Here is a 452,082-nt window from a genome sequence, read left to right on the forward strand (position 1 = left end):
AGTTACGGCGGCCATGGCGAGAGGGAAACGCCCGGCAACATTCCGAACCCGGAAGCTAAGCCTCTCAGCGCCGATGGTACTGCCCTGGAGACGGGGTGGGAGAGTAGGACGCCGCCGGACAACCATTCCCGAAGGGCCCCAGCACACGCTGGGGCCCTTCGGCGTTCCGGCACCCATTGCGCTTCATCGCCACGGAGCACGGACTCAGGGGCGGGGGTGGGCGGCGAAGAACCGCCAGATGTTCTCGGTGGCGTCCAGTCCCGGATAGGGGGCATCGGCCGCCGGCCGTCTCACCTCGGAACCCGGCCACTGGTGGCCGGCTCCGTCCACGGTGACCAGCTCCACGGAGCGCCCGTCTGCGCACCCGCTCACCGAGCGTCGGACCGGTGCGTCCACCACGACCGACGGCTCGAGGCACCGGTCGACCGACCGCCACAGGCCCACGACGTCGGCCACCGGCGGGCCGACGATGCCGGCGCGCTCCCCCGGCGAGCCGTCCATGCGCACCGCCGTGTCTTCGGTCCCGTGCAGGTGGAACACGGAGATGGGGGCCGGGTCCGGGCAGTCGACGAGCATCGTGCCGGCGACCGGCGCGACGGCGGCGAAGACGTCGGTCCGGCAGGCCAGCGTGTAGGCCATGATCGCGCCGTTCGACATCCCCGTGACGAAAACCCGGTCGGGGTCCACGTCCACCCGCTGCGCGACGTCGTCCACCACCTGGGTCAGGAAGGCGACGTCGTCCACGTCCTGGGCGGCGGCCCGCCCGCAACAGCCGCCGTCGGTGTTCCACGCGCGGTGCACGCCCTCGGGGTGGACCACCACGAAGCCCTCGCGCTCGGCGACCTCCGTCCAGCCGTAGGCCTCCTCCGCCTGCCTCGCGCTCCCTCCCCCGCCGTGCAGCACGAGCACGAGCGGTGCCGCGGCCGCCAGCCCGGTCGGCCGGTACGCGCGGTAGGACCGCTCCCGACCGTCGACGTCGAGCCGCTGGCTGGATGCGCCGGCTGCCAGCGGCGCCACAGCCCCGGTGGGTTCGTCCGACGTCGACCTGCGCAGCACCAGGGCGACCACGACGACGGCGACCAGCACGGCCGCCAGCGCGACGGCGACCAGGGCGCCCCTGTGTCGCGCCGTCCCCATGCGGCGACAACCTAGGGCATCGCGACCGGTCCGGGGCCCGACGCAGCGAGGCCCCGCCCGTTGGGGCGGGGCCTCGTCGGCGGAGCTCCGGGGTCAGGGCACGACGCGACGGATCCCCGCGAAGGACAGCGCCGCGACGACGGCCCCGACGACCAGCGGCAGCCCGATCGACAACGTCGCCAGCGACCGGTCCCCCAGCCAGTCGCCGACCGTCGTCCACGCCCCCAGGCCGGTGATCAGCACCGCCAGCCCACCGAACAGCAGCAGGGCAGCCAGGGCGAGCGCCCAGAGGCCGTTCGGGCCCCAGCGCTTGACCACGACGCCCATCCCGATGCCGGAGAAGATGAAAGCCAGCATGGGTGCGCCGGACACCAGCACCTGCAGGAAGAAGTTGTCCGCCTGCATCGGCTCCGGGGCCCAGAAGCTCAGGCCCACGCCCCACCCGTCCGTGGCGTCCCCGATGGCGTCGAGCACCGCGAGGGCGATCCCGTACCCCAGCGCGGACAGGACGCCGACCAGCGAGACGCCGAGCCAGTACGTGCGCCGGCTCAGGCTGACCCCCATCGCGAACGGCAGCAGCTGGGTGACCGCCTGGACGAACACCACGCAGACGGTGATGTAGAGCGCGAGCACCCCGCCGGTGAAGCCGGCCTCGGGCACGTCGCGCAGCCCGGCCAGCCCCCAGATCGCCACGTTGATGGCGAAGCTGATGCCGACGACGAGCCACGGGATCCCGAGGATGACGAGCGGGTGCACCACCTGGAGGCGGGCCGCGGCGAGGACGCGGTTCATCGGTTGATCTCCTCGAGGTCGTCGGAGGGCGCGGCCTGGCCGGGCCGGGTGGTCTGCAGGCTCATGGCGACGACGAGCTGCTGGAGGTTGGTCGGCTCCCAGGAGAGGCCCGCGGCAGCGGCGTCCTGGCCGTCGGCTCCGCCGCGCAGGCGGACGACGGAGCGGCTGTGCCCGCCGAGGCTCTCCGTGTGCAGCACCTCGTGCCCGGCACCGAAGGCGGCGACCCGCTCCCGCGGTCCGGTCACCGTGAGCGCGGTGCCGCGCAGCGACTCGGCGTCGGCGTCGAGCAGGACCCGGCCGTGGTCGATGAGCAGCACCCGCTCGAGCAGGCTGGCGATCTCCTCGATCAGGTGCGTCGAGAGGACGACGGTCCGCGGGTTCTCGGCGTAGTCGGCGAGCAGCCGGTCGTAGAAGAGCTGCCGCGCGACGGCATCCAGGCCGAGGTACGGCTCGTCGAACAGCGTGACCGGCGCCCGCGAGGCCAGGCCGATGATGATGCCCACCGCGGAGTTCATGCCGCGGGAGAGCTTCTTGATCGGCCGCTTGGCGGGCAGGTCGAAGTCGACGAGCAGCGACTGCGCCAGGTCGGCGTCCCAGTCGGGGAAGACGAGGGCTCCGGCGTCCAGGGCGTCGCGCACCCGGAAGTGGTCGGGGTAGCGCTGCCCCTCCTTGATGAAGCAGATGCGGCTGAGCACCGCCTCGTTCTCGTAGGGCCGCTCGCCGAACACCTCGACGCTGCCGCTGGTCGGCACGCGGTGGCCGGTGAGCAGCTGCATCAGCGTGGTCTTGCCGGCCCCGTTGCGGCCGAGCAGGCCGGTGATGGCGTCCTGCTCGATCACGGTGCTGACGTCGGAGAGGGCGGTGTGCTCGCGGAAGCGCATGGTGACGTCGCGGAGGACGGCCGCCGGGGTGCTCGTGGGCTGGCTCATCGCCGCCCCTCCCATTCATCGATCATGGCCGCGAGCTCGCGGCCGGAGATGCCGAGCTTCTGCGCCTCGGTCATCAGCGGGCGGACGTACTGGTCGGCGAACTCGCTCCGGCGGCGCTTGAGCAGCTGGTCGCGGGCGCCGGTGGCGACGAACATCCCGACTCCTCGTCTCTTGTAGAGGACCCCGTCGCTCACCAGCTGGTTGAGCCCCTTGGCGGCGGTGGCGGGGTTGATCCGGTGGAAGGCGGCCAGCTCGTTGGAGGAGGGCGCCTGTGCTTCCTCGGCGAGGGAGCCGTCGACGATCGCGTTCTCGATCTCGTCGGCCACCTGCCGGAAGATGGGGCCGGCGTCCTCGTTCACGACGCCGTCCGGTCCGCACCCGGGCCGCGCGGGTCCCTGGGTTCATTACTCATGTAATGAACCATAGGACCAGCGGTTCCTCCGGCGCAAGTGCCCGGCTCGCGCAACAGGGCCGTCACACAGCAGGGCTAACGTCCGGTCCCCGACGACGTCCGGAGGTCGAGCTCGTTGCACCTGTCGCCGCACGAACAGGAGCGCCTGCTCCTGTCCTATGCCGCGGAGCTCGCCCGGCGCAGGCGCGCTCGGGGCCTGAGGCTCAACCTGCCGGAGGCGACGGCCATCGTCACCGACCACGTGCTGGAGGGGGCGCGGGACGGCGTCCTGGTCGCCGACCTCATGCAGTCCGGCCGCACCGTCCTCACCAGGGACGACGTCATGGACGGCGTCCCCGAGCTGCTGGAGGAGGTGCAGGTGGAGGCGACCTTCCCGGACGGGACCAAGCTCGTGACGGTCCACCACCCCATCCCGTGATCCCGGGAGAGGTGTTCCCCGTCGACGGCGTCATCGAGACCCTTCCGGGGGCCCCGCGCATCGAGATCGAGGTGACCAACACCGGCGACCGGCCGGTGCAGGTGGGCTCGCACTTCCACTTCGCGCAGACCAACCGCGCCCTGCGGTTCGACCGCGCGGCGGCACGAGGGCATCGTCTCGACATCGCTGCCGGCACGGCGGTCCGCTTCGAACCGGGCATCACCAGGGCGGTCATCCTCGTCCCGCTGGCCGGCGCGCGGGTCGTCCCGGGCCTGACGGCGGACGGCGGTCTCGGCTGATGGTGCAGCTGTCGCGGGAGCGCTACGCCCAGCTCTACGGACCGACGACGGGTGACCGCGTGCGCCTGGCCGACACCGATCTGGTCATCGAGGTGACCGACGACCTCTCCGGCGGTCCCGGCCTCGCGGGGGAGGAGGCGGTCTTCGGCGGCGGCAAGGTGATCCGCGAGTCGATGGGCCAGGGGCGGGCCACGCGGGCCGAGGGTGCTCCCGACCTGGTCATCACCGGCGCCGTCGTCCTCGACCACTGGGGGATCGTCAAGGCCGACGTCGGCATCCGGGACGGCCGGGTCGTGGCCCTGGGCAAGGCGGGCAACCCCGACACGATGGACGGCGTCGACCCCGCCCTCGTCATCGGCCCGGGCACGGAGGTGCTGGCCGGGAACGGCAAGATCCTGACCGCGGGCGGCATCGACTGCCACGTGCACTTCATCTGCCCGCAGATCGTGCCGACGGCGCTCGGGTCGGGCGTCACGACGCTGATCGGCGGTGGCACCGGACCCGCCGAGGGGTCGAAGGCCACCACGATCACCCCCGGCGACTGGTACCTCGCGCGCATGCTCGAGGCGATGGACCCGCTGCCGGTCAACGTCGCGCTGCTGGGCAAGGGCAACACCGTGCGCCGCGAGTCGCTGGGCGAGCAGCTCCGGGCCGGCGCCAGCGGCTTCAAGCTGCACGAGGACTGGGGGTCGACACCGGCGGCCATCGACGCAGCGCTCACGGTGGCCGGGGAGCACGGGGTCCCCGTGGCGCTGCACAGCGACACGCTGAACGAGGCCGGGTTCGTCGAGGACACCCTCGCGGCGATCGCGGGCAGGAGCATCCACGCCTATCACACGGAGGGTGCCGGCGGCGGTCATGCGCCGGACATCATCACCGTCGCCGGGCACCCGAACGTGCTGCCGTCGAGCACCAACCCGACGCGGCCGCACACGGTGAACACCCTCGACGAGCACCTCGACATGCTCATGGTCTGCCACCACCTGGACAGCTCGGTCCCGGAGGACCTCGCATTCGCCGAGAGCCGTATCCGGCCGACGACGATCGCCGCGGAGGACCTCCTCCACGACCTCGGTGCGATCTCGATGATCGGTTCGGACGCGCAGGCGATGGGCCGCGTCGGCGAGGTCGTGCTGCGGACCTGGCAGACGGCGCACGTGATGAAGCGGAAGCGCGGCTCGCTCGCGGGCGACGGCGCCGCGGACAACCTGCGCGCCCGCCGGTACGTCGCCAAGTACACGATCTGCCCCGCTGTCGCGCACGGCATCGACGGCGAGGTGGGCTCCGTCGAGCCGGGCAAGCTCGCCGACCTGGTGCTCTGGGACCCGAAGACGTTCGGCGTCCGGCCGCACGTCGTGCTCAAGGGCGGGATGATCGCCTGGGCGCAGATGGGCGACGCCAACGCCTCGATCCCGACGCCCCAGCCGCAGCTCCCCCGGCCCATGTTCGGCGCCTACGGCAAGGTGCCGGCGCTGACGTCGGTGCACTTCGTCGCGCCGGCGGCGATCGACGCCGGCCTGGCCGACCGGCTGGCGGTGGACCGCCGGCTGGTCGCCGTCGCCGACACCACGCGGCTGGGCAAGGCGGACATGCCGCAGAACACCGCGCTCCCCGACATCCGCGTCGACCCCGGCACCTTCACCGTCTCCGTGGACGGCGAGGTGTGGGAGCCCGAGCCGGTCAGCGAGCTGCCGATGGCGCAGCGGTACTTCCTGTTCTGATGACGGCCGCACTGCTCACCCTCGCCGACTCCCGGCTGCCGGCCGGCGGGCACACCCACTCCGGCGGGGTCGAGCAGGCGGTCGCCGCCGGGCTGGTGCACGACCCCGGCAGCCTGGCCGCGTTCCTGCTCCGCCGGCTGACGACGTCGGGCGCGGTCGCCGCCGGCCTGGCGGCCGGCGCGTGCGCCGGCGGGGACCTCGCCGCCCTGGACGACGAGGCCGATGCCCGCACGCCGTCGCCGGCGCTGCGCCTCGCCTCGCGGCAGCAGGGACGCGGGCTGGTGCGGGTTGCCCGCCGGGCCTGGCCGTCCGGCGCCTGGGACGGGCTGCCCGACCGGCCGCACCACCCGGTAGCGCTCGGCGTGGCCGCCGCCGCGGCCGGGCTGACACCGCGCGACGCCGCGCACGCCGCCGCCTACCTCTCGATCAGCGGTCCGGCGACCGCCGCCCAGCGGCTGCTCGCGATGGACCCGCTCGCCGTCGCCGCGCTCACCGCCCGGCTCTCCCCGGACGTCGACGCCGTCGCCGAGGCGGCCGTGGACGCCGGGCTCCCCGCCGCCACCGATCCCCTCCTCGACCTCCTGGCCGAGGTGCACGCCGTACGAAGGGACACGTTCTTCGCCTCATGACGCTCACCTGGAGGACGCATGCCGCCTGACCACAACCTCGACGACTACGTGGACGCGCCGGTCACCCATCGCCACGGGGGCCCGCTGCGGGTGGGCCTCGGCGGGCCGGTCGGTTCCGGCAAGACCGCGCTGGCGGCCGCGCTGTGCCGCACGCTCGGCACCGAGCACGACCTCGCCGTCGTCACCAACGACATCTACACGACCGAGGACGCCGACTTCCTGCGCCGCAACGCCGTCCTCGCTGACGACCGGATCGAGGCGGTGCAGACCGGCTGCTGCCCGCACACCGCGATCCGCGACGACATCACCGCCAACCTCGACGCGGTCGAGTTGCTGGAGAGCCGGCACCCCGGCCTCGAGCTCGTGCTCGTCGAGAGCGGCGGCGACAACCTGACGGCGAGCTTCAGCTACGGCCTGGTCGACGTGCAGATCTTCGTCATCGACGTCGCGGGCGGGGACAAGGTGCCACGGAAGGGCGGGCCGGGGGTGACCGCGGCCGACCTGCTCGTGGTGAACAAGACCGACCTCGCGCCCCTGGTGGGCGCCGACCTCGACGTCATGCGCCGTGACTCGGCCGCCGTGCGCGACGGGAAGCCGACGCACCTGATCTCGCTGCGCGAGGACCCGTCCGCGGTCACGGTGGCCGAGTGGGTGCGCGAGCAGATCCGGGTGCGGGCGCTCCAGGGCGCGTGAGGACCGTCGTCGAGGTCGTCGCCCGGGCCGGTCCGGGCGGCCGCACCGTGCTGCCCGTCGTCCGGGCGACGGGGCAGCTGGCCGTCCGGCGCACCGGACCCTCGTCGGTCCACCTGGTCGCCACCGCGTTCGGTCCTCTCGGCGGGGACGACGTGCGGGTGTCCCTCGTCGTCGAGGAGGGCGCCACGCTGGCCGTGCGCTCGGTGGCGGCGGCGGTCGCCCTGCCGTCGCGCGGGGATCCCCGGCCCTCGGCGCAGCGCGTCATCGCGGAGGTCTCCGGGACGCTCGACCTGCGGCTCGAGCCGACCGTCGTGGCCGTCCGCGCCCACCACGTCGCGGACCTCGCCGTGACCCTGGACGAGGGGGCGGTGCTCACCGCGACCGAGCAGGTCCTGCTCGGCCGGACGGGTGAGGAACCGGGGCGCTGGACCGGGACGACGCGGGTCGAACGGGCCGGCCGGCCGCTGCTGCACACCACGGTCGGGCTCGGGCCCGGTGAGCCCGCGTGGTTGCCTCCGGTGGCCCCCCGGGCCTATGCATCGACGGTGCACATCGGAGCGGGAGCGGACGTCCTGACCGGGGAGGACGCCGTCCGGCTGCCGCTGCCCGGCGGCTGGGTGACCACGGCGTGGGGCAGCGAGCTGCACCGGGTGGTGCGGGCGACCGAGCGGCTCCACCCCTCGGTCGGGGCCGCCGCGTGAGCCTCGTCGTCCGCGCCCGACGCGTGCTCCTGCCCGACGGGGAGCGGCCGGCGGCGGTGCACACCGACGCCGGCCGGATCACCGCGGTGACCGCCTTCGTCGACGCCCCGGCGTCCGCGGTCACCCTGGCCGAGGACGAGGTGCTCCTCCCGGGGCTGGTCGACAGCCACGTGCACGTCAACGAGCCCGGGCGCACCGAGTGGGAGGGCTTCGCCTCCGCCACGCGCGCCGCGGTCGCCGGCGGCGTCACCACGATCGTCGACATGCCCCTCAACTCGATCCCGGCGACGACCACCGTCGAGGCGTTGCACGTGAAACGCGAGGTGGCGAAGGGGCAGGTGGCAGCCGACGTCGCCTTCTGGGGCGGTGCCGTCCCCGGCAACCTCGACCAGCTGCGCCCGTTGCACGAGGCGGGCGTGGTCGGCTTCAAGTGCTTCCTGCTCGATTCCGGCGTCCCCGAGTTCCCGCCGCTGGACGACGGAGGCCTGCGCGCCGCGCTCGCCGAGCTGGCCCGCTTCGACGGGCTCCTGATCGCGCACGCCGAGGACGCCGACGTGATCGCCGCGGCGCCGGAACCCAGCGGGCCGAGCTACGCCGGGTTCCTGGCGTCACGGCCCGGCGCCGCCGAGGAGTCAGCGATCGGCCGGCTGGTCGAGGCCGCCCGCGCCACCGGGGCGCGGACCCACGTCGTCCACCTGGCCGACGCCGGCGCCCTGCCGATCCTGCGGGAGGCCCGGGCCGACGGGGTGCGGATCACCGTCGAGACCTGCCCGCACTACCTGACCTTCGCCGCCGAGGAGGTCCCCGACGGGGCCACGGCGTTCAAGTGCTGCCCGCCGATCCGGGAGACCGCCCACCGCGAGGCGCTGTGGGCCGCGCTGGCCGGCGGCGACGGTGGCCGGTCCCTGATCGACATGGTGGTCAGCGACCACTCGCCGTGCACCCCCGAGCTGAAGCGGCTGGACGTCGGGGACTTCGGCGCGGCGTGGGGCGGCATCGCGTCCCTGCAGGTGGCGCTCCCGGTGGTGTGGAGCGGTGCGCGGAGCCGCGGCATCGGGCTCGCGGAGGTTGTGCGGTGGATGGCCGGGGCGCCGGCCCGACTCGCCGGGCTGCCCGGCAAGGGCAGCATCGCCGTCGGCAAGGACGCCGACCTCGTGGCGTTCGCGCCGGAGGAACGCTGGACGGTGGGGGACCTCGAGCACCGCAACCCGGTCACCCCCTACACCGGGCGCGAGCTGCACGGCGTCGTCCGGCGCACCTGGCTCCGGGGGCGGGTCGCCGACGGCGAGCCCGTCGGGCGGCTGCTGGCGCGGGGGGCCTGACCCGGCTCAGGCCTCGCTGCCCCGGGGGCTGGTCTCCTCGAAGGTCTTCGGGTCCGACAGGTCGCCGCCCTCGGGGTCCGGGTTGCCCAGCGCCGTCTCGGCCGGCAGGTGCTCGACGTAGTCCTTGGCGCGGGCCTTCAGGTCCTCGTTCTCGGGCGTGGTCATGGCTGCTCCTCCGAGGGACGTGGCGCACCGGCGGGGTGTGCGTGCCACAGTGGGCCCGCGACCGTCCCCAGCGCAACAGGGAGCTCGATGTCCGACTTCACCCGGCTGCCCGATCTGGCGAGCCGTGCACTGGGCGGGGCGGTGGTCGCCGCCAACGACGAGTCGTTCGCCGAGCGGGAGAACCTGGTCCGCCCCGAGGCCCCGGTCGCGCGCACCGGGTTCGGGCACAAGGGCAAGGTCTACGACGGCTGGGAGACCCGGCGTCGCCGCACACCCGGGCACGACTGGGCCGTCGTCCGGCTCGGGGTGCCGGGCACGGTGGCGGGGGTCGTCGTCGACACCGCGTTCTTCACCGGCAACTACCCACCGCAGGCCTCGGTCGACGGCGCGGCGATCGAGGGGCACTGCTCGGTCGACGAGCTGCTCAAGGCCGACTGGCAGCCGCTGCTGGGCCTGCACGACCTGGCCGGTAACTCGCACAACGTCTTCCCCGTGCACTCCGACCGCCGGGTCACGCACGTGCGGCTCAACATCCACCCGGACGGCGGGGTCGCCCGGCTGCGCGTGCACGGCACGGCGCTGCCCGACCCCCGTCACCTGGACGCCGGCCCGTGCGACCTCGCCGCGCTCGAGAACGGGGCCGTCGTGACCGGGGTGAGCGACGAGTTCTACGGCCGGCCGCAGCAGCTGATCGCGCCCGGCCTGGCGCGGGACATGGGCGAGGGCTGGGAGACCGCGCGCCGCCGGGGCTCGGGCAACGACTGGGTGGAGGTGGCCCTGGCCTGCGAGGGCGTCGTCACGCTCGCCGAGCTCGACACCAGCTGGTTCCTGCACAACGCCCCTGGGACGGCGTCGCTGACCGGCACCGGCCCGGACGGCGAGGTGATCCTCCTCCCGCGGACCCGGCTGCAGCCCGACACCCGGCACCGCTTCGTGCTCGACGGGGCGCCCGGTGTCGAGAGGGTGCGGCTGGACGTGTTCCCCGACGGGGGCATGGCGCGGCTGCGGCTCTGGGGCCGGCCCACCGCGGCCGGCCGGGCCGCGCTCGGGCGGCGCTGGTTCGACGCCCTGCCCGACCTGCAGGCGCTGGAGGTCCTCGGATCGGTCGGGGTGCCGCCGCAGGTCGCCGGCCGGCTGGTCGGCGCCCGCCCGCTCACCGGCGAGCTGCCGCCGGAGGTCGCGCGGTTGCTGGACGGCCCGGCCGGCTGAGACCGCGCGCGAACCGGTGGGGGGAGCGGTCCCGCGCCGCTAGGGTCGGCGGCCTCGCCCCCTGCCCGAGGAGCCGCCCGTGTCCCGCCGCCGTCTTCCCCTGCTGCTCGCCGCCCCGTTCCTCGCCGCCGGGCTCGCCGCGTGCGGCTCCAGCTCGCTCGCGGCGGACGACGTCGCGAACGGTGCCGAGGACGCGCTGGAGGCCGAGGTCGGCGCCCGCCCGAACGTCGACTGCCCCGACGACCTGGAGGCCGAGGTGGGCGCCGAGACGCGCTGCACCCTGAGCGTCGACGGCGACGACCAGGAGTACGGCGTCACGGTCACCGTCACGTCCGTGGAGGGCGACACCGCGAACTTCGACGTCGAGGTGGACGAGGAACCCGTCGGGTAGCCCCGCAACGCGGCCGACATCCGGCCTGGGCAGGATGCGGGGCGTGGAGACCCCCGCGCGCGCCGACCTGCTGATCACCGACGCCGAGCTCGTCGCCACCGTCGACGACGCGCGTCGCGAGATCCCCGGCGGCTGGGTGGCGGTGACCGACGGGGCGATCAGCGGGCTGGGCGGAGCGGCGGACGCGAGGCCCGACGCCGACCGGACCGTCGACGCGCGCGGCTGCCTGGTGACGCCGGGCCTGGTCAACACCCACCACCACCTGTACCAGAACCTGACCCGCGCCTTCGCACCCGCGCTGACCGGCGGGCTGTTCGACTGGCTGGTCACGCTCTACCCGCTCTGGGCGCGGCTGGACGAGGAGGCCGCCTACGTCAGCGCCTACGTCGGGCTCACCGAGCTCGCGCTGGGCGGCTGCACCACCTCGACCGACCACCTCTACGTGCACCCGCGGGGCGCCGGTGACCTGATCGGCGCCGAGCTGGCCGCCGCGCGCGACCTGGGCATGCGGTCGCACTTCACCCGGGGCTCGATGTCGCTGTCGGTCAAGGACGGCGGCCTGCCGCCGGACTCCGTCGTCCAGGACGACGACGAGATCCTGGCCGAGTCGCAGCGGCTGGTGGACGCCCACCACGACCGCTCCCCATCGGCGATGACCCGGATCGCGCTCGCCCCGTGCTCGCCGTTCAGCGTCTCCACCGAGCTGATGACCCGCACCGCCGAGCTGGCCGAGCGGCTCGACGTCCGGCTGCACACCCACCTCTGCGAGACGCAGGACGAGGACGCCTTCTGCCTGGAGACGTTCGGCCGCCGCCCGGTCGAGTACCTGGCCGACGTCGGCTGGATGACCGACCGGACGTGGCTGGCGCACGTCGTGTGGCCCTCGGACGACGAGGTGCGGCGGCTGGGCGCGGCGAGGGTCGGCGCCGCGCACTGCCCGTCGTCCAACATGATCCTGGGCAGCGGGCTGTCACCGGTCGCCGAGCTGCGCGCCGCCGGCGCCCCTGTCGGGCTGGGCGTCGACGGTTCGGCGTCGGCGGACTCGGCGTCGCTGTGGCTGGAGGCCCGGACGGCGATGCTGCAGGGCAAGCTCCGCCACGGTGCGGGCTCCACGTCGGCGCGCGACGCCCTCGAGATCGCCACCCGCGGAGGAGCGGCGTGCCTGGGTCGCACCGGTGAGATCGGCGAGCTGTCGGTCGGGGCGTGCGCCGACCTCGTGGTGTGGGGACTGGAGGGGGCGCGGTTCGCCGGCGCCCTGTCCGACCCGGTCGAGGCGTGGCTGCGCTGCGGGCCGGTGTCGGCCCGGCACACCGTCGTCGGTGGCCGGGTGGTCGTCGAGGACGGCGTCCCCGTGCACCCCGGGCTGGAGGAGCAGCTCGCCGTCCACCGCCGCGTCTCCGAGCGCATGCAGCGCGCTCTGTCGCGATGAAGCGCTAGAGGGCGGCGGCGAGGGCTTCCAGGTCCTCGAGCTCGACGTCGAGGTGCGGGGAGACCCGCAGCACCGGGCCGGTCATCTCACCCGGCGCCCGGCCCGGGCCGATGGCGCTCACCACGATGCCGTGCTCGGTGAGCAGGTGGCTGCGCACCCCGACCACGTCCACCCCGTCCGGCGGGCGCAGCGTGGTGCTGGCCGTCGGCTCGTCGACGGGCTCGACCACGCGCCAGCCGCCCACGCCGTCGAGCAGCTCGCGGGTCGTCCGGCCGATCGAGGCCAGCCGCTCGCGCACCCGGTCGGGCCCGGCGGCCACGTGCTCGCCGACGGCGATCACGAGCCCGATCCGGCCCGCGACGTAGGCCTCGCCCGACTCGAACGCCCGCATCGGCGGCTCGTCCTCCGGCCCCGGCAGCACCGGGGTGAGGCGGGCGGCCAGGGCGGGCCGGACGCAGAGGACGCCGACCCCGCGCGGGCCGGCGAGCCACTTGCGCGAGGTGCCGTAGACGACATCGGCGCCGAGGTCCACGTCCGCGTGGCCCAGCGCCTGGGCGGCGTCGATCACCAGCGGCACACCGGCGGCCCGGCACAGGGCGGTGACCTCCGCGGCGGGCTGCAGGACACCGCGGTGGCTCGGGATCTGCGTCAGGTGCACGAAGGACGGCGGATCCGCGGCCAGCAGCCGCTCGACGCCCTCGACGTCGGCGCGACCGGCCGCGTCGACGGGCAGGTGCTCGGGGGTCAGCCCGAACGCGCGGAACTGCGCGACGTTCGGCGCGTACTCGCCCGGCAGGCAGGCGACCCGCGAGCCGGCCGGGAGCCGCCACCCGGTCAGGAGCGCGACCAGGGCCGACTGGGCCGACCCGACGAAGGCGACGTCGGCGGCGGCCATGCCCGCCAGGCCACCGATCACCGAGCGCCCCTGCTGCAGCAGGTCGGCGGCGGCCGCCTCCGCGACGTACCCGCCGAGCTCCGCCTCGTGCCGCGCGTGGTGCGCCGCCGCCTCGAGCGCACGGTGGCTCTGCCGGCTCGACGCCGCGCTGTCGAGGTGTCGTCCCGCCGGACGGGGACGAGCCTTGCGCCAGGCGGTGCCGAGGTCGTCGTGGAGGAGACCGGGGCCCATCAGGTGTCGAGCTCGCCCCGGGCGACCGAGACACCGGAGTGCGTCGGGTCGCCGTCCAGCGGTTCGACCGAGACGTCGACCAGCGGGAACTGCCCCAGGTCGAGATCCGACGGGAGCTCCACGGTCTGGCTGCCCGGCCGGACGACGCCCAGCGGGACCATGCCGACGACGTCCCGGTCGATCAGCCACAGCTCGTAGTACTCGTCGGCCAGCGACGGCGCGTCGAGGTCGACCTGCACCACGCGGGAGCCGTCGTCGAGCTGCACCACCTCGGCCCGGCCCGACGCGTCGTTCTCGGCCAGCGGGTCGAGGTCCACGGCGACGACCTGCTCGCCGTCGTCCCGGCCCTGCACCACCGCCACGACCCCGGCGCCGACGACGGCACCGGCGACGACGGCGGCCGCGACGAGGAGGACGGGCCGGCGGCGGGGCCGCAGGGGCAGCACCGGGGCGACCGGCTGCTCGGGCTCCGGCTCGACGAGCGGCTCCTGCCGCGCGCCCTCGGTCCGCGGGGTCGCGGAGACGCCGGTCGCGGCCGCGATGGCGTCCCAGACGCGGGGCGGCGGCGGGACGGACGGCGCGGTCGCGGCGAACTGCGGCACGGCGACGGCGTCGACGGCGCGCTGGAGCGACGCCACCTCCGCCCGGCACCGGTCGCAGGCCGCGAGATGGGTCGCGTCCTCGGCGGGTAGCGGCTCGCGGAGCGCGGCGAGCGCGAGCTGCTCAGGCGTGCAGTGCTGCACCGTCCACCTCCAACCTGCTGCGGAGCCGTTCCAGCGTGCGCCGGATGTGCGACTTCACGGTGCCCAGCGGGATGCCCGTGCGGGCGGCGATCTGGGCGTGCGTGAGGTCCTCGAAGAAGGCCAGCTCGATGATCCCCCGTTGCGGCTGGCCGAGGAGCTCGAGTTCGTCGAGCACCAGGACGCGGTCGGCGACTTGGCTGTCGAAGCCGGGGGCGACCCGGTTGGCCGGCCCGGCCTGGGCTTCGGAGATCGCCGCCTCGGCCTCGCGGCGCTGTTTGGCGCGGCGTGCCCACGTGTCGGCGATCTTGTGGCGAGCGACCCCGACCAGCCAGCCCGGGAACGGGCCCTTCTCGGGCCGGTAGCCGGCCCGGCCGGTCCACGCCGAGACGAAGGTCTGCTGGGTGACGTCCTCGGCGTCGGGACCGGGGCCGAACGCCCGGACGGCCATGCCGTGGATCTGCCCGGCGAAGCGCTCGTAGGCCAGGGCGAGCGCCTGCTCGTCGCCGGCCGCGAACCGGCGACCGACTTCGCGGTCGTCCGGGTCGGGGGCGCCCGGCTGCGCCTCGCCCGGGTGCGTTCCCACGACCCGAACGCTACCCATGTCCCCCGGCCGGACGGCGAGAAGGCTCACCGGACCGGCTCCGCGACCACGACGACGTTGTCCCGGTAGCTGCCGAACTCGGGGAGGAACGGGCCGCCGCAGGTGATCAGCGTGAGGCGGGGCGCACCTTCGCGGGCGAACAGCCGGTCGAGCGGGAGCACCGACTTCTGGATCAGCTCGCGGGAGACGATCCGCCAGCGCGTCGTCGTCCCGGTCGCGTCGGTCACCGCCACCTCCTGGCCGACCTGCGCGTCCCGGAGCGGCGCCATCGCGCCCAGGCCCTGCTCGCGGTCGTCGACGTGCCCGGCGACCACCGCCGATCCGTCGTCCCCGGGAGCGGGGCCGAACCGGTACCAGCCGACCCGGTCCACCTCGGCCGGGATGGTCATCTGCCCGTCGGGCTCCACGCCCACGGGGTCGACGGCGGTGTCGACCCCGAGGGCGGGAACCGCCAGGCGCACCGGTGGGGGCCGCTGCTCCTGGTCATCCGGGGACGCGGGCCGGGCCGTGGCCTCGGGCAGCGCACCGGGGCTCCCCGGCCCGGCGCTGGGGGACGCCGGGACGGGGAGGGCCTGCTCCACCGGTGCGCCCACCGTCTCCGCCGGCCGGGTGAGCGCCCAGGTCGTCGGCGCGCCGACGGCGAGGGCGAGACCCAGGACGGTGGTGGCGACGGCGGGACGCACGGTGGTCTCCTGCTCGCCCGGTCAGGCGCGGCCGCGGGCCAGGCGCAGGGCGCCCGCTCCGGCAGCGACCAGACCGATGACCGACAGCGCCGCGACGGGCGCCGGGAGCGCGCCGTCGTCGACGAGCCCGGCCGTGCCGCCCGGCACGCCCGACGGGGCGGAGTGCGCGCCGCTGATCGTCTGGACGGCGAGGTCGTAGCCGCCCTCGGCGCCCCACGCGTAGACGATCGTGGTCGCGCCCTCGGCCAGCGTCAGGTCGGCCGGGCCGATCGCCACGGTGTCGGTGCCCGCGACGACGACGTCCGCGCTGACCGTGCCCGCGGGCACCGTCAGGCTGGCCTCGTCGGGGTTCTCCAGACCCGGGACGACGACCTGCCCACCGGCACGGACGTCCACGGCGGGCGCCGCCGCGACGTGCCGGACGGTGACGCGGGCCTGGCCGGCCGGCACGGGGGAGGTGTCGTTCACGAACGGCGTCAGGGCCGGCTGGCCCTCCGCGGTCAGGTGGGCGACCACGGTGGCGTTCGCGCCCGCGGGAACGGCCACGCCGTTCGCCGACAGCAGCGGCGTGCCCGAGCCGTCCGCGGCGTCGGCCGGGAACAGCGCCAGGTCGTAGGAGCCGGCCGGCAGCTGCAGCGGATCGGTGAGGGTGCCGGGCTGGAAGTCGTCGAGCAGCCGCTCGCCGTTGGCGTAGACATCGACGGGGGTGTCGGGCACCCCGTGCAGGATCGAGACGGTCGCGGTGTCAGCGGCCGTCGCGGGGGTCGCCAGCAGGACGAGCGCACCGGCGGCACCGAGGGCGCCGGCGGCACGCAGGGACGTGCGGGTCGGGCTCATGGGATGTCCTTCTCTCCGAGTGGAACTGCCTGTCACCCCTCCTTTCACAGCGAGCCCGTGAACCGGATGCACCCGTTCTCAACCATTTTCGACGGGCACACTGACCGGGTGAGCACCCCGCGGGACCGCGACGCCGACGGGCGGGCGCGCAACGCGCGTCCCCGCGACGCGCTGGGCCGGCCCCTGCCCTATGGCGCCGTGGGCGAGGAGCGGGCGCCGGAGGGCGTCGTCCGCGAGCCGGCGCGGGCGCTGGCCGAGGCCCAGGCGCTGCTCGACGCGGGGCGGCCCTTCCACGCGCACGAGGTCCTGGAGGACGCGTGGAAGTCCGCCGTCGAGGAGGAGCGGGGCCTGTGGCGGGGCCTCGCGCAGTTCGCCGTGGGCCTCACGCACGCCGCCCGCGGCAACGACCGTGGCGCCACCACCCTGCTGGACCGCGCGGCAGCGAACCTGGCGCCCTACGCCGCAGCCCCGCCGCACGGCATCGACGTCCCCGGGCTGGTGGCGTGGGCCCGGGCGCCGGGGGACGTGCCGCCGCGGCTGACCCTGGCAGGGGACCGGGGAGCGGAGGACACTCCACCCCCGTGAGGAGCTTCGAGGCGGTCACCCGTATCGACGCGAGCCCGGAGGAGGTCTGGGCCCTGCTGATCGACGTCGGCGGCTGGCGGGACTGGGACTCCGGCGTCGACCGCGTCGAGGGGACCGTCGCGCTGGGGGAGCCGATCACCGTCTACGCCACCATGATCCGCAACCGGCCCTTCACGGCGACCGTGACCGAGCTGCGCCCGCGGGAGGCGATGCGGTGGCGCGGGGGTCTGCCGGCCGGGCTGGCGGTCATCGAGCGGACCTATCTCCTCGACGCACAGGACGGCGGCGGCACCGTGCTCACCGTCCGGGAGGACCACTCCGGCCCGCTCGCCGGGCTGCTGGGCCGCAGCACCCCCGACCTGAACCCGTCGTTCCGGCAGTTCTGCGCGGGGATCAAGGCGAAGGCGGAGGGACGAGTCTCACGCCCGGCGACCTGAGAGGGCCGGCCCGGGCGGTGAGACGATGGACGCCGTCATGAGCACCGAGACCGCGCCCGCTGCCGGCGCCGCAGAGCCCGTTCCCACCGCCGTCCCCCGGGGACCGGTGACCTCCGCCTCCTACTCGATCACCGTCCGGCTCACCTCGGACGGCGATCCGGCGAGCATCGGCCGCATCGCCACGGCGGTCGGCAGCGCCGGGGGCGCGGTCACCGCCATCGACGTGGTGGACAGCCGTCCCGACGGGCTCACCGTCGACGTCACCTGCTCCGCTGCCGACGCGGCGCACTCGGAGGAGATGGTCGAGGCGCTGCGCGGTGTCCCCGGCGTCAAGGTGCGCAAGGTCAGCGACCGGACGTTCCTGCTGCACCTGGGCGGCAAGCTCGAGGTGGCCTCGAAGGTGCCGCTGAAGACCCGCGACGACCTGTCGATGGCCTACACGCCCGGCGTCGCCCGCGTCTGCCTGGCGCTGGCCGAGCACCCGGAGGACGTGCGCCGGCTGACCATCAAGGGCAACACCGTCGCCGTCGTCACCGACGGGTCCGCCGTGCTCGGTCTCGGCGACATCGGGCCGGGCGCCGCGATGCCGGTCATGGAGGGCAAGGCGGCGCTGTTCAAGCGCTTCGCCGACATCGACGCGTGGCCGATCTGCCTCGACACCCAGGACGTCGACGAGATCGTGCGCACCGTGGAGCTCATCGCGCCCGGCTTCGGCGGCATCAACCTCGAGGACATCGCCGCGCCGCGCTGCTTCGAGATCGAGAAGCGGCTGCGCGACAAGCTGGACATCCCCGTCTTCCACGACGACCAGCACGGGACGGCGATCGTCGCCCTCGCCGCGCTGAAGAACGCGCTGCGGGTCGTGGACAAGCAGCTGGCCGACGTGAAGATCGTGGTGGCCGGCGGTGGCGCGGCGGGCACGGCGATCGTGCACCTGCTGCTGAAGGCGGGCGCCGGGAAGGTGCTGGTCTGGGACCGCGAGGGCATCCTCTCCCCGGACGACGACCGGCTCGGCCCGGCCAAGAAGCAGCTCGCGCAGCTGACCAACCCGGCGGCGGAGCGGGGCGAGCTGCCCGACGCCCTCGTGGGTGCCGACGTCTTCATCGGGGTCAGCGCCGGGAACGTGCTGAAGGTCGAGGACCTCGCCCGCATGAACGAGCGCGCGATCGTCTTCCCGATGGCCAACCCGACGCCCGAGGTGGACCCGGTGCGGGCCCGCGAGTTCGCGGCGATCGTGGCCTCGGGCCGCTCGGACCTGCCGAACCAGATCAACAACGTGCTCGCGTTCCCCGGCGTCTTCCGCGGCCTGCTCGACGCCCGCGCCACGGAGATCAGCGACGGGATGCTGCTCGCGGCCGCCGACGCGCTGGCCGCCGTCGTCGGTGACGACCAGCTGAACGCGAACTTCATCATCCCGAGCGTGTTCGACGCCGCCGTCACCACGGCCGTGGCCGCCGCCGTCGCCGAGCAGGCGCGGCACGAGCCGGGCGCGACCGTCGAGGTCAGCGGGATCGAGACCACACCGGCCTGACCCTCGAGCCTTCTGCACAGAAAGCTCAGATCGGGGGACGGCGCGGGGGCGCGATCCGCGCGATCATGGTCCGGTGCCCGAGTTGCCCGAGGTGGAGGCGCTGGCGGCGTTCCTGCGGGAGAACGCCGTCGGCCGCGTGCTGGCGCGGGCCGACCTGGCGTCGGTGCAGGCGATCAAGACCTTCGACCCGCCCCTGAGCGCGCTGGCCGGCCTGGAGATCACCGGCGCCTCTCGGCACGGGAAGTTCCTCGACCTCGACGTCTCCGGGCTGCACCTGGTCGTGCACCTCGCGCGGGCCGGCTGGCTGCACTGGCGCACGGGCCTGCCGCCCGCCCCGCCCAAGCCGGGCAAGGGTCCGCTCGCCCTGCGGGTGCACCTCGCGCCGCTGGACACCGACCCGCCCGCCCCGGGCTTCGACCTCACCGAGCAGGGCACCCGCAAGGGCCTGGCCGTCTACGTCGTCCGCTCGCCCGCCGAGGTGCCCGGCATCGCCCGGCTCGGGCCGGACGCCCTGGCGGTCGACCGCGAGCAGTTCGCCGCGCTGATGGCGAGCCGGTCGGGTCAGCTCAAGGGCGCGCTCACCGACCAGACGCTGATCTCCGGCATCGGCAACGCCTACTCCGACGAGATCCTGCACGCGGCGCACCTCTCGCCGTTCAAGGGCGCCGACAAGCTCAACGACGACGAGGTGATCCGTCTCCACGACGCGGTGCGGGAGACGCTGACCGAGGCGCTGGGCCGCCAGCTGGGGCAGAAGGCGGCGACGATGAAGGGCGAGAAGCGCTCCGGGCTGCAGGTGCACGCGCGCACCGGCCTGCCGTGCCCGGTCTGCGGTGACACCGTCCGCGAGGTCAGCTTCGCCGACACCTCGCTGCAGTACTGCCCGACCTGCCAGACCGGCGGCAAGCCGCTGGCCGACCGCCGGATGTCCAAGCTGCTCCGGTGAGAGCCGGCCGCTAGTCGAGGATCGCCTTCGTCACCGCGGCCTGCTCGGTCAGCACGCCGCCGATCACCGTCTGCGTCTCGTTGATGCTCTCGACCGCGGAGCTGATCGCCGCGAGGGCCGTCACCACCCGCTCGACCTGCTGCTGGATCGCGGAGACCTTCGCGTCCACGTCCGTGGTGGCCCGCGCCGTCTCGGCGGCGAGCTCCTTGACCTCGTTGGCGACGACGGCGAAGCCCCGCCCGGCCTCGCCGGCCCGGGCCGCCTCGATCGTGGCGTTGAGGGCCAGCAGGTTGGTCTGGTCGGCGATGCCGCGGATCGTCTTGACCACCTTGCCGATGTCCGCGCTGGAGTCGCCGAGGCCCGCCACGTGGTCGTTCGCCTCCTGGGTGAGCCGCTTACCGTCGCCCGCGACGGTCGTGGCCGACAGGACGTTGCGCTCGACCTCGCTGATCGAGTCCAGCAGCTCGCGGGCGGCCCGCTCGAGCTTCTGGGCGGCGGCGAACCGCTCCATGCCCTGACCGAGGAGGAACGCGGTGTTGCGCAGCGCGTCCTCGCGCCCGGCGGAGAGCTCGAGCGTCTCGGTGGCGAAGAAGTCCATCGTCCCGATGACGTCCCCGCCGACCACGATCGGCAGGCAGACGCCGGACTTCACGCCGGCCCGCTGCGCCGCCGGGGCGCGCACGCAGTCGGTGACCTGGGCGAGGTCCTCGACGAACACGAGGTCGCGCGCCCGCCACGCGCGTCCGGCGAGGCCGACGCCCTCCTGGAAGGAGGCGGCCATCGTGACGTCGCGGAACTCCTGGCCCGCGCTGCCCGACTCCAGGACGAAGCGCAGCGCGCGATCCTCGTCGCGAACCGTCCAGTAGGAGCCGTAGGCCCACCCGAAGCCCTCGCGGATGGTGTCCAGGCACCGCGCCATGGCCTCGTCGGGGGTCGCCGCTGCGGAGACCGCCCGCAGGACGCGGTTCACCGCCGCCATGTCCTCGGCCGCTTCGGACTGCCGCTCCGCGTTGAACACCCGCTCGATCGTCTGCGACACCAGCCGGCCGATCGCCCGCAGCGCGTCCAGCCGCTCGGGCGAGGGATCGAGGGTCTCGGTGGCGAAGAAGTCCATCGTCCCGGTGACCTGGCCGTCCTCCAGCAGGGGGAAGCAGATCCCGCTGCGGACGCCGACCCGCTGGGCGGCAGGGGCGCGCACGCAGTCGCCCAGCTTCCCCAGGTCCGGGACGAACACGAGGTCCCGCGCCCGCCACGCCCGCCCGGCCAGGCCGACGCCCTCGCGGAAGGACGCCGCCAACGTCACCTCGCGGAACTCCTGCCCGGCGTCGCCGGTCTCCTGGACGAAGTGCAGGGCACGGTCGGCCGGGTCCACCCGCCAGTACGAGCCGTAGGCCCAGCCGAACCGCTCGCGGACCAGGTCCAGGGCGCTCCGGATCACGTCCTCGGAGGTCCGGGCGCGGGCGAGCGCGGTCACCACGTCGGTCACCGCGGCCACGTTCTCGCGGGCCTCGGCCACGGCTGCCCGTCCCGAGTCCGGCGCGGTCGGGCGTCGTCCGAACACGGTCATGTCGGTCCTCGGCTTCGTCGATCGGGAACGGAGAAGGCTCGCTGACCGGCGGATTCGGGACGGCGGCGTCGTGATCGACAGTAGAAAGGTTGCGCCACATCCAACGCTCGACACGCCGCCCTCCCCGAGTCCGGTGAGAACGGTTCCAGCCCGGCAGGCACTGCTGTCCCGTCCCGTTCCGTGGTACGACGGGGACGTGCGGGACGACGCGCGACCTCCGGCGACCCTCGAGCACGTGGCGCGGGCCGCGGGGGTCTCGCGCGCCACCGTCTCCCGTGCGATCACCGGGTCGGGGCCGGTCTCGGCCGACGCGCTGCGGCGGGTGCGGGCCGCCGCGGAGGCGATGGGCTACGTCGCGGACCCGATCGCGCGGGCGCTGGTCAGCGGCGCGGGCACGCGGGTCGTCGTCGCCGTCACCGGGACCTCCGACGACGTCCTCGACTGCGAGTACACCGCGCGGGTGCTGATGGCGACGGCGCGGGTGTGCGCGCCCGACGGGCTCGGCGCCACCGTCCGGCGGTTGCCGCTGGGCAACCCGCTGACCGGCCTCGAGGCGCTGGCGCGGGACCGCACCGTCGCCGGTGTCGTGCTGGTGAACACCACGGAGGCGATGCTGGCCGGGCTGCCGCGCCGGCTGCGCGGCCGGACCGTCTCCATCGGGACGGGCAGCGCCGACGTCCCCTCCTTCGACGTCGAGGGTGCGGTCGCGGCGACGACCTCGGTGGCCCACCTGGTCCGGTCGGGCCGCCGTCGCATCGCGATGATCACCGGGCCGGCCTGGCTCCCGTGCGCCCAGCACCCTGTGGCGGCGTTCCGTGCGGCGGCCGAGGCGGCCGGTCTCCCGCCCCGCACGGTCGCCGGCGGCTTCGACCGGCGGTCGGGAGAGGAAGGCGCCGAGGCGGTCCTCGCCCGCTGGCCCGACACCGACGCGATCCTCGCCAGCTGCGACGAGGTCGCCCTCGGCGCGCTCGACGTGCTGCGCCGCCACGGCCGGCGGGTGCCCGACGACGTCGCGGTGGTGGGCTTCGACGACGTCCTCGCCGCCGAGCTGACCGACCTCACGACGGCCACCCACCCGGTGGAGCTGATCGCCACCGCCGCCGCGCGCGGGGCGCTCGAGGCCCCGGTCGGGGACGGGACGGTCCTCTTCCCGTCGACGCTGGTGCTGCGGCGGAGCGCCTAGCCGGCGTCAGCCCGGCAGGAGCGAGAGCAGGCGCGTCACCGTCCGCGCCAGGACCGACGACCCCACCCCGCCGTCCTCGTGCGCGCCGTCCGCGGCGGAACCGACCGCCGTCCACCAGTCCCGGAGCGGCGGCGGGTCGAGGACGTCGATCCGCTCCCCGGGCTGCGGGACGACGACCTGCACACCGGTGCGGCCAGCGGCGGCGAGCAGCCGCTGCACCGGCTCGGCCCAGCGGTGGAACGCCAGGTTGAACGTGGCCCAGTGGATCGGCAGCAGGACGCGGCCACCGACGTCGCCGTGCGCCCGCACCGCCTCCTCCGGGTCCATGTGGATGGCGTGCCAGGCGTCGTTGTAGGCGCCGATCGGCAGCAGGGTGAGGTCGAAGGGGCCCAGCCGGGCGCCGATGCCGGCGAACGCCGGTGTGTAGCCGGTGTCGCCGCCGAAGAAGACCCGGTGCCGGGGGCCGGTGATGGCCCACGACGCCCACAGCGTGGTGTCCCGGTAGAAGTAGCGCCCGGAGAAGTGCCGCGCCTCGGTGCAGGTGAGGGTCAGTCCGCCCACGGCGTGGGTCTCGTCCCAGTCGAGCTCGACGATGCGGTCCTCGGGCACGTGCCACTTGCGCAGGTGCTCGCCGATCCCGATCGGGACGACGAACGGCGCCGTCTGCGTCGTCAGCAGTGCCCGGACCGTCGGCAGGTCGAGGTGGTCGTAGTGGTCGTGCGAGATGACGATCGCGTCGACCCGGGGCAGGTCCTCGACCGGCATCGGCGGCTCGTGCAGCCGGGTCGGGCCGAAGACCGGCGACGGCGAGACGCGGTAGCCCCACACCGGGTCGAGCAGGACGCGCTGGCCGTCGACCTCGAGCAGCGCGCTGGCGTGCCCGAGCCAGGTGACGGCGAGCTCGGCCGGCTCGACCGGGATCTCGGCCGCCGCCAGGGGGATGGGGCCGCCCGGCAGCCCGACGTGCCGCTCCTCGTGCCACTGCCGCAGCAGCCCGTCACGGGTGTTCGCGGGCGAGAGCGCCGGCGTCGGCACGGTGTTGTGGAACTTGCCGTCGGCGAACTGCTTGGAGCGGCGGACCACGGGGGCCAGGCGCCGGCGGTGCGCCCCGAGCGCGGTGGGCAGCCCCCAGGCGGCCGCGGCGATGAAGCCGGCGGGACCACCGAGGACGCCGGCGATGAGGGCGGTGCGGCGGGCGAAGCGGGACGGCACGCCCCCAGCATCCCAGCCGGAACCGCCTGTGACCTGTGAACCGCCCGACGTCCTCCGACCGCCATGTTGATCAGGTGAGCTGATCGATCCGGGTCCTGGCTCAGTGTGGACGGTGAGCCAGGACCCAGAACGATCAGGAGACCTGATCAACAATTCAGCCGGCGATGGCGGCCACCGGGGCGGTGCGCGCGGCGCGCCGGGCCGGCAGCACCGAGGCGAGCAGCCCCGCCAGGGTCGCCACGGCGACGATCGCCACCACCTGCAGCCACGGCACCGACAGCACGATCTCGCCGACCGACCCCAGCACCGACGCCGCGCCGATCAGCCCGTACGCGCCGCCGATCAGCACGCCCAGGACCGCCGCGACCCCGGCCACCAGCACCGCCTCCCACGCCAGCAGACCCCGCAGCTGGCGCCGGGTGAGCCCGAGCGCGCGCAGCAGCCCGTTCTCCTGCCGCCGCTCCACCACCGACAGCGCCAGCGTGTTGCCGACGCCGATCAGCGCGATCACGACGGCGACGCCCAGCAGACCGGTCACCACGAGCAGCAGCAGGTCGAGCACCTCGTCGATCTGGTCCCGCAGGGTCACCAGGCCGGTCACCTGCGCCGACGGGTCCGTCTCGGCCACGACGTCGGTGATCTCGTCGACCGCCGCGACCTGCCGGTCCGGGTCGGCGTCGGCGAGCCGCAGCCACAGCTCACCCAGCACCGGCTCCGGGGCCAGGGCGCGCAGGTCGTCCGCGGTCAGCATCAGCGGCTGGTCGCTGTCGACGACCAGGGCCGAGAAGCTGCGCTCCCGGCCGGCCTCGCCGAGGGTCACGCTGTCGCCGTCCCGGACGCCCCACTCCTGGGCCAGCCACTCCGGGAGCAGCGCCTGACCGGGGAGCGGGAGCGGCATGTCGTCCGTCGACCGCAGGACCGGCTCGGTCCGGGCGGGATCGACGCCGTAGGTCCAGTTCGGCACGCCGTCCGGACCCGGCACGTCGGCCTGCAGGACGCCGGCACCGCGGTCCACGCCGTCCAGGTCGCCCAGCGTCCCGAGCAGCGACGGGGGCAGGCCGCCGTCGAAGCTGCTCACCACGATGTCGGTGGGGAACTCCGCGACCAGCCCGGCCTGGGCGGTCGCCCGGGTCGAGGCGGCGCCGACGACGAAGGCGCTGGTGAGCGTGACGCCGATGAGCAGCGCCGTGGCCGTCGCCGCCGTCCGCCGGGGGTTGCGGGTCGCGTTGCCGGCCGCGAGGTGCGCGGGCACCCCGCCGAACCGCCCGGCCAGCCGACCCGCGGCCGCGACGACCGGTGGCACCGCCCGCTGCGCCAGCAGCACGACGCCGAGGAAGCTGAGCACCCCGCCGGGCAGGGCGACCAGCACGCTGCCCACGACCACCCCGAGCCCCATGAGGCCGATCCCCGGCAGCAGCAGCACCAGCCCCAGCACCAGCCGCAGGACGCCGGACCGCGAGCGCAGGGGCGCCGGGTCGACCGGGCGGAGGGCGGCCAGCGGCGCGACGCGGGTGGCGGCGCGGGCCGGGGCGAGCGCGGCGAGCAGGGTGACCAGGGTGCCGACGAGCACGCCCACCACCGGCGCGTACCAGGGCACCGACAGCCCGGCGAGCGGGATCGGGCTGTCGGAGCTACCGGCGAGCGCCGACATGCCGGCGGCCAGACCGATGCCGGCGGCCACGCCGATCGCCGAGGAGGCCAGACCGGTCAGCAGCGCCTCGCCGAGCACGCTGCGCCGGACCTGCCGGGCGGTGGCGCCGACGCACCGCAGCAGCGCCAGCTCGCGGGTCCGCTGGGCCAGGAGGACGGCGAAGGTGTTGGCGATGACCAGCCCGGCGACCAGCACGGCCACGGTGCCGAAGACCAGCAGCACGGCGGCCAGGGCGGTCGCGTTGCCCATCATCGAGGCGGCGGCGTCCTCGGCCCGCTCCGAACCGGTGACCACCTCGACCGGCTGCTCGCGCAGCAGCGACGCCACGTCCGTACGGACCTGCTCGTCGGAGACCCCGGGTGCCGCGGCGACGCGCAGCTCCGTGGGGTCGACCGCGCCCCAGGCCCGGGCCTGCTCCGGGGTCACGAAGCCCCGGCCGTACAGCGATGCCTCCGGGTCGCCGCTGAGGTCGACGACGCCGGTGACGGTCGCCTCGGAGGTGGTGGTGTTCCCCTCGTCGTCGTAGGTGGTGAGGGTGAGGACGTCGCCGACGGAGGCGCGGGCGCGGTCGCTCACGGCGATCTCGCCCGTCCGGTCGGGCAGCGCGCCGTCGGACAGGCGCTGCCAGCGCAGCGTCGGGTCGTCGGCGACGGTGTCGACGGAGAGGTACTGCGAGCCGGTGCGGCCCGGCACGTCCGCCTGGACCGAGGTCTCCCAGGTGGGCGCGACGGCGAGGACCGACCTCAGCCCGGCCACGGCCTCGGCGTCGTCGGCCAGCGAGGACCCGTCGTCGGAGGTGACGACCGCGGCCGCGCCCGTGTACTGCGCGCCGACGGCGTCCAGCACGGTGCTGCGGGCGGTCTGGTCGAGCACGAGCGTGGCCACGACGAAGCCGACCGCGATGACGACGGCCAGGGTCGAGGCCAGCAGCCGGGCGGCGTGCGCCCGGACCTGCGCGAGGAGGACGGTGCGCACGGTCAGGCCCCCAGTCCGCGCAGCGCGTCGAGCACCGTCTCGGCCGTCGGGTCGGTCAGCTCGCCGGCCAGGCGGCCGTCGGCGAGGAGGACGACGCGGTCGGCGTAGGACGCGGCCACCGGGTCGTGGGTGACCATGACGACGGTCTGCCCGGTCTCCTTGACGCTCGAGCGCAGCAGGCCGAGCACCTCGGCGCCGGAGCGGGAGTCCAGGTTGCCGGTGGGCTCGTCGGCGAACACGACGTCGGGCCGGGGGAGCAGCGCGCGGGCGATGGCGACGCGCTGCTGCTGACCGCCGGAGAGCTCGTGCGGGCGGTGGCCGAGGCGCTCGCGCAGACCCAGGCGGGCGATGACGGCGTCCAGCCAGGCCTTGTCGGGGCGTTGCCCGGCCAGGGTCATCGGCAGGACGATGTTCTCGCGCGCGTCGAGGACAGGCAGCAGGTTGAACGACTGGAACACGAAGCCGATCCGGCGGCGCCGCAGCCGGGTCAGCTCGTCGTCCCGGAGGCGGGTGAGCTCGGTGGAGCCGAGCCACACCTCGCCGGCCGTGGCCGTGTCGAGGCCGGCCAGGCAGTGCATGAGCGTGGACTTGCCCGAGCCGGACGGGCCCATGATGGCGGTGAACTCACCGGCGGTGAACGCGACGTCGACCCCGGCCAGGGCGTGGACGGCGGTCTCGCCGGTGCCGTAGGTCTTCCGCAGCCCGGTCGCCCGGACGGCGGCGGTCGACAGCGGGGCCGGCGGCTCGCCGGGGACGGTCATGACGGGGACGGGCACTTCGGACCTCCGGAAGCAGGGATCGCTGACGGTGATCACGCTGCCGGGGAGGGCCGTCCGCCCGCGTCGGAGCGCGGGCGGGTCTTCCGCCGCGCGCTGCTGCGCCCGGGGGTGGAGGCCGTGTCATCCTCCGGTCGGAGTTCCGGATCGGAGGAGGTCAGGATGAGCGCGCCCGTCCGGCCGCTGGAGGGCTACCAACAGCGGGCCCTCGGGGTGCTCCTGTGCTTCTGGCTGTTCCTCTCCTTCATGGCGGCCGGGGATGCGCTGGCGTCCGACTGGCCGCTGCCGCCCGAGCTGCCGACGGCGGAGCAGGTGCGGCAGGCCCGGGAGAGCGTGCAGGCCGCCGCTGTCGTGTCGGTCGTGCCGCCGCTCGTCGGCCTGCTCCTCGCCCGGCGCTGGCGGTCGGCCGGGTGGACGGCCACCTTCCTCGTCGGCGCGGTGCTCGCCGTCCTCGTCCCGGCTGTCCTGCTGCTGTTCAGCGACTCCCCGGTGCGGCCCGGATGACCGGCCCCGGCACGAGCGGGGCCGAGCTCAGGCGTCGCGCAGGAGGTCCGCCGGCTGCACCAGCCCGGTGCGGTAGGCCAGGACGACGGCCTGCACGCGGTCGCGGGAGCCGGTCTTGGCCAGGACGCGGCCCACGTGCGTCTTCACCGTCGCCTCGCTGACGACGAACCTCTCGGCGATCTCGGTGTTGGTGGCTCCGAACGCCATGAGCTCGAGGACCTCGCGCTCGCGGGGGGTGAGGTCGGCCAGCGCCCTGGTGTCCGCGCCGGGAACGGCCGACGCCGCCGCACCGCGGAGCATCGGCGCCACGTGCTGCAGCAGCCGGCGGGTGGAGCTGGCCGCGATCACCGAGTCGCCGGCGTGCACGGTGCGGACGGCGGCCAGCATCTCCTCGGGCGGGGCGTCCTTGAGCAGGAAGCCGCTGGCGCCGGCGCCGATCGCGGCCACCACGTACTCGTCGAGGTCGAAGGTGGTCAGCACGACCACGCGCGGCGCGTCCGGCAGTGCGGTGACCTGCCGGGTCGCCTCGATGCCGTCGATGCCGGGCATGCGCACGTCCATCAGGACGACGTCGGCGGCCGTGCGGTGCAGCAGCTCCACCGCCTCCACGCCGTCCCCGGCCTCCCCGACGACGGTGAGGTCGGGCTGGGAGTCGATGACCATGCGGAACCCGGCCCGCACCATCTGCTGGTCGTCGACCAGGACCACTCGGATCTGCTCGCTCATCGCTGCCGACCGTAGGGGAGGGCGGCGTGGACGCCGAAGCCGCCGCCGGTCCGTGGCCCGGCCTCCAGCCGGCCGCCGTGCAGGGTGGCCCGCTCACGCATGCCGCGGACGCCCTGCCCGTTGCCGTCGGAGGAGACCATCGCGGCCGAGGCGCCCCGGCCGTCGTCCAGCACGGACAGCTCCAGCGCGTCCGGCCGCCACTGCAGCCGGACCCACGCCCGGCAGGCCGGGCCGGCGTGCTTGAGCACGTTGGTGAGCGACTCCTGGACGATCCGGTAGACGGCCAGCTGCGGTCCGGCCGGCATCGGCCGGGGTTCCCCCTCGATGATCAGGTCGACGTCCAGGCCGCTGGCCCGCACGTCCTCGACCAGCGCCGGGACGGCGGAGACGTCCGGCTGCGGGGCGTACTCCTCGCCGCCGCCCTCGCGGAGCACCCCGAGCAGGGAGCGCATGTCGGTGAGGGCCTGCCGGCCGGTGGCGGCGATCGCCTCCAGCGCGCCGGTGGCCGCCTCCGGGTCGTCCCTGCCCGCGTACCGGCCGCCGTCGGCCTGGGCGATCACCACCGACAGGGAGTGGGCGACGACGTCGTGCAGCTCGCGGGCGATCCGCGCGCGCTCGGCGGTCGCGGCCAGGCGCATCTCCTGGTCCCGCTCGAGCTCGAGCAGCTGCGCCCGCTCCTCGAGTGCGGCTAGTCGCTGCACGCGGGCGCGCCGCAGGTCGCCCAGCGCCCAGCACGCCACGACGGCGATCGCGATGGAGCCGGTCGCGGGCACCAGGGCGTCGCTCGCGTTCGGGGAGAAGTACCGCAGACCCGCCAGGAGGGCGCCGAAGAGGCCCGCTGCGAGCCCCGCCCGGCCGGCCCACCGCGGCGCGTAGGCCGCCAGCGTGTAGACCATCACGAGCGCGGCGACGTTCGCGGCGAGGAAGGTGCCGAACGCGACGACCTCGAACAGGCCGACCGCCACGACGGCGGCCGCGGCCTGGATCGGCGCCGCGCGGCGCCAGGCCAGCGGTGCGATCAGCGCGGTCCCGATGAGGAACGCCAGACCGTCGTCGGGCCAGTAGCTGCCGACCGGCAGCAGCACGGTCGCCACGAAGAGGGCGCCGGCCAGCGCCGCGTCGACGGCGAACGGGTGCTCCCGCCCCCACGTCGTCGCGCGCTCCAGAGGCCTGTCCATCGCGTCGACCCTAGGCAGGGGAGGGCCTCGCGTCGTCGCCCCTGGGGATGACCCGTCTGTCCTACCCGGGTCCGATCAGTCGTTCGTGGGGTCCTCGGCCGGGTCCTCGAAGTCGAACGGCGACTCGGGCTCCTGCCCGGACGCGGCCACCGGCACGTCGAGGGTCACCTCGCCGGCGTCCTCGAACACCAGCGTGACGGGGATCGACTGCGAAGAGCGCAGCGAGCGCTCGAGGCCGAGGAGCGTGATCGTCGGCGCCCCTTCGGCGCCGACGTACACGTTGTCGTCCTCGGCCACGCGGATCGTGCCGGGCTCGCCGTCGACGACGATCGCCGCATCGGTGAAGTCGGGTCCTCGCACGTCGAGCAGGTCGTCGTCGGTCGTGCCGGTGTTGGCGACGCCGAGGAAGAGGCTCGCGTCCTCCCCCTCCTCGTACTCGCCGTCCTCGGGGTACTCGATCTGCACCTGGAGGACGGAGAGGTCCTCGGTGACCATGGCGTCGGGCCCGACGGCGCCGCCCTCCACCTCCTTCCCCTCGTCGGCGAGCGGCTGGTCGGTGGCGCAGGCCGTCACCGTGCAGGCTGCGGCCAGGGCGACGGCGGCGAGGCGATGTCGCCGGCGCGCACGTGCGGGCATGGGTGGGCTCCTTCGATCGGTGGAGGGACACCGACCGGGTACCCCGGCGATGGTGCAGGATGCCAACCGTTGCCGTCCTGCAACATAGAAGGAGATCGCGTGAACACAGCCGAGGACGACGCCCTGCTGCGCCTGGCACGCACCGTCGTCGGCGCATCCATGCGCGCCGCGGACCAGCTGGGGCAACCGTCGGTCGTCCAGCTCCGCGCGGTGGGCGTGCTGGACGGCCTGGGGGTCGCCAACCTCGGCCGGCTGGCAGCGGATCTGGGGATCGCGGTCTCGACCACGAGCCGGCTCGTCGACCGGCTCGTGGCCGCCGGCCTCGTCGACCGGCGGCAGTCCCCGCACAGCCGGCGGGAGGTGGCGCTGTCCGTCACGCCCCGGGGGAGCGAGGTCCTCGGGCGCTACGACGAGCTGCGGCTCGGCGAGCTGCGGGACCTGCTGGCCGGGCTCCCCGCGAACCGCCGTCCCGAGGTGGTCGCCGCCCTGGCCGAGTTCGCCGGGGCCGCCACCGAGGTGCAGGTCCGGTGAGCGAGGGGACGGCATCCCGGCCGCCGGAACCGGACGAGGGCGGGGACCCGGCGTGCTGGCTGCGCCGGGTCTGCCCGTCGTGCGGACGGATGGCCGACGAGGACCCGCCCACCACCTGCCCGGCCTGCGGCGCCGAGGTGGACCCCGACTGAGCCGTCACGCGGCGAGCTGCCGCCGGCTCACGGCCACGAAGTCGCAGAGCGCCTGCCGGAGGGCGACCCCGCGGGCATCGGCGGGCACGTGCAGCTCGTCGCGGCCGTCGAGGGGCAGCCCGGCCAGCTGCAGCGCCGCCTGCGACCGGATGTCCTCGTCGAGGATCCGCTGCTGCAGGGCGATCTGGCCGGCCGCCGTCGCGGGCGTCGGGAGCGGCTGCCCCGGCCCGGTCGACAGCAGGAGGCAGACGTACAGCCGGGAGGAGTCGAGGTCCTCGGGCTGCAGCAGGTAGACGATCGTCGTCGTCGCCCCCGAGTCCAGGAACTCCTGCCTCAGGCGGAGCTGGAAGGGGGCGCGGAAGGTGTAGCTCGTGCGCCGGCGCTGCCGCAGCGGGCGCCCGCCCCGCGCGACCTCCGGGTCGACCGGGTTGTCGCACCACTGCTCCTGGACGCTGGTGAAGCCGCCCGGCTCGCGCCGCACCTCGGGGAAACCGACCTCGGCGCCGTCGGAGGGGTCGATGGTCGCGGCGTGGACGAACGGGCCGTGCGTCGCATCGAGGAAGGTGTCGGCCATCGGGCCCGCGGGCCCGGGCGACCGCAGCGGTGGCAACCAGCGGCTCACGAAGCGGCGGTCGGCGGCCTCGGGCACCTCCAGCGGGACGTCGGCCGGCTCGGCCGGCGCCAGCCAGATCACGCCGAGGCGCTCCCGGACGCCGTGCACGGGCGGCTCGACGGACAGCACGGGACCCTCCCGGCGCAGAGTCCGGTTGCGGCCCAGCAGACGGACCTGCAGCCAGCCGCCCGGCCGCAGCTCCCGGGACAGCGCCACCGGGTGCCAGGCGTGCTCCAGGGACGGGTCGAGGTTGTCGAACACCGGCCCGGGTGGCCCGGCCGGTGCGGGAGGCCGCTCCGGGGACGGCGGGGCGGCGGGCCGCGGAGGGGACGGCAGTGCCGTCCGGTCCGGCGCCAGCCACACCCAGCCGTGCCGTTCCTCCACCGCCCAGGGCGTGGCCAGGTCCGCTCGCGGCGGCGGGGTGCCGGTGGCGCCGAGCGACGGGATGTCCACGCAGCGGCCCTCGCCGTCGAAGCCCCACCCGTGCGCCGGGCACCGCAGCCGGCCGTCGCGCACGGTGGCGGTGGCCAGCGGGACCAGCCGATGGGGGCAGCGGGCCGGGAAGGCGCTCACCTCCCCCTCGAGGCGCAGCCGCACCACCACGAACGCCCGGCCCCCGGCGCCGACCGGGAGCGGCGTCGTCCCCACGTCGGTGGCGCGGGCCACCGGGTACCAGCCCGTCGACGTCGAAGCCATGGCCCCAGTGCAGCGGAGGCACGTTCCCGGCCGGTTACGAGCAGCGCAACGTCGTGGGTCAGCTCGTCGCGGTGCCGGGTTCCGGCCCCAGGGGTTCGGCGCGGAGGGCCACCAGGCACAGGTCGTCGGCCGGTGACCCGCCGGCGAACGCGGTCACCGCCTGCTCCAGCGCCTCGAGGACGGCGGCCGGAGGCTCACCCCGGTGCTCGCCCAGGACCGCCCGGGTCCGCTCCTCCCCGAACAGCTCGAGCGGGCGGGACCGGTCCCGGCGGGCGCTGCGCCCCTCGAGCAGGCCGTCGGTGAAGATCAGCAGCCCGCCGCCGGATCCCAGTGAGGAGGTCCCCGTCTCGATCGTCAGCGGCTCGGCACCGATCCCCAGCGGGGTGCCGACCCGCCCGCCCGGGAGCGGCGCACCGCTGTCGAGGTCCCACGGCACGTCGTGCCCGGCTGCCGCCCAGCGCACGGTGCACTCCGGTGGCGCTGAGATGTTCACGCAGACGACCGTCACGAACTGGGTCGGGCCGGTCCCGTGCTCGGCCAGCGCCGCGTTCGCCAGCTGCAGCAGCTGGACGGGGTCGCCGGTGAACCGCGCGTAGGTCGCGCAGGCCACCCGCACGAAGGCGGCGCAGCGGGCCGCCTCGAGGCCGTGCCCGACGACGTCGCCGACCACGACGGTCGTGCTCCCGCCCGGCCCGTCGGCGACGAGGTAGAAGTCACCCGCGACGAGGCCCTCCGCCGGGGTGAAGGACGTCGCGATGCGCAGGTGCGGGCGCTCGGGCACGTCCGCGGGCGTGAGGGCGGCGCGCAGCGACTCGAGCTCGGCGAGCTCCTCCTCCCGGGCGCGCAGCCGCAGGAGCAGGGTGCGCTGCCGCTGGAGGAGCACCGTGACCAGGACGCCGACGCCGACGAGCACCAGGCCGCGGTTGAGCGCGGCCAGCCACAGGGTCCCGCCGGCCAGCTCGGGCGACGGGCTGAGGAGCTTGTCGACGACGAACATCAGCGTCGCCACGGAGGCGGTGACGACCACGCCGCGCAGGGCGAACCAGTAGCCGCTGAGCACGACCGGTACCAGGCCGTACATCGAGACGGCGAGGCTCGGCGTGGACGCGGTGGCCACCAGCAGCCACAGCGCGACCAGGAGCGCGACGAGGACCAGCACGCGGTCCCGCGTACGCGTCAGCCGCCCCGAGAACACCGGGGGACCGGGCGGAGGTGTCGTCGCCGCCGGACCCACCGGCCGAACGTAACAGCCGCAGGGCGGCCCGCCCCGTACCGGTGACGCCCCTCGTGGCGGGTGGTGTGCGCGGTCGCCCACGATCTACGGTGCGCTGGCCCACCGTCCCGGGGTGGGCCGGACCGCGTGGGGAGGCCGTCGATGCGCGAGGCGCTGCGCTGGCTGCGGCCCGGGCACCTGGGCACCGAGGCGGAGCAGGCGACGTTCCGCACGCTCCACTCCGCGTCGCTCACGGCTCCGGAGCTGCGTGCCGGCCTGACCAGCGGCTCGGCCGAGCGCGCCATCCGGCACCTGCGGGACCTGCTCGGTGTGCCGGCCGTGGCGCTCACCGACACCGTGGCGCTCCTGGCGTGGGACGGCCGCTTCGCGCACCACCAGGAGGACGCCGCGGCGCTCGCCGCCATCGTGCTCGGGTCCGGCAACACCGTCGTCCGCGACCGCAAGGACTTCGCCTGCACGCACGCCGGCTGCGGGCTGCGGCAGGTGGTGGTCTCCCCGCTCGTGGTCGAGGACCGCGTGGTCGGCACCCTGCAGGCGTTCACCACCTCGGCGTCCGCCGGCCTCGTCCGTGCGGTGGCCGAGGTCGCGCGGTGGGTGTCGGGCAACCTGGAGCTGGCCGAGCTCGACGCCTCGCGCACGCGGCTGATGGAGGCCGAGGTGCGGGCGCTGCGGGCCCAGATCAGCCCCCACTTCATCTACAACTCGCTGGGCGCGATCGCGTCGTTCGTGCGCACCGACCCGGAGCGGGCCCGCGAGCTGATCCTGGAGTTCGCCGACTTCACCCGGTACTCGTTCAGCCGGCACGGCGAGTACACGACCCTGGCCGAGGAGCTGCGGTCCATCGAGCGGTACCTGGTGCTGGAGAAGGCGCGCTTCGGCGACCGGCTCCAGGTCACGCTGCGGGTGGCGCAGGAGGTCCTGCCGGTCGCCGTGCCGTTCCTCTGCCTGCAGCCCCTGGTGGAGAACGCCGTCCGGCACGGGCTGGAGCGCAAGCCGGGCACCGGGACCGTCACGATCATCGCCGCGGACCAGGGCGGCGAGTGCCTGATCTCGGTGGAGGACGACGGCGTGGGCGAGGACCCGGAGAAGGTGCGGCGGGCCCTGGCCGGTGACGTCTCCGTGGACTCCGTAGGCCTGGGCAACGTCGACGCCCGGCTGCGCACCGCCTTCGGCGACGACTACGGCCTGGTCGTCGAGACCGGCCCCGGAGCGGGCACGAAGGTTATCGTCCGGGTCCCGAAGTTCGCCCCCGGAGTGCGCCCGTGACCGTCGACCGGATGGCCGTCCTCGTCGTCGACGACGAGCGCCCGGCGCTCGAGGAGCTGCGCTGGCTGCTGGAGCGGGACGAGCGGATCGACACCGTGCTCACGGCCGACTCGGCCACCGAGGCGCTCCGGCTCCTCCAGGAGCGCAGCGTGGACGCCGTGTTCCTCGACATCCGGATGCCCGGGCTCAGCGGGGTGGACCTCGCACGGGTGCTGTCGCGGTTCAAGGTGCCGCCCCCGGTGGTCTTCGTGACCGCCTACGACGACCACGCCGTCGACGCCTTCGAGCTGGGCGCGGTCGACTACGTCCTCAAGCCGGTCCGCGACGACCGGCTCGCCGAGGCGGTCCGCCGCGTCGTCGGCGCACGGGCCGGCGGTCCCGCGTCGGTGGACGACGACATCGCCGTCGAGCTGGGGGGCGTGACCAGGTTCGTGCCGCGTTCCAGCGTCGGCTACGTCGAGGCACAGGGTGACTACGCCCGCCTGCACACCCGGTCGGGCAGCCACCTGGTGCGGGTCCCGCTGACCACGCTGGAGGAGTCCTGGAAGGACGCCGGCTTCGTGCGGATCCACCGCTCGCTGCTGGTGTCGCTGCAGCACGTCGAGGAGGTCCGGATGGACGGCGGCCGGTGCACCGTCGTCGTCGGCGGCACCCACCTGGGTGTGAGCCGGCGGCACACGCGGGAGCTTCGCGACCTCCTGGTGCGCCGGGCGCGCCCGGGCACCACGGCCAGGGGCTGAGCGGTGTCGGAGGCCCCGTCCCCACCGCGACCCCGCCGGGTCCGGGTGACGAGCCCGCGCACCGGCGCGGCCCGTGCACAGCGCGTCCCGGCCGCCCGCGAGATCGACGAACAGACCCTGCTGGGCGAGGTCTACATGACCTCGCTGCTGCGCTCCCAGCTGCGGCTGGCGCTGCTCGCGCTCGCGACCCTCGCGCTGCTCGTCGGCGGGATCCCGCTGCTCTTCTGGCTCTTCCCGGACCTGTCCTCGGTCGTCGTGCTCGCGGTGCCGCTGCCCTGGCTGCTGCTCGCGTTCGCCGTCTACCCGTTCCTGTTCGGGATCGGCTGGCTCTACGTCCGTGCCGCGGAGCGCAACGAACGGGACTTCGCCGACGTCGTGGACCGGTCGTGACCCGGCCGGGCGCCCCGTCGTGACCGCCGCCGGCTACAGCGTCCTCGGCGTCACCGCGGTGTTCGTGGCCACGCTGGCCGTGGGCGCCTACGGCTGGCGGTTCTCCCGTACCACCAGCGACTTCTTCGTGGCCTCGCGCACGGTGCGGCCGGGGCTCAACGCGTCGGCCATCGGCGGCGAGTACCTCTCCGCGGCGTCGTTCCTCGGCGTGGCCGGCCTGGTCCTCGCCTTCGGCACGGAGATGCTCTGGTACCCGGTGGGCTGGACGGCGGGGTACCTGGTGCTGCTCGTCCTCGTCGCCGCACCGCTGCGCCGGTCGGGCGCCTACACGCTGCCCGACTTCGCCGAGAGCCGGCTGGAGTCGCGGGGTGTGCGGCGGCTGTCCGCGCTGCTGGTCGTGGCGATCGGCTGGCTCTACCTCATGCCGCAGTTCCAGGGCGCCGGGCTGGCACTGGCCTCCACCACCGGCACGGGGGCGTGGCTGGGCGGCGTCCTGGTGGCCACCGTCGTCCTGGTCAACGTGCTCTTCGGCGGGATGCGCAGCATCACGTTCGTCCAGGCGTTCCAGTACTGGCTGAAGCTGACCGCCCTGCTGTTCCCCCTGCTGTTCATGGCCACCATCTGGCTCGGTGACGGCGGGGTCTCCCCGGCCTCGGTCGACATCGGCGACGCGGGCGCGCCCGGCGACTCGTGGGTCTCGCCGCTGGCCGGCTCGAGCCACGAGCTCTACACGACCTACTCGATCATCATCGCGACGTTCCTGGGCACGATGGGCCTCCCGCACGTCGTGGTGCGCTTCTACACCAACCCCGACGGCGCCGCGGCCCGCCGCACGACCCTCTTCGTGCTCGCCCTGCTCGGCCTCTTCTACCTGCTGCCGCCGGTGTACGGCGGCCTCGGCCGGCTCTACGCGCCGGACCTGATCGCCAGCGGCCGCACCGAGTCGGTGGTGCTGGAGCTGCCGGCCCGCATGCTCGCCGGCACGCCGGGCGACCTGCTGTCCGCGCTGACCACCGCCGGGGCGTTCGCGGCATTCCTGTCCACGTCGTCCGGGCTGACCATCGCCGTGGCCGGGGTGATCAGCCAGGACGTCATGGGCCGGCGCTTCGGCGGGGTGCGGGCCTTCCAGGCCGGTGCCGTCGTCGCCGTGCTCGTCCCGCTCGGGCTCGCGCTCCTGACCGAGGGGGTGGGCGTCGCGCAGGCGGTCGGCCTGGCCTTCGCGTTCGCCGCCTCCACGTTCTGCCCGCTGCTCGTGCTCGGCATCTGGTGGCGCCGGCTCACCGACGTCGGGGCGATCGCCGGGATGCTCGTCGGAGGCGGGTGCGCCGGCGGCGCCGTCCTGGGCACCCTGCTCGGCGCGGCCCCGGCCGGCTGGCCGGGCGCGCTGCTCGCCCAGCCGGCGGCCTGGACCGTCCCGCTGGCGTTCCTCACCATGGTGGTGGTCTCGCTGGCGACGCCCCGCCGGGTGCCGCGGCACGCCGCGCGCACCATGGTCCGGCTGCACACCCCCGAGGCGGTGCAGCTCGACCGCGGGACACCTGCCGCGGGGAACCCGTCCCGCTGAGCCGCCCGCCGACCGTCCCGTCCGCGACCGCTCGTCCCGCCGGACCTGCCGTACGCCGACGCGCGGTCGCCGCTCGGCGCAGCGTCCGCGCGGCCCGCTGCCCGCGAGGACGCACGCTTCTACCGTGACGGGGCTCACAATCGCATCCGAGTGCCCAGGAGGCCGCATCGTGACCGAGCCCCAGGACCGTCGGCTCTTGAGCCCGGAGGAGTACCTGGCCGCCCAGAACTCCCCCGAGTTCCAGGACCTGAAGAGGCGCTTCCGCGCCTTCGCCTTCCCGATGACGTTGGCGTTCTTCTCCTGGTACCTGCTCTACGTCCTGCTCTCCACCTACGCCCACGACTTCATGGCGACCGAGGTCTTCGGGAACGTGAACATCGGCATCCTGCTCGGCCTCGGCCAGTTCGTGTCCACGTTCGTGATCACGCACCTGTACGTGAACCACGCGAACAAGCGCACCGACCCCATCGCCGACGAGATGCGCGAGCGCCTCGAGCACCACGACTACCGCGCCGGTTCGGGCACCACCGACACCCAGGGGGCCACCCGTGTCTGACCTTCTCGCCGCCGACAGCGGCACCATCGGCGAGCCCGCCGTCAACATCGCGATCTTCGGCGGCTTCGTCCTGATCACGCTGTTCATCACGTTCCGCGCCAGCCGGAGCAACAAGAGCGCGGCCGACTACTACGCCGCCGGGCGCAACATCAGCGGTACGCAGAACGGCCTGGCCATCGCGGGCGACTACCTGTCGGCCGCATCGTTCCTCGGGATCGCCGGCGCGATCGCCGTCTACGGCTACGACGGCTTCCTCTACTCGATCGGCTTCCTCGTCGCCTGGCTCGTGGCGCTGCTCCTGGTCGCCGAGCTCATGCGCAACACCGCCCGCTTCACGATGGCCGACGTCCTGGCCTTCCGGATGCGGCAGCGGCCGGTCCGCATGGCCGCGGCCATCTCGACGCTCGCGGTGTCGCTGTTCTACCTGCTGGCCCAGATGGCGGGCGCCGGTGGGCTGGTCACGCTGCTGCTCGGCGTGACCGGCGAGGCGGCGCAGGCGGTCGTGGTGACCATCGTCGGCGCGCTGATGATCTTCTACGTGCTCGTCGGCGGCATGCGCGGCACCACCTACGTGCAGATCATCAAGGCGTCGCTGCTGATCGTCGGCGCGTTCGTGATGACCGTCTGGGTGCTCGGCAAGTACGGCTTCAACCTGTCCTCGCTGATCGGCGGCGCGCAGGACCTCGCCGTCGAGGGCCGCGACGTGGCGGCTCCCGGCGCCCAGTACGGCGCCACCGGCACCTCGAAGCTGGACTTCGTCTCCCTCGGCCTGGCCCTGGTGCTCGGCACCGCGGGCCTGCCGCACGTGCTCATGCGCTTCTACACGGTGCCCACCGCCAAGGACGCCCGCCGCTCGGTGGTCTGGGCCATCTGGCTGATCGGCATCTTCTACCTGTTCAGCCTGATCATCGGGTACGGCGCCGGCGCGCTGGTCGGCCCCGAGCGGATCCTGGGTGCCCCGGGCGCGGTCAACGCCGCGGCCCCGCTGCTGGCCTTCGAGCTGGGCGGGACGGTGCTGCTGGGCATCATCGCCGGCGTCGCGTTCGCCACCATCCTCGCGGTGGTCGCAGGTCTGACCATCACGGCGTCGGCGTCGTTCGCGCACGACGTCTACGCGTCGGTGATCAAGCGCGGCGACGTGCCCCCGAACGGGGAGGTGCGGGTCGCCCGGATCACCGCCGTGGTGATCGGTGCGATCTCGATCGGTCTGGGCATCCTCGCCCTGCAGGCGGGCCTGAACATCGCCTTCCTGGTGGCGCTGGCCTTCGCGGTGGCGGCCTCGGCCAACCTGCCGACGATCCTCTACACGCTGTTCTGGAAGAACTTCACCACCCAGGGTGCGCTGTGGTCGATCTACGGCGGGCTGATCTCCTGCATCGGTCTGATCATCTTCTCGCCGGTGGTGTCGGGGGCGCCGGTGAACCCGCTCACCGGCAAGAGCCCGTCGCTGATCCAGGACGTGGACTTCTCCTGGTTCCCCCTCAACAACCCCGGCCTGGTGTCGATCCCGCTGTCGTTCTTCCTCGGCTGGCTCGGCACGAAGCTGTCGAAGGAGCGCCCCGACGAGCTCAAGTCCGCCGAGCTCGAGGTGCGTGCCTTCACGGGCATCGGGGCGGAGAAGGCCGTCCAGCACTGAACGACGGCCCCGCGGGGCCGGTCGAGGCGCGCGTCCCCAGCCGGGGGCGCGCGCCTCGCGCGTTCGCGCTCAGGCCGCCGCGGCGGGCGCCGGGGCCGCCTCCGGTGCGAGGACGACGGCCGCCCGGGCGGCGGAACGCCGGTGGCGGGCGACCAGGCGGGCGGTCAGCCCGGCGAGGACGACGAGGGCGCCCACGGTGGGCAGACCCGGGTTGGCGAGGGCGACGGCGATCGCGGTCGCGTAGACGAGCGAGAGCATCACCAGCGGAGCTGGCAGGCGCGGCAGGTGCAGGTGCACGGCGAGACCTCCGGGAGAGGCGTCCCGCCGGGCCGGCGGCCGGATCCGTGGAGGACCGGCCGCCGGGCCGGCGACGGCGCGAGGGGACGGGGCGCGGGCCTCAGGTGAGCAGGTCCTTGGCCTTCTGCAGCATGTTCTTGGTGTCCGACTGGGGCGTCCCGAACAGCCGCGGGTCGCCCGGCGGCAGGATCGGCGCGTCGGCGGTCGCCTCGATCGGCCGGGCGGAGAAGGTGCCGCGGCCGTCGATCGACGGGCCGGACGCCCAGCGGCCGCTGGCCGCCTCCGGGCCGTCGGACGCGTCGATGAAGACGTAGCCGAGGTCGGCGACCTCCTCCTCGATCGGGAACGCCTCCGGCACCGGGAGGCCTTCGAGGCCGTCCTCCTTGAGGTTCTCCAGCGCCGCCAGCCACTGCTGCTGGTGGTAGTGGTCGCGGGTGACGAGGAACCGCAGCAGATCCTTCACGCCCGGGTCGTCGGTCATGTTGTAGAGCCGGGCGACCTGCAGGCGCCCCTGCATCTCGGCCGTCGCGTTGTACATGAAGTCGGCGTAGAGGTTGCCGCTCGCGGTGACGTACGCGCCGGTCCACGGGTTGCCCATGCTGTCCATGTAGCTGGCGCCGGCGCCGTTGGCGATGGGGTGCTGCGGGTTGTGCTGGCCGTAGCCGGCGGCCGCCTCCTTGCTCCTGTCGGCGGCGTCCGGCTTGAGCGGGATGTGGTCCAGCAGCCGGTCGATCATCGTCACGATCATCTCGACGTGGGCCAGCTCCTCCGTGCCGATGGCGAGGAGCAGGTCCTTGTACTTGCCGGGCAGGCGGCAGTTCCAGCCCTGCAGCAGGTACTGCGTGGCGACGGTCATCTCGCCCCACTGCCCGCCGAGGACCTCCTGCATCTTGCGGGCGAAGTCCGGGTCCGGACCGTCGGGCTTGGCCTCGTACTGCAGTGCGTGGGTGTGCGTGAACACGGGCTCTCCCTGGTGCGCGGTCGCGCCGCCGCCGTTGCGGTGGCACCACCGATCTGCCCGCCTCCGCTGGCCCGTCCGTGCCGACCGGTGGCCCGCGGGGGCCTACCTGTCGGGGAGCTGGACGGTGAGGGTGAACCGCGCGCCGTCGTCCTCCCACACGACCCGGCCCCCCAGCTCGCGGGTCTGCCGCTGCACCGACCACAGGCCCAGTCCGGTCAGGTCCAGCGGCGGACGGGTGGTGCGCAGGTGCCCGACGACCCGGTCGGCCGGGACGCCCTCCTGCGCCAGCGCCAGGTCGACCCAGCCCGGCCGGGTCGCCGCCGTCAGGCGCACCACTGATCCGCCGCCGTGCCGGTGGGCGTTCTCCAGCAGGTTCGTGAGGATGCGCTGCACGCGGGCGTCGGCGACCGGCACGTCCCCGACGTCCCCGCGCAGCTCGACGGCCAGCTGCGACCGGGCCAGGCCCGACGCCGCGACCGCGGCCTGGACGACGTCGCGCAGCACGCGGGGACCGCTCCGGCGTGCGGCGCCCCCGGTGGCGTCGGCCGTGCGGAGCATCGAGGCGAGGTGCGCGGTCTGGGCGCGCGCCAGCTCCAGCATCTCCGCCGCGTGCTCGGGGGTCCGGCCGAGCGACCCCAGCGCCGCCTCCAGCGAGGCGAGGGGGCTGCGCATGTCGTGGCAGAGCGCGCGGACGAGCGCGTCGTCGGTGGTGGGCGGCGGTTCCTGCTCGGCCGCGAGGCGCCGGACCCACGGGCGGTGGTTGCGGACGACGCGGGCGATGTCGCTGATCAGGCCCCGGGTGCGTCGGTTCGCGCGGGTGTCGGCGGTCAGGGTCATGGGCACCTCCACGCCGACCGGGCGGAAGCGCCGGGCCGACGAGAATTCCAGGAGCGACGTGGGTCAGACCGACGACGGCACCGCTGTTGGACCGCCGGTTGATGTGGTGGTGATCGACGATCACCCGCTGTTCAGCCGCGGGCTGTCCCTCCTGCTGCCGGGCTTGAGCGGGGGACGTGTCCGGGTGGTCGGGACGACGGACGACGCCTCGGCGGCCGCCGCACTGGTGCGGCGCCACCACGCCGACGTCGCGATCGTCGACCTGCACATGCCACCGCCCGGCGGGACGAGGGCGATCGCGGCGATCCGTCGCGCCGACCCGGTGGTGCGCGTCGTGGCGCTGTCGGGACTGGCCGAGGCCGACGCGGCGCTGGAGGCGCTGCGGGCAGGTGCGGCCGCGTTCCTGCCGAAGACGGCGGACCCCGAGCTGCTCGTGCGCCCGCTGCTGGCCGTCCTGGACGGGTGGTCGGTGGTGCCCGAGGCGCTGCTCCGGCAGCTGCTGGCCGATGCGCAGCCGACGGGGGAGCAGGGCGTCGCCGAGCGCCTGAGCGCCGACGAGCGGCGGCTCTGGCGGCTGATCGCCGACGGGGCGAGCACCGTCGACATCGCCACGACGCTGCACGTCTCGGAGCGGACCACCAAGCGGCTGGTCGCCCACCTGCTGCGGCGGCTGGACGTGGCCACCCGGGTCGAGGCGGCCGCGCTGGCCGGGCGGGTGGGCCTGGGCAGGGGTGCGGGCAGCGAGGGGCGGCCGGCCGGCTGATCCCCGCTCGACGACATCGCAGGCCCAGCTACCCGCCCCGGCGGTCCTCACGCCTCCACCGGGCCGTGGATAGGGTCCGCCGGTGACCGTCGCCTGCGTGGACATCGGCTCCACGTTCACCAAGGCCGCGCTGGTCGACCCCTCCGACGGGCGGCTGCTGGCCACGGCGCAGGCGCCGACCACGCTCGACGACGTCGTCACCGGTGTCCTCGCCGCCACGGCCGGTTTCCGCGACGCCCCGGTCGTCGCGTGCTCGAGCGCCGGGGGCGGGCTGCGGCTGGCGGTGGTCGGCTACGAGGAGCTGATCAGCGCCGAGGCCGGGCACCGGGCGGCGCTGTCGGCGGGCGCCCGGGTGGTGCACGTCGCCGCAGGGGTCCTCGACGAGGCGGCGCTGGCCGCGTTGCGGGCGGCCGGGCCCGACGTCGTCCTGCTCGTGGGTGGCACCGACGGCGGCGAGGCGTCGGTGCTGCGCGCCAACGCCGGTGCGCTCGCCGGGGCGGAGTGGTCCGTCCCGGTCGTGCTCGCCGGCAACGCGGCCGTGCGGGACGAGGTGGCGGCGGTGCTGCGCGGTGGCGGCCTGCCCGTCCACGAGGCGGACAACGTGCTGCCCGACATCGGCCGGCTGGCGCCGGAGTCGGCCCGGGCGGCGATCCGGGCCGTCTTCCTCGAGCACGTGATCGGCGGCGACCGGCTCTCCACCGACCCGCGGCTGCGCGGCTGGGTCCGGGCCGTCACGCCGGACGCCGTCCTGGAGGGGGTGACCGTGCTGGCGCAGGTGACCGGCCCGGTGGTCGTGCTCGACGTCGGCGGGGCGACCACCGACGTCTACTGCGTGCCCGACCCGGACGCCGAGCAGGCCGCGCTGGGCCGCGAGGCGGTCGGGGTGCCGGCGCGGCGTCGCACCGTGGAGGGTGACCTCGGAGTGTCGTGGAGCGTCGACGCCCTGCGCGCCGCCGCGGCCGCCGAAGGGCTGCCCGAGCCCGGGGACGACCCGCTCGGGCTCGGCGAGGCCGCGGCGACGGTCGCCCTGCGCCGTCATCTGCGTGCCGAGGCCGGCTACGGGCCGGGCGGCGCGAGTGCCCGGTCGGCCGGGCTCGTGGTGCTCTCCGGCGGGGTGTTCCGCCACGCGGAGCAGGCCGCCGTCGACGCGGTGATCGCCCGGGTCGCGGCGGATGCCGGCGGTGCGGGCAGCGTGCTGCGGGACACGCCGGTGGTCGTGGACCGGCGCTACGTGCTGGCCGCCGTCGGGCTGCTGGCGGCCGAGCACCCGGACGCGGCGGCCGTGCTCGCCCGCGGACTGGTCACGCCGGTCGGCTGAAGTCCTCGGCCCAGCGGTCGGAGGCCGCGGCCGTGAAGGCGGGGACCTCGCCGGCGTCCATGTCGATCGCGACGTAGCCGCCGCGGCCGGCGCCGACGCAGGCGGTGACGGTCGCCAGCCCGGCCCGCCGCTGGAACGGGGACTGCCGGACCTCCCAGCCGACGACGGCGCGACGCTGGAGGACCGCCTCCTCGCGCACCAGCCACCCGCTGCGCACCGCGAACGACCCGCCGCCGGCGGCGTGGCCGAGGGCCGCGTACCGGCCCAGGCCCATGGGGACGCCGAGGGCGACCAGCACGACGCCGGTCGCGAGCACCCACCACCAGCCGAGCAGCGGCGTCACCACGGCGCCGGCGGCCGTGACCAGCAGCCCCGCGGCCAGCGCGCGGACGACCCGCCGCCGGCGCGCGGCCGGGGGGTGCGGGAGCAACGGCCCGGGGTCGGGGACGAGGCGGACACCGAGCGCGCGTGCCTCCTCGCGGGGGCCGAGCGGGAGGAGCTGTCCCCGGCGGGCGGCGTCGCCGAGCCCGGTCACCAGCGCGCCGGACCGGGCCGCGCGGACCCAGCGCATGCCGAGCCCCTCCGAGAGCGTCCAGCCACGGATGCGGTCGATCTCGAGCTCGGTGTGCCGGCGGGTGATCAGCCCGCGGGCGGCCACGAGCGAGTGGCCGCGCCGGGTCAGCCGGAAGCCCCAGTTGACGACGGCCGCGCCGATCACCGAGCCGACGACCAGCACCACCACTCCCGCGCCCAGCACGAGGAGCAGCACCTGGACGCCGGAGACGTGCACCCTGTCGAGGTCGGGCCGGAAGCGCTCCGGCAGCTCCTGCGCCAGCCGGAAGAGGGCGCCCACCGCGGCGAACGGGACCGCCAGGTAGCTGCCGACCAGGGGCGCGTAGAGCAGCCACCGGTTGTCGAAGCGGGCGACCACCACCTCCTCCGCCTCGGGTGCCTCCTCCTCGACGACCGGCGCCGAACGGTGGGTGAGCACGGAGGCGCGCAGCCGGTCGCCCTCGGCCCGGCTCACGCCGTCGACGAGCAGCTCCTCGTCCTTGCCCGCGGCTCCGGCGGCGGCGTCGATGCGGACGCGCACCAGGCCGAGCAGCCGGTGCAGGGGACCGGCCTCCACCTCGACGCCGCGGATGCGGTCGTTCGGGACGGTGCGCACCGAGCGCGAGAGGAGGCCGCGGGTCACCACCACGGCCGTCGGGCCGTCGGCGTAGGTGAACCGCCACCAGGAGAGGGCCGCGGTGGCCAGCGAGAGCAGGGTGACCCCGATGACCAGGAGGACGATCGTCGTCGTCCCGCCGCCGAGTCCGGTCGCCGCGACGATCGGGATGACCGCCGGGACGAACTGGCGGGCCTGGCGGAAGGTCGCCGTGTGCGCCAGCACGATCCGGGGCGAGGTGCGCCGTCCGGCCGGTGCCGACCCGCCGAGGGGCGGGGTCACGTGGCCTGGTCGCGGACCTGCTCGGCCCGGTGCGCGAGGTCGTCGGCGACCTGCTGGGCGACGTCGGCCTCGAGGTGCCAGATGCGCACGGTGCCCTGCGAGGACGCGGTCAGGACGGCGACCGTCGACAGCCCGAACAGCTGCTGCAGCACCCCGCGCGTGACGTCGACGGTCTGGATGCGCGAGATGGGCACCAGCGTCCAGGTGCGGGTCAGCCAGCCGGTGAGCGTGTAGACCGCCTCGGCCGTGACCTCCCAGCGGTGCACCCGGAAGCGGACCCACGGCTGCACGCCGATGGCGATCACCGAGCCGACCAGCACCGCGATCGGCACCACCCAGCGCAGCACCGGGAACGGCCCGGGGGCGTCGGACGGCACGAAGATCACGAACAGCGCCGCGCCGATGCCGAGCAACAGGCTGCTGATCACGCTCTCGGTGACCCACAGACCGATCGCCGACCGGGAGAGCGGCCAGGCCGGCTCGCGCACAGGTGAGGGGACCGTGGTCATCGGCCCCCATCCTGTCAGCAGAGGACGTCCGGCCGACCCGGCGCGCTCCAACGGGTGACTGCGGGTGCCGTCCGACGCGCTGACTGGCTGGATTGCTCCATGCCGTCGATCACCGCGATGCCGGCCGGCGAGTTCGAGCCTGCCTTCGGGATACCGCTGCTCGTGCTCGCCGTCGGCGTCATCGCCTACAAGATCTTCCGGGAGCTCAGGAAGTAGCGCCTCCGCCGCCCCGGAGTGCGTGGGCGGGCGCCGTGCCACGATGGGACGCGTGATGCCGCAGCAGGTCCCGACCGTGTCCGTCAGCGAACTGCCCGACGACGCCGTCATCCTCGACGTCCGCGAGGACGACGAGTGGGTGCACGGCCACGTCGAGGGCGCGACCCACATCCCGATGGGCGAGGTCCCCTCCCGGCTCGACGACGTCCCCGAGGGCGACCCGGTCTACGTGACCTGCCGCAGCGGTGGCCGGTCGGCCCGCGTGGCCGCCTGGCTGAACCAGAACGGCTACGACGCGGTGAACGTCGCCGAGGGGATGGGCGGCTGGGAGGCGGCCGGCAAGCCCATGGTGAGCGAGACCGGCCAGCCCCCCTTCGTCCGCTAGCTCTTCAGCTCGTACTCGGCGAACTTCGCGCGCAGGTCCTTCTTCGAGAACTTGCCGACGCTGGTCTTCGGCACCTCGTCGATGAACTCGACGGCGTCGGGCAGCCACCACTTCGCGACCAGCGGCTTCAGGTAGTCGAGGATCTCCTCCTCGGTCGCCTCCTCGCCGTCGTTCAGGACGACGCAGGCCAGCGGGCGCTCGTCCCACTTCGGGTGCGGGATGCCGACGACGGCGGCCTCCTTCACCTTCGGGTGCGCCATGATCACGTTCTCCAGGTCGACCGAGCTGATCCACTCGCCGCCGGACTTGATCAGGTCCTTGGTGCGGTCGGCGATCCGGATCGAGCCGTAGGGGTCCATGGCCGCGACGTCGCCGGTCTTCATCCAGCCGTCCTCGGTGGTGAGGACGACACCGGCGTCGGGGTTGTAGTAGTCCTTCGCGCACCACGGGCCGCGGACCTGCAGCTCGCCGGTGGCCGTGTCGTCCCACGGCTGCGGCTCGAGGGTGTCGGCGTCGACGATCCGGGCCTCCACGCCCAGGAACGGGATGCCGGCGCGGGCGCGCTGGGTCGCCTTCGTCTCGTCGTCGGCGTTCTCGTAGCGGTTGGGCAGGACGCCGGACGACGCCACCGGGTGGGTCTCGGTCATGCCCCACGCCTGCAGGATCGGGATGCCGACCTGCTCGCGGTAGGCCTCCGACAGCGCCTTGGGTACGGCGGAGCCGCCGCAGCCGATGTCGCGCAGCTTGTGCGGCCGGCCCGCCAGGTGGGGGAGCACGCCCTGCCAGATGGTCGGCACGCCCGCGGTGAAGGTGACGCCCTCGTCGACGATCAGCTTCGCCAGCGCCTCGGGCTGCATCAGCGCGCCCGGCATCACCAGCGAGGCGCCGGCCGCGGGCGCGGCCTGCGCGATGCCCCAGGCGTTGGCGTGGAACATCGGCACGACCGGCATCGCGACGTCGTGGATGCCCAGGCCGAAGGCGTTCGGCGCCATCACGCCCATGGTGTGCAGGAACGTGGACCGGTGGGAGTAGACGACGCCCTTCGGGTTCCCGGTGGTGCCGCTCGTGTAGCACATCGAGGCGGCCAGGTTCTCGTCCTCGACGTGGAAGTCGACCGGCTCGGCGTCGGCCAGCAGGGTCTCGTAGTCGAGCACCCGTGCGTCGTCGGGGATCTCGGTGTCGCCGCCGTCGTCCATGACGACCACGTGCTTGACCGTCGTCATGGTGTCGATGAGCGGCCACAGCAGGGGCAGCACACTGCGGTCGACGAAGACGACCTCGTCCTCGGCGTGGTTGGCGATGTAGGTGAGCTGCTCGGGGAAGAGCCGGATGTTGAGGGTGTGCAGCACGCGCCCGGAGCACGGGGCGGCGAAGTAGAGCTCGAGGTGCCGCTGGCTGTTCCAGCCGAACGTGCCGACCCGGCCGTCGCTGCTGATGCCCAGCGTGTCGAGCACGCCGCCCAGCTTCCGGGTCCGCTCGGCCCACTCCGCGTAGGTGGCCGTCGTCTTCCCGCTGGGGTTGTTGGTGACGATCGTCCCGTCGCCGTAGTGCTGCTCGACGTGCCGGAAGATCGAGTCGATGGTGAGGGGGTAGTCCTGCATCAGCCCGCGCATGGCCGGAGTTTGCCAGTGACCGCGCTCACGTTCTAGCGGGGGGCCGTTGCCTCCGGGATCGCGCTCAGCGCAGCCGCCGGGCGCGCAGCACGACGTCCTCGGAGTGGTGCGCGCCGGCTCCGCCCTCGGGGATCACCCGGGGCCGCTGCTCGTCCACCTCCACGCGCCAGTCGTCGTCGAGCAGCGCCGCGACCATCGAGGGCCACACGTAGTCGGCCGGGTCGTCACCGCCGTCGAGCGCCTCGTGGTGCTCCATGCCCGCGTGGTGCACCAGCAGCAGCACCCCGCCGGGCGCCACGGCGTCGAGGAGGGCGCGCTCGGCCGCGGCGTCCGGCGTCCGCAGGAGCGCCGGGTACTGGGCGGAGACCAGGTCGAACGACCGTGCCGGCAGCGCCGCCTCCACGAGGCCGGCGTGCACCCAGCGGACCGGGACCCCGGCGTCCCGCGCGTGGCCGGCGGCCCGGTCCAGCGCCAGGCCGGAGACCTCGAGCGCGGTCACGTCCCAGCCGTTGCGCGCCAGCCAGACCGCGTCCGCCCCCTCGCCGCAGCCCACGTCGAGCACCCGCCCGGGCGTCATGCCCGCGACCTCGGCGACCAGGGCGCCGTTCGGGCGGCCGCTCCACAGCTGCTCCCGATCGGCGTACCGGCGGTCCCAGTGCTCCCGGACGGTGGGGTCGCCCGCGTACTCGTCGCTCATGCCCGCAGCGTCCGTCGCGGTGCTCGGGACCGGCCAGTCCTGTTGCCGTTCCGGCAAGGAGTCAGGCGGTGAGGACGACGGGCAGCTCGGCCAGCCCGCGGATGACGAACTCGGGACGCCGCCGCGCGGGCCGGCCGAGCTCCAGCCGCGAGGTCCGAGCGAGCAGCGCTCCGAAGGAGGCCTGCAGCTCGACGCGGGCCAGCGGGGCACCGATGCAGAAGTGGATGCCCGCGCCGAAGGAGATGTGCGGGTTGTCGGTGCGGCCGACGTCGAGGGTCTCCGGCGCCTCGAAGACGGCCGGGTCGTGGTTCGCCGCTCCGAGCAGCGCCGCGATCTTCTGCCCCGCCTCGACGGTGGTCCCGCCGATCTCGACGTCCTCGGTCGCGGTCCGCTCGAACAGCTGCAGGGGGCTGTCGAACCGCATCAGCTCCTCGATCGCGGTCGGCAGGAGGGCCGGGTCGTCGCGCAGCCGCTGGAGCTGGTCGGGGTGCTCGAGCAGCGCCAGCAGGCCGTTGCCGCTCACGTTCACCGTCGCCTCGTGGCCGGCGTTGAGCAGCAGGATGCAGGTGGTCACCAGCTCGTCCTCGGTGAGCCGGTCGCCGTCGGAGTCGCGGACGCCGACGAGGTGGGAGAGCAGGTCCTCGCCCGGCTTGCTCCGGCGGTCGGCCGCCAGCCCCCGCAGGTAGGCGACGAACTCGGCTGCCGCGCGCTCGGCGTCGTCCTCGATCTCCGACGTCCGCCCGTACTCGTACATCTTCACGATCGCGTTGGACCACGGGCGCAGGAGCGGGCGGTCGGCGTCGGGCACGCCCAGCAGCTCGGCGATGACCGCGACGGGCAGCTCCTCGGCCATGCCCGACAGGACGTCGACGGGCTCCGAGCCGGCCGAGCGCTCCACGAGCCGGTCCACGAGCGTGCCGGCCAGCTCCTCGACCCAGGGGCGCAACCGCTCGACGTGCCCGCGGGCGAACGCGGTGCTGATCAGCCGGCGCAGCCGCGTGTGGTCGGGCGGCTCCATCTCGAGGATCGCGTTGCGGTGGATGAGGTTGAAGCTGCCGAACCGCTCGGCCGGCTCCTTGTCCCGCCAGATCCGCCCCAGCCGGCGGTCGCGCAGGACGGCGTTCGACTCCGCGTGGGTGAACGCCAGCCAGAGGCCCAGGCCCTCGTGCCACTGCACCGGCGCGACGGCCCGCGCCGTCGCGAAGGCCGGGTACGGATCGGCGACGACGGCGGGGTCGGTGAGGTCGAGCGGAGTGGCGGACGCTGTCACTCCGCGAGCCTATGAGCGGAGCGACGGCCTGCGCCCAGAGGCTCACGCCGAGCCTGCGAGGCGGGAGGGGGGCGGAGGTCCTTTCACTACGCTGCACCGCATGGCTTCCCGCAAGCGCTCCTCCGCCCCGGCCGCTCCCGCGCCGGAGGGCATCAACCCGAAGGCTCCTTGCTTCTGCGGCTCCGGCCGCCGCTACAAGCACTGCCACGGCTCCGGCTACGCGCCGCCGGTGACGCGGCCCTTCGAGGGCCTGCCCGGGGAGACCGACTGGGTCGCCCTGCGGGAGCTGGTGCCGGCCGCCACGGCCACGCTGCGGACGACGGACGGCCGTGACGTCACGCTCGCCAGCGTCCTGCCCGGGGGCACCCCGGCCCTGGTGCGCGCCAACGGGGAGATCGTGCTCGGGGTCCAGATGCAGACCTCCTCCGACGACGTCAGCCGCGACATCGGGACCGCGCTGGCCGCCGCGCTCGAGGCGCCCGCCGGCGCCCCGGTCGACCCGGGTCCGATCGGCGCCGCCGGCTCGGCCGGGCCGCGCCTGCAGGAGCTGCTCGACCTGACGGCGCCGTTCGAGGTGACCGTGCACGACGACTTCGGCTTCTGGCTCGAGGGCACCGACCCGTCGGCGGCTGCCCTCGCGGGGCTCGAGCACGCCAACGAGGCGATCCTGCCGACGGTCCGGCTCGAGGGGCTCGACGCCGCCTACTGGGTGCGCCCCGGTGACGAGCGCGCGCACCTGCGCTGGGTCCGGCCCGAGCCGGAGGAGCGGCTGCTCGACGCGCTGGCCCGGCTCTCGGCGTCCGGGCAGATCCTGCTCGGCGAGGGGACGCGCTACGCCGGCGCCTTCCGCGCCCTCGGCCTCGTCGTCCCGGTGTGGGACCTGCCGGCCGACGCGACCGCGGAGAGCTGGGTCGGCCCGGCGACGGAGTTCCAGACCCGCCTCGAGGCGGCACTGCAGGTCACCGAGCCGCTCACGTCGGACGAGCGCCGCGCCCGCGCCGGCCTGATCTCGCGGCAGATCACGCTGCGCTGACCCGACCTGCGTGTTTGCGCTCACACGGTCGGCGCGGAGGAAGCGGCGGGCCGAGCGCGTGGCCGGTGCGCCCCGTGACGCCTCGCTGACCGGCGGAAATCGTTATCCCGAGCGGATGACGGCAGCGTTACGCGACCGTGACAACGAATGGGCGATCTGGGGTTGACGGCGCTGGTTGTTAGCGCTCACATTGGCTTCGCTCGCGTCGCGCGGGCCTGCGCCGGGTCGAGTGGCGGCAGATGTCTCGAAGAGGAGATCAACACGTGAGCAGGAAGCTCGGCTTGACCGCCGCGAGCGCCGTCCTGGCGCTCACGCTGGCGGCTTGTGGTGGCGAGGGTGCGGGAAGCAACTCGGACACCAGCAACGCGGACCCGGAGGACCTGTCGATCGGCGTCTCGATGCCGACCCAGACCTCCGAGCGCTGGATCGCCGACGGCAACTCGGTGAAGGAGCAGCTCGAGGACGAGGGCTACGAGGTCGAGCTGCAGTACGCCAACGACGACATCCCCACGCAGTCGCAGCAGGTGGACCAGATGATCACCCAGGGCGTCGACGCCCTGATCATCGCCGCGATCGACGGCACCGCCCTGAGCAGCCAGCTGCAGGCCGCCGCTGACGCGAACATCCCGGTCATCTCCTACGACCGGCTGATCCGCGACAGCGAGAACGTCGACTTCTACGTCAGCTTCGACAACTTCAAGGTCGGCGTGGCGCAGGCCAACGCGCTGCTGACCGGGCTCGGCATCGCCAACGAGGAGAACCCCGGCGGCACCGCCACCGGCCCGTTCAACATCGAGCTGTTCGCCGGCTCGCTGGACGATAACAACGCCTTCTTCTTCTTCGACGGCGCCATGTCGGTCCTGCAGCCCCTGATCGACGACGGCACGCTGGTCGTCAAGTCCGGCCAGACCACGATCGAGCAGGCCGCCACGCTGCGCTGGCAGCAGGAGACGGCGCAGAAGCGCATGGAGGACCTGCTGACCTCCAGCTACAACGACGGCTCGATCGTCAACGGCGTCCTCTCGCCCTACGACGGTCTGTCCCGCGGCATCATCACCGCGCTGCAGAACGCCGGCTACGGGTCGGCGGAGAAGCCGATGCCCGTCGTCACCGGCCAGGACGCCGAGATCGCCTCGGTCAAGCTGATCGCCGACGGTGTCCAGAGCTCCACGATCTTCAAGGACACCCGTCTGCTGGCCGAGCAGGCCGTCATCGCGGCGAAGGCGTTCCTCGAGGGCGACGAGCCGGAGGCCAACGACACCGAGACGTACGACAACGGCGTCAAGGTCGTCCCGTCCTACCTGCTGCCGGTCGTCACCGTGTTCGCCGACGACATCCAGAAGGAACTGGTCGACACGGGCTACTGGACGGCCGAAGAGGTCGAGGCCGGCCAGGCCGACTGACCTCGCACCAGACCGGCCGGGCCCGGTGGCGTCATCGCTGCCGGGCCCGGCCGCACCACCCCGTGCACAACCCCAGCGCGATCCGGGCCGACCTCGTTCTGCCCGGGGGCCGCGCACCCCCCACACTCTGCACATCGCACGCCGCGCGCACCCGCCCCGTCCCGTACGCGCATGACGAGCCTGAGGACGACGGAGTCCATGGACGACAACATCCTGGAGATGCGCTCGATCACCAAGACCTTCCCGGGCGTCAAGGCGCTCGAGAACGTCAACCTGGCCGTGCGCCGGGGCGAGATCCACGCGATCTGCGGTGAGAACGGCGCCGGCAAGTCCACCCTGATGAAGGTGCTGTCGGGGGTCTACCCGGCCGGCACCTACGACGGCGAGATCGTCTTCGACGGGAAGTCCGCCTCGTTCGGCGGCATCCGCGACAGCGAGCACGTCGGGATCGTGATCATCCACCAGGAGCTGGCCCTGGTGCCCTACCTGTCGATCGCGGAGAACATCTTCCTCGGCAACGAGCGGCGTGGCCGCGGTGGCCTCATCGACTGGAACAAGGCCAACGCCGAGGCCACCGAGCTGCTGCAGTCCGTCGGTCTGGACGAGAGCGCTGTCACCCCGGTCGGCCAGCTCGGCGTCGGCAAGCAGCAGCTGGTCGAGATCGCCAAGGCGCTGTCCAAGGACGTGCGGCTGCTGATCCTCGACGAGCCCACCGCCGCGCTCAACGACACCGACTCCGAGCACCTGCTCGGGCTGCTGCGCCGGCTGAGGGATCGCGGCATCACCTCGATCATGATCTCGCACAAGCTCAACGAGATCACCGCGATCGCCGACCGCGTGACCGTCATCCGCGACGGGAAGACCGTCGAGACGCTCGACCTGGAGAAGGGCGAGGTCACCCAAGAGCGGATCATCCGCGGGATGGTCGGCCGCGACCTGGAGAGCTACTACCCCGACCGGGAGTCGCACCCGGGCGAGGAGGTCCTCCGCGTCGAGGACTGGACCGTCTGGCATCCCACCCAGGACCGCAAGGTCGTGGACGGCGCGAGCTTCGACGTCCGCGCGGGCGAGGTCGTCGGCATCGCCGGCCTCATGGGCGCCGGCCGCACCGAGCTGGCCATGAGCATCTTCGGGCGCTCCTACGGCCGGAACATCTCCGGCCGGATCTTCATGCACGGCAACGAGGTGAAGGCGCGATCGGTGGCCGAGGCCATCGACAAGGGCATCGCCTACGCGACCGAGGACCGCAAGCGCTACGGGCTCAACCTCATCGAGGACATCCGCCGCAACGTCTCGGCTGCTGCCCTGGGCAAGCTCTCGCGCCGCGGCTGGGTCAACGGCAACGAGGAGACCAAGGTCGCCGAGGAGAGCCGGCGCAGCATGAACATCAAGGCGCCCAGCGTGATGTCGGTCGTCGGCAAGCTCTCGGGCGGCAACCAGCAGAAGGTCGTGCTGTCCAAGTGGCTGTTCACCGACCCCGACGTGCTGATCCTCGACGAACCCACCCGCGGCATCGACGTCGGCGCGAAGTACGAGATCTACACGATCATCAACCGCCTGGTGGCGGCCGGTAAGGCCGTCGTCGTCATCTCGTCCGAGCTGCCCGAGCTGCTCGGCATCTGCGACCGCATCTACACGCTGTCGGCCGGGCGGATCACCGGCGAGCTGCCGGTCCGTGACGCGACCCAGGAGAGCCTGATGGAACTCATGACCAAGGAGAAGGAGACCGTCTGATGGCCACCACCACGACCCCCCAGGCGGATCCCACTCCCAAGGAGCCGGAGGCCTCGGAGGCCCTGCACACCGGCACCAGCAACGTCCGGGCGCTGGTCCTGCGGAACCTGCGGACGAGCGGCATCTACGTCGCGTTCGTCGCGATCGTCGCGCTGTTCGCGATCCTCACCGACGGCGTCTCGCTCAGCCCCGGCAACATCACGAACATCGTCCTCCAGTACTCCTACATCCTGGTGCTGGCGATCGGCATGGTCCTGGTGATCATCGCCGGCCACATCGACCTCTCCGTCGGCTCCGTGGTCGCCCTCTGCGGCGCCGTCTCCGCCGTCCTGGTCATCCAGCGCGACAACCCGTGGTGGGTGGGCGTCCTGGCCGCCATCGCGGTCGGCCTCGCCGTCGGCGCATGGCACGGCTTCTGGGTCGCCTACGTCGGCATCCCGGCCTTCATCGTCACCCTCGCCGGCATGCTGCTCTTCCGCGGCATGACGCTGCAGGTGCTGGACAACATCTCCCTGTCGCCGTTCGGCCAGCCCTACACGAACGTCGCCAGCGGCTTCCTCAACGGGCTCCTCGGCGGCAACGGCTACGACGCCTTCACCCTGCTCATCGGCGCCGTCGCCGTCGCCGGCTACGCGGTGAGCGGGTTCCGCACCCGCGTGGCCCGCATCAAGTACTCGCAGCCGGTGGAGTCCTTCCCGTTCTTCGTCGGCCGGGTCGTCCTCGTCGGCGCGGTGGTCATGTACTTCGCCTGGCAGCTGGCGCACGCCCGCGGCCTGCCGATCGTGCTGATCATCCTCGCGGTGCTGGTCATCACCTACGGCGTCATCTCGAAGCGGACCGTCTTCGGCCGCCAGATCTACGCGATCGGCGGCAACCTCGCGGCGGCCCAGCTGTCCGGCGTCAAGGTGAAGGTCGTCAACTTCTGGATCTTCGTGAACATGGGCTTCCTGTCCGCGATCGCCGGGATCATCTACTCCTCGCGCTCCAACGGTGCCCAGCCGGCGGCCGGCAACATGTTCGAGCTCGACGCCATCGCCGCCGCGTTCATCGGTGGCGCCGCCGTCACCGGTGGCGTGGGCACGGTCGTCGGCGCCATGGTCGGTGGTCTGATCATGGCCGTCATGAGCAACGGCATGCAGCTCATGGGCGTGGAGCAGCAGATCCAGTCGATCGTGAAGGGCCTGGTGCTGCTGCTCGCCGTCGCGTTTGACGTCTACAACAAGCGTCGTGCCGGGGCGTCCCGCTGAGCGCTGAGGCGCTGACCTCCGGGCCGGTCGCCGCGGTCGCAGGTCGCGGCGCCCGGGCCGGGCGACGAGGAGGGGGAACGGTGGAGCCCGACGGGGCGACCCGTGCCCTGGTGATGAGCGACGTGGCGGCGCTCGCGGGCGTCTCGCACCAGACGGTGTCGCGGGTGGTCAACGGCCACCCCAACGTCGCGCCGCACACCCGCGAGCGGGTCGAGCGGGCCATCGCGGAGCTCGGCTACCGGCCCAACATCGCCGCCCGCGCCCTCGTCACCGGGTCGACCCGCACCATCGGTCTGGTCACCGTGAAGATCAACCAGTACGGGCCGGCGCAGACCATGCTCGGCCTCGAGAACGCCGCCCGGGCGGCGGGCTACTCGCTGAGCGTCTCGATCCTGGACGACGCGACGGCGGCCCACATGCGCGAGGCCGTGGACACGTTCGTGGCCCAGCGGGTCGACGGCATCGTGGCGCTGTCCACCTACGACGACGCCGCGGCGGCCCTGGCCACCCTCGACCCGCCCGTGCCGCTCGTCGCGGTCCAGGTCGGCGGGGTCGAGGACCGGCCCGCCGTCGGCGTGGACCAGGAGACCGGCGCGCGCCTGGCCATCCGGCACCTGCTGGGGCTCGGCCACCGGACGGTGCACCACGTGGCCGGGCCGGCCGACTCGCAGGAGGCGCGGGGGCGCATCGCCGGCTGGCGTGCCGAGCTGGCGGCCGCCGGGGCGCCGGTGCCCGAGGAGATGCTCCGGGGGGACTGGACGCCGTCGTCGGGCTACCTGGCCGGCAAGGCGCTGGCGGCCCGCATCCGCGGCGGCGAGGACATCACCGCGGTCTTCACCGCCAACGACCAGATGGCCCTCGGCCTGCTCGCCGCCCTGCACGAGGGCGGGCTGCGCATCCCCGAGGACGTCAGCGTCGTCGGCTTCGACGACCTGCCCGAGGCGCCGTACTTCACCCCGCCGCTCACCACCGTGCGCCAGGACTTCGCCGAGCTGGGGCGCCGGGGCGTCCAGCTCGTCCTCGGCCGCATGAGGGGCGAGGACCTGCACCCGGACCCCGTCCCGCCCGCGCTGCTGGTGCGGTCGAGCACCGGTCGGGCGCCCTCGCCGGCATGAGGCATGCTCCGTTGTTAGCGCTCACACGTCCGGCTCCGCGAAAGGGTTCCCTGCGATGACGACCGATGCCGTCGCTGCGATCACCGGCGGCCGCACTGCCCTGGGCATCGAGCTGGGGTCCACCCGCATCAAGGCCGTCCTGGTCGGCCCGGACCACGCGCCGCTCGCCGTCGGCAGCTCCGACTGGGAGAACCAGCTCGTCGACCGGGTGTGGACCTACTCGCTGGACGCCGTCTGGGCCGGGCTGCAGGAGAGCGTCGCGGCGCTGGCCGACGACGTGCGCCGCCGCCACGGTGTCGAGCTCGCGGGCGTCGGTGCGCTCGGCGTCTCGGCGATGATGCACGGCTACCTGGCCTTCGACGCCGACGGCGAGCTGCTCACGCCGTTCCGCACCTGGCGGAACACGAACACCGGGCGGGCCACCGAGCGGCTCAGCGCGGAGTTCGGCGTCAACATCCCGCACCGGTGGAGCGTCGCGCACCTGTACCAGGCGATCCTGGACGGCGAGGAGCACCTCGGCCGGATCGACCACCTGACGACCCTGGCCGGCTACGTGCACTGGCAGCTGACCGGGCAGCAGGTGCTCGGCATCGGTGACGCCAGCGGCATGTTCCCGATCGACGACTCCACCCGCCGCTACGACACCGCGATGCTCGCCCGCTTCGACGAGCTGGCGGCCGAGGCGGGAGCGGAGCTGACCCTCGGCGAGCTGCTGCCCGCCATCGCGTCCGCCGGCGAGCCGGCCGGCACGCTGACCGAGGCCGGCGCGGCCCGCCTGGACCCTGCCGGTCGGCTGCACCCTGGTACCCCGCTCTGCCCTCCGGAGGGCGACGCGGGCACCGGGATGGTGGCCACCAACTCGGTCGCCCCGCGCACCGGCAACGTCTCCGCGGGCACCAGCATCTTCGCGATGGTCGTGCTCGAGAAGGAGCTCGCCCAGGTGCACCGCGAGCTGGACCTGGTGACGACACCCGCCGGTGACCCGGTGGCGATGGTGCACTGCAACAACGGCGCCAGCGAGCTGGAGGCGTGGGCCGGGCTGTTCGCCGAGTTCGCCCGGGCGCTCGGCTCCGAGGTGGGCGCCTCGGAGGTCTTCGAGACGTTGTTCGCCGCCGCGGTGCGCGGCCCCGCCGACGGCGGCGGGCTGCTCGCCTACAACTACCTCTCCGGGGAGCCGATCACCGGCCTGGAGGAGGGCAGGCCGCTCTTCCTGCGGGCGCCCGACAGCCGGCTGGACCTCGGCTCCTTCATGCGGACGCACCTGTACGCGTCGCTGGCCACGCTCCGGATCGGGATGGACGTCCTGCAGAAGGCCGAGGGCGTGCGGCTGGACCGGATGTTCGCCCACGGCGGCCTGTTCAAGACCGAGGGCGTCGCCCAGCGGTTCCTGGCCGCGGCGATCGACACCCCGGTCTCCGTCGGCGACGTCGCCGGTGAGGGCGGCGCCTGGGGCATCGCCGTCCTGGCCGCCTTCTCCACCCGGCGCTCGCCCGGGCAGACCCTGGCCGACTACCTCGACACCGAGGTGTTCACGGCCACGAGCCTGCAGACCGCCGATCCCGACCCGGACGACGTCGCGGGCTTCGACGCGTTCATGCGGCGCTACGTCGCGGCGCTCCCGGTCGAGCGGGCCGCCGTCGAGCACGTGAGCCCCGCCCAGCGAGGAGGAGACGCATGACCGCCACCCTGACCGAGCGCGGCACCCACCGAGAGCAGCGGGAGCACGTCGCCCGGCTGCACTCCTACCTGACCCGTTACGAGCTGGTCACCTGGACGTCGGGGAACGTGTCCGAGCGGGTGCCGGGCGAGGATCTCTTCGTCATCAAGGGCAGTGGCGTCGAGTACGACGAGCTGACCTGGGAGGGCATCACCGTCTGCGACCTCGACGGGAACCCGGTCGACGGGGTCAAGAAGCCCTCGAGCGACACCGACGCGCACGCCTACGTCTACCGGCACATGCCGCAGGTGAACGGCCAGGTGCACACGCACAGCCCCTACGCCACGGCGTGGGCCGCGCGCGCCGAGGAGATCCCCTGCGTGCTGACGGCGATGGCCGACGAGTTCGGCGGGCCGATCCCGGTCGGGCCCTTCGCGCTCATCGGCGACGACTCGATCGGCCGGGGGATCGTCGGGACGCTCTCGGGCTCCCGCTCGCCGGCGGTGCTCATGCGCAACCACGGCGTCTTCACCGTCGGAGCCTCCGGGAAGGCGGCGGTGAAGGCCGCCGTCATGACCGAGGACGTCGCCCGCACCGTCCACTTCTCCCGCCAGCTCGGGGAGCCCCTGCCCATCGCGCAGGCCGACGTCGACCGGCTCTACGCCCGCTACCAGAACGTCTACGGACAGTGAGGACCTCGCCGTGAACAACCCCTACGCCGGTGCCGAGATCTGGTTCCTGACCGGCAGCCAGGACCTCTACGGCGAGGAGACCCTCCAGCAGGTCGCCGAGCAGTCGCAGCGGGTCGCCGCCGAGCTGGACGGCGCGGACGCGATCCCGTTCCGGGTGGTCTGGAAGCCCGTGCTCAAGGACGCCGGCGCGATCCGCCGGGCCATGGGCGAGGCCAACGAGGACCCGAACTGCCTGGGCGTCATCACGTGGATGCACACGTTCTCGCCGGCGAAGATGTGGATCTCCGGGCTCGACGCGCTGCGCAAGCCGCTGCTGCACCTGCACACCCAGGCCGACGCCGCCCTGCCGTGGGCGACGATCGACATGGACTTCATGAACCTCAACCAGGCCGCCCACGGCGACCGCGAGTACGGGTTCATGCTCACCCGGCTGCGCGTCCCGCGGACGACTGTCTCCGGGCACGTCTCGAACCCGCGCGTGCGCGCCAGGGTGGGGTCCTGGGCCCGCGCCGCCGCCGGTGCCGCGGCTGCCCGGGGGCTGAAGCTGGCCCGCTTCGGCGACAACATGCGCAACGTCGCGGTCACCGAGGGGGACAAGGTCGAGGCGGAGATCCGCTTCGGCATGTCGGTGAACACCTGGGGCGTGAACGACCTGGTCGCGGTGGTGGAGGCGGTGCAGGACTCCGCCGTCGACGAGCTGGTCGAGGAGTACGCCGACCTCTACGAGATGTCCGCCGACGTGCTGCCCGGCGGCGCGCAGCACGACGCGGTGCGCTACCAGGCGCGCATCGAGGCAGGCCTCCGCTGGATCCTCGAGGAGGGCGGCTTCGGGGCCTTCACCACCAACTTCGAGGACCTCGGGGGGCTGCGCCAGCTGCCCGGTCTCGCCGTGCAGCGGCTCATGGCCGACGGCTACGGCTTCGGCGGCGAGGGTGACTGGAAGACCTCCGCGCTGCTGCGCGTGCTCAAGGTCGCCGGCGCCGGCCTGCCGGGCGGGACGTCGTTCATGGAGGACTACACCTACGACCTCGAGGTCGGCAGCGAGAAGATCCTCGGCGCCCACATGCTCGAGGTCTGCCCGAGCATCTCCGGCGGGAAGCCGAAGCTCGAGGTGCACCCGCTGGGCATCGGCGGCCGCGAGGACCCGGCGCGGCTGGTCTTCGACGCCGCGCCGGCGCCGGGCGTCGTCGTCGGCTGGTCGGACCTCGGTGACCGGTTCCGCTGGGTGGCCAACGAGATCGACGTCGTCGAGCCCGACGAGCCGTTGCCGAACCTGCCCGTCGCCCGCGCGGTGTGGCAGCCGCGGCCGGACTTCGCCACCGCCACCGAGGGATGGCTGACCGCCGGCGGTCCGCACCACACGGTGCTGACCACCCAGCTGGGCGCCGACGAGCTCACCGACCTGGCCGAGGTGTTCTCCACCGAGCTGGTGCTCATCGACGCCGACACCACGCGCCGCTCGCTGGCCAAGGAGCTGCGCTGGAGCGCGGCCTACCACCGCCTCAACCAGCGGCTGTAGCCCTCCCGCGGAACCTTGTGCTCTGCCCACCCTGGTGGGCAGAGCACAAGGTTCCGCGAACCCTCCTCAGGCGTGGCGGATCAGGTACCGGTAGAAGCCGGCGCCGCGGTGCAGGGCGGCCACGGAGATCCGCTCGTCCGCCGCGTGCAGCGCCGCGAGCTCCTCGCGGCTCAGGTCGAACGGCATGAACCGGTAGACGCTGTCGCAGATCTGGCTGAAGTGCCGGGCGTCGCTGGCCTGCACCATCACGTACGGCGCCACTGCCGCCTCGGGGTAGACCGACCGCACCGCGTCCGCCACCAGCGCGAAGGCCTCGTTGTCCGCTCGGGAGACCGGTGACGGGTCGTTGCCCGAGACGACCCGCAGCTCGACGTCCGGGTCCGCGACGACGCGGCGCAGCCGGTCGACCGTCGACTGCACGGTCTCGCCGAGCGCGATGCGGATGTTGGCGTGCGCCCGCGCGCGGGTGGCCAGCACGTTGCGCGCCGTGCTGCCCTCCAGCTCGGTGATCGCCACCGTGGTGCGGACCAGGGCGTTGGCCTCCCGGCTCGCCCGCGACAGGACCAGCGCCAGCGCCGGCCGGAGGTACCCGGCGTGGGCGAACACCGCCCGGTACCCCGTGGGTGCGTGCCGGCCGAGTGCGTCGACCATGCCGAGGACGACGTCGTGCAGCCGGGCGGGGAAGGGGTTGTCCTCGATCCGCAGGATGGCGCGGGCCAGTCTGGCGGGCGCCCCGCCGCGAACCGGGGCCGACGCGTGCCCGCCCGGGTCGCTGGTGACCAGCTCGAGGTCCAGCAGGCCCTTCTCGGCCAGACCCACGACGGCCGTCTGGCCGGGGACGCCGGGGAAGACGCCGCTCACCACCGCCCCGCCCTCGTCCAGCACCGCCCAGGGCCGGGCGCCGCGCGCGGTCAGCGCCTCGACGGCCAGCTGCGCGCCGACCCCGGCCACCTCCTCGTCGTTGCCGAACGAGAGGTAGACGTCGCGCGCGGGCGTGAACCTCGCGGTCACCAGCGACTCGACGGCCTCCAGGATCGCGACGAGGGCGCCCTTGTCGTCGATGGCGCCGCGGCCGTGCACGACGCCGTCCGCGATCAGGCCGGAGAACGGGTCGCGGGACCAGTCCTGGCCGGCCACCGGCACGACGTCGTAGTGCGCCATGAGCACCAGGGGCGGGGCGTCGCTCCCGCTGGACCAGCGGTAGAGCAGCGCGCCGTCGCCGAGCACCTCGCGCTCGAGCGTCTGGTGGGTGCGCGGGTACAGCTCGACCAGGCGCTCGCGGAACCGCTCGAAGGCGGCGGCGTCGACCTCCGCCGGGTCCCGGGACGAGATCGTGGGGATGCGGACCAGCTCGGCCAGACGCTCGGCGGCGGCCCCGGCGTCCAGCCCGTCGAGGTCGGCAGGGTCGGGAGAGACCTCCGGAGGGCGGAAGCGGGCGACCCGCCGGGCGGCCGCCGTCACCGCGGCGCCGCAGGCGGCAGCGACCAGGACACCCCTCATGCCCGCGGCTCCGTGGCCGGGGCGACCGCGCGCGGGTCCGCGGCCGCCGCGGCGTCGGAGAAGGCGAGCTTCGGGACGACGACCAGCGCCACCGCGGCCGCCAGCGCCGTCACACCGCAGACGACCCAGACGGTGACGTAGCCGCTGAGCGACCCGGCCGTCCCCTCGGTGCCGTCGACCAGCGTCGGCGCCCCGGCGGCGAGGGCGACGGCGAACGTCGCCGACGCGAAGCTGCCGCCCAGCACCTTCGACGTGTTGGTGAGGCCGGTGGCGACGCCGGTCCGCCCCGCCGGGGCAGCAGCGGCTGCCGCGGCGGGCAGGGCGGCGACCAGCGCACCCGAGCCGAGACCGGCGACCACCATGCAGGCCAGCGTCTCACCCAGCGTCGCGTGGAACGGCACCAGCAGGAGGTAGCCCGTGCCGACCAGGACGGCGGCGCCGATGAGCGTCGTCCGGGGGCTGGTGCGGGCGGAGATCCGGGAGAACTGGCTGGCACCGACGAGCATCGAGATGACGTAGCCGCCGATCACGATCGACACCATGCTCGTCGAGAGGCCCAGCCCGTAGCCGTACACGTCGGGATCGGTGCGGGCGAACGTCGACAGCGGGCCCTGGGCGCCGAGCACGCTGATGCCGAAGAGCCCCGCCGTGAGCTGGACCGGCCACATGGAGGGGCTGCGGAGCACCCGGAAGTCGACCAGCGGGTCGGGGCGGCCGAGCTCGTAGCGCACGAACGGGACCACCAGCAGCAGACCCGCGGCGGTCACGAGCCACGGCCAGGGCTCGCCGGCGCCGTTGATCCGCACGAAGGTCAGCCCGCCGGTGATGACCAGCAGGACGACGCTGAGCAGCGCCGCCCCGGTGGCGTCGACGTCGCCCGCCAGGCGGTCGGTGCTCTCGGGCACCCGCAGCGCGACCACGGCGCAGACGCCCAGGACGAGGAAGCCGGGGACCAGCAGCACCAGCCAGAACTGGCCGGCGAAGGCGCTGCCGACCTGCCCGCCGCCCAGGGCGCCGACGATGGCGCCGAACTGCAGGGCGGCGACGATCAGGCCGGTGGCCCGGCGGGTCTGCGCCGCCTGGTCCGCCCGCCCGCGGGAGCGGTCGTAGATCAGCGCGACCTGCAGCGGCAGCCAGGCGGCGTAGATGCCCTGCACCGCCCAGGCGATCAGGAAGAGCGGGAAGGACTGCGCGAACGCCAGGACGACGGTGGCCGCCGCGACCACGGCGGCCGAGAGCAGCAGCATCCGCCGGTGACCGTGCAGGTCGCCGAGCTTCGCGAGGATCGGCACCGCGATCGCCGACAGCATCAGCTGGGCGGCCTCGAGCCAGTTGACGTCGGCGTCGTGGATGTCGAGGTGCCGCGCGACGTCGGTGAGCAGGGGGATGTAGTAGCCCTGCAGGACGCCGCTGGTGAACTCGACGAAGACCAGGAAGCCGACGAGGCCCCCGCCGATCCCCGCGATCCGCCCGCCGCTGCGCGCCGTCGTCCCCGTCACCCGAGGTCCTTTCCCGCTGCGCCACGGGTGGTGGCGCGGAGGGTCCGGAGCGTAGTGGGCGGGCAGTGCCGGGCGGAGCCCCCGGCCGGGAACTCCGCCCGGTCGGACGAGATCAGGCCCGGCGGCGTCCGGAGGCGATCAGCCAGCTGCCCGACAGCGCGAGGGCGGCGCCCCAGGCGACCAGCGGCTGGACCGAGACGCCTGTGTAGGCGAGCTTCCCGGTTCCGGCGTAGGCCACCGGCTGGGCGTAGGTGGCCACGGTCTCCTCGCAGCCGACGCCGTCGTAGTCGCTGTCGAGGTGCGTGCCGTAGCCGTACTGGCCGGCGTACACCGGAGCGGCTCCGTAGGCGCGCGCCTCGTCGCAGTCCTTGTAGGTGAACGCGGGCTGGTGCGTCGTCGGGGGCGTGTAGTGGCCCGACGCCTGCGACGGCCGGGGCCCCTGCGTGCCACCCCCGGTCGGCGGGGTCGGGAAGCAGTCCTGGATGTCCTCGATGGCGTTCTCGATCAGCCGCTGCCCGGTCTCGAAGTCCTCGGGGGACACCCCGATCCCCTCCAGCAGGTCCTCGATGCCGGGCAGGTCGCCCGGGTCCAGGGCCTGGAGCTGCGCCTGCAGCGGTCCGGGCGCGGGAGGCGCCGAGGGACCGAGGGCGATCAGGTCCTCGATCAGGTCCTGGATCACGCCTGCGACGCACTCGCCGGGGTTCTGGCTGGTCGAGGTGGTCGAGCCGGCCGAGGTCGACGTCGTCGTGCCGCCGGTGCTCGTCGCCGTCGCCGTCGTCGTCCCGCCGGGCTGGGTAAGGGTGATCGTCGTGATCTGGGTGAGCGTGACCGTGGCCTCTGCGGCGGCGAAGTCCGCCGCGGTGCGCTCGGCGGCCCCCGTCGTCCGGGCGGCCGACGAGCTGCCGCTGGTGTCCGCGCTGCCGGAGGTGGTCGTGCCCGGCAGGGACTCGAGGATCTCGGTGACCTCGGCGTCGGTGGGATCGCCCGGGTCGGCCAGCGCCGACCCGGAGGAGAACAGCACCAGCACCGATGCGGCGAGCAAGGCGAACGGCATCCGCAGACGCGTGGACATGGGCTCCCCCGAGAGCTCACAGCAGCAGTGGCCCGTGAGAGGTATCACGAGTCACAGGTAATCGCTGACACGAGTTCCCGGTACCGCGAGGACCGTTCCGTCACGCGTCAGCGCGCCGCGACGCGCAGTAGCGCTTCGCGCTCAGAGCGACGCGCGCGCCACCGGGCACGACATGCAGCGCGGCCCGCCCCGGCCGCTCCCCAGCTCCGAGCCCGCGATCCGCACGACCTCGATGCCGGCGGCCTCCAGCGCGGCGTTCGTGACGGTGTTCCGCTCGTAGGCCACGGCCAGCCGCGGCGCGAGCGCCAGGGTGTTGTTGCCGTCGTCCCACTGCTCGCGCTCGGCGGTGACCGGGTCCAGCCCGGTGTCGATGACCCGCAGCCGGTCGATGCCCATGGCGGCGGCCGCCGCGGTGAGGAACGGCTGCGGTCCGGCGACCGCCAGCTCGGCGGTGTCGGCGTCGTCGGCGACCCCGTCGGGAGCGGTGACCGTCCAGGCGACCAGCGAGTCGGCGACCGCCGGGTACATGACCATCGCGTCGACGTCGACCATGGTCGCGATGGTGTCCAGGTGCATGGTGGCCCGCTGCTGGGCGATCGGGACGACGAGCACCGTGTGCGCCAGCCGGCGGGCGAAGAGCCGCCGGGCCAGCCGCTCGGCACCACCGGGCGTCGTCCGCTCCCCGACGCCGACGGCCACGACGCCCGGCGAGAGCAGCAGCACGTCACCGCCCTCCAGGTGCTCGAGGTGCGCCCCGTAGAGCTGCTCCACCCCGGCGAAGCGCGGGTGGTGGGCGTAGACGGCGGCGGTGATCGTGCTCTCCCGGTGACGCGCGGGCATGGCCAGCGACGTCACCGCGACCTCGTCGCCCACCCACACCGACGAGTCGCGGGTGAACAGCAGGTTGGGCAGCGGGGGCACGACGAAGTCGCCGCGGTCCATGACCTCGAAGGCCAGGCCCTTGCCGCCGCGCAGCTCGTCGTGGGCCAGCCCCGCGATGAGCGCGCCGGCGAGGTCCTCCGGGTCGAGCCCGGACAGGTGCGTGGTCGTGGCCCGCTGGAGGGTGGCGCCCAGCCGCGGGTCGTCCACCGCCGCGGCGATGAGCTCGGCGCGGGCCGAGGGGAACGACAGCACCTCGGCCAGCAGCCGGTCGAGGTGCAGCACCTCGACCCCGCGGTCGCGCAGCGCCTGGGCGAAGGCGTCGTGCTCCTCCTGCGCGCGGTCGACCCACGGGACGCCGTCGAACAGGAGCTCGTCGTTGTTGCGCGGCGTCAGCCGCCGCAGCTCGGCCCCGGGGCGGTGCAGCAGCACGGTGCCCAGCCGGCCGACCTCGCTGGTGGCGCCCATGGCCGGCACGGCGTCGCCGTCGTCGATCATGCGCAGAGGTTCGCACAGCGGCGGGATCGGCGGCCCGCCACCCGCCGGGTCAGCGGCTGTGCCGCATCTCCTCGCCGTGCACGGTGAGGGCGTAGATGACCAGGACGTCGAACGCGATGACGATCGTCGACCACCAGGGATAGGCGGGCAGGAACGCGAGGTTCACGATCGCGCTCAGCACGGCCAGCACCACCCCGACCACACGGGCGACGGTGTTGCCCGCCAGCAGCCCGGCGGCCGTGAGGATGGCGACGATCCCGAGGATCAGGTGGGTCCACCCCCACACGGTGTAGTCGACCTCGACCACGAGCCCGCGGCGGCCCACGACGTAGAAGCCCTCGTCCAGGAGGGCGGCCAGACCCTGCATGGCCTGCAGCAGCCCCACGACGATCAGCACCACGCCGGCGAAGGAGATCCACGCCATCCAGCCCGTGGGTCCCTGCCCGACCGAGCGCCGCGGCCCGATGCCGGCCTCCGCCTGCCAGTTCGACTGCTGGGTCATCGTCTTCTCCTCCCGACCGTGCACGGCATGCTGCTGCGCCCGGCCGGTCCGCCGCATCGTCCGGAGCAGGTGAGCTGCGAGCGGGCTGGCTAGGGTGCGGGAGAGGTCGGCAGTGCGGCCGGCCCGCCCGACCGGAGGTACCGCGTGGACCTGTTCGACCTGACCGGCAAGGTGGCAGTCGTCACCGGGGGCACCCGCGGGATCGGCCTGATGATGGCCCGCGGTCTGCTGCAGGCCGGTGCCCGCGTCTACATCAGCTCCCGCAAGGCCGAGGCCGGCGACGCCGCCGTCGCCGAGCTCGGGGCGTTCGGGACGGTCCGGTCGATCCCCGCCGACCTCTCCCGCGAGGAGGAGTGCGTCCGGCTCGCCCAGGCGGTCGGCGAGCGGGAGGACGCGGTGCACGTCCTGGTCAACAACGCCGGCGCCACGTGGGGCGCGCCGTCCCTGGAGGAGTTCCCCTCCTCGGCGTGGGACAAGGTCGTCGACCTCAACCTGAAGAGCCCGTTCTTCCTCACCCGCGCGTTCCTGCCCCTGCTCGAGGAGGCGGCCGACGACGACGACCCCGCGCGCGTGGTGAACGTCGGCAGCATCGACGGCCTGCACGTCCCGCCGATGCACACGTACTCGTACTCGTCGAGCAAGGCGGCGCTGCACCACCTGACGCGGGTGCTGGCCAAGGAGCTGGGGCCACGCCGGATCACCGTCAACGCCGTCGCCCCCGGGCCCTTCGAGTCGAAGATGATGGCCGCCACGCTGGACGCCTTCGGCGCGGAGATCGCCGCCCGCGCCCCGCTGGGCCGGATCGGCCGCCCCGACGACATGGCCGGTGTCGTCGTCTACCTGGCCAGCCGGGCCGGTTCCTACGTGACCGGTGCCGTCATCCCGGTGGACGGCGGGATCGCCACCACCCGCTGAGCCCCGGGATGATCAGGAGACCTGATCATCCCGGGTCCTGGCTCACGCTCGACCCTGAGCCAGGTCACGGCACGGTGAGCTAGGACGGCGCACGCAGCGCCGGCCCGACGGTGCGCTGACGTGGTGCCACCTCGGCGACCCGGGCCAGGTGCGCGTCGGCCAGCGCCACCTGGTGGGGGGACCCGACCAGCACGCCCTGCTCGCGCGCCCCGCGCCACCACTGCCGCGCGGCCCCCAGGTCGCCACGGCGTTCGGCGATCCGCCCGAGCAGCTCGTCGTAGGCGCCGAGGGTGAGCGACGGCGTCCCGAGCACCGCCTGACGCCCCCGGTAGGGGAGCAGCGCCTGCACCGCCGACGCCCACTCCGGCTCGTCGCCCAGCCACAGCGCCGACTCCGCCTGCAGGAGGACGGCGACGTCGCTGGCCCAGTCGCGGATCAGCGTGCGCCCCCAGCGGGCCCGCAACCGCCGTGCCTCCCCGACGTCGCCGGACTCGGCCGCCGCCAGCACCGCCATCTCCTGCAGCAGCGGGCTGCCCTCGTCCCCGGTCTCGACCAGCAGGGGGATGGCGTCGGCCAGCCGCCCGTCCGCCCGCCGGAGGGTGAACTGGTGGGCGGCGTAGGCGTGCCGCGCGTGCGGGGTGACCCGGCGGTAGAGCTCGTAGGCCTCGGTGGTGAGCTCCTCCGCGCGCTCCGCGTTCCCCCGCAGCCAGGCCAGCCCGCCCGCCTGCCAGAGGACGTGCGGCCGGATCTCGGGACCGCTCAGCGAGACCGCCAGCCGCCGCGCCTCGGCGTGGTCGGCCTCGAAGCCGGCCAGGTCGGTCATGTGCAGCCGGATCGCGGCCCGGTGCAGCCGCGCCACGAACTCCGTCCAGCGCGGCAGCCCGGAGCCGACCATGGCCAGCGACTCGTCGGCCGCGGCCAGCCGCAGCTCGGCGGCGCCGGGGCGGCCCCAGACGGCGAGGCAGAAGTTGTTCAGCGCGCGCCCGAGCAGCTCCGGATCGCCGATGCGGCGCGCGGTCTCGACGGCCCGCCGGGCCGCGCGGACCCCGCGGTCGTCGGTGCTGAACGCCAGCTCCACGCCGAGCGTGCCCAGCAGCTGGACGGTCGTGCGGTCGTCGGCGTCGTCGGCGAGCAGGTCCTCGAGGAGGGCGACCATGTCGTCGTCCACCACGCCGTGCGGGCGCCAGTTCCAGACGGTGACGCTGCCCCACACGGCCGCCGCCTGCGCCAGGCAGGCGCGGTCGCCGAGCTGGCGCGCGACGGTGATCGCCTGGGCGACCACCTCGCGGGCCTCGGTCCGCGAGCCGCTGCGCAGCAGGTCGTTGCCCAGCGCGGTGAGCAGGTCGTGCCGGGCTCGGGCGGCGTCCGGCTCGGCCGGGTCGACCAGGTCCAGCGCGCGACGGGTGTGCACCGCCGCCTCACCGTGCGCCAGCCGGGCCCGTGCGGCGCGGGCAGCCGCGGTCGAGTACATGCGTGCGGGCGCCGGTCCGGTGACCGGCAGCGCCTCGACGAAGTGGTGGGCCAGCCGCTCCACCAGGACGTCGTCCGTGGTCGTGGCGATCCGGCGCTCCAGGGCCTCGCCCAGCCGGGCGTGCAGGCGGGCCCGGCGGAGCGCGGGCAGGTCGCCGACCAGCACCTCCTGGATCAGCGCGTGCGTGAAGCGCCAGCTCCAGGGCCGGGAGCCCTCGACCACCAGGCCGACGGCGACCGCCGAGTCGAGCGCGCCGAGGGCCGCCTCGGCGGGCAGCCGCGCCGCCTCGAGCAGGTCCAGCGTCACCTCCCGGCCGGCCACCGCGCACAGCTCGAGCACCTCGCGGGTCCCTGCGGGCAGGCGGCTCACCCGGGTGCGCAGCACCTCGCCGACGGACGGCGGCACCGGCACGTGGTCGAGGTGCAGGTCGTGGGCGCCGACCATCCAGCGGGACAGCTCGACGACGAAGAACGGGTTGCCGCCGGTCCGGTCGTGGACGGCGGTCGCCAGCGAGCGGTCGCCGGGGGAGCCGAGCTGGGCGGCCAGCAGCGCCGCGACCTCGTCGGCGTCCAGCCCGGGCAGCCGCAGGCAGGTGGCCGACGGCTCGCGGGCCAGGCGCGCCAGGCAGTCGGTGACCGCCTCCGGCAGCTGCTCGCCCACGGTGCGCGCGGTGACGACCAGCAGCACCGGCGCGCGGGGCAGGTGCCGCGCGAGCAGGCCGAGCAGCTGGACCGAGGTGGTGTCGGCACCCTGCAGGTCGTCGAGCACCACGAGCACGGGCGCGTCGCCGGCCGCGGCCGTCAGCCGGCTGCGCAGGTCCTGGAACAGCCGGAACCGGGCCGCGTCGGCGTCGTCGTCGGCCGAGTCGGGGCGGAGGGTGAGCTCGTCCTGGCCGAGCTGCTCGAGCACCTGCGTCCACGGCCAGAGCGCAGGGGCGCCGGCGTCGTCGGCGCACCGGCTCCACGCCACCGACCAGCCCGCCGCCCGGCCGGCCTCCGCGGCGGCCTCGGCCAGCCGGGTCTTGCCGATCCCGGCCTCGCCCTCCAGGACGACGACGGCCGCCCGGCCGGACCCCACCTGCTCGGCCACGGCCTGCAGCTGGGACAGCTCGGCGGCGCGCCCGACCAGCAGCTCGTCGACCGGCGCGAGGGCCGGGGTGGGGGGCTTGCTCGCGGGCAGCACGGGGCGGGGCAGCCGCTCCAGCAGCCGCGGGTCCTGGGTGAGCACGGCCCGCTCGAGGTCCCGCAGTTCCGGGCCGGGGTCGATGCCGAGCTCCTCGCGCAGCAGCTCCGCGCAGCGGCGGAGGGCGTCGAGGGCCTCGGCCTGCCGGTCGGCGGCGTACAGAGCGGTGACCAGCCGGGCCCACAGCCGCTCGCGCAGGGGGTGCTCGGCGACCAGGCGCTGCAGGTCGGTGACCGCGGCCTCCGCCCGGCCGGCGGCCAGCAGGGCGTCGCACCGGCGCTCGCGCGCGCGGACGTGCAGCTCCGTCAGCCGCAGCCGGTCGGTGCCGGCCGCCGGGGAGTCACCGAGCTCGGCCAGCGGCTCACCCCGCCAGAGGGCGAGCGCCTCGTCGAGGAGCGCGATGCCGGCGGCAGCGTCCCCGGCCCCGACCGCGCGGTCACCGGCCTCCACCAGCTCCGGGAAGCGCAGCAGGTCCAGGTCGGCGGACTCGGCCCGGAGCAGATACCCCGGCGGGCGGGTCAGCAGCACCGTGGGCGCCTCGCGCGGCCCGCGGCTGGGCTCGAGCACGCGCCGGAGGTGGGAGACGTAGGCCTGCAGCGTGCCGGTCACGGTCGGCGGCGGGTCGTCCCCCCACAGCGTCGCGACGATGCGGTCGATGCCGACCACGCGGCCGGGCTCGGCGAGCAGGAGCGTCAGCAGTGCCCGGGGCTTGGCCCCACCGACGTCGAGCGGGTTGCCGTCGGGACCCGTGACCTCGAGCGGGCCGAGGACTCGGAAACGCACGGGGCGGGATGCTTCCAGCGCTCCGGCGTCGGCGGCACCCCTTTCGGTGCGGATCGGGCCCGAGAGCGGTCCAAGTGCGGCACAAGTATCCGCCAAGCGGCCCTCGCGACTCTTCCGACGTCCGAACGGGCCGCGCGGTCACCACCGTCGAGCCCCCCGATCCGCGGCCACCGCCGCGGCCGCGAAGAGGAAAGCCCTCCCTGATGAGTCTCACCGAGAAGCCCGAGCCGTTGCCGTCCGCCGTCATGAGCGACGCGGTGCTCGACACCCTCGTCCCGTCGTTCCCGGCCGGCGCGGTCGACGAGCTGCGCAGCCAGGTCCACGGCCCCGTGTACACCGCGGGCGACGACGGCATGGCCGCCGAGGTCGCCACCTGGAACGTGGCGATCCAGCACACCCCGGCCGTCGCCGTCGGCGCCACCTGCGCCGAGGACGTCGCCGCCGCCGTCTCCTGGGCCGTCGCGCACGACCTGCGCGTCGCCGTCCAGGCCACCGGCCACGGGCCGGTCAGCAACGCCGCCGGCTCGCTGATGATCACCACCCGGCGGATGCAGGGCACGAGCATCGACCCCGACCGGCGGGTGGCGCGGGTCGAGGCCGGCGTGAAGTGGAAGAAGGTCCTCGAGGCCGCCGCCGACCACGGCCTCACCGGCCTGTGCGGCTCGACCTCCGACGTCGGCGTCGTCGGCTACACCCTGGGGGGCGGGATGGGCTCGCTCGGCCGCCGGTTCGGCTTCGCCGCCGACCACGTGCAGGCGGTCGAGATCGTCACCGCCGACGGCCGGCTGCGCCGCGCCTCCGCCGACAGCGAGCCCGAGCTCTTCTGGGCCGTCCGCGGCGGGAAGGGCAACTTCGGCATCGTCACCGCGATCGAGATCGACCTCGTGCCGGTCGGCTCCCTCTACGCCGGCGGGATCTTCTTCACCGCCGACGACGCCCCGGCGCTGCTGCACCGCTTCCGCCAGTGGGCGCCGACGCTGCCCGAGGAGGTCGGGACGTCGATCGCCATCATGCGGATGCCCCCGCTGGAGGAGCTGCCCCCGCCGCTGCGCGGGCAGACCGTCGTCCACCTCCGCTACGCCTACTCGGGCACCGACCACGCCGAGGCCGAGAAGCTGCTCTCCCCGATGAAGATCGCGGGCACCATCGTCATGGGCTACGTCGGGCCGATCCGGACCGACGAGATGGACTCCATCCACATGGACCCGGTCGACCCCATGCCGGCCTGGGAGAAGGGCCTGCTGCTCGGGGAGCTGCCCGCGGAGGCCGTCGACGCCCTGCTCGCCGCCGCCGGGCCGCAGGTCGAGATCCCGATCATCATGGCCGAGATCCGGCTCATGGGCGGGGCGCTCGCCCGGCCGCCCAAGGTCCCGAACGCGGTGGCGGGGCGCAGCGGCGCGTTCGCCGTCGAGGTGGTCGGCCCGGCCATCCCGGAGCTCGCGCACGTCGTGCCGATGATCGGCAAGGGCGTCCTCGGTGCGCTGGCCCCGTGGCGGGCGCCGGAGACGATGGTCAACTTCCTGGGCGAGGTGACCGGCCCCGAGGAGGTGGCGGCCGCCTACCTGCCGGAGACCATCGAGCGGCTGCGCGCGATCAAGGCCCAGCTCGACCCGGCCGGCGTCTTCTCCTTCGGCTACGCGATCTGAGCACCGCCTCCGGAGACACCCTGCGGCGCCGCGGACCCCTGACCCAGGTCCGCGGCGCCGACGCGTCACTCCGGGAGCAGGACGCCCGGGTTGCAGATGCCGTTGGGGTCCAGCCGCTCCTTGACCGCGCGCAGCACCTCGACGCCGAGCGGGCCGACCTCGCGCTCCATCCAGGGGCGGTGGTCGGCCCCGACCGCGTGGTGGTGGGTGAGCGTCCCGCCCGCCCCCAGCAGCGCGTCGGTCGCGGCGCGCTTGCCGGTGAGCCACTGCTGGATGGGCAGCGCGTCGTCGCGGTCGGCCAGCACCGTCACGTACAGCGAGGCGCCGGTCGGGTAGCCGTGCGACACGTGGCTCATGATCAGCGGACGTCGTCCCTCGCGGGTCAGCGAGTCGCGCAGCGCCCGGCGCACGGCGTCGTAGACGGTGGGCAGCGCGCTCCAGGTGGCCGCGGTCTCGAGGGTCTCGACCAGCAGGCCGCCGTCCAGGAGCCGGTCGCGCAGGTAGGGAGCGTGGAACCGGTTCTTCTTCCACGACTGGGCGACCTTCGTGCCCAGCCGGATCGCGCCGCCGTCGCGCAGCAGCGAGGCGGCGGCCTTCTCCCGGGCGCGGACCATCGCCGGCAGGCCCTCCCACCCCAGCAGGAGCAGGCAGCCGTCGGCGTGGCCGCGCGCCCTGAGGCTGCCGCGCAGCAGCTTCGCTCCGGTGCCGGACGCCATGAGCAGGTTGGCGCGGGTCTCGTCGGCGTCCGACAACCGGACGATGTCGGGCAGCAGGTCGTGCCGCGCGAGCTGCTGCAGCGCCGCCAGCCCGGCCGCCCACGACCGGAACGACCAGCCCTCGTAGGTCCCGGTGGCCGGCTTGGGCCGGACCCGCAGCGTGAGCTCGGTGATGATCCCCAGCGTCCCCTCCGAGCCCAGCGCCAGGCCGAGCAGATCGGGACCGGCCGCCGTGGCCGGCGGGTGGCCCAGCTCCAGGACGCCGGACGGCGTGGCCAGCGTCAGCCCGGCGACCAGCTCGTCGAAGCGGCCCACGCCGGTGCTGTTCTGGCCGGCCGACCGGGTGGCGGCGTACCCGCCGAGCGTGGCGAACTCCCAGCTCTGCGGCAGGTGGCCGAAGGTGAGCCCCTTCTCGTCGAGGGCCTGCTCCAGCGTCGGTCCGCGCATGCCCGGGCCGACGGTCACCAGCGACGACGGCACGTCGAGGGACTGCACCGACGCCATCCGCCCCAGGTCGACCGCGATCGACGGCCGGTCGTCGGGGTCGACGCCGGCCAGCCCGCCGACGACGCTCGTCCCGCCGCCGAAGGGGACGACGACGATGCCGAGCTCGCTGCACGCGGCGAGCAGCGCGGCCGTCTCCTCGGTGGTGCCGGGCAGGACGACGGCGTCCGGGGCGTCGGAGGCGTCGCCCTCGCGGCGGCGCAGCAGGTCGAGGTAGCTCTTGCCCCCGGCCCGGCGCAGGCGGGACTCGCGGTCGGTGCGGACGTTGTCCTCGCCCAGCAGCCCGACCAGGCGGGTGCGTGCCTCGTCGGGCAGCCGGCTCGGTGCCAGCTGGATGTCGTCGACGGCGACCGGCCGGGTGGGCCGCGGGGACCAGCCCAGCTCGCGGCTCAGGTAGCGGCGGGCGGCCTTCGGCAGCGTGCCGTCGAGGCCGCCGTCGGTCCCGCTGGACGGCGCGGGGTCGGCCGGACCCCAGCCCTGGATCGTCAGTTCCGGCTGCGTTGCCACGGCTACAGTCTGCCGGTGCCGCATCCGGAGCGATCATGGTGACCGCCTCGCTGCCCGGGACGCTCTCCCCGGCCCGGCGGGCGCAGGAACTCGACGGGCTCGACGGCAGCGCTGTCGACGTCGTCGTCGTGGGTGCCGGGGTGACAGGTGCCGGCGTGGCCCTGGACGCCGCGAGCCGCGGGCTGTCCGTCGTCCTGCTGGAGCGCGCCGACCTGGCCGCGGGCACGAGCCGCTGGTCGTCGAAGCTGGTGCACGGCGGGCTGCGCTACCTGGCGCACGGGGAGATCGGGCTGGCGCGGGAGAGCGCCCGCGAGCGCGCGGTCCTGATGGGCTCGACCGCGCCGCACCTGGTGCGCCGGCTGCCCTTCCTGGTCCCGGACGCCGCCGGCCGCGACGTGACCGCCCTCGCCGAGGCCGGGGGCCGGGCGGCGGACCTCATCCGGCGGTCGGTCCCCGGTGGTCGCGGCTCGCTGCCGTCGACGCGGCGGGTGTCGCCGGACGAGGTGTCCCGCCTGGTGCCGGGGGTGCGGTCCGGTCGCGGCGGCGTCGTCTTCTGGGACGGGCAGCTCGTGGACGACGCCCGGCTGGTCGTGGCGCTGGCCCGCACCGCCGCGGCCTACGGGGCGCGGGTGCTGACCGGCGCCGAGGTCACCGGCGTGGACGGCGGCGAGGTGCACGTGGCCGTCGACGGTTCGCCTCTGTCGCTGCGGGCCGGCGTCGTCGTGAACGCGGCCGGGGTCTGGGCGCAGCGGCTGTCGCCGTCGATCCGGCTGGTGCCCTCGCGCGGGTCGCACCTCGTCGTCCCGGGGTCGGTGCTCGGCTCGCCGTCGGCGGCGCTCACCGTGCCGCTGCCCGGGTCCCGCTCCCGATACGTCTTCGCGCTGCCGCAGGCCGACGGGCTGGTCTACCTGGGGCTCACCGACGAGCCGGTCGAGGGTCCGGTGCCCGACGACGACCCGGTGCCGAGCGACGCCGAGGTGGCGCAGCTGCTGGGGACGGTGAACCAGGTGCTGGCGCAGCCGCTCACCCGCGCGGACCTCGTGGGCGCCTACGCCGGGCTGCGCCCGCTCGTGCTGCCCGCGTCCGCGGGTGCCGGACCGGGGGACGCGACCGCCGACCTCTCCCGCAAGCACCTGCTGCAGTGGGACGGAACGGTCCTCTCGGTGGTGGGCGGCAAGCTCACCACCTACCGGGCGATGGCGGAGGACGCGGTCGACGCGGTGGTGGAGCGCCTCGGCCGGGGCGCAGTGCGGTCGCCGACCGCCCGGTTGCCGCTGCTCGGCGCGGCGCCGCGGCCCGCGCTGGAGCGGGTGGCCGCGCCGCAGCGCCTGGTGGCGCGGTACGGGACCGAGGCGCCGGCGGTCGAGGCACTGGGCCCGGCCGCCGTGGTGGCCGGCCGGCCGGAGACCGTGGGGGAGTTGCGCTTCGCCGTCCGGTACGAGGGGGCCAGGACGGTGGCCGACCTGCTGGACCGGCGCACGCGGATCGGGCTGGTGCCGGCCGATCGCGAGCGCGCCGTCGCTGCGGCGGAGGACGTGCTCGCGGCCGAGCTCTGACCCACCGCGGCGTCGTCCCGCTGTATGGGAAGAAGGTTCCGCTGGCTGGGACGGCGGAGTAGGACTGCCCCGTGGACACGTACACGCACGGGCACGCCGACTCCGTCCTGCAGTCGCACCGCTGGCGCACGGTGGAGAACTCCGCCGCCTACCTGGCCCCGGCTCTCCGGCCGGGCCTCGACCTGCTGGACGTCGGCTGCGGACCCGGCACGATCACCGTCGACCTCGCCGAGCGCGTCGCTCCCGGTCGCGTCCTCGGCATCGACGTCTCGGCCGACCCGCTGGCGGAGGCGCGGGCCGCGGCGGAGCGCGCCGGTGTGGCGGTCACCTTCGAGGTCGGGGACGTCTACGCGCTCGCGGCGGAGGACGACAGCTTCGACGTCGTGCACGCCCACCAGGTGCTGCAGCACCTCACGGACCCGGTGGCCGCGCTGCGCGAGATGGCGCGCGTGTGCCGCCCCGGCGGCGTCGTCGCGGTGCGCGACGTCGACTACGGCGCGTTCGTCACCTTCCCGGCGGACCCGGGTCTCGACGTGTGGCTGGACCTCTACCACCGGGTCGCACGGGCCAACGGCGCCGAACCCGACGCCGGCCGGCGGCTGCTGTCGTGGGCGCACGCCGCCGGGCTCCGCGACGTCACGGCGTCGGCCACCACCTACTGCTACGCCTCGCCGGAGGAGCGGCAGTGGTGGGGGCGGTCGTGGGCCGGCCGGGCGACGTCGTCGGCGTTCGCCGAGCAGGCGCTCCGCTACGGCCTCGCGACCCAGGAGGAGCTGGACGAGATCGCCGCGGCCTGGCGGCGCTGGTCCGAGGACGACGACGGCTGGCTCGGCATGCTGCACGGCGAACTCCTCATCCGGGTCTGACCGGAGGGGCACAGTGGCCACGACGGCCCCTACGCTCGCGGCGCATGGAAGGTGAGGCCCCGAGCCGGGACGTGACGCGGCTGGTCAACCTGAGCGACGCGGTCGTCGCGATCGCGGCCACGCTGCTGGTGCTGCCGCTGGTCGACCAGATCGACTCGATGCCCGGCGCGACCGTGGCGGAGATGCTCGGCGCGGCCGGCCAGCAGTTCGCCGCGTTCGTCCTGAGCTTCGTCGTCGTCGGCCGGTTCTGGCTGATCCACCACTCGGTGTTCAACGGCGTCCGCGAGATGACCGGCACGCTGTTCTGGCTCAACCTGGTGTGGCTGATCGGCATCGTCTTCCTGCCGTACCCGACCGAGCTCATCGGCGTGGTCGAGACCGACGACGTCTGGGCGCCGGTCGTCTACATCGGGACGCTCGCGGTCACGACGCTCGCCGGGATCGCCATGGACGCCGTCATCGCGCGGTCGCCGGAGCTCCGCGTCCCCGGCGCGGCCGTGCGCGACGACCTCGTACCTGGCCTGGTCACCGCCGGGACGATGCTGGTCGCGCTCGTCATCGCGCTGGTCCTCCCGGCCGTCGGCATGTGGTCGCTGCTGCTGCTCGTCATCTCCCCGCTGGTCGTCCGGCTGCTGTCCCGGCGCCGTCGCGCGGTCGCCTGAGGGTGGGCGCCGATGCGCGGTTCCGGGCCCTGGAACCGCGCACCAGCGCACCCTGATCAGCCCTGCCGGGCGGCGTTGGCCTGGACGGCGGTGCTCACGTACTGCGCGAGCCCGGGTGCCATGGCCTCGTAGGTGGCGGTGAACCGCTCGTCCTCGACGTACATCCGGCCGAGACCGGCGTGCATCTCGGGCGAGCACGCGTAGAACCACCGGCTGATCGACTGCCGGTGCGCCTCGGCCACGTCCATCGCCTCGGCGGACTCGGCTGCCGCCCCGGACTGCATCGCGCGGACGAAGCGGGTGCCGATCTCCTCCTGCTCGGCCTTGATCCGGACCCAGTCCTCCTTGGAGTACGCCGCGGTCTTCCGCTTCGACTCCGCGTAGGCGTCGGTGTCCCCCCAGCGCTCCTCGACCTCCGCGTCGTACTGCGCCGGGTCGTGCTCGCCGAACACCTCGAACCGCTCCTCCGGGGTCAGTGCGATCCCCATCGACCGTGCCTCCATCTCCTTCTCGACGGCCGCGACCATGGCCGACGTCCGGTCCAGCCGGTCCCGCAGCAGCCGGTGCTGCCGGCGCAGGTGCGCCTCGGGATCGGCGGCCGGGTCGTCGAGCAGGGTCGCGACCTCCTCGAGGGGGAACCCGAGCTCGCGGTAGAGCAGCACCTGGTGCAGCCGGTCCAGATCGGCCGGCGCGTACTGCCGGTAGCCCGACGACGTCCGGCCGGACGGCGACAGCAGCCCGATCCGGTCGTAGTGGTGCAGCGTGCGCACCGTGACGCCGGCCAGTGCGGCGACCTCACCCACGTTCATCGCGGTCCCTCCTTCCTGTTGACGAGGAGAAGGGAACAGCCTGACGCAGCGTCAGGGTCAAGGGCTTTCTCAGGCGAGCGCGCGGACCGTCTCGATCGCCGCGACGACCGCGAACACGAGGAAGAGGCCGGCCGCCACCCGCCGGATGAGCGCGATCGGCAGCCGGTCGGCCAGCTTCTTGCCGAGGAACACCGCCAGCGCGGAGACGACGAGCAGGGCGGCCCAGGCGCCGATGAACACCGACAGCGGCTCGTCCAGGCGCGCGGCCAGGCCCGCGGTGGCCAGCTGCGAGAGGTCGCCCCACTCGGCGGCGAACAGGACGCCGAAGGAGATGGCGGCGACCCGGAAGAACGACGTCCCCTGCTTCGTCTCGTCGAGGTCCTCGTCCTCGGCGCCGCTGGTCGCGCTGCGCCACAGGACGATCGCGCCGACCAGGAAGAGCACCGCGACGATGCCGCTGACCAGCGCGTCCGGCAGGAGCGAGAGCAGCGAGCCGGCGGTGACCGCGATCGCCACCTGCAGGCCGAACGCCGCCCCGACGCCGACGAACACCGGCAGCGGTGGGAAGCGGGTGGCGAGCACGAGGCTGGCGAACAGCGTCTTGTCCGGGAGCTCCACCGGGAGCACCAGGATGAACGCGGTCGCGATGACCGACAGGACCACGAGACGTCTCCTCCGCTGGGCGCCGCCGGGCGGAGTGCAGGCAGCCTCCGACCGGGCAGCGCAGGCTGCTGGTCGAAGGTCTCGCCCATCCACGCGAGGCGTGGACCCGCTGACCGGGCGGCCCCGGAGGGCGCGCCAGCATGTCGACCAGCGGACGGGGGGCTACTCCCCTTCGGCGACGAGAGTAGCGGGCGACATCGGCTGCGCAGTCATCGAGCCGGCGTTAGCCTCCGCACATGCCGTTCCGTTGACGCCCGTCCCCGAACGCACTCCCGCCCGCCGCCCGGCCGCTCGCCCGCCTGGCGGTGGGATGGGCCGCGCTGTCCGAGCTGGTGCCGCTGTACCCGCTCTACGCGCTGCTGTTCCTCGACACCGGCCTGTCCGGCGCGCAGATCTCGATGCTGTTCGCCGTCTGGTCCCTCACCTCCTTCGTCGCCGAGGTGCCCGCCGGTGTGCTCGCCGATCGGTGGTCCCGGCGCGGGGTCGTCGTCCTCGCCGGCGTCCTGCAGGCGGCCGGCTTCGCGGTGTGGACGGCCGCACCGCAGACCTGGGCCTTCGCCGTCGGCTTCGTGATCTGGGGTCTGTCGGGCGCGCTGGTGTCCGGCGCGAGCGAGGCGCTGGTCTACGACGGCCTGGTCGCCGTGGGCGCCGGCGACGGTTACGTGCGGGTCAACGGCTGGATGACCTCCGCCGAGCTCCTCGTGCAGATCCCCACGGCGTTCGCCGCCGGCGCGCTGTTCGCGGTGGGCGGCTACGAGCTGGTCGGCTGGGCCAGCGTCGTCGCCTGCCTGGCCGCCGCGGCGCTGGCCCTCCGGTTCCCCGAGGCGCCGCGCACGGAGGACGACGACGAGGAGGAGCCGCTCCGGCAGGGCGTGCTCGAGTCGCTGCGCTCGCCGTCCCTGCGCGTGCTGGTGCTGGCGGTCGCGCTGATCGGCGGGCTGGACGCGATCGAGGAGTACTTCCCCGTCCTGGCCGGCGACTGGGGGGTGCCGACGACGGCGGTGCCCGTCGCGGTGCTCGTGGTCGCGCTGGCCGGTGCGGCGGGTGCTGCCCTCGGCGGACGGGCCGGCCGGCTGCGCGGGGGCACGCTCCTGGCGCTGCTCGTCGTCGCGGCCGCGTTCCTCGCGGGGGCCGCGCTGTGGGCCCGGCCCGCCGCGCTGGCGGCCGTCGCGGTGTTCTACGCCCTCTACCTCGCCGTCCTGGTCGTCGCCGAGGCCCGGCTGCAGGACGGCATCGCGAGCAGGCACCGCGCGACGATCACGTCGGTGGCGGGCCTGGGCATCGAGCTGGCCTCGCTGCTGGTCTTCGCCGCCTGGGCGCTCGGCGGGCCGTTCGCGGTGGCCGCGCTGGTCCTCGCCGTCGTCCCGGTGGTCAGGGCGGGCCTGCGGACCCGGGAGCCGACCGCGCCCGCAGCAGGTACGCCGACGGGGGAACGCCGACGACGGAGCGGAAGTCGCGGCTGAAGTGGGCCTGGTCGAACCAGCCCAGCGACGCCGCCAGCCCCGCCAGGTCGTCGACCTCGCCGGCGTCGATCGCGGCGGCGGCGTCCTGCAGCCGGTAGCGGGCCAGCGCCGCCTTGGGGGTGACGCCGACGTACGCGGCGAACAGCCGCTGCACCGACCGCACGCTCAGGCCACCCAGCGCCGCCACCTGGTCGACCCGCACCAGATCGCGGTCGGAGATCATCGCGCCGATCAGGCCCAGCAGGTCGAGGTAGGCGCCCGGCGGCTCGGTCGCCAGCGGCGCCAGCGCGGCGTCCAGGGCGGCGGTGCGCTCGTCGTCGTCCTCGAAGCGCAGGACGTCGGACAGGAGCCGGGCGGCGGGGACGCCCAGCCGGTCGCCCAGCGGCTCGACGGTGTTGCGCCCGACCCGGGCGCCGGTGAGGGCGGTGAACCCGCCCGGCCGGAACTTCGCGGCGGTCACCCGGCCGGCGCCGGTGAGGTCGACGCTGAAGCGCCGGGTGACGACGCCGTGCAGGAGCGCCTCGGGCATCGCGAAGCCGAACCGGGGCTCGGTGCCCGACTCGACGGACACGTTCACGCTCGGGTGGCTGAGCACCTCGGAGCGGAACGGGGGTCTGCCCGTGAGGTCCCACCGCACCGACCAGTACCGCTCGACGAACGGCCGCAGCCCCTCGCTGACCGGGGCGTCGCGGCGCAGGTCGGCGTGCTCGGCGGTCTCGGCCGGCCGGAGGACCCCGCGCAGGGTCGCGGCCCGGTCGAGGGTTGTCGCGTTCTTCCAAGACGCCACGACCGCAGCCTAGGCAGCATGGGGGACATGACGATCACGAATGGCAGGCCCGAGGGCTACACGACCCTGACCCCGTTCCTGGTCTGCTCCCCGGCGAGCGAGGCCATCCGCTTCTACGAGGAGGTGTTCGGCGCCACGCTGGTCAGCCGCATGGACGGCCCCGGCGACACGGTCATGCACGCCGAGCTCGACCTCGGCCTGGGCCGGCTGCAGCTGTCGGACCCGAACGAGCAGTTCGGCCTCGTCGTCCCCGACCGGTCGAGCGACGCGGTCAGCGGCTCCACCTGCATCTACGTCGCCGACGTCGACGCCGTCTTCGCGAAGGCCGTCGAGCACGGGGCGACCGTGCGGGAGAAGCCCGACACGTTCGTCACCGGTGACAGGTTCGCCTCGATCTACGACCCGTTCGGCCACCGCTGGGCGGTCATGACCAAGGTGGAGGACGTCAGCCCCGAGGAGGCCGAGCGGCGGCTGGCGGAGTGGGGTGCGCAGCAGGGCTGACGGTCAACCGCGGGAGCAGCGGCTGCACCAGCGGTCCGATGGCGACGGCGTACAGCACGGTGCCGAGCCCGAGGGTGCCGCCGAGCAGCCAGCCGACGGCGACGACGGCGACCTCGATGGAGGTCCGGACCAGCCGCACGGACCCGCCGGTGCGCCGGACCAGGCCGGTCATCAGGCCGTCGCGGGGCCCGGGCCCGAACCGCACGCCGATGTAGGCAGCGGTCGCGACGGCGTTGAGCAGGACGCCGCCGGTCAGGAACGCGATCCGGACGGGCAGGGACCCCGGTGCCGCGACGAGGGCCAGGGTGGCGTCCATCGCCAGCCCGAGGACGACGACGTTGCTGACGGTGCCCAGCCCCGGCCGCTGGCGCAACGGGATCCAGGCCAGGAGCACCAGCGCCCCGACGGCGATGGTCACGGTCCCGATCGACCAGCCCAGCCGGTCGGCCAGGCCCTGGTGCAGCACGTCCCAGGGCATGTTGCCCAGCGCCGAGCGGACGATCAGGGCCATCGAGACGCCGTAGAGCGCCAGTCCCGCGTACAGCTGGACGAGCCGGCGGGGGAGCCGGCGGCCCGTCAGGGAAGAGGTGGCCTGCAGCACCACCCCAGCCTGACCCACGGATGGCCTGGTGCCTGCGGGCCAATCGCAGAAGTGGCCTGGACGGTCAGCCGGCCGGGTGGGCTGCCTCCGCCGCCGCGGTCGCCGCCCGCAGGACCTCCTTGACCGGCAGGCCGAGTTCCCGGGCCAGGGCGGCGACGTCCTCGTACTCGACGCTCACGTTGACCACCCGGCCGTCGTGGACGGCGACCTTGGTGCCGACGGTGCCGCCGAGCACCTGCACGGAGGTGTGCACGCGTTCCAGGGCGACCTTGCCGACGGGGACCACCCGCAGGCCGATGCTGGTCGTCGTCCGGAACACCGCCGCCCGGACGTCGGCCACGGCCTCGGGCCGGCACAGCGCCGAGAGCGTGTGGGCGGCGCGGCCCTTCTTCATCAGGATCGGGGTCAGCCAGGCGTCGGAGGCGCCCGCCGCGAACAGGGCGTCGAGGACGCCCGGCCACAGGCGGGGATCGAGGTCGTCGACGTTGGTCTCGAGGACCACCGGCCCGGCCGGCTCCGGCTCGGCCGGTTCGCCCAGGACGAGCCGGACGACGTTGGGCAGCTCGGCGGGGTCGCGCCCACCCGCGCCCACGCCGACGCGCGCGACCCGCATCGGCGGCAGCGCCGTCCACTCGGAGACGCGGGCGGCGACCAGCGCAGCACCGGTGGGCGTGCACATCTCGGCGGGCACCGGCCCGGCGACCACCGGGATGCCGGCGAGCAGCTCGAGGACCGCCGGGCCGGGGACGGGGACGACGCCGTGCGCGCCGCGCGCCGAGCCGCTGCCGAGGGCGACGGGGGAGGCAGCGAGGCGGGTCAGCCCCAGGTGCTCGAACCCGGCGACCACGCCCACGACGTCCGCGAGCGCGTCCAGGGCCCCCACCTCGTGGAAGTGCACGTCGTCGGCCGCGACCCGGTGCACCCGCCCCTCGGCGACGGCCAGCCGCTCGAACACCGCGAGCGCGCCGTCGCGGACGGCGGCGGGCAGGTCGGCGTCGGCGAGCAGGCCGCGGACGTCGGCCCAGCTGCGGTGCTCGTGCGACTGCGGCGCGTGGACGTGCACGCGGGTGGCGCCCAGCCCGTGCCGGGTCGTCTGCTCGGTCACCAGCCGGATCTGCTCGACCGGCAGCGCGGCGACCGCGGTGGTGAGCACCTCGAGCGGCACCCCGGCGTCGACGAGGGCGCCCAGGAGCATGTCCCCGGACGCGCCGGCGGAGAGGTCCAGCCACCCGATCATGCGGTGATCATGGCCCAACCAGCTTCCTGTACCGAAAGCTCGGCGGATCAGGCGCGGGCGGCGCGGCGGGCGACCCGGGCCGCGAAGACGCCCGCGGAGTACCCGTTGTCGATGTTGGTCACGGCGACGCCCGGGGCCGCCGAGCTCAGCATGGTCATCAGCGCCCCGAGGCCGGCGAAGGCGGTGGGGGCGCCGGCCGACGTCGGCACCGCGATCACGGGGACGTCGGACACGGCGCCGACGGTGGCCGCCAGCGAGGCGTCCATCCCGGCGACGACGACCAGGCAGTCGACGTCCGCGACCAGCGAGCCGTCGGCCAGCAGCGACCGGATGCGGCTGCCCGCGAGGTCGTCCACCCGGACCGCCTCGGTACCGCTGACGCGGGCGACGAACGCCGCCTCGGCGGCGACCGGGAGGTCGGCGCCGCCGGCGCACAGCACGTGCACCCGGCCGACGGGCTCCGGCAGCGGGCCGACCACCGCCGCCATCGAGGCCGCATCCATCGTCGTGTACGCGTCGTGCTCGGAGGCGAGCGCGACCAGCGTCTCCGCAGGCGCCCGCAGCACCAGCGCCGGCCGGTCCGGGTGCTCGCGGCGGGCCTCGCGGACCAGTGCCAGGACCTGGTCGGTGGTGCGGCCGGTGGCCCAGACCACCTCTGGCTCGGCGGCGGGCCGGACCGGGGCCTCGGCCGCCACGACCTCGACCGGCGCGGGCGCCGGCGCGGGCTTGGGCTCGGGCGCGAGCAGCGGCTCGTCGACGGTGGCCCGCCCGAGGGGCGGGTCCAGCAGGACGGGGGCGAAGGCGGTGATCTCGTCGGCGACGGGGCGGGGGTCCAGCGGGGCGGGCTGCTCGTCCGCGACGGCGACCGCCACGGCCTCCTCCTCCGGGACCTCCTCCCCCGGGGCCTCGGCGGGCACCGTGTCCTCCGCGGGGGCCGACGGCGGCGGCCCGAACAGCGCGTCCAAAGGGGCGCCGCCGGGCGCCCGCGTCTGGGTGACGCCGGAGAGCCGGACGACGCGGTCGCGGCCGCTGCGCTTGGCGTCGTAGAGCACGCCGTCGGCGGCGGCGAACAGCGTCCGCCGGTCGTCGCCGCGGGCGGCGGAGGCGATGCCGACGCTGATCGTCACCGGGATGTCGATGCCCAGCGACGACCAGTCGTAGGTCGCGACCGACCGGCGGATCCGCTCCAGCGCGCGCTCGCCCTGCTCGGCGGTCGTCTCGGGCAGCAGGATGACGAACTCGTCCCCGGCCCAGCGGCAGACCTCGTCGGTGTCGCGGACACCGGCGACCAGCAGCTCGGCGACGGTGCGGAGCGCCGCGTCGCCGGCCGGATGGCCGAACGCGTCGTTGATGCCCTTGAACCGGTCCACGTCGACGACGGCGAGCGCGGGCGCACCGCCCGTCGTGAGCAGCCCGTCGAGCCGGGCCTCGGCGTACCGGCGGTTCGGCAGGTGGGTGAGCGGGTCCTCGTAGGCCTGGCGGCGCAGCTGGCCGGCGGCGCGCTCGGTCTCCAGCAGGCTCTTGCGCCGCCCGAACAGCTCGACCCAGCGGGTGCGGCGCTCGTCGACGCGGTCCAGCTCGTCGGAGAGGTAGGCCTGCAGGTAGGGCAGTGCCCGGCCGGCGTCGTCCAGCTCGGCGTGCAGCGTGCACAGCTCGCGGAGGGCGGCGCGGCGCAGCCGGGGCAGGCCGTGCTCGGTGGCGAGGGTGAGCGCCGAGACGAGGTGCTCGTCGGCTTCCCCCACGTCGCCCTGGCGGCGCAGGGCACGGCCCAGCGCCAGCTGCGCCGAGGCGAGCTGCGCGCGGTCGGCGGTCGCGGAGGTGATCCGGACGGCGGCGCGCAGCGGACCCACGGCGGCGGCGTGCTCGCCGAGGCCCACCAGGGCCCAGCCGTGCACGACCTGGGCGGTGACGACGCCCGGGTGGTCGGGCGGGAGGAGCTCGAGCGCCTTCTCGGCCAGCTGCCGCGCCTCGCCGAAGTGCGGGGTGGCCGACTCGGGGACGCCGTCGTCCAGCAGGCCCTCGCCCAGCTCCGCGCAGAGCTCGCCGAGGCAGGTGGCGGTGGTGGCGACGAGGACGTCGGGGTCGCCGTCCTCCGGCCCGAGCCCGCCCGGGTCGGCGGCTGCGGTGATCGCCGCCTCGTGCGCCCGGCGCTGGTAGTCCAGCGCCAGCGGCATGAGCTCGAGGTCGGCCAGCACGCCGGCGAGCGTGCCGAGGGTGTCGACGAGCAGGGCGCTGGGCGGCAGGACCGGGTCGAGCAGGCTGGCCGCCTCGACCGCCTCGTCCATGGCCGCGTCGATCCGGCGCGACAGCAGCTCGATCCGCGCGTGGCGGGCCAGGCCGGCGGCGCGCTGCAGCTCGTCGTCCGCGGCGTCGAAGGCGGCCTTCGCCGACCGGACCAGCGCGATGGCGAGCGCGGCGCGGGTGGCCGACTCCGCGCGGGGGTCGCCGTCGCCGTCGCCGTCGATGAGCTTCTCGACGCCGGCGTGCAGGTCGAGGGCCTCGCCCTCGGCGGCGTCGGCGGTGACCGGGTCGCCGACGAGCGTGAACCCGGCGACGCGCAGCCGGCGGACGAGCAGCTCCGCGCGCAGCGTGTCGGCCCACGCCTTGCCCAGCGAGACGGGGGCGTCCACGGGCGGCTCCGCGGCGACGTAGGGCGAGGACTCCTGGTCGACGTCGGCGAGGAGCTCCTCGGCGTCGTCCAGCTGCCAGTTCGCGAGCGCAGCGGTCACCCGATGATGCAGGGCTCCGGGCGGCACCAGCGCACTGTGCACGTCACCGGCGCGGGTGTCGAGCAGGTGTTCGGAAACGCGCCGTCCCCCGTCCGACGCGTCCCACCCGCCCCAGGCGGAGCGCGTCACGCGGCGCCTCCGTCGTCGCCCGAGGAAGGCATGACCCCCGGCGCGCGGACGCGGTTGCGGCCGCTGCGCTTGGCGGAGAAGAGGTTGAGGTCGGCGGAGTCGAACAGCGCGCGCCAGCCCACGACCGCGGCCGGCTCGTCGTCGTCGCCCACGGCCGGCGCGGTCGCGACACCGATGCTCACGGTCACCGGGCCCGGGATCAGGTCGCTCCAGTCGGCCTCGGCGACGGCCGCCCGCAGGCGCTCCATCACCACGACGGCCTGGGCCTCGGTGGCGGTCGGCAGCACCACGAGGAACTCGTCACCGGCCCAGCGGTAGACCTCGTCGCCGGTGCGGCTGTGCTCGCGCAGCAGGTCGGCCACCCGGCGGAGGACGGCGTCCCCGTGGGTGTGCGACGCCTCGTCGTTGACCTCCTTGAACCTGTCGACGTCGACGACCGCCAGCGACAGGGGCTCCTGGCCCAGGCGCATCGCGCCCAGCCGGCGCTCGGCGCTGCGCCGGTTGCCGAGCCCGGTGAGCGGGTCCTCCAGCGCGTGCCGGCGCAGCATCGCGGCCTGCCGCTCGGCCTCGCGCAGCCGGCTGCGGCGCACGAACATCTCCGCCCACATCTCCCGCCCGCGGGTGTGCGCGCGACCGGTGTCGGCGCGGTAGGCCTCCAGCCAGTGCAGCGCCTCGGCGGGCCGGCCCAGGTCGGCGGAGTTCTGCCCCAGCTCCAGGAGGCACTGCCGGTAGCGACGCCGGTCGCCCGACGCGACGAAGGCGCCGGCGGAGTCGACCAGCAGCTCCATGGCCTCCTCGCCGTACTCCTCGTCGTCGTCGCGCTGGGCGATCCGCACCAGGAGTCGGGCGAGCACGAGGTCGGTGTACCCGCGCAGCCACAGCCCGCCGTGCTCCTGGACGCGGCGGCGCACGCGGCGCAGGGGGCCGAGGGCGGTGTCCAGCTCGTCGGTGCAGGTCATGGCCCAGGCCTGGACGACGTCGAGCAGGTCGGCATCGGCCGGGTCGGGGTCCCACGCCATCTCGCGGGCCTCGGTGGCCTGCGCGATGGCCACGGCGGCCAGCGCCCGCGCCCGCTCCGAGTCGCCGCGCCGGCGCAGCGTCTGGGCCAGCTCGGCGTGCTGCTGGGCGGACAGCTGGAGCATCTGCCACTGGTCGGCCAGGTCGGGGAGGACCGCGGCGATGCGGTGGCCGCGGCCGGCGTGGGAGACCGCCAGCTCCTCCAGGTCCAGCCCGGACAGCGACAGCGACAGCCAGCGGTGCGCCTGGTGCAGGGCGCGGGTGGGCTCGCCGGCGTTCGGGCCCTCGGTGAGCAGGCTCGCGTCGACGGCCAGCAGCATCGCGGCGTCGAAGTGGTCGGCGGTCACCTCGACGTGGGCCAGGTGGGCCAGCGTGAGCGCGGTGTCGGCCGACGGCGGGCACTTGTCCAGCGCCTCGCGGGCCGCGGCGACCGCCTCGACGGCCGCCTCGGGGTCGCTCTCGATCAGCGCACGGCGGGCGGCGAGCGTGTGCCGCCAGGCGGTCCAGCGCGGGTCGGTCGACTCGGCGAACGCACCGTCGGCGTCGTCGAGCAGGGTGAGGAAGGCGGTGGAGTCCTCGCGCGAGCTGGCGTCCAGCAGACGCCAGAGCACGGCCGCCAGGTCGCCCGAGGCGACGCGGGCCGTGCTGGGAGCCACTGCATCCCCTCCACTGACGGGTCGGGCCAGCCACCGTGCGGCCGGATCTGTCGGTGACGACTCGGTTCCCCCGGGTCGGGACACGCCCCTGACCCGCCCGCACTACCCTCGTCGGATGCCCGGGATGCACCCCAGAACAGGTCCGACGCGGTTCGCCTATCTCGGGCCCGAGGGTACCTTCGCCGAGGCGGCGCTCCGCAGCACGCTTGCCTCCTCTGAGGGAGCGCTGTACCCCCAGCCGAGTGTCACCGCGGCCCTGGCCGCCGTCCGATCGGGCGACGCGGACGCCGCACTGGTCCCGCTGGAGAACTCCGTCGAGGGTTCGGTGCCCGCGACGATGGACGGGCTGGCCCAGGGCGACCCGCTGGTGATCACCCGCGAGGTCGTCCGCGACGTGGCGTTCGTGCTCGGCGTGCGGCCCGGCACGGAGCTGGCCGGAGTGCGCTCGGTGGTCAGCCACCCGCACGCCCTCGCGCAGACCGCCGGGCGGCTGGCGGAGCTGTTCCCCGACGTCGTCCCGCTGCCGCTGTCGTCGACGGCGGGTGCCGCGGCGGCGGTCGCGGCGGGGGAGCACGACGCCGCCGTCTGCGCGCCCATCGCCGCCGAGCGCTACGGGCTGGCGCCGCTGGTCGAGGACCTCGCCGACACCCCCGGCGCGGTGACCCGGTTCGTCGTGGTGGAGCCGGCCGGTGCCCTGCCGGCGCCCACCGCCAACGACAAGACCTCGCTGGTCGTCGTCGTCGAGGACCGCACCGGCGCGCTCCTCGACGTGCTGCGCGAGTTCGCCGTCCGCGACATCTCGCTGACCCGCATCGAGTCGCGGCCCATCCGGGAACGCAAGTGGGTCTACTCCTTCTCGCTCGACTGCGAGGGCCACGTGGCCGAGGGCCGGGTGGGCGAGGCCCTGGCCGCGCTGCACCGGGTCGCGGAGGACGTCCGCTTCCTCGGCTCGTACCCGCGGGCCGACGGACGCGACAACCGGCCGGTGCCCGCGTCGGCCGCCGACGCGGCCTTCGCCGAGGCGGGGGAGTGGCTGGCCCGGGTCCGCGAGGGCGGCTAGAGGGTCAGTCCCGAGTGCGCAGGTGCTCGACGACGCGGGCCGTGACCGGGACCGCGACGCCGTGCCGCTCGGCCGCCCGCAGCACCGCGCCGCCGATCGCCTCGAGCTCGGTCTCGTGGCCCGCCGCGGTGTCGCGCTGCAGCGACGACGTCATGCCGGCGGGCACCGTCTCCATGAACGCCAGCGTCGCGGCGGCGTCGGCGTCCGCGCCCTCGGCGCGGGCGACCGCGGCGGTCTCCTCGACCAGCGCCCGCAGGTCGTCGCCGAGCTGCTCGCGGACGGCGCCGAGCGGGGCGTCGAGCGTGGTCGTGAGCAGCGCGACCGGCGCGAGGAAGGCCAGCTTGTCCCACAGCAGGCCGGCCTCGTCGGGGCGGACCGCGACGTCGAGCCCGGCGTCGGCGAGCGCGTCGGCCAGCGGCCCGGCCCCCTCGCACAGCTGGACGGCGGCCAGCTGCCCCTCGTGGCGGATCTCGCCGGGTGCCGTGCGGCTGGCCACGACGCGGATGGCGCCGGCGACGACGCGGGCGTCGGGGTAGCGCTGCCGCAGCAGGGCCATGTGGTCGATGCCGTTGAGCAGCGGGACGACGAGGGCGTCGCCGAGCACGTCCGCCGGAACGCGCTCCAGGGACTCCTCCAGCCGGGTGGCCTTCGGGGTCACCAGGAGCGCGTCGACCGGCGCGGCCAGCCGTTCGGCGCCGTGCGCTGGTGCGGTCACCTCGCCGTAGCGGTCGCTGACCAGCCGCAACCCGTGGGCCTCGATGTGCGCGGCGGTGCCGTGCCCGGCCAGGCAGGTGACCGCGGCGCCCTGCCGGGCGAGCAGGGCGCCGACCAGCCCGCCGACGCCGCCGGGTCCGAGGACGGCCACGCGCAGGGTGCTCATCCGCCCATCCTGCCCGTGGTCACACGGTTTCGAGCTGCCGCTCGCGCTCCGCCGCGGACGGGCCCGTCGCGAGGCGGCTGGGCCACCAGACCCGGTCGCCGATCAGCTCGACGGCGGCGGGCACGAGCAGCGACCGGACGACGAAGGTGTCGAGCAGGACGCCGAAGCCGACCAGGAACCCGAGCTGGGTCAGGATCACCAGCGGCAGCACGGTGAGCGCACCGAAGGTCGCGGCCAGCACCAGGCCGGCGCTGGTGATGACCCCGCCGGTGACCGCGAGCGCACGGGTCATGCCCTCGCGCGTGCCGTGCCGGAGCGACTCCTCCCGGGCCCGGGTCATGAGGAAGATGTTGTAGTCGATCCCGAGGGCCACGAGGAAGACGAAGCCGATGAGCAGCACCTGCGGGTCGCTGCCGGGGAAGCCGAAGCCGTAGTCGAAGACCAGCGAGCCGACGCCGACGGTCGCGGCGGTGCTGAGCGCCACCGTCGCCACGAGCAGCACCGGTGCCGCGATCGAGCGCAGCAGCAGGGCGAGCACGACGGTGATGACGCCCAGCACCAGCGGCACGATCACCGCGAGGTCGCGGGCGGCGGTCTCCTGGGTGTCCAGGTCCTGCGCGGTCGAGCCGCCGACCAGCGCGTCCGCGTCGACGTCGTGGAGCGCGGTGCGCAGCTCGGCGACGGTCGCCTGCGCCGCCTCGCTGTCGGGGGCGTCGTCGAGGGTGACGTCGATCCGCACCAGGCCGTCGACCTCCACCGGCTCGCCTCCGCCGCTGCCGGGCGGGCCGGCCTGTGCGCCGGTGAAGGGCGCGACCTCGATCACGCCGTCGACGTCGCCCGCAGCCTCGGCAACCGCCTCCCAGTCGTCGGCCGGCGTGATGACGACGGTCGGGCTCGCACCGCCGGCGTCGTAGTGCCGGGCCAGGGCCTCCTGCCCCGCCGCCGACGGCGAGCCGCCGCGGACCGCCTCGGACAGCGGGATGCCGTCGTCGTCGAACGTGGGCACGAAGGCGGCGAGGACGAAGAGCGGGACGAGCGTCCACACCAGCACCCGCGCGGGTCGGCGCGCGACGGCGGCGGCCACCCGTTCCCATCCCCGGCCCTGCCGGTGCTCCTCGCCGTACTTCGGCCGGAACGGCCAGAAGGCCGCCCGGCCGAACAGCACGAGGACGGCGGGCAGGAAGGTGAGGGCGGCGAGCATGGCGAACGCGATGCTGACGGCGGAGATCGGGCCCAGGCCCCGGTTGGAGCCCAGATCGGAGAAGAGCAGGCACAGGACGCCGAGGATGACCGTGCCGCCGCTGGCGACGATCGGTTCCCAGGACTGGCGCAGCGCGACGCGCATCGCGGCGAACCGCGACTCCTCCCGCCGCAGCTCCTCGCGGTAGCGGGCGACCAGCAGCAGCCCGTAGTCGGTGGCCGCGCCCACGACGAGGATCGAGGCGATGCCCTGGCTCTGCCCGTTGACCGCGATCCAGCCCTGGTCGGCCAGGAAGTACGCCACGGCGAGCGAGACCACCAGCGCCAGCCCGGCCGTCGTGATCACGAGCAGCGGCAGGAGGGGGCTGCGGTAGACGACCAGCAGGATCAGCAGCACGACGCCGAACGCGGCGAGCAGCAGCAGTCCGTCGATGCCGGAGAAGCCCTCCGCGAAGTCGGAGAAGACGGCGCCGGGGCCGGTCACGTACGCGGTGGTGCCGTCGATGCCCGGCAGCGCGCGCAGTTCCCCGATCACCTCGGGCAGGGCGTCGCCGAGGTCGGGGTCGAAGGGCAGCAACGCCTGGACCGCCTGGCCGTCCTCCGACGGGATCGGCGGTGACGCCTCGCCCTGGAGCGCGCCGGCGTCCTCGGCGACGGCGACCGCCTCGTCGACCCGCCGCTGCGCCTCCTCGAGGGCCGCGGGGTCCAGCGCCCCGTCCTCGCTCTCCCAGAGCAGGAGGACCGGCAGCGTGCGCTCGGTCTGGAACTCCCGCTGGAGCTCGGTCACCCGCGTCGACTCCGCGCTGTCGGGCAGGAAGACCGAGGAGTCGTTCTCCGACACCTCGGCGAGCTTCCCGCTGAACGAGCCCAGCGGGCCGGCCAGTCCCAACCAGAGCAGCGCGACGAGCGCCGGGAGGAGCCAGCGGAGGACGGAGCTGCGGCGAGGCATGATTTCCCTAGATGGTCGATTATCTCGATCGTCGAGATATTATGTCGGACGTCGCCGTGGTGCGACCGGGGGTGGGATGACGGACGAGGAGGAGCGGCGGGAGGTGGCACTCCTCCTTCGCCGGCTCAACGTCGAACTGGATGCGGTGGGCCAGCGGTTCGCCGACCTGCACGGGCTCAACCGGACCGACGTCCGCGCGCTGGTGGCGATCATGGACGCCGCCCGGCGCGGTGAGTCGCTGACCGCTGGACGCCTGGGGGAGGCGGTCGACCTGCGCTCGGCCTCGGTGACCGCGCTGGTCGACCGGCTCGAGCGGGTCGGGCACGTGCGGCGGGTGCGCGACCCCGAGGACCGCCGCCGGGTCGGGCTGCAGATGTCGGAGTCGGCGATGGCGGCCGGGGCCGAGCACTTCGGGGGGCTGGCGCGCGACCTGACGGCGGCGATGGAGGGCTACTCCGCCGACGAGCTGGCCGTCGTCCGCCGCTGGCTCGAGGACATGACCGCCGTGATCACCCGCCACTCCCGCGGCTCCTGACCACGGCGCGACCGCTACAGGTACAGGCCGGTCGATTCCTCGATGCGCTCGGCGGCGACGGCGTGCACGTCGCGCTCGCGCAGGATGATCAGGTCCTCGCCGTGCACCTCGACCTCGTGCTGGTCCTCCGGCGAGAAGAGCACCTGGTCGCCGACCTTCACCTGCCGCACCGACGCGCCGACGCCGCGCGCCTCGCCCCAGACCAGCCGCTTCGCGACCTGGGCGGTGGCCGGGATCAGGATGCCGCCGGTGGAGCGGCGGTCGCCGTCCTCCTTGCGCAGCGCCACCAGGATGCGGTCGTGCAGCATCTTGATCGGCAGCTTGCCGACCGTCGGAGCGGTGTCGTCGGGCACGTCGTCCCACGCTACCCGCGCCCCTGACCGCGTCCGCCGTGAGTGGCTGGCGTGGTCCCCGGTGCGCAGGAGGCTGCAGCGCCGTGGCGTCGACCTCGGAACGCCGTCCGCGGCGCGGGAGCGGCTTATGGTGAGACAGGTCGTTCCGTCACGGAGCGCTCGCCCGGGCCCGTCTCTCGTCTGACCGCGGCTCTCCCCACCAGGAAGACGTGCACCACCACATGCTCACTACGGCAGACGTCGTCACGCCCGCACCCGTCGAGCCGCCGCGGAGCGACCGCGGCATGGGCCGCCGGCAGCTCGCCGTGCGCACCGGGGTCCACCTGGCGTGGATCGCCGCACTGGCCGCGTTCCTCACGCTGCGCGTGGGCCGCTTCGGGTTCAACCCCAGCGACCAGGGCTTCATCCTGGCGCAGAGCTGGCGCGTGCTGAACGGCGAGATCCCGCACCTCGACATCGTCTCGGCCCGCCCCCTGGGCTCGGCGTACCTGCACGTCGTCGACTTCGCCCTGCCGGGGCCGCTGTTCCTCGTGTCGGGCTTCCTGACCGACGTCGAGCTGATCGTGGCGACGGTGGCCCTCGCCGCCCTGGTCACCGGCGTCTCGCCGTTGCGCTGGGGCCCGCTGCGGACCCTGCTGGTCGCGGCCGCGGCGGTGGTCAACCTGCACACGTTCCCGATGATGGCGTGGCACACCATCGACGGGATCCTGCTCGTGGCGGTCGGCTGGTGGCTGCTGGACACGGGCCTGCGGTCCGGCTCGGCAGGACGCCGCCGGTTCGGCCTCTTCCTCCTCGGCTTCGCGGTGATGGTGAAGCAGAGCTTCGTGTTCGCCGTCCCCGTCGGTCTGCTGCTGCTGGTGTTCCACCCCGCGCAGGACTGGCGTACCGACCTCCGTGATCGCCGGTGGTGGCGCCGGACCGTCGTCGACCTGGTGTGCCTGGCCGCGTTCCCGCTCGTCTACGCGGGGGTCGTCACGGCAGCCGGTGGGCTGGCACCGATGATCGAGCAGCTCACCGGCGGCACGGGGGCCTGGGGCAAGGGGCTCGTCGACTTCTGGTGGGCCGGTGAGTTCGTCGTGGGCGACGTCCGCCGGCACATCCTCATGGTCGTCGCGTGCGTGGTCGTCGCGGTCGCGCTGTGGCTGGGGCGTTCCCGGCTGGGCCGGGCCGGCGTACCGCTGCGCCTGATCCCGCTGCTCGGCGCCGCGGTCGTCACCGTCTACGCCCTGGTGCAGACCGAGCTGGCGTTCCCCGGCAGCTGGGCGGTCAAGCTCCTGTGGCTGCTCATCGCGGTGGTCGTGCTGGACGCGGTGGTCCACCGGCAGCTGCCCTGGCGCCCGCTCCTGGTCGTCCTGCTCGCCTACATGGTCAGCCTGTCGTGGGGCTACAGCTATCCCGGCCTGCTCGGCGGCACGCTGGTGCTCACCACCCTCGAGCTGCTCGTCCGGGCGGCGCCGGAGATCGATCTCCGCGGGCGGCTGTGGCGGGTGCCCGCGGCGCTGATCGGTGCCGTCGCGGTGGCCACCGCATGCGTCGGGCTGGTCGTCCAGCACGACGAGGCGCCGGTCATCGACTTCCCGCGGGCGCAGCAGACCGTGGACCTCGGCACGGCCACCCCCACGATGCGCGGCATCCGCACGAACGCCGCCACCGGGCTGTACGTGAAGCAGATCGCGGCCTGCCTCGACCGCTATCCCGCGGCCCAGGTGGCCGTCCTGCCGGACAGCCCGTTCGCCTATCCCGCGTTCGGGGTGGAGAACCCCTTCCCGCTCGACTGGGCCCTGCCGCTGGAGCTGGTCGCCGACGCGGAGCAGCGCATGCTCGACACGGTGCCGCGGCTCAACCGCGAGGGCGACTACCTCGTCCTGTTCGCCACGACCGGCTGGCTCGCGCTGCGGTCCGGGGGGCCGGTCGCCGAGAGCGTGCCCGCCGACGCGCCGATCGTGGAGAACACCGGCCTGGAGAGCGAGATCCGCGAGGGCCTGGACGGCCGCGAGGTGTCCTGCGGGAGCTTCGTCGGGGTCTGGAGCCCGCGCGGCTGACCGCCGTCGGGGTCAGCCCCAGCCGAGCTCGTGGAGGCGCTCCTCCTCGATCCCGAAGTGGTGCGCGATCTCGTGGACGACGGTGATCGTCACCTCGTCGACCACCTCCTCGGCGGTCTCGCAGATCTCGCAGATCGCCTCGCGGTAGATCATGATCCGGTCCGGCAGCGCGCCGCCGTAGTCGAAACCGCGTTCGGTGAGCGCGAAGCCGTCGTAGAGCCCGAGCAGGTCGGGCTCCTCGGTGTTCCGGTCCTCGACCAGGACGACGACGTTGTCCATCAGCGCCAGCAGCTCCGGCGGCACCTGGTCCAGCGCGTCGGAGACCAGCTGCTCGAAGACGGGCAGGGGGAGCGGCTTCACCAGGAGGTCGGCAGCGGCCGGCCCTCCTCGTACCCGGCCGCGCTCTGCACCCCCAGCACCGCGTGCTCGTGCAGCTCGTCCACCGTCCGCGCCCCGGCGTAGGTGCAGGAGGAGCGCACGCCGGCCACGATCTGGTCGATCAGGTCCTCGACGCCGGGGCGCTGCGGGTCCAGGTACATGCGGGAGGAGGAGATGCCCTCCTCGAACAGCCCCGCCCGCGCCCGCTCGAAGCCCGACTGCGACGACGTCCGCGCCTTGACCGCCCGCGCCGACGCCATGCCGAACGACTCCTTGTACAGCCGCCCCGACCCGTCGTCGTGGATGTCGCCGGCGCTCTCGTAGGTGCCGGCGAACCACGAGCCGACCATGACGTTCGCCGCGCCCGCGGCCAGCGCCAGCGCGATGTCGCGGGGGTGCCGCACGCCGCCGTCGGCCCACACGTGCTTGCCCAGCGCGCGGGCCTCGGCCGCGCACTCCTCGACGGCGGAGAACTGGGGCCGGCCGACGCCGGTCATCATCCGCGTGGTGCACATGGCGCCCGGCCCGACGCCGACCTTCACGACGTCGGCACCGGCCTCGACCAGGTCTCGGGTGCCCTCCGCCGTCACGACGTTCCCCGCGACGACCGGCGTCGAGCCGGCGACCGACCTGACCGCGCGCAGCGCCTCGATGGCCTTCTCCTGGTGGCCGTGGGCCGTGTCGACCACGAGCACGTCCACGCCGGCGGCCAGCAGGGCCGAGGCCTTCCCCGCGACGTCGCCGTTGATGCCGACGGCGGCCGAGGTGAGCAGCTCTCCCGCAGCGTTCACCGCGGGCGTGTAGAGCGCCGAGCGCAGCGCGCCCTTGCGGGTGATCACGCCGACGAGGCGGTCGCCCTCGACCACCGGGGCCGCGCTCACCCGCTCGCCCGAGAGGACGTCGAAGATCTTCGGCAGGTCCGTGCCCGCCGGGATGGTCAGCGGCTCCCGGGTCATGACCTCCGAGAGCTGGGTGAAGCGGTCCACGCCCTGGCACTGGCCGTCGGTGACGACGCCGACGGGGGAGCCGTCCTCGACGACCACGACGATGCCGTGGGCGCGCTTGGTGAGCAGTGCCAGCGCCTCGCCGACCGTCGACGTGGCCGAGAGCGTGATGGGTGTGTCGTACACCGGGTGTCGCGACTTGACCCAGGACAGCACCTCGGCGACCACGTCGACCGGGATGTCCTGCGGGATCACGGCCAGCCCGCCGCGGCGGGCCGCGGTCTCGGCCATGCGCCGCCCGGAGATCGCCGTCATGTTCGCGACGACGACGGGGATCGTCGTGCCCACGCGGTCCGGCGTCCGGAGGTCCACCTCGAGCCGCGAGCCCACCGTCGAGTGGTTGGGCACCATGAAGACGTCGGCGTAGGTCAGGTCGTGGTCGGGGCGCTGCAGGAACCGCATGGGCCCAGTGTCCCTGACGTGGGCCGCCGGGTGGTCTCCGGACAGTCGTGCTCCGCCCACCGGTGGTGGGCAGAGCACGACCCTGCGGGGGAACGGCTCAGGCGGAGACCTCCAGCGGCCGGGCCGTGGTGAAGCCGGTGCGCGGCATGGCCGTCCAGACCGGCTGGCGCCGCAGCAGCGCGGCGACCAGCCCGCGCAGCCGGAACCAGGCGTGCGCCTGCCGGAACCCGATGTTCTCCACCAGTCCCGCCGCGACCAGCCCCAGCACGTCCCGGCCCCGGCCGTACCGGTGGTAGGTGAACTCCTCCACGGCCACCGCCGTCGTGGACAGCAGCGTGCCGACCGCCAGGGCCAGGAGCACCATCACGCCGGCGCCGCCGAGGTCGAGGATGCCGAGGCCGGCGGCGACGACGATCGAGAAGAGCCCGAAGACCTCCACGACCGGCCCGAGCAGCTCGAAGAGCAGGAAGAACGGCAGCGCCATCGTGCCGACCGGCCCGAAGCGCGGGTTGCCGATCATGTTCTTGTGCTTCCAGAGCAGCTGGGCCAGGCCGTGCGACCAGCGCTGGCGCTGGCGGCCGAGCACCCGCCAGGTCTCGGGCACCTCGGTCCAGCACACCGGCTCCGGCACGAAGACGACGCGGTGCGGACGGCCGGCGAGGCGCTGGTGCTCGATCACGCTGATGACCAGCTCGGCGTCCTCGGCCAGCGACAGCGGGTCCAGCCCGCCGATCTCCACCAGCAGGTCGCGGCGGAACAGCCCGAACGCGCCGGAGATGATCAGCAGTGCGTTCGCGTCGGCCCAGCCGGTCCGGCCGAGCAGGAACGAGCGCAGGTACTCGATCGCCTGGATGCGCACCAGCCAGTTCCGCGACAGCCGCGGCTCCAGCACGGTGCCCCGGTCGGTGAGCGCACCGTTCACGGCGCGGATGACACCGCCGGCGGCGACGACGTTCGCCGGGTCCTCCACGAACGGGCGGGCGACGCGCAGCAGCGCGTCCTCCTCCAGCAGCGAGTCGGCGTCGACCATGCAGACCAGCGGGTGGCGGGCCACGTTGAGGGCGGCGTTCAGCGCGTCGGACCGGCGGCCGACGCTGGCCTTGCGGACGACGACCAGCGGGTCGCCGGTGGTGGCTCGGTGCACCGAGAGGATCTCGCCGTCCACCTCCAGGTGCGCGGTCAGCCGCGGGGCGATCTCGGTGAGGGCGTACCGCTCGGCCACCAGCTCGAAGGTCCGGTCGGTGGAGCCGTCGTCGACGAGGACCACCTCGAGGGACGGGTACCGCTGGCCGAGCGCGGCCCGCAGCGTGTCGAGGATCCCTGCCTCCTCGTCGTGCGCCGGGATGAGCAGCGAGACGGCCGGGGTCAGCGGGCTGGCGAAGATCTCGCCGTGGCCCTCGGCGCCCCTCCAGTGCCGGGACTCCCCGATCCGGCGGGCCCCGGCGAGCACGAGCAGCAGCATGCTGCCGTCGAGCAGCAGCATGTAGCCGAGCACGGCCCAGCTGCCGACCAGGACGACGTGGGTGAGCACCTCGGTCATCGGACGACCGCCAGGGCGGGACGGCGCGGTCGTGCGTCCAGGTCGTCGAGCGTCGCGCGGGCGGCCCCGGCGGCCTGGCCGGACCCGGCGGCCACCTCCTCGAGCCAGGTCCGTCCTTCGGCGCCGAGGCCGGCGAGGGCGTCGGCGCACGCGGAGCGCACCGAGACGTCGGGCGCGGCCATGCCGGCCAGCAGGGGGATCGCCGCCACCGGGTCCCCGACCCGGCCGAGGGCCTCGGCGCTGGTGCGCTGCAGAACGGGGTCGTCGTCGGTGGTGAGGGCCCGCACCAGCGGCTCGGTCGAGCGCGGCGAGCCGATGCGGCCCAGCGCCGCGGCGGCGGCGACACGGACGGCGGAGGGCTCGTCCGCGTTCCGGAGCAGCTCCTCGAGGAGGGGCGCGGCCTCCACGTCGCCGTGCACGCCGAGCAGCTCGGCGATCAGCCCGCGGGCATGGGTGTGCTCGCCGGTGAGGGCGCCGCGCAGCACGGCCAGCGCCGTGGTGCCGAGGTCGAGCAGGGCCATGCCCACGACGCCGTGCGGGAGGGCGCGGGCGCCGGACATCGCGGGCAGGAGGTAGGCGACGGCGGCAGGGTCGCCGGCCTTGCCGAGCGCACGGGCGGCGGCGCAGCGGACCTCGAGGGAGCGGTCCTGCAGGCGGGCGGCCAGGACGGCGATGTGGTGGCTGCCCGCGGCCGAGCCCAGCAGGGCCACGGCGCGGCCCCGGCGCCAGGACTTGCGCGCGGTCAGGTCGGCGACGGCGCGGGCGACGACGCCACGCTCGGCGAGCAGCCGCCGGAGGATCTCGCGGTCCGTGCCGCGCAGCTGGGGGAGGAGCTCGAGGACCACCTCGTCCAGGGAGCCGGGGGCGTTCACCAGGTCGGGCACCGGCACGGCGTCCGTCGGGTCGTCGTCCAGCAGGGCGTGGACCAGCGGCGTCATCTCCCGCTTCCGCCGCTCGTCGCGGGCCTGCCGGCGGGCCCGTGCCAGGTGGGTCGCGGCCACGGACAGGAGGAGGGCCACGATCGCGGCCGTCACGCCCGCTCCGGCCAGCAGGACGGGCCCGACGGGCGGCGTCATCCCTGCACGCTGCCGGGCGGCAGCGCGGCGGTGACGCGGCTGATCAGCTCGCGGGTGCTGAACGGCTTGGCCACGAAGTCGGTGGCCCCGGCGGCGAAGCCGCGCTCGAGGTCGGGCTCCTGGGCCTTGGCGGTGAGCAGCAGCACGGGCGTGCGGGCGAGGTCCGGGTCGGGGTCGGCGCGCAGCGCGGCGCAGACCTCCAGGCCGTTCATCCGCGGCATCATCCAGTCCAGGACGACGAGGTCGGGGCGCAGCTCCCGGGCGGCGGCCAGGCCGGCCTCCCCGTCGGACTCGACGGAGATGTCGACGCCCAGCCGGCCCAGCCGGAAGGCGACCAGGTCGACGATGACGGGGTCGTCGTCGACGACCAGGACGTGGGTCATGGGGCTCCGATCGGGAAAGGTGGGGCACAACCGGCATCGGCACGACCGGCCGGGAGCTGTAGCGCCCGTCTCGCCTTCACACCGGTGCGCCGGCGGCCGAAACCTCCGCGTGCCCCTCTCCACACCTCGTCGTGCCGATGCCGACCCGCGTCCGCTCCGGGCGCTCCTCCGGCGCCCGCTCCTGGTGGGGCTGGCCGCGCTGACGACGGTGACGCTGGCGACGGTGGCCCTCGCCGTGGTGGTCCTGACGGTCATCGGCCCGCGGGTCGACCGCGCGAACGACGTCCTCAGCGCGCTGCAGGAGGGGCACATCGCGATGCTGAACCAGGAGACCGGTCTCCGCGGCTTCCTGGTGACCCGGGAGTCGCGCTTCCTCGAGCCGTACCGGAAGGGCGTGGAGGACCTGCAGCGCGCCGACGCCGCCCTCCGCGATCTCGCGGAGGAGGAGCCGGACCTCGCCGAGCACGTCGCGAGGCTCCAGGCAGCTGAGCAGGCCTTCATCCAGGAGTGGGCGACGTCGACGTCCGCCGGCCCGCCGGCCCTCGGTGACGCCGCCGCGCTGAGCGACCTGCTCCGCGAGGACAAGCGGCTGTTCGACCGGTACCGGGCGGTCGAGGCCGACGTGCGGGTGCTCGTCGAGGACCGGCGGCAGCGGGCCAGCGACCAGCGGACGATGCTCGTCCTGGTCGGGGCCGCGTCGAGCGTCCTCGTGAGCCTCGTCGTCGCGGTCGCGGTGCGCCGTGCGAACCGGCGGCTCGCCGAGACGCTGCTCCCGCCTGCGCAGCGGGTGCGGGACTCCCTGTCGGCCCTGGCCGCGGGTGACGTGGAGAGCCGGGTTCCCGAGACGGGCCCGGCCGAGCTGCGGGACATCGCGGGTGACGTCAACGTGCTCGGCCAGGCGCTGCGGGACCGGAATCTCCTCGTCGAGGCGCGTGAGCGCGAGCTGGTGGCCGCACGCGACCAGGCAGTCAGGGCCGGGCAGGCGAAGACCGCCTTCCTGGCCACGATGAGCCACGAGATCAGGACGCCGCTGAACGCCGTCCTCGGCCTCACCGACATCCTCCTGACGACGGAGCTGTCCGAGGAGCAGCGCGGCCACCTGGACACCGTGTCCCGCAGCGGCGACAGCCTGCTGACGCTGATCAACGACATCCTCGACTTCTCCAAGATCGAGGCGGGCGAGCTGGACCTCGAGAAGGCGCCCTTCGACCTGTCCGACCTGGTCTACGACGTCGCGCAGCTGCTCGCCCCCCAGGCGGCGGGCAAGGGACTCGACCTGCTGGTCGACATCCCCGCGGGCGGGACGTGGCGCGTGCTGGGCGACGGGGCCCGCCTGCGGCAGGTCGTCATCAACCTCGTCGGCAACGCGGTGAAGTTCACCGCCTCCGGCCACGTCCTGATCCGCGTGAGCGGCGAGGTCACCGGTTCCAGGCTGCGTAGCTCGATCGCCGTGTCCGACACCGGCATCGGCATCCCGGCCGACCAGCAGCACCGGTTGTTCCGCTCGTTCAGCCAGGTGGACACGTCGACCACCCGGTCGTACGGGGGCACCGGGCTCGGCCTGGCGATCAGCCAGCGCATCGCCGCCGCCATGGGCGGTGACATCGCCGTGGAGAGCGCCGCGGGGAGCGGCTCGACCTTCACGGTGACCATGGACCTGGAGGTGGCGCCGGCCGCGGAGCCGACGTCGCCGTCGGAGACACTCGCCGGGCGACGCCTGCTGATCGTCGACGACAACGCGACGAACCTGCGGATCCTCGAGCACCAGCTGGTCGGCTACGGGGCGGTCCCCGTGCTGGTCGGCAGCGGCGCCGAAGCCCTCGCCCGCGTGGCGGCCGACCCGCCGTACGACGCCTGCCTCCTCGACCTGCACATGCCGGACATGGACGGCGACGAGGTGGCCGCCCGGCTGCGGGAGACCGACGGCGGCGCATCGATGCCGCTCATCCTGCTCAGCAGCTCCGCCTCGGTGTCCGCCGACCGGGCCGCGCTGTTCGCCGCCCGTCTGCACAAGCCGGTCCGCCCCGAGCGGCTGGAGCAGACGGTGCGCTCGGCGCTGGCGACGGGCACCGTGCGTCGCGAGGGGCGCGGCCCTCGCGTCGGCGGCGTGGTGCCGGCGCCCCGGCCTGGCGAGCCGGGCCGCCGCCTCAGGGTCCTCGTCGCCGAGGACCACGCCGTGAACGCCCAGCTCATGAGCCTCTACCTGGCGCAGCTCGGGCACGACTGCGATCACGTGGTCAACGGTGAGCTGGCCGTGGACGCCGTCCGCGCCGGTGAGTACGACGTCGTGCTCATGGACGCCCAGATGCCGGTCCTCGGAGGAGTGGACGCCACCGCCGCGATCCGGTGCCTGCCCGGTCCGCAGCCCTACATCGTGGCCGTCACGGCCAGCGTCCTCGCCAGCGACCGGGCGTCCTTCCTCGAGGCGGGAGCGGACGACTTCCTGACCAAGCCGGTCCGCATGGCGACCCTCGACCAGGCCCTGCGCCAGTGGACGGGGGACCTCGAGCGAGCCGCCGCGCCGTCGCCCGAGCCGTCGGGCAGCGGGTCCGACCCGCTGGACCCCGAGACCGTCGAGGACCTGCGCGATCTCGGGGACGCCGCGTTCGGCCAGCTGTACGAGAAGTACCTCGCCAGCCTGGGCCCGGCGGTCACCGCGATCGCGGAGGCCGCCGACGCCGGCCGGTGGGCCGAGGAGGACGAGGACTCGGTGCCCCGCCTGGCGCACCGGCTCAAGGGCAGCAGCGCGGCGATGGGAGCACTGGGGCTGGCCGACCTCTGCCGATCCCTGCAGGAGGCCCCGGACGGCGCGTCGCCCGACGTCGTGGCCGCCCTGGCCGGTCTGCCCGGTGAGGCCCGACGGGTGGAGGAGGCCGTCGCGCGGTTGAGCGCCGCCGCTCGGTGACCTCGGGGTGGGCGGGCCCCCGCAGCCCGGCACCTACGATCGGTGCGTGATCGACCTCCGGCTCGTGCGTGAGAACCCCGACGTCGTCCGTGCCAGCCAGCGCGCCCGGGGGGCCGACGAGTCCCTCGTCGATGCGCTCCTCGCCGCCGACGCCGCCCGCCGCGAGGCGGTCAAGCGGGGCGACGACCTGCGGGCCGAGCAGAAGAACGCCTCGCAGGCGGTGAAGAAGGCCACCCCGGAGGAGCGCCCGGCGGTGCTCGAGCGGGCCAAGGCCCTGGCCGCCGAGGTGAAGGAGGCCGAGGAGGCGCAGCGCGCGGCCGACGCGGCGCTGCGCGAGGCGCACCTGAAGATCCCCAACGTCGTGGCCGACGAGGTCCCACCCGGCGGGGAGGACGACGCCGTGACGATCCGGACCGTCGGCGAGGTGCCCACCTACGACTTCCCGGTGCGCGACCACATCGAGATCGGCGAGGCGCTGGGCGCCATCGACATGGAGCGGGGCGCGAAGGTCTCCGGTGCCCGCTTCTACTTCCTCACCGGTCCGGGCGCCCTGCTGGAGTTCGCCCTCGCCCAGCTCGCGATCAGCCGCGCCGTGGCCGCCGGCTTCACCCCCGTCGTCGCTCCCGCCCTCGTGAAGCCGGAGGCGATGGAGGGCACCGGTTTCCTCGGCGAGCACGACGAGGAGGTCTACCGGATCGAGCGCGACGACCTGTACCTCGTGGGCACCTCCGAGGTGGCCCTGGCCGGGATGCACGCCAAGGAGGTGCTCGACCTCTCCGCCGGGCCGAGGCGCTACGCCGGCTGGTCGTCCTGCTTCCGCCGCGAGGCAGGCTCCTACGGCAAGGACACCCGCGGGATCATCCGCGTGCACTGGTTCGACAAGGTCGAGATGTTCAGCTTCTGCCGGCCCGAGGACACCGAGGCCGAGCACCTGCGGCTGCTGCAGTGGGAGGAGGAGTTCCTCCAGGCGCTGGAGCTGCCCTACCGGGTGGTCGACATCGCGGCCGGCGACCTGGGCACCAGCGCCACCCGCAAGTACGACATCGAGGCGTGGTTCCCGACGCAGGGCACCTACCGCGAGCTCACCAGCACCTCGGACTGCACCACCTTCCAGGCCCGGCGGCTGAACATCCGCTATCGCGACGAGGACGGCAAGCCGCAGACGGCGGCGACCCTCAACGGCACGCTGTGCGCGATCGCCCGCACCATCGCCTGCTTCCTCGAGGTGCACCAGCGCGCCGACGGCTCGGTGCACGTGCCGACGGTGCTGCGGCCGTGGCTGGGCGGGGTGGAGGAGCTCGCCCCCGGGATGACGCTCGCGGCCGCGGTGCCTCCCGCATGACCCGGGAGCGGCCGAAGGCGCTCAAGGCCTACGGCGTCCTGCCCGATGCAGACCGGGTGATCGACCTCGGCGAGATGGACGGCTGGCGGCCCAAGCTGGTCGCCAGCGACCTCGACGGCACGCTGCTCGACAGCGACGGCGAGGTCAGCCCGCGCACGCGGGCGGCGCTCGAGGCGTGCTGGGACGCCGGCATCCCGGTCGTCGGCGTCACCGGCCGGGGCCCGCGCCTGCTCGACAGCGTCCGTGCCGCGCTGGACGGCCGCGGCATCGCGGTGCTCGCCCAGGGTGGGTTCGTCGTCGACCTGGAGCGCGACGAGGTGCTGCGGACCGTCGGGCTGCCCCGCGAGCAGGCCCAGGCGGTCATCGAGCGGATCGAGGCGGTCGCCGGCGACCTGGTCATGGCCGTCGAGGACGCCTCGGAGCAGAGCGAGGTCTCCGGGCCGCTGCGCGTGCAGCACGGCTTCGACTGGCCCTACCCGGAGCCCGCGCACCTGCTGCCCAAGGACGAGGTGCTGCCGCCCGGCGCCGTCCTCAAGGTCTTCCTGCGCTCCGCCGCCCTCGGGCAGGACGAGCTCCTGGCGCGCGCGCAGCGGGTCGTCGACCCCGCCGACGCCGAGGTGACGCACGCCGGGCTGGGGTTCATCGAGGTGCTCCCGCCCGGCATCACCAAGGCCACCGGGCTGGCGATCGCCCTCGAGCGGTACGGGGTCGGATTCGGCGACGTGCTCGTGTTCGGGGACATGCCCAACGACCTCCCGATGATCGGCGCGGTGGCCGGCGCCGGCGGGCGCGCCGTCGCCGTGGCCAACGCGCACCCGGCCGTCCGGGCCGCGACGACCGGGGTCACCAGCGGCCACGACGCCGACGGCGTGGCCCGCTACCTGGAAGCGGTCCTGCATGTCTGACCGGGTGCGCGATGTCTGACTGGAGGCCCCGGCTCATCGCCAGCGACATGGACGGCACGCTGCTGCGCTGGGACGACACGGTCAGCGACGCCACTGTCGCCGAGCTGGAGCGCTGGCGGGCCGACGGCGTGCCGGTCGTCCTGGCGACCGGCCGTCCGCCGCGCTGGATGGTCCGCATCCGCGAGGTCCTCGGCTACGGGACGGCGGTCTGCTGCAACGGCGCGGTGATCATGGACCTCGAGCGCTTCGAGATCGTCCACGAGGACCCGCTGCACCCCGACGTCCTGACGTCGGTCACCGCCGAGCTCCGCCGGCGGCAGCCGGACACCTGGTTCGCGGTCGAGTACGGGCTGGAGTTCCGTCACGAACCGATCTACAAGCCGCGCTGGGACGTCGACGCGCCCGGCGTCGCCGAGGCGACGCTCGAGGAGATGACCACCCAGCCGGTCGCCAAGCTGCTCGCCCGCCACGAGGACCTGCCGCGGGACGAGTTCGTGGCGATGGTGGAGGACGTCGTCGGCGACCGGGCGACGGTCACCCACTCCTCGAGCGACGCCCTGGCCGAGATCTCGGCGGCCGGCATCACCAAGGCATCCGGGCTCGCCCGCGTCGCCGCCCGCCATGGCGTCGGGCCCGAGGACGTCGTCGTGTTCGGGGACATGCCCAACGACATCGCGGCGTTCGAGTGGGTCCGGGCCGCTGGCGGCCGCGCCGTGGCCATGGCGCACGCGCACCCCGACCTCATGGCCGTGGCCACGGACGTCACCGGCACCAACGACGACGACGGCGTCGCCCGTTTCCTCGCGTCTCTCTGAAGCCGGCGCGCTCGTCGCGCTCGTCCGGCTGAACTTCGCCACGCAGTTGCCGAAAGCGAAGCGACGGGCACGCTGGGTGCCGACTCAGGAGAGCGAGCAGCAGATGGATCAGACGCAGGACGCCGGCCACCCGGTGGCGGACGAGGTGACCACGGAGACGTCGGGCCGGCGTGGCTTCGGCCTCCGCAGCCGCGTGCTGGGCGCCATCCTCGTGGTCGCCCTGACCACGGTCGGCATCGGCGCCTTCGGCATCCAGCGCATGGGCGTGCTCAGCGACCAGGCCCAGCAGGTCTTCGACGAGGGCGCCGAGCCGCTCGACGGGCTGCGCACCCTGCAGGCTGACTGGTGGGAGCTCTCGGCCTACACCGCCCGGGCCGCCATCCCCTCGCTGCCGGCCGCCAGCATCCAGGCCTCCCAGCAGAAGGCCGCCGAGATGGCGCAGACCATCGCCGACCACACGGCCGAGGTCGCCGAGCTGCCGCTGTCGCCGGACGCGGCCGCTGCCTTCGCCGAGTTCGGCGCCGGCGTGGAGACCTACATGGGACTGCTCGCGCAGCTGCAGGCCGGCATGACGGGCAACCCCGCCGCGATGATGCAGACCATCGGGCAGATGAACGAGCAGGAGGCGATCATCGCCGATTCGCTCGTCGCCGCCACCGACGCCGCTCAGGCCACCGCCAGGGAGACCGCCGCGGAGGCGCAGGACGCCTACGAGAGCGCCCGCACGCTCACGCTGGTCATCATCGTGGTCGGCCTGCTGGTCTCCGTGGTCCTCGCCGTCCTGGTCTCCCGCAGCGTGACCCGCCCGGTGCAGCGCATCCGCGAGATCCTCGGCCAGGTCGCCGCCGGCGACCTCACCGTCCGCGCCGGCCGCACCGGTGGCGCCGAGCTCGGCGAGATGGCCGCCTCCCTGGACGAGACCCTCGACGCCATCGGCAACGTCCTCGTCCTGGTCAACGACTCCTCGACCCGCCTCGCCGCCGCCTCGACCCAGCTCAACGCCGCGGCCGAGGGCATGCGGAGCAACGCCGAGACGGCGGCCGGCCAGGCCGACGAGGTCGTGTCCTCCGCCGGCGCGGTCGCCTCGAGCGTCGACACGGTGGCCACCGGCTCGTCGCAGATGGAGTCGGCGATCCGGGAGATCTCGCAGAACGCCAGCGAGGCCAGCCGGGTGGCCAGCCAGGCCGTGGACGTCGCGGAGAACACGACGCGGACGGTCGGCAAGCTCGGTGACTCCTCGCAGGAGATCGCCACGGTCATCAAGCTGATCAACGGCATCGCCGAGCAGACCAACCTGCTGGCGCTCAACGCCACGATCGAGGCGGCGCGGGCGGGGGAGGCCGGCAAGGGCTTCGCCGTCGTGGCCAGCGAGGTCAAGGAGCTGGCGCAGGAGACCGCCCGGGCGACCGAGGACATCTCCAAGCGGGTCGAGGCGATCCAGGCCGACACCGCCGGCGCCGTCGACGCGATCAGCCAGATCAGCTCGGTCATCGGCGAGATCAACGACTTCCAGGCGACCATCGCCGCGGCGGTCGAGGAGCAGACGGCGACGACCAACGAGATGAACCGCAACGTCGCCGAGGCGGCCAGCGGCACCCAGGGCATCGCCGCGGCGATCTCGGGGCTGGCCGCCGGCACGCAGGAGACCAACCAGCGCGTCGCCGACGCCCAGCGCGCCGCCGGCGAGCTGGCCCGCATGAGCGGTGAGCTGCAGGAGGCGGTCAGCCGCTTCACCGTCTGACGGACGACGACGGCGCCGCACCCCGGACCGGGGTGCGGCGCCGTCGCGCGTCCGGGCTCAGGTCAGGACGTTGTAGGCGATCACCATGTTCACGATCGCGACGACGATCGCCACGGTCCCGCAGACCAGGCCGGCGGTCGCCTGCCCGCTGCGGGTCCCGTTGCGCCGGGCGACGCCGCCCAGCGCCACGCTCACCACACCGAGCGCGAGCCCGATGATCGCGAAGAGCACGGCGAAGACGATGCCGACGATGCCGGTGACGAGCGAGGCGACCGCGAGGCCGTTCTGCCCGGTCCTCGTGGCGGGGGTGGTCGAGTGCTCGGTGGTCACGGGTCCTCCGCTTCGGTGACCGGAGTCTCCGGTCGCGACGGCAGACGTCGGCACCGGCCGTCCGGGCGAAACCAGCGGGGACCGCATTCACCCGTCAGGGCGACACGGTGCCGCCCGTCAGAGGTACTGGCCCCCACCGGGCCGGAAGTCCGGCTGCTGGCCGCCGGGCCCCTGACCGCCGGGCAGCGCCTTGCGGCGGACCTCCTCGAGCTGCGCCCGGGCGGCCATCTGCTGGGCGAAGATCGCCGTCTGGATGCCGTGGAACACACCCTCCAGCCAGCCCACCAGCTGCGCCTGGGCGATCCGCAGCTCCGCGTCCGACGGCGTCTCCCCGTCGGTGAACGGCAGCGTGATCCGCTCCAGCTCCTCCCGGAGCTCCGGCGCGAGGCCGTCCTCCAGCTCCCGGATGGACTTGGCGTGGATGTCGCGCAGCCGGTTGCGGCTCGCGTCGTCGAGCGGAGCGGCGCGCACCTCCTCCAGCAGCTGCTTGATCATCGTGCCGATCCGCATCACCTTCGCCGGCTGCTCGACCATCTCCCCGACGCCGGGCGGGCCGTCGCCGTCGTCCCCGCCCTGCGGGACCGCCAGGGCGCCGACCGGCTGCCCGTCGGGGCCCACGACGACGACCTGCTGGGGGCGCTCGCTGCCGTTCCCGGGTGCAGTCATGGCTCCATCCTGCACCGCCCCCGCGAGCCGCGGACGCGTGGTCCCGGGCGAGCTGAACCGATCGCCGCCGCGCGCCGTGCTGAGGGGGACGGTGGCCGTCCGGGGTCCGCCGGGGAGGGAGGAGGCGCCGTGCGCACCACCTGGAGGCCGGCGGCGGGCATCGCCGTGGTCCTGCTCGCCGCGGCCGGGTGCGGATCGGACGGCGGCGGGGACGACGCGGCGACGGCGCCCTCGAGCACAGCCGCCTCGGACGGCGTCCTCTCGACCGCGGACAGCGACCTGGGTGAGATCGTGGTGGACGCCGAGGGGCGCACCGTCTACGTCTTCGACAGGGACACCGCCGGATCGGGCAGCAGCGCCTGCGAGGGCACCTGCCTGGAGAACTGGCCGGCGGTTCCCGCGGACGAGCAGAACCCGGAGGCCGCCGGTGTCAACGGCGAGGTGGGCACCATCGAGCGCGGCGACGGCACCCGTCAGGTGACCCTCGACGGCATGCCCCTGTACACCTACGCCGGCGATGCCGATCCTGGCGACGTGACGGGACAGGGCGTGCAGGGCGTCTGGTGGGTCGTCTCCCCGGACGGCGCGAAGCTGACCGCGGCGCCGTCCGAGCCGGCCCCGGTACCGGGGTACTGAGCGGGTGCGGGCGCGCGGGGCGGTCTCGGCGGAGGAGAGCCTGCGGGCCCTCTACGAGGAGCACGCCCCGGTCCTGCTCGGCTACGCCCTGCGGCTCACCGACGGCGACCGGGCGCGCGCGGAGGACATCGTGCAGGAGACCCTCGTGCGTGCCTGGCGCAACCTCGACCGGGTCGACCAGGACGGCCGGTCGCTGCGCCCCTGGTTGTTCACCGTCGCGCAGCACATCGCGGTCGACGCGCACCGCGCCCGGCGGGCACGCCCGCCCGAGGTGGGCGACGCGGCGCTGGCGGTCCTCCCGGGGATGGACCAGGTCGAGGCCACCCTCGACCGGATCGTCGTGACCGACGCGCTGCACGCGCTGTCGCAGGAGCACCGGGCGGTGATCGTGGAGACCTACTACCGGGGCCGCAGCGTGGCCGAGGCCGCCCGGGTGCTGGGCATCCCGCCGGGCACCGTGAAGTCCCGCTGCTACTACGCGCTGCGGGCGCTCAAGCTGGCGCTCGCCGAACGGGGGGTGACCACGTGACCTGCCGGGAGGCGCCGGCGCTCGGCGCGTACGTCCTGGGCGCCCTCGGGCCCGACGAGCGACGGGCGGTGGAGGAGCACGTCGACAGCTGTGCGGAGTGCGCGGCGGAGCTCGCCGAGCTGGAGGGCCTCCCGGCGCTGCTCGACCGGGTGCCGCACGAGGCCCTCGAGCCGGTGGCCGTGGCGCCGTCGGCCGGCCTGTTCGACCGCGTCGCGGCCGCCGCCGACGTCCGGCCGGCCCGTCGCTCCCGGGCGAGGCTCCTGCTGGTCGCGGCCGCCCTCGTGGGTGCCGTCGGGCTGGGCGCCGGGGTGGCCGGTCAGCTGGCCGGGGACGACGCCCGCAGCCGCTCGGCGTCGGCCGGCCCGGTCCGGGCCACCGTCAGCGCCAGCGCCGACGGGGACGGCACCGCGCTCGACATCACGGTCGCGGGCCTGCGGGCCGGGGAGATCTGCACGATGGTCGCCGTGGACGACCAGGGCGACCGGCACGCGGCGGGGGAGTGGCCCACGTCGCCGGCCGGGGACGGCCGGTGGGTCGGCTGGACGACCGTCGACCCGGGTGCGCTGGACGAGGTGGTGCTGCTCGGCGACGGCGGGCGGGAGCTCGTGCGGCTGGACCTCTAGTCCTCCGGCAGGAGGAGCACCTTGCCGACGTGCTCGCTGGCCTCCACGACCGCGTGGGCCTCGCCGGCCCGCGACATCGGCAGCCGCCGGTCGACGATCGGGCGGACGACGCCGCGCTCGACGTCCGGCCAGACGTCGTGCCGGACGGCGGCCACGATGCCGGCCTTGCCGCCGGGCCCGGACGGCGGGCGCGAGCGCAGCGCGGTGGCGTGCACCGACGCCCGCTTGCCCAGGAGCTTCGCGATGTCCAGCTCCGCCTTCGTGCCGCCCTGCATGCCGATGACGACGAGCCGGCCGCCGACGGCGAGGGCGTCGACGTTGCGGCCCAGGTACTTCGCGCCCATGTTGTCCAGGACGACGTCGACGCCGCGCCCGCCGGTCTCTGCGGCGACGACCTCGGCGAAGTCCTGGTCGCGGTAGTTGATGCCGACGTCGGCGCCCAGCTCGCGGCAGACGTCGAGCTTGGCCGCCGTCCCCGCGGTGGTGAGCACACGGGCGCCCGCGCGGGCAGCGAGCTGGATCGCCATGGTGCCGATGCCGCTGGAGCCGCCGTGGACGAGGAAGGTCTCGCCCCGCTGCAGGCCGGCCAGCTGGAAGACGTTGGACCAGACGGTGCAGGTCACCTCGGGGAGCGCGGCCGCGGTGGCCAGCTCCACCCCTGCCGGACGGGGCAGCAGCTGGACCGCCGGGACGGCGACCCGCTCGGCGTACCCGCCGCCGGCCAGCAGCGCGCAGACCTCGTCGCCCACCGACCAGCCGGTGACGCCCTCGCCGACCTCGCTGATCACCCCGCTGCACTCCAGGCCGAGGATCTCGCTGGCCCCGGGGGGCGGCGGGTAGAACCCCTGCCGCTGCAGCAGGTCGGCCCGGTTCACCGCCGTCGCCACGACGTCGACGACGACCTCGCCGGGGCCGCAGACGGGATCGGGGACCTCCGCCCAGGTGAGCACCTCGGGTCCGCCGGGCTCGGGCACCGTCACCGCACGCATGGGTCGACCCTAGGAGGAGCGGCCCCTCGGCGTCCCCGTGGGGCTCAGGCCGCGACCAGCGCCGCACCGGAGACCGAGACGCAGCGGCCGACGTCGTCGCCGCCGGCCGCCAGCCGCGCCAGGACGCCCCCGACGGCTCGCCGGGAGACGGTCATCGTCTCCGTGCCGCCCGTGGTGGAGACGGCGGCCGGCTCGTCGCCGTCGGTGAGGTAGACCGGCTGCACGAGCGTCCAGTCCAGGCCGCTGGCGCGGACGATCCGCTCCTGCTCCTCGTGGTCGGCGATCTGGGGCCGCAGCACGAGCGCGAACACCAGGCGCGAGGAGAACGGCAGGAGCGACCGCGTTTCGCCCACGCCGTAGGACGACTGCACGACCAGCCGGCGCGCTCCGTGCCGCTGCATGGCGGCGACCACGGTGGCGGTGCCGCGCGAGCGCACGTCCAGCGGTGTGCCCCTGCTGCCGCGCAGCCGCACCCGCAGCGCGCTCTCGGCGATGCCCAGGGTCACCACGACGGCGTCCTGCCCCCGGACCGCGCGGTCGACGTCGGCCGCCGACGTCGCGTCGCCGTCCACCGGCCGGACGTCGTCCCTCCCGCCGAACACCTCGCCCGCCCGGCGGGCGAAGGCGGTGACCTCGTGCCCCTCCGCCAGCAGGGCGGCCACGGCCGCCCGCCCCGAACCGCCCGTCGCGCCCACGACCAGAACCCTCATGACCTGCTCCTCCCTCGGGTGCCGGCCCCTGCGACCGGTGCGTCCACCGTCGCGGGGACGCGCGGTCACGGAAACGGCTGCCCGTCCAGACGGCATGACCGATCGTCCAGCTGCCCTGGACGCTCGGTGCCCGACCGGCCAGGGTCGGGGCATGACCGCAGCTCCGGCGGCGCCCTGGACGCCCGTCGATCCCCTCGGCGAGGTGCTGGCCGACCTGCGCATCCGCGGCACCTTCTACTGCCGCGCCGAGGGCAGCGCCCCGTGGGGTGTGGAGATGCCGGCGCTGGCCGGGTGCATGAGCTTCCACGTCGTCACGGAGGGGAGCTGCCTGCTCGAGGTCGGCGGCGACGTCCACGAGATGCGCGCCGGCGACCTGGCACTGGTGCCGCACGGTCGGGGTCACCTGCTGCGCAGCGGCGCCGGCGCGCCGATCGCGGGACGGGCGGACCTGCTGCCGCAGGACTACCTGGGGGAGCACTACTCGGTGCTCCGGGTGGGCGGCGGGGGAGCGCCCTCCCGTCTGGTCTGCGGGGTGGTCGAACCGGAGCGCCCCGGCGTCGCCCACCTGCTGGATCTGCTGCCGCCGGTGCTGCTCGTGCGCAGCGACGCGGCGCGCGGCGGCTGGCTGCCCGTGCTGCTGGGGATGATCGCCGACGAGGTGCGGCACGACCGCGCGGGTGCCGAGGCAGTGGTGACCCGCCTGGCCGACGTGGTCGTCGTCCAGGCCATCAGGGGGTGGCTGGACGGCGGCGGGACCGGCCCCGGCTGGCTGCGGGCGCTGCGCGATCCGCAGGTGGGCCGCGTCGTCGCGATGGTGCACCGCGAGCCCGGCGCCGCCTGGACGCTGGAGCGGCTGGCCCGCGAGGCGCGGATGTCGCGGTCGGCCTTCGCGTCCCGGTTCACCGAGCTCGCCGGCGAGCCGGCGCTGCGCTACGTCACCCGCTGGCGGATGCACGTGGCCACGATCGCCCTGGCGCGCGGCGCGCGGGTCAACGAGCTGGCGCGCACCCTCGGCTACGAGTCGGAGGCGGCCTTCTCCCGGGCCTACAAGCGGGTCACGGGCGTCCCGCCGGTGACGGTGCGGGGCCGGCCGGGGTAGCCGACCGGCCCCGCACCCGGGCTCACGCGCGAGCCTTGAGGTCCTTGCGCAGGATCTTGCCGGCGGCCGACTTGGGCACCGCGTCGATGAACTCGACGAACCGGACCTTCTTGTGCGGCGCGACCTTGGTGACCATGTACTCCATGACCGCCTCCTCCGAGATCTCGGAGCCCGGGGCGCGGACGACGAAGGCCTTGGGCAGCTCCTCGCCGCTCTCCTTGTCCGGGACGCCGATGACCGCGGCGTCGGCGATCTCCGGGTGCCCGATGAGCACGGCCTCGAGCTCGGCCGGCGCCACCTGGTAGCCCTTGTACTTGATCAGCTCCTTGACGCGGTCCACCACGGTGTAGCGGCCCTCGTCGTCGACCACCGCGACGTCGCCGGTGTGCAGCCAGCCGTCGGCGTCGACGGTGTTGCGGGTGGCCTCCTCGTTGTTGAGGTAGCCCTTCATCACCTGCGGGCCGCGGATCCACAGCTCGCCGCTCTGCCCTGCGGCGGCGTCCTCGCCCGTGCCCGGGTCGATCAGCCGGCACTCGGTGTTGGGCACCGCGTAGCCGACCGACCCCTTGGGGACGTCGGACCTCGCGCCCGGCGGCTCGCAGCCGGGGTCGGGCGTGGTGTGGGAGACCGGCGACAGCTCGGTCATGCCGTAGCCCTGGCCCACGGTGACGCCGTCGTCGGCGCCCTTGCGCAGCCGGCTCTGGGCCGACAGCGCGAGCTGCTCGTCCAGGGGGGCCGCGCCGGACAGGATCGACGTCAGCGACGACAGGTCGTACTGGTCGACCACCGGGTGCTTGGCCATGGCCAGCAGGATCGGGGGCGCCACGAACGCCCGGGTGATCTTGTGGTCCTGGATGGTGCGCAGGAAGTCCTCGAGGTCGAAGCGGGGGAGCGTGACGACGGCGCCGCCCCACGCCAGGCCCTGGTTCATCAGCACGGTCAGGCCGTAGATGTGGAAGAACGGCAGGACGGCGATGATCCGCTCGTCCTCGCCGAGGTTGATCAGCGGCCGGCACTGGGCCACGTTCGCCACCAGGTTGCGGTGGGTGAGCATGACGCCCTTGGGCAGGCCGGTCGTGCCGCTGGAGTAGGGCAGCGTGACCAGGTCGTTGGCCGGGTCGATGTCCACCTGGACGCTGGGGGCGTCAGCACCCAGCAGGTCGAACAGGTTGGCGTGCCCCTCCGCGCCGTCGAGGACGACGATCTCGTCGACCGGCGACTTCTCGGCAGCCGCCGAGGCGCGGTCGAGGAACAGCGAGATCGTGATGAGGATCTTGGCGCCGGAGTCCTTCAGCTGGAAGGCGATCTCGTCGGGCGTGTAGAGCGAGTTGATCGGGCTCATCACGCAGCCGGCCGCGGCGATCCCGTGGAAGACCACCGGGAACCAGGGCGTGTTGGGGCAGAAGACGGCGACGACGTCGCCCTTCCGCAGCCCGCGGGCATGCAGGTTCGCGGCCACCCGGTCGACGTAGGCGGCGAGCTGGCCGTGGGTGATCACGTCACCCTTGAGGCCGTCGATCAGGGCCGGGGCGTCGGGCCGCTCCTTGCCCGCTGCCAGGACGAACTCGGGAACCGACAGGTTCGGGATCTCGACATCGGGATACGGGCTGGCCAGGGCCACGGTGCTCCTCCTCGGTGCTGGTGTGGCGCCAGTCTCACACTTGGCGTGTCGGGCGCCACAAGGGGGTTGCCCGCGGGATCGGCCGTCTCACCGCGGCCAGAGCACCGACTGGGTGCACCGGAACAGCGCGATCGTCTTCCCGGACTCCGCGTTCGTGACGACGGCGTCCCAGACCTGCGTCGTCCGGCCCGCGTGGACGTTCGTCGCCGTGCAGGCGATCCGGCCCTCCCGCGCCGTCCCGAGGTGGTTGCTCTTCAGCTCGATGGTGGTGAAGCCGCTGGACCCCTCGGGCAGCAGGGCGCGCGTGGGCAGCCCGCAGCTGGTGTCGGCCAGCGTCACGACCGTGCCCGCGTGCAGGTAGCCGTTGGGCGCCAGCAGCTCGGGCCGGACGTCGAGGTGCGAGGTGAGCCGGCCGCGTTCGTGGGTGTCGATCACGATGCCGAGCAGCCCGGGGAAGGTGCCCGGGAGGAGGGCGTTGAGCTCGTCGGCGGTGTGGAACCCGGTGGCGGCCATGCAGGGGAAACTAGCGAGCGGTCTCCCAGAGCCCCATCACGTTGCCCTCGGGGTCGGTGAAGTAGGCCGCGAAGCCCATGTCGCCGACCGGTGTCCTGCCGACGACGGTGGCGCCGCCCAGCTCCCCGATCCTCGCGAGCGTCCGGTCGATGCTGTCGACGTCGACCACGAGGACCGGCCCGCTGGTGGCCGCGTCCGAGCGGGAGAGCATGCCGCCGTTGATGAAGCCCTTCTCGGTGGGACCGCTGTCGTCGCTGGGGCCCGACATCACGATCGTGTAGCCCATCTCGGGCATCTCCACCGCCTGCCAGCCGAAGGCGTCCTTGTAGAAGCCACGTGCCCGGTCACCGTCGTCGAACGGGACCTCGAAGTGCACGACCCGACCGCTCATGGCGGCCTCCTCGGGGGTGGTCCGGATACCGACGCGGCGCAGGCTAGACCCGCGGTGGGAGGCGTGGAAGGGCCCCGCGACGCCGTCCTGGCTCACCATTCAGGGACCTGGCTCAGCGTCCACCGTGAGCTACGACCCGGAACGATCAGCCGACCTGATCATCACGGCCCTCAGGCGAGGCCGCGGACGGTCCTCGCGGGCGGGCGGTCGCCGCGGATCGAGGCGACCATGTCCAGCGTCTGCCGGGTCGCGCGGACGTCGTGCGCCCGGAAGACCCGGGCCCCGAGCCAGGCGCTGACGGCGGTCGTCGCCAGCGTGCCGGTGAGCCGCTCCTCCAGGGGGACGTCGAGGGTCTCCCCGACGAAGTCCTTGTTGGACAGCGCCACCAGCACCGGCCAGCCGGTCGCGACCAGCTCGTCCAGGCGGCGGGTCGCCTCCAGCGAGTGCCGCGTGTTCTTCCCGAAGTCGTGCCCCGGGTCGACCAGCACCCGCTCGCGGTGCACGCCCGCGGCCACCGCGGCCTCCGCGAGCGCCGTCGTCCGCCCGACGACGTCGGCCACGACGTCGTCGTACTGCACGCGGTGCGGCCGGGTGCGCGGCGGGAGACCGCCGGCGTGCGTGCAGACGATGCCGGCGCCCGCCTCCGCCGCCACGCCGGCCAGGTCGGGGTCGACGCCGCCCCAGGCGTCGTTGACGACGTCGGCACCGGCGGCGAGCGCCTCGCGGGCGACCTCGGCGCGCCAGGTGTCGATCGAGATGGGCAGCGCGGGGTGCGCCGCGCGGATGGCGGCCACGAGGTCGACGGTCCGGCGGATCTCCTCGGCGGCGTCGACCTCGTCGCCGGGGGCGGCCTTCACACCGCCGACGTCGACCATGTCCGCGCCCTCGGCGACCACCTGGTCCACGCGCGCCACGGCCGCATCCATGGCGTAGGTGGCGCCGCGGTCGTAGAACGAGTCAGGTGTCCGGTTCACGATCGCCATCAGCACGAACGCACCGTCGGGCACGTCCAGCGCACCGATCCGGAGCAACCCGTTCCCTCCCCGCCGACGACCGTGTGGTGGAGTCAGCCAACCAGACCGACTCGGAGGGGACAGGGCAGATGGCGCAGACCACCGTCGCGGGTATCGAAGGCGTGCAGGGCCTGGTCGGGCAGCACCTGGGCCACAGCGACTGGGTGGAGATCACCCAGGAGCAGGTGAACCGGTTCGCCGAGGCCACGGGCGACCACCAGTGGATCCACGTCGACCCCGAGCGCGCGGCGAAGGAGAGCCCGTTCGGCGGTCCGATCGCGCACGGCTACCTGACGCTGTCGCTGATCCCCTCGCTGGTCCCGCAGATCGTCGAGATCACCGGCTTCCGCATGGGGGTCAACTACGGCACGGAGAAGGTGCGCTTCCCCTCGCCCGTGCCGGTGGGCGCGCGGGTGCGGGCCGGCGCCACGCTCGAGTCGGCGACCCCCTTCGAGGGCGGGATCGCGATGAACCTCGGCGTCACGATGGAGGTCGAGGGCGGCACGAAGCCGGCGATGGTCGCCACCGTCGTCTACCGCCGCTACCTGTAGCGCGGAGCGCTGTCGGCCCCCGTGCAGGGGCCCGCCGCGAGCGTGCGAGCGGTGGGGGGCACGGGGGTCCTTCATCAGTCGACGAGGGCCTGGTTGACCAGCGCGCGCAGGTAGCCGCGGATCGGCAGGGTGCTCGAGGGCAGCAGCTGCGTGTAGAAGCTGACCGTCACGTCCTCGACCGGGTCGACGTAGAACGCCGTGGACGCCGCACCACCCCAGCTGTAGTCGCCGGCGCTCGCAACGACGCCGTACCGCGCGGGGTCGATGACCATCGAGAAGCCGAGCCCGAAGCCCACCCCGCGCAGCGGCGTCTCCGCGAACAGGGGGCGGCCGAACGTCTCCAGGTCCTGGTTGCCGGGGAGGTGGTTGCGGACCATGTGCGCGATGGTCCGCGGGCCCAGCAGCCGCCCGCCGTCGTAGGAGCCGCCACGGCGCAGCAGCTCGACGAAGCGCAGGTAGTCGCCCGCGGTCGAGACCAGCCCGCCGCCGCCGGACAGGAACGCCGGCTTCGAGCGGGCCGCCGCGTCGAACGCGGCGTTGAACGTCATCCCGGTCGCCGCTCCACCGGGCCGGCCCGGGGCGGCCAGGTAGAGCTTGGCGAGCGTCTCGGGGTCGTCGTCCGGACGCAGGCCGAACGAGGTGTCGCGCATGCCGAGCGGCGCGAAGATCCGCTGCTCGAAGAACTCGTCCAGCGGTAGGCCGGAGACCACCTCCACCAGCCGGCCCAGGACGTCGGTGCTGACGCCGTAGTTCCACTCGCTGCCGGGCTGGAAGACCAGGGGGACTGAGGCCCACTGCCGGCAGACCTCGGCGGAGTCGGCCCCGGGCGGGGTCCCCCACTCGTGGCCCATCGCGCGGTACATCGCGTCGACGGGGTGGGCGTGGTGGAAGCCGTAGGTGAGGCCGGACATGTGGGTGAGCAGGTGCCACACCCGGATCGGCTCGACCTGCGGGGCGGTGACCGGCTTCATCGCCGAGCCGGCCACGTAGACACGGGTCTCGGCGAACTCGGGCAGCCACCTCGCGATCGGGTCGTTGAGCTCGAACGCGCCCTCCTCGTACAGCATCATCGCCGCGACCGAGGTGACCGGCTTGGTCATCGAGTAGATGCGCCAGCGGGTGTCCTCCTCCACCGGCAGGCCGTTCTCGACGTCGCGGAGGCCCTGCCGGCCCACGTGCACGAGCCGGCCGTGGCGGGAGACGGTGACCAGGAAGCCGGGGAGCTGGCCGTCGTCGACCCAGCGGGCCAGCCGCCGGTCGAGCCGCCCGAGGCGGGCCGGGTCGAAGCCGACCTCGGCGGGGTCGGTGCTGACGGTCAGGTCACTGCCCACGGGTACCTCCGGGTGCCACAACGCCGTCCGCCGTCGGGCGGCTCCTGCACCCGCATCCTGACCCACGACGCTGTGGGCCGGACCACACGGGTCAGGCAGCCGCCCGACGGCGGAGGAGGCAGTGCTCGGCGGGACGCGTGGTCCCGCGTCCCGATCAGACGGGGACGGAGCTGGCGGCCTTCTTGAGGTTCGAGCCGGCGGTCACCTTGACGGTGTTGGCCGCGGGGATGTCGATCGACTCGCCGGTCTGCGGGTTGCGGCCGGTGCGCGCCGAGCGCTGCGTGCGCTCGACGGTCAGCAGGCCGGAGACGGCGACCTTCTCGCCGCGGGTGATCGCGTCGACGAGCTCCTCCTGCAGCCCGGCGAGGACCGAGTCCACGGTCGAGGCCGGGACGTCGGCGCGCTTGGCGATGGCGGAGACCAGTTCGGCCTTGTTCATGAGGTTCCTCTCGTGTGTGCGGTGGCGGGTGCCAGGGCTCGGCACGCGGCCGGTTCCAGCTCCCGGCGGGGGTCCCCCGGGTGCCCCTGCGCTGGGCGCGGGGCGGGCTCGCCGCCCGGAATTCCGGGAAAGCTGACCCCGGGCACCGTGCCATGCCCGCCTGCGGTCTGGCCACCCAGGGGTCCCCGGAAGGCCCCCGGACGACACGTGGACCTCATCCGTACCACCTGCGGAAACGCCGACGACCGGGTGCGGCTGCACCCGGTCGTCGTCGTGGCCCCTTCCGAGGGCGGTGGTTCAGATGCTGTGGATGTGGCTCCGGACGGCCGCGACCAGCTCCGGGGTGATGTCGGTGACGCCGTGGTCGGCGGCGGCGTGGCCGGCGACCTGGCTGAAGATGCCGTCCTCGTCGGTGGCCGAGAAGCTGGCGCCGCAACCGGGGATGACGTCTCCGCAGGCGAAGGTCTTCATGGGTGGACTCCTTGTCGTCGTGAGGGTCGTGCGACCGGTCGCGGGGGCGGCCGGGGGTCTGGGCGGTCAGCGGCCGCGCGGGGCGGCCGAGGCGAGGTCCTCGATGCGGAGCAGGCCGAGCACGTGGCCCGAGGGGTCGGTGCACAGGACCGGGTCGAACCGGACGGCGGGCGGCCGGGTCAGGGCCCGCTGCAGCGTCTCGGTGACGTCGGTCGTCGGGTGCACCCGCAGCGACACGGGGGCCTCGTAGACCTCGTGGGTGCGGGGGTCGTGCAGCAGCATCGCGGTGGGCTCGCCCTGCGGGCCGAGCAGCACCACCGGCGGGACGACGGGCAGTTCCTCGTCGGGGGCGTGCTGGCGGACCGGGCGCACCAGCCCCGCGACGGTGTCGGTGAGCCGCGCCCGCGCCACCTGGGCCCGCACCAGCTCCGTCACGTCCTCGGCGAGCGGCGCGAAGCCGGGCGTCGGCCGGCCGAGCAGCCAGCCCTGCGCCAGCGGCACGCCGAGCCGGGCGAAAGCGGCGAGCTCGGCGGCGGTCTCGATGCCCTCCGCGAGCAGCCAGGCGTCGATCCGTCCCGCGAACTCGCCCAGCATCTCGGCCAGGGCCACGCGGACGGGATCGGTGTCGGCGTCGCTCACGAGGGCGCGGTCGAGCTTGACCACCTGCGGCCGGAGGACGGCGAGCTGCTGCAGCCCGGAGTAGCCGCTGCCGGCGTCGTCGAGGGCGATGAGGGCGCCGCGGGCGCGCAGCTCCTCGGTCTGCCGGCGCAGGGCGGCCAGGTCGTGGACCGGGGTGTGCTCGGTCAGCTCGACGACCACCCGGTGCAGCGCGGGGCGGGTGGCGAGGGCGTCCTGCACGGGCGCCGAGCCGAGGATGTGCGGGCTGACGTTGACGGTGAGGAAGGTGTCCGGCGGCAGGGCGGGGACGGCGGCCAGCGCCTTGTGGATGGCGAGCGCCTCCAGTTCCGCGGCCACGCCTGCCTCGGCGGCCGCGGCGAACCAGACGTCGGGCCCGGCGGCGCCCGGGAACCGGGCCAGGGCCTCGTAGCCGGCGATGGTGGCACCCGCGAGATCGACGATCGGCTGGAAGACCAGCGTCAGGTCGTCGGGGTCGGCGAGCAGCGGACGGCAGTCCGGGAGGCGCGCCGTGCGCGTGCCGAGCATGTCGTCCCATCGGCCCGCGCGGGCCGCTGCTTGACCTGCTGTGCCGCCGGTCACCCGCAGGGGGGAGGCCGTGGGGTCGCCATCGGCGCCGCGCGGGCAGGGGCGTGCGGCCGTGACAGCATTACCCTCGATCAGCGCCCGACCGGTCGCGCAGGGACGCAGGAGCGAGGGGGTCGCCCGGCAATGCCCGATGCACCCGTCCGCCCCGACCCGGATCCGCTGCGCGATCCGCACCGCATCGCCGCCGCGCGCCGGCTGCTGGCCGAGGTGTCCGGCCCCGCCGCCTACGACCGGCTGTCCGCTCTCGCCGCGCGGCTGGCGGGCGTCGCCCACGCCAAGGTCACCATCTTCACCGACCAGGACACCGTCGTCGGCGGGTTCGGCCTGCCCCCGGGGGTGATCGGTGGGCCCGCCCTGCTGACCGGGGCGCTCTCGGCGATCACGGTGCGCCAGCGCACGCCGCTGCGGATCGACTCCGCGGCCGCGGACGAGCGCGTCGCCGGGCTGCCGGCGGTCACGTCCGGGCAGGTGGGCGCCTATTTGGGTGCGCCCCTGGTGGCGGAGTCCGGCCACGTCATCGGCGTCCTGGCGGTGTACGACGCACTCCCGCAGACGTGGTCGGAGGACGCCACCCACCTGCTCGACGAGCTGGGCGCCTCCGTGGTGGCGGAGTTGGAGCTGAGCGCCGCCCGGACGGCGATCGGCACGTCCCTCGCCCGCCTCGACGTGGCCCTCGAGGCCAGCTCGGTCGGGACGTGGGAGGTCGACCTGCTCCGGGACGTCATGGACTGGGACGAGCGGTGCGCGGCGATCTTCGGCTACGAGGGCGCGGTCAACCTGCCGATGGACCGCCTGTTCGCCGAGCACGTCCACCCCGACGACCTCGAGGCGGCCCAGGCGGCGATGCAGGCCGCCATCGACGCCCGCGCCCAGTACACGGTGGAGCTGCGGGTCGTCCGGGCCGGGGACGGCGGCATCAGGTGGACCGTGTCCCGCGGCCGTGTCCTGGTCGACCCCAACGGCGTGCCGACGCGCATCCTCGGCACCGTCCTCGACGTGACGGACGCGCGGGAGGAGTCGGCGTCCCGGCTGGCCGCGATCCAGCGCGCCGCGGCGATCGCGGAGGTGGCCGCCCAGGCCGCGAACGCGGCGGGCATCGCCCAGCTCGCCGACATCACGTTGCGCGGCGCCGAGGTGCTGGGCGCCGAGTCCGGCGGTGTCGCCGTCTTCGACGGCGGCGGTGCGCTGCGCGTGTACCTGGGCCAGCGGCTCATCGAGACGGTCGAGGCCGAGACGCAGGAGGCGCTGCCCGTCGGTGGGGTCGAGGTGCAGCTGGACGACGTGCTGCCCACGCAGTACACCGCCCGCACCGGGGAACGGGTCCTCCTCCGGTCCGCCGCCGAGGCGGCGGAGCGCTTCCCGGCGATGGCCGAGATCACCCGGATCCTCGGCATCCACTCCCTGGCGTCCCTGCCGCTGGTCGTGGAGGGCCGGGTGCTCGGCAGCTTCGTGGCGACCTGGACGACCGACCACGACTTCACCGACGAGGACCTGGAGCTGCTCGACGGTCTCACGGCCCAGATCGCGCTGAGCGTGTCGCGGCTGCAGGCCGACGGCCAGCGCGCCGCCGCCGTCGCGGCCATGGTGGAGGCCAACCGGCAGGTCCAGCTGCTGGCCGACGCGGGGCGGGTCCTCTCCGGAACCCTGGAGATCAACCAGCAGATCGAGCAGCTGGCCGAGCTGGTCGTGCCCACGCTCAGCGACTGGTGCTGGATCCTGGTCACCGACGAGCAGGGGCGGCTCAACGGGATGGCCTCCGCGCACGCGGAGCCGGGCCGCCGCCAGGAGCTCGACGCGTACGTGCGGTCGATGGTGGCCGTGATGACCGAGGAGTCCGCCGCCCGGGTCGTCGCCGCCACCGGCCGTCCGGTGGTGATGCCGGAGATGGAGCGCGCGCACCTGGAGCGGGCGCTGCCCGACGCCGACGTCCGGGCGGCGCTGGACCGGCTGGGCGTGGCGTCGGCCGCCATCGTCCCGCTGGTCGCGCGCGGGCAGTCGCTGGGCGTCATGGGGCTGTTCAACGCGGTGGGCCGGGAGCCGCTGAGCGCGGCGGAGGTGGACACCGCCGTCGAGATCGGTCTGCGGGCCGGCCTGTCGCTGCAGCACGCCCGCCTCTTCGGGCAGCAGCGCGCGCTCGCCGACGCCCTGCAGCGGAGCATGCTGACCGAGCCCCCGGTGATCGACGGGGTCGAGATCGTCGTCCGCTACGTGCCCGCAGCGGAGGGCGCCGAGATCGGCGGCGACTGGTACGACGCCTTCCTCGACCGCGGCGGCCAGCCGGTGCTCGCCATCGGCGACGTCGTCGGCCACGACACCCGGGCCGCCGCCGCCATGGGCCAGGTGCGCGGCCTGCTGCGCGGGATCAGCTTCTCCAGCGGCGGCTCACCGGCCGAGGTGCTCCGGCGCGTCGACCGCGCCGTCGACGGGCTCGCCCTCGACACGATGGCCACCGCGATGGTCGCCCGCCTCGAACGGGACGACGAGGGAGACGGGACGGTCCTGCGCTGGGCCAACGCCGGTCACCCGCCGGCCATGCTCATCAGCCCCTCGGGCGAGGTGACGGTGCTCGACCCGAAGCCGGCCGACCTGCTGCTCGGCGTCTCCCCGGAGAGCGCCCGGGAGGACCACATCGAGGTGCTCGAGCCGGGGACGACGCTGCTGCTCTACACCGACGGGCTGGTCGAGCGGCGCGACCGCGACATCGACGCGGGCACCGAGGCGCTGGTCGCCGAGCTGGCCGACGCGGCCGGCCTCCCGCTGGACGAGCTGTGCGACCGCACGCTGGCGAGCCTGGTCCTGCCCGACGCCGAGGACGACGTCGCGGTGCTCGCCGTCCGGCTGGCGCCGCGCGGCTGACGTCCTCAGCTGCCCGGCAGCCCGCCGTCCTTGCGGCGCCACCGGCCGAGCCGGTTGCGGGCGTGCAGGGGCAGGTCGACGGCGACCGGCGCCTCCCAGCCGCGCCAGACCGAGAGCACCCGCAGCGCGGCGACCAGCAGGATGACGACGGCGGCGACCGGTAGCGGGTCCAGCTCCAGCGGGCCGGCCAGCACGGCCAGGACCGAGGCCCCGATCATCGCCGCGACGGCGTTGTAGGGCCCGGGCTCGACGATGTCGGCGCGCTGGGCGAGCAGCATGTCGCGGATGACCGCGCCGCCGACCGCGGTCGCCGTCCCGATGAAGACGACGGAGGCGCTGGGGAGGCCGGCGAGCTGGGCCTTCTGGGCGCCGATGACGGTGAAGAACCCGAGGGTGACGGCGTCCAGGACCACCAGCAGGCCGGTGAGCCGGGACAGCCAGCCGGAGAAGAAGAAGGTGACCGCCGCGGCGATGGACACGGTCGGCAGGTAGGCCGGGTTGGTCATGGCCACCGGCGGGACGGCGCCCAGCAGGACGTCGCGGATCAGCCCGCCGCCGAGGCCGCCGGTGACGGCGAGCAGCAGGACGCCCGAGACGGCGAACCCCTCCCGCGCGGCGAGCAGCCCGCCGGTCAGCGCCCCGATGACGATGGCGGCCAGGTCGACGGCGGCCGGGATTCGCAGTGCCTCGGCCGCAGCCACGATCTCCACGAGAGGCCATTGTCCGTGGCCCGGCCGGACCGCCGGCAGAGGGCTCGCCGCGCAGTCGTGCTCTGCCCCTCGGGGTGGGCAGAGCACGACTGCGCGCAGACCGGCTCACTGGCCGGGCGGGACCTCCACGGCGGTCGCGGTGCCGTCCGGGGTGCCCTCGGCGTTCTGCGCGCGCAGCTCGGCGTCGCGCGCGGCCATGGCCTCCTGCCGGTCGTCCTCCTCCTCGAGGATCCGCGCGGCCTTCCACTCGGCGGGGATGGCGAACGCGTCGACCAACGTGGTGATGTGCGGCCGCAGCTCCTTGAGCAGCTGGTTGACGGTGCTGGTCAGCAGCTTGGCGCGGGCCGCGGTCAGCTGGCCGTGCTCGAGGAACCAGGCCTTGTCCGCCTCGATCGTCGACAGCGCGTACAGGTCGCACAGCTTGTCGAGGAGGGCCTTGGCGGCGGGGTCCTCGGTCCGGTCGACCCCGGCGACGAACGACTCCAGCACGATCCGGTCGATGTGCGTCTGCGCCGTCTTCAGGACGTGGTCCTGGACGTCGTTGAACATGTCGAACGGGGCCATGCCCTCGGTGGTCGAGTTCTTCCGTAGCCGTCGGATCGCGCCCTCGAGGCTGTGCTTCTCGCGGAACTCGAACATCTTGAGCTGCCAGCCGCGCTCGAGCATCGGGATGTCCTCGTCGTCCCGGCCGGGCAGGGCGTCGACGAGCCGGGCGATGAGGGCGCGGGCCGCCGTCCGCTCCAGGACGGTCTCCCGGACCATGTCGGCGACGAAGCCCACGCGGCCCCAGCCGTCGAGGGAGCCGAACGAGTCGCGGTAGCCGGTCAGCAGGCCCTTGGCGACCAGCTGCAGCAGCACGGTGTTGTCGCCCTCGAACGTCGTGAAGACGTCGGTGTCGGCCTTGAGGTGCGGCAGCCGGTTCTCCTGCAGGTAGCCCGCGCCGCCGCACGCCTCGCGGCACATCTGGATCGTCGCCGTCGCGTGCCCGGTCTGGGCGACCTTGAGGCCGGCGGCGCGGGACTCGAGCTCGCGCTGCGCGGCCTCGTCGACCTCCTGCCCGTGCACGTGGACGGCGGTCTGCACGTCGTGCATCGTCTCGACCAGCGTGCTCTGCGCGAAGTGCAGGCCGTAGGTCTTGGCCAGCGCCGGGAGCAGCTTGCGCTGGTGCACGAGGTAGTCGTTGATGACGATCTCGCGGTCCTCGCCGGGCGCGGCGAACTGCCGGCGCACGTTGCCGTAGCGGACGGCGATGTCGAGCGCGAGCTTGGTGGCCGAGGACGCCGAGCCGCCGACGCTGACCCGACCGCGGACCAGCGTGCCGAGCATCGTGAAGAAGCGGCGGGTCTCGTTCTCGATGCTCGAGGTGTAGGTGCCGTCGGCGACGACCTGGCCGTAGCGGTCCAGCAGCATGTCGCGCGGAACCGTGACGTGGTCGAAGCTCAGCCGGCCGTTGTCGACGCCGGGCAGGCCCGCCTTCGGGCCGTCGTCCCCGATCGTCACGCCGGGGCAGGGGTTGCCCTCGGCGTCCCGGATCGGGACCAGCCAGGCGTGCACGCCGTGGTTCTCGCCCCGGGTGACCAGCTGGGCGAAGACGACGGCCATGCGGCCGTCCTTGGCCGCGTTGCCGATGTAGTCCTTGCGCGCGGCCTGGTGCGGGGTGTGCAGGTCGAACGTCTCGGTCTCGGGGTCGTAGGTGCACGTCGTCCGCAGCTGCTGGACGTCCGAGCCGTGGCCGGTCTCGGTCATGGCGAAGCAGCCGGGCAGGTCGAAGCTCATGACGTCGCGCAGGTACTTCTCGTGGTGCCGGCGCGTGCCGAGCAGCTCCAGCGCCCCGCCGAACAGGCCCCACTGGACGCCGGCCTTGACCATGAGGGAGAGGTCGCCGAACGCGAGCATCTCGATCGAGGTCACCGAGGCGCCCGAGTCGGCCTCGCCGCCGAACTCCTTCGGGAAGCCCAGCCCGACCCGGCCGGAGTCGGCCAGCTTCTTGGCGGCGCGGGTCACCCGCTCGCGGGCCTCCTGCATGGTCTCGCCGTAGACCGGCAGGAAGTCGGGGTCGTCGAGGTTCTCGCGCGCGTCGCGGCGGACGTGCGCCCATCGGCCGTCGAGGACCTCGCGGATCTTCCCCGGGTCGACCGACGTGGGAACGGTGCTGGTCACTTCTCCTCCTTGCTGGTCGGTGCAGGGTTGGTCCGTGCGGGGGCCACCACGCCGGACAGGCCGGCCCAGGCGAGATCGGTCAGGTGCGCGGTGAGCTCGGAGCGGAGCATGGGCCGCCCGGCGCGCAGCCACCAGTCGGCGGCCGAGCGGACCATGCCGACGACGCCGTGCCCCCAGGGCGCCGCGGCGCGCAGATCGTGGCCGGAGCGGCCCAGGGCGAGGCCGACGATCGCGGCCGCCTGCTCGCCGACGAGGTCGGAGAGGCTGCTGATCGGGTCGCTGTCGGCCGGCCGGTCCAGGGTCTGCTGGTGGACGACGAACCGGTACAGCTCGGGGTCGGCCTCGAGGAAGCCGAGGTAGGTGTCGATCGCCGCCGCCACCATCTCGCGCGGCTTGTCGCTGCTCTCGATGGCGTCGCGCAGCTTGGGCAGCAACTGCGACGCCACGCGCGTGCACACGGCGACGTAGAGCTCGGTGCGGTCGGTGAAGTGCCGGTAGACGACGGTCTTGCTGGTGCCGGCCTCCGCCGCGATCTCGTCCATGCCCACGCCCGCGCCGTGCCTGGCGACGGCGTCCACCGTCGCCTGGACGAGTTGTTCCCTGCGCGTACGCCGGTGCTCGTCCCATCTCGAGTCGCGGCGGTCCCGGGCGTGCGCGATCTTGTCGGGCAGTGCACCAGCCTGCGACGAGCGTCTCACCGTCTCGGCTTTCATGTAACGAACAGTACCGCGTACTCTGAGTACCGGCCAACCGGTCGTACATCACACAGGAGGTCCCGATGGCTGACACCGCGAAGCCCGCGACGCGCCCCACCCCTGCTCGCAGGGCCGCGATCGTCGGCGGCAACCGGATCCCGTTCGCCCGGTCCAACACGGCGTACGCGCAGGCGTCCAACCAGGACATGCTCACCGCGACCATCGACGGGCTCGTCGCCCGCTACGGCCTGCAGGGCAAGCAGCTGGGCGAGGTCGTCGCCGGCGCCGTCCTCAAGCACGCGCGCGACTTCAACCTGACCCGCGAGTCGGTGCTCGGCTCGAAGCTGTCGGCCACGACCCCGGCCTACGACGTGCAGCAGGCCTGCGGCACCGGCCTGGAGGCGGCCGTCCTCGTCGCCAACAAGATCGCCCTCGGGCAGATCGAGTCCGGCATCGCCGGCGGTGTGGACACCACCTCCGACGCCCCGCTCGCCGTGGGCGACGACCTGCGCCGCGTGCTGATCTCGCTCAACAACGCGAAGACCCTGCCCGACCGGCTCAAGGCGCTGGCGAAGATCCGTCCCGGCCAGCTCGTGCCGGAGATCCCGCGCAACGCCGAGCCGCGCACCGGCCTGGCGATGGGCGACCACGCCGCGATCACCGCGAAGGAGTGGGAGATCGGCCGCGAGGAGCAGGACGAGCTCGCCGTCCGCTCGCACCAGAACATGGCCGCCGCCTACGACCGGGGCTTCTTCGACGACCTGGTGACGCCGTTCCTCGGCCTCTCCCGGGACAACAACCTGCGCCCGGACTCCTCGGTGGAGAAGCTGGCGAAGCTCAAGCCGGTCTTCGGCAAGGGCGAGGGCGCCACGATGACGGCGGCGAACTCGACCCCGCTGACCGACGGCGCCTCGACCGTGCTGCTGGCCTCCGACGAGTGGGCCGCCGAGAACGGCCTGCCGGTGCTCGCCCACCTGGTCGACGCGCAGACCGCCGCGGTCGACTACGTGCACGGTGGCGAGGGCCTGCTCATGGCGCCGGTCTACGCGATGCCGGTGATGCTGGCCCGCAACGGCCTCTCGCTGCAGGACTTCGACTTCTACGAGATCCACGAGGCGTTCGCGTCCACCGTGCTCTCGACCATGAAGGCCTGGGAGGACGCCGACTTCTGCAAGACCAAGCTCGGCCTCGACAAGCCGCTGGGCTCGATCGACCGGTCGAAGCTCAACGTCAACGGCTCGTCGCTGGCGGCCGGGCACCCGTTCGCCGCGACCGGCGGCCGGATCGTGGCGCAGCTGGCCAAGCAGCTGCACGAGGCGGGCCCCGGCAAGCGCGGCCTGATCTCCATCTGCGCCGCCGGCGGCCAGGGCGTCGTCGCCATCCTCGAGTCCTGACCCGACCAGCTTTCTGTACTAAAAGCGGGAAAGAGGCATCACGTGAGCGACTGGTACCGCGACTTCGCGAACTCCGGTTTCGGCACCACCATCACCAAGCAGCTCGGGCTGCCGCGCCCGGCCGTGCTGCGCCGCTACGAGCCCGGGCAGCCCCTGCTGCCCGGCCCGGCGGTCATCGGCTCGGCGGGGGAGGGGCGGCTGCGCGACGCGCTGACCCAGCTGCTGCAGGCCGAGGGCGTGCACGTGCAGTCGCCGGTCACCGCCGACGGCGCCACGGACGGTCCCAAGCCGGCCGCGGTGATCCTCGACGCGACCGGCCTGCGCACCCCGGCCGACCTGGCCAGCGCCCACGACTTCCTCGCGCCGGCGGTGAAGCGCCTCGCCGCCACCGGCCGGGTGCTGATCCTCGCCGACCCGCCGTCGGACGCCGACTCGCCGGCCCAGGCGGCCGCGCGGCAGGCGCTGGACGGACTGGTCCGCTCCATCGGCAAGGAGCTGCTCAACGGGTCGACGGCGAACCTCGTCCTCGTGCCGGAGGGCGCCGAGGGGTCGATCGCGTCGCCGGTCCGCTTCTTCCTGTCCGGGCGCTCGGCCTACGTCGACGGCCAGGTCATGAGCGTGTCCGCCGCCGAGATCCCCGCCGCGGCGGACGACGAGAGGCCGCTGACCGGGAAGGTCGCCGTGGTCACCGGCGCCGCCCGGGGCATCGGCGCCGCCATCGCGAAGGTCATGGCCCGGGACGGCGCCCACGTGGTCGCCGTCGACATCCCGGCCGCCGGTGACTCGCTCGCCGCCGTCGCCAACGAGATCGGCGGGACGGCGTTCCAGCTCGACATCACCGCCGACGACGCGCCGCAGCGCCTGGTCGAGCACCTGCGGGAGCGGCACGGCGGGGTCGACGTCGTCGTCCACAACGCCGGGATCACCCGCGACAAGCTGCTGGTCAACATGGACGCCGCCCGCTGGAACTCGGTCATGGCGGTCAACCTGCAGGCGCAGCTCGACATCACGCAGGCGCTGCTCGACAGCGACGTGCTCAACGCCGACGCCCGGGTGGTCTGCGTCAGCTCCCAGTCGGGGATCGCGGGCAACCGTGGCCAGACCAACTACGCGGCGTCCAAGGCGGGCGTCATCGGCATGGTGCGGGCGTGGGCGCCGCAGTTCGCCGAGCGCGGCGCGACCATCAACGCCGTGGCGCCGGGCTTCATCGTCACCGAGATGACGGCGAAGATGCCCTTCGGCACCCGCGAGGTCGGCTCCCGCATCAACTCGCTGCAGCAGGGCGGGCTGCCGGTCGACGTCGCCGAGACCATCGCCTGGCTCTCCCAGCCGGGCAGCGCCGGCGTGAACGGCCAGACCGTGCGGGTCTGCGGTCAGTCGATGCTGGGCGCCTGACGTGGCCGTCACCGTGCTCGACCAGGCGCCCAGCCTGGCCCAGCTCTACGCCAAGGCCGCCGTCACCGCCTTCGGGCGGGGCGGCGGCCTGCCGGACACCCACCTCGCGCGCCACGGTGTCGAGGTGGACCCGGCGCACCACGCCGCCTACACCCGGGTCTGCCGGCTGCCCCTGGACGACGTCCTGCCGGCGACCTACCCCCACATGCTCACGTTCCCGCTGCAGATGGCGCTGATGAGCGACCGCTCGTTCCCCCTGGCGCTGCCGGGTCTGGTGCACGTGCGCAACCGCATCGACGTCCTGCGGGCGATCCGCGCCGACGAGCCGCTCGACCTCGAGGTCTGGGCCGAGAACTTCGCCCAGCACCGCAGCGGCGCGGCGGTCGACCTGCGCGCCACGGTCTCGGCCGGTGGCGAGGAGGTGTGGCGGTCGACGTCGACGTATCTGGCCCGCGGCGCGAAGGCGCCCGAGGGGGCGCCCGAGGCCGACATCGAGGTGGTCGTCGGCGACCTCGAGCGGGTGGCCGCCACCTGGCGGATCCCGGACGACGCCGGCCGCCGCTACGCCAAGGTCTCCGGCGACGTGAACCCGATCCACCTGTCCGGGCTCACGGCCAAGGCCTTCGGGTTCAAGCGGGCGATCGCGCACGGCATGTGGGTCAAGGCCCGCGTGCTCGGCGCGCTGGCCGGCCGCCTCCCGGACGCGATCGGCCTCGACGTCAGCTTCCGCAAGCCGTTGTTCCTGCCCTCGACGGTCACCCTGTCGACGGCGCAGGAGAACGGCGGCTGGGACTTCGCGGTCCGCAACCAGAAGAGCGGCACCGAGCACGTCGTCGGCACCATCCGCCCGCTGTAGCCCGAGGAGCCGCCCGATGCCCGTGTCCTTCGACCTCACCGAGGACCAGGTCGAGCTGCAGAAGTGGCTGCACCAGTTCGCGGCGGACGTCGTCCGCCCTGCGGCGCACGAGTACGACGAGCGGGAGGCCTTCCCGTGGGACGTGCTGCAGGAGGCGGCGAAGATCGGGCTGTACTCGCTCGACTTCTTCGCCACCCAGTGGTTCGACGAGTCCGGCCTCGGGATCCCGATCACCATGGAGGAGCTCTTCTGGGGCGACGCCGGGATCGGGCTGGCCATCGTCGGCACCACGCTGGCTGCCGCCTCGGTCCGCGCCAACGGCACCGACGAGCAGGTCGGCCAGTGGATCCCGGCGATGTTCGGCACGGTCGAGGAGCCGAAGGTCGCGGCCTTCTGCTCCTCGGAGCCCGACGCCGGCTCCGACGTCGGCGCGATGCGCACCCGCGCCGTCTACGACGAGGCGACCGGCGAGTGGGTGCTGAACGGCACCAAGACGTGGGCCACGAACGGCGGCATCGCCGACATCCACGTGGTCACCGCCGTCGTCGACCCCGAGCTCAAGGCGCGGGGCCACGCGAGCTTCGTCGTCCCGCCGGGGACGAAGGGCATCTCGCAGGGGCAGAAGTCCTCAAGCACGGGATCCGCGCCTCGCACACCGCCGAGGTCGTGCTCGAGGACTGCCGGATCCCCGGCGACTGCCTGCTCGGCGGGCGGGAGAAGCTCGAGGAGCGGCTGGCGCGGGCACGCGAGGGCGTGAGGAGCGGCCGCACCCAGCCCTCGATGGCGACGTTCGAGCGCACCCGGCCCGGAGTCGGCGCGCAGGCGGTCGGCGTCGCCCGGGCGGCCTACGAGTACGCGCTGGACTACGCGAAGCAGCGGGTGCAGTTCGGCCGGCCGATCATCGAGAACCAGGCGATCGCGTTCATGCTCGCCGACATGAAGACCTCCATCGACGCCGCCCGGCTGCTGGTGTGGCGGGCCGCGTGGATGGCGCGGACCGGCCAGCAGTTCACCTCCGCCGAGGGCTCGATGAGCAAGCTCGTCGCCGGCGAGACGGCGGTGCGGGTGACCGAGCGGGCGATCCAGATCCTGGGCGGCAACGGCTACACGCGGGAGTACCCGGTGGAGCGGATGGCGCGGGACGCGAAGATCTACACGATCTTCGAGGGCACGTCCGAGATCCAGCGGCTGGTCATCGCGCGCACCATCTCGGGCGTCCACATCCGCTGATGACCAGGGCGTTCCGTAACTGTTCGATCACGTTGCGCTGCGCAACGGCTCCAGTCCGTCCGTAATGGACGAGCGGTCGTGATCAATGTCGGGTGAGCCCGGACCCGGGCCTCGCGCCCGGCGCCCCGGGCACCCAGAGAATGGGAGTCCGGCGTGCTGGCCGCGTCCTTCCCCCGTCGTGCCGCCGGCCTGCTGGCCGCGGGCACGGTGGGGTTGTCCACCTTCCTCGTCCCGGGCCTGGCCCGCGCCGCCACCTACGACATCGACGTGACCGGTGCCGTCGACCGCACGGTGGCCATCCCCTCGACCGTCTGCGCCGTGGACTGGGAGATCGCCGGCGCCATCGGCGGCAACGTCTCCGGGACGAGCGGCCAGCCCGCGACCTACGGGCTCTACGGGATGGCGATGCACGTCCGGACCACCGTCGTACCGGGCAGCACCCTGATGATCCAGCCCGGCCAGAAGGGCGGGAGCGTCGCCGGGGGGACCACCGACGCGGGCGCCGGTGGCGCCAGCGGCACCCGGCCGTCCGGCGGCTCCGGCGGTGCCGGCGCCGGCGGGGGAGGCGGCGCGACCATCGTGCGCAGCGGCGCGACCGTCGACGCGCCCCTGCTCCTCGTCGCGGCCGGCGGTGGCGGTGCCGGGACCCGCGGCAACGGTGGCGACGCGGTCGACTGGCCGGAGGGCACGGCGTACTACATCCCGCCGTACACCGGCCCCACCGGTCCGGCGATCAGCGGTGGCGGTCCCGGGGACGGCGAGCGGGAGCGCACCCACCCGGGTGCGCCCGGCTCGGGCGGTGCGCCGGTGAACGGCGCCACCGGCACCCCCGGCGAGGCAGGTACCGCCCTGCTGGGCGGCGACGGGCCGGCGGGCGCCGGTGGCGGTGGCGGCGGGGTCCTCGGCGGTGGCTCCGGCGGGTCGGACGGGACGCACGGCAGCGGTGGAGGCGCCGGGTCGTCGTTCGCGACTGCCGTCGTGGACACCCCGGACAGCTGGATCGACCGGAACATGGACCCGGCGGACAACTGGGTCGGCTACGCCCGCGGGACGTACGTCCCCTGCGCCGCGACCCCCACGCCCACACCTTCGACGACGTCCACGCCGCCCTCGTCCTCCGCCGTCCCGGCCCCGGCCACGGTGCCCGCCGCGGACGGCCCGCTGAGCACCTCGCGGGGTGCGGTCAGCAGCGTGGCCGCCGGCCAGCAGCTGACGCTGACCGGCTCGGGCTACGCGCCGGGCTCCCTCGTCGACCTCTACGTGTACTCGACACCGCAGAAGATCGGATCGGTCACCGCCGACTCCTCCGGCAGGTTCTCGGCCCAGGTCACCCTGCCCGCCGGGCTGGCGGCCGGGAAGCACTCCCTGGTCGCCACCGGGCTGGACGCCCACGGGGCTCCGCACTTCCTGCGGATGGACGTCGTGCTGACAGCCGCGGACGGCCGGCGCCTGGCCGCCACGGGCGCGGACGTGTCGGTTCCCGCGGTCCTCGGGCTCGCCGCCGTCGGCGTCGGCGTCGGCCTCGTGGGCGCCGCCCGCCGTCGGCGCCCGGCTGCCTGACGCCACCGCCTGCCCGCACTGCGGTCGGGGGCTGCCTCCGGGTTCCCCCGGCCGCGGGATGTGGAACGGGATCGGCCTTGAACCGATCCGCACAAGCCCGGACGACGGCCCTGTGGCTTCTCGCCTTGATTTTCCGGCCTGTTGGCCTGGGAATTCGCCGCGAGGTAACGATCGGGTAACGCGACGCAACAGTTCCGCCGCATGCGCGGCGACGCATTCCCCGCGGACCCCGGCGTGGTCTGGTCACCCCGTCCGGAGTCCCGGGCCACCGCCCCGGCGAATCCGGGTTCCCCTGAGGGAGTCGACGTGCAGCTCACGTCATCGCCCCGTCGTGCGCTCGGTCTCCTGGCCGCCAGCACGATCGGGCTGTCCACCGCACTGCTCGGCGTCGCCGGCGTCGCCCAGGCCGCTCCTGCCGACGTGCCCCAGGCGCCCACCATCGACAGCGTCTACGGCGGCGACACCACGCTGTCGGTCTTCTTCGCCGAGGCCGAGGAGGACGAGGCCTTCGCCTACGCCGACGACTGGGAGTACCAGCTCGACGGCGGCGCCTGGGTGGACGCGACCGTCGACTGGAGCTCGGGCTTCGGGCAGTTCGACATCCCGGCGCTGACCAACGGTCAGACCTACAGCGTCAAGGTCCGCGGCGTCGACACCGACGAGATCGACCCCGGTAACGACATCGCCGGCACGGCCTCGGCCGCCAAGGACGGCACGCCCTTCAAGCCGATCGGCGCCCCGGGCACCCCCACCGTCTCGACCGGGCCCTCGTCCCTGACGGTCAGCTGGACCGCTCCCACCGTGGCCGGCACCTACGACCTCGCCGGGTACGAGGTCCTGATCCCGCAGAGTTTCGGGGAGATGGGCGGCCCGTCGACGATCTGCGAGACCGGCCCCGCGACGACCACCTGCACCTTCGGGGTCAAGTCCGGCGTGGCCCATGACGTCTGGGTCGTCGCGTTCGACGAGGAGGGCAACTACGGCGTCGAGGTCGGTCCGGTCGCCAGCGGCGTCGTCCCGGCCCCGGCGGTCCCGGCGACCGCGCCCACCAAGAACGGCGACCTCACCATCGCCGGCGGGGCCAGCGGCGTCGTCGCGCCCGGGACGAAGCTGACGGTCTCGGGCACCGGCTACGCGGCCGGCTCGTCGGTCTCGGTCATCATCTACTCGACCCCGCAGGTCCTGACCACGGTCGTGGCCGACGCCTCGGGCAACTTCAGCGTCGAGGTCACTGTCCCCGCCGGCCTCGCCGCCGGCAGTCACACGCTCGTGGCCTCGGGCGTGGACGCCAACGGCGTGCTCCGCTACGTGACCGTGCCGGTCACCGTGAGCGCGTCCGGCACCGCTGCGGTCAGCGGCGCGAAGCTGGCCAACACCGGCGCCGACGTCACCGTCCCGGCGATCGCCGGCCTGGGGGTCCTCGGCCTGGGCGCCGGCCTGATCGTCGTCTCCCGCCGCCGACGCACCACCGCCTGACCCGTACCCCCCGCTGACCCGGGGCCCGAGCCTGCGAGCTCGGGTCCCGGGTCGCGGCACGCAGCACCTGCATCACGGACGGAACCGCCGATGACCCACACGCAACCCCTCGAGCGGGTGCCGCCACCCCCGCCTGCCGGTGAGCCCGCCCCGGCGCCGCCCCGCGAGCGCTGGCGTCGCGTCGTCCAGGGCATCGGCGAGGTGTTCGTGACGTGCGGCCTGGTGGTCCTGCTCTTCGTCGTCTACGAGCTGGTCGTGACCGACGTGCTCACCGACCGGCGGCAGGGCGAGCTCTCCCAGCAGCTCCACGAGGACTGGGACCGCTCGCCCACCGTCGTGCCCGTGCACGAGAGCAAGGTCGGTGACGCCTTCGGTGTCCTGCACATCCCGCGCCTGGGTCTGGACTACGAGCGCGTGGTCCTCGAGGGCACGGAGGAGCAGCAGCTCTCGCAGGGGCCGGGTCACTACACCGGCACCGCGATGCCCGGGGAGCAGGGCAACGTCTCCTTCGCCGGCCACCGGGTCGGGAAGGGGTCGCCCTTCCTCGAGCTGGACCAGCTCGTGCCCGGCGACCCGATCGTCGTCGAGACCTCGGACAGCTGGTTCGTCTACCGGATGCTCGGTGACGTCGCGACCGGCGACGTCGACGCCGACCCCAGCGGCATCCCCGGCCGGCAGATCGTCCGACCGGAGGAGGTCGACGTCATCTCCCCGACCCCGGGACAGGCCGCGTCGGCCCCGCCGAGCGGCGCCTACCTGACCCTGACCACCTGCCATCCCCGATACTCGGCGCGGCAGCGGCTGATCGTCCACGCGTCCCTGGACGCCACGATCAGCAAGGCGGACCTGCCCAACGGGCCCGCCGCGCTGAACGAGCGCTGAGGGAGGAGCACCGCGTGTACGGCTGGATCTGGCGGCACCTGCCCGGGCCGACCGCGGCCAAGGCGGTGACGGCGCTCGTGCTGCTGCTCGCGGTCGTGGCGCTGCTGCTGTTCGTCGTCTTCCCGTGGGTCGAGCCGCACCTGCCCTTCAACGACGTGACCGTCGACCAGTAGCGGTTCCGCCGAGAAGGCAGTTGTGGTCGCTCCGGACGGCGTGTCCCGCCGTGTCGACGACCACAACTCCCTTCTCGCCGCTCGGGACGCCGGCGTCAGCGGTTGCGGCCCAGGGCGTCGTGGCTGGTCACCCAGTCGCCGGCCAGGATCGCCGAGGTGAGCGAGATGTCGCCGGCCAGCACCACGCCGGCGCAGATCTCGGCGAACTTGTTGACCTTCCCCGAGCCGTAGCAGCCGAGGATCTCCAGGCACTCCCGCTGGGTGGGCAGCCCGGTGCCGCCGCCGTACGTGGCGACGATCAGCGAGGTCAGCGTGGTCGACCAGTAGTAGTCGCCGTTGTCCAGCAGCTGCGCGTACGTGACGCCGGAGTGCGACTCCGCCACGTTGGCGACGTCCTGACCGGTCGCGATGAACATGGCGGTCAGGCCGTTGGCCGCGTGCGCCCCGTTGTACGCGGCGCCGGACATGAAGGCGCCGGCCATCCCGATCTGCCGGTACTCGAACAGTTGCCGGGTGGTGACCCCGGTGATCCGCTGGAGCACCTCGTCCGGGATGGTCACCTCGGCGACCACCCGCTTCCCGCGGGTCATGAGCATGTTGATCTGCGAGTGCTTCTTGTCGGTGTCGATGGCGCCGGAGAGCACGTAGCGGGGGTGGTCGGGGTGGTTGGCCTTGATCCACTCGCAGGCGGCGAGCGTCGCCTTGCCGGTCATGTTCTGGCCGGCCGCGTCGCCGGTCGTGTAGTTGACCCGCAGGTAGCGCAGCGGCCCGATCTGGTGCTGGCCGATGTAGGTGAGCTTCCCCGAGCGGGTGGTCGCCTCGGCCGCCGCCCGGATCTCGTCGAGGTGCTCGTCCACCCAGCGGCCGAACTCCCGGGCCTGCAGGGCATCAGGGAGCATGAACGCCGGTGCCCGCTGCATGTGGTCGTCGACGACCGTCGTCTTCACCCCACCGCACTCGCCGATCAGGCGCATGCCGCGGTTGTAGCTGGCCACGAGGGTGCCCTCGGTGGTGGCCAGGGGCACGAAGAAGTCGCCCTGGGCGTGCTCGCCGCGCACGGTCAGGGGCCCGGCCAGGCCGATCGGCACCTGCGCGACGCCGGTGAAGTTCTCCACGTTGCCCGGCAGGACGGCGGGGTCGAAGGAGTAGTTGCGCACGTGCTCGAGGTCGGCGCCGGTGCGCTCGGCGACGAACGACTGCCGCTTGTGCGCCATCTCGTCGGTGTAGTCGTGCTCCCGGTCGCGGGGGATGCGGGTGCGGTGCGAGGACTGGACGTCGGTCATGGGGGCCTCTTCCCGGACGGCGGTGCGGTCGCGCATCCAGTGTGATCCGGCTCACTCGTCCTCGCGCAGCGACGCCGATGTTGCGATGCGGTGACGATGCCGCTCACCGCCGTGCTCGGGTCGCCAACCAGCACGAACCGGTCCAAGGTCGGAGACGGATGCCCTGCTCCCGAGCCTCCGGAGGTCACCGTGCGCGCCATCCGACCACTCGCCCTGGCCGCGGCCGGCGCCCTCGCCCTGACCGCGTGCAGCGGCGGCGAGAGCGTCGACACCCGTGGTGGGGGCGGCGGGGGCGGGGACAACGTGCTGGTCGCCGCCGTCAGCGCGCAGCCCGACCAGTTCGACCCGCACGTGACCAGCGCCTACCCCAGCTTCCAGGTGCTGGAGAACGTCTACGACACCCTCGTCGTCCCCAACGCCGAGGACCTGACGATGGAGCCGAGCCTGGCCGAGTCGTGGGAGACCAGCGAGGACGGGCTGACCTGGACGTTCACGCTCCGGGACGACGTCACCTTCCACGACGGCAGCGAGTTCGACTCCGCCGACGTCGTCTACTCCTACAACCGGATCATCGACGAGGAGCTCGCCAACTCCTACCGGTTCGCCAACGTCGCGTCGGTCGAGGCGCCGGACCCGCAGACCGTCGTCCTCACCCTGACCCAGCCGACGCCGAACCTGCTCGCGCTCATCGGCGCCTTCAAGGGCATGTCGATCCTCCCGGAGAACGCCGCCGAGGACCTCGACCTCACCACCGAGGCGAACGGCACCGGGCCCTTCCGGCTGGAGAGCTCCGACGCGAGCAGCACCGTGCTGACCGCCTACGAGGACTACTGGGGCGGGGCGCCCAGCATCGACGGCGTCGAGTTCCGCTACATCACCGAGCCGGCCGCCGCGCTCACCGCGCTGGAGAACGGCGAGGTCCAGTGGACCGACAACGTGCCGCCGCAGCAGGTCGAGTCGCTGAGCGGGAGCGACGACGTCGAGCTCGCCACCACCTCGAGCGTCGACTACTGGTACATGTCCATGAACTACGCGCGGCCGCCGTTCGACAACCCGGCCGTCCGCCGGGCCATCGCCACCGCGGTCGACCGGGCAGAGGTCACCGAGGCCGCCCGCTTCGAGGCCGCCCAGCCCAACCAGACGGCGATCCCCGAGGACTCCTTCTACTACTACGACTACGCGCCGTTCGAGCCGGACGAGGACGCCGCCCGGCAGCTGCTGACCGACGCGGGGGTCACCACCCCGATCGACATGGGCCTGATGGTCACCGACGAGTTCCCCGAGTCGGTCACCGCCGCCCAGGTCATCGCCAGCCAGCTCGAGCCGATCGGGATCGACGTCGAGGTCGAGGTGCTGGACTTCGCGACGTGGCTGGACCGGCAGGACCAGGGCGACTTCGACGCCTTCATGCTCAGCTGGCTGGGCAACATCGACCCGGCCGACTTCTACGAGCAGCAGCACATCACCGACGGCTCGAGCAACTACCAGGGGTACAGCAACCCGCAGGTCGACCAGCTGCTGACCCAGGCCGCGACCGAGGTCGACGACGACGCCCGCAAGGACCTCTACGACCAGGCCGCGAAGATCATCGTGGACGACGTCAGCTACCTGTACCTCTACAACCCCGACGTCGTGCAGGCCTGGGCGCCGGGGCTGTCGGGCTACCAGATCCGGGCCGACCGGGCGATCAACTTCGAGGAAGTGGAGCTGCCCTGACCCGCTACCTGCTCCGGCGGGCGGGCCAGTCGCTGGTGGTGCTGGCGGGCGTCAGCGTGCTCGTCTTCTCGCTGATCCACCTGGTCAAGGGCGACCCGGTGCGGCTGGCGCTCGGCACGCGCTACTCGCAGGAGTCCTACGACGCCCTGCGGGCGCGCAACGGGCTGGACCTGCCGCTGGTCGAGCAGTACTTCCGCTGGGTCGGCCACGCGCTGACCGGGGACCTCGGCGTGAGCTTCCGCAGCGGTGAGCCGGTGACCAGGCTGATCGCCGAGCGGTTGCCCGCGACCCTCACCCTCGCGTTCGCCGCCATCCTGGTGGCGCTGGCGATCGCGATCCCGCTGGGCACGCTGTCGGCACTGCGGCCGCGCTCCCTCACCGACCGGGCCGCCACCGTCGTCAGCCAGATCGGCATCTCCGTGCCCGACTTCTGGCTGGCGATCGTGCTGATCCTCGTGTTCGCCGGGACGCTGGGCTGGCTGCCGTCCGGCGGGTACGTGCCGCTGACCGAGGACCCGCTGGGCTGGTTCCAGCGGCTGATCCTGCCCACGATCGCCGTGGGCGTGGTCTCCGGCTCGGTCATCACCCGCTTCGTCCGGTCGAGCGTGCTGGAGGCGCTGGGCTCGGACCACGTGCGGACGGCGCAGGCGAAGGGGCTCCCGGGGCGCCAGGTGTTCGGCTGGCACGTGCTGCGCAACGCCCTGCTGCCGCTGGTGACGGTCACCGGTGTCCAGCTGGCCTACCTGCTCTCCGGCGTCGTCGTCGTGGAGATCGTCTTCTCGTGGCCGGGGCTGGGCCAGCTGGCGCTGCAGGCGGTGGAGGCCCGCGACTACCCGGTGCTCCAGGGCGCCGTCCTGCTCTTCGCGCTGACCTTCCTGGTGATCAACCTGGTGGTCGACCTGCTGTACACCCGGATCGACCCGAGGATCCGCCGATGACCGCGGTACCGATGAAGCCCGCACGGCCGCGCTGGCGGGAGACGCTGGGGCTGCTCGCCGGCAACCGGACGGCGCTGATCGCCTCGCTGGTGCTCCTCGCGATCGTCGTGGTCGCCGTCTTCGACGACACGTTCGCGCCGCAGGGCCCCAACGAGCAGGACATCGCCAACCGGCTGGAGCCGCCGAGCTGGAGCCACCCCTTCGGCACCGACGACCTGGGCCGGGACATCCTCAGCCGCGTCATCCTCGGGGCGTCGGTCTCGCTGAAGGTCGGCTTCCTGTCCGTCGGCCTGGCGCTGGTGGCCGGCACGCTCATCGGCCTGCTCGCCGGCTTCTACGGCAGGTGGGTGGACGACGCCCTGATGCGGCTCATGGACATGCTCTTCGCGTTCCCGGCGGTGCTGCTGGCCATCGCGATCCTCGCCATCCGCGGGCCGGGGACGTCGAACACGATCATCGCGATCGCGGTCGTCTACGTGCCGATCTTCGCCCGGGTGACGCGCGCCAGCGTGCTGGGCGTCCGGGAGGAGGTGTACGTGCGCGCCTCCCGCTCGGTGGGCGCCTCGGACCTCCGGCTGCTCACCCGGCACGTGCTGCCCAACGCCGCGCCGCCGATCATCGTGCAGACGTCGGTCAGCCTCGCGTTCGCCGTCCTCGCCGAGGCGGCACTGTCGTTCCTGGGCCTCGGCACCCAGCCGCCGAACCCGTCCTGGGGGCTGATGCTGGCCGAGGGCCGCGGCTACATCGACCTCGCGTGGTGGCTGGCGTTCTTCCCCGGCATGGCCATCGTGATCACCGTGCTCTGCTTCAACCTGCTCGGTGACGGGCTGCGCGACGTCCTCGATCCGCGGCAGCGGACGCTCATGGCGGGGAGCGCGGAGTGACCGCGCCGGTGCTGGAGGTCGAGGACCTGCGGGTGCAGCTGCGCACCCCGCGGGGGACGGCGCACGTGGTGAACGGGCTCTCCTACACCGTCGGACCCGGCGAGACGGTCGCCGTCGTGGGGGAGTCGGGCAGCGGGAAGAGCGTCTCGGTGCTGGCCCTGCTGGGCCTGCTGCCCCCACGGGTGGCGACGGTCAGCGGTCGGGCGCTGCTGCAGGGCGAGGACCTGCTGACGATGGGTCCCGAGCGGCTGCGCCAGGTGCGCGGGCCCGGTGCCGGCATGGTGTTCCAGGACCCGATGACCTCGCTCAACCCCGTGCTGACCGTGGGCAAGCAGATCGTCGAGGGGCTGCTGGCCCACGGCGACCTCTCCAAGCAGGCTGCGCGCCGGCGGGCCGCGGAGCTGCTCGGCGAGGTGGGCCTGCCCGATCCCGAGCAGGCGCTGGACCGCTACCCGCACGAGCTGTCGGGCGGCATGCGCCAGCGGGTGGTCATCGCGATCGCGCTGTCGAACTCGCCGGCGCTGCTCATCGCCGACGAGGCGACGACGGCCCTCGACGTGACGGTCCAGGCGCAGATCATCGACCTGGTCGAGAAGCTGCAGGCCGACCACGGCACCGGCGTCATCTGGATCACCCACGACCTGGGCGTCGCGGCGGGGATCGCCGACCGGGTGCTGGTCATGTACGGCGGCCGCTGCGTGGAGGACGGCACCGTGGACGACGTCCTGGAGCACCCGGCGCACCCGTACACGCGAGGGCTGCTCGGCTCGCTGCCCGACCTGGCCGCACCCGCCGGGCCGGACGGCGAGCTGCCCGACCTCACGACCGTGCCGGGGCTGCCGCCACCGCCGACGGACCTGCCGGCCGGATGCGTCTTCTGGCCGCGCTGCCCGGTGCGGGGCGACGCCCGCTGCGAGACCGAGCAGCCGCCGCTGGTGCAGATCGGCGGCCCCTCGGGGTTGCCCCACCGGGCGGCGACGTGGTGCGGCCATGAGTGACGTGCTCGTCTCCGCGCGGGGGCTCGAGGTGCACTTCCCCGTCCGCTCGCCGAAGGGGGTGCTCCGGGCTGTCGACGGCGTGGACCTCGACATCCACCGCGGCGAGACGCTCGGCCTGGTGGGGGAGTCCGGCTGCGGGAAGTCGACCCTCGGCAATGCGCTGCTGCGCCTCGTCCCCCCGACCGGCGGCACGGTCACCTTCGACGGCACCGACGTCACCGCACTGGACCGGCGCGGCCTGACGACGATGCGGCGCCGGGCGGGGATGGTCTTCCAGGACCCGTTCGCCTCCCTCGACCCCCGGCGCACCGTCGCGCAGACGGTGGCCGAGCCGCTGGAGGTGCACGGCCTGCACGGTGGCCGGCGGGAGCGTGCGGCACGGGTCGGGGAGCTGCTGGAGCTGGTGGGACTGGACCCGACCGTGGCCGGCCGCTATCCGCACGAGTTCTCCGGCGGGCAGCGGCAGCGGGTCGGCATCGCCCGGGCGCTGGCCGGCGAACCGGACTTCCTGGTCTGCGACGAGGCGATCGCCTCCCTCGACGTCAGCGTGCAGGCGCAGGTGCTCAACCTGCTGCGGCGGCTCCAGCGGCAGCTCGGGCTCACGCTGCTGTTCATCTCCCACGACCTGTCCGCCGTCCGGCACGTGGCCGACCGGATCGCGGTCATGTACCTGGGGCGGATCGTGGAGATCGGGCCCGCGGCGGCGGTGGGGGCGGATCCGCAGATGCCCTACACGCAGGCGCTGCTGTCGGCGGTCCCGGTGCCGCACCCCGCCCGGGAGCGCGAGCGGCGGCGCATCGTCCTGCGCGGGGACGTGCCCTCGCCGTCCGCCGTCCCGAGCGGCTGCCGGTTCCGGACCCGCTGCCCGCACGCCTTCGAGCCGTGCCCGACGGTCGACCCGGCGCTGCAGCCGGTCGGTGCGGCAGGTCAGCTGGCCGCCTGCCACCTGCACGGCGTCGTCGGCACCCCGGTCACCGATGCGCCGGAGGGCGTCACGGAGCAGCCGGCGTCCTGACGGTCAGGCGTCGGCGCGGACCAGGCGGGGACGCGCGGCGACCAGCCCGACGAGCAGCTGCCCGACCAGCAGCGCGAGCAGCACGAGGAGGCCGGGCGTCCAGTCGTCGGTCAGCTCGTGCAGGAGGCCCACGACGAGCGGACCGGTGGCCGCCAGCAGGTAGCCGAGGCTCTGCGCCGCCGCCGACAGCCGCCCGGTCTGGGCGACGTCGCGGCTGCGGACGAGCACCAGCGTCATCGCGAGCGGGAACGACGCCCCGGTGCCGAGCCCGTACGACACCGCCCACACCGTCGGGGCGGCGGTCGGGGCGAGCAGCAACCCCAGGAGGCCGACGGCGATCGCCGCGGCCGACACCACCACCCAGACGCCCTGCCCCGGACGGCGCGCGGCGAGCGGCGGGACGACCAGGGAGAGCGGGGCGCCGACCAGGGCCGCGACGGCGACCAGCACGCCGGCGCGCACGGGGCCGACGCCCGCGTCGTCCCGGAGGATCTGCGCCAGCCAGGTGAGCAGCGCGTAGAACGACAGCGACTGGAGGCCGAAGAAGACCATCACGGCCAGTGCCACGCGGTCGCGCAGGATCGCGGTGCGGCGTCCCGACGCGGGCGGTGGCGCCGGGACCTCCGGACGCCCCCGGGCCAGGAGGGCGAGGCCCACCGTGGCGAGGACGACGGGGGCGAGCCACACCGCGAGCCCGCCGAGCGCGCTGCCGGTGGCGGCCGCGAGCGGCTGGGCGAGCCCCGCCCCCAGGCTGGCCGACAGCGCCATCGAGCCGGTCACCGCGCCGACCACGACGGCGCTGCGGCTGCCGAAATCGGCCCGGGCGACGGCGGGCAGCAGCACGTTCGCCGCCGCGATGCCGGCGCTCAGGACGACGGTGCCGACCACGAGCCCGACCGCCCCCGCCGAGCGCAGCGCGATGCCGACGCAGATCGTGGCGGTGCCGGCGAGCACCGCCCGGTGCAACCCGATGCGCGCCGCGAGGACCGGGGCCAGCGGTGACAGCAGGCCGAAGCAGATCAGCGGCAGGGCCGTGACGACGGCGAGGGTGCCGGTCGAGACCGAGAGCTCGTCGGACACGCCGTCGAGGACGGGACCGACGGCGGCGAAGGGGCCGCGCAGGCAGAGCGCCGTGACGACGATGGCCGCGGCGGGGGCGATCACGGCCCACCGGGTGCGGCCGGTGGTGGTTCCCTCGGCGCGCACGACGGCCATCCTCCGCCGGGCCCGCCGGCCGCTCGCGCGGGGGGTGGGCGGGGACCGGGTCGCGGGCACTAGCCTCGACGGCGCCAGGAGGGCTCGCCTAGTGGCCGATGGCGGCGGTCTTGAAAACCGCTAAGAGGTAACCCCTCTTCGTGGGTTCGAATCCCACGCCCTCCGCCACCGCCGACACGCCGTGTCGCGCCCGCGGCCCGGGATGACCGCCCGGTCGGTGACCGTGTTTCCGCAGGTGGACGTGCCGCATGTCGACAAGACGGTGCACCGGGCGGCAGGTCACCGGCCCGTCGGGAGGCCGGTCGCAACGGTTCGGTGACGGGCGGTCCCCGGCCTGTCGGAAGTCATCGGCAGGCCCCTGCCCGCACGTGACCATTGCACCTGTCCGCGGCACTTCCCCGCCGCGACCAGGGGTGCTGAGGGAGTTGCCGCGTGACCATGGGCGCGACGATGGGGTGGCCGGCGGTCGCAGTGCTGGGCTTCGTGCTGCTGACCGGTGTGGTGGTCGCCCTGGGGACCAGTTCGACCGCCCGCTACGAGTTCGAGCGCAACGGCGCCCGCGAGCGCCAGAGCCCGGGTGCGCACCGCATCGGCAGCCACCCGGCCGGCAGCCGCGCGGAGAGCCGCCCGTCCGCCGGGGGCGACACGCAGGCGCTGCCCCGGGCCGTCGCGGTCCGGCCCGCGCCGGCGGCTCCGGCCGGGCCGGCGTGGTGGCTCGTCGGCGACGACGCCGTGGTGCTGGCCGGCCCGTTCGGCGACCGGATCGACGCCGACTGGGCGGCCCTGGCCGGCGAGCTGCCCGCCGTCTCGGTCTTCGGCGCCCGCCGGCCCGACGGCACCGTGGCCGTGCGCCCCTCTCCCGAGGAGCGGGCCTGGCTGGTCGACCTCGGCAACCAGCTCGACCGGCTGCCGGTCGAGTGGGACGAGCTGCTGACCGACACCGACCCGCTCACGACCCTCGTGGTCGAGGTCGCGGCCGCTCTCGTCGAGGCGGGCCTGTCGCTGCACGACCCCGAGGGCTCGGCGGCCGGCGGCGTCTGCCTGATGCCCGAGCTCGCGGCCCAGGGGATCGTCGTCAGCTGGCGGGCGCACGAGCGGATGAGCGTGCACCACGCCCGGGGCGGGGCCGCCGCCGCGACCGTGCGGCAGTCGATGAACGCCACGATCGCCGACGTCCTGGCCAACCTCGGCTTCGTCGTCGAGCCCTTCGACGCCTCCGGGAGCTCCCTGGTCACCGCCCTCGGCTGACGCTCGGGAGGCGCCGCGCGGACCACCCGGGCATGCTGGGCGGACCCTGGTCAGGGGGAGGCCGGCAGCGTTCCGGCTCGTCCGCGACTCGCCGATAGCGACTCGCCGTGAAGCCGCAATCACGCTCTGGACACAGTTTGTGAGCGCACCTAACGTGACGGCCGAGCCGCCCGAGAGCGCTCGCCGGTGATCCCGCCGGGGGGCCGGGTGGCTCTTCTTCCCGACCCCAGGAGAGCCGTTCGTGAAGAGAGCACTGGCCGTCGTCATGGGAGCCGCGCTGCTCGCGGCCGTCCCGGCCACAGCAACCGCAGCACCTCCGGAGAACAGCGCGGACCCCGCTCCCCAGCGGGCGCACGACCTGCCCAACCCGCTCGGCGACCAGCAGCGCGAGGAGCGGGCCGCCGGCCTGGAGAAGGTCCTCAGCGGCGAGGCCGTCGCCCGCGGGGCCAACAAGGTCGTCCAGCTCGGCCGCGGCAAGTACGTCGAGCTCGCCCGCGAGGACGAGGACGCCATCTGGACCGTGCTCGGCGAGTTCACCGACCTGCCGCACAACCAGATCCCCGAGCCCGACCGCCGGGTCGACAACACCACCATCTGGACCGAGGACTTCTCCCGGGACTACTTCGACCGGATGCTCTACTCGTCGGCCGACGGCGTGAACTCGGTGGCCAACTTCTACGAGGAGCAGTCCTCCGGCCGGTACAGCGTGACCGGCGAGGTGGAGGACTGGGTGACCCTCGGCGGCGAGCCCGCCGCCTACTACGGCGAGGGCGACGACGACCGGCGGACCTGGGAGTTCCTCGAGGAGACCCTCGACGCCTGGTACCAGGAGCAGTTGGACGCCGGGAAGACGACGGCGCAGATCGACGAGTACCTGGCGCAGTACGACGTCTGGGACCGCTACGACTTCGACCAGGACGGCAACTTCGACGAGGCCGACGGATACATCGACCACTTCCAGGCCGTCCACTCCGGCATGGGCGAGGAGGTCGGCGGTGGCGCGCTCGGCGCGGACGCCATCTGGTCGCACCGCTGGTACGTGAACTCGGCCGGCGAGGGCACCGAGGGGCCGCAGCTCGCCGACGGCACGCAGGTCGCGCTCGGCGGCACGCAGGTCGGGCAGTCGAGGTACTGGATCGGCGACTACACCGTCGAGCCCGAGAACGGCGGCGTGGGCGTCTTCGCCCACGAGTTCGGCCACGACCTCGGGCTGCCCGACCTCTACGACACCTCCGGCAACAGCGGCGGCGCGGAGAACAGCACCGCCTTCTGGACCCTGATGAGCTCCGGCTCCTACGGCAACAGCGGCCGTCCCGAGGACGGCATCGGCACCAAGCCGATCCCGATGGGCGCCTGGGAGAAGCTGCAGCTGAACTGGCTGAACTACGAGGTGGTCGAGTACGGCAAGAGGCGCACCGTGCAGCTCGGCCCGGCGGCCTACAACACCCGCCAGAAGCAGGCCCTGATCACGCTGCTGCCCGACCGCGAGGTGACGACGACGATCGGCGCCCCGTTCGAGGGGAACGACTTCTGGTACTCCGGCTCGGGCGACGACCTCGACAACACGATGCTCGTCGCCAAGCCCGCCGGTGCCTCGACGCTGACCGCGAAGGTCAGCTACGAGATCGAGGAGGGCTGGGACTACGCCTACGCCGGATACGTCGACGGCGCGCGGTTCGTGCCCCTGCCGACGAACATCCCGACCGACGACGACCCGAACGGCCAGAACGCCGGGTACGGCATCACCGGTTCGACGGACGGCGCCTGGGTGGACCTGACCGTCGACGTCAGCACCGTCCCGGACGGCGCACCGATCGGGTTCCGCTACTGGACCGACGGCGCGGCCGCGGAGAAGGGCCTGCTGGTCGACGCGACCGCCGTCGACGGCACCCCGGTGGCGGAGTGGGCGCTGGACGGCTTCACCGAGACCGCCGGCACGACGGTGGAGAGCCACTTCAACGCCTACATCGCGGAGAACCGGGCCTACACCGGCTACGACACCGGGCTGCGCACCGGGCCGTACAACTTCGGTGACCCGACCCGTCCCGACTGGGCGGAGCGGCTGCCGTACCAGGACGGCCTGCTGATCAGCTACTGGAACAGCCAGTACACCGACAACAACGTCGGCGCCCACCCGGGCGCGGGGCTGATCCTGCCGGTCGACGCGCACGCGGAGCTGCTGTACGAGCCGACTGACGACGAGGGCACCGACCGGACCGACGGCGAGAGCTGGCGGCCGCGGATCCAGTCCTACGACTCCACCTTCGGGTGGCAGCCGACCGACCGGATCACGCTGCACGACCCCGACACCGGCGTGGAGAGGCGGTACGGCGGGCTGCTGCCGGTGCCGTCGTTCGACGACCGCGAGGACTGGTACGTGGCACCGGGCGAGCAGCCCGACGCCAACGGCTGGACCGGGGTCGACGTGCCGAAGACGGGGACGCGGATCAGCGTGCTGATCCAGAACCCGCGGAACAACATCACCACGGTGCACGTGGGCTGACCGGCCGCAGCCGGACAGCGGAGGCCCGGTTCCCCCCGTGGGAGCCGGGTCTCCTGGGCTCTAGACGGTTTCCGGCGAGTGCCGGACGACCAGTTCCCCGCCCCGCGCGGCGAGCTCGTCGCCGAGGTGGCGCAGCACGTCGAGCCCGTCGTCGTCGGCGTCCCGGACGCCCTGCAGGTCGAGGACGACGCGGACGTGCCCGCTGCCGTGCAGGGACTCGGCGGTGCCCCGGAGCAGGTCCGCGCCCAGGGAGGTGAGGTGGCCGCTGGCCCGGATGAGGCCCCTGCGGACGTCGACGGACTCGGACAGCATCAGGCCGCCCGCCGGTCGCCGGCCGGCTCGAGCTCGAGCACCCGCCACAGCCCCGTCCGGTGCAGCAGGTCGAGGGTCCGGCGGTTGGCGCCGCGCAGCACCACGCTGCCGCCCCGGGCCCGGCAGGTGCGGTGGGCGGACAGGAAGCTGGCGACGGCGGGGCTGGCCAGGTGCTGCACCCCGCTGAGGTCCACGACCAGCCCGCGCGCGCCCGCCAGCAGCGCATCGTGGAGGAGCCAGCGCACGTCGGCCAGGCCGTCGGCGAGCAGGTCGTCGCTCAGCCGGATCGTCACCTGGTCGCGCTCGGCATCGAGCCGGGAGTGCGCAGCGGCACGGACGGCGGTGGCTGTCATCGGCATCTCCTCGCTGGGGTCGGGACGGACGACCCGAGCCTGGACCTCGGACATTGCGACCACCGGGGCGGCGGTTTGCGATTCCATGACGCCTGCACCGGCCGGCCACGGCAGCCGGACCGCGGTGGCAGCATGTACGGCGATGGCGCTGCGACTGCTGGTGGTGGAGGACGACGACCACATCCGCACCGCGCTCCGCTGGGCGCTCGAGGACGAGGGCTACGACGTCGCCGAGGCGGGGTCGGGCGAGGAGGCGCTCCAGGCGGTCGCGGTGAGCCCGCCCGACCTGATGATCGTCGACCTCATGCTCGGCTCGATGGACGGTGTCGAGGTCATCCGCCAGGTCCGCCGCGGCCTCGACCTGCCGATCATCGTCGTCAGCGCCCGCGCCGACACCAGCGACATCGAGACCGCCCTCGACGCCGGCGCCGACGACTACGTGACCAAGCCGTTCGCGGTCAAGGAGATCAGCGCCCGGTTGCGCGCCCTGCGGCGACGCGTGGCGCCGGCTCCGGCGGCCGACCAGCCCGACGAGGTCGTGCTGGACCGGGACCCGGTGGCGCCGCTGGTGCTGCGCGAGGCCCGCGGCACGGTGCACCGCGGGGAGGAGCAGCTGCCGCTGACCGTCACCGAGTTCCGGCTCCTGTGCGAGCTGGCAGCCACCCCGGGGCGGGTGCTCAGCCGGCAGGCGCTGCTGGAGCGGGTCTGGCAGCACGGCTTCTTCGGCGACGAGCGCCTCGTCGACGTGCACGTGCGCCGGCTGCGCACGAAGGTGGAGCGCGACCCGAGCGCGCCGCGCGTCGTCGTGACGGTCCGGGGGCTGGGGTACCGGCTGGACCTCCAATGAGGCCGGGGATCCGCGGCCCGGACCTGCGGCGCAAGGGGCTGCGGGCCCGCATCGTGCTCGGCTACGCGGCCGGCACGCTGATCGTCTCGATCGTCCTGGTCAGCGTCACGTTCCTGCTCGCCCGCAGCTACCTCCTCGACCAGCGGGAGGCGTCGCTGACCCGCCAGGCGTTCGCCGACGCCAACGTGCTCGACAGCCGGCTCGCGACGGCGGGCACCGAGGCCGGCGACGTGCTCGAGGAGCTGGTGCCCTCCGGCGGTGCCGACGTCGTCCTGCGCAGCGGCGACTCCTGGTACTCCTCCAGCCTCGACATCGGGGCACGTGACGTGCCCGACGAGCTGCGCGACCTGGTCGCCGACGAGCCGGCCGCGAGCGTCGTCGTGGAGACGGCGGACGGGCCGCGGCTGATCGTCGGGCTCGCGCTGCCGAGCGCGGACGTCGAGTTCTACGAGGTGGCACCCCTCACCGAGCTGCGCCAGGTGCTCAGCACGCTGGCCGCCGTCCTCGGGGCCGGAGCGCTGGTCGCGACCGCGGCCGGGACGGCGTTCGGCGTCTGGGCCAGCCGGCGCGCGGTGCAGCCGCTCGAGCAGGTGGCCGGGGCGGCGACGCGCATCGCCGGCGGGGAGCTGACCGCGCGGCTGGCGGCGACCGACGACCCGGATCTCGTGGGCATCGTGGCCAGCTTCAACAGCATGGTCGACGCGCTGTCGGCCCGGATCGAGCGCGACACCCGATTCGTCGGTGACGTCAGCCACGAGCTGCGCAGCCCCCTCACCACGCTCGTCACCAGCGTCGAGGTGCTGGGTGGGCGACGGGAGGAGCTGTCGCCACGCGGGCGGGAGGCGCTGCGCCTCGTCGAGGGCGAGCTGGACCGCTTCCGCCGCACCCTCGACGACCTGCTGCAGCTCGCCCGGCTGGACGGCGCCGCCGCCGCCGACGCCCAGCCGGTGTGCATGGCCGCCCTGGTCCGCCAGGTGCTCGCCGACTCCGGGCGACCGGCGGACCTGCTGCGGACGACCGAGGCCGACACCACCGTGCGCGGCGACAAGACCAGCCTCGAGCGGGCGGTCACCAACCTGCTCGACAACGCCGACCGGCACGCCGAGGGCGCGAGCGCGGTCGCCGTCGAGCGGCGGGAGGCCGCCGTCGTCGTGATCGTCGACGACGCGGGCCCCGGGGTGAGCACGGCGGACCGGGAGCGGATCTTCGAGCGGTTCGCACGGGGGCCGCGGGCCGCCCGGCGGTCCCTCCCGGGTGCGGGTCTGGGCCTGGCGATCGTGGCGGAGACCGCGGCCCGGCACGGCGGGGCGGCCTGGTGCTCCGACGGTCCGGACGGCGGCGCGCGCTTCACCCTCTCCGTCCCGGCGGCGACCCCGTGAGGCGCCGGCTGCTCGTGCCCGCCCTGGCCCTGGCCCTGGCCGGCTGCGGGGTGCCCGCGGGTGGCACGCCGCGGGCGATCCCGTCGTCGGAGGTGCCGTACGGGCTGGCGGACCCCAGCCCGGCGCCGACGGCGCCGGGCACCGCCGTACCGCTCGAGACGCCGTCCCAGGTCTACTTCCTCAGCGCGCAGGACGTGCTCGTCGGCGTGCCGCGGGAGGTGGAGGGGGCCACGCTGCGCGACCGGCTGGCCGACCTGCTGGCGGCGCTGGAGACCGGGCCGAGCGATGCGGAGCGCAGGGAGCAGCTGTCCACGCTGCTGACCCCCGAGGCGCGGCTGTCCCTCACCGACCTCACCGACCACGTCGCGACCATCGACATCGCTCTGCCCGCGGGCGCGCCGTCCGGAGCCGCGAGCCGCCGGGCCGTGGCGCAGCTGGTGCTCACCGCGACCAGCCTGAGCGGCGTGGACGCGGTGTCGCTGACCATCGGCGGCGACCCGGTGGAGGCGCCGCTGCCGACGGGGGAGCTGACGTCGTCGATGCTGACCGCCTCCGACTACGCGGTCTTCCTCACAGCTCCGGCGACCCCGTCGGCCGCGCCCGCGGAGCCGCCGTCCGCGGTTCCGGCGCCGCCGTCCTGACGCTCACCCGGCCAGGATCTTCGCCTTCTGGGCGGCGAACTCCTCCTCGGTGAGGATCCCGGCGTCGCGCAGCTCGCCGAGCTTGCGCAGCTGCTCGACCATGTCGGTCTGCGGCGGCGCGGCCGGCGGGGGAGCCGCCGGGGCGGGGGCGCCGAACCCGGGAGTCATGTGGTGGACGTACTGCGACTGCCGCTCGACCGTCTTCTTCTGCCGCGCCTCGCTGATCAGCGGCGCGAGCAGGTCCATGACCGCGTAGGGCCCTTCCACGTTGTCGAGCACGACCTGGCCGGTCGTCGTCCCCTCGACGTTGCCGCTGAGGGTGAACATGTCGGCCTTCGCCCCGTAGGACGGGTCCTCCAGCACGAGGACGACGTCGCCGACGTCGTTGCCGCGCTGCCAGACGGCCTGGCGCACGTCCATGTCCTTGACCGCCCACAGCGGCACGCTCTCGGTGCGGGTGCCGAGCAGCCCGCTCTCGATCCAGACCCGGTCCCTGGTGATCCGGTAGCGGGCCTTCGAGACGCCGGCGGCGCTGGTGGCGGCGCTCTTGCTCTCGCCGAACCAGAGCGTGCTCGGGTCGTTCGCCCACTGCTCGGTGCGCCTGGCGTTCTGCTCGGCCAGCTTCTGCTTGCCCTGGTCGGCCATCGCCTTGCCCTGGTCGGCGACCTGCTTGAGGCGGTCCTTCCAGCTGAGCTTGCCGCCGGCCGCCGCCGTCGCGGGCGGGGGTCCGGGCGGCGGGGGGAAGGCGGCGGCCGGGGGCGGGAGCTCGGTCGTGAGCGGGTCCTGCCCCGTCGTCCCCTGGTCCGAGACGTGCTCGGTCCAGCTGCTGCCGTCCCAGTACCGGAGCTCGTGCATGCCGGTCGGGTCGGGCAGCCAGTTCGCGTCCGCCATCGCTGTCTCCTCCGTGGTCGTGTGCCGGCAGGAGGATGCCAGCGCCGAGCCGGATACGGGGGCTCCCGGGACGCGGGGCGGAGGCGCGGCTGCTCGCGGGACCGGTGATCACGATGTGATCACAGCCACGGGAACTCTTGACAGGAGATTGTAAGGACGGTGTCCTAACAAACATGACGGCGGTGCGCGAGAGCCAGCAGCAGCGGCGGCTCCTGCGTCCGACCAGCAAGGTCCTGCCCGAGCACGCCCGCGCGCACAACCGGTCGATGGTCCTGCAGCACCTGTTCCACTTCGGTCCGCACTCGCGGGCCGAGCTCGCCCGCGCCACCGGCCTCACCCGCGTGACGGTCTCCGACCTCGTCGGCGGGCTGCTGGCGGAGGGCCTGGTCACCGAGCTGGGCCTGCGCGCCGAGGGGAAGCCCGGCAAGCCCGGCACCCCGGTCGGCCTGCGCACCGACGCCTTCCAGATCGTGGCCGTCGACCTCGCCGACGACGAGCGCATGCACGGCGCCGTCCTCGACGTGAACGGGGAGGTGCGCGAACGGCGGTCCGAGGCGGTCCGCGGACGGCGCGGCCAGGAGGCCGTCGACGCGCTGCTCGCCCTCTGCCAGGAGCTGGTGGCCGCCGCCTCCTGCCCGGTGCTCGGCGTCGGTGTCGGGTCGCCCGGAGTCGTCGACCCCGAGGGCACCGTCGTCCAGGCGCCCAACCGCGACTGGTACGGCGTCCCCCTGGCCGCGGAGCTCGGGACGGCGCTCGGCCTGCCGGTCCACGTGGCCAACGACGCCAACACCGCCGCGCTGGGCGAGTTCACCTACGGCGGCGCCTCCGGCGGCGGGTTGCTCGTGCTCACGGTGGGGGAGGGCGTCGGGTCGGGCATCGTGCTCGACGGCGCCCTCGTCCAGGGCCACGAGCACGCGGCCGGGGAGCTGGGGCACGTCACCGCGGTCGACGAGCGCGACGACATCGACGGCGCCCCGCTCGGCCGCCCCCAGCCGTGCGCCTGCGGGCGCTCCGGCTGCCTCGAGACGGTGCTGTCGGTACCGGCGATGCGCCGCCGCGTCGAGGGGCTGGCCCCCGACGCGGCGGCTGCGGCCCTGGCGGCGGTCGGCCGGCGGCTGGGCATCGTGCTCGCGCCGGTGGTCAGCGCGCTCAACCTCTCCGAGGTCGTGGTCAGCGGCCCGAAGGAACTCCTCGACGGCCCTCTGCGGGAGGCGGCGCTGGCCGCGATCCGCGAGCGCACCATGCCGGTCATCAGCAGCGACCTGGACCTGCGGATGACCTCGCTCGGCGAGGACGGTGCCCTGTCCGGGGCCGCCGTGCTCGTGCTCTCCGGTCAGCTCGGGGTCACGTGACGACCCCGAGCCGACCAGTTGCAGGTCGGAAGACCCCCACGGCGGCGCTGTCCGGCACCGTCCGCGCCAGAGAAGGAAGACCGACATGAAGATGGTACGTACGGGCGGCGCGGCCGTCCTCGTCGCCACGATGCTCGCCGTCGCCGCGTGCGGCGGCGACGACGGTGGTTCGGGCGGGAGCGAGGGCGCCGAGCTCCGCCTGTGGCTCAACGGCACCGACACCCCGCAGGAGCTCCGCGACTACCTCGTGGAGACCTTCGAGGAGCAGAACGAGGGCGCGACCCTCGTGATCGAGGAGCAGGACTGGAACGGTCTCGTGCCGCGGCTCCAGACCGCCCTGACCTCGGACGAGCAGACCCCCGACCTCGTCGAGATCGGCAACACGCAGAGCCCGACGTTCACCTACGCCGGCGCCTTCAGCGACATCTCCGACCTCTACGAGGACCTCGGCGGCGACGACCTGCTCCCGGCCTTCGTCGACGCCGGGTCGGTCGACGGCACCGTGTACGCGCTGCCGTACTACTCCGGCGCCCGCGCGGTCTTCTACCGCAAGGACCTCTTCGAGGCCGCCGGCGTCCAGGTGCCGACGACCCTCGACCAGTTCACCGAGGCCGCCCGCACGCTGCAGGCGGCCAACCCCGCCGGGACGCCGAACTTCAGCGGCTTCTGGTTCCCCGGCCAGGACTGGTACAACGGCGTCGCCTGGCTGAACGCCTACGGCGGCGACCTCGCCGTCCAGGAGGGCGACGAGTGGGTCGGCGCCCTGTCGAGCCCCGAGTCGCAGGAGGGCCTGGCCAAGGTCCAGGAGCTGTTCGCGTCGGCGACCAGCGCCCCGCGCGACGCCGACTCGAACGAGCCGTGGGTCCCGTTCAACAACGGCGAGGCGGCCATGTTCTCCGCCCCGACCTGGGCCCGGTGGAGCATCGACCTGCCCGAGTGCAACAAGGGCGTCGACCCCGACGACGAGTCCGACGAGGCCACGGCGCTGCGGGGCGAGCAGCAGGCCTGCAACGAGGAGAAGACCGGCGTCTTCGCGCTCCCGGGCCTGGAGGAGGGCAGCGCCGCACCGGTGTTCGCCGGCGGCTCGAACATCGCCATCCCGGCCAAGTCGGGCAACCAGGAGCTCGCCCGCAACCTGCTGGAGATCATCTTCAGCGAGGAGTACCAGACGATGCTGGCCGAGAACGGCCTCATCCCGGGCAACACCGAGTACGCCGACTCCCTCGGTGACGACGTGTACGCCCAGGCCGCCCTCGCCGCCGCCGTCGACGCCGAGCTGACGCCGGCCGCGGAGAAGTGGGCCGACGTCGAGGGTGCCCGCATCCTGGAGGACTTCTTCCAGGAGATCGCCGGAGGAGCCGACCTCGCCACCGCGGCGGAGAAGGCCGACCAGCTGATCACCGACACGCTCGACTGACGGCGGTCCGGGGGTGCGGACGCAGCGTCCGCACCCCCGGCCTCGGTCGCCGTATCTCGAACACCGCACCCCGGAGCCCGTCGTGCCCGCTCCCCACTTCTCCCCGCCCGCCGCGGCGCCTCCCGCGCCGCCTCCCTCGCCCGTGGTCCCGGTCCCCGTCGACGCGACGGGGGCGGACGGCCCCCGTCGCCGGTCGTTGCGGTCGCGGCTCAACCCCTACCTGCTGCTGGTCCCGGCGCTGGTGCCGATCGGCGTGGCCCTGGGCTACCCCCTGGTCCGCCAGTTCTGGATCTCGTTCCAGGAGTACGGGCTGGCCCAGCAGTTCGGCCGGCCGGCCGAGTGGGTCGGGCTGCGCAACTACGTCGACCTGCTCTCCGACGGCTACGTGTGGGGCGTCATCGCCCGGTCGATCGCCTTCTGCCTGGTCAACGCCGCGCTCACCATGGTCATCGGCGTGGCGGTGGCGGTGCTCATGACCAAGGTCGGCCGCGCCGCGCGGATCACGCTCCAGGTGGGCCTGCTCCTGGCCTGGGGCACCCCCGTGCTGGCCACGATGACGGTCTGGCAGTGGCTGTTCGACTCCCAGTACGGCGTCGTCAACTGGCTGCTCGCCGAGCCGCTGGGCATGGACGGCATGCGGTACCACTCCTGGATCATCGAACCGCTGTCGTTCTACTTCGTGGCCACGGTGATCGTGGTCTGGATGAGCGTCCCGTTCGTGGTCTTCACCGTCTACGCGGGCCTGCTCCAGGTGCCCGCGGAGTGCGTCGAGGCAGCCCAGCTCGACGGCGCCACCGGGTGGCAGCGGTTCTGGCACCTGTCGGTGCCCCTGGTGAAGCCGGTCCTGTTCGTCGTCGCGCTGCTGCAGATCATCTGGGACCTGCGGGTGTTCACCCAGATCTACGTCCTGCAACGGGGCGGGGCGCCGACCCGCGACACCCACCTGCTGGGCACCTACATCTACTCGCTGTCCAAGGAGTTCTCGATGGCCGGCGCCATGGCCACGATCATGCTGGTCATCACGCTGGCCCTCACCGGCTTCTACATCCGCCGCATGCTGCGGGAGGAGGAGCTGTGACCGCGACGCGGGGGAGGCGGCCGGTCCGCTGGCTGCTGGGCACCCTGGCGGTCGTCCTCGCGCTCGTCTGGGTCTTCCCGATCTACTGGATGATCAGCAGCGCGTTCCTGCCCACCAACCGGCTGCGGACGGCGGAGCCGACCTTCTTCCCGACCGACGGGACGCTGGCCAATTTCCGGCGGGTGTTCGCCGATCCCGACTTCTACTCCTCGTTCAAGGTGTCGCTCGGCGTCACCGTTCTCACATTGGTCGTCGCGATCCTCTTCGCATTCGTCGCCGCGCTCGCCGTGAGCCGTTTCCGGTTCCGCGGCCGGAAATCGTTCGTGGTGACCATTCTCGTCGTCCAGATGATCCCCGCGGAAGGATTGTTCATCTCGCAGTACCGGATGCTCGACGACTGGAATCTCGTCAATTCCGTGCTGGGTCTGAGCATCGTCTACGTGGCCGCGGTCCTGCCCTTCACGATCTGGATGCTGCGCGGGTTCGTCGGGGGCATCCCCATCGAGCTCGAGGAGGCCGCGATGGTCGACGGGCTCTCGCGGACCGGTGCCTTCTTCCGCATCACCTTCCCGCTGCTGGCCCCCGGCCTGGTGGCCTCCGGCGTCTACGGGTTCCTGCAGGCGTGGAACGAGTACACGCTCGCGCTGGTGGTCATGACCGACCCGGGGGAGCGGACGCTGCCGCTCTGGCTGCAGGGGCTGGTCGAGGCCAACCGGGCCACCGACTGGGGTGTCGTCATGGCGGGGGCCACGCTGATCGCGGTACCGGTCATCGTCTTCTTCCTGTTCGTGCAGAAGCGGCTGTCCGCCGGGCTGGTCTCCGGGGCGGTGAAGGGGTGAGCGCCGACCACCGGGGCGCCTGCTCGGTCGGGCTGGACATCGGCGGCACGAAGGTGCTCGGGGTCCTCCTGGACGAGGAGGCCGCGGTGCGCGCCACCCTGCGCGTACCGACCCGCCAGGGGACCGAGGGCGTGCTGGGCGCGGCGTCGGAGGTCGTGGAGCGGCTGTGCGCCGCCGCCGGCGTCGACCCGGCCGAGCTCCTCGGGGTGGGCGCGGGCGTGCCGGGGCTGGTCGACCCGGCGACCGGCGAGGTCTCCTTCGCGGTGAACCTCGGCATCCACGACCGGGCCGTCGCTCTGGCGCCGCTGCTGGCCGACCGGTTCCCCGGGGTGCCGGTCACCGTGGAGAACGACCTGAACGTGGCCGCGGTGGGCGCGGCGCGCGTGCTCGGGCTGCGCGGTGACCTGGCCTTCCTGGCGCTCGGGACGGGCGTGGCCGCGGGCTTCCTCCTCGACGGCGGCCTGCGGCGCGGCTTCCGCGGCGGGGCCGGCGAGATCGGGCACCTGCCCTACGACCTGTCCGGTCCGGTCTGCCCGTGCGGACAGCGCGGGTGCCTCGAGCTCTACGGCTCGGGGTCGGCGCTGGACGCGGCGTGGCCCGCCCGCGACGGCCGGCCGGCAGCGGTGGAGGTGTTCGCCGCCGCGGCCGGGGGCTACCCCGACGCCGTCCGCGTCCGGGACTCGTTCGCCGACGCCGTCGCGGCCGCGGTGCGCCTGCTGGTGCTCACCGCCGACGTCGAGCACGTGGTGCTCGGCGGCGGGGTGGCCGAGGTCGGGGCGCCGCTGCTGGAGGCGGTCTGCTCCCGCCTGGACGAGCAGGCCGCCGGGTCGGCGTTCCTGCGCAGCCTGCGGATCGGGGAGCGGGTCCAGGTGGTCCCGCACGGCGTCCCGGTGGCTCCGATCGGTGCGGCGCTCGCCGCGCGGGAGGCGGTGGTCCCGGCGCCCGCGGTCCCGGCTCGCGTGTTCCCGGCTCCCGTGTTCCCCGTCCCGTGAGGGGGGCGCCGTGGAGGTCGTGATCCTCGGCTCGGCCGACGAGGTGGCCCGGCTGGCGGCCGACCGGATCGCCGCCCTGGTCCGCCGCCGCCCCGAGGCGGTGCTGGGTCTGGCCACCGGGTCCTCGCCGACCGGCATCTACGCCGAGCTGGCGCGGCGCACGGCCGCCGGCGAGCTGGACATGTCCGGCGTCCGGGGCTTCGCGCTGGACGAGTACGTGGGCATCCCGCCGGCCCACCCGGAGAGCTACGCGGCGGTGATCGCCCGCGAGGTCGTCGGCCCGCTGGGGATGTCGCCGGACCGCGTGCGGGTGCCCGACGGCCGGGCCGCCGACCTGGAGGCCGCGGCGGAGGAGTACGACCGGGCGATCGCCGCGGCCGGTGGCATCGACCTGCAGCTGCTCGGGATCGGCGCCAACGGGCACATCGGCTTCAACGAGCCGACGTCGTCGTTCGCCTCGCGCACCCGGATCAAGACCCTGGCCCCGCGCACGCGCGCGGACAACGCGCGGTTCTTCGCCTCGCCGGACGAGGTGCCGACGCACTGCCTCACCCAGGGCCTGGGCACGATCCTGGAGGCGCGCGAGCTGCTGCTGGTGGCGCAGGGGGAGGGCAAGGCCGAGGCGGTCGCGGCCGCCGTCGAGGGGCCGCTGACCAGCATGTGCCCGGGGTCGGCGCTGCAGCTGCACCGGCGGGCCGCCGTCGTCGTCGACGGGGCCGCGGCCTCGGCGCTCCGCCTCACCGACTACTACCGGCACACCTACGCCCACAAGCCGGGGTGGCAGCGCCCCTAGCGGACCCGCCGGCCCTCGGCCCAGACGGCGCGGACCTGCCAGTCCTCGTCGAGGAGGACGGCGTCGGCGGCGAAGCCGGGGCCCAGCCGCCCCAGGCGGTGCCCGAGCCGCAGGGCCGCCGCGGGGGTGGCGGTGACCGCGGTGACGGCCGCGACCGGGTCGAGGCGCAGCGTCGTGACCGCGGTGCGCAGCGCGGCGTCGAGGGTCAGGGTGGAGCCGGCGATGGTCGACGTCCCGGCGAGGACGGCGCGGCCGTCGCGCACGTCGACGTCGAGCCCGCCCAGGCGGTAGCGGCCGTCGGCGGCCCCGGCGGCGGCCATCGCGTCGGTCACCAGGGCGACCCGGCCGGGGGCGGCGGCGAACAGCAGGCCGACGACGTCGGGGTGCACGTGGCGGCCGTCAAGGATCACCTCGATCGTCACGCGGGGGTCGGCCACCGCGGCGAGCACGGGCCCGGGCGCGCGGGCGGTGATGCCGGGCATGGCGTTGAAGGCGTGGGTGAGCAGGCGGGCGCCGGCGTCGAAGGCCCGCGCGGTGAGCTCCGCGTCGGCCCCGGTGTGGCCCACCGCGACGGTGACGCCGGCGCCGGCCAGCAGCTCCACCGCCTCCAGCGCGCCGGGCAGCTCCGGCGCGATCGTGACCTGCCGCAGCGTGCCGCGGGCGGCCGCGAGCAGGCGCCGGACGTCGTCCTCCGCGGGTGCGCGCAGGTGCCGCGGGTCGTGCGCCCCGCAGCGCTGCGGCGACAGGAACGGGCCCTCCAGGTGCGAGCCGAGCACCCCGGTGAGGCCGGCGACCGCGGCGAGGGACTCCTCGAGCGCGTCCAGGGGGTTCGCCACCAGGCTGACCACGCTGCGGGTGGTGCCGTGCCGGCGGTGGACCTCGAGCGCGGCGGTGATGCTCTCGGCGCCGTCGTCGAAGGCGTATCCCCCGCCCCCGTGCGCGTGCAGGTCGACGAAGCCGGGGGTCAGCCACGCGCCCTCGACCACCTCGTCGGCGGGCGGGGGCGCGCCGCTGCCGGTCGCGGCGACGGTGCCGCCGTCCAGGAGGGCCCAGCCCCCGTCGACGGCGCCGTCTGCGTCGACCCGGCGGGCGCCCCGCAGCAGCGTGGTCACGCCCGGCCGCCGAGCAGCTCCGCGACCGCGCGGGTGTTCGCAGCACCCGCCCCGTGCGCGGTCACGACCGGGCCCGGGACCAGATCGGCGTCGTCGGGCATGCCGAGGGCGACGACCACGGCGTCCGGGCGCCGGGCCACCAGCCGCTGCAGCCACTCGCGCTGCCACGGGGCGCGGTAGGCGTCGCGCACGGCGACCACCACGGGCAGCCCGTCGGCTCCCGCCAGCGCCTCCTCGACCGACGGCGTCCCGTCGTGCACGGCGACGGCGCCGGCCAGCAGCCCGTGCGCCGCCAGCGGCTCGGCCAGGCTCCACCTGGCCTGGCCGACGGCCATGTTCGCCTCCCCGCGCAGCTCCACGACCAGTGCCGGACCGGGCAGCCGGCCGGCCTCGCGGGTCCGTGTCGCGCGCCGGGCCGCGGCCGCACCCACCTCGCGGTCGACGGCGGACTGCTCCGCGGCCGGCGACGCCGCCAGCCGGTGCCGCAGCGCGGTCACCCGTCCCGCCGCCTCGCGCAGGCGGGCCTCGGGCAGCCGGCCGTCGCGCACGTGCTCCGCGACGGTGCGGCGCACGGCGGCGCAGTCCTCCTCGCCGTCCTCGGCGCCCAGCAGCAGCAGGTCCGCCCCGGCCGCCAGGGCCAGGGCCGCGGCACCGGGGATGCCGTGCGCCGCGCGGACGCCGGCCATGTCGAGGGCGTCGGTGACGACGACGCCCTCGAAGCCGAGCTCGCCCCGGAGGAGGTCGACCAGCAGCCGCCGGCTGAGCGTGGCCGGCCGGTCGTCGAGGGCGGTGAAGACGACGTGCGAGGTCATCACCAGGTCGGCGCCGGCGGCCACGGCGGCGGCGAAGGGCGGCAGCTCGCGCCGGCGGAAGGTCTCCTCGTCGGCGTCGATGACCGGCAGACCGAGGTGGGAGTCGACGGTGGTCGCCCCGTGCCCGGGGAAGTGCTTGGCGGTCGCGGCGACCCCGACCGAGCGGAGCCCGCGCACGTACGCGGCCCCGTGCCGGGCCACCAGGGCCGGGTCGGCCCCGAACGAGCGCACCCCGATGACCGGGTTCCGGGGGTCGCTGTTGACGTCGACCGACGGGGCGAAGTCGACGTTCACGCCCGCCCGCCGCAGGTCGTGCCCGATCGCGGCGGCGACCGCGGTGGTGACCGCCTCGTCGTCCACCACGCCCAGCGCGAGGTTGCCCGGGTAGCTGCTGCCCACCAGGTACTCGAGCCGGGTGACGTCCCCGCCCTCCTCGTCGATGCCGATCAGGGCGTCCGCGCGGACCGCCCGGAGCGCGTCGGAGACGGCCCGTACGCGGTCGGGGGCGGAACCCGCGCCCACGAGGTTCTGCCCGTAGAGGCAGACGCCCGCCAGGCCCTCGTCGAGGGCGCCGGCGACCCACCCGGGAACGGCCGGTCCGGCGAATCCGGGCATCAGGCAGGCGTTGACGAGGTGGTCCAGTTCCGACATGTCCCTCTGCTTCTCCCGCGACCGGATGTGCCGACGACACTAGTCGAGCCGAACCATTTCCCGCGCCCTTTCCACAGGGTCGGGCCGCACCATTCGACCGGTCGGGCGGAATTGCCGTCCGGGGCCACCCCGGACCCTTTCCGCGGACCCTGCGGAGCGGTATCTTCCGATCGCCCGGGAGCGCACTTCCGCCCCGGATCCACGAATTGCCCGGAGGGCCCGATGGCGACCGTCACCTACGACCGCGCGACCTGCGTCTACGCCGGGGCCGAGCGCACCGCGGTCGACGCCCTCGAGCTCACCGTCGAGGACGGCGAGTTCCTCGTCCTCGTCGGCCCGTCCGGCTGCGGCAAGTCCACGTCGCTGCGGATGCTCGCCGGGCTGGAGGAGGTGCGGGGCGGCCGGGTGCTCATCGGCGACCGCGATGTCACCGACCTGCCGCCCAAGGACCGGGACATCGCGATGGTGTTCCAGAACTACGCGCTCTACCCGCACATGACCGTCGGCGACAACATGGGCTTCGCCCTCAAGATCGCCGGCGTGCCGAAGCAGGAGATCCGCGACCGGGTGCGGGAGGCGGCCGCGCTGCTCGACCTCGAGGAGTACCTCGACCGCAAGCCCAAGGCGCTCTCGGGCGGGCAGCGGCAGCGGGTGGCGATGGGCCGGGCCATCGTGCGCCAGCCGCAGGTCTTCCTCATGGACGAGCCGCTGTCCAACCTCGACGCCAAGCTGCGGGTGCAGACCCGCCGGCAGATCGCCCAGCTGCAGCGGCGCCTGGGCGTCACCACCGTCTACGTCACCCACGACCAGGTCGAGGCGATGACGATGGGCGACCGGGTGGCCGTGCTCAAGGACGGGCTGCTCATGCAGGTCGGCACGCCGCGGGAGCTCTACGACCGCCCCCGCAACGCCTTCGTCGCCGGCTTCATCGGCTCGCCCGCGATGAACCTCTTCCAGCTGCCGGTGACCGACGGCGGCGTCGCCTTCGGCAGCGAGGTGCACCCGGTGGACCGCGCCGTCCTCGAACGGGCCGGTGTCGCGGAGGTGACGCTCGGCGTCCGTCCCGAGGACCTCGACGTCGCGGCCGGCGGCCTGCCCGTCGAGATCGACGTCGTGGAGGAGCTCGGTGCCGACGCCTACGCCTACGGCCGGACGACGGTCGGCGGCGTCGCGCAGGCGGTCACCGTGCGCGTCGACTCGCGGCGGCCGCCGCTGAAGGGCGACGTGCTGACGGTGGCGCCGCGGCCGGGCCACGTGCACCTGTTCGGCGCGGACGGGGAGCGGCTCGGCGGCTGACCGCCCGCGCGATCAGCGGGGACGGCGCGACCGCCCCCGCCCCTCCTGCGCCGCGCTCCCGCGTCCGGTGCGCCGTCCCCCGGTGTCGCCCGCGCGACCGCCGCCGCGCGCCGGCCTCGGCTGGCGGCCGTGGCCCTCGTGGTGCCGGGTTGTGTCGTGGCGTTCCCGGCCCGGCCCCCGGCCGGCGGACCGCACCGAGCACTCGCGGCAGGTCGTGAACCACGGGGCGATGCCCGCACCGCAGGAGCTGCACCGTCCCGACGACGAGAGCCCGATCGCGGCGGGCAGCAGCTCGGTGATCCGGTCGGCGCACGCCTCCTCGACCTCGGCGGCGTCCTCGGCGGTGAGGCCGGCGACGCCGGGGAAGGAGCGGAGCAGCGTCTGGGCGTCGCGCGCGGCGGCCGCCGCCTGCTCGTAGTCCTCGACCATGCCCTTGTCCGGCACCGGCTCCAGCACGGTCTCCGGGTCGACCCGCAGCCCGGCCGCCGACCGCAGCGCCGCTCGGGCGAGCACCAGCCAGCGGGTGCGCCGCGGGGGGTTGTAGTCGATCGGCAGGTTGATCAGCCGCCACACCGTCCAGAGGTCGCCGACCGCGCCGAGCGGGCCGCGCAGCAGCGGCAGGAGGGCGTGCACGCGGACGATCAGCCCGGTCACGTCGTCGGCGGTCATGGACTGGTCCTTGGTGGCGGCGCGCGCCCAGGCGGTCCAGCGGGTGAGTGCCTCGGGCAGGTCGACCGGCTCGAAGGCGCCGAGGTCGTCGAGCTCGGGGCGCAGCCGTGGCCGCCGCTTGGGCAGGTCGCTCATCGCGTCGCCGCGGGCCACCTCGGCACCGGCCTTGAGCAGCCCGGCGTCGGCCTTCATGCCGGCGACCCCGGCGAGGATGCCGACGGCGCCGTGCCCGGTCAGGCCGTAGCGCCCGGCGCGGCCGGCGATCTGCGCCGTCTCCCAGGTCCGCAGCGCGCGGCGCTCGAAGCCGTCGTACTTCGTCGTCTCCGCGAACAGCACCGTCGTGGCCGGCACGTTGATGCCGTGGCCGATGACGTCGGTGGTCACCAGCACCTCGGTCTCGCCGCGGGTGAAGCGGTCGATCACCTCGCGGCGGGTGGCCGGTGGCAGCGCCCCGTAGAGGACGCCGACCTTGCCGGGGCGGTGCGGGTCGAGCGCCGCCGCGACGGCGTAGACGGCCTTGCGGGAGAACGCGACGACGAGGGTCTGCGGCCGGACGCCGTCGGCGCGGACCGGGGCCTTGAGGACGTCGAGCCGCGAGAGCCGCTTGTGGTTGACGACGGTGATCGACTTCGCGTCGGCGACCAGCGGCTTGAGCAGCAGGTACGCCTCGGCGGCGGAGATCAGGTGCATCTCGCGGTAGTCGCCGGTGAGGACCAGGCGCGCCCAGTGGTGGCCGCGGTCGGGGTCGGCGACCCAGTGGGACTCGTCGAGGACCAGCAGGTCACCGCGCATCGGCGCCTTCTCCACGGTGCAGCAGAGGATCGGCGCGTCGGGGTCGATCTCCTCCTCGCCGGTGGAGAGGCCGACGGTGCCGGCGGGCAGCTGCGCGGACAGGCGGGCGTACGCCTCGTGGGCGAGCTGGCGCAGCGGCGCGGCGTAGACGCCGCGGCCGTTCTCCTCCAGCGCGAGCAGCGACTCGTAGGTCTTGCCGGAGTTGGTCGGGCCGAGGTGGAAGACCACGTCCTCGGGCCGGGTGGTGCGGACGGGCAGTTCGGGCTCGGCGCCCTCCACCCAGCTCTGCTGGGCGAGCTTCTCGACGCGCGCGGCGGCGCGGTCCTCGCCGCGGTCGCGCAGGTCGCGGTCGCTGCGCTTGCGGCGTCGATCAGGGGACTTCGGGGGAACGCTCACAGGTCGGGACAGGCCTTACGTCGGGAGAGGTCGGGGCGGGCCCGCTCGAGCGCGAGAACTGCCAGCTGCCGCGGACCCTACGGACGGCAACAACCGGACGGGGCCGGACATGCCCGGGGTCAGGCCGCACGCCGCTCCTCCCGTGCCTCGTGCAGCCGCACGTCGATCACCAGGCCGCGGACGGCGACGACGTCGTTCAGCGTGCGGGGGGTGACCGGGAGCGGCCCGTCGGCCGTGCGGAAGCCCACGGACACGGGGCAGGAGAGGGCGCCGGAGGTGCGGCGGGCCGGCGGGCGGGAGGGCCGCAGCGGCAGGACCCGGTCGGCGACGTCGGCCCACCCCTCCGTCGTCCGGGGGACGCCGACCAGCAGCGCGAGGTCGCCGAGCAGCCCGGCGGTGTTCTCGACCTGCAGCCGGTGTCGGTGGTCGCGCGGCCACGCCACGCGCGGCTGGACGACGTCGACGCGGACGCCGAGGGCGGTGAGCAGGTTCGCCGCCCCGCACAGCTGGAGGCGGGGGAGGGAACCGGCGGGCGTCACGGCGGCGCGGGCGCGCAGCCCGGCGAGGGTGGCGGTGTAGCGCAGCCGGCGCTGCTGCTGGGTGGCCGGCGTGGCGCGGTCGGGAGCGGGGAGCGGGACGACGGCGGGGCGGGGCGGTGCCTCGGTCATGCGAGCAGGCTCCAGCGGTGCGATGACGGCGGCGTGACGTCGGCGCGGCGCCCGCGGGAACTCCCCGTGCTCTACCGCGAGAGGGCTCGGGTGGCGGCGGCCAGGGTGCGCGCGGTGAGCCGGCCGTCGGACAGGCCGAGGTCGACGACGTCGTCGAACACCCGCTGGTCGCCGGCGGCGGCGCGGAAGACGGCGTCCATCACCCACGGCCACCGGCTCGCCCACGACGCGGTCGAGGAGTGCAGCAGGTGCCGGCCGAGGCGCCGCCGCAGCGCCGTGCGGTACTCGGCCCCCGCGGACGCCCCGCGCACGGCGGCCGCACCGGCCAGCGACCCGGACAGCACCGCGTAGAAGATCCCCTCGCCGGTCAGCGGGTTGATCAGCGACGCGGCGTCCCCGGCCAGCAGCACCCGGCCGTCGGGCTGGCGCGGCCGGCCGGTCGACAGCGGCAGCCGGTGCGCCTTCAGCTCGGTCGCCCCGACGCCGGGCAGCAACCGCTCGAGCCCGGCCAGCAGGCCCTCGCGGTTCACACCGCCGGAGACCAGCTCCCCGTAGCCGACGTTCGCCCGCCCGTCGCCGAGGGGGAACGACCACGCGTAGGCCGGCCACCGCTGCTCGGTGGTGGCGATGAGCTGGACGTCCTCCAGCCCCTCCGGCACGGGTGCGTAGCCGCGGATCGCGATCGCGAGGTGCTGCGGCCGGTTCGGCGCGGTGCCCACCGCCCGCCGGACGACGGACTCGGCGCCGTCCGCCCCCACCACCGCACCGGCGGTCAGGACGCCGTCGACCTCGACGACGTCGTCGCGCACCTCGAGGCGGCGGACGACGTGCCGCCGGAACTCGGCGCCGCCGGCCAGCGCCGACGCGAGGAGCCGGGCGTCGAGGACCGCGCGGGGGACGACGCGGGCGGGGCGGTGCATCGTGCGCTCGACCAGCGCGCCGCCCGGCGAGCGCAGCCGCAGCCGCGGGACGACGGCGTAGCCCTCGGTGGCCGCGTCGGGGTCGATGCCGAGGCTCGCGAGCACGTCGAGGGCCTCCGGGGCGATCCCGTCGCCGCACACCTTGTCGCGCGGGAAGTCGGCGCGGTCGAGGACCAGGACCCGCGCGGACGGGTCGGCGCGGCGGGCGGCCGCGGCGCAGGCGGACCCGGCCGGCCCGCCCCCCACGACGACGACGTCCCAGTGCTCCACAGGAGGAACGCTAGGCAGGTCGGACCGGCCGCGCGACGCCGTCCCAGTTCTGGGCCAGCAGCCGGCGCCAGCTGTCGAGGTCGTGCGCGGCCGGCTCCGTGCTGCCGATCCAGTCGAGCAGGACGTCGCAGAAGCGGTCGGGGTCGTCGAGGTGCGGCCAGTGGCCGGCGTCCCGGAAGACCTCGACGCGGGCGCTGGGCACGAGCGAGCGCACCGTCTCGGCGTGCTGCGCCGGGACGATCGGGTCACGGCTGCCCCAGATGACGAGCATCGGGACGGAGTCGGCGAGGTAGAGGCGGTCGACCGCGGTGACCGCCTGGCCGCGCGCGTCGACGACCCCGCGCAGCGTGCGGAGGAACGCCCGCCGCGCCTCGACGTCCTTGAGGGCCAGCAGGGCGTCGCCGGCCTCGGCGAGGTCGCCGACCCGACGCCAGCCCGCCACCCGGCCCACCTTCTCCACCGCCTGCAGGCCTGCCCGCAACGGGCCGGACACCCCCGCGAGGGCGGTGATGACGAGCTCGGCGCCCGGCAGGGTGGCCGCGCGCAGCCCGGCCGACAGCTCCGGGCCGAGGCCGCCGCTGCCCACCAGCGCGAGGCGCTGGCACCGCTCGGGGAACTGGTAGGCGAACTGCAGCGCGATGCCGCCGCCGAGCGAGTGGCCGACGACGGTGGCCTGCTCCATGTCGAGCACCGACAGCAGGTCGCGCATCCCGTTGGCGTAGGCGGCGATCGAGTAGTCGCCGCGCGGCTTGTCGGAGTTGCCGTGCCCGAGCAGGTCCGGCGCGATGACGGTGTGCGTCTCGGCGAGCCGGTCGATCACGCCCGCCCAGGTCTGGCAGTTGTTCCCGATGCCGTGCAGGAGCAGCAGCGCAGGCCCCTCGCCGGCCCGGATGAAAGCACGCTTGTGCCCGTGGACGACACGGGTCTCGGCGACCTGGCGGGGCGGCATCCCACCAGTGGACCACGAAACCTGTTGCCGGGGAGTTACAGACAACGCTCAGGGCTGTGGCGGTGCCGTCCACTTCCGGGGCGGGTGCACGTAGCCGTCGACGAACGCCAGCAGGCCCGCGGCGTCGCTCACCACCCCGAAGGCGTCGAGCCGGACGGCGTCGAGGTAGCCGTCGTCGACCATGCGGCGCAGCTGGGTGAGCAGGGGCTGCCAGAAACCGTCGACGTCGAGCAGCGCGGTCGGCTTGGCGTGCAGGCCGAGCATCCCCCAGGTCCAGGCCTCGAAGAGCTCCTCGAGGGTGCCCGCGGCTCCGGGCAGCGCGACGAAGGCGTCGGCGAGCTCGGCCATCACCGCCTTGCGCTCGTGCATCGACGCCACGACCTCGAGCCGGGTCAGGCCCGGGTGTGCGAGCTCGTCGTCGACCAGGTGCTGCGGGATGACCCCGACGACCTCGCCGCCGGCCGCGAGCGCGGCGTCGGCGACGACGCCCATCATCCCGACGTGCCCACCGCCGTAGACGATGCCGACGCCGGCCCCGGCGAGCTCACGGGCGAACGCCGCGGCGGCCTCCGCGTGGGAGTCCGGGCCCGCGTGCGAGCCGGTGAAGACGGCGACGCGGGTCATCCGCCGTAGTAGCGGTAGACCGGCTCGGCGATGCAGACCGGCTTGTCGCCGCCCTCGCGCTCGATGGTGGCCGCCAGGGTGAGCTGCAGGCCGCCGGTGATCTCCTCGACGTTCTTCAGGCTCGCGGTCAGCCGCACCCGCGACCCGACCGGGACCGGCGAGGGGAAGCGGACCTTGTTGAGGCCGTAGTTGACGCCCATCACCGTGTCGGTGACGACGAGGACCTGCGACGACAGCGGCGCGAGCAGGGAGAGGGTCAGGTAGCCGTGCGCGATCGGCCCGCCGAACGGGCTCTCCGCCTTCGCGCGCTCGACGTCGACGTGGATCCACTGGTGGTCACCGGTCGCCTCGGCGAACTGGTTGACGTGCTCCTGGGTGACCTCGAACCACTCGCTGCTGCCGAGCTCCTGGCCGAGGAGCCCGGGGACCTCGGCCATGGTCGTCGTCGTGGGCATGGGGGTGGACCTCCGCAGGTGGGTTCTCGCACGCGTGTGCTCTGCCTACCAGGGTGGGCAGAGCACGAGCGTCGAGGGGGTGGCCAGGAGCTCCACCCTTGCGCCGACCGGGTTCACTGGGCGGGTGCTCGCCTCGACCGACGGCTGGACGACCTGCGCCCAGGGCCACCGCCACTGGGGCCGGGCCGGGGCGGCGGGCCTGCTGCTGCACCGCGACGGCGCCGACGGCCCCGAGGTGCTGCTCCAGCACCGGGCGGCCTGGTCGCACCACGGCGGGACGTGGGGGACGCCGGGCGGCGCGCTGCACCACGGGGAGACGGCCGCCGACGGCGCCCTGCGGGAGGTCCGCGAGGAGCTGGGGCTGCTCCCGGACGACGTCGTCCTCGGTGCGCGGTCGGTGGACGACCACGGCGGCTGGGCCTACACGACGGTGCTCGCCCGGCCCGCCCGGCGGATCGAGGCCGCGGACCTGCGGCTCGACGGGGAGAGCGACGGCGTGGCCTGGGTGCCGCTGTCAGGGCTCGGCGAGGTGGACCTGCACCCGGGTCTCGCGGCCTCCTTCGGCCGCCTGCGCCCGCTGCTGGAGGACGCGCGACGGTAGTCCGGCGTGTCGGGCATGAGGTCGCTCTGCGTGGGTAGGCGGTCACGGCTTCCCTGCACCACCGCACCACCTGAAGGAGCCGGCCCTGTCCCGCGTCCACCGGCACCGCGCCCCTGGCCCCGCATCGCGCGGCGCCGGGCCCGGTGCTCTGCGTTCCACCGTCCAGCAGCACCGGGCCCGGATCATCCTGGTGCTCGGCATGGCCTGCGCGGGCCTGCTCGTCGCCGCCCCCCTGGCCCTGTTCCTGGCCGGGGGCGGTGACCGCACCGGAACCGCCCGTGATCCCGAGGGCGTCTTCACCGGCGACCCGGACACGGGCATCGGCGGCGGCCCCGGCCCGTCGACCCCGGGGGTGGCCACCGAGTCCTCCCTGTCGCCGGCCCCCGAGGTCCCCCCGGTCGACCCGGCCGCCGAGGTGTCGGACGTCGGTGGCGGGAGCGGTACCGGGGGCGCCGCCGTCGCGGGCGGGGGCGGCGGCTCCGCGGGAGCGGGTGCCGGTTCCGGTGGCGGGTCGGTCCCGGTCGCCGGGGCCCAGCCGGCGCCTGCCGGTGGCGGCACCCACCCGGCCCCGTCGGGCGGCGGGAGCAACCCGGGCACGTCGCCGGGCAGCAACCAGCAGCCGGCGCCCCAGCAGCCCGCCGCTCAGCAGCCCACGCCGCCCGCCGCCGAGAAGCCGTGCCTCTGCGAGACGGTCACCGACGTGGTCGACGGGGTCACCGATCCGGTCACCGACACGCTCGGCACGGTGCTGCCCTAGGTTCGAGCGCATGAGCGCCCGCGACGACGTCTCCGAGATCTTCGACAGCTCCGCGTGGGCGCCGGTCGAGGGCTTCGACTTCGCCGACATCACCTACCACCGGGCCGTGGACGCCGGCGTCGTCCGCATCGCCTTCGACCGCCCCGAGGTGCGCAACGCGTTCCGTCCGCAGACCGTCGACGAGCTGATCGAGGCGCTGGAGCACGCGCGGCTGTCCACCGACGTCGGCTGCGTGCTCCTCACCGGCAACGGCCCCAGCCCCAAGGACGGCGGGTGGGCCTTCTGCTCGGGCGGTGACCAGCGGGTCCGCGGGAAGTACGGCTACGAGCACGACAAGGGGCGCTCGAGCGGCCGGCTGCACGTGCTCGAGGCGCAGCGGCTGATCCGGTTCATGCCCAAGGTCGTCATCTGCGTCGTCCCGGGCTGGGCGGCCGGTGGCGGGCACAGCCTGCACGTCGTCGCCGACCTGACCCTGGCCAGCGCGGAGCACGCACGGTTCAAGCAGACCGACGCCGACGTCGGCAGCTTCGACGGTGGCTTCGGCTCGGCCTACCTCGCGCGGCAGGTCGGCCAGAAGTTCGCCCGCGAGATCTTCTTCCTCGGCGACGAGTACACGGCCGAGGACGCGCACGGGATGGGCATGGTCAACCGCGTCGTCCCGCACGCCGAGCTGGAGGCCACCGCGCTCGCGTGGGGGAAGAAGATCGTCGCCAAGAGCCCGACCGCGCAGCGGATGCTCAAGTACTCGTTCAACCTCATCGACGACGGCCTGGTCGGCCAGCAGCTGTTCGCCGGCGAGACGACGCGGCTGGCCTACATGGCCGAGGAGGCGGTGGAGGGCCGCGACGCCTTCCTCGAGAAGCGCGACCCCGACTTCACCCGCTTCCCGTGGCATGTCTAGCGGCCATAGTGGCCATAACGACCCCATGACGAGGAGGACGCCGTGATCGTCGAGGTGATCGGGGGCGCCGAGGAGCGTCCGGAGGCGCGGGTCGTGGACGTCGACGACCTCGGCCGGCTGCACCTGGCGCTGGGGGAGGTCACCGACGAGGAGGCCGCCGAGGTGCTGGAGCGGGCCGGGCTCGGCCGGCTGCAGGACGGCGAGACCGCCGTCCTCGACGTCGCCGCCCTGCACGCCGCCGCCCAGCCGCGGGCGAAGGACCCCGAGTGGCAGGCGCAGTGGGACCGCATGATCGCCGGCGCGCGCAGCCAGGGCTGGCTGTCCGAGGACGGCGCGACGGTGAAGGTGCACGTCGAGAGCGCGGCCGGCGCCTGACTGGGACACTTGTGCCCTGACCTGCGCGGATGTCCGCGCACGGTGCACCAAGTTTCAAGTACTCAAGTACTCAACGGTTCCGGTCCAGGGTCATTGTGGTGAATCCATTCACACGTCACGATGTCGCGGTGCGTATGACGTCTGGTCACGGAATCCGGTCATGAGCGGCACGCCCGGGCGGCCGCTCAGCTCGGAGCTGTCCGAGCAGCTCCTGTCCGTCGCGGTGGACATCCTCGCCGAGGAGGGCTGGGGCCGGCTCAACAGCGACCGGATCGCCGCCCGGGCCCGGGCGGGGAAGGCGGGCATCTACCGCCGGTGGCCCACCATGGCCGCCCTCGCGTGCACCGCGGTCGGCCGCTTCCGGCTGGTCGACGTCCCCGAGGACGGCGGCTCCCTGCGGGCCGACCTCGTGGCGCTGGCCTCGCGCTGGACCCGCCCGCTGGACCGCGAGGAGCGCGCCGTCGCCAGCATCGTGGGCGCCGCCCGCCACGAGGAGCAGCTGCGCAAGGGGCTGGACGAGGCGCTGGTCCACCCGCTGGAACGGGTCGTCGCCGAGCTGGGTGCGCGGTCTGCCGAGCGCGGCGAGCCGGTCGAGCCCGGCCGGCTGGCGCTCCTGGGCTCGGTGCTGCAGGCGTTCTGGTGGCAGCGCTACACCGCGGCCGGCGACGGCGCGATGACGCCCGACGCGGTCGAGCGCGTGGTCGACGACGTGCTCGTGCCGATCGCCGTCTCCTCCTCGCGGGAGCCCGCGGTCGTCTGACCGCCCGGGCGCGTCAGCCGGCGCGCCGCATGTCCACCGGCGGCCAGCCGGTGTCCGCGCGGCGACCGGCCTCGAGCGGCGTGCCGAAACGGGCCTGCATGGTGGCCAGCACCTGGTCGAGCAGCCGCTCGACCTCGGCGGCGACGGCCGCGGCGTCGCCCCGGTGGGCGGCCAGCCGGCGCTGCTCGACCAGCACGACGCGCGAGGCCGTCAGCCACATCGCGGCGGTGAGCGGGGCGGCGATCTCCGGCGCCAGGCCGCGGCCGGCGCCCGGTTCCGGATCGGTGGCCCAGGCCTCGGCCAGGCAGGCGCCCAGGCGCAGCTCGGCCTCGTACAGCACCCGCTGCTCGTAGGCGGCGAGGTCGGGGCAGGCGGCCAGCGCGGCGGTGAACGACGCGGTCTCCTCCGACAGCTGCAGCGCCACGAAGTGACCGGCGCCCGCGACCAGGTGGCGGCGCAGCGCGGTCAGCGGCGAGACGCCCTCGGCGCGCGTGCGCACGGCCTCGGCGGGCGCGTCGACCCAGGGGAGGCGCCCGTCGAAGAAGAGCTCCTCCTTGGTCGCGAAGTGGTTGAAGACCGTCTGCACGGCGACGTCGGCCTCGCGCGCCACGTCGGCGATGGTCACCGCGTCGAAGCCGCCCTCGGCGAACATCCGCTGCGCGACGGTGCGGACGTGCTCGCGCGTCTGCGCCTTCTTCTGTGCACGACGATCCCTCAGCTCACCCACGGTCGCAGCATAAGCACGCTGAGTATCTGATCTGGTTAGCGGCACGAAAGAAGCCGGCTCACCCGCGATGGGTCGCGACGGTGGCCCAGTCGTCGGAGACGGCGCGCGCCCACGACTCGACGAGGACCTGCAGGTCGATGACGTCGAGGTCGGCCGCGACGTCGGCGATCGTGGTGCGCCACGCGTGCGGGGGCGGGGTCAGCGCGAGGCCGGTGCGCGCCCCGAGGCGGTCCAGCGCGGCGCGCAGCTGCTCCGGGCTCCCGGCCACCGGGTGCTGCGCGTCGTACGCCGCGTCCGCCAGCGCCACCACGGCGTCCCCACCCGGGGCGGCGTCCGCCTCCTCGCGCAGCCCGCGCAGGGTCACCTCGTACAGGCGGGCGCAGGACGCCGAGGCGCCCGGGTGCCGGGGACCGCCGTCCGGGACCGGGACGAGGACCGCGCCGCAGCCGGGACAGGTCTCGGTGGGCTGGGAGGGCACGTCCGCGGGCACCGCCCGATCGTGCCGCACGCCGGCTTCCCGCGCGGCGCCGAGGGGCCGGTGCAGCCGCCGGCGCCACGGCAGGCAGCATGGCCGCGTGCGAACCAGAGCTGCCGTGCTGCGCGAGGCCGGGACCGAGTACGAGATCGTCGACCTCGAGGTCCTCGACCCCGGCCCGGGCGAGGTGCTGGTCGAGATGGCCTACGCCGGCCTCTGCCACTCCGACGAGCACCTGCGGCACTCCAACCCGGGCGGGCGCTACCCGATCGTCGGTGGTCACGAGGGCTCGGGCGTCGTCCTCGCGGTCGGCCCCGGCGTCACCTCCGTCGCGCCGGGCGACCACGTCGTCACCAGCTTCCTCCCCGCCTGCGGGCACTGCCGGTTCTGCGCGCAGGGCCGGTCCAACCTCTGCGACAAGGGCGCGACCATCGCCAAGGGCGAGCTGCCGACCGGCACCTACCCCTTCCGCCTGGACGGGGAGCCGCTGGGCGGCTTCTGCATGATCGGCGCCTTCGCCGAGCACACGCTGCTCAGCGAGTTCTCCTGCGTGCGCATCGACCCCTGGCTCCCGCTGGACACCGCCGCGCTGGTCGCCTGCAGCGTGCCCACCGGGTGGGGATCGGCCGTCTACTCCGGCGGGGTCCGGCCCGGCGACACGGTGGTCGTCGTCGGCCTCGGTGGCGTGGGCGTCAACGCCGTGCAGGGCGCGGTGCACGCCGGCGCGATGCACGTCATCGGCGTCGACCCGGTCGCGATGAAGCGGGAGTTCGCCGAGTCGCTGGGCGCCACCCACACCGTCGCCGACGCCGGGGAGGCCACCGGTCTGGCCCGCCGGCTCTCCCGCGGCACGGGCGCCGACGTCGTCGTCGTCACCGTCGGGAAGATGTCCGCCGATGCGTACGCCGGCGCGGCGTCGGCGCTGGGCAAGGGCGGCACGCTCGTGCTCACCGCACTGGCCGACCGGCCCGAGGACGGCGACGTCTCCCTCGGCGGCCAGCTGGCGACGGTCTTCGAGCAGCGCATCCAGGGATCGCTGTTCGGGTCGTGCAACCCGTTCAAGGACATCCCGATGCTGCTGCGCCTGCACGAGGAGGGCCGGCTCGAGCTCGACCGGCTGATCACCCGCCGGTACGCGCTCGACAAGGTCGACCAGGGCTACCGCGACCAGGCGGCCGGCGAGACGATCCGCGGCCTCCTCGAGCACGCCAAGTCCTGAGCTCTCGGTACAGAACGCCCGGATCGGGGCATGGGGCGAGGCATGAGTGAGCAGCGCATCGCCGTCCTGGACGTCGACGGCACCCTGGTCGACACCAACTACCAGCACGCCCTCGCCTGGTACCGGGCGCTGCGGTCGCTGGGCGAGACCTACCCGGTTTGGCGGATCCACCGGCTGATCGGCATGGGCGGCGACCAGCTGGTGCGCGCGATCGGCGGCGACGAGGTCGAGGAGCGCATCGGCGACGCCGCCCGCGAGCGCTGGGTCGAGGAGGTCGACCCGATGATGGGCGAGACGGCGCTGCTGCCCGGTGCCCGCGAGCTGGTGGTCGCCCTCAAGGAGCGCGGCCACCGGGTGGTGCTGGCCAGCTCCGGCAAGCCGCACCACGTGGAGCGCGCGCTGGACCTGCTCGACGTCCGCGACGTGGCCGACGCCTGGACGACGAGCGAGGACGTCGAGGAGACCAAGCCGGCCCCCGACCTGCTGCAGGTGGCGCTGAAGAAGCTGGGCGAGCCGGTGGACGCCCCCGCCGTGGTCATCGGCGACTCGGTGTACGACGTCGAGGCCGCCGCGAACGCCGGGATGCCGGCGATCGTGGTGCGCTCCGGCGGGTTCGGGGACGACGAGCTGCGCGACGCCGGCGCGCTCGCCATCTACGACACCCCGGCCGACCTCACCGCCGCGCTGGACGACACCGACCTGAGCTGACGGCGCGCGTCATCGCGATGAAGCTTGCCGTCAGGAGGCGGCGGAGCGGCGGCCGAGCCGGCGCAGCATCTCGTCGGGGTGGTCGGTGATGACCGCGTCCACGCCCAGATCGCGCATCAGGTCCATGTCGCGCGGCCGGTTGACCGTCCACACGTGGACCTCCTTGCCGGCCGCGTGGGCGTCGGCGACGAATTCCGGGTCCGAGCGCAGCAGCGCGATGCCCGGCCCCAGCGCCGTCATGCTGCCGCCCAGCAGCTCCCGGCGGACCGGTCGCAGCCGCTTGCCGATGAGCAGGACGGTCGGCACCGCCGGCGCGAGCTCGGCCATCCGGCGGACGGCGAGCTGCGAGAAGCTCATCATCCGGACGGCGGGCTTGCCGGCCCACTCGACCGGGCGGCCGTTGCCCAGCAGGCCGTAGCGGCGCAGGCTCTGCACCAGCGCCTCCTCCACCTTGTGGGTGTGCCGCGTCGGGTGCTTGGTCTCGATCGCGAGGCGGAGGGTGCCGGGCGTGGCGGTGATGTACTCGAGCAGCCGGTCGAGGGTGAGGACCAGCCCGTTCTCGACGTCGGGCTCGTCGGTGACGGACGCGATCTCGTCGTCGGCCCAGCGGTGGCGGCCGCGCGGCCGGCGGGGGCCGAACTGGTACTGCTCCAGCTCCGCGAGGTGCAGCGCGGAGACGATGCCGCGCCCGTTCGACGTCCGCTTGATCTGGCGGTCGTGCACGCAGACCAGCACGCCGTCGCGGGTGAGCCGGACGTCGCACTCGACCGCGTCGGCTCCCACCGCTGCCGCGCTGCGGTAGGCGGCCAGGGTGTGCTCCGGCGCATCGGCGGTAGCGCCGCGGTGGGCGACGACCTCGACGGCGGTCACGCGGGCAGGACGGGGGGAGCGACCGGCACCGGCTGATCCTCCCCGACGCGTGGTCGCCCCGCTACGGGGGGTCAGCCGGCGAGGCCGGCCCGCTCCGAGCGGTACTCGGGGACCGTCGCCATGGGCGGCCGCTCGTCCACGGCGACCGCGCGGCTGTGCGGCACGAAGCCGGTCCCGTCGTGCCGGAACTGCGTCAGCAGGCCGCTGGCGGCCAGCGGCTGGTGTCCCGGTCGCCCGCTCTCGGCCCGCGCCAGCACCGTGGAGACGACCTCGCCGGCCATGACCCCGAGCGCCTCCTGCGACTGCGAGGTGTGCCGACGCACCCCGAGGTCGACCTGGGCCAGCGAGGAGAGGCCGCCGAGCCGGAGCAGGTCGATCAGCAGGCCGATCTCCACCCCGTACGAGGACACGAACGGCACCTGCTCCAGCGCCGATCGGCGGCCGGCGTACTCGCCGCCGAGGGGCTGGACGAAGCCGGCGAGCTCCGGCCACAGCGCGTTGAGCAGCGGACGCGCGGTGAGCTCGGTGACCCGCCCCCCGCCGGCCGGCTGCACGCGCCCGTCGACCTCCAGCGGGCGGGTGTAGCAACCCTTGACGTACCGGACGTGCGGTTCGGTGAGCAGCGGCCGGAGCAGACCGGGCACGTAGTGGGCGACGTCGCCGACGAGGTCGGAGTCGAGGAACACGACCAGGTCACCGGTCGTGGCGGCCAGCGACTTCCACAGCGCCTCGCCCTTGCCGGGCCGGGTGCCGTGCCCGGGCAGCACGTCGGCGGCGGCGACGACGTCGGCACCGGCCGCCCGCGCCGCGGCGGCCGTCCCGTCGGTCGAGTCGGAGTCGACCACGAGCAGCTCGTCGACCAGCGGCAGGCGGTCCACCCACCGGTTCCGCAGGTCGGCGACCAGGCGCCCGACCGTGGCCTCCTCGTCGCGGGCCGGCAGGACGACGCTCACGCGGTGCCCACCGCGACGCTTGGCGCGGAGCAGGGCGTCGAGATCGAGCTCGGCCAGGGTGGTGGCCGACGAGGTGCGGTGCTCGAACCAGGCGCGGGCGTCGGGTCTCATCGCCTCACTGTCGACCAGGAGCGCGCTCCGTGCCAGAACGGCGCCCGCCTGTTCACGCGTTCGTCACCGATTCCCACCCGTTCCGGCGGCGGCGCATCTTGCGGATCCCTTGCGGTTCCCCGTCGTCCGCCGTGCGGTTCGGCGCGCAGAGTCGGTCCTGCACCACGAGGGGGAACCGCCGCCCAGGACCGAGGAGACACGATGAACCGCACCGACGCAGCCCTGACCCGCCGCGTCCTCCGTGCGCGGCTCGTCGTCGCCTCCGCGGTCCTGGGCGGCACCGTCGCCCTCGCCGGTCTGGGCGCCTTCGGCGACCTCTCCGGCGCTCCCGCCCAGGGGAACGTGGGGCCCGGCATCGCGACCGTCGAGCTGTCGCAGCCGGTCGCCGCCCAGTAGAAAGCCCGCATGGCCGTCAGCTTCAGCACCGTCGACGAGTACGCGGCCGCGCTGCCCGAGGACGCGCGGACGGTGCTGGGGGAGGTCCGCCGCATCGTTGCCCGCGTCGTCCCGGGCGTCGGCGAGACGATCAGCTACCGGATGCCCACGTTCGTGCTCGACGGCAGGCCGCTGGTCCACGCGGCGGCCTGGAAGAAGCACCTGGGGCTGTACCCGCTCCCCCCGATGGACGGCGAACTGGCGGGCGAGGTCGAGCCGTACCGCGGCGCCAAGGACGCGATGCAGCTGCGCTACGACCGGCCCGTGCCCTACGACCTGGTCGAGCGGGTCGTCGCCGTCCTGCTCGAGCGGCGCCGCGCGGCCACCCCCTGACGACGGGCCGCCCGTCGTGCTGGCCGCCGGCGGGCGACGGGCGTGCCGGACAGGGAAATGGGCCCCGGGGCGTGCCTCGCCGATCCCGTCGGACGCGGATCACCCGTACGGTCGGACCCAGCCATCGGCGGGTTCAGAGTCCAGCTCCCGTGGTCAGGTTCCATCGGTCGGTCTGCGACCGGTGGAACCGCCCCTCTCCGGTGGATCGCGCCACACCGAGCGCCGCGCGATCGTCATGCTCGCGATGAGCTCCGGTCGCTAGGGTCGGACCTGGACGCCGAGAGCCCGCGTCCACGAGCGCGTCACACAGCGGCGTGCTGCAGATGGTTCACGGGTGAGCGCCCGGGGCTGTCGGCCGAGGTCATCCGTCCCCGGTGTCACCGACCGGAGCCCTGGCCATGAGCGATTCCCGCCGTTCGACGACGACGCACCGGGCCCTCGAGCAGCTCGGTGCCCTGGCGCTGCGGGACCACTCGATGGACTCCCTGCTGCGGCGGGTCGTCGAGCTGACCACGATGGTGATGCCCAGGCCCACCGAGTCGTCGGTCTTCCTCGTGCTCGACGGCAGGCCGGAGGCGGTGGTGTCCAGCGGCCCGCTGGCGCTGGAGGCCGACGAGGTCCAGTTCGGTCACGGGGAGGGGCCCTGCCTGCACGCCGCGGGCAGCGGCGAGGTCACCGAGGTCCCGGACACCCTCTCCGAGACCCGATGGCGGAACTACATGGGCCGTGTGGTCGAGCTGGGCGTGCGCAGCTCGCTCTCCGTCCCGCTCCCCGTCAGCGAGGGGAGCATCGGGGCACTCAACATCTACGCGCGGGAACCCCGGGCCTTCGACGAGGAGGCGCGTGCGGCGGCCATGCACTTCGTGCCGTACGCGGCGATCGCCGTGGGCAACATGCAGGCCTACGCGGACGCCCGGAGCACGGCGGAGAACCTGCAGGCGGCGCTGGCATCTCGTGCGGTGATCGACCAGGCCAAGGGCATCCTCATGGAACGGTTCAGGCTGACCGCCGACAAGGCGTTCCAGGTGCTGGCCCAGACCTCGATGAAGCAGAACATCAAGGTGCGGGTGGTCGCCGAGGAGCTCGTCCGCACCGGCGAGCTGCCGGGGACGCTCCGCTGCTGAGCGGTCGTCGCCCGCCTCAGGTGCAGGGCGGTGACGGGACGGTCGGACCTCAGCGGACCGGCTGCGGGTCCCTGGGGTCGACGGCCGGCACGCGGGCGAGCGCGGTGACGCTGTCCTCGCCGATCGCGGCACCCTCGCCGGTCGGCTCGGGGTGGCCGAGATCGGTCAGCCAGCCGCGCAGCACGCGGTGCAGCTGCTCGGCACCGACGACCTCGCCGGGCGCCGTCCAGGCCTTCGGGTAGGCCAGCAGCGCGTGCTGCTGGGGGCCGCCGAGACCTCCGTGCGAGCCGACGTGCGGCTCGAACGGGGACGCCTCGTCGGTGTCGGGGTCGTACCGGCTGTTGATCACGACGTCGGCGCAGTGCGGGAAGGCCGAGACGCGGGCGACCAGCGCCGCGGCGTGCTCGCCGTAGGGGAGCAGGGGATCGGTGCCGACGACGACGCCGGACGCCAGCCGGTGCAGCCCGTCGCGGCCGAGCACGACCGGGCCGAACTCCTCGGAGTGCACGAGGAGGAAGCCGACGCCGTCGTGGTCGACCAGCCCGGGCAGGAGCGCGGGCCAGTGCCGCTCGATCTCCTCCAGCGAGACCCGGCCGGGGATGTCGGGGAAGGACACCATCGCCTGGTGGCCGGAGACCACGCAGACGACGCCGGGCGCCACGCGCGGCACGTCGCCGGCCATCCCGGGCTCGACGTCGTGGTCGTGACGGACCGCTCCGGCCCGCTCCACCCGCTCGCGCAGCCGCCGGGCGATCATGCCGCCGCCCTCGCCGAGCGCGGTGGCCACCTGCCAGCCCTCGACCGGGCGCCGGCTGTCCCGGGTGCCCGTGGTCGGCGCCGTCCCGGGCGACCCGCAGAGCCGGCCGACCAGGTCCTCGACCGTCTCGCCGAACCGGTCGGCGAATGCCCAGCCCTGGGTCTGGCCGTGGTCGGAGAGGACGACGAGGTGGTACTCCCGCGGCGCCAGCGAGGCCGCCCGGTGCAGGCGGCCGAGCTGCTGGTCGATGCTGCGCAGCACGGCCAGGCTGTCGGCCCGCTCCAGCCCGCCGTGGTGGGCGGCCTCGTCGTAGCCCAGGAAGTCGGAGTAGACGACGGGGCGCCCGGCCAGCATGTCCTCGAGCAGCGCGAAGACGACGACGTCGCGGGAGATGACGGTGACCCCGGGGCGGGCCAGGGGGTAGATCCCGCCGCGGGAGACGCGGGGCCGGACGTCGTCGCGCCGCTCGCGGGCCGAGGCGGCCAGCTCGCGGACGATGTCGACGGCCGAGACGCCGAGGGTGCGCAGCGCGTTGACCGGGCTGGCGAAGTAGGCGTAGTAGCCCGAGCCGACGCGGTCGCGGGTGCGGCGCGTCCGCCGCGCGCGGGCCGGCACGACGTGCGACAGCGAGCTCATCGTGAGGCTGACGTGGGCGGCGTCGCCGGTGAACAGGTTGCCGCGGCCGGCGCCGTCCGGGGCGAGCAGCCCGCGCCCGTCGGAGTGCCGCCGCTCGACCTCGACGGCGTCGGCCGGGTGCGAGACGCGGGTGATGTGGTCGCGGTCCTTCTCGTACCAGCGGAACCCGAGGATGTCGTGGTTGGAGCCGTGCAGGATGCCGCTGACCGAGGCGCCGGTCTGCGAGCTCCAGTCGGTGTGCCAGGACGTCATCGTGTGGCTGCCCGAGCGGATCCAGGCGGCCAGGTTCGGCATCCAGCCGTCGCGGACCGCGCGACGGGCGGTGTCGTAGGCGAGCGCGTCGATCTGCAGGAAGAGCACGCCCGGTGGCCGGTCGCCCTCCGCGGCGGCAGCCGTGGCGCGGCGGCGGGCCCGGCGGAAGAAGATCTCGTCCTCGTCGACGGCGAGCAGGCTGCTGACCAGACCGGAGACCGCGGCGAGCACGACCGCCACGACCACCGCCTCGCTCAGGCCCGCCACCACCACGCCGGGGATGGCGAAGGAGACGGCGAGCACCAGCGCCCCGAAGAGCAGGAAGCTGCCCAGGCCGAGGGTGAAGAAGGCGATCGGCAGGGCCACGCGCATGACCAGCGGCCAGGCCAGCGCCGACAGCAGGCCCAGCAGCAGCGCCATCACCGGCGCCTGCCACCAGGACGGCAGCTCGAAGCCCTCGACCCGGTGGCTGAGCACCACGAGCGCGCCGGTGACGGCCGCCCACGTGGCGACGACGCGGGCGAGGGTGCGGCCGGTGCGCAGCAGCCGGCCGTGCGGAGGGGCGGTGCTCACGATGACTCGCAGTGCTCCGGCTCGGGGGCGGTGTGCACCGCACGGCGACGGCGGGCGCTGACCAGGTTCGTGACCGCGCCGACCGCGAGGACGAGGACGGTCGCGACCAGCATGGCGATCAGCGGGGAGTCGAAGATGCCGCCGCTGACCACGCCGAGCAGCGCGTAGGCCAGCGCCCACAGGAAGGCGGCGAGCAGGGACGCCGGCACCAGCCGCCGCCACGGGTAGGCGAGCGCGCCCGCGGCGACCAGGACCGGGATGCGGCCCGCGGGCAGCAGCCGGCCGGCCACGATGATCTGCCAGCCGTGCGCCCGGAACTGCTCGCGCACCTCGTCGATCCGCTCGGCGTGCTGGCCTCGGGTGACCCAGCGGACCGCCGACGGGCCGCCGAAGCGGCAGATCGCGAAGGTGATCAGGTCGCCGGCCAGCGCGGCCAGGGTGGCCACCGCGAGGACGACGGTCAGCCCGAGGCTGTCGGTGGTCATCGCGAAGGCGGCGGCGGTGCCGACGACCAGGCCGGTGGGGACCACCGGGACGATCGAGCCGAGCAGGACCAGGCCGAAGAGCAGGGGGTAGCCCACGGCGTCGTGGCCGTCCCAGGCGGAGCCGAGCAGGTCGAGGTTCATGCCGCTGCTGCCTCGGAGAGGTCGACCGCGGCCCCGGGCTCGGTGACGACGACGCGGGTGGCCAGGCCGCGCGCGGCGACCTCGGTGGCGAATGCGCGCGGCGGGTCGACCAGCAACCGCCGCATACGAGCCCGCAACGGGGAGGGGACCGACGCCATTCCGGCGATGGTCAGCGTCCCCCAGTGGACGGGGACCGCGAACGCCGGGCGGACGAGACCCACGGCGTCCGCCGCGGTGACCGGGTCGAGGTGGCCCGGGCCGAGCGTGGGCCCCCAGCCCCAGACGGGCAGCAGCGCGACGTCGACGTCCCGCTCGCCGATCAGCTCCATGCCCTCGTAGAGACCGGTGTCGCCGCTGACGTACACGCACGCCCCGCCGCCCTCGAGCAGGAACCCGATGGCCTCGGTGTCCGGCCCGTGCGTGGACCGCGGGCCCCAGCGGTGGCCGCTGTGCTCGGCGCGGACGGCGGTGATCCGCAGGTCGCCGTCGGAGACCGCCTCGCCGGCCGAGAGCTCGTCGACGTTGGGGAAGCCGCGGCCGCGCAGCCAGCCGGCGGCCCCCCGCGGGACGACGATCCTGGTGCGCGGCCCGACCGTGCGCAGCGACGGGATGTGCAGGTGGTCGCCGTGCAGGTGGCTGATCAGGACGACGTCGACGCCGGCCCACGTCGTCGGGTCGGGCAGCGGCACGACCCGGCGGAGCAGGCCGACGGTGGGCGCGAGCAGGGGATCGGTGAGCACGGTGCGCCCGGCCAGCTCGACGCGGACGGTCGAGTGGCCCAGGAAGTGCAGCTCCGGGCTCGTCACGGCGCCAGTATTCGCGGAGGCGGAGACAGTTCCCAAGGCGTTTGCGCCCGTCTGGGGGTGGCCGGCGGCGGAAATGGGGGCAAACCCTGAGCCGGCTTCCTGTGCAGAAAGCTGTACACCGGGTCAGACCGCGGGGACGGCGACCAGCGCGGCGAGCTCGTCGGCGTCGAGGTCGTGCGGGTGGAGCCGGCCGTTGAGCAGCGCGGCGCCCGCGGCGAGCACGGCGTCGCGCAGCTCCGGCGTGCTGATCCCGCCGGCGATGGTGGTCAGGCCGAAGCCGCTGTTCGTGCGCAGGATGGCCGCCAGCACCTGGAGGGCGCGGTCGGTGTCGTCCCGGGCGGCGAGTGCGGCGACGTCGACCCGGACCATGTCCAGCTGCAGGCGGGCGAGCAGCGCGAACAGGCTGTGGCCCATGCCGTAGTTGTCGAGGCACAGCTTCACGCCGGTGGCCCGTGCCACCTCGAGCTCGGGCACGAGGGCCGCGGTGCCCGCGAGGAGGGTCTCCTCGGTGAACGACAGGGTGAGGCGCTCGGCCGGCAGGCCGGAGGCGCGCAGCGCCCCGGCGACCTCGGCCGCCAGGCCCTCCGCCGTCACGACGCCGGCCGGGAGGCTCACGGCGACGCCGATCCTGTCGTCGGGGAGCTGCGCGGCCATCCGGGTCGCCTCGTGCAGCATCCAGGTCTGCAGCTCGGCGGCGCGGCCCTGGCGCTCGGCGAAGCCCCACAGCTCGAGACCGCGGACGGCGGCGTGCTCCGGGTGGCTCCACATGGGGACGGCGTGGACGAGCTCGATGCGGCCGTCCGGGGAGACGGCGGCGTCCATGCGCAGGCTGAACACGCCCTCGGCGACGACGTCCTGGAAGTCGGGCTCGCTCTCGACGCCGGGCGCGGGGGCGTCGTCGCCCGCGACGCGGACGCAGCCCTTGCCGGCCTGCTTCGCGGCGCGCAGCGCGGCGTCGGCCTCGCGGAAGGCGACCTGGCCGCCGGCGGCGCCGAGCTCGGCGACACCGACGCTGGCCCCCACGGCGAAGGTGCCGTCGGGGGTGCGGTGCGGCATGCCGAGGGTGTCGACGACCCGCTGCGCGACCTCCTCCGCCTCGGGAAGCGAACCGGTCACCAGGACGGCGAACTCGTCACCGCCGAGGCGGGCGACCAGGTCGTCGTCGCGGACGACGGTGTGCAGACGGCGGGCCACCTCGACCAGCAGCTGGTCGCCGGCCTCGTGCCCGGCGACGTCGTTGACGGCCTTGAACCCGTCGAGGTCGAGCACCAGCAGGCAGCGCTCCTCCTCGGAGCCCGCGCCCAGCTCGCGGAAGAGCATGGCGCGGTTGGGCAGGGCGGTGAGGTGGTCGGTGTAGGCCATGCGCTCGAGCTCGCGCTCGCGGCGGCGGCGCTTGGTGACGTCGCGCAGGTAGAGGACGCGGCGGCCGCTGCCCGGCCGCTCGGTCGAGGTCGCCTCCAGCTCGCGGGCGGAGCCGTCGGCGGGGACGACGCGGAAGTGCAGCGGCGGGCCCTCGCCGGCGGGCACCTCGACGGTGGCGGCGGACACGGCGTCCCGGTCGGCGGGGTCGACGAGGTCGAGCAGCGACACCTCGTCCTCGGCGTCGGCGCGCAGCCCGAGCAGGCTGCGCGCGGCCGGCGAGGTGAACAGCAGCCGGAACTCGGCGTCCATGATCGCGATGCCGTCGGAGCTGGCCTCGATCAGCTCGCGGAAGTCCTCCTCGCTGCGGACGAGGTCCTCGGTCATGCGGCCGTCCTCGCGCATCCGGAGGACCAGGCGCACGGCCATGAGCGTGAGGACGAGCGCGATCCCGAACTCGGCGGCGCTCGAGTGCGAGTGGTCGCGCCACTCCATGAGCCCGATGGCGACGGGCATCGAGAGCAGGGCGCCCACGACCAGCGCCATGCCCAGGGGGCTGACGACCGGGGCGGCCGCGCGCTCGGTGTGGTCGGCGAAGCGCTTCGGGGCGAAGCTCGCCGCGATCACGACCGTCTGCAGACCCATGGCCACAGCGACGTCCGAGGTCGCCGTCCAGACGGCGGACGGGTCGATGATCGCCATGGCCTCGGCCACGCCGCCCGTGGCCTGCCAGCCGACGGCGCCGATCATGACGCTGACCGAGCGGCGCAGCGCCGCCGTCGAGACGGTGCACAGCGCGCCGGCGCCCCCGAGCATGACCGCGGCGTAGGCGCCGTACATGAGCACGAGCGAGCGCAGGTCGTCGGGGGCGTTCGCCGGGTTGACGATCGGGGTGCGCAGCACCTCGGTGACGACGAGCAGCGCGACGGTGATGGTGAGGCCGTCGACGACCAGCGCCGGCCAGCGGGTGCGGCTGACCCGGCGGGCGAGCAGGCCGCAGACCAGCAGCGGCGAGACGGCACCGGCGAAGAGGAGGACGTCGTCGAAGCCGAAGCCGTCCAGCGCCGGGCCGGGGAAGGCGGCGGCCAGCCACTGGGCCGTCATGAACAGCAGCGCGGCCACGCCGACGATCCGCCAGGGGCGGCCGGCGGTGCGGTCCATGCCGCGGGCGATGCGGAAGGCCTCCCACGCCGAGCTCGCGGCGACGGCGCCGAGGACGACCTCGTCCCACTGCATGCCGGTGCCGTCGGGTGCGCTGAACGGCACGGTGACGGCCAGGCCGAGGAGGCCCAGCGGCACGGTCCAGCGGACGCTGCGGGGGAGCTCCCGCAGGCCGATCACGGTGCCACCGCCGGTACGGGGTCGGGGACGTCCCAGGCGCCGGCGGCGAGCTGCTCGGCCTCGAGCGGGCGGGCGAAGACGTAGCCCTGCAGGTAGCGGTGGCCCATGTCGCGCAGCAGCGTGAGCACGGCCTCGTCGGTGACGCCCTCGACGATGACGGGCAGGCCGAGGCTGTTGCCCAGCTGGAGCACCGCCCGGCACATGGCGCGGCGGGCGGGGTCGTGCTCGACGTCCGCCAGGAAGTACTGGTCCATCTTGAGCACGTCGACCGGCATGCCGACGAGGTAGGCCAGCGAGGACCAGCCGGTGCCGAAGTCGTCGACGGCGACGCGGACGCCGAGCTGGCGCAGCACGGTGAGGTCCTCGATGACGTGCGAGTCGTCGAGCAGCACCGACTCGGTGATCTCGACGATCAGCCGGGACGACGGCAGGCCGCTGTCCTCCAGGGCGGCGAGGACGTCGGGGACGAGCTCGCCGCTGCGGACCTGGCGGGCGCTGACGTTGACGGCGACCGCGAGGGCCTCGTCGAGGCCGGCGATGGTGGCGCAGGCCTCGCGCAGCACCCACCGGCCCAGCTCGGTGATGAGCGGTGACTCCTCGGCGAGGGGCACGAACTCGGTGGGGGAGACGTCGCCGAAGACGGGGTGCCGCCAGCGCAGCAGCGCCTCGACGGAGACGGTGCGGTGCATGACGACGTCGACGACGGGCTGGAAGACCAGCCGCAGCTCGCCGCGCTCCAGGGCGCCGTCGAGGTCGGCCCGCAGCGCGGCCCGCCGGTCCTCCTCGACGCGCAGGGCGTCGTCGTAGCGGTGCACGGAGCCGGCGCCGGCGGTGCGGGCGCTGCGCAGGGCGAGCTCGCCGCGGCGCAGGGCCTCGCCGGTGTCGACGTCGGCGCACAGGGCGGTGACGCCGGCGACGGCGGTGAGGCGGAGCGAGCCGCCCGGGATCTGGACCGGGCCGACGGCCTCGACGAGGCGGGTGGCGACTGTCTCGGCGTCGGCGATGCCGCCGTCGACGAGGACGACGAAGTCGCCGTCCTTGCCGCGGGCCAGCCAGTCCTGCCCGCGCAGGGCGCGGGTGAGCCGGGCGGTCAGCGAGCGCAGGACGGCGCTCTCGACGTTGGGGGCGAGGACCTCGGAGGCCAGGCCGCTGATGCGGACCAGCGCGAGGGCGTAGGGCTGGCCGACGGCGTCCCGCTGGACGGCGCCCAGCCGGCGCACCAGCGCCGCCCGGTTGGGCAGGCCGGTGACCGGGTCGGTGAGCGAGAACTCCTGCAGGTCGGGGTCGATGCTCGCCGTCGTCCCGCGGGAGCTGACGTCGCGGCAGTACAGGACGAGCGCACCGACCTCGGGGTCGGTGCGCAGGTCGCGGACGGTGGCCTGGATCAGCCGCCAGCGGCCGTCGGCGTGCCGGACCCGCGCGGTGCGGACGGCGTGCTCGTCGGGCCGGATGCGGTCGGCGGCCAGGGCGCCGGTGAGCTCGGACCGGTCGTCGGGGTGGACGCAGGTGACCACCGGCAGGCCGGCGACGGTCGCGGGATCGACGCCGAGCAGGTCGGCGATGCCCTGGGAGGCGAAGGTGATGCGCAGCCGGTCGTCGAGGATGACGACGGGGTCGACGCTGCCCTTCACCAGGATCCGGAACGAGGACTGGCTGCGCGCCAGCGCCCCGGTGAGCCGGCGCTGGCGGGTCCACAGGGTGGCCTGGAAGCCCACGAGGACGGCGAGACCGGCGCCGGCCACGACCGGGCCCAGGCTGGAGGGCACCGCGAGCAGGCCGCCCACGACGGCGGCGACGGCGACCACGGCCACGGGGACGGCGAGCAGCCCGGTGCGTCCGCTGCGGGACGCGACCGGGAGCGCAGGCCCTGGCTGCCCCAGGACGGGGGCGGTGGTCACACGGTCTGATCGGGATCTCGCGCCGGCTGCTGCAGCGTCGTTACCGATCTGTCACCCGGACGGGGGACGGCCCGGAGGGGTCATCGTGGCCACGACGGCTGCTCGGGGACCGGGCCGTGTGGCACCCTGCGCCCGTGGGCAAGCTGTTGGCCGTCCTCCTGGCGGCGGTCGTGATCGTCGAGCTGGTGCTCGTCATCGGGATCGCGGCGTCGCTGTTCTGGATCGGCGGGACGGCGACGAGCGTCGTCGCGGGCGGGATGCTGGTCGTGTCGCTGGTCGCCGGAGTGCTCGCGCTGAGGGCCATGCGGCCCCGTCGGTGAGCGCCGTCACGCGTTCTGCGTGACCTCGGCGACACCGTGTCACCCGACCGGCGTCGGTTCACCGATTGTTCATCTCCGAGGTGCTTGCCGGTCATCCCGCGGCAGCGGAAGCTTCGGCCCGTGATCGGTGACGCCGAGGTGTTGGACCGGGTTCAGCGCGACGCCGACCGCGTCGTCCTCTGCCGCTGCGGCGGCGCGGGACGCGTGGTCCACGTGCCCGTCGAGGGCGATACCGAGCACTACGTGCGCTCCACCTTCACCTGCACGTGGGACCGCCCCGGTCCGCACGAGCCGCTGCTCCCGCCGCGCCGCCGCTGACGCGGGCGGCCACCAGTCATCGGCACTGGTGGACCCGTAGATAACGGATCCCTGACGATCGGGTCCCAATCGTCCCGCCCGTCACATCCGTGGTGCTCCCGGCGGGCTCCGTCGCTAGCTTTCGTGGCCTACGACGACGAGAGAGGGAGCCATGACGAGCACTTGGCGCGCGGAACACCACCACGTCGATGCGGTTCGCAAGTGCTTCACCGTCGGGTTCTGGCTGCTCGCAGCCGGCGCCTCCGCCGTCCTCGGCCTGGAGCTGGAGATGGACGGCCGGGTCTGAGCGCCGCGCGGCGATGAGTCCTGGCCGTCGCCGCGGGCCCGGTGCCGGCGGGGGTTGACGCCGCACTTTCATTTTGCAAGTGTCGCGGCATGAGCCTCTTCATCACCTGCCCGGTCGAGGACGTCGAGCGCGCGACCGCCTTCTACACCGCCCTGGGCTGGACCCTCAACGCCGAGATGTCCGATCACAACGTGTCGTGCTTCGCGATCGCGCCCGAGCAGTACGTCATGCTCGGCAGCCGCGACATGTACGCGAGCGTCGGCGGGAGCGAGGAGCTGGTCGGCGGACCCGGCACGCCCTCCAAGGTCACCGTCTCGTTCGACCTGGGCAGCCGCGAGGCGGTCGACGAGCTCGCCGAGCGCGCCGCCGCCGCCGGCGGGCGCATCGGTGACACCGACGACTACCCCTTCATGTACCAGCGCCAGTTCGACGACCTCGACGGCTACCACTACTCGCCGTTCTGGATGAAGCCGGACGCCGCACCGACCGCGTGAGCGACCTCGCCGCGGCCCTCGACGTCGTCGGAGCCCGGTGGGCCCTGCTGATCGTGGAGCGGCTGCTCGACGGGCCGCAGCGCTACGGCGATCTGCAGCGCGACCTCGGCGTGCCGACGAACATGCTCGCGACCCGCCTGCGCGAGCTCGAGGCGGCCGGTGTCCTGACCCGCCTGCCGCTGCGGCACAACACCCGGGCCTACGCGCTGACCGACCGCGGGTTCGCGCTGCGCGAGGCGATCGTCGCGCTCGGCACCTGGGGCGCCGGGAAGGCCTAGGTGCTGGACGACCGTCCCTCGCGTGCCTGACCCCGCCGGGGGGCATGGACGGGCAGAGGGGTGCCGGTGCCGGGTGGTGCTCCGTAGCGTGCTCGGGGCATCGCCGCCGACGACGCGGGGCGGGCACGGCACGCGGAGGATCGATGGGCACCCCGATGCGCCGGCCAGGATCCGGCCGGCCGAAGCGGCGCAGGTCCGACCGGCTGCAGCGCTGGGTGCGCCGGGCGACCAGCTCGCTGCCCACCGAGAGCTACCTCGCCCGCCGGTTCCCCGACGACGGCCGCACCCTGGCGCTCGTCGCCGTCTACCGGCACAAGAACGCCGGGCACCTCGCGCGGCTGCTCGCGGACGCCGTCCCGCAGGTCGCGCTCTGGGCCCTGGACGAGGTGCACCCCGACCTGGCCCACGTCACCGTCGGCTCGGGCCCCGGGGGCCGGTTCGAGCTGCTGGGGCGGTGCCTCGACACCCTGACCCTGGACGAGTCGGCCTGGCTGGTCATCGCCGACGACGACGTCCGCTTCAGCCGCGGCGACCTGCGCTCGCTCGCTCGGATCGCCGGTGCGGTCGGGCTGGACATCTGCCAGCCGGCGCACGAGTGGAACAGCCACTCGAGCCGCCGGGTGAACCGCTCGCGGCCGCTGATGCTGGCCCGCGACACGGGCTTCGTCGAGATCGGCCCGATCGTCCTGATGGACGACCGTGCTCGCCGGCTGGCGCTGCCCCTGCCCACCCGCACGCTGATGGGCTGGGGCGTCGACGTGGAGTGGACGACCCTGCAGCGCCAGGGCATCCGGCTGGGCGTCGTCGACGCCGTCCGCGTCGAGCACCTGGGCGCCGTCGCGGCCGACTACGGCACGGCCGCGGAGCGGCAGGCGCTGGACGACAGCCTCGCGGCCGCCGGCCTCACCAGCATCGACGAGGCGATCGCGACCACGCGCCGGTGGACCCTGACCTACCCGCTCAGACGGCGAGCGGTCCGGCCCGCTCGGTGGTGACGCGGCGGGCCCGCCGCACGACCAGCACGCCGACCGCGCCCGCGAGCAGGAGCAGCACCACGATCGCGCCGCCGTTGGCGTAGGCGGGCAGCTGGGCGGAGGTGCAGATCGGGATGCTGCCGGCGTTCCACGTGTTCAGGGTGTTGCCGTCGAGGTACCAGCTGACGGTGCCGGCGTAGAGGTCGCTCTGGGAGACCGTGAGCTTCGCGGCGCCGCGCTGCAGGCCGGGCTTGAAGACCGTGGGCAGCTGCGCGGTGTACGTCGACGGGGTGGCGTAGTTGTTCCAGCCCCGGGAGATGGTGCGCGTCGTGGTGTACGGGCTGTTGTACCCGAGGACGACGGTGAAGGTCCCGTTGCTGTTCTGCGCGTAGCACTCCGCCATCGGGACGATCCCCGCGGCCGACGCGGTGCCGGGCAGGGCGGAGACGAACAGCGTCATCAGGACGGCGACCAGCGCGAACCGGGTCGACCGGCGGCGGGGCCGCGCGGGAGCGCGGGTGGTCGGGCTGGCGTTCATCGCACACTTCCTCGAGGCAGCGACGGTGCAGGTGCCGTCAGGACGTCGTCGGCAGGTCGGCGGGGTTCCTGGAGCGGATTCACCCGGTCAGGTGGTGCCGCGAGTGCGCGCAGCGCGATGGCCGCGGCCTCCGGGAACGTGCCGGCGACCGCCCACGGGAGGGGGACGTCGGGGGCGTCGGCGTACTCGCCCTGCCGGATCCGGATGGCCCGCGCGCCGACGGCGGCGGCGACGGCGACGTCCTTGCCGGGGCGGTCGCCGATGACCAGGAGCCGCTGCGCGGGCACCCCCAGGCGCTCGGCGACCGCGAGCAGCCCGGCGGGGTGCGGCTTGCGGGTGCCGCGGCCGTCCAGCCGGTCGGTGACGACGACGACCGGCAGCAGGGGGCCGAGGCCGGTGGCCGCCAGCTTGGCGTCCTGGATTGTCGGGTTGCCGTCGGTGAGGCAGGCCAGCGGGGCCGCCGCGGCGAGCGACCGCAGCGCCTCCTCGACCCCGGGGTACGGGGTCAGGCGGGCGGGGGCGTGGCGGGTGAACGCGACGACGAGCGGCGGGACCAGGGCGGGCAGGTCCGCGACGGGCACGCCGGTCGCGAGCAGGGCGCGGTCGATGGTGCCCCCGGCGTCGGACCCGGCCGCGAGCTCGGCGACCAGCGCGGCGTGCACGGCGTCGCCGTCGAGCCCGCGGGCGGTCGCGGCCGCACCCACCGCGACGGCGGCGCCGGCGAGGTAGTCGGACTGCGGGTAGAGGGTGTCGTCGAGGTCGACGACGACGCCGAGCGGGGCGTTCACCACGGCAGGTGCCCGTCGGTGTGGTCGGGCTCGGTCAGCGCGAGCAGGGCGTCGGTGCGCTCGTCGGCCAGGATCGCCGCGACCTGCGCGCCGGTGGTGCCGTCGCCGTAGGGGCAGGGGGCGGAGGCCGCGCGCTCCTGGCCGGCGGGGGAGGCGTGGGCGAGGGCGGCGGTGAGCACCGCGGCCCCCGCGGCGTCGTCGGCGAGGCCGGCGAGCGTGGTGGTGCCGGCCTCGACGCCCTCCCAGCGCGGGGTGGAGGAGCGCAGGACCACGACCGGCACGCCGAGGTAGGCGGCCTCCTCCTGGATGCCGCCGGAGTCGGTGACCGCCAGGCGCGAGGAGGCGAGCGTGACGAGCAGCTTGTCGTAGTCCATCGGGCCGGTGAGGGTGATCGCGGGGTGGTCCAGCTCGCGGTCCAGGCCGCTGGCCGAGAGCCGGGCGGCGGTGCGCGGGTGCACCGGGAAGGTCACCGCGCCGACCCGCTCGGCCAGCGAGCGGACGACGGCGACGAGGCGGGCCAGGCGCGCCGGGTCGTCGACGTTGGTCGGGCGGTGCGCGGTGACCAGCACGCCGTCGCGCTCGTCGACCGGCGTCGGCGTGACACCCCGGGCGACGAGGGTGTCGACGACGGGGTTGCCGACGACGAACACCCGCTCGGGCTCGACCCCCTCGGCGGCGAGGAAGGCGGCCGCACGGCGGGTGGGCGCGAAGTGGAGCTGGGCGGCGGCCGCGGCCACGCGCCGGTTGACCTCCTCGACGCTGCGCATGTTCAGGCTGCGCAGCCCGGCCTCGACGTGCGCGAACGGGACGCCGGCGCCGCGGGCGGCCAGCGCGTAGGCGGGCACGGTGTTGGTGTCGCCGAGCGCCAGCACGAGGTCGGGTGCGAACCGCGCGACGGCGTCGGCCGCGTCGGCGTGGAGGGCGCCGGTGCGGGCGGGCTGCTCGGCGGGCAGCCGGTAGCGGTGGGTCGGCACCAGGCCGAGGGCCTCCTGCAGCGAGGAGGCCAGCGCCGGGTCGGTGTGCTGGCCGGTGTCCACGGTGGTGACCCGGTGGCCGGCCGCGAGCATGGCGGCGACCACCGGGGCGAGCTTGACCACCTCCGGGCGCGTGCCGAAGGGGACGAGCACGTGCCGGCTGCGGCTCATGCGAGGACCGCCGCGGCGCACGGGTCGGCGACCGGCAGGCCGTAGGCGTCGGTGTAGGTCTCGGCGAAGAAGCGGCTCATCCGGACGCCGGGGGTGAACCAGAGCTGCGGCAGCGCCGCGTGCGGGTCGCGGACGCCGGCGAGGTAGGTGCTGACGACGTCGGCGCCGGCCGCCAGCGTCAGCGGCAGGCCGCCGGAGAAGCGCGGGTTGATCTCCACGACCGTGACGGCGCCGTCGTCGCCGACGAAGCCCTGCACGTTGGCCGGCCCGGTGAGGCCGACGGCGTCGAGGGCGGCGCGCACCAGCTCGGTGACCGGCTCGGACTCGAAGGTCTCGCCCTTCACCGAGATGCCGGCCCTGGTCTCGGTCCGCCAGCGGGGGACGACGGTCAGCACGTCGCCGGAGCGGTCGACGAGCGCGTCGGCGGTGAACTCGCGGCCGCCGAGGCGGGTCTGCGCGATGAGGTCGGGGTCGGCGAACAGGGCGGCCTCGACGGCGGCGGGGTCGTCGAGGAGCTGGACCCCGCGGCTGCCGCGGCCGGTGCGCGGCTTGACCACCCACGGGCCGGGCACCTCGGGCAGGCCGGTCACGGTCGTCGTCGTGGTCGGGTGGGGGATGCCGGCCCACGCCATGCGGCGGGCGAAGGCGGCCTTGTCGCAGCACAGCTCGACGGCGGCCGGGTCGGGGAGCCACGTGCCCACGCCGGCGTCGGCCAGCCGGTGCGCGCCGACGGCGAGCGCGGGCAGCTCCTCGGCGACCGTGCTGACGAGGGCGTCGACGCCGAACGCCGCGGCGGCGCCGAGGACGGCGTCGACGAAGCGCGGGTGGTCGCCGCGGGGCAGGGTGACCGACCGGGCGGCGAGGTACGCGCCGGCCGCGGAGCCGTCGGCGTCGGCGGCCACCACGCGGTGGCCCAGGGCGACCAGCCGGCGGATCACCGCGATGCCCGCGGGCCCTCCGGCGCCGGTGACGAGCACGGCGCCGTCGCCGGCGGGGGAGGGCCACAGGTCCACCGGGAGGCGGGGGACGGGCAGCTGCGGGACGACGGTCATCGCGGGTCCTCGGAGGTGGGGCGGGCGAAGGAGCGGGGCTGGGGGCGGCGCGGGGGCACGGCGGCCGGCACCGGCGGGCGTCCGCCGGCGAGGGCGACCACCGGCTCCTCCTCGTCCTCGCGGACGTCGATCTCGGGGACGTCGTCCGGGGCGGGCGTCTCGCCGCCGAGCCGGCGGCCGGCGAGCCAACCGCGGGCCCACAGGCGCAGGGCGGCGATGCGGTCGTTGGTGACCGGCTCCCACTGCCGGGCCGCGATGGCCTCGGCGAGGGCGTCGACGACCTCGACGTCGTCCTCGTAGGTGGCGACGGCGAGCAGCGTGGCCGTGTGGGCGCCGAGGCCGTCGGCGACCAGGTCCTGGATCTGGGCGATCCGGTGGGCGGGCGGGAGGTGCCCGAGGCGGTAGTCGATGCGGCCGGCCTCGCGCCGGGCGGCCATGCGCCGCGACAGGGCGCGGGGGAGGACGCGGCGGTGGAGGAAGCCGGCGAACGACCAGTACTTCTGCAGCGGGGTGTCCGGCTGCATGGCGCGGTAGCCCAGGCCCGGGCGGGCCCAGCTGCTGGGACGGCGGGCGGTGTGCCGGCCGGCGACGTCCTGCTCGGCGCGCTGGGCGGCCGGCAGCGTGACGGCGACCATGACGAGGAAGCCTCCGAGGGTCGTGGCGAGGGCCCAGAGGGTCCCGATCCAGTCGTGGAAGAGGGTCATGGCGGGGGCGCCCCACCACAGCCCGGCGAGCGCCGAGAGCGTGAGCCGGATGTTGTTGGCAATCACCACGGCGACGACGGCGGCGAGCAGCCCGAGCACCGCGTGCCCGCGGCGGGAGCGCATGACGGCGACGTTGAGGGCGGTCAGGCCCATGACGGTCAGCAGCGAGGAGCAGGACGTGGTGACGACGCCGTCGAGCACCTCGCCGTTCCCGCGGAACATGAGGATGTGCCCCGGCAGGATCGAGGAGACCTCGTCGACGCCGAACAGGCGCAGGACGTGGACGGCGAGCGCGCCCTCCTGCTCGCGGAACCAGGTGGACGCCCAGAAGTAGCCGGTCAGGCAGATGGCGACGGCGACGAGGAGCTCGACGAGGACCACCCACCGCCGCTGCGCGGACGCGGTCATCGCGCGGCCGCCGTGACGGTCGACGTGGCGCCGGTGCGCGAGGTCTTCACCCACGAGTACTGCCGGCCGAGCATGCCGTCGAGGTAGGCGCGCGAGGTGATCCAGATCGAGAGGGCGAACGCCGGGATGAAGCCGATCAGGCTCCACGCGGCGCGCCGCTCGACCCGGCCGACCAGCAGGCCGACGGTGAGCTCGGCGAGCGGGCCGACGAACAGCAGCATCGACAGCGGCAGGATGCCCACGGCCGGCTCGTCGCCGATGTCGAAGGCGCGCAGGACGGCGAGGAGCACGCCGAGGCCGCTGAGCACCGGCACGTGGTAGCTGAGGAGGAAGAGGACCGACTCGCACTTCTCGACCAGCGAGAGGTGCGTCGAGCGCAGGGTCGGGCCGACGTAGTCGCGGAAGCACTTCTGGTGGCCGCGGGCCCAGCGGTAGCGCTGGGTCCAGAAGCGGCGCGCGGTGACGACGGCTTCCTCGTAGTCGATGGCCGACACGTCGTAGCGCACGCGCTGGCCGGAGAGCAGCACGCGCAGGGTCAGGTCGGTGTCCTCGGTGACGGTCTCGGGGTTCCACCCGCCCAGCGCCCGCAGCGTCGACATGCGCACGGCGCAGTTGGCGCCGCCGTAGGCCGGCAGCTCGAACAGGGCCTGGCGGCCGTACTCGTTGACCAGGTAGCCGGAGAGGAAGTCGACGAAGACCGTGGTGGCCATCGTCGATTCCTCGCCGTTGCGGATGACGCAGCGGCCCATGACGGCCCCGACCTCGGGGTCGCGGAAGTGGCGGACCAGCCGCATCAGGGCGTTGGGCTCGGGCTCGTGGTCGGCGTCGAAGACCAGGACGATCTCGGCGTCGACGGTCTCGAGGGCCTCGTTGAGCGCGCCGGACTTGCCGCCGCCGGCGTTCGGCGGGCGGTGCAGCACGCGCAGCCGCGGCTCGGCTGCCGCGCGGGCGTCGAGGATGGCGCCGGTGGCGTCGTCCGAGCCGTCGTCCACGACGACGACCGACAGCTTGTCGGCGGGGTAGTGCATGCCCAGCAGGGCGGTGAGCATCGCGTCGACGACGAGCTCCTCGTTCTTGCACCCCACGAGGACGGCGACCGACGGCGTATAGCCGTCGAGGTCGACGTCGGGGGCGAGGAGGTCGGTGCCGGCCCAGCGGGCGGCGCTGACCGCGAAGGCCAGGTGCCGGAAGAAGTAGACGGCGAAGACCATGTTCAGGGCGCCGGAGATCCAGCCGAGCACCGGGTCGGCGCCGAACGCCCAGATCGTGACGGCGAGCAGGGCGACGTAGAGGAACAGCACGGGACGCCGGCCGTCGGGACGGCCGGCGTGCACGGTGCCGGTGGGTTCGAGCGTGGTGGTCATCGGGCGGCGGCGGTGCGACGAGGGGCGGGGACCTTGGCGGGGCGGTCGGCGCGCCGGGTCCGGTCGGTGCGCCGGGTGGGGACGGCGGTCCGCGGCACGGGGGCGAGGTCGAGCACCATCCGCGTGGGCACGAAGGCCTCGGCGAACCCGATGCGCGCCTGGGCGCCCCAGTGGCGGGCGGAGGCGACGACGGCGTCGGGCTCGACCATCGCCGACTGCTCGACCTGCGAGGCGTGGGCGCGGAGGGCGGCCAGCTTGCCGGTGAGGTGGTGCGTGACGTCGACGAAGACGGTCGGGTTGAAGGTGAGCGTCGACGGGCTCTGGTAGTGCAGCACGCGCGGGTGCCGGCGGGCCGCGGACAAGGTGGCGGCCGAGACGGCGCGGTGGTCCTGGTGGCTGTCGTCGGGGGCGTGCACGTAGACGAGGTCGGCCTTCGTCTCCTCGAGCACCTGCTCGATCACCTGCACGGTGGCGGCGTCGGGGGAGAGGGTGCAGTCGCGGAAGCCGCCCCAGCGCAGCCGGGCGCCGAGGGCGCCCGCGGCGGCGGCCTGCTCACCGCGGCGGTGGGTGACGCCGGGGCCGTTCTCGCCGCCGGTCATCACCAGCATGGTGACGACGTCGCCGGCGCCGCTGTGCGCCAGCAGCGCGCCGCCGCAGCCGAGCTCGACGTCGTCGGGGTGCGCCCCGATCGCGAGCACCGACCTGCCGGCCACCGACCACTCCTGTCACGTCCGTCGACAGGAGGGATCTCCTGTCACTCGGACCGGTGATCGGCACTCGGGAGCGATAGCTGTAGCGATTCTTCCCAACCGCCCCGAGCCGGCCCGACAGAGCCAGACCAGCGCCATCGTGGGGGAAGGCCGGTGCGGCCTCTGCGGAGGCGCCCTGATGCTCGTGACCAGCCGTGAGTCAGGGCCGGCGCAGCCTGGCTCAACCCGCTGTGGGTCACGGAGGTCGAGGTGCACGAGGTGTGCACCTGGCGCCGAGCCCGGCTGCCGCTCCACGAGACGGACGTCCGACGCTAGTCACCCGTCAGACCGGCGGGCCATACGACGGTGAGTGTCAGCACCAGCAGGTGGGCCAGTCCGATCAGCACCAGGCCGGTCTGCCAGACGGCATAGCTCTTGCTCTTGGTCAGACGTGTGGCGCCGGCGTACTCGTCGGCCGCGTCCCCGTAGGCGTGCGTCGACAGGCCGGAGAGCCGCGAATCGCCCTCGAGCTCCCGCAGCTTCCACTCGTCGAGGCGGCGCAGGTACCGGTGCTTGGCCATCAACTGGCAGGTCATGTACGCGACCACGACGCCGAGGACGCTGGCGATCCCCCGAGCGAAGCGAGCGGTGTCGGGATCCAGCCCGATCGTGAGCAGGAACGCCTGCGCGGTCACGGCGAGCGCCGGCGTCTGCCACACCAGCGCGTCCTTCTCCATGCTGCGCAGGAACAGCAGCTCGTAGGCGAACTCGTCGCCCTGCCTGCGCGAGGTCGTCCGTCGCGCTCGGCGTGCTCCAGCGATCACGCGCCCATGCTGTCGTGTCGGGTCGGCCGAGATCGGCTGCGGCGCGCCCTCCCGCCGGCGGTTTCGCAACCGCGTGCCGCTACGCGTTGCGCGCGCTCTGTTATTGGTGAGACGGAACGGTTCCCATCGCACGATCCGGCAGTTACGGTACCGCGACGCATCGGCCGCTTCGGGCCGGTTCGAGCTGCCGATCGCCGTCGCGGCGTCGGGTTCAACGGGGAGTTTCGTGTGAGAAGTCGACTGGGCCGTGCCCTGCTCGTGGCCGCCATCAGTGTCACGGCGTGGGGCGCCGGTACTGCCGTCGCCCAGGCGGCGGTGGAGACCACCGCCAAGGCCGGCATCGCCTGCGACGACTGGCCGTCCGGTCTGATCCGGGCCACTGGCCTGGAGCCCGGCAGCGAAGTTCAGGCGCAGTACGACGGCCGAACTGCGAACTCCAGCCCGGCCGACGCGTCGGGCAACGCCCAGTTCGCCATCTCCTACCAGCAGGGGGAGCTCGAGGTCGGCGACGTGATCGCCTACGACATCGTCTCCGGCGGGCAGACGGTTGCGAGCGACAGCGTCGAGGTCGAGGACCTCTGCGGGGCGAGCGGCACGTTCTCCATCACCCGGAGCTGCGCCACCCCGGGCTCGATGAGTGCGGCGGTGAGCCTGACCGGCGCGCCGGCGGGGGAGACGCTCGACCTGTTCCTGATCGGCGACGGCTTCTACTTCACCGAGTCCGGCCACAAGGGCAACCCGGGCTTCCACCAGTTCTTCGTCGCCGAGGACGGCACCTTCGACGGCGTCCTCGAACTGGAGCCTGATGAGTCCTACATCGCTGCCCAGCAGACGGCGTTCGAGGCCGAGCTGTACATCGGGGCCGTCGACTACAACTACGCCTTCATCATCGAGGCGGAGCCGATCACCGTCCCGGCCTGCGCCGCGGCCACGCCGGAGGACCCCGAGGACCCGGACAACCCGGAGACGCCGGGCAGCCCGGGCACGCCGCAGACGCCGGGCAACCCCGGCACCCCGCAGAACCCGGGGAACCCGCAGACCCCCGCGGCGCAGCCCGTCGACTACCCGGCCGGTGCCGGGAGCGCCACGGTCGCCCCCGGCGCCGAGCAGACGCTCACCGTGCCCGGCTTCCAGCCGGGTGAGTCGGTGCAGGTGACGCTGTTCTCGACGCCCGTCGACCTCGGTGTCCACCCGGCCGGCGCCGACGGTGTGCTGCGCCTGGCCTTCACCGTCCCGGCGGGCCTCGAGCTGGGCGCGCATCGCGTCGAGCTGGAGGGCCTGACCAGCGGCAGGGTCGTCAACGTGCCCTTCCACGTGGCGTCGGCCGCGGGCGCGACGGCATCCGCTCCGGTCGCCACCTCGGTGAACGCGAAGTCGCTGGCCTACACCGGCACCGACGTGGCCCCGCTGCTCGGCCTCGGTCTGCTGACGCTCGCGGGAGGGGCCGCGCTGATCCGCACGGGCGTGCGGCGTCGGGCCGCTTCTCGCTGACCCTCACGGCGTGGGGGCGCCCTCCACCACCTGACGGACGACCGGCTCAATGCGGTCGGCCGAGAGGGCGTGCCCCGCGTCGGTGGGACTGATCAGGTCGGCGGCGACGAGGTCTCCGCCCCCGGCGAACCACTCTGCGGCCAGGGAATCGACGAACGTGGCGCCCGCTGCTTCCGCCGGCGCAGCTCAGAAACAGCTGCGGCACCGTACGGTTCCCTGCGTGACCTGGCTGGTGACCGGCGGCGCCGGCTACATCGGTTCCCACGTGGTCGGCGCGATGCAGGCGGCCGGCCACGAGGTCGTCGTGCTGGACGACCTGTCCTCGGGCGTGGAGGCGCGACTCGCGGGCGTGCCGCTGGTGGTCGGCAGCGTGCTCGACCAGGCAGGCGTCGAACGGGCGTTGCGCGACCACTCGGTGCGCGGAGTCGTCCACCTCGCGGGCAAGAAGCAGGTCGAGGAGTCGGTGCGCCGTCCTCTGCACTACTACGAGCAGAACGTCGAGGGACTGCGGCGGCTGCTCGACGCGATCACCGCCGCCGGCGTCGAGCACTTCGTCTTCTCGTCGAGCGCCGCCGTGTACGGCGCGCCCGACGAGGAGCAGGTCACCGAGGAGCTCTTCTGTCGGCCGGTCAACCCGTACGGGGAGACCAAGCTGATCGGCGAGTGGATGGTGGCCGCGGTGGCGCGGGCGACGGGCCTCCGCTACGCGAACCTCCGCTACTTCAACGTGGCCGGGGCCGCCGTCCCCACGCTCGCGGACACCGGGGAGTCGAACCTCGTGCCGATGGTCTTCCGGCGGCTCAGCGACCGCAGGCCGCCCCTCATCTTCGGCGACACCTACCCGACGCCCGACGGCACGTGCGTCCGCGACTTCGTCCACGTCGCCGACATCGCCTCCGCGCACGTGAGCGCCGCCCAGGCCCTGACCGCGGGCCGGGTGCGCGACCTGACGGCGAACATCGGCACAGGCCAGGGGGTCTCCGTGCGGGACGTCGTGGAGACCATCCGGAGCGTCACCGGCACAGCGGACGAGTCGTGGTCGGAGCCCGTCGTCGTCGGCGCCAGGGCGGGGGACCCGCCGCGCGTGGTCGCCTCGGCCGAACGCATCCGTGCGGAGCTCGGCTGGAAGGCCCAGCACGACGTCCGCGACATGGTGGCGTCGGCGTGGGAGGGCTGGGTGGCGCACAGCGGGCGGTGACGCCGTGCACGAATGGCTACCCGTCGGACACCGTTCGCCGCCAGGATGACCGGCCATGGAGGTGCGGCAGCGGAGGGCCACCGATCTCGGACCGAGCACCGAGCCGTGCGGCATCTGCGGCAGCCGCAACGTCGTCGCCCGGCGGTCGGAGGTGGTTCGCCGGGGGAGCGCGTGGATCAACCCCCGGTTCGACCCGGCGCCGCGCACCCACGACCTGTGCCGCGACTGCGGCGCCAAGCACCGGACCGAGGACGGCCGGCGCATCTGAGCGAAGGTGGCCGGTCGGCGCCGGCGGTCGACAGGGTGCGCTGATGCGCACGTCGAAGCCCGAGAGTTGCGCATGTGCGCCCGACGTTCCCGCTGCATGGCCCCCCGCCCGCCTGTCGACGTCGCCCCGTGAGGACACGCGCGGAAACTCCGTCGTGCCGTACCGGGTTACGGATGGCAGAGTTCCGGGAGTGAAGACCTGGCTCGACAGCTGGCCGGTGTACCGGCAGCTCACCGGCCCCGATCCGTTCGGTCGGGGCAAGGCCGCCCGCAGCAAGGGCACCGAGGCGACGGTGTCGCGCACCGCGACCGCCGACCGCGTCGTGAAGAGCGTCTGCCCGTACTGCGCCGTCGGCTGCGCGCAGAACGTCTACGTGAAGGACGAGAAGATCGTCCAGATCGAGGGCAACCCGGACTCGCCCATCAACCGGGGCCGGCTGTGCCCCAAGGGCAGCGCGAGCAAGCAGCTGGTCACGAGCCCGACCCGCGTCACCACGGTCAAGTACCGCCGTCCGTACGGGACGGACTGGGAGGACCTCGACCTCGACACGGCGATGGAGATGATCGCCGACCGCGTGCTCGAGGCCCGCCGCAAGGGCTGGCAGGACGAGGACAAGGGCAAGCGCGTCAACCGCACCATGGGGATAGCGAGCCTCGGAGGGGCGACCCTCGACAACGAGGAGAACTACCTCATGAAGAAGCTTTACAGCGCCATGGGCGCGATCCAGATCGAGAACCAGGCGCGCATATAGCACTCCGCCACGGTGCCCGGTCTGGGTGCCTCGTTCGGCCGTGGTGGCGCAACCAACTTCCTGGAAGACCTCGCGAACTCCGACTGCATCGTCATCGAGGGTTCGAACATGGCCGAGTGCCACCCGGTGGGCTTCCAGTGGGTGGGTGAGGCCAAGGCGCGCGGCGCCAAGATCGTGCACATCGACCCGCGGTTCACGCGGACCAGCGCGATCGCGGACCTGCACGTGCCGCTGCGCATCGGCACCGACATCGCGTTCCTCGGCGGGCTCATCAACTACGTGCTGAGCAACGACCTGTACTTCGAGGAGTACGTCAAGGCCTACACGAACGCGGCGGCGATCGTCGGGGACGACTACGTCGACGCCGAGGACGGCGACGGGCTGTTCTCCGGCTTCGACCCGGAGAACCGCACCTACGACGAGAGCAGCTGGCAGTACGAGCCGCGGGAGCAGGACTCCTCGACCGACAACCCGGCCGAGGCCGCGGAGCAGGACCGCGAGGAGCAGCACCCCGACGTCAAGAAGTCCGACCGGGCCCAGGCCGCCGGCAGCGGTGGCCCGCCGATCGCGAGCAAGCCGTTCCGCGACGAGACGCTGCAGCACCCGCGCTCGGTGTTCCAGATCCTCAAGCGGCACTACGCCCGGTACACGCCGGAGATGGTGGCCGAGGTCTGCGGCATCGAGCCGGCGGTGTTCGAGCAGGTCGCGAAGTGGGTCACCGAGAACAGCAACCGCGACCGGACGACGGCCTGGGTGTACTCGGTGGGCTGGACGCAGCACAGCGTGGGCGCGCAGTACATCCGCACCTGCTCGATCCTGCAGACGCTGCTGGGCAACATCGGCCGCCCCGGCGGCGGGATCCTGGCGCTGCGCGGGCACGCGAGCATCCAGGGGTCGACCGACGTCCCGACGCTGTTCAACCTGCTGCCCGGCTACCTGCCGATGCCGCACGCGATGCAGCACTCCTCGCTCGAGGAGTACGTGGCCGACGCGGCCGGCAAGGCCGGCTTCTGGGGCAACAAGCGCAACTACATGGTCAGCCTGCTCAAGGCCTGGTGGGGCGACGCGGCGACGGCGGAGAACGACTTCTGCTTCGACTACCTGCCCAAGATCAACGGCGACCACAGCTCCTACCGGACGATCGCCGACATGATCGAGGGGAAGGTCTCGGGCTACTTCCTCGTCGGCGAGAACCCGGTGGTCGGGCACCCGAACGGTCGGATGAACCGGTTCGGCCTGGCCAACCTCGACTGGCTCGTCGTCCGCGACCTCCAGATGATCGAGTCGGCGACCTTCTGGAAGGAGTCGCCGGAGATGGAGACCGGCGAGCTCTCGCCGGACACCATCGCGACCGAGGTCTTCTTCATGCCCGCGGCGACGCACGTGGAGAAGGACGGCACGTTCACCCAGACGCAGCGGCTGCTGCAGTGGCGGGACAAGGCGGTCGAGCCGCCGGACGACGCCCGCAGCGATCTCTGGTTCTACTTCCACCTCGGCCGGATCCTGCGCGACCGGTTGAAGGACTCCAGCGACCCGCGCGACCGCCCGCTGCTCGACCTCACCTGGGACTACCCGACGCACGGGGAGACGGCCGACCCCGACGCCGACGCCGTCCTGCGGGAGATCAACGGGACCGGCCCGGACGGGAAGGCCCTGTCCTCCTACATGCAGATGAAGGACGACGGCTCGACCACCGGTGGCTGCTGGATCTACTGCGGCGTCTACGCCGACGAGGTGAACCAGGCACGACGCCGGAAGCCAGGCAGGGAGCAGGGCCCCGTCGCGAGCGAGTGGGGCTGGGCCTGGCCGCTGAACCGGCGGATGCTCTACAACCGCGCCTCGGCCGACCCCGACGGCAAGCCGTGGAGCGAGCGGAAGAAGTACGTCTACTGGGACGAGGACGCCGGCGAGTGGACCGGTCTCGACGTCTCCGACTTCGAGAAGACCAAGCGGCCGGACTACGTGCCACCGGAGGGGGCCAAGGCCCAGGACGCGCTGGCCGGCAACGACCCGTTCGTCATGCAGGGCGACGGCAAGGCGTGGCTGTTCGCGCCGTCCGGCGTGGTCGACGGCCCGCTGCCGACGCACTACGAGCCGGTCGAGTCGGTGGTGGAGAACTCGCTGTACAAGCAGCAGGCCAACCCGACCGTCGAGCGCATCCCGGGGCCGTGGAACCGGGAGAACCCGTCGCTCAGCGACGTCTTCCCGTTCCAGGTGACGACGTACCGGCTGACCGAGCACCACACGGCCGGCGGGATGAGCCGCACGCTGCCCTACCTGGCCGAGCTCCAGCCGGAGTTCTTCGTGGAGGTCTCGCCGGAGCTGGCGGCGCTGCGCGGGCTCACCAACGGTGAGTTCGCCACGCTGGTCAGCGCCCGGACGGCGATCGAGGCCAAGGTGCTGGTGACCGAGCGGATGCGGCCGATCCGGCTGCGCACCGGGCAGGTGGTGCACCAGATCGGCATGCCGTACCACTGGTCCTACAGCGGAATCTCCACCGGCGACTCGGCCAACGACCTGCTGGGCATCGTGCTCGACCCGAACACCCACATCCAGGAGGACAAGGTCAGCACCGCCGACATCGTGCCCGGGCGGCGCCCGCGCGGGCCGGAGCTGCTGGAGTTCGTGGAGGGCTACCGCCGCCGGGCCGGGGTGGAGTCCGGCCGGGTGGGCGTCAACGGCCGGGATCCGGTCGACGCGGAGGCCGGGGAGGGCTCGAAGCTGTGACGACGATCAGCTCGGCGAGCGCGGCGTTCACCGGCCGGGACCCCGGGAACCGGCTCTACGGTCCGGTGCCGGACGTGACGGAGCAGGCGGGCTACGTCGAGGAGCACCCGAAGCGGGTCGGGTTCTTCACCGACACCTCGGTGTGCATCGGCTGCAAGGCCTGCGAGGTGGCGTGCAAGGAGTGGAACACGCTGCCGATGGACGACTCGCACGGCAACCGGGACGCCCTCGGTCTGTCGGGGATGTCCTACGACAACACCGGGCAGCTGGGCGCCAACTCGTGGCGGCACGTGGCGTTCATCGAGCAGTCGCGGGCCGTCGACCTGCCGATGCCGACGTTCGGCCGGCCGGGGGACGACCGGGGCGACATGCCGGCGCCGGACACCGGTGACCTGGACACCACCGCGAAGGCGCAGGCGAGCGTGCTCAACGCGGAGGCGCTGAGCGAGTTCGACCCGCAGACGGGGCAGACGGGGGCGGACAAGCAGGTCCGCTGGCTGATGAGCTCCGACGTCTGCAAGCACTGCACGCACGCCGGCTGCCTGGACGTCTGCCCGACCGGGGCGCTGTTCCGCACCGAGTTCGGCACCGTCGTCGTCCAGGGCGACATCTGCAACGGCTGCGGCTACTGCGTGGCCTCCTGCCCCTATGGCGTCATCGACCAGCGCAAGGACGACGGCCGGGTCTTCAAGTGCACGATGTGCTACGACCGGCTGACCGACGGGCTGCAGCCGGCGTGCGCCACCGCGTGCCCCACGCAGTCGATCCAGTTCGGCGACCTCGACGAGCTGCAGGCCCGCGCCGACGCACGGCTCGAGACCCTCAAGTCGCAGGGTGTGGAGACGGCGCGGCTGTACGGGCGCGACGAGGAGGACGGCGTCGGGGGAGCGGGGGCGTTCTTCCTGCTGCTCGACGAGCCGGAGGTCTACGGCCTGCCGCCGGACCCGATCGTGACCACCCGCGACCTGCCCGCCATGTGGAAGGCCGCGGGCAAGGCGGCCGTGATGATGGTCGGGGTCGCCCTCACGGCGGTCCTCGGCTCGCGGCGGTCCCGGTGACCGGCGGGATCACCAGCCCGGACCACGGGTGGCGGCAGGCCGACCACGGCCCGGCCACGCAGCGGACGACGAAGCGCCGTCGTCGTGGCGGCGGACGCGGCCGTGGCGAGGTCGCGATGGTCGACGACGTCGAGTTCACCTCGTACTACGGCCGGCAGATCGTCAAGACGCCGGTGTGGAAGTCGCCGGACGTGCCGCTGTACCTCTTCCTCGGCGGGGCTGCGGGCTCGTCGTCGATCCTGGCGGCGATCGCGGACCTCACCGACCGGCCGACGCTGACGCGGGTCGGGCGGATCACCGCCGGTGGCGGGGCGATCCTGTCGGTGGTCGCCCTGGTGCACGACCTGGGGCGGCCGGAGCGCTTCCTGCACATGCTGCGGGTGTTCAAGGTGACCTCGCCGCTGTCGGTCGGCACCTACATCCTGTCGCCGTTCAGCGCCGCGGCCGGGGCGACCGCGGCCGTGGAGATCCTCGGCTGGTTCCCGCGGCTCAAGCGCTTCGGGGGAGTGGTGTCCGCCCTGTTCGGCGGGCCGCTGGCGACCTACACCGGGGTGCTGCTGGCCAACACGGCCGTGCCGTCGTGGCACGCGGCGCACACCCAGCTGCCGTTCGTCTTCGGCGGCTCGGGCATGGCGGCCGGTGGCGGGATCTCGATGATCTTCACGCCGGTCGACGAGGCGGGACCGGCGCGGAAGATGGCGGTCGCCGGTGCGGCGATCGAGCTGGCCGTGGTGCACAAGGTGGAGAACGACCACGGCATCCTCAGCGAGCCGTACCACGAGGGCCGCCCAGGGAAGTTCATGCGCGCGGCGAAGGCGTGCACCGCGGCCGGAGCCGGGCTGACCGTGCTGGCCGGGCGCAGGCGCTGGGGGGCCGTTGCGTCAGGAACGCTACTGGCGGCCGGCTCGCTGCTGACGCGGTTCGGCGTCTTCGAGGCCGGCATCGCCAGCACCAAGGACCCGAAGTACGTCGTCATCCCGCAGCGCGAGCGCATGGCGGCCGCGAACGGCCAGGCCCGCTCCGTCACTCGCTGAGACAGTTCGGAATTGAGTCGGAATTGAGCCTGCGTCGGGCAGGCACTCGGCGGGGCAGGACGGTGAAGACGCCACCACCAGCCCGCCGCACCGGCGGCCAATTGTGGAGGGGTTCGCCCCTCGCGTGGCCGCGAGACTCGGCCGCACAAGAGCATGGATAAGCTCGGCCAGACACGATGACGGCCTCCCCTAGAAGCTGTTGGTACGCCGACATTGAACTCCTATCCGTTGTTAACCAGTTCCCGAGGTGCGCATCCATGCAACGTTCTGATATGGACCAGGAATCACAAGCCGCCTTTGCGGCCGGTCGGCTGTTCGACGCCTCAACGGAGAAGATCGCCATCGTGGTTAACAATGACTATTCCCTGCTCGACCATCGCAGGAACTGGGTAGAAGCCTTCCTCGGGGCGCAAGCAACCGTTCTCGTCTATGCCGAGGCAACCGGCCCTCACGAGCAACTGATCGACCGAGGCGTGAAATTCACGAACACGGCAATCGGTCGTGAAGATGTATCTCTGATTCGGGAACTCGCTCGATTGTTGCGGTTGACGATCGTGCTACTTCGGGAGAGACCCCATATCGTCTTCTTGATACAGACCCGCGCCAATGTTCTCGGTTGCGCCCTTCCCTTGGTGCTACGACGGACCAGATTTGTGCGGGTCTTCGGGGGGCGCGGTCGAGTCTTCGGCGACACATCCGGCGGCAGTAGGTTGGTGAAGCTGGCAACGCGTATTTGCCTTAGCCTGTCCGCGCATTGCAAGAACACGACGAGCATATTTCAGACGCCGAGCGATCTAGACTACTTCGCCAAGCGCCAGATGGCCGTGCGTGAGCGCTCTCGTGTGATCGTCGGCACCGGAGTGAGCGTCGACAAGTGGTCCGAGCAATCGCAGGCTCCCCGCACTGACGAACCCGTGGTCGTCATGATCGCCAGACTGTTCAAGGAGAAGGGTGTCTACGACTACGTAGATGCAATCCGCCTTCTGCGCAAACGGGATGTTCGCGCAAGGTTCGAACTCGTCGGGCCGATCGACGAAGGCCTGTCGACGAGTGTCTCCGCGCAGGAGATTGCTGACTGGGAGCGCGAAGGCTTGGTTCGGTATCTTGGTCGACAAGAGAATATCGCCGCAATCTTGCGCGAGTGCCACACTTTGGTCCTCCCGTCATACCATCCAGAAGGAACCCCGCGAGTGCTCCTTGAGAGCGCGGCGGCCGGCGTGGTTCGCATCGCCAGTGACATCCCGGGCTGCGCTGCGACGATCGAATCCGAAGTCGACGGCATACTTGTTCCGGTCCGCGACCCGGAGTCACTTGCCAGGGCGATAGAACGCTCGGTCACACAGCCCGACTTGGCGAACCGTCTCGGCATGGCCGCACAGGCGCGCGCGCGGAGGGAGTTCCCGGTCGAAAGGGTCGTGGCGCAGGTCTTGGATGCGGGCGGCGTGCGGCGGCGGTAGCTCGAAGACATCCGTCCCTCTCCCAGCACACATGAAAAGCGCCGGTCGGTGACCCGAGCGGCGGAGTCTCCATTGCAACGAGCCGGGGGTGCGCCTCACTGGCGCCCACCGCGCCCCTGCACTGGACCATCGTCGAGAACGGCATTCTGATGCGCCTGAGTCCGGCCTGCATTCAGTTCAGAAACCGCACCTGCAGGGACCCGCAGAGCTCACCGACTCTTCCTCGACTGTGGGGGAGGCTGACCCTGGTGAACCGTGGGGTGGAGGCCTCGTTACGTCGCACATCCGGTCAGCCAGCAGCGAGGGGAGTGCTCGCCGAAACGCGGATCATGTAGAAGCCGGAGAGTCCGTCCTGTGTCCGAGGCAGATCGGATGACACGCAGTCTTGGCGTCTGGCTGCGCCGGCCCGCAGCTGGCCACCACGATGGAAGCGCGGGTATCTCAGTCAGCCGCGAGAGCTTTCGAAGGCAGAGCGAGACGTCCCACCGTCTTCCATGGGCGATGAATCCGTCTCTCCCTGCACACTCGTCGGCAACACCTTCATAGCCTCATCGCGGACTTCGAGTGGATGCGCCCCCGCATCGCCCCGATGGAGCGGAGAAGCCGCAGTTACGTGATCTTGCGGCGACTGACGGGCGTCAGACGCAGGAGGGGATCCGACCGCCGCGTCGCTTGGCCCTCCCTCCAATGCCGAACTCGGGAGGCCAGTTGGCACCATGCGTCGCCTGTCCCTCGAGATGAAGATGCGCGCCGCAAGAAGCCCGAGAAGCAGGATCGCGATGGGGCCGTAGATAGCCGGATTCGGGGTAGCCAGCTCGGCTACCGTGGCCTCCTCGACAAGCTCGGACGTCGGAGTGAGCGGGGCATTGCTCAAGGAGGTGACGAGCACTGCCTGTCGCTGCTGTTGGAGGGCGGAGATCTCCGACTGGGCAATCGACAAGTTCGCTAGGGCGAGCGACCGGGCATTCGCGTCGCTCGTGGTGCTCGCGATCTGGTTAGCGGCGTCTGCGCGAGATCGAGCGTCGTCAAGAGCGGCATCGATGGGCTCGAGGCTGCTTTCCGACTGCTCCTCGTATGAGCCCATGGCCGCTTTGACCCTCTCCGCCACAGCCGATACAAGGGTGGCAGCGACCGCATTCGCCGCCGCCTGAGCATCTCGGGACTCCGGTAGAGAGACGGTGATGCGGATGAGGTTCTGATTGACATTGACCGCGGCTTCGACTCGGTCGATCAACTGCTCGGGTTCGAAGCCGATGGAGGATGCGGCTGCGCTGGTGATGGATGCCGTTTCAGCTAACGCCGCATACTGGATCGCCAGCTCGTTCGAGGCACTGACACCGTCGCGCGCTGACGCGCGCGCACTAGAATCAACCGTCACCGACACGACTGCCGTCGATGAGTAGGCCGAGGGAGCCAACGCTGCGAGCAGGGCAGTGGCGCATGCAACAGCAACACACACCCCGAGCAGATGCCATCGTCGCGCCCATGCCAAGGACCAGGCATCTTGCTGAGGCGAACCCCGGTGAGATGAATTTCTATCCGTACTCAAGTGCACTCCCCGCGCTAGTAACAGCTCTCACCGGTGAACCTTCGCAACGTCGCGACCAAGGTTGGCAGTCTGACTCGAGCCGCGCACGGTCTTTGCCGCGAGTGAGGTGAGTCGTTCCGCGCCGTTGCGCACAGACGAGGAGGCGGCGTTGCAAGCGAATGCTGCATCATGGTTTCGATCCATGGCACCGCTGGACGTGCTCGTCACTCGTCCGTGCACAGCTTCCCTACTATCTGTTAGTCCACTTCGCCTCATAGTGACGGCTCTCCGACAACTTGGCGGCCCCAGATCGAACGATCTCCGGTGCAGTTTAGGCTTCACGCCCCTCCGTGCCAGCGGGAGGCGCCCACTGCCTGAAGACACTGGATCCCGTGTCCAGGCTAGCGGGTGCGGTTATCAGAAACGTCGTCCTCGCGCTGTGGAGATCCGCATGCCGCGGATGCATCAGATTGTGTGCACCCGTCTGCGGAATGGTCGCAGGCCAGCGATCTCCATCGGAGGTGACCCACGTTCAAACTTCGTGATCGACGGGGGATGCTTGCGCGCATCGACCGTGACCTATCTGACGACCAGCTGCGGGGGATGTCACCCGAGGGCCCGCCAGCTCGCCAACGGTGTCGACAGACTGGTCCGCAACTGCTGCATCGCACCGGACCGCCTGAGCCGATCGCAGCGGCCGGCCACCCTCGGATAACCTGACTTGGTCGCAACAATTCAGACACTCAAGCGGTCACCGCTTCGACGGGGCAAAGGAAGCCACTCATCGTGACCAGTCCTACCCTTCCGGTGGTCCTCCAGATCGCCCTTCTGGCGGTCGTACTGCGGCTGGGCAAGCACAATAACGCCGATCCGACATTTTACAAGTACTTCAACCCGCACGCGTTCTTTGGATTGTTCGTCACCCTCTTCTTCATCATCCCCGAGATCTACGGCTTGACCCACTACTACTATCTCGACGGTTTCCCATTCGCGGTTACCGAACGGTTGTTCATTGACGGCGCTTGGCTCTTCACCGTGTTCCTTGGGTTCGTATGCGTCGGCATGCTGCTGGCGCGACCGGCGAGGGTCGAAGCACCGATCACTGACAGATCCAAGATGATTCTCGAGTCGATCGAGACTCGACATCTTAAGCTCTTGACCGTCTTTCTGGCCAGTGGAGTCTTCGCGAACCTCTACTTGGCGATGCAGTTGAGTGGCTCGACCGGATTCCGCTCGCAGCTCGTCAAATCGGCGTCGGGTCAAGCTCTAACAATCATCGTCTACTTCGGGTCCTTCGCAGCGGCCTTGCTCACGGCGTACTTCATCAGCGTCAAGCGCTACTGGCTCGGGGCCGCTGTTCTCGTCACGTTCTCCGCTTCGGTGCTCTTGACGGAGTCGCGAGGGCGCATTCTGTGGCCAGCCGCGATAACGGTTATCCTCCTGATCAGCCGTCGCGCCAAGCCGCCTTTTGCCAGACTTGCCGTAATCGGCGTTCTGACACTCGTCGTCTTGCTCTTGCTAGACCCGGTCAACAAGTACCTGGCGTCGGGCACGCCGATCCAGCTATCTGACATCTTCAACATCGACGCCCCGTTCCAGCGACGCAACTTCGACGGTATGTCGAACTTCGTTCTCATCTCGCAGTCAGGTCTTACGGAACCAGACTGGTCTAGATGGTTGAGTGGAGGGAATGTCGACTTTATGACCAAGTTTTTCCCTGACGTCCTGGCGTCAGGGGTTGCCTTCGGAGTTACGATTCCTGGCTGGCTTTACATGGCAGGCGGCGTCTTCGGCGTATGCGCCGGAGGGATCTTTTATGGGATGTTGCTCGGGCAGATAAACCGATTGGTGCGTCGAACGATCGCTCCGGAGCTCTTGGTCGGCTATCTCTTCGCCATGACTTGGCTCGGCGCTGTCGGCGGTGACTTCGTAGGAAGCCTCGACAAAGCGGCGGCCAGCTTCGCGCCGGCCGTCGTCTACTGGTTGGTATGCAATCGCGCCAAGACCGGAAGGCATGCGGTCGATCGACCGCATATGCAGCAACTGTCAATGAACGAAGTCTGATCGAAAGTGGAAACGAAGTCGGCCGTCCTCGCGCACCCAAGCACGCGACTTCAATGGCGCTCAGTGGGAAGGGCCCGATAGAGAATGCCCTCAAACCGAAACTCGTTCGCGTTGGTCATGATCGCGAACGCCGCCCGAGCAGGCAGCCTTGCTACTGCAACCTTCCTACTCGCCAGGGAACTCGGGCCCGCTGGTCGGGGCGAAGTTGCGGCTGCATTGGCGCCGATGACTGCCGCGGCCGCAATCTTCGCAGGCGGTCTGCCGGATGCTGTCTCTCACTTCGTAGCTCGCTTCCCCCAGTCGGCAAGGAAGGTCCTCATCCGAGGCCTCTGGGCAGCCGTGCTCCTTGGCGTGCTGGGCGCAGTATCGGTCGCTTCGATGGCCGTTCCTCTGTCGGGTGGGCAGAACTCCTTGGCTGTGCTCATCGCTGTCACAGGCATCGCCACAATCCCGTCGATCGCGGTGGTCGTTCTGCGCTCCTTTGCGTCTGGCGCGCAGCTGTGGTGGCGCGTGTCGACCGAGGCTGCGATTGCGGGGGTATTCCAGATCGTCGGTCTCGTCACTCTGTGGACATTGAACCGGCTGACGCCGAGTAGTGCCCTAGTCGTCATGACGACGAGCATCGCCGCGGGTGCCCTGGCGTACGTCGGCGCCGCTCATCTCTTCAAGGGCCGCAAGATCGAAGATGACGAAGTCCCGACATCGCAGTTACTGCGCTTCAGCGCAGGCGCCTGGTTGGGTGCGGTAAGCAGCGTTGCGCTAACTTATGTCGCTCAGATCCTAATGGTGCCGCTGGCGTCAGTTGAGCAACTCGGAATCTATGCCCTCGCAATCAACATCGCTTCCCTCTTGACGCTTGTTACTGTGTCCGTTCGCAGTGTTGTATTGGTCGATCAATCAAGCAGCTTCGACTTTGACCGGTTAGCGCGCCATGCTCGCTACTCACTGATCGTGAGTCTGACGCTTACTGCGGCGCTGGCGGCTCTGGTGCCGACGTTGATCCCGGTCGTATTCGGTGAAGCTTTCTCTGCCGCAATCCTGCCAACCATAATTCTACTGCCTCCGCTTATCGTCTCTGCGAGCGGATCGGTGGCTACGGCCGGCCTGCTGGCGTTAGGAAGGCCTTGGCTGCGAAGTGTTGCGCTCATGAGTGGCTTGGTCCTCAATGTCGGGCTGATAGTCCTGCTGGTACCGCCATTGGGAGCGAATGGCGCGGCTCTCGCAATGCTTGCCAGCGCACTGCCACCATTCATGAGCATACTCTTCTTGCGGTACTACTATGACCAGCGCATCAAGGACTACATGATGCCGCGTCGGGGAGATGTGAAGAAGTTGGTGTCAGCCGTGAGCAGGCGGATCTGACCGACTACAGGTACGGCCATCCGCGGGAATGATCGTGGCGTTGCTTCAGAGGGGCGATGCGACTGTTAGCAGTGGGGAGCAACACGTGATCATCCGGCACGCTCTGCGTCACCACCGCGTGGGCTCCTATCACCGCGTTCCTGCCGACGGTGACGCCACCGATGATGATGGCTCCCGGCATGATGCATGCACCGTCTTCGATTACAGGGTATTCTCCTCGGCGGTCGCGACCCAGCGTGACGTCATGATATATCGTGACATCGCGGCCGATTCTTACACCTTCGCCGATGACAATCCCAATCGGGTGCGGAACGTGCAGATCGGGCTGGATGGCGAACTTCGTCGAGACGTCGCAACCGTGAAGGCTCATAAGCAGATTGCGCCAAATGTACGCTGTCCAGCCGCCACGGCTGGCCGCTCGTATCAGTGCGGCACCCCGCAGGCGAGGGGTGGCGATCAACTTGATCAAAGAGAGCGTTCGCACAGGTACATTCTACGCCGAAGCGATATGGAGGTCCGACGAGTCCAACGAGTCGACGTGGAACGCTTCTGGGTGCCCAGGGATGCCTTCACAGTGGGGCAAGGGGCCGTACCAGGCGGCCATCGGGCTGCCCCGACCAGGAGGAGCAGCCCGATGAGCGCCGGTTCACAGGCGAGGCGACTCACTAGGTCCATGCCGTTCGTTGCATCCGGCGGGATCTTCTCGGTCGGGCCAGCCGGCGGCCTAGTTGCTCGACCGCATTGCCCAGTCGTACTGGGACTTCAGCCCCTCCTGCAGCTGGATCTCGGGGCGCCAGCCGAGCAACTTCCCAGCTAGCTCAGTGCTGCCGCCGGTTCGTTTGACGTCGCCCGGCAGGGAGTCGCGATACCGAAGGTTCAAGGGCGATCCGTGGATGCTCTGGACCACGTCAATCACTTCGGTCAGAGAGACCGACGAGCCGCCCGATAGATTGATCACCCTTCCGGGCGGGAGACCTGCGGTCGCCGCCAGTATGTTCGCCCGAACGATGTCCGAAACATGCGTGAACTCGCGGATCTGGGATCCGTCACCGTAGACGTCGAATGGCCGCCCTTCTATTGCGCTCCTGACCAGTCGCGTGAAGGCCATGTCAGGTCGCTGCCTGGGGCCATAGACGGTGAAGTAGCGCAGCGACACCGTCGGTACGCCGAAATTTGCGGCGTAGAGCGAGCACAGATGTTCCGCCGCCAGCTTGGTTGCGCCATAAGGACTAAGGGGCGAGGGGACGTCCGTCTCTCGCGTTGGATAAGCGCGGGCATCCCCGTAGATGGAGGAAGATGAGGCATAGACGAATGACTTCAACTCCGCGGACCGGCTCGCTTCCAGCAACTTCTGTGTCGCGGAGATGTTGCTGTCGATGTAGATATCGAACTCAGTGCCCCACGAGCTTCTCACGCCCGGCTGGCCGGCCTGATGGAAGACGTGGTCTACCGACTGCACGAGTCCCGCAAGATCGATCCGATTGAGATCGGCGTGCACAAATGAGAACCTGTCAGACTTCTGTGCCGTCTCGAGATTGCGCCTCTTCAACTCCGGGGAGTAGTAGTCAGTCAGTGAGTCGAGTCCAATAACTTCCCAGTCGGTGGCTGCGAGGAGTTGCTCCACCAGCGTGCTCCCGACAAATCCAGCACACCCCGTAACGAGGGCCCTACCCTTTGTCACCTGCGATTCTCCCGTCGTCGAGCTATTCGGCGCCACGGTATCCCGGATGGCGAGGAGGTCCCAATCCTGCCCTCCTAAGGTGCAGGAGAGGTGTCGAACTACGTACTTGTCATCTTTTGAATCGTGCGGTGAGCGCCGGATATCCGAGGGTCCGCGCCTTGAACGAGAGGGGGTGCGGACATGCCTTCGATGATTCTCCTGCGGTCTCAGCGGCTTCTCTGCGAGTCGCATCTGGTGCGTTCGACAAGGCGAAAGAGGGCAACCGAAACCAGTCGCGCCTTCTTGTCCGACGCGGGCGATGTGCTGGCGGCTCGCCATCGGGTCGTAGGCGGTGGCAGTCTGGCGTTGCTCGCGTGACCGCTGCGGACCAGTCTGGAGCCATGTAAGCGCTTGCAGCTATGTAGCCGAGCGTGCGGGGTTGTGCGGCGGTTGGTTGATCGCAACCAGCGGTAGCGCTCCTCGCGCGGGGTGTCCATCTGGCGAGGACCGCGGCCGCCGTCGTGCCAAGCGGTACGCGCACCGATGGCTGCCACCGGGCCCAGCGTGCTGCGACGGCGCATGGCAGCCCAGCGGGGAGTGCTGGGCTCCCGCATCGACGGGCTTGACGTCCCGCGCGCGACTCATGAATTGAGCTCTAGGCGCATGGCGTGACCAAACTCACGCCTGCGATAGCGATGTCGCTCCAGGGGGTGAGCGGCGCGTCATAACGGTTGGTAAGGCACTCAGAGCCGTGAGTACACCAACGGAGTGCCGGGCTCTGACTGGCCGCGATTCGAGAAGATTTGGCTATCAACCATCTTCCGCGAAACGGCTTCGACTGCATACTTTGTTGGTCGGTCGACGGCGCTCCCGTCGAGTAGCACGTAGTTCCGGCCAAGGCCGATGCGCACGGGGGTGCCTAAGGTGTCGTTGATCGATGTCCGTGACGGAACGACTCGTCACATTCCGCAGCAGCGCGGTCGCCGATCGTCATGGTCTGTGGCCCGGCTTCGCGGCGAGGGCACGAAAGCCCGCCGCGCCTGGCGCGGTGCCTACGTCCGCCGGCTCGTCGTCCTGGACGTGGTCGCCGCGCTCGTCGCTGGCTTCGTGGGCATGGTGGCCGAGACGGGGCCGGTCACCCAGCGCTTCAGCGACGCCGGCAGCCTCGCGCTCGTCCTGCTGGTGCTCCCCACGCTGTGGGTCGGCGCCATGCTCGCGCTGCGGGCGTACGAGGAGCGCTTCCTCTGGATCGGCTCCGAGGAATTCCGCCGGGTCTTCTTCGCCTCCGCCACCCTGCTCGCCAGCCTGGGCACGCTGTCCTGGGCGTTCCGGCTCGAGCTCGCCCGCGGCTTCGTCATCGTCGCGCTGCCACTCGCCGCGCTCTTCACCATGGGGCATCGGCTCATCCAGCGTCGTTGGGTGCACCGCCAGCGCGAGAACGGCCAGTTCCAGCAGACCGCGATCGTGGTCGGTCACCGCGGCGGGGTGCAGGCGCTGCACGCGCAGATCAACCGTGAGGCATACCACGGCTACCGCGTCATCGGCTGCTGCGTGCCCGACGACCACCGCGGTGACGTCACCGCCACGTTCGACGGCCTGCCCGTACTGGGCGCGCTCGACCAGGTGGTCGACGTGGTGAAGCAGTACCAGGTCGACACCGTCGCTGTCCTGCCGTCGCCGGAACTCGACGGGCCCGCGCTGCGACAGCTCGGCTGGGACCTCGAGACCACCGAGGCCGAACTGCTGCTCGCGCCGGCCGTGACCGAGGTGGCCGGCCCCCGCGTGCGCATCCGTCCGATCGCCGGCCTCCCGCTCATGCACGTCGAGCGCCCCGAGTTCCGGGGTGTGCGCCGCCTGCTCAAGACGACCTTCGACAAGACCGCCGCCTCGTTCGGCATCCTGCTGATCGCGCCGCTGCTGATCGGGCTCGCTCTCGCGGTGAAGCTCACGAGCCGTGGCCCGGTCTTCTACATGCACGAGCGCATCGGCCTGGGCGGCAAGGCGTTCAAGGTCTACAAGTTCCGCAGCATGGTCCCCGACGCGGACAAGATCGTGGACGCCCTCTTCGAGCAGAGCAACGAGGGCAACGACGTCCAGTTCAAGATGAAGCGCGACCCCCGGGTCACCCGGATCGGCGCGATCATGCGCCGTTACTCGCTCGACGAGCTGCCGCAGCTGTTCAACGTTCTGAACGGGACCATGTCGCTCGTGGGCCCGCGGCCGCACGTCACCCGCGAGGTCGAGCAGTACGGCTTCGACATGCGCCGCCGGCTCCTGGTGAAGCCCGGTATCACGGGCCTGTGGCAGGTCAGCGGACGTTCCGACCTCTCGTGGGACGACTCGGTGCGCATCGACGTCCGGTACGTCGAGAACTGGACGCTGACGTTCGACCTGATGATCCTGTGGAAGACCTTCGGCGCGGTCGTCCGCGGGTCGGGCGCCTACTGACCTTCCCGGTCAGCGCGGGGGAGCGGCGACCAGCAGGTCGTCCGGAACGTAGTCGGGCACGAGCGGGTGCCCGGTCGCCTCGCGCTCGTCCGCCAGCCGCAGCCCGCGGCCGAGAAGGCAGGCCAGGGGCAGCGAACAGGCAGCCCACGCGACTCCGCCCAGCAGCACCCACGTCATGCACATAGTTCTACGGAGCGAGATCGCTCCATCACCGAACGCCACGCAGGCAGAACCTGCCGAACGGACCGGCTCGTCACTGGTCACCCTGGCGGGTAGGTCGACCGAACCATGAGCGGAGCTCTCACCGACACTGGTCAGGTGTCCGCTGCCCCTGCGGATCCGTTCCGGGTCCTGGTCGTCTGCACCGGCAACATCTGCCGGTCGGCGTTCGCCGAGCGGCTGGGTCGGGCGTGGATCGGCGAGGCGTTGGGCGACGACGCCAGCGAGCTGGTCGTCGAGAGCGCAGGCACCCGGGCCGTCGTGGGTTCGGCCATGCACCCGGACAGCGCTCTCGTCCTCCGCGGCTACGGCGTCGAGGCCGACGGCTTCCGCGCCCGCCAGCTGGCGGAGGAGCACCCTGCCCAGGCCGACCTGGTCCTGACGATGACCCGGGCTCACCGGAACCAGGTGCTCGGTCTGGCTCCTCGCGCCCTCGCACGCACGTTCACCCTCCGCGAGGCAGCTGCTCTGCTCTCCGCACTCGACGACCTCGAGCCCGAAGGCGACGACTTTGTGGCGCGGGCGCGAGCGCTGGTCAGGGCGATGGCTGATGCCCGGCCCGGACGGAGCGCGACGCGCACCGACGACGACGTGTGGGATCCGATCAACCAGCCGATCGAGGCGCACGAGGAAGCGGGCGAGCTGATCGTCGAGACCTTCCTGCCGCTGCTCCGCAGGCTCGCCGACCTCCGGTCGGCTGAGGCGTGCGGGACCGCTGCGGCGGAGGAGCCGGCCGCTCGCTGATCATCCGGCGCGTCGCGGAGTTTCTGCCCAATTCGGGGGAACTGTGACCGTGTGGTCACAGTCGTCGCTCGGGCTGCCGATGAGGAGAGCGTGTGGTGGCTCTGGGTGCTGGGCGGTCTCGTCGCGTGGATGGCGATCGCTGTCGTCGTCGGCACGGTGCTCGGCCGTGGGATCCGGCAGGCCGACCTGCGTGCAGCCGGAGCGGCCGCCCCTGACCTCCGGGTGGCCGCCGAGCGGCGCGCGCCTGTCGTCCGCGAACGTCGCCGCGCAATCCCCGTTCCGCCGATCGGCGTGGCCCTGTTCGGCGTGGCCGTCGCGCTGGAGATTGTTGGCTACGTCGGCCGCCTGACCGGGGCGAGCGGTCCGACTGCAGATCTGCTGTCCATGGACGCGCCCTGGTCGCTGCCGCGCCTGTTCGTCGCCGCCCTCTTCGCCGCAGCCGCGCTCGCTGCCGTTGCCGGCGCCGGCAGCATCCCTGGCCGCCGCACGTGGTGGCTCGCCATCGGCCTCGTCGCCGGCGGTATCGCCGCCGTCAAAGCAGGCAGCACCGTCCACTCCGACGTCATGGCGTTGCTGTCGGATGCCGTGAGCGACACCGGAGCTCTGCTGGTCAGCGCCGGAGCCGCGGTCGCCGTCCTCGCCGGGCTGGCGTTCCTGAGCCGCACCGAGCGCCGTGACCGGCGCCGCATGCTCGGCGTCCTCGCCCTCTACGCCGCCGCCTCGGTCGGGCTGTCGGCGGTGTCCTCCGCCGTCGCGGGCGCCGTCGGTTCTGCCAGCAACTGGGCCGCGGCGGCGACGTTCGTCGAGGAATCGGGCGAGGCGCTGGCCGGCGTCTCGTTCCTCGTCGCCGTCCTCGTCGGTGTCGCGCCGCGCCTGGTGCTGCCCGCCGAATGGGCGCTGCGCCGCTCCGCAGATGAGCACACGCTCGACCTGCCCGAGCAGCTCCCTTCCCGCGCCGAGGGCACCGCCCACTCCTGAGTGGCTCAGGTCGGCCGGCGATCCAGCCGATAGGACGCTGTGCGCTCCATCCAGATCCGGCGCGAATGGCCGCTGGGAGATCGGCGGGCGAGCCGTCGCCGACGCCGAGGCTCGTGGTTGGACCGCGAGCTGCGGGTCGCTCGCCGGCGCCTGCTGCAGAGTCGTTGGCGCGATATGGCCGCCGCCCTCGGCGCGTTCGCCGTGTCGGGGGGGCTGCTGGCGATCCTGGTGTCCAGCTGGCCGTTCGCAGCAGGGCTAGTGGTGGGCGCCTATCTCGGAGTGCTCACCGTAATGCTGCTCGTGCTGCTCGCGATCGCCGACGGCAGCGTTCTTCCCCGCCTGGGTCGCGCTTTCGAAGGGATGGTCGGCGATGAGCTGGACAAGGCGCCCGGAGTTCTCGCCGTGGTCAGTGGAGTCTCCTTCGCCCATAGGGACGTCGACCACGTGGTGCTGGCCCGAGGGGGCTGCTTCGCCGTAGAGGTCAAGGCCTCGTTCGGTCGCCGCAACGGACGAGGTGAGGTTCCCGACCTGGACAGCAAGCTGGCCCAGACTCGCAACGGTGCGCGGCAGATCGAGCTTCTGCTCGCCAGCAGAGGGGTACCGCTGCCGGTCAGCCCGCTACTGATCCTTGCCGGGTCGGGGGCGCCCGACATGGCGGCCATCGGGCGGTACGGCGACGTGCTCGTCGGCACCCTGCGCAACAGTGACGCTTGGCGTTCAGCGCTGATGGGTCTCGACAGCCACCACCTGGACGAGGTCACCGCGCGCACTGCAGCCGCCGAGCTTTCGGCGTTCTGCCAGGAGCGGACCGGCTACGAGCTCGCCAACCCCCGCTAGGCGCCTGCTCGCCCGGCGACGGACTTCGATCGTCAGCGGGGGACGTCGGGGAGGGCCTGCTGCTCGAACTCGGCCGCGTTCTGGGCCAGCGAGTCGGTCTGCAGGTAGGTCCACATCCGATCGCCGGTGACGGCGTCCAGGTAGACGACGCTCGCCGCGCCCTCCATGCCCGTGCCGAGGACCGGCGCGGTGAAGAACTCGACGCTCGAGGGCCGCACGTTCCGCAGTGAGTAGGCCAGCGCCAGCAGGTCGGTGTTGCCGAGGGTGTCGTCGACCGTCGTCGCACCCGTCACCGCTCGTAGTGCGGCGTCCAGCCGGCCGGGGTCGGTGAAGGTGTCCGAGCTGAAGAGCTTGCTGAACATCGACCGCAGGTACTGCTGCTGGCGCCGCACCCGGTCGAAGTCGCCGCCGGGCAGACCCTTGCGCTGCGCCAGGTACCAGCGCGCCTGCTCGCCGTCGAGATGGTTCTCGCCGGCCTGGAACGTGTACGGGCCGTTCGTGCTGGTCTCCGCGACCACGACGTCCACCCCGCCCAAGTCGTCGGTGACCTGGATGAGCCCGTCGAAGTCGATGGTCACGTAGTGGTCGATGCGCACCTCGGTGAGCTGCTCGACCGTCTGGATCAGCAGCGTCGGCCCGCCGAAGGCATAGCTCGCGTTGATCTTGTTCATCCCGTGGCCGGGGATGTCGACCCACGAGTCGCGGGGGATCGAGATCAGCTGGGCGTGCTGCCGGTCCGCGGTGAAGCGGGCGATCATGATGGCGTCCGAGCGGCCGTCCGGCGTCTCGCCCGGCTCGAGCTCGGCGCGGGTGTCCGAGCCGACCAGCAGGAAGGTGACCGGGTCGTCGCCGGCCGGCTGCGCGGGTGTCGCGGGCGCCGGGCGCGAGTCCTCGTCCAGGCCAGAGAAGACGTCCGCGACGCGGTCGATGTTGCCGGCGTACCGGTTGGTGAGGAACCAGAGCCCGCCACCGACGACGAGGGCGAGCACCAGCGCGAGGACCCCCAGGCTGATCAGTACCCGGCGCAGGGGTCGGTGCCTGACCGGTTCCGCGGAGTCGAACTCCTGCTCGCCGGTCTCGTCCCTGTCCATGCCAGCCCCCGTACGCCGAACGTCCGCACGAGCGTACGGCGAGAGACAGGCGGCTCAGCCGTGCCGCTCACCCGGCGGGGTGAGCGCTGTCAGCTGCGGCGAGAGGGACGGCCCGGTCCGACAGTCTCGGAGAACGGGCTGCGGGGGCGGCTCAGCGGCCGGCGGGCGCTGGGTAGCTCGTGCCGGGTGCGAGCGGCGGGCCTCGCGTTGATTGGCTCGTCGGCCGACACCTCGGTGTCGGGCGTCCGTCCGATCCTCGCGGCCTCGACGTCGGCGCGGCGCACCCCGCGGCCGATCAGGATCGCGAGCAAGACGGCGATGAGTACCCATGCCGCGACGATCACCAGGAGCCAGCTCATCGCCGTTCCTTCTGACGAATAGGCCTGCGCCCTTGCTCGACGCCGGCGTTGGACAGGACTCCCCGTCGTCCACGTTCCGTCGGTCACTTCCCCCGGTGCTCACCAGTCAACCGCCACCACGTCCCCGACCGGGTGACGGTTCGATGACGATCCCCCGAGTCCGCTTCCTCCCTCGTCGGGAGGAGACACGGGCCCTTGGCGGATGAAGCACGTCTCACGAGGTGGTTCCAGGGCAGAGCCAGCCCTTACGGTCCTCTGTGACATGGCGCGTCATGCGCTCGCGGGGGAGAGGTGGCCCGGCCACCCGACGGGAAGCGGAGCACTCATGAAGATCTCGGTCATCGGCTGCGGCTACCTCGGTGCCGTGCACGCGGCCTCGATGGCGGAGCTGGGCCACGAGGTCGTCGGCATCGACGTCGACGCGCCCAAGATCGAGGCCCTGTCCCAGGCCCGTGCGCCGTTCTACGAGCCGGGCTTCGAGGAGCTGCTCGCCCGCACGCTCGAGACCGGCCGCCTCCGTTTCTCCACCGACTTCGCCGACGCCGCCGGCTCCCAGGTGCACTTCGTCTGCGTCGGGACCCCGCAGAAGCGCGGCGAGTACGCCGCCGACATGCGCTACGTCCAGGGCGCCGTCGAGTCGCTGCTCGACGTCCTTACCCCCGGCGAGCTCGTCGTCGGCAAGTCCACGGTCCCGGTCGGGACGGCGGCCGGCCTGGCCGAGGTCGTCTCGTCCAAGGTGCCCGGCGCGCTGCTGGCCTGGAACCCGGAGTTCCTCCGCGAGGGCTTCGCCGTCCAGGACACGCTGCACCCCGACCGCCTGGTCTACGGCCTGCCGGCCGGTCAGGACGGCGACACCGCGCGTGCCCTCCTCGACGAGGTCTACGCGACGATCGTCGAGCGCGGCACCCCCAAGGTCGAGAGCGACTACGCCACCGCCGAGATGGTGAAGACGGCGGCCAACTCGTTCCTCGCCACCAAGATCTCCTTCATCAACGCCATGGCCGAGCTGTGCGAGGCCACCGGCGCCGACGTGAAGCTGCTGGCCGACGCGATCGGGTACGACGACCGCATCGGCCGCAAGTTCCTCAACGCCGGCCTCGGCTTCGGTGGCGGCTGCCTGCCCAAGGACATCCGCGCGTTCATGGCCCGCGCCGGCGAGCTGGGTGCCGACCAGGCGCTGACCTTCCTCAAGGAGGTCGACAACATCAACATGCGGCGCCGGATCCGCATGGTCGAGCTCGCCCGCGAGGTCTGCGACGGCTCGCTGCTCGGCAAGCGGGTCGCCGTCCTGGGTGCGGCCTTCAAGCCCGACAGCGACGACATCCGCGACAGCCCGGCGCTCAACGTCGCCGCCCAGCTGCAGCTGCAGGGCGCGGTCGTCCGGGTCACCGACCCGGCCGCGGTGGAGAACAGCCGCCGCCAGTGGCCGCAGCTCGACTACGCCGACACCGCCGAGGAGGCTGCGCAGGGCGCCGACGCCGTCCTCGTGCTGACGGAGTGGAAGGACTACCGGAGCCTCGACCCGGTCGCCTTCGGCGAGATCGTCAAGCAGAAGCGCGTGCTCGACGGCCGCAACGCCCTCGACCGCGAGGCGTGGGTCGCCGCCGGCTGGACGTACCGCGCGCTGGGTCGCCGCGCCGGCTGATGTCCGTCCTCGAGTCCGCCCGGGCGCGCGCCGCCGCGCTCTGGGCGGTCGCCGCGGCCACCAGCCTGCTGGCGGTGGCGTCCGTCGCCGTCAGCGGCCGCCGCGCGCTGTCGGACGCCCGGGAGTTCGGCAGCAAGGACTTCCAGTGGAGCCCGACCCGGCTCTTCCTCGACGGCGTCGACCCGTACCAGGCGCGCCTCGACGGCTCCGACGACATCATCCTCACGCAGTCGCCGAACTACCTGCACCTGCTCTACGAGGTGCTCAGCCCCGTGGGCCTGCTGCCCTTCACCACCGCGCGCGCTGTGTGGCTGGTGCTCAGCGTCGCCCTCGCCATCGCGCTGGGGGTCTTCTACGCCCGGACGGCGCACCTCGGCCGGGCCGGCACGGTGATCCTGGTCGGCGCGCTGCTCGCCTCCACCCCGGTGCGGCTCGGGCTGTCGGTCGGGCAGCACGGCGTCTTCCTGCTCGCCTGCGCCACCGTGGCCTTCGCCTTCGCCGCCCGGCCGTGGGCGGGTATACCGCTGGCGGTGGCGCTCACCAAGTACTCGTTCGCCCCGCTCGGCCTCGTCCTGCTCGTGGCCGGACGCATCCGGACGATCGTCGTCGCCGGCGCCGTCCTCGCGGGCGGTGCGCTGCTCTTCGCCGTCGTCACCTCGACCGGCCTCGTCGACGCCGTCCTGGGGCCGTTCCGCGTCGCGGGCAACGCCGTCGGCTCGGGGGCGGCCGACCTGATGACCGTCCTCGGCCTGACGCCGTGGTTCGACGGCAACGAGCCGGTGGTCAGCGCGCTGGCCGTCGTCGGGGCGGTGGCGCTGGCGGTGATCGCCCGCCGGCAGATCCGCTCCGGCGACTGGGTGTTCCAGCTCGGCATCGCGTCGGTCGTCTCGCTGATCTGCTTCAAGCACCTCGCGCACGACCTGGTCTTCCTGCTGCCGGTCGTCGTCCTCGCGCTGCGCATGACGGGGGCGCGGGCCGCCGTCGCCTGGGCGGGACTGGCCTGGCACGGGTTCGTGGTCGGCGTCCTCAGCCAGCTCGGGACGCCGTACGACACCCCGGCCGTGGTCGTGGCGTCGTTCCTGGTGCTGGCCGCGATGTTCGCCGTCCTGGCGACCGATCCGGACGCCGAGCGCTCGCGCGACGCCCGGGGGCTCGCCGACGCCGGCCTGCACTAGGCCGCGGCGGGGGTCAGCTGCCCGGGGGGAGCGGATGCCGTGCCGCATGGGCCCGCGGCCAGACCCACTGCGGGTTCACCTCGGGCGGCCTGGCCATTGGGCGTGCCGCCGGCGGGGTGAGCGGCACGTAGCCCTGGGTGCGCAGATTCGCCGCGACCTGGGCGGCGGCCCGGCGCCGGGCGGACGGGCCTCTCCTCCACAGCCTCACCGCGCGGCCGCCACGACCACGGCCACCGACTCGGCGACCTTCCTCAGCAGTTCCCGGCGCACGGCGCGATCCTGGCGTCCACCGGTGACCACCCGTGATGCTTCTGCGGGAGCGCCACCCGTCCCGGGGACCACGCCCACCCGAACGGCGGACGGCCGCGGTCACCGACCGTCGCAGCGCCGGCGTCCGCACGGGCGCTGACCGGCTGCACGGGCGGCCCCGCACCGCCGTCCAGCTAGGGTGACGGCGTCAGTTGCAGGCGATTTCTGGGGGTTCGTCCGACGATGCGGATGCTTGTCACGGGTGGAGCCGGCTTCATCGGGGCGAACTTCGTCCACTACACGCTGCGCGAGCACCCCGAGCACCAGGTCACGGTGCTCGACGCCCTCACCTACGCGGGCAACGAGGCGTCGCTGGCGCCGGTGCGCGACCGCATCGAGTTCGTGAAGGGCTCGGTGGCCGATGCCGGGCTCGTCGACGAGCTGGTCGGCCGCAGCGACGTCGTCGTCCACTTCGCGGCCGAGAGCCACAACGACAACTCGCTGAACGACCCGTCGCCGTTCCTGCAGACCAACATCATCGGGACGTACACGATCCTCGAGGCGGTCCGGAAGCACGGCGTCCGGCTGCACCACATCTCCACCGACGAGGTGTACGGCGACCTCGAGCTCGACGACCCGAAGAAGTTCACCCCCGAGACGCCGTACAACCCGTCGAGCCCGTACTCCTCGACCAAGGCCGGCTCCGACCTCCTCGTGCGCGCGTGGGTGCGGTCGTTCGGCATCGAGGCCACGATCTCGAACTGCTCGAACAACTACGGGCCCTACCAGCACATCGAGAAGTTCATCCCGCGGCAGATCACCAACGTGCTCGCCGGCCTGCGCCCCAAGCTGTACGGCAAGGGCGAGAACGTGCGCGACTGGATCCACGTCGACGACCACAACTCGGCGGTCCACGCGATCATCGAGAAGGGCCGCTCGGGCGAGACCTACCTGATCGGTGCCGACGGCGAGAAGAACAACCTCGAGGTGCTCCAGCTGATCCTCGAGCTGCTCGGCCAGCCCCGCGACGCCTACGACCACGTCGTCGACCGCGCCGGCCACGACCTGCGCTACGCCATCGACGCCACCAAGCTCCGCGACGAGCTGGGCTGGACGCCGCAGTTCACCGACTTCCGCGACGGCCTGGCCGCCACCGTCGACTGGTACCGCGGCAACGAGTCGTGGTGGGGCCCGCTCAAGCAGCAGGTCGAGGCCAAGTACGCGGCCCAGGGCCAGTGACGACGGTCATCGTCGGCGCCAACGGCCAGCTCGGCCGGGCGCTGCAGAAGGCATTCCCGGACGCCGTCGCGCTGGGCCGGGCCGAGCTCGACGTCACCGACGCCGCGGCCGTGCAGGCCTACGCCTGGGACGGCGTCGACGTGATCCTCAACGCCGCCGCCTGGACCGCCGTCGACGCGGCCGAGGACCCGGCCAACCACGACGCCGTGCGCGCGGCCAACGTCGACGCCGTCGGGTCGCTCGCGCGGGCCGCGGACGCCGTGGGCGCGACGCTCGTGCACGTCTCCAGCGAGTACGTGTTCGACGGCCGGCACGAGGGCCCGATCAGCGAGGACCTCGAGCCCTCCCCGCTGTCGGTCTACGGGCAGAGCAAGGCCGACGGCGACGTCGAGGCCGCCCGGGCAGCCGAGCACTACGTCGTCCGCACCACCTGGGTGGTCGGCGAGGGCGGCAACTTCGTCCGCACGATGGCCTCGCTGGCCGACCGGGGCATCTCGCCGACCGTGGTCGACGACCAGATCGGCCGGCCGACCTTCACCGTCGACCTCGCCGCCGGCATCGCCCACCTCCTGTCGTCGGGCGCCCCGTTCGGCACCTACAACCTGACCAACGGCGGGGAGCCCGCGTCCTGGGCCGAGGTCGCAGCCGCGGTGTTCGCCGCGCGCGGGCGGTCGGCCGACGACGTCGGCCGCACCAGCACCGAGGAGTACTTCGCCGACAAGCCGCAGGCCGCCGTCCGGCCGCTCAACAGCGTGCTCGACCTGGCGAAGATCGAGGCCACCGGCTTCACCCCGCGCGACTGGCGCGAGGCCCTGGCCGACTACCTCGGCTAGCTCCCCGGAGGGACGAGGACCTCGGCGCCGAGCCCTGTGAGGACGTCCGCGACGGGCAGGCCCTGCCAGTGCGTCTGGTATCGCGCCTTGTCCATCAACGTGCGGGGAGTCATGCGCTCCGTGTACAGGACCCCGTTCACGTGGTCCGTCTCGTGCTGCAGGATGCGTGCGTGCCAGCCGTCGGCCTGGAACGTCGTCGGCTCGCCGGCCGGGGTGAGAGCCCGGACGACGACCGCGTTCCACCGGGCGACCAGCGCGGTGTAGCCGGGCACGCTCAGGCACCCTTCGAACCAGGCCGACCACCCGGCGTCCAGCACGGGTTCGAGCACGGGATCGAGCAGGCCGTAGGTCTCGAACGGGTACCGCCCCTGGCGGCCGTAGAGCCCCGGGTCCACGCCCGGCGGAGCGACGGCGCGGTCGCCCAGGACGATCATCCTCAGGTCCACGCCGATCTGATTGGCCGCGATGCCGACACCCCGCGAGGTCGTCATCGTGAGGCTGAGGATGTCGCGCAGGCGACCCAGTCGGTCCGGGGGCCAGATCTCCTGGTCGTACGAACGGCAGACCCGGTGCAGGACCGGCGTGCCGGCCAGTGCGAGCTGGCTGGGCAGGACGGTCGGGTCATCGGGCTGACTCATGCCTCGTCCCCTTCCCGGTCGGTCCACGCGAGACCGTAGGTCCGGTCGCGCTTGAGGTCGGTGAACCGGTGGGCCGCGTTGCCGAGGCGGTCCACCTCCGTCTCGACCGCGTGCTCGCGCAGGATCGGGCGGATGTCGTCGCCGCGCAGGAGACCCGGTGGGAAGTCCTCGATCAGCCACGTGGGGCGCTGAACCCGGTCGGCGTACCAGACCCGCACATTCATCTCGTCCATGTCGTGATGTCCGGTCGCCGTCCACATCGGCGCCATCCCGACGGTGTCGTGGAGCACCGTGAAGCGGTGCGTCTCGCCTGGAGGAATGGGTTCCGGCATGCACAGCAGTTCCAGCAGCCAATGCGCGTTCGGTTGCTCGACCTCCAGCAGTTCTGCGCCTTCGAGGACCTCCGTCTGAACGCGTGACGTCTTGTAGGGGAGCGTCTTCCCGACCACGTAGTACTGGGCGTCGGGAGATTGCGACAGCACCTCGATGACTTCGTGCACCTGAACGTGCTCGGCGAAGACGCGCACCGTCACATCCCAGCGGACGACCTTCAACTCGCCGCGACGGTCGACGATCCGCTTGAGGCGCGCGAGCGCGACCTTCTCGTGCTTCGCGTCCTCGATCACCGGGGCGTTGGAGGCGGCCAGGCGCGCAGCCAGCATCGTGAAGGCGGCGTTCACCTTTCTGATCACGGTCCTGGCGTGCACCAGGTCCGAGTCGGCGCGCGCGTTGACCCGATCGGTCCACTGCTGGCTGCTGCCGCCCAGGTTGAGCCCCAACCGCGCGTAACTCGTCATCGCGACGTGCTCGTGGCCCATGCGGTTCAGCTCGCGGGAGACGAGGCTGATGAATTGGTGGATCCGGCGCTCCGCGGGGAGGTCCGGGTCGATGCGCAGTTGGTCGAGTACGGTCGACGGGAGATCGGGCAGCGAGTCGGGGCGCGCCAACCCCAAGCCCTTTCTGACCTCTTTGAGGAAGGCGACCAACTCCTCGTCGTGGGCGACCGCCGCGGCCCCTGGGCTCACCGCGGCAGGCTACCTGTCCGCCCCTGTCCACCGCGCTGTCCAGTGGACATCCATTGGCCCCCGCTGTCGCTTACGCAGGCCCGGCGCCGCGTGATTCGCTTTTCGGGCGATCAATTCTCGAGGAGCAGCCATGACGACCTTGCTCGGTGAGGCGCTGAAGTCCGGGGCCACGTGGTGGCTCGTCGTGGTGGGCGCCCTCGCGTACGTGGTGCTCCGATCGCTGCTCCGCTGGTGGCGCGAGCGCTCCGCGCTCCGACTGGCGCCCAAGGTGTACGAGTCGGGCGGCGATGCCGCAGACGTGCTCCGCGCGCTCAGCGGGAAGAGCGCCGAGGAGTAGGCGCGCTAGGAGACTCCCACGACGACCAGGACGACCCCGACCACCAGGATCAGCGCTCCGACGCCGACGACGTAGCGCGGTGCTCCGTCGTTGGGCCCGGTCACCCGGCGGACGTGCTCGCTCTTCATCGCGTCCGCGCCCCGGGCGTTCCACGCCGTGATCGGGCCGCGGAAGACCACCAGAGCTCCGCCGAGCAGGATCGCGACGACACCCACCCAGAGCAGCGTCACCGGTTCACCGGGCGGTCCAGGCGAGCAGGTCGTCCGCCGTCCTCGTGTTGATGACGCGCTCGACCGGCACGCCGCACTCGATCGCCCGCTCGACGCCGTTGTACTGCCAGTCCAGCTGACCGGGCGCGTGCGCGTCGGTGTCGATGGCGAACTCGCAGCCCATCTCCACCGCCAGCGACAGCAGCCGCTTCGGCGGGTCCAGCCGCTCGGGCCGGGAGTTGATCTCGACGGCCGTGCCGAACTCGACGCACGCGCCGAACACCGCCTCGGCGTCGAACTGGCTCTCCGGCCGCGGCTTCTGCGTGCCGTCGCGCTGCCGGCGGCCGATCACCAGCCGCCCGGTGCAGTGCCCGAGGACGTCGGTGTGCGGGTTGGCGACGGCGGTCAGCATCCGCGCCGTCATCTGCGCGCTGGGCGCGCGGAGCTCGGAGTGCACGCTGGCGACCACGACGTCGAGCCGGCCGAGCAGCTCGTCGGTCTGGTCGAGGCTGCCGTCGACGTTGATGTCGCACTCGATGCCGGTGAGGATCCGGAACGGCGCGAGCTCCTCGTTCAGCGCGGCGACGACGTCCAGCTGCTGCTCGAGCCGCTGCGGTGAGAGGCCGTTGGCCACCGTCAGCCGGGGGGAGTGGTCGGTCAGCGCCATGTACTCGTGGCCCAGCGCCATCGCGGCCTCGGCCATCTCGCGGATCGGGCTGCCGCCGTCCGACCAGTCGGAGTGCAGGTGCAGGTCGCCGCGCAGGGCCGCCCGGAACTCGGCGACGTCGTCGGCCATCGGGACCAGCTCGGCGAGGTCCTGCTCGAGCTTCGTCAGGTACTCGGGCACCTGCCCCTTGTGCGCCTGCACGACGACCGCCGCCGTCTTCGGGCCCACGCCCTTGAGGTCCTTGAGCGTGTTCGTGCGGATCTTGAGGTCGAGCTGGTCGTCGCCCAGCCCGTCGACGACGGCCGCGGCCGTGCGGAAGGCCTGCACCCGGTAGCTGGGCTCGCGGGCGCGCTCCAGGAGGAAGGCGATCCTCCGGAGCGCGGCCGCGGGCGGGAGCGGAGTGGTCAGCTCTTGACCTTCTTCGCGGCCTTCTTCTGCGCCTTGGCGGCGCGCTTCTGGGCCTTCTCGAAGCTCTTCTCGGTGCTGTTCGCCGCCTTCTTCGCCGCCCGGCGTGCCCGGTAGCCGACCGACGGCTTGCCCTCGGTGTCGACGGCGGCCAGCAGCAGCCCGCCGAGCAGGCCGGTGTTCTTCAGGAAGTTCGAGATCTGCCCGAACTGCTCCGTCGGGTCGTCGTGCTCCCAGAAGCGGTGCCCGGCCAGCGTCGTCGGCACGATCGACGCCGAGAGGATCAGCGCGGTCAGCCGCGGGAACTTGCCGAGGGCGAACAGCGAGCCGGCGGCCACCTTGATGGCGGCGTCGGCCTGCACCCACTGCTGGACGTCGCGGGGCACCTGGACCGGGAGCTGCTTGTCGGCGGTCTCCGCGATCTTCTCCACGACCGGGGCGGCCCCGGGCACGCGGTCCTGCGGCTTGCGCAGGGTGCTGATGCCGCCGTAGATGAACGGTGCGGCGAGCAGGGGCCGGGCGATCCGGCGAACCAGCATGGTGTCCCTCTTTCCCTCGGTACCTGGGTGCGTCGAGGCGTGCACTGCCCACAAGATCGCTGGGGCAATCCCGGGTGCCGACCGTATCGACCTGGGCCGACACCTGCCCAGCCGAAGCTCACGGCTCAGGTGGGCCCACACGGCGCCCATTTCGGACAAGGACGCCGAGGGCGACGATCGCCATCACCCATCCCGCGAGGACGAACAGGTCTCCCGCGTGCAGGCCATGGTCGACGGTGAGTACGACGAGTACGGGGCCGTCGTTTATATAACGCCCGGTCAGGAGTAGGAACGCGAAACCGGAGAGCACGGCCCCGACCGTCAGGGCGCACAGCCAGCGGAGCATGGCGTCACGCTAGCCGGGCTGCCGGCGACGTCAGCGGCGGAAGACCACCAGGCGCAGCATCACGAAGTTGACCGCCGTACCGAAGCCCTGCGAGAACACCCAGGCGAGGGTGATCTCCCATGAGCTCTCCGGCAGCAGCGCCAGCGCCAGCGCGTTCACCCCGATGATCACGAAGAACGTCGTCCCGTAGAGCAGCGCGAAGCCGGCGGCGCGGCGCGCGCCGCCCTCGACGCCGAACGTCCAGCGCCGGTTGATGGCGTAGACGGTCGCGGTCCCGCAGATGAAGCTCAGCGTGCGCGCGGCGGTGACCCACAGGCCGACGTGCAGCGACAGCGAGTAGACGCCGTAGTCGACAGCCGCACCGAGCACACCGACCAGGGCGAAGCGCACGAGCTGGCCGAGGAGACCGCGGCGGTCGCTGCTCCCCTCGACGACCACGCCGTCACTCTAGGAGGACCGGTTCAGTCGGTGCGGCAGCAGTAGACGGTCAGCGGGGCGCGCTTGCCGAAGTGGAACACCTCGGCCTTGTCGCCCATCTCGCCGTCGTAGGCGACCTGCTGCGCCCCGGACCGTGACTCGATGCGCACCTTGGTCGCGGTGAAGTGCCCGTAGCTGCGGGTGTGGTCGCTGACCCCGAGCAGCGTGGCCAGGACGGCGCGGGTGCGCCCGAAGCGCAGGTCGGCCCGCAGGTACTGGACGTCGAGCAGCCCGTCCTCCAGCCGCGGCCGCCAGGCCGGGGAGAGCCCGCGCGGGGTGTACAGGCAGTTGCCGATGAAGACGATCCAGACCGACAGCGGCCGGCCGTTCACCACCAGCTCGACCGGGGACTGGCGTCGGAGCGTCTGACCGACGGCGACCGTCAGCGCCAGCCACTTGCCCATCCGGCCGCTGAGGCGGTCGCGGCGGCGCACCATCTCCGGGTAGGCGCCGATGCTCGAGGTGTTGAGGAACGGCGTCCCGTTGACGTCGGCGACGTCGACCTTCACCGCCTGCCCGCTGACGACGGCGTCGGCGGTGTCCTGCGGGGTCTCCAGGCCGACGTCCCGGGCGAAGTGGTTGAGCGTGCCCGCGGCGATGACCGCCAGCGGCAGCCCGTGCTCGATCGCGACCGCCGCGGCCGAGGCGACGCTGCCGTCGCCGCCCGCGACACCGAGGGCGCGGGCCCGACCCGACGCCGCCGCCTCGCCGAGCAGCTCGTCCACCCCTCGCTCCTCCGTCGTCTCCAGCACCTCGGCGCGGGGCAGGATGGCTCGGATGTCGGCGGCCGGGTCGTAGTCGTCGGGTCCCGAGCGGGGATTGACCGCGACGACCAGTCCCTCGCCGTCGGGCAGCGCCGGGGCCTCGTGGGCGTCGCGCACGCGGGCCGGCTCCTTGGGGCGTACCCGCCACCAGTGCTGGGTGGCCGCGGCGACCGCACCGCCCACGGCGAGCCCCGCCACGACGTCCCCGGGGTAGTGCACGCCCACGTGGACCCGCGAGTAGCCCACGCCCAGCGCGAGCGGCGCCAGCGCGGCCCCGGCCAGCGGGCTCTCCATGGCCACGCCGGTCGCGAAGGCGGCGGCCGACGACGAGTGCCCGCTCGGGAAGGACAGGGTCACGGGGGAGCGCCGCAGCCGCCGCTCGGCGCGCAGGTTCTCCAGGTCGGGCCGGACCCGCCCGAAGATCCGCTTGAGGACGACGTTGACCAGCGCGCTGGAGAACGCCATCGACCCGATGCCGCGGACGGCACCCCGGCGCAGCGGGCCCTTCTTCGCGCCGAGGACGACGGCGATCGCCAGCCACAGCCGGCCGTGGTTGGCCGCGGTCGATATCCGGCGCAGCCACCGGTCGGCGGGGGTCGTCGGCAGTCCGCCGATGAACGCGTGCAGGCGTCGGTCGAGCTGCCGGGGTGAGGCCACGCTCGGACGCTAGTCCTGACTGGGCCGTGATGATCAGCTGAGCTGATCGTTCCGGGTCCTGGCTCACCACCAGTGGTGAGCCAGGACCCGTTTCGATCAGGCCACCTGATCGTCAGGGAGCGGCGCTCAGGCCTTCTGGCGGGCGCGGTAGGCGGCGACGGTCGACCGGCTGGCGCAGGTGTTGGAGCAGTAGCGCCGGCTGGCGTTGCGGGAGGTGTCGACGTAGACGTCGTCGCAGCTCTCCGCCGAGCACACGCCCAGCCGCTGCCACCCGTGCTGGACGACGACCTGCGACAAGCCCATCGCGACCGTCGTCGTCAGCTGCTCGAGCACTGGGGCGTCGGGGCGGGCGTAGTGCAGGTGCAGCTCCCCGTCGTGGTCGGTGGCGTAGGGGCGCGGCCGGGCCAGCGCCAGCAGCTCGTTGAGCCGGGTGAGGACGTCGTCCTGCGTCTGCGCCAGTGCGACGGCGCGGACGAGGTCGGCGGTGGCGCCGGCCTTGTGCGTCTCGCCGGGGGAGAGCTCGAGCGGCGTCCCCGGGGTGAACCAGTCGTCGTGGGAGCTCAGGAACTCGTGCGCCCAGCCCGGATCGCCGCGGTCGGTGTTCGCCAGCTCGATGGCCAGCTCGACCGCCGTCGACCCGTAGGTGTCGTAATCCATATGACTCCCTACCCCTGGGTGATAGCGTTCGGGACTGCGTAGGGGATAAAACAGTGTTAGTCCCCTACGGATTCCTTCCCCGCAAGTCTGAAACGAGTTCTGTCGTGCGTGCGTACCTGTCCGTGTGGCGGCTTCCCTCCGCCCCGGTGCTCCTCCTTGCCGGCTTCGCCGGTCGTCTGCCGTCGGCCATGGTGCCGCTGGCGCTGCTGCTGATGGTGCAGCAGCAGACCGGTTCCTACGCGGTGGCGGGCCTCGCTTCCGCCACATTGGGTGTGGCCTCCGCCGTCATGGCGCCGGTCCTCGGCCGCGTCGCCGACCGTCGCGGCCCCCGTCCGGTGCTCTTCTCCCAGGCGGCGGCCTACCCGCTGCTGCTGGCGCTGCTCGTCGCCGTCGTCCTCGGCGGCGCGGCCGACGTCCTCGTGATCGGCGCCGCCGCGCTGGCCGGCATGGCCACCCCGCTGGTCTCCGGCACCGTCCGCGCCCTGTGGTCGCGGGTCGACGTCCGCGTCCGCTCGACCGCCTACGCGCTCGACGCGACGGCGACCGAGCTGGTCTTCGTCGTCGGCCCGTCGCTGGTCGCGGCCCTGGCCGTGTTCGTGTCCCCCGCGGCGGCCGTCGGGCTGGCCGGCGTGCTCGGCGTGATCGGCGCCCTCGGCATCGCGACGTCGGCGGCGACCCGCGCCTACGTGCCGGTCGTCGGCGCCCGGGCCGGCCTCTTCTCGACCGTGCTCACCCCGGGCATGCCGCGGCTGCTGCTCAGCGGTGCCGCGCTGATGCTCGGCTTCGGCGCGCTCGAGGTCGCCATCCCGGCCTTCGCCGACTCCACCGGGTCGCCGGGGCTGTCGGGTCTGCTGCTGGCCCTGTGGGCGCTCGGCTCGGTTGCCGGTGGCCTCTGGTTCGGCGCCCGCGTGCTGAGCACCTCGCTGCCCCGCCAGTACCGGCTGCTGCTGCTCGGCGTGACCATCGGCCTGGCCCCGCTGGCCTGGATCTCCAGCCCGTGGGCGCTCGGCGTGCTGCTGTTCCTCGGCGGCACCGCGATCGCCCCGACGCTGACGGTGCAGAACACGCTCGTCGGCGCCATGGCCCCGGTGCACGCCACCACCGAGGCGTTCACCTGGCTGTCGACGATCACCGTCGGCGCCTCCGCGATCGGCGCGGCGCTCGGCGGTGCGCTGATCGAGGGCCCGTCCGGGGTGCCGGGGAGCCTGGTGCTCGCCACGCTCGGCGCGGCGCTGGCCGTCGTCGTCACCCTGGTGCCCGGCCGGCGGGCGGCCCTGCCGGTGGACGGCGCCCGGGAGCCGGTGACCGCCTGACCTGCCCGGACGAGATCTGCACTCTCGCCCCCATCGCGGGAGTCATGCGGGCGAGTGTGCAGATCTCGCCGGGGGTCGGGACCCGGGCTGGGAGACGCCTCCGGGCCGCTGGTAGTCTCTCTCCTCGGTGGTTACGAGGTGACTCGGACCCCGGGAGGCTTCGCCTAGTCCGGTCTATGGCGCCGCACTGCTAATGCGGTTTGGGTTAATCCCCATCCCGGGTTCAAATCCCGGAGCCTCCGCGCACGACAACTGAACACACGCACCCGTAGCTCAACGGATAGAGCATCTGACTACGGATCAGAAGGTTAGGGGTTCGAATCCCTTCGGGTGCACGTCTGGTTGAGACACCGAGCGGCCCCGCACTTCGACGGAAGTGCGGGGCCGCTTCGTCGTCCGGGACGGATCAGCTCGGCAGCCAGGAGGGCCACCACGCCGGCTCGCCGGTCGGGCAGCCCGGTAGCGGGTAGTCGGGGAACGGCACCGTCGCGAGGAGGGCGAATGCCAGGGCGGCGAGGGCCAGCACGGTGACGACCACGGCGGCCAGGCCGCCCGGTAGGCCGTAGCGGCGCCCCAGCACCAGCCAGCTCAGGACGGCGACGGCGAGCCCCGCCCCGCCCAGCGCGACCAGCACCCCGTTCAGGCTGACGCCGGTGTGCGCGTCCCAGTCGTTGCAGTCGAGCGCAGCCGCCGCCCGCACCCGCACCACCGCGTACGCCGTGCCGATGGCCAACCCCACCAGGGCGACCAGCAGGACCCGTGACCATGCCGGGGTGCGCTGCCGCTCCGGCGCGGTCCGTTCGGGGGTCCAGGTCACCGGCGGCGCAGCGCCCGGCCGTCGGGCAGCGTCCGCCCGCCCAGGAGCGCGACCAGCTCCCCGCTCGACGCCCGCACGGGCTCGCCGTCGCCCCAGCTCCAGCCGGTGTCGGTCGCCTCGAGGCGGACCCCGGTCAGGTCGATCCCGAAGATCGCGCCCTCCGCGGCGGTGAGCTGGTCGAGGACGGCGACCACGGCCTCGGCAGGTGCCACGGGCGGCAGGCCCAGCGCGACGGTGACGTCGAGGGAGTGGATGACGGAGTGGCTGAGCGCCCCGGCGGCGCCACCACCCGGCGGCTGCCACGCGTGCAGGGCCGGCGAGCGCAGTGCGTCCAGGAGCTCACCGGTGGGCAGGCCGGCGTCGCGGGCCGCCACGGTGTCGGACAGGACGCCGAAGTCGCCCCGGGCAGCCGCCATCTCGGCGCCGAACTGCTCCGTCGTGAGCCGCGCGGGCATCGTCACGTGCGCCACCACGTGCCGCGCCTGCCATCCCGCGCACAGCGAGGCGGCGTCCCACGTCCCGTCCGGGCTGCCGGCCAGCAGCTCGGCGAGGCCGTCGTAGGTCCGCCCCACCAGGGGCTGCAGGTCGGTGCCCACCTCGTCGCTCATGCGCTTCCCTTCGTCGGTCCCCGGGGGGAGACGCCTCCGGACCCTAGGACTCATCGGCTGCTGCGGGGAGCTCCCGCCGGCATCTGGTCCCGCGGGAGGCACATGACGGTCGCCGCACGAGCGCTTTGCCATCGCGTGACACCTGGCGTTCTCGCGCACGGGACGCCTTGTGCCGGGGAAGGCAACAGGGCCGGGGTCGCGCGACGTGCGCGGCCCGTGCCCCGTCGTCGAGGAGTCGTGTGCCCCGCCCATCCGTTGACGGTCTGCCGCTGCCAGGCGTCGAGACCGGCCCGACCTGCCGCCGCCGCGCGCCGAGAGCGCTGCTGCACCTCTGCCTGGCCGTCGTCCTGGCCGGTCTGCTGCTCGCGGGGTTCGCCCTGCCCGCGGTCACCGGTGTGGCTGCTGGCACCAGCTACGCCGCTGAGGTGCTCAGCCCCGCCGAGCCCGACCTCATCGATCGGACGCCGGCCGGCAACACCCGCATCCTCGCGGCCGACGGCACGCTCATCACCGAGCTCTTCCGGCGCAACCGCACGCCGGTCGCCGGTGACGCGATCGCCCCGGTGATGAAGGACGCGCTGGTCGCCATCGAGGACTCGCGCTTCTTCGACCACGAGGGCGTCGACGGCAAGGGGCTCGGACGGGCGCTGCTGCACAACCTCGCAGCCGGTGAGGTGGTCGAGGGCGGGTCGACCCTCACCCAGCAGCTGGTCAAGCAGATCCGCCTGCAGAGCGCGCAGGATCCCGAGGAGAGGGCGGCGGCGACCGAGGAGAGCGTCGGCCGGAAGCTGCTCGAGGCCCGCATCGCCCTCGGGCTGGAGCAGCACTACGGCAAGGACGAGATCCTCACCCGCTACCTCAACCGCGTGTATTTCGGTGCCGGGGCCTACGGCGTGCACGCCGCGGCCGAGGCGTACTTCGGCGTCACTCCGGACGCGCTGACCCTCGCCCAGGCCGCCACCCTCGCCGGCCTGGTCCAGAGCCCGACGAGCTACGACCCGTTCGTCGCGCCCGACCGGGCCACCGCGCGGCGCGACGTCGTGATCGGCCGGATGCTGGAGCTCGGCATGGTCGACCAGCAGGCCGCCGACGAGGCCCGCAGCGCGCCGGTGGTGCTCACCCCTGGGACGGGGCCGCCGCACGGGTGCACCGAGGCCCTGATCGGTGGCTTCTTCTGCGACTACGTCCTCCAGTACGCCACCGAGACCCTGGGCCTGGACCGTCGCAGCCTGGAGACCGGGGGGCTGACCATCCGGACGACGCTCGACCCGGCGATGCAGCAGGCCGGGAACGCCGCCGTCCTCGAGACGCTGGCCATGGGTGACCCGCGGGCAGGGATCTACACCGCGATCGAGCCCGGCACCGGCCGGGTGCTGGCCATGTCGGTCAACCGGGTCTACGGCCTGGACGCGGCCGACCCCGCGCAGACGACGGTGAACCTCCACCTCGCCGCCGGCCAGGGCGCGGGGTCGACCTACAAGGTCTTCACCGCGGCCGCCGCCATGGAGGCCGGCTACGGCCTCGAGTACCGGATCACCACGTCGGATCCCTACGTCTCGACCGTCTACCGGGACGGCGGCCGGCCCTACGACGTCCAGAACGCCGGCCGCTACCCGCGCACGCTGGACATGGAGCGCGCGCTCTACATGTCCTCCAACACCTACTTCCTCGCGCTCGAGGACCGGCTGGGCAGCGTGGCCGGGCCGGTGGCGATGGCCCAGCGCATGGGGCTGACCTCGATCGACCCGGTGGCCGAGCAGATCGTGGCCGAGAACCGCGGGTCGTTCACGTTCGGCGCGGAGGCCACCAGCCCGCTCGCCCTCGCCAACGCCTACGCCACCCTCGCGGCCAGCGGGACCCGGTGCGCACCCAGCCCGATCGACGCGATCCTCGACCGGGACGGGCAGCCGCTCACCGACGCGCACGGCGCGCCGATCGGCACCGGGCAGCAGTGCACCCCGCAGGCCGTTGCCCCCGGGATCGCCGACACGCTCAGCCAGGCGCTGCGCAAGGACGTCGAGCCCGGGCACCCCGGGCAGACGGCCCGGCGCGCCTACATCCCCGGCCACCAGATCGCCGGCAAGACGGGTACCAGCCAGGACAACTACTCGATCGCCTTCGTCGGGTACACCCCGCAGATCGCGGCGAGCGTGATGGTCTACGACCCCGTCGCCAACCGGGACGTCGGTGGCTTCGGTGGTGGCAAGGCGGCGGCGATCTGGCACGACGCGCTGGCACCCGTCCTGAGCGGCAGGCCCGCCGTGCCCTTCCCGCCGGCCGACCCGGCCTTCGTGCGCGGTGACCGCCGCACCGTGCCGAGCGGCTGCGCCGGTGGCGGCAGCGACAGCTGCCTCGGCCTCCTGGCCGGACGGGGTCTGACGGCGACGCTCGAGCCGGTCGACAGCGCCCGCCCCGCGGGCGTCGTCCTCAGGCTGGAGCCCGGGGCCGGGTCCACGGTCCGTGCGGGGGACGTCGTCCGTGTCGTGGTCAGCAACGGGTCGGACTGGATCGAGCCCACGCCCGAGCCCACGCCCGAGCCCGCGCCGGCCCCGGAACCCGTGCCTGCACCTGCGCCGGCCCCGGAACCCGCTCCTGAGCCCGCGCCGGCCCCCGAACCCACGCCCGAGCCGACGCCCGAGCCGATGCCGGAGCCGCTGCCCGACCCGGAACCCCGTCCGGAAGGGGACCGGGACGACCGGCCGGGACCGACCGCTGCGCCGACCCCGGAACCGACCGCTGCGCCCACCCCGGCGTCCCCGACGACGAGTGATGCACCGCCGGCGGAACCCACGCAGGAGGAGCAGCCGGGCGCGACCGGGTCACCGGACCCGGTCACCGGCGACGACGAGCCGCCGGCCGACGACGGTCAGCTCGACGAGGGGTGAGCTGTGGGGGCGGGAGGCCGGGCCTGACGGTCTGGCCGCGTTGGTCGGTCCACCCAGCAGTGGGTGGCCACTCGATTGCCGGCTCTCCCGCCCCGCGACAACTGTGAGCTGCGCCACAACGATCCGTCAACCCGGGTCCGGAGTGTCGCGCCCGGCGTGTCCCACCGTCCGCGGCGCGGAGTGCGTGCGCGCGTGGACCACGCAGTCGCCCGCCGCGACGGCTCTCGGTACCGAGAGCCGGGACGGGAGTCAGCCGACGCGGCGCAGGACGTCCGGGGAGAGCTGGTCGACGGCGGTGTGCCCGGTGAGCCCCAGCGTCAGGTCGAACTCGCCGAGGACGTCGGAGATCACCTGCTTCACGCCCTCCTCGCCGCCGAGCGCGAGCCCCCACGCGAACGGCCGGCCCAGCAGGACCGCCGTCGCCCCCAGCGCGACGGCCGTGAAGACGTCGCCGCCGGTGCGGACCCCGCTGTCCAGGAGCACCGGCGCGCGGCCGGCGACGGCGCCGAGCACCTCCGGCAGCGCGTCGAGCGCGGAGATCGAGCGGTCGACCTGCCGGCCGCCGTGGGTGCTGACCACCAGGCCGTCCACGCCCTCGTCGAGCGCGCGCCGGGCGTCGTCGGGGTGCAGGACGCCCTTGAGCAGGATCGGCAGCCGCGTCTTCGACCGCAGCCAGGCCAGGTCGTCCCAGGTGATGGAGGGCCGGGAGTAGATGCCGAGGAAGGTCTCGACGGCGGCCCGGGGGAGCGGCGACCTCAGGTTGTCGCGGAAGGACCCGGGCCACGCCTTGGCCATGCTCACCAGCGCCTTGACCGCGGCCGGCGTCGGCCGCGGCTGCGGCTGCCTGGGTCCGCCGGCGGCGACCTTCTCCTCGACCAGCCGGCGGAACACCGGGTCGGAGGTGTACTGCGCGATGCCCTTGCCGAGGGCGAAGGGCAGGTGGCCCAGGTCCAGGTCGCGCGGACGCCAGCCCAGCATCGTGGTGTCCAGGGTGACGACGATCGCGTCGCAGCCGGCTTTCGCGGCCCGCCCGACCAGGCTCTCCACCAGCTCGTCCGACGTCGACCAGTAGAGCTGGAACCAGCGGGGGGAGTCGCCCATGACAGCGGCGCACTCCTCCATGGAGAAGGACCCCTGGTTGGAGAACACCATCGGGACGCCGGTGGCCGCGGCCGCGCGTGCGACGGCGCGGTCGGCCTCGTCGTGCACCAGCTCGAGGGCGCCCACCGGCCCGAGCAGCACCGGTGCGGGGATCCGCCGGCCGAAGATCTCGACCGAGGTGTCGCGGCTGCTCACGTCGCGCAGCACCCGGGGCACGACCGCCCACGTGTCGAACGCCGCCCGGTTGGCGCGCTGGGTGACCTCGTCGCCGGCGCCGCCCGCGACGTAGGCGTAGGCCCGGGGGTTCAGCGCCTTCTTCGCGGCCTGCTGCAGCTTGCGGGCCGCCACCGGCACGCGCGGGGTGTGGCCGTACACGCCGGCCCGGTAGACCTCGTTCTGCCGACGGCGGCCGGCGCCTGCTTCATCCACGCGGACACCGTAGTGACCGGTCTCTCACCGGCGGCGGGCGACCGCCGCACCGGGAAAGTTCCCGACACGCCGCACGACACGCCCGACGCGTCCGTAACGGGCTAGCAACGAAGCGTCACTTCCGTCATAGTCGCTGCGAAGTTGCACCACGCTTGGGGGAGCACGTATCACCACCACTCTGCGGCCCGTCGTCGACCAGCGCCCGACGCCCCGCCTCGCTCGACCGGTCGCCTCCGCAGGTCTGCTCACCGGTTTCCTCGTCGCACTCCTCGGCGCCGCTCTCGCCGCCGCCGCGCCGGCCGCCGCCATCGACGACCCGACCCGCCCCGACGCCCGCGTGACCCACGGCCCGAGCTGCAGGCCCGGTGGTCTGGTGGTCGAGGTCGTGGCCGGGACGCTGCCCTACACCGTCCGCCTCGCGACCACCCGCACCCCGGCCGGCGAGGACGAGGCCCGGCTGCAGCCCGGTCAGACCGTGGTCCTGCGCAGCGGCGACGTCGCCTGGGGCGAGACCATCGACGGCCGGCTGGAGTTCACCGCCGGCGACGGCTCCGGCACGACGTACGTCGACGAGCTCGAGGAGTACAGCTTCACCCGCCCCACCCGGGAGGACTGCGCCGCCGTCGCCCAGCCGACCGACCCCGACCCGGCCCCCCCGACGTCGGCGTCCCCCTCGGGCAGCGCCTCCGGCACGCCGGGCAGCCCCAGCACCGGGGCGGCGCCGACCACCGGTTCGACGTCCCCGGCGCCGGCTCCCACCGGGGTGCCGCGGACGACCGACCCGGCCGTCCCCGTGCCCGCCGAGGGTGCGGCCACGCCGCCCACGCGCGCGGTGAGCCCCGGCGAGACGGTCACCGTCGAGGCCAGCGGCTTCCTGCCGGGGGAGGAGGTCACCATCCAGCTGCACGAGGGCGGCGAGGTCCTCGGCAGGGCCACCGCCGGCTCCGACGGCACGGTCTCCGCCGACATCCGCATCCCCGACGGCGCCGCGGCCGGCCGGACGACGGTCGACCTGGTCGGCGCCGACTCGGCCGTCGTCGCCGACGTGGAGCTGCGCATCGCCGGCTCCGAGCGCGTCGTGGCCTCCGAGGGCTGGGCCGACCTCGTCCCGCTGACCGCCGCGGCCATCGCGCTGGTGGGCAGCGTCTCCGGGCTGGTCTCGGTCGCCGGTGACCGGCGCGCCGCCCGGCGACACGCCCTCCCGCGGAGCGCCTGAGGCCGGCATCGGCGACGATGGTGGCGTGCCCCGCCCCGAGGACGCGCTCGCGCGCGGAGTTCCCCGGGATGCCGGGGCGGTGCCGGGGGCGGCGCCGCGGCCGGCCGAGACCTGGCTGCGCATCGTCCAGGTGCACGACCGCATCTCCCACCGGGTGGACTCCGCCCTGCACACCCAGCACGACCTCTCGCTGACCGGGTTCGAGGTGCTGCGGCGGCTGACCGAGTCACCGGGCGAGCGCACCAGCATGGGCCAGCTGGCCGAGGCGGTCGGGCTCTCCCGCGCGGGCGTCACCAGCACGGTGAACCGGCTGGTCGCGCAGGGGCTGGTGCTGCGCGAGCGCGGCGGCGAGGACCGCCGCCTGCTCCACGCCCGGCTCACCCCGGCCGGGCGGCAGCGCGTCGTCCAGGCGGCGGGCACGCACGACGACCTCGTGGCGCACCTGCTCGCCCTGCTCGGGGACGACGCCTCGCTGGTCACCGACGCCCTCGCGAGGGTGTCCGCGGCCACGCGCACCCGACGCTGAGGAGTCCTCCCGGCCGACGGACGGCGACGGGCCGGGAAGCTTCAAGCCCGTAGTGTTTCACCGGAACAAGATCGGGCACCGGCTCGTCCATGTCGTCGGCGATCGCGAGCACCAGCGTCGTCGTCCCCACCATCGGACGGCCGTCGCTCGACGTGCTGCTCGACGCCCTCGCCGCCGCACGGGGCCCGCGGCCGGCCGAGCTGATCCTGGTCGACGACCGTCCCTCGGGAGCTCCGCTGCGGCCCGAGCGGCCCGGTCTCCCGCCCGTGCGCGTCGTGCGCACCGGCGGCGGGGGCCCCGCGCGGGCCCGCAACCTCGGCTGGCGGACGGCCCGCACGGAGTGGATCGCCTTCCTCGACGACGACGTCGTCCCCGACCCCGACTGGTTCGAGCGCCTGGAGCAGGACCTCGCCGCGCTGCCGGCCGACGTCGCGGGCAGCCAGGGCCGCGTCCGCGTGCCGCTGCCGGAGGACCGTCGGCCCACCGACTGGGAGCGCGGCACGGCCGGCCTTGCGACCAGCAGCTGGATCACCGCCGACCTGGCCTACCGCCGCGCCGCGCTGGCCGCGGTGGGCGGCTTCGACGAGCGGTTCCCCCGCGCCTTCCGCGAGGACTCCGACCTGGCGCTGCGCGTGATGGACACCGGCGCGCGGCTGGTGCGCGGCGAGCGCTGGATCACCCACCCGGTGCGGCCCACCGACCGCTGGACCAGCGTGCGCGTGCAGGCCGGCAACGCCGACGACGTCCTCATGCGGCGCCTGCACGGACCGGACTGGCGCGAGCGGGCCGACGCCGCGCTCGGCCGCCGTCCGCAGCACACCGCGGTCACCGCCGCCGCCCTGGCCGCGGTCGGCCTCGCCGCGGCCCGCCGCCCGCGCGCGGCGGCACTGGCGGCGGTGGCCTGGCTCGCGGGCACCGCCGAGTTCGCCTGGGCGCGGATCGCACCCGGCCCGCGCACCCGCGACGAAGTCACCACCATGGCGCTCACCAGCGCCGCCATCCCGCCGCTGGCGACGTGGCACTGGCTGAAGGGCGTGGTCCGGCACCGCGGCGTCCCCGCCTGGCGCGGGCTGCCCGACCTGGTCCTGTTCGACCGCGACGGCACGCTCGTCCACGACGTCCCCTACAACGGCGACCCCGATCGGGTGCGCCCGGTCGACGGGGCGGAGGAGGCGCTGGACCGGCTGCGCGCCCGCGGCGTGCGCGTCGGCGTGGTCAGCAACCAGTCCGGCGTCGCCCGCGGGCTGATCACCCGCGAGCAGGTCGACGCCTGCATGACCCGACTCGAGGAGCTGCTCGGCCCCTTCGACACGGTGCAGTGCTGCCCGCACGGCCCCGACGACGGCTGCGCCTGCCGCAAGCCCGCGCCGGGCATGGTGAAGGCCGCCTGCGCCGAGCTGGACGTGGATCCCGCGCGCTGCGTCGTCATCGGCGACATCGGTGCCGACGTCGAGGCCGCGGCGGCCGCCGGCGCCGTCGGAATCATGGTGCCGACGCCGGTCACCCGCCGCGAGGAGGTCGCCGCCGCCGGCCGTCGCGCGGGCACGCTGACGGCGGCGGTCGACGACGTGCTGGCGGGGAGATGGTGACCCGCACGGTGCTGGTCGCCCGGCTGGACAACGCCGGGGACGTGCTGCTGCAGGGCCCGATGGTCCGCGCGGTCGCCGCCGGCGCCGACCGGGTGGTGCTGCTGGCCGGGCCCGCCGGGGCGGAGGCCGCCCGGCTGCTGCCCGGGGTGGACGAGGTCTGGACCTGGGCCTGCCCGTGGATCCTCGGCGACCCCCCTCCCGTCGACGCCACGGACCTCGCGGGGCTCACCGAACGCATCCGCGCGCTGGCCCCCGACGAGGCGCTGATCAGCACCTCCTTCCACCAGACCCCGCTGCCGCTGGCGATGCTCCTGCGCGCCGCCGGGGTCCCGCGGATCTCGGCGATCAGCGTCGACTACCCCGGATCGCTGCTCGACGTCCGCCACCGCGTGGACGAGGACCTGCCCGAACCCGAGCGGGCGCTGTCGCTCGCGCGCGCGGCCGGGTTCGAGCTGCTCGACGGGGACGACGGCCGGCTGGCCGTGCGGCGCCCGCTGCCCACTCCCCGGCACGAGCCCGGCTACGTCGTCGTGCACCCCGGGGCGTCGGTGCCCGCGCGGGCCTGGCCGGCGCAGCGGTGTGCGGAGGCCGTCGAGGCGCTGGCCGCCGCGGGGCACCGGGTGCTGGTCACCGGCGGTCCGGGGGAGCGGGAGCTCACCGCCGCTGTCGCCGGGTCGGCCGGACTCGACCTCGGCGGCGCCACCTCGCTGCCCGAGATGGCCGCGCTGCTCGACGGCGCCGCGGCCGTCGTCGTCGGCAACACCGGGCCGGCGCACCTCGCCGCCGCCGTCGGGACGCCCGTCGTCTCCCTGTTCGCGCCGGTCGTCCCGGCCGTGCGCTGGGCGCCCTACGGCGTCCCGGCCGTGCTGCTCGGCGACCAGACCGCCCCCTGCCGCGACACCCGGGCCCGCGAGTGCCCGGTGCCCGGCCACCCCTGCCTGACCTCGGTGACAGCGGACGACGTGGTCACCGCGGTGGAGAAGCTGGTGACGACGTGAAGGTCCGCTCATGAAGGTGCTCGTCTGGCACGTGCACGGCTCCTGGACGACGGCGTTCGTCGAGGGCTCCCACGAGTACCTGATCCCGGTGACGGCCGAGCGGGGGCCCGACGGGCTGGGCCGGGCCCGCACCTGGGACTGGCCGGCGTCCGCCCGCGAGGTGACGCCGGAGCAGCTGCGCGAGGAGGACGTCGACGTCGTCGTCCTGCAGCGGACCCGCGACCTCGAGCTCGTGCGCGAGTGGCTGGGCCGCGAGCCCGGCCGCGACCTGCCCGCCGTCTTTCTGGAGCACAACGCGCCCGGGCTGGAGCCCGACGACGGGCCGGTGCCGCACACCCGGCACCCGCTGGCCGACCGCACCGACATCCCGATCGCGCACGTCACCCACTTCAACCGGCTCTTCTACGACAACGGCCGCGCGCCGACGACGGTCATCGAGCACGGCATCGTCGACCCGGGGGAGCGCTACACCGGCGAGCTGGCGCGGGCGGCCGTGGTCACCAACGAGCCGGTCCGCCGCGGCCGCACCGTCGGTGCCGACCTGCTGCCCGGGCTGGCCGAGGTCGCGCCGGTCGACGTCTTCGGCATGGGGCTGTCCGGCCTGCACGAGAGGTACGGCCTCGACCCCTCCCGCGTGGGCCTGTTCGACGACCCGCCGCAGGCGGCGATGCACGCCGAGCTCGCGCGGCGCCGCGTCTACGTGCACCCGGTGCGATGGACGTCGCTGGGCTTGTCGCTGCTCGAGGCGATGCACCTGGGCCTGCCCGTGGTCGCGCTGGCCACCACCGAGGCCGTCGAGGCGGTGCCGGCCGACGCCGGCGTGCTCTCGACCCGGCCCGAACGGCTGTGGGAGGCCGTCCGCACGTACCTGCACGACGAGGACGCCGCCCGGCTGGCCGGCAAGGCGGCACGCGCCGCCGCGCTGGAGCGGTACGGGCTTCCCCGGTTCCTCCGCGATTGGGATGCGCTACTCGAGGAGGTGACCCGATGAGGATCGACCTGGTCAGCGAGCACGCGAGCCCGCTCGCGGCCATCGGCGGCGTGGACGCCGGCGGGCAGAACGTGCACGTGGCCGCGCTGGCGGCCGGGCTCGCCGCGCGCGGGCACGAGGTCACCGTGCACACCCGCCGCGACGACGCCGCGCTGCCGGAACGGGTGGTCGTGCAGGACGGCTACAACGTCGTCCACGTGACCGCCGGCCCGCCCGAGCAGCTGCCCAAGGACGAGCTGCTCCAGCACATGCCCGCCTTCGCGCGGGTGCTGCGGCACGGCTGGGCGGCCGCGCGGCCCGATGTCGTCCACGCGCACTTCTGGATGAGCGGCCTGGCGTCGGTCGAGGCGTCGGCGAGCCTGCTCTCCCCGGTGCCGGTGCTGCAGACCTTCCACGCCCTCGGCTCGGTGAAGCGGCGCCACCAGGGCGACGCCGACACCTCGCCGGCCGAGCGGATCGACCTCGAGCGCGGGTTGTGCCGCGACGTGAGCCACGTGGTCGCCACCTGCTCCGACGAGGTGTTCGAGCTGCGCCGGCTCGGACTGCCCAGCGACCGCGTCTCGATCGTGCCCTGCGGCGTCGACACCTCGGTGTTCACGCCCCGGGGACCGGTGGCGCCCCGCGGGGAGCGCACGCGGCTGCTCGTCCTCGGCCGGCTGGTCGAGCGCAAGGGCCAGGACGACGCGGTGCGGGCGCTGCGCGCGGTGCCCGACGCCGAGCTCGTCGTCGTGGGCGGCCCGCCGACCGACCGGCTGGCCGCCGACCCCGAGGTGCAGCGGCTGCGGGCCGTGGCCGCCGACGCAGGGGTGGCCGACCGGCTGGTGTTCACCGGCGCCGTCGCCCGGTCCGACGTCCCCGGCTGGATCCGCTCGGCCGACGTCGTCCTCGCCGTCCCCTGGTACGAGCCGTTCGGCATCACCCCGCTGGAGGCCATGGCGTGCGGGCGTCCCGTCGTCGCCACCGCCGTCGGCGGGCTGCAGGACTCCGTGGCCGACGGCGTCACCGGCGACCTCGTGCCGCCGCGCGATCCGGAGCGCCTCGGCGAGGTGCTCGCCGCCCTGCTCGCCGACGACGAACGGCGGGCCGCGTACGGCGCCGCAGGCGTCCGCCGGGCGCGCGACCGCTACCGCTGGAGCCGTGTCGTCGCGGACACCGAAACCGTCTACCGGCAGGTGCTCGCCCGCCGCCGTCCCGTGGAGGTCGCCCGATGAGCGTCACCCCGCACTCCTTCTTCGAGAACGTCGTCGCGTCGCCCGACACGTGCACCCACCTCACCGGGGCCGACCACGTGCGCTCCCTGCAGGCGGCCCTGACCTCGCTGGACGGGCAGCTCGACGCCCTCGACCGCTGGGGCCGCGAGCTCGCGGGAGTGCTGTGCGGGGAGAGCCGCGGTCGGCTGCTGGCCGCCGGGAACGGGGGCAGCGCCGCCCAGGCCCAGCACCTCACGGCGGAGCTGGTGGGCCGCTACCGCGCCGACCGGCCGCCGTTCTCGGCGATCTGCCTCACCGCGGAGACGTCGTCGCTGACCGCGATCGCGAACGACTACCCGGCCGACGAGCTCTTCGCCCGGCAGGTCGAGGCGCACGGCCGCGGGGGTGACGTGCTGATCCTCCTGTCGACGTCGGGTCGCTCGCCCAATGCCGTGGCCGCCGCCCGGCGGGCCCGGGAGTGCGGGATCACGGTGCTCGCGCTGACCGGTCCCGCGCCCAACCCGCTGGCGGCCGCCGCCGACGACGCGGTGTGCATCGAGTCGCCCTGGACGGCGACCGTGCAGGAGTGCCACCTGGTGGCGCTGCACCTGATCTGCGCGGCCTTCGACGCCGCGGTGCTCGCCGAGCCCTCGCGCGTGCCCGCCGGCCCGTCGTTCGGGAGCGCGTCGTGAAGCCACCGCTCGTCGTCGTCGGCGACGCGCTGCTCGACGTCGACTTGGTGGGGACGGCGTCCCGGCTCACCCCGGACGCACCCGTGCCCGTCGTCGAGGACGTCGATACGCGCGAGCGCCCCGGCGGTGCCGCGCTGGCCGCCGTCATCGCCGCGTCGGCCACCACCCGCGAGGTCGTGCTCGTGGCGCCGATCGACACCGACGACGGGGCCCGGCGGCTGCGCGAGCTGCTGGAGGGCCGGGTGCGGCTGGTCGGCATCCCGTCGAGCGGCGGGACCGCGGTCAAGCAGCGGGTGCGGGTGGGCGACCACTCCGTCGTCCGCCTGGACAGCGGCGCGCCCACCGCGACGCTCGGCCCGCTGCCCGACGAGGCCGCCGCACTCATCCGCGACGCGGCCGCCGTGCTGGTCGCCGACTACGGGCGGGGGACCACCGCCGCGGCCGACGTGCGGGCCGCGCTGGCCGCCGCCCGGGGGCCGGTGGTCTGGGACCCGCACCCGCGCGGCGCCGACCCCGTGCCCACCGCCCGGCTGGTGACGCCGAACGCGGCCGAGGCCGCGCGCGTGGTGCCCGAGGTCGCGGGCGAGGGGCTCGCGGCCGTCGGCGCCCGCGCCGAGGCGCTGATCGCCACCTGGGGCGTGGGCGCCGTGGCCGTGACGATGGGCGCGCGCGGGGCGCTGCTCTCCTACGGCTCGGGTGCGCCGATGGTCGTGCCGGCGGTCCCGGTGACCGGCGGCGACCCGTGCGGGGCCGGCGACTCGTTCGCGGCCGCCGCGACGATCGCGCTGGCCGACGGCGCCGTGACCGGCGAGGCGGTGTCGGCCGCCGTCGCGTTCGCCGGAGCATTCGTGGCCGGCGGCGGGGCGTCGGCCTGGGACCGTGCAGAGCCCGCCGAGGGGAACGTGGTCGCCGAGCCGGGTGCCGACGGCGTGATCGCGCGGGTCCGTGCCGCCGGGGGCACCGTCGTGGCGACCGGCGGGTGCTTCGACCTGCTGCACCCGGGGCACGTCGCGACGCTGCGGGCGGCGCGCGGGCTCGGTGACTGCCTGGTCGTCTGCATCAACTCCGACGAGTCGGTGCGCCGGCTGAAGGGCCCGACGCGGCCGCTGGTCACCGCGACCGACCGGGCACGGGTGCTGGAGGCGCTGGAGTTCGTCGACGCCGTCGTGGTGTTCGACGAGGACACCCCCGCCGAGGTGCTCGACCGGCTGCGCCCCGACGTCTGGGCGAAGGGCGGGGACTACGCGGGCGCGGACCTGCCCGAGGCCGCGGTGCTGCGCACGTGGGGCGGCCAGGCCGTCGTCCTGCCCTACCTCGACGGGCACTCCACGACGGCGCTGGTCGAGCGCTCCCGGGTGTGATGGGACCGCCTGTACAGGAAGCCCCGTCCGCGTTGGTGCTGCGGCCGCTGGGACTGGGGGACCTGCTCACCGGGGTGCCGGCGATCCGCGCGGTCCGGGCGGCGGTCCCCGACCACCGGCTGGTGCTGGCCACCACCGAGGCGTTGCGGCCGCTGGCCGAGCTGATCGACGCCGTCGACGAGGTGCTGCCCGCCCGCGAGCTCGAGCCGCTCGACTGGACCGGGCCGCCGCCCGAGCTCGCGGTGGACCTCCACGGCAAGGGACCGGCGTCGCACGTGGTCGTCGCCGACCTGCACCCGCGGCGGCTGCTGACCTTCGACAGCCCCGGCTACCCGGGCCCCACCTGGTACGCCGACGAGCACGAGGTGCGGCGCTGGTGCCGACTGGTCTCCGAAGGCCTCGGCGTGGACGCCGACCCGGACGCGCTCGACCTGGCCGTGCCGGCCGTCCCCCCGCCGGTGACCGGTGCCTCCGTCGTCCACCCGGGCGCTGCCTTCCCCGGGCGCCGGTGGCCGCCCGACCGGTTCGCCGCCGTCGCCCGCCACCTCGCCGAGCGCGGGCACGACGTCCGCATCACCGGCGGGCCGAGCGAGGTCGAGCTGGCCGCCGAGGTGGCCCGGTCCGCAGGGCTGGGACCGGAGGCGGTGCTCGCCGGGCGGACGACGTCGCTCGAGCTGGCCGCCGTCGTCGCCGCCGCCCGGCTGGTGGTCTGCGGGGACACCGGCGTCGCGCACCTGGCCAGCGCCTACCGCCGTCCGTCGGTGGTGCTCTTCGGGCCGGTCTCGCCGGCGCTGTGGGGTCCGCCGCCGCGTGCCCAGCACGTGGTCCTCTGGCACGGGGACGGGACCGGCGACCCGTGGGGCACCGGGCTCGACCCCGCCCTGGCGGAGGTCACCGTCGACGAGGTCACGGGGGCGCTGGACGCACTGCCGGAGAAGTAGGTCCGCGACGCGTGTGCTCTGCCCACAGGAGTGGGCAGAGCACGAGCGTGCCGAGAGGGACTCAGCCGCGCTGGCGCAGGGCGTCGAACAGCACCGTCTGCAGGTCCGCCGGGTCGACGGCGGAGTACGCCGCACCGTCGGTGGCGTCGGCGATCTGCTGCAGGGCGGCGAGGTCGGCGTCCGGTCCGAGCGCCACGCCGATCACCTTGATCGGCCGCTCGGGGTTCGCCTCGGCGGCCAGCTGGATCATCAGGTTCGCCAGCGTGATGCCGCCCGCGTCGTCCTCGTTCGTGCCGTCGGTGACGACCAGGACGCTGTTGACCGCCGTCGGGTCGTAGTTGTCCCGGGCCGCGCGCACGGCCGCCAGCGTGGTGTCGTACAGCCCCGTCCCGCCCGGGGTCAGCCGGCCGGGGATGCTGTCGAGCTGGGTGTCGAGCACCTCGCGCTGCGGGCGGCCCTCGGCATCGGCGTCCAGTTCGCGGGTGGGCACCAGTTCGGCCCAGTCCTGGCCGTTCTCCAGCTGGTAGGCGAACACCCACAGGCCGATGGCGTAGTCGCCGGGCACCAGCGAGAGCGTCGCCTTGGCGGCGTCCCGGGCCAGCGTGGCCCGCGTCCCGTCGCCGACCGGCGCCTCCATGGACGTCGACACGTCGAACACCGCCAGGATCCGGGACGGCGAGGCGAGGCTCGACAGCCGCGACAGCAGCGCCTGGATCGCGGTCGGGTCCAGCTCGAGGGCGGCGGGGGCCGCCTGCTGGATGCCGAAGTCGGCGGCGTCGGTGGGCCCGGCGCCGTCGCGGTCGCGGAAGCCCGCGTCCACCGCCGCCGTGCGGGCGGTGTCGGAGGTCAGCCGGCGCACCACGGCGTCGACCGCGGCAGCGGCGTCGTCCGACGGGGAGCCCACCTGGACGATCGGGTAGTCCAGCGACGGGCTGCCCTCGGTCGGGTACACCGCCACCAGGGACGAACCCTCGGCCGCCTGGTTGGTGGCGTAGACCTCGTGCTCGCTCACCGGGACCAGCGGCGCGTCGGCGCCGCCGGCCTCGCCCGCGGCCAGCCCGTCCGCGGCGGAGACCGACGGCCCGCGCTGGGCGGCGAGCACCGCCTGCACGACGGCGTTGTCGGCGTCCTCGTCGCTGCCGAGCGCCGTGCGCACCGCGCCGAGCGCGGCCAGGCCCTCGGCGCTGGTCGCCAGGTCCGGCACGGCCAGGGGCTGCTCGCCGGCGAGGGCCTGCCCCCAGCCGGGAGGAGCGGCAGCCCAGCCGAGCGCCTCCACGGCCTCGCTGCTGGTGCCGAGCACCACCGGCGAGGACGCGAAGTTGCCGACGGGCTCCAGGGGCGCGGCGCCGGCCCGCGCGACCCACAGCGAGGAGTCGGGGAGCCAGACGTCGGGCAGCGCGTCGCCCTCCAGCGCGGAGAGGTCGCCGACGGTCTGCAGCGGCTCCTGCGCCGTCACCTCGGCCTCGGCGCACACCCCGCCGTCGAGCTCGATGGTGTCCGCGAGGAGCTCCTCGGTGACGGTCTCCAGCTCCGGGGCCACCGTGACGGCGACGGTCTCGCGGGTGTCGCACCCGCCGTCGGACCCGGTCAGCCACCAGACCAGCCCGCCGGCGACCAGCAGGACGACGACGCCGGCGGCGACGAGGAGGGGAAGGGGCGCGGTGCGGCGCGGGGCAGTGGGATCGGCGTGGCGGCCCATGCTCGCTCTCTGTGGTCGACTCGGGGAGACGCGGCCCCCCCGAGTCCGCGAACCACAGCCTAGTTGGCCGGAGCCGGACCGTGAGTGGTGTGTCGCTCACACCGCGCGAAGAACAGCTCCCTCGCGCTGCGCGGCGAACCACTCGACGGTGCGCCGCAGGCCCTCCTCGGACGGGACCGTCGGCCGCCAGCCCAGCAGCTGCTCGGCCCGCGTCGTGTCGGGACGGCGCACCTTCGGGTCGTCCACGGGGAGGTCGATGAACTCCACGGGCGAGTCCGACCCGGTGAGCTCGGCGATCCACTGGGCCAGGCGCAGCATCGACAGCTCGTCGGGGTTGCCGATGTTGACCGGGCCGGGGTGGCCCGACCACGCCATCGCCAGGATGCCGCGCACGGTGTCGTCGACGTAGCAGATCGACCGCGTCTGCGAGCCGTCGCCGGCGACCGTCAGCGGCCGCCCCTCCAGCGCCTGCCCGACGAAGGCGGGGATGGCGCGGCCGTCGTCCGGGCGCATGCGCGGCCCGTAGGTGTTGAAGATGCGGACGATGCCGGTGTCGGTGCCCTTCGACGTCCGGTAGGCCGTGGTCATGGCCTCGCTGAAGCGCTTGGCCTCGTCGTACACCCCGCGCGGGCCGATCGGGTTGACGTTGCCCCAGTACTCCTCGCGCTGCGGGTGCTCCAGCGGGTCGCCGTACACCTCCGACGTCGACGCCAGCACGTAGCGGGCGCCCTTCTCGTGCGCCAGGCCCAGGGTGTGCAGCGTGCCGAGGCTGCCGACCTTGAGCGTCTCGATCGGCATCTTCAGGTAGTCGATGGGGCTGGCCGGCGAGGCGAAGTGCAGCACCAGGTCGACCGGGCCGGGGACGTGCACGAAGTCGGTGACGTCGCAGCGGATCAGCCGGAAGCCGGGGTGCTCCATCAGGTGCACCACGTTCTCCGGGGACCCGGTGAGGAAGTTGTCCAGGCACACGACCTCGACGCCCCGCTCGAGCAGGTGCTCGCACAGGTGCGACCCCAGGAAGCCGGCGCCCCCGGTCACCACCGCCCGCCGGATCGTCCGGGCCTCGTGCACGATGTTCGGTTCGTGGGTCATCGCGACCTCCTCCTGCTGGATGCGCCGCGTCAGCGGAGCGGCCGTCGGCGGCCTCCTACCCGGCGTGCGGGAGCACACACTTCGGAGCCGAAGTGTTCGGGCGCCGGAACGGCGGCGGGCCGCCGGCCCCCCCGAGAGGGGACCGACGGCCCGCGTGCGTGGTGCTGTTCGTCAGTCGACGACCGACTCCTCGTCCGGGATGCCGTTCTCCGGGGGAGTGGCGGCCTCGCCGTCGAACTCCTCGATGTCGGCGTCACCGATGTCCGTGACCTGGACCGGGACGACCTCCTCGGAGCCCAGACCCACGATGCGCTCGATCGACATGCCGCTGGTGCCCATGTGGCTGTCCTCGGAGTAGCGGAACGGCGCGAACACCGGACCCTCCCAGTCGGCCCCGGCGGTCTCGATGGCCTCGACGATGCCGTCACGGGTCGGGTTCTGGCCGGCCGCCTGCAGCGCCTGCGTCATCGTGTAGGCCTGCGCCATGCCGTAGACGCGGTAGTTGGTGAGCTCACCCTCGCCACCGCACTCGTCCCAGATCCGCTGGAACTCCTGGATCCAGGGGTTGTCGGTCTGGTCCACGGTCGGCAGGTAACCGGTGGTCAGCGCGCCGTCGAGCAGGCTTGCGTCGCTCACCGCGCCCTGCGAGAACCGGGCCAGCAGGGAGCCGACCAGGTTCGCGTCCGACCCGACGTTCGAGTAGAACCACTGCTCCGGCTGGTAGCCCAGCTGCAGGGCGGTCAGCTGCGACAGGGCGGTGTAGCTGGGCACGTTGAAGCCGACGACGAAGTCGGCCCCGGCGGCCTGCAGCTCGGAGATCTGCGGGGCGACGTTGGTGTTGCCCGGCGTGTACCGCACCGCCGCGACGATCTGGTCGTCGATGTACTGCCGGACGCCGGCCTCGCCGTCCTCGCCGAAGTCGTCGTCCTGGAGGAAGAGACCGACCTTGGCGTCCGGGAACTCCTCGGCGATGTACTGGCCGATGATCTTCCCCTCGCTCTCGTAGTCGGTCTGCCAGCCGAAGGTGTAGGGGTTGGCCTCCGGGTCGTCGCCCCAGAGCAGCGAACCCGAGGAGACGAACAGGTCGGGCACGCCCTCGCTGTTCAGGAAGTCGAGGACGGCGCTGTGCGTCGGCGTCCCGAGACCACCCATGATGGCGAAGACCTCGTCCTCGAGGACGAGCTGGTTGACGACCTGGCTGGTGTTGGTGGGGTTGTAGGCGTCGTCGCGGTAGATCCATTCGATCTGCCGGTCGTAGACGCCGCCCTCCTGGTTCAGGCAGTCGAAGTAGGCCTGGACGCCGGTCGGGATCTCGCTGTAGCCGGGCGCCGCGACGCCGGTCAGCGGGTAGTGCGAACCGAGCTTGATGGTGTCCTCGGTGACACCGATGTCGGAGGCCTCGTTCTCGCCGCCACCGCCGCCACCGCCGCCACCGCTGTCGTCGTCACCGCCGCCGCAGGCGGCGACGGTGGAGACGACGGCTGCTGCGGCCACGAAGGACACGAGACGTCGGGAGGATCTGGACAACAGTTCTCCTCTGGTGCGGCCCGGGCGTCGGTGCCCGGGAGTCTGGTTATCGGCAGTGCGCTGAGCGGGGCAGACGGATCGGGTCGTCCTCACCCCCCGCTCGATGCGCGGGCCGCCGCCATGCGCCGCTTCGCCCGGTAGGTGAGCCAGCGGAGGCGGACGGTGCCGACGAAGCCCGCCGGGGCGAAGATCATCGCCACGATCAGGACCACGCCGTAGACGAGGGGGGCGAGCTGGGCTGCCTCGGTGTTGTCGAGGCCGAAATCGGCGCCGACGTTGGTCACCCAGGGCGGCAGGAAGACCAGCAGCGCCGAGCCGAGCAGGGCCCCGAGCAGGCTGCCCAGGCCGCCGAGCACGATCGCGGTCAGCAGCGAGAGCGAGAGCACCAGCGTGAAGCCGCTGGGGGCGGCGAGGCGGACGACCAGCGCCAGCACCCCGCCGGCCAGACCGGCGGCGGCCGCGCTGACGGTGAATGCGAGCACCCGCCAGACACCCAGGTTGATGCCGGCCAGCTCGGCGGCGACCTCCTGGTCGCGCACCGCGCGCCAGGTGCGCCCGATGCGGCTGCGCACCAGGTTGGCGAGCAGGAAGAACGTGATCAGCAGGCAGATCGCCCCGACGTAGGCCAGCCACTTCGTGTTGGTCGGCGAGTTGCCCGACACGAACCCGATGAAGTCGTCGAACACCTCCGGGGCCTGCGGGGCGCGCACGCGCAGGCCCTGCTCACCGCCGAGCACCGAGTCGAAGTAGAGCGCCAGGCCGGGCAGGCCGACCGCGAGGGCAAGCGTCGCGCCCGCCAGGTACGGGCCGTGCAGTCGAGCGGCCGCCACCCCGACCAGCGCACCGACGGCGGTGGCGATCAGCACGGCCACCAGCAGGATCAGCGGGAGCGGCAGCGCCGCCTCGCGATCCTGGAGGAACAGGGCGGTGGTGTACGCGCCCACCGCCATCAGCGCGCCGTGGCCGAGCGAGATCTGCCCGTTGAGGCCGGTGAGCACCGTCAGGCCGCCGGCGGCGATCGCGTAGTAGGACAGCGTCGCCAGCTGCGAGTTCTGGAACGGGCTGGTGATCTCCAGCAGGATCACCGCGCCCACGGCGCAGAGCACGAGGACCAGCAGGTGCCGCAGCAGGGTGGACTTCGGCAGGAACGAGCGCCCGCCGGTGGACTGTGCGGACGGCGCGTTCGCCGCGGCCGTGGCCTCCTCCGGCGCCTCCTCGGTGGCTGCTCCGGCGCGCGCTGCGGGGGTCTGGGGGTCGGTCATCGTCATGCCCTCCGCGCGACGCTGCTGGCGAACAGTCCGCCAGGTCTCACCAGCAGGACGATCATCAGGATCACCAGCGCGGCCACGTTGACCAGCGCGCTGTCGATGTAGCCGCTGACGTAGCTGAGGGCCAGGCCCAGCAGCAGCCCGCCGACGATGGCCCCGACCGGGGAGTCGAGGCCGCCGAGCACCGCGGCGACGAAGCCGAAGACGATCAGGCTGTCCATGTAGGCCGGGTAGACGAACTCACCACCGGCGATGAGCAGCCCCGCCAGCGACCCGACGACCGCGGCCAGGGCCCAGCCGAGGGTCAGCATCCGGCCGACGCGGACGCCCAGCAGCCGCGAGACCTCCTGGCTGAACGCCGACGCGCGCATGGCCAGACCGATCCGGGTGAAGCGGAAGAGCGCGACCAGCAGCGCCATCACGATCAGCACCGAGCCGATGATGTAGAGGCTGGTCGGCGTGATGGCGATCGTGGTGTCGCCGACCTCGAAGCCCCGCACGCCGAACGGCGTCGGGAAGGACTGGAACGACGAGCCGAAGATGACCGCGATCAGCGCCTGCAGCGCCACGAACAGACCCAGCGCCACGATGACGGCGTTGAGCTCGGGTCCGCCCTCGACCGGCCGGATGATCACCCGCTCCACGATCGCGCCGAGGACGAAACCGCTGACCAGCGCCACGGCGAAGGCGATCCAGTAGGACTGGCCGGCGTCGATGAGCGCCAGCGCGACGAAGGTCGTGGCCGCGGCCATGGAGCCCTGCGCGAAGTTGACGATGCGCGTGGACCGCCAGATCAGCACCAGGGCCAGGGCGAAGGCGGCGTAGATCATGCCCTCGACCAGCCCCGAGAGGGTGATGTTGATGAATTGCTGCACGAAGTGTGCCTTCCTGGACCGGGGGCGGGCGGGTCAGAAGCCGAGGTAGGCGTGCCGGAGGCCTTCGTCGGCCATCAACGTGCGGGCCTGGTCGGTGACGACCACCTTCCCGAGGTTGAGGACGACGCCGACGTCGGCGACCGACAGGGCGCTGCGGGCGTTCTGCTCGACGAGCAGCACCGACAGGCCCTCGCGGTCGACCAGCTGCCGCAGCAGCCCGAAGATCTGCGCGACGATCCGCGGGGCGAGCCCCAGCGACGGCTCGTCGAGCAGCAGGATCCGCGGCTGCGCCAGCAGCGCCCGGCCGATGACCAGCATCTGGCGCTCGCCGCCGGACAGCGTGTGCGCGGCGTTGTTCTTGCGCTCGGCGATGCGCGGGAAGATGTCGTAGACCCGGTCGTACTCGCTCCGGGCGACCTTGCCGCGGAACAGCGAGCCGACCCGCAGGTTCTCGTCGACGGTCAGCTCGGCGATGACGCCCCGGCCCTCCGGCACGTGCGCCATGCCCTTGCTGACCATGGCCTCGACCGGCATCTTGGTGATGTCGTCGCCGTCGAGGAGCACCTTCCCTGCCTGCGGGCGGACCAGGCCGCTGATCGTGCGCAGCAGCGTCGTCTTGCCCGCGCCGTTGGCCCCGAGGACGGCGGTGATCCGCCCGGCCTCGGCGCTCAGCGTGACGCCGTCCAGGGCGCGGACGGGGCCGTAGGCGGAGGTGAGGCCCTCGACCTGGAGGAGCGCCGTCCCGGGCGTGGTGGTCCTGCCGCCGGCGGCGGAGACGGCGGTGCTGCCGTGCGGCTCAGGCATGCGACTCTCCGTTGGTCCGGGCCAGCTCGGCCGCGTCGGCCTCGACGTCGACGTCGTCACCCAGGTAGGCCTCGGTGACGGCGGGGTTGGCCTGCACCTCGGCCGGTGTGCCGGCGGCGATCTGCTGCCCGGAGTCCAGGACGGTGATCCGGTCGCAGACCCGCATGACCAGGTCCATGTGGTGCTCGACCAGCAGCACGCTCATCCGCGACGTGACGCCGCGGATGATCTCGCCGAGCTCGTGCATCTCGTCCTCGGAGAGACCGGAGGCCGGCTCGTCGAGGAGGAGCAGCTCGGGGTCGGCGACCAGTGCGCGGGCGAGGGCGACCCGCTTCTGCACCGGGTAGGGGAGGCTGCCCGGGTAGCGGCCGGCGTAGCTCTCGGCGCCGAGTTCGACGAGGGCCGCCTGGGCGCGCTCGCGCAGCAGCTTGTCGTCCTTGTCGGCGGTGGGCAGCGCGAACAGGGCGGAGAAGAAGCCCGACCTCGCGTGCCGGTGCGCACCGATCATCACGTTCTCGAGCACGGTCAGGCCGGCGAACAGGCCGACGCCCTGCAGCGTGCGGGAGATGCCCAGGTTGCTCAGCTGGCTCGGGCGGAGCCGGCGCAGCTCCTGGTCGCGCCAGGTGATGCGGCCGGCCGAGGGGCGCACGAGGCCGCAGGCGACGTTGAACAGCGTCGTCTTCCCTGCGCCGTTCGGGCCGATGAGCCCGTGCACCTGACCGGGCTCGACCGTCAGCGAGACGTCGCTGAGGGCGGCCACGCCGCCGAAGGCGACGCTGATCCCGCTCATCTCGAGCCGTGCGGTGGGCGATCTGTCCTGGGGAGGCTGGCTGCCGGAGTGCGGAGGCGGCTGCGCCAAGGGGCCCACTGCTCCTCTTCGTCGGGGAGGGGTCGTCGACCGGCCGGCGGAGCGGTCGGCGACGATTGGGTCACGAGTACGTCCGTATGAGCTTGCCGGGCCGTGTCCGTCGTCACAATGGGCTGACCGCACAGTCATCCAGCAGGCGTGTTGTGCTGAGTGCGGCACGTCACGAGGAGGTGATCGAGTGCAACCGTTCCGGCCCGAGGTGTCGGCCCGGCTGGCGGAGCTGGCTCCGCTCCTGCTCGATCAGCTCGACGACATGACCGACCGGATGATCGACGTCCTGGTGCGCACCGAGCCGTCCTACCGCGACGCGCTGGCGCACGGCGAGGAGGAGATGCGGGCGACGACCCGCGCCAACCTCGCGCGCGGGCTGCACACCCTCATCGGCGCCGCGTCGGGCAGTGCCCGCACCTCGCTGCGCGACGCCCGCGACGTGGGCCGGCGGCGGGCGTCGCAGGGCATCCCGCTCGAGGCGGTGCTGCGCGCCTACCGGCTCGGCGGGCAGGTCACCTGGGAGGCGCTGCTCGAGGTGTCGAGGGGCACCAACCGGCACGACACGCTCTTGCTGGAGGTCGCCGGGTCGGTCTGGCGCACCAACGACGCCGAGTGCGCGGCGGTGGCCGAGGGCTACCGGGAGGAGCAGCGCCGGCTGGCCGGGGTCGACGACGGCGCCCGCCAGCAGCTGCTCGACGCGCTGCTGGACGGCCGCGGCGGTGACCCCGCGTTCGTGCGGACGGCCGCCGACCTGCTCGCCGTCCCGCTGGACGGCCGCCTGGTGGCCGTGGTCGCGCTGCCCTGCCCGGACGGCTTCCCGTCGCTGGAGTCACCCACGGCCGCGCTGCTCAAGCGCGGCGTCCGCTCCGTCTGGGGCACCCGGAACGGGACGCAGGTGGGCATCGTCGCGCTGGGCAGCCTGAGCGGCTGCGAGGTGATGCCCTGGCTGCGCGCGATGACCGCCGGTCCGGTGGGCGTCTCCGCCGTCGTCGAGGGCGCCGCCGCTGCCGGAGCGGCCTACCGGCTGGCCGACACGGCGGCGCGCACCCTGCCCGAGGGCAGCACCAGCGTCGTCACCATCGACGAGCGGCTCCCGGAGGCGCTGCTGCGCAACTCCCCGGAGATCAGCTCGCGCCTGGTGGGGCAGTCGCTGGGCGGGCTGCTGGAGCTGCCCGACGACGAGCGCGCGGTGCTGCTCGACACGCTGGCCGCATTCCTGGCCTCCGACGGCTCGCCCACCCATGCGGCCGACGCGCTCTACTGCCACCGCAACACGGTCATGCACCGGCTGCGCCGGATCGAGTCGGTGACCGGGCGGAAGGTCACCGACCCCCGGTCCCGGCTGCTGTGGCAGCTCGCGCTGCTGGGCACCGAGCACCGGAGGCCGGCGAAGCGTTCCGCGTAGCGGTCGGCTACTGGAGGTAGCTCTCCACGGTCGACTCGGGGCGGACGGCCGCCTCGTCCGGGTTCTCGTCGTACTGCCGCTTCGCCCGGCGCTGGCGCAGCAGGTCCCAGCACTGGTCCAGGTCGGCCTCGAGCTTGCTCATCCGGGCACGCGTCTCGTCGGTGTGCTCGGCGTTCTCGCGGAGCTTGTGCTCCTCGTCCACCAGCGAGTGGATCCGGCTCAGGATGTCGGTCTCGTCCATGCCGACACCCTGCCCGCCGTCGCCCGCGCGAAACAGGGGGCCGGTCACGCCGGGTCGGGCACGTACCCCTCGACGAAGGCGGCCAGCCGCCTGGTGACCGCGCCGCCGGACCGGCCCAGCGACAGCAGCGCCGCCCGCTCCAGCGGTACCCGCACGCTGCGCCGTCCCTGCTCCCGGGTGACGACGGCGTGGCCGTCGCCGACCAGCTCCGCCCACGGGCGCGCGAGCTGCTCCTGGACGCGGGCCAGCGCCGCGGAGGTGGGCGCCGCGTTGCCCTCGACCATCGCCCGCACGAACGCAGGGTCGCTGCCGATGACGCGCGTGCCGTCGCGGAAGCTGCCGGCCGCGAGGGAGAGGGCCAGCGGTCCGGCCTGACCGGCGGCCGCGGCGAGGGCGGCGGCCAGCAGGTGCGGGACGTGGCTGATCGCCGCGACGGCGTCGTCGTGCTCGGCCGCCGTGACCGGGACGACCTCGGCGCCCACCGCGAGCGCGATCTCGGCGACCCGCAGCCAGCGGGACAGGTCGGTGCCGGGTTCCAGGCAGAGCGCCCAGCGCGCGCCGGCGAACAGGCCCGGGTCGGCTGCCGTGTGGCCGGAGCGCTCGGTGCCGCACATCGGGTGCCCGCCGACGAACCGGCCGCCCAGAGCCGTGCCCACCGTGTCGAGGACCGGCCGCTTCACCGAGCCGAGATCGGTGACCGTCGCATCGCCCGCGACCGCGAGGCCGTCGAGCGCGGTGGCCATGACGGGCAGCGGGACGGCGAGGACGACGACGCCCGAGAGCTCCTGGCTGATCTGCACACCGCGGGCCGCGGCGGCGTCCCGGGCGGCCGGGTCGACGTCCCATCCCCGGACGGGCCGACCGGCTGCGACGAGCGCGGCGGCCAGCGATCCGCCGAGCTGCCCGAGACCCACGACCGCCACCGGGGGTGCGGGCATGGTCGGCACCGGGAACCTTTCCGCCATGATCAGAGGCTATGACCCCCCGCTCGTTCCTCCTCACCCCGGAGCTGGGTGACTACGTGCGCGCCTCCTCGGAGGCACCCGACGACGTCGTCGCCGACCTGCTGCGCGAGACCGCCGAGCTGGCCGAGCGGGGCGAGGCCTCGCCCACGTTCCAGATCGCGCCCGAGCAGGGCACGTTCATGCAGCTCCTGACCAGGGCTCTCGGCGTACGCCGGGCCATCGAGATCGGGACGTTCACCGGCTACTCGGCGCTGTGCATCGCCCGCGGCCTGCCCGAGGACGGCTCGCTGCTGTGCCTCGACCGCAGCGCCGCGTGGACGGCGGTCGGGCGCCGCTACTGGGAGCGGGCCGGCGTGGCCGACCGGATCGAGCTGCGCCTGGGCGAGGCGCTGCCGACGCTGCGCGAGCTGCCGGCCGTCGAGACCTTCGACCTCGCCTTCGTGGACGCCGACAAGACCGGCTACGCCGCCTACGTCGAGGAGCTGCACGCACGGATGACCGGCAACGGCGTGGTCCTGCTGGACAACACCCTGCGCGGCGGACGGATCCTCGACCCGCAGGACGAGGACGACGTCGCGCTCGCAGAGCTGAACGCCGGGCTGGCCGCCGACCCGCGCTGGGAGACGGTGCTGCTGCCGCTCTCGGACGGCCTGACCGTGCTGCGCAAGCGATGAGCGACGCGCGCACCAGCTTCGCGATCAGGGTCAGCAGGCCGGGTGACCGTTGGCGGGTCGAGCTGCTGGCCGAGGACGCGGGGGACGAGCTGCCGGTGCTCGAACGCGCCCTCGGCGAGCCGGGCACCGACGGCTGGCCGCCGCCGTTCGTCGTCGTCGTGGACTCGCGGCTCTACTTCGTGGTCCTCCGCCACGGCCCCGGCGGGATGGTCCGGGCGCTGATCTCCGACGCGACGATGCTCGAGTGGGTGCTGGCCGCCGAGGTGGTCGAGCGCTACGGCATCGGCGTCGACACCGACGGTGCGTTCGATGACGACGAGTCCGGCTGGCCCGGCGGCGACCTCGACGTGTTCTCCGACGACGGCCTGCCGCACGACGAGTTGCGCGCGATCGTCACCGCCGACGACCTGTGGGCCGACGAGATGGTGGAGCGGATCGCGACCCGGCTCGGATTCGCGGACCAGCTGGCTGCGGCGGTCGCACCGTGACCGTCTCCGCGGTGGTGTTCGACCTCGGCGGCGTGATCACCGAGAGCCCGATCACCCGGTTCACCGCCTACGAGCGCGAGGCCGGTCTGCCCGAGGGGCTGATCGTGCGGCTGAACTCCACCGATCCCGACTCCAACGCCTGGGCGCGGTTCGAGCGCAACGAGCTCGACGTCGCCGGCTTCTCCGAGGCCTTCGAGGCGGAGGCGGCGGCCGCGGGGCACCGGGTGGAGGCCGCCCGGGTGCTGGCGGCGCTGCGCGGCGAGGTGCGGCCGGCCATGGTCGCGGCGGTGCGCCGGCTGCGCGCGGCCGGGCTGCCGCTGGCGCTGCTGTCGAACAACGTGGCGCCGATGGAGCGCACCGGCCCGATCGGCGAGCTGCTGGAGCTCTTCGACGCCGTCGTCGAGTCGTCGATCGAAGGGGTGCGCAAGCCCGAGCCGGAGATCTACCGCCGGGCGCTCGAGCGGCTGTCGGAGGCGGTCGGCCGGACGATCGAGGCCACCGACTGCGCCTACCTGGACGACCTGGGCATCAACCTCAAGCCGGCCCGGGCGCTGGGCTTCTCGACGATCAAGGTCGTCGACCCGGCCGTCGCGCTCGCCGAGCTGTCGGAGCTGGTCGGCTTCCCGCTGGACGGCGCCGCGTGATCGTCGTCTCTGGGAGCTCGTGCTCTGCCCACCACCGTGGGCAGAGCACGAGCGTGCACAGGTGTCGTCGGTGACATCCGACGTCGACGCGGCGATGCGCCGGGCCCTGGAGCTCGCCGCTGCCGCGCAGGGGTGGGGCGACACGCCGATCGGTGCCGTCGTCCTCGGGCCGGACGGCACGGTGCTCGCCGAGGCGGCCAACGAGCGGGAGAAGCAGGGCGATCCGACCGCGCACGCCGAGGTGCTGGCCCTCCGGGCAGCCGCGCGGGTCCACGGCGACGGCTGGCGGCTGACCGGCTGCACGCTGGTGGTCACCCTCGAGCCCTGCACCATGTGCGCCGGCGCCAGCGTGCTGGCCCGGGTGGACCGCGTCGTCTACGGCGCCGACGACCCGAAGGCGGGCGCGGCGGGGTCGCTGTGGGACGTCGTCCGGGACCGGCGGCTCAACCACCGGCCCGAGGTGACGGCGGGTGTCCGGGCCGAGGAGTCCGCCACGCTGCTACGTGCGTTCTTCCGCGCGCAGAGGGGCCTGTAGTCTCTTCGGCGGTGGCGTGTCCGAGCGGCCGAAGGAGCACGCCTCGAAAGCGTGTGAGGGCAACCCCCTCCGTGGGTTCAAATCCCACCGCCACCGCCAAGCACCGCGACCGGCGGCGTCCACACCAGTGGGCGCCGCCGTCGTCGTCTCAGATGGCGACGTCCCGGTCGACCAGCAGCCGGCCGTCGTCCCCGCGGACGAACGTGACGCGGTGGCGCTCCGTGGTCGTGGAACCGTCCGGCGAGACGTAGGTGATGTCGACGAGCGCAGTGGTCTCGTCCTCCGCCTCGACGTTGCCGATCTGGACGCTCGAGTAGTCGTCCCAGAACCCGGAGAAGCGGGAGAGCGGGAACTCGGCCTGGAAGTCCGGGCTCGTGAGCGCGTGGGCGGCCGGTAGGTCGCCCGGGACGAGGGCGAAGAACGCGGTGACGGCCTGCACCGGGTCCTCGGCCGCCGGCGCGTCCCCGCCGGAGCCGCTCTCCTGGCTGCCGCTGCTCTCGTTCTCACCGTCTGCAGTGGGGGTCGGCTCGGCGCTGGTCGACGGCGCGGCCGAGGTGGTGGGTGACTCCTGTGCCTCGGTGCCTCGGTCCCCGCCGCCGAAGGGATCGAGCAGCAGCACGGCGACGAGACCGGCGACCAGCAGCGCGACCACCGCGGCGGCGATCCAGGCGCCCCGCCCCCGCTTCCGCCGCGGGGCGACCGGCGGACGCGGCGGCGGCTCGACCGGCGGCCGGTCGGCCACGGCCGCGGCGGTGCCGGCCGCCACGACCGCCGGAGCGGCGGCCGGCGCAGGGTCGGGCGTCGGCGTCGTCCGGGTCGGCGGAGGGGTGGCCGGCTCGACGGGGAGGGCAGCGGTGCGGTCGCGGCCCGGCGCGCTCGACCGCAGGTCGGTCCGCGCCAGGAGCACGGTCGTCGTGTCGCCGTCGCGTCCGGCGGCGAGCGTGGCCAGCTCGTCGCGCACGTCGGCCATAGTGGGCCGCTCGCCCGGGTCGGCCGCCAGCATCCGCTGGAGCGGCTCCGTGAGCGAGCCGGCGCGGCGCGGCGGGACGATCGAGCCCCCGGCGACGCGGTGCAGCATCGCGAGGGCGTTGTCCTCCATGCCGAAGGGCGGCGCGCCCTCGATGCTCGTGTAGAGCGTCGCGCCCAGGGAGAAGACGTCGCTGGCCTCGGTCATCGGGTGCCCCTGGGCCACCTCCGGCGCGAGGAACGCGGGCGTGCCGGTGATCTGCCCGGTCTGGGTGAGCGTGACGTCGCCGCTGGCGTGCGAGATGCCGAAGTCGGTGATCTTCACCAGGCCCTCGACCCGGCCGCCCTCGCCGATGAGGATGTTCGCCGGCTTCACGTCGCGGTGCACGATGCCGGCGGCGTGCGTCGCCGCCAGCGCGTCGGCCACCTGGGCGCCGATCTGCGCGACCTGGTCCGACCGCAGCACGCCGTCCTCGGTGAGGACCGCGGCCAGGCTGCGGGAGGGCAGGTACTCCATGACCAGCCACGGCTGCCCGGACTCCAGCGCGACGTCGTAGACCGAGATGGCGTGCGGGTGGCTCAGCCGGGCGGCGATCCGGCCCTCGCGCAGCGCGCGCTGGCGCTGCTGGTCGGCCTCGGCCGCGCTGATGCCCACCGGGGTGAGCACCTGCTTGATCGCGACCTCGCGCCCCAGGAGCTCGTCGCGCGCGAGCCACACCGTGCCCATGCCGCCACCGCCGAGCTGCCGCTGCAGGCGGTACCGCCCTGCGACGAGGCGCCCGGGCGTGGTGACGGGTCGGGTCATGGACGGCTCGCGGCGACCGGGGTCAGACCGCGGACGGGACTCCGAACCGGCGCGCGTACTCCTCCTGGGCGCCGGCCGGCAGGGCGTCGTAGAGGTCGCCGAGCTGCGTGTGCACCTCGGGGGAGAGGTCGTCGAAGATCTGCCGCCAGGTCGGCGGCTCGTCGTAGCTGCGGGTCAGCAGCAGCTCCCAGGCCTGCGACTGGCGGTCGCGCTTGCCCCGCTCGGCGAGGAACTCCGAGAGGTAGCGGTCCTTCGCCGCCGCCTTCTCCGCCGCCGTGGCACCCGAGGGCAGTTCGGCGGGATCTCCTCCCTTGAGGACGCCGACGATCGCCTCGACCACTTCCGGCCGCACCTCGTTCGACTCGCTCATGCCCCTGCCTCCTCTCCCTCGTCCGCACCCGGGCGCCGCTCACCCCTGGTCTCGGGGCCTTCCCCGGTGGTCGGACGATCAACCACTGCGGTGCAGGATGCCGCACGACGGGCCGGTCCGTCGCGCCGGACCGCCCGCCCGGTAGCATCGGCGGCGCACTGGAGGATTCGCCTAGTGGCCTATGGCGCTCGCTTGGAAAGCGGGTTGGGGGCAACCCCTCGGGAGTTCGAATCTCCCATCCTCCGCAGGTAGAGCCCCGCGACGGCGGCGAGCACGAGCACTCCACCGGCCAGCGCGCCGGGGGAGAGCCGCTCGCCCAGGAACGCCGTCGCCAGCGCGGTCGCGGTCAGCGGCTCGAGCAGGGTGACGATCGAGGCCACCGCCCCCGGCACGGTCCGGATCCCCGTGAAGAACAGCACGTACGCCAGCGCGCTCGGGACCGCGCCCAGGTAGAGCAGCACCCCGAGGGCGACCGGGTCGGTCGTGAAGCGCAGGCCGGCCACCAGCGCGACCGGCGTCAGCAGCAGCGCCCCGCCGGCGAACCCGACCAGCGTCACCGGTATGCCTCCGGGGACGCCGGCGCCGGCCAGCGTGACGACGGCGTACCCGAGCGCCGAGCCGACGGCGAGCAGCGCGCCCAGGACGACGGTCGTCCCGGTGTCGGCGCCGGCCGAGACGCCGACCAGCAGGACGAGGCCGACGAGGGCGACGACCAGCGCGACGACGGTGGCGCCGTCGGGCCGGCCGTGGCCGAGCACCGTCGCGCCGACGGCGATGAGCAGCGGGGCCAGGCCCAGGGCGACGAGGGTGGCGATGCTGACGCCCGCCTCGGCGACCGCGGCGAAGTAGGCGAGCTGGTAGGCGCCCAGCCCGGCCGCCACGAGACCCAGGCGGACGGCGGTGCCACGGGTGACCGGTCCGCCGGGGACGGTCCGCCGCCCCCGGGTGGCGGTGAACCCGGCGAGCAGGACGACGGCGCCGATCGCCATGCGGTGCCAGGCGATGTCGAGCGGTCCGAGGTCGGTGCGGTCGGCGACCACCGCACCGCTGATGCCCGAGGTGCCCCAGCACAGGGCGGCGAGGACGACGAGGAGGAACCCGCGGCGGGAGGCGGCGGGGAGGACGGGGGAGGACATGACGCTCCTGGATCGGTTCCGGGTGGGAGTCGGATCCGGAGCACGGCGTGACGGCCGGCGGCCACATGGCCTGCCGGCAGGGCGTTCAGCCCGCGGTGCTCCGGGTCAGGAGCGCGGCGGGGGCAGGACGAGCGCGTGCCGGGGCGTCATGGCGCCGGAGAGTAGCGGGAGGCGTCGTCGGCTGTCTGCCGCGTTCCTCTACAGTGGGCTCCAGACCCCTCGTGTGGCGTCATCCTGTGAACCTCCCCAGGGCCGGAAGGCAGCAAGGATAAGCGGGCTCTGGCGGGTGCGCGGGGGGTCCCTCGCTGTCCCGGGCCGTTCCCAGCTCCCTCCCAGGTTCGTGCGCTTCGATGCATGAACCTTCAAGCAGAGGAGCCCCGTGAGCCGACGTGCCTGGATCCTGGTCGCCGTCCCCGTCGCCCTGCTGCTCGGGCTCGTGCTCGGGCCGTTGGCCTACGCCGCGCTGCAGGACGACGCCCCGGCGGCGCAGACAGCGCAGGTCCAGCCCGAGGACGCCGAGCTCGCCGCCGGCACCGACGGCACGTGGTCGGTGGCCGAGGGATCGACCGCCGGCTACCGGGTCGACGAGGTGCTCAACGGCGCCGACGTCACCGTGGCCGGGACGACCGACCAGGTCAGCGGCTCCGTCGTGGTCGAGGGCGACGAGCTGACGTCCGCGGAGATCACCGTCGACGTCGCGAGCATCGCGACCGACAGCGGCCGCCGGGACTCCTACTTCCGCGACAGCGTCATGGACGTCGGCACCCATCCGACGGCCACCTTCGCCATCACGGAACCGGTGGAGCTGCCCGAGCTCACCGGGACGCCGGTGAGCGTGCCGGTGAGCGGCGAGCTCACGCTGACCGGCGAGACCCGGCCGGTCCAGGTCGAGCTCTCCGTCGTGCGCACCCCGGACGGTGTCGACGTCTCCGGCTCGATCCCGGTCACCTTCGCCGACTTCGGCATCGAGGCGCCGGACCTGGGCTTCGTCCGCGTCGAGGACTCCGGCGCCGTCGAGTTCCTGCTCCACCTGGCGCAGTGACACCGGCTCACCAGGTCTCGGCGGCCACGTCGACGAGGGCGAGGAGGCCGCGCGCCCCGGCGTCCGGGTCGGAGGCGGTGCCGCCGGCCGCGGACAGCGACCAGTACCCGGCGCCGGTGCTGTCCGGCACGCGCAGGGTCCACGTCGTCCCAGGCCCCGCGGGGCAGAGCGTGAGCGGCGTGACCTCGACGGTGCTGGGCATGGCCCGCGGATAGCAGCCCTCTTCTGCCTGCGAGCGGTTGACCTCGTCCACCATCGCCTCCTTCGTCAGCCCGGGGACGAGCGAGATCCGCAGGCTGAGCGCGCCGGCCGACCACGCGCAGCCGCTGACGAGGTCGACGGCATTCCCGGTGGTCACCGGGGACGCGAGCAGCTCGGCCAGCCGGGCCGATGCGTCCGGGCAGTCGCGCAGCGCGGGAGCGCGCAGCTCCAGCGGGGGCGTCCGGCCGGCGAGGGCGTCCGCGACGGGCTGGCTGCGGGACAGATCGCGCTCCGCGTCGGCCTCGGCGAGCGCCTGGTCGGCCCGGGCGTCGTCGATGACCGCCTCGTCCCGGTCCCGGGTGGTCGAGGCCGCGGGGACCGACGAGCTCGCGGTGGACGACGACGTCCCTGCCACCTCGCCCGACGACGGGCCGGCCAGCGAGCCGACCGCGGCGGGCACGCCGACGGCCGCCACGGCCACCGCGACCGCCGCCGACGTGAGCGCGATGCGCGTCCGCCGGATGCGGCGGTAGCGGCCGCGGGCGCCGTCGACCTGGCTCACGACGTCGACGGAGGGGGCGAGCTGGTCGGCCAGCTCCGTCAGGCGCGCACCGAGGAGGGACGTCTCGGAGTCGCTCACGGGGTCCTCCTCGAGACGGACGGGTGGTCGTCGGTGCGCAGCAGCGCGCGCAGCGCGGCGAGGCCCTTGGTGACGTGGTTGTTGACGGTGCTGCGCGAGCAGCCCATGACCTCGGCGGTCTCCGCCTCGCTGAGGTCGTCGAAGAACCGGAGGACGACGGCGGCGCGGACGCGCGGGGACAGCGTGAGGAGCGCCGCCCGCATCTCGTCGGTCTCGGCGTGGGCGGCCTGCAGGTCGCCGTCGGCCCTGTCGGGGATCGACTCGATGACCCGCTCGGTGTTCATCAGCCGTCGGGCCCAGCTCAGGTGCGCGTTGACGAGCAGCCGCCGCACGTAGGCGTGCGGGTGGTCGGCCTGACGCACCTTCGACCAGGAGCCGTACGCCTTCGCGAGCGCGGTCTGCAGCAGGTCCTCGCCCAGGTGCCGGTCGCCGGTGACCAGGCACGCGGTGCGCAGCAGCTGCGCCCCGTGGTCGACGACGAAGTCGGTGAACTCGTCGTCACGTGGATCGCGCACTGGCACCTCCGCTGGTCGCCGTCACCAGGTGGACGCCGTGGACCGGGCCGGTGGCCCCATACCGGGAGGTATCGGTCTCATAACGGCCGATCGGCACCGTGTCCGGGGAACTGCGCCGTCGCGTCGGTGGGGGCACGTAACCTCGCGGCGTGGCTCTGGCGCTCTACCGCAAGTACCGCCCGGCGACCTTCGCCGAGGTGGTCGGGCAGGAGCACGTCACCGCCCCGCTGATGAACGCGGTCGACGGCGGCCGGATCAACCACGCCTACCTCTTCAGCGGTCCGCGCGGCTGCGGCAAGACGTCGTCGGCGCGCATCCTCGCCCGCTCGCTGAACTGCGAGCAGGGGCCCACGTCCACGCCCTGCGGCGTCTGCGAGTCGTGCATCGCCCTGGCGCCCGACGGCCCCGGCTCGCTCGACGTCATGGAGATCGACGCGGCCAGCCACGGTGGTGTCGACGACGCCCGTGACCTGCGCGAACGCGCCTTCTTCGCGCCGGTGAACAGCCGCTACAAGGTCTACATCGTCGACGAGGCGCACATGGTGACCACGCAGGGCTTCAACGCCCTGCTCAAGGTCGTCGAGGAGCCGCCGGACTTCCTCGTGTTCGTGTTCGCGACCACCGAGCCGGAGAAGGTCCTCCCGACCATCCGCTCGCGCACCCACCACTACCCGTTCCGGCTGGTGCCGCCGACCACCCTGCGCGGTCTGCTGGAGAAGACCTGCCAGGCCGAGGGCGTGACGGTCGAGCCGACCGTCTACCCGCTGGTGGTCCGCGCCGGCGGCGGCTCGGTCCGCGACTCGCTGTCGATCCTCGACCAGCTGCTCGCCGGCGCCGGTCCCGAGGGCGTCACCTACAAGAGCGCCGTCGGCCTGCTCGGCGTCACCGACGACGCGCTGCTCGACGAGACGATCGACGCGCTGGCCGCGCACGACGCCCCGGCGGTCTTCCGCGCCGTCGACCGCGTGGTCGAGGCCGGGCACGACCCGCGCCGCTTCGCGACCGACCTGCTCGACCGCCTGCGCGACCTGATCGTCCTCGACGCCGTCCCCGACGCGGGCGGCAACGGGCTGCTCGACTGCCCGCCCGACCGGCTCGACCTGATGAACCAGCAGGCCTCCGCCCTGGGCTCGGCCACGTTGTCGCGGATGGCCGACACCGTCCACGAGGGCCTGACCGAGATGCGCGGGACGACGGCGCCGCGGCTCCTGCTCGAGCTGGTCTGCGCCCGGATGCTGCTGCCCGTCACCGACGACGGCGCCGCCGCGACCCTGCAGCGCCTGGAGCGCCTGGAGCGGCGCATGTCGATCGCCGGCGAGCACGCCGGTCGCCCGGAGGCGGCGGTCCGCCAGGAGCCGGTGCGCGAGGCGCCCCGGGAGGCATCCGTCCGGGAGACCGCGCCCCGTCCGGCACCCGAGCCCGCGGCTCCCGCGGCCGCCGCCGCGCGCCCGGCGAAGGAGTACGTGCGGCCCTCGCAGCGCTCGGAGGCGCCCGCACCCGCCGCCGCGCCGGCCGCCCCCGCGCAGGCGCCCGCCGCCGACGACTGGCCGGAGACCGTGCGCCCAGGCAGCGGTCGGGCCAAGCCGGCCGCACCGCCGGCAGCCTCCCCGCCGCCGGCCGAGCGCGCGCCGGCCCGCGCCGCCTCGGGAGAGCCCGACATCCCGCTGCCGCCCGAGCCCACCGACGACGAGGACTGGCCGCACCCGGCCAGCCCCGCCGCCACGCGCGCCGCCGCGGCCCGCACCGACGCCGCCGGGACCAGGCCGCCCGCCGGTCCGCCCCGGGCGGCCGCGGAATCCGCGCCCGCCCCCCGCGGCGGCGAGCCCACGCCGGTGGTCTCGGCCAACCCCGAGCCCACGGCGGAGGACGGCGAGCTGACGACCACCGACGTCCGCCGGATGTGGCCGGAGCTGCTCGGCGTCGTCAAGAAGCACAAGCGCACGACCGAGGCGCTGCTGAAGAACGCGCAGGTCCACCAGCTCGCGAACGGGGTCCTGACGCTGGCGACGTCCTCGCCCGCGCTGGCCCGCCGCCTCGGTGACGACCTGAACAAGGACGTGATCCGGGAGGCGCTCAACGAGCTGCTCGGCGTCCGCTGGCGGGTCGAGGCGGTCGTCGAGGGCGCCGCTGCCGCTTCCGGTCAGGCAGTTCCGCCCGCCCAGGCGCAGGAGGCGGCCCGCGCCGCCGAGGCGGCCGAGGCCCAGGAGCTCATGGCCGAGCGGGCTGCCGACGCCTCAGGTGACCGGGAGCCGCAGCCGGTCGTCGACCCGGAGCAGGCGGCGCTCTCGCTGCTCAAGGCCCAGCTCGGCGCGCACCCCGTCGACGGCTGAGCCGGTGGGCGCGCGCGATCTCCCGGACGACGAGCAGGCGATCGTCGAGGCCGTCGCGCGCTGGGTCGACCGGGAGGTGCGCCCGCAGGCGAGCCGCCTCGAGCGGGCGGGGGAGTACCCCGCGGCGCTGATCGACCAGATGAAGGAGATGGGGGTCTTCGGGCTCGCCGTCCCCGCGCGCTGGAGCGAGTCCGCCGTCTCCACCCGCTGCTTCGCGCTGGTCACCGAGGAGCTGGCCCGCGGCTGGATGAGCCTGGCCGGGGCGGTCGGCGGGCACAGCGTCGTCGCCCGGTTGCTGGCGCGGCACGGCACCCCGGAGCAGCTGGAGCGGTGGCTGCCCCGGATGGCGACCGGGGAGGTGCGGGCCGCCATGGCGCTCACCGAACCGAGCGGTGGCTCCGACCTGCAGGACATCCGCACCAGGGCCGTGCGCGACGGGGACCGGTACGTCGTCGACGGCAGCAAGACGTGGATCACCAACGCCCGGCACGCGGGGCTGATCGCCACGCTGGTCAAGACCGATCCGCAGGCGCGGCCGCGGCACCGCGGCATCAGCATCCTGCTCGTCGAGCCCGGACAGGTCGGCGTCTCCCGAGACCTGCCCAAGCTCGGCTACCGCGGCGTGGAGTCCTGCGAGCTGTCCTTCGCCGGCTCGCGGGTCCCGGCGGACGCGCTGCTCGGCGGCGAGGAAGGGCAGGGGTTCGCCCAGTTCATGGCGGGCCTGGAACTCGGCCGGGTGCAGGTCGCCGCCCGCGCCGTCGGGGTGGGGCAGGCGGCCCTCGACGACGCGCTCGCCTACGCCCAGCAGCGGGAGACGTTCGGCGCGACGATCTGGGAGCACCAGTCGGTGGGCAACCTGCTCGCCGACATGGCCACGAAGGTGCACGCCTCCCGCCTGCTGGTGCTCGACGCCGCCGCGCGCATCGACGAGGGCCTGCGCAGCGACCTCGAGGCCGGGATGGCCAAGCTCTACGCGTCGGAGGCGTGCATGCAGGTCGCCCTGGACGCGATGCGGATCCACGGCGCCGCCGGCTACTCGGCCGAGCTGGACGTCGAGCGCTACTTCCGCGACGCCCCGCTGATGATCGTCGGCGAGGGCACCAACGAGATCCAGCGGAACGTCATCGTGCGCCGCCTGGTGGAGCGCTCGCGGGAGAGCTGATCGGGAGAGCTGGGGCCGGAGGGGCGACGGCGGGCCGGCGTGGCGCTGCGCGTCGTATCCGCGGCCTACTCTCGTGGCATGTTCCCCGGCGGTCAGCCCGACATGGCCCAGCTCCTCCAGCAGGCGCAGCAGATGCAGCAGCAGCTGGTCGCCGCCCAGGAGGAGCTGGCCCGCACCGAGGTGACCGGCTCGGCCGGCGGTGGCCTGGTCACCGCGACGATGACCGGCAGCGGCGAGGTCACCGCCGTGACCATCGCGCCGGCCGCCGTCGACCCCGAGGACCTGGAGACCCTGCAGGACCTCGTCGTCGCCGCGCTGCACGACGCCAAGCGGGCCGTCGACGAGCTCGCGCAGAGCACCATGGGCCCCCTCGCGGGCGGCCTGGGTGGCGGCGGCCTGGGCCTGCCCGGCTTCTGACCGCCTCCCCGGATCGCAGAGGAACCCCGTGTACGAAGGCGCCGTCCAGGACCTGATCGACGAGCTGGGCCGGCTGCCCGGCGTCGGCCCCAAGAGCGCGCAGCGCATCGCCTTCCACCTCCTGTCGGCCGAGTCCGCCGACGTCGGCCGCCTGGTGCAGGCGCTGACCCGCGTGCAGGAGAACGTCCGCTTCTGCGTCACCTGCTACAACGTCGCCGAGGCCGAGCAGTGCAGGATCTGCCGCGACCCGCGGCGCACCGACGACGTCCTGTGCGTGGTCGAGGAGCCCAAGGACGTCGTGGCGATCGAGCGCACCCGTGAGTTCCGCGGCCGCTACCACGTGCTCGGCGGGGCGATCAGCCCGATCGACGGCGTCGGCCCCGACGACCTGCGGGTCAAGGAGCTGATGACCCGGCTGATGAGCGGCGTCGTCACCGAGCTGATCATCGCCACCGACCCCAACCTCGAGGGCGAGGCGACGGCCGCCTACCTGGCGCGGCTGGTGTCGCCGATGGGCCTGGCCGTCTCCCGGCTGGCCAGCGGGCTGCCGGTGGGCGGCGACCTGGAGTACGCCGACGAGGTCACCCTGGGCCGCGCGTTCGAGGGCCGCCGCCGCATCGACGCCTGAGACCCGGGGCCCGGCGTCGGGGAGCGGCGCCGGGCAGCGGCGCGGCCCTGCTGTCGCCCGAACGGGTGCGCGCCGTGACCGGCCTCGCACGCCGCAATCACGAGCGGGTAACAGTGCTCGCACGGGACTCCTTACTGCTGAGACACCGTGTTAGACCTAGATCCTCCATTGGCCATGGCGGCCTCGTGGCGCCGCGGGCGCCCGTCGCGCCGCCGTCACGAAGACAGAGGTACGGATGACTCCCCGATCGAGCAGCCGTCGGCGCGTCGTCGCCACGGCGGGCATCGCGGCGACGGCCCTGGTGCTGGCCGCGTGCGGCGGCAGCGACGGTGACAACGGTGGCTCCGAGGGCGGCGGCGGTGGCGGCACGCTCACCATCGGCACGACCGACAAGGTCACGACGCTCGACCCCGCCGGTTCGTACGACAACGGCTCGTTCGCCGTCATGAACCAGGTGTTCCCCTTCCTGATGAACACCCCGCTGGGCAGCCCCGACGTCGAGCCCGACATCGCCGAGTCGGCCGAGTTCACGTCGCCGACCCAGTACACGGTCACCCTCAAGCCCGACCTGAAGTGGGCCAACGGCAACGACCTGACCAGCTCCGACGTCAAGTTCTCCTTCGACCGCCAGCTGGCGATCGCCGACGAGAACGGCCCGTCGTCGCTGCTCTACAACCTCGACAGCGTCGAGACCCCCGACGACACGACCGTCGTGTTCAACCTGAAGTCGGAGAACGACCAGGTCTTCCCGCAGATCCTGTCGAGCCCGGCCGGCCCGATCGTCGACGAGGACGTCTTCTCGGCCGACGAGCTGACCCCCGACGACGAGATCGTCGACGGCAACGCCTTCCACGGCCAGTACGTCATCACCAGCTACGACCTGAACAACCTGGTGTCGTACGAGGCCTACCCGGACTACCAGGGCATCCTCGGCGAGGCCAAGACCGACCAGGTCAACGTCAAGTACTACGCGGACGCCTCGAACCTGAAGCTCGACATCCAGGAAGGCAACATCGACGTCGCCTTCCGCAGCCTGTCGGCCACCGACATCGAGGACCTGCGCGGCAACGACGAGGTCAAGGTCGTCGACGGTCCCGGCGGCGAGATCCGCTACATCGTCTTCAACTTCAACACCCAGCCCTTCGGCGCCACGACGCCCGAGGCCGACCCGGCCAAGGCGCTCGCCGTCCGCCAGGCGGTCGCGAACCTGATCGACCGCGAGGAGCTGGCCGACCAGGTCTACAAGGGCACCTACACCCCGCTGTACTCCTTCGTCCCCGAGGGCCTCACCGGCGCCATCACGCCGCTGCAGGAGAAGTACGGCGACGGCAGCGGTGGCCCGGACGCCGACAAGGCGGCCCAGGTCCTCGAGGCGGCGGGCGTCCAGACCCCCGTCCAGCTGAGCCTGCAGTACTCCAACGACCACTACGGCCCGTCCTCGGGTGACGAGTACGCGCTGATCAAGGACCAGCTGGAGTCCAGCGGGCTGTTCACGGTCGACCTGCAGACCACGGAGTGGGTCCAGTACTCCGAGCAGCGCACCGAGGACGTCTACCCGTCGTACCAGCTGGGCTGGTTCCCGGACTACTCGGACGCCGACAACTACCTCACGCCGTTCTTCCTCACGGAGAACTTCCTGAGCAACCACTACGAGAACCAGCAGGTCAACGACCTGATCCTGCAGCAGGCCGCCACCGCGGACGAGGGCGAGCGCACGGCCCTGATCGAGCAGATCCAGGAGCTCGTCGCCGACGACCTGTCGACGGTGCCGTACCTGCAGGGCGCTCAGGTCGCGGTGACCGGGGCGGACGTGGAAGGCGCCGAGGACACCCTCGACGCGTCCTTCAAGTTCCGCTACGGCGCGCTCAGCAAGGGCTGATCGCACCCGCGCAGGACAGCAGGAGCACACTCCGACCCCGGGTGACCCGCACAGCGGGTCGCCCGGGGTCGGGCACGTACGGGGACGACACGAGCGGGAGAGATGACCACGACGACCACCGGGCTCACCAGCAGCGGTGCAGCTCCTGACTCACCCCCCGTAGCGGCTCCGAAGGAACGGCGCAGCGGCGGCGGCGGGCTGGGCACCTACCTGCTGATCCGCTTCCTGCTGATCATCCCGACCGTGTTCATCCTGGTGACGACGGTCTTCTTCCTCATGCGCTCGACCGGTGACCCGATCACCGCGGCGCTGGGCGGCCGGCTCACCGGCGAGCAGCTGGCCGAGCGCGTGGCCGCGGCAGGCTACGACCGGCCGCTGCTCACCCAGTACGTCGAGTACCTCGGCAACGTCTTCACCGGCGACTTCGGCACCGCGATCAGCGACCGGCGCCCGGTCACCGAGATCCTCACGACCTTCGGCGCGGCCACGCTGGAGCTGGCCTTCTACTCGCTGATCGTCGCCTTCGTCGTCGGCATCCCGCTGGGCCGGCTCGCCGCCTATCTCCGGGACAGGTGGCCCGACGCCGTCCTCCGGGTGTTCGCGATCCTCTGCTACGCCACCCCGGTCTTCTTCTTCGGGATGATCCTGAAGCTCGTCTTCGCGGTGAACCTCGGGTGGCTGCCGGTCGCCGGGCGGGCCTCCACCGGCGCGGAGATCCAGCTGCAGACGCTGGACAACCCCACGAACATCTACCTGATCGACGCGATCAGGCTCGGTGACGGCGAGGTGATCACCGACGTCCTGGAGCACGCGGTCCTGCCGGCGATCGCTCTCGGCCTGCTCACCGCCGGGATCTTCCTGCGGCTGGTGCGCACCAACGTCATCGGCACGCTCGGCATGGGTTACGTCGAAGCCGCGCGCTCCCGTGGCGTCGCCGAGCGGCGGCTGCTCAAGAAGCACGCGTACCGCCCGGCGCTCATCCCGATCATCACGGTCATCGGCCTCCAGATCGCGCTGCTCCTCGGGGGCGCGGTCCTCACCGAGACGACGTTCGAGTGGAAGGGCCTGGGCTTCCAGCTCACCGAGTACCTGCAGGCGCGCGACTTCGTCGCCGTCCAGGGCATCGTCGTGCTGCTGGCCCTCATCGTGGCGGTCACCAACTTCCTCGTGGACGTCATCGCGGCCCTGATCGACCCCCGGGTGAGGTACTGATGAGCACGGCAACGACGACGGGGGCCGCGGCCTCCCGCGCACGCACCGACCGCGGGTGGAAGAACTTCCCCCTGATCCGCCAGGTGCGGCAGAGCGTCGGCCTGCAGCGCGGCATGCTCGTCGCCGGCCTCGTGATCAGCGCCGTCTTCGTGCTGACGGCGATCTTCGCGCCGCTGCTGGCGCCCTACGAGTACGACCAGCTGCGCGACCCGGCCGGGGCGTTCGGCGCGCAGCAGGAGCCGTCGTCGGCGCACCTGCTGGGCACCACCGTGGGTGGCTACGACGTGCTCTCCCGGGTCATCTGGGGCTCGCGGACGGCGCTCTACGTCATCGTCGTCGCGTTCGTGCTGTCGTTCTTCATCGGCGTCCTGCTCGGGCTGGTGTCGGGCTACTTCGGCGGCTGGCTCGACCGGGTCCTGGTCGTCATCTGCGACGCGATCTACGCGTTCCCGTCGCTGCTGCTCGCGATCGTCGTGGCCATCGCGATCAGCGGCGGTGAGTCCAGCCTCTGGGGCGGGATCATGGCCGCGGCCATCGCGATCACCGTCGTGTTCATCCCGCAGTACTTCCGGGTCGTGCGGGCGGAGACGGTCCGGATCAAGTCCGAGGCCTTCGTCGAGTCGGCCAAGGTCATCGGCGCCGGGCACCGGCGGATCATGTTCCGCCACGTGCTCCGCAACGCCACCCGGACGCTGCCCCTCATCATCACGATCAACGCCTCCGAAGCGGTGTCGACGCTGGCGGCGCTGGGCTTCCTCGGCTTCGGCATCGAGTCCACCGCCGCGGCCGAGTGGGGCTACGACCTGCAGAAGGCCCTGGCCGACGTCTCCAGCGGCATCTGGTGGACGTCGGTGTTCCCCGGCGCCGCGATCGTGCTCGTGGTGCTGGGACTCACGCTGGTGGGCGAGGGCCTCAACGACCTCGCCGACCCGCGGCTGCGCACCCGGCGCCGCGCGACGGACGTCCCGTCCGACCCGGCCGACGTGTCGGTGGTGCCGGGCGGAACCCTGACCGCTCCCGGCGGACTGGCCGGGCTGGAAGGCCCCGACGAGGGAAGGCGGTTCGAGCAGTGACCAGCTCGGTCAACGATGTCGTCGACATCGAGAACCTCTCGGTCAGCTTCGCGACCGACGTCGGCACCGTGGAGGCGGTCCGGGACGTCAGCCTCGGTGTCGCCGCCGGCGAGGTCCTGGCCATCGTGGGCGAGAGCGGCAGCGGGAAGACCGTGACCGCGCGCAGCATCCTGGGCCTGCTGCCCGAGACGGCGCTGACCCGCGGCGCGATCCTGCTGACCAGCAAGGACGGCGGGACGACCCAGGACGTCGTCCCGCTGACCGGCGCCGCGCTGGGCCAGGTCCGCGGCCGGGACGCCGCGATGGTGTTCCAGGAGCCCTCGACCGCGCTCAACCCCGTCTACCCGGTGGGCTGGCAGATCGCCGAGGGCCTGCGCGCGCACGGGAAGTACAGCAAGAAGGAGGCGCGCGAGAAGGCGATCGACGTCCTCCGCCGGGTGGGCATCCCCGACCCCGAGCAGCGCGTCGACCACTACCCGCACCAGTTCTCGGGCGGCCAGAAGCAGCGCATCGTCATCGCGCAGGCGCTGGTGCTCGACCCGGGCGTGATCATCGCCGACGAGCCGACCACCGCCCTCGACGTCACCGTGCAGGCCGAGATCCTCGACCTGCTGCGCCGCTGCCGCGACGAGTTCGGCGCCGCCATCGTGCTCATCACGCACAACATGGGCGTGGTTGCCGACCTGGCCGACCGGGTCGCCGTCATGTACCAGGGGCGGATCGTCGAGCAGGCAGACGTCCGCACCCTGTTCTCCGCGCCCCAGGACCCGTACACGCAGCAGCTGCTGGCCGCCGTCCCGAAGCTGGGCTCGGGTCGGGCCCGCACGCAGGAGCGTGCGGCCGCGCGCACCGCCGACTGGCACGGGGCCACGCCGGTCGTCGAGGCCCGGGACCTCCGGATCGTCTACCCCGGCCGGCTGCGCCAGCCCGACTTCGTGGCCGTGGACGGGGTCGACTTCGCGATCCGGCCCGGCGAGGTGCTCGGTCTGGTGGGCGAGAGCGGCAGCGGCAAGACCACGATCGGCCGGGCCATCGCCGGGCTGACCAAGGTCACCGGCGGCTCGCTGCAGGTGCTCGGCACCGAGATGAACGGCGTCAAGGAGAAGGCGTTCCGGCCGGTGCGCGAGCGCATCGGCTTCGTCTTCCAGGACCCGGCGTCCAGCTTCAACCCGCTGCTGACCATCGCCGAGGCGGTCGCCGAGCCGCTGGTGGTGCACAAGCGGGCCCGCGACGTCGGCGGCGCCCGCAAGCGGGTGGACGAGCTGCTCGAGCAGGTGCAGCTGCCCAAGGCGTTCGGCGACAGGTTCCCGCACGAGCTCTCCGGCGGCCAGCGCCAGCGCGCCAGCCTGGCCCGGTCGCTGGCGCTGGAGCCCGAGCTGCTCATCGCCGACGAGCCGACCTCCGCCCTCGACGTGTCGGTGCAGGCCCGCGTGCTGGAGCTGTTCGACGAGCTGCAGCGCGAGCACGGCTTCGCGTGCCTGTTCATCAGCCACGACCTGGCCGTCGTCGACCTGCTGGCCGACCGGATCGCGGTGCTCTACAAGGGCAAGCTGGTCGAGGAGGGCACGGGCGCCGAGGTGCTGGGTGCGCCGCAGCACCCGTACACCCAGCGGTTGCTGGCCTCCCTGCCCGTGCCCGACCCGGACGAGCAGGCGCGGCGCCGCGGCGTGTGGGAGCAGCTGCGCACCACCTGAGCGGTCACGGCCGGAAGTCGGCGACCTGCTCGTAGTGCAGCGAGTGCTCGTCGAAGCGGGCCAGCAGCGCCCGGGCCGCGGGTGGGACGACGGACCCGCGGGGATCACCGCCGGTGAACGCCGTCACGGCCGCGAGGTCGTCGAACGTCATGGCGGTGAGCACCTCCCCGCCCGCCGCCGGGTCGAGCTCCACCGGGTGCCTCCGGAAGACGGTCAGGCTGCGCAGGCCCGGGACGGCGCGGTCGACGATGCCGGGCGCGATCGTGCCGGTGAGCAGCTGCTCGTAGGCCGCGGAGTGCGCGGGGTCGGTCCAGCCGCGCCACAGTCGCAGGATCATGGCAGCAGACTGCGCTATTGACAGTATGCTGTCAACGTGTCCGACGACCTGACCGCGTACCGGCTGCTGATGGCCGACGTCTACGAGCTGGCGGGGGAGTCCCGTCGTACCAGCGAGGCGCTGGCCCGGGCCGAGGGGCAGACGACGGCGCGCTGGCACGTGCTGAGCGTCGTCTCCGACGGGCCGCGGACCGTGGCCTCGGCCGCGCGCCGGCTGGGGTTGGCCCGGCAGAGCGTGCAGCGGGTCGTCGACGACCTGGTCGCCGCCGGCCAGGTGGAGCTGCGGGCCAATCCCGACCACGCGCGGGCGCCGCTCGTCGCCCTCACCGACGCCGGCAGCGGTGTGCTGCGCCGGCTGGTGGCGGCCTCGGACACCGATCGCGCGGCGGTGCTCAGGGCCGCCGGCGTGACCGCCGCCGAGCTGGAGCAGGCGCGTGCCGTCGTCCGGACGCTGGTCGCGGGGCTGCGCGGGGCCTGAGCCCTACTCGAGGGCGACGTCGTCGCCCCGACGGGTCGCGCGGCGCACCCGGAGCCGGGCGACGCGGCCGAGCAGCTGCACCAGCTGGGTGTAGCCCGGCGTCGGTCCGTGGTAGCCGAGGAAGCCCCTCGGCCCCTCGACCATCTCGCCGGTGCGGACGTCGTACCGGCTCTGGTGCCACGGGCAGACCAGGCAGCCGTCGGCGTCGATGCTGCCCTCGGACAGGTCGGCGAGCTGGTGCCGGCAGCGCCGGGACACCGCGAAGTACCTGTCGTCGCCCCGGTTCCCCACCGCCCAGTCGCCGGCGCGGCGGACGGCGCCGGGCGGCAGGTCGGCGGCAGGCAGACGGTCGGGCTCGGGCACGGGCGCTCCTCGGTGGTGGACGGCGGATCGGCCCCTACCCCGCGCGACGGCGCCGGACGCCTGCCGCGTCGGTACTGTCGATCTCTCCTACTGCTGGAGGTGGCCGTGCGCCGGCTGTGCGTCGTCCTGGGTGCTTCGGCGCTGCTCGCCCTGACCGGTGCGCCGGCGCTCGCCGAGGAGCCGTTCCGGCTCGACGAGCAGGTGGTCGACGAGGCGGGTGTCCTCGACGACACGGCCGCGGTCGACGCGGCGCTGGAGGAGCTGCAGGCGGAGGACGGCGTCCAGCTCTTCGTCGTCACCGTCGACACCTTCGGTGACCTGTCGCCCGGCGAGTGGCTCCAGGAGACCGGCAGCCTCTCCGACCTGGGTGGCACCGACGCGTTGCTCGCCATCGCCGTCGACGACCGGAACTACACGTTCGCGCTGCCGCGCAACGCCGACGTCTCGGCGAGCGAGGCCGACGAGCTGGCCGGCCAGGCCGTCGAGCCCGACTTCTCGGAGGGCGACTGGGACGCCGGCGTCGTCGCCTTCGCCGACATCGTGCGCACCGGCGAGGCGCCCGGCGGCGGGGACGGCGGCGGGAGTGCGCTGCTGGCCGTCGGCGCGATCGCGGTCGTGGGTGGCGGCGCGTACCTGGTCTCGCGCGCCCGGCGGCGCAGGCGCGAGTCGCAGCCCCCGCCGGTGACGCGGCTCGAGCGGCCCGACCCCTATGCCGGGGTGTCCACCGAGGAGCTGCAGGGCCGGGCGAGCAGCGCGCTGCTCGAGCTCGACGAGGCCATGAAGACCTCGCAGCTCGACCTCGACTACGCCCGCGTGCAGTACGGCCCGGAGGCCGTCGTCGGCTTCGACCAGGCGCTCGCCACGTCGAAGGACGAGCTCGCGCGGGCGTTCATGATCCGCCAGCAGCTCGATGACGACGTGTCGGAGGACGAGCCGACCACCCGGCAGATGCTCGGCGAGATGCTGCAGCTGACCGGGGCCGCGGGCTCGCGCCTGGACGAGCAGGCCGAGGCGTTCGCGAAGCTGCGCGACCTGGAGAACACCGCACCGCAGGTGCTGGACGCCCTCGGCCCGCGCATCGCCTCGCTGCACGCGCGCATCCCGCAGGAGGAGGAGCGCCTCGCCCAGCTGCAGCGGCGCTTCGCCGACTCCGCGCTGGCGCCGGTGGCCGACAACGTCACCGAGGCCCGCGCCCGGCTGGCCGCCGCGGAGCAGGAGGTGCAGGAGGCGCGCGCGGCCCTGGCGTCCACCGAGAAGGGCAGCGCCGTCGGCGACATCCGGGCGGCGGAGGACGCCGTCGCCCAGACCACCACGCTGCTGGACGCCGTCTCGCGCATGGCCGCCGACCTCGACGCCGCCGGCGGCCGGGTGGCCGCCGTCCGCGCCGAGACCGAGAAGGACGTCGCCGAGGCGCGCTCGCTGAGCAGCGGAGGCGATGGCAGCGGGCTGGGGCCCCAGGTCGCCCGCGCCGAGGCGGCGCTCGCCTCGGCCGACGAGCTGATGGGCGCCGACCGGCCGGACCCGCTGGCGGCGCTGCGCCAGCTCGAGGAGGCCGACATCGCACTGGAGCAGGCGCTGGCGGTCGCCCGCGATGCGCAGACGCAGAAGCGGCGGGCCGCCGCGGCTCTCGACCAGGCGGTGATGACCGCGCGGTCGACGATCGCCGCCGCCGCGGACTTCATCAGCACCCGCCGCGGCGCGGTGGGCCCGGAGGCCCGCACCCGGCTGGCGGAGGCGCAGCGCCGGCTCGACGTCGCCGTCGACATGGGCCGCGACGACCCGGTGGCCGCACTCCGGGAGGCGCACCAGGCGACGACCCTGGCGCAGTCGGCGCTCGACCGCGCGCAGGACGACGTCTCGAGCTGGGGCGGTGGATACGGAGGGCCCGGTGGCTTCGGCGGCGGGTACGGCCCGGGCTACCGGCGCGGCGGGGTCGACCTGGGCAGCCTCGTGCTGGGCGGCATCCTGCTCGGGGGCAACCGGGGCGGCGGCGGGTTCGGCGGGGGCTTCGGCGGCGGGGGTGGCGGCTTCGGCGGGGGTGGCGGCGGAGGCGGCTTCGGTGGCGGGGGGACCGGCGGCGGCCGGTTCTGACGCACGCGCTCCTGGGAACTGTCGGACCCCGGTGGCACCGTGACCTGCCTCACGATCTGCGGAGGAGGGAACGATGCCCACCCGAGACACCCCCTGGCCCGACGGCACACCCTGCTGGGTCGACATCGGGGTTCCCGACGTCGACGCGGCGAAGGCGTTCTACACGGCCCTGTTCGGCTGGGAGTACACCGGCGGAGACCCGGAGTTCGGCGGCTACCTCAACGCCACGCTGCAGGGCCGGACGGTCGCCGGCATGGGCCCGCAGCAGACCCCGAGGACCCGCCCACGTGGATGACCTACTTCGCGGGTGCGGATGCCGGCGCGTTCGCCTCGAAGATCCGCGACGCCGGCGGGCAGATCCTCGTCGAGCCCATGGAGGTCGGCCCGATGGGGACCTTCGTGATCGCCCGTGACCCGCAGGGCAACCCGTTCGGCGTCTGGCAGGCGGGTGCCCACACCGGCTACCAGCTGCACAACGAGCCGGGCGCGCTGGCGTGGAACGAGGCGATGACCGACGACGCCCCCGGCGCCCGGAAGTTCTACACCGCCGTCTTCGGCTTCCGCTTCGACGAGCTGCCGCCGGAGCACGCCGAGGAGGGCATCGACTACACGACCTTCGGCACCGGCGGGAACCCGCTGGGCGGGCTCGGGGCGGCCGACCCGAGCATGCCCACGGGGTGGCTGACCTGCTTCTCGGTCGGCTCGACCGACGAGGCGGTGGCCACCGTGGAGTCGCACGGCGGCACGGTCGTCATGGCGCCGGCGGACACACCCTTCGGGCGGTTCGCGATCGTCGAGGACCCGTGGGGCGCGCCGTTCGAGGTGATGCAGAACCCGGCCGGGTGACGGCGGCGGTCAGCCGGGCAGCTGACCGTAGGCGTGCTCGGGGCGGAACCGGACGACGAGTCGCCGGTCGGCCACCATCGCCGACCGGTACTCGTCCCAGTTCTCGTGCTCGCCGCTGACGCCGCGGTAGTAGGTGACCAGCTCGTCGACCGTGGCGTCGTGCGGATCGTCGGCGACCGGCGTCAGTTCGGCCGTGCCCTCGACGGCGACCCACGTCCAGAAGTCCTTCGACGCCACGTGCAGGGTCACCCGCGGGTCCCGTTCGATGTTGCGGGTCTTGGCGCGGTCGGCGGTCACCGAGACGCGGACGACGTCACCGTCGAAGGCGTAGCCGACGTTCGACAGCTGCGGGCGGCCGTCGCGCTTGACGGTGGCCAGCACGCCCCAGCGGTTCTCCGCGACGAACGCCAGCATCCTCGGGTCGACCGGGGTCACCGCACGCGCCCGCGGGCCTTGAGCGGCATGGCCGGCAGCGCCGGCGCCGGCAGCCGGTCGCCGTCGAAGCCCACCACGGTCCCGAACCGCTCGTCCTCCGCGTTCCAGCGCTCGGCGTACTCGGCGATCTCCTCGCCCGACCGGCCGACGAAGTTCCACCACATCACCAGCTGCTCCTCGAACGGCTCCCCGCCCAGCAGGAGCAGGCTGGCCGGCTCGTCCGCCTGCAGCCGGAGGGTCCGCCGCCCGGTGCCGAGGTAGAGCATCGAGCCGTGCGCGACGGGCGCACCCTCCACGGTGGCCGAGCCGCCGGCAGCCAGCACCGCGTACTCGAAGTCCGGCTCCAGCGGCAGCTCGACGTCGGCGCCGGCCGTCAGCTTCAGGTCGGCACCCACCAGCGGGCTGTACGCGGTTCCGGCGGAGGTGGCGCCGCCGACCGAGCCCATCAGCACCGTCGTGGTCAGCCCGTCGGAGGTGAAGCCGGGGAGCGTGGCGTGGTGCTCGAAGTGCGGTGCCACCTCGCGGTGCGCGTCGGGCAGCGCCACCCACAGCTGGGCGCCGTGCAGGTAGCGCGGGTGCACGGCCGGCGACTGCTCCGAGTGCGCGATGCCGTGCCCGGCCGTCATCAGCGCGAGCTGGCCGGGACCGAACACGACGTCGCTGCCCACCGAGTCGCGGTGGTGCACCTCGCCCTCCAGCAGCCACGACACCGTCTGCAACCCGGTGTGCGGGTGCGGCGCCACCTGCATGCCGGGGGAGGACGTGACGTCGTCCGGGCCGTAGTGGTCGACGAACGCCCAGGCGCCGACCATGCGCCGTCCCAGCGTCGGGAGCAGCCGCCGGACGCGGGTGCTCTCGCCCAGCAGCACCTCCTTGCCGGGCAGCAGGTCCAGGGCCGGGCCGGCCGGCGTCACCTCGAGGCCGCCCATCTCGCGGGCGGCCGGGCGGCGGTCGAGGTTGCTCATCGGATCCCCCTAGGCGTCCTGGTCAGTCTCGCCCCGGACGCCCTCGTGCGGAACGCGGCGGCCGTAACTCGCCGGGATCGATCCCAGGCGGCCGGCCTGGAAGTCGGTGAACGCGTCCATGACCTCCTGACGGGTGTTCATGACGAACGGCCCGTACATCGCGATCGGCTCGCGGATCGGCGCCCCGCCGAGCACGACGACGTCCAGCGCGGGAGTCCGCGACTCCTGGTGGACGGCGCCGTTGACGGTCACCGTGTCGCCGGGGCCGAGGACGGCGAGCTGCCCGGTGCGGACAGGCGCGCCGTCGATGCCGACGGAGCCCGCGCCGGAGAGCACGTAGACCAGCGCGTTGAAGTCCGGCCGCCACGGCAGGTCGAGGGTGGCGCCGGGGGAGACGGTCGCGTGCACCATCGCCATCGGCGTGTAGGTGGAACCGGGCCCGACGTGGCCGGCGACGTCGCCGGCGATGACCCGCAGCAGGGCGCCGGCGTCGGGGCTGGCCAGCAGCACCGACTCGTTCGCGCGCAGGTCCTGGTAGCGGGGCTCGACCCACTTCTGCGCCCTGGGCAGGTTCACCCACAGCTGCAGCCCGTGGAACAGCCCGCCGCTGACGACGAGGTGCTCCGGCGGGCGCTCGATGTGCAGGACGCCGCCACCGGCCGTCATCCACTGGGTGTCACCGTTGCTGATCGTGCCGCCGCCGCCGTGCGAGTCGGCGTGCTCGAAGGTGCCGTCGATGATGTAGGTGACGGTCTCGAAGCCGCGGTGCGGGTGCCAGCTGGTGCCCTTCGGCTCACCCGGGGCGTACTCGACCTCGCCCATCTGGTCCATGTGGATGAACGGGTCGAGGTCGCGGAGGTCGACGCCGGCGAAGGCGCGGCGGACGGGGAAGCCCTCGCCCTCGAACCCCGACGGCGCGGTCGTGACGGAGCGGGTGCGGCGGCGGACGGTGCCCGGAGCCGGTACCGGCACGCGGGCCAGGGTGGTGGTGTCCTCGACGGTCACGGCGGGCATGCCGGCCTCCTGGGTTGAGAGTTCAACTAGTGGCACCGTAACCTGCCTGGACCGCGATGTCTTCCCTCGTCCGTCCGCACGTTCTGAGAAGTGGCGCGAGTCGGGCCGGCGCGAGCGCGGGGTTTGAGGGCGGTGATCTGACGGGCAGGGCCCTGTGGTGGAGCCCGGGCCGACCGTCGCCGGACGGCTCGGCTGCCCGAAGCGGATGGTCTTCGGCCCCTGCGGCGGCGTGCGCGCGGACGGGCGGTGCGAGCTGGCCGAGCACCGGTGCGTCTTCCTCGACCGGCCGCTCGTCCGCTGGCCCGGGCCGCCGGCGCCCGCTCGCCCGGTTCCCGCGCCCGTCGTGCTCACCGACCTCTCGGTCCCCCCGTTCGACGCGGCGGCTGTGCGCCGGATCGTCGGCGTCCTCGCGCCGGTGTCGGACGGCCTGCTGCTGGGCGAGCACGCCAACCGCCCGGACTTCCCGCCGACCATGCTCGCCGCCGAGGCCATCGGGGCCGGCGCCCGGCTGTGGACGACGCTGGCCTGCCGCGACCGCAACCGCGTCGTCCTGGAGCAGGAGCTCACCGGGCTCGCGGCGCTGGGCGTCGAGGGGGTCCTCTGCGTGACCGGCGACGGTCGCGGGCCCGGCGTGCGTGCCGGCACCAGCCAGGTGTTCGACCTCGACGGCGTGCGCCTGGCCGCCCTCGCGGCCGAGCGCGGGCTGCCGGTCGCCGTCCCCGAGTCGCCCGAGGCGCCGCCGGTCGACGTGCGGCCGACCCGGGTCGTGGAGAAGCAGCGGGCCGGTGCGCAGCTGTGCGTGCTCAACCACGTCAGCAGCCCGGCCCGCGTGGCGTCCTTCGTCACCGCGGCGCGGACGGCCGGCGCGACGCTGCCCTTCGTCGCGGGCGTCGCCGTCTACACCGACGAGCGCTCGGCGCGCGTGCTGCAGCGGTTCCCGGGCCTGCACCTGGACGACGACGTCGTCGAGCGGGTTCTCGCCGCGCCCGACCCGCGGGAGGCCGGCATCGCGGCCGCGGTCGACGAGGCCCGCGTACTGCTCGCCGTCCCGGGCATCGAGGGCGTCAACCTGCCTGGCCCCAGGAGCACGGCTCGGTCTGCTGGTCTTCGTGGCCACCGGGCCGCTGCCGCCGCCCCTGCCCGACGGGAACGAGTTCCCCGAGGAGCGGGAACTCCTGGCCCTGCTCGAGGGCGCCGGCTTCGCGCTGGGCGGGACCGGCGAGGCGGACCTCGCCGACAGCCCGGCGGACTGGCTGGAGCGGGCCGACGCCGTCGACGAGGAGGTGGAACGCCGGCACGGGGACCGGCCGGAGTTCGCCCAGGCCCGCGAGAACGCCCGCCGGGTGGGCCGGCTCATCTCCGGCGGTGCGCTGCGGCCGTGGCTCGGGATCGGTGTGGCGCGCTGACGCTTCGACACGCGCGCGACACACGTCGTCACTAGGTTCAGTCCTCATGGCGGACCTCTTCGACGGCTACGTTCTCGGGGAGCAGTGGGACGAGATGTTCGCCCGCGTCGGTGAGCCGCGGGCCGCGTACGCCGGCCTCTTCGCGTCGCTGCAGCCGATGGCCGGCGACGAGCTCGCCGCGCGCGCCGACGTGCTCTCGCAGACCTACCGCGACGCGGGGGTGACGTTCGCGCACGCGGGGGAGGAGCAGCCGTTCCCGCTCGACATCGTGCCGCGGGTCATCGGCGCCGAGGAGTGGGACGTCATCGAGCGCGGCGTCGCCCAGCGGGTGCACGCGCTGGAAGCGTTCCTCGCCGACGTCTACGGCCCCGGGCAGGTGTTCACCGACCGGGTGGTCCCGCGCAACGTGATCACCACCAGCGCCCACTTCCACCGCCAGGCGCACGGGTTGGTCCCGCCCAACGGCGTGCGGGTGCACGTGAGCGGGATCGACCTGGTGCGCGACGAGGCCGGCGAGTTCCGCGTGCTCGAGGACAACCTCCGGTCGCCGTCGGGCGTCAGCTACGTCATCACCAACCGGGCGGCGATGAGCCAGGTGCTGCCGGAGCTGTTCGCCGACCACCGGATCGAGCCGGTCGCGGACTACCCGACGAGGCTGCTGGCCGCCCTCAAGGCGTCGGCGCCGTCCAACGTCGCCGACCCGACGGTCGTCGTCCTCACTCCCGGCGTCTACAACTCGGCCTACTTCGAGCACGCCCTGCTCGCCCGCCAGATGGGCGTCGAGCTGGTCGAGGGCCGCGACCTGGTCTGCGCGGGCAACCAGGTCAGCATGCGGACGACGGACGGGCAGCAGCGCGTCGACGTCATCTACCGCCGCATCGACGACGAGTTCCTCGACCCGGTGCACTTCCGGCCGGACTCGGTGATCGGCTGCGCGGGCGTGCTCAACGCGGCGCGGGCCGGGCGGGTGACCATCGCGAACGCCGTCGGCAACGGGGTCGCCGACGACAAGCTGCTCTACACCTGGGTGCCGGACCTGATCCGCTACTACCTGGGCGAGGAGCCGGTGCTGCAGAACGCCGACACCTACCGGCTCGACGAGCGGGACACCGTCGAATGGGTGCTCGGGTCCCTGGACCAGCTGGTGCTCAAGCCGGTCGACGGGTCCGGCGGCAAGGGCATCGTCATCGGGCCGAAGGCGGATGAGAAGACGCTCGGCGAACTCGCGGTCAAGGTGCGGGCGCGGCCGCGGGACTGGATCGCGCAGAAGCCGATCGGGCTGTCCACCTCCCCGACGCTGATCGGCGGCCGGATCGCCCCGCGGCACGTCGACCTGCGGCCCTTCGCCATCAACGACGGCGAGAAGGTGTGGGTGCTGCCCGGCGGTCTGACCCGCGTCGCGCTGCCGGAGGGGGAGCTGGTGGTGAACTCGAGCCAGGGCGGCGGGTCCAAGGACACCTGGGTGATCAGCCCGCCGCGGCAGACCGCGGAGACCGACGTGCCCGAGCTGACGACGATCGAGTTCACCGCGGCCGACCTGCCCGACGACCCGCCGGCGCAGGACCCCGGACCGCTGAACGACACGGTCGTCGGCCAGTCCCAGCAGCAGCAGCAAGGGGCGGTGCCGTCGTGCTGAGCCGGATCGCCGAGTCGCTGTTCTGGATCGGCCGCTACGTGGAGCGCGCCGACGACACCGCCCGCATCCTCGACGTGCACACCCAGCGGCTGGTCGAGGACCCGTGGATCGACGAGCGGCTGGCCTGCGCGAACCTGCTGGCGCTGATGGGCTCGCCGGTGCCGGACGCCGAGGCCGACACCGAGCGCGTGCTGGCCACCCTCGCGTTCGACCGCACCAGCCCGAGCTCGATCGTCGGTGCGCTGTCGGCGGCGCGGGAGAACGCCCGCGGCGCCCGCGAGGTGCTGAGCGCGGAGATCTGGGAGTCGCTGAACGTCACCCACAACGCGCTGCCCCAGCAGCGGACGATGGCCCGCCGGTACGGGCCGCACTCGCTGTTCCGCTTCGTCCGCGAGCGCTCGGCCATGGTGTTCGGGCTCGCCGACGCGACGATGAGCCGCGACGAGAGCTGGCTGTTCCTCATCCTGGGCCGCTCGCTGGAGCGGGTGGACATGACCTCGCGGATCATCTCCACCCGCATCCTCGCCGGGGACGCGGCGCCGTCCTGGACGCTGGTGCTGCGCTCGACCGGCGCGTACGAGCCCTATCTGCGCACCTACCGCGGGATGGTGAACTCCAGCCGCGCCGCGGAGTTCCTGCTGCTGGACCGGCTGTTCCCGCGGTCGGTGTTCGCCGCGCTCGAGCAGGCAGAAGGGTGCCTGGCGGAGCTTGAGCGCTCGACCGTGCGCGACGCCGCGCGCATCGGCGTCGCCGGCGAGGCGCACCGCATCGTCGGCCGCGCCCGCACGATGCTGGAGTTCATGAGCCCGCCCGAGCTGCTCGCGCAGCTGCCGTCGCGGCTGGAGGAGCTGCAGCGCACCTGCTCGGCGGCCAGCGCCGCGGTGACCCACCGCTTCTTCACGGAGCAGGCACCGCAGGTGTGGGTGCCGGAGGAGGCCGGCTGATGACGCAGACCCAGGGCCAGACCCAGACGCAGGCGTCCGCACCGCGGCCGGCCCCGCACCGGTGGCGGCTGCAGGTCGTGCACCGGACGCGGTTCCACTACAGCGGGCCGGTCCGGTCGAGCTACAACGAGGCACGGCTGACGCCGGAGAACAGCAACCGCCAGACGACGCTGCGCTCCAAGGTCGAGATCGAGCCTGCCGCCACCGCCTACGCCTACCGCGACTACTGGGGTTCCACGGTCACCGCCTTCGACCTGCACACCCCGCACCCGGAGCTCGTGGTCACCGGGACGTCGATCGTCGAGGCGGGTCCCGACCTCGGCGGCCACGACCGGGTGGGCTGGAGCGGCCTGGCGGCCCGCGAGGTGCGCGAGCAGTTCGGCGAGCTGCTCACCCCGACGGCCCTCACCGCCATGGACGACGACGTCGTGGCGGAGGCGCGCGCCGCGGTCGGCGAGGCGCACCCGCACGAGGCCGGGCGCCTGGTGTGCGGCTTCGTGCACGACCACATCGCCTACCTCTCGGGGTCGACGAACGTGAAGACCAACGCCATGCAGGCGTGGGCCAAGGGGCAGGGCGTCTGCCAGGACATCTCGCACGTCACCGTCGGCCTCCTGCGCGGGCTCGGGCTGCCGGCGCGGTACGTCTCGGGCTACCTGCACCCGAAGCCGGGCGCGGAGATCGGCGTGCCGGTGACCGGGGAGAGCCACGCCTGGGTGGAGTGGTGGGACGGCGGCTGGAACGCGTTCGACCCCACCAACTCCGTGGAGGTCGGCACCCGGCACGTGACCCTGGGGCGGGGACGCGACTACGGCGACGTCCCGCCGTTCAAGGGTCTGTTCTCCGGCCCGAGGAGCGAGGGGCACACGGTGACGGTGGAGGTCACCCGCCTGGCCTGAACCGCAACGACGGACCGCGCCGCCGGACCTCCTGCCGACGCACCGACCTCGCTACGGTCGCACCCACTCCACCGAGCGGAGGGCCCCATGGCGTCGATGTCGGACCGGGAGACCGCGGAGGTCGAGGCGGCCAACGCCTCGGGCCACACGCCTGTCGTCTTCATCCACGGCCTCTGGCTGCTGCCGAGCAGCTGGGACGCCTGGGCCGATTTCTTCCGGCAGTCCGGCTACGCGCCGCTGACCCCGGACTGGCCGGACGACCCGGTGACCGTCGACGCGGCCAGGGCGGAGCCCGAGGTGCTCGGCGGCACGTCGCTGAACCAGATCGCCGACCACACCGCCGAGGTCGTCGCGGCCCTGGAGAAGAAGCCCGTGCTGATCGGGCACTCGACCGGCGGCCTGGTCGCGCAGATGCTCGCCGGCCGGGGGCTGGCCGCGGCGACCGTGGCCATCGACCCCGGGATCTTCCGCGGCGTCCTGCCGCTGCCGCTCTCGGTGCTCAAGGGCGTGGGCCCCCTGCTGCTCGATCCGCGCACGCGCGGCCGGGCGGTCACCCTCACCTACGACCAGTTCCGGTACGGCTGGGCCAACGCGCTGGACGAGGCGGAGGCGAGGGAGCTCTACGACCGCTTCCACGTCGCGGGCTCGGGGATGGCGCTGGTCCAGATGGGCAACGCGAACCTCAACCCGTGGACGGAGGCGAAGGTCGACACGAGGAACCCCGACCGCGGTCCGCTCCTGATCATCGACGGCGAGAAGGACCACACCGTGCCCTGGGCGATCGCCCACGCCGCCTACAAGCAGCAGCGGCGCAACCCCGGCCTGACCGAGATCGTGAAGATGCCCGACCGCGGCCACTCGCTCACGATCGACCACGGGTGGCAACAGGTCGCGCGGACCGCGCTCTCCTTCGTCCAGCGCGTGACCTGACGCCGCCCCCTCCGTGCTGCATCGCGATGAAGCACACTGGAGGGGATGAGCGCACCCCTGAACCTGGTCAACTTCGAGCGGGTGCACAAGGCCTTCGGCACGACGGTCGTCCTCGACGACGTGTCCCTGGGCGTCGCCGCGGGCGAGCGGATCGGCGTCGTCGGGCGCAACGGCGGCGGCAAGAGCACGCTGCTGTCGCTGCTCACCGGCCTCGACGAGCCCGACTCCGGCCGGGTCACCCGGCGCGGCGACCTCGCCATGGGCGTGCTGGACCAGTCCGGCACGCTCCCGCCCGGGACGACGGTGCGCGACGTCGTCCTGCCGCCGTCGATGTTCGCCGCCGAGCACGAGTGGGCCGGTGACCCGGCGGTGCGCTCGGTGCTCACCGGCCTGGAGCTCGACCGGCTCGGCCTCGACGCCCCCGTCGCGCCCATGTCCGGCGGTGAGCGGCGCCGGGTGGCCCTGGCCGCCCAGCTGATCCGCCCGCTGGACCTGCTCGTCCTCGACGAGCCCACCAACCACCTGGACGTCGAAGGCGTGGCCTGGCTGGCCGAGTACGTGAAGGCGCGCGCGGGCGGGATGGTCGTCGTCACGCACGACCGGTGGTTCCTCGACGAGGTCTGCACGACCACGTGGGAGGTCGCCGACGGCGACGTGCACGCCTACGAGGGCGGCTACTCGGCGTACACGCTGGCCCGCGCCGAACGGGCGCGGATCGCCTCGGTCACCGAGGAGCGGCGCCTCAACCTGGTGCGCAAGGAGCTGGCCTGGCTGCGCCGGGGCCCGCCGGCCCGCACCAGCAAGCCGAAGTTCCGCATCGAGGCGGCGCAGGCGCTGATCGCCGACGAGCCGCCGCCGCGGGACTCGATGGCGCTGAAGGGCTTCGCCGCCCGGCGGCTCGGGAAGACCGTCTACGACGTCGAGGACGTCGACTACGCGGTGCCGACGGACGACGGTCCGCGGACCCTGTTCCGGGACCTGACCTGGCACGTGGGCCCGGGTGACCGGATCGGCATCGTCGGGGTGAACGGCGCCGGGAAGACGTCGCTGCTGAAGCTGCTGGTCGGCGAGACGACGCCCGACTCGGGCACGGTCGTGGTCGGTCAGACCGTCGCGCCGGCGTACCTGTCGCAGCACGTGGCGGAGCTGCCGCCGCGGGCACGGGTGCTGGAGGCGGTGCAGGACGTCGCGCGCATCGCCCGCATCGGCAACCAGGAGATCTCGGCGTCGTCCCTGGCCGAGCGCTTCGGCTTCGCGGCCAGCCGGCAGTGGACCCCGGTCGGCGACCTGTCCGGCGGTGAGCGCCGCCGGCTGCAGCTGCTGCGGCTGCTCATGGGCGAGCCGAACGTGCTCGTGCTCGACGAGCCGACCAACGACCTCGACATCGACACGCTGACCGCGCTCGAGGACCTGCTCGACAGCTTCCCCGGGACGGTCCTGGTGGTCAGCCACGACCGCTACTTCGTCGACCGGGTCTGCGACAAGGTGGTCGCCCTGCTCGGCGACGGCTCTCTCGCCGAGCTGCCGGGCGGGGTCGACGAGTACCTCCGGCGCCGCGCGGCGGGAGGTGCTCCGCTGACGACGGCGTCGGGCGACGCCGGGCCCCGCCCGGTGGGCTCGCCGTCCACCGCGGCCCCGGCCGTGTCGGCGGCCGAGGCGCGGGCGGCGAAGAAGGAGGCGAGCAGGCTGGAGCGGCGGATGCTCAAGCTCGACGCTGACGAGAAGAAGCTGCACGAGCAGCTCGCCGCGGCCGCCACCGACTACGCGAAGGCGGCGGAGCTCGACGCGCAGCTCAAGGCGCTGCAGGCGGAGAAGGAGCAGGTCGAGGAGGACTGGCTGGTCGCCTCGGAGCTCGCCGAGGGCTGACCGGAGAGCCCCGCAGACGCTCGTGCTCTGCCCACCTGGGTGGGCAGAGCACGAGCGTCCGAGAGGGAGGGTGCTCAGACCGCGACGGCCTCCTCGGCCTTGCGGCGACCGATGATGCGCAGGCCCACCACGACGGCCGGGATCGCGCCGACCAGCGCGAAGGCCGCGAAGGTCAGCGGCTGGAACTCCATCGCCGCCGACGCCGCCAGCGAGGCGACGACGGGGACCACGAGCCACCAGCTGGTGACCCCGGCCCGGGCGAGCCCGATGTAGCCGATCAGCGGTCCCACCAGGCCGAGCACCGTCACGATGCCGACGACGGCCAGACCGGGGTCGGCGTTCACCGTGCCGAAGAGCGCCTCGGCGGTGCCCGCGTCCAGCTCGCGGCCGATGCCGCCGGTCCAGAAGTCGTAGAGCACGAAGCCCGCCACGGTGACCAGCCCGATGGCCGACATCAGCGCGCCGACGATCGTCGGGATGCGCCCCTTGACGCCGCGGACCAGCGTCGGGACCGCCAGCCAGGCCAGGCCGAGCGCCATGTTGCCGTAGTGGAGGAGCAGGGCCGAGAGAGCCGTCTGCCCGGGGTCCCGGGCGAGTGAGGCGATGTAGTCGGCGTCGGCCATGGAGTCCGCCGGCGGCGAGGTGGCCATGCCCGCGACGTAGAGCAGCGAGCCGGCGATCAGCGCGCCGCCGGCGATCGGCAGGAGCAGCGAGCCGGCGGACCGGGCGGGGCGCTCGGCGGCGGTCGTGGTGGACGGGGTCATCAGGTCGGAAGTCATGGCCGAAAAGCTAGGGACGGCGGGGGGTGCGGGGCGTCCGCCCGGACGGACCGACCTGCCTCCGCCCTGAGGAGGAACGGGACGCGCCGCCGTTCGGCCGTGCGGGGGATGCCCACAGCTCCGCGCGGCCAATAGCGTGCTCGCCATGCCGTCCTGGAGCCCGCCCCTCCGCCTGCGCGACCGCTGGCTCTGGCCGGCCGTCGGGCTGGTGTTCGGCGGCATGGCCGTCGTCGAGACGGCGATCGACACGTACCGCCCCTCGGGCATGGTCACCTCCCTCCCCGGGATCGCGGTGGGCCTGCTCCTGGCGCTCTGCCCGCGGTGGCCGGCTGCGGCGGCAGTCCTGGGCTCGCTCAGCGTCGTCGGCAATTACGCCCTGGGGACGCCCGGCCCCGGCGGTGCCCAGCTGATCGGCATGGGCATCCTGGTCGGGCACGCCGCCGCGGTCCTCCCCGCCCGCCGGGGCCTGCTCACCGCCGTCGCGTCCACGGCGGTCGTCCTGGTGTCGGGGTTCGCCTTCAACCCGTCCCCGTGGGAGGGGTTCTTCTACCTCCTGGTCACCGGCGCCGCGTGGGGGGTCGGCACGCTGGTGCGGCAGATGCAGGTCCGCTCCCGCGAGCTGCAGGTGCTCGCCGGCAGGCTCGCCGCCCAGCAGGAGGCGATCGCCGAGTCGGCCGTCGTGGCCGAGCGCTCCCGCATCGCCCGCGAGGTGCACGACTCCGTCGCCCACTCGGTGAGCGTGATGGTGCTGCAGATGGGGGGCCTGCGCCGGCTCCTGCCCGACAAGCCGGAGGCCCAGGAGGTGCTCCTCGGCCTCGAGCGGCTGGGCCGGGAGGCGGTCGACGAGATGCGCCGGGTGGTCGGCATCCTGCGGGAGGAGGCGGACGGCGACCCCGCGCCGCAGCCCTCGCTGTCCCGGCTCGACGCCGTCCTCGACGAGCTGCGCGCCGGCGGGCTGACCATCGAGCTGCGGGTGACCGGCGAGCCCGTCGAGCTGCCCCAGCTGGTCGACGTCTCCGCCGTGCGGGTGGTGCAGGAGGCGCTGTCCAACGTCCTGCGGCACGCGGGTGGCGCGGCCACCACGGTCGAGGTGGGCTACGCGCCCGATCGGGTCACCGTCACGGTCACCGACGACGGCCGGCGCCTGCTGCCGGTGCCCGACCGCTCGATGGAGCAGGCCTCCGGCGGTCACGGCCAGCTGCACATGCGCGAGCGCGTGGCCGTCGCCGGCGGCAGCCTCGAGGTCGGCCCCGTGCGGGGCGGCGGCTACCGGGTGCGGGCCGCCTTCCCCGTGCCGGCCGAGCAGCCCGCGGTGATGGCGTGACGATCCGCGTGGTCCTGGTCGACGACCAGGCGATGGTGCGCACCGGTCTGCGCATGGTGCTCGCCGCCGAGCCCGACATCGAGGTCGTGGGGGAGGCCGCGGACGGCGCGGCCGGCGTCCGCGTGGTGACCGAGCACGAGCCGGACGTCGTGCTGCTCGACGTCCGCATGCCCGGGATGGACGGGCTGGAGGCGGCGCGGCGGATCCTCGCGTCGGGCCTGCGCACGCGGGTCGTCGTCCTCACCACCTTCGACGAGGACGAGTACGTGACCGCCGCCCTGCGCGCCGGGGTGAGCGGCTTCCTGCTCAAGGTGGCGCCCCCGGAGGACCTCGTGACGGCGGTGCGGACGGTGGCCGCCGGGCACGGGCTGCTCGACCCTGCCGTCACGCTGCGGGTCATCGAGTCCTACGCCTCGGCCCCCGCACCCGACCCGGCGCGGGCCGCCGCGCTGGCCGGGCTCACCGAGCGGGAGACCGACGTGCTGGCGCTGGTCGCGGCGGGCCTGTCCAACGCGGAGATCGCCGCCCGGCTCTACCTGGGCGAGGCGACGGTCAAGACCCACGTCAGCCGGATCCTGCTCAAGCTCGGCCTCCGGGACCGCGTGCAGGCGGTCGCGTTCGCCTACGAGAGCGGCCTGGTGACGCCCGGCAGGTAGTTGAAGGCGGCCGGTACGCTGGGGTTCACCGCCGGCCGTCGTCCGACGTCAGTGGTGTCCGAGAAGCCCCCTGACTCCCCGGAGACCCGTGCTCGTACTCCTGCTCGCCCACCTCCTCGCCGCGGTGATCGCTCCCGTGCTCGTGCGCCGGTGGGGCAGGAACGCCTTCCTGGCGCTCGCGCTCGTGCCGCTCGCCGGGTTCGTCTGGGTGCTGACGCAGCTCGGCGCGGTGACCGGTGGTGGCGCGGCGACCGAGACCTCGCCGTGGGTGCCGGCGCTCGACCTGGACCTGACGTTCCGGCTGGATGCGCTCTCGCTGACCTTCGCCCTGCTGGTCACCGGCGTGGGCGCCCTCGTGCTCCTCTACTGCGCCCGCTACTTCGAGGCCGACGACGAGGGGACGGCGCGCTTCGCGGGCAACCTCGTCGCGTTCTCGGGTTCGATGCTCGGCCTCGTCCTCGCCGACGACCTGCTCCTGCTCTACGTCTTCTGGGAGCTCACCACCGTCTTCTCGTACCTGCTCATCGGCGGCGCCGGTACGAAGCTGGCCGCTCGCCGGGCGGCCGGCCAGGCGCTGATCCTCACCACCGCCGGTGGCTTGGCCATGCTCGTCGGGCTGATCATGCTGGGGGAGACCAGCGGCAGCTACCTCCTGTCGGAGGTGGTGGCCGACCCCGGCAGCGGACCGCTGCTGGTCGCGGGCACGGTGCTCGTCCTCGCCGGGGCCGTCACGAAGTCGGCGATGGTCCCCTTCCACTTCTGGCTGCCGGCCGCCATGGAGGCCCCGACCCCGGTCAGCGCCTACCTGCACGCGGCCGCCATGGTGAAGGCGGGCATCTACCTGGTCGCCCGCCTCGCGCCGGGCTTCGCCGAGGTCCCGGGCTGGCGGCCGATCGTCCTCGTGCTCGGTGGCGCGACGATGCTCGTCGGTGGCTACCGGGCGATCCGGCAGACCGACCTCAAGCTGCTGCTCGCCTTCGGCACCGTCAGCCAGCTGGGCTTCCTGATGGTCCTCGTCGGCGCGGGCAGCTACGAGATGGCCGCCGCGGGACTGGCCATGACGCTGGCCCACGCGCTGTTCAAGTCGGCGCTGTTCCTCACCGTGGGCGTCGTCGACCACGCGACCGGCACCCGCGACCTGCGGCAGCTGTCGGGGCTCGGCCGCAGGCTGCCCGTCCTGGCCGCGATCGGCGGCCTGGCCGCGCTGTCGATGGCCGGTGTCCCGCCCATGCTCGGGTTCGTCGGGAAGGAGGCCGCATTCACCGCCCTGCTCGACGGCGGCCTGCCCGACCCCACCGCGGCGGCTGTCGAGCTCGCCGTCCTGGTGGCCGGGTCCGCCCTCACCGCCGCGTACACGCTGCGCTTCTGGTGGGGCGCCTTCGCCCGCAAGCCGGACGTGCCCGAGGTGCGGCTCGCGCACCCACCGGACGCGCTGTTCCTCACCGCCCCCGGGCTCCTGGTGCTCGCCGGGCTCGTCCTCGGTCCGGCCAGCCCGCTGCTCGAGCCGGTGGTCGCCGGGTACGCGGAGACGCTCCCGCTGCTCGCACCCGAGGCCGAGGAGCTCGCCCTCTGGCACGGGTGGCAGCCTGCGCTGCTGCTCTCCCTGGCCAGCCTGCTCGCCGGCGCGGCGATCTTCGCGGCCCGCGAGCCGGTCAACCGCCTGCAGCGGCGGTTCGCGGTGGGGGCGTCGGCCGACGAGGGCTACTGGAACGTCCTCCAGGGGTTGGACCGCCTGGCGGTGCTGGTCACCGGCACCACGCAGCGCGGCTCGCTGCCGGCCTACCTGGGCACGATCCTGGTCGTCGTCCTCGCCCTGCCCGGCGCGGTCCTGCTCTTCCGGGCACCCTGGCCGGACGAGTGGCGGGCCTGGGACACCCCGATCCAGGCCCTGGTCGGGGCGGTGGCGGTGATCGCGGCGCTCCTCGCGCTGCGCATCCGGCAGCGGCTGTCGGCGGTCCTCGTCGTCGGCGTCACCGGCTACGCGCTCGCCGTGCTCTTCGCCCTGCAGGGCGCTCCCGACCTCGCGCTCACGCAGTTCCTCGTCGAGACGCTGACCCTGGTCGTGTTCGTGCTCGTGCTGCGCAAGCTGCCCAAGGACATCACCGAGCGGCACCGGCCACGCGAGCGGGCCGGGCGCGGCGTCCTGGCCGTCGCGGTCGGGGCGCTGATGGCCGCGGCGGGTGCGGTGGCGATGAGCGCCCGCACCGCCACCCCGGTGTCGGTGGACTACCCGGACGCCGCCTACGACTTCGGCGGAGGCCAGAACGTCGTCAACGTGACGCTGGTCGACATCCGCGCCTGGGACACCCTCGGGGAGATCTCGCTGCTCGTCGTCGCCGCCACCGGCGTGGCCAGCCTGGTGTTCCTCCGGCGGCGCACCGGCGCCGTCGACCGGCTGGACCCCGTGCAGCTGGCGCGGCAGGAACCGGCCTCCCAGCGGGCGCCCCGCGGGCAGTGGCTGGCCGCCTCGGCGGCCCTGGCCCCCGAGCGGCGGTCGGTGATCCTGGAGGTGATCACCCGCTTGCTCTTCCACACCATCCTGGTGTTCTCCCTGTTCCTGCTGTTCAGCGGGCACAACGAGCCCGGCGGAGGGTTCGCCGGCGGGCTGGTGGCCGGGCTGGCCCTGGTGCTGCGCTACCTCGCGGGCGGTCGCTACGAGCTCGGTGAGGCCGCCCCGGTGGACCCCGGTCTCCTGCTGGGCGTGGGCCTGCTGTTCGCCGGGACCACCGGCGTCGTGGGGCTGGTGCTCGGCGCCGACGTGCTGCAGACCGCCATCCTGGAGACCACGCTGCCGGTGCTGGGCGACGTGAAGCTCGTGACCTCGCTGTTCTTCGACATCGGCGTCTACCTGATCGTCGTGGGCCTGGTGCTCGACATCCTGCGCAGCCTCGGCGCGGAACTGGACCGGCAGGTGGACGAGGACGACCCGATCGACGCCGCACCGGGAGAGGTGATCGTCCGATGACCCCGACCATCGCGCTGCCCGTCATCATCGGGGTGCTCTACGCGGCGGGCGTCTACCTGCTGCTCGACCGCAGCCTCACCCGCGTGCTGCTGGGCTTCCTGCTCCTGGGCAACGCCACCAACCTGCTCCTGCTGTCCGCGGGCGGTGCACCGGGTCTGGCGCCGATCCTCGGGTACGCGGAGCCGGAGGAGATGAGCGATCCGCTGCCGCAGGCGCTCATCCTGACGGCCATCGTGATCACCTTCGGCATCGCCGCCTTCGTGCTGGCGATCATCTACCGCTCCTGGCGGCTGGTGCGCCAGGAAGTGGTCGGCGTGGACGAGGAGGACCGCAGGGTCGCCCGCCGGTCGGCCACGGACGCCGACGACATCGACCCGGACGACCTGGCGCCCGAGGACCGGTCGGCCATGCACGCCGACACCCTGGCCGCCGACCCGGACGTCGAGCGGCGTCTCGCCCAGGAGTACGCCGGCATCCCCTCCGACGACGTCGACCTGCCCCCGACGCAGCGGGGTGCCCGGTGATCCGCGTCCTCACGCCGCTGCCGGTCCTCCTGCCGCTGCTCGGTGCCGCCGCGGCGCTGCTGGTCGGCGGCCGGCACCCGCGCACCCAGCGGACGCTGAGCATCCTGGTGCTGGCCGCGGTGCTGGCGGTGTCCGTCGCGCTGCTGCTGCTGGCCGACGCGGACGGCGCGGCCGCGGTCTCCGTCGGGGGCTGGCCGGTGCCGCTGGGGATCGTGCTCGTCGTCGACCGGCTCTCGGCGCTGATGCTCGTCGTGGCGGCGACGGTGGCGCTGGGGGTGCTCGTCTTCGCGGTCGGCCAGGGCGCGGCCGACGGCGACGAGGAGACCCCGATCTCGATCTTCCACCCGACGTTCCTGGTGCTCATCGCGGGCGTGGCCAACGCGTTCCTCGCCGGCGACCTGTTCAACCTCTACGTCGGGTTCGAGATCCTGCTGACCGCCAGCTACGTCCTGCTGACCCTGGGCGGGTCGGCGCCGCGCATCCGCGCGGGCATCACCTACATCATCGTGAGCCTGCTCAGCTCGCTGCTGTTCCTCGCCGCGATCGGGCTGGTGTACGCGGCCACGGGCACCGTGAACCTGGCGCAGCTGGCCGTCCGCCTGGCGGAGCTGCCGGACGGCACCCAGCTCCTGCTGCAGTCGATGCTGCTGATCGCGTTCTGCATCAAGGCCGCGGTGTTCCCGCTGTCGGCCTGGCTGCCCGACAGCTACCCCACCGCTCCGGCACCCGTCACCGCCGTGTTCGCCGGCCTGCTGACCAAGGTGGGCGTCTACGCGATCATCCGCACGCAGACCCTGCTCTTCCCCGGGGGTGCGCTCGACCAGGTGCTCATGTGGGCGGCACTCGCGACGATGCTCGTCGGGATCCTCGGCGCGGTCGCGCAGACCGACATCCGCCGGATCCTGTCCTTCACGCTCGTGAGCCACATCGGCTACATGGTGTTCGGCATCGCCCTGGCGTCGTCGGCGGGTCTGGCCGGGGCGATCTTCTACGTCGTCCACCACATCGCGATCCAGACCACGCTCTTCCTGGTCGCCGGCCTCGTCGAACGGCAGGGCGGGTCGACGGCGATGGACCGGCTGGGAGGACTGGCGACGGCGTCCCCGCTGCTCGCGATCCTGTACTTCGTACCCGCCATGAATCTCGCCGGCATCCCGCCGTTCTCCGGCTTCATCGGCAAGCTGGGTCTGCTGGAGGCGGGGGTCGCCGATGGCGGCTGGCTGCCGCTCGTGCTCGTGGCGGGTGGCGCGCTGACCAGCCTGCTGACCCTGCTGGCGATCTCCCGGGTCTGGAGCCGCGCCTTCTGGCGGCTGCCCGCGCAGCCGGCCTCCGAGGAGTCGTCCGAGGCCGCGGCGGCCGACGCGGGGCCCGACCTGTCGCCGGCTCCGCTGCCCGGACCGGACGAGGTGCGGGAGCCGGCGGAGGAGCAGGAGCCGACCGGCTCGAGCGCCGGCGGCCGCGCGGAGGCCCGGCGGGCCGCGTGGGAGCGGCACGCCGCCGTCGCCACGGCGACCGCGCCGGTCACGGACGGGCTGGGTGAGGACGACCCCCGGGAGCGGTCGCTGCGGCCGCTGCCCCGGGTGATGGTGGGCTCCACCGCCGCAATGGTCGTGGTGACAGTGGCGCTGACGGCCCTCGCCGGGCCGCTGTACGGGGTGGCCGGGCGCGCGGCCGACGACCTCCGCGACCGGACCCCGTACCTCACCGCCGTCTTCGACGGGGAGGTCGTGCCGTGACGGCCGGTGCGGACGAGCAGGGCCTCGCGCGGAACCTGCGCCACCAGCTGCCGCTCCTGGCGGGGCTGGTGCTGGTCTGGAACCTGCTGTGGGGCACCTGGTCGTGGGCGAACCTGCTGAGCGGGGCGGTCGTCGCCCTGGCGGTCACGTCGCTCTTCCCGCTGCCACCGGTCATCGGCGGGACGCGGGTCCGGCCGTTGTCCGTGCTGGCGTTCCTGGGCCACTTCGTCGCCGACCTCGTCCGCTCCGGCGCGCTCGTCGCGTGGCAGACGGTCCGCCCGCGGGGCATCGGGCGCAGCGCCATCGTGTCGGTGCAGCTGCGCACCGACTCGGACCTGCTCCTCACGATCCTGGCGGAGTCGCTCACGCTCGTGCCGGGGTCCATGGTCATCGACCTCGACCGGGAGCACCGCACCATCGCGCTGCACGTCCTGCACGTGGAGGACCAGGCGGACGTGGAGCGCCAGCGGGCATCGGTGCTCGCCGAGGAGGAGCGGGTGGTGCGTGCCTTCGGCTCCCCGGAGGAGATCGCGGCGCTCGAGCGCGAACCGGCGGGGAGGGACGCGTGACCATCGTCTTCGCGCTCGCCTACGGCATGCTCGGCCTCGGCGCGCTGCTGGCCCTGGTCCGGTTGGGCCTCGGGCCGTCGCTGCTGGACCGCGTGGTGGCCACCGACACACTGCTGGTGATCATCGCGGCGGGCCTGGCCGTGCACGCCGGCCTGCAGCGCGACCCGACCGTCGTCCCGGTCCTGGTGGTGGTGTCGTTGCTGGCGTTCGTCGGCTCCGTCTCGGTCGCCCGGTACATCGGCGGCATGCTGATCAGATCCGGCGGGGACGGCCAGGACGTCGGTCTGCCCGAGGCCACCGAGGAGACCGCCGCCCGGGCTGCCGAGGGGGAGCGATGAGCGACGTGCGCACGTCGGCCGACGTGCTGGCCGTCGTCCTCCTGCTCCTCGGGGCGTTCCTGTGCCTGACGGCCGGGCTGGGCCTGCTCCGCTTCCCCGACGTCCTCACCCGCATGCACGCCGGGACCAAGCCCCAGGTCCTCGGCGTCCTGCTGGTCATGGTCGGCGCGGCGATCCGCCTGCAGGGCTGGTCCGCCACCTGGATGCTCCTGCTGGTGGCCGCCTTCCAGATGCTGACCGCACCGGTCAGCGCGCACATGATCAGCCGGGTGGCGTACCGGCGGCGGCACGTGCGGCGCGACCGCCTGCTGGTCGACGAGCTGCGCACGGGCGGTGAGGTCCGGGACAGCGTGTACCTCGGCGACGAGCCTGCCGACGCCCCGCCGGAGCAGCCGGGCCAGGCGCTCGCGCGCAGTCGCCGCGAGGACGCGGGCGGGAACGGCGCTCAGCCCAGCTGACCCAGCCAGAACGGCAGCCCCTGGTCGTCCCGGCACAGCGCCGAGAGCCCGTAGGACTGCCGCTCGATGTCGCCGGCCTGCCCGCCCGCGGTCCGGACGGCGGCGACCGCGACCTCGATGTCGTCGACGGCGTACATGGGCACGACGCCGGTGTCCTCGTGCTGCCCGCCGTGCAGGCCGATCATCGGCGTCTGCTCCTGGGTCTCCCACCCGTCGTCCACCCGGCCGGGGCTCAGCGACCAGCCCAGCACCGCCTCGTAGAAGTCGCGGGCACGTGCACCGTCGGGGACCCGCAGGGTCAGGTAGACCGCGTCGCCGGGCTTCGGGGCGGTGCCGGGCGTGGCCGGCGCGCTCTGCACCATCCAGCGGTGCCCGTAGGGGTCGATGAGCCGGCCGCCGCGCCCGTAGGGCTCGTCGGTGGCCGGCCGCTCGACGGTGGCACCCGCCGCGGCTGCGCGGTCCATGACGGCGTCGACGTCGGGGACCGACAGGTGCAGCGAGACCGGCGGCTTCCCGTCGCCGGGCCCAGCCAGGCCGTACTCGGGGTACTCGTCGGCGAGGTAGAGGGTCGCGCCGGCGACCTCGAGCTCGGCGTGGCCGACGCGGTCGCCGTCGAGGTAGGGGTCGCCGACGGTGTGCGCGCCGAGGGCCTCGGCGTACCAGGCGATGGCGGCCCGGGCGTTCCGGACGACGAGGTAGGGGACCAGAGCGGACACGGCGGAACTCCTCGCTGGGGTGGTGGGGTGGGCGGCCGGCACAGCGGTGGATGGCTGCTGGAGCAGGGCGCGGCGCAGCCGCTCGCGGAGGGCCGCGGCGAACGCCGGGTCGGGGTCGACGGCTTCGACGGGTCGCCGCAGCCCGGTGAACGGGTCAGTCATCGCTGCCCCCGGTGGTGACGTACGCGCGTCGGAAGGCGGCGCGCGCGCGGACGAGCAGCGCCTCGGTCGCGTGCACCGTGCGCTGGAGGAGGGCGGCGACCTGCGGGACGGGCAGGTCGTCGACGTAGCGCAGGGTCAGGGCGGCGCAGTGCTGCGGCGACAGCCCGTCGAGGACCTGACGGGCGCGCAGCGCGTCGAGGTGGACGTCCCAGGGGTCGTCCACCTCGGCGCCGTCCACGAGGCGCAGCGTGCGCTGCTCGCGTTCCTGCCGCCGCCAGTGGTCGACGAGCTTGTGCCGGGCGGTGCCGATGAGCCAGGGGACGGTGACCGGCCCGGTCGCCCCGACGGCGGCGAGGAAGGTCTCGGCGGTGAGGTCCTCGGCGAGCGCGCGCTGACCGCACCGGGCGAGCAGGTAGCCGTACACCTCGGGCAGGGCGCTGTCGTAGAGCGACAGCAGCCCGGGATCCGGCGGTGGTCCCACCGCGCGCGATCCCGGGCTGCCCATGTCCCTCCGTCGTCCGGCGGTCGCGTTCTCCGACGCCCCGACGGCAGATTTCCTACCGCTGTGCCCGGTTCACCGCCGAGACGACGGCCTGCAGCGAGGCGCTGACGATGTTCGGGTCGATGCCGACGCCCCACAGGACCCGGTCGCCGACGGCGCACTCGACGTACGCGGCGGCCTTGGCGTCACCGCCGGAGGACAGCGCGTGCTCGGCGTAGTCGAGGACGCGGACGTCGACGTCGAGGCTCCTCAGCGCGTCGACGAACGCGGCGATCGGCCCGTTGCCGCGGCCCTCGACGGTGACGGGTACGCCGTCGTCGGTGAGCTCGACGACCATCTCGTCGACCTGGTCGCCGTGCGCCTGGTGCCGGTGGCCGGTGAGGGAGAACCGGCCCCACGGTGCGGCGGCGTCGGGCAGGTACTCGTTGCTGAAGGCCGCCCACATCTGCGCGGCGGTCACCTCGCCGCCCTCGTCGTCGGTGTGCTGCTGGATGACGGCGCTGAACTCGATCTGCAGCCGGCGCGGGAGGTCCAGCTGGTTCTCGGTCTTCATGATGTAGGCGACGCCGCCCTTGCCGGACTGGCTGTTGACCCGGATGACCGCCTCGTAGCTGCGGCCGACGTCCTTGGGGTCGATCGGCAGGTACGGGACGGCCCACGGCATCTCGGCGACCGTCTTCCCGGCGGCCTCGGCGTCGGTGGCCAGCGCCGTGAAGCCCTTGTTGATGGCGTCCTGGTGGGAGCCGGAGAAGGCGGTGTAGACCAGGTCGCCGCCGTACGGGTGGCGCTCGTGGACGCCCAGCTGGTTGCAGTACTCGACGGTGCGGCGGATCTCGTCGATGTCGGAGAAGTCGATCTGCGGGTCGATGCCCTGGCTGAACAGGTTCAGGCCCAGGGTCACGAGGTCGACGTTGCCGGTCCGCTCGCCGTTGCCGAACAGGCAGCCCTCGATGCGGTCGGCGCCGGCGCGGTAGCCCAGCTCGGCGGCGGCGACCGCGGTGCCCCGGTCGTTGTGCGGGTGCAGGGAGAGGACGACGGCGTCGCGACGGCCCAGGTTGCGGTGCATCCACTCGATCTGGTCGGCGTAGACCGTGGGCTCGGCCATCTCGACGGTGGCCGGCAGGTTGAGGATCGTCGGCCGGTCGGGGGTGGGCTCCCACACGTCGGTGACGGCGTTGCAGATCTCGACGGCGAAGTCGAGCTCTGTGCCGGTGAAGGACTCGGGGGAGTACTCGAAGAGGATCTCCGTCTCGCCCATCTGCTCGGCCAGCTTGCGCACCAGCTGCGCGCCGTGGACGGCGATGTCGACGATGCCGGCGCGGTCGGAGCCGAAGACGACGCGGCGCTGCAGGGTGCTGGTCGAGTTGTAGAGGTGCACGATCGCCTGCTTGGCGCCGCGCAGCGACTCGTACGTCCGCTCGATCAGCTCGTCACGGGCCTGGGTGAGGACCTGGATCGTGACGTCGTCGGGGACCAGGTCGTCCTCGATCAGCTGGCGGACGAAGTCGAAGTCGGTCTGGCTGGCCGCAGGGAAGCCGACCTCGATCTCCTTGTAGCCCATGCGGACCAGCAGCTCGAACATGCGGCGCTTGCGGTCGGGGGTCATCGGGTCGATCAGCGCCTGGTTCCCGTCGCGCAGGTCGACGGCGCACCAGCGGGGGGCGGTCGTGGTGACCCTCTCCGGCCAGGTGCGGTCGGGCAGGACGACGGGGGTGAAGGGCGCGTAGCGGTGGATCGGCATCCGCGAGGGCTGCTGCGGATTGCGTACGTGCGGGTGCTGCTCGTTCACGGTGAGGCTCCTCTGGCGCGGGCTGGACTCAGCTCCGGTGGGGCGGTCAGCGGCGCCGGGAACGCGCGAAACCCGCGGCGAGGGGGCCGACCTAGGAGAGGGCCTCGCCGCGGCTCATAAGCAGGAGGCTGCCGCGCACGTGCCCACGGTAGCAGCGGATCAGCCGATGTCGCAGGAACACGGGCAGTCCTCGGTGTGCACGGGACGGCCGGACCAGTCGTCCAGCTCGTCGCACCGGGGTGGGCAGGCGCACACGAAATCCTCGCTCGATCGCAGTTCGCCCGCTTCCAGCCGCCGCCGGTGCTCCTCCTCCCGCTGCCGGCGCACGGCCTCCCGGCGGGCCGCAGCCCGCTCTGCCGGGGAGTCACCGGGCCGGGGAAGCCGGTGGTCGTCGGCGGTGCCGGTGCGCTCGCGCCAGTGATCCCGCGTGTATCGGAGGCGGTCGAACGTGTACCAGGGCTGCTCGCGGGCGTAGCGCTCCTCGCCGTGCCACCAGTCCTCGTCGCCGTAGCGGACGTCGAGGTGGGCGGGGAACCTGCGGTTACCCCGGTCCCGAACGGCGCCGGCTGCCATCGGGGGCACCTCCCTGCCGCCGGCGTCGAGCAGCGCGAGGCGCAGCCCGGCCGCCGCAGCGGCACGGTCCAGGATGCGGGCGTCCAACCCTGCCCGGCCGGACTCCGCACCGGCCACCGACGACTTCGAGATGCCGATCGTCTCGGCCAGTTGCCGTTGCGAGAGGTCGGCGCAGCGGCGGATCCGGCGCAGGACACCGGCGAGATCGAGTCGCTCCACGTGTCGAGCATCGGACCGCAGGTCCGGGTCGGGGCAGCCCTCGCAGCACATCTGTGGATGCTTGTGCTCTGCCCACGCTCGTGGGCAGAGCACAAGCGTGCCGACACCGCTCCTGACCGGCGCGGGTCGGCCGGGCCGGCACGATCCTCGGTGAGCACTCGGCGGAAGGGGTCCGGCGACATGGCCCGCAGTCGGGCAGGCGGGCGGCATCGCGGTCCTGACGGGCCGCCGCGGTTCGAGCGAGTGCTGCGCGCGATGTGGGTCACCGCGACCTTCTTCGCCCTGCTACCGGCCGTCATCGTCGTCCCGATCCAGTTCATCGACGCCCGCGACGCCGACATGGCGCGGGAGATCGAGAGCAGCGGCGCCGCGCCGCGCCCGGTCGTCGAGATCCGGCAGAAGGTCGACAGGTGGCGCACCGGCTTCTCGGTCGACGAGCAGGCCGTGACCTACCGCACCGATCGGGGCACCGCGTCGGCGGAGCTGCACGGATACGACCAGAGCGCCGTCGTGCGCGAGGAGGAGGGCTGGTTCGTCGTCCACGACGGGGACCGGCAGTACGTCTACGTGACCGCGGACGGGGGTGACGGCTTCCTCGCCGAGGATTTCCGGTCGGCTCTCGACGGCGAGTTCGACGACGTACACCGCGTGGCCGACATCTGGATCGGCGGGTGGGCCCTCGTCGGCTTCGGCCTGCTCTCCCTCCTGTCGCTCGGGCGGACGCGGCAGGGAAGCACGAGCGGAGTACGAGCCGCCGCACCGCCGATCCTCTACGTACTCGGTGCTGCTGCCTTCGTGGGACTGGCCTACGGCCTGTCCTTCCCCCTGGGTGCCTGAGCGTCGCTGCCGCCGCTCAGAACCTCTTCTGCCGCCGCAGGCGGAGGGGGCGGCCGTCGGGGTCGTCGACCAGGCGGTAGACCGGCGTCGCCCAGAGGCGGGTGTACCAGGGGAGCCGCTCGGCGCGGTGCGGCCGCAGCCGTCCCGGGGGCCGGGGTCCCTGCCGCCCGCCCGCGTGCCAGGCGTCCAGCGCCTCGGCGCGTTCGGTCAGGGTGGCCACGAAGCGCTCGGGGTCCAGCACGAGGTCGTCGTCGCTGCCGTCGACGGCGAGGTCGAGGTGCTCGCGCGCCAGGGCCAGGCGCAGGTCGCGGGCGAAGGTCCGGGCGCCGTCGCCGGTCCCGGCCGGGTCCCGCGGCTCACGGGGGTCCTGCGTCGTGTCGAGCACCGTGCTGGAGAGCTCGCTGTCGTGGGTCCAGGAGCGCCGGTTGAAGTTGTCGCTGCCGACGCTGGCCCAGGTGTCGTCGGCGACGCACACCTTGGCGTGCACGTACACCGGCGTGCCCGCGTGGTTCTCCACGTCGAAGACGTGCACGCGGCCCTGGCCCGCCTCCTGGCACATCTCGATCGCCTGCCACCGCCCGACGAGCTGCGGGCGCTCGGCGAGCGCGCCGTCCTGGTCGGGCACCCGCGGGACCACGACGACGAGGTGCAGGTCCGGGTGTTCGCGTAGCGCTTCGGCGAACAGCCGCGCCACCTCCGCCGACCACATGTACTGGTCCTCGAGGTAGACGAGCCGTCGGGCCCGCTGGATCGCCTTCGTGTAGCCGCGCGCCACGGACCGCTCGCCGTCGGGCGCGAAGTCGTAGGGCGGCCGGACGGCCGGGTAGGTCCGCAGGTTCTGCACGTAGTGCGGGCCGCACTCCGGGGGCGGCGGCAGCTGCGGCGGCAGCGGGTCGGCGCGCAGGCGCGCCCGGTGCAGCTTGTCGTGGACCCAGGCGATCGGGTTGTGCGAGTCGGGGTTGGTGGGGTCGTCCCAGCGCTCCCGGAACACCGTGTCGAGCACGTGCACCGCCGGCCCGCGGATCTGCAGCTGGACGTCGTGCCAGGGCGGGTTGTCCCCGTAGGCGGCCGACATCGGCAGCGCCTGCGGATCACCGGCGTGGTCGGCGTCGTCGCGGCGGGAGTAGCAGAGGTCGATGCCGCCGACGAAGGCGACGTCCTTCTCCGGCGCCTCGTCGTGCCGCAGCACCACCAGCTTCTGGTGGTGGCTGCCCATGCGACGGATCCGCTGGTCGAGGATCACCTCGCCACCGCCCTGCTCCACCTCCCGGTCGAGAGCACGGTTGGACTCCTTGTTCAGCGAGAGCTGCTGCATGTGCGAGCGCCACACCAGACCCCGGACGCACACCCCGCGCTGCACCGCCTCGGAGAAGAGCTCCGCCACGGTGGGCCCCTCGTCGCGCAGCTTCTCGTCCGGGTCACCGCGCCAGTCGGTGAAGAACAGGTGGTCCCCGGCGTTCAGCGAGCGGACCTCGTCGACCAGCCGGTCGAAGTAGGTGCTGCCGTGCATCAGCGGCTCGGCGAGGTTGCCGGCGGTCCACGCGGGGAGGTCGGTGTGCGGGTTGCCGCGCTCCTCGCCGGTCAGCATCCACTGCTCGGGGTCGTCCACCGCATGATCACAACGCGCTGGTCGCGGGGACGCAACCAGCGGCCCGAGCAGCCACATCGGTAGCCTGTGGACCCGTGGCCCTCGTCGTCCAGAAGTACGGCGGTTCCTCCGTCGCCTCCGCAGCGCACATGAAGCGTGTCGCCGAGCGGATCGTCAGCGCGAAGAAGAACGGCGACGACGTCGTCGTGGTCGTCTCCGCGATGGGTGACAGCACCGACGAACTGCTCGACCTGGCCGGCCAGATCACCGACGACCCGCCCGGTCGCGAGCTCGACATGCTGCTCACCGCGGGCGAGCGGATCTCCATGGCGCTGCTGGCCATCGCCATCTCCACCCACGGGTACGAGGCGCGCTCGTTCACCGGGTCGCAGGCCGGCGTCATCACCACGTCCAGCCACGGCAAGGCGCGGATCATCGACGTGACCCCGGGCCGGCTCAAGTCGGCGCTGGACGAGGGCTCGATCGTGATCGTCGCCGGTTTCCAGGGCGTCAGCCAGGACACCAAGGACATCACCACCCTCGGCCGCGGCGGGTCCGACACCACCGCCGTCGCGGTCGCCGCCGCGCTGCGCGCCGACGTCTGCGAGATCTACACCGACGTGGACGGCGTCTTCACCGCCGATCCGCGGATCGTCCCGAACGCGCAGCGACTGGACACCATCACCTACGAGGAGATGCTCGAGCTCGCCGCCTCCGGGGCGAAGGTGCTCATGCTGCGCTGCGTCGAGTACGCCCGCCGCTACGGCATCCCCGTGCACGTCCGCAGCTCCTACTCACACCTTCCCGGCACGATCGTGTCCGGCTCGATGGAGGACCTCCCGGTGGAACAGGCGATCATCACGGGCGTCGCGCACGACCGCTCCGAAGGCAAGATCACCGTCTACGGGGTCCCGGACCGGCCGGGCGAGGCGGCGCAGCTCTTCCGCGTCCTCGCCGACGCCGAGATCAACATCGACATGATCGTGCAGAACGTGTCGGCCGGTGCCAGCAAGCTCGCCGACATCTCCTTCACGCTGCCCAAGAGCGACGGCCCCGCCGCCATCGCCGCCTTGGAGAAGGTCAAGCACACCGTCGGCTACACCGACGTCGAGTTCGACCAGCACATCGGCAAGGTCTCGCTGGTCGGCGCGGGCATGCGCTCCCACCCCGGCGTGTCGGCCAAGTTCTTCGGCGCGCTGGCCGACGCGGGCGTCAACCTGGAGCTGATCAGCACCTCGGAGATCCGCATCTCCGTGGTCTGCCGCGACACCGACGTCGACATCGCCGTCCGCGCGGTGCACGACGCGTTCGACCTCGGCTCCGACGTCGAGGCAGTCGTCTACGGAGGGACCGGACGATGAGCATGCGACCGCTCCACATCGGCGTCGTCGGCGCGACCGGCCAGGTCGGCGCCGCGATGCGCTCGATCCTCGCCGAGCGCGAGTTCCCGATCGCGTCGATCCGCTTCTTCGCCTCGGCCCGCTCCGCCGGCACCACCCTGCCCTGGGGCGACGGCGAGATCACCGTCGAGGACGCCGCCACCGCCGACCCCACCGGGCTGGACGTCGCCCTGTTCTCGGCCGGGGCCACCACCTCGCGGGCGCAGGCACCCCGCTTCGCCGAGGCCGGCGTCGTCGTGATCGACAACAGCTCCGCGTTCCGCCGCGACCCGGAGATCCCCCTGGTCTGCAGCGAGGTGAACCCCGGCGACATCGCGAAGGCGCACGGCCGGATCATCGCCAACCCGAACTGCACCACCATGGCCGCGATGCCGGTGCTCAAGCCGCTGCACGACGAGGCCGGCCTGGTCCGCATCGTCGCCAGCACCTACCAGGCGGTCTCGGGCTCGGGCATCGCCGGCGTGCAGGAGCTGCACTCGCAGGCCAAGGCCGTCGTCGACAAGGCCGACGAGCTCGCCTACGACGGCTCCGCGGTGACCTTCCCCGACCCGGTCAAGTACGTCGCGCCCATCGCGTTCAACGTGCTGCCGATGGCCGGGTCGGTCGTCGACGACGGGTCGTTCGAGACCGACGAGGAGCAGAAGCTCCGCAACGAGAGCCGCAAGATCCTCGGCATCCCCGACCTGCGGGTCTCGGGCACCTGCGTCCGCGTGCCGGTGTTCACCGGGCACTCGCTCTCCCTCAACGTCGAGTTCGAGCGCCCGCTGAGCGTCGAGCGGGCCACCGAGCTGCTGTCGACGGCGCCCGGCGTGCAGCTGGCCGACGTGCCGACCCCGTTGCAGGCGGCCGGCAAGGACCCCAGCTACGTGGGCCGCATCCGCCAGGATCAGGGCGTCGAGGACGGCCGCGGCCTCGTGCTGTTCGTGAGCAACGACAACCTGCGCAAGGGCGCCGCGCTCAACACCGTCCAGATCGCCGAATTGATCGCCCAGAGCTGAGCTTGGTCCGCCCGATCGCGGAGGCCGGAGGCTTCCCGATCGGGCGGACGGGCTTGCTCGTCTCAGCGGGGGGACGGCTCCTGGCCGCGGGGTCCGCCGGTAGGCGGACAGTGTCGGAGTGCGAAGGCCAGCGCGACCTCGACCTGGCGGATGGTCTCCTCGATGACCAGCGAGCCGTGGCCGGCGTCGAACCGGTACACCTCGTGCTCCTTGCCGAGCTCCCCGAGCCGGCCGAGGTAGTTGTCGATCTGCCGGATCGGGCAGCGCGGGTCGTTGGCGCCGGCGACGACGAGCACCGGCGCGGCGACCGCATCGACGTAGGTGATCGGCGAGGAGCGCACGTAGAGGTCGCGCACCTCGTCCGGTGAACCGCCGAACAGCGCGCGGTCGTAGGCGCGCAGGCCCTCCATCTCGTCCTCGTACGCGGCGAGGTAGTCGGCCACCGGCACCTCGGCGATGCCGGCGGCCCAGCGCTCGGGCTGCGTGCCCAGGCCCAGCAGGGTGAGGAAGCCGCCCCACGAGCCGCCGGTCAGCAGCGCCCGGGAGGGGTCCAGGAACCCCTCGGCGACGAGGGCGTCGTAGACGGCGGCGACGTCCTCGAGCTCGGTCAGCCCCGGCCGCCCGGTCAGCGCGTCCCGCCACGCCGATCCGTAGCCGGTCGACCCGCGGTAGTTGACGTGCACGACCGCGTACCCGGCGTCCACGTAGGCAGCCCGGCGGGCGCGGTAGGAGTCGTCGTCCGCGGCCTCCGGTCCGCCGTGCACGAGGAACGCCGTCGCGTAGGGCGGATGGCCGTCCGGGCGGACGACGAGCGCGTGGATGTCCCCGCCCGGTCCGGGCACCCAGCGGTCCTCCACCGGGTAGGCCTCCGGCGGCTCCTCGGCGGCGACCGACAGGACCACCGGGCCGTCGGCGCGGCGGATCACCGGCGGCAGCGCCGCCGACGACCAGGCGAGCTCCACCGTGCCGTCGGGCCGGGCGGTCGCGCCGCGGACGACACCCGGCGGGGTCTCCAGCTTCTCCAGCGCGCCGGTGGCGAGGTCGTAGCGGTAGATCTCGCTGCGGGCGGCGTGGTCGTGGCCCACCAGCAGCGCGGTGCCGTCCGGGTAGAAGCCCGCCGTCACGTCGCCGGGCAGGTCGAGCACGATCTCGGTCTCGGTGTCGGCCGCGACGTCCCAGATGAGCAGCTCGTCGCGCCCGCGTCGCTCGTGGCTGACCAGCAGCCGCCGGTCGTCGGGCAGCGGCCCGAACTCCAGGGCGTGCAGGCCGCGGCCCTCGCCGTCCCACTTCTCGGCCAGCACCGAGTCGTCGGCGGTGCCCAGCACGCGGAGCGCGGGGTAGCGCGGGTCGCCGTGCTCGGAGTGGGAGATGACCAGCAGGGCGTCGTCCTGGCTGAGCGCGTCGACCGACGCCGGGTCGGCGTGCCGGTAGACCACCCGCGGCGCGTCGCCGGAGGGCGCCAGCCAGAGCTCGCTGCCGTCGTCGGTCGCCCGGCCGATGGCCACCAGGGTCCGCCCGACCTCCAGGCCCGCGGGGTAGGCGGGCTCGACCTCCGGCACGGCGACGACGTCCTCGCCGCCGCCGAACGGCTGGGTCATCCAGATGCCGAACTCGTCGCCGTCGGTGTCGGCGAACCACCAGATCGTCTCGCCGTCCGGGCTGACCGTGCCGGCGAGCGTCCCGTTGGGCCGGTCGGTCACCTGCCGGTGCTCGTCGGTCTCGCGGTCCCACGCGTACTGCTCGACGACGCCGCCGAGGTCGGAGGCGTAGAGGTTGCGGTGCGGGGCGTCCAGCGCCCAGTCGGGCAGCGAGACCCGCGGCGCCCGGAAGCGGGCCTGCCAGCGGGCGGTGACCTCGGGGGGAAGGGCGGGGGCGGTCGGCTCGGCGGTCACCCCGCCATCCTCCCAGGCCCGGAGAACGACTCAGGGGCCGCCGTGCGGCGGCCCCTGAGCTGCTGGTCGGGGTGACAGGATTTGAACCTGCGGCCTCGTCGTCCCGAACGACGCGCGCTACCAAGCTGCGCCACACCCCGAGGCCGTGGACGAGTCTAGCCGGGTCCTCCGTCAGGCGGACCGGGGGGTCAGCGTGAGCAGCGTCGCCTCCGGCGGGCAGGCGAAGCGCGCGGGCGCGTAGGGGCTCGTGCCCAGGCCCGCGGACACGTGCAGCCACGTGCCCGAGGGGTGGGCCGCGGTGGGCTCCGTCCAGCGGTGCAGCCAGCGCACCCGGTCGCGGTCGATGCCGCAGTTGGTCACCAGGGCCCCGTAGAACGGCACCCGCAGCTGGCCGCCGTGGGTGTGCCCGCACAGCAGGAGGTCGTAGCCGTCGGCGGCGAACCGGTCGAGCACGCGCGGCTCGGGGGAGTGGGCCAGCCCGATGCGCACGGCCGCCGTCGCGTCGGCCGGGCCGGCGACCATGTCGTAGCGGTCCCGCTTGAGGTGGGAGTCGTCCACGCCCGCGAAGTCGATCCTGCGGCCGGCCACGGTCAGCTCACCGGCCGCGTTGGTGAGGTCCAGCCACCCCCGGGCGGACATCCCGTCCCGGAGGTCGCGCCACGGCAGCTCGGTGCCGTGCACCCGCTTGTGGTCGGGCCAGAAGTACTTCAGCGGGTTCTTCGGCCGGGGCGCGAAGTAGTCGTTGCTGGCGAGCACGAACGCACCGGGACGGTCCATCAGCGGGTCGAGAGCCCTCAACGTCCCCGGGACGGCGTCGAACCCCGCCAGGTTGTCACCGGTGTTGATCACCAGGTCCGGCTCCAGCTCCGCCAGCCCGGCGACCCACTCCTGCTTGGAGTGCTGGCCGGCGGTCATGTGCAGGTCGGAGATCTGCAGGATCGTGAGCGGCGCCGAGCCGGGCGCGAGCACCGGGACGTCGAAGCGGCGCAGCGTCCACCGGGTGCGCTCGTAGAGCCCCGCGTAGGCGGTCACGGCCGCTCCGGAGGCGACGGTCGCGGCGGGGAGGGCGGTGTACCAGCGCACGGTCGCAGAGCCTACGTGCGCGCCCGGATCGCGCGCCGTGCCAGGCTGGACCCGTGGCCGACCTCAAGAACCGCCTGCGCGACGACCTCACCACCGCCATGAAGGGCCGCGACGAGCTGCGGACGGCGACCCTCCGCATGGTGCTGGCCGCCGTCAGCGCCGAGGAGGTGGCGGGCAAGGAGGCCCGCGAGCTCTCCGACGACGAGGTGATGGCCGTGCTGCGCCGCGAGGCGAAGAAGCGCCGGGAGGCCGCCGAGGCGTTCGCCGGCGCCGGGCGCACCGAGCAGGCCGAGCGCGAGGAGGCCGAGGGGGGCGTGCTCGCCGGCTACCTGCCCGCGCAGCTGGAGGACGCGGACCTGACCGCGCTGGTCGCCGACGTCATCACCCGCACCGGCGCCTCCGGCATGAAGGACATGGGCAAGGTCATGGGCGCCGTGCAGGGCGCCGTCGCCGGGCGCGCCGAGGGCGGCCGGGTGGCCGCGGAGGTCCGGCGACAGCTCGGCTGACCCTCAGTTCGGGCCGCGTCCCCGGTTGGGCTCGGCCGGGTTGCCGCCGTCCGCGGGCGGACCCCCGGGAGCCGGGGCGTTGGGGTCGGGGGCCGGGGCGTTGGGGTCGGTGGCCCCGCCACCCGTGGGCGCGGGCGCCGGGTCGGGGGACGGTGCCGGCTGCGGTGCGGGCCGGCCGCCGTTGAGCAGCCCCTGGTCCGCGGGCGGGAACGGCGAGGTGGGCTTGTCGGCGAGGAACGGCGCCATCGCGTCGTGCCAGATGGTCGCGGGCAGGTTGCCGCCGTAGCCCCCGACGTCCTGCTTCGTCTTGGGGTTGAACACCATCACGCTGGCCGCGTACTCGGGCATGAAGCCCACGAAGGCGACCGAGTCGCGGCCCTGTGCGGTACCGGTCTTGCCGGCGATCTCGTGCCCGGGCACCGCAGCGCGGGTACCGGTACCCGCCGAGGTGGCGACGTCGCCGATGAGGATCTGGCTGAGCGTGTTCGCGATCGCCGGCGGGATCGACTCCGGGGTGCACGAGTCACCCGTGACCACGGGCTGCCCGTCCTTGGTCAGCGGCTGACCGGCCCGGTCGAGCACCGCGGTCACCGGGGTGGGGTCGCACCTGGTGCCCTGCGCGCCGAGGGTGGCGTAGGCGTTGGCGAGCTCCAGCGGGCTGGTGGCCTCGGCGCCCAGGGTGAACGAGCCGAAGTTGCCGTCGATGATCTCCTGCGCCGTGTTCTGGGTGGGCTGGTCGTAGGTCAGCCCCATCCGCTCCGACATCCGGACCGGGCCCTCGACGTTGCCGAGCTTGTCCTCCAGCGCGAGGAAGTAGGTGTTCGACGACCGGACCAGCGCGCCCACCATGTCGAGGGTGTCGGGGTAGTTTCCGGCGTTCTCGACGCAGTACATGCCCCGGGCGCTGGTGGTGTTGCGGTCCGCGGCACCGCAGGAGGGCCCGCGGAAGACCCGCGACGTGTACTGGTTGCCCGGCGTGGTGATCGTCGTCCCGGCGCCGAGGCCGGCCTCGAGCGCGGCCGCGGCGGTGAACACCTTGTAGGTCGAGCCCGCGCCCTTGCTCGCCACGTCGTTGAGGACGACGGACTCGCAGTCGGGGTCGCTGCACCCGTAGCGGCGGTTGGTGCTCATCGCCAGCACGTGGCCGGTTCCGGGCTCGATGGCGGTGAACATGCCGGCGAGCTCGTCGCCCATCGCCAGGGTGTTGAGGACCGCCTGGTCGCCGTAGGTCTGCAGATCCGGCCGCAGCGTCGTCTGGATGGTGAGCCCGCGCCGCTTGAGGTCGAGCTCGCTGATGCCGAGCTCGCGGGTCAGGTGCTGGACGGCGTAGGCGCAGAAAAAACCGCCGACCGCGGCGTCGATGCAGCCGTTGGGCGGGTCGACGCCCTCGGCCACGGCGACCGGCTGGGCCGAGATCTCGTTGAGCTCCTGCTCGGTGATGTGCCCGAGGTCGAACATCCGCTGCAGGACCTGGTTGCGGCGGGTGACCGCGTTCTCCGGGTTGGAGATGGGGTCGTCGTTCGTGGGGCTCTGCACCAGCCCGGCGAGCATCGCCGCCTGGGGGAGCGTCAGGTCGATGGCGTTGACGCTGAAGTACTTCTGGGCGGCGGCCTGGATGCCGTAGGCGCCGTGCCCGAAGTACACGATGTTCAGGTACCGGGTGAGGATCTCGTCCTTGGGATAGGTCTCCTCGAGCGCCAGCGCCAGCCGGGCCTCGCGCAGCTTGCGGCCCACGTTCTGGTCGACGGCGGCCTGCTGGTCCTCGGGCGTCTCCGCGGTCTGCAGCAGCGTCTGCTTGACCAGCTGCTGGGTGAGCGTCGAGCCGCCCTCCTCGACCGAGCCCGCGGCCACGTTGGTCACCAGCGCGCGCATGGTGCCCTGCACGTCGAGGCCGTTGTGGTCGTAGAACCGGGAGTCCTCGATGTCGACCAGCGCCTGCTTCATGATCGGCGAGATCTGGTCCGGCGTCACCGGCGTGCGGTTGTTCTCGTACAGGTTGGTGATCAGCGAGCCGTCGGCCGCCAGGATCTTCGTGTTGCCCGCCGGCGTCTCGTCGGTCAGCTCCACCGGGAGCGCGTCGAGCAGCGACGCCGAGTTGCGCGCCACGAGCCCCGACCCGCCCACCCAGGGGAAGAGGAATCCGGCGAGCAGCGCGCCGGCGACCACGATCGTCGCGGCGAGCTTGACGAGCGTGCGGGTCCTGAGGGCAGCGTTCTCCGACATCGGCGTCGAATGTACGTGGCCCGGCGACCCCGAGCCCGCGGTCAGCCGCGGCGCGCGGGCAGGACCCGGGTGCGCGGCGTGCCGGTCGGCGTGTCCGCGTCCGGGCCGGTCAGCGCCTCGCCCATGACGCGCAGCCCCTCGAGGTCGTGCACGTCGCCCGCCGCGGCCGGCACGGTGCGGACGGCGACCTCCGGGTGGGCGCTGGTGAACCGGTCGGCCAGGTGCTGCTCGCGCGCCGCCTGGACCATCCGCTCGGCGTGCACGCGCAGCGCGGCGGCCGCGAGCCCGGCCCCCTCGGCGCCCGCCTCGCCGACCCGCTCGGCGGCGCCCTCCGCCCGGGTGGCCGACAGCAGCGTGGTCGCCGGCGGGTGGGTGCGGTTGAGCACCAGCCCGGCCAGCGGCATGCCCTCGGCCGACAGGCGGTCGACGAAGTACGAGGCCTCCCGCAGCGCGTCCGGTTCCGGGGTCGCCACCACGACGAACCAGGTGCCGGGACGGCGGAGCAGCTCGTAGGTCGCCGTCGCCCGCTCGCGGAAGCCGCCGAACATGGTGTCGAGCGCTGCGACGAACGCGGAGATGTCGCGCAGCAGCTGCCCGCCCAGGATCTTCGAGATGATCCGGCTGAAGAACATGAAGCCGGCGCTGGCGATCTTGAACCCGGTCCGGCTGGGGGCGGTGAGCAGCCGGATCATCGTGCCGTCGAGGAACCGGCTCATCCGGTTCGGGGCGTCGAGGAAGTCCAGCGCCGACCGCGACGGCGGGGTGTCGACGATGATCAGGTCCCACTGGTCGCTGGCGCGCAGCTGGCCGAGCTTCTCCATCGCCATGTACTCCTGCGTCCCGGCGAAGGACGAGGACAGCGACTGGTAGAAGGGGTTCTCCAGGATCTGCTGGGCCCGGTCGGGGGTCGAGTGCGCCACGACGACGTCGTCGAACGTGCGCTTCATGTCCAGCATCATCGCGTGGAGCTCGCCGTCGGCCCCGGGCGTCTCGACCCGCCGGGGCTCGTTGTCCAGCTCCACCAGGCCGAGGGACTGCGCCAGCCGCCGGGCCGGGTCGATGGTGAGGACGACGACCGTCCGGCCGGCCTCCGCGGCGGCCAGGGCGAGCGCCGCCGACGTCGTCGTCTTGCCCACACCGCCGGCGCCGCAGCAGACGATGATCCGGGTGTCCGGGTCGGTCACCAGGGCGTCGAGGTCCATCGCCGGGGCGGCGGGCGCCGGGCGGGCGGTGGTCGCCGCGCGGGCCGGGCGCTCCTCCGGGGCGGCGCTCACGCGGCCACCTCCGCACGCACGTGGTCCTCGAGCCGGCCGGCCAGCTCGAACAGCGTGCCGACGTCCATGGGCCCGGTGAGCAGCGGCAGCTCCACCGTCGGGCGGCCCAGGGCCTCGACGTCGTCGCGCAGGGCGTCCTGCCCGGCCCAGCGGCGGGCGTGCTCGGTGACCTCGGCGGCGAGGGCGTCGGCGACGTCGTCCCCGCCGGGCAGGTGCGCCGGGGCCAGGCCGGGCAGCAGGTCGGCGCCGGTGAGGCGGCCCTCGGCCGCGCGGGTCAGCGCGTCGACCGGGAGCACCGGCTCGGTCGCCATGTTCACGATCACCGAGCCGACGGGCAGGTCCGCCTTGGTCAGCTCCGCGATGGCGTCGGCGGTCTCCTGCACCGGCATGTCCTCGAGCAGGGTCACCAGGTGCACCGCCGTCTGCGGCGAGCGGAGCACGGCCATGACGCCGTCGCTCTGGGTCTTGATCGGACCGGAGCGGGCGAGCTGGGCCATCTCGGCGGTGACGCCGAGGAAGCGGGTGATCCGGCCGGTGGGCGGCGCGTCGACGACCACGGCGTCGTACACCGGCCGCCCGTCGTGCCGGCGGGTCACCGCCTCCTTGATCTTGCCGGTGATCAGGACGTCGCGGAGCCCCGGCGCGATGGCCGTGGCGAAGTCGATGGCGCCCATCTTGCGCAGCGCGCGTCCGGCCCGGCGCAGGTTGTAGAACATGTCGAGGTAGTCGAGGAGGGCCTCCTCGACGTCGATCGCCAGGGCCCTCACCTCCCCGCCCCCGCGGGTGACGGCCACGCGGCGCTCCTCGTAGGGCAGCGGCGGGGTGTCGAAGAGCTGGGCGATGCCCTGCCGGCCCTCGGTCTCGACGAGGAGGACGGTCCGGCCGTCCGCGGCCAGGGCCAGGGCCAGCGCGGCGGCAACGGTGGTCTTGCCGGTCCCGCCCTTGCCGGTGACGACGTGCAGACGCACGGAGGACGGGTCGGGGCTCACCTGCACCAGCCTAAGAGCACGCCGCCACGGCTGCGCTAGCGTCGCCCCATGACCGAACCGGCCCGCCGCGCGTGGGAGTACGCGACCATCCCGCTGCTCGTCCACAACACCAAGGCGATCCTCGACTCCTGGGGCGTCGACGGGTGGGAGCTGGTGACGGTCCTGCCGGGTCCCGGCGGCTCCGACCAGCTCGTCGCCTACCTCAAGCGCCCGGCATGAGCTGGCACGCGCGCCTGGCCGAGCTGGGCATCCGCCTCCCCGCCGTCGCCGCGCCGGTGGCCGCGTACGTGCCCGCCATCCGGACCGGCTCGCTGGTGTTCACCTCCGGCCAGCTGCCCTTCGTCGACGGCGGGCTGCGCCGTACGGGCAAGGTCGGCGGCTCGGTGGACGTCGAGGCGGCCGCCGCGGACGCCAAGGTCTGCGCGCTCAACGCCCTCGCCGCCGTCGACGACCTCGTCGGCCTGGACGAGGTCGCGCGGATCGTGCGCGTGGTCGGGTACGTCGCCAGCGCCGAGGGCTTCACCGGCCAGCCGCGGGTGGTCAACGGCGCGAGCGAGTTCCTGGGCAAGGTCTTCGGCGAGGCGGGGCAGCACGCGCGCAGCGCCATCGGGGTGGCCGAGCTCCCGCTGGGCGCCCCGGTCGAGGTCGAGCTGACCGTCGAACTCAGGGGATGACCGAACCGCGGCAGGCCGCGACGGTCCTCCTCGTGCGCGACGGGGCGCCGGGTCTCGAGGTCTACCTGCTGCGGCGCACCAAGGGCATGCCGTTCGCCGGCGGCATGACCGCCTACCCCGGCGGCGGGGTGGACGAGCGCGACGGCGACGTCGAGGTCGCCTGGTTCGGCCCGTCACCGGCGGAGTGGGCCACCGCCTTCGGCTGCGACGAGCGCACCGCCCGCGAGCTGGTCTGCGCCGCGGTGCGCGAGACGTTCGAGGAGGCCGGCGTCCTGCTGGCGGGGGACCCGCAGGGTGGCGCCGTCGTGCCGGACGTCTCGGGTGACGACTGGGAGGAGCAGCGGCAGGCGCTGCTGACCCGGGACCTCTCGCTCACCGAGCTGCTGGCCGGGCGCGGCCTGGCGCTGCGGTCGGACCTGCTGCGGCCGTTCGCGCACTGGATCACCCCGCCGGTCGAGCCCCGCCGCTACGACACCAAGTTCTTCGTCGCCGCGCTGCCGGTCGGGCAGGAGGCGCGCGACGTCTCGGGGGAGGCCGACGAGGCCTCGTGGCTGACGCCCGCCGCCGCGCTCGCCGAGGCGGCAGCCGGGGCCCGGCCGATGCTGCCCCCGACCACGCACACGCTCGGCCAGCTCGAGCCGTTCGCCGAGGTCGCGGCCGCACTGGCCGGCTCGCCGCCGGAACCGCTGCACCCCATCAGCCCGACCTTCGAGGAGACCGCCGACGGCAGGTGGGCGGTCCTCCCCGACGGCACCCGCATCCGGATGGTCGTGCCGCTGTCGTCGTGATCCTCCGGATCACACCGCGATGACATCGCGCCCCTCCGGGGCGCCGACTCGGCCGCGACCGTGGTCGTCCGGCCTCGCGTCCGGTCCGCCGTCCTCGCGGTGCATCACGGGGTCGGCGGTCCGTGGGTGAGGACGGGCGTCACCCGTCGTCCACCCCCGTGACGCAGCAGGGCCCGGAACCGTGATGGTCCCGGGCCCTCGCTGTGCCGGTGGTCAGCGCGCGCGGCGGCGCAGGCGGTCCTCGTCGAGGACGACGACCGACTTGCCCTGCAGCTGGATCCAGCCGCGGTGCACGAAGTCGGCCAGGGCCTTGTTCACGGTCTCGCGGGAGGCGCCGACCAGCTGGGCCAGCTCCTCCTGCGTGAGGTCGTGCTTGACGCGCAGGCCGTCGCTCTCGCGGCTGCCGAAGCGGTCGGCCATCTGCAGCAGCGCCTTGGCCACGCGGCCGGGGACGTCGGTGAAGATCAGGTCCGCGACCGAGTCGTTGGTGCGGCGCAGGCGGCGGGCCAGGACGCGCAGCAGCTGCTCGCCGATCTCCGGGTGGGCCTCGATCCACGGGCGCAGCACCGACTGCGGCATGCGGGCCAGCTTCACGTCGGTCACCGCGGTCGCGGTCGCGGTACGCGGGCCCGGGTCGAACACCGAGAGCTCGCCGAACTGGTCGGAGGGGCCCATGACGGCGAGCACGTTCTCGCGGCCGTCGGGCGACCGGCGGGAGAGCTTGATCTTGCCGGTGACGACGATGTAGAGGCTGTCGCCGGGCTCGCCCTCGTTGAAGACCACGCGCCCCCGCGGGAGCGTGATCATCTCCAAGCGACTGGCGACCGGGTCCACCGCCTCTTCCGAGAGCCCCTGGAAGAGCCCGGACTGGGCCAGCACCTCGTCCACTGCACGTCCTCTCACTGCCGTTCGCATGGACGCACAGGCGTCCGTGTCCGGAGGGAGTCTAGGCGGCTGTGCAGTCGGTCACCCGTTCGGTGGGCGGACGCGTCCCTCCTCCGAGCGAGTGGCGCGGGTCACGACCTCCGCGAGCGCGCAGCTCAGACGAGGGGAGGGTTGGCCGTCCCGCCGTTCTTGGTGCGCCGGCGGCGCCAGCGGAAGAGCGCCCGGCGGATGCCCGACGAGGCCAGCGTGTCGACCTCGCCGGCGGTGGCCGTGTTCAGGAACTCGGACACCTCGCGCTGGCTGGCAGGCCGGCGCAACGGCTCCTCGACGCGCTCCATGACCAGCAGGAAGGCGATGAGCAGGGGCGGGAAGAGGATGACGCTGAGAGCGACCACCGCCTGCCACCTCCACCTCGCAGGGCCCGTGCGGGCCGTGACCTGTCCGTTCCCCATGGTGGCACGGCCGGAACACGTCAGGGTCTCCGCCTACCCTCGACCGCGTGTCACTGCCCGCGTCAGAGCCCGCCTACGCCCGGCCCGCCCCCGTCCGCCGGCCCACGCTCGCCGCCCGCACCGGCGCCTCCCCCTACGACCCCGGCGAGACGCCGCTGTCGCGCACCCGCCGGGCCCGGCGGATGGCCCGCGAGCTCGCGCTGATCCACCCGGACGCGCACTGCGAGCTGGACTTCACCAACGCCTTTGAGCTGCTCGTCGCGACGGTCCTGTCGGCCCAGACCACCGACAAGATGGTCAACAAGGTGACGCCGACGCTGTTCGCCCGCTACCCCGACGCCGTGGCGCTCGCGGGAGCCGACCGCGAGGAGCTCGAGAGGATCCTCAAGCCCACCGGGTTCTTCCGCGCCAAGGCGAACTCGGTGCTCGGGCTGAGCCGGGCGCTCGTCGAGCGGTTCGACGGCGAGGTGCCGGCGCGCATGGCCGACCTCGTCACCCTCCCCGGGGTGGGGCGCAAGACCGCCAACGTCGTCCTCGGCAACGCCTTCGGGGTGCCGGGCCTGACCGTCGACACCCACTTCGGCCGGCTGGTCCGCCGCTTCGGCTGGACGGCGGAGGAGGACCCGGTGAAGGTCGAGGCCGAGATCGCCGAGCTGATCCCGAAGAAGGAGTGGACCGACTTCAGCCACCGCGTGATCTTCCACGGCCGCCGGGTGTGCCACGCCAAGAAGGCGGCCTGCGGCGCGTGCGGCCTGGCGAAGTGGTGCCCCTCCTTCGGCATCGGGCCGGTCGACCCCGAGGTGGCGGTCGCGCTCGTCAAGACCCCCGCCGCGTCGGACACCGAATGAGGCGGCTGCGGTCGGCCGCTGCCGGCGGTCTGGTGCTGGCCTCGCTCCTGGCCGGTTGCACGGCCGAGGCCGACACCCCGGATGCGGCGCCGACGACGGACGTCGGGAGCGTCGACACCTCGCTGGAGCCCTGCCCCGAGCAGCCCGAGCAGGCGGCGGCCGGCGCGCAGACGATGCCCCCGCTGGCCTTCGACTGCCTGGGCGGGGGCTCGCTGGACCTCGGTCGCGCCCCCGGCGTCCCGACGCTGGTCAACCTGTGGGGGAGCTGGTGCGCCCCCTGCCGCGCGGAGCTGCCCCTGCTGCAGGAGTTCGCCGAGGCCGCGGACGGCCGCGTCCAGGTGGTCGGCGTCATCAGCAAGGACGGCGTCCCGCAGGCCGGCTCGTTCGCCGATGACGCGGGCGTCACGTTTCCCGGTGCCTTCGACGGGGACGGGGAGCTCATGACCGAGCTCGGCCTGAACGCCCTGCCGTTCACCTACTTCCTGGACGCCGACGGCGCGGTCGTGCACACCGAGGTCGGCGACGTCTCCTCCGTGGACGAGCTGCGCGCGCTGGTCGCCGAGCACCTCGGGGTCCAGCTGTGACCGCGCCCGTCCCGGACGGCGACGGCCTGCCCGACTACCTGCAGCGGCTGCTGCGATCGGCCGCCGACCTGCCCCTGCGCCACCGGATGCCGCAGGCGTCCTCGACCGCCCGCCGGTCCGCCGTGCTGATCCTGTTCGGCGAGGGCCCCGACGGGCCCGACGTCCTGCTGATCGAGAAGTCGGCGCACCTGCGCAGCCATGCCGGCCAGCCCGCCTTCCCCGGGGGCGGGGTCGACGCCGGTGACGACTTCCCCGTCGGCACGGCGCTGCGCGAGGCGCAGGAGGAGGCCGGGGTCGACCCGGACGGCGTGCGGGTGCTCGCCACCCTGCAGGAGCTCTACCTGCCGCCGTCGGACCGCCTGGTCGTCCCGGTGGTCGGGTGGTGGGAGGACCCCGGGGACGTCAGCATCGGCGACCCGGACGAGGTGGCCCGGGTCGCGCGGGTGCCGCTCGCCGAGCTGACCGACCCGGCCAACCGGTTCCGGCTCAGCCACCCGTCGGGCTACATCGGCCCGGCGTTCGCCGTCGCCGACATGCTCGTCTGGGGGTTCACCGCCGGGCTGCTCGAGGCGATCATCGAGGCCGCCGGGCTGAGCCGGCCGTGGAACACGCGCGACGTCCGCCCGATCCCCGAGTCGATGCTCCGGCCCTACACGCTGCCCGGCTCCGGGGACGACGACGACCGCGACGCCGCCGCCGCGCCGACGGTGGCCGATCCCGCGCCCGACGGTCCTCCGGCGCGTACGGTTCCGCCCCGATGAAGCGTCTCTCCACGCGTGCCGCCGGAGCCGCCGCGGCCGTGGTGCTGCTCACCGGGTGCGGCGGTGGTGCCGAGGAGCCGAGCGGGGCCGCGGCGAGCACGGCGCCGGGCGTCGGTGAGGTCACCACCGGGCCGGACGGGGTCCAGGAGATCACCGTCCAGACCCAGGACGACTACGTGTTCGTCCCCGACAGCTTCACCGTCGACCCGGGCACGGTCCGGCTGACGGTGGTCAACGTGGCCGAGGAGATGACGCACAACCTCGAGTTCACCCAGGGCGCCGGCCCGGAGGAGATCGCCGAGGGCATCTCGCTGGTCGCCCCGGGCGAGGAGGAGACGATCGAGTTCACCGTCACCGAGCCCGGTGACCACCCCTTCGAGTGCAGCTTCCACGTCCAGCTCGGGCAGGTCGGCACGATGACGGTGCGCGGGTAGCCGGTGTCCCTCGTCGACGTCGTCCTCATCGTCCTGGCCCTGGTCTTCGCGCTGTCGGGGTTCCGGCAGGGCCTGCTGGTGTCCGCGACCTCGATCCTCGGGTTCCTCGGCGGCGCCGTCCTGGGCGCCCAGCTCTCCGGCCCGGTCGCCGAGCGCATCGACGGCTCGAGCGTCACGCGGGTGTTCGCGGCGCTGGTCGTCGTCCTGGCCGCGGCCCTGCTCGGGCAGATCCTGGCCGGGGCGATCGGCCGGGCGATCCGGGGGAGGGTCACCTGGGAGCCGGCCAAGATGGTCGACTCCGTCGCCGGTGCGGTGCTGTCGGCGACAGCCGTGCTGCTGGTGGCCTGGATGGTGGCCTCCCCGCTGGCCAGCTCGCCGTTCCCCCAGGTGGCCAGCCAGGTGCGGCAGTCCGCGCTGGTGCAGGCCGTCGACCGGGCCGTCCCCGACGGCGTCCGCACCGTCTACGACACCCTGCGCGACGCCATCGACCGCCGCGGCCTGCCCGACGTGCTCGACCCGCTCACCCCCACGCAGGTGCGGGAGGTGGAGGCGCCCGACCCGGCGCTGCTGAACAGCCCCGTCGTCGCGTCGGTGGAGGGGTCGGTCGTGAAGATCAGCGGCATCGCGCCGTCCTGCTCCCGGCAGATCGACGGCTCCGGCTTCGTCTACGCGCCGGAGCGGGTCATGACGAACGCGCACGTGCTGGCGGGCGTGGGCGACCCCGTCGTGCTGGCCGAGGGCGACGAGTACGACGCCGTCCCGGTGTACGTCGACGAGGAGATCGACATCGCGGTCCTCGCGGTGCCCGGGCTGGAGACGCTGCCGCTGACGTTCACGGCGGAGCCCGCCGACGCCGGGGACGACGCGATCATCATGGGCTACCCGGGCGGCGGCCCCTTCTTCGTCGGCCCGGCCCGCGTCCGCGACCGCGGGGAGATCAGCGGCCCCGACTTCCGCAACACGCAGACGGTCGTCCGCGACGTCTACGCGCTGTACGGCACCGTCCGCGCCGGCAACTCCGGCGGGCCGCTGTTCGCGCCCGACGGCAGCGTGCTGGGCGTCGTCTTCGCCTCCGCGATCGACGACCCCGACACCGGGTACGCGCTCACCGGTCCACAGGTCGCGCAGGCCGCGGACGTCGGCAGCCGCGCGACCGCCGAGGTCGGCACCGGCCCTTGCGAGTAGCGGCCCGTCCGGAGGCTCACCGCGAGCTGGCGAGTGGTGAGGGGGACGGGGTCCTTTCTCCCGCTCCGCTCGCGGCAGGGCCCTGGACGGGGGCCGTTCCATCACCTCGCCTCGGGCGGCTCCGCTGCGCTACGCCGCCCAGCGGGTGATGGCGTCGGTGACGAGGTCGGGGGCCTCCTCCTGGGGGAAGTGGCCGATGCCGGGGAGCTCGCGCCACTCGTAGGCGCCGGCCACGTACCGGCCGGAGCCGCGGGCGGTGTCGACCAGGACGCAGGAGTCCAGGGTGCCGTGGAGCTGCAACGTCGGTGCGGTGACCGGTGCCGACATCCGCCGCGCGTATCGCAGCCCGTCGGGGCGCACCTGCGAGCGGGCCGCCCAGCGGTAGTACTCCATGGCGCCGTAGGCGGCCTGCGGGATGCGGGCCGCGGACCGGTAGCGGTCCACCGCCTCGGCGAAGTCGGGGGTGCGCGTCCACGCCGGCCCGGACCAGCGCTGCATCAGGTCGGCCACCGGGTCGTCGTCGGCCCGGGTCAGCCGGCGCTCGGGCAGGCGCGGCACCTGGAAGCCGAGCGCGTAGCGGGACGCGCGCCGCTGGGCCGGGTCGGTCATGCCGGCGCGCAGCCGCCGCGGGTGCGCCATCGAGAGCACGACCAGCCGGCGCACCGTGCGCGGGTGCAGCGCGGCCATGGTCCAGCCGAGCAACCCGCCCCAGTCGTGCCCGACCACCACCGCGTCCTGCTCGCCGAGCGCCCGCACGAGCGCGGCGACGTCCGCCGACAGCGTGGGCAGGTCGTAGCCGCGCGGCGGCTTGTCGCTCGCGCCGTACCCGCGCAGGTCGGGCGCGACGACGTGGAAACCGGCCGCCGCCAGCCCGGTCAGCTGCGAGCGCCAGGTCCACCAGAACTGCGGGAAACCGTGGAGCAGCAGCACCAGCGGCCCGGAGCCGGCCTCCGCCGCGTGCAGCCGGACGCCGTTCGCCGAGATGTCACGGTGGGTCCAGGGCCCGGGCAGGAGGACGCTGGTCGCGTCGGGTGGGCCGTCCGGGGGGACGGTCACCGGGCGCTCAGACCTTGTACGTCTGGTTGCCGCGCAGGGCGACCTTGCCGTTGCTCACCTCGGGGACGTCCCGGTGGCGCTGGCCGGGGGCCTCGCGGTGCAGCACCTCGGGCAGGTCCGACAGCGTCTCCAGCGTGCGCTCCGGCTTCTCGATCTTCTTGATCATCCGGCGGCCGACCAGCGCGCAGACGCCGGCCAGCAGCAGCAGGAAGACGGTCACGATGCCGTAGGAGATCCACCGGGGGAGGCCCAGCGCGGTCAGCGCCTCGGCCACCGTGACGAAGAAGTAGATCCCCGCGAACGCCACCAGGACGCCGGCCGCACCGAACAGCCCGACGCTGATGCCCGCCTTCTTCGCCGACTTGCCGATCTCGGCCTTGGCCAGCTCGATCTCGCTGCGGACCAGCGTGGAGATGTCGGCCATGGCGCTCTGGACGAGCGTCCCGACCGAGGGCTCCTCGGCGCTCGCCGTCGAGGTCCGGGGGGCCGGCGACACACTGTGGGCCACGGGGGCTCCTCCTTCAGACGATTCAGCTGGTCAGGGGAATCGTGCCGCACGTCGGCCGAGCGCGCGCCTCCGCCTCCCCCGATCGGGAGGCGGAGGCGGCCGCGTTCAGTCCTCGGAGGGTGCGGCGGGGAGCTTCTCCTTGATCATGCTCATCACCGACGAGTCGGTCAGCGTCGTCACGTCGCCGAGCTCGCGGTTCTCGGCGATGTCCCGCAGCAGCCGCCGCATGATCTTGCCCGAGCGGGTCTTGGGCAGCTCCTGCACGACCATGATCTGGCGTGGCTTGGCGATGGGGCCGATGTCCTTGGCGACGTGCGTCTTGAGCGTCTGGACGAGCTCGTCGCCGGAGTCCTCCGCGTTCCCGCGCAGGATCACGAACGCGACGATGCCCTGGCCCGTCGTCGGGTCGCTGGCCCCGACGACAGCTGCCTCGGCGACGGTCGGGTGACCCACGAGGGACGACTCGACCTCGGTGGTGGAGATGCGGTGACCGGAGACGTTCATGACGTCGTCCACCCGGCCGAGCAGCCAGATGTTGCCGTCGGCGTCCTTCTTGGCGCCGTCGCCGGCGAAGTAGACGTTCGTGCCGAACCGCGACCAGTAGGTGTCGACGTAGCGGTCGTCGTCGCCCCAGATGGTGCGCAGCATCGACGGCCACGGCTCGGTGAGCACGAGCAGGCCGGTGGAGTCGTCGGCGAGCTCGTTGCCCTCGTCGTCGACGACCTTGGCGGAGATGCCCGGGAAGGGGACCTGCGCCGAGCCGGGCACGAGCTCCGTCACGCCGGGCAGCGGGGTGATCATGTGGGCCCCGGTCTCGGTCTGCCACCAGGTGTCCACGATCGGGCAGCGACCGCCACCGATGTTCTGGTGGTACCAGAGCCAGGCCTCCGGGTTGATCGGCTCACCGACCGACCCGAGCAGCCGCAGCGAGGTGAGGTCGAAGCCGGCCGGGATGTCCTCGCCCCACTTCATGAAGGTCCGGATCACCGTCGGCGCGGTGTAGAGGATCGTGACGCCGTACTTCTGGATCAGCTCGAACCAGCGGCCGCGGTGCGGGGTCTCCGGCGTCCCCTCGTACATGACGCTCGTGGCCCGGTTGGCCAGCGGCCCGTAGACGATGTAGCTGTGGCCGGTGACCCAGCCGACGTCGGCCGCGGTCCAGTACACGTCGTCGTCGGGCTTGAGGTCGAAGGTCGCCCAGTGCGTGTAGGCGACCTGGGTCAGGTAGCCCCCGCTGGTGTGCAGGATGCCCTTCGGCTTCGCCGTCGTCCCCGACGTGTACATGATGTAGAGCGGGTGCTCGGCGTCGAAGGACTCCGGCTCGTGCTCCGTGGACTGCCGGTCCACGACGTCGTGCCACCAGAGGTCGCGGCCCTCGGACCACTCCACCTCCTGCTCGGTCCGCTTCACCACGAGCACGTTGCGGACGCCGGGGCTGCGGCCCACCGCGTCGTCCACGGCAGGCTTGAGGGCGCTGGGTGCGCCGCGGCGGTAGCCGCCGTCGGCGGTGATGACGAGGACGGCGCCGGCGTCGTCGAGCCGGCTGGCCAGCGCGTCGGCGGAGAAGCCGCCGAAGACCACCATGTGCACGGCGCCGATGCGGGCGCAGGCCAGCATCGCGATGATCGTCTCCGGGATCATCGGCATGTAGATGGCGACGCGGTCGCCGGCGTTCACGCCGAGCTCGACGAGCGCGTTGGCGGCCTTGGACACCTCGTCCTTGAGCTGGGCGTAGGTGATCGTCCGGGTGTCGCCCGGCTCGCCCTCCCAGTGGTAGGCCACCTGGTCGCCGTGACCGTCCTCGACGTGCCGGTCGACGCAGTTGTAGGCGACGTTGAGCTTGCCGCCCACGAACCACTTGGCGAAGGGCGGGTTGCTCCAGTCGAGGACCTCGTCCCACTCCTGGGTCCAGGTGAGCCGGCGGGCCTGCTTCGCCCAGAAGGCGAGGCGGTCCTGCGCGGCCTCGTCGTAGACGTCCGGACCGGCGTTGGCGTGGGCGGCGAGCTGCTCCGGCGGCTGGAACGTCCGGCCGTCGGTCGAGGTCGTCGTCTCGCTCATGCGGTACCTCCCCATTCGGTGGCGCGCGTCGGGGCGCTGCCACGTCGCACTGTGGCTCCCACCACACCGTATGGCCCGTGGTCCCGGCCGTCTGCCCCGGGACGGCGGACGGCTGGTTCCGTGCGGCGGCCGGTCAGACTGACCCCGTGGCGGAGCGGCTCCAGGACGCGGTGACCGCGCAGTTGCCCGGCGCCGCGGCCCTCGGGCTCGTCGCCCCGGCGTCGGCGGTGGTCGTCCCGGGCACCGCGCTGGCCGATCCCGGCTGGACGGCGCGGCAGCTGCGCGGCCCCAGCGACCCGCGGGTGGCGGCCACGCTCTGGTGGTACTCGGTGTCGTCGGTGCTGGTGACGCCGTCGTTGGCCGGTCTCGTCGTCGGGTCGCCGCTGTCGGCGCGCCTCGACGACCTCTCCGTCGCCTTCTCGGCCGGCCGGCCGGTCGCCGCCGTCTCCTCCGCGCGGGGAGGGGATCTCGCCACGGACCTGCGCGCCTCCCTGGCGGCCGTCGTGGCGGCGGTGGCCGAGGCCGGGTCGGCGCGCGAGCGGCCGCTGTGGGCGATCGCGACCGACTCGCTGGCCAACCGGCTGCTGGCACTCGGTCAGGCGCTGGGGGACGTCGGCCGCGCCACCGGTCTCGCGGCGCCGCTCGCCGCCGGCGTGGGTCCGCCGCTGCCGCCACCGCGCTACGAGGACGTCGCCGGGCGCCGGTTCGTCCGGCGGGCGTCGTGCTGCCTGCTCGACCGGGTGCCCGGCATGCCCACCTGTCTCTCGTGCCCGAACCGCGCACCGGAGGAGCGCCGGCAGCTGCTGGAACGGCTCGCCCGCGGCCGGTGGAGCGACGAGATCCGGAACGGTCGCACTCCGCCGTCGGCGGGGCGATGATCGCTGCAGGACCGTCGTCAGGACGACAGGGGGAGAGCCGGATGCCCGTGATGCCTGCTGCGTTCTTCGGCCATGGCAACCCGATGAACGCGCTCGAGAAGAACCGGTACACCGAGGCCTGGCGCGCGTTCGGCCAGGCGGTCCCGCGCCCGCGCGCGATCCTCGTCGTCTCCGCGCACTGGTACGTCCAGGCGACGGCGGTGACGGCCATGCCGCGTCCGCGCACGATCCACGACTTCTTCGGCTTCCCGCGCGAGCTCTTCGACGTCGACTACCGGCCGCCGGGGTTGCCCGAGCTCTACGAGGAGATCGCCGACGTCGTCCACCCGACGTGGGTCGGGGCCGACGTGGACAGCTGGGGGATCGACCACGGCGCCTGGTCGGTGCTGATGCACGCCTTCCCGGACGCCGACATCCCCGTCGTCCAGCTGTCGATCAACGCGCTCAAGTCCTTCGACTACCACCTGCAGCTGGGGGCGGCCCTCGCACCGCTGCGCGAGGACGGCGTGCTCGTCATCGGCAGCGGCAACGTGGTGCACAACCTGGGCGGCGTGAGCCGGGCGCTGCCGGACTCGGGATTCGACTGGGCCCAGCGCTTCGACCAGCAGGCCAAGCAGGTGATGCTGACCGACCCCACCGAGGTCGGCCGGCTCGACGGGCACCGCGACTTCGACCTCGCCGTCCCCACCCCCGACCACTTCCTGCCGCTGCTCTACGTCGCCGGCGTCGCGGGGGCGACCGGGACGACCGCGGAGGTCCTGGTCGACGGCTACTCGTACGGCTCGTTGTCGATGACGGCGTACACCGTCGGCATGGACGCGCCGTCGTCGTCCGGCTCGGGGTTCGCCGCCCCGCTGCCCGAGGGTCCGCCGGCGGACGGCGCCAACATCTAGCGGTCAGCGCTCGCCGTGCGCTCGCGCAGCAGGCGGACCGTGGCGTCGGGGTCCCGCGCGGCGAACGACACCCGATCGACCTCGTGGGCCCTCCCGTCGACCTCGACGGTCGCGGCAGGGGAGAAGCGCAGCTCGACGCCCGTGGCGCCCATGAAGGAGAGGGCCAGGGCGCCGTCGCCGAGCTCGAGGGTCGTCCGGTGGTCGCTGCGCACCTGCCGGCGCACCGCGACGAGGTCCTCCAGGGGGATGCGCACCGTCCGGAAGGGGCCGGACCGCAGCAGCAGCGCACCGGACCGCAGCAGGTGCGGGTGCTGGCGCATCGTGCGGTCGAAGGCCAGCAGCCCCAGCACCCCGTAGAGGCTGAGCACCAGGAGCGGCCAGCGCAGCGGTGCCCAGGTGACCAGCACGTGCACGACCACGGTCTCGAGCACTCCGACCACGGTGATCGTCCCGATCACCGCGCCGTCGAGCCCGTTGTACGGCAGCGGTACGTCATCCGGCCCCACGGCCGTGCGCCCGCGGACCCACCACCACAGCGCACGGGCCAGCCCCGCCTGCGAGCGCAGGAACCGCGCCACCCGCGAGCCCACCGACGCCTCAGGCGGTGCGGGGTTCGTCGCCCGCCGGCGGACGCAGGTCGCTGATCCGCGGGAAGGGCTCGGTGGAGAAGATCGTCTCCACGGGGAGGCCGAAGAACTCCGCGATCCGCAGCGCCAGGTGCAGGCTCGGGCTGTACTCGCCGCGCTCCAGGTAGCCGACGGTCTGGTAGTGGACGCCGAGGGCGTCGGCCAGCTGCCGCCTCGTCACGCCCTGCTCCGCGCGGAGCAGCGCGATCCGGTTGTGGACGGCGTCGCCGTTCACCTGACCCACTGCAGGGCCGCCTCCTTGGCCTCCAGCACCTGGGAGCCGGACTGGCGTCGCGCCATCCGGCGCAGCACCCGCGGCGTCACGAGCAGACCGAACGCCGCCCAGGCGCCCAGCACCAGCACGGTCATGCCGGTGCGCCAGGAGTCGTCGAGCTCGAAGGCGGCCGCGCTGTCCGGGAGGAAGGCCGAGCGCATGCCGAGCCCGATCCAGTAGGTCGGGAACACCTGCGCGACGACCTGGACCCAGTGCCACATCGCCTGGATCGGGACGAAGATGCCGGAGATGGTCGTCAGCACGATGACGGGCAGCATCCCCCAGGTGCCGACCTTCTGGACGCTGGGGACGACCGAGCCCAGGATCATCCCGAGCGGCAGGGTGGCGAGCAGCCCGAGGACGGCGACCCACGCGACGGTGAGCCACCCGGCGAGGCCGTTGCTCATCACGTCGTCGAAGAGGAAGAAGCTCGGGACGAGGATGACCAGCAGCAGGGGCAGCAGTCCCAGGGAGTGGAACAGCAGCTGCCCCGTGACGTACCCCTGCATGCCGTGCGGCATCGCCTTGTGCCGCAGCAGCGTGCCGTCCTCCCGCTCCATCGCCAGGGCGTAGGCCGGACCGATCACCACCCCGAACGCGAGCAGGGCGCCGAGGATGCTGGGCAGCGCGAACGCCGGGTACAGCAGCCCGGTGTCGCCCACCTCGTTGTCGCGGTTGAACCACAGCACGACGAGGGTGACCCCGGCCATGAACAGGTAGAACCCCTGGTCCTGGGTGCTGCGCAGGCTCAGCGCGAACTCGGTCCAGCCGCGGCGCAGGCCGAGGGCGATGGCGTGGCGGGTGGGGTTCACCGGGAGACCTCCGCGAGGACCGGGGCGGAGCGGTCGCCGGACTCGAACCGCTGCACCATGGCGATGTAGGTGTCCTCGAGGCTGGCCCGGCGGACCTCGAGGTCGGCGATCTCCTCGCCGTGCTGCTCGAACAGCAGGCGGACGAAGGGGGTCGGGTCCTCGGTCGCGTGCACGAACCGCTCGCCGTCCCGGGTCCAGCGCACCTCGGAGGTGCCGGCCACCTGACGGGTGAGCGCCTCGGCGCTGCCGTCGGCGACGATCCGGCCCGCCGCGAGGATGAGGATCCGGTCGGCCAGCCGCTCGGCCTCGGCCAGGTCGTGGGTGGTCAGCAGGATGGTCGTGCCCTCCAGGTCCGACAGCCGGTGCACCAGGTCGTGGAAGTCGCGGCGGGCCTGGGGGTCGAACCCGGCGGTCGGCTCGTCGAGGAACAGCAGCTCGGGCCGGCCGATGATGCCCATCGCGACGTCCAGCCGCCGCCGCTGCCCGCCGGAGAGGGTGCCGATCTTCCGGTCGGCGTTCTCGGTCAGGCCGACGACGTCCAGCAGCCAGTCCAGCTCGTAGGGCCGCGGGTGCTCGGGGGTCGAGTAGGGGGCGAAGTAGCCGCCGAGCTGGTCGAGCAGGCGCCGCGGGGTCCAGCGGGCGTGGTCGCGCCACGACTGGAGGACCACCCCGACCCGCGCCCGCCAGGCGTCGCCGGCGACCGCCGGGTCCTGGCCCAGGACCTGGACGTCACCGCCGGAGCGCATCCGGAACCCCTCGAGGATCTCGATGGTGGTCGTCTTGCCGGCGCCGTTGGGGCCGAGCAGGCACACCACCTCGCCCTGGTGCACCTCGAAGTCGACGCCGGTGAGGACGTCGTGCGTGCCGTAGGTCATCTGCAGCCCGGAGACCCGGACCACCGGTTCGAACTGCGAGCTCATCTGGCGACACCGTCCCTGGAGCGCGTTCCCGGATGGGTGAGGCAGATAGTAGGAGTGCTACATCTGCCGTACAAGTGCTCACGGCGCCGTGCATGCGGCAGGCTGGGCGCATGAGCGAGAAGGTCCCGGGCCCGGCCAGCTACTTCCCGGCTATCGAGAAGAGGTACGGGCGGCCGATCCCGGAGTGGCAGCAGCTCATCCGCTCGTCGCCGCTGACGAAGCACATGGAGCTCGTCGGCTGGTTGAAGACCGAGCACGGGCTGGGCCACGGGCACGCCAACGCCCTGGTGGCGCACACGCTCGCGGAGGACGCCGGGCGCTGACTGGTCAGTCCAGGTCGGCGTCGTCCTGCGGTGGCGCGTCGTGCGGAGCGTTCAGCGCGACGACCGCGCCGACCACCCAGACGGCGGGCGGGCGGATGCCTGCCTCGGCGACGGTCCGGGGCAGCCCGGCCAGCGTGGTGCGGACGACGCGCTGCGTCGGGGTCGAGCCGTCGGCGACGACGCCCACGGGCGTGTCCGGCGCGCGGCCGTGCTCGACGAGGGCGGCCGCGATGGCGGGCGCGGTGTCCACGCCCATGAGGACGACGACGGTGCCGCGCAGCCGGGCGATCGCCGGCCAGTCGACCAGCGACTGGGGGTGGCCGGGAGGCAGGTGCCCGGACACGACGACGAACTCGTGGGTGAGGCCGCGGTGGGTGACCGGGATGCCGGCGAGGGCCGGTACGGAGATCGCGCTGGTGACGCCCGGGACGACCTCGACCGGGACGCCGGCGGCCACGCAGGCCTCGAGCTCCTCCATGCCGCGGCCGAACACGAACGGGTCACCGCCCTTGAGCCGGACCACCCGCTTGCCGGCGAGCGCGTGCTCCACGAGGAGGGCGTTGATCTGCTCCTGCGCCATCGAGCGGCCGCGGGGCAGCTTCGAGGCGTCGATCACCTCGACCGAGGCGGGCAGCGACTCGAGCAGCGTGAGCGGGGCGAGGTGGTCGGCGACGACGACGTCGGCCTGCGCGACCGCCTGCCTCCCGCGCACGGTGATCAGCCCCGGGTCGCCGGGCCCCCCGCCCACCAGGACGACGCTGCCGCCGCGCGCCGCCTCCGGTGTGCGCGCGGCGCGGTCGGCGATGCTCCCGTCGGTGAGGCCGGCGACGACGGCGTCCCGGACGCCGATCGCGCGCTGGGGGTCGCCGCCGCCGTGGACGCCGACGACCAGCTCGCCGTGCCGTCCCACGGCCGGGGTCCAGACGCTGGACGCGGCGCGGTCGTCGGCGCGGGCGCAGAAGATGCGGGCGCGCTCGGCCTCCGCGGCCACCGCGGCGTTCACGGCCGGGTCGTCGGTGGCCGCGACGGCGTACCAGGCGCCGTCGAGGTCGCCCGGCTCGTAGCGGCGGCGCACCCAGGTGAGCGAGCCCGGCTCGACCAGCGCCTCCAACGCCGGCGTCACCTCGGGGGAGACCAGGGTGACGCGGGCGCGCGCGGCGAGCAGACCGGCGACGCGGCGGTGGGCCACCTGGCCGCCGCCGACCACGACCACGCGGCGGTCGAGCAGCCGCAGGCCGACGGGGTAGACGACCCCGCTGCCCGGGTCCACCGGCGTCGCGCTCACTTCTCCGTGACGCCCGCGGAGTCGAAGGTGGCCACGTCGCGCAGCGCCCGGGCGGCGCTCGCCACCAGCGGCAGGGCCAGCAGCGCGCCGGTGCCCTCGCCCAGCCGCAGGTCCAGCCCGAGCAGGGGGCGCAGGCCGAGGGACTCGAGCGCGATCGCGTGCCCCGGCTCGACGGACGCGTGACCGGCCACCGCGTACTCGATCGCGGTGGGGCACAGCGCGGCCGCGGCCAGCGCGGCGGAGCCGGCGATGGCCCCGTCGAGCAGGACCGGGACGCGGGCCGCCGCTGCGCCGAGCACGAAACCGGCCAGCGCCGCGTGCTCCAGCCCGCCGACCTCGGCCAGCGCGGCCAGCGCCTCGGCGGGTGTGGTCGGCCGCGCGGGCACCCGCTCGACCGCACGTGCCACGACGGCCACCTTGCGGGCCAGCGTGGGGTCGTCGACCCCGGTCCCGCGGCCGGTCGCGGCGACCGCGTCCGCACCGGTGAACGCGCAGACCAGCGCCGCGGAGGCGGTGGTGTTCGCGATGCCCATGTCGCCGGTGACCAGGCAGGGGGAGGCGGTGGCCAGGCGGGTGGCGACCTCGATGCCCGCCTCGACCGCGCGGCGCGCCTCGTCGAGCGTCATCGCGGGCCCCTCGGCGAGGTCGGCGGTGCCGGCCCGCACCTTCCGGTCGAGCAGGTTCTCGGCCGGGTCCAGCGTCGCCGCGACCCCGACGTCCACGACGACGACCTCGGCGCCGAGCTCGGCGGCGAAGGCGTTGACCACGGCCCCGCCGGCCAGGAAGTTCGCCACCATCTGGGCGGTCACCTCCTGCGGCCACGGCGTGACCCCCTGCGCGTGCACCCCGTGGTCGCCGGCGAAGACCGCGACCACCGCCGGGACCGGCAGCGGTGCGGGGCAGGTGCCGGCGATCCCGGCCAGCTGGACGGCGACGTCCTCGAGCACGCCCAGGGAGCCCGGCGGCTTGGTCATCCGGTCCAGCCGCTCCCGGGCGGCGCGCTCGGCCGCCTCGTCGCGGGGGACGACGGCATCGATGGTCTCGCCCAGCAGGGTGCCGGCGAACGGGTGCGGGTCGGTGCTCAGCTCGTCTCCTCGGGCGTGGGTCGTGGGGACAGGATCCCAGCGCCGGGGTCGGGTGCCGCGGGGGAGGTCCCGCAAGGACCCTGGCAGGCGCGTGTTGCGCGCCGGTGACGGGCCGCTTGACGATCCGGAAAGCGACCGCCATGCTTTCCAGTATGGAAAGTCACGGCGGTGCCATGGACCGGGCGGCGGCCGCGGCGGAGCTCGCCGCACTGGACGCGGACCGGGCGGCGCTGGCCGACCGCGTGATCCAGCCCTGGTGGTGGGACGTGACCCTCGGTCTGTCCTTCTTCGGCTTCGTCAGCAGCTACGCCTTCCACGACGTCCGGGTCATCGCCGCCGCGCTGGTGCTCTTCTTCGCCGCCTTCCTGGGACTGGTCGCGGCCTACCGGCGGATCACCGGTGTCTGGTGGGACGCCACGAAGGTCGGGCCGGTGCAGGAGCGCGTCCGTCGGGCGCTGCGCTGGTGGGGATGGGGCTACGGCGTCGCCATGCTGGGGGGTGCCGCCGCGGAGTACCTGCTCGACCTGCGCGGCGCGATGGTCGTCGTCGGAGCCGTGCTCGGTGTCTGCGTCGCCGTGAGCTCGCGCTGGGTGAGCCGGGTCTACGCCGCAGGGCTGCGGGCGGTCCGGTGACCGCTGTCTCGCCCCGCTTCGACGCGGTCATCCACCCGCCGCCCCGGCTGCAGATCTGCGGGCTGCTCGCCCACGTGGAGACGATGGGGTTCGCCGTCGTGCGCGAACAGGTGGGCGTCAGCGACTCCGTGCTCTCCAAGCACGTGAAGCAGCTGGAGGAGGCCGGCTACGTGTCGGTCGGCAAGTCCACCCGCGCGTCCCGCGTGCGCACCGACCTCGCCCTGACGGCGGCCGGTCGGGCGGCGTTCGACGCCCACGTCGCCGAGCTGCGGCGGATCACCGGGGCCTGACCGGGCAGAGTGACCCCGTGGGCAACCGGGGTCGCGAGCTGCTCCCGCTGGCCGCGGTCGTCGCCGCCGCCGTGGTCGCGAGCCTCGCCTTCGCGGCGCTGGGCGTGCCCTCCCCGGCGCTGTTCGGCGGGCTGCTGGCCGGCCTGGTCCGGGCGCTGGCCGTCCGCGGCGCGGTCGCCGTCCCCGGTCCGGCCACCACTGCCGGCCAGGCGGTCATCGGGGTGGCGATGGGGTCGCTGGTCGACCTCGGGACGCTCCGCGCTGTGGCCGCCAACTGGCTGCCGGTCCTCCTGGTGACCGTGGGGACGCTCGCGCTGAGCCTCGGCGCCGGCCTGCTCCTGCGCCTGCAGCCGGGCATCACGCCGGTGACCGGGGCGTTCTCGATGATCGCCGGCGGCGCGTCCGGGATCATCGCCATGGCCCGCGACCTGGGCGCCGACGACCGCATGGTCGCCGTCCTGCAGTACCTGCGGGTGCTGCTGATCGTCGTCCTGATGCCCGTGGTCGCCACCGTCGTCTACGGGGCGTCGGGCAGCGGGACCACCGGACCGGCCGAGGACGGGTCGGGTTGGGCGGGCGGGCTCCTGTTCACGGTCGGGTGCGGCGTGGCCGGCCTGGTCGCGGGGCGGCTGGCGCGGGTGCCGGTGGCGGCGCTGCTGGGGCCGATGGTGGCGGCCGCCGCCGTCGACCTGTCAGGGCTGGGACGCGGCGCGGAGGTGCCCGGCCCGGTCCAGGCCGCAGCCTTCCTCGTGATCGGCCTGCAGGTCGGCGTGAGCTTCACCCGCAGCAGCCTGCGCACCATCGGCCGCGCGCTGCCGCTCGCGCTCGCCGTGATCCTCGGGCTGGTCGTGGCCTCTGCCGGGCTCGGCGGGGTGCTCGCGGCCGTCACCGGGGTCAGCGCGCTCGACGGCTACCTCGCCACGACGCCCGGTGGTCTCTACGCCGTCCTCGCCACCGCCAGCGACATCGGCGCCGACGTGACCTTCGTCCTCGCCGTCCAGGTGCTGCGGCTGTTCGTCATGCTCCTCAGCGCCCCGCTGGTCGCCCGATGGCTGCGCAGATCCGCGGGGAGCTGACCGGGAGCGCCCTCCGGGCCTACGCTTGCTGGCCGGGCACGGCGCCGACCGGCGGCGCGGCGCACCAGACGCTGGAGGCGGAACTGACCGAGGACGCTTCGACCGGCACGGGCACGAGCGACGACGACGCCGTGCTCCTCTTCGTCGGCGGTCCCCTCGACGGGCGGGTGGAGATCCGCGCGGCCCGGCACGGCGACCCGCTGCCGACGGTCACGCACGTCCACCTGCACGGCGGGCCCAAGGTGGTGCACCGGTACGACCTGGAGCCGCTCAGCGAGGGCGTGGGCGTCTACAACCTCCGGCCGCCGTCCCGGAGACCGGCCCGGGACGAGTCCGCCGCGGCCGAGTGACCAGCGGGGTCCTACGACCCTGTTGACGTCCTAACGGTGTTAGGACACTTCCGGCATGACCGGGACGGTGCCCGCCGACCGCCGGCAGCGGCGGCGGCAGGAGACCATCGAGCAGGTGCTCGACGTCGCCGTCGAGGTCATGGCCGACCAGGGGGTCGCCGGGCTCACGCTGGGCGAGGTGGCCCGGCGGATGGGGATCCGGCCGCCGTCGCTCTACGGGTACTTCGACGGCAAGCACGCGCTCTACGACGCCCTGTTCGAGCGGGGCTGGCGCGAGCTGCTGGGCGTCGTGACCCGCAGCCACGAGGGGACCGTCGGACGCCCGCCGGCCGAAGCGCTGCTGACGGTGGAGACCGCGTTCGTGCGCTGGGCCGTGGAGCACCCCGCGTACGCGCCGCTGATGTTCTGGCGGCCCGTCCCCGGCTTCGCGCCCTCGCCCCGCGCCTACGCGCCCGCCCTCGAGCTCGAGCGCCGGAGCCGCGCGTTCCTCGCCGACCTGCGCGACGCCGGGCTCCTGGCCGCGTGCACCGACCTCGACCTCGCCCACCGCACCCAGACCGCCGTGATCAGCGGCGTGATCTCCCAGCAGCTGGCCAACGCGCCGGGGGAGCCGTTCGAGACCGGCACCTACACCTCGACCCTGCCCACCGTGGTCGCCATGTGGCTGGCCCACCACGGCGGGACGCCGATGACATCCCCCCGAGAGGCACGCCGATGACCGCTACCACGACCGCCCGTCCTCCTGCCCGAGCCGCCGTGCTGGACCGCGCGCCGGCGATGCGCCTGGCCGCGGAGGAGTACCGCCGGTTCACCGACCTGCTCCGCGAGCTCGACGCGGAGGACTGGTCGCGGCCGACCGACTGCCCCGCCTGGGACGTCCGCGCGATGGCCGGCCACGTGCTCGGCATGGCGCAGATGGTGGCGTCCGTGCGGGGGCTCGCCGGCCAGAACGTCGCGTCCGCGCGCGCCGGTGGCGGTATCGACGCGCTCACCGCCGTCCAGGTCCGGCGGACCTCCGGGCTCTCGGCCGAGCAGGTCGTGGCGCAGCTGGACTCGATCGGCCCGCGGGCGGTGCGGGGACGGCGCCGGTTCGCGACCGTCCTGGGCCGCGCGGTCCTCCCCGAGACGCAGGAGGTCGGCGGGCAGCGCGAGCGCTGGCGGTTCGGCTTCCTCGTCGACGTGGTGCTCACCCGCGACACGTGGATGCACCGGACCGACGTCGCCCGGGCGACGGGTCGCGACCTGCACCTGACCCCCGGCCACGACGGCGTGGTGGTGGCCGACGTCGTCGCCGAGTGGGCCGCGCGGCACGGCCGTCCGTACCGCCTGCGGCTCACCGGGCCGGCCGGTGGCAGCTGGTCGGCCGGCACGGACGGCGACGAGCTCGAGCTGGACGCCGTCGAGTTCTGCCGCGTCCTGTCCGGGCGGGGCAGGGGCGAGGGGCTGCTGGCCCAGCAGGTCCCGTTCTAGCCGGTCACCAGCCCTGGACCCGGCGCGCCGCGGCGACCACGCGGTCGAAGCGCGCCCGGTCCAGGGCGGCGCCCTCGCGGCGCACCGCCGCGGGGTCCAGCTCGAGCAGGCGGTCCAGGCGCACCTCGCTGGGCCGGTTGCGGGCATCCCACGAGCCGGTGCCGATGTCGGTCCAGACCCGGCCGTGCCGGGCCTCGTCCGCGGCGTCCCGGTCGTGGTCCTTGCTGGTGAGCATCAGGCCGAGCAGGACGTCGCCCCGCCGGCCGACGACGAGGACCGGCCGGTCCTTCCCCCGACCGTCCCCCTCGTCGTAGGGCACCCAGGCCCACACGATCTCGCCGGGATCGGGACGGCCGTCGGCGCGGGGGCGGTACTCGACGTCCGGGCCCGCGGGGGCCTCAGGACGGGCCGGTCGCCGGCGCGGCGCGGCCGCGGTGCCGGTCCGGCGGAGCAGCCCGGCGACCCGGCCGAGGAGCGCGAGAGGGCGTGCCATGGGAGCACCGTACGGGTGCTCGACTGTCACTTGTGACACATCGGCACCAATTGGTCACGGAGAGGGTTGCGCCTGCCGATAGCGGGGCACCATGGCCCCACGGGGCGGACGCGGCGGGACGTCCCGGGAGACGGGGGTCCCCAGTGACGACGTTCGAACCGGTCCGACCGGCCGTCCCGCGAGCCCGTGAGGTGCAGGCCAGCGTGCTGGCCGCCTTCCAGCTCGTGGAGGACGCGCGGTACTTCGGCAGCGGGCGGCCCCGGCGTCGTCGGCGCTCCCGCGTCCTGGCCGAGCGGGCTGTCGCCGACCGGAAGCTGCTCCGGGACCTCCGCGCCGGCTGAGGCGGGCCGAACCCTCAGGTCACGCAGAACTCGTTGCCCTCCGGGTCGGCCATGGTGACCCACTCGAAGGGCCCCTGCGACCCGCGCCAGAGCTCTGTGGCGCCGAGTCCCAGCAGCCGCGCGACCTCCGCCTCGCGGCGGTCCGCGCCGACGCGGACGTCGAGGTGCAGCCGGTTCTTCACCGTCTTCGGCTCGGGCACCGCCTGGAACAGCAGCCGTGGGCGGCCGGCGTCGGGGGAGCCGATCGCCGCACCCACCTTCCACACCAGCGCACCCTCGTGCTCGGTCGTGTCGGACTCGGCCGCGGCCCCCGTCTCGACCATGCGGCGGATGAAGGACTCGTCCTGCGCTTCGACCTGCCAGCCCAGCACCTCCGCCCACCAGTCGGCGAGGTCGTGCGGTGCGGAGCTGTCGATCACGATCTGGACGTCGAAGGACATGCCCGGAACCTAGGGGCACCCAGCGACGAACGGTCCGTTCTCAGAGCTCCTGGGCGAGGTCGGCGCGGATGGTCGCGTCGTCGGGCAGGTCCGTCTCGAGCGCGCAGTGGTCCTTGAGCACCCGGCCGAACGGGGTGAGCGCGGTCTTGTCGACCTGCCGCGACGGGTCCCACAGACCCGACCGCATCACCGACTTCGGGCACTGGAAGTAGGCCTTGTGCACCGTCACCTGCAGGACCGACAGGGGTGCGCGGCCGAACTCGGTGAGGTCGACGTCGAGGTCCTCCGGCCGCAGCAGCGTCGTCGTCCCGTAGACGCGCAGCGTCTGCTCGATGCCGGGGACGAGGAACATCAGCGCGGCGCGGGGGTTCGTCGCGACGTTGCGCAGGCTGTCGACGCGGTTGTTGCCGGGGCGGTCGGGCAGGAGCAGGCGGTGCTCGTCCAGCACGTGCACGAACCCGGGGTCGCCGCCGCGCGGGGAGATGTCCGGCCAGCCCTCGGCGTCCGCGGTGGCCAGCGTGGCGAAGGGGGAGTGGGCGATGAACTCGCGGCAGTGCCGGTCGAGGTGGTCGATGACCTTGTCCAGCACCAGCCCGCCGGGGGCGCGGTAGCCGGCCAGCACGTCCTCGACGGTGTCCACGGACAGACGGTAACGGGTGTCCCCGCTAGCGTGGCGCCCCGTGCCAGAGGTGTGGAGCTCGCCGGTCCGGTTCGTGGAGTGCGACCAGCAGGGCGTCGTCTTCAACGCCCACTACCTGACCTGGGCCGACGAGGCGTCCAACCACTGGTGGGCGTCCCACGGCCTGCCCTGGGACGTCGTCGCCGCGCGGGTGAACCCGGTGGTGAAGGCGAGCACGCTGGAGTGGACGTCGTCGGCCCGCTGGGGTGACACGGTGGCCGTCGACGCGGAGACCGAGCGGGTGGGCCGGACCAGCGTCACGGTCCGCTACACGATCCGCGTCGGCGAGCGCGAGTGCTGCGTCGTCCGCAACACCTACGTGGCCACCGACGGCGGGCGGGCGATCCCCTGGCCGGACGACATCCGGGATGCGCTCACCGGCTGACGCTCACCAGCCGGCCTTCTCCTGCCCGGACAGCTCGGCGATCGACTCCATGATCGTGTCGGTCACCTGGCGCCGGGCGCGGTTGCTGCCGGCCTGACCGCGGTGCTCGGGGAAGGTCAGCGGCTTCCCGAAGGCGACGGAGAACCGGTGCGGGCGGGGCCAGCTGGCGCCCACCGGCTGGATGCGGTCGGTCCCCCGGATGCCCACCGGCACGACCGGGCAGTCGGCGGTGAGCGCCAACCAGGCGACGCCGGTCTTCCCGCGGGCCAGCCTCCCGTCGCGGGACCGCGTGCCCTCCGGGTAGATGCCGAAGCCGCCGCCGGCGCGCAGCACCGTCATCGCGGTGTCGAGGGCCTCCTGCGCGGCGCGGTGGGTCTGCCGTTCGACCGGGAGCGCGCCCAGCGCGGAGAACCAGGTCTTGGTGAACCAGCCCCTGATCCCCGGCCCGCGGAAGTACTCGGCCTTGGCCAGGTAGCCCACCCGCCGGGGCGCCATGAGCGGGATGGCCATGCTGTCGATGAAGGACAGGTGGTTGCTGGCGATGATGAACGGGCCGGTGGCCGGGACGTTCTCGCGGCCCTCCACGTGCGGCCGGAAGACCAGCAGGAACAGTGGTCGCAGGATGAGCCGCGAGATGAGGTAGACCACGCCGCGTTGTCCCTCCTCGGGCACGTCGGGTGCACGTGGTCGACGGATGTCGGCACGTGGCCCCGGCATTGTCCCGAACGCCCGCGCGCGGCCCGGACCCAGGCCGGATCAGCGCAGCGGCTGGGTGGGCGGGCAGGCGTCGCGGATGATGGCGCGCACGTCGGCCGGCAACCGCATCGAGCCCGCCGCGGACTGCGTGATGACCTCCGCGACGTCGCGGACCTTGCGGTGCGTGTGGCTGGAGATGTGCGCCAGCAGGTCGAAGGCGACCTGGTCCCCGCAGCCGGTCAGCAGCATGAGGATGCCCTTGGCCTGCTCGATGGCGGCCCGGCTGGCCATGGCGGCGCGCATCTGCTCGACCTCGGCCTCGAGCGCCCGGGTCCGGTCGGCGGTGCCCGCCGGCCTGCTGTCGGTGATGTCGACGCACATGCCCTCGACGGCGGCGACCTCGCCGGTGGGGCCGAGCTGCGGCTCGCCCACGAGGACGACGGATCGCTGCCGCCCGTCGGCCCGCAGGATCCGGGTCTCGAGAGCGAACGCGCGACCGTCGGCGCAGGCCTGGGCGATCGCCTCGAGGATGCGTGCGCGGTCCTCGGCGTGCTGGTAGCGCAGGTACTCGTCGGTGGCCGGAGGAGGCGAGGACGCGGGCAGGCCGTGCATCGTGAACATCTCGGGGGACCACCACCAGGCCTGCGAGGTCCGGTCGTAGCGGTAGCGGCCGGTCACCCGCTCGGGCGCTCGGGGCGCGGCGGCCCTCGGCTCGGCGTCCTGGCGAGGAGCCCTCGCCGGCCGGGTGGTCGGACGCGGGCGTGAGAGCGCCGGAGACGCCATGGCAGTTCCCCCTCGTCGCGGGCGCCCCGGCGCTACAGCCGTGGGTTCGACTCCGGGCCGGGCCCCACGCCGGGGCCGGTCGCTCCGCTGCGAGGACGGTACGACGGCGCGCGGGAGGGCGCAGAGGGCGAAAGGTGGTCCGCAACGGAACTGGTCCGGTCGCCGGCCGGTCGTCCCGTCGTGCCGTGACCGACGGTGCCGTGACGCGTGCGCTCAGGTGTCAAACGACGGTGCGCGGCTGGGGGTAACCGTCGCCCGCCGTCCCGGTGCGCAGGCCGGCCTGCACCTGCGCGAGCAGCGCGACCGCCCGGCGGAGCTCGTCGGCCGGACGGGTGAACGGCAGCCGCAGGTGGTCGTCGAACGCGTGCCCCGTGCCGAAGGCGCGGCCCTCGGCCAGGACCAGACCGTGCTGGGCCGCTCCTGCGGCGAGCGCCGCCGAGCTCCCGCCCGGAGGCAGCCGGCACCAGACGGACAGGCCGCCCGCCGGCACGGGCGCCTCCCACTCCGGCAGCAGGCGCGCGAGCTCGGCCAGCAGCACGCCGCGGCGCTCGCGCAGCTGCGCACGACGCTGCTCGAGCACCTCGTCGAGCCGACCGAGCAGGATCGTGGCCGCGAGCTGGTCGAGCAGGCCGACCGAGAGCTGTCGCCGGCCCAGGGTCTCGCCCAGCTGGGCGGCCAGCGCCGCGTCGGTGCGGATCCAGCCGATCCGCAGGCCGCCCCAGACCGCCTTCGACAGCCCGCCGACCGTCACCGTCGCGGCGTCGGGGAGGCTGCCGGCGAACGGCGGCAGCGGGCCCTCGTCGAGGTGCAGTTCCGCCGACACCTCGTCGACGACGGCGAGGACCCCGTGCTGCCACAGGGTCGCGGCCAGCCGGCGACGGCCGGCGGCGGAGAGGCGGGCGCCGGTCGGGTTGGAGAAGTCCGGCATCACGAAGGCCAGCCGGGGGCTGCTCTGCCGCGCGGCCAGGTCGGCCGCGCGGATCAACGCGTCGGGGTCGGCGGCGTCGACGGCCACGGGCGTGCACCGACCGCCCGCGGCCCCCACCTGCCCGAGGATCCCGGGGTAGGTCGGGTGCTCGACGAGCACGCGGTCGCCGGGCTGGAGGAGCGTCTCCAGGACGACGGCGGTCGCGTCTCCGACGCCGGCGGTCACCACGACCTGGTCGGGATCGGTCGGGAGCCCGCGCGCTGCGAACCGCTCGGCGATCGCGGTGCGCAGCTCCGGCAGCCCGCCCGTGGCGTAGCCGTGCTCGCCCAGCCGCGACGGCAGCACGGCCATCGCCTGCGCGTAGGCGTCCACCAGCGCGGGAGCGGCCTCGGGGGCGGCGTGCGCCAGGTCCAGGACGCCGGGCCGGTTGCTCGGCGGGAGCCAGCGGGAGCCGGCGGCCGGCAGCTCGGTGACCGTGCCGGACCCGTGCCGGGTGGTGGCGAAGCCCTCGTCGCGGAGGACGCGGTAGGCGGAGGCGACCGTCACGCGGCTGACGTCCAGCTCGGCGGCCAGCTCCCGCTCGGCCGGCAGGCGGTGCCCGGCCGGCAGGGACCCGGCGGTCACCAGGTCGCGGATGCGGCGGGCCAGACCTGCGTAACGCGGCCCGGGCAGGCCGTCGACCGGCCCGATCAGGCTTGCCAGTTCCCGCGGGGTGGACTGCTCGGCGACCGGTGGCATGCGACCACCATGCCGAAGTGGACTGCTCCTGTCTAGCCCGGACCATGCCACTGTTCCGCCATGACCTCGGCCGCCACCCTCCTCGTCCTGTCCCTGCTGGCTCTCGTCGGTCTCTCGATCACGACGCTCGTCGTCACCCTCCGGGGTGGCCGCGGCCCGGGCGACCCGCCCGCCAGCCACCCGCGCGTCGACCCCGCCGGGTTCTTCGTGCTCCCTCGGGCGCGCGGGCTGTTCGAGGGCGCTCAGCCCCGTCGCACCAGCCGGGCGGCCGTCGCGAGGATCGCCGCCGCGGTCCACACCGCCCGGGACAGCCGCACCGCCCGCGGGATGTCGCCGGCGCGCGGTGCCCGGCCGTCACCGAGCGGGGGCCGCACCTCGATCCGGCTGCCGTAGACGTTGCGCCCGCCGAGCCGGAGCCCCAGGGCCCCGGCTGCCGCGGCCTCGCACCGGCCCGAGTTGGGGCTGGGGTGGGCGGCTCCGTCCCGGAGCCAGGCACGGAGCGCGCCCCCCGGCGACCCGCCGACGAGCGGTGCGCACGCCACCGTCAGCGCGGCGGTGAGACGGGCGGGTAGCCAGTTGGCGGCGTCGTCGAGCCGGGCGGCCGCCCAGCCGAAGCGCTGGTACCGGGGCGAGCGGTGGCCGACCATCGCATCGAGGGTGTTGACCGCGCGGTACGCCAGCAGCCCCGGGATCCCGCCGAGGGCGCCCCACACGAGCGGGGCGACGGCGGCGTCGGAGGTGTTCTCCGCGACCGACTCCACCGTCGCCCGTGCGAGCTCGGGCTCGCCGAGCCCGTCGGGGTCCCGCCCGGCGAGCGCGGGCAGCGCCGCACGGGCGGCGGGCAGGTCGCCGGCGTCCAGCGCCCGCTGCATCGTCGTCGCAGCCCGGCCCAGGGACGTGCCGCCGAGGACGGCCCAGGTCGCTGCCGCCGTGACCAGCGCGCGGGCGACCGGACGGCTCAGCGTGCGCCTGTCCAGCGCCGTGCCCGCCAGGGCGGTCGTGCCGGTCAGCAGCAGCACGTGGGCGGCGCCGGCCGGGCGGGAGTCGCGGTAGGTGCGGCGTTCCACGGCCAGCGCCGTCGTCCCGAACCCGGCCACCGGGTGACCGCGTCGGGGGTCGCCCAGCAGGAGGTCCGCGGCCGAGCCCAGGGCCAGGCCGAGGGCCGTCGGGACCGTCACGGGGGTCATCGTGCCAACCGGTCGCGGACGGGCCGTCCCTAGGATCGGTGCCCATGCGCCTGCCCGGCCGTTACGACGGCGTCGCCCGGCCGATCGTCACCTATGGCAGCAACCCGGTCCTGCACCGGCCGTGCGCGCCGGTGACCGAGTTCGGCGAGCCGCTGCGCCGCCTGCTGCTCGACATGTTCGCCAGCATGGAGGCGGCCGACGGCGTCGGTCTCGCGGCCAACCAGATCGGCGTCGACGCCCGCGTGTTCGTCATCGACTGCCCCGACGCCGAGGGCGAGGACGTCGTCGGCTACGTGGTGAACCCGACCCTGACGATCCCGGAGCCGGTCGGTGACGAACCGGCCGAGGAGGTGACCGAGGAGGGCTGCCTCTCCGTCCCCGGGCCCTACGCCGAGCTCCCGCGGGCCTTCCGGGCCCGGGTCGACGGGGTGGACGTGAAGGGCGAGCCGATGTCGATCGAGGCGACCGGCATGGCCGCCCGCTGCCTGCAGCACGAGATGGACCACCTCGACGGCACCGTCTACGTCGACCGCCTGCCGGAGGAGCACCGCGAGCGGCTGCTCGCGGAGGCAGCCGGCCCGGGCGGCGACCTGCCGGCGTGAGCATCGCCGGCCGGCTGGTCCTCTTCGACCTCGACGGGACGCTGGTCGACTCCTCGCCGGGCATCGCGGCCTCCGTGCGGCACGCGGCCCGGGAGCTGGGCCTGCCCGAGCCGACCCCGGAGCAGCTGCGGGCGATGGTCGGCCCGCCGCTGCAGGACGGGTTCGCGCTGGTGCTCGGCGTGCCGGCCTCCGACGTCCCGCACGCCGTCGCCGCCTACCGGGGGCACTACGCCGCCGGGGCGCTGCTCGACGTCACCGTGCACGACGGCGTCCCGGAGCTGCTCGACGCACTGCGGGAGGCCGGGGCGACGCTCGCCGTCGCCACGAGCAAGCCCGAGCCCTTCGCCGTCCGGGTGCTGGACCACACCGGCCTGCTGCCGGTGTTCGCGAGCGTCCACGGCGCGACGCTGGACGGCTCCGTCCGGCACAAGGACCAGGTGGTGGCCGCAGCGCTCGCGGCACACCCCGGCGCCCGCTCGCCGGTGCTCGTCGGCGACCGGTCGCACGACGTGCTCGGTGCCGCCGCCCACGGTCTGCCCTGCATCGGGGCCGGCTGGGGACCGGCCGAGGACGGCGAGCTGACCGCAGCCGGGGCCGCCGTGGTCGTCGGCTCGCCCGCCGAGGTGCCGGCGGCGCTGACGAAAATCGGGTGAGGACGGCGAGCCCGTGGCGCAGGATGGGAAGCCCCCCACGGCAAGGAGATCGATCGTGCACGCCCTCACCGAGCAGCAGATCCGCCGCTCGTTCCTCAACTGCTCGCAGGGCGAGGCCAAGGGCCTGACGCTGCCCCGGGACTTCGCGGACCTGGACTGGGCCTCACGCGAGCTGCTGGGCTGGCGGGACCCCAAGGCCCCGCTGCGGGGCTACCTGGTCGTGGAGGCCCCTGACGGCGACGGGACCCGGCCGCTGGGCATCGCGGTGCGGGCGGCGGAGTCGAAGATGTCGGTCCGCCGGACGGTGACGTGCCTGCTCTGCCAGACGTCGCAGTCCGGCGACGCCGTCTCGCTGTTCACGGCGAAGCGGACCGGCGCGGCCGGGCGCAACGGCAACACGGTGGGCACCTACATCTGCGCCGACCTGGCGTGCGCGCAGCGGGTCCGCACCGAGATCCCGCCGTGGCTGCAGGAGCGCGACCCCGACGAGGTGATCGCGGAACGGGCCGCCGAGCTGCGGGAACGGGTCGCGGGGTTCGTCGACGCCGTCCGGCGCTGATGTGTGAGGGCGATCGGTTGCGGGGCATCTGACAGCTCATGACCGAAACCGCGTCCGCCACCCCGCTCCGCGCCCTCGCGCTCGTCTGCAGCCTCAAGGCCTCGCCGGCGCCCTCCAGCAGTGACCTCATGGCCAGGCAGATCCTCGAGCAACTGGCGAAGTACGACGTGACCGGCGACGTGGTCCGCGTCGTCGACCACGACGTGAAGCCCGGCGTCGAGGTGGGCATGGGCGAGGGCGACGAGTGGCCCGCCATCCGGGCGCAGATGATGGCCGCCGACATCCTCGTCGTCTCGACGCCCACCTGGGTCGGGCACATGAGCAGCGTCGCGCAGCGGGTGCTCGAGCGCCTCGACGGCGAACTGTCGGAGACCGACGACACCGGCCGGCCGCTGATCACCGGCAAGGTGGCCGTGACGGCCGTCGTCGGCAACGAGGACGGCGCGCACAAGATCACCGCCGATCTCATGCAGGGCCTCAACGACATGGGCTTCACCCTCCCGGCCCAGGGCGGCACCTACTGGAACGACGAGGCCATGGGCAGCCGGGACTACAAGGACCTGGACGAGACGCCCGAGGCGGTGGCGTCGACGACCGCGACGCTGGCCGAGAACGCCGCGTCGCTGGCCCGCGCGCTGAAGGCGAGCCCCTACCCGGGGAGCTGAGCCGGCGCCAGTGCCTCGGGTCGCTCGCCGGCGGCGGCGAGCGACCCGGCGGTCCTCCGGGCCCGCACCAGGCCCGCGACGGCGACGAGGGCGAGGACGACGACGGCGCCCCCGTAGACCTCCGTCGTCCGGGTCAGCCCGACGCTCTCGACGGCGATGCCGGCGACGATGCTCGGGATGCTGAACGCCAGGTAGCCGACGACGAAGATGCTGGCGAGCAGGCCGGCGCGGTAGCCGGCGGCCACGCCGGAGGTGATGGTGGCGACCGCGCCGAGGAACGAGGCCCCGAAGCCGAAGCCGGTGACGACCGCCGTCGCGAACAGCAGCGGCGTCGATGTCGTGAAGAGCGAGACGAGGGTGCCGACGACGCCGGCGGTGAAGGCGAGCGCCCCGACGAGCATCGCCCGCTCGGGAGGGGCCGTCCGCAGGGCGAGCGAGCCGACGATGCCCGTGCCGTTCAGGGCCAGGATCAGCAGCCCGCCGACGAGGTGGTTGTCGATGCCGAAGACGTCGGCGACCAGCGACGGGCCGAGCGAGGCGTAGAGACCGCCGACCGACCAGCACGCCACCAGCAGCGGCAGCGCGACCACGAAGGCCCGGCGGTGCGCCGGGGGCACGTGCACGCGCGGGACGAGCGAGGTCACCGCGCCGGGCAGCCGCGGCGAGCTCTCCGGCAGGACGACGGTGCCGACGGCGGCCAGCAGGAAGACGACGGTCAGCACGCCGAACACCCAGTCCGTGGGTGACGGGACCAGCTGGACGAGCAGCCCCGCCCCGGCAGCCCCGATCGAGAGCCCGAGGCCCGGGGACGCGCTGTTGATGAAGGCGCCGAGCGGCCGCTCCCGGTGCTGCAGGTCGAGCAGCGCGGCGCCGAGCGTGCTGGTCAGCGCGCCGGTGGCCAGGCCCTGGACGACGCGGGCGGCCAGCAGCCAGCCGACGCCGTCGGCGAAGAGGAACAGCGCCATCGACGCGGCCTCGAGGAGGAACGCGGCGACCAGCACCGGACGCCGCCCGACGTGGTCGGACAGCCCGCCCACGACCAGCAGGGAGGCCAGCAGCGCGAAGGAGTAGATGCCGAAGACCGTCGTCAGCACGCCGGAGCTGAACCCGAACTGCTCCTGGTAGACGCGGTAGAGCGGGGAGGGCACTCCCGATGCGGCGAGCATGAGCACCAGCAGGACGGCGACCGACCAGAAGGCGGCGGTCCGCGGCAGGCGGCGGGAGACGGGCACGACCAGTGCGAAGCGCGGCGGCGTCCGCGTGATTCCCGGTGCGTGCGTGTCGGCACGCCGGGTAGGGGCGGGGCATGGCCCTCCCGCGGATCCTCGTGCTCGTGCTCGCCGGTGGCGCGGGGGGCCGCCTGGAGCTGCTCACCGAGCAGCGCGCGAAACCCGCGGTCCCCTTCGCCGGCGTGTACCGGCTGGTCGACTTCCCGCTCAGCAACTGCCAGCACTCGGGCATCGCCGACGTCTGGGTCTCGGTGCAGTACCACCCGACGTCGCTGTCGGACCACCTCGCCAACGGCCGTCCCTGGGACCTCGACCGGACCACCGGCGGGATGATGGTGCTGCCGCCGTTCCAGGGGACCGAGCGGGGCGGCTGGGTCACCGGCACGGCCAACCTGCTGTGGCGGCAGGCGGACCTGATCCGGGAGCACGACCCGGACGCGCTGGTCGTGGTCAGCTCCGACGCGGTGTACGAGCTCGACTACCGCGAGGTGGTCGACGCGCACCTGGGGTCGGGCGCCGAGGTGACGATGGTGACCACGCAGGTCGAGGCCGACGACGCCTCGCGGTACGGGATCGTGGAGGTCGACGGCGAGCGGGTGACCGGCTACGCCTACAAGCCCGGCGAGCCGGCGACGACCACGGCCACGAACGAGGTCTTCGTCTTCACGCCCGGCGCGACCCTCGACCGGCTCGACGCGCTCGAGGACGAGCTGGGCGAGGAGGGGCTCGAGGACCTGGGCAGCCACCTGCTGCCCGCGCAGACCCGGGACGGCCTGGCCCGTGCCCACCCGCTGGAGGGGTACTGGCGCGACGTCGGCACCGTCCCGGCGTACTGGGAGGCGCACCGCGACTTCCTCGCCGCCGAGCCGCCCATCGACCTGGACGACCCGGCCTGGCCGCTGCACACCCGGGGCGGCCGGCACAGCGCGGCCCGCGTCCTCGACGACGGCCGGATCGAGAACAGCCTCCTGTCGGGGGGCACCCGTGTCTCGGGCGACGTGCGCGGTTCGGTGCTGTCGCCCGGGGTGGTGGTCGAGCGCGGGGCGAGCGTCGTGGACTCGGTGCTGCTGCCGGGGGTGCGGGTGCGGGCCGGCGCCCGGGTGGAGCGCGCGGTCCTCGACGACCGGGTCGACGTGGGCGAGGGCGCCGTCGTCGGTGGGGACGGCGACATCACGCTGGTCGGCCGGGCCGCCCGGCTGGAGGCCGGGACCGAGATCGCCGCCGGTGCGCGGCACCCCGACCCCGAGGACTGACGGTCCTCAGGAGGCCGATCGGTCGAACTCCATCCAGACACGTCGGCGGTCACCCCGGCTGTGCACCTCCGCCATCGCGGCCACGCGCCGGCGCTGGTCGGCGGTGGCCACGTGGTTGACGACGGCGATCTCGGCCGCGCGCATGGCCCGCTCGGCGGCGAACTCGGCCGGCGTCGACGGGTAGGACTCCGGCTCGCTGTCCTCGGTCCGCGGACGGGCGTACGGGCTGTCCGGGGGCAGGCTGCCGCTGACCCGCCCGTACGCGCCCAGCAGGAGGAGCAGCAGACCGGCGACGACGGAGAACACGACGTTGTCCATCTCGAAGGCGAGCACGTTGAACGACGTGCGCAGGGCCGCGAGGTTGGCCAGCGCCGAGACCAGGAACAGCGTGCCGACGACGATCATCACCGTCGATGCCACGCGGGGGCCGCGCAGCGCCGCGACGACCAGCACCACGGCGGTGAGCACGGAGATCGTCGACAGGAGCCCGTTCGACGACATGCCGAGGACCGGCTCCCCCTCGGTGGAGAAGAAGTCCAGGCCGCCGGCGAACCCGAGCAGGCCGAAGACCAGGATCACCGCCGCGACGGCCAGGGCTCCGGTCCGCTGGACGGCGAAGACGCGGTTGGCGTGATCCGGCGCGTCCTGGGAGGGGGTCGGCTCGTGGGTCCGCCGGTGGGGGAAGTGGCGCAGCTGCATCGCGGGCCTCCGCGGGTGGGGGAGTGGTGCCTGTTCTTCTGCCGGCCGCGCGCAGGCGGATGCGGGGTCCGCCGCCACGGGAAGCCCCAGGCCCTGCTCCTGGTTGCAGGGGGCATGACGCAGCCCTTCGAGATCGACATGCACTCGGAGTTCCTCCGGGCCGATCTGCTCCTGGCCATGGGGCAGCCCACCGAGGCGGCTCGCATCCTGGAGCGCGTCGTGGCGGCCGATCCCGCCAACGAGGCGGCGCTGGAACTGCTGGCGAGGGCCTACTTCGGCTCGGCCCAGCTGACGAAGTCCGAGAACGCCCTGACCAGGCTGGTCGCGCTCGCGCCGGCCAACGGCTGGGCCCGTCGCGCCCTGGCCCGCACGCTGGAGCGGCAGAGCCGTGGGGCCGAGGCGCAGCCGCACCACCGGATGGCGGACGCGCTCGGCGCGGCCTGACTCCCGGTCACGCCACGCCGGGAAGCGAGCCGAACCGGCCCGGTGCGGACTCGCACCCGGGCGGCCCGGGCACCCCTGGACGCATGAGCATCCTCGGAAGACTGATGGGAACCGCAGAGACCGCCGCCCGCGGCGCCGCCCGCGGCGGTCGCGCACCCGCGCGTCCTGGGCGGGGGATGGCCGGCCCGGTCGGCCGTCGCGGCCTGAGCCGGCGCCGCACCCCGGCACCGGCGCCCGCGGGCGGGATCGGTGGCCTCGTCCAGGGCCTCCTGCGCCGGCGCTGACCCGCTAGAGTACGACGGCGGCCACCAGCAGGGTGGCCGCCGTCGCCGTCTCACCCATCGCGCCCATCACGTCACCGGTCACCCCGCCCACCCGCGCGCATGCCCGCCGGTAGAGCACCTCCGCGGCGAGCAGGCCGGCCAGCGCGCCGGCCGCGAGCCGCGCGGCCGTGGACAGCTCGCCGGCCGTGGCCGCGGCGACCAGCCCCAGCAGGACGACGGCCCAGCCCGCCAGCCACCCCGCCGACACCGTGCCCGCCACCAGGGCGCCCAGCGACGAGCCCTCCGCCGTGCGGACGCCGGGCAGGCCGGTGCGCGCCATCGCCACCCGCGCGACCGCGGCGGCGAGCCAGAGGGCGATCCAGCCGTGCTCCGTCGTCAGCAGCGCGGACAGGCAGGCGACCTGCAGCAGCAGCGCCAGGACCAGCGTCACGACCCCGAACGGTCCGACGTCGCTCTGGTGCATCACCTGCAGCGCCCGCTCCCGGCCCCGCAGCGGTCCGAGCCCGTCAGCCGTGTCGGCCAGCCCGTCGAGGTGCAGGCCACGGGTGAGCACGGCCAGCGCCGCCACGGCGAGCACCGCGCCCGCCAGCGGCGAGATCCAGTGCTCGCCGAGGACGGCGACGCCGGTGGCGAGCCCGCCGAGGACGAGGCCCACCAGAGGCGCCCAGGGCAGGACCCCGCGGGTCGACGCCGCGGCAGCCCGCGGGACGGGGAGCACGGTCAGCAGCGCGGCGGACTCCAGGGGTCCGGTGAACCTCATCGCGCCGGGGCCGGCGCACTCACGCGATGAGCTCCAGCCGGGTGATCGAGCCGTTGTGCGGGGTCACCGCCGGCATCGCGTCCGGGCCGAGGCCGGCGACCACGGCCTGCGCCGCGCGGATCGTGTCGCCGTGCGTCACGAGTGCGATGACGTCGGCCGGCGGTTCGGCACCGAGGTTCTTGAGGAAGGCCTCCACGCGCGCGTGCAGCTCGGCGAGGCTCTCCCCACCGGGTGCGGACCAGTGCGGGTCGGTCCAGTCGACGACGTCCCACAGGTCGCGGGAGGGCAGCCCCTCGAGCTCGCCGTAGCCCTGTTCCCGCAGGGCGGGCGATGTCTCGATCGACAGGCCCGTGGCGCGCGCGCAGTGCTCGGCTGTCTCGACCGCCCGCAGCAGGTCGCTGGAGATCAGCGCGCCCGGGCGGAGGCGGGCCAGCTCGTCGGCGGCCGTGTGGGCCTGGGCGTGGCCGAGGGCGGTCAGCGGCACGTGCGGCGTCTGGCCCTGCATGCGGCCGGCCGCGTTCCACTCGCTCTGTCCGTGGCGGACGAGCAGCAGCGTCAGAGGGCGGGACATGGCAGGGGGCAGCGTAGGCGAGGACCCTGCAGGTTCCGGCGGGGTGCCTCGTACCGTCGTCCCCGTGACTCTTCCCGTCCGTCCGGGTGCAGCCCGCCCCGCGAACCGCCCGGCCGCGCCCGACCCGCTGGCCCCCCTGCTCGACCTGCCGGGGGTGCGCGAGGCCGCGGACGCCGCCCGCACCGGCATCGACCGCCTGCTCGGGCACCGGGTGCTGCGGCGGGAATCCGCCGGGGTGAGCACGGAGTCGGCCCTCCGCGGAGCCCGGGCGTCGGCGGCGCTGGAGGGGGCGGACGTGCCGCTGGGCGACCTGCGGTCCGGGGCCGTCGCCGACCCGGTCGTGCAGGGTGCGCTGCGGGTCTCGGCCGGTCTCGGGGGGATGGTCGAGACCTGGTCCCGCGCGCCGGGGCAGGTACTGGCCCGGTTGCACGTGCTCGCCGCCGCGGACCTCGCCGACCCCGCGGGGCTCGGCCGGCCGGCGCCGCACGCCGGTCCCCGGCTGTCGGGACTGTTCTCGCTGATCACCGGCACGACGATCGTGCCCGCCGTGATCGTGGCCGCGCTCGTGCACGGCGAGCTGGCCGCCCTGGCGCCGTTCGGCACCGCGGACGGTGTCGTCGCGCGGGGTGCCGGCCGGCTCACCGGGATCACCCGCGGCCTGGACCCGAAGGCGGTCTCCGTGCCGGAGGTCGGCTTCGCCGAGCTCGGCAGGGAGGCGTACGCCGAGGCGGTCGCGGGCTATGCCTCCGGCACGGAGGCCGGCGTGGCCGGGTGGCTGGTGCACTGCTGCCGGGCCACGGAGCACGGCGCCCTCGAGGGTCTGGCGATCTGCGAGAGCCTGCTCCGCGGTTGATCCCGGGCGCCCGCCCGGCTCAGGTCGGTGACAGGGCGAAACCGAGGACGGCGGTGAGCACCACCCCGCAGGCGGCGGCCGCCGCGGCGAGGAGCCACGCCCCGGTGACCGCACCGGCGGTCGCGGCACCGACGAGCGAGAGCCAGGGCCCGGACAGCGACAGGAACAGGCCCACGCGGCCGGTGCGCGACCGGCGCCGCCGCCGACGGCGCGCGGTGCGGTTGGACTGGCCGAACAGGACCGCGGCCACGCAGACGGCCAGGGCGGCCAGCCATGCCAGGACCACGGTGAGCACGTCGGCAGGATGTCCCACCCTGCGGAACGCCGGGTGGAGCCCCGCCGGGAACGGGCGGTGAGGCGGTCGCTCAGGCCCCGCGCCGCCGCCGCCGGCCGGTCAGCGGGCCCGGCTCGCCCGTGGCGATCAGGCCGGCACGCAGCGCGCGGTGCCGCGCGTACCAGGCCAGCCCGACGACGGCCGCACCCACGCCCACGGCCGCCCCGGTGACCACCGGCGCCGGGGGAGCGGAGAAGCGGGCCCGCATGCTGACCGGCCGGGTGAACTGCAGGACCGGCCAGCCGCGCTCGAGCGCGACCTTGCGCAGCCCCCGGTCGGGGTTCACCGCGGTCGGGTGCCCCACGGCGGAGAGCATCGGCAGGTCGGTGATCGAATCGCTGTAGGCGTAGCAGTCGGCCAGGTCGTAGCCGCCCTCGGCAGCCACCCGGCGCATGGCCTCGGCCTTGTTCTCCCCGTAGGCGTAGAACTCGATCTCGCCGGTGTAGCGACCGTCCGCGACCACCATCCGGGTGGCCACCACCCGGTCGACGCCGAGCATCTCGCCGATCGGCGTGACCATCTCCGCGCCGCTGCTCGAGACGATGACGATCTCGCGGCCGGCGGCCCGGTGCTCCTCGATGAGGTCCGCCGCCTCGGCGTAGACCAGCGGGTCGACGATCTCGTGCAGCGTCTCCTCGACGATGTCGTGCACCGTGGCGGCGTCCCAGCCGGTGACCATCGCCGTCAGCTGGGTGCGCAGGCGCTCCATCTGCTGGGCGTCGGCCCCGGCGACCGAGAAGACCAGCTGCGCGTACGCCGTCTTGAGCACGGCGCGGCGGTTGATCAGCCCACCGTTGAAGAACGGCCGGCCGAAGGCCAGGGCGCTGGACTTGGCGATGACCGTCTTGTCCAGGTCGAAGAACGCCGCGGCGCGGGTCACAAGGCACGATGCTAAGTGGAGCGGGGAACCGCGGCTGGCGTCGCGCGCCGTCCACACCCGTTCGGGTCATCCACAGTTCCGGCCTCCCGTCTGGCACTGTCTGCCGATCCCGGCGTGAGGTCGACACGTGTCCACCTCCCGCATCCCCGCCCGTCCGCTCGTCGTCAGCACCGACGACGCCCTCCTCGACGACCTGCTGCGGCTGCTCGCCACGGCCGGGGCGGAGGCCGAGGTGGCGACGGGCGGGCCCGCTCTGCGCCGGGCGCACCGGCAGGCGCCGCTGGTCCTGGTGGGTGCCGATGCGCTCTCCGCGCCCGCCCTGCGCGCGCTGCCCCGCCGTCCCGGTGTGGTGGTCGTGGCCGGCGGAGAGCTGCCGGCCGGCGACTGGGCCGGGGCGGTGGAGGTCGGCGCCGAGCGGGTGGCCGTCCTCCCCGCCGACGAGTCGTGGCTGCTCACCCGGTGCACCGCCGCGGTCGCCACCCCGGTCGAGCGCGGCAGGCTGGTCGTCGTCGGCGGGGCCTGCGGAGGTGCCGGCGCCAGCACGCTCGCGGCGGCGGTCGCGCTGGCCGCCGCGCCGGGCGTCACCCTGGTCGACGCCGACCCGTGGGGAGCCGGTCTGGACCTGCTGCTGGGCGCCGAACGGGCCGACGGGCTGCGGTGGCCGGACCTGTCGGGGCTCCGGGGGCGGGTGGCCGGTGATGCGCTGCTCGCGGCGCTGCCGGACGTCGCGGGGGTCTCCCTGGTGGCCGCCTCCCGGAGCGATCCCGCGGCGGTTCCGCCCGACGCGCTGGCGGCCGTGGTCGACGCGGCCCGCGCGGTCGGGTCCCCCGTGGTGGTCGACGTGCCCCGGAGCGCTGCCGGCACCGCACCGCCCGTGGTCGCCGACGCGGACCTGGCAGTGCTCGTGGTGCCCGGGCGGCTGCGGGCCGCGACGGCCGCACGGCTGCTGGTCGACGCCCAGGACTCGCCGTGGGCATCGGCGCAGCTCGTCGTCCGACCGGTTCCCGGCGGTCTGGCGCGCAGCGAGGTGGGTGACGTCGTCGGCCGCCCGGTCCTGGCCGAGCTCGGGCACGACCGGAGCGCGGCACCCCGGGGTGAGCGGGGCGAGCCGCCCCTGGTCTCCGGGCGATCCCCGTTCGGGACGGTGGCCCGGCGGGTCCTCGGCGCACTGCGGGCGACGGACGCCGGCCGGTGAGCGCGCCGGCGCTGCTGGACCGGGTCCGCGCCCGGCTCGCCCTGCAGGCCGGTCCGCCCAGCCGCGCCGTGGTGGCGGCGCTCGTGCGGGAGGAGGCCGGCGGGCTGCTCGGCGACGCCGACGTGCTGCTGGCGGTCCGCCACGCCGTCGACGAGCTGGCGGGCGCGGGGCCCCTGGAGCCGCTGCTGCGGACGCCGGGCGTCACCGACGTGCTGGTGAACGGGCCGGACCAGGTGTGGGTGGACCGCGGGAGCGGGCTGGAGCCGGCGGAGGTGCGCTTCCCCGACGACGACGCGGTCCGACGCCTCGCCGTCCGCCTCGCCGCCACGGTCGGTCGCCGGCTGGACGACGCCTCGCCATGGGTGGACGTCGGGCTGGGGGACGGGACGCGGCTGCACGCGGTGCTCCCCCCGGTCTCGGGCAGCGGCACCTGCCTGTCGCTCCGGGTGCTGCGGCGCACGGCGCACTCGCTCGACGACCTGGCGACCCTCGGCACCCTGCCCGGCGGGAGCGAGGAGCTGCTGCGCGGGGCCGTGGCGCGGCGCCTGGCGTTCCTGGTGACCGGCGGGACGGGCTCGGGGAAGACCACTCTCCTGTCGGCGCTGCTGGGCGCCGCGGATCCGGCAGACCGGCTCGTGCTGTGCGAGGACGCCCCGGAGCTGGCGCCGGCGCACCCGCACGTGGTGCGGCTGCTGACCCGGCCGCCCAACGTCGAGGGCGTCGGCGCGGTGACGTTGCGGGACCTGGTCCGCCAGGCGCTGCGGATGCGCCCGGACCGGCTCGTCGTCGGCGAGGTCAGGGGCGCGGAAGTGGTCGACCTGCTCGCGGCGCTCAACACCGGCCACGACGGCGGCTGCGGCACGCTGCACGCCAACCGGCCGGCCGAGGTGCCGGCCCGGCTCGAAGCGCTCGGCGTCGCGGCCGGGCTCGACCGGGCGGCCGTGCACAGCCAGGCCGCCGCCGCGCTGGCCCTCGTCGTGCAGCTCCGGCGCACCGCCGGAGGACGCCGGGTGACCGAGATCGGCGTGGTCCGGCGATCGGCGGACCGGTTCCGGGTGGAGGCGGGGTGGCGCGCGGACGGGCGCGACTGCCCTGCCGCGGGACGGCTGCGCGAGCTCGTCACGGGGGGTGCGCCATGAGCGGGGCTCTCCTCGTGACGGCGGTCGCCGTCCTCGTCTGGCCCGACCGGGAGCTTCGTCGGCGGGCGCGGATCGCGGTGGCCCGCGCGGAGGACCTCGGCCGGCGACCGCCGGCCCCGGCGACCGGCCCCCTGGCCGTGGCGGTCGCGTCCGCGCTCGTGGTCGGCCTGGTCAGCACGCTCCTGGTCGGTTGCCTGGTGGGCGTGCTGGTGCTCGTCGGCGCACGGCTCCGGGCCGCGCGGGCCGCCGTCCGGCGTGCGGAGGCGCGGGTGCGCTCCGTGACGGAGGGCCTGGGCGCACTCGGCGCCGAGCTGCGGAGCGGACGCCCGATCGACGCGGCGACGCAGGCGGCGGTGGCGGCGTGCGCCGACGACGAGTGCGGCGCAGCCCTCGCCCGGGCCCTCCGTGCGCCGGCCGCCGGCGTCCCGGGAGGGGTCGACCCGGTGCTCGGTGCCGCCCTCGACCGGATCTCGGCGGGCACGCTGCTCAGCGCGCGCACGGGTGCCTCGCTCGCGGCGGTGTCGGCCGCCGTCGAGGACGACCTGCGGGCCGCGGATCGGCTGCGGCAGGAGCTCCGCACGGCCACCGCGGGTCCGAGGGCCAGCGCGATGCTGCTCGCGGGGCTGCCGGCCCTCGGCCTGGCCATGGGCAGCGGCGTCGGCGCCGATCCGTGGCGGGTGCTCACCACGACGGGCGTCGGGCAGGTGCTGCTGGTCGTCGGCGTCGCCCTCGAGCTGCTCGGCCTGCTGTGGTCCGACCGCCTCGTCAGCAGGGCCGTCCGGTGACCTCGTCACTGCTCCTGCTCGCCGGTGCCGTGCTGCTCTGGTCACCCGGGGCGGGTGTGGTCTCGCTGCGCGCCCGGGCGATGCGGCCTCCGCGCGAGGCGTCGGTCGGCCACCCGGTCCCACCGCTGCGTCGCCGTCTGCTGGCCGGCGCGGCAGGACTGGCGGCGGGATTGCTCGTCGGCGGGCTCCTGGGCGTGGGAGTCGCGGTGGCGGTGGCCGTGATCGGGGAGCGCCGGCTGGGCCGGGACCAGTCCCCTCCGGACCACGGACCGGCGATCGCGCGAGCCCTGCCGGGCGCGTGCGACCTGATGGCCGTGTGCCTGACCGCCGGGGTGCCGGTGACGGCAGCCCTGGCAGCGGTCGGGGCCGCCGTGCCGGCGCCCCTCGGCCCCGAGCTCAGGAGGGTCGCCGGCCTCAGCGCTCTGGGAGCCGAGGCGCGACGGGCCTGGGCGGGTGCGCCGCCCGAGCTGGCGGCGCTCGGCCGGGTCCTCGTGCGGGCGGGGGAGTCGGGCGCGGCGGCCGCACCGGCGCTGCGTGCGCTGGCAGGGGACGCGCGCACCTCCGCCCGCACCGCCGCGGAGGCCGCCGTCCGTCGGGCAGGGGTATGGGTGCTGGCGCCGCTGGGCCTGTGCTTCCTGCCGGCCTTCGTCTGCCTCGGGGTCGTGCCGATGGTCCTCGGCATCGCAGCCGAGGTATTCGGCTGACCGGTCTGTGCACAGCCCGCGGGCCGATCCACAGATCGTCCGCAGCCCTTCGACCTCGCCCTCCCGCGCAGAAGGCTCGGACCACGGCCCGGAGTGCGGGCCCCCGATCGAGGAGGCACCTGTGGGGATGACGTCGGACGTCGAGCAGCCGGAGCGTGTGGAGCCGGTGCTCCGCGTGCGGATGGCGCGGAGGTGGGCCGCCGTGCGCGCGGCCGGAGAGGCGGGGATGAGCACGGCGGAGTACGCGGTCGGCACGGTCGCGGCGTGCGCGTTCGCCGCCGTGCTCTACCGGGTGGTGACCGGCGGATCGATCGTCACGGGGCTGACCGAGCTCATCGACTCGGCCCTCGCCACCCTGTCCTGACGGTGCGGCGGACCGTGCCCCCCGACGACCGGGCGGAGAGGGGGATGGTCACCGCCGAGACGGCGGTCGTGCTGCCGGTGCTCCTGCTGGTCCTCGCCGGCGTGGTCGCGGCGGTGGTCGTGGTGGGCGCCCAGCTGCGCTGCGTGGACGCGGCCCGCGAGGGAGCTCGTGCCGCGGCGCGTGGCGAGGACGCGGCATCGGTGGCCGCCCTGGTGCGACGGGCGGCGCCCGAGGGCGCCGTGACGAGGGTCGGCACCGAGGGCGAGGAGGTGCGCGTCACCGTGACAGCACGGATCGCGCCCCTGGGGCCGGTGCCCCTGCGCATCACCGTGTCCGCCGAGGCGGTCGCCCTCCTCGAGCCGGACGGCGCGAGCTCGTGAGGCGGCAGCGGGGGGACCGCGGGTCGGCGACCGTCTGGGTGCTCACGGCCGCCGGCGTGCTGGCTGCGGTCGGGACCGCCGCCGTCCTCGTCGGAGCTGCGGTGGTCGCCCGGCACCGCGCCACCACCGCCGCCGATCTCGCGGCGCTCGCGGGGGCGGTCCGGGCCGTCGAGGGGGCCGACGCGTGCGGGACCGCGGAGCGGCTCGCCTCGGCGAACGGGGCGGACCTCGTCACGTGCTCGTCGTCGCCGGGAGCCCTGGTGGACGTGGAGGTCAGCGTGCCGGTGCGGCTCGGAGGGCTCGGCGTCTTCTCGGCCACCGCACGCGCCCGCGCGGGCCCGGTCGACCCGCTGGCGGGCAGCGGCTCAGAAGACGAGCTCGTCCTCGTCGTCCCCCGGCGCATCGGGGACCGCAGGGCGGACCTCGGCGGCGACGTTCGGCGCCTCCCGGTCGGGGTCGGGCATGCCCTCGCGGGCGGCGAGCTCGTCGAGCACGACGTCCAGCACGCGGACGGCGCCGGCCTTGTCGAGCGGGTCGTTGCCGTTGCCGCACTTGGGCGACTGCACGCAGGAGGGGCAGCCGCTCTCGCACTCGCAGCTGGCGACCGTCGCCCGCGTCGCCTGCAGCCAGCGGCGCAGCACGCCGAAGCCGCGCTCGCTGAAGCCGGCGCCACCGGGGTGCCCGTCGTAGACGAAGATCGTCGCGGTCCCGGTGTCGGGGTGCAGCGCCGTCGAGAGCCCGCCGAGGTCCCAGCGGTCGCAGGTGGCCAGCAGCGGCAGGATGCCGATGGCGGCGTGCTCGGCGGCGTGCAGGGAGCCGGGCAGGGCCGTGTCGTCCACGTCGGCACGCTCGACAGCCCGGCCGCTCAGGGTCCACCAGACCGCGCGGGTCCGCAGCTGCCGGGGCGGCAGGTCGAGGGGGAACTCGGCCAGCACCTCGCCGGTACCGAGCCGCCGCCGCTGGTAGGCCACCACCTGGTTGGTCACGTCCACGACACCGGTGTGCGCGGTCACGGTGCCCAGCGGCCGGGTCTGCTCGATCGAGACGATCGACAGGTCGGTGACGTCCCGCGCCACCGTCGTCCACTCGGGGTTGTCGGCGTGGACCACGGCGCACGCGTCGTCCACGTCGAACTCGTCGACGACGAACGTCTCGCCCCGGTGGACGTACAGGGCGCCGTCGTGCGCGGTCGCGTGGGCCGCCCCACCGTCGACGGTGCCCAGCAGCCGCCCGGTGCCCGCCTCGATGATCGACACCGGCTCGCCGCCGCTGCCGCGAATGTCCACGTCGGGCCGCCCGCGCCCGGCCCAGTACCAGCCCGCGGGCCGGCGGCGCAGCTGGCCGGCGGCGACCAGCTCGTCGAGCTGCGCCTCCGCCACGGCGCCGCCGAAGTCGGGCAGGTCGGCCGGTGTCAGGGGGAGTTCGGCCGCGGCGCAGCACAGCTGCGGCCCGAGCACGTAGGGGTTGGCCGGGTCGGTGACGGTCGCCTCGATGGGCCGGCCGAACACCGCCCGCGGGTGGTGCGCCAGGTAGTGGTCCAGCGGGTCGTCCCGGGCGACGAAGACGACCAGCGACTCGCGCTGCGCCCGGCCGGCCCGGCCTGCCTGCTGCCACATCGAGGCGAGGGTGCCCGGGTAGCCGGCCAGCACGACGGCGTCGAGGCCGGCGATGTCGATGCCCAGCTCGAGCGCGTTCGTCGTGGCCACGCCGAGCAGGTCGCCGGCCGACAGCGCCCGCTCCAGCTCCCGCCGTTCCTCGGGCAGGTAGCCGCCGCGGTAGGAGTCGACCCTGCCGACCAGGTCGGACCGGCCGCGGTCGTGCAGCAGCCTCCGGGCCTGATCGGCCACCGATTCCGCGCTCCGCCGGGAACGGACGAACGCCAGTGTCCGGGCGCCCCGCTCGACCAGGTCGGCCAGCAGCCCGGCCGCGTCGGCGGCGGCAGAGCGGCGCAGGGGAGCGCCGTGCTCACCGGTGCGCTCGGTCAGCGGCGGTTCCCACAGCGCGAAGGTCGCGCCCGGTCGCGGGGAGCCGTCGGTGGTGACCGCCTCCACCGGCGCACCGACCAGCCGGGACGCGGCCGCGGCGGGCTCTGCCACGGTGGCGGACGCCAGGACGAACACCGGCTCGGCGCCGTACCGCCGGCAGATGCGTCGCAGCCGGCGCAGCACGTGCCCCACGTGGGAGCCGAAGACCCCCCGGTAGGCGTGGCACTCGTCGATGACCACGTAGGCCACGCGGCGCAGCGTGCTCGACCACCTCTGGTGCGCCGGCAGGATCCCCCGGTGGAGCATGTCGGGGTTGGTCACGATCCACCGCGAGTGCCGCCGGACCCAGTCGCGCTCCTCGCCGGGGGTGTCACCGTCGTACGCGGCGGGCCGCACGGAGGCATCGGCGAGCGCGGCGACCGAGGCGAGCTGGTCGCGGGCCAGTGCCTTGGTGGGTGCCAGGTAGAGCACGGAGGCGCGCGGGTCCTCGGCCAGCCGGGTCAGCGCGGGCAGCTGGTAGGCCAGCGACTTGCCCGACGCCGTCCCCGTGGCCACGACGACGTGCCGGCCCTCGTGGGCGAGCTGGGCGGCCTCGACCTGGTGCCGGTAGGGGGCCGGCACGCCGCGCTGCTCGAGCCGGGCGCGCAGGTCACCGCTCACCCACTCCGGCCACGGGAGCGTGCTGCTCTCCCGGACCGGCAGGTGGTGGACGTGCGTGACCGGCTGCTCGTCCTCGCCGGTGCCGGCGAGGACGGAGGCGAGGAGGTCTGCGCCCGGTGGCACGACCGGGGCCACCGGGTGGAGCGTGGTCACGGGTCCCACTGTCACACGCCCCGCCGACGGGCGTCGGCGGCGAATCCCAACCATGTGATGCGGGTAACAAGTCGTACAGGACATCTGCACCTGCTGTGATCTCCCTTACACTCCCGCAACGTTCGGTGCGCGGGGGCTCCCGAGTACCGGGCGGTACCTCCGCCGGTCCGGGGAGCACCGACGCCTCCCGGCGGCTGCCGACCGCTCTTGGAGGAACACATGCCCGACAGTTCGCTGTCCGGCGGGGACATGGCGCTGGTCGCCGTCGTCCTCGTCGTCTCCCTGGCCGCCCTCGGGTTCGCCGCCTACCTGGTCCGCGCCGTCCTGGGCGCCGACCAGGGCACGGTGAAGATGCGCGAGATCGCGCAGGCGGTGCAGGAGGGCGCGGCGGCCTATCTGAGACGGCAGTTCCGCACGCTCGGCGTCTTCGCCGTCATCGTGTTCCTGCTCCTGCTCGTCCTCCCCGTCGCCGAGGGCGGCTGGGAGACCCGCATCGGGCGGGCGGTCTTCTTCCTCATCGGCGCGTTCTTCTCGGCGTCCGTCGGCTTCATCGGCATGACGCTGGCCACCCGCGGCAACGTCCGCGTCGCCGCAGCGGCCAACGCCGGCGGCTACCTGCCGTCCTTCCGCATCGCCTACCGCACCGGCGGCGTCGTCGGCATGATCACCGTCGGCCTGGGCCTGTTCGGTGCGGCCCTGGCGCTCCTGCTGTTCGACCAGACCGCCCCGGTCGTCCTGGAGGGCTTCGGCTTCGGTGGCGCGCTGCTGGCCATGTTCATGCGCGTCGGCGGCGGCATCTTCACCAAGGCCGCCGACGTCGGTGCCGACCTCGTGGGCAAGGTCGAGGCGGGCATCCCCGAGGACGACCCGCGCAACGCCGCGACCATCGCCGACAACGTGGGCGACAACGTCGGTGACTGCGCAGGCATGGCCGCCGACCTCTTCGAGTCCTACGCCGTCACGCTCGTGGCCGCGCTGATCCTCGGGCAGGTGTTCTTCGGCAACGTCGGCATGGTCTTCCCGCTGCTGGTCGCCGGGATCGGCATCGTCGCGTCGGTCGTCGGCGTCCTCGCCACCCGACCCAGCAAGACCGACGCCAGCGGCATGGCCCCGATCAACCGCGGGTTCTTCACCTCGGCGGCGGTCTCCCTCGTGCTCGTCGCGGCCGCCTCCTTCATCTACCTCCCGAGCATCTCCGACGGCGTGGACATGGCCGTCAGCCCGCAGGTCCTCGGATTCGTCTCCGTCCTGATCGGTGTGGTGCTCGCCGCGGCGATCCAGCAGCTCACCGGCTACTTCACCGAGACCAGCCGCAAGCCGGTCAAGGACATCGGCCGCAGCTCCCTGACCGGCCCGGCGACGGTGATCCTGTCCGGCATCTCGCTCGGGCTCGAGTCGGCCGTCTACGCGGCCGTGCTCATCGGCGGTGCTGTCTACGGCGCCTTCCTGATCGGCGGCGGCGCCGCGCTGTACGCGGTCGCTCTCGCCGGCTGCGGCCTGCTCACCACCGCCGGCGTCATCGTCGCCATGGACACCTTCGGGCCGGTCAGCGACAACGCGCAGGGCATCGCGGAGATGTCCGGTGACATCGACGACGAGGGCGCCCGGGTGCTCACCGACCTCGACGCCGTCGGCAACACGACCAAGGCCATCACCAAGGGCATCGCCATCGCCACGGCGGTGCTGGCCGCCACCGCCCTCTTCGGCTCGTACAACGCGCAGATCGGGGTGGCCCTCGACGAGGCCGGCGACACGCTCGGCGACGCGTTCAGCCTGGTGAACCCGAACAACGTCGTCGGTGCGGTGGTCGGTGCCGCGGTCGTGTTCTTCTTCTCCGGACTTGCGATCAGCGCGGTCTCGCGCGCGGCCGGCCGGGTGGTCTTCGAGGTCCGGGAGCAGTTCCGCACCAAGCCCGGGATCATGGACTACAGCGAGCGCCCCGACTACAGCGCCGTCGTCGACATCTGCACCAAGGACTCGCTGCGCGAACTGGCCACCCCGGGTCTCCTCGCGGTCCTCGCCCCGGTCGCCGTCGGGTTCGGTCTCGGGTTCGGGCCGCTGGCCGCCTACCTGGTGGGCGCCATCGCCGCCGGCACCCTGATGGCGGTCTTCCTCTCCAACTCCGGCGGCGCGTGGGACAACGCCAAGAAGATGGTCGAGGACGGCGCCTACGGGGGGAAGGGCAGCGAGGCGCACGCGGCGACGGTCATCGGCGACACGGTGGGCGACCCGTTCAAGGACACCGCGGGCCCGGCCATCAACCCGCTGATCAAGGTGATGAACCTCGTCGCCCTGATCATCGCCCCGGCCATCGTCAGCCTCTCGGTGGGTGACGACGCGAACACGACCGTTCGGGTGCTCATCGCCCTCGCCGCCGTCGCGATCATCGCGGCCTCCGTGGTCGTCTCCAAGCGCCGGTCGGTCGTGGTCGGAGGCGCCCCGAGCGCCGCCTCCGACGGCAGCCTCACCACCACCGCGCCCTGACCTGACGGGATCCTCCGGCCGGCCCGGCCCGGCCGGAGGATCCCCGGGTGGGGTGTGGACCGGTCGCGTGCCTGTGGACGACGGCACACGCGCACCGCCTCGCGCTCCTAGCGTCCGGATCCCCACCGCCCGATCGGGGCGCCGGACGACAGGGAGCCCCCATGACACCGCCGAGCCCCGCCGGGTCCGTCCTGGTCCAGCCGCAGGCGCTCGCGGCGCTGGCCGAGGAGCTGGCGGGTCTGGCGAGCGAGCTCGCCGACGACGTCGACCGCTGCCGGACGGCGGCGGGGTCCGTCGCGGCCGCCCTCGACGGGGACGAGGGCTGGGAGGCGGGCGCGGTGGGCACCGCCTGGGCCGCCCTCGAGCAGGCGCTGTCCGAACGCGCGTCGGCGCTGGCGCAGACGGTGTCCGGCGCGGTGCGGGCCTACCTCGAGGAGGACGCCCGGATCGCCGGGTGGATGGGCCGGCGCCGGGAGATGCCCCGATGACGGCTCCGCAGCGCCTGCAGGCGGTCGCCGGCTGGGACGTCTACCGCGTGCGCGGGGCGGTCACCGGGCTCGGCCTCGTTGCCGAGCGGCTGCCCGGCTGGCGGGCGCGGCTGGAGGGCGTCGCGCGGACGCTCGACTCGGGCGAGCACTGGGCCGGGCCGGCCGCGCTGACCGCGGCCGCCGCGGTCCGCGAGCTCGCCACGGTGACGTGGGCGGTGGAGCGCGCCCTCGCCGAGTCGCACACCGCCTTCGAGCGGCTGGGCGCCGAGGCCGGGTCGGCGCAGCAGCTCGCCCGCGAGGCACTGGCGGGGGCGGACGAGGTCCCCGGCGGGCTCGGCGCCGCCCTCGACGAGCGGGGACGCCTCGCGGTGGCCGTCGAGGCGCTCGTGCCGGGCACCGAGCTGACCCCGGCCGCCTCGGCCGCGGTGGCCGCGGCCGAGGGCGCTCTCCGTCACGCGGCCGCGGCGTCCCGCGCGTCGGCCGACGCCGGCGCCGCCCTGTCCGGCGTGGGCGTGCGCGACGCGTTCGCCCCGCCCGACTTCGCCGGCCTCGCCTCCCGGGTGCCCGTCGCCGACCCGGTGTGCGTCACCAGCGGCCCGTCCGGGCCGCCGGACGCGGTGGCGCTGTGGTGGGCGGCGCTGCCGATGACCACCCAGCTCGCCGCGCTGCGCGCCGATCCGGCGGGTCTCGGGAGCCGCGACGGGCTCCCCGCGTGGGCCCGCGACCTGGCCAACCGGCAGCTCCTCGCTGCCGCCCTCGACGACCGGGCGATACCGCCGGCCCCCGCCGCGACCGCCCGCGCCGTCGCCCGTCGCATCGAGGAGGAGGAGGCCGCGGGGCGGCAGGTGCAGCTGCAGCTGTTCGACCTGGACGGCGACCGCGTGGTCCTCGGCCTGGGAGACCTCGACACAGCCGACGCGGTCGCCGTGCTCGTCCCCGGTATCCAGAACACGCCCGCCGACGACCTGGGTGCGCTCCTCGGCGATGCCCGTGACGTGGGACGTGCGGCCCGCCTGGCGGCCCCCGGCACCACCGTCGCGACGGCGGTCTGGCTCGGCTACGACAGCCCGACGGACCTCGGCCGGATCCTCACCCGCCGCAACGCGGTCGAGGGCGGCCACGAGCTGGCCGACTCCCTCGCCGGCCTGGCCGCCGGCCGGGCCGCCGTCGCCGCCGCCGACGGCCGGGCGACGGTCCTGGCCCACAGCTACGGCACCGTGGTGGTCGACGAGGCGGCCGACGTCCCGGGCAGGCTCGACGCCGACGCGGTGGTCCTGCTCGGCAGTCCGGGGATGCAGGGAGACGCCACCGACCTGGAGGCGCCGGAGGTGTACGACGCCGCGGCTCCCGGCGACCTCGTCGTCCTCTCCCAGTGGTTCGGGCGCTGGACCGGTTCGGCGGCCTTCGGCTCCACCGAGCTGCCCGTCGACCCCGATGCCGGACACTCCGACTACTACGACCGGCGGGGCCCGACCCTGCCTGCGGTGGGGGAGGTCGTGGTGGGGGTCCGGGGCCCCGGCTGAGGGCCGAGGACGGGGCGGATCCCGGTGGCGGGGAACACCTGGGGGCGGCCGACGTTTGTCGGGGTGACGGCACGCCCACGGTGGGTCGCCCCCGGCGCTGTGTCCGCTGCGTGGCTTACCGTGGCCCGCCGAGGGGGCGTCTTCGCGGCGGCGCCCGCCGGAGCCGGGGGAGCCCGCCCGTACTGGGCCGGCGAACCGGGCACCGCTCCCGGTAGCCCGCGCCCGGCTCGACACGCAGCACCACCCCGCACCACCGACAGGAGCACCGTGCCCACGAAGACGAGCCAGACCGGAAGCGAGAGCGCCGCCGCGACCGACGGCGGTACGAAGGCGCCCGCCCGCCGTCGCGCCGCCGCGCCCGGCGGCAAGCCGCTGGTCATCGTGGAGTCGCCGACCAAGGCGACCAAGATCGCCGGCTACCTCGGCAGCGGCTACGTCGTCGAGGCCAGCGTGGGGCACATCCGCGACCTGCCGCGCAACGCCGCCGATGTCCCCGCCGAGCACAAGGGCGCCGCCTGGGCGCGCCTGGGCGTCGACGTCGACAACTCCTTCGAGCCGCTGTACGTCGTGAGCCCCGACCGCAAGCAGCAGGTCAGCCGGCTCAAGCAGCTGGTGAAGGGCGCCAGCGAGGTCTACCTCGCGACGGACGAGGACCGCGAGGGCGAGGCCATCGCGTGGCACCTGGTGGACACGCTCAAGCCCCGGGTGCCCGTGCACCGCATGGTCTTCCACGAGATCACCCCGGAGGCGATCGCCCGCGCGGTCGCCAACCCGCGCGAGCTCGACACCGCCCTGGTGGACGCGCAGGAGACCCGCCGGATCCTCGACCGCCTCTACGGCTACGAGGTCTCCCCGGTGCTCTGGAAGAAGGTCCTGCCCAAGCTCTCGGCCGGGCGCGTCCAGTCGGTCGCCACGAGGATCGTCGTGGAGCGCGAGCGGGAGCGGATGGCGTTCCACGCCGCCGACTACTGGTCGCTCGAGGGCACCTTCGCCGTCCCCCGCCCGGGGGCCGCGACCGACGAGGGCGAGCCGACGACGGTCCGCGCCAAGCTGGTCAGCGTCGACGACAGCCGGGTCGCCACCGGCAAGGACTTCGACCCCGCCACCGGCCGGGTCAGCGGCGACGTCGTCCACCTCGACGAGGCCGGGGCTCGCGGGCTCGCGGCCCGGCTCGAGGGCCGCCAGGTCACCGTCGGCCGGGTGGACGAGAAGCCGTACCGCCGCCGCCCCTACGCCCCGTTCACGACCTCGACGCTGCAGATGGACGCCGGCCGCAAGCTCGGCTGGTCGTCGGCCCAGACGATGCGGGTGGCGCAGCGGCTGTACGAGAACGGCCACATCACCTACATGCGCACCGACTCGACGAACCTGTCGCAGGAGGCCATCAACGCCGCGCGGCAGCAGGCCCGGGAGCTCTTCGGTGACGCGTACGTCCCCGCCGAGGCGCGCCGCTACAAGAGCAAGGCCAAGGGCGCGCAGGAGGCGCACGAGGCGATCCGTCCCGCCGGTGACAACTTCCGCACTCCCGGCCAGCTCGCCCCGCAGCTGGCCCGTGACGAGTTCCGCCTCTACGAGCTCATCTGGCAGCGCACCGTCGCCTCGCAGATGGCCGACGCCGTCGGCCAGACCGTGAGCATCCGGCTGGCCGGGCGCAGCGCCACCGACGAGGCCGTCGAGTTCACCGCCAGCGGCCGCACGATCACCTTCCCCGGCTTCCTCAAGGCCTACGTGGAGTCACGGGACGAGGCGCCGGCGAACGGTGCCGACGACGACGGCTCCGACGACGCCGAGCGCCGGCTGCCCCGGCTCGAGCGCGGTCAGCAGCTCGACACCCGGACCCTGGACGCCAAGGGGCACACCACCAGCCCGCCGGCCCGCTACACCGAGCCGAGCCTGGTCGCCCGGCTCGAGGAGCTGGGGATCGGCCGGCCGTCGACCTTCGCGTCGATCATGCAGACGATCCAGGACCGCGGGTACGTCTGGAAGAAGGGCAACTCGCTCGTGCCCTCGTTCATCGCGTTCGCCGTGGTGAACCTGCTCGAGCAGCACTTCGCCCAGCTCGTCGACTACCAGTTCACCGCCTCGCTGGAGGAGGAGCTCGACGAGATCGCCGGCGGCACCCTCGGCCGGGTCGACTGGCTGACGGAGTTCTACTTCGGCGGTGGCGGCCGTGGCGACGGCGGCATCGCCGAGTCCGGCGGGCTCAAGCAGATCGTGGGCCAGCGCCTCGAGGAGATCGACGCGCGCGGCGTGAACTCCATCCCGCTGCGGGCGACCACCCCCGACGGGAAGCCGGTCGTGGTGCGGGTCGGCCGCTACGGGCCCTACCTGCAGGCGGGCGGCGAGGAGGGCGCGCGGGTCAGCATCCCCGAGGACCTCGCCCCCGACGAGCTGACCACCGAGAAGGTGCGCGAGCTGCTCGAGGCGCCCTCCGGCGACCGCGAGCTGGGCACCGACCCGGAGTCCGGGCACCCCGTCGTCGTCAAGGCCGGCCGCTACGGCCCGTACGTGACGACGGTGGTCCCCGAGGGCAGCAAGGACGCGCCGCGGACGGCCAGCCTGTTCTCGTCCATGTCGCCGGAGACGGTCACCGTCGAGGACGCGCTGCGGCTGCTGACCCTGCCGCGCACCGTCGGCACCGCGCCGGACGGCGAGGAGATCCAGGCGCTCAACGGCCGCTACGGGCCGTATCTCAAGAAGGGCACCGATTCCCGCTCGCTCGACAGCGAGGACAAGCTCTTCAGCACGACGCTGGAGGAGGCGCTGGCGATCTTCGCCCAGCCGAAGCAGCGCGGTCGCGCCGCAGCGAAGGCCCCGCTCAAGGAGCTGGGCCCCGACCCGGTGACGCAGGGCGTGGTCACCGTCCGCGAGGGCCGGTTCGGGCCCTACGTCACCGACGGCGAGACCAACGCCAGCCTGCGCAAGGGCGACGACGTCGAGACGATCACCATCGAGCGGGCCGCCGAGCTCCTGGCCGACCGGCGCGCCGCCGGTCCGTCCAAGAAGAAGAAGGCCGCCAAGAAGACCACCGCGAAGAAGACGGCGGCCAAGAAGGCGCCCGCGAAGAAGGCCGCGGCCAAGGCCGCCCCGGTCACCACGGGCTGACCGGCGTGACCGGCCCGGTCGAGCCCGGCTTCGCTGCCAGGGCGCGCTCGTTCGGGGCGGTCGCGACGGGCTACGCCGCGCTCCGCCCCACCTACCCGGTGGACGCGGTCGCCTTCCTGCTCGAGGCCCGGCGGGAGCGCGTGCTCGACCTGGGCGCGGGCACGGGTCTGCTGACCGAGGTCGTCGCCGGCCTCGGTCACGACGTCCTGGCGGTCGACCCCTCCCCGGAGATGCTCGCCCAGCTGACCGTCCGCCTCCCGGGGGTGCGGACGGCCGTGGGCACCGCGGAGTCGCTGCCGGCGGACAGCGGCTCTGTCGACGCCGTCCTCGCCGGCCAGGCGGCGCACTGGTTCGACCCGCCCCCGGCCGCGCGGGAGATCCGCCGCGTGCTGCGCCCGAGCGGTGTCCTCGGCCTGGTGTGGAACACCCGCGACGCGCGCGTGCCCTGGATCGCCGCCCTGGAGGAGGTCATCGCCGACGAGGCCCGCGGCCACGAGGCCGACCAGGGCGTGGTGGACCGGTTCGCCGAGGAGCTCGACGCCGAGGTCGACGTCCTCGAGTCCGGCATCGTGCAGCGCCTCACCCCCGAGGACGTCGTCGCCGGCATCGCGACCCGCAGCTACGTCGCCGTCATGGACGACGCCCGGCGGGAGGAGTTCCTGTCCGGCGTGCGGCAGCTGCTCGCCGGGCACCCCGGCACGGCGGGCAGGAGCGAGATCGACCTGCCCTACGTCACCCGCGCCTACCGGCTCACGCCGCGCTGACGCGGTTCCCGACCGCGAACACGCGGCGGAAGGGCAGCACGGTCGTCCCGTCCGGTCGCGGGGGATAGGCCTCGCGGAGCGCGGCGGCGTACTCGGCGGTGAAGCTGACCGCGTCGTCCTCCGCGAGGAGCGCGAGCACCGGGCGCAGGACGGTGCTGCGCACCCATCCCAGCACCGGATCGGTGCCGCGCAGCACGTGCAGGTACGTCGTCTCCCACGCGTCGGCGGTCAGCCCGGCCGCGCTGAGGACCTCGAGGTACCCGACCGGCTCGAGCACGGCGTCCGGGTCCGGCGCGGCGTCCGCCAGCCGCCCGGCCCACCGGGGTGAGCGGCACAACCCGGCCAGCAGGGCGTGGGTGGGTGCCCGGAAGTTCCCCGGCACCTGCACGGCGAGCCAGCCGCCGGACCGCAGACCGCCGGCCCACCGCGTCAGCAGCCGCTCGTGACCGGGCACCCAGTGCAGGACGGCGTTGCTGACCGCCACGTCGACCGGCTCCCGGGGCACCCACTCCCGCACGTCGCCGAGCTCGAACTCGAGGCGGCCGGGCACGGCGACCGCCGCCGCGGCGGCGAGCATCTCGCGGGAGGAGTCGATCCCGGTGACGTGCGCCCCCGGCCAGCGGCCGGCGAGGGAGGCGGTCAGGCTGCCCTCGCCGCAGCCCAGGTCGACCACCCGCGCGGGGGCGTCCGCCGCGATCCGCGAGACCAGCTCCGCGAACGGCCGGGCCCGCTCACCGGCGAAGCGCAGGTACCCGGCGGGATCCCACGCCGCCGCCGCGCGGCCACCGTCCGGTGCTCCGTCACCGCTCGTCCGCCCGGGCGCCACCATCGGTTCGGACCCTAGCCGCGCCGCCGTCACCTCGGGCCCGGCATCGGTGCGATCCGTCAGCCATCTGGGCGCAAAGCTCCCGGAATCGTCCGCGCGCCCCGGTAACGTGACCCTCCCCAGGGACCGCCCGCCCTACCTCCGACCCCGGGAGCACCGATTCCGTCCGACCCGACGTCCCCGGCGCCGTCGCCCGACGAGGCGCGCCCGGCCGCAGGGACGACACCGCCGGCCGACGGCCTGCCCGCCGCGGGCACGCCGGTGCCGCCCGACGCCGCGGTGCCGTTGACGGAGCCGCACGCCGCGGCACGCGAGGACGCCGTACCGGTCGGCGAGCGGCAGACCGAGGAGGACGGTCGCACCGACGCGCTGGGCGGGGTCGGTCTGGTCGCCAAGCTCCGGGCCGTGCTGCGGGTCAAGGACTTCCGCAAGCTGTGGCTGTCGATGTCGCTGTCCAGCTTCGGCGACTGGCTGGGCCTGCTGGCGATCACCGCGACCGCGCGGATGGCCTTCGAGGACTACGCCGCGCAGAACTTCGCGACCGGCGCCGTCCTCCTCTTCCGCCTGCTGCCGGCGATCGTGCTCGGGCCCCTCGCCGGGGCGTTCGCCGACCGGTTCGACCGCCGCAAGACGATGGTGATCACCGACGTCATCCGGTTCGCGCTGTTCGCCTCGATCCCCATCGTCGACAACCTGGTCTGGCTGCTCATCGCCCAGTTCGTCATCGAGGCGTTCAGCCTCTTCTGGATCCCGGCCAAGGACGCCGCGGTCCCGAACATGCTGCGCAAGGACCAGCTCGAGCCGGCCAACCAGCTGTCGCTGGTGACCACCTACGGCCTCACGCCCGTGCTCGCGGCGATCGTCTTCGCGGTGCTGACGACGATCGGCGGGACGGTCTCGAACCTGCTTCCTGGCGTCGACGAGGTGGACCTCGCGCTCTACCTGAACGCGCTCACCTTCCTCGTCGCGGCCGTGGTCATCTGGAGCCTCCCGTCGATCAGCGGCCGGCGCGCGGCCGGGACGGTGACGACCCAGGAGAGCTTCCTTGGCTCCCTCAAGCACGGCTTCTCCTTCGCCGGCCACACCCCGCTGGTGCGCGGGCTGGTCATCGGCATCACCGGCGCGATGGCCGCGGCCGGCGTGATCATCGCGACCGGGCAGGCGTTCGCCAACGCGCTGGGCGGCGGGGAGGCCGCCTACGGGCTGCTCTTCGGCGCCGTCTTCGTGGGTCTGGGCGGCGGCATCGCGTTCGGCCCCAGCATCGCCCGTGACCTCGCCCGGGAGCGGATCTTCGGCCTCGCCGTCGCGGTGGCCGGGGTGATGGTCCTGCTGATGTCGTGGACCTTCACGCTCTGGATCGCGCTGCTGCTGGTCGTCTTCATGGGCTTCTTCGCCGGCATCGCGTACCTGGCCGGGTTCACGCTGCTGGGCACCGAGGTCGAGGACGAGATCCGCGGCCGCACGTTCGCCATCGTCCAGTCGCTCGTCCGGGCGGCGCTGATCCTCTCCCTGGCGGTCGTCCCGTTCTGCGTGGGCGCCATCGGCCAGCACTCCCTGGACGTCGGGGTGTTCGCCGTCCCGGTGACCGGCGAGCGGATCATGCTGTTCGTCGCCGGCCTGCTCGCCCTGGGCGTCGGCGTCCTGGCCTACCGGCAGATGGACGACGGGCGGCCGGTCCCGCTGCTGGCCGACGTCGTCACCGCCATCCGCCGCGACACGACCGCGCGCCGCCGCCTCGCCGGCGGCGGGGTGCTCATCGCCTTCGAGGGCGGCGAGGGGGCCGGGAAGTCCACGCAGGTGCGCCGGCTGCAGGAGTGGCTGACCAACGAGGGGCTGGTCGCGCGGGCCACGTTCGAGCCGGGCGCCACGCCCTCGGGCGCCGGTATCCGGGCGATCGTCCTGGACAGGGCGCAGGTCGGCATCTCCTCCCGGTCCGAGGCGCTGCTCTACGCCGCCGACCGCGCCCAGCACGTGCACGACGTCCTGCGCCCGGCCCTGGACGCGGGTGAGGTGGTGATCACCGACCGGTTCGTCGACAGCTCGCTGGCCTACCAGGGCGCGGGCCGCACCATCCCGCTGGACGACGTCCGCATGCTGTCGCGCTGGGCCACCGAGGGCCTGCAGCCGGACCTGACCATCCTGCTCGACCTCCCGCCGGACGTGGGCCTGGCCCGGGCGCGCGGCCGGGCGGTGGCCGACCGGCTGGAGTCGGAGTCCCTCGATTTCCACCAGCGCGTCCGGCAGACCTTCCGCGCCCTGGCCGAGTCCGACCCCGACCGGTACCTGGTCCTGGACGCCCGGGAGTCGCCGGACCAGATCGCGGCGGCGATCCGGGTCCGCATCGCCGAACTGCTCTCCGGCCTGCCCCTGCAGCAGCTCGCGCAGCAGGACGTCGGCCGGTCGCGGACCAACGGCGCGACGGTGGCGCACGAGGAGCTGACCCCGACCGGGCCGCACCGGCCGCACGCCCAGACCGGCTCGACCCCGCAGCTGCACCCGTGAGCGGCGCCGGAGGAGTCTGGTCGCAGGTCATCGGCCAGGAAGCCGTCGTCGCCGAGCTCCGGGCCGCTGTCGCCGATCCCGCGGCCATGACGCACGCCTGGCTGTTCACCGGCCCGCCCGGCTCCGGCCGTTCGGTCGCGGCCCGCGCGTTCGCGGCCGCCCTCCAGTGCCCCGACGGCGGGGACGGCACCTGCCACGCCTGCCGGACGGTGCTCGCCGGCACCCACGCCGACGTGCAGACCGTCGTCCCCGAGGGCCTGTCGATCGGTGTCGCGGAGGTCCGCGAGATCGTGCGGATCGCCGGCCGCGCGCCGTCCCAGGGCCGCTGGCAGGTGGTGCTCGTCGAGGACGCCGACCGGATGACCGAGCAGGCGGCCAACACCGTGCTGAAGATGCTCGAGGAGCCGCCCGCGCGGACGGTCTTCCTCCTGTGCGCGCCGAGCCTGCACCCCGACGACGTGCCGGTGACGATCCGTTCCCGCTGCCGCGTGGTCGGCCTGCGCACGCCACCGGTCGACGCGGTCGCCGACGTCCTGGTGGCCCGCGACGGCATCGATCCCGCGCTCGCGGCGTGGGCCGCAGCCGCCGCGGCCGGCCACGTCGGCCGCGCCCGCCGGCTCGCCCGGGACGAGGCGGCGCGGTTGGCGCGCAAGGCCGTCCTCGACGTCCCGCTGAAGCTCGTGTCGCTGGCCGCCTGCCTCGACGCCGCCGACGACCTGGTCGGCGCCGCCCAGGAGGAGGCCGACGAGGCGTCCGCCGCCCTCGACGGCGCCGAGACCGAGGCGGTGAAGGCCAGCCTCGGCGTGGGTGCGCGCGGGCCCGGGGTGGCGGCCGCCAGTCGTGGCGCCGGCCAGCTCAAGGAGCTGGAGAAGCGGCAGAAGTCGCGGGCGACGCGCCTCGGCCGCGACTCACTGGACCGGGCCCTGGTCGACCTCGCCGGCCTGTACCGCGACGCCCTCGTCCTCGACGCCACGGCCGGGGACGCCCCGCAGCTGCTGCACCCCGACCGCCGCACCGACGCCGCCGAGCTGGCCCGCCGGATCGGCGCCGAGGGAGCGCTGCGCCGCATCGACGCCGTCCTGGACTGCCGGCTCGCGCTGGAGCAGAACGTGAAGCCGCGGATCGCCCTCGAGGCGTTGACCGTGGCGCTGCGCCTGCCCGCCTGATTCCGGGTGGCCCTGCGCGGAGCGGGCTCCGCGGTGTCGTAGGCTGTCCGGGCAGTCCGCCGCCTTAGCTCAGTCGGTAGAGCATCTCACTCGTAATGAGAAGGTCGTCGGTTCGATTCCGACAGGCGGCTCCCCCTTCCGGTGGGCCTCCGCCGGGACCCGCGCGCCGGGTCCGGTCCCTCGATCACCGATCGTGATGTGCCCGTCGCGCCTTGCTATCGTCCGGCCGTGCGCATCCGCTCCGTCACCGGTCTCGTCCTCTCCGTCCTCCTGCTGGCCGCGTGCGGCAGCTCGGAGGACGAGCAGCGGACGGAGGCCTTCTGCGAGGACGCCCCGGCCCTGCTGGAGGACATCACCGCCGAGCTGCAGGAGATCGGGTCCGACCCGGCAGCGGCCCAGGAGCTGCTCGGGGACGCCATCGACCGGATGGCCGAGATCGAGCCGCCCGAGGATGCCGCGGACGAGTGGAACCGGCTCCGGACCGCCTGGGGTGACCTGGGCGATCTCTTCGACGAGGCCGACCTGAGCGACGCGTCGGCGAACGCCGACCTGGCGCCCGAGGCGCAGCGGCTCCAGACCGAGCTGGTCGAGTCCGGTGACGCGGTCGACGAGTGGAGCACCACCAACTGCTGACCTCCGGCTCGGCGGGACCGCCGAACGCTGTGGGGTAGACCACCTTCAGGAACGCCGCCGAGAAGCCGACACCTCATGACGGATGCCGGTGAGTACGGCTGCGACCGCAGCCGCGCCGTTCCACGTCCGCGGCCACGACCTCCGGCCGCGGGAAAGCGCGGTCATGACACCTCTCAAGCGTTCCCTCCGTCTCCACGTCGCGGTCGTCGCCGGCGCCGTGCTGCTCACCGGCTGCGGTGGAGCGGCGGCCGGTGACACGGGCTCGCCGGAGGCGGTCAGCATCGCGATCGGCGAGCCGATGAGCTCGCTCGTGCCGGGCAACACCGTCGAGGAGTACGGGAGCCAGGTCCTCGAGTCCCTGTGGACCGGGCTGGTGGAGTACACCGCCGACGGGCAGGTCAGCTACACCGGCGTGGCCGAGTCGGTCACGTCCGAGGACAGCACCACCTGGACCGTGCGGCTGCGCGACGGCTGGACCTTCCACGACGGGACCCCGGTGACGGCCGCGTCGTTCGTCGACGCCTGGAACTGGACCGCGTACAGCCCCAACGCCCAGGCCGGCTCGTACTTCTTCGCGAACGTCGAGGGCTTCGGCGACCTGCAGGCACCGACCGACGAGGAGGGCGAGCCGACCGGCGAGCCCGCCGCGACCGAGATGAGCGGCCTGCGCGTCGTCGACGACACGACGTTCACCGTGACGCTGGCGGCTCCGTTCGCCCAGTTCCCGGTGACCCTCGGCTACAACCCGTTCTTCCCGCTGCCGGAGTCGTTCTTCGACGACCCCGAGGCCTTCGGCACCGAGCCGGTCGGCAACGGCCCGTTCCGCGCCGACGGCCCCTTCGAGCCGGGGGAGGGCATCACGGTCCGCGCCTACGACGAGTTCGCCGGGGAGCGGCCCGCCGTCGACGCGATCGAGTTCCGCGTCTACGCCGAGACCAGCACCGCGTACACCGACGCCCTGGCCGGCAACGTCGACGTCGTCCCGCGGATCCCCGCCGACGCGAGCGGCACCGCCCCCGAGGACTTCGAGGGGCGCTACGTCGAGACCCCGGCGTCGGGCCTGACCTACCTCGGCCTGCCGCTGTACGAGGAGCGCTACAGCGACCCGCGGGTGCGCCAGGCGCTGTCGATGGCCATCGACCGCGACCTCATCGCCGAGCAGATCTTCTCCGGCACCCGGGAGGCGGCCGACGCCATCGTCCCGCCCGTCGTCGACGGTCACCGGGACGGTGCATGCGAGTACTGCACCCTGGACGTCGACCGGGCCAACGAGCTGCTCGACGAGGCCGGTTTCGACCGGACCACGCCGATCGACCTGTGGTTCAACGCCGGTGCCGGCAACGACCCGTGGATGGAGGCCGTCGGCAACCAGTTGCGGACCAACCTCGGCGTCGAGTTCGTGCTGCACGGCGAGCTGGCCCCGCCGCAGTACGGCCCGCTGCTGGGCACCCAGGGCATGACCGGCCCGTTCCGCATGGGCTGGTCGATGGACTACCCGAGCCCGCAGAACTTCCTGGAGCCGCTGTTCTCCACCGGGTCGGACGCGAACTACTCCTTCTACGGCAGCGCGGCCTTCGACGCGCTGGTCGCCGAGGGCAACGCGGCCGCGAACGGCGCCGAGGCCATCGGCGCCTACAACCGGGCCGAGGACGTCGTCCTGCGGGACATGCCGGTCATCCCGCTGTTCTTCGACGTCACCCAGTCGGTCCACTCCGACGCGGTCGCCGACCTGGTGGTCGACGTCTTCGGCCGGGTCGACACGGCGTCGCTGACCCGCGCCGGCTGAGTCGGGCGCTACCGCCGACGGCGGCACACCTCGAGCAGGTGTGCCGCCGTCGGCGCGTCCGCGGCCAGCGCCGGCCCGTGGAGGCCGGCTGCCGGAAGCGGGGGGTCAGCCGGCGCGCTCGGCGTCGCTGCGCTCGATGCAGAACTCGTTGCCCTCGGGGTCGGTCAGCGTCACCCAGCCGGGCCCCTCGGGCGTCCGGTGGTCCTCGTGCAGCCGCGCACCGAGGGACAGCACCCGCTCGACCTCGGCGTCCCGCGTCCGCTCGGTCGGCGCCCAGTCCAGGTGGACGCGGTTCTTGACGGTCTTGCCCTCCGGGACGCGGATGAACAGCAGCCCCGGGAGGGGAGGGGGCCCTTCGACGAGCACCTCGTCGTCGCCGGGACGGTCCCTGTCCGAGAGCGTCCAACCGGTCACCGCGCTCCAGAAGCGGGCCAGCTCGTAGGGGTCGGAGCAGTCGACGGTCACGTGGCGGGGCATCACCGGCCGAACGCTAGCGGTGCAGGGACGCCGACGGCGGCACACCTCGCAGGAGGTGTGCCGCCGTCGATGCGTTCGGCGACCCGGGGGGACCGAGCCGGTTCAGTGGTGCGCGTCGCCGTCCTTGGCGCGCTCGAGCGACGCCAGGATCTCCTTCTCGGCCTCTTCTCGGCCGACCCACTCGGCGCCCTCGACGGACTTGCCGGGCTCGAGGTCCTTGTAGGTCTCGAAGAAGTGCTGGATCTCCAGGCGGTCGAACTCCGACACGTCGGAGATGTCCATGAGGTGGGACATCCGCGGGTCGGTCGCCGGCACGGTGAGGACCTTGTCGTCCCCGCCCGCCTCGTCGGTCATGCGGAACATGCCGATGGCCCGGCAGGTGATCAGGCACCCGGGGAAGGTCGGCTCCTCGAGCAGGACCAGGGCGTCGAGCGGGTCGCCGTCCTGCCCCAGGGTGTTCTCGATGTAGCCGTAGTCCGCCGGGTAGCGGGTGGAGGTGAACAGCATCCGGTCCAAGCGGATGCGTCCGGTGGCGTGGTCCAGCTCGTACTTGTTCCGCTGGCCCTTCGGGATTTCTACCGTCACGTCGAACTGCACGGACGTAGTGTGACCCACGGCGACCCGCAGCAATCGGCGGGTCGCCATTCTGGGGGGTGGGCACCATCGCGTCGAGTGGTTCGACGATCGTCACGGCGAAGACCGGCCGATTCCGCCGGCGGCTCGCGATGGGCATCGTCGGGCTCGTCCTGCTCCTGATCGGCGGAGGTGTCGGCGTCGGCCTGCTGCTCAGCGGCGGGAACGGCGACGGCGGCCCCGAGGCCGTCGACGTGCCCGATGCCGAGCTGCCCGACCTGGGCGACGCCTCGCCGGTCCTGGCGTCGCTGGGCACCGACGCCCCCGCCCCCGACCCCGCCGTCCTCAGCAGCCGGCTGACCCCGCTGCTCACCGCCGCGGGCCTCGGCACCGGGGTGTCCGCGGAGGTCGTGGACGTCGCGTCCGGCGACGTCCTGCTCGACCTCGACGCCCGCGACCCCGCGGTCCCCGCGTCGACGGCGAAGCTGCTGACCGCCGCAGCGGCCCTCGTGACCCTCGACCCGGCCGACACCCTCGAGACGACGGTCGTGGCGGGCGCGAGCCCCGGCGAGGTCGTGCTGGTCGGCGGCGGCGACCCCACGCTCTCCCGCACCGCGCCGTCCCAGTCCTACCCGGGTGCCGCGACGGTCGCCGACCTGGCCACCCAGGTCGTCGCCGCGATGCCGGCCGGGACGCCGGTCACCCGGATCGTCGTCGACAACTCGCTGTTCAGCGGCGCGCTCACCGCGTCCGGGTGGGGGACCGGCGACGCCCCGTCCACCTACGCCGCCCCGGTGACCGCCACGGCCGTCGACGGCGCGCGGGTCAGCCCCGGCTCCCAGGCGCGCAGCGGGCAGCCGGGGATCGACGCCGGGTCCGCCCTGGCCGACGCCCTCGGGGCCCCGGGCGCCACCGTCGTCCTCGGCGAGGCCCCGGCCGGTGCGGAGACGCTCGCGACGGTCCACTCGGCGCCGATCAGCCGTCTGGTCGAGCAGACGCTGTCGATGTCGGACAACATGCTGGCCGAGGCGCTGGCCCGCCACGTCGCCATCGCCGAGGACCTCCCGGCCACCTTCGAGGGCGGCGCGCAGGCGATCACGCAGGCGCTCGCCGGGGCCGGCATCGACACGACCGGCGTCGCGCTGTTCGACGGGAGCGGGCTCTCGCAGTCCGACCGGATCCCGGCCGCGGTGCTGACCGAGGTGGTGACCAGCGCCGCCGACGGCACCCTCGCCGGGACCTCGGCGCTGCTGTCGGGCCTGCCGGTGGCCGGCTACGACGGCACGCTGTTCGACCGCGGGGACGCCGGGGCCGCGCCGGGCACCGTCCGCGCCAAGACGGGCACGCTCCTGGGGGTGCACGCCCTCGCCGGCACCGTGGTGACCACCGACGGTCGCCTGCTGGCCTTCGCCGTCGTGGCCGACGGCTCCGGCGGCGAGGCCGCGGCCGAGGCCGCGCTCGACGACGTCGCGGCCGCGCTCGCCGGCTGCGGCTGCCGCTGACCCTTGCCGGCAGCCTCGCCCGCGTACGGTGAGGCGATGAGCAGCGCCTCCTCGATGGTCGACTGGGACCTCGCCGGACGCACGGCCCGCAGGCTGATGAGTGCGGGGCCCGCCACCACGCGCGAGGAGGCCGACGGTGTCGTCCGCGACCTGCACGAGGCCGCGGCGGTCGCCGTCGCGCACGTCGAGAGGCTGACCGGCCTGAGCCCGGTCCCCGGCGGCCCGGTGCCCCAGGTCGTCGTGGTCGACCGCCCCGGCTGGGCCGACGCGAACGCCCGCGGCATGGCCGCGCTCCTCGACCCGCTGGTCGACGCCCTCGCCGCCAAGCAGGACAAGCGCCCGGGCGCGATCGCCACCGCGATCGGGTCGCGGGCCACCGGCGTCCAGGCCGGCGGCATCCTGGCCTTCCTCTCCTCGCGCGTCCTGGGCCAGTACGAGGTCTTCGGCACCGGCGGCCAGCTGCTGCTGGTGGCCCCCAACATCGTCGCGACGGAGCGGAAGCTCGGCGTCGAGCCCGCCGACTTCCGGCTCTGGGTCTGCCTGCACGAGGTCACCCACCAGCTGCAGTTCACCGCCGTGCCGTGGCTCAAGGACCACCTCGAGGGGGAGATCGCCCGCTTCGTCGAGGCCACCGACCTCGACGCGGACGTCCTCCGCGAGCGCCTGCAGGACGTCCTGCGCAGCCTCACCGACGCCGTCCGCGGTGGCGACGGCGAGTCCGAGGGCCTGCTGGCGCTGGTCCGCGACCCGGAGCAGCGGGCCGTGCTGGACCGGGTCACCGCCGTCATGAGCCTGGTCGAGGGGCACGCCGAGTACGTCATGGACGAGGTCGGCCCCGACGTCGTCCCGACGGTGGCGACGCTGCGCAAGCGGTTCGCCCAGCGCCGCAAGGGCCGCGGCCCGTTCGACCGCGTGGTGCGCCGGCTGCTCGGCCTCGAGCAGAAGATGAAGCAGTACGCCGAGGGGCGGGTCTTCGTGGGCGGTGTCGTCGAGCTGGTCGGCATGGACGGGTTCAACCGCGTGTGGGAGGGCCCCGAGAACCTGCCGCGGATCGACGAGCTCACCGCGCCCCAGCGCTGGGTCGAGCGCGTGCACGGCCGCCCCGCCATCCCCGCCTGAGCCCGCCGTGGCCGGTCCACCCCGCGCCGTCGCCGTCCTGCGGCACGCGGTGCGCGCCGGGCTGCGGAGCTCTCCGCAGCCGGTCCTCGTCGCCTGCAGCGGTGGAGCGGACTCCGTCGCGCTGGCCGCCGCGCTCGCCTTCGAGGCCCGGGACGCCGGCGTCCGGGTCGGCGGGGTGACCGTCGACCACGGGCTGCAGGCGGGCTCGGCGCAGCGCGCCGACCGCACCGCAGAGCTGCTGCACGGGCTCGGCCTGGACCCGGTGGTCGTGCTCGCCGCGAAGGTGGCCGAGGACGGCGGGCCGGAGGGGGCCGCCCGCGCCGCCCGGTACGCCGTCCTGGGTGCCGCGGCCGAGCAGCACGCCGCCCGGATCGCCCTGGGGCACACCCTCGACGACCAGGCCGAGACGGTCCTGCTGGGCCTCGGCCGCGGCTCGGGGCCGCGCTCGGTGGCGGGCATGGTCGAGCACCGGCCGCCGTACTGGCGCCCGCTGCTCGGAGTCCGCCGCGCCACCGCCCGGCAGGCGTGCGCGGACCAGGGGCTGCCCGTGTGGGACGACCCGTGGAACGCCGATCCCACCTACACCCGGGTCCGGCTGCGCACCGAGGTGCTGCCGCTGATGGAGGACGTGCTCGGCGGCGGGGTGGCCCCGGCGCTGGCCCGGACCGCGGCCCAGCTGCGCGAGGACCTCGACGCCCTCGACGCGCTGGCCGCCGACGCCCTGCCGGACGACGACGGGGAGCTGCCGGTCGAGGCGGTGGAGGCGCTCCCGGCCGCGCTCCGGCGGCGGGTGCTGCGCCTGTGGCTGCGGGCCGGCGGGGTGCCCGACCTGCAGGCCGTGCACCTGGCCGCGGTCGAGGCGCTGCTCGTCCGGTGGCGGGGGCAGGGCCGGGTCGACCTACCCGGCGGCGCGGGCGTCGTCCGCGCGTCTGGCAGGCTGGCCCTCCTGGGCCCGGAGGACCGGGCCGGTCGACCCCCGCACTTCGAGGAGCCTCTCGCGTGAGCGAAGCCGTCAGCACCCCGGGCGCCCTGGGCCCCGACCACGGGTACGGCCCCGACATCGACCACGTGCTCCTGTCGGAGGAGCAGATCCAGCAGAAGATCGCCGAGCTCGCCGCCGGGATCGCCGCCGACTACGCCGGCAAGGAGGTCCTCCTGGTCGGCGTGCTCAAGGGTGCGGTGCTGTTCATGAGCGACTTCGCCCGGGCGCTGCAGCTGCCCACCCAGATGGAGTTCATGGCCGTCTCGTCCTACGGCTCGGCCACCAGCTCCTCCGGCGTCGTGCGGATCCTCAAGGACCTCGACCGCGACATCACCGGCAAGCACGTCCTGGTGCTCGAGGACATCATCGACTCCGGCCTGACCCTGTCCTGGCTGCTCAAGAACCTGGGCGGCCGGCAGCCGGCGTCGCTGGAGGTGTGCGCCCTGCTGCGCAAGCCCGACGCCGTGAAGGTCGAGGTCCCGGTGAAGTACATCGGGTTCGACATCCCGAACGAGTTCGTCATCGGCTACGGCCTCGACTACGCCGAGCGCTACCGCGACCTGCCCTACATCGCGACCCTCAAGCCCGAGGTCTACGCCTGACGTCGTCCTCCGGACGACACCGCGGCCAGGTGCCGTCCCCCTGATGCGCTGAGCCGTTGCGTCGCGGCTGCGCGGGACCCTCCGGGCCCCACTCGCCACGACAGTCCACGTACGGGTCATCCGCAGGTCGCGCCCGGCAAATTCGCAGACGCCCCGGTGTACCGTCGATTCCGACGACGCTGTCCCCAGCGCCGGGGTCCTCGCCCGGATCGCAGGCGGCGTCCCCGGACGATCAGGAGGGTCGACGGGCCGACCGGTCTCCCGGCGCCCGGCATCGGTGTATGGAACGTAAGAAGATCTTCCGCTCCGTGTGGTTCTGGGTCGTCCTCGTCGTCCTGGTCGCCCTCACGTTCTCCTGGACCCTGGGTGGCGGCACCTCCGGCAAGGAGGTGTCCACCTCCGTCGCGCTGCAGCAGCTCGATGCGGGCAACGTCGACTCCGCGACGATCAACGACAAGGAGCAGACGCTCGACCTCGAGCTGAAGAGCGAGGTCGAGGGCAGCAGGCAGATCACCGCGTCCTACCCCCTCGGCGCCTCCGACGACATCTACGACCGCGTCTCCGGCGCGGGCGACGACGACGCCGTCGAGTTCGACACGAACGTCACGCAGCAGAGCCTGCTGGTCAGCCTGCTGGTCAGCTTCCTGCCGTTCCTGATCCTCCTGCTGCTGCTGTTCTGGCTGTTCAACTCCATGCAGGGCGGCGGCCGCGGCGTCATGCAGTTCGGCAAGTCCAAGGCCAAGCAGGTCACCAAGGACACCCCGAAGACGACGTTCGCCGACGTCGCGGGGTCCGACGAGGCCGTCGAGGAACTGCACGAGATCAAGGACTTCCTGCAGAACCCGGTCAAGTTCCAGGCCGTGGGCGCGAAGATCCCCAAGGGCGTGCTGCTGTTCGGCCCGCCCGGGACCGGCAAGACCCTGCTGGCCCGCGCCGTCGCCGGCGAGGCCGGGGTGCCGTTCTTCTCGATCTCCGGTTCCGACTTCGTCGAGATGTTCGTGGGTGTCGGCGCCAGCCGGGTCCGCGACCTCTTCGAGCAGGCCAAGCAGAACGCCCCGGCGATCATCTTCGTCGACGAGATCGACGCCGTCGGCCGTCACCGCGGCGCCGGCATGGGCGGCGGGCACGACGAGCGCGAGCAGACCCTCAACCAGATGCTCGTCGAGATGGACGGCTTCGACGTCAAGGGCGGCGTGATCATGATCGCCGCGACGAACCGGCCCGACATCCTCGACCCGGCGCTGCTGCGCCCGGGCCGCTTCGACCGCCAGATCGCCGTCGACCGCCCCGACCTGCTCGGCCGCAAGGCGATCCTGTCGGTGCACGCCAAGGGCAAGCCGCTCGCGCCGGACGTCGACCTGGAGACCGTCGCCCGCCGGACGCCGGGCTTCACCGGGGCCGACCTCGCCAACGTGCTCAACGAGGCCGCGCTGCTCACCGCACGCACCAACGGCTCGCTGATCACCGACGCCACCCTCGAGGAGGCGATCGACCGCGTCATCGCCGGCCCCGAGCGGAAGACGCGGGCGATGAGCGAGAAGGAGAAGAAGGTCACCGCCTACCACGAGGGCGGGCACGCCCTCGTCGCGCACGCGCTGCCCAACCTGGACCCGGTGCACAAGGTGACGATCCTGCCGCGCGGCCGCTCGCTCGGGCACACGCTCGTGCTGCCGACCGAGGACAAGTACACGCAGACGCGCTCGGAGATGATCGACACCCTGGCCTACGCCCTCGGCGGGCGGGCGGCCGAGGAGCTGGTCTTCCACGAGCCGACCACCGGCGCCGGCAACGACATCGAGAAGGCCACCTCGATGGCCCGGGCGATGGTCACCCAGTACGGCATGAGCGCCAAGCTGGGCGCGGTGAAGTACGGCAGCACCGACGCCGAGCCGTTCCTGGGCCGCGACATGGGCTCCCGGCCCGACTACTCCGAGGCCGTGGCCGCCGACATCGACGCGGAGATCCGCGCCCTGATCGAGGCCGCGCACGACGAGGCGTGGGAGATCCTGGTCGAGTACCGGGGCGTCCTCGACCAGCTCGTCCTCGAGCTGATCGAGAAGGAGACGCTCTCCAAGGAGGACATGGCCCGCATCTGCGCGCCGGTCACCAAGCGCCCCTCGCTCGCGCCCTACAACGGCTTCGGCAAGCGGACCCCCTCCGACCAGCCCCCCGTCCTCACCCCCGCCGAGGTCGCCGCGCAGAACGGCAACGGCCACGCCAGTGGCAGCAGCACGCCGGTGGGCGACGTCGGAGCGCCCGCGCAGCGATGACGGCGGACGGCATCGGGCCCGGCGGGATGCGGGCCGTCGGCGAGGTCGACCAGGCGCGGGCGGCGGCCGCCGTCCGCGAGCTGCTGATCGCCGTGGGGGAGGACCCGGACCGGCCCGGGCTGCAGGACACGCCTGCCCGGGTCGCGCGCGCGTACGCGGAGACCTTTGCCGGTCTGTCGCAGGACCCCTACGACATCCTCGCGACCACCTTCGACGAGGACCACGACGAGATGGTCCTGGTCAAGGACATCCCGATGTACTCGACCTGCGAGCACCACCTGGTGCCCTTCCACGGCAAGGCGCACGTCGGCTACATCCCGGCCGAGGACGGGCGGGTCACCGGTCTGTCGAAGCTGGCCAGGCTGGTCGAGGTGTACGCCCGCCGCCCGCAGGTGCAGGAGCGGATGACCCGCCAGATCGCCGACGCCCTGAACGAGGTGCTCAAGCCCCGCGGCGTCATCGTCGTCATCGAGGCCGAGCACCTGTGCATGGCCATGCGCGGGATCCGCAAGCCGGGTTCCACGACCGTCACCTCGGCGGTCCGCGGCATGTTCCGCGACAGCGCGGCGACGCGGAACGAGGCGATGAGCCTCGTCCTGGGAAGGTGACGTGATCGCCCTCCCGCGCCCCGGCCGGTGCGTGGTCATGGGCGTCCTCAACGTCACGCCCGACTCCTTCTCCGACGGCGGCTGCTTCGCCGACCCGGAGGTCGCGATCGCCCACGGGCTGGCGATGCACACCGCCGGCGCCGACTACGTGGACGTGGGCGGTGAGTCCACCCGGCCCGGCGCCGACCGCGTCGACGCCGAGGAGGAGGCCCGCCGCGTCGTCCCCGTCATCCGGGAGCTCGCCGCAGCGGGAGTGCGCACCAGCGTCGACACCACCCGCGCCGAGGTCGCCGAGGCCGCCATCGGTGCGGGCGCTCAGCTGGTGAACGACGTCAGCGGTGGCCTGGCCGACAAGAACATGGCCGAGCTCATCGCCGAGACCGGCGTCCCGTGGGTGCTCATGCACTGGCGCGGGCACAGCCGCGAGATGTACGCCGCCGCCCGGTACGGCGACGTCGTCACCGAGGTCTGCGCCGAGCTCACCGCCCGTGTGGAGGACGTCGTCGCGATCGGCGTGGCCCCCGAGCAGCTGGTGCTCGACCCGGGCCTCGGGTTCGCGAAGCGCGCCGAGCACAACTGGGCGCTGCTCGCGGGCCTGGACCGGCTCGTCGGGCTGGGGCTCCCGGTGCTCGTCGGCTCGTCGCGCAAGACCTTCCTCGGCCGGCTGCTCGCCGGGCCCGACGGCGCGCCCCGGCCGGCCGAGCAGCGCGACGACGCGACGCTGGCGACCACGGTGATGGCCGCGGAGGCCGGCGTCTGGGGCGTGCGGGTGCACGACGCGGCGGCGTCGGTGGACGCCGTCCGCACCGTCGAGGCCGTGCGCGGGGCCCGCCGTGGCTGAGACCCCCGACCGGATCACGCTCCGCGGCCTGCGCGCGCACGGCCGCCACGGCGTCTACGCGTTCGAGCGCGAGCGCGGGCAGATGTTCGGGGTCGACGCCGTCCTCGAGGTCGACACCGTCGCCGCGGCGGCCGGCGACGACCTCGAGAAGACCGTCAACTACGCCGATCTCGCCCGCGACCTCTACGCCGTCCTCGCCGGGGAGCCGGTGAACCTGCTCGAGACGCTGGCCCAGCGCCTCGCCGACGTCTGCCTGGCCAACCCGCTCGTGGGGGCCGTCGAGATCACCGTGCACAAGCCCCAGGCCGAGCTCGGGGTGCCCTTCGACGACGTCACCGTCGCCATCCGCCGGGAGCGCCCGTGAGCCGGGCCGTCCTGTCGCTGGGCGCGAACCTCGGTGACCGCGCGGCCGCGCTCCGCGGGGCCATCACCGCGCTCAAGGACGACGGCCTGGTCGCCCGCTCGACGCTGTACGAGACGCCGCCGTGGGGTCCGGTCGAGCAGCCGCCGTACCTCAACGCCGTCGTCATCGTGCGCGGGCCGCGCGACGCCCGCGGCTGGCTCGCCCGGGCGCACGAGCTCGAGCAGGCCGCCGGCCGCACCCGGGAGGTGCGGTGGGGGCCGCGCAGCCTCGACGTCGACGTCGTCGCCGTCACCGAGGACGACGGCACGCCCGTGGTCTCCGAGGACCCCGAGCTGACCCTGCCGCACCCGCGGGCGCACGAGCGGGCCTTCGTGCTGCTGCCGTGGGCGACGCTGGAGCCGGGCGCGGTGCTGCCGGGCCGCGGCCGGGTCGCCGACCTGCTGGCCGCCCTGCCCGCCGAGGACAAGCTCGCGGTGACCCGTTGGGACCACCTGCATTGAGGCCCGTCCGCCGCCGCGACCTCGTCGTCCTCGCCGCCGGGCTGGCGGTGGCCGCCTGGCTGCTGGTCCGCGCCTGGTACGGGGACCTCCCGGCGCTGGACTGGTGGCTGCCCGTCCCGCTCGCGGTGCTCGCCGTGGCGGAGGGCCTGGGCGCGCGGACGCTGAGGGCACGGCTCACCGCCCTGCGCGAGGCCAGGACCCGGACGGGCCCACCAGGCGCCGTCCCGGTGCGGCCGGTGGAGCCGATGCTGGTCGCGCGGCTGGCCGTCCTCGCGCAGGCGAGCGCCTACGTGGGCGCCGTCTTCGCCGGGATCTGGACCGGCGTCCTGCTGCACGTCGGCCCGGCCGTGGGCGACCTGCAGGCGGCGGCCGGCGACACCGTCACCGCGCTGATCGGCATCGCCGCCTCGGCCGCGCTCGTCGCCGCGGCGCTGTGGCTCGAGTCGGTGTGCCGCGTCCCACCCGCCTCGACCGACGACGAACCGGCCCCCGGCGTCAGCGCCTAGACCGAGCCCGCGACCTCGGGGACCGCGCCGTCCACGGACCGCCGGAGGGCGGCGTGCAGCGATTCCGGGGTCAGCACACCCAGGAACCTGTCGCCCTCGAGCACCGCGACCCAGCCCGCCTCGTGCTGGAGCATCGTCGCGAAGGCCGTCTTGAGCGAGGCGTCCACCGGCACCCAGGCCTCCATGCGCTTGCAGGCGTCGCGGACGCTGCCGCTCCCGGACGCCCGCTCGGCCGACAGCCAGCCGTGCAGCACGTGCCGGTCGTCGAGGACCACGGCCCACCGGGCCCCGTCCCGGCCCAGCACGGACCGGGCCTCGGCCAGACCGTCGTCGAGCCGCACGATCGGCGGGTGCTCGAGGTCGTCGGTGTCGATGCCCGTGACGGCCAGCCGCTTGAGCCCCCTGTCCGCACCGACGAAGTCGGCGACGAACGGCGTCGCCGGGTTGCCGAGCAGGTCCGCGGGCGTCGCGAACTGCTCCACGCGGCCGCCCTGGCTCATGACCGCGATCCGGTCGCCGAGCCGGACGGCCTCCTCGATGTCGTGCGTGACGAACACGATCGTCTTGCGCACCGTCTCCTGCAGCCGCAGGAACTCCGACTGGAGCCGCTCGCGGACGATCGGGTCGACGGCCGAGAACGGCTCGTCCATCAGCAGGACGCCCGGATCGGCGGCCAGGGCGCGCGCCACGCCGGCCCGCTGGCGCTGGCCCCCCGAGAGCTGGTGCGGGTACCGGTCGCCGTGGACGGCGGGGTCGAGCCCGACGACGTCGAGCAGCTCGTCGACGCGGGCGCGGATCCGGCGCTTGTCCCAGCCGAGCAGCCGCGGCACCGTGCCGACGTTGACCCGCACCGTCTGGTGGGGGAAGAGGCCGACGTTCTGGATGACGTAGCCGATCCGGCGCCGCAGTCTGACCGGGTCGGCCCCGGTGACGTCCTCGCCGCCCAGCAGGATGCGTCCCGTAGTCGGCTCGATGATCCGGTTGATCATCTTCATCGTCGTCGTCTTGCCGCAACCCGACGGGCCGACCAGGACGGTCAGCTCGCCCGCGGCGAAGGTCAGGTCGAGCTCCGCGACCCCGACGGTCCCGTCGTCGTAGACCTTGCTCACGCCCTCGAGGCGGATCTCCTCGGCACCGGTGGGAGCTGCGGGGGAGGGGATGGGAGCAGTAGCGTCCACGAGGTGGCCTTCCTGGTACGCGCCCGATGCTGAGCGCGGCGAGCGCGGAGCTGCTCGCGGTCGATGAAGCGCCGAATCCCTGGTTCGACCCGTCCTACGTGTCGTCCAACTGGGACTCCATCATGGGCTACCTGGGCGAGCACGTCAGGCTCACGATCGGTGCCGTCGTCCTCGGCGCGCTGATCGCCCTGCCCCTGGCGCTGATCGCCCGGCGCAGCCGGTGGCTGGCCGGACCCGTGCTCGGCCTGTCCACGCTGATCTACACGATCCCCTCGCTGGCCATGTTCGCCTTCGTGGCCCCGCTGACCGGCATCACCGCGACGACCGTGCTCATCGGCCTGGTCCTGTACTCGCTGGTGATCCTGGTCCGGAACTTCCTCGCCGGCCTGCAGGCCGTGCCCGACGACGTCCGGGAGGCCGCCCGGGGCATGGGCTACGGCAGCGGCCGGTTGTTCTGGCAGGTGGAGCTGCCCCTGGCGCTGCCGGCCTTCATGGCCGGCATCCGCGTCGCGACGGTGTCCACCGTCGCGCTGGTCACGGTCGGCGTGATCGTCGGCCACGGCGGGCTGGGGCAGCTGATCACCGGCGGGTTCGCGGCCAACTTCTACCGGGCGGAGATCGTCACGGGTGCGGTCGGCTGCGTCCTCCTGGCCCTGGTGGCCGACCTCCTGCTGGCCGGGGCCGAGCGCGCGCTCACGCCGTGGGCGAGGAGGGCGCGGGCGTGAACCTCTTCGACGACGCGCTGGTCTTCCTCAACGACCCGTTCAACTGGACGCGCCCGGGCGGCATCCTGGACCTGCTCGTCGAGCACCTGCGGATCTCCGCCCTCGCGGTGCTGGCGGCCATGGCGCTCGCGCTGCCCGTCGGCATCCTGCTGGGGCACGTCGGCCGTGGCGGGGCCTTCACGGTCGCCCTGTCCAACGTGTCCCGCGCGGTCCCGACCCTGGCGCTGCTCACGATCTTCGCGGTCACCCCCATCGGCTTCGGCCCGACGGCGACCACCATCGCCCTCGCCGTCTTCGCCGTCCCGCCGATCCTCACCAACACCTACGTCGGCTTCCGCGGCGTCGACCGCGACGTCGTCGAGGCGGCCCGGGCCATGGGCTTCGGCGAGCGGCAGGTGGCGTTCAAGGTCGAGCTCCCGCTGGCCGCCCCGCTGCTCATGACCGGCGTCCGCACCGCCGCCGTCCAGGTGGTGGCCACCGCCACCCTCGCCGCGCTGGTGGCCGGGGGAGGCCTCGGCCGGATCATCACGCTGGGCTTCCGCCAGCAGGACTACGGCGCCGTCCTCGCCGGCGCGCTGCTCGTCGCCGCCCTCGCCGTCCTCACCGAGCTGGTGCTCGCGGGCCTGTCCTGGGCCCTGACGCCCGGGCCCAGGAGGTTCCCGATCCCTCTCGCTCGGCAACGCTCCGTGGCCGAGCCGGAGCCCACGGCAGCGAGAATGCCGCTCTGACCCCACCGGCCAGGTCACCGGTCGGCAACGAACGCGACAAGCTGATTGCGTTGTGCGCAACCGGCGGTGTTCGATCGGGGTGCGGGAGTCCTCCCGCCAGACACGCGTGGCAGCCGGCTGCCACGGGACACAGAAGGCGGGGCGTCAAGCATGCGCGCACGCATCCGGTTCATCGCTCCACTCGCCGTCGCGGTCGCGCTGACCGCTGCCTGCGGCGAGTCGGGCTCCTCCGGCACCGGCGGTGACGCCGAAGCCAGCGGTTCGGCCTCCGGCGACGCCTGCGCCCCGGTCGCGGGGGACCAGCTCGTCGTGCTCGAGGACGACAAGCAGCTGCAGAACGCCGACAACGTCATCCCGGCGGTGAACGCGGCCGCCGCCGCGAGCAGCCCGGCCCTGCTCGAGTCGCTGAACGCCGTCTCGGAGGTGCTCACCACCGAGGACCTCATCGAGATGAACGCCGCCGTCGACGTGGAGCGGCAGCCCGTCGAGGAGGTGGTCGCCTCCTACGTCGCCGACAACGGCCTGGACTCCGGCGTCAGCGGCGGCAGCGGTCCCGTGGTCGTCGGCGCGGCCGACTTCAGCGAGTCGCAGGTGCTGGCCACCCTCTACGCCGACGTCCTGACCGCCGCGGGCTTCGACGCCAGCGTGCAGACCGTGGGCAACCGGGAGCTCTACCTCCCGGCCCTGGAGCGCGGCGAGATCCAGGCGTTCCCGGAGTACCTGGCCACGGTGACCGAGTTCATCGAGGGCGACGACTCCACCGAGGTGGCCTCCGGCGACGTCGACGAGACCGTTGCGGCGCTGACGCCGCTGGCCGAGGGCGTCGGCCTGGTGTTCGGCGAGCCGGCCGAGGCGGCGGACCAGAACGCGTTCGCGGTCACCCAGGAGTTCGCCGACGAGCTCGGCGTCACCACGCTCTCCGAGCTGGCCGACGCCTGCGGCGACGGATCGCTGACCCTCGGTGGGCCGGGCGAGTGCCCGACCCGGCCGGCGTGCCAGCCGGGGCTCGAGGAGACCTACGGCCTCGAGTTCGCGAGCTTCCAGGAGTACGACGCCGGAGGGCCGCTGACCAAGGCCGCGATCCAGCAGGGCGAGGTCGCGATCGGCCTGGTCTTCAGCTCCGACGGCGCCCTCGCCCAAGGCTGACGCTCGTCCTCAGTACCAGGCGCCGCCGGGGGGCAGTTGCTCCCCGGCGGCGACCGGCGTCGCCGACCGGTTCCCCTCGGGAGCCAGCGGGCACGTCCAGCGCGGGTCGTAGGCGCACGACGGGTGGTAGGCGAAGTTGAGGTCGACGACCAGCCGCGAGCCGGCACCGCCCAGGTCGGCCCCCTTGACGGTGTCGAGCAGGTAGCGCCCGCCGCCGTAGGTGCTGCTCCCGGCGGTGCCGTCGCGCAGCGGCAGGAACACCCCGCCGCCGTAGCTGTCCAGCCACCAGACGTCGAGCCGTCCGACGGCGCCGAGCTCGACGGTGCCGATGCGCTCGAACGGGACGACGCCGTCCGAGGCCGTCGGGATCTCCAGCCGGGCGGGCTCCGCGGGCTCCACGACCGGCTCGAACCGCAGCGACGGGTCGTAGCCGGCGAAGGGGAGACCGCCGAACGCGGCACGCGCCGCCTCGCCGAGCGGGGAGTCGGGGTGCGCGGCGAACAGCTCGTCGCGGCCGTCCCGCCAGGTCCGCCAGCCGGTCTCCGGGTCGGTCGCGGCTCGTGCGGCGGCGTACAGCGCGGCGACCTGGCGGCGCCAGTCGAGCAGGGTGAGGGTCACCGCGCCACTGTCGCAGCCGCTGTCAGCGACAGCTCGGTCACGACGCGGATTCCTGCCCGGAGGTCGGCGCGTTCCGCCGCTACGCTGGGGTCATGCCCCTCCGCGAGGACGACGTCGCTCCTCGCACAGGCGTCCCCGGGCGGCGCACCCTGCTGCAGGCCGGCGGCCTCGTCCTGGCGGTCGCGGCGACCCTCACCGTCTTCCTCACCGACAACCCGCAGCTGCTGCGGCTGGCCGTCGTCGGTGTGGCCTGGGCGTTCGTGCTGGCCACGGTCGCCGCCGGCCGCCGGTCCACCGACGAGGCCACCGCCCAGGCGCGCGAGGCGGAGCTGCGCCGGGCCTACGAGTACGAGCTCGACCGCGAGGTCGCGGCGCGCCGCGAGTACGAGCTGGAGCTCGAGACCGAGCTGCGGCGCGAGGCCGAGGAATCGATGCGCGCCGAGCTCGACGCGCTGCGCGGGGACCTCGCGGGCCTCACCGAGCTCCGGGACGAGGTCGCCCGCGTCACCGAGCTGCGCGCCGACATCGCGGCGTTGTCCGCCCTGCGCGACGAGGTGGCCCGCGTCGCAGCCCTCCGGGACGACGTCGCCGAGCTGACCTCGCTGCGCAGGGAGATCGGGCAGCTCGCCGACCTGCGCGACGACATGGGCCGGCTGCGCCAGGAGCTCACCGAGCAGCTCTCGAGCGAGATGCTGATCGAGCGCATCGTCATGCGCACCCAGGCCAGCCGGCTCGGCACCGAACTGGCCGACGCCCCCGGCCGGGCGCTCGACGCCGCCACCCGCTGGACCGAGGACGCCGCTCCGCGCGAGCTGACCGGTGGCTGGCCGGCCGTCCGCCTCGACGAGCCGCGCGAGACCCGGCAGTTCGAGCAGGTGCGGGTCGAGCGCACCGCCCGCCCCCCGCTGCCCCCGCCGCCCGTCCCGCCCGTCGCGCGGCCGGTGCCCTCGCCGTCCTGGCGGCCGAGCTGGGAGTCCGAGCCGGAGCCGCCGCGCAGCTGGGAGACCCCGTCCACGGCCTCCTGGGAGTCGCAGGCCCCCGCGTGGGAGGCGCCGGCAGCCCCGGCGTGGGAGCCGGCCCGCACGGAGGAGCGGTGGTCCCCGTCGCTGGAGGACCGCTGGGCACCCTCGGCCCCCGCCGCGGAGAGCCACGAGGACACGCCCCTGTGGTCGGCGACCGCGCACGACACCGGGGAGAGCGCCCGGTCGGTCGCGCCGCCTGCAGCCGACCCGCCCTCCCCGCTGGAGTGGCTCGCGGCCCGCTCGCTGATCGACGCCGAGCCCACGTCCTTCCGGCCGGAGGTCCCGCCCCGCCGTCGCCGCGGGGACGAGGCGCCGGTCGACCTCGCCGCGGCCGCCACGACGCAGCGGCCGGCGGTCCGCGCGAACCCGCCGATCCGCGTCGACGACCGCGGCGCCTACCGGGTGGCCGTGCCCGAGGAGCGCCCGGCGGAACGGCCCGGTCCGGCGCCGTCGCAGGAGAAGAGGCTGGCCGACATCCTGGCCGAGAACGGGGTGAGCCCCAGCACCGGCGGACGGCGGCGGCGCCGCTACCGCGACGACGACGAGCCGGACGACGTCCTGGCCCGGGTGCTGCGCGACAGCTGAGCGCTCAGCGCCCGCGGGAGAGCCGGCCGCCGTCGAGCACGAGCGTCTGGCCGGTCACCCAGCCGGCGCCGTCCCCGAGCAGGTAGGCGGCGGCCTCGCCGACGTCCTCCGGCACCCCCAGCCGGCCGGCCGGGTACTCGGCTGCGACCTCGTCCTCCCGGCCCTCGTACAGGGCGCCGGCGAACCGCGTCTTCACGACCGCCGGCGCCACCGCGTTCACCCGCACGGTGGGGCCGAGCTCGACGGCCAGCTGCGTGGTCAGGTTGATCACCGCCGCCTTGCTCACGCCGTAGGCGCCGATGTTCTCCGACGACCGGAGGCCGGCCACCGAGGCGACGAACAGCACGGAGCCGCCGTGCTGGGCCATCCACGCCTTCCAGGCCTCCTGCACCAGACCCAGCGAGGACACCACGTTGGTGTCCAGGATCTTCCGGAAGGCGTCGAGGTCGAGGTCGGTCATCGGGCCGTAGACGGGGTTGACGCCCACGTTGCCCACCAGCATGTCCAGGCTGCCGAAGGTCTCGACCGCGGTGCGCACCGCCTCGGCGCGGTGCGCGGCGTCCGCCGCGTGGCCGGCCACGGCGACGGCGACCTCGGGGCCGCCCAGGGTCGCCACCGCCTCGGCCAGCGCGTCCGGCTTCCGGGCGGTCACCACGACGCGGGCGCCGCGGTCGACCAGGCTCTGCGCGATCGCCAACCCGATGCCACGGCTCCCGCCGGTGACCAGGGCGGTCCGCCCGTCCATCGTGCCCACGCCGTTCTCCTGTCCCTCGGTGCGCTGACGCGCCCACGCTAGGCAGGCCGCGGACCACCCGTCCGGGTACCCCCGTGAGGCATGACACAGGCCGCTGGCGTTGCGAGGCACCGGAACCGGTCACACACTCGCCATCGGCGATCTCTCCGCGCGACACAGCCGGTTGCAGCGGGGGACGTCACCAGCACCGCCGCACCACCCGCACGACACCTGAGCGGCCTCCAACGGTGGGGGCCACCGACGTCCGGTACCCGCGAGGGACTGGAACGAGAGGGTGCACGATGCCTGCTTCCCGCAGGACCCGTCAGGCTGCCGGCCTCGCGCCCGCGGCCGCAGCGCCCGCCCGCCTCCGCGTGGGCGTCATCGGCGCCGGCCGGGTCGGCGCCGTCATCGGCGCCGCGCTCGCCGATGCGGGCCACGACGTGGTCGCCGCCTCCGGTCTCTCCGCCGCCTCCGCCGAGCGGGCAGCCCGCCTGCTGCCCGGCGTCCCGCTCGTGCCCGCCGACGAGGTGGTGGCCGCCTCCGACCTCGTCGTGCTGGCCGTCCCCGACGACACGCTCGCCGGTCTGGTGTCCGGGCTGGCCGGGACCGGCGCGTGGCGGGCCGGCCAGCTCACCTTCCACACGTCCGGAGCGCACGGTCTCGCCGTCCTCGCGCCCGCCGAGCAGGCCGGCGTCCTGCCGCTCGCGCTGCACCCCGCCATGACCTTCTCCGGCGCCCCCGAGGACGCCGACCGGCTGGTGGGTGCCCCCTTCGCCGTCACCAGCCGGCCGGAGTACCGCGCCGTCGCCGAGACCCTGGTCCTGGAGATGGGCGGCGAGCCGTTCTTCGTCGCCGAGGACGACCGGCGGCTCTACCACGCCGCGCTGGTCACCGGCGCCAACCACCTGGTCACCCTCGTCGCCGAGGCCGCCGACCTGCTGCGCTCGGCGGGTGTGGGCGACCCGGCCCGAGTCCTGCAGCCGCTGCTCACCGCGGCGCTCGACAACGGCCTGCGCCGGGGCGACCGGGGCCTGACCGGTCCGGTCAGCCGCGGGGACGTCGGCACCGTCCGCGACCACCTCGAGACGCTCGCCGAGCGGGCGCCGGACTCGGTGGCCGCGTACGTCGCCATGGCCCACCGCACCACCGAGCGTGCCCTGGCCTCCGGCCGGCTCAAGCAGCACGAGGGCGCCCCGCTGCTCGACCTCCTCGGCGAGGCGCGCGACGAGGCGGGCTCCCGGTGACCACGGTGGCCACGACCCCCGCCGTCGCCGAGACCGTCGCCGAGCTCCGCGGCCTCCTCGCGGACCTGCCGGGTCCCGTCGCGCTGGTCCCGACGATGGGTGCGCTGCACGAGGGGCACCGGACGTTGGTCCGTGCCGCCCGCGAGCGCGCGGCCACCGTCGTCGTCTCAGTCTTCGTCAACCCGACGCAGTTCGGGCCGGGCGAGGACTTCGACCGCTACCCGCGCACCTGGGACGCCGACCTCGCGGCGCTCGCGGAGGAAGGCGCCGACGTGGTCTTCCACCCGCCGGTCGAGGAGGTCTACCCGCCGCACGCGGTGGGCGTGACCGTCGACCCGGGGGAGCTCGGTTCGGTGCTCGAGGGCGCGATCCGCCCGGGGCACTTCGCCGGCGTCCTCACCGTCGTCGCCAAGCTCTTCGGCCTGGCCCGGCCCGACACCGCCTTCTTCGGCGAGAAGGACTACCAGCAGCTGACGCTCATCCGGGCGATGGCCCGCGAGCTGGCGCTGCCCGTGGAGGTGGTCGGCGTCCCGACCGTCCGCGAGGACGACGGCCTGGCGCTGTCCAGCCGCAACCGTTACCTCGACGCCGACCAGCGGGCGGCGGCCCGCACCGTCTCGGCAGCCCTGCGCGCGGGAGCCGCGGCCGGGGCGCGGGGTGCCGACGCCGTCCTGGCCGCCGCCCGGGCGGTGCTCGACGCCGAGCCCGCGCTGCTCCAGGACTACCTCGAACTCACCGATACCGATCTGGGACCGGCACCCGCTGCCGGCCCGGCCCGCCTGCTGGTCGCGGTCCGCGCCGGCACCACCCGACTCCTCGACAACATCGCGATCGACCTGGGAGAGCTCCGATGATGCGCACGATGCTCAAGTCCAAGATCCACCGTGCCACGGTCACCCAGGCCGACCTGCACTACGTGGGGTCGGTGACCATCGACGAGGACCTCCTCGACGCCGCCGACCTGCTCCCCGGGGAGCAGGTCGCGATCGTCGACATCACCAACGGCGCCCGCCTGGAGACCTACGTGATCCCCGGCGAGCGCGGCAGCGGGGTCATCGGGATCAACGGTGCCGCCGCGCACCTGGTCCACCCCGGCGACATGGTGATCATGATCAGCTACGGCGTGATGGACGAGACCGAGGCCAAGAGCTACATCCCGAAGGTCGTCCACGTCGACGGCGCCAACCGCATCGTCGAGCTGGGCGGGGACCCCTCGGCCCCCGTGCCCGGCGCCGAGGACCAGCGGCGCAGCGACCTGGGCGTGCCCGTCCGGTGACGCTGCTGACGGTCGACGTCGGCAACAGCCAGACCGTCCTCGCCACGTTCGAGGGGGAGCAGCGCATCGGCTGCTGGCGGGTGACGACGTCCCCCCGCGCCACGGCCGACGAGCTGCGGATGCTGTGGCGCGGCCTGCTCCGCGACACCCAGGTGACCGGGGTCGCGGCCTGTTCCACCGTGCCGGCGCTGCTGCCGTCGCTGCGGCAGCTGCTGGCCTCCCTCGAGGTGCCGGTGGTCCTCATCGGCCCGGGGGTGAAGACCGGCGTGCCGCTGCACGTCGACAACCCCCGGGAGGTCGGTGCCGACCGCGTCGTCACCGCCCTGGCCGCGCACGAGCTGTTCGGCCGCCGCCCCGACGGGCGCGGGCGTCCGGTCGTCGTCGTCGACTTCGGCACGTCGACCAACGTGGACGCCGTCGGCCCGGACGGGCAGTTCCTGGGCGGCGCGCTGGCGCCGGGGCTGGAGGTCAGCCTCGACGCCCTGGCCAACCGGGCCGCCCAGCTGCGGTCGGTGGAGCTCACCGTGCCGACGCAGGCGATCGGCAAGAACACCGTGGCGGCGCTGCAGTCAGGTGTCGTGCTCGGCTTCGCGGGGCTCGTGGACGGTCTGGTGGACCGGATCGCGACCGAGCTGGTCGCGCAGTTCGGCGCCGCGCCGGTCGTCGTCGCCACCGGTGGGCTGGCCCCGCTCGTCGTCGACAGCTGCCGCTCGATCGCCGAGCGGGAGCCCGACCTCACGGTGCACGGCCTGCGGCTGGCCTTCGAGCGCCACCAGGCCAGGTAGGTCCCCGCCGTCCGCCGTCCGTAGGCTCTCGGTCCGTGAGCGACGGACCCATCGGCGACGACGGCGGCAGCGACGAGCTCCCTGAGCAGATGCGGGTGCGCCGCGCGAAGCTCGACCGCCTGCGCGAGAGCGGGATCGACCCGTACCCGGTCTCCGTCCCGCGCACCACGACGCTGGCCGCCGTCCGCGCTGCCCACCCCGACCTCGAGCCGGACACGATGACCGGCGAGACCGTCGGCATCACCGGCCGGGTCATCTTCTTCCGCAACACCGGCAAGCTCTGCTTCGCGACGTTGCGCGAGGGCGATTCCGAGCTGCAGGTCATGCTCTCCCGCGACCGGGTGGGGGAGGACTCGCTCGCGGCCTGGAAGGCCGACGTCGACCTCGGCGACCACGTGCTGGTCACCGGCGAGGTGGGGACGTCGCGGCGCGGCGAGCTGTCGGTGTTCGCCGACTCGTGGCAGCTGACCTCCAAGTCGCTGCGACCGCTGCCGGTGGCGCACAAGCCCATGAGCGAGGAACTCCGGGTCCGCCGCCGGTACGTGGACCTCATCGTCCGCGACGAGGCCCGGCGCACCGTGCGACAGCGGGCGACCGTGATGTCCACGCTGCGCGCCGGGCTGGCGTCCCGGGGGTTCCTCGAGGTCGAGACGCCGATGCTGCAGACGGTGCACGGTGGCGCGGCGGCCCGTCCCTTCCGGACGCACATGAATGCGTTCGACCTCGACCTGTACCTGCGCATCGCGCCCGAGCTGTTCCTCAAGCGCTGCATCGTGGGCGGCCTCGACCGGGTGTTCGAGATCAACCGGAACTTCCGGAACGAGGGCGCGGACAGCTCCCACTCTCCCGAGTTCGCGATGCTCGAGACCTACCAGGCGTACGCCGACTACCAGGTGATGGCGACGCTCACCCGCGAGCTGATCCAGGAGTGCTCGCAGGCGCTGTTCGGGGACCACGTGGCCCGCCACCACGACGGCACCGAGATCGACCTGTCGGGGGAGTGGCCGCAGGTGCCGCTCTACTCCGTCGTCTCCGACGCCGTCGGCCGGCCGGTCACCCCGGAGACGCCGGTCGAGGAGCTTCGGGCGATCGCGGAGCGACACGACGTCGGCGTGGACCCGGCCTGGCTCCCGGGCAAGGTCGTGGAGGAGCTGTTCGAGGCGCTGGTGCAGCACACGCTGCAGGCCCCCACGTTCGTCATCGACTACCCGCTGGACACCTCGCCGCTGACCCGGGCGCACCGGTCCCGGCCCGGCGTCGCCGAGAAGTGGGACCTCTACATCGGCGGGATCGAGCGGGCGACGGCCTACTCCGAGCTCGTCGACCCGGTCGTGCAGCGCGAGCGCTTCACCGCCCAGGCGGCGCTCGCCGCGGCCGGCGACCCCGAGGCCATGGCCCTCGACGAGGACTTCCTCGAGGCGCTCGAGTACGGAATGCCCCCCACCGGCGGTATGGGCATGGGTATGGACCGCTTGATGATGACGCTCACCGGTCTCGGAATCCGGGAGACCATCCTGTTCCCGCTCGTCCGGCCTATTTCCTCCCAGTGAAACCACTGCGCGCTTTTCAGTAGAACCGCTGCGGTCCGTTTCACCACTTCGAGAGCGTCGAGTGGGAGTGCATTGACGAATTCGCGGAGTGCTGTGCTGTAATGGTTCTCGTCGTTCCCACCGGACGACTATTACCGTTCAGCCGCAACTCGGTTGCGAGAAGTGAGGAACATCGATGGCGCGCAAGGTTCAGGTCATCCTGAGCGACGACCTCGACGAGAACCTGTCGGCCGACGAGACGGTGAGCTTCTCCCTCGACGGCACCTCGTACGAGATCGACCTGGCGGAGAAGAATGCCAAGGAGATGCGCGACGTCTTCTCCCGTTACGTCTCGGCCGCCCGCAAGGTGGGCCGCGGGTCCCGTTCCTCCTCCGGTGCCGGTCGTGGCCGTTCGACCGGCGGCCGCATGGACCGCGAGCAGGCCGGTGCCATCCGGGACTGGGCGCGCAAGAACGGCCACAACGTGAGCGACCGCGGCCGCATCCCGGCCAGCGTGGTCGACGCCTACGAGGCCGCGCACTGAATCACGGCGACTCGTGAGGTCCCTGTGACCTCCGCGCGTGTCACCGCGCGAATCGGCCCGGTTCCCCTGCGGGGGGGCCGGGCCGTCGTCGTCCCCGGGGCCCGGCCGGCCCCGGTGTAGCGACTCCACCTGCGCGGACGCAGGGGCGCTCGGCACGTCCGCTGACGGCGTAACCGCGCCGGAACACCGGCCCCCCACCATCGGTTGGAACGGGCAGCCACCCACCGCCCCTGTTCGTGCGCGACGGGACGACGTGGTCCGCGACTACAGTGGAAAGACCGGTGCCCCCAGCGCCGACGGATGTCGGGTGCTCCTTCCCCAGCACAGGAGAAGGACAGTGCCGGACCAGCCGGTCGAAGGAGAAGCAGCAGATGTTCGAACGGTTCACCGACCGAGCCCGCCGCGTTGTTGTCCTGGCCCAGGAAGAGGCCCGGATGCTCAACCACAACTACATCGGCACCGAGCACATCCTCCTGGGCCTGATCCACGAGGGTGAAGGCGTCGCTGCCAAGGCACTGGAGTCCCTGGGCATCTCGCTCGAGGGCGTCCGCCAGCAGGTCGAGGAGATCATCGGGCAGGGCCAGCAGGCCCCGTCCGGCCACATCCCCTTCACCCCGCGGGCGAAGAAGGTGCTGGAGCTCTCGCTGCGCGAGGCTCTGCAGCTCGGTCACAACTACATCGGCACCGAGCACATCCTGCTCGGCCTGATCCGCGAGGGCGAGGGCGTCGCCGCCCAGGTGCTCGTGAAGCTCGGCGCCGACCTCAACCGCGTCCGCCAGCAGGTCATCCAGCTGCTCTCGGGCTACCAGGGCAAGGAGCCGGCCGCGGCCGGCGGTCCGGCCGAGGGCACCCCCTCCACCTCGCTGGTGCTCGACCAGTTCGGCCGCAACCTGACCCAGGCCGCGCGCGACTCCAAGCTCGACCCGGTCATCGGGCGGGCCAAGGAGATCGAGCGGGTCATGCAGGTCCTGTCGCGGCGGACCAAGAACAACCCCGTCCTCATCGGCGAGCCCGGCGTCGGCAAGACCGCCGTCGTCGAGGGCCTGGCCCAGGCGATCGTCAAGGGCGAGGTCCCGGAGACGCTGAAGGACAAGCAGCTCTACACGCTGGACCTCGGCGCGCTCGTCGCCGGTTCCCGCTACCGCGGTGACTTCGAGGAGCGGCTGAAGAAGGTCCTCAAGGAGATCCGCACCCGCGGCGACATCATCCTGTTCATCGACGAGATCCACACGCTCGTCGGTGCGGGTGCCGCGGAGGGCGCGATCGACGCCGCCAGCATCCTCAAGCCGATGCTGGCCCGCGGTGAGCTGCAGACGATCGGCGCCACCACGCTCGACGAGTACCGCAAGCACCTGGAGAAGGACGCCGCGCTCGAGCGCCGCTTCCAGCCCATCCAGGTCGGCGAGCCGACGCTGCAGCACACCATCGAGATCCTCAAGGGGCTGCGCGACCGCTACGAGGCGCACCACCGGATCAGCATCACCGACGCCGCCCTGGTGGCTGCGGCGACGCTGGCCGACCGGTACATCTCCGACCGCTTCCTGCCGGACAAGGCGATCGACCTGATCGACGAGGCCGGTGCCCGGATGCGGATCAAGCGGATGACCGCCCCGCCGGACCTGCGCGAGTTCGACGACCGGATCGCCGGCATCCGCCGCGAGAAGGAGTCGGCGATCGACGCGCAGGACTTCGAGAAGGCCGCGTCCCTCCGCGACAAGGAGAAGACCCTCCTCTCCGAGAAGGCCGAGCGCGAGAAGCAGTGGAAGGCCGGCGACATGGACGTCGTCGCCGAGGTCGACGACGAGCAGATCGCCGAGGTGCTGGCCAACTGGACCGGCATCCCCGTCTTCAAGCTCACCGAGGAGGAGACCACGCGTCTGCTCCGCATGGAGGACGAGCTCCACAAGCGGATCATCGGCCAGGAAGAGGCCATCAAGAGCGTCAGCCAGGCGATCCGGCGCACGCGGGCAGGTCTCAAGGACCCGCGCCGTCCCGGTGGTTCCTTCATCTTCGCCGGCCCCTCGGGTGTCGGTAAGACGGAGCTGGCGAAGGCTCTGGCGCAGTTCCTGTTCGGTGAGGACGACGCGCTCATCCAGATCGACATGGGTGAGTTCCACGACCGCTTCACCGTGTCGCGACTGGTCGGTGCCCCTCCCGGTTACGTCGGGTACGACGAGGGTGGCCAGCTGACCGAGAAGGTGCGGCGCAAGCCGTTCTCGGTGGTCCTCTTCGACGAGATCGAGAAGGCGCACGCGGACGTGTTCAACACGCTGCTGCAGGTTCTCGAGGACGGCCGGCTCACCGATGGTCAGGGTCGGATCGTGGACTTCAAGAACACGATCCTGATTCTCACGACCAACCTCGGTACGCGCGACATCTCGAAGGCCGTGGGTCTCGGATTCCAGGTCGGGAATGACACCCAGAGCAACTACGAGCGGATGAAGCTGAAGGTCAACGAAGAGCTCAAGCAGCACTTCCGGCCGGAGTTCCTCAACCGCATCGACGACATCGTCGTGTTCCACCAGCTGACCGAGAACGAGATCATCGAGATCGTCGACCTCATGGTCTCGCGCGTCGAGACCCAGTTGGCGAACAAGGACATGGCCCTGGAGATCACCCCGGCGGCGAAGAAGCTGCTCGCGCACCGGGGCTTCGACCCGGTGCTGGGTGCCCGGCCGCTGCGCCGGACCATCCAGCGCGAGATCGAGGACGCGCTGTCGGAGAAGATCCTCTACGGCGAGCTGACCGCTGGTCAGATCATCGTGGTGGACGTCGACGACGCCGAGGGCGCCGCGCAGAAGTTCACCTTCCGCGGCGAGGCCAAGCCGATCGACCTCCCCGACACCCCGCCGGTGGCCCTCTCGGGCGCCGAGGGCGACGAGGAGGGCCCGGCCGCAGCGCAGGCCGAGTAACCCTCAGCACGGACGACAGGGGCCGCTCCCACCACCGGGTGGGGGCGGCCCCTTCGCCGTTGCCGGGCGGGTGGACCCTGGAGCCATGGCCCTGGGTGACCACCCGATGCGGACGCCCGTCTACGGCGGGCTGCTGATCGTCGCGGCGATGCTCGGCGCGACCTGGGCGTGGCAGGCCGCCCTCCCCGTCTGGCTGCGCGACGTGCTGCTCGTCGTGGCCCTGCTGGCGGCGCTGGCCGGCTGGCTGATGACGTTCCGCGACCTCACGCCCTCGCGTCGGAGCACCCGGCGCCGGCCTCCTCGTCCGTGATCATCGGATCCGTGCACGCCTGGCCGGCGCGTTCCCGTGCGTCCCGGGCACGGATCCGATGATCAACTCCGGGGGAGGGTGAACGACCCGTCCTCGGTCTGCTCGACGAGGCCGTCGGTGAGCAGGGAGTCCAGGCAGCGGGAGCGCTGCACGGGGTCGTCCCAGGCGCGCTCGAGGGCCGCGGCGTCCACCGGCTCGTGCGCCTCCCGCAGGACGTCGAGCAGCCGCCCACGCACCTGTCGGTCGGTGCCCGCGAACTTCTGCACCCTGCGCGCCGGGCCGTCGTGCGCGGGCGCCCCGGCCAGCCGCCAGGCGCAACGGTCGCGGACCGGGCAGTTCCCGCACCGCGGCGTCCGTGCGACGCAGACGAGCGCGCCGAGCTCCATCGCGGCCACCGAGAACCGGGTCGCCCGGGTCGGGTCCGGGGGCGTCAGCGACGCGATGTCGGTGAGGTCGGAGGCGCGGGCGGTGGCGGCCTCGGCGCGACCGTGCAGCAGCCGCGCCACCACCCGGCGGACGTTGGTGTCCACGACCGGTTGCGGTTGCCCGTAGCCGAAGCAGGCGACCGCCCGTGCCGTGTAGGTGCCGACGCCCGGCAGCGCCTCCAGCGCGGCGACGTCCGCCGGGACGACGCCGCCGTGCCGCTCGACCACGGCGACAGCGGCCTCCCGGAGCCGCAGTGCCCGCCTCGGGTAGCCGAGCTTGCCCCACGCGCGGATGACGTCGGCAGGTGCCACGGCGGCCAGGTCGGCCGGTGTCGGCCAGCGCGCCATCCAGTCCCGCCAGACCGGCTCCACGCGGGCCACCGGCGTCTGCTGGAGCATGACCTCGCTGACCAGGACCGCCCACGCGTCGACGCCGGGACGGCGCCACGGGAGGTCGCGGGCGGCGGTGGCGTACCAGTCGACGATCGCCTCACCCGCCGCGCGCGGGGACTCCGGGACAGCGGTCACGGGAGACCAGTCTGCCGTCCGCCGGGAGCGGCGTGCCGAGCCGACCCGCTCCCGGGGCGCCCACTACCGTTCCTGGCGTGTGGCACCCGGTCGGCGAGCTGCCCGCGCGCGTCTACTGGCGTCGCCGGGCCGTCGTGCTGATCGTGCTGCTGGCGGTCCTGGGCGGCGGGGGATGGCTGGGCTTCACCCTGCTCGCGAACCGGGACGGCGGGGATGCCACGGCCTCGGACGCGACCGTGCCCGAGCCGGCCCTCGAGCGTGTCGTCCCATCGCTGAGCGCCGTCGCGACACCCGATCCGCCACCCGTGGCCGAGACGGCGGCGGAGACGGCCGCCCCGGCCCCGGCGCCTCCCGCGGGTGGCCCGTGCACCGACGACCTGCTCGCCCTGGAGGTGCGGGCCCCCGCCACCGTCGCCGTGGGCAGCAAACCGACCTTCGAGCTCGCGGTCGCCAACGTCTCGGCGGTCCCCTGCGTGCGGGCGCTCGACAAGGGGCTGCAGGAGATCCTCCTGCTGGACCCGGCCGGCAACCGGGTGTGGGGCAGCAACGACTGCTTCCCGGAGGCCAGCAGCGACCTGCGCACCCTCGCACCCGGCGAGGTGGTCTCGATGCCCCTGGTCTGGGGTGGCCTCACCAGCGAGCCCACCTGCACCGCGCCGCGGACCACCCCCGCGCCCGGCACCTACCTGCTGCGCGGCCGGCTGGACACGAAGGTGTCGGCCGACGCGACGATCACCCTGGGCTGAGCCGGCGCGGCCTGGCCGGTCAGCTGTAGCGGTCGAGGATCGAGGTCTCGGCGAGCCGGGACAGGCCTTCGCGGATGCCGCGGGCGCGGGCCTCGCCGACGCCCTCGACGGCCAGCAGGTCCTCGATGGTGGCCGCGAGCAGCTTCTGCAGGCCGCCGAAGTGGTCGACCAGCCGGTCGATGATCCCCGAGGGCAGCCGGGGCACCCGGTTGAGCAGCCGGTAACCCCGCGGGCTGACGGGGGAGTCGAGGGCATCCGGCGACGTGGGCAGCCCGTAGCAGCGGGCGACGGCCGACAGGTCGAGCAGCTCGGTGGCGGTGAGTGCCCGCAGGTCGGTGAGCACCTGGTCGATCGTCCGCTGACGGCGCCCGCCACCGGGCAGGTAGTCGCGGACCAGCAGCCCGCGGTCCTCCTCGACGCCGGCCAGCATCTCGTCCAGCTGCAGGGCCAGCAGGCGGCCGTCGGTACCGAGCTCGACGACGAAGCCCTCGATCTCGTCGGCGATCCGCCGCACCATCTCCAGGCGCTGGCTGACGCTCATGGCGTCGCGCACCGTCACGAGGTCCTCGATCTCCAGCGCGGACAGCGTGCTGGCCACCTCGTCGAGGCGGAGCTTGTAGCGCTCCAGCGCGGCCAGCGCCTGGTTGGCGCGCGCCAGGATCGTCGTCGGGTGCTCGAGCGTGTACCGCCGGCCGGCGACGTAGACGCTGATGATGTGCATCGACTGGCTGACCGAGATCACCGGGAAGCCGGTCTGCAGGGCCACCCGCTCGGCCGTCCGGTGCCGGGTGCCCGACTCCTCGGTGGGGATGGTCGGGTCGGGCATCAGGTGCACGCCGGCCCGTACGATCCGGGTGCCGTCGTAGGAGACGATCACCGCACCGTCCATCTTGGCCAGCTCGCGCAGCCGCGTTGCCGACAGCGCGACGTCGAGGGCGAAGCCACCGGTGCACAGCGACTCGACCACGCGGTCGTAGCCGAGCACGATGAGGGCGCCGGTGCGACCGGCCAGGATGCGCTCCAGACCGTCGCGGAGCGCCGTCCCCGGGGCGATTCGGCCGAGGAGCTCGCGCAACGCGACCTCGGGGTCCACCTCGGTGGGCACGAGCGCTCCTGACGGTCGAAATGTCGCTGGCGGCTGAGTCTACGTGTCCGCGCCGCGCAGAGTCCCCGCTCGGGTCCCGCCCGGCGCCGGAAACGCCACGCTGATACGAGACTCTAGAGAGCTAGAACAGTCGGTGGAAGGCGGCGCCCAGATCCGGGACCTCGATCAGACGCATCCCCGGAGGGGCGGCGCCGGCGTCCGGCGGCACCAGCGCCGTCCGGTAGCCCTGGCGGGCCGCCTCCGCGAGGCGGCGTCCGGCTCCGCCCACGCGGCGGATCTCACCGGACAGGCCCACCTCGCCGAGCGCCACCACCCCCTCGGGGAGGGCGCGGTCCTTGGCGGCCGAGGCGATCGCCAGGGCCAGGGCCAGGTCGGCCGCCGGCTCACCGATGCGCACACCACCCACGGAGGCGGCGAAGACGTCGGCGTCGGCGAGCTTCACCCCGCCGCGGCGCTCGACGACGGCGTTCACCATCGCGACCCGCTGCGAATCCAGGCCGCTCACCGCCCGGCGTGGTGAGCCACCACCGCCCGAGCCGGCCACCAGCGCCTGCACCTCCGCCAGCAGGGGGCGGCTGCCTTCCATGGTCACCGTCACGCAGCTGCCGGGCACGGGTGCGGTGCGGCGGGAGACGAACAGCGCCGAGGGGTCGGGCACGCCGACCACCCCGGCGTCGCCGATCTCGAAGCAGCCGATCTCGTCGGCCGGACCGAAGCGGTTCTTGACCGCGCGGATGAGGCGCAGCGTGGAGTGCCGCTCCCCGTCGAAGGAGATGACGACGTCGACCAGGTGCTCGAGGGTGCGGGGGCCGGCGATGGCGCCGTCCTTGGTCACGTGGCCGACGAGGATCGTGGTCATCCCGCGCGACTTGGAGACGGCGGTGAGCGCAGCGGCCACGGCGCGGACCTGGGTCGACCCGCCGTCGGTGCCCTCGCCCGGGGACCGGACCGTCTGGACGCTGTCGAGGATCAGCAGCGTCGGGGCGACCTGCTCGATGTGCGCCAGGACCGCCGAGAGCTCGGTCTCGGCGGCCAGGTAGAGCCGCTCGTGCAGCGCGCCGATCCGCTCGGCGCGCAGCCGCACCTGGCCGGCCGACTCCTCGCCGGAGACGACGAGGGCGGGGCCGTTGCTCGCGGCCACGCGGTGCGCCACCTCGAGCAGCAGCGTGGACTTGCCGACGCCGGGCTCGCCGGCGACGAGCAGGACGCCACCCGGCACGAGCCCGCCCCCCAGCACGCGGTCGAACTCGGCGATGCCCGTGGGGACGGCCCGCGCGCCGGCGAGCTCCACCTGCGCGATCGGGCGGGCGGGCGCGGTGACCGGCCCCGCGGCGACGGCACGGAGGGCGGCCGCGGGCGCACCGAACTCCTCGATGGTGCCCCAGGCCTGGCACTCCGGGCAGCGGCCGACCCACTTGGCCGAGGCGTAGCCGCACTCGGTGCAGCGGTGGGCGGGACGGGCGGACTTCACTCCAGCGGGCGGCACGCCGCGACGCTAACCCCGGGGTCCGACAGTTCCGGGGAGGACGGGAGGAGCGGCGGGGTTACTCGCCGCCGGACTCCTCGTCGGCGCCGGAGTCGCCGGCCGACTCACCGGCGGACTCGCGCTCGCGGGCGGTGTCCTCGGTGCCCTCGCTGCCGCCTTCCTCCTCCTGGTGGAAGTCGAAGGCCTCGCCGCGCTCCTCGACGTCCTCCGGGTTGGCCACGGTGACCAGCACGGTGACGTCACCGGCGTCCTCGAAGGAGAGCGTCACCTCGAGGTACTGCCCGACGTTCAGCCCCTCGTCGAGGTCGGTGAGGGTGATCGACGCCTCGTCGCCGTCGACGAAGACGGTCGTGTCGGACGGGATCTCGATCTCGTCGGAGGCGGTGCTGGAGCCCGAGCCGCCGGTCGTCGTCCCGCCGGTGCCGGTGCTGCTCCCGCTGTCGGCGCCGGTTGCCGGCGAGCCGGAGCTCTCGATCTCGGCGCCACCGAAGCCCTCGCCGTCGACCCCGACGAGCGTGTCGGCCTCCTGGCCGCTGTTGACGATCGCGAGCGTCATCTCCGCGTCGTCGCCGGCCTCGTAGCCGCCACCACCCCGGGGGCTCTCGAGCTCGACGGCGCGGACGGTGATGTCACCGACCTGCGCCATCGCGCCGACCTTGTCGCGCTCCTGCGTGTTGGTCTGCGTGACCTGTCCTGCGCTGCACGCGGACAGCGCCAAGGGGGACAGGAGCAGCACGCCCGCAGTGGCGGCGCCCAGCGCGCGGTTCACAGCCGTCGACCTCCACACAGCTTCCTCCGCCACCGGGATCGGTGACGCGGGTCGACCGGAGCCTAACGGGCACCCCGGGTGCTCCGCCCGGAGGGAAGGCCGGACGCCGTCGCGTCGCCGTCCGGGCGGCCCGATGGGTGCGGCGGACGGGCCCGGCTGCCGATCAGGAAGGGGACGACCGGACGACGCGAAGGGGAGCGATGAGCACCGGGCTGCCGTTCGACGACGTGCTCGCCGCCGCCCAGGCCGGAGCCGCGTGGGCCTTCGAGAGGCTCTACCGCGATCTGGCGCCCGCGGTCACCGGGTACCTGCGGCTGCACGGCGCGGCCGAGCCGGACGACCTGGCCAGCGAGACCTTCATCGGCGTGTTCACCGGCCTGGCCGGCTTCCGCGGGGACGAGGCGGCGCTGCGCGCGTGGGTGTTCACCATCGCCCACCGCAGGCTGGTGGACGACTGGCGCCGCCGTGGACGGCGTCCCCTGACGGTCGACGACCCGGGGGACCTGTCGGTGCTCGCCGGCGGTGACGTCGAGGACGACGCGCTCGACCGGATCGGGGCGGACGCCGTGGAGCGGCGGTGCGCCGCACTGCCCGGCGACCAGCGGACGGTCCTCCTGCTGCGCATCCTCGCCGACCTCACCGTCGAGCAGGTGGGTCAGGTCATGGGCCGCTCGGTGGGCTCGGTCAAGGCCCTCCAGCGGCGCGGGCTGCGCACGCTGCGGGCAGAGCTGGAGAACTCCTCCGAACGGGTGGGCGTGACCGCGCACCCTTTTCCGGTCCCCGGGCGATGACGGAGGCGAGATGACCACAGCAGCAGACGATCCCGCCGTCGAGGACGCCTTCGAGGCCTATCTCGCCGGCCGGCCCGTGCCCGACGAGGGAGCCGCCCTGGCGACCTTCGCCGGGGCGGTGCGCGCGACGGCGACCCGGCCGGGTCGCCCGAACGCGGCCCTCGCCGAACTGCTCGCCACCGGTCTTCTCGCCGACCAGCCGAGCCCGTCCGCCCGGACGGCCCGCACCCGGAGACGGAGACGTTCCGCCATGTTCTTCCCTGCCCTGTTCGCCAAACTGCTCTCCGCCGGTGCGGTCGCCCAGGCCGCCGCCGGGACCGGTGTCGTCCTGGTGGTCGCCACCGCCGGTGCGACCGGTGTCCTCGGTGACGACGTGCAGGACACCGTCGCCTCCGTCGTCGAGACCATCACGCCGCTCGACATCGAGGGCGGAGACGACACCGGGGACGTCGCGGTGGACGACGACGACAGCACCACCGACGCCGCCGGCATCCCGACGGCGGTCGCGACCACGACGCCCGCGGAGCCGTCCGCCGAGGCGTTCGACGCCGAGGCGTGGGCGGCGGCGGGCCCGGCCGAGGGGCAGTCCTTCGGGTCCTGGGTCAGCGAGGGCGCCCACAACAAGGCGGCCCTCGAGGCCGCGGCCGCCCTCCGGGGCGACGACAGCTTCCGCTTCGGGCAGCTGGTCCGGACCTGGGCGCAGCAGAAGCACGTCGACCTCGCGGACGTGGAGGTCGACGGCGTGGAGGTCGAGGAGCTGATCGGGGCCACTCCGACCGCGACCCCGCAGGAGGCGCAGCCGACCACGGCGCCCGCTCAGCCCACCGCGACGGCCGAGTCGGGCAACCGCGGGAGCGGCAAGGGCAGCGGGAACGCCGGTGGCAACGGCGGCGGCAACGGTGGCAACGCCGGCAGCGGTGGCGGCAGCGGCGGCTCCGGCAAGGGGAACGGCCGCAACTGAGTCGCGCCTCCGCACCGCCCACCCCACGATGTGCCGGTGGCGGCGGGCGCAGGCGAGCACGGAGGAGGGCCGGGACCGCACGACGCGGACCCGGCCCTCGCCGACTTCCCGCACCGGGCGCCCCGGACGCGGCGCTGGTGCTTCGCCGACCAGCTCGGACCCCACTTCCTCGACGGACCGGACCAGCCGGTCCTGCTGATCGAGTCCCGCGCCGTGCTGGCGCGCCGGCGGTTCCACCGCCAGAAGGCGCACCTGGTCCTGTCGGCGCTGCGGCACCGCGCCGCCGAGCTGGGTGACCGCGCGGAGTTCCACCAGGTCGGCACCTACGCCGAGGCGCTGGACCGGGTGGCCGGCCCGGTGAGCGTCTGCGCGCCGACCTCGTGGCGGAGCCGGGACTTCGTGCTGGCACGACGCGACCTGCAGGTCCTCGCCGCCCGCGGCTTCGTCACCACCCAGGCGGAGTTCGCCGGCTGGGCCGAGGGCAGGGGCCGGCGCCGCCTGCTCATGGAGGACTTCTACCGGGATTCGCGCCGCCGCCACGACGTCCTGATGAACGGTGCGGAGCCGGTGGGCGGCCGCTGGAACCTCGACGCCGAGAACAGGGAGCCGCCGCCGGCGGACGGGCGGATCGGCGTCCCGGAACCGTGGTGGCCGGAGGAGGACGAGATCGACGCGGAGGTGCGCGCGGACCTCGACCGGTGGGAGGCCGACGGCGACGTCTCCTTCGTCGGGGACGACGGCCCGCGCCTGTTCCCGGTCACGCGCGCGGAGGCGCTGCACCGGCTGGAGGACTTCCTGCAGCACCGGCTCGGCGCCTTCGGGCCGCACGAGGACGCGATGCTCACCGGCGACCGGTGGCTGGCGCACTCCCTGCTCTCGCCCGCGCTCAACCTGGGCCTGCTCGACCCGCTGGCGGTGGTCGTCGCGACGGAGCGGAGCGCCCGCGACCGCGCGGCGGCCGGCGACCTGCTGCCGCTCAACAGCGTGGAGGGCTTCGTCCGGCAGGTCATGGGCTGGCGCGACTACGTCTGGCACATGTACTGGCACCTGGGGCGCGACTTCCGGCACGCGAACGCCCTGGGCGCCCGCGAGCCGGTGCCCGGCTGGCTGGCCGGGCTCGACGACGGGGCGGTGGACGCCGCCTGCCTCTCCGACGTGCTCGGCGACCTGCGCCGGGACGGCTGGGTGCACCACATCCCGCGCCTGATGGTGCTCGGCAACTACGCGTTGCAGCGGGGGATCGACCCCTCGGCGATGACCGACTGGTTCCACGAGAGCTTCGTCGACGGCTACGAGTGGGTGATGGTCGCCAACGTCGTCGGGATGAGCCAGCACGCCGACGGCGGGGCGCTGGCCACGAAGCCCTACGCCGCCGGGGGTGCCTACATCGACCGGATGAGCGACTACTGCGGCGGCTGCCGGTACGACCCGCGGAAACGGCTCGGCGAGGACGCCTGCCCCTACACCGCCGGCTACTGGGCCTTCCTCGACCGGACCCGGGAGCAGCTGGCCGGCAACCACCGCATGCGCCGGCCGCTGCAGGGCCTCGACCGCCTGCGCGACCTCCCCGCCGTCGTCGAGCAGGAACGCCTCCGGGGCACCGGGGCGCCGTGAGTCAGGTGAGGGTCGTGCCCCCGGCGAGCAGCAGCACGACGTCCAGGACGGTCAGGAGCATGACCGCGGGGAAGGCGAGCCGCCGGAAGCGGGCGCTGCCGGCCAGCGCGGCCAGCACCACGGCCGGCACGGCCACGACGACGACGGCGATCCCGAGCCCGGTCGGCGCGCCCTCGGGCCCCAGCGCCAGCACCAGGGAGGCACCGAAGAGCAGCGCCGCCCCCAGGACGGCGGAGGGCACGGCCCCCAGGCGGTGGGGGAGGCCCCGGACGCCCGTGGCCAGGTCGTCCTCGAGGTCGGGTGCGACGTTGGCCAGGTGGGCGGCGGCACCGAGCGCGCCGCCGGCGGTGACCAGCCACCAGGGGGCCAGCGGTGTCCCCGGCGCGGCGGCGACCACGCCCGCGGGGAGGGCGCCGAAGCCGGTCACGTACGGCACGATCGACATCGCGGTCCGCTTCAGCCCGGCGTTGTAGGCCCAGCCGCTGGCCACGAGGACGAGGAGCAGCACCCCGGGCACCAGACCGAGCAGGAGCGACAGGACGACGGCCAGCAGCACCGAGACGAGGGCCGCCGAGCGCAGCAGGGACGGCGTCACCGCCCCCTGGACGACGGGCTTGTCGGTGCGCGCGACGGTGCGGTCGCGGTCGGCGTCCAGCCAGTCGTTGCTCCACCCGATGGACGCCTGACCTGCGAGGACGGCCGCGCACAGCAGCACCACCCGTCCCACGGGAACGCCTGCCGCGACCGCCAGGAGGGTGGCCACGGTGGTCACCGCGAGGGCCGGTCCGGCGTGGGTCGCGAGCACCATCGCGCGCACCGTGGAGGCCGTCGCCCGACCCCGAGGAGGCACATCGACCACGCTCTGTCAACCCCTCTCCCGTACTCGACCAGGCTGCTGACCTGCACATTTACTGTCTGGAGCCGATCCGTTGGTCAGTCTGCCGTGGTAGTCTGGAGTCAGCGAAAGGGGTCACATCCACATGGGCTTCACTGTCGGCGAGACCGTCGTCTATCCGCACCACGGTGCCGCGCTGATCGAGGCGATCGAGCAGCGGACCATCAAGGGCGTCGAGAAGGCCTACCTCGTGCTGAAGGTCGCTCAGGGCGACCTGACCGTGCGCGTTCCGGCTGACAACGCAGAGATCGTCGGCGTCCGCGACGTCGTGGGCCAGGAAGGCCTCAACCGGGTCTTCGAGGTGCTGCGCGCCCCGCACACCGAGGAGCCGACCAACTGGTCGCGCCGCTACAAGGCCAACCTCGAGAAGCTGGCCTCGGGCGACGTGAACAAGGTCGCCGAGGTCGTGCGCGACCTCTGGCGTCGCGACAAGGACCGGGGCCTCTCGGCCGGCGAGAAGCGCATGCTCTCCAAGGCCCGCCAGATCCTGGTCAGCGAGCTCGCCCTCGCCGAGGGCACCAACGAGGACAAGGCCGAGGTCCTCCTCGACGAGGTCCTCGCCAGCTGAGCCCAGGCCTCCTGAGCTCGCTGTTCCACCAGAGACACCCAGACCACTCCCGTGCACGCTGTCGGCATCGTCGCAGCGGCCGGGAGTGGTCTGCGTCTGGGGGCTGACGTGCCCAAGGCCCTCGTTCGTCTCGCCGGCCGGCCGCTGGTCGCCTGGTCCGTCGACGCCCTCCGTGCCGGCGGCGTGGACGAGGTCGTGGTGACCGTCCCCTCCGGCTGCAGGGACGCCTTCGCCGCCGCGCTGCCGGGCGACGTCCGTCTCGCCGAGGGCGGCGCGAGCCGGACGGCGTCGGTCCGGGCCGGTATCGACGCCGCGTCGCCGGGTGCCGACGTCGTCCTCGTGCACGACGCGGCCCGGCCGCTCACCCCGCCCGACATGGTCCGCCGCGTCCTGGCCGCGCTGGCGGCCGGTCACCCGGCGGTGGTCCCGGTGCTGCCGGTCGTCGACACCACGGTCGTCGTCGACGACGACGGAGTCATCACCGGCGCGCCGCCGCGCTCGGCGCTCCGCCGGGTGCAGACGCCGCAGGGGTTCGACCGCGCCGTCCTCGCCTCGGCGTACGCAGCCCTCGCTGCGGACGCCGACCTGACCGACGACGCCGCGGTGGTCAGGGCCGCCGGTGTCGCCGTCGTGACCGTCGCCGGCGACGAGCGGGCGGCCAAGGTGACCGTCGCGCACGACCTGGCGCTGGCCGAGGCGCAGGTGGGCCGGTGACCTCCCTGCCCCGCGTCGGCGTCGGCACCGACGTCCACCCGATCGAACCGGGACGCGCGTGCCGGCTCGCCGGCCTCGACTGGCCCGGCGCCGACGGCTGCGCCGGCCACTCCGACGGCGACGTCGTCGCGCACGCGCTGACCGACGCGCTGCTGTCCGCCGCGGGCCTCGGCGACATCGGCGGGCTGCTCGGCACCGACGACCCGCGCTGGGCCGGGGCCGCGGGCATCGCGGTCCTCGAGCACGTGCGGGAGGTGCTCGCCCAGGCCGGCTGGTCGATCGGCAACGCGTCGGTGCAGCTCGTCGCGAACACCCCGAAGCTCGGGCCGCGCCGCCAGGAGGCCGAAGCCGCGCTGTCCGCGGCACTCGGTGCGCCGGTCAGCGTCGCCGCGACCACCACCGACGGGCTCGGCCTGACCGGCCGCGGCGAGGGACGGGCGGCCGTCGCGACGGCACTCGTGGTCCGCACGGGGGAGACCGGGCCCAGCGAGGCACGGCCCTGAGCGCGGGCTCCGTAGACTCCCCGCAGTGAGCCTCCGCCTGTACGACACGGCCGCCCGCGCGGTCCGCGACTTCACGCCCCTGCGTGCCGGTCAGGTCTCCGTCTACGTCTGCGGGCTCACCGTCCAGGGCCCGCCGCACATCGGCCACGTCCGGGCCGCGCTCGCCTTCGACGTCCTCCGCCGCTGGCTCATGAGGTCCGGGTACGAGGTGACCTACGTCCGGAACGTCACCGACATCGACGACAAGATCCTGGCCAAGGCCGCCGAGCACGACGTCCCGTGGTGGGCCTGGGCCTACGACAACGAGCTGGCCTGCACCCGCGCCTACGACGTCCTCGGCGTCCTGCCGCCCACCTACGAGCCGCGGGCGACCGGCCACATCACGGACATGGTGTCCCTGATGGACCGGCTCATCGAGCGCGGGCACGCCTACGCCTCGGGCGGTGACGTCTACTTCGACGTCCGCTCCTTCCCCGAGTACGGGGCGCTGACCGGGCAGAAGATCGGCGACATGCAGGCGGCCGCGGACACCGAGACGGACGAGCGCAAGCGCGACCCCCGCGACTTCGCCCTCTGGAAGGCCGCGAAGGACTCCGAGCCGGAGACCGCGTCCTGGCCGACGCCGTGGGGCCGTGGCCGGCCGGGCTGGCACCTGGAGTGCTCGGCGATGGCGGAGCGGTTCCTCGGACCGGACTTCGACATCCACGGCGGCGGGCTGGACCTCCGGTTCCCGCACCACGAGAACGAGCAGGCCCAGTCGCGCGCGGCCGGTCACGGCTTCGCCAGGTACTGGCTGCACAACGGCTGGGTGACCCTCGGCGGCGAGAAGATGAGCAAGTCGCTGGGCAACACCGCGCTGGTGGACGAGGTCGTCCGCCGGGTCCGCCCGATCGAGCTCCGCTACTACCTCATCGCGCCGCACTACCGGTCCACGATCGAGTTCACCGACGAGGCGCTGGCCGAGGCGGGCGTGGCCTTCCGCCGCATCGAGTCCTTCGTGACACGGGCCGCCGAGCGGGTGGGCGCGGACGCCGGCAAGCCGGAGCTGCCGGCCGAGTTCAGCGCCGCCCTCGACGACGACCTCGGCACCCCCGCCGCGGTCGCCGCCATCCACGAGGCGGTGCGCCAGGGCAACACCGCGCTCGCCGACGGCGACGACGCCGCGGTCGCCGGTGCTCTCGGCGCGGTCCGCGCGATGCTGGGCGTGCTCGGGCTCGACCCGCTGGACCCGGCGTGGGCCGGCGGCGCGGACGAGCGCCTCGCGCAGGCCACCGACGGGCTCGTCGCGCTGGCGCTGGAGCAGCGGCAGGCGGCCCGCGCCCGCAAGGACTTCGCGGCGGCCGACGCGATCCGCGACCAGCTCACCGCCCTCGGCGTCTCCGTCGAGGACACCCCGCAAGGAACCCGATGGGAGCTGACCCGCTGATGGCCGGCAACAGCCAGCGCCGAGGCCGGAGCGACGGTGCCGGCAAGAAGCGGGCGACCGCAGGCACCGGTGGGAAGAACCGCCGCTCGCTCGCCGGCCGGGGTGCGACCCCGCCGGCCGCCGCCCGGCCCGGCCACCCCGCCCAGCGTCGCGCCGCGGCCGACGCCAGGGCCCGGGCCGAGCGCACCCGCGCCCGGCAGCGCGCCGAGGAGGCCCCGGAGCTGCTGCTCGGCCGCAACCCGGTCGTGGAGGCGCTCCGCGCGCAGATCCCGGCGACCGCGCTGTACGTGGTCACCGGCGACACCGGGCGCACCACCGACGAGCGGATCACCGAGGCGCTCGCCCTGGCCGCCGACCGCGGCCTGCCGCTGCTCGAGGTCGGCAAGGCCGAGTTCGACCGGATGTCGCAGGGCGCGCTGCACCAGGGCATCGGCCTGCAGGTCCCGCCCTACGAGTACGCCCACCCCGACGACCTGCTCGACGTCGCCCGCGACTCCGGGCGCGCGCCGCTGCTCGTCGCGCTGGACGGCGTCACCGACCCGCGCAACCTCGGCGCCGTCGTCCGGTCCGCCGCGGCCTTCGACGCCCACGGCGTCGTCGTCCCCCAGCGCCGCTCGGTCGGCATGACCGCCTCCGCCTGGCGCACCAGCGCGGGCGCGGCGGCTCGCATCCCGGTCGCCCGGGCGGTCAACCTGGCCCGCGCCCTGGGCTCGTACCAGGAGTCGGGGCTGCAGACGGTGGGCCTGGCCGCCGACGGCGAGGTCGACCTGCACGAGTACGACGGCTTCGCCGACCCGGTGTGCCTCGTCGTCGGGGCGGAGGGCGCCGGCCTGTCCCGGCTGGTGCGTGAGCGCTGCGACGTCGTCGTCCGCATCCCGATCGACCGCGACACCGAGTCGCTCAACGTCAGCGTCGCCGCCGGCATCGCCCTCTACGCCGCCGCGGCAGCCCGCCGTTGATGATCAGCTGAGCTGATCATTCCGGGTCGTGGCTCACGTCCGGTGCTGAGCCAGGACCCGCGACGATCAGCTGACCTGATCATCGCGGGTCACCCCAGCAGCTGGGCGATCGTGTAGATCACCAGGCCGGCGAGGCCGCCGACGACGGTGCCGTTCACGCGGATCCACTGGAGGTCGCGGCCGACCTGCAGCTCGATCCGCCGGCTGGTCTCGTCGGTGTCCCAACGGGCGACGGTGCTGCTGACGAGGTCGGCCAGGTCGCCGGAGAACCGCTCCACCAGGTAGCCCGCGACCCGGTGGGTGTGCCGCTGCACCAGCTCGCGCACGGTGGGGTCGGTCTGCAGCAGGCGGGCGGCGTCGCCGATGAGCGCGGCGATCCGGGCCCGCAGCTCCGAGTCGGGGTCGGCGGCCGCGGCCAGGACGGCGTTCTTCGCGTTGGTCCACAGCGAGCCGGACCAGGCGCGCACCGCCGGGTGCTCGAGCAGCTCCTTCTTCAGGTCCTCGACCCGGGCGGCGGTGTCCGGGTCGGTGCGCAGCGCGTGCACGTAGGCGCGGAGGCGGGCGTCGTAGGAACGGCGCAGCTCGTGCCGCGGGTCGGCGCCGACCTCCTCCAGGAAGCCCTGCAGGCCGGCGAACACCTTGTCGAAGACCCGGTCGTCCACCCAGTCGGGCACCCAGGCGGGGGACGCGTCACCCAGCTGCGCGCGGAACACCAGGCGGTTCTCGTGGAGGAAGCGCGCCAGCAGCCGCAGCGCCGCCGACAGCACCTCCTGGTGCCGGTCGCCCTCGACGACGAGCTCGAGGACCCGGGCCAGCACCGGGGCGGCGGGCGTCTCGTGGGCCTTGCGGTCGACCAGCGAGGCGACGGCGGGCTGGAGGTCCTCGTCGCGCAGCAGCGAGGTGAGCGCCGTCAGCACGGCCGAGGCGTCGCCGGCCAGCCGCTCGGCCCGGCCCGGTGCCGCGAGGAACCCGCCCAGCCGGCCGGGGACGTCGACGGTGGTCAGCTTCTCCTCGACGACGGCGCGGGTCAGGAAGTTCTCCTGGACGAAGGTGCCGAGGCTGGCGCCGATCTGGTCCTTCTTGCGCGGGATGATCGCGGTGTGTGGGATCGGCAGCCGCAACGGGTGCCGGAACAGCGCGGTGACGGCGAACCAGTCGGCGAGTGCGCCGACCATCGAGGCCTCGGCGGTGGCGCGGACGTAGCCCACCCACGCGCCGGCGTCCTCGCCCACGAGGACGCAGGCGAGGAAGACGGCGGCGGCGAGCAGGAACAGCCCGGTCGCCAGCCGCTTCATGCGGGCCAGGTCGCGGGCCCGCTCCGGGTCGTCCAGCGACCCGGCGAGGGGGGCGGTCAGGTCCGGCACCTCCAGGAGCCTACGGACCCGGCCGCCACCCTCCGCGGGGCTCAGCTGGTGGACCCGAGCGTGACCTCGGCGGTCTGCGTCTGCTCACCGCGCCGGACGGTCAGCTCGACCGTCGCGCCGGGTGCCTGGCTGCGGACCGCGGCGGTGAGCTCGGTGGACGTCGTCACCGGCCGGTCACCGACGGCGGTGATCACGTCGCCCTGCTGGAGCCCGGCCTCCGCGGCGGCGCTGCCGGGCTCGACGCTGACGATCTGCGCCCCGGTGCCCACGCCGGAGTTCTGGTCGTCGGCGGCGGTCTGCGCCCGCACGCCGAGCACGGCGCGGGTGGCGGAGCCGGTCTCGAGGATCTCCTGCGCGATCCGCTTCGCGGTGTTGCTGGGGATCGCGAAGCCGACGCCGATGTTGCCGCTCTGCGACTGCGAGCCCGGCGCCCCCGAGGCCACCGTGGCGATGGCGGTGTTGATGCCGATGACCTCGCCGGCACCGTTCACCAGCGCTCCGCCGGAGTTGCCCGGGTTGATCGCGGCGTCGGTCTGGAGGGCGTCGATGACCGTGGCGTCGTCCTGCGTGGAGCCGGTGGCGACGGCGCGGTCGGTGGCGCTGATGATGCCGTCGGTGACGGTGTTCGACAGGCCGAGCGGGGCGCCGATCGCGACCGCGACGTCGCCGACCTGCACGTCGTCGGAGTCGGCGAAGGTGGCCGGCGTGAGCCCGTCGGCGCCCTCGAGCCGGAGGACGGCGATGTCGGCGGCCGGGTCGGTGCCCACGACCGTGGCGTCGTACAGCGTGCCGTCGGAGGTGCGCACCTGGACGGTCTGCGCGCCCCCGCCCTCGGCGACGACGTGGTTGTTCGTCACGACGTAGCCGTCCTCGGTGAGGACGACGCCCGAGCCGCTGCCCGACGCCGAGTTGCTGGTGACGTAGACGGTGACGACGCTGGGCGCGGCCTTCGCGGCGGCGGCGGTGGCGGTGGTCGCCGTCTCCGGGTCCTGGATGACGACGTTCTGCGCGGCCGCGTCGGCGCCGTTGGCGGACGACGGGTCGTCGAACAGGGTCGCCACGCCGGCTCCGGCTCCGCCACCGATCAGCGCGCCGGCCACCAGGCCCGCCAGGCCGATGCGGAGCCGGCCCGCGCGACGCGGCGCCGTGGCGGTCGCGGTTGCGGCGGGCGACTCGACGGTCGGCGTCGGGTACCCCCCGTAGCCGGGGTACGACGGCGGCTGGGGTGTGGTCGGGTGCGGCGCCGTCGGGTGGGTCTGCGGCCCGGCCCAGGGGGCCGTTCCAGGGGCGCCGTACCCGTAGGTCGGCGTCGGGGCAGCGGGGTTCACCGCCTCGCCGGAGCGGGGCTCGGTCCCCGGGCCGGTGCCGGAACCCGGGGTGGTGGGGTGGCCGTGCTCAGTCACGTCGGTGTCCTCCTCGCGCGCAGCCGTTCGGCTGCGGTTGCCTCCACTGTCGGGTGGCGCTCTGGTGCAGCGCTGTGGACGCCCTGTGAGATTCCTGGACGGCTCACGCCGGCACGTCGTCCAGCAGACGGCCGCGCGCGATCAGCTCCGTGACGCCCCAGACGGCCAGCACCTGGGCGGCCAGGAGGCCGATCAGCACCAGCAGCTGCGCCGCGCCCGCTTCGAGCGGGCTGCCGCCGCCGAGCAGGACGCCGACGAACGCGCCGGGCAGGGTCACCAGCCCGACCGTCCGCGTCTGGTCCAGCGGCGGCACGAGGGCGGTCGCCCCCGCCGGCCGGCCGACCAGCAGGACGGCGTCCCGGCGGAGCATCCCGAGGGCGAGCGCGGCCTCGACCTCGCCCCGGCGGGCGGTCAGCTCGTCGCGGAGCCGTCGTCCGGCCAGGGACGTCGCGGTCATCGCCCCGCCGATGAGGATGCCGGCCACCGGGATCACCGCCTCACCGCGCAGCGGCACCGCACCGCTGGCCAGGACGAGGGCGACGACGGGCAGGGCGCCGGCGACGATCGGCAGCGCCGCGGGCAGCGCCCGGCGGCTCCCGCGCAGCCCCGCGCCGGTGATCCGGCCGGCGGAGGTCGCGGTCGCGACGGTCAGCATGAGCACGACGAAGACGGCCGACAGCCACAGCGACCGCACCACCACGAGCAGGACCGCCGACACCAGGGCCAGCTGCACGGTGGCCCGCACCGCGGCGACCACGACCGGGCGGTCCTGCCCGAGCCCCGAGAGCCGTCCGCCGACGGCGGCGAGCGCGGTCAGCACGACGAGGACCACGGCCAGCCGCGGGCCGAGGTCCACCACGGAGGCACCCACGGGGCGCCATCCTGCCGGGCAGGCGGCGGGTCCTCCGGCAGGAGGGGAGGGCGGTCAGGCCGACGCGGCGTCGCCCTCGCGTCGCCGGTGCACCGGGGGGATCAGGGCCATCGGTGACGTGCAGTGCCGCATGAGCCGCAGGTGCGAGCCGTCGAGCTTGCGGTGCAGCAGGCTGCCCGACCCGGCGCTGATCACCAGCAGCGGCGTCGGGCACGTGGCGGCGAGGAGGCGGTCGGCGCCGGCGTGCGGCATCTGCGTCCGGGTGACGGTCAGCTCCGGGTACCGCTCCCGCCACCGGTCGTCGTCGTCGACCCAGCCGGCGGCTGCCCCGCGTCCCGGGGTGCGGGTCTGGACCACCGTGAGGTCCCCGCCGTTCGCCCCGGCGGACTCGGCGGCGAAGGTGGCCACGGCCTCGTCGTCCTCCGGGGCGCCCACGCCCAGCACCGCGACCGTCGGCCGCCCGTTCGGCTCGCCGGACCTCGGGCGGGGGACCAGGACCACGGGCTGGGGCGAGCGGGCGGCCACCCGGACCGCCACGTTGGCGAGCACCAGCTCGTCGGGCGCGCCGGTCGCCAGGCTGCCCAGCACGACGAGCTGCCCGGACGCTGCGGCGCGCAGCAGGGCGTCGGTCGGGTCACCCGGGACGACCTCGGTCGAGGCCTGGACGGCGGGATCGGTGTGCCGCGCGACCGTGTAGGCCTGCGCGGTGATGCGCCGCGCCCGTGGCAGCTCGGGCGGCGGCGACCCGCCGCTGCGGGTGCCGAGGTAGGGCGCGGCGTGCAGCAGCCGCAGCGGGGCGTTGCGCCGGACCGCTTCCCGTGCGGCCCACCGCACGGCCCCGAGCCCCACCTCCGAGCCGTCGACCCCGACCACGATCTCGCGGGCGGAGCCGTCCTCCGTTGCTGCCGGGGCCGGTCCGCCGAGGGGAGCGGTGGGGGTCGAGGTCGTCACGGGGCACCTCCGGGTGTCGGCTGGGTCCGCCTGCCCCCGAGCGTCCTCGTCCCCGCGGCGGGAGGGAAGACCTCCCGTGCCCGTGTGCAACGGCGTGGTGGCGCGGGTAGGGGGGAGGCTCTGTCCCACCGTCGCCCTGGAGGCCGACCGTGCCCGTCCGCGGACTCCTGGCCCGGCTGCTGCGGTGGCTGGGCGTGCTCTGCACCGGCGCCCTCGTCGTGCTGGGCGGTCTGGGGCTGCAACCGGCGGGACGGGTGGCGGTGGGTGTCGCCGGGCTGCTGGCCGGCTGCATCGCCGTCGGCATCACGCGGGACATCCCGCGGCACGACCGCCGGCCGGTCCTGGAATCCGCCGTCCAGGCTGCCGGGTGGACCGTGGGTGGCCTGCTGGCGCTGGCCGGCGTCGCGGTCCTGACCGGTGGCGTCGTCGCCGTCCTGACCGGTGTCCTGGCGGTGGGCGCGTGGCTGCTGGTCCGGGTCGCGGGTTCCTCCCGGCGGCACGGTCGGGCGCCCGGAGGTGCGTCCGGGGCCGAGGTGCTGCGGCTCCCGGTGGATCCCCAGCCCTCGCCCGGTGCCGCGGGCACCAGCCTCTCCTCGCTGTCCACGCCGGCGCTCGGACGGGAGTGGATCCGCACCACCGCAGCCCTGGGAGCCCAGCTGAGCCCGGTCGAGCGCCAGGCGCTCGTCCGGCGCCGCGAGGAGACGCTCGACGAGCTCGAGCGGCGCGACCCGGCGGGCTTCGCGCGCTGGCTCGCCGAGGGGCCGGCCCTGGGCACCGATCCCGCCGACTACGTCCAGGGGCGGCCCGTGCAGGGCGACCCGGCCGCCGGCACCGACGCCGCCTGAGGGCGATGGGCAGCTGATGCCACCCCGTTGCCGCCCGGGGCGGTCCCTATCCTTGGGCCGGGACTCGTTCCCAGGCCGCCGACGTGGCGCAATTGGTAGCGCACCCGACTTGTAATCGGGCGGTTAGGGGTTCAAGTCCCCTCGTCGGCTCCGCTGTCGCCGTGCGCGTGCACGCCGTCCGGCCCCGAAGGGCAGGAAGAACCTGGACGACCCGCATCCGCGCAGGCAGGATGTCGGGGTGATCGGGGTGGGGGTCCCCTACGTCGGGCGGGCGCACCATCGGGCGACCGTCGCTGCCGCGTTCGCAGAACCCGGCCACGTCGTCCTGATCTGCGGCGAGGCGGGCGTCGGCAAGTCCTCCCTCGTGGCCGCCGAGCGCGTCGGGGCCGCCACCGAGGTCGTCGAGGGCGCGTGCCTGCAGCTCGCCGGGCAGCCGCTGCCGCTGGCGGCGCTCGAGATGATCTTCGACGCGCGGGGCGGCTGGCCGGACGCCTCCGACGGCGCCGAGCAGTCGGCCGAGGAGCGGCTGCGGGCCATCCGGCGCTGGGCCGACGCGCTCGCGCCGGCCGGGTCCCCGACGGCCACCATCGTCATCGACGACCTGCAGTGGGCCGACGAGACGACCTGCGACTTCCTCGTCTACCTCGCCGTCCAGGCGCGGCGCCGCGGGGTGAGCCTCGTGCTGACGCTGCGCGACGACGAGGAACCGCACCTGGCCCGCGTGCAGGAGGCGGTCGCCGAGCTCACCCGGATCCCCGGTGCGACCTGCATGGAGCTGCAGCGGCTCGACCGCGAGGAGACCCGGGAGCTGGTCGCCGCGCTCACCGGGGACGCCACCGTCGACGCCGACACCTGGTACGAGCAGACCCAGGGCCACCCCTACCTGCTGGGCGAGCTGGTGAAGGACCCCGGGTCGCGGCGGGTCACCGACATGCTGCTCGCGCGGGTGCGCCGCCTCGGCCCCGACGCCGCCGCCCTCGTCCGCGCCGCCGCCGTCTTCGGCCTGTGGGTGTCCGACGAGCACCTCTTCCGGGCGTCGGCGCTGCCGCCGGAGCGCTACGGCGCGGCCGTCCGCGAGGCCGTCGGCGCCGGGGTGCTCGTCGTCCAGGGCGCCGACTACGCCTTCCGGCACAGCCTCATGTGCGACGCGGTGCTCGGCCAGCTGCTCCCGTTCGAGCGGCGCGACCTGCACGGCCGGGCGGCCCACGCGCTCGCCGAGGACCGGTCGGACGACGTCGTGACGGCGGCCGCGGTGAGCGTGCACTGGGAGGCGGCCGGCGCGCAGGCCCAGGCAGCCGAGTGGAGCCTGCGGGCAGCACGCAGCACCCGGCGGCTCAACGCCTACGCCGAGTCCTGGGCGCACTACCGCCGCGCGCTGCAGTTCGGGCGGCCGGACGCCGAGGGCGACCTCGACCTGGCGCTGGAGGCCGCCGGTGTCGCCCGGCTCGCGGGTGATCCGGCCGCGGCGGTCACCCTGCTGGACCGGGCGCTGCAGGCCCCGGGCATCCCGGCGCCGGACCGCGTGAGCGCGCTCGAACGCCTGGGCTGCTTCCTCTGGGAGGCCGGGCACACCAGCCGCAGCCGCGCGGCGTACGCGCAGGCCGCGGAGGCGCTCGACGCCGAGGTGACCGCCTGCCACGCCCAGGTCTGGGGCGCCCAGGCGCGCGCGGCGTTCATCATGGCCGAGTTCGACGACGCCGTCGGGTACGCGGAGCGGTCGGTCGCGGCCGCGCGCGAGCACGGCACGACGGCGGTCCTGGCCGACGCGCTGACCACCCGCGGCGCGGCGGCGGCGTTCCGCGGGGACCCGTCGGGTCTCGACGTGATCCGCGAGGGCGTGCGGCTGGCGCGGGACGTCGAGGACCACGCGGTGCTCTGCCGCAGCTACGCGAACCTGATGATCGCCTACGAGTACTCGGGCATGCCGGCGGAGGCGTGCGCCGCCGCGCTCGAAGGGCTGCGCATCCTGCCGGAGTACGGCCTGGAGCTGGCGGTCGGCTCCGCGCTCGCCTGCAACGCGACCAACATGCTGCGCCGCCGCGGTCAGTACGAGCGCTGCGAGGAGGTGCTCGCCGAGCTCCTCGACGGGCGGGTCACGCAGGGGCAGGGGCTGCACCTCCACCTCGAGCGCGCCGAGCTGCGGCTGGCCACGGGCGACACCGAGGGGGCGCGGGCCAGCCTGGCCGCCGCCGATCCGCTGCGCGACGTCGACGAGCCCACCGTCGTCGCGGCGATCGCGACGGTGACGGCTGCCTTGCTGGCCCGGGAGGGGGATCACGCCGGCTGCCACCGCGTCGTCGTCGAGGCCCTCGACCGCCTGGCGCAGACGCAGGACTCGGCGTTCCAGACCGAGCTGCTCGTCATCGGGCTGCGCAACGAGGCCGACCGCCGCGGGCCGGTGCCCGGGCGGGCGGACCCGGCGGCCGAGGCGCGCCTCGCGGCGCTGGAGGAGGAGCTGGACCGGCTCGCCCCGGCCGACGACGACGACCAGGGCCAGGCGGCCGACCACCGGACGGCGCGCAACGAGCGGGACCGGGCCCGTGGTGCGGACACCGCGGAGGGCTGGGCGGCGTCGGTGGACCTGTGGCGGGCCGTCGACCGACCGCTGGAGGAGGCGTACTGCCTGTTCCGCCAGGCCGAGTGCCACGTGGGGGAGAAGCGCCGCGACCGCGCGTCCGCCGCGGCGTCCGCGGCCAGGGAGATCGCCGAGCGGCTGGGCGCGGCCCCGCTGCTGGCCGAGATCGACGGGCTGCTCGCCCGCACCCGGCTGTCGGCGGCGCCGGCGCCGCGCACGCCGGCCGAGGACCGGCCCTACGGGCTGACCGAACGGGAGCACGAGGTGTGGGAGATGCTCGGCACCGGGGCGACCAACCGGCAGATCGCCCGCAGCCTGTTCATCAGCGAGCGGACCGTCGGCGTCCACGTGTCCCGCGTGCTGCACAAGCTCCAGGTCAGCAACCGTGGACAAGCAGCGGCACTCGCCGCCAGAGTGGCCCGGTAACCCGGTTCCCACCTGCGGAAGGACGCCGATGTCGCCCGTGAAGTTCTCGCTGACCAAGCCCGGTGACGACCGGGAGGACAACGTCGAGTTCGACGACGACGACCTCGTGGGCGAGCTCCGCGAGGTGGTGGACGCCACCCCGGACCTGACCTTCGAGGGTGCGCTGCGCGAGGGCATCAAGCACGTCGTCGCCAAGCGGCGCCCCGGCGGTGGCCAGCAGTAGCGCTCAGCGGAGGCTCGGCTCCAGCTGGGCCCGCAGGGTCTTCACCGCGCGACCCCGCAGCGGGCCGAGGCTGCCGCGCGGGATGCCCAGCTCCTGGCTGAGCGCGTCGTAGGACTCCGGCTCGCGCAGCAGCGCCTGCACGATCCGGCGCTGGGTGTCGGGCAGCTTCTCCACGGCCCGGTCGAGGGCCTCGCGGAGCTCCTGCTCCATGAGCGCCGCCGCCATGTCCGGGTCGTGGGGCGCGACCTGCTCGGCGACGTCCTCGGTGGGGACGGCGCGCTGCTGGGCCCGCAGGATGGCCAGCGCCTCGCGTCGCGCGGTGGTGGACAGCCAGCCCGGGAGGCAGGCCGGGTCGTTGATGCGGGCGGCGTTGCGGAGCAGCAGGACCCACGTGCGCTGCACGGCCTCGTCGACGTCGGAGTCGCTGCGCAGGACGACGCGGGCGGCGGAGCGCAGCAGGCCCTCGTACCGCCGGACCGTCTGCTGCCACGCGGCGTCGTCGCCTGCGGCGAGCGCCTGCAGGTGCCGGCGGTCCACGACCGGGAGGTCGGTCCGGTCGGCCCGCCGCGGCGCGGGGATCGCGGGGGCGGGGGCGAGGGCGAGAGCGGTCATCGGGGGGCTCCTTCGAGGTCGTTCGGGAACGACTCGAAGACTTCTGCGACCGGACTCCCGCCAAATCCGTCGGACGACGTATTCGGCGCCTTCAGAACTACGTACGTAGGCACCGACCCCGGGCGCGTGCCAGGGTTCGACGACCGTCCCGGCATACGTAGGAGGCACCGTGAGCGACCACGTGTACAGGCTGAGCGAGATCGTCGGCAGCAGCCCGGTCAGTGTCGACGAGGCGATCCGCAACGCCATCGCCAAGGCGTCGCAGACGGTGCGCAACATCGAGTGGTTCGAGGCGCAGGAGATCCGCGGCCAGGTGGTCGACGGCGCCGTCGCCTACTTCCAGGTCGCCGTCAAGATCGGCTTCCGCGTCGACTGACGGGTCCGCGCCTCAGTCGAAGCTGCCCGCGCCGTCCCGGCGGTAGGGGGAGGAGCGCTCGACGCGCGCCCGGTCGCTCCGCTCGGCGCGCAGCCGTGCCGCCGTCCCCGGCGGGTACCCGGCCTTCGTCGCCCGGTGCTCGATCGTCTCGGTCATGAACGCGATCGAGAAGAGCAGGCCGAGCAGCAGGCCGCCCGCAGCGGCCGACGCCCGGTAGGCGAACGGCACCGGGACGACGACGAGGCACAGGACCAGGAGCGGCAGCAGCTGGACCACGGCGCGCGCGAGGTGCCGCCAGATCCAGGTGCGCCCGGTCGTGTCCGCGAGCACCCACGGGGACAGCTCGCGCGGCAGCCCGCCGCCGAGGGCGTACCAGACCCACTGAGCGGGGTTGGGGCGCTGCGAGCTCACGACCCGACGGTAGGCCGCATCCGCGCGCCGTTGCCCCCGGGCGGGCGCGGGTGCACACTCCCGGCACCGTCCTCCAGGAGGTTCCCGTGCAGATCAGCCAGTTGCTGCGGCACAAGGGCCGCGAGATCGCCACCATCGACGCGGCGGAGAGCGTCCGGACCGCGCTCGCCCTGCTGGCGGAGAAGGGCATCGGCGCGCTGGTGGTCTCCTCCGACGGCCGCCGCATCGACGGCATCGTCTCCGAGCGGGACGTCGCGCGGGGGCTGCACGCCCGCGGCGCCGGTCTGCTCGCCGAACCCGTCTCGAGCGTGATGACGGCGGAGGTGCACACCTGCCCGCCCGAGGCGAGCGTGCACGACCTCGCGCGCACGATGACCGACAAGCGGGTGCGCCACGTCCCCGTCGTCGTCGACGGCGAGCTGGTGGGCATCGTCTCCATCGGCGACGTCGTCAAGGCGCGGCTCGACGAGCTCGAGGAGGAGCGCCGGCAGCTGGTCGACTACATCCAGACCCCCTGACGGCGGCGCCGCGTACGGTGCGGCCGTGGACGAGCGTCGCCTGGGGGTGGTCTCCGGGCTCGGCGCCTACGCGCTGTGGGGACTGTTCCCTCTCTACTTCCCCCTGCTGGAGCCGGCCGGGGGGCTGGAGATCGTCGCCCACCGGGTGCTCTGGTCCCTGCTCTTCGTCGGGATCCTGCTCACCGCCGTGCGCCGCTGGGGGCAGGTACGGGCGCTGGTGACCGACCGGCGCCGGCTGCTGGTGCTGCTCGGTGCGGCGGTCCTCATCGCGGCCAACTGGCTGATCTTCGTCCTGGCCGTGAACGCCGGGCACGTCGTGGAGACCTCGCTCGGCTACTTCATCAACCCGCTGGTCAGCGTCGTGCTCGGGGTCGTCGTCTTCAGCGAACGGCTCCGGCCGCTCCAGTGGGCCGCCGTCGGCATCGCCGCCGTCGCCGTCCTGGTCCTGACCCTCGACTACGGGCGGCCGCCCTGGATCGCCCTCGGTCTGGCGCTGACGTTCGCCCTGTACGGCCTGATGAAGAAGCTGGTCCGCACGGAGGCGGCGCCCGGCCTGTTCGTCGAGACCGCGCTGGTCGCGGTCCCGGCGGCAGCGGTGCTGGCGGTGCTCCACTCCTCCGGCGACGGCACGTTCGCCAACGCCGGCACGGGCCACGCGCTGCTGCTGGTCAGCTCCGGTGTCGCGACGGCGGTGCCGCTCCTGCTCTTCGCCGCGGCCGCCCGCCGGATCCCGCTGTCGACGGTGGGGCTGCTGCAGTACCTGACGCCCTCCATGCAGCTGGCGATCGGCGTCTTCGTGAACGGCGAGCCGATGCCGCCGGCCCGCCTGGCCGGTTTCGCGATCGTCTGGGTGGCCCTGGCGGTCTTCACCGTCGACACCCTGCGACACGCCCGGGCGTCGAGCCGCCGGGCGGCCGCCGAGGTGGTCCCGGCCGGTCTCTGACCGGCCGCGGGACGACGATCCGCGCGGTGCGCAGAACTGTCGGACCCCACCGCTACCGTCGCAGGCGTTGGCGGCCCCGGGCACCGGAGCGGCCGGACGAGCAGGAGATGGACGAGCGATGACCGACGACCCGAACCCGGTGGTCTCCCCGCCCCGGCCGGAGGGCCCCGCGGAGGCTTCCGCGCAGGTCCCGGGCGTGGGGCTCTCGCGCAGGGAGCACGAGATGCTCACCTTCGAGCGGCAGTGGTGGCGCCGTCCGGGGGCCAAGGAGACCGCGATCCGCGACCTCTTCGGCGTGACCCCGACGCGCTACTACCAAGTGCTCAACGCCCTCGTGGACCGACCCGACGCACTGGCCGCCGACCCGATGCTGGTCCGGCGGCTGCGGCGGTTGCGACTCGCGCGGGCACGAACGCGTTCGTCCCAAGGTCCTTTCGGATGAGAGTTACACCGGTTAGATTCACTCACCGTGGGCAGGCACGCCGATTCAGGCAGTGACGGACGGGACCGGGGCAGCGCCCCCGTGGCCCCGGGTCGTCGGCGTACGGACGTTCCCGACGGGCTCTGGAGCGGCGCGTCCGCCGGCCTGAGCGATCACCCCACCGCACCGGGGCGTGACCGGGCCGGCAGTGGCCGTCCGGCCGCCTCGCGCCCGGCTCCCGCCGCCGCCGTCCGCACGCCGGAGGCGCCCCGGCAGATGTCGCGTTCGCGGCTGCCGCTGCCTCCCGTCCCGGCCGCCCGTGCCGCCGCTCCGTCGCGGCCGGCGGCTCCCGCGCCCCTGACCTCCCTCGCCTCCTACCAGGGCGGCGCCGACGTCGCGGCCGACGACGCCTTCCTCTCCGGGAGCCAGGGCTCGGGTGCCCGCGCCGACCTGCTCGAGCGCCCGGTGCGCACCGCTCGTTCGCTCCCGGACGACGAGTCCGTCCTCGTGTCCACCGGTCGCTCGGGTCTGCGCCGGTCCGCGCCCGCTCCCCGGGTGCCCAGCCAGAAGCCGGCCGCCGCCCCCACCTTCGGCGACTGGACGACGCGCTCCGAGGCCGACGACCCCTTCACCGGCCCCGAGTTCGCGCACGCGCCCGGTACGACCGCGATCCCGGAACGGTCCGTCCGCCGCGGCCGCCGTCCTGCCCAGGCCGAGGACGACGCTCCCGCGCCGGTCCGCGGTCCGGGGACCGGCCCCGTCGGTGGCCGCGCCGCGATGCGCGCCGAGCGCCAGGCCGCCGACGCCGCGCGCCGCAAGGCCCAGGGTCACAAGGGCTCGGCCGTCGCCGTCCTCGAGGAGGACGAGCCCCGCAAGACGCACCGCGTCCTCAAGGGCCTGGTGGCCATGACCGTCGTGGCGCTGGGTGTCCTCGGCGTCTACTCCTACGTCTCGCCCGAGACCCAGGACGCCGCCGCGCAGACCGACACGGCGCCCGCCACGACGGCCCCCGTCGTCCCGGACGTCTCGTCCCTGCCCGAGCTGCCCGACAACCCGATCCAGACCGAGCCCGTCGCGGCGTCGCCGGTCCGTGTGCCGGTCACCGTGCTCAACTCCACCGACATCAACGGCCTCGCGGCCAAGGTGGCGGCGACGGTCGCGGCCGGCGGCTGGGAGACCCCCGGTGTGGGCGCCTACACCGCCGGTGACGTGGCTGCCAGCACCGTGTTCTTCACCGAGGGCGACGAGAACCAGCGGCAGGCCGCTCTCCAGCTGATCGAGATGTTCCCGCAGCTCCAGGGCCCGACGGCACGCTTCTTCGAGATGCCCGCCGGCGTCGACGCGCCGGGCCTCGTGGTCGTCACGACGGGCGACTGGCAGCCCTGATCCACGATTCCGGGACGGCCGGCCGCCGGTCCCGGAACCGGACGTCGGGCCTCCGGAACACCGGCCGCCCGTCGTCCGTTGGCCGCTTCGTGCGCCCCCTCCGCGGGCTGGTGCGTCCCCGCCCGCGCTCCGGCGCCCGCGTGACGTCCGCAGTCCTCGCCTCCCTGCTGCTGTCCGGCGGTCTGCTCGCCCTCGCTCCCGCCGCCTCCGCGGCCGGCGAGGTGCGCACCGAGGAGAGCCGGGTGCCCTCGGGCAGCGGCGCCGACGCCGTGGAGCTCGACACGACCCTCTTCCTGCCCGCCGGGGACGAGCCGGCCCCCGCCGTGGTGCTCGCCCACGGCTTCGGCGGCAGCAAGCAGTCGGTCGCCGACGACGCGCAGGCCCTCGCCGAGCGGGGCTACGTCGTCCTCACCTACTCGGCCCGCGGGTTCGGGGAGAGCACCGGCCAGATCGGCCTGAACGACCCGCGCTACGAGATCGCCGACCTCTCCACGCTCATCGACCTGCTCGCCGACCGCGACGACGTCCAGCTCGACGGCGACGGCGACCCCCGGGTGGGCGTGGCCGGCGGGTCCTACGGCGGCGCGGTGTCGCTGCTCGGCGCGGCCTACGACGACCGCATCGACGCGATCGCGCCCCAGATCACCTGGAACTCCCTGACCGCGGCGCTGTTCCCCTCGCAGACCGGCACCGTCGACGACGCCACGCCGGCCGCCACCCCGCAGGACGACGCCACCGGCGTCTTCAAGCGGCTGTGGGCCGGGCTGTTCTTCGGCGTCGGGTCCGTCCCGAGCGGCGGGCTGCTCGACGGGCTGGGTGCTGTTCCGGGTGAGGACGGCGGCACGCAGCCGTCGGCGGCCGGCGGGCTGAGCCTGCCCGACCTCTCCTCCCTGGACCCGGCCGCGGTCGAGCAGGCGCTGACCTGCGGGCGGTTCCGCGCCGACATCTGCGCCGCGTACCAGACCGCCGCCGCCACGGGGACGCTCACGCCGGAGATCGCCGCCGTCCTCGACCGGAGCAGCCCCGCCGGCGTGCTCGACCGGATCGAAGCGCCGACGCTGCTCATCCAGGGCACCCAGGACTCCCTGTTCGGTCTGGGGCAGGCCGACGCCAACGCCCGCGGCATCGCGGAGGCAGGCACCCCGGTCAAGGTGGTCTGGTACGCCGGCGGGCATGACGCCGGGGCCTCGGACCGGGTGACCGAGTACCTCCGCGAGCAGGTCGTGGGCTGGTTCGACTTCCACCTCCGCGGTCGCGGCGCGGACCCCGGCACCGGCTTCGAGTACCCGGCGCCCACCGGCCTCGGCAGCGGCGTCGGGCGCGTCCAGGGCGGCACGCAGACCGTCCGCGCCGAGGCCTACCCGGGGCTGGAGGGGGCCGAGCCGGTCGGCCGCCGTGACGTCGAGCTGGACGGCTCCACCCAGCCGGTCGTCACCCCGGCGGGCGGCACGCCGGGCGCCCTCACCACCGTGCCCGGGCTGGGCGCGCTGACCGCCGCCCTGGGTGGGACGACGCTGGAGATCCCCGGTCAGTTCGCCGCCTTCGAGAGCGAGCCGCTCGACGAGGCGCTCGAGGTGGTCGGTGCCCCCACCGCCGAGATCGCCGTCGCCGCACCCGCCGGGACGGCGACCCTGTTCGCCAAGCTCTACGACGTCGCCCCCGGCGGCGGCACGACGCTGCCCGCCGGGCTGGTCGCACCGCTCGCGCTGACCGGCCTGTCGGCGGATCCGACGCAGCCGACGCGGGTGAGCATCACGCTGCCGGGCATCGTGCACCGCTTCGAGGCCGGCCACACGATGCGGCTGGTCGTCTCCTCGACCGACCAGGCGTTCGCGCTGCCCGCGGAGTCGACGGTCTACTCCGTGGCGCTGGCCGACGCCGCGCTGGCCGTCCCCCAGGTGGAGGGCGTCCCGCAGGCGGACAGCAGCTCCGCGCGGTGGTGGGTCCTGCTCGCCGTCCTGGCCGGTCTGGGTCTGCTCGGCTGGGCGACGGCGCTGCTGTGGGGCCGGCGACGGCGGCGCCAGGTCTCGGCCGTCGAACCGGACGGCGAGGACGTGCCGTTGCGCTTCGAGGGCATCACCAAGGCCTACAAGGACGGCTTCGTCGCCGTCCGCGACCTCTCGTTCGAGGTCCGGCGCGGCCAGGTCCTCGGCCTGCTGGGGCCCAACGGAGCGGGCAAGACGACGTCGCTCCGGATGCTGATGGGCCTGATCCGGCCGACCGAGGGGCGGATCAGCATCTTCGGGCACGCGGCCGGGCCCGGCGCTCCCGTGCTGTCCCGGCTCGGCTCCTTCGTCGAAGGCACCGGGCTGCAGCCGCACCTGTCCGGTCGCGACAACCTGCGCCTCTACTGGGCGGCGACCGGCCGGCCCGCCGAGGACGCGCACATGGAGGAAGCGATCGAGGTCGCCGGCCTCGGCACCGCGCTCGACCGCCCGGTCCGCCGCTACAGCCAGGGCATGCGGCAGCGGGTCGCGATCGCGCAGGCGATGCTCGGGCTGCCCGACCTGCTGGTGCTCGACGAGCCGACCAACGGGCTGGACCCGCCGCAGATCCACGCCATGCGGGAGGTGCTGCAGAACTACGCCGCCACCGGGCGCACCGTCATCGTCTCCAGCCACCTGCTGAGCGAGATCGAGCAGACCTGCAGCCACGTCGTCGTCATGGCCAAGGGGCAGAAGATCGCGCAGGGCACGGTCGAGGAGATCGTCGGCACGGGCGGGGCGGTCCTCGTCGGCCTGGCCGACGACGCCGACACCGACCGGGCGATCGCCGTCCTCGAGGGCCTGCCGGGCGTGACCGCAGGGCGCACCGACGAGGGGCTGGTGGCCGACCTGGACGGCTACTCGCGGGCGGCCGCGCTGCAGGCTCTGGTGGCCGCCGGCATCGACGTCGACCAGTTCACGCCGCGTCGCCGGCTCGAGGACGCCTTCCTGGCGCTGGTGGGGGAGTCATGAGCAGCACGACGGAGCACGTGCAGCCGACCGGGGCCGTGGCCGGGTACCGGCCGGAGCGCACGCTGCGGCTGTCGGTGGAGCTGCGCCGGCAGTTCAAGCGGCGGCGCACGATCGGCGCGCTGGCGCTGATGGTGGTCCTGCCGTTGATCCTCATCGCCGCGCTGCAGCTGGGTGGCAGCGAGGAGGCGGCGGAGAACTCGCGGATCAACCTCGTCGACGTCGCCACGTCGAGCGGGCTCAACTTCACGCTCTTCGTGCTGTTCGCGACCACCGGTTTCTTCCTGGTGGTGGTGTACGCGCTCTTCTTCGGCGACACCGTGGCCAGCGAGGCCTCCTGGGGTTCGCTGCGCTACACGCTCGCGACCCCGGTGCCGCGCATGCGCCTGCTCAGGCAGAAGTTCTACGCGGCCCTGGTGCTCTCGGTCGGGGCGCTCGTCGTCCTCGCCGTCGTCGCCGTCGTCGCGGGCGGGATCGCGTTCGGCTTCGGCGACATCCAGACCCCGGTCGGCATCCGGCTCGGGCAGGGAGAAGGCATGCTGCGGCTGGCCGGGATGCTGGCCTACCTCGCCGTGCACCTGCTCGTCGTCGGCACGCTGGCGTTCTGGTTCTCCACCATCACCGACGCGCCGCTGGCCGCCGTCGGTGGCGCGGTGTTCACCATGTTCGTCTTCGCGATCCTCGACCAGGTCGAGCAGCTCGGGGCCATCCGCGACTGGTTCCCCACGGCAGGGGAGTTCGCCTGGACCGACCTGCTCCAGACGCCGGTCGACTCCGGCGACCTCTTCCGGGGCGTGATCCAGTCGCTGGTCTACGCGGCGATCTTCACGGCACTGGCGTTTCGGCACTTCGCCCGCCGCGACGTCACGTCCTGACGGCGCGACCGCTCCTGGCCATCCCTCCTCCGGTGACGACCTCCTCCGCGGCGTGATCCGGTCGCCGGGTGGCGCTCGAGTCGGCGTCGCTCGCACGACGGGGTGACATCCGTGGGGCACGAGCGGTGACCTGGCTACGGTCCGCGTCGTGGGCCTGCTCTGCGACTACTTCATCGCCGCCGACGACGAGCAGGCTGCGCTCACCGCGACCTGGCTGGGCGGACCGTCGGCGTCCCCCGGTGCCCTGCCGACCGCCGACCTCAAGGGCCTGGACCCGATCGTCCCCATGGCGACGCTGGAATCGATGCTCACCGGAGGGGACGTCGAGGCTCTCGTCGCCGCGAACGCGGGCGCCTCGGTCGCCGAGGCGCAGGACGCGGTGTGGGTGCACCGGCTGAGCGACGCGCTGACCGATGCGTTGGCCGGTGCCTCGCCCGACCGGCTCCGTCAGGTGGTGGAACCCTGGTCCCGGACGGAGGAGCTGGCCGGCTGGTGGGATCCCGGTGACCTCGCGGAGGCCCTCGCGGAGCTCGCCGATCTCGCGCGGCGCGCTCGAGGCGGTGGGGGCGCGCTCTACTGCTGGATGTCCCTGTGACGGCGGGCGGGCGATGACTTCGGGCGGGCCGACGGGTCTGCCCTGCATGACTTGGATCGTCGCGGACATCTCCGTCTCGGTGGACGGCTTCGTGACCGGCCCCGACGCCGGTCCGGGCAACGGCCTGGGCACCGGCGGCGAGGCGCTGCACACATGGGCCTTCTCCGACGACGCCGAGGACCGCCGAATCGTGCAGGAGGCGACTGCCCGATCCGGTGCCGTGATCCTCGGCAGGAGGCTGTTCGACGTGGTCGACGGACCGGCCGGGTGGAACGACGAGGTCGGCTACGGCGCGGGCGAGGTCGGGAGGCCCGCGTTCGTGGTGGTGACGAGCGTGGTGCCGGACTCGGTGCGGCTGACCGACCTCGACTGGACGTTCGTCACCACCGGCCTGCCCGACGCCGTCGCGGCGGCACGGACCCGTGCCGAGGCCGCGTCGGCGGAGAAGGGTCAGGACCTCGACGTCGTCGTCATGGGCGGCGGCGCCACCGTCGGCTCGGCCGTGGCCGCCGGGCTGGTCGACGTGCTGTCCCTGCACCTGGCACCCGTCGTGCTGGGCGCGGGGACGCCGCTGTTCACCGGCGGAGCCGCGCGGACGCTGGTGCAGCGCAGCGTCATCCCGACGTCGACGGCCACCCACCTGACCTACGACGTCGTCTGACGCCGGCCGCTCAGAGGCTCGCGCGGACCGCCTGGGCCCAGCCCTCGCCCATCGCCGCGTCGGTCACGGTGACGTTCGGGACGGCGTCGAGCAGGCCGCTCATGCCGTCGACCGCTGCCCCGTTCGCGGTGATGAACAGCCGTCCGACGGCGGGGGCCATGTCCAGGTCGCTGACGCTGTCACCGATGGCGACGGCGTCGTCGGGGGAGAGGCCGCGCCGCTCGAGGTCCCAGGCGATGGCCGCGCCCTTGGAGATGCCGCGCGGCATCAGGTGGTAGACCCGCGGCGGCAGCGGGTCGTCGTCCAGACCGAACCGGGACGTCGCCGGGATCGCCCCGTTGTCCTTGAGCGTGAGCCAGCCGGCGCCCCGCTCCGCGAGCCAGGCGTCGACGGCGACCGGGTCGACCCGGCCGCGCAGCAACGCGTCGGTGGAGTGCGTGGCGTGCCACGGCGCGTGCCACTCCAGCCGGCCCGGGTGCTCGGCGATCAGGTCCTCGACGACGCCGAGCTCGGCCATGACGTCCATCGGCGTGCGGCCGTCGTACCGCGCCGGCAGCTCCCCGGTGAGCCGGTGGGTGCCGCGACCGGCGTCCCAGGCGATGGTCGAGCCGAGCTCGGCGATGGCCCCGTCGGCGGCGAAGATGCGCGCCGCCTCGACGACCTGCTCGAACGTCCGCCCGCTGACCAGGACCAGGGCGACGCCCGCGCGGTGGAGGTCCAGGAGCGCGGACGCCGGGTCGGCGGTGAGATCACGGCCGGCGGTGTGCCAGAACGACCCCCGCGGACCGACCATCGTGCCGTCGAGATCGGTGTAGACGATGCGGGCGGCCACGGGGTCATGGTGCCCGGGCTCAGTCGGCGCCCTCGCGGCAGGTCTCGACGGCGAACGCCTCGATCCGCTGCCGCACGGCGGGGTCGGGCGTGAGCACGAAGGAGCGCGGCTCCTCGTCGCCGACCTCGACCACGAGCCCGATGAGGCCGGTCCGGTAGCTCTCGCCGAGCGCATGGACGTCGCAGCGGGCCGGGACCAGGCGCAGGTCACCGCTCACCGCGCCGTCCCCGTCGAGTTGGGGCAGCGGGCCGACCGGGCTGATGTCGTAGACGGTGTTCGGGTCGACGCGGGTGAGGCGCACCGGATCGTCGCCGGCGAGCCTGCGGAGGCGCACGGTGGCCCGGAGTGCGGGGCCCTCGACCTCCCGCAGGTCCACCACCTCGATCGCCACCTGGCGCAGCAGCGAGTCCGCGAAGCAGAGCCCGTCGTGCAGCCGCCGGACGAGGCCGTCGTCCTCGAGCGGCACCGTCGCCTGCCGCGCGGCCCCCGCCCCGTCGCGCAGGTGCACGACGGCCGCCGGGGGACCGGGGGCGACCGCGCAGTCGCCGGCCACCACCACGGGGAAGTCCAGGGCCGTCCCGGGCCGGAGTGCGGCACCGCGGGGGTCGCCCGGTCGGGCGGTCAGGCCCGGGGCCACCAGTTCCAGCCCGTCGACCGCCAGGTCCTCGGCCGACGCCGTGAGCCGTACCTCGACGCGTCCGCGGGCGACGTCGCGCCGGAACTGGAGGAGGACCCCGGTGACGTCGGCCGCGGCAGCCTCCGTCGTCGTCCCCGCGGCGGCCGGGCGCTCCGATGTCCGGTCCGGTGCCGTGCAGCCGGTGACGACGACGGCGAGGACCGCCGCCAGGACGGCGCGCGACGTGCGTCGGTGCCGGTCCACGGCGTGCTCCCCGCCTCGTTCTCCCTGCGGCCGCCCGATCGTGCTGCGACCCGGCTGCGGCAGCAAGGGGGGAGTGACGCGCGACGCATCCGGCCGCGCGGGGGGTTCTCGGAGCCGATGGGTACGATCGGCGGCGTTCCACTCATCCAGAGGGGCAGAGGGACACGGCCCGACGAAGCCCCGGCAACCGCCGCCTGTGCGCATGCGCAGCGGAAGGTGCCAATTCCGTCCCGCACGGCTCGACGGCCCGCTGCGGGGAAGATGAGGAGGTAGTCGTCGCATGACGTTGACCGCACCCGGATCCGTCCAGGCCGATTCGTCCGCCGGTGGTCCGATCCCCCCGTGTCCCGCTCGCGGCCTCGTGTGCCGCAACTGCGGGGCGACCTTCGGCCTGATCGCCGAGCACGCCTGCGCCGAGTGCTTCGGCCCGCTGGAGGTCGACTACGACCCCGAGCTGATGAAGGCCGTCACCCGCGAGCAGATCGAGGCCGGGCCGCAGAACATCTGGCGCTACGCCGGCCTGCTGCCCGTGGGCCAGGACCCGACCGAGCGGGTGTCGCTCGACCCGGGCCTCACGCCGCTGGTGCGCGCCGACCGGCTCGCCGCCGAGCTCGGCATCACCGGCGGGCTGTGGGTGAAGGACGACTCGGCCAACCCGACGCACTCCTTCAAGGACCGCGTCGTGTCCCTCGCGGCCACCGCCGCCAAGCGCCTGGGCTACACGAAGATCGCCGCCGCCTCCACCGGCAACCTGGCCAACTCCGTGGCCGCCCACGCCGCCCGCGTCGGCCTGCCGTCGTTCGTGTTCATCCCCAGCGACCTGGAGCCCGGCAAGGTCGTGCAGTCGGCTGTCTACGGCCAGACGCTGGTCGCCGTCGACGGCTCCTACGACGACGTCAACCGGCTGACCAGCGAGCTCGCCGAGACCGACGAGTTCGAGGACACCGCCTTCGTCAACCAGAACGTGCGGCCCTACTACGCCGAGGGCTCCAAGACGATGGGCTACGAGATCGCCGAGCAGCTGGGCTGGCGCATCCCGGCCCAGGTCGTCATCCCGATGGCGTCGGGCTCGCTCCTGACCAAGGTGGACAAGGCCTTCCGCGAGCTCGCCGCCGCCGGGATCGTCGAGGCCACCGAGTGGACCGTCTTCGGCGCGCAGTCGGCCGGTTGCGACCCCATCGCGACGGCGTTCGAGAACGGCTGGGACGTCGTCAAGCCGGTCAAGCCGACCGGCATCGCCAAGTCGCTCAACATCGGCAACCCGGCAGACGGCCCCTACGCGCTCGACGCGATCCGCCGCACCGGCGGCTCGGTCGGCCGGGTCGGCGACGACGAGATCGTGCAGGGCATCCGCGACCTCGCCCGCACGACCGGCGTCTTCGCCGAGACGGCGGGTGGCGTCACGGTGGCCGTGCTGCGCCGGCTGGTAGAGGACGGCCGCCTGGACCCGGCGAAGGAGACCGTCGTCCTCAACACCGGCGAGGGCCTGAAGACGCTCGACCCGCTCGAGCCCGTCGTCGGCCCCACCCACCGCGTCGACCCGTCGCTGACGTCGGTCCGGGCGGCCGGCCTCATCAGCTGAGGGCTAGGGTCGGTACCGCTCCCCGGATCGGGCGACGTCACGTCGTCACATCCGGGTATCGGTCCTGCGTGGATGTAGCGCCACCAGGCATTTCCTGATGTACGTTCTCGCGCGGTTCGAGTTCCACGTTCGTGTCCACGGGCGGAAGAGCTAGACCCGGCACCCCCGCTCAAGAGGGCGCCGTCCGCACGCACGAACGTGGGAGCACACGTGGCACAGGGCACCGTGAAGTGGTTCAACGCCGAGAAGGGCTTCGGCTTCATCGCCGTCGACGGCGGCCAGGACGTCTTCGTCCACTACTCGGCCATCCAGATGGACGGGTACAAGAGCCTCGAAGAGGGCCAGCGGGTCAGCTTCGAGGTCGTCCAGGGCGCCAAGGGCCCCCAGGCGGACCAGGTCACCGCGGCCTGATCTCTCGCACGTCACCGAGGCCCGGTCCCCGCTCGGGGGCCGGGCCTCGGTGCGTTCCGCGGCCTCTCGCGGTGCATCCGGAGGTCCCGGGAACAGCCGGGCGGGGGACCCCGTTCTTGCACTCGCAGGGGTCGAGTGCCAGACTCATTTCTGGCACTCGGGGCTCCTGAGTGCCAATCAGGTCGGAACGGTGAGACATCGGCTCGTGGGCCGCAGGAGCGTCCACGTCGCTGATGTCGTCCGTCGCGGGCGCCGAACCCGGCCGTGCAGCGATCAATGCATGGAGGACATCACCACATGGCCAAGATGATCGCGTTCGACGAAGAGGCGCGCCGCGGCCTCGAGCGGGGCATGAACACCCTCGCCGACGCCGTCAAGGTGACCCTCGGCCCCAAGGGCCGCAACGTCGTACTCGAGAAGAAGTGGGGCGCGCCCACCATCACCAACGATGGTGTGAGCATCGCCAAGGAGATCGAGCTCGAGGACCCGTGGGAGAAGATCGGGGCCGAGCTGGTCAAGGAGGTCGCGAAGAAGACCGACGACGTCGCGGGTGACGGCACCACCACCGCCACCGTGCTCGCCCAGGCTCTCGTCCGCGAGGGTCTGCGCAACGTCGCCGCCGGCGCGAACCCGATGGCCCTGAAGAAGGGCATCGAGAAGGCCGTCGAGTCGGTCAGCGAGTACCTCCTCTCGACCGCCAAGGACGTCGAGACCAAGGAGCAGATCGCCGCCACCGCCTCGATCTCCGCCGCTGACCCCGCCATCGGCGAGCTCATCGCCGAGGCGATGGACAAGGTCGGCAAGGAAGGTGTCATCACCGTCGAGGAGAGCAACACCTTCGGCCTCGAGCTCGAGCTCACCGAGGGCATGCGCTTCGACAAGGGTCACCTGTCGGCGTACTTCGTCACCGACTCCGAGCGCATGGAGACCGTGCTCGACGACCCGTACATCCTGGTCGTCAACGGCAAGATCAGCTCCGTCAAGGACCTGCTGCCGCTGCTCGAGAAGGTCATGCAGTCGGGCAAGCCGCTGGCCATCATCGCCGAGGACGTCGAGGGCGAGGCCCTCGCGACCCTGGTCGTGAACAAGATCCGCGGCACCTTCAAGTCCGTCGCCGTCAAGGCCCCGGGCTTCGGTGACCGCCGCAAGGCCATGCTGACCGACATCGCCATCCTCACCGGTGGCCAGGTCATCAGCGAGGAGGTCGGCCTCAAGCTCGACAACGCCGACATCTCCCTGCTGGGCCGCGCGCGCAAGTTCGTCACCACCAAGGACGAGACGACGATCATCGAGGGTGCGGGTGACGCCGACCAGATCCAGGGTCGCGTCAACCAGATCCGCGCCGAGATCGAGAAGTCGGACTCCGACTACGACCGCGAGAAGCTCCAGGAGCGCCTGGCCAAGCTCGCCGGTGGCGTCGCCGTCATCAAGGCCGGTGCCGCGACCGAGGTCGAGCTCAAGGAGCGCAAGCACCGCATCGAGGACGCGGTGCGCAACGCCAAGGCCGCCGTCGAGGAGGGCATCGTCGCCGGTGGTGGCGTCGCTCTCGCGCAGGCCACGGCCGTCGCGTTCGACAAGCTCGAGCTCGAGGGTGACGAGGCGACCGGTGCCAACATCGTGCGCGTCGCGCTCGAGGCGCCGCTGAAGCAGATCGCCGTCAACGCCGGCCTCGAGGGTGGCGTCGTCGCGGAGAAGGTCCGCAACTCCGAGACCGGCTGGGGCCTCAACGCCGCCACCGGCGAGTACGTGGACCTGGTCGCCAACGGGATCATCGACCCCGCCAAGGTGACCCGCTCGGCGCTGCAGAACGCCGCCTCCATCGCGGCGCTCTTCCTCACCACCGAGGCCGTCATCGCCGACAAGCCGGAGAAGAACGCTCCGGCCATGCCCGGCGGCGACGGCGGCATGGGCGGCATGGACTTCTGAGTCCAGCCCTCTCGTAGTACCAGCACTGCCCGGCAGGGGCGGTCCGCTTCGGCGGGCCGCCCCTGTCGGCGTTCGTACAGCTCGGGGCGGGTGCACGAGATCGGGGAAGTGGGGGTCTGATCGTCGGCGCAGACCCCCACTTCCCCGATCTCGGTGTCCAAGCCACCCGACGACGCCGTACGGTGCCGCCGTGCGCCCACCTGCAGCTCCCGTGGTCGAAGGATGGATGACCGACGCGGTGGCGGGGGCGCTGCAGCGGGTCGGCTGTCCGCCGCCGAAGGCCCGGGAACTGGCCGGCCGGGCACGCATCGAGCCGCACGACGGCGAGTTGCTGCTCGTGCTGAGCGGCCACGGGACGGCCGTCGACGTGCCGGTGGAACCGGCGGCATGGGAGTACGCCGCCCAAGTCGTGGCCGGCAACGTCGCCGCCGAGAACGCGGAAGCCGTCGACCGCTCGGCCCGCGGCCAGGCCTCGGTGACCGTTCTCTGGCCCCTGCCCGATCGGCGTCAGCGGCGATGACGGCTCGCGACCCGTGGGTCGACCAGGAGATCGAGAGCGTCCGGCGAATCCTTGCGGCCGTGTCCGGCCACCTGTCCCCGTGGCGCGTGGACGGGGTGGAAGAGCTCCTGCGGAACGACGAACCGCAGGAGGCCCTGCTCGGCATCGCCTGGGATCTGGGACCCCTTCGAGATCAACTGCCCGAGCACGTCGTCCGCCTCATCCGTGAGCTCGCAGGCCACACCGACGGCGTGCACCCGGCGTTCCAGCGGTAACCGCTGTCGTCCCGCCGTGATCAAGGCCCGCTGGAGGCCCTCTCGGGGGTCGAGGAGAGGGCGCTCAGCGGGCGTTGATCACACGGGGGTCACTCCGGGGAGAAGACGCAGAACTCGTTGCCCTCGGGGTCGGCGAGGACGTCCCACTCGATGGCGTACGGCGGGCTGGTGTCGACGTCGCGCTGGCGGATGAGCGTGGCGCCCGCCGCCAGCAGCGCCGGGGTGTCGCCGATGACGTCGAAGTGCATGCGGTTCTTCGAGACCTTCGGCTCGGGCACCGGGACGATCCACATGAGCGGTCCGGCACCGGAGGGATCGACGATCGGGACCGGCCAGTCGGCCGGGCGGACCCAGCCCTCCTCCGGCGGCTGCACCGAGTCGCGCCGGACGTAGCCCATCGCCGAGCACCACCAGTCGGCGAGCGCCTGGTGGTCGCGGGCGTCGAGGCAGAGGTCCTTGAACCGAGCGGGTGACGTCGGGCCCGCGGGTGCGTCAGTCATGACCGGGGAGGGTAGGCGGCTGCCCGTGACCGTGATCATCGGGACCTCGGGCTGGCAGTACCGCGACTGGCGCGGGCTGTTCTACCCGGCCAAGCTGCCGCAGCGGCTCTGGCTGGAGCACTACGCCGAGTTCTTCGCGACGGTCGAGAGCAACAACGCCTTCTACCGGCTCCCGGAGCGCGAGACCTTCGTGAAGTGGCGCGAGCGCACGCCGCCGGACTTCCGGTGGGCGGTCAAGGCCAGCCGCTTCCTCACCCACATCAAGCGGCTGCGCGAGCCCGAGGAGCCGGTCGCCCGCCTGATGGGCCGCGCGGAGGGGCTCGAGCAGCGGCTCGACACGATCCTGCTGCAGCTGCCGCCCACGCTGAAGGCCGACACCGACCTCCTGCGGGAGTGCCTGGCGCAGTTCCCGGGCGGCACCCGGGTGGCCGTCGAGCCGCGGCACGAGAGCTGGTGGACCGACGACGTCCGGGCGCTCCTCGAGCGCTACGGCGCCGCGCTCTGCTGGGCCGACCGCGACGAGCAACCGGTCGCCCCGCTGTGGCGCACCGCCGACTGGGGCTACCTGCGCTTCCACCACGGCTACGAGGCGTGGCGCTACCGGCCCGAGACCCTGCAGCTGTGGGCCGACCGGCTGGCGTCGACCTACGGCGACGACGACGTCCTCGTCTACTTCAACAACGATCCCGGCTGCGCGGCCATCATCGACGCCGTCCACTTCGCCGACGCCGTCGTCCGGGCCGGGGGGACGCCGACCCGGGTGCCGACGGCCGACCAGGCGCTCGGGCGCGCGTGGGCCGACGGGCAGAAGACGCCGGGCGTGCCCGTCTAGAGCGAGGGCGCCTCCGCGTGCCGGACGCCGAGCTGCTCGGCCGCGTCACCGAGGACGGTCTGGACGGCGAGGGTGTCGGCCAGCGGCATGACGGCGCTCTCGGTGCGTCCGGCCCGCACGCCCTCGCTGACCTCCACCAGCTCGTGCGAGTAGCCGGCGCCCACCGGGGGCCGGGTGATCGTCTCCGGATCCGCCCCGCCGCGGTGCAGCACGATCGCGTGCGGGTGGTGGAAGCGCGGCGGGACGTCGATCCAGCCCGTCGTCCCGAAGACCCGGGCCTGGCCCGGGAGGGCGTTGCGCAGTGAGGTCATCAGGGTGGCCGTGCGCCCGTCCCCGTGGTTGAGCAGCAGCGAGGCCTCCGCGTCGGTTCCCGACGGGAAGAGCGACCCCGCGGCGACCACGCGCTCGGGCGTCCCCAGGAGCATCTGCGCGAAGGACACGACGTAGACGCCGAGGTCGAGCAGGGCGCCGCCGCCGAGCGCCAGGTCGAAGAGGCGGTCGGCCGGGTCGTACTCGCGGGCGACGCCGAGGTCGGCCTGGACCGAGCGCACCTCGCCGATCGCGCCGTCGGCGATCAGCTCCCGCATCGCGACGATCGCCGGCTGGAAGCGGGTCCACATCGCCTCCATGACGAAGACGCCGGTCTCCCGCGCCAGGTCGACGACCTCCTGCGCGCCGGCGGTGGTCGCCGTGAACGACTTCTCCACGAGCAGCGCCTTGCCGGCGCGGAGGGCGGCGAGCGCGAGTGCGTGGTGCTGCGGGTGCGGCGTCGCGACGTAGAGGACGTCGACGTCGGGGTCGGCGACGATGTCGGCGTACGAGCCGTGCGCCCGCTCGATGCCGTGACGCGCGGCGAAGGCCTCCGCCCGCTCCAGCGACCGCGAGGCGACCGCGACCGGCCGGGCGCCGTCCACCACCGGGAAGTCCTTGACGACGCTCTCGGCGATGCGTCCCGGCCCGACGATGCCCCAGCGGATCTCTGCAGTCACCCGTCAGACGCTATCCGTGGGCGGGGAGCTGATCGTTCGCGAGTCAGCAGCTCAGTGCGCAGGCCGTCGTCGCACACTGCAGTTCGTCCACCATTCCGCCCGACAGGTGGTCCGCGCGGACCTGGCGGACGAGCTCGTCGTAGCACTCCCTGGCCCGGTCGGGATGCACGCAGGCGGCCAGCACCCGCTGCGCCTCGTTCTTGCGGTGGTTGCTTCCCATCGTCTCGTTCCTCTCGCTCCGCCCTCCTCGACGTCTTCGGGGGGTGCTTGAACGGTGAGGGCGAAACGCTGTGTCGCATAAGGCGCCGTCGGAGCACAGCACTCAGGGACACTGCCAGCGTGGCCGTCCTGATCGACACCCCCGTGTGGCCCTGGCGCGGGCGGCTGTGGTCGCACCTGGTCAGCGACGTCTCCTACGACGAGCTGCACGCCTTCGTCGAGGCGGAGCTCGGCATCCCGCGGCGGGCGTTCCAGGGCGACCACTACGACGTGCCGGTCGACCTCTACGACATCGCCGTCGCGGCGGGTGCGGAGCCGGTCGAGTGCCGGGAACTCCTCGCCCGGCTGATGAAGGCCGGGCTGCGGGTCAGGAAGACCCGGCGCGGCGCCTGAGCAGCACGAGCTCGGCGGTCATGTTCGCCCGTGCGGTCGCCGTCCACGGCTGGGCCACCGGGGTGCGGTAGAGCGTCGGCAGCGACAGCAGGTGCTCGAGGACGGCGATCCGGCCGGCGGTGAACTCCTCGTCGGAGAGGTGCCCGTACTCGGCGCGGATCGCCGAGGCGTACGTGGCGTAGGCGTCCGGCGGTCCTCCCAGGACGGCGAGGTCGGCGTCGCAGAGCACCGCGCCGTTCGCGTCGTCCGGGGCGGCGTCGTGGCCGGCGGTCAGGAGCACGAGGCGCTCCACCTCCGCCAGCTGCGCCTCGTCGACCAGGCCGCGGAGGCCGGCGCGGGCCCGCTGCGCGCTGACCTCTTCGTTGTCGGTGCGCGCCGGGTCGTAGACGGCGTCGTGGTACCAGGCGGCCAACCTCACGGCGGCGAGGTCACCCGTGCCGAGCTCGCCGACGAGCCCGAGGACCGCCGCCAGGTGCGCGAGGTCGTGGTACCGGCGGTGGGGTTCGCTCCAGGCGGCGACCAGCGCTGCCCACTCGGTGCGCGAGGTGGGGGAGTCGCCGGCGAGCTGCGCCCACGCCTCGAACTCCACCAGCCCGGTCATCGGACGCCGCAGGTGCGCAGGATCAGCAGCGCGAACGCCCGCGCCGCGGTGACCACGTCGGCCAGCGGCACCTTCTCGAGCGGGCCGTGCGCGAGATGCAGGTCACCGGGCCCGTAGTGCAGCGTGGGGACGCCGGCCGCCGCGTACAGGCGCATGTCCGTGCCCGCGGCCACCGCCCGCTCCTCCGGCGTCCCGCCGCCGGCGTCGGCGACGGCGGCCTGGACGGAGGGGAGCAGGTCGTGGCCGGCCGGCAGCTGGCCGCTGGCGAAGGCGCCGCCGGTCCAGGCCAGCCGCACGGGGTGCTCGGCCAGCCAGGGGTCCGCGGCGCAGATCGCGGCCAGCCGCTCCTCGAAGGCAACCTGGGCGACCGGCACCGGCTCGCCCACCCGGACGCCGTAGCGGCCCTCGGCCATCAGCCGGTCGGGTACGGAACTGGCCCAGTCGCCGGCCCGTACCCGGCCGATCGACAGGCCGTACGGGAACGCGGCGTCGCCGAAGCGGGGGTCGGCGTCCCGCTGCCGTTCCGCCTCGAACTCCTGCAGCGCGGCGTGGACCAGCGCGAACTTCTCGACCGCGCTCACCCCCCGGTCGCGCATCGCGGCGTGCGCGGCGTGGCCCTCCACCTCCAGCCGGAACGTCAGGGCCCCGGCGCTGGCCGTCACCACCGCGCCGTCGGTCGGCTCCGGGATGACGCACACGTCTCCGACGTGCCCCCGCCGGAGGGTCGCCCAGGCGCCGAGGCCGCCGTCCTCCTCACCGACGACGCCGTGCAGCGCGACCGGGCGGACCAGCCGCACCCCGGCCGAGCGGACCGCCGCCAGCGCGGCGAGGGACGAGGCCACCCCGGCCTTCATGTCGCAGGCGCCGCGGCCGTGCAGGTCGCCGCCGGTGATGCGAGGGACGAACGGGTCGCCGTGCCAGAGCGTCGGGTCGCCGGGCGGGACGACGTCCGTGTGCCCGGCGAGCACCAGAGCGGGGCGGCCGCTCTCGGCGGCGGGCATCGTGCCGACGACGCCCCACGCCTCGGTCCGCTCGACCTCCTGGCCGGGGGCGTCGGCCGCCGTCGCCGCCTCGGCGAGGTCGATCTGCCAGCTGTCGACGTCGCAGCCGAGCTCGCCCAGCCAGCCGGCGAGCAGGTGCTGCACCTCGACCTCGGCGATCGTGCCGCCGACCGAGGGGACGGCGACCAGTGCGGCGAGCCGGTCGACCGCCCACTGCTCGTCCACCGCGTCGAGGACGCGCGCCTCCACGTCGGTCAGGTCGGCCGTCGCCCGGGTCATGGCCGGAGTCTGGCACGCGCCCCTCCCGCGTCCGGGCGGGCACGGGCGCTAGCTTGACCGCCGTGACGCAGCCCCCTCCGCCGCCCGGCTGGTACCCCGATCCCGCCGGAGGAGGCGGGCAACGCTGGTGGGACGGGCAGGGCTGGACCGAGCACCTCCAGCAGGCGGCGGCTCCACCGCCGCCCCCTGCGCCGGTCGCCGCCCCGGCGAACGGGCCCTCGCTGTACGAGCAGCCGGTCCTGCTGGTGAACCAGAAGACCAAGCTGATCGAGCTGACCAACGAGTACGCCGTCCTCGACGGCGAGGGCCGGCAGATCGGCGCCGTCGTCCAGGTCGGGCAGAGCGGACTGAAGAAGGCGGTGCGGTTCGTCTCCAACCTCGACCAGTTCCTGACCCACACGCTCGAGGTGCGCGACAGCCGCGGGCCGGTCCTGGTCCTGACCCGACCGGCCAAGCTCGTGAAGTCGCGGGTGGTCGTGCAGCGGCCGGACGGCGCCCCCGTCGGCGAGATCGTGCAGGCCAACGTGTTCGGCAAGATCCGCTTCGACCTCGTGGCGAACGGTCAGGTCGTGGGCGCGATCCAGGCGGAGAACTGGCGGGCGTGGGACTTCGCCATCACCGACGCCGCCGGTGTCGAGGTGGCTCGGATCACGAAGACGTGGGAGGGCCTGGCCCGCACGCTGTTCACCACGGCCGACCGTTACGTCGTCCTGGTGCACTACCGGCTGCCGGAACCGCTGGCCAGCATGGTGATCGCCTCCGCGCTCACCGTCGACACGGCGCTCAAGCAGGACGATCGCGGCTTCAACTGAGGGGTGCGGCGGATGGGGCTCGGCACGACAGCGGCTCCGATTCGGGGGTAGCGTCGGAGCCGTCCGGGCCGGGTGCATCGTGCCCCCGGGTGCCATTTGGTTACGCCTTCACGGACTACCGCCCCGACCTCGGTCGGGGGCCTGGAGCCGCGTTGTGCATCTCGCCGCGAGGCGGCCGTCATCCGGCCCGGACCCCAGCTCCTCGACATGCCACCCTCCGCCCTCCCGCTTAGCGTGGGCCCGGTCACAGCCGCCCGGGACGACGGGGGAGAACCATGGCCGGCACGGTGCAGCAGGGCACGGCGACGACCACCGGGGAACGGCACAGGCTGCCGATCAAGACGCTGGTCTCGGCCAGCATCGGCAACGCCGTCGAGTGGTTCGACTGGACGGTCTACGCCACGTTCGTCGTCTTCTTCGCCGGTCAGTTCTTCCCGTCGGAGAACGAGGCGCTGGCGCTGATCGGGGCGACGTCGACCTACGCGCTCGCCTTCTTCTTCCGCCCGCTGGGCGGGCTGCTGCTGGGCCGGTTCGCCGACCTCAAGGGCCGCAAGGCCGGGATGCTGTTGACGATCCTGCTGATGGCCGGTGGGTCGATGGTGATCGCGATCCTGCCGACGTACGAGCAGGTCGGGTGGCTGGCACCGGTCCTGCTGCTGCTGGCCCGGGTGGCGCAGGGGATGTCGCTGGGCGGTGAGGTGTCGAACGCGTCGGCCTACCTCGGCGAGATCGCCCCGCCGGCCCACCGCGGCCGCTACTCGGCGTTCTTCTACATCTCGACCGGCTCGGCGCTGCTGGCCGCCTCGCTGCTCGGCGTGCTGCTGACCAGCACCCTCAGCGACGACCAGCTGGAGAGCTACGGCTGGCGGATCGCGTTCTTCATCGGCGGCCTGCTCGGGCTGATCGGCATGTGGCTGCGCCGCTCGCTGGTGGAGACCGAGCAGTTCGAGGAGAACGCGGAGAAGGCCCGCGCGACGAAGAACCCGCTGCTGCAGACGATCAAGCACCACCCGAAGGCGGTCGTTCAGCTCTGCGCGTTCACGCTGCTGTCGACGCTGTCGTACTACACGTTCTTCAGCGCCCTGACCCCGTTCGCGATCAGCTTCCGGGACGCCGACAAGACCGACGTGTTCATCGCGCTCTCGATCGGCACGGCGCTGTTCGTGGCGCTCTGCTACCCGTTCGGGAAGCTGTCGGACCACATCGGGCGCAAGCCGCAGCTGCTGATCTGGTCGGGCGCGATGGCGGTGCTGATCATCCCGCTGTCCTTCCTCGTGCAGGACAACCTGCTCTCGTTGATCGTCGTCTTCTGCACCGGCCTGGGGCTGTACGCCCTGATGGCCTCCATCGCGCCGGCGATCATGAGCGAGCTGTTCCCGACGGAGCTGCGCGCCACCGGCATCGGGGCTTGGTACAACCTCACCGTCGCCGTCTTCGGCGGGACGGCGCCGCTGGTCATCACCGCGCTCTCGGACGCCGGGCACCCGTTGTGGTTCTTCGTCTACGTCGCGGTCGCCGCCGCGGTCGCCTTCGCCGTGATCCTCACGCTGCGGGAGACCAAGGGCACCGAGCTGCGCTGAGACGCGGAAGGGCCCCCGCCGGCGTCGACGGGGGCCCTTCCTGCGGGGCGGGGTCGCTCAGTAGGTCTCTTCGGTGGTGCTCCGTCGTACCGGTGCGCCCGCGGCGGGGTCGCCGTAGGCGTCGGTCCGGGTGACCCGGCGCTGACGCGGACCCCAGACGGCCAGTTCCAGCACGATGCCGAGCGCACCGACGATCATCAGGATCCAGCCGACCACCTGCAGGTCCACGCCGTTGACGTCGACGTTCAGGGCGAAGGTCAGGATGGCACCCAGCGCGAGCAGGACGATGCCGGTTCCGAGCCTCATTCGCACTCCCTTCCTCACGGCTGCGGGCGGGCCGGAGCCGACGGCTGGCGCCGCGGGGCAGCAGTTCCCGGGAGATGCGGCACCCAACCGCCTCACCTGCGGTTTCGCCTGCCGTAGTCCCCCGAAAGGGTGCGTCTGAGGTACCTCAGACGTCCGCCTAGGGCCCTCGGGGCCCGAGAAGTGCGCGGTCTACCGATGCCGGGCCCCGCGCCTCAGGGCGAACGTTGCCGTCATCCACACAGGGACGACGGAAGGCACGACGATGACTCTCCACTACAGCAACCCGGCTCTGGACTCCGAGCTCGCCTACCGGCGCGAGATGCTCATGGCGGCCGGCCGCGGCACCCGCACCAAGCGTGGCGCGTGGTTCCGCAACCGCCGGCGCGCGAGCTGACCGGCACCGTCCGGGTGAATACCGGCTCGGTCCTGTCGGAGGCCCGTGCCACGATCGACGCCGTGCCACGCTGGGACGACGCGCCGATGGTGGGACGGGCCTCCGAGCTCGCCCGCCTGCTGGCGTCCGTCGACCGTGCGGCGGCGGGCCGGGCGAGCACCGTGCTCCTGGCCGGCGACGCGGGCGTGGGCAAGACGCGGCTGCTCGACGAGCTGACCGCGCGGGCGGCCGAGCGCGGGGTGCGCGTCCTCACCGGGCACTGCGTCGACCTGGGCGACGTCGGCCTGCCCTACCTGCCTTTCGTCGACCTGCTGCGGCCGGTGGGCGACGAACCCGAGCTCGCGCCGAACTCCACGAAGAACCCGGTGCTGGCCGCACTGCTGGCCGGCCGGCCGGTCGCACCGCCCCCGGTCGACCTGCCGGTCACGACGGAGTCGCGCGACCTGAGCCGCCCGCTGCCGCACCGGGCCGCTCCCCAGCCGGCCGACGACGGGCGGCTGCAGCTGTTCGAGTCGGTGGCCGCACTCATCTGCGAGCTCGCCTCCTCCGGCCCGCTGCTGATCGTGCTCGAGGACGTGCACTGGGCCGACCGGTCCAGCCGCGACCTGCTGCGCTACCTCCTGGCGAGGCTCTCCGACGAGCCGGTCGCCGTGGTGGCCTCCTACCGCGCCGACGACCTGCACCGCCGGCACCCGCTGCGCCCGCTGCTCGCCGAGCTGGTGCGGCTGCCCGGCGTCGAGCGCCTGGAGCTGGCGCCGCTGCCCGACGACCAGGTCGGCACGCTCGTCCGCCGTCTCTCGGCTTCGGCCGGCTCGCTGCCGCAGTCGGTCGTGGACGACGTCGTGGCCCGCGCCGAGGGCAACGCGTTCTACGCGGAGGAGCTGGTGGCGGCCGGCCTGCACGGCGAGGCCCTGCCGATGGCGCTCACCGACGTGCTCCTCGCCCGGGTGGAGCAGCGGAGCCAGGGAGCCCAGCAGGTGCTCCGCATCGCGGCCGTCGCCGGCCGTCGGGTGCGGCACGAGCTGCTGGCCGCCGTCGGCGAACTCGGCGGTGGAGAGCTCGACCAGGCGCTGGCAGAGGTCGTCCACCACCACCTGCTCGTCGTCTCCGACGACGGCCGCTACCGCTTCCGGCACGCGCTGCTGCGCGAAGCGGTGATCGCCGACCTGCTGCCGGGGGAGCGGGTCCGCCTGCACGCGGCGATCGCGGCGTACCTGGCCGGCGCACCCGGCACCGGCACGGCGGCGGAGCGGGCGCACCACGCCCGCGAGAGCAACGACCTGCCCGGAGCCTTCAGTGCGTCCCTGGAGGCGGCGGACGCCGCGCGCCGGGTCGGGGCACCCGCCGAGCAGCTGCAGCACCTCGAGGCGGCGCTGGCGCTGTGGGCCGCGGTTCCCGACGCGGCCGACCGCGCCGGCCGCGACCAGGTCGCGCTGCTCGTGGAGACCGCCGCGGCGGCGCGCATGGTGGGTGAGCTGCAGCGGGCCGTCGCGCTCCTGCGGTCGGCGCTGCGCGTGCTCGGCCCCGACGGCGAGCCCGCGGCGCGGGCGCGGGTCCACTACACGCTCGCCCAGGCCATGGTGCGGGTCGAGGACGTCACCGGTGCCTACCGGGAGAGCGCCGCGGCGATGGCGCTGGTCCCCGCGCAGCCCCCGTCCAAGGAGCGCACCTGGGCCGCGGCCACCCACGCGCGGATGGGCTACTCGGTCGGGGCGATGGAGGAGGCCGACCGCGTCGCCGAGGAGGCGCTGGCCGCGGCCGACGCGCTGGGCTTCGACGGCGCCTGGTCCGACATCGCCGTCACCCAGGTGCGGGCGCGGCCAGGCGGCGACCCGGCCGCCGTGCAGGCCCGCCTCGACGAGGCGCTGGCGCGGGCGCGGCGCTCGGGCAACGTCGAGGTCGAGATGCGGGTGCTCTACAACCTCGCGACCGTCGCGTTCGAGGACGGCCGGATCGCCGAGTCGCTGGAGTGGACCCGGCTGGGCACG

The 452,082-nt window shown here is 73.9% G+C and carries 451 protein-coding genes, 8 tRNA genes, 1 rRNA gene, 1 other RNA gene, 3 pseudogenes and 1 riboswitch (1 of these 465 only partly in view); of the genes and pseudogenes, 271 read left to right on the forward strand and 193 right to left on the reverse strand.

Annotated elements, in window-relative coordinates:
* Positions 1-3 precede the first annotated feature (3 nt).
* A 5S ribosomal RNA gene (gene rrf / locus DCS98_RS00005) occupies positions 4-120 on the forward strand.
* 84 nt (positions 121-204) lie between these two features.
* Here rrf and DCS98_RS00010 read toward each other — a convergent pair.
* From DCS98_RS00010 to DCS98_RS00025, 4 genes are all read right to left on the reverse strand, one after another.
* Entirely contained in the window at positions 205-1,137 is a 933-nt protein-coding gene (locus DCS98_RS00010; protein ID WP_116449333.1) for a CE1 family esterase, read from the reverse strand.
* Positions 1,138-1,230: 93 nt separating this feature from the next.
* Positions 1,231-1,929: a hypothetical protein gene (locus DCS98_RS00015; RefSeq protein WP_116449334.1), complete on the reverse strand. Its 699-nt coding sequence runs from the start codon at positions 1,927-1,929 to the stop codon at positions 1,231-1,233.
* Complete coding sequence (locus DCS98_RS00020; RefSeq protein ID WP_116450058.1) at positions 1,926-2,858, reverse strand: ABC transporter ATP-binding protein; 933 nt, start codon at positions 2,856-2,858, stop codon at positions 1,926-1,928. The genes DCS98_RS00015 and DCS98_RS00020 overlap by 4 nt, the downstream gene beginning before the upstream one ends.
* Complete coding sequence (locus DCS98_RS00025) at positions 2,855-3,217, reverse strand: GntR family transcriptional regulator (RefSeq protein WP_116449335.1); 363 nt, start codon at positions 3,215-3,217, stop codon at positions 2,855-2,857. The genes DCS98_RS00020 and DCS98_RS00025 overlap by 4 nt, the downstream gene beginning before the upstream one ends.
* Before the next feature lie 168 nt (positions 3,218-3,385).
* On the opposite strand from DCS98_RS00025, the gene DCS98_RS00030 reads away from it, so the two are divergent.
* The 7 genes from DCS98_RS00030 to allB are packed head-to-tail and all read left to right on the forward strand — an operon-like array spanning position 3,386 to position 9,053.
* Complete coding sequence (locus tag DCS98_RS00030) at positions 3,386-3,688, forward strand: urease subunit gamma (RefSeq protein WP_116449336.1); 303 nt, start codon at positions 3,386-3,388, stop codon at positions 3,686-3,688.
* On the forward strand, positions 3,685-3,987 hold the full coding sequence (locus DCS98_RS00035; protein ID WP_116449337.1) for an urease subunit beta: 303 nt from the start codon (positions 3,685-3,687) through the stop codon (positions 3,985-3,987). Before DCS98_RS00030 ends, DCS98_RS00035 begins: the two co-directional genes overlap by 4 nt.
* Complete coding sequence (locus DCS98_RS00040; protein ID WP_116449338.1) at positions 3,987-5,708, forward strand: urease subunit alpha; 1,722 nt, start codon at positions 3,987-3,989, stop codon at positions 5,706-5,708. Before DCS98_RS00035 ends, DCS98_RS00040 begins: the two co-directional genes overlap by 1 nt.
* Complete coding sequence (locus tag DCS98_RS00045) at positions 5,708-6,337, forward strand: urease accessory protein UreF (RefSeq protein ID WP_116449339.1); 630 nt, start codon at positions 5,708-5,710, stop codon at positions 6,335-6,337. Before DCS98_RS00040 ends, DCS98_RS00045 begins: the two co-directional genes overlap by 1 nt.
* An 18-nt stretch (positions 6,338-6,355) precedes the next feature.
* Complete coding sequence (gene ureG / locus DCS98_RS00050) at positions 6,356-7,030, forward strand: urease accessory protein UreG (protein WP_116449340.1); 675 nt, start codon at positions 6,356-6,358, stop codon at positions 7,028-7,030.
* A complete protein-coding gene (locus DCS98_RS00055; RefSeq protein ID WP_116449341.1) occupies positions 7,027-7,731 on the forward strand; it encodes an urease accessory protein UreD in 705 nt (234 codons plus the stop codon). Before ureG ends, DCS98_RS00055 begins: the two co-directional genes overlap by 4 nt.
* Positions 7,728-9,053, forward strand: coding sequence for an allantoinase AllB (allB, locus tag DCS98_RS00060; protein WP_116449342.1), 1,326 nt, complete (start codon positions 7,728-7,730; stop codon positions 9,051-9,053). Before DCS98_RS00055 ends, allB begins: the two co-directional genes overlap by 4 nt.
* Positions 9,054-9,059: 6 nt before the next feature.
* On the opposite strand, the gene DCS98_RS22750 is transcribed toward allB, so the two are convergent.
* Complete coding sequence (locus DCS98_RS22750) at positions 9,060-9,218, reverse strand: hypothetical protein (protein WP_164704298.1); 159 nt, start codon at positions 9,216-9,218, stop codon at positions 9,060-9,062.
* Between the two features lie 87 nt (positions 9,219-9,305).
* On the opposite strand from DCS98_RS22750, the gene alc reads away from it, so the two are divergent.
* From alc to DCS98_RS00075, 3 genes are all read left to right on the forward strand, one after another.
* Positions 9,306-10,427, forward strand: coding sequence for an allantoicase (gene alc, locus DCS98_RS00065; protein ID WP_116449343.1), 1,122 nt, complete (start codon positions 9,306-9,308; stop codon positions 10,425-10,427).
* Between the two features lie 79 nt (positions 10,428-10,506).
* On the forward strand, positions 10,507-10,818 hold the full coding sequence (locus tag DCS98_RS00070) for a DUF4333 domain-containing protein (RefSeq protein ID WP_206340023.1): 312 nt from the start codon (positions 10,507-10,509) through the stop codon (positions 10,816-10,818).
* 43 nt (positions 10,819-10,861) lie between these two features.
* Positions 10,862-12,247, forward strand: a complete 1,386-nt coding sequence (locus tag DCS98_RS00075) for an 8-oxoguanine deaminase (protein WP_206340024.1) — start codon at positions 10,862-10,864, stop codon at positions 12,245-12,247.
* Between the two features lie 4 nt (positions 12,248-12,251).
* On the opposite strand, the gene egtE is transcribed toward DCS98_RS00075, so the two are convergent.
* Genes egtE through DCS98_RS00100 form a run of 5 tightly spaced genes read right to left on the reverse strand, consistent with a single transcriptional unit; the run spans position 12,252 to position 16,237 of the window.
* A complete protein-coding gene (egtE, locus tag DCS98_RS00080; RefSeq protein WP_116449346.1) occupies positions 12,252-13,373 on the reverse strand; it encodes an ergothioneine biosynthesis PLP-dependent enzyme EgtE in 1,122 nt (373 codons plus the stop codon).
* Entirely contained in the window at positions 13,373-14,116 is a 744-nt protein-coding gene (locus tag DCS98_RS00085; RefSeq protein ID WP_116449347.1) for an anti-sigma factor, read from the reverse strand. Before DCS98_RS00085 ends, egtE begins: the two co-directional genes overlap by 1 nt.
* On the reverse strand, positions 14,097-14,699 hold the full coding sequence (locus tag DCS98_RS00090; RefSeq protein ID WP_241036947.1) for an RNA polymerase sigma factor: 603 nt from the start codon (positions 14,697-14,699) through the stop codon (positions 14,097-14,099). The genes DCS98_RS00085 and DCS98_RS00090 overlap by 20 nt, the downstream gene beginning before the upstream one ends.
* Positions 14,700-14,743: 44 nt before the next feature.
* On the reverse strand, positions 14,744-15,400 hold the full coding sequence (locus tag DCS98_RS00095; RefSeq protein WP_116449348.1) for a class F sortase: 657 nt from the start codon (positions 15,398-15,400) through the stop codon (positions 14,744-14,746).
* A 21-nt stretch (positions 15,401-15,421) separates the two neighbouring features.
* Positions 15,422-16,237: a DUF4397 domain-containing protein gene (locus tag DCS98_RS00100; RefSeq protein ID WP_116449349.1), complete on the reverse strand. Its 816-nt coding sequence runs from the start codon at positions 16,235-16,237 to the stop codon at positions 15,422-15,424.
* Between the two features lie 108 nt (positions 16,238-16,345).
* Between DCS98_RS00100 and DCS98_RS00105 the strand changes: the two genes are divergently transcribed.
* The 4 genes from DCS98_RS00105 (at position 16,346) to DCS98_RS00120 (ending at position 19,736) form a co-directional block, all read left to right on the forward strand.
* Complete coding sequence (locus DCS98_RS00105; RefSeq protein WP_241036949.1) at positions 16,346-16,822, forward strand: DUF309 domain-containing protein; 477 nt, start codon at positions 16,346-16,348, stop codon at positions 16,820-16,822.
* The gene (locus DCS98_RS00110; protein ID WP_164704299.1) at positions 16,819-17,259 is read left to right on the forward strand and encodes an SRPBCC domain-containing protein; all 441 of its coding nucleotides are present in this window, start codon (positions 16,819-16,821) and stop codon (positions 17,257-17,259) included. The genes DCS98_RS00105 and DCS98_RS00110 overlap by 4 nt, the downstream gene beginning before the upstream one ends.
* Before the next feature lie 37 nt (positions 17,260-17,296).
* A complete protein-coding gene (locus tag DCS98_RS00115; RefSeq protein WP_116450061.1) occupies positions 17,297-18,790 on the forward strand; it encodes an NAD-dependent malic enzyme in 1,494 nt (497 codons plus the stop codon).
* 73 nt (positions 18,791-18,863) lie between these two features.
* A complete protein-coding gene (locus DCS98_RS00120; RefSeq protein WP_116449351.1) occupies positions 18,864-19,736 on the forward strand; it encodes an Fpg/Nei family DNA glycosylase in 873 nt (290 codons plus the stop codon).
* A 10-nt stretch (positions 19,737-19,746) separates the two neighbouring features.
* Here DCS98_RS00120 and DCS98_RS23810 read toward each other — a convergent pair whose 3' ends face one another.
* Positions 19,747-21,303, reverse strand: coding sequence for a GAF domain-containing protein (locus DCS98_RS23810; protein ID WP_116449352.1), 1,557 nt, complete (start codon positions 21,301-21,303; stop codon positions 19,747-19,749).
* A 196-nt stretch (positions 21,304-21,499) separates the two neighbouring features.
* Here DCS98_RS23810 and DCS98_RS00130 point away from each other — a divergent pair, with 196 nt between their 5' ends.
* Positions 21,500-22,486, forward strand: coding sequence for a LacI family DNA-binding transcriptional regulator (locus DCS98_RS00130; protein ID WP_206340025.1), 987 nt, complete (start codon positions 21,500-21,502; stop codon positions 22,484-22,486).
* A gap of 6 nt (positions 22,487-22,492) precedes the next feature.
* On the opposite strand, the gene DCS98_RS00135 is transcribed toward DCS98_RS00130, so the two are convergent.
* The 3 genes from DCS98_RS00135 to DCS98_RS00145 form a co-directional block, all read right to left on the reverse strand.
* Complete coding sequence (locus DCS98_RS00135; RefSeq protein ID WP_206340026.1) at positions 22,493-23,698, reverse strand: MBL fold metallo-hydrolase; 1,206 nt, start codon at positions 23,696-23,698, stop codon at positions 22,493-22,495.
* A gap of 154 nt (positions 23,699-23,852) precedes the next feature.
* Positions 23,853-26,324: an FtsX-like permease family protein gene (locus tag DCS98_RS00140; protein WP_164704300.1), complete on the reverse strand. Its 2,472-nt coding sequence runs from the start codon at positions 26,322-26,324 to the stop codon at positions 23,853-23,855.
* Positions 26,325-26,326: 2 nt separating this feature from the next.
* Complete coding sequence (locus DCS98_RS00145) at positions 26,327-27,100, reverse strand: ABC transporter ATP-binding protein (RefSeq protein WP_241036951.1); 774 nt, start codon at positions 27,098-27,100, stop codon at positions 26,327-26,329.
* 162 nt (positions 27,101-27,262) lie between these two features.
* Between DCS98_RS00145 and DCS98_RS00150 the strand changes: the two genes are divergently transcribed.
* Entirely contained in the window at positions 27,263-27,604 is a 342-nt protein-coding gene (locus tag DCS98_RS00150; protein WP_116449355.1) for a hypothetical protein, read from the forward strand.
* A gap of 27 nt (positions 27,605-27,631) precedes the next feature.
* Here DCS98_RS00150 and DCS98_RS00155 read toward each other — a convergent pair whose 3' ends face one another.
* The 3 genes from DCS98_RS00155 to DCS98_RS00165 form a co-directional block, all read right to left on the reverse strand.
* Positions 27,632-28,330 carry a response regulator gene (locus tag DCS98_RS00155; RefSeq protein WP_116449356.1) on the reverse strand — a complete coding sequence of 233 codons (699 nt, stop codon included), beginning with the start codon at positions 28,328-28,330 and terminating at the stop codon, positions 27,632-27,634.
* The gene (locus tag DCS98_RS00160) at positions 28,327-29,508 is read right to left on the reverse strand and encodes a sensor histidine kinase (protein ID WP_116449357.1); all 1,182 of its coding nucleotides are present in this window, start codon (positions 29,506-29,508) and stop codon (positions 28,327-28,329) included. Before DCS98_RS00160 ends, DCS98_RS00155 begins: the two co-directional genes overlap by 4 nt.
* Before the next feature lie 75 nt (positions 29,509-29,583).
* On the reverse strand, positions 29,584-30,144 hold the full coding sequence (locus tag DCS98_RS00165; RefSeq protein ID WP_116449358.1) for a copper chaperone PCu(A)C domain-containing protein: 561 nt from the start codon (positions 30,142-30,144) through the stop codon (positions 29,584-29,586).
* Between the two features lie 99 nt (positions 30,145-30,243).
* Here DCS98_RS00165 and DCS98_RS00170 point away from each other — a divergent pair, with 99 nt between their 5' ends.
* Positions 30,244-30,675, forward strand: coding sequence for a MarR family winged helix-turn-helix transcriptional regulator (locus DCS98_RS00170; RefSeq protein ID WP_164704301.1), 432 nt, complete (start codon positions 30,244-30,246; stop codon positions 30,673-30,675).
* Positions 30,672-30,827, forward strand: coding sequence for a hypothetical protein (locus DCS98_RS22755; protein WP_164704302.1), 156 nt, complete (start codon positions 30,672-30,674; stop codon positions 30,825-30,827). Before DCS98_RS00170 ends, DCS98_RS22755 begins: the two co-directional genes overlap by 4 nt.
* Before the next feature lie 4 nt (positions 30,828-30,831).
* Here the strand turns inward: DCS98_RS22755 and DCS98_RS00175 are convergent, their stop codons facing one another.
* Both DCS98_RS00175 and DCS98_RS00180 read right to left on the reverse strand, forming a co-directional pair.
* Positions 30,832-32,136, reverse strand: a complete 1,305-nt coding sequence (locus tag DCS98_RS00175) for a Rieske 2Fe-2S domain-containing protein (RefSeq protein ID WP_116449360.1) — start codon at positions 32,134-32,136, stop codon at positions 30,832-30,834.
* A gap of 58 nt (positions 32,137-32,194) precedes the next feature.
* Positions 32,195-33,370 (reverse strand): PP2C family protein-serine/threonine phosphatase, encoded by a 1,176-nt coding sequence (locus DCS98_RS00180; RefSeq protein WP_164704303.1) that lies wholly within the window; start codon positions 33,368-33,370, stop codon positions 32,195-32,197.
* Between the two features lie 141 nt (positions 33,371-33,511).
* Here DCS98_RS00180 and DCS98_RS00185 point away from each other — a divergent pair, with 141 nt between their 5' ends.
* The 6 genes from DCS98_RS00185 (at position 33,512) to DCS98_RS00210 (ending at position 39,522) form a co-directional block, all read left to right on the forward strand.
* Positions 33,512-34,636 carry a sensor histidine kinase gene (locus DCS98_RS00185; protein WP_116449362.1) on the forward strand — a complete coding sequence of 375 codons (1,125 nt, stop codon included), beginning with the start codon at positions 33,512-33,514 and terminating at the stop codon, positions 34,634-34,636.
* A complete protein-coding gene (locus DCS98_RS00190) occupies positions 34,633-35,376 on the forward strand; it encodes a LytR/AlgR family response regulator transcription factor (protein ID WP_241036954.1) in 744 nt (247 codons plus the stop codon). The genes DCS98_RS00185 and DCS98_RS00190 overlap by 4 nt, the downstream gene beginning before the upstream one ends.
* Positions 35,377-35,421: 45 nt before the next feature.
* A complete protein-coding gene (locus DCS98_RS00195) occupies positions 35,422-35,766 on the forward strand; it encodes a hypothetical protein (RefSeq protein ID WP_206340027.1) in 345 nt (114 codons plus the stop codon).
* Between the two features lie 19 nt (positions 35,767-35,785).
* A complete protein-coding gene (locus DCS98_RS00200; RefSeq protein WP_116449364.1) occupies positions 35,786-37,330 on the forward strand; it encodes a sodium/solute symporter in 1,545 nt (514 codons plus the stop codon).
* A 169-nt stretch (positions 37,331-37,499) separates the two neighbouring features.
* Complete coding sequence (locus DCS98_RS00205; RefSeq protein ID WP_116449365.1) at positions 37,500-37,886, forward strand: DUF485 domain-containing protein; 387 nt, start codon at positions 37,500-37,502, stop codon at positions 37,884-37,886.
* Positions 37,879-39,522 carry a solute symporter family protein gene (locus DCS98_RS00210; RefSeq protein ID WP_116449366.1) on the forward strand — a complete coding sequence of 548 codons (1,644 nt, stop codon included), beginning with the start codon at positions 37,879-37,881 and terminating at the stop codon, positions 39,520-39,522. The genes DCS98_RS00205 and DCS98_RS00210 overlap by 8 nt, the downstream gene beginning before the upstream one ends.
* A gap of 69 nt (positions 39,523-39,591) precedes the next feature.
* On the opposite strand, the gene DCS98_RS00215 is transcribed toward DCS98_RS00210, so the two are convergent.
* The 3 genes from DCS98_RS00215 to DCS98_RS00225 form a co-directional block, all read right to left on the reverse strand.
* Positions 39,592-39,819, reverse strand: coding sequence for a hypothetical protein (locus tag DCS98_RS00215; RefSeq protein WP_241036956.1), 228 nt, complete (start codon positions 39,817-39,819; stop codon positions 39,592-39,594).
* Between the two features lie 100 nt (positions 39,820-39,919).
* A complete protein-coding gene (locus tag DCS98_RS00220) occupies positions 39,920-40,780 on the reverse strand; it encodes a manganese catalase (RefSeq protein WP_116449367.1) in 861 nt (286 codons plus the stop codon).
* Between the two features lie 102 nt (positions 40,781-40,882).
* On the reverse strand, positions 40,883-41,617 hold the full coding sequence (locus DCS98_RS00225) for a sensor histidine kinase (protein WP_116449368.1): 735 nt from the start codon (positions 41,615-41,617) through the stop codon (positions 40,883-40,885).
* Positions 41,618-41,723: 106 nt separating this feature from the next.
* Here DCS98_RS00225 and DCS98_RS00230 point away from each other — a divergent pair, with 106 nt between their 5' ends.
* Together DCS98_RS00230 and DCS98_RS00235 are read left to right on the forward strand one after the other, a co-directional pair.
* Positions 41,724-42,380, forward strand: coding sequence for a response regulator (locus DCS98_RS00230; RefSeq protein WP_241036958.1), 657 nt, complete (start codon positions 41,724-41,726; stop codon positions 42,378-42,380).
* Positions 42,381-42,462: 82 nt separating this feature from the next.
* A complete protein-coding gene (locus DCS98_RS00235) occupies positions 42,463-43,698 on the forward strand; it encodes a glutamate mutase L (RefSeq protein WP_116449370.1) in 1,236 nt (411 codons plus the stop codon).
* Here the strand turns inward: DCS98_RS00235 and DCS98_RS00240 are convergent.
* Complete coding sequence (locus DCS98_RS00240) at positions 43,682-45,148, reverse strand: PH domain-containing protein (protein ID WP_116449371.1); 1,467 nt, start codon at positions 45,146-45,148, stop codon at positions 43,682-43,684. The genes DCS98_RS00235 and DCS98_RS00240 overlap by 17 nt on opposite strands.
* Entirely contained in the window at positions 45,145-45,657 is a 513-nt protein-coding gene (locus DCS98_RS00245) for a PH domain-containing protein (RefSeq protein ID WP_116449372.1), read from the reverse strand. Before DCS98_RS00245 ends, DCS98_RS00240 begins: the two co-directional genes overlap by 4 nt.
* Positions 45,658-45,928: 271 nt before the next feature.
* On the opposite strand from DCS98_RS00245, the gene DCS98_RS00250 reads away from it, so the two are divergent.
* On the forward strand, positions 45,929-46,258 hold the full coding sequence (locus tag DCS98_RS00250) for a rhodanese-like domain-containing protein (protein WP_241037154.1): 330 nt from the start codon (positions 45,929-45,931) through the stop codon (positions 46,256-46,258).
* Here DCS98_RS00250 and DCS98_RS00255 read toward each other — a convergent pair.
* The 3 genes from DCS98_RS00255 to DCS98_RS00265 all read right to left on the reverse strand — a co-directional run bounded on the left by DCS98_RS00255 (position 46,255) and on the right by DCS98_RS00265 (position 49,838).
* Positions 46,255-47,871: a long-chain fatty acid--CoA ligase gene (locus DCS98_RS00255; protein WP_116449373.1), complete on the reverse strand. Its 1,617-nt coding sequence runs from the start codon at positions 47,869-47,871 to the stop codon at positions 46,255-46,257. The two genes, DCS98_RS00250 and DCS98_RS00255, sit on opposite strands and share 4 nt — an antisense overlap.
* Positions 47,872-47,935: 64 nt before the next feature.
* Positions 47,936-48,568 carry a class I SAM-dependent methyltransferase gene (locus DCS98_RS00260; RefSeq protein ID WP_116449374.1) on the reverse strand — a complete coding sequence of 211 codons (633 nt, stop codon included), beginning with the start codon at positions 48,566-48,568 and terminating at the stop codon, positions 47,936-47,938.
* A gap of 61 nt (positions 48,569-48,629) precedes the next feature.
* Positions 48,630-49,838: a cytochrome P450 gene (locus DCS98_RS00265; RefSeq protein WP_116449375.1), complete on the reverse strand. Its 1,209-nt coding sequence runs from the start codon at positions 49,836-49,838 to the stop codon at positions 48,630-48,632.
* Between the two features lie 100 nt (positions 49,839-49,938).
* Here DCS98_RS00265 and DCS98_RS00270 point away from each other — a divergent pair, with 100 nt between their 5' ends.
* From DCS98_RS00270 to araA, 8 genes are all read left to right on the forward strand, one after another.
* Positions 49,939-50,871, forward strand: coding sequence for a DUF5926 family protein (locus tag DCS98_RS00270; protein ID WP_116449376.1), 933 nt, complete (start codon positions 49,939-49,941; stop codon positions 50,869-50,871).
* A gap of 263 nt (positions 50,872-51,134) precedes the next feature.
* Complete coding sequence (gene chvE / locus DCS98_RS00275) at positions 51,135-52,274, forward strand: multiple monosaccharide ABC transporter substrate-binding protein (protein ID WP_241036960.1); 1,140 nt, start codon at positions 51,135-51,137, stop codon at positions 52,272-52,274.
* Positions 52,275-52,445: 171 nt separating this feature from the next.
* On the forward strand, positions 52,446-54,008 hold the full coding sequence (mmsA, locus tag DCS98_RS00280; protein WP_277394588.1) for a multiple monosaccharide ABC transporter ATP-binding protein: 1,563 nt from the start codon (positions 52,446-52,448) through the stop codon (positions 54,006-54,008).
* A complete protein-coding gene (mmsB, locus tag DCS98_RS00285; RefSeq protein ID WP_116449379.1) occupies positions 54,008-55,255 on the forward strand; it encodes a multiple monosaccharide ABC transporter permease in 1,248 nt (415 codons plus the stop codon). The genes mmsA and mmsB overlap by 1 nt, the downstream gene beginning before the upstream one ends.
* 80 nt (positions 55,256-55,335) lie before the next feature.
* Complete coding sequence (locus DCS98_RS00290) at positions 55,336-56,370, forward strand: LacI family DNA-binding transcriptional regulator (RefSeq protein ID WP_241036962.1); 1,035 nt, start codon at positions 55,336-55,338, stop codon at positions 56,368-56,370.
* 55 nt (positions 56,371-56,425) lie between these two features.
* A complete protein-coding gene (locus tag DCS98_RS00295) occupies positions 56,426-58,048 on the forward strand; it encodes a xylulokinase (RefSeq protein WP_116449380.1) in 1,623 nt (540 codons plus the stop codon).
* Positions 58,045-58,719, forward strand: coding sequence for an L-ribulose-5-phosphate 4-epimerase (locus DCS98_RS00300; protein ID WP_116449381.1), 675 nt, complete (start codon positions 58,045-58,047; stop codon positions 58,717-58,719). The genes DCS98_RS00295 and DCS98_RS00300 overlap by 4 nt, the downstream gene beginning before the upstream one ends.
* Positions 58,720-58,729: 10 nt before the next feature.
* Positions 58,730-60,238 (forward strand): L-arabinose isomerase, encoded by a 1,509-nt coding sequence (gene araA / locus DCS98_RS00305; protein ID WP_116449382.1) that lies wholly within the window; start codon positions 58,730-58,732, stop codon positions 60,236-60,238.
* Between the two features lie 66 nt (positions 60,239-60,304).
* Here the strand turns inward: araA and DCS98_RS00310 are convergent, their stop codons facing one another.
* From DCS98_RS00310 to DCS98_RS00330, 5 genes are all read right to left on the reverse strand, one after another.
* Positions 60,305-61,738, reverse strand: a complete 1,434-nt coding sequence (locus DCS98_RS00310; protein ID WP_116449383.1) for a M20/M25/M40 family metallo-hydrolase — start codon at positions 61,736-61,738, stop codon at positions 60,305-60,307.
* Positions 61,735-63,237, reverse strand: coding sequence for an MFS transporter (locus DCS98_RS00315; RefSeq protein ID WP_116449384.1), 1,503 nt, complete (start codon positions 63,235-63,237; stop codon positions 61,735-61,737). Before DCS98_RS00315 ends, DCS98_RS00310 begins: the two co-directional genes overlap by 4 nt.
* Positions 63,238-63,349: 112 nt before the next feature.
* Positions 63,350-64,309 carry an excalibur calcium-binding domain-containing protein gene (locus DCS98_RS23230; RefSeq protein ID WP_241036964.1) on the reverse strand — a complete coding sequence of 320 codons (960 nt, stop codon included), beginning with the start codon at positions 64,307-64,309 and terminating at the stop codon, positions 63,350-63,352.
* Positions 64,310-64,450: 141 nt separating this feature from the next.
* A complete protein-coding gene (locus tag DCS98_RS00325) occupies positions 64,451-65,686 on the reverse strand; it encodes an arginine deiminase (protein WP_116449385.1) in 1,236 nt (411 codons plus the stop codon).
* Between the two features lie 49 nt (positions 65,687-65,735).
* Positions 65,736-66,188 (reverse strand): DUF7144 family membrane protein, encoded by a 453-nt coding sequence (locus tag DCS98_RS00330; RefSeq protein WP_206340028.1) that lies wholly within the window; start codon positions 66,186-66,188, stop codon positions 65,736-65,738.
* 144 nt (positions 66,189-66,332) lie between these two features.
* Here DCS98_RS00330 and DCS98_RS00335 point away from each other — a divergent pair, with 144 nt between their 5' ends.
* Entirely contained in the window at positions 66,333-67,103 is a 771-nt protein-coding gene (locus DCS98_RS00335) for a glucose 1-dehydrogenase (protein ID WP_116449386.1), read from the forward strand.
* A gap of 79 nt (positions 67,104-67,182) precedes the next feature.
* Here the strand turns inward: DCS98_RS00335 and DCS98_RS00340 are convergent, their stop codons facing one another.
* Entirely contained in the window at positions 67,183-70,539 is a 3,357-nt protein-coding gene (locus DCS98_RS00340; RefSeq protein WP_164704304.1) for an ATP-binding protein, read from the reverse strand.
* 203 nt (positions 70,540-70,742) lie between these two features.
* Between DCS98_RS00340 and DCS98_RS00345 the strand changes: the two genes are divergently transcribed.
* A complete protein-coding gene (locus DCS98_RS00345) occupies positions 70,743-72,185 on the forward strand; it encodes an FAD-binding oxidoreductase (RefSeq protein WP_206340029.1) in 1,443 nt (480 codons plus the stop codon).
* 65 nt (positions 72,186-72,250) lie between these two features.
* Here the strand turns inward: DCS98_RS00345 and DCS98_RS00350 are convergent, their stop codons facing one another.
* Positions 72,251-73,912, reverse strand: coding sequence for an FAD-binding oxidoreductase (locus DCS98_RS00350; RefSeq protein WP_116449388.1), 1,662 nt, complete (start codon positions 73,910-73,912; stop codon positions 72,251-72,253).
* Positions 73,913-73,947: 35 nt separating this feature from the next.
* Between DCS98_RS00350 and DCS98_RS00355 the strand changes: the two genes are divergently transcribed.
* The 3 genes from DCS98_RS00355 (at position 73,948) to DCS98_RS00365 (ending at position 76,996) form a co-directional block, all read left to right on the forward strand.
* Entirely contained in the window at positions 73,948-75,468 is a 1,521-nt protein-coding gene (locus DCS98_RS00355) for a glycerol-3-phosphate dehydrogenase/oxidase (protein ID WP_116449389.1), read from the forward strand.
* A gap of 71 nt (positions 75,469-75,539) precedes the next feature.
* The gene (locus DCS98_RS00360) at positions 75,540-76,334 is read left to right on the forward strand and encodes a methyltransferase domain-containing protein (protein ID WP_116449390.1); all 795 of its coding nucleotides are present in this window, start codon (positions 75,540-75,542) and stop codon (positions 76,332-76,334) included.
* Positions 76,335-76,378: 44 nt separating this feature from the next.
* Positions 76,379-76,996 (forward strand): TMEM175 family protein, encoded by a 618-nt coding sequence (locus DCS98_RS00365; protein WP_116449391.1) that lies wholly within the window; start codon positions 76,379-76,381, stop codon positions 76,994-76,996.
* Between the two features lie 56 nt (positions 76,997-77,052).
* On the opposite strand, the gene DCS98_RS00370 is transcribed toward DCS98_RS00365, so the two are convergent.
* Entirely contained in the window at positions 77,053-77,805 is a 753-nt protein-coding gene (locus DCS98_RS00370) for a MerR family transcriptional regulator (protein ID WP_116449392.1), read from the reverse strand.
* Between the two features lie 69 nt (positions 77,806-77,874).
* Positions 77,875-78,468, reverse strand: coding sequence for a TMEM165/GDT1 family protein (locus DCS98_RS00375; protein WP_206340030.1), 594 nt, complete (start codon positions 78,466-78,468; stop codon positions 77,875-77,877).
* A 305-nt stretch (positions 78,469-78,773) separates the two neighbouring features.
* Here DCS98_RS00375 and DCS98_RS00380 point away from each other — a divergent pair, with 305 nt between their 5' ends.
* Positions 78,774-79,931, forward strand: a complete 1,158-nt coding sequence (locus tag DCS98_RS00380) for an MFS transporter (protein WP_116449393.1) — start codon at positions 78,774-78,776, stop codon at positions 79,929-79,931.
* Here DCS98_RS00380 and DCS98_RS00385 read toward each other — a convergent pair.
* Positions 79,840-80,718: a helix-turn-helix transcriptional regulator gene (locus DCS98_RS00385; RefSeq protein WP_206340031.1), complete on the reverse strand. Its 879-nt coding sequence runs from the start codon at positions 80,716-80,718 to the stop codon at positions 79,840-79,842. The genes DCS98_RS00380 and DCS98_RS00385 overlap by 92 nt on opposite strands.
* 27 nt (positions 80,719-80,745) lie before the next feature.
* Between DCS98_RS00385 and DCS98_RS00390 the strand changes: the two genes are divergently transcribed.
* Positions 80,746-81,219, forward strand: a complete 474-nt coding sequence (locus DCS98_RS00390; protein ID WP_116449394.1) for a VOC family protein — start codon at positions 80,746-80,748, stop codon at positions 81,217-81,219.
* Here the strand turns inward: DCS98_RS00390 and yczE are convergent.
* The 4 genes from yczE to DCS98_RS00410 form a co-directional block, all read right to left on the reverse strand.
* Complete coding sequence (gene yczE, locus DCS98_RS00395) at positions 81,164-81,820, reverse strand: membrane protein YczE (protein ID WP_206340032.1); 657 nt, start codon at positions 81,818-81,820, stop codon at positions 81,164-81,166. The genes DCS98_RS00390 and yczE overlap by 56 nt on opposite strands.
* Positions 81,821-81,884: 64 nt before the next feature.
* Complete coding sequence (gene larC / locus DCS98_RS00400; RefSeq protein WP_116449395.1) at positions 81,885-83,057, reverse strand: nickel pincer cofactor biosynthesis protein LarC; 1,173 nt, start codon at positions 83,055-83,057, stop codon at positions 81,885-81,887.
* A 47-nt stretch (positions 83,058-83,104) separates the two neighbouring features.
* Positions 83,105-85,786, reverse strand: coding sequence for a diguanylate cyclase domain-containing protein (locus DCS98_RS00405; RefSeq protein WP_241036966.1), 2,682 nt, complete (start codon positions 85,784-85,786; stop codon positions 83,105-83,107).
* A gap of 125 nt (positions 85,787-85,911) precedes the next feature.
* On the reverse strand, positions 85,912-87,588 hold the full coding sequence (locus DCS98_RS00410) for a GGDEF domain-containing protein (RefSeq protein WP_241036968.1): 1,677 nt from the start codon (positions 87,586-87,588) through the stop codon (positions 85,912-85,914).
* Positions 87,589-87,703: 115 nt separating this feature from the next.
* On the opposite strand from DCS98_RS00410, the gene pheA reads away from it, so the two are divergent.
* A complete protein-coding gene (pheA, locus tag DCS98_RS00415; RefSeq protein WP_116449397.1) occupies positions 87,704-88,648 on the forward strand; it encodes a prephenate dehydratase in 945 nt (314 codons plus the stop codon).
* Between the two features lie 4 nt (positions 88,649-88,652).
* Here pheA and DCS98_RS00420 read toward each other — a convergent pair whose 3' ends face one another.
* On the reverse strand, positions 88,653-89,528 hold the full coding sequence (locus DCS98_RS00420) for a ketopantoate reductase family protein (protein ID WP_116449398.1): 876 nt from the start codon (positions 89,526-89,528) through the stop codon (positions 88,653-88,655).
* Positions 89,529-89,547: 19 nt separating this feature from the next.
* On the reverse strand, positions 89,548-91,677 hold the full coding sequence (locus DCS98_RS00425) for an MMPL family transporter (RefSeq protein ID WP_116449399.1): 2,130 nt from the start codon (positions 91,675-91,677) through the stop codon (positions 89,548-89,550).
* 103 nt (positions 91,678-91,780) lie between these two features.
* Between DCS98_RS00425 and DCS98_RS00430 the strand changes: the two genes are divergently transcribed.
* Positions 91,781-92,212 carry a MarR family winged helix-turn-helix transcriptional regulator gene (locus DCS98_RS00430; RefSeq protein ID WP_241036970.1) on the forward strand — a complete coding sequence of 144 codons (432 nt, stop codon included), beginning with the start codon at positions 91,781-91,783 and terminating at the stop codon, positions 92,210-92,212.
* Between the two features lie 14 nt (positions 92,213-92,226).
* Here DCS98_RS00430 and DCS98_RS00435 read toward each other — a convergent pair whose 3' ends face one another.
* Complete coding sequence (locus tag DCS98_RS00435; protein WP_241036972.1) at positions 92,227-92,565, reverse strand: GroES family chaperonin; 339 nt, start codon at positions 92,563-92,565, stop codon at positions 92,227-92,229.
* A gap of 221 nt (positions 92,566-92,786) precedes the next feature.
* Here DCS98_RS00435 and DCS98_RS00440 point away from each other — a divergent pair, with 221 nt between their 5' ends.
* On the forward strand, positions 92,787-94,607 hold the full coding sequence (locus DCS98_RS00440; RefSeq protein ID WP_206340033.1) for a hypothetical protein: 1,821 nt from the start codon (positions 92,787-92,789) through the stop codon (positions 94,605-94,607).
* 12 nt (positions 94,608-94,619) lie between these two features.
* Here the strand turns inward: DCS98_RS00440 and DCS98_RS00445 are convergent, their stop codons facing one another.
* The 5 genes from DCS98_RS00445 to DCS98_RS00465 form a co-directional block, all read right to left on the reverse strand.
* Entirely contained in the window at positions 94,620-94,967 is a 348-nt protein-coding gene (locus tag DCS98_RS00445; RefSeq protein ID WP_206340034.1) for a metallopeptidase family protein, read from the reverse strand.
* Positions 94,964-96,391: a GuaB1 family IMP dehydrogenase-related protein gene (locus DCS98_RS00450; protein WP_116449401.1), complete on the reverse strand. Its 1,428-nt coding sequence runs from the start codon at positions 96,389-96,391 to the stop codon at positions 94,964-94,966. Before DCS98_RS00450 ends, DCS98_RS00445 begins: the two co-directional genes overlap by 4 nt.
* Before the next feature lie 97 nt (positions 96,392-96,488).
* Positions 96,489-97,931 carry a glycosyltransferase family 2 protein gene (locus DCS98_RS00455; protein WP_116449402.1) on the reverse strand — a complete coding sequence of 481 codons (1,443 nt, stop codon included), beginning with the start codon at positions 97,929-97,931 and terminating at the stop codon, positions 96,489-96,491.
* Positions 97,928-99,007 (reverse strand): HEAT repeat domain-containing protein, encoded by a 1,080-nt coding sequence (locus DCS98_RS00460; protein ID WP_116449403.1) that lies wholly within the window; start codon positions 99,005-99,007, stop codon positions 97,928-97,930. Before DCS98_RS00460 ends, DCS98_RS00455 begins: the two co-directional genes overlap by 4 nt.
* Positions 99,004-99,390, reverse strand: coding sequence for a response regulator transcription factor (locus tag DCS98_RS00465; protein ID WP_116449404.1), 387 nt, complete (start codon positions 99,388-99,390; stop codon positions 99,004-99,006). The genes DCS98_RS00460 and DCS98_RS00465 overlap by 4 nt, the downstream gene beginning before the upstream one ends.
* 109 nt (positions 99,391-99,499) lie before the next feature.
* Here DCS98_RS00465 and DCS98_RS00470 point away from each other — a divergent pair, with 109 nt between their 5' ends.
* From DCS98_RS00470 to DCS98_RS00490, 5 genes are all read left to right on the forward strand, one after another.
* Positions 99,500-102,295: a response regulator gene (locus DCS98_RS00470; RefSeq protein ID WP_164704305.1), complete on the forward strand. Its 2,796-nt coding sequence runs from the start codon at positions 99,500-99,502 to the stop codon at positions 102,293-102,295.
* Positions 102,296-102,341: 46 nt separating this feature from the next.
* On the forward strand, positions 102,342-103,637 hold the full coding sequence (gene serS / locus DCS98_RS00475; protein ID WP_116450077.1) for a serine--tRNA ligase: 1,296 nt from the start codon (positions 102,342-102,344) through the stop codon (positions 103,635-103,637).
* Complete coding sequence (locus tag DCS98_RS00480) at positions 103,634-104,542, forward strand: HAD family hydrolase (RefSeq protein WP_116449406.1); 909 nt, start codon at positions 103,634-103,636, stop codon at positions 104,540-104,542. The genes serS and DCS98_RS00480 overlap by 4 nt, the downstream gene beginning before the upstream one ends.
* A gap of 11 nt (positions 104,543-104,553) precedes the next feature.
* Positions 104,554-105,357, forward strand: coding sequence for a Cof-type HAD-IIB family hydrolase (locus DCS98_RS00485; RefSeq protein WP_116449407.1), 804 nt, complete (start codon positions 104,554-104,556; stop codon positions 105,355-105,357).
* Between the two features lie 103 nt (positions 105,358-105,460).
* The gene (locus DCS98_RS00490) at positions 105,461-107,098 is read left to right on the forward strand and encodes a methyl-accepting chemotaxis protein (protein WP_116449408.1); all 1,638 of its coding nucleotides are present in this window, start codon (positions 105,461-105,463) and stop codon (positions 107,096-107,098) included.
* Positions 107,099-107,155: 57 nt separating this feature from the next.
* Here DCS98_RS00490 and DCS98_RS00495 read toward each other — a convergent pair whose 3' ends face one another.
* Together DCS98_RS00495 and DCS98_RS00500 are read right to left on the reverse strand one after the other, a co-directional pair.
* The gene (locus DCS98_RS00495) at positions 107,156-107,428 is read right to left on the reverse strand and encodes a DUF4190 domain-containing protein (protein WP_206340035.1); all 273 of its coding nucleotides are present in this window, start codon (positions 107,426-107,428) and stop codon (positions 107,156-107,158) included.
* Between the two features lie 117 nt (positions 107,429-107,545).
* Positions 107,546-108,094 carry a bacterial proteasome activator family protein gene (locus DCS98_RS00500; protein ID WP_116449410.1) on the reverse strand — a complete coding sequence of 183 codons (549 nt, stop codon included), beginning with the start codon at positions 108,092-108,094 and terminating at the stop codon, positions 107,546-107,548.
* 129 nt (positions 108,095-108,223) lie between these two features.
* Between DCS98_RS00500 and DCS98_RS00505 the strand changes: the two genes are divergently transcribed.
* The 3 genes from DCS98_RS00505 to DCS98_RS00515 are packed head-to-tail and all read left to right on the forward strand — an operon-like array spanning position 108,224 to position 109,882.
* Entirely contained in the window at positions 108,224-108,730 is a 507-nt protein-coding gene (locus DCS98_RS00505; RefSeq protein ID WP_206340036.1) for a COG4315 family predicted lipoprotein, read from the forward strand.
* Positions 108,731-108,734: 4 nt separating this feature from the next.
* Positions 108,735-109,259 (forward strand): sigma-70 family RNA polymerase sigma factor, encoded by a 525-nt coding sequence (locus tag DCS98_RS00510; RefSeq protein ID WP_116449411.1) that lies wholly within the window; start codon positions 108,735-108,737, stop codon positions 109,257-109,259.
* A complete protein-coding gene (locus DCS98_RS00515) occupies positions 109,256-109,882 on the forward strand; it encodes an anti-sigma factor family protein (RefSeq protein ID WP_116449412.1) in 627 nt (208 codons plus the stop codon). Before DCS98_RS00510 ends, DCS98_RS00515 begins: the two co-directional genes overlap by 4 nt.
* Here DCS98_RS00515 and DCS98_RS00520 read toward each other — a convergent pair.
* Together DCS98_RS00520 and DCS98_RS00525 are read right to left on the reverse strand one after the other, a co-directional pair.
* On the reverse strand, positions 109,879-110,871 hold the full coding sequence (locus tag DCS98_RS00520) for an NAD(P)H-quinone oxidoreductase (protein WP_116449413.1): 993 nt from the start codon (positions 110,869-110,871) through the stop codon (positions 109,879-109,881). The genes DCS98_RS00515 and DCS98_RS00520 overlap by 4 nt on opposite strands.
* Before the next feature lie 44 nt (positions 110,872-110,915).
* The gene (locus DCS98_RS00525; RefSeq protein ID WP_116449414.1) at positions 110,916-111,581 is read right to left on the reverse strand and encodes an NAD(P)-dependent oxidoreductase; all 666 of its coding nucleotides are present in this window, start codon (positions 111,579-111,581) and stop codon (positions 110,916-110,918) included.
* A gap of 151 nt (positions 111,582-111,732) precedes the next feature.
* On the opposite strand from DCS98_RS00525, the gene DCS98_RS00530 reads away from it, so the two are divergent.
* Complete coding sequence (locus tag DCS98_RS00530; protein ID WP_116449415.1) at positions 111,733-112,680, forward strand: AraC family transcriptional regulator; 948 nt, start codon at positions 111,733-111,735, stop codon at positions 112,678-112,680.
* Between the two features lie 22 nt (positions 112,681-112,702).
* Here DCS98_RS00530 and DCS98_RS00535 read toward each other — a convergent pair whose 3' ends face one another.
* The 4 genes from DCS98_RS00535 to folP (DCS98_RS00550) all read right to left on the reverse strand — a co-directional run bounded on the left by DCS98_RS00535 (position 112,703) and on the right by folP (DCS98_RS00550) (position 116,212).
* The gene (locus tag DCS98_RS00535; RefSeq protein WP_116449416.1) at positions 112,703-114,301 is read right to left on the reverse strand and encodes a 4-coumarate--CoA ligase family protein; all 1,599 of its coding nucleotides are present in this window, start codon (positions 114,299-114,301) and stop codon (positions 112,703-112,705) included.
* An 87-nt stretch (positions 114,302-114,388) separates the two neighbouring features.
* The gene (locus DCS98_RS00540; protein ID WP_116449417.1) at positions 114,389-114,814 is read right to left on the reverse strand and encodes a PaaI family thioesterase; all 426 of its coding nucleotides are present in this window, start codon (positions 114,812-114,814) and stop codon (positions 114,389-114,391) included.
* A 10-nt stretch (positions 114,815-114,824) separates the two neighbouring features.
* Positions 114,825-115,205, reverse strand: coding sequence for a VOC family protein (locus DCS98_RS00545; RefSeq protein ID WP_116450079.1), 381 nt, complete (start codon positions 115,203-115,205; stop codon positions 114,825-114,827).
* A 170-nt stretch (positions 115,206-115,375) separates the two neighbouring features.
* Positions 115,376-116,212: a dihydropteroate synthase gene (gene folP, locus DCS98_RS00550; RefSeq protein ID WP_241036975.1), complete on the reverse strand. Its 837-nt coding sequence runs from the start codon at positions 116,210-116,212 to the stop codon at positions 115,376-115,378.
* A 95-nt stretch (positions 116,213-116,307) separates the two neighbouring features.
* Between folP (DCS98_RS00550) and DCS98_RS00555 the strand changes: the two genes are divergently transcribed.
* Positions 116,308-116,769 carry a MaoC family dehydratase gene (locus tag DCS98_RS00555; protein WP_116450080.1) on the forward strand — a complete coding sequence of 154 codons (462 nt, stop codon included), beginning with the start codon at positions 116,308-116,310 and terminating at the stop codon, positions 116,767-116,769.
* Positions 116,770-116,843: 74 nt separating this feature from the next.
* Here DCS98_RS00555 and DCS98_RS00560 read toward each other — a convergent pair whose 3' ends face one another.
* From DCS98_RS00560 to DCS98_RS00575, 4 genes are all read right to left on the reverse strand, one after another.
* On the reverse strand, positions 116,844-118,100 hold the full coding sequence (locus DCS98_RS00560; protein WP_116449419.1) for a serine hydrolase domain-containing protein: 1,257 nt from the start codon (positions 118,098-118,100) through the stop codon (positions 116,844-116,846).
* Positions 118,101-118,254: 154 nt separating this feature from the next.
* Positions 118,255-118,539: an HU family DNA-binding protein gene (locus tag DCS98_RS00565; RefSeq protein ID WP_116449420.1), complete on the reverse strand. Its 285-nt coding sequence runs from the start codon at positions 118,537-118,539 to the stop codon at positions 118,255-118,257.
* 297 nt (positions 118,540-118,836) lie between these two features.
* Positions 118,837-119,010, reverse strand: coding sequence for a DUF1059 domain-containing protein (locus DCS98_RS00570; RefSeq protein ID WP_116449421.1), 174 nt, complete (start codon positions 119,008-119,010; stop codon positions 118,837-118,839).
* Positions 119,011-119,076: 66 nt separating this feature from the next.
* Positions 119,077-120,174, reverse strand: a complete 1,098-nt coding sequence (locus tag DCS98_RS00575; RefSeq protein ID WP_116449422.1) for an EAL domain-containing protein — start codon at positions 120,172-120,174, stop codon at positions 119,077-119,079.
* Positions 120,175-120,357: 183 nt separating this feature from the next.
* On the opposite strand from DCS98_RS00575, the gene DCS98_RS00580 reads away from it, so the two are divergent.
* Positions 120,358-123,090, forward strand: coding sequence for a SpoIIE family protein phosphatase (locus DCS98_RS00580; protein ID WP_116449423.1), 2,733 nt, complete (start codon positions 120,358-120,360; stop codon positions 123,088-123,090).
* Between the two features lie 5 nt (positions 123,091-123,095).
* Here the strand turns inward: DCS98_RS00580 and DCS98_RS00585 are convergent, their stop codons facing one another.
* The 3 genes from DCS98_RS00585 to DCS98_RS00595 form a co-directional block, all read right to left on the reverse strand.
* Complete coding sequence (locus DCS98_RS00585; protein ID WP_116449424.1) at positions 123,096-123,800, reverse strand: trimeric intracellular cation channel family protein; 705 nt, start codon at positions 123,798-123,800, stop codon at positions 123,096-123,098.
* A gap of 105 nt (positions 123,801-123,905) precedes the next feature.
* Positions 123,906-125,960, reverse strand: coding sequence for an acyl-CoA dehydrogenase family protein (locus DCS98_RS00590; protein ID WP_116449425.1), 2,055 nt, complete (start codon positions 125,958-125,960; stop codon positions 123,906-123,908).
* Positions 125,957-126,673: a TetR family transcriptional regulator gene (locus tag DCS98_RS00595; RefSeq protein ID WP_116449426.1), complete on the reverse strand. Its 717-nt coding sequence runs from the start codon at positions 126,671-126,673 to the stop codon at positions 125,957-125,959. Before DCS98_RS00595 ends, DCS98_RS00590 begins: the two co-directional genes overlap by 4 nt.
* A 65-nt stretch (positions 126,674-126,738) precedes the next feature.
* On the opposite strand from DCS98_RS00595, the gene DCS98_RS00600 reads away from it, so the two are divergent.
* From DCS98_RS00600 to DCS98_RS22765, 9 genes are all read left to right on the forward strand, one after another.
* The gene (locus tag DCS98_RS00600; protein ID WP_116449427.1) at positions 126,739-128,049 is read left to right on the forward strand and encodes an acetyl-CoA C-acetyltransferase; all 1,311 of its coding nucleotides are present in this window, start codon (positions 126,739-126,741) and stop codon (positions 128,047-128,049) included.
* 42 nt (positions 128,050-128,091) lie between these two features.
* On the forward strand, positions 128,092-129,444 hold the full coding sequence (locus tag DCS98_RS00605; protein WP_116449428.1) for a 3-oxoacyl-ACP reductase: 1,353 nt from the start codon (positions 128,092-128,094) through the stop codon (positions 129,442-129,444).
* Position 129,445: 1 nt separating this feature from the next.
* The gene (locus DCS98_RS00610; protein WP_116449429.1) at positions 129,446-130,300 is read left to right on the forward strand and encodes a MaoC family dehydratase; all 855 of its coding nucleotides are present in this window, start codon (positions 129,446-129,448) and stop codon (positions 130,298-130,300) included.
* Between the two features lie 16 nt (positions 130,301-130,316).
* Positions 130,317-131,057: an acyl-CoA dehydrogenase family protein gene (locus DCS98_RS23460; RefSeq protein ID WP_241036977.1), complete on the forward strand. Its 741-nt coding sequence runs from the start codon at positions 130,317-130,319 to the stop codon at positions 131,055-131,057.
* A gap of 23 nt (positions 131,058-131,080) precedes the next feature.
* The gene (locus DCS98_RS23465; protein WP_241036978.1) at positions 131,081-131,530 is read left to right on the forward strand and encodes an acyl-CoA dehydrogenase family protein; all 450 of its coding nucleotides are present in this window, start codon (positions 131,081-131,083) and stop codon (positions 131,528-131,530) included.
* Positions 131,531-131,683: 153 nt separating this feature from the next.
* On the forward strand, positions 131,684-133,090 hold the full coding sequence (locus DCS98_RS23815) for a hypothetical protein (RefSeq protein WP_164704306.1): 1,407 nt from the start codon (positions 131,684-131,686) through the stop codon (positions 133,088-133,090).
* A 306-nt stretch (positions 133,091-133,396) separates the two neighbouring features.
* Positions 133,397-134,566 (forward strand): LPXTG cell wall anchor domain-containing protein, encoded by a 1,170-nt coding sequence (locus tag DCS98_RS00635; protein ID WP_116449433.1) that lies wholly within the window; start codon positions 133,397-133,399, stop codon positions 134,564-134,566.
* A 90-nt stretch (positions 134,567-134,656) separates the two neighbouring features.
* The gene (locus DCS98_RS00640; RefSeq protein ID WP_116449434.1) at positions 134,657-135,448 is read left to right on the forward strand and encodes a class E sortase; all 792 of its coding nucleotides are present in this window, start codon (positions 134,657-134,659) and stop codon (positions 135,446-135,448) included.
* A 14-nt stretch (positions 135,449-135,462) separates the two neighbouring features.
* A complete protein-coding gene (locus tag DCS98_RS22765; protein ID WP_164704307.1) occupies positions 135,463-135,621 on the forward strand; it encodes a hypothetical protein in 159 nt (52 codons plus the stop codon).
* A gap of 95 nt (positions 135,622-135,716) precedes the next feature.
* On the opposite strand, the gene DCS98_RS00645 is transcribed toward DCS98_RS22765, so the two are convergent.
* Positions 135,717-136,904 (reverse strand): hydroxymethylglutaryl-CoA reductase, encoded by a 1,188-nt coding sequence (locus tag DCS98_RS00645; RefSeq protein ID WP_116450081.1) that lies wholly within the window; start codon positions 136,902-136,904, stop codon positions 135,717-135,719.
* A gap of 189 nt (positions 136,905-137,093) precedes the next feature.
* Here DCS98_RS00645 and DCS98_RS00650 point away from each other — a divergent pair, with 189 nt between their 5' ends.
* Genes DCS98_RS00650 through DCS98_RS00670 form a run of 5 tightly spaced genes read left to right on the forward strand, consistent with a single transcriptional unit; the run spans position 137,094 to position 142,455 of the window.
* Positions 137,094-138,620 (forward strand): ABC transporter substrate-binding protein, encoded by a 1,527-nt coding sequence (locus DCS98_RS00650; RefSeq protein ID WP_206340038.1) that lies wholly within the window; start codon positions 137,094-137,096, stop codon positions 138,618-138,620.
* Positions 138,621-138,628: 8 nt separating this feature from the next.
* Positions 138,629-139,558: an ABC transporter permease gene (locus DCS98_RS00655; protein WP_277394598.1), complete on the forward strand. Its 930-nt coding sequence runs from the start codon at positions 138,629-138,631 to the stop codon at positions 139,556-139,558.
* A complete protein-coding gene (locus DCS98_RS00660; protein ID WP_206340039.1) occupies positions 139,555-140,442 on the forward strand; it encodes an ABC transporter permease in 888 nt (295 codons plus the stop codon). The genes DCS98_RS00655 and DCS98_RS00660 overlap by 4 nt, the downstream gene beginning before the upstream one ends.
* Positions 140,439-141,440 (forward strand): ABC transporter ATP-binding protein, encoded by a 1,002-nt coding sequence (locus tag DCS98_RS00665; protein ID WP_116449435.1) that lies wholly within the window; start codon positions 140,439-140,441, stop codon positions 141,438-141,440. Before DCS98_RS00660 ends, DCS98_RS00665 begins: the two co-directional genes overlap by 4 nt.
* A complete protein-coding gene (locus DCS98_RS00670; RefSeq protein ID WP_116449436.1) occupies positions 141,433-142,455 on the forward strand; it encodes an ABC transporter ATP-binding protein in 1,023 nt (340 codons plus the stop codon). Before DCS98_RS00665 ends, DCS98_RS00670 begins: the two co-directional genes overlap by 8 nt.
* A 3-nt stretch (positions 142,456-142,458) precedes the next feature.
* Here the strand turns inward: DCS98_RS00670 and DCS98_RS00675 are convergent, their stop codons facing one another.
* A complete protein-coding gene (locus DCS98_RS00675) occupies positions 142,459-143,661 on the reverse strand; it encodes an MFS transporter (RefSeq protein WP_241036985.1) in 1,203 nt (400 codons plus the stop codon).
* An 86-nt stretch (positions 143,662-143,747) separates the two neighbouring features.
* Here DCS98_RS00675 and DCS98_RS00680 point away from each other — a divergent pair.
* The 3 genes from DCS98_RS00680 to DCS98_RS00690 all read left to right on the forward strand — a co-directional run bounded on the left by DCS98_RS00680 (position 143,748) and on the right by DCS98_RS00690 (position 147,421).
* Positions 143,748-143,838 (forward strand) — tRNA-Ser (locus tag DCS98_RS00680).
* Between the two features lie 270 nt (positions 143,839-144,108).
* Complete coding sequence (locus DCS98_RS00685) at positions 144,109-144,918, forward strand: hypothetical protein (RefSeq protein WP_241037156.1); 810 nt, start codon at positions 144,109-144,111, stop codon at positions 144,916-144,918.
* Between the two features lie 241 nt (positions 144,919-145,159).
* Positions 145,160-147,421 carry an immune inhibitor A domain-containing protein gene (locus DCS98_RS00690; RefSeq protein ID WP_116449438.1) on the forward strand — a complete coding sequence of 754 codons (2,262 nt, stop codon included), beginning with the start codon at positions 145,160-145,162 and terminating at the stop codon, positions 147,419-147,421.
* 60 nt (positions 147,422-147,481) lie between these two features.
* On the opposite strand, the gene DCS98_RS00695 is transcribed toward DCS98_RS00690, so the two are convergent.
* Positions 147,482-147,733: an STAS domain-containing protein gene (locus tag DCS98_RS00695; protein ID WP_116449439.1), complete on the reverse strand. Its 252-nt coding sequence runs from the start codon at positions 147,731-147,733 to the stop codon at positions 147,482-147,484.
* Positions 147,733-148,086: an STAS domain-containing protein gene (locus DCS98_RS00700; RefSeq protein WP_116450086.1), complete on the reverse strand. Its 354-nt coding sequence runs from the start codon at positions 148,084-148,086 to the stop codon at positions 147,733-147,735. The genes DCS98_RS00695 and DCS98_RS00700 overlap by 1 nt, the downstream gene beginning before the upstream one ends.
* Before the next feature lie 142 nt (positions 148,087-148,228).
* Here DCS98_RS00700 and DCS98_RS00705 point away from each other — a divergent pair, with 142 nt between their 5' ends.
* Genes DCS98_RS00705 through DCS98_RS00715 form a run of 3 tightly spaced genes read left to right on the forward strand, consistent with a single transcriptional unit; the run spans position 148,229 to position 150,953 of the window.
* Entirely contained in the window at positions 148,229-148,933 is a 705-nt protein-coding gene (locus tag DCS98_RS00705) for a response regulator transcription factor (RefSeq protein WP_116449440.1), read from the forward strand.
* The gene (locus tag DCS98_RS00710; protein WP_164704308.1) at positions 148,930-150,312 is read left to right on the forward strand and encodes a sensor histidine kinase; all 1,383 of its coding nucleotides are present in this window, start codon (positions 148,930-148,932) and stop codon (positions 150,310-150,312) included. The genes DCS98_RS00705 and DCS98_RS00710 overlap by 4 nt, the downstream gene beginning before the upstream one ends.
* Entirely contained in the window at positions 150,309-150,953 is a 645-nt protein-coding gene (locus tag DCS98_RS00715) for a GerMN domain-containing protein (RefSeq protein WP_164704309.1), read from the forward strand. Before DCS98_RS00710 ends, DCS98_RS00715 begins: the two co-directional genes overlap by 4 nt.
* Positions 150,954-150,956: 3 nt before the next feature.
* On the opposite strand, the gene DCS98_RS00720 is transcribed toward DCS98_RS00715, so the two are convergent.
* On the reverse strand, positions 150,957-151,844 hold the full coding sequence (locus DCS98_RS00720) for a PH domain-containing protein (RefSeq protein ID WP_116449441.1): 888 nt from the start codon (positions 151,842-151,844) through the stop codon (positions 150,957-150,959).
* 173 nt (positions 151,845-152,017) lie between these two features.
* On the opposite strand from DCS98_RS00720, the gene DCS98_RS00725 reads away from it, so the two are divergent.
* The 6 genes from DCS98_RS00725 (at position 152,018) to nagB (ending at position 158,315) form a co-directional block, all read left to right on the forward strand.
* Complete coding sequence (locus tag DCS98_RS00725; RefSeq protein ID WP_116449442.1) at positions 152,018-153,196, forward strand: ROK family transcriptional regulator; 1,179 nt, start codon at positions 152,018-152,020, stop codon at positions 153,194-153,196.
* Positions 153,197-153,281: 85 nt separating this feature from the next.
* Entirely contained in the window at positions 153,282-154,613 is a 1,332-nt protein-coding gene (locus DCS98_RS00730) for an extracellular solute-binding protein (RefSeq protein WP_116449443.1), read from the forward strand.
* Positions 154,614-154,695: 82 nt separating this feature from the next.
* On the forward strand, positions 154,696-155,691 hold the full coding sequence (locus DCS98_RS00735; protein ID WP_206340040.1) for a carbohydrate ABC transporter permease: 996 nt from the start codon (positions 154,696-154,698) through the stop codon (positions 155,689-155,691).
* Positions 155,688-156,530, forward strand: a complete 843-nt coding sequence (locus DCS98_RS00740) for a carbohydrate ABC transporter permease (protein ID WP_116449444.1) — start codon at positions 155,688-155,690, stop codon at positions 156,528-156,530. Before DCS98_RS00735 ends, DCS98_RS00740 begins: the two co-directional genes overlap by 4 nt.
* On the forward strand, positions 156,527-157,522 hold the full coding sequence (locus tag DCS98_RS00745; protein ID WP_116449445.1) for an ROK family protein: 996 nt from the start codon (positions 156,527-156,529) through the stop codon (positions 157,520-157,522). Before DCS98_RS00740 ends, DCS98_RS00745 begins: the two co-directional genes overlap by 4 nt.
* 10 nt (positions 157,523-157,532) lie before the next feature.
* Entirely contained in the window at positions 157,533-158,315 is a 783-nt protein-coding gene (gene nagB, locus DCS98_RS00750; RefSeq protein WP_116449446.1) for a glucosamine-6-phosphate deaminase, read from the forward strand.
* Here nagB and DCS98_RS00755 read toward each other — a convergent pair.
* Both DCS98_RS00755 and DCS98_RS00760 read right to left on the reverse strand, forming a co-directional pair.
* The gene (locus DCS98_RS00755; RefSeq protein ID WP_116449447.1) at positions 158,312-159,427 is read right to left on the reverse strand and encodes an N-acetylglucosamine-6-phosphate deacetylase; all 1,116 of its coding nucleotides are present in this window, start codon (positions 159,425-159,427) and stop codon (positions 158,312-158,314) included. The two genes, nagB and DCS98_RS00755, sit on opposite strands and share 4 nt — an antisense overlap.
* Entirely contained in the window at positions 159,424-160,890 is a 1,467-nt protein-coding gene (locus DCS98_RS00760) for a glycoside hydrolase family 3 N-terminal domain-containing protein (RefSeq protein WP_116449448.1), read from the reverse strand. Before DCS98_RS00760 ends, DCS98_RS00755 begins: the two co-directional genes overlap by 4 nt.
* A gap of 222 nt (positions 160,891-161,112) precedes the next feature.
* Here DCS98_RS00760 and DCS98_RS00765 point away from each other — a divergent pair, with 222 nt between their 5' ends.
* Positions 161,113-162,186: an ABC transporter ATP-binding protein gene (locus DCS98_RS00765; protein ID WP_116449449.1), complete on the forward strand. Its 1,074-nt coding sequence runs from the start codon at positions 161,113-161,115 to the stop codon at positions 162,184-162,186.
* A gap of 12 nt (positions 162,187-162,198) precedes the next feature.
* Here the strand turns inward: DCS98_RS00765 and DCS98_RS00770 are convergent, their stop codons facing one another.
* The 6 genes from DCS98_RS00770 to DCS98_RS00795 all read right to left on the reverse strand — a co-directional run bounded on the left by DCS98_RS00770 (position 162,199) and on the right by DCS98_RS00795 (position 167,929).
* Entirely contained in the window at positions 162,199-164,043 is a 1,845-nt protein-coding gene (locus DCS98_RS00770) for a helicase-related protein (protein ID WP_116449450.1), read from the reverse strand.
* Between the two features lie 119 nt (positions 164,044-164,162).
* Positions 164,163-164,711, reverse strand: coding sequence for a hypothetical protein (locus tag DCS98_RS00775; RefSeq protein WP_116449451.1), 549 nt, complete (start codon positions 164,709-164,711; stop codon positions 164,163-164,165).
* A 71-nt stretch (positions 164,712-164,782) separates the two neighbouring features.
* Positions 164,783-165,901 (reverse strand): NAD(P)/FAD-dependent oxidoreductase, encoded by a 1,119-nt coding sequence (locus DCS98_RS00780; protein ID WP_116449452.1) that lies wholly within the window; start codon positions 165,899-165,901, stop codon positions 164,783-164,785.
* 10 nt (positions 165,902-165,911) lie between these two features.
* Positions 165,912-166,850, reverse strand: coding sequence for an alpha/beta fold hydrolase (locus DCS98_RS00785; RefSeq protein ID WP_116449453.1), 939 nt, complete (start codon positions 166,848-166,850; stop codon positions 165,912-165,914).
* Between the two features lie 48 nt (positions 166,851-166,898).
* The gene (locus DCS98_RS00790; RefSeq protein WP_116449454.1) at positions 166,899-167,474 is read right to left on the reverse strand and encodes an LOG family protein; all 576 of its coding nucleotides are present in this window, start codon (positions 167,472-167,474) and stop codon (positions 166,899-166,901) included.
* Positions 167,471-167,929: a MaoC family dehydratase gene (locus DCS98_RS00795; RefSeq protein WP_116449455.1), complete on the reverse strand. Its 459-nt coding sequence runs from the start codon at positions 167,927-167,929 to the stop codon at positions 167,471-167,473. Before DCS98_RS00795 ends, DCS98_RS00790 begins: the two co-directional genes overlap by 4 nt.
* 124 nt (positions 167,930-168,053) lie before the next feature.
* Between DCS98_RS00795 and DCS98_RS00800 the strand changes: the two genes are divergently transcribed.
* The 5 genes from DCS98_RS00800 (at position 168,054) to DCS98_RS00820 (ending at position 171,323) form a co-directional block, all read left to right on the forward strand.
* Entirely contained in the window at positions 168,054-168,530 is a 477-nt protein-coding gene (locus DCS98_RS00800) for an NUDIX domain-containing protein (protein ID WP_116449456.1), read from the forward strand.
* A gap of 199 nt (positions 168,531-168,729) precedes the next feature.
* Positions 168,730-169,287 (forward strand): hypothetical protein, encoded by a 558-nt coding sequence (locus tag DCS98_RS00805; RefSeq protein WP_164704310.1) that lies wholly within the window; start codon positions 168,730-168,732, stop codon positions 169,285-169,287.
* A gap of 10 nt (positions 169,288-169,297) precedes the next feature.
* Positions 169,298-170,188 carry a 1,4-dihydroxy-2-naphthoyl-CoA synthase gene (locus DCS98_RS00810; protein ID WP_116449458.1) on the forward strand — a complete coding sequence of 297 codons (891 nt, stop codon included), beginning with the start codon at positions 169,298-169,300 and terminating at the stop codon, positions 170,186-170,188.
* 42 nt (positions 170,189-170,230) lie between these two features.
* The gene (locus DCS98_RS00815; protein WP_116449459.1) at positions 170,231-170,563 is read left to right on the forward strand and encodes a hypothetical protein; all 333 of its coding nucleotides are present in this window, start codon (positions 170,231-170,233) and stop codon (positions 170,561-170,563) included.
* A 160-nt stretch (positions 170,564-170,723) separates the two neighbouring features.
* Positions 170,724-171,323, forward strand: a complete 600-nt coding sequence (locus DCS98_RS00820; protein ID WP_116449460.1) for a TetR-like C-terminal domain-containing protein — start codon at positions 170,724-170,726, stop codon at positions 171,321-171,323.
* A gap of 13 nt (positions 171,324-171,336) precedes the next feature.
* On the opposite strand, the gene DCS98_RS23235 is transcribed toward DCS98_RS00820, so the two are convergent.
* Both DCS98_RS23235 and DCS98_RS00830 read right to left on the reverse strand, forming a co-directional pair.
* Positions 171,337-172,050: a TetR/AcrR family transcriptional regulator gene (locus tag DCS98_RS23235; RefSeq protein WP_206340041.1), complete on the reverse strand. Its 714-nt coding sequence runs from the start codon at positions 172,048-172,050 to the stop codon at positions 171,337-171,339.
* A 58-nt stretch (positions 172,051-172,108) separates the two neighbouring features.
* Complete coding sequence (locus tag DCS98_RS00830; RefSeq protein ID WP_116449461.1) at positions 172,109-172,540, reverse strand: DUF5946 family protein; 432 nt, start codon at positions 172,538-172,540, stop codon at positions 172,109-172,111.
* 85 nt (positions 172,541-172,625) lie between these two features.
* On the opposite strand from DCS98_RS00830, the gene DCS98_RS00835 reads away from it, so the two are divergent.
* Both DCS98_RS00835 and DCS98_RS00840 read left to right on the forward strand, forming a co-directional pair.
* Positions 172,626-173,744: an NDMA-dependent alcohol dehydrogenase gene (locus DCS98_RS00835; RefSeq protein WP_116449462.1), complete on the forward strand. Its 1,119-nt coding sequence runs from the start codon at positions 172,626-172,628 to the stop codon at positions 173,742-173,744.
* Between the two features lie 42 nt (positions 173,745-173,786).
* The gene (locus tag DCS98_RS00840) at positions 173,787-174,452 is read left to right on the forward strand and encodes an HAD family hydrolase (protein WP_116449463.1); all 666 of its coding nucleotides are present in this window, start codon (positions 173,787-173,789) and stop codon (positions 174,450-174,452) included.
* A gap of 30 nt (positions 174,453-174,482) precedes the next feature.
* Here the strand turns inward: DCS98_RS00840 and DCS98_RS00845 are convergent, their stop codons facing one another.
* Complete coding sequence (locus DCS98_RS00845) at positions 174,483-175,322, reverse strand: glycerophosphodiester phosphodiesterase (RefSeq protein ID WP_116449464.1); 840 nt, start codon at positions 175,320-175,322, stop codon at positions 174,483-174,485.
* A 71-nt stretch (positions 175,323-175,393) separates the two neighbouring features.
* The gene (locus DCS98_RS00850; protein WP_116449465.1) at positions 175,394-176,386 is read right to left on the reverse strand and encodes a glucosyl-3-phosphoglycerate synthase; all 993 of its coding nucleotides are present in this window, start codon (positions 176,384-176,386) and stop codon (positions 175,394-175,396) included.
* A gap of 201 nt (positions 176,387-176,587) precedes the next feature.
* On the opposite strand from DCS98_RS00850, the gene DCS98_RS00855 reads away from it, so the two are divergent.
* From DCS98_RS00855 to DCS98_RS00865, 3 genes are all read left to right on the forward strand, one after another.
* Positions 176,588-176,782: a hypothetical protein gene (locus DCS98_RS00855; protein ID WP_116449466.1), complete on the forward strand. Its 195-nt coding sequence runs from the start codon at positions 176,588-176,590 to the stop codon at positions 176,780-176,782.
* A 9-nt stretch (positions 176,783-176,791) separates the two neighbouring features.
* Positions 176,792-177,154: an iron chaperone gene (locus DCS98_RS00860; protein ID WP_116449467.1), complete on the forward strand. Its 363-nt coding sequence runs from the start codon at positions 176,792-176,794 to the stop codon at positions 177,152-177,154.
* Between the two features lie 398 nt (positions 177,155-177,552).
* Positions 177,553-178,278 (forward strand): GAF and ANTAR domain-containing protein, encoded by a 726-nt coding sequence (locus DCS98_RS00865; RefSeq protein WP_116450090.1) that lies wholly within the window; start codon positions 177,553-177,555, stop codon positions 178,276-178,278.
* A 49-nt stretch (positions 178,279-178,327) separates the two neighbouring features.
* Here DCS98_RS00865 and DCS98_RS00870 read toward each other — a convergent pair whose 3' ends face one another.
* The 5 genes from DCS98_RS00870 to DCS98_RS00890 all read right to left on the reverse strand — a co-directional run bounded on the left by DCS98_RS00870 (position 178,328) and on the right by DCS98_RS00890 (position 186,526).
* Entirely contained in the window at positions 178,328-180,496 is a 2,169-nt protein-coding gene (locus DCS98_RS00870; RefSeq protein ID WP_116449468.1) for a phage holin family protein, read from the reverse strand.
* Complete coding sequence (locus DCS98_RS00875; RefSeq protein WP_116449469.1) at positions 180,493-181,122, reverse strand: DedA family protein; 630 nt, start codon at positions 181,120-181,122, stop codon at positions 180,493-180,495. The genes DCS98_RS00870 and DCS98_RS00875 overlap by 4 nt, the downstream gene beginning before the upstream one ends.
* Positions 181,119-181,928: an MBL fold metallo-hydrolase gene (locus DCS98_RS00880; RefSeq protein ID WP_116449470.1), complete on the reverse strand. Its 810-nt coding sequence runs from the start codon at positions 181,926-181,928 to the stop codon at positions 181,119-181,121. The genes DCS98_RS00875 and DCS98_RS00880 overlap by 4 nt, the downstream gene beginning before the upstream one ends.
* A 123-nt stretch (positions 181,929-182,051) precedes the next feature.
* Positions 182,052-184,628 carry a diguanylate cyclase domain-containing protein gene (locus tag DCS98_RS00885; RefSeq protein ID WP_116449471.1) on the reverse strand — a complete coding sequence of 859 codons (2,577 nt, stop codon included), beginning with the start codon at positions 184,626-184,628 and terminating at the stop codon, positions 182,052-182,054.
* Positions 184,625-186,526 carry a putative bifunctional diguanylate cyclase/phosphodiesterase gene (locus DCS98_RS00890; protein WP_116449472.1) on the reverse strand — a complete coding sequence of 634 codons (1,902 nt, stop codon included), beginning with the start codon at positions 186,524-186,526 and terminating at the stop codon, positions 184,625-184,627. The genes DCS98_RS00885 and DCS98_RS00890 overlap by 4 nt, the downstream gene beginning before the upstream one ends.
* A gap of 134 nt (positions 186,527-186,660) precedes the next feature.
* Between DCS98_RS00890 and DCS98_RS00895 the strand changes: the two genes are divergently transcribed.
* From DCS98_RS00895 to DCS98_RS00915, 6 genes are all read left to right on the forward strand, one after another.
* A complete protein-coding gene (locus DCS98_RS00895) occupies positions 186,661-186,846 on the forward strand; it encodes a hypothetical protein (RefSeq protein WP_116449473.1) in 186 nt (61 codons plus the stop codon).
* A 120-nt stretch (positions 186,847-186,966) separates the two neighbouring features.
* A complete protein-coding gene (locus tag DCS98_RS00900) occupies positions 186,967-187,164 on the forward strand; it encodes a hypothetical protein (protein WP_116449474.1) in 198 nt (65 codons plus the stop codon).
* A 151-nt stretch (positions 187,165-187,315) separates the two neighbouring features.
* Positions 187,316-187,450: a hypothetical protein gene (locus DCS98_RS23820; RefSeq protein ID WP_277394589.1), complete on the forward strand. Its 135-nt coding sequence runs from the start codon at positions 187,316-187,318 to the stop codon at positions 187,448-187,450.
* An 89-nt stretch (positions 187,451-187,539) separates the two neighbouring features.
* Positions 187,540-187,944, forward strand: coding sequence for a VOC family protein (locus DCS98_RS00905; protein ID WP_116449475.1), 405 nt, complete (start codon positions 187,540-187,542; stop codon positions 187,942-187,944).
* A complete protein-coding gene (locus DCS98_RS00910) occupies positions 187,941-188,222 on the forward strand; it encodes a winged helix-turn-helix transcriptional regulator (RefSeq protein ID WP_116449476.1) in 282 nt (93 codons plus the stop codon). The genes DCS98_RS00905 and DCS98_RS00910 overlap by 4 nt, the downstream gene beginning before the upstream one ends.
* A 143-nt stretch (positions 188,223-188,365) precedes the next feature.
* Positions 188,366-189,217, forward strand: coding sequence for a hypothetical protein (locus DCS98_RS00915; protein WP_116449477.1), 852 nt, complete (start codon positions 188,366-188,368; stop codon positions 189,215-189,217).
* Here the strand turns inward: DCS98_RS00915 and DCS98_RS00920 are convergent.
* The 8 genes from DCS98_RS00920 to DCS98_RS00955 all read right to left on the reverse strand — a co-directional run bounded on the left by DCS98_RS00920 (position 189,183) and on the right by DCS98_RS00955 (position 196,708).
* Positions 189,183-189,734 (reverse strand): hypothetical protein, encoded by a 552-nt coding sequence (locus DCS98_RS00920; protein ID WP_116449478.1) that lies wholly within the window; start codon positions 189,732-189,734, stop codon positions 189,183-189,185. The genes DCS98_RS00915 and DCS98_RS00920 overlap by 35 nt on opposite strands.
* Positions 189,731-190,522, reverse strand: a complete 792-nt coding sequence (locus tag DCS98_RS00925) for an HAD family hydrolase (RefSeq protein ID WP_116450091.1) — start codon at positions 190,520-190,522, stop codon at positions 189,731-189,733. The genes DCS98_RS00920 and DCS98_RS00925 overlap by 4 nt, the downstream gene beginning before the upstream one ends.
* Positions 190,519-191,667, reverse strand: a complete 1,149-nt coding sequence (wecB, locus tag DCS98_RS00930) for a non-hydrolyzing UDP-N-acetylglucosamine 2-epimerase (protein WP_116450092.1) — start codon at positions 191,665-191,667, stop codon at positions 190,519-190,521. Before wecB ends, DCS98_RS00925 begins: the two co-directional genes overlap by 4 nt.
* Complete coding sequence (locus tag DCS98_RS00935; RefSeq protein ID WP_116449479.1) at positions 191,664-192,719, reverse strand: ATP-grasp domain-containing protein; 1,056 nt, start codon at positions 192,717-192,719, stop codon at positions 191,664-191,666. The genes wecB and DCS98_RS00935 overlap by 4 nt, the downstream gene beginning before the upstream one ends.
* Positions 192,716-193,831: an exosortase/archaeosortase family protein gene (locus DCS98_RS00940; protein WP_164704311.1), complete on the reverse strand. Its 1,116-nt coding sequence runs from the start codon at positions 193,829-193,831 to the stop codon at positions 192,716-192,718. Before DCS98_RS00940 ends, DCS98_RS00935 begins: the two co-directional genes overlap by 4 nt.
* Positions 193,828-195,195, reverse strand: coding sequence for a glycosyltransferase family 2 protein (locus DCS98_RS00945; RefSeq protein WP_116449481.1), 1,368 nt, complete (start codon positions 195,193-195,195; stop codon positions 193,828-193,830). The genes DCS98_RS00940 and DCS98_RS00945 overlap by 4 nt, the downstream gene beginning before the upstream one ends.
* The gene (locus DCS98_RS00950) at positions 195,192-195,908 is read right to left on the reverse strand and encodes a PIG-L deacetylase family protein (protein WP_116449482.1); all 717 of its coding nucleotides are present in this window, start codon (positions 195,906-195,908) and stop codon (positions 195,192-195,194) included. The genes DCS98_RS00945 and DCS98_RS00950 overlap by 4 nt, the downstream gene beginning before the upstream one ends.
* Before the next feature lie 308 nt (positions 195,909-196,216).
* Complete coding sequence (locus DCS98_RS00955) at positions 196,217-196,708, reverse strand: hypothetical protein (protein WP_116449483.1); 492 nt, start codon at positions 196,706-196,708, stop codon at positions 196,217-196,219.
* A 228-nt stretch (positions 196,709-196,936) separates the two neighbouring features.
* Here DCS98_RS00955 and DCS98_RS00960 point away from each other — a divergent pair, with 228 nt between their 5' ends.
* From DCS98_RS00960 to DCS98_RS00995, 8 genes are all read left to right on the forward strand, one after another.
* The gene (locus DCS98_RS00960) at positions 196,937-198,199 is read left to right on the forward strand and encodes a hypothetical protein (protein WP_164704312.1); all 1,263 of its coding nucleotides are present in this window, start codon (positions 196,937-196,939) and stop codon (positions 198,197-198,199) included.
* Positions 198,200-198,419: 220 nt separating this feature from the next.
* Positions 198,420-199,397 (forward strand): UDP-glucose 4-epimerase GalE, encoded by a 978-nt coding sequence (gene galE / locus DCS98_RS00965; protein ID WP_116449485.1) that lies wholly within the window; start codon positions 198,420-198,422, stop codon positions 199,395-199,397.
* A gap of 55 nt (positions 199,398-199,452) precedes the next feature.
* The gene (locus tag DCS98_RS00970) at positions 199,453-199,665 is read left to right on the forward strand and encodes a hypothetical protein (RefSeq protein WP_116449486.1); all 213 of its coding nucleotides are present in this window, start codon (positions 199,453-199,455) and stop codon (positions 199,663-199,665) included.
* Between the two features lie 190 nt (positions 199,666-199,855).
* On the forward strand, positions 199,856-200,416 hold the full coding sequence (locus DCS98_RS24145; RefSeq protein WP_116449487.1) for a molybdopterin-binding domain-containing protein: 561 nt from the start codon (positions 199,856-199,858) through the stop codon (positions 200,414-200,416).
* Positions 200,417-200,428: 12 nt separating this feature from the next.
* Positions 200,429-203,143 (forward strand): formate dehydrogenase, encoded by a 2,715-nt coding sequence (fdh, locus tag DCS98_RS00980; protein WP_116449488.1) that lies wholly within the window; start codon positions 200,429-200,431, stop codon positions 203,141-203,143.
* On the forward strand, positions 203,140-204,201 hold the full coding sequence (locus DCS98_RS00985; RefSeq protein WP_116449489.1) for a 4Fe-4S dicluster domain-containing protein: 1,062 nt from the start codon (positions 203,140-203,142) through the stop codon (positions 204,199-204,201). Before fdh ends, DCS98_RS00985 begins: the two co-directional genes overlap by 4 nt.
* Positions 204,198-205,235, forward strand: a complete 1,038-nt coding sequence (gene nrfD / locus DCS98_RS00990; RefSeq protein ID WP_116449490.1) for an NrfD/PsrC family molybdoenzyme membrane anchor subunit — start codon at positions 204,198-204,200, stop codon at positions 205,233-205,235. The genes DCS98_RS00985 and nrfD overlap by 4 nt, the downstream gene beginning before the upstream one ends.
* Before the next feature lie 272 nt (positions 205,236-205,507).
* Positions 205,508-206,692, forward strand: a complete 1,185-nt coding sequence (locus tag DCS98_RS00995) for a glycosyltransferase family 4 protein (protein ID WP_164704314.1) — start codon at positions 205,508-205,510, stop codon at positions 206,690-206,692.
* Between the two features lie 445 nt (positions 206,693-207,137).
* Here DCS98_RS00995 and DCS98_RS01000 read toward each other — a convergent pair whose 3' ends face one another.
* A complete protein-coding gene (locus DCS98_RS01000; RefSeq protein WP_116449492.1) occupies positions 207,138-208,076 on the reverse strand; it encodes a hypothetical protein in 939 nt (312 codons plus the stop codon).
* 951 nt (positions 208,077-209,027) lie between these two features.
* Between DCS98_RS01000 and DCS98_RS01005 the strand changes: the two genes are divergently transcribed.
* Together DCS98_RS01005 and DCS98_RS01010 are read left to right on the forward strand one after the other, a co-directional pair.
* The gene (locus DCS98_RS01005) at positions 209,028-210,284 is read left to right on the forward strand and encodes a hypothetical protein (RefSeq protein ID WP_116449493.1); all 1,257 of its coding nucleotides are present in this window, start codon (positions 209,028-209,030) and stop codon (positions 210,282-210,284) included.
* 117 nt (positions 210,285-210,401) lie between these two features.
* Positions 210,402-211,646 (forward strand): oligosaccharide flippase family protein, encoded by a 1,245-nt coding sequence (locus tag DCS98_RS01010; RefSeq protein WP_164704315.1) that lies wholly within the window; start codon positions 210,402-210,404, stop codon positions 211,644-211,646.
* A gap of 4 nt (positions 211,647-211,650) precedes the next feature.
* On the opposite strand, the gene DCS98_RS01015 is transcribed toward DCS98_RS01010, so the two are convergent.
* Both DCS98_RS01015 and DCS98_RS01020 read right to left on the reverse strand, forming a co-directional pair.
* The gene (locus DCS98_RS01015; protein WP_206340042.1) at positions 211,651-212,130 is read right to left on the reverse strand and encodes an LbetaH domain-containing protein; all 480 of its coding nucleotides are present in this window, start codon (positions 212,128-212,130) and stop codon (positions 211,651-211,653) included.
* Positions 212,131-212,370: 240 nt separating this feature from the next.
* A complete protein-coding gene (locus DCS98_RS01020; protein WP_338070202.1) occupies positions 212,371-213,363 on the reverse strand; it encodes an NAD-dependent epimerase/dehydratase family protein in 993 nt (330 codons plus the stop codon).
* A gap of 942 nt (positions 213,364-214,305) precedes the next feature.
* On the opposite strand from DCS98_RS01020, the gene DCS98_RS01025 reads away from it, so the two are divergent.
* Positions 214,306-215,754, forward strand: coding sequence for a sugar transferase (locus tag DCS98_RS01025; protein WP_241036991.1), 1,449 nt, complete (start codon positions 214,306-214,308; stop codon positions 215,752-215,754).
* A gap of 9 nt (positions 215,755-215,763) precedes the next feature.
* Here DCS98_RS01025 and DCS98_RS22770 read toward each other — a convergent pair whose 3' ends face one another.
* Complete coding sequence (locus tag DCS98_RS22770; RefSeq protein WP_164704316.1) at positions 215,764-215,931, reverse strand: hypothetical protein; 168 nt, start codon at positions 215,929-215,931, stop codon at positions 215,764-215,766.
* A gap of 141 nt (positions 215,932-216,072) precedes the next feature.
* Between DCS98_RS22770 and DCS98_RS01030 the strand changes: the two genes are divergently transcribed.
* The 3 genes from DCS98_RS01030 to DCS98_RS01040 all read left to right on the forward strand — a co-directional run bounded on the left by DCS98_RS01030 (position 216,073) and on the right by DCS98_RS01040 (position 218,532).
* Entirely contained in the window at positions 216,073-216,717 is a 645-nt protein-coding gene (locus DCS98_RS01030; RefSeq protein ID WP_164704317.1) for an arsenate reductase/protein-tyrosine-phosphatase family protein, read from the forward strand.
* Positions 216,718-216,807: 90 nt separating this feature from the next.
* On the forward strand, positions 216,808-217,695 hold the full coding sequence (locus DCS98_RS01035) for a hypothetical protein (protein WP_116449499.1): 888 nt from the start codon (positions 216,808-216,810) through the stop codon (positions 217,693-217,695).
* Positions 217,696-217,812: 117 nt separating this feature from the next.
* Positions 217,813-218,532: a nuclease-related domain-containing protein gene (locus DCS98_RS01040; RefSeq protein WP_164704318.1), complete on the forward strand. Its 720-nt coding sequence runs from the start codon at positions 217,813-217,815 to the stop codon at positions 218,530-218,532.
* Positions 218,533-218,564: 32 nt separating this feature from the next.
* Here DCS98_RS01040 and DCS98_RS01045 read toward each other — a convergent pair whose 3' ends face one another.
* Positions 218,565-219,623 carry an LCP family protein gene (locus DCS98_RS01045; protein ID WP_116449501.1) on the reverse strand — a complete coding sequence of 353 codons (1,059 nt, stop codon included), beginning with the start codon at positions 219,621-219,623 and terminating at the stop codon, positions 218,565-218,567.
* Between the two features lie 89 nt (positions 219,624-219,712).
* Positions 219,713-219,982: a hypothetical protein gene (locus tag DCS98_RS01050; protein ID WP_116449502.1), complete on the reverse strand. Its 270-nt coding sequence runs from the start codon at positions 219,980-219,982 to the stop codon at positions 219,713-219,715.
* A 325-nt stretch (positions 219,983-220,307) separates the two neighbouring features.
* Between DCS98_RS01050 and DCS98_RS01055 the strand changes: the two genes are divergently transcribed.
* The 4 genes from DCS98_RS01055 (at position 220,308) to DCS98_RS01070 (ending at position 225,123) form a co-directional block, all read left to right on the forward strand.
* Positions 220,308-221,627 (forward strand): UDP-glucose dehydrogenase family protein, encoded by a 1,320-nt coding sequence (locus tag DCS98_RS01055; RefSeq protein WP_116449503.1) that lies wholly within the window; start codon positions 220,308-220,310, stop codon positions 221,625-221,627.
* Positions 221,627-222,802 carry a glycosyltransferase family 87 protein gene (locus tag DCS98_RS01060; RefSeq protein WP_164704319.1) on the forward strand — a complete coding sequence of 392 codons (1,176 nt, stop codon included), beginning with the start codon at positions 221,627-221,629 and terminating at the stop codon, positions 222,800-222,802. Before DCS98_RS01055 ends, DCS98_RS01060 begins: the two co-directional genes overlap by 1 nt.
* 492 nt (positions 222,803-223,294) lie before the next feature.
* Positions 223,295-224,290, forward strand: coding sequence for a dTDP-glucose 4,6-dehydratase (rfbB, locus tag DCS98_RS01065; protein ID WP_116449505.1), 996 nt, complete (start codon positions 223,295-223,297; stop codon positions 224,288-224,290).
* Entirely contained in the window at positions 224,287-225,123 is an 837-nt protein-coding gene (locus DCS98_RS01070) for an SDR family oxidoreductase (protein ID WP_206340043.1), read from the forward strand. Before rfbB ends, DCS98_RS01070 begins: the two co-directional genes overlap by 4 nt.
* Here the strand turns inward: DCS98_RS01070 and DCS98_RS01075 are convergent.
* Positions 225,120-225,761, reverse strand: a complete 642-nt coding sequence (locus DCS98_RS01075; protein WP_116449506.1) for a peptide deformylase — start codon at positions 225,759-225,761, stop codon at positions 225,120-225,122. The genes DCS98_RS01070 and DCS98_RS01075 overlap by 4 nt on opposite strands.
* Positions 225,758-226,786 (reverse strand): hypothetical protein, encoded by a 1,029-nt coding sequence (locus tag DCS98_RS01080; RefSeq protein ID WP_116449507.1) that lies wholly within the window; start codon positions 226,784-226,786, stop codon positions 225,758-225,760. The genes DCS98_RS01075 and DCS98_RS01080 overlap by 4 nt, the downstream gene beginning before the upstream one ends.
* Before the next feature lie 130 nt (positions 226,787-226,916).
* Here DCS98_RS01080 and DCS98_RS01085 point away from each other — a divergent pair, with 130 nt between their 5' ends.
* Complete coding sequence (locus tag DCS98_RS01085) at positions 226,917-227,123, forward strand: hypothetical protein (protein ID WP_116449508.1); 207 nt, start codon at positions 226,917-226,919, stop codon at positions 227,121-227,123.
* A gap of 5 nt (positions 227,124-227,128) precedes the next feature.
* On the opposite strand, the gene DCS98_RS01090 is transcribed toward DCS98_RS01085, so the two are convergent.
* The 7 genes from DCS98_RS01090 to DCS98_RS01120 all read right to left on the reverse strand — a co-directional run bounded on the left by DCS98_RS01090 (position 227,129) and on the right by DCS98_RS01120 (position 231,844).
* A complete protein-coding gene (locus DCS98_RS01090; protein WP_116449509.1) occupies positions 227,129-227,353 on the reverse strand; it encodes a hypothetical protein in 225 nt (74 codons plus the stop codon).
* Between the two features lie 4 nt (positions 227,354-227,357).
* Positions 227,358-228,407, reverse strand: a complete 1,050-nt coding sequence (locus DCS98_RS01095; RefSeq protein ID WP_116450094.1) for a PHP domain-containing protein — start codon at positions 228,405-228,407, stop codon at positions 227,358-227,360.
* Positions 228,404-228,943, reverse strand: coding sequence for a DoxX family protein (locus DCS98_RS01100; RefSeq protein ID WP_116449510.1), 540 nt, complete (start codon positions 228,941-228,943; stop codon positions 228,404-228,406). Before DCS98_RS01100 ends, DCS98_RS01095 begins: the two co-directional genes overlap by 4 nt.
* A gap of 118 nt (positions 228,944-229,061) precedes the next feature.
* Positions 229,062-229,289: a hypothetical protein gene (locus DCS98_RS22775; RefSeq protein WP_164704320.1), complete on the reverse strand. Its 228-nt coding sequence runs from the start codon at positions 229,287-229,289 to the stop codon at positions 229,062-229,064.
* 30 nt (positions 229,290-229,319) lie between these two features.
* Positions 229,320-229,727, reverse strand: coding sequence for a GtrA family protein (locus tag DCS98_RS01110; protein WP_116449512.1), 408 nt, complete (start codon positions 229,725-229,727; stop codon positions 229,320-229,322).
* A gap of 23 nt (positions 229,728-229,750) precedes the next feature.
* Positions 229,751-231,187 (reverse strand): bifunctional phosphatase PAP2/diacylglycerol kinase family protein, encoded by a 1,437-nt coding sequence (locus DCS98_RS01115; protein WP_116449513.1) that lies wholly within the window; start codon positions 231,185-231,187, stop codon positions 229,751-229,753.
* Positions 231,188-231,313: 126 nt separating this feature from the next.
* Positions 231,314-231,844, reverse strand: coding sequence for a CGNR zinc finger domain-containing protein (locus DCS98_RS01120; RefSeq protein WP_116449514.1), 531 nt, complete (start codon positions 231,842-231,844; stop codon positions 231,314-231,316).
* A gap of 104 nt (positions 231,845-231,948) precedes the next feature.
* On the opposite strand from DCS98_RS01120, the gene DCS98_RS01125 reads away from it, so the two are divergent.
* From DCS98_RS01125 to DCS98_RS01135, 3 genes are all read left to right on the forward strand, one after another.
* A complete protein-coding gene (locus tag DCS98_RS01125) occupies positions 231,949-233,157 on the forward strand; it encodes an MFS transporter (RefSeq protein ID WP_116449515.1) in 1,209 nt (402 codons plus the stop codon).
* Between the two features lie 153 nt (positions 233,158-233,310).
* Positions 233,311-233,399 (forward strand) — tRNA-Ser (locus tag DCS98_RS01130).
* Positions 233,400-233,419: 20 nt separating this feature from the next.
* Positions 233,420-233,492, forward strand: a tRNA-Arg gene (locus DCS98_RS01135).
* A gap of 71 nt (positions 233,493-233,563) precedes the next feature.
* Here the strand turns inward: DCS98_RS01135 and DCS98_RS01140 are convergent.
* Both DCS98_RS01140 and DCS98_RS01145 read right to left on the reverse strand, forming a co-directional pair.
* Positions 233,564-233,974 carry a hypothetical protein gene (locus DCS98_RS01140; RefSeq protein WP_116449516.1) on the reverse strand — a complete coding sequence of 137 codons (411 nt, stop codon included), beginning with the start codon at positions 233,972-233,974 and terminating at the stop codon, positions 233,564-233,566.
* On the reverse strand, positions 233,971-234,582 hold the full coding sequence (locus DCS98_RS01145; protein ID WP_116449517.1) for a maleylpyruvate isomerase family mycothiol-dependent enzyme: 612 nt from the start codon (positions 234,580-234,582) through the stop codon (positions 233,971-233,973). The genes DCS98_RS01140 and DCS98_RS01145 overlap by 4 nt, the downstream gene beginning before the upstream one ends.
* 239 nt (positions 234,583-234,821) lie before the next feature.
* On the opposite strand from DCS98_RS01145, the gene DCS98_RS01150 reads away from it, so the two are divergent.
* Positions 234,822-237,467 (forward strand): penicillin-binding protein, encoded by a 2,646-nt coding sequence (locus tag DCS98_RS01150; protein ID WP_241036994.1) that lies wholly within the window; start codon positions 234,822-234,824, stop codon positions 237,465-237,467.
* A gap of 249 nt (positions 237,468-237,716) precedes the next feature.
* On the opposite strand, the gene DCS98_RS01155 is transcribed toward DCS98_RS01150, so the two are convergent.
* Positions 237,717-238,997 carry an alpha-hydroxy-acid oxidizing protein gene (locus DCS98_RS01155; protein WP_116449519.1) on the reverse strand — a complete coding sequence of 427 codons (1,281 nt, stop codon included), beginning with the start codon at positions 238,995-238,997 and terminating at the stop codon, positions 237,717-237,719.
* A 373-nt stretch (positions 238,998-239,370) separates the two neighbouring features.
* On the opposite strand from DCS98_RS01155, the gene DCS98_RS01160 reads away from it, so the two are divergent.
* The 9 genes from DCS98_RS01160 to DCS98_RS01200 all read left to right on the forward strand — a co-directional run bounded on the left by DCS98_RS01160 (position 239,371) and on the right by DCS98_RS01200 (position 248,501).
* Positions 239,371-240,213 (forward strand): hypothetical protein, encoded by an 843-nt coding sequence (locus DCS98_RS01160; RefSeq protein WP_116449520.1) that lies wholly within the window; start codon positions 239,371-239,373, stop codon positions 240,211-240,213.
* Positions 240,214-240,238: 25 nt separating this feature from the next.
* Entirely contained in the window at positions 240,239-240,739 is a 501-nt protein-coding gene (locus DCS98_RS01165; protein WP_116450095.1) for a MarR family winged helix-turn-helix transcriptional regulator, read from the forward strand.
* Between the two features lie 89 nt (positions 240,740-240,828).
* Positions 240,829-242,328 (forward strand): HAD-IIIA family hydrolase, encoded by a 1,500-nt coding sequence (locus DCS98_RS01170; protein WP_116449521.1) that lies wholly within the window; start codon positions 240,829-240,831, stop codon positions 242,326-242,328.
* On the forward strand, positions 242,322-243,326 hold the full coding sequence (locus DCS98_RS01175; protein WP_116449522.1) for a glycosyltransferase family 9 protein: 1,005 nt from the start codon (positions 242,322-242,324) through the stop codon (positions 243,324-243,326). The genes DCS98_RS01170 and DCS98_RS01175 overlap by 7 nt, the downstream gene beginning before the upstream one ends.
* Positions 243,327-243,336: 10 nt before the next feature.
* The gene (locus tag DCS98_RS01180) at positions 243,337-244,317 is read left to right on the forward strand and encodes a glycosyltransferase (protein WP_116449523.1); all 981 of its coding nucleotides are present in this window, start codon (positions 243,337-243,339) and stop codon (positions 244,315-244,317) included.
* A complete protein-coding gene (locus tag DCS98_RS01185; protein WP_116449524.1) occupies positions 244,314-245,528 on the forward strand; it encodes a glycosyltransferase in 1,215 nt (404 codons plus the stop codon). The genes DCS98_RS01180 and DCS98_RS01185 overlap by 4 nt, the downstream gene beginning before the upstream one ends.
* Positions 245,525-246,199 carry a D-sedoheptulose-7-phosphate isomerase gene (locus DCS98_RS01190; RefSeq protein WP_116449525.1) on the forward strand — a complete coding sequence of 225 codons (675 nt, stop codon included), beginning with the start codon at positions 245,525-245,527 and terminating at the stop codon, positions 246,197-246,199. The genes DCS98_RS01185 and DCS98_RS01190 overlap by 4 nt, the downstream gene beginning before the upstream one ends.
* Entirely contained in the window at positions 246,196-247,560 is a 1,365-nt protein-coding gene (gene rfaE2, locus DCS98_RS01195) for a D-glycero-beta-D-manno-heptose 1-phosphate adenylyltransferase (protein WP_116449526.1), read from the forward strand. The genes DCS98_RS01190 and rfaE2 overlap by 4 nt, the downstream gene beginning before the upstream one ends.
* 35 nt (positions 247,561-247,595) lie before the next feature.
* Positions 247,596-248,501, forward strand: a complete 906-nt coding sequence (locus DCS98_RS01200) for a glycosyltransferase family 9 protein (protein ID WP_241036996.1) — start codon at positions 247,596-247,598, stop codon at positions 248,499-248,501.
* Positions 248,502-248,562: 61 nt separating this feature from the next.
* Here DCS98_RS01200 and DCS98_RS01205 read toward each other — a convergent pair whose 3' ends face one another.
* The 7 genes from DCS98_RS01205 to DCS98_RS01235 form a co-directional block, all read right to left on the reverse strand.
* Positions 248,563-250,200, reverse strand: coding sequence for a vWA domain-containing protein (locus DCS98_RS01205; protein WP_116449528.1), 1,638 nt, complete (start codon positions 250,198-250,200; stop codon positions 248,563-248,565).
* Between the two features lie 96 nt (positions 250,201-250,296).
* Positions 250,297-251,292 (reverse strand): UDP-glucuronic acid decarboxylase family protein, encoded by a 996-nt coding sequence (locus tag DCS98_RS01210; protein ID WP_116449529.1) that lies wholly within the window; start codon positions 251,290-251,292, stop codon positions 250,297-250,299.
* A 171-nt stretch (positions 251,293-251,463) separates the two neighbouring features.
* Positions 251,464-252,786 (reverse strand): ABC transporter substrate-binding protein, encoded by a 1,323-nt coding sequence (locus DCS98_RS01215; protein WP_241036998.1) that lies wholly within the window; start codon positions 252,784-252,786, stop codon positions 251,464-251,466.
* A 122-nt stretch (positions 252,787-252,908) separates the two neighbouring features.
* Positions 252,909-254,081: a branched-chain amino acid ABC transporter permease gene (locus DCS98_RS01220; RefSeq protein WP_116449531.1), complete on the reverse strand. Its 1,173-nt coding sequence runs from the start codon at positions 254,079-254,081 to the stop codon at positions 252,909-252,911.
* A 2-nt stretch (positions 254,082-254,083) separates the two neighbouring features.
* The gene (locus tag DCS98_RS01225; RefSeq protein WP_116449532.1) at positions 254,084-254,962 is read right to left on the reverse strand and encodes a branched-chain amino acid ABC transporter permease; all 879 of its coding nucleotides are present in this window, start codon (positions 254,960-254,962) and stop codon (positions 254,084-254,086) included.
* Positions 254,963-254,995: 33 nt separating this feature from the next.
* The gene (locus DCS98_RS01230; protein ID WP_116449533.1) at positions 254,996-255,766 is read right to left on the reverse strand and encodes an ABC transporter ATP-binding protein; all 771 of its coding nucleotides are present in this window, start codon (positions 255,764-255,766) and stop codon (positions 254,996-254,998) included.
* Positions 255,759-256,556 carry an ABC transporter ATP-binding protein gene (locus DCS98_RS01235; protein WP_241037001.1) on the reverse strand — a complete coding sequence of 266 codons (798 nt, stop codon included), beginning with the start codon at positions 256,554-256,556 and terminating at the stop codon, positions 255,759-255,761. The genes DCS98_RS01230 and DCS98_RS01235 overlap by 8 nt, the downstream gene beginning before the upstream one ends.
* Before the next feature lie 256 nt (positions 256,557-256,812).
* On the opposite strand from DCS98_RS01235, the gene DCS98_RS01240 reads away from it, so the two are divergent.
* Positions 256,813-258,030 carry a PucR family transcriptional regulator gene (locus DCS98_RS01240; RefSeq protein ID WP_116449535.1) on the forward strand — a complete coding sequence of 406 codons (1,218 nt, stop codon included), beginning with the start codon at positions 256,813-256,815 and terminating at the stop codon, positions 258,028-258,030.
* Between the two features lie 7 nt (positions 258,031-258,037).
* Here the strand turns inward: DCS98_RS01240 and DCS98_RS01245 are convergent, their stop codons facing one another.
* Both DCS98_RS01245 and DCS98_RS01250 read right to left on the reverse strand, forming a co-directional pair.
* Positions 258,038-258,271, reverse strand: a complete 234-nt coding sequence (locus tag DCS98_RS01245) for a DUF2630 family protein (protein WP_116450096.1) — start codon at positions 258,269-258,271, stop codon at positions 258,038-258,040.
* A gap of 44 nt (positions 258,272-258,315) precedes the next feature.
* A complete protein-coding gene (locus DCS98_RS01250) occupies positions 258,316-259,236 on the reverse strand; it encodes a prephenate dehydrogenase/arogenate dehydrogenase family protein (RefSeq protein WP_116449536.1) in 921 nt (306 codons plus the stop codon).
* Between the two features lie 11 nt (positions 259,237-259,247).
* Here DCS98_RS01250 and DCS98_RS01255 point away from each other — a divergent pair, with 11 nt between their 5' ends.
* From DCS98_RS01255 to DCS98_RS01275, 5 genes are all read left to right on the forward strand, one after another.
* On the forward strand, positions 259,248-259,910 hold the full coding sequence (locus DCS98_RS01255; protein WP_116449537.1) for an O-methyltransferase: 663 nt from the start codon (positions 259,248-259,250) through the stop codon (positions 259,908-259,910).
* Positions 259,907-260,398, forward strand: a complete 492-nt coding sequence (locus tag DCS98_RS01260; RefSeq protein WP_116449538.1) for a tRNA adenosine deaminase-associated protein — start codon at positions 259,907-259,909, stop codon at positions 260,396-260,398. The genes DCS98_RS01255 and DCS98_RS01260 overlap by 4 nt, the downstream gene beginning before the upstream one ends.
* Positions 260,395-261,042: an HAD-IA family hydrolase gene (locus tag DCS98_RS01265; protein WP_116449539.1), complete on the forward strand. Its 648-nt coding sequence runs from the start codon at positions 260,395-260,397 to the stop codon at positions 261,040-261,042. The genes DCS98_RS01260 and DCS98_RS01265 overlap by 4 nt, the downstream gene beginning before the upstream one ends.
* A gap of 70 nt (positions 261,043-261,112) precedes the next feature.
* Positions 261,113-261,577, forward strand: a complete 465-nt coding sequence (locus DCS98_RS01270; RefSeq protein WP_241037003.1) for a nucleoside deaminase — start codon at positions 261,113-261,115, stop codon at positions 261,575-261,577.
* A gap of 10 nt (positions 261,578-261,587) precedes the next feature.
* Positions 261,588-261,676 (forward strand) — tRNA-Ser (locus tag DCS98_RS01275).
* Positions 261,677-261,725: 49 nt separating this feature from the next.
* Here DCS98_RS01275 and DCS98_RS01280 read toward each other — a convergent pair.
* Positions 261,726-263,348 carry a serine/threonine-protein kinase gene (locus tag DCS98_RS01280; protein WP_116449540.1) on the reverse strand — a complete coding sequence of 541 codons (1,623 nt, stop codon included), beginning with the start codon at positions 263,346-263,348 and terminating at the stop codon, positions 261,726-261,728.
* A 22-nt stretch (positions 263,349-263,370) separates the two neighbouring features.
* On the reverse strand, positions 263,371-263,718 hold the full coding sequence (locus tag DCS98_RS01285) for a hypothetical protein (protein WP_116449541.1): 348 nt from the start codon (positions 263,716-263,718) through the stop codon (positions 263,371-263,373).
* A gap of 160 nt (positions 263,719-263,878) precedes the next feature.
* Between DCS98_RS01285 and DCS98_RS01290 the strand changes: the two genes are divergently transcribed.
* Positions 263,879-263,963 (forward strand) — tRNA-Ser (locus DCS98_RS01290).
* A gap of 63 nt (positions 263,964-264,026) precedes the next feature.
* On the opposite strand, the pseudogene DCS98_RS01295 reads toward DCS98_RS01290, so the two are convergent.
* Positions 264,027-264,854, reverse strand: a pseudogene (locus DCS98_RS01295) (DMT family transporter); the annotation flags it as partial.
* A gap of 210 nt (positions 264,855-265,064) precedes the next feature.
* Here DCS98_RS01295 and ffs point away from each other — a divergent pair.
* Positions 265,065-265,160, forward strand: an RNA gene (gene ffs / locus DCS98_RS01300) — signal recognition particle sRNA small type.
* 73 nt (positions 265,161-265,233) lie between these two features.
* On the forward strand, positions 265,234-265,896 hold the full coding sequence (locus DCS98_RS01305; protein WP_116449542.1) for a YceI family protein: 663 nt from the start codon (positions 265,234-265,236) through the stop codon (positions 265,894-265,896).
* Positions 265,897-265,903: 7 nt separating this feature from the next.
* Here DCS98_RS01305 and DCS98_RS01310 read toward each other — a convergent pair whose 3' ends face one another.
* Complete coding sequence (locus tag DCS98_RS01310; protein WP_116449543.1) at positions 265,904-266,737, reverse strand: hypothetical protein; 834 nt, start codon at positions 266,735-266,737, stop codon at positions 265,904-265,906.
* Positions 266,734-267,252: a SigE family RNA polymerase sigma factor gene (locus tag DCS98_RS01315; RefSeq protein ID WP_164704321.1), complete on the reverse strand. Its 519-nt coding sequence runs from the start codon at positions 267,250-267,252 to the stop codon at positions 266,734-266,736. The genes DCS98_RS01310 and DCS98_RS01315 overlap by 4 nt, the downstream gene beginning before the upstream one ends.
* Before the next feature lie 149 nt (positions 267,253-267,401).
* On the opposite strand from DCS98_RS01315, the gene DCS98_RS01320 reads away from it, so the two are divergent.
* The 8 genes from DCS98_RS01320 to DCS98_RS01355 all read left to right on the forward strand — a co-directional run bounded on the left by DCS98_RS01320 (position 267,402) and on the right by DCS98_RS01355 (position 277,647).
* Positions 267,402-269,582 (forward strand): DNA polymerase III subunit gamma and tau, encoded by a 2,181-nt coding sequence (locus DCS98_RS01320; protein WP_116449545.1) that lies wholly within the window; start codon positions 267,402-267,404, stop codon positions 269,580-269,582.
* Between the two features lie 4 nt (positions 269,583-269,586).
* Complete coding sequence (locus tag DCS98_RS01325; RefSeq protein WP_116449546.1) at positions 269,587-270,744, forward strand: acyl-CoA dehydrogenase family protein; 1,158 nt, start codon at positions 269,587-269,589, stop codon at positions 270,742-270,744.
* 78 nt (positions 270,745-270,822) lie between these two features.
* The gene (locus tag DCS98_RS01330) at positions 270,823-271,161 is read left to right on the forward strand and encodes a YbaB/EbfC family nucleoid-associated protein (RefSeq protein WP_116449547.1); all 339 of its coding nucleotides are present in this window, start codon (positions 270,823-270,825) and stop codon (positions 271,159-271,161) included.
* Positions 271,162-271,189: 28 nt separating this feature from the next.
* The gene (gene recR, locus DCS98_RS01335; protein WP_116449548.1) at positions 271,190-271,789 is read left to right on the forward strand and encodes a recombination mediator RecR; all 600 of its coding nucleotides are present in this window, start codon (positions 271,190-271,192) and stop codon (positions 271,787-271,789) included.
* 235 nt (positions 271,790-272,024) lie between these two features.
* On the forward strand, positions 272,025-273,668 hold the full coding sequence (locus DCS98_RS01340; protein ID WP_116449549.1) for an ABC transporter substrate-binding protein: 1,644 nt from the start codon (positions 272,025-272,027) through the stop codon (positions 273,666-273,668).
* A 102-nt stretch (positions 273,669-273,770) separates the two neighbouring features.
* Complete coding sequence (locus tag DCS98_RS01345) at positions 273,771-274,880, forward strand: ABC transporter permease (protein ID WP_116449550.1); 1,110 nt, start codon at positions 273,771-273,773, stop codon at positions 274,878-274,880.
* Complete coding sequence (locus DCS98_RS01350; protein WP_116449551.1) at positions 274,880-275,953, forward strand: ABC transporter permease; 1,074 nt, start codon at positions 274,880-274,882, stop codon at positions 275,951-275,953. The genes DCS98_RS01345 and DCS98_RS01350 overlap by 1 nt, the downstream gene beginning before the upstream one ends.
* Positions 275,950-277,647 (forward strand): ABC transporter ATP-binding protein, encoded by a 1,698-nt coding sequence (locus DCS98_RS01355; protein WP_116449552.1) that lies wholly within the window; start codon positions 275,950-275,952, stop codon positions 277,645-277,647. The genes DCS98_RS01350 and DCS98_RS01355 overlap by 4 nt, the downstream gene beginning before the upstream one ends.
* A 4-nt stretch (positions 277,648-277,651) precedes the next feature.
* Here the strand turns inward: DCS98_RS01355 and DCS98_RS01360 are convergent, their stop codons facing one another.
* Positions 277,652-277,984, reverse strand: a complete 333-nt coding sequence (locus tag DCS98_RS01360) for an antibiotic biosynthesis monooxygenase (RefSeq protein ID WP_116449553.1) — start codon at positions 277,982-277,984, stop codon at positions 277,652-277,654.
* Positions 277,985-278,020: 36 nt separating this feature from the next.
* On the opposite strand from DCS98_RS01360, the gene DCS98_RS01365 reads away from it, so the two are divergent.
* A complete protein-coding gene (locus DCS98_RS01365; RefSeq protein WP_241037005.1) occupies positions 278,021-278,461 on the forward strand; it encodes a MarR family winged helix-turn-helix transcriptional regulator in 441 nt (146 codons plus the stop codon).
* 3 nt (positions 278,462-278,464) lie between these two features.
* Here DCS98_RS01365 and DCS98_RS01370 read toward each other — a convergent pair whose 3' ends face one another.
* A complete protein-coding gene (locus DCS98_RS01370; RefSeq protein WP_116449554.1) occupies positions 278,465-278,824 on the reverse strand; it encodes a Rieske (2Fe-2S) protein in 360 nt (119 codons plus the stop codon).
* Positions 278,825-278,923: 99 nt separating this feature from the next.
* Between DCS98_RS01370 and DCS98_RS01375 the strand changes: the two genes are divergently transcribed.
* From DCS98_RS01375 to DCS98_RS01380, 3 genes are all read left to right on the forward strand, one after another.
* Positions 278,924-280,915 (forward strand): TPM domain-containing protein, encoded by a 1,992-nt coding sequence (locus DCS98_RS01375; protein WP_241037007.1) that lies wholly within the window; start codon positions 278,924-278,926, stop codon positions 280,913-280,915.
* Between the two features lie 73 nt (positions 280,916-280,988).
* A complete protein-coding gene (locus DCS98_RS23480; protein ID WP_241037009.1) occupies positions 280,989-281,210 on the forward strand; it encodes a VOC family protein in 222 nt (73 codons plus the stop codon).
* Positions 281,207-281,761, forward strand: a complete 555-nt coding sequence (locus tag DCS98_RS01380) for a VOC family protein (RefSeq protein ID WP_241037011.1) — start codon at positions 281,207-281,209, stop codon at positions 281,759-281,761. The genes DCS98_RS23480 and DCS98_RS01380 overlap by 4 nt, the downstream gene beginning before the upstream one ends.
* A gap of 9 nt (positions 281,762-281,770) precedes the next feature.
* On the opposite strand, the gene DCS98_RS01385 is transcribed toward DCS98_RS01380, so the two are convergent.
* The 3 genes from DCS98_RS01385 to DCS98_RS01395 are packed head-to-tail and all read right to left on the reverse strand — an operon-like array spanning position 281,771 to position 284,175.
* Positions 281,771-282,196 (reverse strand): PPOX class F420-dependent oxidoreductase, encoded by a 426-nt coding sequence (locus DCS98_RS01385; protein WP_241037013.1) that lies wholly within the window; start codon positions 282,194-282,196, stop codon positions 281,771-281,773.
* Positions 282,193-283,161, reverse strand: a complete 969-nt coding sequence (locus tag DCS98_RS01390) for a pirin family protein (RefSeq protein ID WP_116449556.1) — start codon at positions 283,159-283,161, stop codon at positions 282,193-282,195. Before DCS98_RS01390 ends, DCS98_RS01385 begins: the two co-directional genes overlap by 4 nt.
* A 9-nt stretch (positions 283,162-283,170) precedes the next feature.
* The gene (locus DCS98_RS01395; RefSeq protein ID WP_116449557.1) at positions 283,171-284,175 is read right to left on the reverse strand and encodes a pirin family protein; all 1,005 of its coding nucleotides are present in this window, start codon (positions 284,173-284,175) and stop codon (positions 283,171-283,173) included.
* Positions 284,176-284,380: 205 nt separating this feature from the next.
* Here DCS98_RS01395 and DCS98_RS01400 point away from each other — a divergent pair.
* From DCS98_RS01400 to DCS98_RS01425, 7 genes and pseudogenes are all read left to right on the forward strand, one after another.
* Positions 284,381-285,160: pseudogene (locus tag DCS98_RS01400) on the forward strand (methylenetetrahydrofolate reductase); the annotation flags it as partial.
* 124 nt (positions 285,161-285,284) lie between these two features.
* Entirely contained in the window at positions 285,285-285,581 is a 297-nt protein-coding gene (locus DCS98_RS23240) for a hypothetical protein (protein ID WP_206340098.1), read from the forward strand.
* 46 nt (positions 285,582-285,627) lie between these two features.
* The gene (locus DCS98_RS01405; RefSeq protein ID WP_116449558.1) at positions 285,628-287,217 is read left to right on the forward strand and encodes a circularly permuted type 2 ATP-grasp protein; all 1,590 of its coding nucleotides are present in this window, start codon (positions 285,628-285,630) and stop codon (positions 287,215-287,217) included.
* A complete protein-coding gene (locus DCS98_RS01410) occupies positions 287,211-288,161 on the forward strand; it encodes an alpha-E domain-containing protein (RefSeq protein WP_116449559.1) in 951 nt (316 codons plus the stop codon). Before DCS98_RS01405 ends, DCS98_RS01410 begins: the two co-directional genes overlap by 7 nt.
* The gene (locus DCS98_RS01415; protein WP_116449560.1) at positions 288,161-289,060 is read left to right on the forward strand and encodes a transglutaminase family protein; all 900 of its coding nucleotides are present in this window, start codon (positions 288,161-288,163) and stop codon (positions 289,058-289,060) included. Before DCS98_RS01410 ends, DCS98_RS01415 begins: the two co-directional genes overlap by 1 nt.
* Positions 289,061-289,147: 87 nt before the next feature.
* Positions 289,148-289,990, forward strand: a complete 843-nt coding sequence (locus tag DCS98_RS01420) for an alpha/beta hydrolase (protein WP_206340044.1) — start codon at positions 289,148-289,150, stop codon at positions 289,988-289,990.
* 45 nt (positions 289,991-290,035) lie between these two features.
* A complete protein-coding gene (locus DCS98_RS01425; RefSeq protein ID WP_116449561.1) occupies positions 290,036-291,856 on the forward strand; it encodes an ABC-F family ATP-binding cassette domain-containing protein in 1,821 nt (606 codons plus the stop codon).
* Positions 291,857-291,930: 74 nt separating this feature from the next.
* Here DCS98_RS01425 and DCS98_RS01430 read toward each other — a convergent pair whose 3' ends face one another.
* Positions 291,931-292,635, reverse strand: a complete 705-nt coding sequence (locus DCS98_RS01430; RefSeq protein WP_164704322.1) for a hypothetical protein — start codon at positions 292,633-292,635, stop codon at positions 291,931-291,933.
* 145 nt (positions 292,636-292,780) lie between these two features.
* On the opposite strand from DCS98_RS01430, the gene DCS98_RS01435 reads away from it, so the two are divergent.
* The 8 genes from DCS98_RS01435 to mnhG all read left to right on the forward strand — a co-directional run bounded on the left by DCS98_RS01435 (position 292,781) and on the right by mnhG (position 301,205).
* Positions 292,781-293,959, forward strand: coding sequence for a sensor histidine kinase (locus tag DCS98_RS01435; RefSeq protein WP_164704323.1), 1,179 nt, complete (start codon positions 292,781-292,783; stop codon positions 293,957-293,959).
* Entirely contained in the window at positions 293,956-294,615 is a 660-nt protein-coding gene (locus DCS98_RS01440) for a response regulator (protein WP_116449564.1), read from the forward strand. The genes DCS98_RS01435 and DCS98_RS01440 overlap by 4 nt, the downstream gene beginning before the upstream one ends.
* Before the next feature lie 88 nt (positions 294,616-294,703).
* A complete protein-coding gene (locus DCS98_RS01445; protein WP_116449565.1) occupies positions 294,704-297,580 on the forward strand; it encodes a Na+/H+ antiporter subunit A in 2,877 nt (958 codons plus the stop codon).
* Positions 297,577-298,104 carry a Na(+)/H(+) antiporter subunit C gene (locus DCS98_RS01450; protein ID WP_116449566.1) on the forward strand — a complete coding sequence of 176 codons (528 nt, stop codon included), beginning with the start codon at positions 297,577-297,579 and terminating at the stop codon, positions 298,102-298,104. The genes DCS98_RS01445 and DCS98_RS01450 overlap by 4 nt, the downstream gene beginning before the upstream one ends.
* Positions 298,101-299,840 (forward strand): Na+/H+ antiporter subunit D, encoded by a 1,740-nt coding sequence (locus DCS98_RS01455; protein WP_206340045.1) that lies wholly within the window; start codon positions 298,101-298,103, stop codon positions 299,838-299,840. The genes DCS98_RS01450 and DCS98_RS01455 overlap by 4 nt, the downstream gene beginning before the upstream one ends.
* Positions 299,837-300,409 carry a Na+/H+ antiporter subunit E gene (locus DCS98_RS01460; protein ID WP_116449567.1) on the forward strand — a complete coding sequence of 191 codons (573 nt, stop codon included), beginning with the start codon at positions 299,837-299,839 and terminating at the stop codon, positions 300,407-300,409. Before DCS98_RS01455 ends, DCS98_RS01460 begins: the two co-directional genes overlap by 4 nt.
* Positions 300,406-300,747, forward strand: a complete 342-nt coding sequence (locus tag DCS98_RS01465; RefSeq protein ID WP_116449568.1) for a monovalent cation/H+ antiporter complex subunit F — start codon at positions 300,406-300,408, stop codon at positions 300,745-300,747. The genes DCS98_RS01460 and DCS98_RS01465 overlap by 4 nt, the downstream gene beginning before the upstream one ends.
* Positions 300,744-301,205, forward strand: a complete 462-nt coding sequence (gene mnhG / locus DCS98_RS01470) for a monovalent cation/H(+) antiporter subunit G (RefSeq protein WP_116449569.1) — start codon at positions 300,744-300,746, stop codon at positions 301,203-301,205. Before DCS98_RS01465 ends, mnhG begins: the two co-directional genes overlap by 4 nt.
* Here the strand turns inward: mnhG and DCS98_RS01475 are convergent.
* The 4 genes from DCS98_RS01475 to DCS98_RS01490 all read right to left on the reverse strand — a co-directional run bounded on the left by DCS98_RS01475 (position 301,193) and on the right by DCS98_RS01490 (position 305,166).
* Positions 301,193-302,083 (reverse strand): VOC family protein, encoded by an 891-nt coding sequence (locus DCS98_RS01475; protein ID WP_116449570.1) that lies wholly within the window; start codon positions 302,081-302,083, stop codon positions 301,193-301,195. The genes mnhG and DCS98_RS01475 overlap by 13 nt on opposite strands.
* On the reverse strand, positions 302,076-302,588 hold the full coding sequence (locus tag DCS98_RS01480; RefSeq protein WP_116449571.1) for an RNA polymerase sigma factor: 513 nt from the start codon (positions 302,586-302,588) through the stop codon (positions 302,076-302,078). Before DCS98_RS01480 ends, DCS98_RS01475 begins: the two co-directional genes overlap by 8 nt.
* A gap of 52 nt (positions 302,589-302,640) precedes the next feature.
* Complete coding sequence (gene leuA, locus DCS98_RS01485; protein WP_206340046.1) at positions 302,641-304,374, reverse strand: 2-isopropylmalate synthase; 1,734 nt, start codon at positions 304,372-304,374, stop codon at positions 302,641-302,643.
* A 159-nt stretch (positions 304,375-304,533) separates the two neighbouring features.
* A complete protein-coding gene (locus tag DCS98_RS01490; RefSeq protein WP_164704324.1) occupies positions 304,534-305,166 on the reverse strand; it encodes a helix-turn-helix domain-containing protein in 633 nt (210 codons plus the stop codon).
* A gap of 243 nt (positions 305,167-305,409) precedes the next feature.
* On the opposite strand from DCS98_RS01490, the gene DCS98_RS01495 reads away from it, so the two are divergent.
* Positions 305,410-306,003 (forward strand): hypothetical protein, encoded by a 594-nt coding sequence (locus DCS98_RS01495; protein ID WP_116449573.1) that lies wholly within the window; start codon positions 305,410-305,412, stop codon positions 306,001-306,003.
* A gap of 16 nt (positions 306,004-306,019) precedes the next feature.
* Here DCS98_RS01495 and DCS98_RS01500 read toward each other — a convergent pair whose 3' ends face one another.
* Complete coding sequence (locus tag DCS98_RS01500) at positions 306,020-307,612, reverse strand: phospholipase D family protein (RefSeq protein WP_206340047.1); 1,593 nt, start codon at positions 307,610-307,612, stop codon at positions 306,020-306,022.
* A gap of 74 nt (positions 307,613-307,686) precedes the next feature.
* Between DCS98_RS01500 and DCS98_RS01505 the strand changes: the two genes are divergently transcribed.
* Both DCS98_RS01505 and DCS98_RS01510 read left to right on the forward strand, forming a co-directional pair.
* Positions 307,687-308,952, forward strand: a complete 1,266-nt coding sequence (locus DCS98_RS01505) for an aspartate kinase (RefSeq protein WP_116449575.1) — start codon at positions 307,687-307,689, stop codon at positions 308,950-308,952.
* Positions 308,949-309,989, forward strand: coding sequence for an aspartate-semialdehyde dehydrogenase (locus DCS98_RS01510; RefSeq protein WP_206340048.1), 1,041 nt, complete (start codon positions 308,949-308,951; stop codon positions 309,987-309,989). The genes DCS98_RS01505 and DCS98_RS01510 overlap by 4 nt, the downstream gene beginning before the upstream one ends.
* A 62-nt stretch (positions 309,990-310,051) precedes the next feature.
* On the opposite strand, the gene DCS98_RS01515 is transcribed toward DCS98_RS01510, so the two are convergent.
* The 3 genes from DCS98_RS01515 to DCS98_RS01525 all read right to left on the reverse strand — a co-directional run bounded on the left by DCS98_RS01515 (position 310,052) and on the right by DCS98_RS01525 (position 312,964).
* Positions 310,052-311,881, reverse strand: coding sequence for a S9 family peptidase (locus DCS98_RS01515; RefSeq protein WP_116449577.1), 1,830 nt, complete (start codon positions 311,879-311,881; stop codon positions 310,052-310,054).
* Between the two features lie 63 nt (positions 311,882-311,944).
* Positions 311,945-312,021 (reverse strand) — tRNA-Pro (locus DCS98_RS01520).
* Positions 312,022-312,052: 31 nt separating this feature from the next.
* The gene (locus DCS98_RS01525) at positions 312,053-312,964 is read right to left on the reverse strand and encodes a metallophosphoesterase (protein WP_116449578.1); all 912 of its coding nucleotides are present in this window, start codon (positions 312,962-312,964) and stop codon (positions 312,053-312,055) included.
* A 53-nt stretch (positions 312,965-313,017) separates the two neighbouring features.
* Here DCS98_RS01525 and DCS98_RS01530 point away from each other — a divergent pair, with 53 nt between their 5' ends.
* On the forward strand, positions 313,018-313,470 hold the full coding sequence (locus DCS98_RS01530) for a GatB/YqeY domain-containing protein (RefSeq protein WP_116449579.1): 453 nt from the start codon (positions 313,018-313,020) through the stop codon (positions 313,468-313,470).
* 3 nt (positions 313,471-313,473) lie between these two features.
* On the opposite strand, the gene DCS98_RS01535 is transcribed toward DCS98_RS01530, so the two are convergent.
* Genes DCS98_RS01535 through bagA form a run of 3 tightly spaced genes read right to left on the reverse strand, consistent with a single transcriptional unit; the run spans position 313,474 to position 317,956 of the window.
* Positions 313,474-315,693 (reverse strand): transglycosylase domain-containing protein, encoded by a 2,220-nt coding sequence (locus DCS98_RS01535; RefSeq protein WP_116449580.1) that lies wholly within the window; start codon positions 315,691-315,693, stop codon positions 313,474-313,476.
* 41 nt (positions 315,694-315,734) lie between these two features.
* A complete protein-coding gene (gene bagB, locus DCS98_RS01540; RefSeq protein WP_241037015.1) occupies positions 315,735-316,967 on the reverse strand; it encodes an ATPase BagB in 1,233 nt (410 codons plus the stop codon).
* Positions 316,964-317,956, reverse strand: a complete 993-nt coding sequence (bagA, locus tag DCS98_RS01545; RefSeq protein WP_116450105.1) for an ATPase BagA — start codon at positions 317,954-317,956, stop codon at positions 316,964-316,966. The genes bagB and bagA overlap by 4 nt, the downstream gene beginning before the upstream one ends.
* 48 nt (positions 317,957-318,004) lie before the next feature.
* Here bagA and DCS98_RS22780 point away from each other — a divergent pair, with 48 nt between their 5' ends.
* Genes DCS98_RS22780 through DCS98_RS01555 form a run of 3 tightly spaced genes read left to right on the forward strand, consistent with a single transcriptional unit; the run spans position 318,005 to position 319,418 of the window.
* Positions 318,005-318,175 carry a Sp36 family protein gene (locus DCS98_RS22780; RefSeq protein WP_164704325.1) on the forward strand — a complete coding sequence of 57 codons (171 nt, stop codon included), beginning with the start codon at positions 318,005-318,007 and terminating at the stop codon, positions 318,173-318,175.
* On the forward strand, positions 318,172-318,630 hold the full coding sequence (locus tag DCS98_RS01550; protein ID WP_116449581.1) for a RidA family protein: 459 nt from the start codon (positions 318,172-318,174) through the stop codon (positions 318,628-318,630). Before DCS98_RS22780 ends, DCS98_RS01550 begins: the two co-directional genes overlap by 4 nt.
* Positions 318,627-319,418: an NUDIX hydrolase gene (locus DCS98_RS01555; protein ID WP_116449582.1), complete on the forward strand. Its 792-nt coding sequence runs from the start codon at positions 318,627-318,629 to the stop codon at positions 319,416-319,418. Before DCS98_RS01550 ends, DCS98_RS01555 begins: the two co-directional genes overlap by 4 nt.
* Positions 319,419-319,631: 213 nt before the next feature.
* On the opposite strand, the gene DCS98_RS01560 is transcribed toward DCS98_RS01555, so the two are convergent.
* Both DCS98_RS01560 and DCS98_RS01565 read right to left on the reverse strand, forming a co-directional pair.
* Positions 319,632-320,306, reverse strand: coding sequence for a Crp/Fnr family transcriptional regulator (locus DCS98_RS01560; RefSeq protein ID WP_116449583.1), 675 nt, complete (start codon positions 320,304-320,306; stop codon positions 319,632-319,634).
* A gap of 152 nt (positions 320,307-320,458) precedes the next feature.
* The gene (locus DCS98_RS01565; RefSeq protein ID WP_116449584.1) at positions 320,459-320,698 is read right to left on the reverse strand and encodes a hypothetical protein; all 240 of its coding nucleotides are present in this window, start codon (positions 320,696-320,698) and stop codon (positions 320,459-320,461) included.
* 104 nt (positions 320,699-320,802) lie between these two features.
* On the opposite strand from DCS98_RS01565, the gene nth reads away from it, so the two are divergent.
* Genes nth through DCS98_RS01590 form a run of 5 tightly spaced genes read left to right on the forward strand, consistent with a single transcriptional unit; the run spans position 320,803 to position 324,567 of the window.
* The gene (gene nth / locus DCS98_RS01570; protein WP_206340049.1) at positions 320,803-321,603 is read left to right on the forward strand and encodes an endonuclease III; all 801 of its coding nucleotides are present in this window, start codon (positions 320,803-320,805) and stop codon (positions 321,601-321,603) included.
* Positions 321,600-322,187 carry a TlpA family protein disulfide reductase gene (locus tag DCS98_RS01575; protein WP_116449585.1) on the forward strand — a complete coding sequence of 196 codons (588 nt, stop codon included), beginning with the start codon at positions 321,600-321,602 and terminating at the stop codon, positions 322,185-322,187. The genes nth and DCS98_RS01575 overlap by 4 nt, the downstream gene beginning before the upstream one ends.
* On the forward strand, positions 322,184-322,948 hold the full coding sequence (locus DCS98_RS01580; protein ID WP_241037017.1) for an NUDIX hydrolase: 765 nt from the start codon (positions 322,184-322,186) through the stop codon (positions 322,946-322,948). The genes DCS98_RS01575 and DCS98_RS01580 overlap by 4 nt, the downstream gene beginning before the upstream one ends.
* Positions 322,945-323,382 carry a plastocyanin/azurin family copper-binding protein gene (locus DCS98_RS01585; RefSeq protein ID WP_116449586.1) on the forward strand — a complete coding sequence of 146 codons (438 nt, stop codon included), beginning with the start codon at positions 322,945-322,947 and terminating at the stop codon, positions 323,380-323,382. The genes DCS98_RS01580 and DCS98_RS01585 overlap by 4 nt, the downstream gene beginning before the upstream one ends.
* A 3-nt stretch (positions 323,383-323,385) precedes the next feature.
* A complete protein-coding gene (locus DCS98_RS01590) occupies positions 323,386-324,567 on the forward strand; it encodes a MarP family serine protease (RefSeq protein ID WP_116449587.1) in 1,182 nt (393 codons plus the stop codon).
* 129 nt (positions 324,568-324,696) lie between these two features.
* Here DCS98_RS01590 and DCS98_RS01595 read toward each other — a convergent pair whose 3' ends face one another.
* The 3 genes from DCS98_RS01595 to acs form a co-directional block, all read right to left on the reverse strand.
* Positions 324,697-325,623, reverse strand: a complete 927-nt coding sequence (locus tag DCS98_RS01595) for an alpha/beta fold hydrolase (RefSeq protein ID WP_116449588.1) — start codon at positions 325,621-325,623, stop codon at positions 324,697-324,699.
* Between the two features lie 7 nt (positions 325,624-325,630).
* Complete coding sequence (locus DCS98_RS01600; RefSeq protein WP_116449589.1) at positions 325,631-326,131, reverse strand: phage holin family protein; 501 nt, start codon at positions 326,129-326,131, stop codon at positions 325,631-325,633.
* Between the two features lie 105 nt (positions 326,132-326,236).
* Positions 326,237-328,189 (reverse strand): acetate--CoA ligase, encoded by a 1,953-nt coding sequence (acs, locus tag DCS98_RS01605; protein WP_116449590.1) that lies wholly within the window; start codon positions 328,187-328,189, stop codon positions 326,237-326,239.
* 146 nt (positions 328,190-328,335) lie between these two features.
* Between acs and DCS98_RS01610 the strand changes: the two genes are divergently transcribed.
* Together DCS98_RS01610 and ygiD are read left to right on the forward strand one after the other, a co-directional pair.
* On the forward strand, positions 328,336-329,067 hold the full coding sequence (locus tag DCS98_RS01610) for a (2Fe-2S)-binding protein (RefSeq protein WP_116450108.1): 732 nt from the start codon (positions 328,336-328,338) through the stop codon (positions 329,065-329,067).
* A gap of 41 nt (positions 329,068-329,108) precedes the next feature.
* The gene (gene ygiD / locus DCS98_RS01615; RefSeq protein ID WP_206340050.1) at positions 329,109-329,960 is read left to right on the forward strand and encodes a 4,5-DOPA-extradiol-dioxygenase; all 852 of its coding nucleotides are present in this window, start codon (positions 329,109-329,111) and stop codon (positions 329,958-329,960) included.
* On the opposite strand, the gene DCS98_RS01620 is transcribed toward ygiD, so the two are convergent.
* Genes DCS98_RS01620 through DCS98_RS01635 form a run of 4 tightly spaced genes read right to left on the reverse strand, consistent with a single transcriptional unit; the run spans position 329,957 to position 332,592 of the window.
* Positions 329,957-330,550, reverse strand: a complete 594-nt coding sequence (locus tag DCS98_RS01620; RefSeq protein ID WP_116449591.1) for a hypothetical protein — start codon at positions 330,548-330,550, stop codon at positions 329,957-329,959. The genes ygiD and DCS98_RS01620 overlap by 4 nt on opposite strands.
* Positions 330,551-330,557: 7 nt before the next feature.
* Positions 330,558-330,830: a helix-turn-helix transcriptional regulator gene (locus tag DCS98_RS01625; RefSeq protein ID WP_116449592.1), complete on the reverse strand. Its 273-nt coding sequence runs from the start codon at positions 330,828-330,830 to the stop codon at positions 330,558-330,560.
* The gene (locus DCS98_RS01630; protein WP_116449593.1) at positions 330,818-331,672 is read right to left on the reverse strand and encodes an ABC transporter permease; all 855 of its coding nucleotides are present in this window, start codon (positions 331,670-331,672) and stop codon (positions 330,818-330,820) included. The genes DCS98_RS01625 and DCS98_RS01630 overlap by 13 nt, the downstream gene beginning before the upstream one ends.
* The gene (locus DCS98_RS01635; RefSeq protein ID WP_164704326.1) at positions 331,669-332,592 is read right to left on the reverse strand and encodes an ABC transporter ATP-binding protein; all 924 of its coding nucleotides are present in this window, start codon (positions 332,590-332,592) and stop codon (positions 331,669-331,671) included. Before DCS98_RS01635 ends, DCS98_RS01630 begins: the two co-directional genes overlap by 4 nt.
* Before the next feature lie 110 nt (positions 332,593-332,702).
* Here DCS98_RS01635 and DCS98_RS01640 point away from each other — a divergent pair, with 110 nt between their 5' ends.
* Positions 332,703-332,915: a DUF4287 domain-containing protein gene (locus DCS98_RS01640; RefSeq protein WP_116450111.1), complete on the forward strand. Its 213-nt coding sequence runs from the start codon at positions 332,703-332,705 to the stop codon at positions 332,913-332,915.
* 4 nt (positions 332,916-332,919) lie between these two features.
* Here the strand turns inward: DCS98_RS01640 and cobA are convergent, their stop codons facing one another.
* Positions 332,920-334,200, reverse strand: a complete 1,281-nt coding sequence (gene cobA / locus DCS98_RS01645) for a uroporphyrinogen-III C-methyltransferase (RefSeq protein WP_116449594.1) — start codon at positions 334,198-334,200, stop codon at positions 332,920-332,922.
* Positions 334,197-335,360 (reverse strand): nicotinate-nucleotide--dimethylbenzimidazole phosphoribosyltransferase, encoded by a 1,164-nt coding sequence (gene cobT / locus DCS98_RS01650; RefSeq protein WP_241037019.1) that lies wholly within the window; start codon positions 335,358-335,360, stop codon positions 334,197-334,199. Before cobT ends, cobA begins: the two co-directional genes overlap by 4 nt.
* A gap of 77 nt (positions 335,361-335,437) precedes the next feature.
* On the opposite strand from cobT, the gene DCS98_RS23245 reads away from it, so the two are divergent.
* The 6 genes from DCS98_RS23245 to DCS98_RS01675 are packed head-to-tail and all read left to right on the forward strand — an operon-like array spanning position 335,438 to position 339,103.
* Positions 335,438-335,917, forward strand: a complete 480-nt coding sequence (locus tag DCS98_RS23245) for a hypothetical protein (RefSeq protein ID WP_206340051.1) — start codon at positions 335,438-335,440, stop codon at positions 335,915-335,917.
* Positions 335,914-336,207: a transcriptional regulator gene (locus DCS98_RS23250; RefSeq protein ID WP_206340052.1), complete on the forward strand. Its 294-nt coding sequence runs from the start codon at positions 335,914-335,916 to the stop codon at positions 336,205-336,207. Before DCS98_RS23245 ends, DCS98_RS23250 begins: the two co-directional genes overlap by 4 nt.
* A gap of 17 nt (positions 336,208-336,224) precedes the next feature.
* Entirely contained in the window at positions 336,225-337,283 is a 1,059-nt protein-coding gene (locus tag DCS98_RS01660) for an AbrB family transcriptional regulator (RefSeq protein WP_116449596.1), read from the forward strand.
* Positions 337,256-337,633, forward strand: a complete 378-nt coding sequence (locus DCS98_RS23485) for a hypothetical protein (RefSeq protein WP_241037021.1) — start codon at positions 337,256-337,258, stop codon at positions 337,631-337,633. The genes DCS98_RS01660 and DCS98_RS23485 overlap by 28 nt, the downstream gene beginning before the upstream one ends.
* Positions 337,634-337,688: 55 nt before the next feature.
* Positions 337,689-338,351, forward strand: coding sequence for a TetR/AcrR family transcriptional regulator (locus DCS98_RS01670; protein WP_116449597.1), 663 nt, complete (start codon positions 337,689-337,691; stop codon positions 338,349-338,351).
* On the forward strand, positions 338,348-339,103 hold the full coding sequence (locus DCS98_RS01675; RefSeq protein ID WP_206340053.1) for a maleylpyruvate isomerase family mycothiol-dependent enzyme: 756 nt from the start codon (positions 338,348-338,350) through the stop codon (positions 339,101-339,103). Before DCS98_RS01670 ends, DCS98_RS01675 begins: the two co-directional genes overlap by 4 nt.
* A 4-nt stretch (positions 339,104-339,107) precedes the next feature.
* Here DCS98_RS01675 and DCS98_RS01680 read toward each other — a convergent pair whose 3' ends face one another.
* Positions 339,108-339,596, reverse strand: coding sequence for a type II toxin-antitoxin system PemK/MazF family toxin (locus tag DCS98_RS01680; RefSeq protein WP_116449598.1), 489 nt, complete (start codon positions 339,594-339,596; stop codon positions 339,108-339,110).
* A gap of 203 nt (positions 339,597-339,799) precedes the next feature.
* On the opposite strand from DCS98_RS01680, the gene DCS98_RS01685 reads away from it, so the two are divergent.
* On the forward strand, positions 339,800-339,937 hold the full coding sequence (locus DCS98_RS01685) for a hypothetical protein (RefSeq protein WP_164704327.1): 138 nt from the start codon (positions 339,800-339,802) through the stop codon (positions 339,935-339,937).
* A gap of 14 nt (positions 339,938-339,951) precedes the next feature.
* On the opposite strand, the gene DCS98_RS01690 is transcribed toward DCS98_RS01685, so the two are convergent.
* Both DCS98_RS01690 and DCS98_RS01695 read right to left on the reverse strand, forming a co-directional pair.
* A complete protein-coding gene (locus tag DCS98_RS01690) occupies positions 339,952-340,377 on the reverse strand; it encodes a VOC family protein (protein ID WP_116449600.1) in 426 nt (141 codons plus the stop codon).
* Between the two features lie 40 nt (positions 340,378-340,417).
* Positions 340,418-341,017: an MSMEG_1061 family FMN-dependent PPOX-type flavoprotein gene (locus tag DCS98_RS01695; protein WP_116449601.1), complete on the reverse strand. Its 600-nt coding sequence runs from the start codon at positions 341,015-341,017 to the stop codon at positions 340,418-340,420.
* Positions 341,018-341,057: 40 nt separating this feature from the next.
* Here DCS98_RS01695 and DCS98_RS01700 point away from each other — a divergent pair, with 40 nt between their 5' ends.
* Complete coding sequence (locus DCS98_RS01700; RefSeq protein ID WP_116449602.1) at positions 341,058-341,441, forward strand: acyl-CoA thioesterase; 384 nt, start codon at positions 341,058-341,060, stop codon at positions 341,439-341,441.
* A gap of 3 nt (positions 341,442-341,444) precedes the next feature.
* On the opposite strand, the gene DCS98_RS01705 is transcribed toward DCS98_RS01700, so the two are convergent.
* The 4 genes from DCS98_RS01705 to DCS98_RS01720 all read right to left on the reverse strand — a co-directional run bounded on the left by DCS98_RS01705 (position 341,445) and on the right by DCS98_RS01720 (position 345,764).
* Positions 341,445-342,113, reverse strand: coding sequence for a lysophospholipid acyltransferase family protein (locus DCS98_RS01705; RefSeq protein WP_241037023.1), 669 nt, complete (start codon positions 342,111-342,113; stop codon positions 341,445-341,447).
* Positions 342,114-342,197: 84 nt separating this feature from the next.
* The gene (locus tag DCS98_RS01710; RefSeq protein WP_164704328.1) at positions 342,198-342,815 is read right to left on the reverse strand and encodes a PAS and ANTAR domain-containing protein; all 618 of its coding nucleotides are present in this window, start codon (positions 342,813-342,815) and stop codon (positions 342,198-342,200) included.
* Between the two features lie 325 nt (positions 342,816-343,140).
* Positions 343,141-344,586, reverse strand: a complete 1,446-nt coding sequence (gene yczR, locus DCS98_RS01715) for a MocR-like transcription factor YczR (RefSeq protein WP_116449605.1) — start codon at positions 344,584-344,586, stop codon at positions 343,141-343,143.
* Positions 344,587-344,828: 242 nt separating this feature from the next.
* Positions 344,829-345,764: a cobalamin biosynthesis protein gene (locus DCS98_RS01720; protein ID WP_241037026.1), complete on the reverse strand. Its 936-nt coding sequence runs from the start codon at positions 345,762-345,764 to the stop codon at positions 344,829-344,831.
* Between the two features lie 53 nt (positions 345,765-345,817).
* Between DCS98_RS01720 and def the strand changes: the two genes are divergently transcribed.
* The 4 genes from def to DCS98_RS01740 are packed head-to-tail and all read left to right on the forward strand — an operon-like array spanning position 345,818 to position 348,252.
* Positions 345,818-346,375 (forward strand): peptide deformylase, encoded by a 558-nt coding sequence (gene def, locus DCS98_RS01725; RefSeq protein ID WP_116449607.1) that lies wholly within the window; start codon positions 345,818-345,820, stop codon positions 346,373-346,375.
* Positions 346,372-347,028, forward strand: coding sequence for an HAD hydrolase-like protein (locus DCS98_RS01730; RefSeq protein ID WP_206340054.1), 657 nt, complete (start codon positions 346,372-346,374; stop codon positions 347,026-347,028). Before def ends, DCS98_RS01730 begins: the two co-directional genes overlap by 4 nt.
* Before the next feature lie 55 nt (positions 347,029-347,083).
* Positions 347,084-347,587, forward strand: a complete 504-nt coding sequence (locus DCS98_RS01735; protein ID WP_116449608.1) for an FBP domain-containing protein — start codon at positions 347,084-347,086, stop codon at positions 347,585-347,587.
* 38 nt (positions 347,588-347,625) lie between these two features.
* Positions 347,626-348,252, forward strand: a complete 627-nt coding sequence (locus DCS98_RS01740) for a flavodoxin family protein (RefSeq protein WP_116449609.1) — start codon at positions 347,626-347,628, stop codon at positions 348,250-348,252.
* Here DCS98_RS01740 and DCS98_RS01745 read toward each other — a convergent pair.
* Positions 348,237-349,484 carry an MFS transporter gene (locus DCS98_RS01745; protein WP_116449610.1) on the reverse strand — a complete coding sequence of 416 codons (1,248 nt, stop codon included), beginning with the start codon at positions 349,482-349,484 and terminating at the stop codon, positions 348,237-348,239. The genes DCS98_RS01740 and DCS98_RS01745 overlap by 16 nt on opposite strands.
* Before the next feature lie 74 nt (positions 349,485-349,558).
* On the opposite strand from DCS98_RS01745, the gene DCS98_RS01750 reads away from it, so the two are divergent.
* Complete coding sequence (locus DCS98_RS01750; RefSeq protein WP_116449611.1) at positions 349,559-350,734, forward strand: glucose-1-phosphate adenylyltransferase family protein; 1,176 nt, start codon at positions 349,559-349,561, stop codon at positions 350,732-350,734.
* A 6-nt stretch (positions 350,735-350,740) separates the two neighbouring features.
* On the opposite strand, the gene DCS98_RS01755 is transcribed toward DCS98_RS01750, so the two are convergent.
* Entirely contained in the window at positions 350,741-351,433 is a 693-nt protein-coding gene (locus tag DCS98_RS01755) for a DUF4383 domain-containing protein (RefSeq protein WP_116449612.1), read from the reverse strand.
* A gap of 114 nt (positions 351,434-351,547) precedes the next feature.
* On the opposite strand from DCS98_RS01755, the gene DCS98_RS01760 reads away from it, so the two are divergent.
* On the forward strand, positions 351,548-351,877 hold the full coding sequence (locus tag DCS98_RS01760) for a tetratricopeptide repeat protein (RefSeq protein ID WP_116449613.1): 330 nt from the start codon (positions 351,548-351,550) through the stop codon (positions 351,875-351,877).
* Positions 351,878-351,981: 104 nt separating this feature from the next.
* A complete protein-coding gene (locus tag DCS98_RS22785) occupies positions 351,982-352,161 on the forward strand; it encodes a hypothetical protein (protein WP_164704329.1) in 180 nt (59 codons plus the stop codon).
* 4 nt (positions 352,162-352,165) lie between these two features.
* Here the strand turns inward: DCS98_RS22785 and DCS98_RS01765 are convergent, their stop codons facing one another.
* Together DCS98_RS01765 and DCS98_RS01770 are read right to left on the reverse strand one after the other, a co-directional pair.
* A complete protein-coding gene (locus DCS98_RS01765; RefSeq protein ID WP_116449614.1) occupies positions 352,166-352,921 on the reverse strand; it encodes an adenosylcobinamide-GDP ribazoletransferase in 756 nt (251 codons plus the stop codon).
* A 19-nt stretch (positions 352,922-352,940) separates the two neighbouring features.
* A complete protein-coding gene (locus DCS98_RS01770; RefSeq protein ID WP_116449615.1) occupies positions 352,941-353,492 on the reverse strand; it encodes a histidine phosphatase family protein in 552 nt (183 codons plus the stop codon).
* A gap of 64 nt (positions 353,493-353,556) precedes the next feature.
* On the opposite strand from DCS98_RS01770, the gene DCS98_RS01775 reads away from it, so the two are divergent.
* A complete protein-coding gene (locus tag DCS98_RS01775) occupies positions 353,557-354,345 on the forward strand; it encodes a Fic family protein (protein ID WP_116449616.1) in 789 nt (262 codons plus the stop codon).
* A 19-nt stretch (positions 354,346-354,364) separates the two neighbouring features.
* Here the strand turns inward: DCS98_RS01775 and DCS98_RS01780 are convergent, their stop codons facing one another.
* Entirely contained in the window at positions 354,365-354,640 is a 276-nt protein-coding gene (locus tag DCS98_RS01780) for a hypothetical protein (RefSeq protein ID WP_116449617.1), read from the reverse strand.
* 70 nt (positions 354,641-354,710) lie between these two features.
* On the reverse strand, positions 354,711-355,559 hold the full coding sequence (locus DCS98_RS01785; RefSeq protein WP_116449618.1) for an HAD family hydrolase: 849 nt from the start codon (positions 355,557-355,559) through the stop codon (positions 354,711-354,713).
* Between the two features lie 127 nt (positions 355,560-355,686).
* Here DCS98_RS01785 and ssd point away from each other — a divergent pair, with 127 nt between their 5' ends.
* The 7 genes and pseudogenes from ssd to DCS98_RS24045 form a co-directional block, all read left to right on the forward strand.
* Positions 355,687-356,754: a septum site-determining protein Ssd gene (gene ssd / locus DCS98_RS01790; RefSeq protein ID WP_116449619.1), complete on the forward strand. Its 1,068-nt coding sequence runs from the start codon at positions 355,687-355,689 to the stop codon at positions 356,752-356,754.
* The gene (locus DCS98_RS01795; protein WP_116449620.1) at positions 356,751-357,893 is read left to right on the forward strand and encodes a TadA family conjugal transfer-associated ATPase; all 1,143 of its coding nucleotides are present in this window, start codon (positions 356,751-356,753) and stop codon (positions 357,891-357,893) included. Before ssd ends, DCS98_RS01795 begins: the two co-directional genes overlap by 4 nt.
* Positions 357,890-358,678, forward strand: coding sequence for a pilus assembly protein TadB (locus DCS98_RS01800; protein ID WP_116449621.1), 789 nt, complete (start codon positions 357,890-357,892; stop codon positions 358,676-358,678). Before DCS98_RS01795 ends, DCS98_RS01800 begins: the two co-directional genes overlap by 4 nt.
* Positions 358,675-359,382, forward strand: a complete 708-nt coding sequence (locus tag DCS98_RS01805; RefSeq protein ID WP_241037028.1) for a type II secretion system F family protein — start codon at positions 358,675-358,677, stop codon at positions 359,380-359,382. The genes DCS98_RS01800 and DCS98_RS01805 overlap by 4 nt, the downstream gene beginning before the upstream one ends.
* 127 nt (positions 359,383-359,509) lie before the next feature.
* Positions 359,510-359,746 carry a DUF4244 domain-containing protein gene (locus DCS98_RS01810; protein ID WP_206340087.1) on the forward strand — a complete coding sequence of 79 codons (237 nt, stop codon included), beginning with the start codon at positions 359,510-359,512 and terminating at the stop codon, positions 359,744-359,746.
* Positions 359,747-359,790: 44 nt separating this feature from the next.
* Positions 359,791-360,126: a TadE family type IV pilus minor pilin gene (locus tag DCS98_RS01815; RefSeq protein WP_116449622.1), complete on the forward strand. Its 336-nt coding sequence runs from the start codon at positions 359,791-359,793 to the stop codon at positions 360,124-360,126.
* Positions 360,123-360,455 (forward strand): annotated as a pseudogene (locus DCS98_RS24045) (Rv3654c family TadE-like protein); the annotation flags it as partial. The gene DCS98_RS01815 and the pseudogene DCS98_RS24045, both read left to right, overlap by 4 nt.
* A gap of 36 nt (positions 360,456-360,491) precedes the next feature.
* Here the strand turns inward: DCS98_RS24045 and DCS98_RS01825 are convergent.
* Complete coding sequence (locus DCS98_RS01825) at positions 360,492-362,924, reverse strand: DEAD/DEAH box helicase (protein ID WP_241037030.1); 2,433 nt, start codon at positions 362,922-362,924, stop codon at positions 360,492-360,494.
* A gap of 219 nt (positions 362,925-363,143) precedes the next feature.
* On the opposite strand from DCS98_RS01825, the gene DCS98_RS01830 reads away from it, so the two are divergent.
* The 5 genes from DCS98_RS01830 to DCS98_RS01850 all read left to right on the forward strand — a co-directional run bounded on the left by DCS98_RS01830 (position 363,144) and on the right by DCS98_RS01850 (position 371,288).
* Positions 363,144-365,408 (forward strand): sodium-translocating pyrophosphatase, encoded by a 2,265-nt coding sequence (locus tag DCS98_RS01830; RefSeq protein WP_116449623.1) that lies wholly within the window; start codon positions 363,144-363,146, stop codon positions 365,406-365,408.
* Between the two features lie 161 nt (positions 365,409-365,569).
* The gene (locus DCS98_RS01835) at positions 365,570-365,896 is read left to right on the forward strand and encodes a hypothetical protein (protein ID WP_116449624.1); all 327 of its coding nucleotides are present in this window, start codon (positions 365,570-365,572) and stop codon (positions 365,894-365,896) included.
* Positions 365,893-367,419, forward strand: a complete 1,527-nt coding sequence (locus DCS98_RS01840; protein ID WP_116449625.1) for an alpha/beta hydrolase — start codon at positions 365,893-365,895, stop codon at positions 367,417-367,419. Before DCS98_RS01835 ends, DCS98_RS01840 begins: the two co-directional genes overlap by 4 nt.
* A 267-nt stretch (positions 367,420-367,686) precedes the next feature.
* Complete coding sequence (gene topA / locus DCS98_RS01845; RefSeq protein WP_116449626.1) at positions 367,687-370,524, forward strand: type I DNA topoisomerase; 2,838 nt, start codon at positions 367,687-367,689, stop codon at positions 370,522-370,524.
* A 5-nt stretch (positions 370,525-370,529) separates the two neighbouring features.
* Positions 370,530-371,288, forward strand: a complete 759-nt coding sequence (locus tag DCS98_RS01850; RefSeq protein WP_116449627.1) for a class I SAM-dependent methyltransferase — start codon at positions 370,530-370,532, stop codon at positions 371,286-371,288.
* Here the strand turns inward: DCS98_RS01850 and DCS98_RS01855 are convergent.
* Positions 371,275-372,117 carry a trans-aconitate 2-methyltransferase gene (locus DCS98_RS01855; protein WP_116449628.1) on the reverse strand — a complete coding sequence of 281 codons (843 nt, stop codon included), beginning with the start codon at positions 372,115-372,117 and terminating at the stop codon, positions 371,275-371,277. The genes DCS98_RS01850 and DCS98_RS01855 overlap by 14 nt on opposite strands.
* Positions 372,118-372,375: 258 nt before the next feature.
* Here DCS98_RS01855 and tmk point away from each other — a divergent pair, with 258 nt between their 5' ends.
* From tmk to DCS98_RS01880, 5 genes are all read left to right on the forward strand, one after another.
* The gene (gene tmk, locus DCS98_RS01860) at positions 372,376-374,616 is read left to right on the forward strand and encodes a dTMP kinase (protein WP_241037032.1); all 2,241 of its coding nucleotides are present in this window, start codon (positions 372,376-372,378) and stop codon (positions 374,614-374,616) included.
* The gene (locus tag DCS98_RS01865) at positions 374,613-375,782 is read left to right on the forward strand and encodes a DNA polymerase III subunit delta' (RefSeq protein ID WP_116449630.1); all 1,170 of its coding nucleotides are present in this window, start codon (positions 374,613-374,615) and stop codon (positions 375,780-375,782) included. The genes tmk and DCS98_RS01865 overlap by 4 nt, the downstream gene beginning before the upstream one ends.
* Before the next feature lie 58 nt (positions 375,783-375,840).
* Positions 375,841-375,913: transfer RNA gene (locus tag DCS98_RS01870), tRNA-Thr, on the forward strand.
* 97 nt (positions 375,914-376,010) lie between these two features.
* Positions 376,011-376,415 carry a hypothetical protein gene (locus tag DCS98_RS01875; RefSeq protein ID WP_116449631.1) on the forward strand — a complete coding sequence of 135 codons (405 nt, stop codon included), beginning with the start codon at positions 376,011-376,013 and terminating at the stop codon, positions 376,413-376,415.
* 163 nt (positions 376,416-376,578) lie between these two features.
* Positions 376,579-378,201, forward strand: a complete 1,623-nt coding sequence (locus DCS98_RS01880; protein WP_116449632.1) for a peptide ABC transporter substrate-binding protein — start codon at positions 376,579-376,581, stop codon at positions 378,199-378,201.
* 105 nt (positions 378,202-378,306) lie between these two features.
* Here the strand turns inward: DCS98_RS01880 and DCS98_RS22790 are convergent, their stop codons facing one another.
* Complete coding sequence (locus tag DCS98_RS22790; protein WP_164704365.1) at positions 378,307-378,678, reverse strand: VOC family protein; 372 nt, start codon at positions 378,676-378,678, stop codon at positions 378,307-378,309.
* Positions 378,679-378,780: 102 nt separating this feature from the next.
* Positions 378,781-379,275: an inorganic diphosphatase gene (locus DCS98_RS01890; protein WP_116449634.1), complete on the reverse strand. Its 495-nt coding sequence runs from the start codon at positions 379,273-379,275 to the stop codon at positions 378,781-378,783.
* A gap of 56 nt (positions 379,276-379,331) precedes the next feature.
* Between DCS98_RS01890 and dacB the strand changes: the two genes are divergently transcribed.
* The 10 genes from dacB to DCS98_RS01940 all read left to right on the forward strand — a co-directional run bounded on the left by dacB (position 379,332) and on the right by DCS98_RS01940 (position 388,545).
* On the forward strand, positions 379,332-380,753 hold the full coding sequence (gene dacB, locus DCS98_RS01895; protein WP_116449635.1) for a D-alanyl-D-alanine carboxypeptidase/D-alanyl-D-alanine endopeptidase: 1,422 nt from the start codon (positions 379,332-379,334) through the stop codon (positions 380,751-380,753).
* 36 nt (positions 380,754-380,789) lie between these two features.
* Positions 380,790-381,872, forward strand: a complete 1,083-nt coding sequence (locus tag DCS98_RS01900) for a zinc-dependent metalloprotease (protein WP_116449636.1) — start codon at positions 380,790-380,792, stop codon at positions 381,870-381,872.
* 7 nt (positions 381,873-381,879) lie between these two features.
* On the forward strand, positions 381,880-382,875 hold the full coding sequence (tilS, locus tag DCS98_RS01905; protein WP_116449637.1) for a tRNA lysidine(34) synthetase TilS: 996 nt from the start codon (positions 381,880-381,882) through the stop codon (positions 382,873-382,875).
* Complete coding sequence (gene hpt / locus DCS98_RS01910) at positions 382,872-383,456, forward strand: hypoxanthine phosphoribosyltransferase (RefSeq protein ID WP_164704330.1); 585 nt, start codon at positions 382,872-382,874, stop codon at positions 383,454-383,456. The genes tilS and hpt overlap by 4 nt, the downstream gene beginning before the upstream one ends.
* 281 nt (positions 383,457-383,737) lie before the next feature.
* A complete protein-coding gene (gene ftsH, locus DCS98_RS01915; protein WP_116449638.1) occupies positions 383,738-385,726 on the forward strand; it encodes an ATP-dependent zinc metalloprotease FtsH in 1,989 nt (662 codons plus the stop codon).
* On the forward strand, positions 385,723-386,334 hold the full coding sequence (gene folE, locus DCS98_RS01920) for a GTP cyclohydrolase I FolE (RefSeq protein WP_116449639.1): 612 nt from the start codon (positions 385,723-385,725) through the stop codon (positions 386,332-386,334). The genes ftsH and folE overlap by 4 nt, the downstream gene beginning before the upstream one ends.
* A gap of 1 nt (position 386,335) precedes the next feature.
* The gene (gene folP, locus DCS98_RS01925) at positions 386,336-387,175 is read left to right on the forward strand and encodes a dihydropteroate synthase (RefSeq protein WP_241037034.1); all 840 of its coding nucleotides are present in this window, start codon (positions 386,336-386,338) and stop codon (positions 387,173-387,175) included.
* The gene (folB, locus tag DCS98_RS01930; protein ID WP_116449640.1) at positions 387,168-387,539 is read left to right on the forward strand and encodes a dihydroneopterin aldolase; all 372 of its coding nucleotides are present in this window, start codon (positions 387,168-387,170) and stop codon (positions 387,537-387,539) included. The genes folP (DCS98_RS01925) and folB overlap by 8 nt, the downstream gene beginning before the upstream one ends.
* Positions 387,536-388,039, forward strand: a complete 504-nt coding sequence (gene folK, locus DCS98_RS01935) for a 2-amino-4-hydroxy-6-hydroxymethyldihydropteridine diphosphokinase (protein WP_116449641.1) — start codon at positions 387,536-387,538, stop codon at positions 388,037-388,039. The genes folB and folK overlap by 4 nt, the downstream gene beginning before the upstream one ends.
* Positions 388,036-388,545 carry a DUF3180 domain-containing protein gene (locus tag DCS98_RS01940; protein ID WP_116449642.1) on the forward strand — a complete coding sequence of 170 codons (510 nt, stop codon included), beginning with the start codon at positions 388,036-388,038 and terminating at the stop codon, positions 388,543-388,545. Before folK ends, DCS98_RS01940 begins: the two co-directional genes overlap by 4 nt.
* Here DCS98_RS01940 and DCS98_RS01945 read toward each other — a convergent pair.
* Positions 388,542-389,723, reverse strand: coding sequence for an ABC transporter ATP-binding protein (locus DCS98_RS01945; protein ID WP_116449643.1), 1,182 nt, complete (start codon positions 389,721-389,723; stop codon positions 388,542-388,544). The genes DCS98_RS01940 and DCS98_RS01945 overlap by 4 nt on opposite strands.
* A 26-nt stretch (positions 389,724-389,749) precedes the next feature.
* Between DCS98_RS01945 and DCS98_RS01950 the strand changes: the two genes are divergently transcribed.
* The 3 genes from DCS98_RS01950 to DCS98_RS01960 all read left to right on the forward strand — a co-directional run bounded on the left by DCS98_RS01950 (position 389,750) and on the right by DCS98_RS01960 (position 392,322).
* Complete coding sequence (locus DCS98_RS01950; protein WP_116449644.1) at positions 389,750-390,448, forward strand: ABC transporter permease; 699 nt, start codon at positions 389,750-389,752, stop codon at positions 390,446-390,448.
* Positions 390,445-391,176 carry an ABC transporter permease gene (locus DCS98_RS01955; protein ID WP_164704331.1) on the forward strand — a complete coding sequence of 244 codons (732 nt, stop codon included), beginning with the start codon at positions 390,445-390,447 and terminating at the stop codon, positions 391,174-391,176. The genes DCS98_RS01950 and DCS98_RS01955 overlap by 4 nt, the downstream gene beginning before the upstream one ends.
* A gap of 150 nt (positions 391,177-391,326) precedes the next feature.
* The gene (locus DCS98_RS01960) at positions 391,327-392,322 is read left to right on the forward strand and encodes a glycine betaine ABC transporter substrate-binding protein (RefSeq protein WP_116449646.1); all 996 of its coding nucleotides are present in this window, start codon (positions 391,327-391,329) and stop codon (positions 392,320-392,322) included.
* 9 nt (positions 392,323-392,331) lie between these two features.
* Here the strand turns inward: DCS98_RS01960 and DCS98_RS01965 are convergent, their stop codons facing one another.
* Positions 392,332-392,940: a DUF1684 domain-containing protein gene (locus tag DCS98_RS01965; protein ID WP_116449647.1), complete on the reverse strand. Its 609-nt coding sequence runs from the start codon at positions 392,938-392,940 to the stop codon at positions 392,332-392,334.
* A gap of 92 nt (positions 392,941-393,032) precedes the next feature.
* Between DCS98_RS01965 and DCS98_RS01970 the strand changes: the two genes are divergently transcribed.
* Positions 393,033-394,547 carry a DUF6779 domain-containing protein gene (locus DCS98_RS01970; RefSeq protein ID WP_116449648.1) on the forward strand — a complete coding sequence of 505 codons (1,515 nt, stop codon included), beginning with the start codon at positions 393,033-393,035 and terminating at the stop codon, positions 394,545-394,547.
* Between the two features lie 4 nt (positions 394,548-394,551).
* Here DCS98_RS01970 and DCS98_RS01975 read toward each other — a convergent pair whose 3' ends face one another.
* Positions 394,552-395,292: an SDR family oxidoreductase gene (locus DCS98_RS01975; RefSeq protein ID WP_116450120.1), complete on the reverse strand. Its 741-nt coding sequence runs from the start codon at positions 395,290-395,292 to the stop codon at positions 394,552-394,554.
* A 290-nt stretch (positions 395,293-395,582) separates the two neighbouring features.
* Here DCS98_RS01975 and DCS98_RS01980 point away from each other — a divergent pair, with 290 nt between their 5' ends.
* From DCS98_RS01980 to DCS98_RS02015, 8 genes are all read left to right on the forward strand, one after another.
* The gene (locus tag DCS98_RS01980) at positions 395,583-396,527 is read left to right on the forward strand and encodes a Rossmann-like and DUF2520 domain-containing protein (protein WP_116449649.1); all 945 of its coding nucleotides are present in this window, start codon (positions 395,583-395,585) and stop codon (positions 396,525-396,527) included.
* Entirely contained in the window at positions 396,524-397,381 is an 858-nt protein-coding gene (gene panC / locus DCS98_RS01985) for a pantoate--beta-alanine ligase (RefSeq protein ID WP_116449650.1), read from the forward strand. Before DCS98_RS01980 ends, panC begins: the two co-directional genes overlap by 4 nt.
* 8 nt (positions 397,382-397,389) lie before the next feature.
* Entirely contained in the window at positions 397,390-397,803 is a 414-nt protein-coding gene (panD, locus tag DCS98_RS01990; protein WP_277394592.1) for an aspartate 1-decarboxylase, read from the forward strand.
* A complete protein-coding gene (locus DCS98_RS01995; RefSeq protein ID WP_241037036.1) occupies positions 397,800-398,588 on the forward strand; it encodes a type III pantothenate kinase in 789 nt (262 codons plus the stop codon). The genes panD and DCS98_RS01995 overlap by 4 nt, the downstream gene beginning before the upstream one ends.
* 35 nt (positions 398,589-398,623) lie before the next feature.
* Entirely contained in the window at positions 398,624-400,138 is a 1,515-nt protein-coding gene (gene lysS / locus DCS98_RS02000; protein WP_241037038.1) for a lysine--tRNA ligase, read from the forward strand.
* Positions 400,139-400,313: 175 nt separating this feature from the next.
* Positions 400,314-400,661: a histone-like nucleoid-structuring protein Lsr2 gene (locus DCS98_RS02005; protein WP_116449652.1), complete on the forward strand. Its 348-nt coding sequence runs from the start codon at positions 400,314-400,316 to the stop codon at positions 400,659-400,661.
* A gap of 371 nt (positions 400,662-401,032) precedes the next feature.
* Positions 401,033-403,573, forward strand: coding sequence for an ATP-dependent Clp protease ATP-binding subunit (locus DCS98_RS02010; RefSeq protein WP_116449653.1), 2,541 nt, complete (start codon positions 401,033-401,035; stop codon positions 403,571-403,573).
* 85 nt (positions 403,574-403,658) lie between these two features.
* Positions 403,659-403,883, forward strand: a complete 225-nt coding sequence (locus DCS98_RS02015; protein WP_116449654.1) for a hypothetical protein — start codon at positions 403,659-403,661, stop codon at positions 403,881-403,883.
* A gap of 62 nt (positions 403,884-403,945) precedes the next feature.
* Here DCS98_RS02015 and DCS98_RS02020 read toward each other — a convergent pair whose 3' ends face one another.
* Complete coding sequence (locus DCS98_RS02020; RefSeq protein ID WP_164704332.1) at positions 403,946-404,836, reverse strand: A/G-specific adenine glycosylase; 891 nt, start codon at positions 404,834-404,836, stop codon at positions 403,946-403,948.
* Positions 404,837-404,913: 77 nt separating this feature from the next.
* Between DCS98_RS02020 and DCS98_RS02025 the strand changes: the two genes are divergently transcribed.
* Positions 404,914-405,582, forward strand: coding sequence for a MucR family transcriptional regulator (locus DCS98_RS02025; protein ID WP_116449655.1), 669 nt, complete (start codon positions 404,914-404,916; stop codon positions 405,580-405,582).
* A 19-nt stretch (positions 405,583-405,601) separates the two neighbouring features.
* Here DCS98_RS02025 and disA read toward each other — a convergent pair whose 3' ends face one another.
* The 3 genes from disA to DCS98_RS22795 all read right to left on the reverse strand — a co-directional run bounded on the left by disA (position 405,602) and on the right by DCS98_RS22795 (position 408,942).
* Positions 405,602-406,687: a DNA integrity scanning diadenylate cyclase DisA gene (gene disA, locus DCS98_RS02030; protein WP_116449656.1), complete on the reverse strand. Its 1,086-nt coding sequence runs from the start codon at positions 406,685-406,687 to the stop codon at positions 405,602-405,604.
* Between the two features lie 121 nt (positions 406,688-406,808).
* Complete coding sequence (gene radA / locus DCS98_RS02035; RefSeq protein ID WP_116449657.1) at positions 406,809-408,173, reverse strand: DNA repair protein RadA; 1,365 nt, start codon at positions 408,171-408,173, stop codon at positions 406,809-406,811.
* Between the two features lie 58 nt (positions 408,174-408,231).
* A complete protein-coding gene (locus DCS98_RS22795) occupies positions 408,232-408,942 on the reverse strand; it encodes a copper chaperone PCu(A)C domain-containing protein (protein WP_164704333.1) in 711 nt (236 codons plus the stop codon).
* A 200-nt stretch (positions 408,943-409,142) separates the two neighbouring features.
* Between DCS98_RS22795 and DCS98_RS02045 the strand changes: the two genes are divergently transcribed.
* The 3 genes from DCS98_RS02045 to DCS98_RS02055 are packed head-to-tail and all read left to right on the forward strand — an operon-like array spanning position 409,143 to position 412,308.
* A complete protein-coding gene (locus DCS98_RS02045; protein WP_116449658.1) occupies positions 409,143-409,733 on the forward strand; it encodes an RNA polymerase sigma factor in 591 nt (196 codons plus the stop codon).
* Between the two features lie 10 nt (positions 409,734-409,743).
* Entirely contained in the window at positions 409,744-410,694 is a 951-nt protein-coding gene (locus DCS98_RS02050; protein WP_116449659.1) for a hypothetical protein, read from the forward strand.
* Between the two features lie 36 nt (positions 410,695-410,730).
* Positions 410,731-412,308 carry a cryptochrome/photolyase family protein gene (locus DCS98_RS02055; RefSeq protein ID WP_116449660.1) on the forward strand — a complete coding sequence of 526 codons (1,578 nt, stop codon included), beginning with the start codon at positions 410,731-410,733 and terminating at the stop codon, positions 412,306-412,308.
* Between the two features lies 1 nt (position 412,309).
* On the opposite strand, the gene DCS98_RS02060 is transcribed toward DCS98_RS02055, so the two are convergent.
* Positions 412,310-413,116 carry a UbiA family prenyltransferase gene (locus DCS98_RS02060; RefSeq protein ID WP_116450124.1) on the reverse strand — a complete coding sequence of 269 codons (807 nt, stop codon included), beginning with the start codon at positions 413,114-413,116 and terminating at the stop codon, positions 412,310-412,312.
* A 172-nt stretch (positions 413,117-413,288) separates the two neighbouring features.
* On the opposite strand from DCS98_RS02060, the gene DCS98_RS02065 reads away from it, so the two are divergent.
* From DCS98_RS02065 to rlmB, 5 genes are read left to right on the forward strand one after another with little or no spacing between them, the layout of a single operon-like run.
* Positions 413,289-413,771 carry a CarD family transcriptional regulator gene (locus tag DCS98_RS02065; protein WP_026857724.1) on the forward strand — a complete coding sequence of 161 codons (483 nt, stop codon included), beginning with the start codon at positions 413,289-413,291 and terminating at the stop codon, positions 413,769-413,771.
* A 51-nt stretch (positions 413,772-413,822) separates the two neighbouring features.
* Positions 413,823-414,485, forward strand: coding sequence for a 2-C-methyl-D-erythritol 4-phosphate cytidylyltransferase (gene ispD / locus DCS98_RS02070; RefSeq protein ID WP_116449661.1), 663 nt, complete (start codon positions 413,823-413,825; stop codon positions 414,483-414,485).
* Positions 414,482-414,988 carry a 2-C-methyl-D-erythritol 2,4-cyclodiphosphate synthase gene (gene ispF / locus DCS98_RS02075; RefSeq protein ID WP_116449662.1) on the forward strand — a complete coding sequence of 169 codons (507 nt, stop codon included), beginning with the start codon at positions 414,482-414,484 and terminating at the stop codon, positions 414,986-414,988. Before ispD ends, ispF begins: the two co-directional genes overlap by 4 nt.
* Positions 414,989-415,013: 25 nt before the next feature.
* On the forward strand, positions 415,014-416,414 hold the full coding sequence (gene cysS, locus DCS98_RS02080; RefSeq protein ID WP_116449663.1) for a cysteine--tRNA ligase: 1,401 nt from the start codon (positions 415,014-415,016) through the stop codon (positions 416,412-416,414).
* Complete coding sequence (gene rlmB / locus DCS98_RS02085) at positions 416,396-417,373, forward strand: 23S rRNA (guanosine(2251)-2'-O)-methyltransferase RlmB (RefSeq protein ID WP_241037043.1); 978 nt, start codon at positions 416,396-416,398, stop codon at positions 417,371-417,373. The genes cysS and rlmB overlap by 19 nt, the downstream gene beginning before the upstream one ends.
* A gap of 89 nt (positions 417,374-417,462) precedes the next feature.
* On the opposite strand, the gene DCS98_RS02090 is transcribed toward rlmB, so the two are convergent.
* The 4 genes from DCS98_RS02090 to DCS98_RS02105 form a co-directional block, all read right to left on the reverse strand.
* Positions 417,463-418,737, reverse strand: a complete 1,275-nt coding sequence (locus DCS98_RS02090; protein ID WP_241037045.1) for a DUF445 domain-containing protein — start codon at positions 418,735-418,737, stop codon at positions 417,463-417,465.
* Positions 418,738-418,778: 41 nt separating this feature from the next.
* Positions 418,779-420,140 (reverse strand): S1C family serine protease, encoded by a 1,362-nt coding sequence (locus DCS98_RS02095; RefSeq protein WP_241037047.1) that lies wholly within the window; start codon positions 420,138-420,140, stop codon positions 418,779-418,781.
* A gap of 103 nt (positions 420,141-420,243) precedes the next feature.
* Positions 420,244-421,011 (reverse strand): ABC transporter permease, encoded by a 768-nt coding sequence (locus DCS98_RS02100; protein ID WP_116449665.1) that lies wholly within the window; start codon positions 421,009-421,011, stop codon positions 420,244-420,246.
* 54 nt (positions 421,012-421,065) lie between these two features.
* On the reverse strand, positions 421,066-421,962 hold the full coding sequence (locus DCS98_RS02105; protein ID WP_116449666.1) for a universal stress protein: 897 nt from the start codon (positions 421,960-421,962) through the stop codon (positions 421,066-421,068).
* A gap of 149 nt (positions 421,963-422,111) precedes the next feature.
* On the opposite strand from DCS98_RS02105, the gene DCS98_RS02110 reads away from it, so the two are divergent.
* The 4 genes from DCS98_RS02110 (at position 422,112) to DCS98_RS02125 (ending at position 426,031) form a co-directional block, all read left to right on the forward strand.
* Positions 422,112-422,807 carry a hypothetical protein gene (locus DCS98_RS02110; RefSeq protein WP_116449667.1) on the forward strand — a complete coding sequence of 232 codons (696 nt, stop codon included), beginning with the start codon at positions 422,112-422,114 and terminating at the stop codon, positions 422,805-422,807.
* A gap of 77 nt (positions 422,808-422,884) precedes the next feature.
* Positions 422,885-422,957 (forward strand) — tRNA-Thr (locus DCS98_RS02115).
* 88 nt (positions 422,958-423,045) lie between these two features.
* Positions 423,046-425,808 carry a helix-turn-helix transcriptional regulator gene (locus DCS98_RS02120; RefSeq protein WP_116449668.1) on the forward strand — a complete coding sequence of 921 codons (2,763 nt, stop codon included), beginning with the start codon at positions 423,046-423,048 and terminating at the stop codon, positions 425,806-425,808.
* A 28-nt stretch (positions 425,809-425,836) separates the two neighbouring features.
* Positions 425,837-426,031: a hypothetical protein gene (locus DCS98_RS02125; protein WP_116449669.1), complete on the forward strand. Its 195-nt coding sequence runs from the start codon at positions 425,837-425,839 to the stop codon at positions 426,029-426,031.
* Positions 426,032-426,034: 3 nt separating this feature from the next.
* Here the strand turns inward: DCS98_RS02125 and DCS98_RS02130 are convergent, their stop codons facing one another.
* On the reverse strand, positions 426,035-426,643 hold the full coding sequence (locus DCS98_RS02130) for an RNA polymerase sigma factor (protein WP_164704334.1): 609 nt from the start codon (positions 426,641-426,643) through the stop codon (positions 426,035-426,037).
* Positions 426,644-426,812: 169 nt separating this feature from the next.
* Here DCS98_RS02130 and DCS98_RS02135 point away from each other — a divergent pair, with 169 nt between their 5' ends.
* Entirely contained in the window at positions 426,813-427,019 is a 207-nt protein-coding gene (locus DCS98_RS02135) for a dodecin (protein ID WP_116450127.1), read from the forward strand.
* A gap of 12 nt (positions 427,020-427,031) precedes the next feature.
* Here DCS98_RS02135 and DCS98_RS02140 read toward each other — a convergent pair whose 3' ends face one another.
* On the reverse strand, positions 427,032-427,430 hold the full coding sequence (locus tag DCS98_RS02140) for a DUF5313 family protein (RefSeq protein WP_116449671.1): 399 nt from the start codon (positions 427,428-427,430) through the stop codon (positions 427,032-427,034).
* A gap of 86 nt (positions 427,431-427,516) precedes the next feature.
* Between DCS98_RS02140 and DCS98_RS02145 the strand changes: the two genes are divergently transcribed.
* From DCS98_RS02145 to DCS98_RS02180, 8 genes are all read left to right on the forward strand, one after another.
* Positions 427,517-427,948: a CBS domain-containing protein gene (locus DCS98_RS02145; protein ID WP_116449672.1), complete on the forward strand. Its 432-nt coding sequence runs from the start codon at positions 427,517-427,519 to the stop codon at positions 427,946-427,948.
* A gap of 25 nt (positions 427,949-427,973) precedes the next feature.
* A complete protein-coding gene (gene rarD, locus DCS98_RS02150; RefSeq protein WP_116449673.1) occupies positions 427,974-428,891 on the forward strand; it encodes an EamA family transporter RarD in 918 nt (305 codons plus the stop codon).
* A gap of 118 nt (positions 428,892-429,009) precedes the next feature.
* Complete coding sequence (locus DCS98_RS02155) at positions 429,010-429,333, forward strand: DUF3263 domain-containing protein (RefSeq protein ID WP_116449674.1); 324 nt, start codon at positions 429,010-429,012, stop codon at positions 429,331-429,333.
* 255 nt (positions 429,334-429,588) lie between these two features.
* Positions 429,589-430,698 carry a LytR C-terminal domain-containing protein gene (locus tag DCS98_RS02160; protein ID WP_116449675.1) on the forward strand — a complete coding sequence of 370 codons (1,110 nt, stop codon included), beginning with the start codon at positions 429,589-429,591 and terminating at the stop codon, positions 430,696-430,698.
* Positions 430,699-430,838: 140 nt separating this feature from the next.
* The gene (locus DCS98_RS02165; protein ID WP_241037049.1) at positions 430,839-433,655 is read left to right on the forward strand and encodes an alpha/beta fold hydrolase; all 2,817 of its coding nucleotides are present in this window, start codon (positions 430,839-430,841) and stop codon (positions 433,653-433,655) included.
* Positions 433,652-434,527, forward strand: coding sequence for an ABC transporter permease (locus DCS98_RS02170; RefSeq protein WP_116449677.1), 876 nt, complete (start codon positions 433,652-433,654; stop codon positions 434,525-434,527). Before DCS98_RS02165 ends, DCS98_RS02170 begins: the two co-directional genes overlap by 4 nt.
* A 148-nt stretch (positions 434,528-434,675) precedes the next feature.
* Positions 434,676-435,122 carry a hypothetical protein gene (locus DCS98_RS02175; protein ID WP_116449678.1) on the forward strand — a complete coding sequence of 149 codons (447 nt, stop codon included), beginning with the start codon at positions 434,676-434,678 and terminating at the stop codon, positions 435,120-435,122.
* A gap of 46 nt (positions 435,123-435,168) precedes the next feature.
* Positions 435,169-435,783 (forward strand): dihydrofolate reductase family protein, encoded by a 615-nt coding sequence (locus DCS98_RS02180; protein ID WP_116449679.1) that lies wholly within the window; start codon positions 435,169-435,171, stop codon positions 435,781-435,783.
* 10 nt (positions 435,784-435,793) lie between these two features.
* On the opposite strand, the gene DCS98_RS02185 is transcribed toward DCS98_RS02180, so the two are convergent.
* Positions 435,794-436,615, reverse strand: a complete 822-nt coding sequence (locus DCS98_RS02185) for an HAD hydrolase family protein (RefSeq protein ID WP_116449680.1) — start codon at positions 436,613-436,615, stop codon at positions 435,794-435,796.
* A 19-nt stretch (positions 436,616-436,634) separates the two neighbouring features.
* Positions 436,635-437,495, reverse strand: a complete 861-nt coding sequence (locus tag DCS98_RS02190; RefSeq protein ID WP_116449681.1) for a hypothetical protein — start codon at positions 437,493-437,495, stop codon at positions 436,635-436,637.
* Between the two features lie 139 nt (positions 437,496-437,634).
* Positions 437,635-437,763: riboswitch (SAM riboswitch) on the forward strand.
* A gap of 12 nt (positions 437,764-437,775) precedes the next feature.
* On the opposite strand from DCS98_RS02190, the gene thrC reads away from it, so the two are divergent.
* The 5 genes from thrC (at position 437,776) to DCS98_RS02215 (ending at position 442,188) form a co-directional block, all read left to right on the forward strand.
* Positions 437,776-439,077: a threonine synthase gene (thrC, locus tag DCS98_RS02195; RefSeq protein ID WP_206340057.1), complete on the forward strand. Its 1,302-nt coding sequence runs from the start codon at positions 437,776-437,778 to the stop codon at positions 439,075-439,077.
* A gap of 210 nt (positions 439,078-439,287) precedes the next feature.
* On the forward strand, positions 439,288-439,488 hold the full coding sequence (locus DCS98_RS02200) for a cold-shock protein (RefSeq protein ID WP_116449682.1): 201 nt from the start codon (positions 439,288-439,290) through the stop codon (positions 439,486-439,488).
* Between the two features lie 297 nt (positions 439,489-439,785).
* Positions 439,786-441,414: a chaperonin GroEL gene (gene groL / locus DCS98_RS02205; protein WP_116449683.1), complete on the forward strand. Its 1,629-nt coding sequence runs from the start codon at positions 439,786-439,788 to the stop codon at positions 441,412-441,414.
* A 226-nt stretch (positions 441,415-441,640) separates the two neighbouring features.
* A complete protein-coding gene (locus tag DCS98_RS02210) occupies positions 441,641-441,934 on the forward strand; it encodes a hypothetical protein (RefSeq protein ID WP_116449684.1) in 294 nt (97 codons plus the stop codon).
* Positions 441,931-442,188 carry a hypothetical protein gene (locus tag DCS98_RS02215; RefSeq protein WP_116449685.1) on the forward strand — a complete coding sequence of 86 codons (258 nt, stop codon included), beginning with the start codon at positions 441,931-441,933 and terminating at the stop codon, positions 442,186-442,188. Before DCS98_RS02210 ends, DCS98_RS02215 begins: the two co-directional genes overlap by 4 nt.
* An 89-nt stretch (positions 442,189-442,277) precedes the next feature.
* Here the strand turns inward: DCS98_RS02215 and DCS98_RS02220 are convergent, their stop codons facing one another.
* The gene (locus DCS98_RS02220; protein ID WP_116450129.1) at positions 442,278-442,688 is read right to left on the reverse strand and encodes a VOC family protein; all 411 of its coding nucleotides are present in this window, start codon (positions 442,686-442,688) and stop codon (positions 442,278-442,280) included.
* A gap of 25 nt (positions 442,689-442,713) precedes the next feature.
* On the opposite strand from DCS98_RS02220, the gene DCS98_RS02225 reads away from it, so the two are divergent.
* Positions 442,714-443,520, forward strand: a complete 807-nt coding sequence (locus tag DCS98_RS02225) for a DUF72 domain-containing protein (RefSeq protein WP_116449686.1) — start codon at positions 442,714-442,716, stop codon at positions 443,518-443,520.
* Here the strand turns inward: DCS98_RS02225 and DCS98_RS02230 are convergent.
* Both DCS98_RS02230 and DCS98_RS22800 read right to left on the reverse strand, forming a co-directional pair.
* Positions 443,517-444,509 carry a Gfo/Idh/MocA family protein gene (locus tag DCS98_RS02230; RefSeq protein ID WP_116449687.1) on the reverse strand — a complete coding sequence of 331 codons (993 nt, stop codon included), beginning with the start codon at positions 444,507-444,509 and terminating at the stop codon, positions 443,517-443,519. The genes DCS98_RS02225 and DCS98_RS02230 overlap by 4 nt on opposite strands.
* Positions 444,510-444,552: 43 nt before the next feature.
* Positions 444,553-444,729, reverse strand: a complete 177-nt coding sequence (locus tag DCS98_RS22800) for a hypothetical protein (protein WP_164704335.1) — start codon at positions 444,727-444,729, stop codon at positions 444,553-444,555.
* Positions 444,730-444,848: 119 nt separating this feature from the next.
* On the opposite strand from DCS98_RS22800, the gene DCS98_RS02235 reads away from it, so the two are divergent.
* Entirely contained in the window at positions 444,849-445,121 is a 273-nt protein-coding gene (locus DCS98_RS02235) for a DUF4031 domain-containing protein (RefSeq protein WP_116449688.1), read from the forward strand.
* Here the strand turns inward: DCS98_RS02235 and DCS98_RS02240 are convergent.
* The gene (locus DCS98_RS02240; protein WP_116449689.1) at positions 445,096-445,722 is read right to left on the reverse strand and encodes an HD domain-containing protein; all 627 of its coding nucleotides are present in this window, start codon (positions 445,720-445,722) and stop codon (positions 445,096-445,098) included. The genes DCS98_RS02235 and DCS98_RS02240 overlap by 26 nt on opposite strands.
* Entirely contained in the window at positions 445,719-447,002 is a 1,284-nt protein-coding gene (locus DCS98_RS02245) for an ArgE/DapE family deacylase (protein WP_116449690.1), read from the reverse strand. The genes DCS98_RS02240 and DCS98_RS02245 overlap by 4 nt, the downstream gene beginning before the upstream one ends.
* A 62-nt stretch (positions 447,003-447,064) precedes the next feature.
* On the opposite strand from DCS98_RS02245, the gene DCS98_RS02250 reads away from it, so the two are divergent.
* Both DCS98_RS02250 and DCS98_RS02255 read left to right on the forward strand, forming a co-directional pair.
* On the forward strand, positions 447,065-447,814 hold the full coding sequence (locus tag DCS98_RS02250) for a phospholipid scramblase-related protein (protein WP_116449691.1): 750 nt from the start codon (positions 447,065-447,067) through the stop codon (positions 447,812-447,814).
* Between the two features lie 275 nt (positions 447,815-448,089).
* Positions 448,090-449,394, forward strand: coding sequence for an MFS transporter (locus DCS98_RS02255; protein ID WP_116449692.1), 1,305 nt, complete (start codon positions 448,090-448,092; stop codon positions 449,392-449,394).
* A 57-nt stretch (positions 449,395-449,451) separates the two neighbouring features.
* On the opposite strand, the gene DCS98_RS02260 is transcribed toward DCS98_RS02255, so the two are convergent.
* Complete coding sequence (locus tag DCS98_RS02260; protein ID WP_116449693.1) at positions 449,452-449,700, reverse strand: DUF6458 family protein; 249 nt, start codon at positions 449,698-449,700, stop codon at positions 449,452-449,454.
* Positions 449,701-449,962: 262 nt separating this feature from the next.
* Here DCS98_RS02260 and DCS98_RS23825 point away from each other — a divergent pair, with 262 nt between their 5' ends.
* Both DCS98_RS23825 and DCS98_RS02265 read left to right on the forward strand, forming a co-directional pair.
* Entirely contained in the window at positions 449,963-450,094 is a 132-nt protein-coding gene (locus tag DCS98_RS23825; protein ID WP_277394593.1) for a hypothetical protein, read from the forward strand.
* Between the two features lie 62 nt (positions 450,095-450,156).
* A protein-coding gene (locus DCS98_RS02265; protein ID WP_206340058.1) for a helix-turn-helix transcriptional regulator crosses the window boundary here: on the forward strand, positions 450,157-452,082 show its 5' portion. 1,074 nt of this gene lie beyond the right edge of the window; 1,926 of the gene's 3,000 nt are visible here — the first part of the coding sequence; it begins with the start codon at positions 450,157-450,159; its stop codon lies beyond the right edge, outside the window.

The organism is Blastococcus litoris, from assembly GCF_003075095.1.
Lineage (GTDB): Bacteria > Actinomycetota > Actinomycetes > Mycobacteriales > Geodermatophilaceae > Blastococcus_B > Blastococcus_B litoris.

Bases quoted from the DNA above. Each gene is read 5' to 3' on its own strand.
- DCS98_RS01060 (WP_164704319.1), top strand. From the start codon at position 221,627: ATGTCCGTCCTCGAGTCCGCCCGGGCGCGCGCCGCCGCGCTCTGGGCG.
- DCS98_RS01980 (WP_116449649.1), top strand. From the start codon at position 395,583: ATGCCTGCTTCCCGCAGGACCCGTCAGGCTGCCGGCCTCGCGCCCGCG.
- DCS98_RS00565 (WP_116449420.1), bottom strand. From the start codon at position 118,539: ATGAACAAGGCCGAACTGGTCTCCGCCATCGCCAAGCGCGCCGACGTC.
- DCS98_RS01245 (WP_116450096.1), bottom strand. From the start codon at position 258,271: ATGGACGAGACCGACATCCTGAGCCGGATCCACTCGCTGGTGGACGAG.
- DCS98_RS00165 (WP_116449358.1), bottom strand. From the start codon at position 30,144: ATGCCCGCACGTGCGCGCCGGCGACATCGCCTCGCCGCCGTCGCCCTG.
- yczR (WP_116449605.1), bottom strand. From the start codon at position 344,586: ATGCCACCGGTCGCCGAGCAGTCCACCCCGCGGGAACTGGCAAGCCTG.
- DCS98_RS01690 (WP_116449600.1), bottom strand. From the start codon at position 340,377: ATGTCCTTCGACGTCCAGATCGTGATCGACAGCTCCGCACCGCACGAC.
- DCS98_RS01055 (WP_116449503.1), top strand. From the start codon at position 220,308: ATGAAGATCTCGGTCATCGGCTGCGGCTACCTCGGTGCCGTGCACGCG.
- DCS98_RS00570 (WP_116449421.1), bottom strand. From the start codon at position 119,010: ATGAAGACCTTCGCCTGCGGAGACGTCATCCCCGGTTGCGGCGCCAGC.
- DCS98_RS00185 (WP_116449362.1), top strand. From the start codon at position 33,512: ATGCGCGAGGCGCTGCGCTGGCTGCGGCCCGGGCACCTGGGCACCGAG.
- DCS98_RS02160 (WP_116449675.1), top strand. From the start codon at position 429,589: ATGTCGCGTTCGCGGCTGCCGCTGCCTCCCGTCCCGGCCGCCCGTGCC.
- DCS98_RS00465 (WP_116449404.1), bottom strand. From the start codon at position 99,390: ATGACCCACGTCCTGGTCGTCGACGACGACCCCGTCATCGTCGACCTG.
- DCS98_RS00940 (WP_164704311.1), bottom strand. From the start codon at position 193,831: ATGACCGCGTCCGCGCAGCGGCGGTGGGTGGTCCTCGTCGAGCTCCTC.
- DCS98_RS01765 (WP_116449614.1), bottom strand. From the start codon at position 352,921: ATGAGGTTCACCGGACCCCTGGAGTCCGCCGCGCTGCTGACCGTGCTC.
- DCS98_RS00450 (WP_116449401.1), bottom strand. From the start codon at position 96,391: ATGCGGTTCCTGCAGCGCCCCGACCACGACCTGACCTACGCCGACGTC.
- DCS98_RS01255 (WP_116449537.1), top strand. From the start codon at position 259,248: ATGACCCCCCGCTCGTTCCTCCTCACCCCGGAGCTGGGTGACTACGTG.
- DCS98_RS00730 (WP_116449443.1), top strand. From the start codon at position 153,282: ATGAAGATGGTACGTACGGGCGGCGCGGCCGTCCTCGTCGCCACGATG.
- DCS98_RS00700 (WP_116450086.1), bottom strand. From the start codon at position 148,086: ATGACAGCCACCGCCGTCCGTGCCGCTGCGCACTCCCGGCTCGATGCC.
- DCS98_RS00785 (WP_116449453.1), bottom strand. From the start codon at position 166,850: ATGCCGCCCCGCCAGGTCGCCGAGACCCGTGTCGTCCACGGGCACAAG.
- DCS98_RS01180 (WP_116449523.1), top strand. From the start codon at position 243,337: ATGAAGGTGCTCGTCTGGCACGTGCACGGCTCCTGGACGACGGCGTTC.
- acs (WP_116449590.1), bottom strand. From the start codon at position 328,189: ATGAGCGAGACGACGACCTCGACCGACGGCCGGACGTTCCAGCCGCCG.
- DCS98_RS01550 (WP_116449581.1), top strand. From the start codon at position 318,172: ATGAGCTGGCACGCGCGCCTGGCCGAGCTGGGCATCCGCCTCCCCGCC.
- DCS98_RS00820 (WP_116449460.1), top strand. From the start codon at position 170,724: ATGAGCGGCACGCCCGGGCGGCCGCTCAGCTCGGAGCTGTCCGAGCAG.
- DCS98_RS23820 (WP_277394589.1), top strand. From the start codon at position 187,316: ATGACGAGCACTTGGCGCGCGGAACACCACCACGTCGATGCGGTTCGC.
- DCS98_RS00905 (WP_116449475.1), top strand. From the start codon at position 187,540: ATGAGCCTCTTCATCACCTGCCCGGTCGAGGACGTCGAGCGCGCGACC.
- DCS98_RS00480 (WP_116449406.1), top strand. From the start codon at position 103,634: ATGACCCGGGAGCGGCCGAAGGCGCTCAAGGCCTACGGCGTCCTGCCC.
- DCS98_RS22780 (WP_164704325.1), top strand. From the start codon at position 318,005: ATGACCGAACCGGCCCGCCGCGCGTGGGAGTACGCGACCATCCCGCTG.
- DCS98_RS00325 (WP_116449385.1), bottom strand. From the start codon at position 65,686: ATGATCGACGACGGCGACGCCGTGCCGGCCATGGGCGCCACCAGCGAG.
- rlmB (WP_241037043.1), top strand. From the start codon at position 416,396: ATGGGAGCTGACCCGCTGATGGCCGGCAACAGCCAGCGCCGAGGCCGG.
- DCS98_RS22750 (WP_164704298.1), bottom strand. From the start codon at position 9,218: ATGACCACGCCCGAGAACGAGGACCTGAAGGCCCGCGCCAAGGACTAC.
- rfbB (WP_116449505.1), top strand. From the start codon at position 223,295: ATGCGGATGCTTGTCACGGGTGGAGCCGGCTTCATCGGGGCGAACTTC.
- DCS98_RS00540 (WP_116449417.1), bottom strand. From the start codon at position 114,814: ATGGCCGCCACCGGGTTCCACACCGCCGACGAGCTCAACGCCCTCCTC.
- DCS98_RS02045 (WP_116449658.1), top strand. From the start codon at position 409,143: ATGAGCACCGGGCTGCCGTTCGACGACGTGCTCGCCGCCGCCCAGGCC.
- DCS98_RS00595 (WP_116449426.1), bottom strand. From the start codon at position 126,673: ATGAAAGCCGAGACGGTGAGACGCTCGTCGCAGGCTGGTGCACTGCCC.
- DCS98_RS02155 (WP_116449674.1), top strand. From the start codon at position 429,010: ATGACCGACGACCCGAACCCGGTGGTCTCCCCGCCCCGGCCGGAGGGC.
- DCS98_RS00310 (WP_116449383.1), bottom strand. From the start codon at position 61,738: ATGAGGGGTGTCCTGGTCGCTGCCGCCTGCGGCGCCGCGGTGACGGCG.
- DCS98_RS01480 (WP_116449571.1), bottom strand. From the start codon at position 302,588: ATGGGCAGCCCGGGATCGCGCGCGGTGGGACCACCGCCGGATCCCGGG.
- DCS98_RS01855 (WP_116449628.1), bottom strand. From the start codon at position 372,117: ATGGTGGCGCCCGGGCGGACGAGCGGTGACGGAGCACCGGACGGTGGC.
- DCS98_RS00855 (WP_116449466.1), top strand. From the start codon at position 176,588: ATGAACCGCACCGACGCAGCCCTGACCCGCCGCGTCCTCCGTGCGCGG.
- DCS98_RS01235 (WP_241037001.1), bottom strand. From the start codon at position 256,556: ATGAGCGGGATCAGCGTCGCCTTCGGCGGCGTGGCCGCCCTCAGCGAC.
- DCS98_RS01405 (WP_116449558.1), top strand. From the start codon at position 285,628: ATGGCGGACCTCTTCGACGGCTACGTTCTCGGGGAGCAGTGGGACGAG.
- DCS98_RS00995 (WP_164704314.1), top strand. From the start codon at position 205,508: ATGGACCAGGAATCACAAGCCGCCTTTGCGGCCGGTCGGCTGTTCGAC.
- DCS98_RS01740 (WP_116449609.1), top strand. From the start codon at position 347,626: ATGACCGAAACCGCGTCCGCCACCCCGCTCCGCGCCCTCGCGCTCGTC.
- DCS98_RS01535 (WP_116449580.1), bottom strand. From the start codon at position 315,693: ATGTCGGAGAACGCTGCCCTCAGGACCCGCACGCTCGTCAAGCTCGCC.
- DCS98_RS02220 (WP_116450129.1), bottom strand. From the start codon at position 442,688: ATGACTGACGCACCCGCGGGCCCGACGTCACCCGCTCGGTTCAAGGAC.
- larC (WP_116449395.1), bottom strand. From the start codon at position 83,057: ATGATCGGGTGGCTGGACCTCTCCGCCGGCGCGTCCGGGGACATGCTC.
- DCS98_RS00270 (WP_116449376.1), top strand. From the start codon at position 49,939: ATGGCTTCCCGCAAGCGCTCCTCCGCCCCGGCCGCTCCCGCGCCGGAG.
- mmsB (WP_116449379.1), top strand. From the start codon at position 54,008: ATGGCCACCACCACGACCCCCCAGGCGGATCCCACTCCCAAGGAGCCG.
- DCS98_RS00865 (WP_116450090.1), top strand. From the start codon at position 177,553: ATGAGCGATTCCCGCCGTTCGACGACGACGCACCGGGCCCTCGAGCAG.
- DCS98_RS01760 (WP_116449613.1), top strand. From the start codon at position 351,548: ATGACGCAGCCCTTCGAGATCGACATGCACTCGGAGTTCCTCCGGGCC.
- DCS98_RS01900 (WP_116449636.1), top strand. From the start codon at position 380,790: ATGAGCAGCGCCTCCTCGATGGTCGACTGGGACCTCGCCGGACGCACG.
- egtE (WP_116449346.1), bottom strand. From the start codon at position 13,373: ATGGGCCCCGGTCTCCTCCACGACGACCTCGGCACCGCCTGGCGCAAG.
- mnhG (WP_116449569.1), top strand. From the start codon at position 300,744: ATGAGCGACGTGCGCACGTCGGCCGACGTGCTGGCCGTCGTCCTCCTG.
- DCS98_RS00875 (WP_116449469.1), bottom strand. From the start codon at position 181,122: ATGAACCTCGACCTGCTCGGCTCCGCCTGGGACGGCCACGACGCCGTG.
- DCS98_RS01755 (WP_116449612.1), bottom strand. From the start codon at position 351,433: ATGCAGCTGCGCCACTTCCCCCACCGGCGGACCCACGAGCCGACCCCC.
- DCS98_RS02260 (WP_116449693.1), bottom strand. From the start codon at position 449,700: ATGAGGCTCGGAACCGGCATCGTCCTGCTCGCGCTGGGTGCCATCCTG.
- DCS98_RS22790 (WP_164704365.1), bottom strand. From the start codon at position 378,678: ATGCCCCGCCACGTGACCGTCGACTGCTCCGACCCCTACGAGCTGGCC.
- DCS98_RS01210 (WP_116449529.1), bottom strand. From the start codon at position 251,292: ATGACCCACGAACCGAACATCGTGCACGAGGCCCGGACGATCCGGCGG.
- DCS98_RS00580 (WP_116449423.1), top strand. From the start codon at position 120,358: ATGCCCGATGCACCCGTCCGCCCCGACCCGGATCCGCTGCGCGATCCG.
- DCS98_RS00915 (WP_116449477.1), top strand. From the start codon at position 188,366: ATGGGCACCCCGATGCGCCGGCCAGGATCCGGCCGGCCGAAGCGGCGC.
- DCS98_RS01510 (WP_206340048.1), top strand. From the start codon at position 308,949: ATGAGCATGCGACCGCTCCACATCGGCGTCGTCGGCGCGACCGGCCAG.
- DCS98_RS01635 (WP_164704326.1), bottom strand. From the start codon at position 332,592: ATGAGCTCGCAGTTCGAACCGGTGGTCCGGGTCTCCGGGCTGCAGATG.
- DCS98_RS01835 (WP_116449624.1), top strand. From the start codon at position 365,570: ATGACACCGCCGAGCCCCGCCGGGTCCGTCCTGGTCCAGCCGCAGGCG.
- DCS98_RS02060 (WP_116450124.1), bottom strand. From the start codon at position 413,116: ATGGTGCTCGCGACCCACGCCGGACCGGCCCTCGCGGTGACCACCGTG.
- DCS98_RS01395 (WP_116449557.1), bottom strand. From the start codon at position 284,175: ATGCCCGCCGTGACCGTCGAGGACACCACCACCCTGGCCCGCGTGCCG.
- DCS98_RS01050 (WP_116449502.1), bottom strand. From the start codon at position 219,982: ATGAGCTGGCTCCTGGTGATCGTCGCGGCATGGGTACTCATCGCCGTC.
- DCS98_RS00775 (WP_116449451.1), bottom strand. From the start codon at position 164,711: ATGACCGAGGCACCGCCCCGCCCCGCCGTCGTCCCGCTCCCCGCTCCC.
- pheA (WP_116449397.1), top strand. From the start codon at position 87,704: ATGCCCGGGATGCACCCCAGAACAGGTCCGACGCGGTTCGCCTATCTC.
- DCS98_RS01380 (WP_241037011.1), top strand. From the start codon at position 281,207: ATGACCTACTTCGCGGGTGCGGATGCCGGCGCGTTCGCCTCGAAGATC.
- DCS98_RS00100 (WP_116449349.1), bottom strand. From the start codon at position 16,237: ATGAGCCCGACCCGCACGTCCCTGCGTGCCGCCGGCGCCCTCGGTGCC.
- DCS98_RS01415 (WP_116449560.1), top strand. From the start codon at position 288,161: ATGACGCAGACCCAGGGCCAGACCCAGACGCAGGCGTCCGCACCGCGG.
- DCS98_RS00795 (WP_116449455.1), bottom strand. From the start codon at position 167,929: ATGCCCACGACGACGACCATGGCCGAGGTCCCCGGGCTCCTCGGCCAG.
- DCS98_RS00945 (WP_116449481.1), bottom strand. From the start codon at position 195,195: ATGACCACCACGCTCGAACCCACCGGCACCGTGCACGCCGGCCGTCCC.
- DCS98_RS01260 (WP_116449538.1), top strand. From the start codon at position 259,907: ATGAGCGACGCGCGCACCAGCTTCGCGATCAGGGTCAGCAGGCCGGGT.
- DCS98_RS02065 (WP_026857724.1), top strand. From the start codon at position 413,289: ATGGGCTTCACTGTCGGCGAGACCGTCGTCTATCCGCACCACGGTGCC.
- DCS98_RS00545 (WP_116450079.1), bottom strand. From the start codon at position 115,205: ATGAGCGGTCGGGTCGTGCACTTCGAGGTCCCGTTCGACGACGGTGAC.
- DCS98_RS01815 (WP_116449622.1), top strand. From the start codon at position 359,791: ATGGTCACCGCCGAGACGGCGGTCGTGCTGCCGGTGCTCCTGCTGGTC.
- DCS98_RS02050 (WP_116449659.1), top strand. From the start codon at position 409,744: ATGACCACAGCAGCAGACGATCCCGCCGTCGAGGACGCCTTCGAGGCC.
- DCS98_RS00245 (WP_116449372.1), bottom strand. From the start codon at position 45,657: ATGACCACGGTCCCCTCACCTGTGCGCGAGCCGGCCTGGCCGCTCTCC.
- DCS98_RS01975 (WP_116450120.1), bottom strand. From the start codon at position 395,292: ATGGACGGGCGGACCGCCCTGGTCACCGGCGGGAGCCGTGGCATCGGG.
- DCS98_RS01420 (WP_206340044.1), top strand. From the start codon at position 289,148: ATGGCGTCGATGTCGGACCGGGAGACCGCGGAGGTCGAGGCGGCCAAC.
- DCS98_RS01880 (WP_116449632.1), top strand. From the start codon at position 376,579: ATGACACCTCTCAAGCGTTCCCTCCGTCTCCACGTCGCGGTCGTCGCC.
- DCS98_RS00760 (WP_116449448.1), bottom strand. From the start codon at position 160,890: ATGTCGGAACTGGACCACCTCGTCAACGCCTGCCTGATGCCCGGATTC.
- DCS98_RS01810 (WP_206340087.1), top strand. From the start codon at position 359,510: ATGACGTCGGACGTCGAGCAGCCGGAGCGTGTGGAGCCGGTGCTCCGC.
- DCS98_RS00705 (WP_116449440.1), top strand. From the start codon at position 148,229: ATGGCGCTGCGACTGCTGGTGGTGGAGGACGACGACCACATCCGCACC.
- DCS98_RS01770 (WP_116449615.1), bottom strand. From the start codon at position 353,492: ATGTCCCGCCCTCTGACGCTGCTGCTCGTCCGCCACGGACAGAGCGAG.
- DCS98_RS01430 (WP_164704322.1), bottom strand. From the start codon at position 292,635: ATGACTTCCGACCTGATGACCCCGTCCACCACGACCGCCGCCGAGCGC.
- DCS98_RS01970 (WP_116449648.1), top strand. From the start codon at position 393,033: ATGCCCCTCCGCGAGGACGACGTCGCTCCTCGCACAGGCGTCCCCGGG.
- DCS98_RS01085 (WP_116449508.1), top strand. From the start codon at position 226,917: ATGACGACCTTGCTCGGTGAGGCGCTGAAGTCCGGGGCCACGTGGTGG.
- DCS98_RS00850 (WP_116449465.1), bottom strand. From the start codon at position 176,386: ATGAGACCCGACGCCCGCGCCTGGTTCGAGCACCGCACCTCGTCGGCC.
- DCS98_RS01640 (WP_116450111.1), top strand. From the start codon at position 332,703: ATGAGCGAGAAGGTCCCGGGCCCGGCCAGCTACTTCCCGGCTATCGAG.
- wecB (WP_116450092.1), bottom strand. From the start codon at position 191,667: ATGAGCCGCAGCCGGCACGTGCTCGTCCCCTTCGGCACGCGCCCGGAG.
- DCS98_RS00645 (WP_116450081.1), bottom strand. From the start codon at position 136,904: ATGACCGACGTCCAGTCCTCGCACCGCACCCGCATCCCCCGCGACCGG.
- DCS98_RS00685 (WP_241037156.1), top strand. From the start codon at position 144,109: ATGGGCGCGACGATGGGGTGGCCGGCGGTCGCAGTGCTGGGCTTCGTG.
- DCS98_RS00045 (WP_116449339.1), top strand. From the start codon at position 5,708: ATGACGGCCGCACTGCTCACCCTCGCCGACTCCCGGCTGCCGGCCGGC.
- DCS98_RS00295 (WP_116449380.1), top strand. From the start codon at position 56,426: ATGACGACCGATGCCGTCGCTGCGATCACCGGCGGCCGCACTGCCCTG.
- DCS98_RS01750 (WP_116449611.1), top strand. From the start codon at position 349,559: ATGGCCCTCCCGCGGATCCTCGTGCTCGTGCTCGCCGGTGGCGCGGGG.
- DCS98_RS00695 (WP_116449439.1), bottom strand. From the start codon at position 147,733: ATGCTGTCCGAGTCCGTCGACGTCCGCAGGGGCCTCATCCGGGCCAGC.
- DCS98_RS02005 (WP_116449652.1), top strand. From the start codon at position 400,314: ATGGCGCGCAAGGTTCAGGTCATCCTGAGCGACGACCTCGACGAGAAC.
- DCS98_RS00425 (WP_116449399.1), bottom strand. From the start codon at position 91,677: ATGCCTCGCCGCAGCTCCGTCCTCCGCTGGCTCCTCCCGGCGCTCGTC.
- DCS98_RS01220 (WP_116449531.1), bottom strand. From the start codon at position 254,081: ATGACCGACCCCCAGACCCCCGCAGCGCGCGCCGGAGCAGCCACCGAG.
- DCS98_RS23460 (WP_241036977.1), top strand. From the start codon at position 130,317: ATGCCCGTGTCCTTCGACCTCACCGAGGACCAGGTCGAGCTGCAGAAG.
- folE (WP_116449639.1), top strand. From the start codon at position 385,723: ATGACGGCGGACGGCATCGGGCCCGGCGGGATGCGGGCCGTCGGCGAG.
- DCS98_RS02180 (WP_116449679.1), top strand. From the start codon at position 435,169: ATGACTTGGATCGTCGCGGACATCTCCGTCTCGGTGGACGGCTTCGTG.
- DCS98_RS02010 (WP_116449653.1), top strand. From the start codon at position 401,033: ATGTTCGAACGGTTCACCGACCGAGCCCGCCGCGTTGTTGTCCTGGCC.
- DCS98_RS00040 (WP_116449338.1), top strand. From the start codon at position 3,987: ATGGTGCAGCTGTCGCGGGAGCGCTACGCCCAGCTCTACGGACCGACG.
- DCS98_RS01555 (WP_116449582.1), top strand. From the start codon at position 318,627: ATGACCGAACCGCGGCAGGCCGCGACGGTCCTCCTCGTGCGCGACGGG.
- DCS98_RS01230 (WP_116449533.1), bottom strand. From the start codon at position 255,766: ATGCCTGAGCCGCACGGCAGCACCGCCGTCTCCGCCGCCGGCGGCAGG.
- DCS98_RS01575 (WP_116449585.1), top strand. From the start codon at position 321,600: ATGAGGCGGCTGCGGTCGGCCGCTGCCGGCGGTCTGGTGCTGGCCTCG.
- DCS98_RS01345 (WP_116449550.1), top strand. From the start codon at position 273,771: ATGACCACGACGACCACCGGGCTCACCAGCAGCGGTGCAGCTCCTGAC.
- DCS98_RS00525 (WP_116449414.1), bottom strand. From the start codon at position 111,581: ATGAGGGTTCTGGTCGTGGGCGCGACGGGCGGTTCGGGGCGGGCGGCC.
- DCS98_RS00155 (WP_116449356.1), bottom strand. From the start codon at position 28,330: ATGAGCGAGCAGATCCGAGTGGTCCTGGTCGACGACCAGCAGATGGTG.
- DCS98_RS02170 (WP_116449677.1), top strand. From the start codon at position 433,652: ATGAGCAGCACGACGGAGCACGTGCAGCCGACCGGGGCCGTGGCCGGG.
- DCS98_RS01585 (WP_116449586.1), top strand. From the start codon at position 322,945: ATGAAGCGTCTCTCCACGCGTGCCGCCGGAGCCGCCGCGGCCGTGGTG.
- DCS98_RS00175 (WP_116449360.1), bottom strand. From the start codon at position 32,136: ATGGCTTCGACGTCGACGGGCTGGTACCCGGTGGCCCGCGCCACCGAC.
- DCS98_RS01285 (WP_116449541.1), bottom strand. From the start codon at position 263,718: ATGAGCGAGTCGAACGAGGTGCGGCCGGAAGTGGTCGAGGCGATCGTC.
- DCS98_RS01250 (WP_116449536.1), bottom strand. From the start codon at position 259,236: ATGGCGGAAAGGTTCCCGGTGCCGACCATGCCCGCACCCCCGGTGGCG.
- ftsH (WP_116449638.1), top strand. From the start codon at position 383,738: ATGGAACGTAAGAAGATCTTCCGCTCCGTGTGGTTCTGGGTCGTCCTC.
- DCS98_RS02015 (WP_116449654.1), top strand. From the start codon at position 403,659: ATGGCCCTGGGTGACCACCCGATGCGGACGCCCGTCTACGGCGGGCTG.
- DCS98_RS01175 (WP_116449522.1), top strand. From the start codon at position 242,322: ATGGTGACCCGCACGGTGCTGGTCGCCCGGCTGGACAACGCCGGGGAC.
- panD (WP_277394592.1), top strand. From the start codon at position 397,390: ATGCTCAAGTCCAAGATCCACCGTGCCACGGTCACCCAGGCCGACCTG.
- DCS98_RS02240 (WP_116449689.1), bottom strand. From the start codon at position 445,722: ATGACCGGGCTGGTGGAGTTCGAGGCGTGGGCGCAGCTCGCCGGCGAC.
- DCS98_RS00020 (WP_116450058.1), bottom strand. From the start codon at position 2,858: ATGAGCCAGCCCACGAGCACCCCGGCGGCCGTCCTCCGCGACGTCACC.
- DCS98_RS02210 (WP_116449684.1), top strand. From the start codon at position 441,641: ATGACCGACGCGGTGGCGGGGGCGCTGCAGCGGGTCGGCTGTCCGCCG.
- DCS98_RS22785 (WP_164704329.1), top strand. From the start codon at position 351,982: ATGGGAACCGCAGAGACCGCCGCCCGCGGCGCCGCCCGCGGCGGTCGC.
- DCS98_RS00640 (WP_116449434.1), top strand. From the start codon at position 134,657: ATGACCCACACGCAACCCCTCGAGCGGGTGCCGCCACCCCCGCCTGCC.
- DCS98_RS01435 (WP_164704323.1), top strand. From the start codon at position 292,781: ATGCCGTCCTGGAGCCCGCCCCTCCGCCTGCGCGACCGCTGGCTCTGG.
- DCS98_RS00330 (WP_206340028.1), bottom strand. From the start codon at position 66,188: ATGACCCAGCAGTCGAACTGGCAGGCGGAGGCCGGCATCGGGCCGCGG.
- DCS98_RS01010 (WP_164704315.1), top strand. From the start codon at position 210,402: ATGATCGCGAACGCCGCCCGAGCAGGCAGCCTTGCTACTGCAACCTTC.
- thrC (WP_206340057.1), top strand. From the start codon at position 437,776: ATGACGTTGACCGCACCCGGATCCGTCCAGGCCGATTCGTCCGCCGGT.
- DCS98_RS01340 (WP_116449549.1), top strand. From the start codon at position 272,025: ATGACTCCCCGATCGAGCAGCCGTCGGCGCGTCGTCGCCACGGCGGGC.
- DCS98_RS00600 (WP_116449427.1), top strand. From the start codon at position 126,739: ATGGCTGACACCGCGAAGCCCGCGACGCGCCCCACCCCTGCTCGCAGG.
- DCS98_RS02125 (WP_116449669.1), top strand. From the start codon at position 425,837: ATGTCGCCCGTGAAGTTCTCGCTGACCAAGCCCGGTGACGACCGGGAG.
- DCS98_RS23825 (WP_277394593.1), top strand. From the start codon at position 449,963: ATGACTCTCCACTACAGCAACCCGGCTCTGGACTCCGAGCTCGCCTAC.
- DCS98_RS00015 (WP_116449334.1), bottom strand. From the start codon at position 1,929: ATGAACCGCGTCCTCGCCGCGGCCCGCCTCCAGGTGGTGCACCCGCTC.
- DCS98_RS02215 (WP_116449685.1), top strand. From the start codon at position 441,931: ATGACGGCTCGCGACCCGTGGGTCGACCAGGAGATCGAGAGCGTCCGG.
- DCS98_RS00765 (WP_116449449.1), top strand. From the start codon at position 161,113: ATGGCGACCGTCACCTACGACCGCGCGACCTGCGTCTACGCCGGGGCC.
- DCS98_RS01145 (WP_116449517.1), bottom strand. From the start codon at position 234,582: ATGAGCGACGAGGTGGGCACCGACCTGCAGCCCCTGGTGGGGCGGACC.
- DCS98_RS01425 (WP_116449561.1), top strand. From the start codon at position 290,036: ATGAGCGCACCCCTGAACCTGGTCAACTTCGAGCGGGTGCACAAGGCC.
- DCS98_RS00860 (WP_116449467.1), top strand. From the start codon at position 176,792: ATGGCCGTCAGCTTCAGCACCGTCGACGAGTACGCGGCCGCGCTGCCC.
- DCS98_RS00370 (WP_116449392.1), bottom strand. From the start codon at position 77,805: ATGAACGTGGGTGAGGTCGCCGCACTGGCCGGCGTCACGGTGCGCACG.
- DCS98_RS02245 (WP_116449690.1), bottom strand. From the start codon at position 447,002: ATGACCCGGGCGACGGCCGACCTGACCGACGTGGAGGCGCGCGTCCTC.
- DCS98_RS00490 (WP_116449408.1), top strand. From the start codon at position 105,461: ATGGATCAGACGCAGGACGCCGGCCACCCGGTGGCGGACGAGGTGACC.
- mmsA (WP_277394588.1), top strand. From the start codon at position 52,446: ATGACGAGCCTGAGGACGACGGAGTCCATGGACGACAACATCCTGGAG.
- DCS98_RS23480 (WP_241037009.1), top strand. From the start codon at position 280,989: ATGCCCACCCGAGACACCCCCTGGCCCGACGGCACACCCTGCTGGGTC.
- DCS98_RS00935 (WP_116449479.1), bottom strand. From the start codon at position 192,719: ATGACCGTCGTCCCGCAGCTGCCCGTCCCCCGCCTCCCGGTGGACCTG.
- DCS98_RS00115 (WP_116450061.1), top strand. From the start codon at position 17,297: ATGAGCACCGAGACCGCGCCCGCTGCCGGCGCCGCAGAGCCCGTTCCC.
- DCS98_RS01360 (WP_116449553.1), bottom strand. From the start codon at position 277,984: ATGATCCTGCGACTGTGGCGCGGCTGGACCGACCCCGCGCACTCCGCG.
- DCS98_RS00725 (WP_116449442.1), top strand. From the start codon at position 152,018: ATGACGGCGGTGCGCGAGAGCCAGCAGCAGCGGCGGCTCCTGCGTCCG.
- DCS98_RS01120 (WP_116449514.1), bottom strand. From the start codon at position 231,844: ATGGATTACGACACCTACGGGTCGACGGCGGTCGAGCTGGCCATCGAG.
- DCS98_RS00805 (WP_164704310.1), top strand. From the start codon at position 168,730: ATGGCCTGCGCGGGCCTGCTCGTCGCCGCCCCCCTGGCCCTGTTCCTG.
- DCS98_RS00485 (WP_116449407.1), top strand. From the start codon at position 104,554: ATGTCTGACTGGAGGCCCCGGCTCATCGCCAGCGACATGGACGGCACG.
- DCS98_RS01680 (WP_116449598.1), bottom strand. From the start codon at position 339,596: ATGGCACGCCCTCTCGCGCTCCTCGGCCGGGTCGCCGGGCTGCTCCGC.
- DCS98_RS00710 (WP_164704308.1), top strand. From the start codon at position 148,930: ATGAGGCCGGGGATCCGCGGCCCGGACCTGCGGCGCAAGGGGCTGCGG.
- DCS98_RS22800 (WP_164704335.1), bottom strand. From the start codon at position 444,729: ATGGGAAGCAACCACCGCAAGAACGAGGCGCAGCGGGTGCTGGCCGCC.
- DCS98_RS01170 (WP_116449521.1), top strand. From the start codon at position 240,829: ATGTCGTCGGCGATCGCGAGCACCAGCGTCGTCGTCCCCACCATCGGA.
- DCS98_RS00225 (WP_116449368.1), bottom strand. From the start codon at position 41,617: ATGACCCTGACCGCCGACACCCGCGCGAACCGACGCACCCGGGGCCTG.
- DCS98_RS00810 (WP_116449458.1), top strand. From the start codon at position 169,298: ATGAGCGCCCGCGACGACGTCTCCGAGATCTTCGACAGCTCCGCGTGG.
- DCS98_RS01045 (WP_116449501.1), bottom strand. From the start codon at position 219,623: ATGGACAGGGACGAGACCGGCGAGCAGGAGTTCGACTCCGCGGAACCG.
- DCS98_RS01205 (WP_116449528.1), bottom strand. From the start codon at position 250,200: ATGGGCCGCCACGCCGATCCCACTGCCCCGCGCCGCACCGCGCCCCTT.
- DCS98_RS01950 (WP_116449644.1), top strand. From the start codon at position 389,750: ATGCTGAGCGCGGCGAGCGCGGAGCTGCTCGCGGTCGATGAAGCGCCG.
- DCS98_RS01185 (WP_116449524.1), top strand. From the start codon at position 244,314: ATGAGGATCGACCTGGTCAGCGAGCACGCGAGCCCGCTCGCGGCCATC.
- DCS98_RS00250 (WP_241037154.1), top strand. From the start codon at position 45,929: ATGCCGCAGCAGGTCCCGACCGTGTCCGTCAGCGAACTGCCCGACGAC.
- DCS98_RS23245 (WP_206340051.1), top strand. From the start codon at position 335,438: ATGGAAAGTCACGGCGGTGCCATGGACCGGGCGGCGGCCGCGGCGGAG.
- DCS98_RS00555 (WP_116450080.1), top strand. From the start codon at position 116,308: ATGGCGCAGACCACCGTCGCGGGTATCGAAGGCGTGCAGGGCCTGGTC.
- DCS98_RS00575 (WP_116449422.1), bottom strand. From the start codon at position 120,174: ATGCTCGGCACGCGCACGGCGCGCCTCCCGGACTGCCGTCCGCTGCTC.
- DCS98_RS00660 (WP_206340039.1), top strand. From the start codon at position 139,555: ATGACCGCGGTACCGATGAAGCCCGCACGGCCGCGCTGGCGGGAGACG.
- DCS98_RS01830 (WP_116449623.1), top strand. From the start codon at position 363,144: ATGCCCGACAGTTCGCTGTCCGGCGGGGACATGGCGCTGGTCGCCGTC.
- DCS98_RS00255 (WP_116449373.1), bottom strand. From the start codon at position 47,871: ATGCGCGGGCTGATGCAGGACTACCCCCTCACCATCGACTCGATCTTC.
- DCS98_RS00500 (WP_116449410.1), bottom strand. From the start codon at position 108,094: ATGACTGCACCCGGGAACGGCAGCGAGCGCCCCCAGCAGGTCGTCGTC.
- DCS98_RS23230 (WP_241036964.1), bottom strand. From the start codon at position 64,309: ATGTCCACGCGTCTGCGGATGCCGTTCGCCTTGCTCGCCGCATCGGTG.
- DCS98_RS00440 (WP_206340033.1), top strand. From the start codon at position 92,787: ATGCTCACTACGGCAGACGTCGTCACGCCCGCACCCGTCGAGCCGCCG.
- DCS98_RS01840 (WP_116449625.1), top strand. From the start codon at position 365,893: ATGACGGCTCCGCAGCGCCTGCAGGCGGTCGCCGGCTGGGACGTCTAC.
- DCS98_RS00840 (WP_116449463.1), top strand. From the start codon at position 173,787: ATGAGTGAGCAGCGCATCGCCGTCCTGGACGTCGACGGCACCCTGGTC.
- DCS98_RS00390 (WP_116449394.1), top strand. From the start codon at position 80,746: ATGACGATCACGAATGGCAGGCCCGAGGGCTACACGACCCTGACCCCG.
- DCS98_RS01960 (WP_116449646.1), top strand. From the start codon at position 391,327: ATGCGCGCACGCATCCGGTTCATCGCTCCACTCGCCGTCGCGGTCGCG.
- DCS98_RS00010 (WP_116449333.1), bottom strand. From the start codon at position 1,137: ATGGGGACGGCGCGACACAGGGGCGCCCTGGTCGCCGTCGCGCTGGCG.
- DCS98_RS22775 (WP_164704320.1), bottom strand. From the start codon at position 229,289: ATGCTCCGCTGGCTGTGCGCCCTGACGGTCGGGGCCGTGCTCTCCGGT.
- DCS98_RS00720 (WP_116449441.1), bottom strand. From the start codon at position 151,844: ATGGCGGACGCGAACTGGCTGCCCGACCCGACCGGCATGCACGAGCTC.
- def (WP_116449607.1), top strand. From the start codon at position 345,818: ATGCGCCTGCCCGGCCGTTACGACGGCGTCGCCCGGCCGATCGTCACC.
- DCS98_RS01280 (WP_116449540.1), bottom strand. From the start codon at position 263,348: ATGACCCGACCCGTCACCACGCCCGGGCGCCTCGTCGCAGGGCGGTAC.
- alc (WP_116449343.1), top strand. From the start codon at position 9,306: ATGTCCGACTTCACCCGGCTGCCCGATCTGGCGAGCCGTGCACTGGGC.
- DCS98_RS00670 (WP_116449436.1), top strand. From the start codon at position 141,433: ATGAGTGACGTGCTCGTCTCCGCGCGGGGGCTCGAGGTGCACTTCCCC.
- DCS98_RS01075 (WP_116449506.1), bottom strand. From the start codon at position 225,761: ATGAGTCAGCCCGATGACCCGACCGTCCTGCCCAGCCAGCTCGCACTG.
- DCS98_RS01350 (WP_116449551.1), top strand. From the start codon at position 274,880: ATGAGCACGGCAACGACGACGGGGGCCGCGGCCTCCCGCGCACGCACC.
- DCS98_RS01800 (WP_116449621.1), top strand. From the start codon at position 357,890: ATGAGCGGGGCTCTCCTCGTGACGGCGGTCGCCGTCCTCGTCTGGCCC.
- DCS98_RS00920 (WP_116449478.1), bottom strand. From the start codon at position 189,734: ATGAACGCCAGCCCGACCACCCGCGCTCCCGCGCGGCCCCGCCGCCGG.
- DCS98_RS00420 (WP_116449398.1), bottom strand. From the start codon at position 89,528: ATGAGCACCCTGCGCGTGGCCGTCCTCGGACCCGGCGGCGTCGGCGGG.
- groL (WP_116449683.1), top strand. From the start codon at position 439,786: ATGGCCAAGATGATCGCGTTCGACGAAGAGGCGCGCCGCGGCCTCGAG.
- DCS98_RS01330 (WP_116449547.1), top strand. From the start codon at position 270,823: ATGTTCCCCGGCGGTCAGCCCGACATGGCCCAGCTCCTCCAGCAGGCG.
- DCS98_RS00520 (WP_116449413.1), bottom strand. From the start codon at position 110,871: ATGCGTGCGGTGACGGTGCCCGAGCCCGGCGGACCCGAGGTGCTCACC.
- DCS98_RS00300 (WP_116449381.1), top strand. From the start codon at position 58,045: ATGACCGCCACCCTGACCGAGCGCGGCACCCACCGAGAGCAGCGGGAG.
- DCS98_RS01190 (WP_116449525.1), top strand. From the start codon at position 245,525: ATGAGCGTCACCCCGCACTCCTTCTTCGAGAACGTCGTCGCGTCGCCC.
- DCS98_RS00365 (WP_116449391.1), top strand. From the start codon at position 76,379: ATGGAAGGTGAGGCCCCGAGCCGGGACGTGACGCGGCTGGTCAACCTG.
- DCS98_RS00790 (WP_116449454.1), bottom strand. From the start codon at position 167,474: ATGACCCGCGTCGCCGTCTTCACCGGCTCGCACGCGGGCCCGGACTCC.
- DCS98_RS01450 (WP_116449566.1), top strand. From the start codon at position 297,577: ATGACCCCGACCATCGCGCTGCCCGTCATCATCGGGGTGCTCTACGCG.
- DCS98_RS01675 (WP_206340053.1), top strand. From the start codon at position 338,348: ATGACCGCTACCACGACCGCCCGTCCTCCTGCCCGAGCCGCCGTGCTG.
- ygiD (WP_206340050.1), top strand. From the start codon at position 329,109: ATGCCCGTGATGCCTGCTGCGTTCTTCGGCCATGGCAACCCGATGAAC.
- DCS98_RS22770 (WP_164704316.1), bottom strand. From the start codon at position 215,931: ATGACGTGGGTGCTGCTGGGCGGAGTCGCGTGGGCTGCCTGTTCGCTG.
- DCS98_RS00345 (WP_206340029.1), top strand. From the start codon at position 70,743: ATGAGTCTCACCGAGAAGCCCGAGCCGTTGCCGTCCGCCGTCATGAGC.
- DCS98_RS01670 (WP_116449597.1), top strand. From the start codon at position 337,689: ATGACCGGGACGGTGCCCGCCGACCGCCGGCAGCGGCGGCGGCAGGAG.
- DCS98_RS01475 (WP_116449570.1), bottom strand. From the start codon at position 302,083: ATGACTGACCCGTTCACCGGGCTGCGGCGACCCGTCGAAGCCGTCGAC.
- DCS98_RS02255 (WP_116449692.1), top strand. From the start codon at position 448,090: ATGGCCGGCACGGTGCAGCAGGGCACGGCGACGACCACCGGGGAACGG.
- DCS98_RS23485 (WP_241037021.1), top strand. From the start codon at position 337,256: ATGGCTGCGCAGATCCGCGGGGAGCTGACCGGGAGCGCCCTCCGGGCC.
- DCS98_RS00455 (WP_116449402.1), bottom strand. From the start codon at position 97,931: ATGACCGAGGTGCTCACCCACGTCGTCCTGGTCGGCAGCTGGGCCGTG.
- DCS98_RS23810 (WP_116449352.1), bottom strand. From the start codon at position 21,303: ATGACCGTGTTCGGACGACGCCCGACCGCGCCGGACTCGGGACGGGCA.
- DCS98_RS00460 (WP_116449403.1), bottom strand. From the start codon at position 99,007: ATGACGCCGCCCGTCGGGCCCGTCCTGCTGGCCGGAGCGGGCGTGACG.
- DCS98_RS23465 (WP_241036978.1), top strand. From the start codon at position 131,081: ATGGCGACGTTCGAGCGCACCCGGCCCGGAGTCGGCGCGCAGGCGGTC.
- DCS98_RS00970 (WP_116449486.1), top strand. From the start codon at position 199,453: ATGGAGGTGCGGCAGCGGAGGGCCACCGATCTCGGACCGAGCACCGAG.
- DCS98_RS01100 (WP_116449510.1), bottom strand. From the start codon at position 228,943: ATGCTGGTTCGCCGGATCGCCCGGCCCCTGCTCGCCGCACCGTTCATC.
- DCS98_RS00150 (WP_116449355.1), top strand. From the start codon at position 27,263: ATGAGCGCGCCCGTCCGGCCGCTGGAGGGCTACCAACAGCGGGCCCTC.
- DCS98_RS00160 (WP_116449357.1), bottom strand. From the start codon at position 29,508: ATGGACAGGCCTCTGGAGCGCGCGACGACGTGGGGGCGGGAGCACCCG.
- DCS98_RS00530 (WP_116449415.1), top strand. From the start codon at position 111,733: ATGACCGCAGCTCCGGCGGCGCCCTGGACGCCCGTCGATCCCCTCGGC.
- DCS98_RS00260 (WP_116449374.1), bottom strand. From the start codon at position 48,568: ATGAGCGACGAGTACGCGGGCGACCCCACCGTCCGGGAGCACTGGGAC.
- DCS98_RS01390 (WP_116449556.1), bottom strand. From the start codon at position 283,161: ATGAGCAACCTCGACCGCCGCCCGGCCGCCCGCGAGATGGGCGGCCTC.
- DCS98_RS00355 (WP_116449389.1), top strand. From the start codon at position 73,948: ATGGTGACCGCCTCGCTGCCCGGGACGCTCTCCCCGGCCCGGCGGGCG.
- DCS98_RS02130 (WP_164704334.1), bottom strand. From the start codon at position 426,643: ATGACCGCTCTCGCCCTCGCCCCCGCCCCCGCGATCCCCGCGCCGCGG.
- ureG (WP_116449340.1), top strand. From the start codon at position 6,356: ATGCCGCCTGACCACAACCTCGACGACTACGTGGACGCGCCGGTCACC.